This window comes from Sporosarcina jeotgali (assembly GCF_033304595.1).
Lineage (GTDB): Bacteria > Bacillota > Bacilli > Bacillales_A > Planococcaceae > Sporosarcina > Sporosarcina jeotgali.
Window position 1 is genome coordinate 854727 of record NZ_CP116341.1, and the last position, 461373, is coordinate 1316099.

The following is a 461373-nucleotide window of genomic DNA, read 5'->3' on the forward strand; positions in this document are numbered from 1 at the left end:
TTTGTGGTAGACGAGGATAACCGTTTAACGGGGGTTGTGTCGTTACGTGACCTGATTACCTCTGAGGAAGATGTCTTGATTAATACGATTATGAATGAACGTGTCGTCAGCGTTCTCGTTTCTGATGATCAAGAAGATGTTGCCCGCACAACACAGGACTATAACTTACTGGCAGTCCCTGTAGTGGATTTTCAGCAGCATATCCTCGGAATTGTTACAGTCGATGACGTGCTCGATGTCCTTGAAGAAGAAGCATCGGATGACTACTCTAAATTAGCCGGTGTTTCGAATATGGATACATTTGACAAAAACTCACTGTCAGCAGCAAAAAAGCGGGTGCCTTGGCTCATTATTTTGCTGATACTTGGAATGATCACAGCGAATTTAATCGATATGTTTACAGATACGATTTCTCAAGTTGCGCTGCTGGCCGCATTTATTCCATTAATCGCGGGTACTGCCGGTAACAGCGGGACACAAGCGCTTGCTGTTGCCGTGCGGGGAATTGCAACTCGTGATATTGAGGAAGAAAGTAAGTTTAAATTGTTGATAAGAGAAGCGGGTACCGGGCTTATCACTGGCTTCATCTGCGGGGTTTTCGTTATTGGATTAATCTTTTTCTGGAAACACGAATTGGTGATCGGTATGCTCGTTGGAGCGGCGATATTCGTTTCAATTTTTGCGGCAACGATATCAGGATCGTTCATCCCGTTATTTATGCACAAAATGAAAATCGATCCAGCGGTCGCGTCTGGCCCGTTCATTACCACATTGAATGACCTAATCAGTATTTTAATTTACTTAGGGTTGGCGACTACGTTCATCAACCTTTTATAACGTCAGTCACGCATGGGCAAATGCTGCATATAATGCAGTAAAAAGGATGTGGCGCATATTTCACTTCAAGTCCCTTTGCTTTTTATCGACGGGCCCCCGATGGTATCAGTTGTGGAGGTTGTAAAAGACGAGAGCACTTCGATTTACTGGTCAGGCAATGATCCTGAATTAGCGGATAATAACGAGCAACTGCAGGAAGAAACGGTACCCCAGCAAGTGATTGAAGGAACGATGGATTCCCCAGTCGTCAAAAGGCTGCGTTACTTAGCTGAACCGTTTCCGCGCAATGCCTATCGTCCGCTCCAATTTTTAGTGAACGGCCAGTTACTGACAGGCGGAATCTCTGCCATGACCGATTCTCAGATCGCGATAGAAGTGCAGCAAGAGAGCAAAGATATCGACGAAATCCGTACTTTGGATTTGCTAGAGGTAGAAGAGGTGTTCTGGAAAGGGGCCCCCTTCACTTGAAAAATCGGTCTCAGACTAATTTAATTAGTCTGAGGCTTTTTTTATGCAAATTGAAAGGAGACTGCCTTTTCAGGCAGTCTCCTTTTGCGCATCGCGGGGGTGATGCTTATGCTGGCGTGTTGCACTGTGTAACAAATGTGTCTGTAATACATTGGATTGCACAGAAACAGTTCAGGTCAACTGTGATACAAGATTTAGTAGCTCTAAATTTCTCCACTTTACAAAGCTTTTCTAAATCTACCTTACCGCAATTAATAATGTCTACTGGACAGTTGTGCTTATCTAATGGTTCAAGGACCATTAGGGTTGCGCAGCAATTGTCAAAGATGTTTTGTACTCGGAAGAATACCGAGAAGCAATTAGTGACATGATGCTTACACTCAGCTGGTGACTTACTCACAGGACGATACATCGATTTAAAGAAGTCGCCGTCTTCAGTCAAAAGCGAGAACACCCGTGTATTAAAGCGTTCGTTTGCAGGGTTCACCAAGCTGCCTAATGGGCGCATGAAACAATCAGTATCGCAGTCGAAGCAATCTTCATCCCGATGCGTATCCTGAAGGCGTTTAATGAAGCGGACTGCCTCACAAACACAGTGTCCTTGAATCGGATTCACCTTATCCCCCGTATTTTCGTTCTTTCCACATCCACAACTCATTGATTATTTCCTCCTCTCGTTTGTTCTCTATACCTTATGGCGCCGTACATCCTATTGACAGGGCGCTTGAACCGTTATGAATAAAATGTAAGTCAATTAGACATACTGATGAGAAAAGGAGGGGATGGCGATCAGAAAATTACTGCCCCTTGTATTCGTACTAGTGATGCTGGCTGGCTGCTCAACATCAATTGGTTTCAAAACCGTCAATACAACGGATGTAGATGGACAAAAAGCAGAAAAGTTATTGAAGGAAGATCAGCGTATTAAAAATGCGGTTGTTCTAATTCACGATGACCGGCTGATTGCAGGACTGCGGGTGAATACATTTGAAAGATTCAAGAAGCGTAAGATTGCCAAAGAACTTTCGAAAGAGCTGGAAAAGATGTATCCGGAAATGAAAGTCACAGTCTCTGCCGATAGTAAGATCCTGCTGGAAACAAATAAGTTGATCGAGAAAGAGGATGAACAGAACTATAGTAAGAAGATGAAAAAAATCAGTTCGTTAGTAAAGGAAGAGACGTAATGGATGAAAAAAAGTATCAGCAACTTCAACAGCAGATTACACCTAAGCCTAAGTACGTGAAAAATTGCATCGCTGCATTTTTAGTAGGCGGATTAATATGCTTAGTCGGACAGTTCGTTGCACTTTTCTATATTAGTTTTTTTGATTTTACTGAACGTACCGCCAGTAATCCAACAGTAGCAACGATGATTTTTATATCGATGCTCTTAACTGGATTTGGCTATTATAAAAAAATTGCGCAAGTCGGCGGTGCAGGGAGTGCAGTGCCAATAACAGGATTCGGGAATGCCATGATTTCATCGGCAATTGAACATAAGTCTGAGGGATACGTACTGGGTGTCGGGGGCAATATGTTCAAACTGGCAGGCTCGGTCATTTTATATGGAGTCTTTTCGGCGTTTGTCGTCGCTCTCGTTAAAACGATACTCGTTGGATTAGGAGTGGTTTCGTGGTAAATAAGCGAGGGTTACTGACATTTTCATCCAAACCAGTCATCGCTTCAACCGGAGTGACTGTCGGACCGCTGGAGATGAAGAAAAGTCCTTTTGGAAAATATGCCGACAAGACTTATGATGACGAACGGTGCGGGTTAAAGACGAATGAGCAAGGTCACGCGAAAATGATGGAAGATGCGTGCATGATCGCCTTGAGTAAAGTGGACAAGACACCGGCTGACGCGGAGTTTGTCCTGATGGGCGATTTAGTAAATGAAATGACGCCATCCAACTTTGCGGCGAGCACAATCGGAGTTCCCTATATCGGCATGTTTTCAGCGTGTGCAACTTCTGTCTCCTCATTATTGATGGCTGCTTTGTTAACAGAATCCGGAATGGCTGAACTGATAGTAGCGGGGTCTTCCAGCCAGCACAATGCGATTGAACGTCAATTCCGTTATCCGCTCCAATATGGAAGTCAAAAGGCTGCCACTGCACAATGGACTGCGAGTGCAGCAGGGGCGGCGACGATTATTCCTTATATAGAAGGAGCTCCGATGATTACATGCGGGACAATAGGGATAGTGACAGATCTTGGTTTGACGGATCCGCTTAATATGGGGGCAGCAATGGCACCTGCAGCGGCAGATACTTTTAAGCGTCACTTGGAAGGCCATGGTTCTAAAGTTGAAGATTACGATTTGATCATGACGGGGGATTTAGGGAAAATCGGATTCGAGCTCTTTAAAACGCTGTTGGATCGCTGGGAATATAACGTATCGAAAACGTTCCGCGATGCGGGAGCCGAGTATTATGGCAAGCACCCGGAATTTCTTGCTGGCGCCAGCGGCTCCGGTTGTTCAGCCTCCGCTTATTTCTCTGAAGTCTATGACAAGCTGCTATCCGGAACGTATAAACGTGTGCTGCTAATCGCAACAGGATCCTTAATGTCTCCGCTTTCTTATCAGCAAGGCGATACGATTCCATGCATTGCACATGCGGTGGAAATCCAAATGAAATGAGTGGTTTGAATTGCTATCCATTTATATAACAAGTTTTATAGTAGGCGGGCTGATTTGTGTAATCGGTCAATTGATGATGGATGTTGGAAAACTTACACCAGCCCATACTCTTTGTACACTTGTTGTTGCAGGATCAATCTTGGACGGCTTCGGCCTGTATGAGCCGCTGATTGACTTTGCTGGAACAGGTGCTACGATACCGATCACATCGTTTGGGAACGCACTGACACACGGTGCTCTTGCAGAGGCTGAGAAGCATGGAATCATCGGTGTACTGACAGGTATGTTTGAAGTGACGAGTTCTGGAATCAGTGCTGCTATCATATTTGGTTTCATCGCATCGCTCATTTTTAAATCGAAAGGCACTATCTAAATTACTAAGAAAAAATAAATATGCGAATGTCCCGCCCGCTTCGCTGTGTCTTTGCATAGGATACAGGGAAGAGAGGGGGGATTTTCTTATGTACGGAAACTATTGTTACGGAGAACCGCGCTATGAAGGTGCATATGACCGTGGTTGTAATCAAGGAGGCGGTTCGACGTTCGTATTGCTCGTCGTCTTATTCATCTTGCTGATTATTGTTGGAAGTACGTTCTGCTAAATGAGAGGGGGGACTGGGAGTATGAATGACTCCTTCTTCAAGAAAATAGAATCAAAAACGGGTGTCCCGATGACAGAAGTATTTGCACTTGCAAATGCGATCCAACATGCAGATTTTAAAGATGAACGCCAAGTAAGAAGAATTATTCAGAATGTAGGCATGCTCGCGAATAAGAATGTTCCGCAGCATCTGGAAGACGAACTTGTCAAGTCACTGGTTTCCAGTGGTCAGCCAGTCAATATAGCGGACATTCAAAGGATGCTGGGGAATAAATAAAAAATGGTTTAACTTCTCTAGCAAGCGGGTATAGAGTTGTATCTAATTAAAATCGAGAGAAGGTGGAGGCAATGGGTTACCTGCTGCCGGTCCAGAATATCCAATCACAAATGTATGCAAATCGCATGGAGAACGCTTCGCCGTCTTTTGCGTATATTGACAGAGTCCAATCTGTTAAATTACAGTCAGAATATGAAGAATGGCAAAAAGTGCTTCGGCGAGAGCGGGAGAGGAATTCTGAATGGGAGTTAGGTGAAGAAACGAACTCAAAGCCCCCTTTGTCTCCAGCTAAAAAAGGTTTTATCCAGCCGGATCCGACAACTCTTTCAAAACAAGTGGCAGAGGTCGTTGGTAAAGGATTGGCAGTAAACGAATACGCTTAAAATCAAAAAACAAAAAGACCCATTCCATTAGCGGAATGGGTCTTTTGTTTTGTTAAATTACTGATTCCATTTGTTTTTCCATCGCACGATGAGGAATATCCGCATCCATGAATTCGGGAGAAGTGACAGCGTACCCGAGTTTCTCATAAAAAGGAATTGCATAGGACTGGGCATTCAACAAGATTTTGTGAATCCCCGTCTTTTTAGCATGTTCCTCTAACGCATTCATGATCAGCACCCCAAGATGCTGGCCGCGGTATTCTTTCAACACACAGACACGTTCCACTTTTCCAACTTCGCTCGCAATCGTTCGTATGCGTCCAGCGGCAATTGCTTTAGGACCATCATATACGACAAAGTGGTCAGCGGATGTATCGTGTTCATCGATTTCCATCGATAATGGAACCCCTTGCTCTTCTACAAATACTTTCTTCCGTACAGTAAATGCAGCTTCTCGTTCTTGTTCTGATGCAGCAATCTTTACCTCGAACAATTTAGTTTTCCTCTTGCAGACGGAACGTTTCATATACTGTCCAAGATCCGTCTTCCAGCTGATAAAGAAGGTGAATGCGATCAATCATTTCTGAATGATCTGCCCCGACCATCTTCAATTGACCGATAATATCGTCATGCTCACCGGAAGTTAAACTCTGAGCAATCGTTATATGAGGAACAAACGCGTATTTTGGAAGGGGACCGAAAAATTCCTCGTTATTCAATGCACTGTGCAATGCAAGTAAGTCATCATTTGGTGCAACTTTGAAGAAAATTGTATTTGTAATCGGTGCAAAAGTACTCACTTTAGAAACACTCAGCTCGAAAGGCTTGTGCTTCTGTGCCACGTTACGTAATGCTTCTGCTACGTCTTTGATTTCAGTTTCATCCGCATCGAAAACACCTTTAACCGTCATATGGGGAGTAATCTGAGCAAAGTGAGGGTCATACCGTTTGCGATATCCGTTAGCTAGATCTTGCAATTTTTTTGATGGAAATGCTACAACACCGTATTTCATATAAAAAACCTCCTTAGGAAAGTGAATACAATTCTTCTATCAAGTATAGCAGAATTGTTTGGAATTGTCCGATGGTTACTGTCCATATACCATTTGGACAGCACGCCGCACATCTGGCTGCCAATATTTCCAGGTGTGCTCCCCTTTAAATTCTTCATAGAAGTATGGAAATCCTTTATTCTCGAATATTTTGTTGAGTTCTCTGTTTGGCGTCAAGAAATCTTGCTTCCCATCGACAGTTGTAACGACTTGTGTTTCTTCAGTTCCAATTACATGATAAACCGATAGACCAGATGGATTTTTTGCTGATTTGACGGCTTCCAGCACTTTCTCGTCCACATAAGGGGAATGAAGGATGACTTTGCCGAAACAATTCGGGTATTGCAATGCGGTTTGTAAAGAAACCGTAGCAGCTAAAGAATCGCCGATTAAACCGCGGCCTCCGCCAATTTGGTACGTTGGATAATGCTCGTCTATATAGGGCATAAGCTCGTGTACGAGAAAACGAATATAACCTTTTTGTCTGTCTCCATCTGGATGGTACATTCTGCGGCGTTCTGAAACAGATTTGTAAGGGATGCCGACTACAATGACATTTTCGATTTCATCCTTATCTAAATACTCATCAATAACTTTTCCAATTCTTCCGTACTGAAAATAGTCTTTTCCATCTGATGCGAAAAGTACAGAGTATTTATAAAGCGGAGAATAATTATAAGGAAGATGTATAAGAAGTTCCATTTCTTCCTGAAGTGATTCGCTGTAAAATTGAACATCATGAATCTTTCCGTAGTTCATTTTGCTGCCTCCTTCGCAAGTCTACTCTAGGAGATTGTATCATACGATGGGTAGAGGGTATAATGTGCACGATTGACGGAAAATCGTTACAGTTAGAAACTAGAAGGAGATGATTGGCATGTTTGATGGAAAAAGTAAAGTCCGTTCAGAAGTAATTGCAGTTGCTACAAAGGAAGCATTACAGCGCCGCGGGGTAGAATTACTGGATATCGCGAAAATCGTCTACGAGATGCAAGCTCCATATAACGAAGAGCTGCAACTTGAACAGTGTGAGGATTCAGTTGTGAATGTATTGAAAAAGCGCGAGCTTCAACATGCGATATTAGTAGGTATCGAGCTGGACGAGCTTTGTGAACAAGGCAAGTTATCAACTCCGTTACAAGAAATTGTTGAATCGGATGAAGGCCTTTTCGGGGTGGACGAAACGATTGCACTGGGAGCGGTATTTACGTATGGTTCGATTGCTGTGACGACATTTGGCCACTTGGATAAAAACAAAGTGGGGATCATCAATGATTTAGATACTAAAAAAGGGAACAAAGTGCATACGTTTTTAGATGATTTAGTAGCAAGTGTTGCCTCTTGCGCAGCAGCAAGAATTGCCCATCGCTCACGGGATCTGGAAGAAGCGGGCTTAACGTTTGACGATGTAAAGGATGCGGCAAAGTAACATGAGAATGAAAACATAAAGATGAAAAGAGTGGATAATCGCTCTTTTCTTTTTTTATTTTTGTGTAATGGAAACGATTTCAACTATTTTTGTTTTCTGAAAAGGATTGACAATTGAACCCGCTTACATGGTAGAATATACACTACTAGACTATTAGATAAATAGGGGGTCATTAGATGAATAAGAAGTTTTTAGGACTCATCTCGATGCTACTCATTGCAGTGCTTGCACTTGCAGCGTGCGGTACATCAGACGATGCAGCGAAAGATGATGGGGCAAAAGGGGATTCAAATAGCAGTGATAAAGAATACAAGTTCCTCAGTGTTTTAACTGGCGGAACGCAAGGTACGTACTATGCACTAGGCGGAGCTATTGCTGAATTCATCGAAAGTGATACAGGCGTGAAAACATCGGCTGAAGTTTCTCAAGCGTCAGCTGCTAACATGACTGCACTTAAAGATGGTAAAGCTGAAATCGCATTCGTTCAAACGGATATTGCGTACTATGCTCAAGAAGGCGAAATGATGTTTGAAGGCGATAAAGTCGATACAGTATCTGCAATCGGCGCGCTTTATCCTGAAACTGTTCAACTTGTAACACTCGACAAAACAGGCATCAAAACATTTGAAGATTTGAAAGGCAAGAAAGTTTCTGTTGGTGCTCCTGGTTCTGGTACGTACGCGAACGCAGAGCAGCTTCTTGAAATCCATGGATTGTCGATGGATGACATCAAGCCGCAAAACTTGGACTTTGGGGAGTCTCAAGAAAGTTTGCAAGCAGGTCAGATTGATGCAGCATTCATCACTGCTGGAACACCGACTGGTGCTGTTGAAGGCCTAAACGCAGTTGCAAAAGTATTTGTAGTACCTGTTGAAGACGACAAGGCTGATGAACTAATCAGCAAGTATAAGTACTATGCTAAAGAAGTAATTCCAGCTGGAACTTATGGTTTGGCTGAAGATACACCTACTGTTTCAGTAGGCGCTATGCTTGTTATCCAAAACGAAGTACCTGAAGATCTTGCTTATGAAATTACGAAAGCAATTTACGACAACGCTCCAAAACTTCAACACGCTAAAGGTAAGTTGATCAAAGCTGAAACGGGTCTTGATGGAATTGGTATTCCAGTCCACCCAGGCGCTCAAAAGTACTTTGATGAAGTAAACAAATAAGAGTTGAATGATGGAATGGGGCGGTGAGGCGATCGATGCTTCATCCGTCCCTTCTTCATTCAGAGAACTTTATAAAGAGGTGAGCGGATGAAGCGATGGAGGATTCCGCTAGCAGCAATGATTGCAGGTATTCTGATTGTCATGGTTCTTGCCATGCCTGTGAAGCGTGCATTTACGTTTACAGAAACTCGGACAGACAATCCGGAACTCGTGTACCTTCCAATAAAAGATGACTCGGAATTTCAAATCCGTTATGTCCATTCAATTTTTTTAACGAATGTATACGAAACTTACCGTGTACAGTCTGATAACTCATTAAAGTTTTTAACGATGCGTTATGAAGATGTTGGAATTGGACTCCCGGCATATGCGGAAGAAGAAGAAACATTATCTGTAACGAAAGATGGCATATATACTCTTACATATAAAGACAAAGTGATCGATTCTTTTGTATTGTATATCGGAGATGTAGACGCACAATTAGCGTTTCGATACAAAGGAATTGAAAAAGATTTGAAAGCCTACTTAGAACGCGGACATTCCTACGAGTTCTGTGTGAAAAAATTAACGTTATATGAACTCATGAAAGGAGTTAACTTGAATGGCAAAGCGAAAAAAAGAACTGAAAGCGGAACCCATAATGGATCCAAATGATGAGAGGTTTGATACGCTTTCGGAAGCGGAACAGCTGGAGCTTCTTCAAAAATATGATCCTGAATCGAATACGAGGGATTTAGCAGGGTTATTCGGGAAAATTGTCTTCTTTGGTTTATTGGCCTTTTCAATTTTTCAGTTATACACATCAATCGGTAAACCCTTTACTGCATATATTCAGCGTTCAATCCACTTAGGATTTGCCCTGTCTTTGATATTCCTGCTTTTCCCGGCACGTAAAAAGCCAGGTGTGAAGCGGAATAAGGTTCCATTTTATGATGTGATTTTATCAATTATTTCAATAGGAGTCGGGTTATATTGGCCGCTCAATATGAATGAGCTCATTTTGAGAGTAGGCCGCGTATCTGATTTAGACTTAATCGTCGGGATTTTAGCTGTTCTTTTAACGATGGAAGCAGCTAGGCGCGCTGTGGGTCTGCCAATCACCATTATTTCTGGTGTATTCTTAGTTTATGCATTTTTCGGACCTTACTTCCCTGGATTCCTTGCACACCGCGGCCAGGACATAGACAGTCTGGTGCAACTCATGTTCTATACAACGGATGGTATTCTCGGAACGCCAATCAGTGTATCCGCTACATTTATATTTGTGTTCTTGTTGTTCGGAGCATTCCTTGTGAAAACAGGAGTGGGAAATTACTTCAATGACCTGGCAGTTGTTCTTGCCGGGAAATTGACAGGCGGACCTGCGAAAGTTGCAATTTTCTCAAGTGCGCTTCAAGGAACGATTTCAGGAAGTTCTGTTGCAAACGTTGTAGGATCCGGTTCATACACCATCCCTATGATGAAGAAACTTGGTTATCGTAAAGAATTTGCAGGCGGAGTTGAAGCAGCTGCTTCAACTGGCGGACAAATCATGCCGCCAATCATGGGAGCCGCTGCGTTCCTGATGGTCGAATTCATTGGCGGAGTTACGTATTGGGAAATTGCAAAAGCTGCAGCGATTCCAGCGCTGTTGTATTTTACTGGAATTTGGATTATGACACATTTTGAAGCGAAGCGTATAGGTCTTGAAGGTATGAGCGCTGATGAAATTCCGAACCGGAAAGAAACGCTCAAGAAGATTTACTTGCTCCTTCCTATTATAGGAATTATCGTGTTCTTGTTGCTGGGTATTCCAACAATGAAAGCAGCATTGCTCGGTATTGTATTGACGCTTGTTGTAAGTTCCTTCAATAAGGAAACGCGTCTTAGCATTAAAGATATCATTCAAGCATTAGTGGATGGAGCACGGACTGCTTTAGCTGTAGCTGCTGCGACCGCGTGTGCGGGTATTATCGTCGGAGTAGTAGTTAAGACAGGACTCGGACTAAGCTTAGCCAACGGCCTAGTTTCTGCTGCGGGCGGTAACATCTTACTGACACTTATCTTTACAATGTTTGCAGCAATCGTACTTGGCATGGGCTCGCCAACGACAGCGAACTACGTCATCACATCTACTATTGCAGCACCGGCAATTATTACCCTGCTGATGCTGGAAACACCAGACGCGACAGTTCCAGTAGTCGTTGCGATTTCTGCTCACTTGTTCGTATTCTATTTTGGTATTATTGCAGATATCACGCCGCCTGTTGCACTGGCTGCGTTTGCTGCCTCCGGGATATCTGGCGGGGACCCTATCAAAACAGGGGTGACCTCAGCGAAACTTGCGATTGCGGCGTTCATCATCCCGTATATGTTTGTCTTTAATCCTGCGATGCTCATGATTGACTCGAGTGTCGGCGAGATTATATGGGTGACCGCCACGGCCATTGTCGGGATGATTGCGATCGGTGCCGGGTTGATTGGCTATTGGTATCGTAAACTGAACTGGATTGAGCGCATTATTACAGCGGCAACTGGATTCATGCTGATCTATCCTGAGACTAAAACGGATTTCATTGGACTTGGTCTTTTCATTGTCCTCTTTGCAATTCAACTGGTTACGAAAGACAAGAAGAAAAAAGAGAAAGAAACAGCAACCGTATAATTCCTGCCCGTCTGTTAAATCCTGCAGGCGGGCTTGTTTTTTGAAACTTTGTAAGAGGAGCATCGTCTATTAGGTAACGGAATGAAGGAGGAAGACGGACGTGAAGTTTATCAAAAGACTGTTTGCGACAATTGTTGTACTGGCATTATTACTAGGAGCGGCATATTATTTCGGAACGAATTGGATTGCTGATAAAGCGATGGATCATGTAACGACGCAATTGGAGAACAGCGGACAATTAGATTCAGTAAAACAAGAAATCAATGGTAATCCAGAAGTTCAGGCATATTTGCAAGATGCTAAAACGGCAGACCGCAGTAAATTGCCTATTCAAACGAAAGAGCAGGCAACTCGCGTTGTGCTGAAGAAATTCAGTGTTCGCGAATTGCAGGACATGCAGAAAAAAGCCCAGTCTGGAATGACTGCACAAGAGCAGCAGCAATTATTGCAGCAAGTTGAAAGCCGTCTAACTGAAGAAGAACTTCTTTCCCTGAAGGTTTTAGCTTTGGACGAACTTTCGAAGTAAAGGTACTTAGCCTCTATAAACAATTTAAGCAGGGACAGCACCATCGCCTTTTCAAAGGCGCCATGGACTATCCCTGCTTTGGTTTTTCTTAAGCGATTGAATTTCAGTCGTTAAGTACAGGATTTGCTCTTTCATCTCTTTTAACTCATTCACTAACTCCTCATTATTTGGAGCATTCTTTTTTTCGTTTTTTTCTTCTTCAATTGCGAGCACAGCAGCATAGGTTGAGATGGATTCTCCGATAATAGTGATGACACTCCCAATCACATCTATTTTGGCGGCTTGCCCGCCGACTTCAATACCTATAAAATCCAGACTATCAGGATTTACCACGACGCAGCCTCCTATCCGAAAAACTCCCTACTTCAATGTATGCATTGGGCGAGGAGAGGTGAATGGATGGCACGCAATCTAAAACTATTTCACAAAATTGTATTGCAAGAATTCCAGGATCATGGTATTATGATACATGTGCTAAGTGACGTCGTGTTTACATCAAGCGATAGCTTGTCAATTTAGCCATATGAAATATTCCCGATTCCTTAGCTCAGCTGGGAGAGCGCTACCTTGACAGGGTAGAGGTCGCTGGTTCGAGCCCAGTAGGAATCATTGGGTGCCAAACCCTCGGAAGTATCGTCGGAACAACGATACTTCTCCAAGACAGACCTATTAGGCCGGATGCCTAGGGTCTGTTTTTTTGTGCGTCGAAGCACATTAGAAATTGTGGTTTGAACAAATTGTATAAGATGTCAAAGTGAAGGCATCTAACTGACAAAAGTGTTAGTCAATTGATATAGCCTGTTTATTTCAACTAATGTTAGAATAAAAGGTAACGTCATCGTCGATTTTTTCTAGAATTGGATTTTATAGTCCATGTGAAGAACCCTTTACATAATCACGAAATGATTTGAGTTATATAATTGTCCAGTATAGTGATTTACAATATTCTGCTAAACACAGCAAGATAATTTATCGAATGCTGTACTTATGGATCGAGGAGGCTTTCTTTTGAATGTAGAACTGAATCTGCCATTCCCTTATGATTTTGACCGTGCACTTGACCGGCTTGCAGGAACGCCGGTAAATGCTGTAGATCTTTCACATCGTTTGGTCCGTGTCCCAATGGAAGAAGGCAATCTTGTGACGGTTCGCGCCACAGGGACATTACTAGATCCAAGATTCGTCATTGAAGGTTTAATAGACGAAAAACAGCTCGCACATATCAAATGGATTTTTCACTTTGAAGAACCGCTGGATGGGATTGCCGCTCATTTTGCCCAGACGGATCTTGCCCCAATTTTCAAAGAACATATCGGTACACCGCTCGTCAGAAGTTTTTCACTTTACGGGGAGTTAATGAAAAGCATCATCCATCAGCAGTTAAATATGAAGTTTGCAAATACACTGCTAATGCGTTTTGTAGAGGCATATGGCTTTCAGCAAGAAGGAGTATGGAGATATCCGGAACCTCAGCGAATTGCCGCGGTCACTGTAGAAGAACTTCGCGAAATGCAGTTTAGTACGAGGAAAGCAGAGTATACCATCGGTCTTTCGCAAGCCATCGCATCAGGAGATTTAGACTTGGAATCAATGCGATTGAAAAGCGATGAGGAAGTAACTGCAGAACTCGTGGCTTATCGCGGTGTTGGTCCTTGGACTGCTCAAGGTTTCCTAATGTTTGGTCTCGGCAGACCGAATCTGTTTCCAACAGCAGATATCGGCCTTCAAAACGCTTTAAAAGCGCTTTGGAAGATAGATCGCAAACCGACTCAAGAGGAAATACGGGCTCGTTTTCCAGAATGGTCTCCGTATTTGAGTTATGCAGCTTTGTATCTTTGGAGAAGTATTGAAAAGCCTGTGATCAAGTAAACCACTAAGAGAACCGATTGAACATACAATCGGTTCTCTTTTTTTATTTTGTAAATGTGTTCGTCAGATAGAGAGAGAAAGAAACGATATTCACGCTTTTGAAAATAAGTATATCGAAAATTCAAAAACACTATTGCATAATGGTTATTCAATAATGTATAGTTAATTCATATCTTGATAATATCTGAAAATTCTATCGTTAAAGAGAGGAGAACAGATGGCTCAATTTCATTTAACACCGAATTCTGTACAAGAAGTATTAGAGACACATGATGAAGATGTGATTGTAACTAACCACGAAGGTATTATTATGAAAGCGACCCGGATCAGCGGGCAACGATATGGAATTGAGGCAGAAGACTTAATTGGCAAATCTGTTTATGAACTTGAAAAAGAAGGGGTTTTTTCTCCCGCTATAACGCCGCTTGTACTAAAAGAAAAAAAGAAAGTCGTTCGAATCCAAGACACGAAATCAGGTTCAAAGATTTTGATAACAGGGATGCCGTTTTTTAATTTTAACGGAGATGTAGACTATGTCATTAGCTACTCTTATGATGTATCTGAATTGCTGGTCATCCAGGACTATATGAAAGAAATTGACTATGCCATGTCTAAAGCGCAAGAAGAAGTTCAGTATTTACGCAGACAAATGTTTACGAAGAAAGATTTTGTTATGAGAAGTAAACGTACACAGGAGGCTTTCACAACTGCACATCGTGTTGCAGGGCTTGACGTCTCTGTTGTTGTATTTGGTGAGCAAGGGACGGGGAAGACAACGCTTGCAAAAGAAATTCATAAGGAAAGTACTAGAAGTAATGGGCCGTTCATCGAATTGGATTGCGCAACCGTTCCGGAATCTTTGTTGTTAAAAGAGCTGGTTGGAGAGCAGGAAGAGGGGCAGCCGGTTGTCCTTGGGCTTTTAGGAATTGCAGAAGGCGGGACATTGTTTCTGAAAAATATTGATAGACTGGCTCTTCATTTGCAAACAAAGCTTGTGAAGATTGTGAAAGAAGAACGTTTTCAGCCATTTGGATGTGATGTATATCGATCTTTGAATGCACGTCTCATCTCTTCGACTGAATCCAATTTACAAGAAGCGGTGACGCAACGGACGTTTTTGAGTGAATTGTATTACTTACTCAACATCGTACCGATTCAGCTAAATCCGTTAAGAGAAAGGATTGAGGATGTAAGCGCTCTCATATCATATTTCCTCCAAACGTTTACAGTGAAATATAAAACGAAGAAAATGATTACAGACGAAGTGTTTGCCCAGTTGTTACAGCTGGAATGGAAAGGGAATATCCAGGAACTGCGTCACGTTATCGAGCGTATGGTAGTTCATAGTGAAGGAGAAGTAATTGGAGTCCATGATCTGCCTCTTGAATACCGAATATCAGAAGACGAGTTTTCTGAGTTCAATTTTGAAGGGGAAACGTTGCCGGATATTTTAGAACAAGTGGAGATGCAAGTCATATGCAGAGCGAAAAAGCGCTATAGAACAACGACTGAAATGGCCAAGATTTTAGGAATCAGCCAACCGTCAGTCGTTCGTAAGTTAAAGAAATATACACAATCGGAATCTGATCAATAACTATTGCGTTGTATAAATATTCGATTTGGTATATATTTATTCACTAATACTATTGAACAGTAATACTTGGAGGTTATCCTATGCAAAAACAAACAGATACAGAGCAAAACTGGATTCACATGGTGGATTCGATTGGAAACTTTTTAGCGCCGAGTATGGCGAAGGATCATCCGAATTTGCCGGTGGTAAAAGCAGAAGGATGTTATTACTATGGGGTTGACGGAAGAGAGTACTTAGATTTCACTTCAGGAATTGCAGTTGAAAATGTTGGGCACAGACATCCATTGGTAGTGCAGGCCATTAAAGACAGTGCAGATCATCTTATTCACGGACCGTCAGGCGTCATTATCTATGAGTCTATATTGAAACTGGCTGCAGAACTTCAGCAAGTATTACCGCCTAAACTGGATAATTTCTTTTTTGCAAACAGTGGAACAGAAGCAATCGAAGGAGCACTTAAGCTTGCGAAATATGTGACGAAACGCCCTTATGTAGTTTCCTTTACAGGCTGTTTCCATGGCCGTTCGATTGGAGCGCTCAGTGTAACGACTTCAAAAAGTAAATATCGTAAGCATCTTCAACCATCATGGCTGGCTTACCAGCTGCCCTATGCCCTCCCGGAATATCTGCCTGAAGGCGAGGACCCGGATGTATTCTATGCTGAAAAGCTTGAACGGGATGTGAAGGAACTCTTTAGTCATCAAGTCGATCCGGAAGAAGTTGCTTGCATGATCATCGAGCCGATTCTTGGTGAAGGCGGCTATATTATCCCTCCAGCTTCATGGCTGAAGAAAATTCGAGAGATCTGTGATCGTCACGGGATTCTGCTGATCTTTGATGAAGTTCAAACTGGATTCGGCCGCACGGGAAATTGGTTTGCGGCACAAACTTTCGGTGTAACACCGGATATTATGGCTGTAGCAAAAGGGATCGCAGCAGGGTTGCCGCTAAGTGCAACGATTGCTTCAAAAGAATTAATGGATCAATGGCCGCTGGGAGCACATGGTACCACGTTTGGTGGAAATCCGATTGCTTGTTCAGCAGCTCTCGCTTCACTGAAAATTATGAAAGAAGAAAAATTACTTGAAAATGCTCAAGAAATGGGCGCATATGCAATGGCAAAGCTGCTCGAGATGAAGGAAGAGTTATCTGTTGTTCGGGATGTACGGGGTGTCGGACTGATGATTGGCATCGAATTAGGTGATCCGAAAACTGGTGAGGCTTCTGGGGATGTAGTTATGGAAGTTCTCGACAAGTGTTTGGCTGATGGTGTGTTGTTCTATCTTTGCGGGAACTCGGGTGAAGTAATTCGAATGATTCCGCCTCTAACAATCACCAAGAATCAAATTGATAAAGGTATTGATGTGTTGAAGACTGCCATTCAATCAGTTTCAAACTAAAAGGGGGAAATGCCATGTCTGTTGCGTTCAAAGGGGAAAACACACGTTCAAAAAGTGCTGTTTGGAAGTTTTTGATTCCATCACTTATTGGTGTATTACTATTTTTAGTACCTATCAAGGTGAATGGAGAAGTGACAATCGGGGTTGGGGTCCTCGCTTCGTTGCTTCTGGAAGGGGCAGGGGATTATATTCCCCACTTTATATTAATCCTGCTGGCTTTCACAGTTGCATTCACACTTTTAACCGTTGCATTTAAGCCATCTATAATTATCAATCGACCATTTTTAAGAAACGTATTCTTAGTCGGCTGGTTCGGAATTACAACTCGGGTATTCGGTCTCGCGGTTGGAGTTATGGCTTTCTTTGAGATAGGACCGGAGTTCATTGCTTCTCGTAACACGGGCGGGGTCGTGTTATATGACTTAGCTCCAGTTTTATTGACATGGTTCTTGTTTGCGGGTATTTTACTGCCGCTCTTAGTTGAATTTGGTCTAATGGAGTTTGTCGGGGCTTTGCTGAAGAAAATTATGCGTCCGTTATTTACACTTCCTGGCCGTTCATCTATTGACACCATGGCATCATGGATGAGCGCGGGGACTGTTGGTGTGTTAGTTACGATGAAGCAATATGATGAAGGCTATTATACAAAGCGTGAAGCAGCAGTTATTGCCACTACGTTTTCTATTGCTTCGGTTGCGTTTTCTCTAGTTGTCGCAAAGGTTGCGAAAATCGATCATTTGTTCATTCCATTTTATATTACCGTTTCCATAGCAAGCGTTGTCGCTGCTATCATTATGCCTAGGATTCCCCCGCTTTCAAGAAAAGCAGATACCTATTATGAGCCGGTTGGTCAGCGAATCGATGAAGTACAGCCTAAGGGTGTTTCGAATATCCAATGGGGATGGAGACAGGCATTGGATAAGGCAAGTACTGCAAAAAGTCCAATGGGATTAGCGAAAGATGGTGTCCAGACAGTATTAGATATCTGGCTGGGTTTGATTCCGCTTGTGATGAGTCTCGGTGCACTTGCACTAATTGTTGCTGAATTCACACCGGTTTTCAGTATCATTTCATATCCTCTTGTTCCGATATTGGAACTCATGCAATTACCGCAAGCAGCTGAAGCGGCACCAACGATGTTAGTTGGATTTGCAGACATGTTCTTGCCTGCAGTAATCGGAGGATCGATTGACGCAGAAATTACACGATTCGTTGTAGCAGCACTTTCGTTAACACAATTAGTCTATATGTCAGAAATCGGAATTCTAATTTTACGTTCTAATATACCTGTTTCAATTGTTGATCTGTTTATTATCTTTATAGAGCGCACAATTATTACGTTGCCGATTATCGTGCTGATTGCACACTTATTCGTTTTTAACTAATAAAATGAGCTTTATCGATAAAGCATGAAACAGATCTAAGGGTGATAACGCTCTTATTTTTTACACAAAGATGAAAAAACTTTCACAAATAATAACGAACCCATTTAAAAAGCTGTCCCGAAAAGTCAATTCATGACCTTTTGAGACAGCTTTTTGTTTTATAGTAACCTTATTTCACCATATAACCCCAATGCATCGTGAACAGTGTCCCGAAAATCGTGACAAGTCCTACAAACAAGGCGTATAGGATATTCATATACAGCGTCTTGCTCTCTGCGTTTTCTTTCACGTGCATGAACAGGAACAATTGCAATCCGGCTTGTACTAAGGCGGTTACAACGAGTATCGTCATCCCTGCAGTAAATGATAAGTCAAACAGTACGGTTACGAGCGCTACAAGTGATAACAGCAGGGAGAATAAGAATCCCATTACGTGCTGTGGAGGAAACAATTGTTTCATCTTACATCAGTCCTTTCAAATAGACGAAGCTGAAGATGAAAATCCAAACAACGTCAAGAAAGTGCCAATACAAAGAGAAGATGAACGACTTATTCGCGGTTTCAGGTGTGAATCCGCGTTTCTTGATTTGCAGTAAAATTGCACCGCCCCAGAGAAGACCGAACGTTACATGCAATCCGTGTGTTCCCAGAAGAGTGAATAACGCAGATAGGAATCCGCTCGTCTGAATCGTTGCGCCTTCGCCAACGTACGTGACGAATTCATATACTTCGACTCCAAGGAATGCTGCACCAAGTACTAATGTGATGCCAAAGAAAGTCATCATTGGTTTCTTCAAGCCAAGCCGCATGGCATGTACACCTAACCCAATCGTGAAACTGCTGGAAAGAAGCAGGATTGTTTCGATCATGACTGGACTTAGATGGAACAAATCAGAAGCGGAAGGTCCGACATTCGTATTGCCTTGTAACGTAAAGTACACGGCAAACAAAGTGGAGAAGAGGGCGATTTCCGCCCCCAGGAAGATCCAGAATCCGAGGATCTTCATTTTGTTTTCTTCGGTACTATATTCCATTGGTACTGAGTGATCAATTTTCATGCTGTTCACCTCGCAATGCGTTTTCTGTCCGTTCGATTTCCTCAACAGAAATGTAACGGCCATGATCTTTTTCGAATGAACGGTAGGCAAGTGTTCCTAAAATCACCACTCCAAGGACAATCGCTGGAATCCACCAGCTGAATACCATGAAGAAGCCCCATAAGAAGAATGCTGCACCCATAATGACAGGCAGACCGCTATTATTCGGCATATGGATAGGCTCGTACTTACCGGTCGCGAGTGGTTTTCCTTCTTTTTTCGCAAACCAGTGAGCATCCAATTTATTTACAGTAGGAATCAACGCAAAGTTATACTCCGGTACTGGGCTATGTGTGCTCCACTCAAGTGAACGCGCATCCCACGGATCGCCTTTGATATTTCTCGGGCTGTAACGAACGCTCCAGTAAATATTGTACACAAGGATGATGAAACCGATTGTAAGACCGAGTGCACCGACCATGGAGAGCATGTTGAGTGCGCCGTACCCAGTACTTTCAGAATACGTATACATCCGACGTGTCATTCCGTTTAGTCCAAGAATGAAGAGAGGGAAGAACGTAACGTTAAAGCTGATTGTGATAAACCAAAATGACAGTTTCCCGAGCTTTTCGTTTAACATGAAACCGAACACTTTCGGGAACCAGAAATGGAATCCTGCGATTACCCCGAACACTGTACCCGGAATCAATACGTAGTGGAAGTGGGCAACTAAGAACATCGTATTGTGATACTGATAGTCAGCGCTTGCCATCGCAAGCATGACTCCAGTCACTCCGCCGATTGTGAAGATTGGAATGAATGCCAATGCATACAACATCGGGGTCGTGAAGCTGATCTTACCTTTACGCAGCGTGAACAGCCAGTTGAATATTTTTACACCGGTCGGAATCGCAATCGCCATTGTTGTAATGGAGAAGACACTGTTGACCATAACGCCGTGACCCATTGTATAGAAGTGGTGGGCCCATACAACGAACGAAAGAAGTGAAATCGCAACCATACTGACGACCATGGATTTATAGCCGTACAGGTTTTTACGAGCGAATGTAGAAATGATTTCACTGTAAATACCGAAAGCAGGCAAAATAACGATATATACTTCAGGATGTCCCCAAACCCAGAATAGGTTGGCCCAAAGCATGTCCATCCCGCCGCTTTGCATGGCGAAGAATTGAGTGCCGAATTGTCGGTCAAGTGTCATCAATGCAAGTGCTACTGTTAAAACAGGGAATGCAAAGACGATAATGACGTTTGTGATCAATACAGACCACGTAAACATCGGCATTTTCATAAGTGTCATACCAGGTGCACGCATTTTTAAGATTGTCACCAAGAAGTTGATACCTGTTAGCAACGTACCGATTCCGGCAATCTGCAATGCGATTGAATAGTAGTTATTCCCGACAGTCGGACTGAATTCAAGACTCGCAAGCGGGAAGTACGCAGACCATCCGGCATCCGGTGAACCGCCTATGACGAATGAAATATTAAACAGCATAGCTCCCGCGAAGAAGAGCCAGAAGCTGACTGCGTTCAATCTAGGGAATGCAACATCACGTGCTCCGATTTGAAGCGGTATCACGACGTTCATTAATCCGATAATGAATGGCATTGCCATAAATAGGATCATAATGACACCGTGTGTCGTAAAGATTTCGTTGTAATGCTGGCCATCCAGCAATCCGTTATCAGGAATAGCAGTCTGAGCACGCATTAAGAGTGCATCGACGCCTCCGCGGAAGAGCATAAGGAGTGCAGCGAGAATGTACATGACTCCGATTTTCTTATGGTCAACGGTAGTTAACCAGTTTGTCCAAAGCCAATTCCATTTTTTAAAGTATGTGAGCGCAATCGGGATTGCGAGAGATACAACAACAATACTTACCATTGCTGCGTAAATCATCGGTTCACCGGTTACGAAAAATTCGTCCCATTTCATATCGTTGAACTCCTTTCGTTTGTTACGTAATTGAAGGGCAGGCTGGATTTGCTATGCAGGCACTTAGTGCGCATCATGATCCATATCCATATCCATATCCATATCCATATCCATATCCATATCCATATCCATATCCATATCCATATCCATATCTTCATGTCCTTCGTGCTGGTCATCAGTTGAAGTAGCTCCTCCATGATGATGTCCGCTATGTTCTCCTTCAGGAGCAGGTCTGAATTCAAGGTGGTTAGAAGAATAGGTCTTGCGGCCAACGTGTTCAGCTTTTAACAGATCGTCGAACTCATCTTCAGTGAGTTTTGGAGCTGTTGTTTTCACGTCATTGACCCATTCCTTGTAATCAGCGTCTGACAGAGACTGCGCTTCGAATTCCATTTGGGCAAAGCCTTTACCGCTGAAGTTTGAATTTTTCCCCATAAATGATCCTGGGACGTCTGCAGACATATGGATTTTAGTGACCATGTCACTCATCGCATATTTTTGACCTGCTAATTGTGGAATCCAGAAACTTGTAATCGGACCATATGAATACAATCTAAATTCAATTGGGCGGTTAGCGGGGAAATTCACATAGTTAACTGTCTCAATTCCTTCTTCTGGATAGCTGAAATGCCATTTCCAGTTAGAGGAAGAAGCGTAAATGACGACTGGCTTTTGATCTGCATAAGCGACAGATTTTTGTTCCACTGTACTAGTGGAAGAAACTGTGATTACTGAAAGAATCACCACGATGATGACTGGAATGGTTGTCCAAATGATTTCTAACCATTTGTTGCCTTCCTCGTGAGGCGGCTCGTAATCGTCAGGCAATTTTGATGCGCGATACTTCACTAAAACAAAGGTATAAAGTACATACACAACAAAAAGGATGCCTGCCATCATAGCGATTGAAAACAGGATAGTGCTCGATAATGTCCTGGCTTGCGGACCTTTTGGATCGAATATGAGCAGTGGGTTGTCACAACCGGCAAGTAAAATGGCTGTAATGGAAAATAGCGTTAATGCTATCCACTTTTTCTTCATGATAGAACTCCTCTCAAGGGTAAGATGGTGACAATGGAAGTCAATGTAGTTAGCCATCAAAATATATTCAAATAATTAAAAACGGCCTGTATTTTTCAAGAAACTGTAAAACAACTTCCGTGCGAACTTTATAATAGTACCGTTAAACGATGATTACAATGCTCAATTGGGTATGTCACAAAAGGTTCTTATCTATTCCGATTCATGAGCTCAACGCTTGCGTTACCCATTAAATGGGTGTTAGTATAAAAACAAATTTGTCTAAAAAGTTATTAGAAATATAGAGTTTTTTAGGTAAGTCGGAGTCTTATGAGGATTATAGAAGTGACAAGGATGTCCATTTTTAGGCAAACAAAAACAGCTTTTCTTTTCGCGTAAAGCAAAAGAAAAGCTGTTTTATGTATCGAAGTCTTTTAGAGAAACACGTGGATCAAATCGATTCTCCAAAATCAGTTCATAACCTCTTTAGAAAGTTCTTCATCTCTAAAATATAGGAAGTGCTCTTCCTCCAATTCACTCATCCGCTCTTTGTTCCATCCCGCTGCCAAATTTCCTTCGAAAATTGTTTCCCACCAAGTATCAGTCGTTGTCATCATAAGTTCCTCCCTTAAAGAATGTGGTTGGTTGCTTGTTATACACTCTTTACCCAAACTCTGTTTAGATCAAAACGTAGTTCTAAAAAAGGCTTCGATAGTCCTGTTACGAAATTCCAATTTTGAAGAACTGCCTGATGAAGTTAGTATATGATTCGACAGCAAATGTTAACCTGCGTATTTTGTCGGAATTAATGACTTAGAAAACAGATCCTTTTGAATGATTGACTTTCGATATGGTTTTTGATAGTGGGTGGATTAGATTTTTGCTTAACGCATAAAAGGCAGTTAAGATAGAAGGAACCGAATTAGAGGAGGAACGCCCATGAACTTTACATCTAAAGACGTAGAAACAATAATCAATCATCAGCATGATTTTTATTTTTCCGGGGCAACCCGTCCTGTTGAATTCAGAAAAGAAATGTTAAATCGCTTAAAAGAAGCAATACAAGAACACGAGCAAGAAATCGAAAAAGCACTATACCGCGACTTGCGAAAAAATCCTTTCGAATCATATGTCACTGAAATCGGATTTGTTCTTTCGAGCATTGGCCACGTATTGAAACACTTGGATGAATGGATGGAACCTGAAACCGCCAAAACACCATTATATTTACAACCAGGGAAAAGCTATGTCATACGAGAACCATATGGATCAGTTTTAGTGATCGGGCCATTCAACTACCCGTTTCAACTTGTCATGGAGCCTATTGTAGGGGCGATTGCTGCTGGAAATTGCGTGGTTGCCAAACCATCAGAAGCTGCACCGCATACTGCTGCTGTCGTCAAAAAGATTCTGGAACAGCATTTTCCGCCAGAGTATGTTCGTGTTGTGGAGGGGGCAAAAGAAGAAACGTCTGCATTAATACATGCGCCGTTTGATTCCATTTTCTTTACTGGCAGTGTAGCTGTAGGGAAAATTGTCATGAAAGCAGCCTCCGAACGGTTAACGCCGGTTACGCTTGAACTTGGCGGGAAAAGTCCTGCAATTGTCGATCAGACAGCCAATTTAAAGATTGCTGCAGAAAGGATCGTCTGGGGGAAATTTTCAAACGCTGGTCAAACTTGTGTTGCACCGGATTATATAGTGGCTCATCACTCAATTAAAGAACCGCTGTTAAAAGAGATTAAAAAAGCAATACGGCGTTTCTACGGAAAAGATGCATCTGTCAGCAAAGATTATGGACGGATCATCAATGAAAAACAATTTGATCGGCTGCAAGCGATTCTTAACAAAGAACAGCGTACCGTGACGATGGGCGGAAACACTGACCGAGCGGACTTATATATCGAGCCGACTGTCCTGGAAGGGATTCGTTTTGACAGTCCTTCAATGGAAGATGAATTATTCGGACCCATACTTCCGGTGCTTGAATATGAAAATTTAGGTGCAGTCTTGCATCGGATTCGAAAAATGCCAAAACCGCTGGCGGGATATATTTTTACTGAAAATGAAGATGCAGCTGCTTACTTTACGGATCAGCTTCCATTCGGCGGCGGCTGCATTAATGATACAATTTCTCATGTGGGCAACATTCACTTGCCGTTTGGAGGAGTAGGATCATCTGGACAAGGTAATTATCATGGGAAAGCAAGTTTTGACGTCTTCACTCATGAGAAAGCGATGTTGAATCGCAGTTCCGCGATTCCAATGAGAGCTGCTTTTCCTCCATATGGAAATAAGCTGAAATACATTAAACCGTTGATTCGTTAAGATCAGCGGTTTTTCTATGGATTCGTTATTTCAGCCATGACGCAGGCCGTAAAAAAACGTATAATGAATTCATTGCCTAAAAAACAGCAGCAGGTTACCTATTTTATAGACCGCTGCAAGGGTTGGCTGAACGGAGGAGTACAATGAATACAAAAGAATTATTGGCGATTTTGCCAGTTAAACGAGTGGCGGGAGCACTGCCGGAAGAAGTCACGGATTTGACGACAGACTCGCGAGCTGTCAGTGCAGGCGGTATGTTCGTCTGCATCGAAGGGTATACGGTAGATGGCCATCGCTTCGTTGGATCAGCTATCGAGTCAGGTGCCCGAGTAATTATTGCATCCAAGCCGATTGAAGTCGATTTGGATAAAGCGGCAGTTGTATATGTCGAAAGCACATCGAGAGCTATCAGTCTGCTTGCTTCTGTATGGTGCGGGTATCCTTCTAAACGAATGAAAATGATTGGTGTTACTGGAACGAACGGGAAAACGAGTGTCAGTAATATCATTCATGGTATTTTAATGGGAGCGGGCGAACGTTCTGCTGTGTCTGGTACGATTGGATTCAACTTGGACGGTGTACTGTATGAAACTGAAAATACAACGACTGATGTCCTAACGACTCAAAAAATGATTGCACGAGCAGCTGAAGAAGGATGCGACACAATGACAATGGAAGTTTCGTCTCATGGTCTAATAGAAGGACGAATGGCCGGAACAGAATTTGACATTGCAATCTTCACAAACTTGACTCATGATCACCTGGATTTCCATGGTACGATGGAGAACTATGGAAATGCAAAAGGTCTTTTGTTTGCACAGCTGGGACAAGACTTCCAACAACACAAAGTGGCCGTGTTAAATGCGGATGATCCGTGGCACACTAAGATGAAAGAGATGACATCTTATCCTGTCCTTACTTATGGAATTCATGCGGATGCGATGTTTAAAGCTGCAAATGTTAATCTCAGAACAGATGGCACATCGTTTACGCTTTGCTGTCCCGAAGGGGAATGGGAAGTAGAAATGCGAATGATCGGGGAGTTCAGTGTCTCAAATGCGCTTGCAGCGATTACTGCACTTTATGCAAAAGGACTCGCAATCCCTGATATTTTAGCGCCGCTTCGTTACCTTGCTCCCATTAAAGGCAGAATGGAACGAGTGGAAACTGAACTTCCGCTAACAATCTATGTAGATTATGCTCATTCTGCAGACGCGATTGAAAAAGCGATTGATGCAGTGCTTCCGTACAAGTCAGCTGAGTCAAAGCTGATCTTTGTCATCGGTACAGGCGGAAACCGGGATCGGAAAAAACGTCCTGTAATGGCTGAAAAGGCATCGGCAGCGGATTATGTGATTTTAACTACAGATGATCCAAGGGACGAGCCGTATGATTCGATTACATCTGAACTTGCAGCTGGCATGGTACATAAACAATTTGCATGTATCGGAGATCGGGAAGCTGCTGTACGGCATGCGATTGAAGTAGCGGACGAAGGAGATATCATCATCTTTGCAGGTAAGGGACATGAAGATTTTCAAATTATCGGATCAACAAAATATCCCCACTCCGATGCAGCGATTGCCCTCGAAGAAGCGGGAAAGAAATTTGGAAAAGGCTTGATCGGCAACTAAATGCCGGGCTCGTATACGAAGGAGAATAAAGAAATGACTAAAAATATGCAAGAGGAAATTGCTTCAAGAAGAACGTTCGCCATTATCTCTCACCCGGATGCCGGCAAGACGACGATGACAGAAAAACTTCTTTATTTTGGCGGCGCAATTCGGGACGCTGGAACAGTTAAAGGAAAGAAGAGCGGGAAGTATGCAACGTCAGACTGGATGGAGATTGAAAAACAACGGGGGATCTCTGTAACCTCTTCTGTTTTGCAGTTCGATTATGATGGGAAACGGGTCAATATTCTGGATACACCAGGACACGAAGACTTCAGTGAAGATACGTATCGTACACTAATGGCGGTGGATGCAGCGGTTATGATGGTGGACTCTGCAAAAGGAATCGAGCCGCAGACTATCAAGCTGTTCAAAGTATGCCGTATGCGCGGTATTCCTATTTTTACGTTCATTAACAAGATGGACCGGCAAGGTAAAGAACCATTAGAGTTAATGGAAGAACTTGAAGAAGTACTCGGTATTCAATCTTACGCAATGAACTGGCCAATCGGTATGGGTAAAGAGTTCATGGGAATTTACGATCGCTATAACAATCGTATTGAACAAGCGAGAGTTGAAGGGGAGAACAAGTTTCTTGAGCTGGACGATGAAGGTCAATTGGCTAAGCCTCACCCTATGATGGAGACTTCTTATTACAAGCAAGCAGTTGAAGATGCATTGTTATTAGAAGAAGCCGGGAATTCATTCGACGAAGCCCGAATTGCTAAAGGTGAACTTACGCCTGTATTCTTCGGAAGTGCTTTGACTAACTTTGGTGTTCAGACATTTTTGGAGACGTTTTTAAACTTTGCTCCATCACCGCAGCCGCGTATTACAGAAAACGACCAGTATGTCGATCCTATGATGGAAGAATTCTCTGGATTCATCTTTAAGATTCAGGCAAATATGAACCCTGCCCACCGGGATCGTATTGCATTCGTTCGAATCGTTTCTGGTGCGTTCGAAAGAGGGATGACTGTTAATATTCCTCGTATCGGGAAGACGGTAAAATTAAATCAAACGACACAGTTTCTTGCAGATGACCGTGAAACAGTGAATGATGCAGTAGCAGGAGATATTATCGGTTTGTACGATACCGGAAACTATCAAATTGGCGATACTGTCGTTGGCGGAAAATCCACTTACCTATTTGAAGCTTTGCCTCAGTTCAACCCGGAGTTATTCGTTAAAGTAACTGCGAAGAACGTAATGAAATCGAAACACTTCCACAAGGGGATTTTACAGCTTGTGCAAGAGGGCGCGATTCAGTATTATAAAACGCTTCATACAGAAGAAGTTATACTTGGAGCGGTTGGACAGTTGCAATTTGAAGTGTTCGAACATCGTATGAAAAATGAATATAATGTCGAAGTTCAAATGGAGCATATTGGCTCAAAGGTCGCTCGTTGGATTGAAAACGAATCAGACGTAAAAGAATCCATGACAGGTCCGCGTTCTATGCTCGTAAAAGATCGTTTTGATAACTTCGTATTCCTTTTTGAAAATGACTTTGCGATGCGCTGGTTCGGAGATAAATTCCCTGATATCCGTTTATACAGCTTGTTATAATCTGTGGACACTATCAAAAACCCGTTACATATTTGTGTACGGGTTTTTTGACTATCTCAAAATTTTTAAACGTTCTGTTTGAACTAAAGCGTTGCATTGCATATGATGAAAGTACTGTATTTCAGACAAAAGGGGACGCGCATATGAAAATTAGCGATTTTTCGATTAAACGCCCAGTATTCACGATTGTCACGATGTTTTTAATCATAATTCTCGGGGCAGTATCTTTTTTTAGAATACCCGTAACACTTATTCCGGACTTAAATCCTCCTGTCGCCGTGGTCGTAGCAAATTATGGAGGCGCTTCGCCAACGGAAGTGAGTGAAAAGCTGACGAAGCCGCTGGAAGAAAGCCTATCCACAGCTCCAGGATTGAAATCATTGCAATCTACTTCTCAGGAAGGCGCGACACTTGTCTTTATGATGTTTGACTGGTCTGCTGATATCGATGACGTTCAGCTCGATATCTTGCAGCGAATTGACCAGGTGCCTGTGCCTGAAGGAGCGGATAAACCCCGCTTCATGAAGTTTGATCCATCCCAATTCCCGGTCATTCAACTCTCTCTTAAAACAGCGTCTGACGATGTCGATATTCGAAAGATTGCAGAAGAGCTGGAGACGGAATTACGCCAGACTGAAGGCGTCGCCAGTGTAAGTGTATCTGGTAAGCTAGTGGAAGAAATTCAAATCGTATTAGACGAAGCGAAACTAGAAAAGAATGGTATTACACAAGCTGACGTAGTCCAGGCCGTTCAAGCTTCTAACGTAACGATGCCAGGAGAGCCAGTAAGCGCATCTGGCGGAAAGCAGCTGACAACACGGATTATCAGCAGCCTCAGTTCAGAGGATGATGTAAAAAACGTCATTATCGGACCTAATGCTGTAACGGGTAAGCGGATGCTTGTAAAGGACGTTGCAACCGTAAATCTTGCGGAGGCCAACAGCGGCACTTTGACTCGTGCAAATGATCAGCAGGCTGTTTTGCTCTCGGTTCTGCAAGAATCAGGTGCGAATACTGCAGAAGTATCGAAGTCTTTTAAAAAATCATTAGATAATTTGCTGGATGAGGATCAATTTAAAGATGTAAATGCGGATATATTGTTTGACCAGGGAGATTACGTCAAGCTGGCGATCAATAATATCGGGCAATCCCTCATTCTCGGGGGACTTTTCGCCATGATTGTGCTGTTCTTCTTCCTTAAAGGAATTAGAAGCCCGATTATTATAGGGGTTGCAATCCCTTATTCAGTAATTGTCACTTTCGTACTTATGTTTTTTGCTGATTTCTCGCTCAATATTATGACGCTCGGAGCGTTAGCGCTCGGAATTGGAATGCTTGTCGATAATGCAATTGTCGTCATTGAAAACATTGAACGGCACCTTGCAATGGGCAAAGACCGTAAAGTTGCTGCAAGTGAAGGGGCAAAAGAAGTTGGCGGGGCAATTATTGCCTCCACTTTAACGACACTGGCTGTCTTTGTTCCGGTTATTTTCATTAGCGGATTAATAGGACAAATCTTTACCCAATTTGCGTTAACTATCTCATTCAGCCTATTTGCATCACTGGTTGTTGCATTAACGGTAGTACCGATGATGGCAAGCCGCATGTTGCGGAAGCCTCGCCGCAATGTCGAAGCTCGCCGGCGGCGCTCAAAAACACTCAATACTTTTGAAAAGTCTATAAAGTGGTCATTAGCGCATCGCTTCCTCATTCTAGCGATGACGGTAGTTTTGCTTGGCGCCAGTGCGTTTGGATTGTTTAAGGTTGGAACAGAATTCCTGCCATCAACAGATGAAGGGTTTTTCAGTATTAACGTAGACCTTCCAAATGGCTCCTCACTTGAAACCACAAATGCTGCTGTGAAAAAAGTAGAAGACGTCTTGAAAGAACAAAAAGATGTGGACGTATACGTCAGCCTTGTGGGCGGTACCCAGCAATCCATGGCGCAAGGAGGCTCGCAAGCGGATACAGCGGAGATGTATGTGAAGCTGAAGCCGCTGGACGAGCGTGATCGCTCCGTGTTCGAGTTCATGGATGATGTGAAGCCGAAAGTAAACAAAGCAATTGGCGAGACTGCTGAAGTAAGCTTTAATGTACAAGCTGCTGCGGGTTCCAGTCCAAATACGTTATCGTTTGCGATTGAAGATACAAACGAATCCCGGCTAAACGATGCAACTGCTAAAATCGATGCAGCTCTAAGGGATTTGGATGGAGTCACAGATGTATCGAACAATTTAATGGATACTGTTGAAGAAGTTCAAGTAACTGTCGATCCGAAGTTAGCTGCTGATTTTGGATTAGTTCCGTACCAAGTCGCTCAAACGATCACAGACGTTACTAGAGGCACATTTGCGACTCAGATTGTGGATGAAAAAGATCAAGTACTGACCGTAAATGTTCAGTACGACAAAAAGTTTTATAAGGATACCGATGCTTTACGGAAGATTAAGCTCCGTACGCCTGCCGGACAATTTGTCAAATTGGGACAAATAGCGAAAATTGACATAGCTGAAGGTCCTGTCGCCATTCAACGTGTAGATCAGGCACATTCCGTTTCATACGATGTGAAGTATGAAAATGATCGTTCACTTGGTGAAATGACTAAGTCTGTAAATGAGGCGATTGATGAACTGAAATTGCCGGATGAAGTGAAGATGTCTTACAGTGGAGATCGTGAGTTATTTGAGAGCGCAGCAAATGACATGATGCTGGCACTCATACTCGCAGTCGTGCTCGTGTATATTGTAATGGCAGCACAGTTTGAATCATTCAAATACCCATTTGTTATCATGTTCTCGGTTCCTTTAATGGTGATTGGCGTAGCGATCGGTTTGTTTGTAACAAACACACCAATCAGTGTTACATCGATCATAGGAGTTCTTGTGCTGGTAGGAATTGTTGTGAACAACGGCATTGTCCTTGTTGATTATATTAATCAGCAAAAGGAAAAGGGGATGGCATCGTATGATGCGATCGTCATATCCGTGAAAAACCGTGTGCGTCCGATTCTAATGACAGCACTAACGACGATTCTTGGATTGCTGCCGCTTGCACTTGGTATCGGAGAAGGTACAGAGATTAACCAGCCGATGGGGATTGCCGTAATTGGCGGACTTATCAGCTCGACATTCTTGACCCTCTTCATTGTGCCGATTATTTATAGTCTGTTCGATAAAGAAACGAGAAGAAGAGCGCGCCCTAAACAATCTGTTGATAACTCAGACAGCTGATTTGAAAAGCAGAGGAGCGAATCCTCTGCTTTTTTCTAAGGAAAAGGATAGGACAATCATTCATAGTTTTGTTTGATATCTCATAGAATATGAATATCTGCAAAGGAATGTTTTGGTGAAAAAAACAGCAGCTACTCAATTCAATTCTCCTAGTGGGTCCATATTGTGTCAAAACGAAAACATCTCAATGAAAATGATATGAAAAAGCAGATGTTTAGTTTACAGAAGAGCCGATGCTTAGTATAATAAATGGAGAAAAGTACCCAACAACTGAATGTCTTTGACGTTTGTCAAAGGGGAGTAGCTATAGGGAAACCTATTTCATAGTCGTCAATACATGGTGATACAGCGCCATCGGTTATGATAGCTGGATTTTTTACAAATTCCGACTTAGCGAGACCTTTGCCTTTTATTAGGTGAGGGTTTTTTTGATTGAAAAAAAGGAGGAATTTTTCTTGGAAACAATTTTTTTGGAGTATGCCTGGGTACTGCTTGTACTAATCGTATTGGAAGGTCTTCTTGCTGCAGATAACGCAGTGGTTATGGCGGTTATGGTAAAACACCTTCCGAAATTACAACAGCAAAAGGCATTGTTTTATGGACTGTTAGGGGCATTTGTTTTCCGATTTGCTGCTTTGTTCTTCATCACATACCTTGTGAATTATTGGGAAATTCAAGCATTAGGTGCCATTTACCTGTTGTATATTTCAATGAAAAATATTTATGATCAAAGACATCATAAAAGTGAAAATCCGACTAAGAAAAAACGAAAAGAATCTGGTTTTTGGTTTACGGTATTGAAAGTGGAGCTTGCAGATATTGCATTTGCACTGGATTCCATGCTTGCAGCAGTAGCGCTTGCCGTTACACTTCCAGAACTAGGGAACTTCCACATTGGCGGCATTAACGGCGGACAGTTCACTGTCATGCTGATTGGCGGCATTATCGGGCTAATCTTAATCCGATTTGCTGCTCGTCAATTTGTAACGTTGCTTGAAAAATATCCGGCTCTTGAAACAGCAGCATTCCTCATTGTTGGCTGGGTAGGTGTAAAGCTTGCGGTAATGACGCTTGCACATCCGAATGTGCACATTATCGATACGGAATTCCCGCACTCGACTGTATGGAAACTTATTTTCTGGACAGTTCTTGCTGCGATCGCAATTGGCGGTTATTTAACAGCTGTTGCAAGCAAACGAAAAACTTCAAAGTAACCAATTTTAACTGCCCGGCGCGAATCTATTTTCGTGACGGGCAGTTTTTTTGCAATGAAAAGAAGTGCGCAGCAGATTCTAAATACCGGGTTGAGAAAGAATCAGAATGCCGATGCTAAAAAGGAACTGAATATCGCTGTCAGGATAAATTCGAGTATGGTATGATTATGTCCTCCTGAAGGAAAGGATCGGATACTACATGAAACTTAACCGTGATAGTTTACGCAGGTTCACACCTGCTCAATTAATCGTATTTTATTACTTTTTAGCGATCGCATTTTCTTTTTTGTTATTGAATTTGCCGGGCGTTTACAATCCAGGTGTAAAAGTTTCATTCATTGACAGCTTATTCACCGCAGTGAGCGCCGTAAGTGTGACAGGATTAACTCCTATTAGTATTGCGGGTACCTATTCTGTATTCGGGCTATGTATGCTGATGCTCGTCTTGCAATTAGGCGGAATTGGCATTATGTCGATTGGCACATTCTTTTGGCTGCTTGTGAAGAAGCGCATCGGCTTGCGAGAACGGCAGCTCATTATGGTGGATCACAATCAATATACGCTGGCAGGCGTCGTACAGCTTATTAAACAAATTGTACGGATTATTTTCCTCATCGAACTAATAGGCGGAATTGTCCTGACCATTTATATTATGCCTTTGTACGATAAGTTTTCAGAAGCATTATTGAATGGGATGTTTTTATCAGTTTCAGCTACTACGAATGCAGGCTTTGACATTACGGATGCTTCTTTGTTACCGTACTTCAATGATTATTTTGTTCAAAGTGTCATCATGATGCTGATTATTTTAGGAGCTATCGGTTTTCCTGTTCTGGTCGAAGTGAAAAGTTTCTTTTCAAAAAAGGTACCTCATTTTCGTTTCTCACTATTTACTAAAATTACGACTGCAACCTTTGGAATTTTGTTAGTTGTTGGGGCACTGATGATTTATGTGTTGGAATCCTTTCACTCGTTTAAAGGAATGTCGTGGCACGAAAAGATATTTTCATCTCTATTTCACTCAGTTTCAGCACGATCTGCAGGATTAACGACGTATGATATTACTAGCTTTAGTGATGCAACTGACATCGTTATTAGCTCACTGATGTTCATCGGTGCTTCTCCCAGTTCTGTTGGCGGGGGAATTCGAACAACGACATTTGCAATAGCTGTTTTATTCCTTATTAACTTTGCCAAAGGTAAAGATGTCATTCATATTTTTAAAAGACGAATAAAACTTGTCGACATTTTTCGCTCATATGCTGTCATTTTACTCGCTGGTTTCATGGTCATGACTGCTCTTCTCATCTTGTTAGTTACAGAGCCCGGAGTACCTGTTGTTTCTTTGTTGTTTGAAATTACCTCTGCTTTTGGAACATGCGGTATGTCACTTGGAATTACGTCGGATCTCTCCATCCCAGGTAAAATTATCATTATGGCCTTAATGTTTATAGGGCGCGTTGGACTCATTTCTTTCCTATTTACATTAGGAGGAAAGGTGAACAAAACTTCCTTCCGTTACCCGAAAGAACGAGTTATTATAGGATAAATGGATCTGTATTAAGAAAAAAGAGTATGTTGAATCATTCGAAAAGTGATTTTTTATTTCTTGGATTAACTATGGATGGAAGAAAGTTTTAGTAATATGATCCCGAAGGCCTATATAACGAAATGCTGAAATATGGAATAATCTGAATTATATATAGTGAAACGTTAGTCACAGATGTAATAATTCATGGTAGTATTTCATATCTTGTCTTAACAGTCTTGGGAGGGTATAAAATGCTGGAACAAATAGAAAATGTGAATGGATATGAATCCCTTTTCGTTATGGACAACCGTCATCCTTGTATTTTGGTCGGCATGGATGGTGTCATTGCAGAAGCAAATCTATTATTCACCAATAAATTTATATTGGGGAAGAATGATAACTTTTTATCGCTGCTTAAAAGCAGCGGCATTAGCAGCTGGAATGACTTTAAAAAAGGTTGTGTAGAAACCAAAGTAGGGATGTTTGACAACCTTGTAATGACTTCTGTCGGAAATATTGAGTTTTTATGTAAAACACATATTTTTTACTCAAGTGAAACGAAACAAGCTGTTTTAACTTTTGTGCTTCCTGCTTTATGTACAGATCTCCCGTTGACCGCTTACGCCCAGTGCTTTACACATGCCTCAAATTTAAAAGTCATTGTTAATGATGAAGGATATATCGTTGATGTTAATAATAAGATTAGTGATGTATTCAATTTAACCAGAAGTGCTGTTATTGGGAAGCGTATTCAAACTTTGTATAGAAAGTTCAATACTCAAAAAAGAAATGCCGAGGCTCAATATGCGACGCATTTGAATACCCTTAAAACATATGGAGAAGTAAAAGTTACAGAACGATTTGAAAGTGAGCCGAATACGATTCAGTTCTTGGAAATACATGCTACCTATAATTCCGACAGTAATCTGTATTTCGTTGACATTCAGGATTGCACGGAAGTGGAAATGCTGCGCAGGCAGCTGGACCACTCCGGATCACTTTCCACAGTCGGACAAATGGCAGCAAGTATTGCACATGAGATCCGAAATCCGATGACAACGCTGAAAGGCTTCGTTCAGCTTATGGAGGTTACTGCGACTGGGGATACAGCTAAGTATTTGTCAGTAGTAGACGATGAGTTGAAACGAATGGAAGCCATCTTAAACGAAATGCTAATGCTATCAAAACCCTCTGAAGAAAAGATTTCAGAATTCTCATTAGGAGTATTGATTACAAAAGTTTTGGAAATTATGAAACCCAAAGCCATGTTTGAATCCATTCAGATCGACTGGCATGATGCTTCCTTCTGCAATTCGATGATCCATTCAAATGCGGATAAGATTAAACAAGTTCTCTTGAATATTTTTAAAAATGCATTTGAAGCAATGGAACCAGGAGGCATTTTGACACTCAAACTAGAAAAAGATGAAGGAACTTCCTTTACCCTCTCAGTACGCGATACAGGAAAAGGAATGTCTCCTTTACAAATTAAGAATATTTTCATGCCTTTTTTTACGTCCAAACCTGAAGGAACTGGTTTAGGACTCCCATTTGTTTTGAAAACAATGGAAGACTTGGGCGGTGCGGTTGCTGTTTCTAGCGAAGCAAACAAAGGAACCACGTTTACTTTGGCATTTCCTCGACATTATTTAGAAAGCTGTACAATCAGCGAGAACTATACAGCGAACTAACGATGCAGGTTTTATTTTGACGAATTGTTATTCGACCGATTATACTAAGCTCATAGATCAAATTGGAAACAGCAGGTGAATAATAATGGGGAATGCAAACGAACGCGCACTTAAGTTATTCGTTGTACTATCGCGAGCGAATAAAGTGCTGCATGAAGAGACGAATCGGCTAATTTCATCTAAAGGGTTGAATCCGACCGAGTTTGCGGTTCTCGAGTTGTTGTACCACAAAGGAAAACAGCCTATCCAAAAAATTGGTGAAAAGATTTTAATGCGCAGCGGTTCGATGACCTATGTCATCAATAAGCTGGAATCGAACGGTTATTTGCAGCGTGAAGTCAATTCTATCGACAAACGTGTAACGTATGTAGAAATTACTGTCCAGGGCACACAGTTAATGGATTCATTGTTTCCCGGACACGCAGAAAACATTAATAGTTTGCTTTCTTCGTTAAGCAGTGAGGAACAGGATCAGGCGACTCGACTGCTTCAAAAACTAGGAGTCTCAATTCGGGATTTATCTTCAAAAAAAGACTGAACGGCGTAATTACGCCGTTCAGTCTTTTAACATCCGTTTACTTTGCTTCAATCGTTTCTGCCATCTTCAAGAATTCTTCGTAATAGCTTTCATCGTTGTTGTCATACATCATGACGCGGACAACCATATCCCCTTTTTGGTAAATCATAGCTGTTATCGGACCTTCAGCAGAGGTTACACGATAGGCTTGTACTTTTTCCAAGTCTTTGTTTGTTGGAAGTTGTGCGGCATCTGTCAATTCAACAGGAGTTGCATCTGTACTGGTAGCTGCAAGTGTCTCCGTCATGTTTTCAACGGCTTTGTCAAAATCAGTATCTGCTGCCGACATTGTTCCGATGACCATATACTTATCTTCTTGTTCTTTAAGATAAAGAACATCACGTCCCGGTTCCTCACTCGTCAATTCATAAGCAGGAAGCACTTGAATTTTGAAGTCTTGCTCATCACTATCTGTTTCAACAGCGCCTTCTAAGGCAGCTGCGTCCTCAGCATCACTGCTGTCAGATTCGGATTCGGATGAATCACTAGTTGCATCATCTTCAGCTGCTTCTTCGTCGCTTGCTGTATCTTCATCGGCAGCTTCTGTATCCGCTGTTTCACTTCCAGCGGCATCAGATTCTTCAGTACCTGTATCTTCCGCTTGGTCCGTATTTTCAACGGTTGTCTTATCGGTGTCTTCCTCGCTTGTATCCGTTCCGCAAGCGGCCAATAAAAGTGAGGCAGACAGTGCTGTGTAAAGTAATTTTCTGTTTTTCATACGTTCATCTCCTCCTTATTCAATTTGACGCAATCCTATAAGAAAAGTTTCAATCTTCTTTTTTTTGCAGGATTGTGTAGCGTTTATGATTGACGACTGTTTTCTCTTCCAGACCTAATTCTTCGAAGTTTTCCATGTACGTTAAGTTCACAATAACCGAGTTATCATTTACTTTTTCAACAATGCCCTGTAATCCATCTTTGAACTCGATAAGTGTTCCCACTTCTGCGATATCCAACTCTTCCATTTCTTCCATCTGATTCAACTCCTTTTGAAATCGATTAAAACTAGTATACTTAACAAAAGTAATACAGGTAAAGTATCACGAAACGACCGATTGTACAAATGATTATTGTTTTAAAAATCAATTGTCGCTAATTGTCGAAAGGTTTTGACACAAATGAAATTGATATATGGTACTATATAGTAAGCTTTGCAATAAATCGTCGGGAGGGCTGTCTATGGATAATCTGGAATGCAAAATTGAATTGATTCGCAGGGAACTCTTGAAGACTGCAGAAGAAAGAGGTCTCTCCTCCAAAGAGACGGTCAACTTGAGCGTGGAATTGGACCACTTACTGAATGATTATTCTTATGATGAAAAGAGCATGAATGGTAAGCATAGCATTCACGAAAGAAGAACATCTGAAAATAATAAAAAGTTTGGTTGAATATGTTTAAAACTCATACAATAGGGCATATTATAGTTGAACACAGCAACATTCTCATTTCCCCCTTTTGATGACGGTCCTTTCCCAGGGCCGTCTCTTTTTTGTGTTCAGGCAGAAAAATCACTGTATTTAGGGTATTATTAGAAGAGTGGGCCAATTTTAAAAAAGGGGAATCAGGAAACATGAAAACTATTTCATTTATCGGTACAGGCGTGATGGGTGCCAGTATCGTCAATCATTTGCTTCAAGCAGGATATCCGGTAACAGTATATACACGTACGAAGGAAAAAGCGGAGCCGCTTCTTGCTGCAGGTGCAAAGTGGGCTGCTACCGTAGCACAAGCAGTTCAAGATGCAGAACTAATCTTTACAATGGTTGGAATGCCCGCAGATGTTGAAGACATCTATTTGGAGGATAATGGAATTATTGCGAATGGAAAGAATGGACAAATTGTAGTGGACATGACAACTTCCAGTCCAGCGCTTGCTAAGAAAATTGATCTGGCTGCTGCTGAAAAAGGAATGACTTCACTTGATGCACCTGTTTCGGGTGGTGATGTAGGAGCAAAAAACGGAACACTTTCAATTATGTGCGGCGGAGAAGAGTCAGTTTTTGAACAAGTTAAACCGATTTTCTCCTTGTTTGGAAGCCAAATTATACTTCAAGGCGGAGCGGGAGCAGGGCAGCATACAAAAATGAGTAACCAGCTTGCTATTGCAACTAATATGATCGGCGTATGTGAGGCGCTTGCTTATGCTGAGAAAGCAGGATTGGACCCGGAACGTGTCCTGGAATCCATTTCACCCGGAGCTGCAGGATCTTGGTCGCTCTCAAATCTCGGACCTCGTATGCTTGCAGGGAATTTCGAACCTGGCTTTTATACGAAACATTTCCTGAAGGATTTACGCATTGCGCTCGATGAAGCAAATGCGATGAAATTGGATTTGCCAGGATTACAACTTGCAATCAATCTTTACGAAGAACTTATGGCTAAAGGGTATGGAGATAAAGGTACCCAAGTTCTTTTCAAAAAGTATCAATAATAAAAGGGACACGCCTGTTTACAAGGCGTGCCCCTTTTAATGTTTGCCATCCAAATAAGAAGACCGGAAAACTTCGGTGTTTGAAACCCTTCTGGCTTTTTTCTTCATAGGTTTTTTAACTGATGGTGCAGGAGTAATCTCCTGTAAAGTCCCTGTAAAATTAGTTAGGAGTTCGCGAGCAGCCTTTAAGCTCATACGCTCTTGAGGATTCCTGAACTCCATATCTTGCTCGCCTAAATGCGGTAACTGTGCGAAGTCTTCTTTTTCAGGGAGAGTGTGAAAGAGGAATTGCTCACATTTGACGAGGACAGTGGAATGCTGTTTGCTGTACTTTGGATTTTCTACAAAATGCAGTCCGACTTTTTCAGCGCCGCCAGTTTCAAGAAGTTTTGCGATTGCTGCTTTCTTCAATTGATAAAGCGGACGATTATCCGGAGCGGTTTTTGCATGCCGGTTAACGGTATAGATTGCTACTGCTAGTTCACGCAGTGAATTGGCATCTGCCAATATGTAAACCCCCCATCTCATTTTTATAAAACATCAATTTGACAGTATTGTACTAGGAAATTAGAAATAAGTATACAAAAAGCGATAAAGATTTTTAAGTTAGATTGAACACTAGAAGAGAAATACAAGGATACTCGAAGTAGATGTAAAGTAATCTGAGTTGTGGTACAATTTGAATGAGTATTCATTCATTTTACAAGGGGGAATTAAAAATGGACGAGAAAAAAGTAATTATCGTTACTGGCGGGTCAAATGGAATGGGGAAATACATGGCAAAGAAATTTGCTCAAGACGGGGCAAATGTCATTATCACCGGCAGAGATATGGAGAAGTTGAATGCAGCGAAAGAAGAAATTGGTGAAAATGCGTATCCATTTCAAATGGACGTGCGTGAAATAGAAACAATTGAAGCGCTCATCCAATATGCTGACAAGACGTTTGGCAAAATTGATGGTCTTGTGAATAATGCAGCAGGAAATTTCATCGTTCAAGCTGAAGACCTGTCTCCAAACGGTTGGAAATCTGTGATTGATATTGTGTTGAATGGAACGTTTTACTGTTCAAGTGCAGTGATGAATTATTGGAAAGAAAAAGGTCAAAAAGGTGCAATTTTGAATATGCTGGCTACGTATGCATGGGATGCAGGTCCCGGAGTAGTTCACTCTGCTGCAGCTAAAGCAGGGGTTATGTCGCTGACACGCACTCTCGCAGTTGAATGGGGCAGAAAATACGGCGTGCGGGTAAACGGAATCGCACCAGGTCCGATTGAGCGGACAGGCGGGGCGGAAAAGTTATTCCAATCAGAAAAAGCAGCTCAGCGTACAATCCAATCTGTGCCATTGGGCCGTGTAGGCAAGCCTGAAGAAATCGCCGAACTTGCTGCCTTTATTATGTCTGACAAAGCTTCCTACATGAATGGCGAAATCGTTACATTGGATGGCGGGCAATGGCTGAACCAATATCCGTTTTAATGGATAGGTTGCCCTGTAAGTGCACATCCTATTTCAACAGGAAGTAAAATGAATCCTGTTGAGGAGGGAAACGATTGTTTGACATTTGGGCGATTCCAATTGGTGTTGTCATTGCATTGATCGTCATCATTGGAGTGTTATCGATTCGTAAAAAACCGGATTATAATCCGGAAGGTGTACTTAACAGACAGGATAGAAGTGTCGCGAAACCGATAGAGGACCATCCATTCACACTGAATCCAATTTTGTGGGTCATTCTTCTAGCCGCACTATTTGCTGTTATTGTTATTTTTTACTACTGGGCCTCTTTCTCATAAGAAAGAGGTTTTTTCGATTGAACTGGTAATTGTTGATCGAGATTCCTACACGACTTCTTCATTTTTCAGCACGCTCTATGATATAGTAGAAGTGCAGCATTGCTTGAAGTAAATTGCTGCTGGAGGAGCGATTTAAATTGGTTGCTTTGAATAATAGTGACTTTTTGGTTATGCCGATATCCGACTATCTGATTTCTTCTGAAAAAGTTGCGCATGTACAGGTTGGAAATAATGCAGAACATGCTTTACTCGTCCTGACAAAGACGGGGTATTCAGCGATTCCTGTTCTTGACGCAAAGTATAAATTAAGAGGTTTGTTAGGCATTGGAATGATTACAGATGCAATTTTAGGGTTAGAACGGATTGAATACGAACGTCTTTCAGATCTAAAAGTAGACGACATAATGCAGACGGATTTACCATTAATCCGAACGACGGACCGGTTTCAAAAAGGATTAGACTTACTTATTAATCATACGTTTTTATGTGTAACGGAGGAAGACGGTACATTCGCTGGAATCTTAACCCGCCGTGTGATGTTGAAGCAGTTTAAGAAGTATATATATAGCTCAAGATAAACTGCACGTGAATACAGTTATCAACAGATCTGAAGAGGCTCTTTTTTAGAGCCTCTTCTTTTTAGATAAAACAAGAACATGCAAGCTGTGAAACAGAAGTTTATTGAATAGGATGTGGAACATATCTATGAACACAACAGAGATTATGAAAGTCTTAGCAGAGGAAGGGAATATGAGAAAGGCGGCAGATCGGTTATTCATCTCCCAGCCGGCTTTGTCACAACGTCTTCAATCCATCGAGAAGGCTTGGGGAGCCAAATTATTCGTCCGATCCCAAAAAGGTCTAGTCCCGACGGCTGCAGGGGAATTAGTAATTGAATTTGCAAAAGAAACTGTCCAGCGAAAAGAAGAGACTATGGAACAAATTGCCGGGCTGGCAGACAGAGTCCACGGAACACTTAAAATCGCCTGTGCCTCTATCGTTGGTCAAACATGGCTTCCTGAAGTGCTGAAAGACTATGTTAAGCACTATCCAGACGCTAAAATCTCACTGATGACAGGATGGACGTCAGAAATCCTGAAGGCGCTCTATGAAGGAGAAGCTCATGTAGGGATTGTGAGAGGTGAAGTGGAGTGGAACAGCAGGCGGACCTATTTGTTCCGGGATCAGCTGTATTTAGTGGATAAAGAAATCACTTCACTCGAACAATTGAAAGATACTGAACGGCCATACATCCAATTTAAAAGTGATTCCAATTATTACACGGAAATTCAACAATGGTGGCAGAAGCATTTCTCTAAAAATCCAGGAAGGCAATTGACAGTGGACCAAATGGAAACGTGCCGGCAGCTTGTTTTGAATGGAATCGGTTATGCGATATTACCTTCCATCACCTTGCGAGGAGATGAACAGGTGAATAAAATTCCATTGCTGAATAGTGAAGCGGAATTCGAATTGACGAGAGATACATACTTGATCGGTTATGAGTCCAGTTTCGAATTAAAACAAGTGGATGCTTTCTCTAAAGTGATAGAAGCTCATGCACAAGAATTAAAGAAAGATTCTAGATTACTTGAATGATGGAACTTTTTAGGAATTCAAACGTACTAATTATCGACATTAGTAGAAAAATAATTCAGAAAGCGGGGTGGGCTGGGTGAGAGAGCCTTTATGGAAGTCATTTGCAATGATGGTTTTGCTGGCCGGAATTATAACGCTATGGCCAATGACAACAGCGTTTGCTGCACCTGACTTACATGTGTCCGTTAAAACCGGATTGGATCAAAAAACAAAAGAAGGTAAAGGGGCACCCATCGTATTCACAATTGAAAACAAAGGGACCGCCTTTACAGGAGATCTGATTGTGAATACGACAGTTAGTCAAAGCGGCGGTGTCGGACAGTCTATTGAACTAGCAATTGGAGAAGGGGAAAAGCAGACGGTTACCATGATTGTCGACTCCATCCAAGATCCGGCGATGTATGGCAATCCAGTTAAGAAAAACATCTTTTTTTACGAAAATGGCTGGAGATCGGGTGATGAAATCAGCCACTCAGGTACGCAGCTCATTTCGGCAGCCACTTTTCCGGAGCAAGCTCTGTTCATTGCAGGACTGTCGGATAACATCGATCGGTTATCTTCGTTAAAAGATCTATATTTGAAAGGCAAAGAAGGAATGCAGCTTTTATATTTAACAAAGCAAGACCAGCCACCGTTACCCAGTGAACCAGGGGGATGGGATGCAGTAGATATTATTGCGGTCGATGGGTTTTCCATTACAGATCTCTCTCAAAAACAACAAGACGCTATGTTGGAGTGGGTGAGAGCCGGGGGGACATTACTCGTCGGCGGATCTCAGAATGTGGAAGCAGAAGCAGGCGTTTTCAGTTCACTGCTGCCGCTTAAGATTAAAGAAAGTAAAGAGTTTGCGCCGATTTTATTTAATGAGAAATTTAAAGAGCCTGTTCCGGGATTCCTAGTTGAGAAATCACCTGAGGGAACCGTTTTATTACAAAAAGAAGATACAATCCTTGCAGCCACTCAAATGGTCGGATCCGGTATGGTTCTTCAAACTTCCTTTGCTATGGGGAGCGAATCATTCAGATCTTCTGCAGGGGCTAAATCATTTTGGACGGATCTGCTGAACAAAAGCAGCCAACTGCTGAAACAGCGACCTTCTCAAATGTATTACAGTGCTCCGACTGATGATCTGATGTGGTCCGTCGGTGAAACAAATGAACTTTTTCCATCCTTTAAAGTATCTTCACCGCTGCTGTTCGGCATTATTCTCGTATACATTATTTTAGTTATCCCGCTTCTTTATTTCTTTTTACGCAAAAAAGATAAAAGGGAGCATGCGTGGTGGATCATTCCCGCAGTTGCGGTTGTTGTTTCTTTTGCGATTTTTGCTTACGGAGGAAAGGATCGCTTGGGGAATTCACAGCTTCAGCACTCTGCGGTCTATTTAGTTGAACCTGACAATACATTATCGGGATATTATACTGAATCACTTCTCACAGACAAGGCAGGCGATTTTACTTTTTCAATTCAAAAACCGAGTACAGTGACTACAAATTCATCCATGAACTCGATTTTCGGGAATAATATACCAGCTCATAATCGTGCTATTTTAGAAAGAGGCGCTGCTGAAGAAGTGCTGTCATTCAGAAACCTAGGCTTCTGGAATGTCGCATCGATTTATGGTCAAACGGAGCTTGAAGCCGTAGGAAGTTTTGACGTTGATTTAAAACTTGAAAAACAAAAGCTGACAGGAACGATTACGAATAATTTCCCCTTCTCAGTGAATGACGTATCCATTCTATCGGGCAGTAAAACGATTGAACTTGGTTCAATTCCTGCGGGGGAAACGATGAACGTTGAAAAAGAAGTGAAAGCTACTGCTCTTGGAGCGAGAAGTTCAACTCAATATGGATATATGAATCCAGTGGCGACTAATCAGGATGATTTGATCAAAATGAGAAAAGAAGGACTGCTTGGCTTTTCATCCACTCATATGAACGACTTTCTAAGTCCAACTTTGTCCGCAACAACAGATACTCAGATCATGGAACTGACATTAAATGATCGAAAAGCTAAAAACTCACCAATTTCCATGTTGCTGCAGCCAATTACCATTGACACGAAGTTATCGGGAGCGGTGAAAGTAGATAGCGATTTAATGGAGATGCAGCTTCTGTCTTCCTCCGGATATCCTGCTGAAGAGATCGATGAAGTGACTAAAGAATATATCTTCACAGAGAAGGAATACAGTCAGACTTGGCAATTACCACAAGACTTTGCGAAGGAAGTAGGCAATTGGACGAAGCTTCAATTGTTCGGCGCCGATTTCAACCAGTATGACGTCAGTCTTCTTAATGTGAAAACTGGTAATTATGAGCTGTTGGAAGGAAAATCGTCACCAACAGTAGAACCTGCGAGTGATTATGTATCGAAGGACGGAAAAGTGATGATCAAATTGAATTTCAATGATTCCCAAATGGGAGAACCTTCTCATCCGCCTGAACTTCGTTTAACAGGGGAGGTTGCAAAATGATAGAAATCTCCAATCTTACAAAAAAGTACGGTCAATTCAAAGCACTGGATGAGCTGACGTTGTCATTGGATGAAGGTACAGTCTTTGGTTTTGTGGGAGCGAACGGTGCTGGTAAGTCCACAACTTTTCTAATATTAGCTACGCTATTACAGCCTACTTCAGGAACTGTGACTATAAATGGTGTGGATGTTACGAAGAAACCCGAAGAGATTCGAAAACTCATTGGCTACATGCCTGATTTCTTCGGAATCTATGACCAATTAAAAGCGCACGAGTATTTAGACTTTTATGGTGCCAGCTATGGAATTCCTGTAGAAAAAAGAAACCAGCTGATTACGGAACTTTTGGAACTTGTCAACTTAACGGACAAACGCGAGGCATATGTAGACTCTCTTTCCAGGGGAATGAAACAAAGACTGTGTCTTGCTAGAAGTCTTATACATGATCCGAAAGTTCTTATTCTAGACGAACCGGCCTCCGGTCTGGACCCGAGAGCACGGGTAGAAATGCGAGATATTTTACGTTCGTTGAAAAGCTTAGGGAAAACGATCTTGATCTCGTCACATATTTTACCGGAACTAGCGGAAATGTGTGATGAAATTGGAGTGATTGATAATGGAAAGCTAATTGCTCACGGATCCGTGTCGGAAATACAGGCAAAGCTTCTAGGGGATAAGACGATTACGACAAGAATTTCAGGAGATAGCGGTGCTGCAGTTGCGTTCTTTGAAGAGAGCCCGTTCGTTTCTGCAATTTCCCATGAAATGCATGAAGGTGTGTTGTCGTTTACATTTAAAGGAGACGACGCTCAACAGTTTCAATTGTTGAGGGAAGCTGTGTTGTCAGGAATTCATATTGTATCGTTTATGGAAAACTCTGTAGATCTAGAAGATGTCTTTATGGAGATTACGAAAGGAGTGGAGCCTAATGAAAAGCAGACTAACTAATCCTGTTCTTGCTAAAGAAGTGAAGCTCCGCTTTCGAAGCCCCAAAAGCTTTATTGGTATATTGCTCTATTTACTGGCGATGTGTATTTTTGTATTTGGCTTTATCTACACAACAACCAGTTTGACTGGAACAATCTATTTCAAACCGTCAGAAAGTGTAATTCTTTTCACCTTTTTAACATTCATCCAATTGGGACTCGTGCTGTTTATTACCCCGGGCCTGACTGCTGGAACGATCAGCGGAGAGCGTGAACGTCAAACGCTGCCGATGTTATTGACGACATCTCAAAGTTCGTTCCAAATTGTCACAGGAAAATTGCTGTCTTCAGTTTTATTTTTACTGCTTCTTATTTTTGCGGGGTTACCTGTATACAGTATGGTATTTTTGTTCGGTGGGATTTCCCCCGTCCTGTTAGTAAAATCATTGCTATTCCTATTTGTCACGCTTCTAGCGATAGGTAGTCTAGGAGTATTGTTTTCGACATTGATTCGAAGAACGACGGTATCGATGATTGCAACATACGGCAGTATGCTGTTTTTCTCTGCGGTCATTCCATTTTTGTTTTTGATCATCATTCAGGTAAATCAGTTTGGAGCAATGGGCATGACCCCGTCTAAATCATATGCTGGTCATATCCTTGCGTCCATCAACCCCGAAATTTTCTTTGCAACGCTGTTAGAGCCGGAAATTGGTACCGGGATTCAAGAGATGACACAAGTGACATTCCCGCTTTGGATCGGCTATTTAATTTTTTATGGATTGATCACGATTATTTCCATCTGGATTGCGACTAAGAAACTAAGAGTGAATATGAAAAAACATAAATAAGGAGGCGGGCATCTATGACGGAGCAGTCTGGATATTTGGAAATGATTAAGCGGACAGTTAACAAAGTAAGAAGAAGTCTGCTGCTAGAGCAAGCACTTACATTCGTTATTCGTGGAGTTGCAATTGCGATTGGTGTTGCAGCTGCATTCATTGCAATATCCAGATTGTTTGTCCTTCCTTATTATGCTCTCTATGCATGGAGTGCTGCTTTTCTGGTGCTTGCCATTACGCTAGGAGTATTTTTGAAAAAGCGTGTGAAACGGACGGAAGCAGTTCATGCATTGGATCGTTATTTACCAGATAACCTGCTTTTAACTGTGTTGGATAAAGAGATTCAAGCCTCAGCATTTGGCGGGATTTTACTGGAACGTGCCGCAGTTAGACTTCCAGCTGCGGAAAGCTTGTTTTCGGCACGCAACAAGAAACCGGTTGAGTGGAAGGCTGTGGGAGCTGGGATAGGTGCAGCTATGTTATTGGTTGTCCTTTTTCTATTGCCTTCTCCCGCACAACAAGAAGCACAAACAATTGTGAAAGAAAAAGAAATTGTTGAAGATCTTGTGAAAGAAGCGAAAAAACAGGGTACTCGTTCAAAATCGCCAGCTATAAAAAAGAAATTGGAAAAGCTGGCATCGGATCTAAAGAAAGCAGACGGATCTGAAAAAGCATTGAAGGAGTTTGTAAAAACTCAAAAGGAGTTAAAACTTCAACAAATGCAGTTGATAGAAAAAAAGAGGAACCAAGAGGGCGGCACTAGTAAAGAAGGTTTATCATCTGAGGAAAAGAAGCAGCTGGCAGAGTTGGAAAAGCTGGCGGGTCCATTGGCAGACAGGGCGGATAAATCGTACCAAGAGTTAGCGAGTATCGGAAAAGCTCCATCGATTCCCCAATTGGCAGCAGGCCAGGCCGGTTCCAGCGGTCAGAACTCAGGAAAATCATCAACCTCAGATGGAAGGAAAAACAGCTCGACTGAAGGGAAGACTGCCCCACCTGGCAAACCTTCTTCAGAAACAACCAAACCTTCAGAAAGCCAAGGGCAAAGCCAGCAAGGCCAAGGACAGGGCCAAGGACAGGGCCAAGGACAGGGCCAAGGACAGGGCCAAGGCCAAGGACAGGGCCAAGGACAAGGACAAGGACAAGGACAAGGACAGAGTCAAGGACAAGGACAAGGACAGAGTCAAGGACAAGGACAAGGACAAGGACAAGGTCAAGGACAAGGTCAAGGACAGGGCCAGGGCCAAGGTCAAGGCCAAGGGCAAGGGCAAGGGCAAGGGCAAGGGCAAGGGCAAGGGCAGGGCCGAGGCCAAGGACAGGGAAGTAATGCGGGCATTGGCCAAGGCGGCAGAAACTTGTTATCCATTCCGAATAACCGTCTTGGCAATGCTACAGGTGAAGACCAGGATGGCGGTAAACTCGGAGATGGAAAGACGATTGATTCCAAAGATAAGCAGACAACAAATGAGCGGGGAACGATTCGACCGTATGAAGAAGTAGTCGGTCAATATAAAGACGCTTATTTAAAACGGACAGAGCAGCTGCCGTTATCCCCTGAACTAGAAAAAATCTTAACGGATTATTTTTCATCCATTGAATAACTTAACCTGAAAGGAGAACTTGCTATGAGTGATCTACTGGAACCATTTGAAGAAATGAGTCAGAAAATGAGCGATGTCCGAAAAGAAATCGAGAAATTCATCGTGGGGCAGGAACAGGCCATTGAATATACGCTATTGTCGATACTTGCGGATGGCCATGCACTTCTTGAAGGGGCTCCTGGACTTGGGAAAACGATGCTTATCCGAACTATTAGTGAAGCACTGGATCTTACTTTTAAGCGTATCCAGTTCACGCCGGACCTGATGCCGTCAGATATTACAGGTACAACTCTTTTGGAAAGAGATGAGGAAGGACGTCAGCGTTTCACGTTTAACGAGGGCCCCTTATTCAGCCAGCTCGTATTGGCAGATGAAATCAACCGTGCGACCCCTAAAACTCAAAGTGCGCTGCTAGAAGCGATGGGAGAAAAAACAGTCACGGTGTTGGGGAATACCTATCTAATGGAAAAGCCGTTTTTTGTACTCGCCACTCAAAATCCAATCGACATGGAAGGCACATATCCATTGCCAGAAGCCCAATTGGACCGTTTTTTATGTAAAATCAACTTGCTTCATCCATCTGCTGGCGAATTGAAAGAAATTGTAAAACGTACGACGGGAACTGCAATCATTTCTATTCAGAAAGTAATTAGCAGAGAAGAGTTGCTTCAAGCTCAGAAACTTGTTCGGGAAATCGTCATAGCAGAAGAAATGATTGACTATGCGATACAGCTTATCTCAATGACTCAACCTGAATCAGAAGAAGAAAATGAATGGGCTCAGTACATTCAGTTCGGAAGCGGTCCCCGCGGGTTGCAGGCAATCATCCGACTTGCAAAAGCAAGAGCATTTCTATTCGGGCGGGTTCACGTATCTATCGGGGATATCCGGGCTGTTGCAAAACCAGCGCTGCTACACCGTATCCAGCTGAACTATGAAGCTGAAGCTGAAGGCATTTCAAATGAGACGTTCCTCGATCAAGTGCTTGTGAGTATGCGGAGGGAGGCAGTCGGTTAATGACTTCTTTCTTTCCTAAGGGTTTATCTGCACGTCTCAGCCGATTGTCTTTTGTCCAGCACGGAGGGCGTCTTGGACATCATAAAGGAAGTCATGTGTCTAAAAAAACCGGCGCCTCTCTGGAGTTTTCTGATTTCAAAGAATACCACCCCGGTGATGACATTCGTCATATCGACTGGAACGTGTACGCTCGAACTGATTCTTACTTCATTAAACAATTTTTAGATGAGCAGGAAATGCGTGTTCATATCGTACTCGATACGAGTAAGTCCATGGACTATGAAGATAAGTGGAAGTTTGCACAGCAAATTGCAATTGGGCTTGGACAAATCGCATTAAAGAATGGCGATACAGTTTCTATTAGCAGAATGCTTCACGGGAAAAAGCAATTGTTCACACGTAAAGGTGCGCGGCAGGCGGGTTCATGGACGACATATATCAGCCGATTTGAAAAACCTTCAGAAACGACTGGTTTGTTAGATGGACTACATGCCATTCCTAAAGGGACGACGTTGTTATTCGTTGTCACTGATGCGTTAGAACCGAACGAACAGCTGGATCGGCTGTTTAAACAGCTGTCAGCAAGATGCCGGGATGTCCGACTAGTGTCCATCCGTTCGAAGTCAGAGCTCAGCCCTGACTATCAAGGAGACATCCGGTTCATTGACAGTGAAAGTGAAAAGATTTCAGAAGTGACGATGATGCAGTCCGTCGAAACAGCATATCAGCTTCAACAGAAAAATCACCAGCTGCGCATGCTGGAAAGTGCAGCGAAATATGGAATTGGCGTGCTTATGACGACACCTCAAACAGGACCTGAGGATGTATTTACAATGCAAATGCGCAGGCAGGGATGGGTGCGCTAGGAAGGAGGAACAGCGATGGGGTTTGCTAGTTTAACGAACCTGTGGACATTGGTATTTCCGTTAACAGTAGTTGTCTATTATCTATTCAGGAAACGTTTTGAACCAAGAACAATTTCGTCAACCCTATTTTGGGATGAAGATCGCAGGGAAGAAAATGTGTCTCCATTCATTCGCAATTTGCAGCGCAATGCTCTTTTCTACTTGCAACTGCTATCGCTGCTGTTATTTGTATGGCTGCTCCTAGGGCCATACACTAAGCAATCCCATACTGAAGGCATTCCTATCGTTTTCATCGTCGACAGTTCTGCAACCATGCTGGCAGCACCAAATGAAGCCACACTTTTTAAGATGAATCAGGATAAGATGCAAAGCTTGCTGGAATCAGCAGAGGGACGGCCGGTTTCCATCGTGACCACGGGAAAAGAACCAGAATTCGTCTTGCAAAACAGTGATACCCAAACAGCTATAAAAGAAGTGAATTCGTTAAGCGTTCGATATGAACAAAGTCACATAGATACATCTATTGAGCTGGTGAAGTCGATGTATAGTGAACAAGGTGCAGAAGTTCATATCTTCACGGATGCGTTGGAACGGACAGCGCTGGCCTATGAAGGAACTAACATGAGCTGGCATGTACATATGAATGATCAAAAAGTTAACAATCACTCCATTGTCCGATTTGGGGCCAATTTACGTGATGGTCAAGTAGCTGCAATCGTGAAATTACAGCATGATACTGAAAAGAAACAGGCTGGAACTATTCAGTTAACAGAAGCAGATTCAGGAAAAGTGCTTGCAGAAGAATCTTTTATTGGAGAACCAGGCAGTGAGGAATTGATATCCTTTAAAAAGATTGATACGGATGCCGCTGCGCTTCAAGTTGAATTGCTCGATAAGGATGAGTATCTTGCAGACAACGTGAGCTATGCGCTGCTGGCAACTGAACGTGCGAGAGTAGTAGTAGATGCTGAACTTCATGAACTGCTGAAAAAAGCTGCGCAAGCTATTCAGGAAGAAGTCACGATTGATAGTGGGGAAGACTTCGATGAAAACGCCATATTACGAATCACGAGTTCAGAACGTTTTCTTAAAGAAGGGGAACGTCCAATCCTTTTAATCGGACGGGATGACGCAGAACCTGTTGCGGCAAAAGGAGAGGTTTCTGTTTCTAATGATCCATTGTTTTCAATTGCAGCTCCGACAGACATGTACGTAGAAGAAATCTATCCTCCTTTTGAAGGCTATGAAGTACTGGCGAGTATCGGGAGAGACCCGCTTATTCAACGATCCCCGCGCGGAGATATTATTTTTCTGGCAGACTTGGAAGCGACAGACTGGCCTTTGCAACCCACTTTTCCTTTGTTTCTATGGAGTGTCGTAAAGTCCCTGTCAGAGGATGCTGAAACGCTCGGCGTATTCACTCCGCTTCAACGGAAGTCTGTGGTGATGGCGGAAGCTGCGGATATTTACGAGATGTCTGGATCTTATTTGTTCACGACAGAATCAGCGAATACATTACAAGCTCCAGCAAAACCTGGAATTTATAAAGCAACAGATGGGACGACAGACAAACTATTTGCTGTTCAGCTCGATTCTTCAGAAAGACGTTTAGCTGCAGGAGATTCGTATACAACCGGAAATCTAACTGCAAAAGGTACGGAAAAAGAGCAAAACGTTCCGGTAATCTGGCCATTTCTTTTACCGCTCTTGCTGGTATTACTCGTAGAATGGGAGGTGCAGCGACGACGTGGATATCCGTATTGAACATCCTTTATGGTTACTCATTTTAGTCCCTATTGCAGTCTATCTGATTTTTACATGGCGCTCTGTTCAACGGAAAACACTTAGAAGCGCACTTCTTTTTGTGCTTCGCAGTGCCGCCATTTTGTTCTTGACAGCTGCTCTGGTTTCACCTTTTTTAGTGCTTTACAATAAAGAAGAGCAAATTTTGTTCCTAGCTGATCGTTCGGCTTCAAACTTAGGGACTTCAAATGAAATGGATGCATTCATCGATCAAAGTCTGCGATCCAAGAAAATGGATCAAGCGGCAGGATTGTATTCGTTTGCTGGTGATTTCCGGACAGACATCTCCTTAACAAAAGAGCAAGTGCGGCTGCCAGAGACTGATTCACTTGAAGATGCAGGTGAAACGGATATTGAAAAAGCGTTATCTCTTGCAAATGCGGTCGGCTCCGCTAAATCTGCAACTCGTATTGTTCTGTTAACAGATGGTTTGCAAACGCGTGGAGATGCGTTAAGCTACCTTCATAAATTCACGGATAGCCGCGTTCAAATAGATGTTGCGAAGCTAAACCACCAAACGTTTCCTGATGCTGCATTAACGAAATTGGATGTGCCGCGAACGGCTTATGCGGGTCAACAGCAGCTGATGACGATTGAAGCAGATGCGTCCGAGCGGACAACAGGCACCATTTATTTGTATCAAGATGATCGTATCTTAGGTGAAGAGAAGATTGACCTGATTCCAGGAAAGAATCAATTCACGTACCCGTTGCCTGCAGCGGAGACAGGATTAGTGAAGTATGAAGCGAAGCTTGTAGTGGAAAATGATCACTTTTTGGAAAATAATCGAATGTTCGCTGCGGTTACTGTTCAAGGTCAGCCATCCGTATTGGTTGTTGAAACAGAGGAGTATCCATCGATTATACCTGGTATGTTGGATCAGGATGCCCTGAACGTCACAACAATGCTGGCAGAAGATTTACCATCAACTTTATCTGGGTACTTACCGTATCAAGCGATTATCTTCGACAATGTGCCGGGCACTATTGTTGGAGAAGATAAAATGGCTATGATTGAACAAACGGTAAAAAATTTCGGGACGGGTTTCATGATGACAGGAGGAACTAACAGTTTCGGACTTGGCGGTTATTTCAAAACACCGATTGAAACTCTTTTACCTGTAGAGATGGAAGTGAAAGGCAAAGAAGAACTTCCTTCACTCGGACTTGTCATCGTCATGGACAGATCCGGAAGTATGAGCGGATCGAAACTGATCCTTGCACGCGAAGCCGCAGCCCGTTCAGTCGATTTACTTCGTGAAAAAGACACATTCGGCTTCACTGCATTTGATGATAGTATTTGGGAGGTTGTTCCGGTAGGTCCTCTTAACAATAAAGAAGACGTTACCTCAGAAATCTTATCCGTACCCGCAGCAGGCGGAACCAATATATTCCCTTCTGTGGCTAAAGCCTATGAGGATCTGGCAGAGCTGTCTCTTCAGAGGAAGCATGTCATTCTGTTAACGGATGGCCAGTCTCCTATGCCTGCGGGATATCTAGATATCATTGAGGAAGCGAAAAGTAACAACACGACGTTATCCACAGTAGGAATCGGCTCAGATGCAGACCAAACCTTACTCGAGGAAATGGCTGCAGCAGGCGGTGGCCGCTATTATGGTGTTTCTGATGAATCGACCGTCCCTGCAATTCTGTCCCGTGAAACCATAACGATGACGAGGACATATATCGAAGATAACCCTTTCTACATGAAACTCGGCAATGTTGCCGAGTGGAATGAGCTATTTGCAGATGGGGTTCCGCAAATGAATGCCTATATCGCAACGACTGCTAAACAAACAGCGGACATCGCTGCAATCAGCCCGAAAGAGGATCCGATTATTGCAGAATGGAAATATGGACTCGGGCGGACTGTTGCATTCACGTCGGATTCATCTGGAAAGTGGTCTGGAGAACTGGCGGGCTGGGAGGACTATCCTGAGTTTTGGAATACTGCAATGAGAAGAATTTTACCATCTTACAGTTCGGCACCTTACGTCTTGACTCAAGGTGCTGGCGGAAAATTCACGATTACGGATACAAGTGGTGAAGCTGCATTTCTTGAAGTATCAGCGGTTACTGAGACAGGCGAGGAAATAGAAGTCCTTGAAGACCAGACAGCACCCGGCAAGACAAGTATTTCACTCGATACAGTACCAGGGTTGGTTTACCTCAGTGTGACAGATGACCAAAACCGCCTGTTTGAAACTGGGGTGACGATTCCTTATGGTGAAGAGTATAAACCAAAAGCGCCAAACGAAGACTTGTTAGCAGCAATTGCGAAAGAAACGGGCGGACGTGTGCTGGAAGATCCTAAGGATGCATTCCGACCGCTTCCTTTTCGTGGAGAAGAACGCAAACCCATTACAACTTGGCTATTGTTCGGATCTCTAATTCTGTTCTTTGCAGACATTACATTGCGCCGTTTCAGCAGATTTGTGCCTGTGAAGAGAAAGAAATCACCCCTTGAAGACGTGGACACAGCAGGTCCGACGAGTGTTACCGAACTGCTGAAACAAAAGCGTAAGCGATAGATGCATAGTAAAACCCCAAAGCGCACTTTTAGCGGCTTTGGGGTTTTGAAGTTTATGAACGTGTAGCAGCTAATACATCTGTGTTCTTCTTTGCCCATGTGGCGGCTATGAAAAAGCAAGTGAGAAGGATAGCCGTACCTAGGAAATAGGGAGCGGTCATTTTCCAGTCGAAAACGAATCCAGCGAGTGCAGGACCCACCATGTTGCCTAAGCTCATGTAGGCATTCATCATTCCAGCTGCATAGCCTTGTTCGTTGCCAGCAAGTTTTGAAACTAACGTATTTACTGCGGGTCTCAGTAATGCAGTAGCAGTTGAGAAAATTGTTGCCACTAGCAGGATCGACCAAAACACGTTAACGAATGTAATGCTGAGCATCGCTGCAGCTGCAATGACTAAATTGATAAGGATGACTCTCATTTCTCCAAAGCGCTTGAACAGCCGGTTAATGACAAATGTCTGGATGATGACACCAACGAATCCGCCCACTGTAATAATGACCGCAATCATGAGGGGCGTATAGTTGTATTTAATGCCCACGTAGAGTGAAATGGTCGATTGGAAGTTTGCCAGACCGAAGGAGAAAACAAACATGACCAGTAAGACGACGAAATAGGACGTCTTTGCAGAGCGGGCAATTTGTTGAAATAAGTTTTCGGTCCGCCGCGGTCCGTTTTCAGCTGCGGGACTTGGGGCAGGATTCGGTAAAATATAGATGGACATGACTGCAGCGAATAACGCAGCGCCTGCCGCAAAGTAAAAGGGGAACTGAAGTCCGAATTTAGATAGAAAACCTCCAATTCCAGGTCCTATCATGAAACCAAGGGACATGGATGCGCCCAGGAGCCCCATACCGCGACCGCGTTCTTCGAATGTGGTAATGTCTGCGACAAAAGCCATCATCGGAGGAATTAAGAATGCTGATCCAAAACCTGAGAAGAATCGGGCAACGAAAAGCATCCAAAGTTCTGTCGAAAGTCCAAAAGCCAGTTGAGACACTCCATAGAGAATGAGTCCGAAAATGATAATATTCTTTCGTCCGTGTTTATCTGAAAGAGAACCGGAAACCGGTGAAAATATAAATTGTGCAAATGAAAACACGGCAATTAGGGCTCCAAGTGCAGTACCCGCTACGCCGAACGTACCCAGGTAGTCAGGCATGATGGGGATGATCAGTCCAATTCCTGACATGGTAATGAACATATTGAACATCAGAATATAAATCGCAAATGATGTTGATTTAGCAGCCACACGGGTTCCTCCTTACTATTCAGTTTTATCCTCGCCTAAGTTTAGCATACCGCTTGTCCAACCTGTGTTCGAAGCGCTCAGATGATTCTTGTAATACGGATAAATTATGTATTTCAACTTACATTCAAATTTGAGTTGAGTAGATTGGCTGGGGGATAGTGAAAGTGCTCATAAAACCGGCGAAACGCTCATAAAACTCCAGATTTGCTCATAACCCAAGGGAAGTGATCATAAACCCCGGAATATGCTCATAACCCAAAGGAAGTGATCATAAACATCAAAATATGCTCATAACCCATGAAAAGTGATCATAAACAAAAAATGCAGTCGCTTATCCATTCATTCAACCCCTCCTGGAATGGAACATCAGTCCTTCAAACCTTCACATCCTCGCGATCGACCAAACCCTTCCAATAAAAAAAGCAGAAGCTTATAATGCGCTTCTGCTGTACCCAAACAACTTACTTCATATTCATCTTAAACTCCAGGAACAGTTCATTGTACGTACCCAGCATTTCCAAGCCCAAATCTTTGTATACTTCCAAGTGATCCCGCGCTGCTTCATCCGGATAGTACCGTTCATCAGCAACCACTTCAGGGTCCAAAAGATCTAACGCTTTTACGTTTGGCGTTGAATAGCCGACATAGTCCGCATTTTGAGCCGCCACTTCAGGACGTAACATGAAGTTGATAAACTCGTAAGCCCCATCAATATTTTTCACTGTTTTTGGAATGACGATGTTATCAAACCACAAGTTTGATCCTTCATCGGGCACTACATACGTGATGTCTTCGTTCTCTGACATCATATCTGCGGCTTGCCCAGACCAGATAAGTGAGACCGCGGCTTCGTTATTCATCATCATCTGTGTTACTTCATCACCAATGACGGCTTTAATATTCGGACTCAGCGTTTTCAGCTTATCCGCAGCTTCTCGTAATTCACCCAAATTGGTCGAGTTCAGTGAATAGCCCAGAGAATTCAAGCTCATCCCAATGACTTCCCGGGCGCTATCCACGAGCACAGCCTCTTGTTTAAGCGAAGGATCCCATAAGTTATCCCAGCTCTCAAATGTTTGGCCTTCTAACAAAGTGGGATTGTAAGCAATCCCGAGCGTCCCCCAGAAATAGGGAATTGAATACGTGTTGTCAGGGTCAAACGGCAGATTCATGAAATAGGGATCGATATTTTTGATGTTGGGAATTTTTTCGTAATCAAGGGGGATGAGCAGATCTTTTTCCCGCATCATTTCCACCATATACTCGGACGGAACTGTGAGGTCATAAGACGTCCCGCCTTGTTCGATTTTTCCCATCATCCCTTCGTTCGAATCGAAGGTTTCATAGATGACATTGATGCCCGTTTCTTTTTCGAATTGTTTAATGAGATCAGGATCAATATATTCTCCCCAGTTATAGACGGTGAGTGTATTCCCGCCCGATTGTGCACCGCTTTTAGCGAGCTGTGCGTTAATAATCATTAGAATGGCTGCAGTTGCCGCAATTAAGATTGCTCCACGTACTAACGCTTTCATCGTTTCACCCCCGCAGCAGGTGTTTTAGGACGGTTTGAGATGAAGTAATAGCCTAAAATCAGCCCGGCTGTTATTACAAAGATGAGACCAGATAATGCATTGATAGTTAACGTGACGCCAGTTCGAGCCATTGAATAGATTTCAACAGAAAGCGTCGAGAATCCATTTCCCGTTACGAAGAATGTCACAGCAAAGTCATCCAGAGAGTAAGTGAGTGCCAAGAAGAAACCAGCGAATATCCCGGGTTTGATGAATGGCAAAATAACTCTCGACATGATTTCTTTACGAGTTGCCCCTAAATCCAATGCCGCATCGATCAGTGTCGGACTCATTTCCTGGAGTTTCGGCAATACCATAATGACGACGATTGGAATACTGAACGCAATATGGGAAAGAAGTACAGAAGCGAATCCGAGTTTAATGCCAACCAGCGTAAATAGGATCAGAAAGGAAGCACCGATGATAACATCTGGACTTACCATCAGTATGCTGTTCATCGAAAGCATCGCATTCCGCATCGCTTTGTTTTTCATGTAATGGATTGTGATCGCACCCATGACTCCAATTGCTGTAGAAATCAAAGCGGAGAGGAGGGCGACGACCACTGTGTTGAGTACGATGACGATGAGCCGCTTATCTTCAAACACAGCCGCGTAATGCTCCCATGTAAATGACTCGAAATGGGACATCGTGCCGCCAGAATTGAAAGAGTAAAAAATCAAGTAAAATATGGGTGCATATAAGACAAGAAAGACAGCTGTCAAATAGATCTTTGGGAGTTTACCGTTTCTTTCCACTTCCAGCCATCCCCCTTTCGTTCGCGCTCGTTAGAAGCAATATAACAACCATGAATACTATTAAGAACACAGCAATCGTCGAGCCCATTCCCCAGTTTTGTGTGACAAGGAATTGCTGCTCAATTGCTGTACCAAGTGTGATAACTTTGTTTCCTGCAATTAGACGAGTAATCATGAACAATGATAACGCTGGGATAAATACAACTTGAACACCTGACTTCACGCCGTTGAGCGTAAGCGGCCAAATAACACGCCTGAAAGTGATCCAAGCATTCGCACCAAGGTCACGCGAGGCGTCTATTAAAGCAGGATTCAATTTATCAAGCGCATTGAAAATCGGCAATATCATAAACGGAATGAAGATATAAACAGATACAAACACGAAACTGAAGTCTGTGAACAAAATCTGTTGTTTTCCGATGCCGACAGATTCCAGCAAAGCATTAACCGGTCCATATAAGCCCATCAATCCTATGAACGCATAGGTCTTCAGCAATAGATTAATCCACGATGGGATAATGATCAGCAGCAGCCACAACTGCTTATGCTTTAGTTTAGTTAAGAAATAAGCTGTAGGGTATGAGATTAACAATGAGAAAAACGTAATGAGAAAGGCATACCAAAATGAGCTCACTGTCAGTTTTAAATAGACAGAGGTGAAGAAGTTTTTATAGTTATCGATTGTGAAATTGCCGCTTAAATCGAAAAATGAGTAGTACACGATAAGACCGATTGGGGCAATGACGAAAAGGATAATCCAAAGAGAGTAAGGAACCATGGACAAACGTAAGCTAGCGCGATTAGTCTTCATCCGCCGCACCATACGCTTCAAGCCGCGCATCATAATCTTCTTCAGATTCGTTTAGACGCATGACGTGAATGTTCTCTGGGATAAAGTCTAGACCGATTTGCATGCCAACTTCCGCTTTTTTCGTTGAATGGACGAGCCATTCGTTGCCATCTTGGTCATAAGTTGAAATTTCATAATGCACACCGCGGAAAAGGGAAGTGTCGACAGTGACTGTTAGTTTTCCAGCATCCACAGGAGTAATTTCTATGTCTTCCGGACGGAGTACGATATCCACTTTTTCATTAGGCTGCAGGCCGGCATCGGCGCATTCAAAACGTTTTCCGTTGAATTCAACAAGATAGTCTTCAATCATGACGCCAGAGACGATATTTGATTCACCGATGAAGTCCGCAACGAACCGGTTGATAGGCTCATCGTAAATATCAATGGGTGTTCCCGATTGCTGGATTTGCCCTGAATTCATGACGAAGATTTCATCAGACATCGCAAGCGCTTCTTCTTGGTCGTGTGTTACAAAGATGAATGTTTTTCCTAGACGCTGCTGCAGTTCACGCAGTTCATACTGCATCGCTGAACGCAATTTCAAGTCCAATGCGGAAAGCGGTTCATCTAACAATATGACTTCCGGATCGTTGATGATTGCCCGTGCAATCGCGACCCGCTGGCGTTGACCGCCAGACATCTCTGTAATTTCCCGGTTTTCATAACCAGAAAGATTGACGAACTTCAGTGCTTCTTTCACTCGTCGATCCACTTCGGATTTTTTTACTTTTTTGATGCGTAATCCGAACGCAACGTTTTCATAGACATTTAAATGAGGGAACAAGGCGTAATCTTGGAAAACAGTATTTACTTGGCGTTCATTTGCGGGGGTTTGATTGACCGATTTCCCATTAAAATAAATGATCCCTTCAGAAGGCTCTGAAAACCCTGCAATAAGGCGCAAAATCGTTGTTTTCCCGCAGCCTGAAGGACCAAGAAGTGTGTAGAACTTTCCGCGTTCCATTTCAAATGAAACACCATCTAATACAGTTGTGTCTTCACCGAAGCGTTTGATGACATTCTCAAAGCGAATGATTGGTTGTGTGGACAATGAGGGTCCCCCTTTTTATAAATAAGATTCTGTAGCGACCAGTAAGAGCTCGCTGTTTCCGTTGTGTGCATTTGATATGCGGTGCTGGTCTTCTGCAGAATAGTAAACCGCATCACCTTCACTTGCTGTATAAATACGAGTCCCTATCTCTATTTCAACCTTCCCTGTAAGAACATAGATAAACGTTTCGGAAAGAGAAGGGGCAAATTGTTTAAGCTCACCTTTATAAGAGAACGTAATATGTACGGGTTCCATTTCATTTTCGTTGGATCTGGGAATGAGCCAGCGGATTTTGTAATGCAGCTCATCGTTGATATACGTTGTTTGGTCTTCTGGTGAGTAAACAACGGGATCACTCTTCTTGGTTTCGTCAAAAAAGTCTTTTGGCGTTGTGCCGAGAACTTCGAGCAAAGAGAAAAGTGTTTCAATAGAAGGAGAATTCAAATCTCGTTCTAATTGAGAAATGTAGCCTTTCGACAAATCGGTGCGTTCACCAAGCTCTTCTTGAGTGAGCCCGCTTTGTAATCGCAGCCGTTTAATTTTGCTGCCGATCTGCATGTAGCATCCTACTTTCTTAAAAGTTTACTATAACTGAACTTCTAGTTTACTTTTAGCGTCTTTCATTATACAAAATCCACAGAGGAAATCAAGCGTGAATTTACCTAGAAACATGAAGTGGCAGCTTAATCGCTGCCAATTGGTTTTAATAGTGCAGAATGAAAGAAGAAATAACGGGCTTTAATTGTGTTATCGATGGAGGCGTAGTAGAATAATACCAAAGAAATGGGGGACTCCGATTGGGCGAGAAAATGCTGTTTTATTTTGACCCGGAAGACCGGCACTGGAATAATTTGATGAAGTCTGTACTCAATGATGATAAGCAAACGGTAACTGATGGCAGTTCCCAAGTGTTTTTATACAATAATAAAAAGATGATTGAATGGGCGGATATGGCGGACCATTGCGTCCGATGCATGGCCTCACTCGTTTACAATGAAGAATTCGATTCTGTCTACTGTGCATCGTGCGATGAGTGGCGGGAAGTGTCGTGTGAAGATCCGTCGTGCGACTATTGTGGGGACAGACCTGCCAAGCCTTCGATGTGTCATGATAGTGAAGAGTCTTAAAAGACCTTCTTCTCAATTACATGGCATTTCTCGATAATGATTCTTATCTGTGAGTCATTCTAATTGATATTATATCGAGCATTTGATAAGCTATAGATGAATTGAGCGGATGAGAATTCTGCTCATAAGATAATTGGAGGGATTTTGAATGGTAGAACGCATGGTTGGTAAACAAGCCCCAAGATTTGAAATGGAAGCTGTAATGACGGACAAGTCATTCGGTAAAGTAAGCCTTGAAGAAAACATGAAAAATGATAAATGGACAGTATTGTTCTTCTATCCAATGGACTTTACATTTGTCTGCCCGACAGAGATTACTGCAATGTCTGATCGCTATGATGAGTTTGAAGACCTGGACGCTGAAGTAATCGGTGTTTCTACAGACACTATCCACACTCATAAAGCTTGGATCAACACAGACCGTAAAGACAATGGTCTTGGAGATTTGAATTACCCGCTTGCTGCAGATACGAACCACGAAGTGGCTCGTAACTACGGTGTGTTGATTGAAGAAGAAGGAATCGCTTTGCGTGGTCTTTTCATCGTCAATCCTGAAGGTGAAATGCAATATCAAACAGTATTCCACAACAATATCGGCCGCGATGTAGATGAGACACTCCGTGTGCTTCAAGCATTGCAAACTGGCGGACTTTGCCCAGCTAACTGGCGTCCCGGTCAAGAAACTCTATAATCACATACACTAACAATTGTATTGAAGTTCCCCGCTAAGATTCTGCAGCGGGGATTTTTATCCAAGAGGAGGAACTATCTCATGAAATTACGCGATCAAATGCCAGAACTAGCTGGCGCAACAGCATGGTTGAACGGGGAAGTTACTAAATCAGAACTTGTTGGCGAGAAACCGACTCTCATACACTTCTGGTCAGTCAGCTGTCATATGTGCAAAGAAGCGATGCCGGATGTCAATGCATTCCGTGATAAATACAAAGACGATTTGAATGTGGTCGCTGTTCATATGCCGCGTTCTGAAGATGATGTAGATTTGGAAAACATTAAAGCAGTCGCTGCTGAACATGATATTACACAGCCAATTTACGTAGACAGCGAGCTTAAATTAAACGATGCCTTTGAAAATCAGTATGTTCCTGCATATTACGTATTTGACAAAGACGGTCAGCTTCGTCACTTCCAAGCTGGCGGAAGCGGTATGAAAATGCTTGAAAAGCGTGTGAACCGTGTTCTGGATGAAATGAAGAAATAAAACATAAAACCCGGCGTCCGTACTATGGACTGTCGGGTTTTCTCGATATTTGAGAGAGCAGCGAAGCTGTGGTAAACTTAACGCATTCTTACGTGAATCGGAGAGATGAGATATGAAAAAGGAATTTGTCGTCATCGGCCTCGGCCGTTTTGGCGGAAGTATCGTGAATGAACTAATCGAATTAGATGCTTCGGTTATGGCGATTGACAAATCTCAAGAGCGGGTAGATGAATTTGCCCAAATTGCGACACAGGCGGTAGCAGCGGATACAACCGATGAATCGTCTTTACGATCACTGGGAATTCGTAATTTTGAACATGTTGTTGTAGCAATTGGTGAGAATATCCAAGCGAGTATTTTAACGACACTTATTCTCAAAGAGCTTGGCGTGCAGATGATCACAGTGAAGGCGCAAAATGATTATCATGAAAAAGTATTGCGTAAAATCGGGGCAGACCATGTCATCCATCCAGAACGTGATATGGGACGGCGTATCGCGAACCGGATGGTTTCAAACGATATTCTTGATTACTTAGAGCTTTCCGATGAGTATTCAATTGTGGAAATTCGTGCGAATGAAAAACTGTCGGGTGCAACGCTGATTGACTTAGACATTCGTGCCAAATATGGCGTTAACATCGTCGCGATCAAACGAGAAGATCACATTTTAGTTTCTCCTCAAGCGATAGAAGAGATTCGATTGAATGACGTACTGATCGTTATTGGATCCGATGTGGATATTCACCGATTCGAGAAAAAAGTATTGCATTAAAAAACAGCCTTCACCGATTTTACGAATCGGTGAAGGCTGTTTTGATTATACTTCCAAAATCACAGGCAGAATCATAGGTCTGCGTTTTGTTTTATCATATAGGTAAGAGCTGAGTGAATCGATGATGTCGCTTTTTAGTACACCGATATCCGCTGGTCCTGTTGACAATTTGCGATGCATTTGACGGGTTAACATATATTGGGCTTCATTGATCATTGCACCTGATTCACGCATATAAACAAAACCGCGGGAAATCAAATCCGGACCTGATACAACACGGTTGCGTTTCTTATCAATTGTTGCGACAACAATAACAAGGCCGTCTTCGGAAAGGTTTTTACGATCACGGAGAACGACATTTCCGATATCCCCAATTCCGCTGCCGTCAATATAGATATCGCCTGAAGGTACTCGTCCAGCAAGACGTGCCGTATCTTCAGTGAGGGCAAGGACATCACCGTTTGACATGATGAAGATATTATCGGGCTCTACGTCACATGCAATGGCTAGTTCTTCATGCATCTTCAACATCCGGTATTCACCGTGGATAGGCATGAAGAATTTCGGCTGAATTAGACGGAGCATCAGTTTTTGTTCTTCTTGTGAACCGTGACCAGATGTATGGATATTGTTGAGTGCGCCGTGAATGACTTCTGCACCTGCACGGAACAATGCGTTGATTGTTTTGTTTACACTTAACGTATTCCCCGGAATCGGTGAAGACGAGAAGATTACAGTATCGCCTGGTTGAATCTGAACTTGACGGTGTGTCCCGTTTGCAATTCTGGATAATGCAGCCATCGGTTCACCTTGACTGCCTGTACATAAAATCATAACTTCGTTTGCAGGCAAGCGATTAATGCTTTGAGCATCTACGAAGAGATCTTTTGGCGCGTCAATGTAGCCCAGTTCACGGCCGATTGTAATTGCGTTATCCATGCTCCGTCCAAAGACAGCGACTTTGCGTCCGTGGATTTGTGCAGCCTCGATTACTTGCTGCAATCGATGGATATTAGAAGCGAACGTTGCGAAAATAATGCGTCCGTCCACTTTTCTGAAGATTTCGTTCAAACTGTCTCCGACTTTACGTTCTGACATTGTAAAGTTTGGAACTTCAGCATTCGTACTATCTGAGAGCAGGCATAGTACGCCTTCGCTGCCGATCTTCGCCATTTTAGCAAGGTTGGCAGGCTCTCCTACAGGGGTGAAGTCGAATTTGAAATCACCTGTGTGTACGATATTGCCTGAAGGAGTTTTTACAACGACCCCGTATGCATCAGGAATACTGTGCGTTGTGCGGAAGAATGATACCGATGTTTTTCTGAACTTGAAAACATCTTCTTCACCAAACTCGATGAGCTTCGTTGAACGAACGAGACCATGTTCTTCAAGCTTGTTGCGTAATAATCCAAGCGCCAATTTACCACCGTAAACAGGCATATTCACTTGTTTCAATAAGTAAGGGATTCCTCCGATATGGTCTTCGTGACCATGGGTGATGAAGAGTCCTTTGATTTTATCGGCATTGCGTTTCAAATACGTGTAATCAGGAATGACGTAGTCAATTCCAAGTAAATCATCTTCTGGGAATTTAATACCTGCGTCAATCAAGATGATTTCATCTTGAAATTGAACGGCATATGTGTTCTTACCGATTTCACCTAGTCCGCCTAAGGCGAAAACGGCAGTCTCATTATTTTTTATAGATTTCATGCATTACACCTGCTCAAGCTCGAAGTGTTCAGAAGCTTGCTCGTATTTGAGATGCTCCCCTTCAAGTAGCTGGATGATTTCGATGTTGTAATTGCGGTCTAGTAACTTTTTGCGTACTTCGCGTTGAGTTTCTGCTTCTACATACATCGTTTGTGTATTTTCGCGGACAGGTACTTGTACCTTGGTTTCTTGGTAATAAACTTTAAAGATCATGTTGTGCTCTCCTTTTTTGAAACGTTCGATTTTTGGACTGATACTTTTAATAGTACCACGTCATTCGTGGAAAATAAAGAAAAGCCCACCTTATGAAGGGTGGGCGTATCAACGTTATGCAATTGACTTCTTCCCGAGGATGCCATTCAGCCGTTTCAACAATTTCCGTTTCAGGCGCCTATACATGGCGATATCACTCCTTGTTAAAGAAGTATAACGTATTTTGAACTTTCTGTCAAGTTGGAATTACTCACTCTCGTAAGGGGATGAATCTGGAATCTCTTTATATGGATCTTTCGGATCGATGTGATCGTAAAACATAATCCCATTTAAGTGATCCAGTTCATGTTGAAACGCAATAGCAGGCAGACCTTTCAACCGTTTTTTATATTCGTTGCCATCAGCATCGAAGGCTTTAATTGTAATTCGGGCATATCTTGGTACGAAACCTTCTACTTCCCGATCGACAGACAAACAGCCTTCACCTGTGGATAAATAGGTTTTTTCCACGGAATGGCTGACAATTCTAGGATTGATGACAACTAAACTCAAATCTTTATCATTTTCCTGTTCGATGTGCAAAGCAAATATTCGCTTCGGCTGATTCACTTGGGGAGCTGCTAATCCAATCCCTGCCCGCAATTCATATTTTTCAGCAATGTCATCATCCTGACTGTTGATGACATAATCTAGTAAATCAGTTGCGAGCTGTTTGTCTTCCGCAGTTAAAGGGAACGTTACTTCTTCAGCGCGTACCCGCAGGGTCGGATGACCTTCGCGTATAATATCGTTCATTAAAATCATGGTTGGTGTCTCCTTTTCGTTTTAGTGCTGCTTCTTAGTATAATGGAAGTACGAAACGGGTGAAAGGATTTTAACTGACTTTGAAAATTGACAGGAGGGATACAATGCAAAAGGTTTTGTTAGTCGTCCCTATGTGTTTACTTCTTTTAATAGGAGGATGCACGGAAGAAAAAGATGCGATGCAAAAAGAATTAGGGAGCATTTTAACAAGCGTTCATGAGAATGAGAACAAAGTGATGGGATATGAAAACCAACTGGCAAATTTAGAGAAAAAAGAGCAAATCCTTTTTGAGAAAACTGTCGCATTCAATATTGAAGATCGTGAGCTAATTGAGAGCGGAGTAAACAGGCTTACAGCTTCGTTGGAAGAAAGAAGAGAGTTACTCTCTGAAGAGGAAGCGGTAATTGGCGAGGCTGAGGAAACAGCTAAGCGTCTTGATGATCTTCCGTCGGCCAGCAGTGATGAAGGAACACGGTCAGTTGCAAAATTGAAAACAGCTTTATCAAGAAGATACGAGCTCCACCATGAAGTGATTGGATTGTACAAAGAACTTATGGAAAGTCAGAATGCTGTATACGAATTGTTGATTGAGGAAAATGTAAAGCGGGTAGAATTGGAAGAGGCGACAGCAGCGGTCAACGGACAGCGAGCTAAACTTGAAGATCTGATTCAGGTATTCAACCAATCTACGTTAGAAGTGAACGGCGCGTTGAAGGAAACTCAACAAGTAGAAACTGAGTGAAAAGCTCTTAATATATTCTATTATAATACAGCTGTATGGTTGTACTAATACAGTCGTATGGTATGAATCAGTCTTTTATGATGACGCATACAAACTATGTGCTTCATACATTGACCGTTGCTTTCTGTTTGCGTATACTGAGTGTGAAAGAGCTATTGTATCAATAGAATGTCGAGAAACACCTAATACAGTTAAGAGAAGGAGAGTTGCCGAAATGGCTGCAGAAAAGAACAAGCAGTTCGATCCAACAAGCGTTTTGCATGAGATCGAAGAAAAGTTTGAAATGTTCCAGATCCTGAACGAGGACGGTAAAATTGTAAATAAGGAATCTGATCCTAATTTATCCGATGAACAATTGACAGAGCTAATGGAGCGCATGGTGTATACACGCATACTCGATCAGCGCTCAATTGCGTTGAATCGACAAGGCCGTCTCGGCTTTTATGCACCTACAGCCGGACAAGAAGCATCACAGCTTGCATCGCACTATGCGTTAGAAAAAGATGATTTCATTCTGCCGGGGTACCGTGATGTACCACAACTGATTTTCCATGGTCTGCCACTACATATGGCGTTTCTTTGGTCGCGCGGACATTTCTTAGGAAGTGAAATTCCTGAAGGTCTGAATATCTTCCCGCCGCAAATTATTATCGGAGCACAGTATGTACAAGCAGCAGGAGTTGCACTCGGTTTCCAAAAACGCGGTACAAAATCTGTTGTCATGACGTACACAGGCGACGGCGGTACGTCACAAGGTGATTTCTACGAGGGACTTAACTTTGCAGGCGCATTCCGTTCACCGGCTATTTTCGTTGTTCAAAACAACCAATTCGCGATTTCAACTCCGCGTGAAGTTCAAACAGCTGCAAAAACACTTGCTCAAAAAGGAATTGCAGCAGGAATTCCAAGTATTCTTGTAGATGGAATGGATCCGCTGGCAGTTTACGCGGTTACAAAAGATGCACGTGAACGCGCGGTGAAAGGTGATGGGCCGACACTGATTGAAACGATGTGTTACCGTTACGGACCTCATACTATGGCTGGTGATGATCCAACTCGTTACCGTACATCTGATATTGACAGCGAATGGGAAAAACGTGACCCGATCGTCCGTTTCCGTTTATACCTAGAGAGTAAAAACCTTTGGAACGAAGAAAAAGAGAACGAAGTGATTGAACGTGCAAAGCAAGAAATAAAAGACGCAATCAAACAGGCAGACCAGGCACCAAAACAAAAAGTGACGGACTTCCTAAAAATTATGTATACAGGCGATATGCCTTACAACGTTCAGGAACAATTTGACATCTACACGGAAAAGGAGTCGAAATAACCGATGGCACAATTGACGATGATCCAAGCAATTACCGACGCAATGCGCACGGAATTGAAAAATGATGAAAATGTGCTCGTGTTCGGTGAGGACGTCGGTAAAAACGGCGGAGTCTTCCGGGCAACTGAAGGTCTTCAAAAAGAATTCGGTGAAGAGCGAGTGTTTGATACTCCACTTGCAGAATCTGGTATTGGCGGTCTGGCAATCGGTCTTGCATTGACTGGCTACCGTCCTGTAATGGAACTGCAATTTTTCGGCTTCTTATTCGAAGTAATGGACTCAGTAAACGGTCAAGCTGCACGTATGTCTTTCCGCAGTGCGGGTAAATTAAATGCACCAATTACAATCCGCTCACCATTTGGCGGGGGAGTGGCTACACCTGAAATGCACGCGGACAGCCTCGAAGGACTTGTTGCTGCTCAGCCTGGTTTAAAAGTAGTTATTCCATCAACGCCTTATGACGCAAAAGGCCTTCTAATCTCTGCAATCAAAGACGAGAACCCTGTCATCTTCCTAGAGCATATGAAACTGTATCGCTCGTTCCGCCAAGAAGTGCCTGAAGAAGAATACACAATTCCTTTGGGGAAAGCAGACGTAAAGCGTGAGGGAACTGATTTGTCAATCATCACTTACGGTGCAATGGTACAGGAAAGTCTTAAAGCAGCTGAAGCTCTTGAAAAAGATGGTCATTCTGTTGAAGTTATCGACTTGCGTACAATTCAGCCATTAGACGTTGAGACAATTATTGCATCTGTTGAAAAGACAAATCGTGCAATCGTTGTACAAGAGGCTCAGCGCCAAGCTGGAATTGCTGCAAATGTCGTTTCTGAAATCATGGAACGTGCAGTCTTAAGTCTTGAGGCACCAGTACTTCGCGTAACTGCGCCGGATACAATTTATCCGTTTGCACAAGGTGAAAACACATGGCTTCCTAAAGCGGATGACATTGTGGCAACAGCGAAAAAAGTACTTGAATTTTAATAGCCAGTCAAATGGACTGAGGAGAGGGTGGATCACGTGGCATATCATTTCCGTTTACCAGATATCGGAGAAGGAATTCATGAAGGCGAAATCGTTAAGTGGTTTGTTGCTGAAGGCGACACGATTAACGAAGACGATACGCTTCTTGAAGTACAAAACGACAAATCTGTCGTGGAAATCCCTTCACCCGTGTCAGGAAAAATAGAAGAAATACTTGTTAAAGAAGGTACTGTAGCAGTTGTAGGAGATAAATTGATTCGAATTGATTCTCCGGACCACGAAGACGAGGCGGAAGAGGAAGAGGCTCCTGCAGAAGAAAAACAGGAAGCTCCATCAAAAGCCGAATCCCAGGTACAAGCTACTGCAGAAAAAGGACAGTCTATAGATAAAGAAGACGCACCGAAAGAAGAAGCAGGTCCAGCAACTGATGCAACACCGGATGCAGAGAAGAAAGCAGCGAGTCAAGATGTTGATCCCAACCGACGCGTCATTGCAATGCCTTCTGTCCGTAAATTTGCTCGTGAAGAAGGCGTTGACATTCGTCAAGTCGCGGGTTCAGGTAAAAATGGCCGTGTTTTGAAAGAAGACATCGAGTCCTTTAAGTCAGGCGGCAGCAAAACAGCTCAAAACGAAACAAACAAAGAGAATGCTTCAGCTGGAGCTCAAGAAGAACAGCAGGCAGAATCTGCACAAACAGAGCAGCCTAAAGCGATTGAAGTACCTGAAGGCGACTTCCCTGAAACACGCGAGAAACTTTCTAATATCCGTAAAGTGATTGCGAAAGCTATGGTGAACTCTAAACATACTGCGCCTCACGTAACACTTCTTGACGAAGTGGATGTAACTGAACTAGTTGCACACCGCAAGAAGTTCAAAGGGATCGCAGCTGAACAAGATATTAAATTGACGTATTTACCGTATGTCGTTAAGGCTCTCGTTTCGACTTTACGCAAATTCCCAGAACTGAACACATCACTTGACGATGCAACTGAAGAGCTGATTCAGAAGCATTATTTCAATATCGGAATTGCAGCTGATACGGATCGCGGACTGCTGGTACCTGTTATTAAACATGCAGATCGTAAATCAATTTTTGCCATTTCAAAAGAAATCTCTGATCTCGGCGGAAAAGCTCGAGACGGTAAACTGGCTGCTTCAGAAATGAAGGGCGCGTCATGCTCGATTACTAACATTGGTTCTGCAGGCGGTCAGTGGTTTACTCCGATTATTAACCATCCGGAAGTTGCCATTCTTGGGATTGGCCGTATTTCAGAAAAACCAGTAGTGAAAAATGGTGAAATCGTTGCCGCACCTATGTTAGCATTATCATTAGTGTTTGATCATCGAGTCATTGATGGAGCAACGGGGCAACAAGCGTTGAATCATCTCAAGCACTTGCTAGGAAATCCAGAACTTTTATTAATGGAGGCGTAAACGATGGTAGTAGGAGACTTTCCAATTGAAACAGATACACTCGTAGTCGGTTCAGGTCCTGGAGGATATGTAGCAGCAATCCGTGCTGCACAGCTCGGACAAAAAGTAACGATTGTTGAAAAGAACACAATCGGCGGTGTTTGTCTGAACGTAGGCTGTATCCCTTCAAAAGCACTCATTTCTGTCGGACATCGTTTTGTAAGTGCACAAGACGCTGACGATATGGGGATTACGGCATCAGACGTAAAACTTGATTTCTCTAAAGCTATGGCATTTAAAGAAGGCGTTGTGAAGAAGCTTACAGGCGGCGTTGAAGGGCTCCTTAAAGGGAACAAAGTTGAAATCGTTAAAGGCGAAGCATACTTTGTTGATGCTAACACTGCGCGTGTGATGAATGACACATCTGCACAAACGTATAAATTTAAGAATGTGATTCTAGCAACTGGCGCACGTCCTGTTGAGATTCCGAACTTCAAATTCTCTAAACGCGTAATCAATTCTACAGGTGCTCTTGAATTAAAAGAGCTTCCTAAGAAATTGGTAGTGATCGGTGGAGGATATATCGGTACTGAGCTTGGTTCTGCCTATGCAAACCTAGGATCTGAAGTAACGATTATTGAAGGCGCGGATGATATTCTTACAGGCTTCGAGAAGCAAATGACGCAGCTTGTGAAAAAAGGATTAAAGAAAAAAGGCGTTGAAGTTGTTGTGAAAGCAACAGCTAAAGGTGCTGAAGAAACAGATTCTGGCGTGAAAGTTACGTATGAAGTAAAAGGTGAAGAAAAAACCGTCGAAGCTGACTACGTACTTGTAACTGTTGGACGCCGTCCGAATACAGATGAGATGGGACTTGAAGAGCTCGGCTTGAAATTTGAAGAGCGCGGAATTCTAAGTGTGGATAAGCAATGCCGCACGAGCATCTCAAATATTTACGCAATCGGTGATATCGTTCCTGGTTTACAGCTTGCACATAAAGCGTCTTACGAAGGTAAGATTGCTGCTGAAGCAATTGCTGGTGAAAAATCAGAAGTGGATTACATGGCAATTCCTGCAGTGTGCTTCACAGACCCAGAACTTGCAACTGTCGGCCTGAACGAAAAGCAGGCAAAAGATGAAGGGTATGAAGTAACAGTAGGCAAATTCCCATTCGGTGCGAATGGTCGTGCGCTTGCACTTAACGCTCCAGATGGTTTTGTTAAGCTTGTAGCGCGTAAAGAAGACGGCTTGTTACTTGGTGCTCAAATTGCAGGGGAGAATGCATCTGATATGATCGCTGAAATGGCAATTGCTATTGAAGGCGGAATGACGCTGGAAGACGTTTCAATGACAATTCATGCACACCCTACATTGGGAGAAATTTCAATGGAAGCAGCTGAAGTTGCACTTGGTAAACCGATTCACATTCTTTCTAAATAATACATGGAGAATCCTATCCGGCATCTGTTGGATAGGTTTTTTCCTATGTGCATAGACTAATCCGGACAGGAGGAGATACAAATGGAGTATAGTTATCCACTGCGTGCAGACTGGTCAACAGATGAAATTTTGATTGTAACCGGTTTTTTCACTTGTATTGAAAAAGCGTTTGAGCAAGGAATTGGAAGAGATGAGCTGCTAAGTGCGTATAATGCGTTTAAGAAGGTTGTACCTTCAATGGCGGAAGAGAAAACGTTATTTAAGGAATTTAAAGAAGCGAGTAATTATGAATGCTATAAATTAGTGAAGCGAGCAAAAGAGGACGCCAGCGGAGAACTTATAAAAGGATAAGCTGGCAGGCAATAATTATTTATGAAAGTATCGGCAATCTTTCAAAAAAACGATTCTAGGGTTCACCTAATGGGTGAGCTGCTGGAATCGTTTTTTTATTGACTATTTTTATCCGATTACTCGATCATACACAGGTAAAAGTTGTTCGAATGTTTTTTCCGCGTATGATAAAAATTCTTTATCCGACATCCTTGCTGCTTGTTTGCGATCCAGATGACGTCCGACGAGAAATTCCGCTTTCTTTACATCGTGCAGCCGTTCAAGTAGAGCGGCTAAACCATCTTGACCTATCTCTGAAATCAGGGTCGCATCGGGTTTCATATGGTCCCCTGAAACAATATAATCCTCAGGCAAAGATGTGACCATGGACAGATCATTCATCAAACGTTCTGAAATTCCTTTTTTATCGGGATTTTCGTAAATAATAGCAAGAACAATGAATAAATGTGATCCCCAAAGACCAATCTGAAAGTGTGGAAGTGCTTTGTAACCTCTTTTAGCCGGAGCGAATGCAACCCAGCTGTCAGATGGGGGATTCACTGTCCGTCTTGCATGCTTTGCAACATGCGGGAAAAACTCTCCCTTTCCATGAGCGGACAGCAAGGGTGTGAAAAGTTCACCCAATTTCACGAATTTAGGTTGAATTCGCTCCTGCAATAAGGACATTCGCGCATCCAATCCATCTACTTCAAAAACAGAAAAATCATTTTCTGTCCAAAATGTTTTTGTCAATTTTGTGACTCCTCTCATTTATCTACGTTTATTAGGAAGAACTTTGGGGAATAATTTAAGACAAGAGGACGGAACATCTAGTTGTCCGACTGATTCCCGCATATCTTATGGTAACAGGAAATTGCACATACTTTCAAAAAAAGGGGTGTTTTCGATGAAACAAGTCGTCCATGTTATTCGTAAAGCTGATGTAGAGAAAGAATTTCTAAAAGTATTGAACCTGGAGCTGGACTATGAATTAGCAACCCTTCATGATGCATTAAATGAAGAGGACTCCAAACAGATTGCGAAGAGCAAAAAGAGGCTAACTGAAATTCATAGTGAATTGGAGAAGTTGAATGGTTTTTAACGTAATCACTATACGCGACTGTTAGGAAAGGCTGTTGGTCATTGTTCTCTTCAGGGAGATCATGCACAGGAGCCTTTTTTGTTTTGGCTCCTTATAGCTATGCTATACTTGGTGGAGATGAACTGGAGGGATTTAAGATGAATTGGGGAGCACTTGACCGTTACGCGAAATCATTAATTAAAGAAGCGGGTCATCACATAAAACATTCATTTTTTACCGAAATTGAAATTAGCTCGAAGTCATCCGCGAACGATTTGGTTACGAATATCGACCAGGAGATTGAACAATTTTTCATCAGTCGAATCAGACGTGATTTTCCTGATCATCGAATTATGGGGGAAGAAGGATTTGGGGATGACATTCAATCACTGGAAGGGATCATTTGGTTTTTAGATCCTATTGACGGAACGATGAATTTTATCCATCAAAAACGGAACTTTGCTATTTCATTAGGGATTTATATAGACGGTATAGGAATGCTTGGTTATGTGTACGATGTCATGGCTGACGATTTATATTCCGCGATGAAGGATGAAGGCGCTTATCTTAATGATATTCAACTTCCAAAGTTGAAAAGCACGACAATTGAAGAAGCAATTATTGGAGTAAATGCAAGCTGGGTTGCTCCCAATCGATATGTAGATAACGAACCGATGATTGACCTCGTTAACAGATGCAGAGGGACACGCTCATATGGCTCAGCAGCTATCGAATTGACACATGTAGCAGCAGGAAGGGTCGATGTATATATGTCGATGAGGTTATCCCCGTGGGACGTTGCAGGCGGTATGATCATTGCTTCCGAAGTTGGAGCCGTTTCTTCTACAATGAAAGGTGAGCGGCCGGGACTGCTTGAGCAAGAGACGTTTATTGTTGCGAATGCGAGTATCCATTCACAGTTGCTTGATGATTTCATCGCATTAAAAAAGTGAAGCATCATTAGGTTTCCTAACGATCTTCACTCATTTATTAAAGAAGTCCTTGCTCGCGTAACTTCTTTTTTGTTTTAAAGCCATTCCCCATGATCAGGATAAGAGAAACAATTGCTGCAATCGCCAATAAAAAACTTTTTACGCCGACAGCAATTCCAATCATAAACATTGATAGAACAGCACCCAGAGCGTATAAAACGAACACCCATTTGACATTTTTCAAAAAAAATACGCCTCCTGATAAAGTAAATCGTTTTTTCTCGAAGTATCTTGTGCTATAATAACACAGTTAATCAACTGAATAAAGACAGATGGAGTGAAATGATGACAAACACACGAAATGATCTTAGAAATATAGCTATTATCGCCCACGTTGACCATGGTAAAACAACACTAGTTGACCAGTTATTGAAGCAATCAGGTATTTTCCGTTCAAATGAGCAAGTTGAAGAGCGCGCGATGGACTCAAACGAAATTGAGCGCGAGCGTGGAATTACGATTCTTGCGAAAAATACTGCAATCGAATATGAAGACACGAAAATCAATATTTTGGATACACCAGGACACGCTGACTTCGGTGGAGAAGTTGAACGTATTCTTAAAATGGTTGATGGCGTAGTTCTAGTCGTTGACGCATTTGAAGGATGTATGCCGCAAACACGTTTCGTATTGAAAAAAGCTCTTGAAATCAACCTAAAGCCAATCGTTGTCGTAAATAAAATCGACCGTGAATTTGCACGTCCTGAAGAAGTAGTTGATGAAGTTCTTGAACTCTTCATCGAATTGGATGCAAATGACGAGCAACTTGAATTCCCTGTAGTATTTGCTTCAGGATTCAATGGTACTGCGAGTCTTTCTCCAGACCCAGCTGATCAAGAAGATACATTGAAAGTATTGTACGAAGCAATTCTTGATAAAATTCCAGCTCCAATCGACAATCGTGAAGAGCCGCTTCAATTCCAAGTATCTCTTCTTGACTACAGTGATTATGTAGGTCGTATTGGTATTGGACGCGTATTCCGCGGAACGATGAAAGTAGGACAACAAGTTAGTGTTATGAAACGTGACGGAGCTGTTAAAAACTTCCGCGTTACAAAAATGTACGGTTTCTTAGGATTGAAACGTATTGAAATCGAAGAGGCATATGCAGGTGACTTGATCGCGATTTCTGGTATGGATGATATTGACGTTGGTGAAACAGTTTGTCCTACAGACCATCAAGAAGCACTGCCATTGCTGCACGTAGATGAGCCTACATTGCAAATGAAGTTCCTTGTAAACAACAGTCCATTCGCTGGCCGTGAAGGGAAATGGGTCACTTCAAGAAAAATCGAAGAGCGTCTAGAGCAGCAATTGCAAACAGACGTATCGTTGCGTGTAGATCCTACGGAAACTCCTGATGCATGGATGGTTTCTGGCCGTGGAGAACTTCACTTATCAATTTTGATTGAAAACATGAGACGTGAAGGATTTGAACTTCAAGTTTCAAAGCCTGAAGTAATTGTTAAAACAATAGATGGTAAACGTTGTGAGCCAGTAGAGAATGTTCAAATTGATGTTCCTGAAGAATATACAGGGGCAGTAATCGAATCCATGGGTGAACGTAAAGGCGAAATGCTGGATATGGTCAACAATGGAAACGGACAAGTTCGTATGACGTTCTTAGTGCCTGCACGAGGATTGATTGGATATTCTACAGACTTCTTAACGCTGACACGCGGATACGGAATCCTCAATCATTCATTCGATTCTTATAAGCCAATGACATCTGAAAAAGTCGGCGGACGTCGCAATGGTGTTCTGGTTTCTATGGAGAATGGTAAAGTAACAGCTTATAGTGTTATGCAGCTAGAAGACCGTGGAATCATGTTCGTCGAAGCGGGTACTGATATCTATGCAGGTATGGTTGTTGGAGAGAACACGCGTGAAAGTGATATCACAATCAACTTAACACGTATTAAACATGCTACTAACGTACGTTCTGCTACAAAAGATCAGACAGTTTCAACTAAGAAACCTAAGATCATGACGCTTGAAGAAGCTCTTCAATATGCGAGTGAAGATGAGTACTGTGAAGTAACACCTGTTTCGATTCGGATTCGTAAGAAAATTCTCGATAAGAACGAACGCGAAAAGTCACAGAAAAAGAGCAAATAAGCTGTTATGAAAGGAATGTGTTGAATGAAGGTAGAGGATTCAGAGCTCGTAGCCACTAAGATGTCCGGCATCGCGAAGTTAATTTACGAAATGATGCCGAATTTCGATGCCGCGGGCTACGTACTGTTCGCCCTCGTGTTTTTACTGGCAGCCTTAGTGTATAAACTAGGCTTTGCCAGGAAAATCAAGCCATTGCAAAATCTTGTCATTTATACGTTTTTGTTTATCGGCTGCCTCGTGCTAACGTTCTTAGCATTTTTCCTTCCGATCGTGGAGGGGCTAATTGTAGCCGCGCTGATTCTTATTATTTATAGAGTCCGCAGATTAAATGAACATCAAAAAGATCCAGTCGCATAACATGCGGCTGGATCTTTTTTTAAAACTCATTTTCAGCTGGATGGGAACTGCGGCGGAAATTGAAGTTTCCTGTTGCTATGCGCAGCTGCGTTAATTCTCCAATACGCTCTCGGCAAGCTTCACACATATATGTATGAATCGGCCGGTTGCGCAATTTCTTTGCGAGTGGATCTTCATCGCTCAGTTTACCGATTTCATCGCACATTACACATTTAACACGCATTGTCGCACCTCTCTTCAGCTAATTCGGATTGCCGAAACATTACGGATTGGATTATTTCGATTTGAGCCGTCCTTTAGCATAACGTGAATGGGGCCATCTTCTTTTAACGGTTTGCCTTTCAAGCTGAACTGGAATAGCAAATTTGCTGCGTCTGTGATCGGGAAGTCGTATTCTCCATCAGCTGTTTCAAAAGTGATGGTTGTCGCATCTTCTGCTGGAATTGCATTTTTCAAAAAAGGCTCGAAAATAATTCCAAATGTTCCCGTCAGCATTTTTTGTTTCTCATATTTCTTTTCGGACTTCAGGGTTGGGGGATAGGTCGCACCTTCCATAATTTCTCGAGACCAGTGTTTCCCCATCCGCTCTTTATAATCTTCCATCTCATCGAACTCTTCACTTTCTGTCGTAAAATACGTTTCCAAGTCGAGTCGTCTGTCATCAAAAATCCAGACAGTGGGGTCCAGCGTAATCGTATGTTTAACATTTCCTTTAATTGGTACAATAGTTTCCACAATAAATCCTCCCAGCACATTCGTTTCTAGTTTACAGTATACCTGTTTTTGTTCTTAATCGGAAGCTATCTGGCTATCCTGCGGCAGAACGGTACGGGAAATACTTGCAATTTCGGCTTTCTACAGCTACAATTTACTCTATAGCAGCTTGCTGAAATAAGAGTAATGGGGGCGTCCTCATGGATATAGAAGTACAGGAAACCTATCAGGAAAAAGCTATAATGCAGCTGCAGGCGGATGCAGATAAAATCGCCCAGCTCATTAAAGTGCAGATGGATCATTTGACGATGCCGCAATGTCCTTTGTATGAAGAAGTACTGGACACGCAAATGTATGGCCTGTCTCGTGAAATCGACTTTGCCGTGAAGCTTGGTCTTATTGAGAGAGAGCGTGGAAAGAACATACTTTCTGTTTTAGAGAAGGAAATGAACATCTTACATGAACTTAGCATAAAAAAATAAACAAAAGACTCAAACTAACCTAAAGTTTGAGTTTTTTATTTACAGATACGAGGGATTTTTTTGAAAAGTTATGCAAAAAGGCTATTTCGCCATTTTGATTTCCCATTATTTTTTACATATTTAGTACTTTGTCTGTTTGGGCTCATGATGGTTTACAGCTCAAGCATGGTTTGGTCTGTAAACCGGTATGGCTGGGAGCCGGATTATTTTTATAACCAACAGCTTAAGAGTGTGATTATCGCACTTTTTGCCTTCTTCTTTACGGCTTTTCTTCCTTACAAACTATATAGGAAAAAGTATTTTATGGTAGCTGCCGTTGCTGTCATGTTAGCTCTCCTATTTTTAGTTCATTTTATTGGATTTGGCGGGGACGTAGGGTCACAGTCTTGGATTAAACTTCCTATAGGCAGCATACAGCCTTCTGAACTTGCAAAGATTGTGATGATCATTTATTTTGCTAGTGTATTCGCGAATAAATACCAGGCTGGAACAATTAACAGTATTAACACCGCGATTGTGCCTCCAGTCATGATTTTAGGAATCGCTGTTGCGTCTGTCATGTTGGAAACAGATATTGGAGCGACCTTTATTATCATCGCTACCTCGATATGTGTGATGGCCGCAAGCGGCATCAACATTAAGACTTTTGGAAAGTTAAGTGTGTTTGTAGCTGCAATTCTAGTGCTTGTAGCAATCTTTTTGTACTTCTCCTGGGATTCAGTAATGACGGGAAGTCGCCTGGGGCGTTTTTCAGCCTATCGGGATCCGTTCCAATACATTCAAGGTTCAGGACTTCAGATTGTCAATGGATACATTGCGATTGGGGCCGGAGGATTGTTTGGATTTGGTCTAGGGAACTCTGTTCAAAAAATGGGGTATCTGCCTGAACCGCATACTGATTTCATCATGGCAATTATTTCTGAAGAACTTGGGGTTTTTGGAACTGTTCTAGTAATTGGCGGATTAGGCTTCTTAGTTGTGCGTGCATTTTGGATTGCGTTATCGACTAAGGACCCGCATGCTAGAATGCTTGCTTCAGGTGTAGGGGCTTTAATTGGTATCCAAACATTCATCAATTTAGGCGGATTGACTGGTCTCATTCCATTAACGGGTGTGACACTTCCGTTTATTAGTTATGGCGGAACTTCGATTATTCTGTTATCTTTAGCTTTAGGAATATTGATGAATGTTTCAATGTTCACTAGATATGAGAAAAATAAATAGAAAAGGGCGTGCCTAAGGTGGAAATGAGATCCATTAAAAAGATTCTGGTTGCGAACCGCGGGGAAATTGCAATTCGTATTTTCAGAGCGTGTACTGAACTTCAAATTCCAACAGTAGGTATTTATTCTGCAGAAGATCGAGGATCCTTTCATCGTTATAAGGCGGATGAATCGTATCTGATTGGAGAAGGCAAGAAACCGATCGATGCATATCTTGACATTGACGGCATTATTGAAATTGCTAAACGATCAGGTGCGAATGCTGTGCATCCAGGTTATGGTTTTTTAGCAGAGAATGAAGAGTTTGCTGCACGTCTTGAAAAAGAAGGAATCATTTTTATTGGACCGACTTCTCGTCACTTGGAGATGTTTGGCGATAAAGTGAAAGCGCGTTCACAGGCAATACAAGCTGGAATCCCGGTTATTCCAGGCACAGATGGACCTGTTCAATCCGTTGAAGATGTGGAGGCATTCGGGACGTCACACGGGTATCCAATTATCATCAAAGCGTCTCTTGGCGGCGGTGGACGCGGAATGCGTATTGTGGAGCATGCTGACGAAGTTCAAGAAGCTTACAATCGTGCGAAATCCGAAGCAAAGTCGGCATTCGGATCCGATGAAGTATATGTTGAAAAACTGATTAGAGAGCCAAAACATATTGAAGTACAAATATTAGGGGATACTCACGGGAATATTGTCCATCTGTATGAGCGGGATTGTTCAGTACAGCGTCGCCATCAAAAGCTGGTTGAAATTGCACCTTCCATTTCGTTAACAGACGAACTTAGATCAGCTATTTGTGATTCAGCGGTTAAACTAATGGCAAATGTAAACTACATAAATGCGGGAACAGTTGAATTTCTAGTCGCAAATGATGAGTTTTACTTTATTGAAGTTAATCCGCGTATCCAAGTGGAACATACCATTTCTGAAATGGTGACGGGTATCGATATCGTCCATACACAAATTTTCATAGCGGATGGAGAGAATCTTCATACCGGACATGCCTCAGTACCTGAACAGGACGATATCCCTCTGTTCGGTTATGCAATTCAAGCACGGGTAACAACTGAGGATCCACTGAATGATTTTATGCCTGATACTGGGAAGTTGTCTGTGTATCGATCTGGCGGCGGGTTTGGTGTCCGTCTGGATGCAGGAAACGGATTCCAAGGAGCAGTAATTACACCGTATTATGATTCATTGCTTGTAAAAGTTTCAACTTGGGGAATGACGTTCAGAGAAGCTGCATCCAAAATGGATCGGAACTTACAAGAATTCCGAATCCGTGGAATAAAGACCAATATTCCTTTCCTAGCGAATGTTGTTCGCCATGAAAGCTTTTTAACTGGAGATTATTCGACGAGTTTCATAGACGCAGCGCCGGAATTATTTGAATTCCCAGTCAGAAAAGACCGGGGGACGAAGGTTCTGAACTATTTAGGAACGATTACAGTCAATGGATTCCCAGGGATTGGACGTCAGTCAAAACCTGTTTTTGCTGTTCCGCGTAAGCCGGAAGTGGACTTGACTGCTGCACCAAAGCAAGGGACTAAACAAATTCTGGATGAGCGAGGACCAGAAGGATTAGCGAAATGGGTCAAAGAACAAGAAGATGTCCTGCTGACAGATACGACATTCCGTGATGCTCATCAGTCATTGCTTGCAACACGTGTCCGTACATCAGATATGACGAACATAGCAGCAGAATCGGCACGTCTGATGCCTGACCTGTTTTCGTTTGAAATGTGGGGCGGTGCAACGTTTGATGTGTCCTACCGTTTCTTGAAAGAAGATCCATGGGAGCGTCTTGCTTTGTTACGGGAGCAGATTCCAAATGTGTTATTCCAGATGCTATTCAGAGGAGCTAATGCAGTAGGATACAAAAACTACCCGGATAATGTAATCCGTGAGTTTGTTAAAGAATCTGCAGCCTCCGGGATTGATGTATTCCGTATTTTCGACAGTTTGAATTGGATTAAAGGGATGGAAGTGGCGATTGATGCAGTCCGCCAAGAAGGAAAAGTAGCGGAAGCCGCACTTTGTTACACGGGAGACGTTTTAGATCCAATGCGAACGAAATATACGATATCCTACTATAAAGAAATGGCTAAAGAACTTGAAAACGCCGGAGCTCATATCTTATCGCTAAAAGATATGGCAGGGCTGCTAAAGCCTGAGGCGGCGTATCAGCTTATTTCAGAATTGAAGGAAACAGTTGATATTCCAATTCATCTACATTCCCATGATACAAGCGGTAATGGGATTGCTATGTATACGCGCGCCATTGAAGCAGGTGTCGATATTGTCGATACTGCGCTTGGAGCGATGTCCGGTCTAACTTCACAACCTTCAGCTAACTCGCTTTACTACGCACTGCAGTATGGCGGAAGAGGCTTGCGGGCTGATGTAAAGTCACTTGAAGAATTATCCTTCTATTGGGAGGACGTTCGTGAGTATTATGGTCATTTTGAGAGCGGTATGATCAGTCCGCATTCGGAAGTGTACGTTCATGAAATGCCAGGAGGCCAATACTCTAACCTGCAGCAGCAAGCAAAGGGTGTAGGACTAGGCAATCGTTGGAAAGAAGTTAAAGAAATGTTCTCTCGTGTCAACATGCTATTTGGGGATATCGTTAAAGTGACCCCTTCATCAAAAGTTGTTGGAGACATGGCGCTGTTCATGGTCCAAAACGATTTGGATGAGGATGCTGTTCTGGCAAGAGGGAACTCAATCGACTTCCCTGAATCAGTGATTGAGTTCTTTGAAGGATATATTGGTCAGCCATACGGAGGATTCCCCGAAGAATTGCAGAAGGTCGTACTAAAAGGCCGCAAGCCGCTGACTGAGCGTCCCGGGGAATTACTGGAGCCGGTCAACTTTGAAGAAGTTATTGAAAAACTTGATCGTGAACTGGAAAATCCAGCTACTATGAAAGATGCATTAGCGTATTCGTTATATCCGAAAGTATTTGAGGAATATACGGCAATGTATAAGGACTTTGGCAATCTGTCAGTCATCCAGACTCCTGAATTCCTGTATGGAATGAGATTAGGAGAAGAAATTGAAGTAGAGATTGAAGTAGGGAAGACGTTAATTATTAAGTTGGTTTCTATTGGGGAACCTCAAGCTGATGGAACACGTGTCGTTTACTTTGAATTGAATGGTCAGCCGCGTGAAGTAATCATCCAAGATGTTAGTGTTGAAACAGATTCTGTGAAGAAGCAAAAAGCAGATTCAGGAAATGATGCACATATTGCTGCAACCATGCCTGGAACAGTCTTGCAGCTTGCAGTTGAAAAAGGGGACCGTGTCCGCCGCGGTCAACATTTATTGATCACCGAGGCAATGAAAATGGAAACGACAATCCAAACACCTTTCGATGGAGTCGTGAAAGAAATCCATGTATCCCAGGGTGAAGCAATCTCTACTGGAGATTTGTTGATTGAACTGGAGCATTGATGACATAAGAAACTAATAATGATTACGGGCACATCAATGGATATTGATGTGCCCGTAATTTTTGTTGAAGCGTTTATAAAAGGGGGAAAGTGATCATAACCCTACAGAAACGCCCCCAAAAACCCCACCAAAGCATAAAAAACAGCCACTCGAAACCCCGAGCGGCTGTTTTTTTTAGTGTGCCCAGCATGGGCGTAATCTATAGGGTGCAAGTCCCGAACTGTGAAGGTAGAAGTAACAGTTAGCTTAACGCAAGGGTGTCCATGGTGACGTGGAATCTGAAGGAAGCGAGCGGCAAACCTCTGATCTGAGGAACACGAACTTCATATAAGGCTAAGTACAATTGGGTGAGTTTGCTAAACAAAACAAAGCCCTTTCTACCGAAGGTTGTACGGAGTAGATGAAGCAGATAGGTGGAGGGAAAGATTACGTTCTTACCTGGGGAGGTCTGACTGATACGTCAAGTACTCTTGATAACCTATCCAGTGATGGATAGCTGAACAGTCAGAAGTCAGCAGAAGCCATAGTACCATTCTGACTCGAGAGGAATGGGAAGGGCTGAACGATTAAGAGAGAACAACATCTTGGCATTCAGTAAACTGCGATGAACACAGATAACCGTAAAGGCATACTTGAAGGAGGATATGGTGAATTCCATGGGGGACTTCAAGATGGTAGAGCAGAACTGGCATAAGAAGAACCGTTGTTCACGGAAAGAGGCGTGACGAATGTTGATGGAGCAGATACTATCACGGGAAAATCTACTTTCTGCCCTAAAAAGGGTAGAGCGAAATAAAGGTAGCCATGGCGTGGATGAAATGCCCGTACAAAACCTACGAACGCATATCGTGAAGCATTGGGAGTCCATGAAAATGGAACTGTTAGAGGGAACTTATGAACCGCAACCAGTCCGCAGGGTCGAAATCCCGAAACCTGACGGTGGCGTGCGATTATTAGGCATCCCTACTGTGATAGACCGGCTCATTCAACAAGCGATTGCCCAAATTCTCACTTCGTTATATGACCCAACGTTTTCAGACCATAGCTATGGCTTTCGTCCAAAACGAAGCGCCCATGACGCGGTAAGAAAGGCGAAAGGATACTTAACAGAAGGAAATCGCTGGGTAGTCGATATAGACTTGGAGAAATTCTTCGATAAAGTGAACCATGATCGACTCATGGGGACACTGGCGAAACGGATTCAAGATAAACGTTTACTGAAGTTAATCCGTAAATATCTGAAGTCAGGCATCATGATACATGGCGTGGTGACGAATAGTGAAGAAGGGACACCACAAGGTGGTCCACTTAGTCCTCTACTTTCTAATATAGTCTTAGATGAATTAGACAAAGAATTAGAAAGAAGGGGTCACCTATTCGTCCGTTATGCCGATGACTGTAATATCTATGTGAAAACAGAGAAAGCAGGGCGTCGGGTGATGAACTCTGTGACTTCATTTATTGAAGCGAAACTGAAGTTGAAAGTGAATGGAAATAAATCCGCAGTTGACCGTCCCTGGAAGAGGAAATTTCTTGGTTTCAGCTTCACCGTTGGTAAAGAACCTAAAGTTCGTATTGCCAAAGAAAGTGTTAAACGGATGAAGAATAAAATCCGTGAGATTACTTCTCGGAAGAAACCTTACTCGTTAGAGTATCGGATGAAGAAACTCAACCAATATCTGATGGGATGGTGTGGATATTTCGCTCTGGCAGATACGCCAAGTGTGTTTACTAAATTCGATTCGTGGATTCGAAGAAGACTACGCATGTGTATGTGGAAGGATTGGAAGAAACCCAGCACTAAAGTGAGGAAACTCGTAGGATTAGGTGCCCCGAAAGGGAAAGCTTATGAATGGGGGAACTCTCGGAAAAGTTACTGGAGAATTTCTAAAAGCCCAATACTACACAGAACCCTTGGGAACTCCTACTGGAGTTCCCAAGGGCTCAAAAGTCTAATATCTCGTTACGAAACTTTGCGTCAGCAATCTTAATTGAACCGCCGTATACCGAACGGTACGTACGGTGGTGTGAGAGGTCGGGAGTTAATCACTCCCTCCTACTCGATCATTATTTATGAATGCGTACTCTGGATAGCAGCAAAATCATGTACGTGAGCAACCCGAAGAGTAATGTCACGAATAATGAGTGAAGCAATGCAATGGAAAGATTCAAACGAGTGAAGACAGAGAGCATGCCCGTTGTAGCTTGTGCCAGAACGAGCACCAATGCGATAGACCAGCTCCATACCAGCACTTTTTGATCACGATAGTTACGGAATACATGGATAGCGATATACGCAAGCCAGATGACAATTAATGCAGCAGCCGTACGATGTCCCATTTGTACCCACTCATTCAATGTGGAAGGGAGTTCGAACTGATCGTTCCTGCACAGCGGCCAATCCGCACAAGCCAGACTGGATTCTGTATGACGCACTAAAGCGCCTGTATAAATCACGATGTAAGAGTAAATGGTCACACCGATTGTATGGAATTTCAGTTTGGGGCCGACTTTGATCTTATCGGCGTCGAACTTTTTATCCACTTCAAAAATGAGAAGAGTTAGAAGCAGAACCGCCGCAAACGAAATTAATGAAATTCCGAAATGTAAAGCGAGGATGAAATCTCCTTGTCCCCATTTTACCTGTGCCGCACCTATGAGTGCTTGCAAGATGAGGAAAAATACAGCCATCATCGAGAGGAATTTAGTTTCACGAACATGTCCAATCGCTTTCCATGACCATACGGCTAAAATCACTATTAAAATTCCGACAGCACCTGTTACGAGACGATGAGAAAACTCGATTAATACTTCTGTCGTAATCTCGTCCGGAATTAGTTGTCCATTACAGCCAGGCCAATGTCTGCCGCAGCCCATACCGCTGTCTGTTTTCGTAACGAGCGCACCGCCGAGCATGATGAGCAGCATTCCAACTGTCGCAGCTACCGCAAACCATTTTAAGTAGTTATATCGTTTCAAACAAAGACACCTTCTTCTGTAAAATGTCGACCGTTGAAAAGGTCTCTAGTTTTTAATGATAGAGAATTCCGTTATAAAACACAATGCCGGAAACGAAGAAGAGCTGATAAGGTTCGGGTTTTCACAAAATGTTCATAAAAAAGACCTGATAACTTCACAAATAGGTACGTGGAATGATTTACTATAGAGTGTGCACTGTATAATTCCTTGAGAGAGTGTGCAATTCTATACAAATTGCGATTTTGTATAGAAATTGTGAAGGATTTTCGATATAGTTAAGTACAGCGGTCATTTTTTAAAGGCTTTGAAAGGGGGAGTCAAATGTCAAACAGTCGTACGACTGCTGCAGAGACGGTACCGGAAACTGTAATTGCACCAACATTCATGAAGGACTTTTTAGCACTCATTAAAATTGGTATTGTGAATTCTAACTTGATTACTGCGTTCACGGGTCTTTTCTTGGCGTTCCAGTTTGCGAACATCAATTTTGTACATAGACTGGATCTTATGATTGCTACTCTTTTCGGAACTGCCTTAATCATAGCCGGTTCAGCAGCGCTGAATAATTTGATCGATCGTGATATCGACCCGATTATGACACGTACTCGGACTAGACCTACAGTGACTGGCCGATTTAAAGCCCCGGCAGTTCTTGCAATGGCTTTAGGGTTTATCGCAATTGGAGAAGGGTTGCTGTTTTCAGCAAATGCTACTGCAGGACTTCTTGGTCTCGCAGGAGTATTCAGTTATGTCGTTCTTTATTCGATGTGGTCAAAACGCCGTCACGTATCAAATACGATTGTCGGAAGTCTGTCTGGAGCTATTCCGCCGCTTATCGGATGGGCAGCAGTGGAACCGTCACTTGGATTTGGAGCTTTGGCGTTGTTTCTAATTATGTTTGTCTGGCAGCCGCCGCACTTTTATGCGCTGGCTATGAAAAAAACAGATGAATATGGAGCAGCTGGAATTCCCATGTTACCTGTCGTAAAAGGATTTGCCCGCACAAAGAAATCAATGCTTGCGTGGGTTGTGCTGTTATTTCCTTTGCCTTTTTTATTAAGCGAATTGGGAATTGGGTTTCTGATTTTGGCAACACTGTTAAACGTAGGTTGGTTATTGCTGGCTCTAAAAGGATTCAGTGCGAAAGATGATTTAAAGTGGGCAACATCCATGTTCATCTACTCATTGAATTACATGACAATCCTTTTTGTCTCGATGATTATCTTTTCGATTTTCATCTGAATGTCTGGAATTCTTTCTTTGACAGGAATTCATTATAGAGAGGTCTTTACTCCTCAATGGAAGAAAACACTATTAGAAAGAGAGGGATTATGAAGCGATGATGAAAGGACTCAAAAAATGGCGTCTCTTTTCCTTGTTAGCGGTTCTGACTGTATTTTTAGCAGGATGTGGCCAACAGGAATTATCCACGCTTCTACCGGCTGGTCAGGTAGGTAAAGATCAGTTTAAGCTGCTGATGCTTTCTTCAGGTATCATGTTGTTCGTCATTCTTGTTGTAGTCGTAATTTATGTAGTCGCATTGATTCGTTTCAGACGTTCGAAACTAGGTGAGGATTTCGTGCCTGAACAAGTTGAAGGCAGTCATAAATTGGAACTTGTTTGGACAATCATTCCAATTATCCTCATTATCATTCTTGCAGTTCCTACTGTATATTACACATATAAACTTGGGGACGTAAAAGCAATGGAAGAAGTAGACGACGAAGGAAATGCGAAACATCTTGTTGTTGACGTTACCGCTAAGCTTTACTGGTGGGAATTCGAATACCCGGATCTTGGTATTGTCACAGCACAGGAACTCGTAGTACCAACTAAGGAGAAAGTATTCTTCAACCTGAAAGCTGCAGACGTGAAGCACTCCTTCTGGATCCCGGCAATCGGCGGTAAGTTGGATACGAACGTTGAGAACTTAAACAAGTTTTTCCTGACATTCGATCAAGAATCAAAAGGTCTTAAAGATGGTGTGTTCTACGGTAAATGTGCTGAGCTATGCGGACCGTCTCACTCACTGATGGATTTCAAAGTAAAAACTTTACCGCGTGATGAGTTCGATGCATGGGCGAAAAACATGAAGGCAACTGCAGATGGAAACAATGTAGCAAACGCAGCAGGTGAAGAAGTCTTCAAACAAAGCTGTATCGGTTGTCACGCCACTTCTGGTGCTGGATCAAGCGGAGCACCCGGTCCGAACCTTGCAGCATTCGGTGACCGTAACCGCGTCGCTGGTTTCCTGGAGCATGATGAAAAGCACTTGAAAGAATGGATTAAGAATCCACAAAAAGTTAAACCGGGCAACAAAATGCCTTCTTTTGAAAATCAGCTTTCTGACCAAGAGTTAGACGACTTAGCTGAGTACTTGCTTGGCTTGTCTGTTGAGCAGTAATACGTAACGCGATATTGAAGAGGAGGTAAAACAACGTGAGTTCTGTTGCTCAAAAAAGAGGATTCGGCGCAGCCCTTTGGGATTGGATGACAACTGTCGACCATAAGAAGATCGGAATTCTTTACCTCATTGGCGGCGGTTTCTTCTTCGTCGTCGGCGGTATTGAAGCGATGATCATTCGTCTCCAGCTGTTAAAGCCGAACAATGACCTAGTTAGTGCAGGTCTTTTCAATGACTTAATCACGATGCATGGTACTACGATGATTTTCTTGGCCGCCATGCCGATACTATTTGGATTTATGAACTATATTATGCCCCTTCAAATCGGAGCGCGTGACGTTGCGTTCCCATTCATTAACTCATTAGGTTTCTGGATGTTCTTCTTTGGAGGATTGTTCCTGAATATTTCATGGCTGATCGGGCAAGTTCCAGATGCTGGATGGACTTCTTATGCATCGCTGTCACTTGCTTCTACAGGACATGGAATTGACTTTTATGCGATAGGTCTTCAAATCGCTGGTGGGGGTACGCTGATGGCCGGGATTAACTTCCTTGTTACCATCATTAATATGCGTGCACCAGGTATGACGTATATGAGGATGCCATTGTTCACTTGGACGACATTTGTCGCTTCAGCAATGATCCTTTTCGCTTTCCCACCACTTACTGTCGGTTTGTTCTTCTTAACATTCGACCGTATGTTTGGCGGTAACTTCTTTGACCATACAATGGGTGGTAACACAATTATCTGGGAGCATATTTTCTGGATCTTCGGACACCCTGAAGTATATATCTTGATTTTGCCGGCATTCGGTATTTTCTCTGAGATCTTCTCAATCTTCTCTCGCAAGCGTTTGTTTGGATATCCAGCAATGGTATTTGCGACAGTGTTGATTGGTTTCTTAGGATTCATGGTTTGGGCTCACCACATGTTTACAGTAGGTCTTGGGCCAACTGCAAACGCAATCTTCGCTGTTGCGACGATGGCGATTGCTGTACCAACTGGAGTTAAAATCTTCAACTGGCTGCTTACCATTTGGGGCGGAAGTATTTCCGTTACAACCCCAATGTTGTACGCGCTAGGATTTATCCCTTCATTCGTAATGGGTGGAGTTACAGGGGTTATGCAGGGTGCTGCACCTCTTGACTATCAGCTGCACGATAGCTATTTCATTGTTGCTCACTTCCACTACGTAATCGTTGGCGGAGTTGTACTTGCGATCTTAGCAGGTGTACATCTTTACTGGCCGAAAATGTTCGGAACAATGCTCAGTGAAACACTTGGTAAAATTACGTTCGTCTTCTTCTTTGTCGGATTCCACTGTACATTCCTGATCCAGCACTGGCTTGGATTCTGGGGAATGCCGCGTCGTGTTTGGACATATATGGACGGACAAGGCTGGAATACTGCAAACTTAATCAGTTCGATCGGTGCGCTTCTAATGGCGATCGGTGTGATTGTATTGGTCATCAATATCATTATGACAACTGTTAAGAATGTACGCGTTGGAAATGATCCATGGGGCGACGGACGTACGCTTGAATGGGCAATTCCATCACCGCCGCCATTCTATAACTTCACTCAGACTCCGCTTGTCCGCGGACTTGATACAGTTTGGATTGAAAAGCAGGAAGGCAACGCAACAGGTCTTACATTTGCTGAACCTGTAACGGATATCCACATGCCGAATGGTTCAATTATTCCATTCTTCATGACATTTGGTTTGTTCATCGCAGGATTTGGTGCAATGTTCCACCAGGAAACTTCTTGGGGACTTCCAGTGCTCATCTTGGGTCTTGCTTGGACGTTTGTCTCAATGGCAATGCGCTCAGTTAAAGATGACCTGGGCTTCCATGTAACAAAAGAAGAAATTCAGCGTGATATTAACAATGCTCATAAAGGGGGTCAAAACTGATGGATTTGAATAAAAAATTCACTCCGGAAACTTGGCCGGAACACCCTGAGCGTGCAACACTTGAAGCAAAGAATAAGTTTGTTGGCTTCTGGCTCTTCCTTGGCGGAGAAACGATTCTTTTTGCCACGTTATTTGCAACCTACATGGCGCTTAAGAATAAAGGACCAAGCGGTTTCGGCTTCTCGACTCAAGAACTTTATCAGCTTCCACTAGTATTTGTCATGACATTGTTACTTTTAACGTCTTCACTTACTAGTGTATATGCGATGCACCATATGAAGAATTACAACTTTAAGAAAATGCAGCTGTGGTTAGCTATTACTGCATTCCTAGGACTTTGCTTCCTTGGACTTGAAGTGTATGAGTTCTCTCATTACGTGAAAGAAGGCTTTACATTTGGAAATAGTGCATTTAGTTCATCGTTCTTTACACTTGTAGGAACGCACGGTTTCCACGTTGCAATCGGACTTGTTTGGGTAACATTGCTGCTCTTCCGAAATGCAAAACGCGGCTTGAACCTGTATAATGCAACTAAGTACTATACGTTCTCACTTTACTGGCACTTCATTGACGTCGTATGGGTATTCATCTTTACGGTAGTTTACTTGATGGGAGTGATCGGATAACATGGCAGAAGTAGAAATGTATAAGAGAACCCCTCTTGAACAGGATCTATTCGTCCGTCGTTCAAAGGAAACTATGCGCGGTCAAGTTATGATGTTCTCACTCATGATTTTCATGACACTTGTCTCGTTTACATTCGTCGTGGCTTATCAGCAAGGAGTGGATGGGTTTTCTAAGTACTTAGTAATCCCGGTTCTTTTCCTCTTTGCTTCAGTTCAAGTAGCATTACAGCTGTACTATTTCATGCACATGAAAGATAAGGGACACGGTGTTCCTCAGATGTTCATGTTCACAGGAGTAGTATTTGCATTCGTGATTCCACTTACTTTCGTTACGATTGTTTGGTGGTAAGCACTAAAAACCTCTGTCTTTAGCCAAATGCTAAAGGCAGAGGTTTTCTTATTTGTACCGATGTCAAAGAACGTTCATTGTGTTACCTAAAAGAACAGCCTATAATAAGAACAGATCTTATAAAAGGAGCTGAGGCAATTGCCGTTAAGTATATTCGGCTTCCGCGCTTTATGGAGTCCGTACTTTTTCTTATTTCTCGTTCTCGTGACGGTCCTTTATTTTTTATTGACTAAAAAGTGGAGAACACGATTTGAAGGAACTGAGGCTGTCACTTCCAGACAGATCACCTCTTTCATTTCCGCGATTGTACTGCTGTATATAGTAAAAGGATCCCCAATGGATTTGATGGGACATATTCTGTTTTCTGTTCATATGGGACAAATGGCGCTTTTGCTGTTGGTGATTGCCCCTTTATTCATTGTCGGAATTCCGAACTTTTTATGGAAGAAAGTTTTCAGTTACCCAAAACTCGCAGCGGTTATCCGGTTTTTCACTAAGCCGGTCATTAGCTTGATTGCGTTTACGATTATGTTTTCGTTAAACCACTATCCGCTCGTCCTGGATACAATCAAACTTAGCTTAATGCTGCACACTGCATTTACGCTGACATTATTTTTATCGGCGCTGTTTTTATGGTGGCCAATATTCAACACACTTCCAGGGGAGCCTCAATTACATGGCTTGAAAAAAATCGGTTATGTCATTTTGAGTGCAATTCTGCTGACACCTGCTTGTTCGTTAATCATTTTTGCTGACGTTCCGGTGTATGAGACGTATAGCAGCGGTGAAGCATGGCTGAAAGCAATGGCGCTCTGTGTGCCTGCTGGAACGCTGTCCGGTCTGACGATTTCCGGCCCTGAGTTATTTACAAATATGCCGACGCTTTATGATCAGCAGCTTGGCGGGATTATTATGAAAGTCATTCAAGAATTACTGTATGTATTCATCATTGGTAAAATCTTTATTACATGGTATCGTGATGAACAAGATAATGCTGACGAAATTACTCGTCAAGACCTGATTAACCGAAAAAACTTGACGATGCACGGTTGATTGTTACATCTGAATAGAAACGGAGAACTAATATGAACTTGCCAATCCTGCCGACATTAAGCACTTTGCTCATTATTATTTCCGGCATTTTAGTAATGATTGGGTGGATGCTGATACGCAAAAATCGGAAACAAGCACACAAAAATGTGATGATTGCCGCATCTATTTCAGCACTGCTGTTTTTAGTGATTTACTTATCAAGGACAGCAATTTTCGGGAACACAGCTTTTGGCGGACCCGATTCTGTTAAAATCTATTACACCGTATTTTTGATCTTCCATATTTGTCTGGCTACCTTAGGAGCCGTTTTGGGCGTGTTATCACTCATTTCAGGATTCAAGGATAACTTACCTAGGCATAAACGTCTCGGGCCGGTAACGAGTACTGTGTGGGTTTTTGCGGCCATTACCGGCGTTGCAGTCTATTTACTTCTCTATGTATTCTACAAAGGCGGAGAAACGACTTCAATGATTAAAGCGATTTTAGGATTTTAACACAAAAGACGCATGCCCCTATTATTGGGACATGCGTCTTTTTCAATTTCCGATTCAAATTTTAAAGTTCATTTTAATGATTCCTGCTTCAATTGCTGTCGTAAAGAGAATCACGACCATCGGGCCGATGAAGAATCCGAGGACTCCGAACAGCTTCAGGCCGATAAACATTCCGATCAATGTGGGAAGAGGGGATAAGCCGATTTGGGCTCCCATCACTTTTGGTTCCACAGTTCTTCTGATGATCAGAAGCGCCGCAGCTAATATTGCCAGCTTTGTTCCCATTGCAACGTCGCCGCTTACATACTCATAAAGCGACCAAGGTGCGAGAATGATAATCGAACCCAGAATAGGAATAACATCGATGATCCAAATGATGATTGCCATGACGACTGCGTATTTCGGAACAATTAACAGCAGCCCAACGAACGCTACGGCTAAAATGATGAAACTTACAAGCAATTGCGCTTTCATGAATCCAATAACTGTTGCATTCAGTTTTGTGGTCATGTACCGTACCTTTTCAGCTGTCCGGTCCGTTAATAAATTGAACGCACTTTGTTTTAACTGAGGAAGCTCGAGCATAAACAAGAACAAGGCGATTAAGAAGACGATGAAACTCACGAGGAAATTCGGAATTTCAGAAGCGAGTGCAATAATCTTTTCATAGCTCAACAATTCAAGAAGGGAAGTTTTGAAGGAAGTGAGCGCAGCAGTCAATTGTTCTTGTGTGGCTTTGACGATATCTGAAGGCATTCCAGAAGTATATTTAAATACTTTTTCCTGCATATCAATCCATACACCAGATAACGAGTTTAAATAGTCTGGCGCATCCTTTGTAAATTGAATAATCTTGCCGATTAAAGAAGTTACGGAATAATAGATACCTACCGAAACAAGTAAAACGACAAAGATAAATACGGAAATAACGGATAGCTTCCGCTTCCACTTGAACTTACGCTCTACTAATTTGACCAGCGGATCAATGATCAGTGCTGTCAGCAGGGCTAAAATTAGCGGTATTGATACCGGGAGTATAAAGAATAGAGCAGCAGCTGCAATAAGAGCAGTCACTAAGATTAAGAATGTTCGTTTTGTTAACCATTTCGACACCCGGCATTCCTCCAAATTGTGTATTGTTTCTATTATAGCCAAAATAAATGAAAATGGATATTAAAAACCGGAGAATAGAATATTCTCCGGCAGACAATCATTTTTTTAAGTTGAAAGCTTGTAAATCTTTCACAAGACCTGTTAATGTCTTTTTACAATCATTGACAACGAATGGTGGATAAAATTCATCATCTCCGTACTCAACACCGTGAGGATAATAGTGTTTTCCAAGTTGTGGAGTGATGAATTCAATCACTGCTTCATTCTTTCCAACATCACCATTTGGTGTTAACCCGTAGACACGCAGATAGAACACGCCTTCGCTAACCGTGTACTTTTTGTCGAACGTGACACGTTCGTAGTCCCATTGTCCCGCAAGAACTAAATCATATCTTTTAGCAATTTCTTCAAGATCAGTTAGGCTGACAGCCAGCTCTTCAATACCTGTGTTTACAAAATCCATTGATTAGCTTCCTCCTTAAGTAGACAGACAATCGATTGCTATTCGTTTATAATCATAGAACAAAAGGAAGTCGGTTGCAATGGCAACATTGTGTCTGGAGCCGGATTTGGGGAACGGGTTAGAAATGGGTGACTTATTCATCTGATGTTGATTACAATAGAGGCAGAGAATTATATGCAGGTGGATTGGATGAGGGGTGGGAAATAATGAAACGATTAATAAATCGATTATGGAAAGTACTTGTATTATTCTTACTTATCCTTTTAGGATTTTACTTTTGGGACGATGGATTTAAGGAAAACGAGCCTTTGGAGTCGCCTGTCCAGCCTGGAACTGCGATTAGCGGGGGCGAGACCTTTGAACAGCAAGGGATCAGCAATGCAAAACGTCCTGAAAAAGGAATATCGACGATAGTTGGCCAAACTTCAAAAGAATTGATTGCCCAATTTGGAGAACCGGATCGAAAAGATCTTTCGGTATTTGGCTTTGAATGGTGGATATATAACGCGAATCCTATGATGATGGCCGGGGTTGCAGAGGGTACAGTAAATCAAATCTACAGTGCGGATCTGGATGCAGATGTCTATCCGTATGTTAATGGACAAAGCAGTGAGGATATCTATCGAAGTACCATCATTGAATCGGAATTGGAAGTAGTTGTTGGAGAAAACCAATATACATTTGTCCTAAATGGGGCTGACATCAAAAACAAGATGCTGATTCAATCAGAAGGCCTGTTCACACAACTATATATTGATGAAAAAGGTGAAGAATTGGAAGGTGTCCGGTTCATTGATCCGGTGACACTCGTCATGCAGCAGCCCTATGACCTTTTCTACAAGGGAGAGCTTGTGGAAGTGAAGAAGCCTTCATCTGAAGATCAGATGGCTGTAGATCGGGCACTGGAACGTCAAATTTTAGACATCACCAATGTTTATCGGACGAATCATGATGTAGGCAAGTTGAAACGGGACTACCAGCTTCAACTGGTTGCACGCGAACATAGTAAAGAAATGGCGTTGCAAAATTATTTTTCCCAAGATTCACCGACGTCTGGCACACTTGCCAATCGTTTGAAACTTGCTGGAATCGATGTTAAAAAAGCAGGAGAAAATATTGCGTTGAACTATACAGATGCGATTGAAGCAGTTCATGGATGGTTAAATTCTCCTGCACACCAAGAAGTTTTGCTGGATAAAAACTTCACTCATATTGGTACTGGTGTTTATGGAAACTATTATACGCAAAATTTAATTCAGGAAGTCGAAAGACCAGCGCGTCAATAAAACAACTATAAAGAGTGCGGAACAATCCACGTCCCGTCTTCAGCTGCAGCAATTCCTCTAACACAGAGAGGGATTGCTGTTTTTTTTGCATGAAGAGCTGCGCGTTTTTGTATGACAGGTCTTTCGCAGTCAAGTAAAGGAATGAACTCATCGATCGTCAGTGAATCAAATTTTTTTGCTTCTGCATGAATATGGGGATCAGCAGACATTACACCTGGCACGTCTTTGAAAAATTCGACATGGGCGGCATTTAAGCTGCTGCCCAGGGCGATGGCAGTCAAATCACTGCCGCCACGACCCAGTGTCATGTAATCACCGGCTGCATTCATTCCTTGAAATCCCGGTATGATTAAACACTTGTGATCTTGTAAGGTCCGTTTGATATGGCTTGTCTCGATTGTCTCGATTGTTGCGTTACCAAAGGAACCAATCGTTCTGATACCTGAATTCATACTGTGCATGACCCTGTTAGGGATCCCAGCTTCCTCCAATTCAGCACTAAGTACTGCAGAAGCAATCAGTTCTCCGCATGAAGCAGCCAGGTCCCATGAAGCTGAAGAGAATTTCAATGACGGTGTTATCGAGAGCAGCCGATCTGTGGAATACGGACTCTCCTGACGTCCGATTGCAGAAACGACAACAATAACTTCATCATGTGATTTCAAACCTTCTTGAATCCGGTGAATACATAAACGGCGCATTTCACGATTTCTCATCGCAGCGCCACCAAACTTTTGGATGATCATCTCGTCTCCCAACTTTCTTCGTGACATTTACCCGATGCTTTTCATACTCTGTGGTAGGTTCACTCTTACTATATTCCCTCGCAGGAAAAACGTTCGGGAAGGAGATGCTGATTTGCATCTGATTGAATTATTAAAGGATTGGCCGTGCACAATCCGTGGGAACTGGCGTGACGTTACGATTGACTCCGTTACAGAGCACCCGAACCGTCTTAAGAAAAATTGCTTATTTATCGCTAGAAAAGGGGCACATCATGATGGAATCGAGTCGATTGAAGAGGCCCTTGATAAAGGAGCGGCTGCGATTGTGATCGACCGCTCTGTCTCAGAGAGTACTTTGTCAAAATGGAGTCATCGAGGGGCTGCCGTTGTGACTGTTCCCGACTGTAAAAAGTTCTTATCGTTCAGCAGTGCGCAATTATCAGGATTTCCCTCTGAAGAGCTGACGGTAATTGCGGTGACAGGTACGAATGGAAAAACTACAGTGACGCATTTTATCGGTCAGCTGCTTTCACAATTTGGTATAAAGACCGCAGTGGTGGGGACGACAGGTTGTTATATAGACGGGGAGAAAGTGGATGAAGAAATCCCTTCCCTGACAACACCGACTGCTGAATATCTGCACCCATTGTTAAGAAGATGCATAGATCGGGGAGTGACTCACGTTGCAATAGAGGCTTCTTCGCTCGGATTGGAAATGGAAAGGCTTGCTCATTGCCGTGTGTCAGTCGGGGTTTTCTTAAATATTGGAACTGATCATTTCGAAGAGCATGGCGGACGTGAAAACTATATTAAGGCAAAGAAAAAGCTGTGTTCGTTGTCAGAGCGAATTGTTGTGAATTGTGAAGACACCGAGTGTATGGGGATTGTAAAAGATATAGAACTGCCGATACACTTGTTTGGCAGAAACGTGGCGGGAGGCTGTATGCCTTCTGAGAAGTTAATCGGTTCGCTGCCCCCAGGCGAACATAATCGGTTGAATGCGATGGCTGCTGCATCTGTTGTCAAATTGCTTGGGTTTCCTGAAATAGAAATTTTCAGTGCGTTTCGTCTGTTAACCCTTCCCGAAGGCCGCATGCAGCTTGTAGAGCATGAAGGCAGAAGGGTTTTTATCGATTATGCTCATACACCTGACGCTTTATCAGCCGCATTGCAGGCTGTAACAAGTTTGAATCCTAGAAAACTCATATGTGTATTTGGATGCGGGGGAGATCGAGATAAGGAAAAGCGGCCGGTCATGGGAGAAATTGCGGAAAGTTACTGTGATACGATCGTGCTCACATCTGATAATCCTCGCAGTGAACACCCATTGGCAATCGTTCAGCACATCTTAACAGGCACCAAAAATCCAGCATCGATATCTGTGATTATGGACAGGAAAAGTGCCATCCATCAAGCGATATCAGCTAGTAAACCAGATGATATTGTTCTTATCGCTGGAAAAGGCCACGAAACGTCACAAATCATTGGCACTCATGAAGTTAGAATGTCTGATCTTGCAGAGGCGATGATAGCCCTTAATCAGTTGGAAACGTTTTTAGAATGAAGAAGTAATGCGTACACTCCCTCTATTTGGTATAATGAAGAAGAATGGAGGGAAATCACTTATGATGATGACCGACGAATGGCTTGCCATCATCGAGCAAACAGACGAATTGGCAGATATGATTTTATCATCCGATGTATTAGTTGAGTACCGCTCCGCTCATCAAGCAGTATACGGTGATCCGGATTTAGTGAAAAAAATCCGAAACTTCTCTGATATGAAGGATCGTTATGAAGAGGTGCAGCGATTCGGAAGATACCATCCGGATTATAGTATAGTAATGAAATCGATCCGACTCGATAAACGGGCGTTAGATATGAATGAGAAGGTTGCAGCGTTAAGACTTGCGGAGAACGATGTCCAATATATGCTGGATGAAATAAGTGCAGGGATTGCGCATTCTGTATCTGAATCGGTAAAGTTACCGACGGATAACACGTTTGTAACGGATTCTTCTTGCGGAGGCAGCTGCGGAACTGGCGGCGGCTGTTCGTGCTCAGCATAATTTAAATAGAATAATAAAAGCGGATGGCTCTTCAGCCATCCGCTTTTAGTGTTCCAGTAACATATCCAGTTGTACCATTGTTGATTTTGGAGAATCTGTTATAAATCCTGAAATACCGGAACTCACTAGTTTGATAACGTCATCGGCTGCATAATTTTCCGCATACACAGTGATGTTGAGCTTATTTAGAAATTGTATGAATCCCTCACTTGCAGGCTGAAATGGCCCAATCTTACCGGCTAAAACAAAAAGATCCGTACGAGGGTGATAAAGGTGGCCGAAACGACTTGTATAAGCAGCATACGCTTGCTTCAGTTCGGTTATACCTGCTCCTGCTGCAGCCATATGCTGTGTATACAAGTTGAAACGATCTACTTGTTCGTCATATTGACTGAGGACAGCGACTTGTTCTTGTGCCCCGCATTCTTCTAGCAGTTTCCATAACTTCGAGGGCATCAAACTGCCTTCGTATGTATCGGGAGAATCAGCTATACGAATGATGAAAAGCAAATGCGGATATTGGATAATCATATCTTTCAGTAGGCAATGGGAGGATTCAGGATGCTCATTGTTTACAAGAATGATTTCTTCATGGACTGTCAATCTAACATCCACCGCAAATCCGTGAACGCCAAGGGAAGCGGCTTCAGCGGCTAGCTGCTCACTATTTGCAGTGTCGGTTAGTTGTTGAATAACAACCGGTCCTTCAAATTGAAGCGCTTTTTTTCCAGGTCTCGCGTTTGGACGGATTATTGCTTTTGAAGCGGCCCAGGCAGCTGCGCCTGCTGCACCCACTGAAAGGGCAACTTTAGTTTTTCTTCCCATGTCTAATTCCTCCTTGTTTTGCAACTGGTAAGTTCATTATAAGACAAATTGGACAAACTGTCAGTAAAGTCTGGTTGCGGCTTTTTTCAAACCTATGGTATTGTTAGGGGAAGAAAAGAGGGATACTATTGGTTGATCGTCAAGGAGTTATCATTTATCTCCACCACTTGAAACAGGCGAAATCGTTCCGTAAATACGGACACGTTCACTATATATCACGACGCATGAAATACGTTGTCCTCTATTGCAGTCAAGACGATGTCGAGGACGTTATTCGTAAAGTCGAGAAGCTCTCGTCAGTGAAGAAAGCAATTCCTTCTTACAGACCGTTTGTGAGCACAGAATACGAAAATGCACGCCCTGACAAAGCCAAGGAATACGATTACAAAACAGGTTTGTAAGGTCAGTCTAGAGGCGGCAGCAAGTGATTAAGCCGTAAAACGCCAGTTACGTATTGGAAAAATAATTTGGTTTCCGGGAACTCAGAAGAATGTTTAAGTTCAACAGGAACAGGCTTGCTGCCAACAGAAGCAGCGGCTTCTTCAAACACGAGCTGACGTTTAGAAACGTTCCCTTCTTTTGAAGGAATCCCTTCGCGGCAAATATAGATTGGGTAAAAGCCTCCTTCACCAGCGGGCGAGAACGATGCTGCTAAAGAAATGGATGGTTTCCCGTCTTTCGTTGCGGCTTTAAATAAGAAAGTTCTTTCAAGTCTGTCTGCGTTCGTTGTTATTAGTTCACATAGTTCATAAATATCCGAGTACCCTTCACCGAGTTCGATGAATCGCTGCTGTCGCATATGGGATGCACACACCTTTCAAAAAGTATCTTTCCCATCATAGCACGCTGCGGGATTCTTTGCAGATCGGCTGCCGGGGGAATCATAAAGGAGTTACCACATGAGAGTGATCGCCGGAACAAGAAGGGGAATCCCTTTAAAATCAATTACAGGCACAGATACCAGACCCACATCAGACAAAGTAAAAGAAGCATTGTTCAGTAAAATCGGACCGTTTTTTAACGGAGGTGTTGCAGTGGAGTTGTTTGGCGGAAGTGGCTCGTTAACTTTGGAAGCGCTCTCGCGCGGGTCGGATAGCGCCTGGATTTTCGAGAAAAATCCTAAAGCATGCGCGGTCATTAAGTCCAATGCAGAGAAATGCAAATTTACGGAGGAACTTCATATCATTCGAGGTGATGCGAGGTCGGCGGCTGCAAAACTTGCCAAAGAAGGCGTTAAAGCCGATCTATTATTTTTAGATCCCCCTTATGCAAAAGAAGAGTTTTACAATCTCGCTTCTCAGTTTGCTGATGAAGGCCTGCTGGCAAAACATGCAATTATTGTATGCGAGCACGAAAAGCAACTGACACTTCCGTCTGCCTATGGTCCATATGAGTCTGTTGGAACTACGGTATACGGTGGCAGCGCGATTACAATTTATAAGAAATGAGGGTCTATCATGTCTAAAGTGGCTGTAGTGCCAGGAAGTTTTGATCCGTTGACGAATGGGCATCTTGATATCATTAAGCGTGCTGTAAAGATTTTCGACGAGGTCCACGTAGTGGTGATGAATAATTCATCAAAAAATCCGCTTTTCACCGTTGACGAACGCCAGCAGTTAATTGCTCAGGCGACTGCTGAGTATCCTTCAGTGAAAATTGATTCGTCTTCCGGGTTGCTCATTGACTATGCGAAAAGCATTAATGCAGCGGCAATTGTAAGAGGACTGCGTGCGGTATCGGATTTTGAGTATGAGATGCAAATCACATCGATGAACCGCTTTTTAGATGAAGACATTGAGACATTCTTCGTCATGACGAAAAATCAGTATTCTTTCCTCAGTTCCAGCATTGTGAAAGAAGTGGCAAAGTACGGCGGAGATGTCTCGGCACTTGTACCGGAGACAGTCAATCGGGCATTGAAGAAAGTGTATACATAATCTCAAAACAATGGGACGGCAGTTTAGTTGCCTTCCCATTGTTTTTTGCTTTCTTTAAGATCTTCATAAAAGCATATAAAGAAACACTGGAACTGCCAGCACACTCCAGATGCGGCCGATAACGTAAGGTTTAAGCGACAGCTCGGCTGAGCGTGCAATCACGAAAACCTGCATGTGAATACTTAAGCCATTGATGGAAAGAATGGCTGCAATCAAGTAAGGGAAAATTGCAGATCCGTAAAAATGCTGCGTGGCTGATTGAACTCCTGATGTCATTTCAAAGAGTGCCAGCACTGCTGTTTTTACAATCCCCATTTCGACCGATGCAGCGGCTTGAATGACAGTCGTCAGCACGCTGCCAAGCGAAGAAAAAAATACGACAGTTGTAGCGACTAATATGATGATGGAAGAGCTTTCTTTAAAAGCATCCAGTAATGGAGCTGAACTTGGCGGCGGTAACGGTAAATTACCGATCACTTCATGCTGCGAACGTTTAGATGCCATTAACAGAAGAACGAATAAGAAAAAAAGAATATTAGCGACGTGAATCGCAATGAGCAGCTTCCATCCTGCCATTGAATTGCCGAATAGCTCCAATCCTACATATCCGACGATGAACATTGGACCGGGTGCGTGACAAGCTGCAAGAAGCAGGCTGCTTTCATAAGCGGAAAGTTGTCCGTTCCGCTTCATTTCACTCACCGTAACTGCGCCAACGGGAAACCCTCCAAAAGATCCAAGTGTGTAAGCCTTCAGGTAGCGCATCCACGCAGGAGAAGAATTTTTGGAAGCGGGTAATTTTAAGAGCCATTGGGTTAGAATGATGTAAGGAAGTAAATAGGGAAGCAAGGCTTGCACAAACAATTTCACACCTGTCTCTGCTCCATCATGAGCAATTCCAGGCTGTAAAATGAATAACGCAATGAGCGCCCAAATCATAATGACGTTGATCATGCTTCTCTTGCAAGTGCAGACAGCTTTGTATTCACTCTTGCGGCTCCTTTCTCTATTGTGTGAGAAGCTCAAACAAAAAACATTGTGCCGCCCATTTTTCAGATGGTACACTTAACCATATGTAAATTAGGTACAGGCTATTAATGGAGGTGCAGAAAAATTACATTTAAACGAATTGGGATAACAGCAATGCTTACGGTTTTAATTGCTTTGTTTATGCTTTATCCCCTAGATAGCTACGTGTCCCAACCTGGCGGCGCCTATGAATTGTCACCGCTTGTCAAAGTGGAACAAGGTGATGAAGATGACGCTGGAACGTTTAGCCTTATGACCATTTCTGTTGGGAAAGCAACACCTGCAACTTATTTTTGGTCCAAGATTTCAGACAAAATGAAGCTGCTTCCAGCGAACAAAGTAAGACGTCATGGCGAGAGTGACCAGGAGTACAATGTGCGCCAGCTGCGCTTGATGAGCGACTCACAATTCAATGCGATTGCGGTTGCTTTTGAAAGAGCCGGTAAACCGGTAGAAATCGATTTTGCCGGTATTTACATTCAACAGGTTGTAGAGGGCAGTGCATCAGACGGGAAACTGCAAGCAGGGGATCGGGTTATCGGAGTTGATGGGAAACCGTTGCTGGAGCCGGACCAGTTTGCTGCGTACATTGCTGACCAGCGAAAAGGCGATACAATCCAAGTGGAAGCGGAACGGGATAAAAAGAAATTTAAGACGGATATTACGTTGAAAGAAATACCTGAAGCAAAAGGGAAGGTGGGTCTTGGAATTCAGTTTTTAGAAGACCGCACCTTGAAAACCATACCAAAAGTTAACTTCAATACATCCGAAATCGGAGGTCCATCTGCTGGATTGATGTTTACACTGGAAATCATGAATCAGCTTAAACCTGAGGATATTTCAAAAGGCTATACAGTCGCAGGGACAGGAGAAATGCTGCCAGGCGGTACTGTCGGCCGTATCGGAGGCATTGACTTTAAAGTCATGGCTGCCGATCGTGATGGAATGGAAATTTTCTTTGCACCTGACGATGAATTACCTGAAGAAGTGAAAGCTGCGAACCCAGGCATAATGAGTAACTATGAAGAGGCCGCGGAAACCGCAAAAAAAATAGGCACGAAAATGAAAATCGTACCCGTTAAAACGGTGGATGATACCCTTGCCTATTTAAATAAGTTAAAACCGAAAAAGTGAGTCAGTCTTTACGGATTGGAGGAATTCGATAATCCAATCCTAATGATGGATGAATTGGATTGATTCCGAATGCATATAAATCCGAAACAGAAGACGAGAAGTCTGCAGATGCACTATTAAAATTGGCGAGCCGGCTTACTACAGGCAATTTCATATTCTCTTTCATTTCTTTCAAGTAGCTTTGACCTGCACGTGTCATTCCGAGCAGACGCAGATGGTCGGGAGCAGGCATGGATGCCCGATGGCTGTATGTGAAGCCGGTGTAGATGTGAGTGAGCATGCGCTGGATGCGTGTCCATGTATAGCGCTTAGACTTTACAATAGCCATGAATTGCTGGAATGTCTCAGCTTGTCTGGCTGCTTTGTATAAAAGATTTTCGATGCCTTCTGTAACATCTGCAATAGCGGCAAGGTGTTCGGGTCCGCTGCGAAGAATTTGGAATCTAAGAAGCGGATAGAAAACATCCCAGCTGCCAAAAGAGGTACGCTCAATAATCCAATTGTTTAAGGAATTATAAACAGAATTAGGGACAAACTGCTGGATAGGCTCTGTGCTCTCAGTTTCAAAAAACTCTTTTCGGATTCCCGTTGCACTGGCAATCGGAGTGCCATGTTTCACATCATCATGGTACCCCGCTCCCAGACGCGGGAGAGTGGCTGGTTTCATAGAAGAGCCTATGTTTGCAGCGGCTTCCATATAGTGAAAACCAAGTATGTTGTTCGGTAATGATAAATCTACTGTTTCTTGTTCGTTTGCAGTGGAACGAATAAGCGCGGAGTATGCACGGTTTAACGCTTTAGGGTAACTTATCCCTTCTTGAATATACTTACGGATAAGTTCGTCATACTGTGTTTGAACCGAGGCGATCCGGCTTAGTGTAGTCGTGAATGGAACGATAGACCCGTTCTCGCTCCCGAAACAATAACTGGAACAGCCAGCAGCATCTAAAAGCTGGATAGCACCCGATGCAAACGAAGAAGCATTTGAGGTTGCGCGCTCATAAGGCAATTCGAAAACGAGGTCTACTCCGTTTTCAAGCGCCATTTCAGTGCGTGTCCATTTGTCGACCAATGCAGGTTCACCGCGTTGAAGAAAGTTACCGCTCATGACAGCGATGACTAAATCAGATTCAGTTTGAGCTTTTGCAGAGGCAGCATGGTACAAGTGGCCGTTATGGAAAGGATTATATTCTACGACGATGCCGACAGCTTTCATGGAAAATCACTCCTGTTTGAAGTTTTTCTTTCGTTTAGTATAATGAACTAAGCGATTAAGTGACAAGAAAATATCTTGACATCTTTTTTTATCCGCTATATAATCAAAAGTGTTGTCTTGAGGTGATAGGCATGAAATGGTCAATTCATCAATTGCGTAAGTTCAGGCAGGGAGCAATGCCGCTTGACGAAGTGGTTGATTTAGGATCTGTAAGGGAAAGAAACCCGGAAATCCGGGCGATTTCACCTGTTCAGTTAACAGGAAGTTGTACAGTTGGTTCTAAAAAGATCTCGTTTCACTTCCATTTGGAAGGTTCGTTGACCTTGCCATGTGCCCGCACATGGGAAGATGTTCATTTTCCGTTCTCGATTGAGTCGGACGAACAGTACAGTTGGGATGAAGACGTATTAGCGCAAGACGATGAAATCCATCCGATTACGGGGGACGTCGTCGATCCAATGCCGATCTTTGAAGAGCTCATTCTTCTGGAAGTACCGTTGCAGGTTTACTGTGACGATGCGGATACCATGACGGAAGCCTCCGGCACGGGTTGGTCCTACGCGACTGACGAAGAGTATAATCTCCAATTGACAGAAGAACAGGATAAGAAAACGGATCCTAGACTTGCAGGCTTAGCAAGATTTTTTGAATCCGATAACGACTAGTCGAAATAAAGGAGGTGCCCTCTAATGGCAGTACCAAAGAGAAGAACATCTAAAACCAAAAAGAATATGCGCCGTACACATTACAAGTTACAAGTACCTGGTATGACAACTTGTGAAAACTGTGGTGAAATGAAATTGGCACACCGCATCTGTAAGTCATGCGGTCAATACAAAGGGAAAGTCGTTGTAGGCGAATAAGCAAGATTCTGCCGCAACTCCCTGATAGCTATTGCTATCTAAAGACTACCGTGAGACCATGGGTCACGGTAGTCTTTTTTTGTACATAAAAATCTAGGAGGCTGTGTCATGTCATTCAATATTACATCCGATCAGGGAGTCGTGACATTCACAATTACCCGACCTGAAGTCCGGAATGCAGTGAATCATGAAGTGATGGAAGGTCTTGAACAATTCATTGCTCAGATTGAGCAGAACAAATCAGTGAAATGGGGAGTCATCACATCTGCTGGCGGCAAAGCATTTTGTTCAGGCGGTGACCTGAGTGAGTTCCATGTGTTAGAAACATCTGCGCAGGCGCTTCCGATGCTTTCTAGAATGACAGAGCTATTGTATCGGCTTGCAACATTACCTGTACCAACACTAGCACTAATGGATGGAGCTGCAGTTGGGGGAGGCTGCGAAATTGCAGCGGCATGTGATTACAGACTGATGAAGTCCGGTGTCAAAGCAGGATTCATCCAAGGAACGCTTGCAATTACCACTGGCTGGGGCGGGGCATCGCTGCTTTATGAAAAAGAGTCCGGGCATAGTCATGTCCTTCAGCTATTGACTCGTGCGCAGCTTCATACAGCTGAAGCACTCGCTAAATGGGGCTGGATCACTGAACTTTATGAAGATGACAAACAGGCAGCACTAGATCAGTTTTTAGCGAAATTTGCAAATATAGAGTCCGATGTCTTACGGGCTTACAAGGCAATTGCTGTACGGAAATGGGAACAGTCAGACTTGAAGAGCAGGATGATGGAAGAATGCAATCAGTGTTCAATCCTCTGGGAATCCGAAGCACATCATGCAGCTGTGCGTCAATTTCGCAACCGATAAATGCTGAATATATAATTTGAATATTCAAAAGATAAATGAATAGTTGAAAACGGTTTCATTGTTCAGATAAACTAGTAAATAGATATTTGAAAATCATCTATCTGCAGCAAGCAAAAGTTGAGGAGGAAAACAATATGGCACAAGTACTTTCTACAATGACAGGAACAGTTTTCACAATTGAAGTTGAAGTTGGGCAAGAAGTGAAAAAAGGGGATGTCGTTGTTATCCTTGAATCAATGAAAATGGAAATTCCTGTTGAAGCTGAAATGGATGGAAAAGTGGCGTCTATCGCTGTTAAGGAAGAGGACTTTGTTGACGAAGGGGACCTTATTCTGACGTTCGAAGGATAAGCGGATTAACGAAGGGGGAGTTCACATGACAAACCACACAGAAGAACAAAAGGGGTATAATCATAAACTTGAACAACAGCTCGAGGAGATTTTTTCGGGCGGACAGCCGAAATATCATGAAAAAGCTGCTCAGCAAGGAAAGCTTTTTGTTCGGAAACGTCTGGAGTTACTGTTTGACGATGGTGAATATACAGAAGATGGACGTTTTGCGAATTGTGAAGCGGGTGACTTGCCTGCGGATGGTGTCGTCACCGCAATGGGGAAGGTTGGCGGCCAAACAGTTTGCGTTATGGCGAATGATTCAACGATCAAAGCGGGTTCGTGGGGATCCCGCACAGTAGAAAAAATTATTAGAATACAAGAAACGGCTGAAATGCATCGCGTTCCAATGTTGTATTTAGTCGATTCAGCAGGAGCCCGTATTACGGATCAGCTGGATATGTTTCCGAACCGCAGAGGGGCAGGGCGGATTTTCCACAATCAAGTGAGGCTTTCTGGATTCATTCCTCAAATTTGTGTGCTGTTCGGTCCTTCAGCTGCTGGCGGTGCTTACATACCGGCATTTTGTGATCTTGTAATAATGGTTAAGGGCAATTCTTCGATGTATTTAGGTTCGCCAAGAATGGCTGAGAAGGTCATTGGACAGAAAGTATCGTTAGAGGAAATGGGCGGTGCAGAAATGCATTGCACTGTCAGTGGATGCGGAGATGTACTGGCAGAGAACGAAGAAGAGGCGATTTCTGAAGCGAAACGCTACCTTGCGTTCTTCCCGGCAAACTTTACAGAGCCTGCACCTATAGCAGAACCTGTTGAGGCAAAAGCAGGACGAACACTGGAAGAAATCATTCCTGAAAATCAAAATGCACCGTTCAATATGTATGAAGCGTTGGATGTGCTGATTGATGAGGGAAGTTTCTTTGAGGTGAAAAAGAAGTTTGCTCCAGAATTGATTACTGGGCTTGCGCGTATTAACGGGAAGTCTGTGGGAATTATAGCAAACCAGCCGAAAGCAAAGGGCGGCGTGTTGTTTGTCGACTCTGCAGACAAAGGCGCCAAATTCATTAACCTTTGTGATGCTTTTTCAATTCCTTTGCTATTTCTAGCAGATGTCCCTGGGTTCATGATCGGGACTAAAGTGGAAAAAGAAGGGATAATCCGGCATGGGGCGAAACTGATAATGGCGATGAGCTCCGCGACTGTGCCGAAAATCTCAGTCGTCGTTCGCAAAGCATACGGTGCTGGACTGTACGCAATGGCAGGTCCAGCCTTTGAACCGGATGTTTGTATCGCACTGCCGACGGCGCAAATTGCAGTTATGGGGCCAGAAGCTGCTGTGAATGCGGTCTATTCAAACAAGATTGAAGCGATTGAAGATCCGAAAGAGCGACGTGCATACGTACTGGAAAAACAGCAGGAATACAAAGAAGAGATCGATATTTATCGTTTAGCATCAGAAATGATTATCGATGAAATCGTGAAACCTTCCGATTTGCGAGCAGTCCTTGCTGCGCGTTTTGAACTATACAGTACAAAGAATATTCCACAGCCGCCTCGGAAGCACCCGGTTTATCCAGTTTAAGTGATACGAGTATTGTCCGCCTGCTGGGCGGACTTTTCTCTTGATAAGGGGGGAGAGAATGGAAGTTGTGATTGCAGGTGCAGGAGCGATGGGACTTTTAATTGGTTCCTACTTAGCTGAATCAGGAATATCAGTTTCGTTTTTAACGAGACGAAATGAGCAAGCTGCAGACTTAATCGACAATGGCGTAAAAAGAATACATAATGGCAGTGTGAGTACGTTCCGTGTTCATGCATTTTCAGACATAGCACATGCTCCGAAGAATGCATTCTGGATTCTTGCTGTAAAATCCAAGGATTTAAGAGGTGTCGTGCAGCAATTGGAATTCGCTAAGCTTCCCGGCCATTTGATGTTTATCCAAAATGGAATGCGTCACTATGACCTTGCACGTTCTGTCTCAATATCTTCTGTTTCAATTGCATCACTCACGCATGGTGCAGGAAAAGTTGACGATCATACTGTCATTCATAACGGAGTCGGTGTTATGAGAATTGCTGCTCTTACCAGAAATCAGGAAGGTTCTTCCCGCTTATTTGAAGCTAGCTCTTCCATGTTTCCTATTGTGCAAGAACAAGACGCACACTCGATGTTGTTAAGAAAGGCAATTATAAATTGCTGTATTAATCCCTTAACAGCGCTATTGGAGCTGAAGAATGGAGAATTACTCACAAATATCACCGCACATGCACTCATGGAGGCAGTTTATAGTGAACTTGCATCAGGATATCCAGAAACAGTAAAAACATTGGCTTTTTCTGACGTGGAAAAAGTGTGCAGAAATACTTCAGACAACAGATCCTCCATGCTTACCGATCGGGATAATGGCATACCGATGGAGATTGACACAATTGTAAGTGCAATTCTTGAGGGGAAAGGTGAATGTATGCCTACACTCAAGGTGTTGGAAAGACTGTTGAAAGCAATGGATGAAAGGAAAGATGACGTGTGAAAGAAATCGTACAATTCTTGTTGTCATTAATCGTCATCGTGCCATATGTATTGACAGTTGCTTTGTTCGTAATGGTAAAACTGAGCGGGCGTTCTTCTGTAAAATCATTTCGTATTGCAGCAGATGTAACGGTGCCTTTTTTGTTATTGTCCGTAATCGTCTTACTCAGAATGATTTTAGAAATTCACGCCGGAATCACCATAATAGCAGGTGTCCTCATAATTGGAATTGGTTTTGCGGTAGCAGAAAGAATTCGCAGCAAAGAATTCAGAGTCCAGAATATGCTGCGCAATCTATGGAGAATGCTGTTTTTAATACTGTCATTGCTCTACATTGTCTTGCTTTTATCAGGTGTTGCAAAAACAGTGGCGGAATTTTTAAAAGTATAGCTGATTATTAAGCGTATGTTTTTAAACAACGACAATGGAGTGATATACTCAATCCATAAACAGTTGGTGAAAAAGGGGCTTAAACGATGGAAATTGCATCACAAAACGTACATAAAAGCGCCGTTATGGAAGCGTATGAACACGACGCACAGTTCAACAAAACGTTCTATGACTATACACTTAGCGCTGAAAGTTATACACAGCGACTCGCTGAATTGAAAAAACGTTCGTATCAGCGACAGGAGCTTGCCAGGACAATCCGGTCATTTATGGAGCCATTCGGGATTTCAGATGCTGCCGCTGCTCATATAGATGAGCTTTCCGACAATGGAGTGGCCGTTGTGGGCGGACAGCAATCTGGACTTTTGACGGGACCACTCTATTCCGTTCATAAAGCGATTACAGTTATTTTGCTTGCAAAACAACAGCGAAAAGAATTAGGTGTTCCAGTTATCCCGGTGTTTTGGGTGGCGGGTGAAGACCATGATATAGAAGAAATCAATCATATCTTTACCGAGCAGGATGGCCGTCCCGTAAAACAGCAATATCCGGAACGTTATGTTTTAAAGTCGATGGCATCGGATACTGAGTATGATGCAGAACAAATGGCGGAATACATTCGTTTAGTATTTCGTGATTACGAGGAAACAGCATATACAAAAGAATTATTGGAAGAAGTGCTTTCTTCTGCAGAACAAGAGCACACATTTACAAAATTCTTCGTTCGATTAATGAACAACCTATTCCAAAAACACGGACTGTTGTTCATCGATTCAGCTGACAAGACGTTGCGTCAGCTGGAATCCGGCTATTTCAAAAAACTGATTACAGAGTCTAAAACAATTGCTGAAAAGATTTCATTGAAAGAACGGTTATTTGAACAGCAGGGATTCGGAACACCAATTCAAGCTGCAGAGAATGCGGCACATTTATTTTACGTACATGAAACAGGCAGGGTGTTATTGAGCAGAAAAGATGATGTGTTTGTAAATGAGACAGCTGGTCTTCGGTTCACGGCTGAAGAACTTATTGCCATTGCTGAGCAGATGCCATGGAAGTTAAGCAATAATGTAGCTACGAGACCATTAATGCAAGATATGGTTTTTCCTGTTCTCGCATTTGTTGGAGGACCTGGTGAAATCGCGTATTGGTCTTTGTTAAAAGATGCTTTTAACCATTTAGAAATGAAAATGCCAATTCTAGTTCCTAGAATTTCGATAACGTTGGTTACTTCTGAAACACAGCATGCATTGAAGAAATCAGAGTTGACCGTGAATCAAGTGATGACTGGCGAAGTGATTAGCAGACGGGCACAATTTTTAGATGAACAAAAAGACGTCAAACTTGAACAGTTACTTCAAGAAACTGAAAACGTGATTCAGGAACAATACAACAAAATTGAGCAGCATATTTCTGATAAGGACCTGAAAAGTCTTGCTGAGAAAAATCGTGCGTATCACTTGCGCCAGCTTGCCTATCTTCGAGACAAATCTGAAGATGCCTTGTTAAGGAAGTACGCGGCGGCGATTCGGAACTACAGTTTAGTTGAGGGCGATTTGTGTCCTGAAAGAAATCTGCAGGAGCGTACGTATACGCCATATCCGTATTTAAACGTATATGGACCATCACTAATTGATGATTTGCTGAATGCTTCTTTACCGATTAACGGGCAGCATGTTGTCGTCTGCCTATAAATTATTTTTAAAGCATCCTAATTGCGCAGTCACTGTGCGAATTGGGATGCTTTTCTTTGTAATGAATGTCACAATCTCAATAAATGAAGTACTATTGATACATTTTCATTGCAATTTGGGAAATTGGTGGAGGAAAGTGGGGGGATGTGGTACATTAAATTTATATAGTGGGGTGAAGGGTATGTTCATGGGTGAATATCAGCATACTATCGATACAAAAGGCCGTTTGATAATCCCTTCAAAATTCAGGGAAGATCTTGCGGATGGATTTGTGTTGACTCGCGGCCTGGACAATTGTCTCTTCGGTTATCCGATGAATGAATGGAAAAAGCTTGAAGAAAAATTGAAAGCGCTGCCCGTGACTAAGAAAGATGCCCGAGCATTCACACGTTTTTTCTTTTCTGGTGCAACTGAAGTTGAACTGGACAAGCAAGGCCGTGTTAATATTCCATCTTCACTGCTTGGCTATGCCAAAATCTCTAAAGATTGCATGGTTATTGGTGTTTCCGGGAGATTTGAAATATGGTCTGAAGAAAATTGGCAGACGTATTACGAGGAGTCCGAGGAATCCTTTAACGATATCGCAGAAAACATTATGGACTTTGACTTTTGATAGTCAGGTTGGATTTTAGACGTTAATTTTAGAAAGCAGGCGGTACCCATGTTCGATCATACAACTGTATTACTTCACGAAGCTGTAGAAGGCCTTTCTATACAACCGGAAGGGATCTATGTCGACTGTACTCTTGGAGGCGCTGGACATAGTAAAGAAATTGCGAAACAGCTATCAGGAAAAGGCAGACTTATTTGTTTTGACCAAGATATGACTGCAATTGAAGCAGCAAAACAGACGTTATCCGAGTATTTGGATAGAGTGACGTTCATTCATGCTAATTTCAGTCAGTTAAAAGAGGAACTCCATAGAATTGATATAGAATTTGTAGATGGAATTTTGTACGATCTTGGTGTCTCTTCCCCTCAATTAGATACACCTGAACGCGGGTTTAGTTACAATCATGATGCGCCATTAGACATGAGAATGGATACAACAGCTCCTCTAACTGCTTTTGAAGTGGTGAATGAATGGAGTTATCAAGATTTACTGCGTATTTTCTTCCGCTACGGAGAAGAGAAGTTCTCAAAAAGCATCGCGCGCAAAATTGAAGAAGCACGTTCAGATAAACCGATTCAGACGACAGCTGAACTTGCAGAGCTTATTAAGACAGGTATTCCAGCCGCTGCAAGAAGAACAGGCGGACACCCGGCAAAACGAGTGTTTCAAGCGATTCGAATTGCAGTCAATGATGAATTAGGTGCAGCAGAAACGTCGCTGACAGACGCTATTGAGCTTCTTAATCCAAAAGGCCGGATCAGTGTAATCACATTTCACTCGTTGGAAGATCGATTGTGCAAGACGATTTTTAAAGAAGCCTCTTCTTTACCGGAGCTTCCTCCCAATTTGCCTGTGATACCAGAAGGGCTTGACGTCAAATTGAAATTAATTACCCGTAAACCCATTTTGCCAAGTGAAGAAGAAATAGAAGTCAACAAACGAGCGCGATCTGCAAAGCTTCGAATAGCTGAAAGAAAATGAAAAGGGGATGAGGATGAATGGCTCTAGAGCAGCGCAAAATCCAAACGAATTACATACCGGAACAGGAAACTCAAGCGAGTCCGGCATCGATACCTGCTCCGAAAACCCGGAAGATTTTCTCGCCGGGTGAAAAATTTTTAGCTGTTGCATTCATTGCTGCAGTTGTGATGTTTTCAACGATGGTGCTTCATACACAGGCTCAAATCAATGATACAAATAAAGATATGCACGTTCTTTCAAACAAAATCGAGGAAACATCAAAACAGAATATTGAATTGTCCAACCAAGTAAGCGAGAAATCGACTTATGAACGTATTTGGGAGAAAGCAAAAGAACTTGGCTTGAATCTTAATGAAAGTAACGTAAAGGTCGTGCCTGGACGATGAAGAAAAAGAAATTTCGATTTCAAGGTGGAGCCTTTCTAATGCTGTTGTTATTTGGAGGGCTCTTTTTCCTTTTGTTCGGAAGAATGCTTCAAATTCAAATAACCGGACAAATAGATGGACGGGCACTAGCGGCAATGGCAGATCAGAAATACTTAAGAGAAAGTGTATTAAAAGCAAATCGGGGACAGATTGTTGACCGTTCTGGAGAAGTAATTGCAACAGATACACTGAGCTATCGGCTGATTGCCGTTCTTAGTCAAGATGCGAGTAAGGGTTCTAAAAAACCGCAGCACGTCACAGATTTTGAACATACTGCAGAAGTGCTGAGCAAGTATATTGATATGGACAAGGAAGCCATCCTAAAACGATTCACAGGCGCTAAAGAAGGGGCGTATCAAGTTGAATTCGGAAAAGCCGGCCGCTCCATTTCAAATGAGACTGCAGATGCTATTAAAAAAGAAGACTTGCCAGGCATCCGTTTCTTTGAGGATAAAAAACGTCTTTATCCGAATGGGAATTTCGCATCGTATTTAGTAGGCTTTGCGATGCCGGAAGAAGATGAAGATAAAAACGTGAAAACGGTTGGTAAGATGGGGCTGGAGAAGACATACAATAAACAACTGACAGGAACTGACGGGAAAGCTGATTTTAAAACGGATCGATGGGGAATTCAATTACGTGATTCCAAAAAGAACATCGAAGCACCCAAGGACGGTCAGACGATCCAGTTAACGCTGGATAAAACTATTGAAAACTTTACAGAAGATGCGCTTAATCGTGCTGAAGAAAAATATCATCCTGAAAAAATGCTGGCAGTTGTAGTGAATCCAAAAACAGGTGAGATTCTTTCCATGAGCCAGCGTCCGTCCTTCCATCCGGGTACACGTGAAGGATTAACAGGGAATTGGCTCAATGAAGCTGTTGAGGAAACATTTGAACCGGGTTCTACAATGAAGATGTTTACACTTGCAGCAGCCATCGAAGAAAACAAATGGGATCCCAACGCTTACTATAAATCAGGACACTATGAAATTTATGATCAAACCATTCGTGATGTAAATAAAGTTGGATGGGGAATGATCACATTTCTTGAAGGATTTCAAAGGTCATCCAACGTCTCAATGGCATATTTGCTAGAGAAATTGGGAGACCAGACACTTATAGAATACTTTGAGGAATTCGGATTTGGGAAAAAGGTTGGAATTGACCTGCCAAATGAGGCATCAGGCATTCTGCTGGCAAATTATCCAAGTGAGCGACTCACAACTTCCTATGGGCAAGGGTCAACTGTAACGCCGATTCAGATGGTACAGGCAGCAACAGCTATCGCGAATAATGGAAAGATGATGACGCCTTATGTAATCGACCAAATCATTGATCCGAATACAGACAAAGTCGTCGAAAAACATGAACCGGCTGAGAAGAAGAGTCCAATTAGTGAAAAGACCGCTAAGCATGTGCGAGAAATCTTGGAATCAGTTATAACTTCTGAACATGGAACGGGTAAAAAGTTCGCCCTAGATGGATATGACGCAGGCGGGAAAACCGGTACTGCCCAAATTCCAAAAACATCTGGCGGAGGGTATATTGCAGGAGATGGAAACTACCTTTATTCATTCCTGGGAATGGCACCTATTGATGATCCACAATTATTAACTTATGTACTCGTTCAAAAACCGAAATTAAAAGCAGGTCAATATGGATCAGATCCTACATCTGAAATCTTCACTTCCATAATGGAAAGCAGTTTAAAGTATTTAAATATTGCACCTGATGCAGTGCAGCCTGATGAATCATTGAAATTAAAAGATTATACAGGTGAATCTTCAGAAAAAGTGACTGCCAGTTTAACAGAAGCAGGCTTGAAACCGATCGTTGTAGGGGAACCGGGCGAAGTTGCCGAGCAATCACCTTCAGTAAATACGAAGTTAACAAAAGGTTCGCTTGTACTTCTTAAAACTTCTGGAGCAACGACTCTTCCTGATTTTACGGGGTGGTCCAAAAAACAAGTGTTAGTGTTTAAGAGCTTCTCGGGTCTTGATATCCGATTGAACGGAGAAGGATTCGTTGTAAAACAAAGTCTCTCAAGCGGAGCATCGGTTTCGGATAATGATCCAATCGTAATCACATTGGAAGAACCCGAACAACACAACCAAACAAAGCCGGAATCAGAAGAAGAGCCTGAAATTATTGGCGGTTGATGAATAGCTGAGCATACTCTCTCATAAATTAGCTATAAAACGAGAGGTGTGAAGCTCTTTGAAAGAAATCATCGGTATGCGGTCTAAAAAGAGACTGCGGGCCGTGTTCATTATTTTTCTGCTGCTGCTCGGAGCAACGGTTGGTAAGCTATTTCACGCACAAATCATTAAGCACGAATGGCTAAAAGAGCGCGCACAAGCAAACTGGGATCGGGAAATTCCTTTTGGCGGTGTACGAGGAGAAATTGTGGATAGAAACGGAAAATTAATTGTCGGGAACCAGCTCGCTCCAACTCTTTACTTCATGCCGGCTCAGAACCCAGACCCTGAAGAAGCAGCGGCAAAACTTGCGCCGATATTACAAGTCGATCAAGTGAAGTTGGCAGAGAAAATGAGTAAGAAAGATTATATGGTCAAATTGGCGCCTGAGGGGAAAAATATTGCAAAAGCTCAAGCAGATGAGATTTCAGCGTTGAAGATTCCTGGATTATATACAGGTGTGGATTTCATGCGAAGTTATCCGAATGGAGAACTGCTGTCACGTCTATTGGGATTTACAGGATATGATGGTAAAGGGTTGGCCGGAATCGAATATGCATACAACGATTTTTTGGATGGAACAGGGGATAGAATCCGTATGTATACCGATGCAAGAGGTGTTCCGCTTCCGCATGTAGATGATGATTTCAAAGATGGAAAAGAGGGCTCATCAGTTGTTTTGACAATTGATGCAGAGATGCAGAAAATCGTTGAACGGGAACTTTCGCAAGCCATGGAAAAATATGATGCCAGCCAAGCACTTGCAATTGTGATGAATCCGAAAACAGGTGAGCTGCTCTCCTTAGCATCAGCGCCAACATTTGATCCAGCTAACTACCAGGACGCGAATCCTGATATTTATAATCGCAATTTACCGGTTTGGATGACATTTGAGCCGGGTTCTACATTTAAGATTATGACATTAGCGGCAGGACTGGAAGAAAAAGTTATTGACTTAGACCATGATTCCTTCAATGATCCGGGGTATACTATGGTAGGCGGAGCTCGCTTGCGATGCTGGAAGCGGGAAGGCCATGGCCATCAATCATTCCTAGAAGTCGTTGAAAACTCATGTAACCCGGGCTTCATAGAAATCGGCCGCCGGCTGGGGGAAAAGAAACTTTCTTCCTATATACGTGATTTTGGCTTTGGCGAATCGACGGAATCGGGTATAGCAGGCGAAGCAAAAGGAATTTTGTTTGCAGAAAATGCTTTTGGACCTGTCGAACAAGCAACGACAGCATTCGGTCAAGGGATTGCAGTAACGCCGATTCAGCAAGTGCAAGCAGTAGCGGCGGCAGTTAACGGCGGTATGCTGTACAAACCATATATCGTCAAAGAGATTATTGGCGCTGATGGGAAAGCAACACAATCATACGTACCTGAGATGAAGCGTCGAGTCATTAGCGAAGAAACATCTGCTGAAGTTAGAAGAGCGCTAGAATCTGTTGTTGCAAACGGATCAGGGCGCAATGCTTTTGTCGATGAAATTCGAGTAGGCGGAAAGACAGGAACAGCTCAAAAAGTTCAAGACGGAAAGTATAAAGAAGGAGACTACATTGTTTCCTTTATTGGAATTGCACCTTCAAATGATCCTGAACTAGTGGTCTATGTAGCGATTGACAGTCCTAAAAACTCAGTTCAGTTCGGCGGTGTTATTGCAGCACCGATTGTCGGAAGAATCATAGAAGAAATTGCACCGCTGGCAAGTATTGAACCGCAAAAAGACCAGGTGGAAAAAGAATATCGATGGGGAGACCCGTTGACACAAGAAATTCCTGATTTAAAAGGCATGACAAAAGACGAAGTTGCAAAGCAGCAATACACACTAAGAATTGAATGGCACGGAAACGGCAAGAAAGTCAGCAAGCAGTTACCTGTTGCAGGAACAGTAGTGAATGAAGAAGATGTAATTCACCTGTACACAGAGTAATCACACGAACACAACTGAACCAACAACTTGTTTGGGAATACAGAAGGAGAACTAAACATGACGCTCGTCACAACAATCACGGCAATTGCCGTAACATTCGGCCTTACGGCTATTTTGGGCTATGCCATCATCCCGTTGCTGAGACGGATGAAATTCGGGCAAAGCATCCGGGAAGAAGGACCGCAAGCCCACATGAAAAAAGCAGGAACACCAACAATGGGCGGACTGATTTTTTTAGTAGCGATTCTCATCGCAACGCCTATTTTGTCTTACATAAATGGCGTACTCACTACCCAGACAATCGTTCTATTGCTTGTTCTGGTAGGATTCGGGATTATCGGGTTCATTGATGACTTCATAATCGTAGTGATGAAACGAAATCTAGGTTTAACATCATTGCAAAAGCTGATTGGGCAAATCATTATCGCGATTTTCGCGTTTTTCCTATTGAAATTAGGACCTTTCGATACAGTAATTTCGATACCATTTACAGGATTTGAAATCGATATGGGAATCTTCTATGTTGTATTCTTGATTTTCTGGCTCGTTGGTTTCTCGAACGCTGTGAATCTCACAGATGGATTAGATGGTTTGGTATCAGGTACATCATCCATCGCATTCTCAGCATTCGGTATTTTGGCAGTATCCTATAATCAGCAAGATATCGCGATGTTTTCATTTGTTGTATCAGGTGCTATGCTCGGTTTCCTATTGTTCAATATGAAACCCGCTCGTGTATTTATGGGGGATACTGGTTCACTGGCACTTGGCGGTGCATTGGCAATGATTTCTATGCTCATTAAGCAAGAGTTCTTATTGCTTATTATCGGGATTGTTTACGTTATTGAAACACTCTCTGTGATCATTCAAGTAATTAGTTTTAAAACAACAGGTAAACGGGTATTCAAGATGAGTCCTATTCATCATCATTTCGAGCTTTCGGGATGGTCGGAATGGAAAGTGGTCCTTGTCTTCTGGGGGATTGCATTCTTAGCTGCAATTGTACCTGTACTTATGGAGGTGATGTAAATGCAGAATGCAGCTCAATTTTCCGGTAAAAAAGCACTTGTCCTTGGCTTAGCGAAAAGCGGCCATGCGGCGGCCTCGTTACTATCAGCATGCGGGGCATCTGTTACATTAAATGATTTTGCACCTGATAACGGAAATCCTCTTGCTGAAGAATTGCGGAAGCAGGGGGTCAAAGTGATCTGTGGCGGACATCCTGAAAATATCTTAGATGGCGGTTTCGATTTCATCGTCAAAAATCCTGGAATTCCTTATTCAAATCCTGTCATTGCACAGGCCGAACAATTTGGTATTCCGATTTGGACGGAAATCGAACTTGCCTATCTAATAAGTGAAGCACCAATTATCGGAATTACAGGTTCGAACGGAAAAACGACTACTACTACATTGCTTTACCATATGTTGAATATTGGCAATCGACATCCTTTGATTGCTGGTAATATCGGAACAGTTGCAAGTACAGTTGCCTCCAACGCGACAGTGGATGAAGTAATTGTCTTAGAAGCATCTTCATTCCAATTAATGGGGGTTGACGAATTCCGTCCTCATATCGCAATTTGGACAAATTTGTATGAAGCACATTTGGACTATCATGGGAGTGCTGATGCGTATGCTGAAGCAAAAGCTCAAATTACGAAAAACCAAACTCCGGCCGATTTCCTGATTTATAACGCAGACCAATCGGTTATTAAGCGATTCGTTGAAAATACAAAGGCTACTTTAGTTCCTTTTACAACTAAAGGACGTTCCACTGAGGGAATTTCAGCAGACAGTGAATCTATTTACTGGCTTGGAGAACCAATTATCCAAAGAATGAAAATCACATTGCCTGGCGCCCACAATTTGGAGAACATCTTGTCAGCAACCGCAGCTGCGTTGTTGTATGGCTGTGAGCGGAGCGCCATTGAAAGTGTTCTAAGTTCGTTTACAGGTGTTCGGCACCGCATGCAATTTGTAACGGAATACGATGGACGTAAATTTTATAATGATTCAAAGGCAACTAATACACTTGCAACTAAAAGTGCGCTGTCATCATTTGAGACACCAACGATTCTAATCGCCGGGGGACTGGATCGAGGTCATTCTTTTGAGGAATTGCGTCCACACATGACTCACGTCAAGGCTCTGATTGGAATTGGTGAGACTGGTGATCGAATCGTCCAATTTGCCGAATCATGCGGGATTGACATTGTCAAAGAGACAGGAAACCTTCGGGATGCGATTCAAGAAGCATACGCCGTATCTGATGCCGGGGATACCATCCTCTTATCTCCAGCCTGTGCGAGCTGGGATCAGTACCCTAACTTTGAAGCAAGAGGCGATGAATTTATCGAGACTGTGCAAAAACTTAAATCGTGAACTGTAAGTATTCATTAACTCTGTAAATCTAACAGCGAAAGGATGCATCCACTGCTTTCAAAGTATAGAATGCTCTTTATGTTTTCTGCAGTTGCTCTCACGGTTATCGGTGTTCTTTTCGTGCACTCAGCAGCAGCGTATTGGGGAGAAATCAGATATGCGGACGCAGCCCCATTTGCCGTCAAGCAACTAGTTTACATAGGTGTTTCCATTACAATCGCCTACTTAATGATGAGAACCCCGATTCTTTCGACAGAGAGATTTTGGACGATATTTTATATCGCAGCTATTGTATTGTTAACGTTAGTGCTGATTCCGGGTATTGGGGCGGTCAGGAATGGCTCGCAAAGCTGGATAGCTTTTGGTCCTATCAGTTTGCAGCCGGCAGAATTTGTGAAAGTGGCTTTAATTGGAAAACTTGCAATGAGTATGAAGATGAAATCGGGGCAGAGGGTATGGGATTGGCGTCATTTTGCATTGATTTTATTGCCCTTCGCTTTAATTATGATGCAACCTGACCTGGGTTCAGCCGTCATAATGATCGTTTCAGCATTTGTTGTATTGTTTGTAGCGGGTTATCCGTTAACGTTCTTTTCTCTTTTAGGTGTCACAGGAGTGGGAGCATTCACTGCATTAATCGCTGCAGCCCCGTATCGTTTGGATCGTATAAAGTCCTACATTGATCCGTGGAGTGATCCGCTAGGAAAGGGATTCCAGGGGATCCAGTCGTTATTTGCAATTGCGCCAGGAGGCTTGCTTGGACATGGTTTCGGAAATAGCCGGCAAAAATATTTGTACTTACCGGAGCCGCAGAATGATTTCATTTTTTCAATTATTGCTGAAGAAACCGGCTTTATAGGCGCAACCTCAGTTTTGCTGTTATTTGTCTGTTTGCTCATTGGAGCCTTCGGAATTGCTATTCGTACAAAAGGATGGAAAGAATGCTTAGTTGTATCCGGTATGGCATCCATTATCATTTTTCAAGCGTTTTTGAATGTCGGTGTTGTCTCAGGCCTGCTGCCGGTAACTGGTGTAACTTTGCCATTCATCAGTTATGGAGGGTCTTCAATGCTGACAACATGGCTGGCAGTAGGGGCGATCTTACATTTTTCTAGACAAAAGAAAGATTGAGTGAAAAGGAGGGGGAGGAAATGGAAAAGGTTATTGATATCGAGGAACGGATCCCATCTATGCGCAAAAAGCGTCGTAAAAAAACCAATCGAAAGTTTGTGTTCATTTTACTCATATTTGTTATCATCCTCCTCGTCCTCCTTTACTTTCAATCACAAGCGAGTAAAATCGATGCTGTTGAACTGAATGGTGCTGTGCTTCATGATAAGGATTTCTATTTAAAACAAGCTGGCATCGCTTCTGGGGACTCCATTTGGGGGTTTAGTGCGGATGATGCAAGGAAGCGCCTAAACGGCGTTGAAGGAGTACAGAAGGCTTCAATTTCACGCAAATGGTTTCGTGATGTGCACATTACAATCCAGGAATGGAAACCCATTGCGTGGATCGATCGAAAAGGGCAATACGACCTTATTCTTGAAGATGGAGAAGTTTTTGTACCGGATACAGAGCCGACTATCGATATCCCGATTGTCACTGGATTCGAAGATGCAGATGTACGAAAACTTCTTGCCTCCCAGCTTGTGGAGTTAGACGACTCCGTGTATCAGCTCGTTTCTGAAATTAGGGAACCTGATGAGTCTGATGGGGATCGCGTGATTTTGTATATGGATGATGGTTATGAAGTTCATGCGACACTTGGAACATTGGCGGACAAGCTCTCTTATTATGCGGAGATTGTAAATCAGCTGAATGGTTCTGAAAAAGGCGTGATTGATGTGGAAGTAGGAACATATTTTACACCATATAGTAAATTGTATGGAAATGAAGAAGAAACAGCAGATGAAGAAAATGCGGAAGAAGAAAAAGGTGATGACAGTGAGTCTGAAGACGAGTGACCGGAAAAAAAGAAATAACCGTATTTCTTACGCTCTCGTATTTTTAGTGCTTGGTTTCATTTTTTCTTTCTCCTATAGGACACTTGGTCCAGGTTCTGAAACCCAACAGCTAAGAGCTCAAGTCGATACGGAAGAAGAAGGATTTCGCGAGCAGCTGATTGAGCAAAAAGAACGGAATAAGCAGCTGACAGATGAAATCTCTGCTAAGCAAAAGTCGATTGCAGAAGTTGAACAGTCGTTAAGTGATTCCGAGGAAAATCATGACCAGCTTGTTGAAGAAGCAAAAAGCCTGCGGTTGCTTCTTGGCGTGGTTCCTGCGAGCGGACAAGGTGTACGGGTCGAACTCGCAGATGGAAACTACGACCCAGCCCAGCAGAATCCGAATGAATATATCGTCCACGAGAGTCAAGTATTGTTAGTAGTCAATGAACTTAAAATTGCTGGAGCGCAAGCATTATCTATCAATGGACAACGCTTAAATGCGAATTCAAGTATAAAATGCACGGGGCCAGTGATTACAATTGATGGACAAACGTACCCTGCTCCTTTTGTGGTGGAGGCAATTGGCGATTCCAATGCGCTTAACTCTTCCATAATGCTAAAGGGGGGCGTTATGGATACTCTGATGTCAGACAATATTGAAATGAAAATTGAAAAGTTGAAAGAGATCACAATGCCTGCATTACGTGATGACATACAAGGATAATTCAAACCGGCGAGAGGGGATGAGTATGTATGAAACGTAAATGGATGTTCACTTTCATCCTGCTCATTGTCGGTTTCATGGTTGCCGTGCAATACAACACTGTACAGCAGCCTGAGGAGCGGGATACGCGGGATTTGTGGGCAATCAGGAACGAGTTAGCAAAAGAACGTAAACTTCATTCAGAACTATTAACGGAAGTTCGAGAGTTGGATAAAACACTCGGGAAATACAATTCTTCTGAAGGCGAAAATGCAGGAAGAGCATTAGCCGATACACTTCATGGTTTACGGCAGCAAGCAGGAATGATAGACCAAAGCGGGCCGGGGATTCTAATCGATGTGGTTCCTTCAGAAGAGAGCATGGCTTTCGGAACACCGCTGCACGAAGTAAGCCCTGAATTGCTGACGCGCTTTGTAAATGATGTAAACCGGTTTAAAGGGATCGACATGGAAATCGACGGAAAACGAGTGACCGCATTAAGTGCGATCCGGGATATTAACGGGGAGACAACCGTCAATGGTTTGCCTGTTTCGTTACCTCCATTCCAAATAAAAATTTTATCTGCTGACTTGGGAAGCAGTGAAAAACTCTACAACTTCTTACAATCGTCATCGATTCTTGATGACTTTTACTTGGACGACTTTGTGTTAGAGATCAGTCAACCGGAAACGAATGTAACAATTAACGGCAGAATCGACAAATTTGAAAATCGATTTCTGAAAGAATTGCCAAAGGAGGGCTGACAATGTGGTTACCAATATTGGGGTTGATACTTGGGGTATCACTCGGATTTCTCACAGATCTCCAGATTCCTCATGAATACGGTAATTATTTGTCTATTGCCGTACTGGCAGCGCTCGATACGTTACTTGGAGGAATTCGTGCCCACTTGCAGCGGGTCTATGATGACCAAGTGTTCATCACAGGATTTTTTTTCAATATTTTACTAGCTGCGGGACTTGCATTCCTTGGCGTACACTTAGGTGTGGATCTCTATCTCGCTGCTATATTTGCGTTTGGTGTGCGGCTGTTCCAGAATTTAGCTGTTATTCGAAGAGTATTACTCACTAAATGGTCAGAGTATCGTAAAGTTTCTGCGACAAATACTACAAAATGAGAGGATTTCGAGAGGAGATGGCGAAAATATTTAGACAATGCAGTAAGAATACAATAGAATGGAAGAAGAGTCATAATTGGAGGTGCCAAAGATGAGTCAGTCAAATATGTATGTATCACTCGACATCGGGTCCTCCACTATCAAAGTCCTAATCGGTGAGGTAGATGGCGGATCCTTGCATGTAATCGGGGTCGGCAATGTTCAATCTGCCGGTATCCGTAAAGGATCCATTGTGGACATTGACGCAACCGTCCAGTCTATCCGTAAAGCTGTAGAACAGGCAGAACGAATGACAGGATTACAAGTTAAAGAGGTTGTTCTGGGAATACCATCTAATGGTGTTACCTTGCAAGATGTAAAAGGTGTTGTTGCTGTAAACTCTGTGAATCGTGAAATTACAGACGACGATTTAGATCGTGTCATGGAGTCAGCGCAAGTCATGTCTGTTGCACCTGAGAGAGAAATTGTAAATATCATTCCTAAGCAATTCATTGTGGATGATTATGATGAGATAAAGGATCCAAGAGGGATGATCGGCGTTCGTCTGGAAATGGACGGTACAATGATTACAACGTCAAAAACACTTGTGCACAATATCCTTCGTTGTGTAGAACGGGCTGGGCTTTCCATCCGCGAAATCTATTTGCAGCCGCTCGCATCTGGAACGTTTGCATTAACAGAAGACGAAATGAATCACGGAACAGCGTTCATCGATATCGGAGGCGGTTCAACGACAGTTTCCGTTTTCTGGGAAAATCGATTTGCCGCAACGAAAGTACTTCCAGTCGGCGGAGATCATATTACAAAAGATCTTTCAATTATTCTTAAGACGCCAACTGAACAGGCAAGAAAAATTAAGCATCAATATGGTCATGCATTTTATGATGATGCCTCTGATGACGAATTGTTTGAAGTTCCGGTAATTGGCGCAGATACGAAAGATCAGTATAGCCAAAAATACATATCGGAAATTATCGGAGTGAGACTCGAGGAGCTATTTGAACTTGTGCTTGAAGAGTTGTACCACTTAGGTATCCGAGATCTTCCGGGGGGTGTTGTATTAACTGGCGGCACAACCAAAATGGATGGTATTTTGCAACTGGCACGTCATGTTCTCAACACACGTGTTAGAATCCATACGCCAGAATATATTGGTGTTCGGGAGCCGATGTACTCAACAGCAGTTGGTCTCATTCGATATGCGAGTATGGAAGATGTTTTCTTTGGAGAAGGACATTTCGAACCAATGGGACAAGCATACGATGAAACAGCTGCTGCACCCGCTGCTAGGAAGAGTCAGGAACCGAAACAAGCAAAAGATTCTTTGCTTGGGAAAACTAAACGCTTTTTCGATAGCTTTTTTGAATAAATTCGAGACCCAAATGATACGTGGAATGATTAGGAGGAGAAGAGATGCTAGAGTTTGATACGAACATTGAAGCGCTCGCAGTCATCAAAGTAATCGGTGTTGGCGGCGGCGGAAATAACGCAGTAAATAGAATGATTGAGCATGGAGTACAAGGTGTAGAGTTCATCGCGGTAAACACGGATGCACAAGCACTTAACTTGTCCCAAGCAGAAGTGAAACTTCAAATTGGCGGAAAGTTGACACGCGGTCTTGGAGCAGGGGCAAACCCTGAAGTCGGCAAGAAGGCTGCTGAAGAAAGCCGTGAGCAGCTGGAAGAGGCACTTCGAGGCGCTGATATGGTATTCGTCACTGCAGGTATGGGCGGCGGTACAGGTACTGGTGCAGCACCTGTCATTGCACAAATTGCAAAAGATCTCGGTGCTCTTACAGTAGGTGTCGTCACACGTCCATTCACATTTGAAGGACGCAAACGTTCCACACAAGCAATCGGCGGAATTACCGCAATGAAAGAATCTGTCGATACACTTATCGTCATTCCAAATGATAAATTGCTTGAAATTGTAGACAAAAACACGCCAATGCTCGAAGCATTCCGTGAAGCGGATAATGTCCTTCGTCAAGGTGTTCAAGGTATTTCAGATTTGATCGCTGTACCGGGTCTTATTAACCTGGACTTCGCCGATGTGAAGACGATTATGTCTAACAAAGGGTCGGCGCTTATGGGGATCGGAATGTCTACAGGAGAAAACCGTGCATCTGAAGCTGCTAAAAAAGCAATCTCCAGCCCGCTTCTTGAAACATCAATTGATGGAGCAAAAGGTGTGTTGATGAACATTACTGGCGGTTCTAATCTAAGTCTATTTGAAGTACAAGAAGCAGCTGATATTGTTGCTTCCGCTTCTGATGAAGATGTGAACATGATATTCGGTTCAGTCATCAATGATGATTTGAAGGATGAAATCATCGTGACAGTTATTGCAACTGGTTTCACAGATGAGCAGATCACTCAAGTTCGCGGAAACCGCAACGCAGGATACGGTGGAGTTCGTCAGCGTGAGACGCAGGCGCCGCAAAGTAATCCGACGCCAAGCAATCAAATTCGCCACGAAGAACCGCAGCATCAGCAGCCGGTCCACCAAGAACCCGCTCGCAGTCAGCAGCAGACACAACAAGACGATGGCTTGGACATCCCGACGTTCTTGCGCAATCGTCGTCGTAAATAACCGAAATGTACCAGCCTCCGGCAATTGAGCCGGAGGTTTTTTTGTGTTCTTCTTTCGAACAAACTGTCGAACTTTTCTTTCAGGTTCATACCGTAAAGTGACAAAACTCGTGATGGAATAATGGTAATCTTGCAAACAAGGAGGACAGCCTATGTATGGGGAAGTCATGATTATTATCAATATGGTTTTCAATTATACAGTTCTGTCATTTGCCAATGCGACCGGGGATACCAAAATTAGCAAGAAGCGATTGGCGTCAGCAGCTTTTGCAGGTGCCATTCCAGCAGTTGTTTTCCCTGACTCTGTAGTAGCTTCACTGACTGCGTTTGCAATCATGGCAGGCTGTGCATTCGGTTTTTCTGCACGTCTTTGGAAAGCATCCGTAGGACTCGTACTGATCGGTGCATTCTTAGCAGGCGGATTGTTATCCGCACTTCCATTCAGTCAATTGGGTCAGAGCTTTCAATATCACTTGATCATCTATGTGGCACTTGCATATTGCTGTCTTCAATTAGTAAAAGTAAAGTGGCTGGATGTTCGCAAAATCAGCCGGTTTTCAGAGTTTGCGTGCGATTCGGAGCTGCATCTATTTGGTACTTCAGTGAATTTGCGCGTATTTATTGACACGGGTAATAGCTGCACCGAACCATTGTCAAATGATGCCGTTCATTTCGTATCACTCCGAGCGGTGAAGTCTATTATCCCAGATGATTTGCTCGAAGGATTACAGAAAGCTGGAACTGAACAAGGCTCCATTCCTGATTTATCCCAATTCCCTGAACGGTACAGCAGACAATTGCGTCTCATTCGGATTCAAACGGTCGAAGGGGCGAATTGGGCTGCAGGGATCCGGTTTGACAGCTGGGAATTGGAAGGTAATCGCTCTTTAGAAAAAGGATATATCGTGTTGACAGCTGATAATGCGCGATACCCGCATAGTGCAGCTGCAATCCTCCATGTATCTGCCTTGGAGACTAGAGAAGAAGAAAGGGGAATGCTTCATGCTACATGAATTGAAGAAATGGCTTTCGGTACTCGCTGGAATCTTTAAGAAGAAAAATGGGACGTACTATATCGGTGGACATGAATCGCTGCCCAAGCCTCTGACAAGGGAAGAAGAAGCCGAAACGATTGCCGCATATATGGCGGGGGATCAACAAGCCAGAGACCGGTTAATCGAGAAGAATTTACGTCTTGTTGTCTATATCGCAAGACGGTTCGACAATACGAATACGCACATTGAAGATTTAATCAGCATTGGTGCAATCGGGCTGATTAAAGCCATTGAAACGTTCAAAAGTGATAAAAATATCAAATTGGCAACGTACGCATCACGATGTATTGAAAACGAAATCTTAATGCATCTGAGAAAAACGAATCGAACGCGTTCTGAAATTTCTTTTGACGAGCCCCTCAATTCCGATGCAGATGGAAATGAGCTTTTACTGTCTGATATTTTAGGGACAGATGAAGATATTATTACAGATGACGTTGAGAAGAAAATCGAGCGTCAGCATATGATTGATGCAGTAACGACACTCAGTGATCGGGAGCGGCATATTATGGAATGCAGATTCGGGTTGACAGGGAAAATTGAAATGACTCAAAAAGAAGTTGCAGATTTACTTGGCATTTCCCAATCGTATATTTCACGTTTAGAAAAGAAGATTATTTCGGAACTTCGTGATCGTTTGAACCATCCAATAGCGTAATGGTTGAAATTGGTGTTTCAGAAAACCGCATAGAACTCCACTCAGAGGATAAGCTATCTCGTACAGTCATCTACAGAATACGGAGGAATTCAGATGGTACGTACAAGAGTGGAAATTTGCGGTATTGACACATCTACTTTGCCGCTTCTGTCGAGTGAAGTCATGAAAGAAACGTTCATCCGCCTGCAAAGCGGGGATGAATCAGCTAGAGATGAACTTGTAACAGCGAATTTACGGCTCGTCCTAAGCCTTGTGCAGCGATTTGCCTATCGCGGGGAACAAGCAGATGATTTGTTTCAAGTCGGTTGTGTCGGTCTGCTGAAGTCCATTGACAACTTTGATTTAAAACACAATGTAAGATTTTCAACGTATGCAGTGCCTATGATTGTCGGGGAAATTAAACGGCATTTGAGAGATCATCATTCCGTTCGAGTGTCACGCTCGCTCCGAGATATAGCGTATAAAGCAATTCGTGCAAAAGAAGAATTTATCAACGAACATCAAAAAGAACCAAGAATATCTGACTTAGCAAAAATGACGGACATCCCGGAAGAGGATATCTTATTTGCTCTGGATGCCATACAAGATCCGATGTCCCTTCACGAACCGATGAATGGGGATGGCGGAGATCCAGTATATATGATGGATCAGCTGCATGATAAAACAGTATCAGAAGAACGGTGGTCAACTTATGTGTCGATGAAGGAAACGATGACAGGACTCGATAACCGACAGCAGCTGATTTTGTCGAAGCGGTTTTATCTTGGGCAAACACAAACTGAAATTGCTAGGGAGCTGGGCATTTCTCAGGCTCAAATATCCCGCTTGGAAAAACAGGCAATTGCTCAAATCCGTGAAGGAATGGAACAAAATAAATAATTTCGGACGCAATGCGATTGATGCATTGCGTTTTTTTTGTACGGCTATCTGCATAGAATATGAAAAAGGGGGATTTCTATGCGCTTTTCAGAATTTCAAAAAAAAGAAGTGATTGATATGCAACGCGGGAAATTTCTTGGGTTCATCCAGGATGCGGCAATCGATATAACAATAGGTAAAATTGATACGCTGCATATCGGAGATACGGAAAGATCGCTGTTTATGGAAATGCGCGTAAAAGACCAAAAGCAGTTTGGTTATGATGAAGTTGTGACGATTGGAAAGGATATTGTCCTTATTAAAAAGAAAGAGCCCAAAAAGTGACTTATCGTTGATAACTAGGCTTCTGGTTGATACAATGGAACAAAGTATCGAGAAAAGTAGTGATAAAGATGACACCATTACAGCAGCGGATAAATACAATTGAAGAGACCATTTGCCAGGCGTGTGAACGGGCAGGCAGGGATCGTGATGAGGTTACGGTTATTGCAGTTACCAAGCAAGTGTCTGAAGAACGTACACAAAATGTTTTGGACCAGGGGATCATCCATTTAGGTGAGAACCGGCCCGAAGGACTTCTTGCAAAACAGCATGCAATTCCTCAAGGGGCTGTTTGGCATTTCATCGGAAATGTGCAAAGTCGCAAAGTAAAAGAAATCATCGAACGAATTGATTATCTCCACTCTTTAGATCGATTGAGTATAGCAAAGGAAATTCAGAAACGGGCAGTGGAACCGATTGACTGTTTCGTACAAGTTAATGTTTCTGGTGAGGAATCGAAATCTGGATTATCACCAGCTGAAACGCAAGAATTTATCGATGCATTAGTTGATTATGATAAAATACGGGTAATCGGTCTTATGACAATGGCTCCATTCACAGAAGATCAGGATTCCATCCGAGAAGTGTTTAGAAAGCTGCGCGAACTGCGGGATGAACTGGCAGCTAAAAAGATGAAACATGCACCGTTAACCAAATTGTCCATGGGGATGTCGAATGATTACAGTATTGCAATCGAAGAGGGCGCGACCCATGTGCGAATTGGGACTGCACTCGTCGGTTCGGAGAGCGAGGGAGACGAATGAGTATTAAAGGCAAATTCGAAAAATGGTTTTACCTTGACGAAGAAGAAGCGGCAGCGCAAGAAACAGCGGCTAAGCAGCAAGCAGCTCCAACAATGCCGGAGCGGAAGCCGAGTAAACAAACTTCCATGAAAAATGCTCCCCTGCCTAAACAGAATCGCAAGGAACCCCAGACTGGCGGGAACATTGTGAGCTTACAAAGCGTCCAAAAATCATCAAAAGTTATTTTAGTTGAGCCCCGTGTCTATGCAGAAGCACAAGATATCTCGGAACATCTGACCAGCAAACGTGCAGTCATAGTGAATTTACAGCGTATCGACCGTGAACAGGGAATTCGGATTGTTGATTTCCTTAGCGGTGCAGTGTATGCGTTGAATGGAGATATCCAGCGGATTGGCACAGATATTTTCCTTTGCGTTCCGGAAAACGTAGAAGTGAATGGCTCAATCTCCGACTATTTGAACGAAAGAAACTAAATGAGGTGTACCAACCGTAATGGCAGAATTATTAATTCGACTGTATCAAATAATTACGTATGCTCTTTCCATCTATTCCGTTTTACTCGTCATCTATATTTTGATGTCGTGGGTACCAGCTTCTCGAGAGACTAAGTTCGGCAGGATCCTAGCGAAAATTGCAGAACCTTATTTAGGATTCTTCCGGAACTTCATTCCTCCTCTTGGAATGATTGATATCTCCCCAATTATTGCGTTGTTTGCACTGCAGCTAATCGGGCAGGGTCTGACACCTGTATTTAATTTCTTTTTGCGTTTACTTTAATGCGTTGCATTTAACAATCATATTGTTGGACCAGTCCTCACGCTGTGGGGATTTTTCTATAAGGAGACGAGTACAATGGACGGCATCTTACAACACTTTAGAAAAGAAGAGCAGCCTTTTATTGAAATGGCGATGGACTGGGCAAGAGAGGTCGAGGATCTGTATTCTCCTAAATTGACCGACTTTCTAGATCCGCGTCAGCGTTTTATTGTGGAATCCGTTGTTAAGGGAAGCGGTTTGCTAGTGGCGGAGGATGGTGGATTTGAAGGGGCAGAGCGCAAGCGGATGCTCATTTATCCTGATTACTATGAACCGGCTCGCGAGGACTTTCAAATCGATGTTTTCGATGTGCGTTACGCATCCAAGTTCTTGACGCTGGAGCATCCTGCAATTTTAGGAGCATTGATGGGACTTGGTCTTGATCGTGCGAAATTTGGTGATATCCGGTTGAAAGACGGCGACGTCCAACTCGCAAGTGTATTGGAGCTAAGCACGTATTTGACTGCTAATTTCACATCTGCCGGTAAAGCTAAAATCCATTTGACTGAACTGTCCGATCGTGAAGACTGGATTACACTTGAGGAAGTGTGGCTGGAAGAAACCCAAATCATTAGTTCACTCCGGCTGGACACGGTCATCGCAGCGCTGTTGAATGTTGCGCGCCAGAAATCTTCTGCGTATATTCACGGCGGGAAAGTTAAAGTGAATTGGCGTGTGGTGGATCAGCCATCATTTGAGTTAAATGAATCAGATGTGCTTTCCATCCGTGGACATGGCCGGTTTAAAATGATTGCGATTGAAGGCAGGACTAAAAAGGATAAAATTCGTTTAGTAACTGGGAAGTTGGAATGATTTTTATGGACAGACTTTAGAAAAAGTCTGTTTTCTGTTATAGTCAACGATATAACGTATAACGAACATCAAAAGGGGAGAGACTTGCATGGCGCTTACACCAATTGATATACATAATAAAACGTTCGGCAGCAGATGGCGTGGATATGATGAAGATGAGGTTAATGAATTCCTCGAGCAGCTCATGAAAGACTATGAAAACTTGCTTGAAGAGAACAAAGAACTTACGCGTAAATTGAAAGAAACAGAAGATCAAGTTGCGCATTTCAATGCAATTGAAGAAACGCTGCAAAAATCGATTATGATCGCCCAAGAAGCTGCGGAAGATGTGCGCAGAAATTCTACTCAAGAGTCTAAGCTCATCATTAAAGAAGCGGAAAAGAATGCAGATCGCATCGTCAACGAAGCATTGTCACGTTCACGTGAAATTTCAATCGAGATTGAGGATTTGAAAAAGCAGTCTAAAGTATTCCGCAATCGCTTCCGCATGCTGATTGAAGCACAGCTGGATTTGGTGAAAATGGACGATTGGGACACGCTTCTCGATTATGAACAGAACACGAAACAGCTGGAAGCTGCAGCAGATAACGAGTAACAGACACTTGACTTTATGGGCTGTTCGCCCCTATAATATGGTTCATATTGAATGACAGGCATTGAAAGAGACAGTACTTTCCAAGTAGGCTGTGATTTAGCGAGTCGGGGATAGTGAGAGCCCGATTGCAGGTTGGAAAGGAAGATCACTCTGGAGCCGGATTGCAGCAGCAATCCCGGAGCACACCCCGTTACGGTGTTCGAGAGGCAGTCGTGATTTCTATACGGCTGCAACTAGGGTGGTATCGCGAGCACAGTCCTCGTCCCTTTTACAGGGACGGGGATTTTTTGATGTTTTATTTTTATTCAAAGAAATCAATTTGTCGACACGAAACACCGTCATTAATGAGTTATTATTTCAAAGGAGGAATTGGAATGGATTATAAAGACACGCTGCTTATGCCGAAAACTGACTTTCCGATGAGAGGCGGTTTACCGACGAAAGAACCGCAAATGCAAGAACAGTGGGAAAAAGACAACATGTATGCGAAAGTTCAGGAACGGACAAAAGGGAAACCGACGTTCATCTTGCATGACGGACCTCCATATGCAAACGGAGACCTCCACATGGGTCACGCGCTTAACAAAGTTCTGAAAGATATTATCGTGCGTCACAAATCCATGACGGGCTTCCATGCACCCTACGTTCCAGGCTGGGACACACACGGTCTGCCAATCGAACAGGCACTTGTGAACAAAGGTGTAAAGCGTAAAGAGCACAGCATTGCTGAGTTCCGTGAAATGTGTAAAGACTATGCACTTACTCAAATCGACAACCAGCGCACACAATTTAAACGTCTGGGTGTTCGCGGTGATTGGGATAATCCATACATCACATTAAAACCTGAATTTGAATCACGTCAAATTAAAGTATTCGGGGACATGGCGAAAAAAGGCTATATCTATAAAGGCTTAAAGCCTGTCTACTGGTCACCATCATCTGAAACAGCGTTAGCTGAAGCGGAAATTGAGTACCAAGACAAAAAGTCGCCATCCATCTACGTAAGCTTCCCGGTCCGTGATGGCAAAGGGGTATTAGAGTCGGACGTCACTATCTTAATCTGGACAACAACGCCATGGACAATTCCAGCAAACTTAGGAATTTCGGTACACCCTGACTTTGTTTATACAATTGTAGAAGCAAATGATAAAAAGTTCTTAGTTGCAAAAGACTTGGTCGAAGGTCTTGCTGCTGAACTAGGATGGGAAGATTACACGACAGCAGGGGAATTCAAAGGACGCGAACTCGAGCGCATCACTGCGAGTCACCCGATTTACGATCGTGAATCACTTGTGATGCTCGGTGAACACGTAACTGCTGATGCTGGTACGGGGTGTGTTCATACAGCTCCAGGACACGGTGAAGATGACTTCTACGTCGCGAAACAGTATGGACTTGGCGTCTTATCTCCAATTAACGACCGTGGGGTTATGACTGCAGAAGCCCCATTGTTTGAAGGACTATTCTATGAGGATGCAAACAAAGCCGTTACAGAAAAGCTTAAAGAAGTAGGAGCACTGGAAAAGCTTTCGTTCTTCACGCACTCATATCCGCATGACTGGCGTACGAAAAAGCCGGTTATTTACCGTGCTACTGCTCAGTGGTTTGCGTCGATTGAATCATTCCGGGATGAACTGCTTGAAGCGATCCGCAAAACGGACTTCACGCCGTCTTGGGGGGAGACACGACTCTATAACATGGTGCGCGACCGCGGAGACTGGTGTATTTCACGTCAGCGCGTGTGGGGTGTTCCGATTCCTGTGTTCTATGCAGAAGACGGCGAACCGATTATTACGGATGAAACAATCGATCACATCTCAACGTTGTTCCGTGAACACGGTTCTAACATTTGGTTCGAATGGGAGACGAAAGATTTGCTGCCGAAAGACTTCTCTCATGAAGGCAGCCCGAATGGAACATTTACGAAAGAAACGGACATTATGGACGTTTGGTTCGACTCAGGTTCTACACACCAAGGTGTTCTTGTGGAGCGTGATGATCTTTCATATCCAGCAGATCTCTATCTGGAAGGATCTGACCAGTATCGCGGATGGTTCAACTCATCTTTGACAACAAGTGTAGCAATTAACGGAATTGCACCCTATAAAGGCTTGCTAAGCCACGGGTTTACGCTGGACGGTGAAGGACGCAAGATGAGTAAATCAATCGGCAACGTTATTCTACCTTCTAAAGTGACGAACCAATTCGGAGCAGATATCCTGCGCCTATGGGTATCTTCAGTGGATTACACAGCAGACGTCCGCGTTTCTGATTCGAACTTCAAGCAAGTTTCTGAAGTGTATCGTAAAATCCGGAACACCGTCCGTTTCCTTCACGGAAATACGTCTGACTTCACACCAGGTACAGATACGGTTGCGTTTGAAGACTTGCGTCCAGTGGACCAGTATGTGTATGTGAAACTTCAAGATTTGATTCGTGATGTTAGAACTGCGTATGAACAATACGAATTTGCAAATGTGTATCATGCAATTAATTCGTTCTGCACAGGAACGTTAAGCTCGTTCTATCTTGATATTGCAAAAGATGTCGTATACATCGAAGCTGCGGATCATCCGCACCGACGTGCGATGCAAACAGTCATGTATGACTCTCTTCTTGCCTTATTGAAACTCGCTGCACCAATCTTGCCGCACACAGCTGACGAAATGTGGGCTTACTTGGAACACGAAACAGCAGAAAGTATCCAGCTTACAGACATGCCTGAAGCTAAGGAACTTGAAGCGTCTGACCTTCGTGCGCAGTTTGACCAGCTGATGCTTGTGCGTGATGATGTGTTGAAAGCTCTGGAAGAAGCGCGTAATAACAAAGTTATTGGTAAATCCCTAGAGGCACACGTAACTGTAGCTGTTCGTGAAGATCTTGCTTCACTATTTGAAACGGAAGAAATCGACTTTGCTCAATTCTTCATCGTTTCAAAATTCAGTGCGGTGCCAGCTTCTGAGATGGCAGAGAATGCAGTTTCACTAACTACGGGTCAAGTATCCGTTGAAAAAGCAGCCGGTGAAAAATGTGAACGCTGCTGGACAATTTCAGAGACAGTCGGTTCAAACGCTGACTATCCTGAGTTGTGTGAGCGTTGCGCAGACGTTGTTGCGCATCATTATGCTTAATAACTAAACAGGCGCTGCAATCCGTCTATTCGGGTCTTGCAGCGTCTTTTTTCATTCATACTTGATTGACTTGCGCGTGATGGGTTAGGGTATGATAAACTAAACAAGATACTGCAGGACGGAGGGAATCGGGTTGTTCATTTATTATGGTATTGCAGCACTTGTTATTTTGGTCGATCAGCTGACAAAATGGCTGGTCGCTGCTAATATGGAAATCGGAGAACGAATTCCTTTAATCGAACCGTATCTAGGCTTACTGTCTCATCGGAATCGCGGTGCGGCATGGGGCATGCTGGAAGGTCAAATGTGGTTATTTGCAATTGTTACGATTGTCGTCGTTGGCGGAATCGTTTATTACTTTCAAAAAGAGGCAAAGAACGAACCGTTATTTGCATGGAGTTTAATGTTATTGCTCGGCGGCGCTGTCGGAAACTTTATTGACCGAATGGTGAGAGGCGAAGTGGTAGACTTTGTCAACGTTCTTATCCCGGTCATTAACTATGATTTCCCGATATTTAACGTAGCCGATGCAGCATTGACAGCAGGCGTTGTACTCGTGATTCTTCATTTGATTTTAGACGAAAAAAAGAACAAGAAAGATAAGGTGGCATAATGGAACAGTTTCAATATGTAATTGAAGAACAGACAGCAGGTGAGCGAATCGATAAAGCGCTGGCAACTGCAAATCCGGATTGGTCACGGACTCTTATTCAGCAATGGGTAAAAGACGGGATTGTCTTAGTGAATGGCGGTACAGTAAAACCAAATTATAAGGTGAAATCTGGAGATGCACTCACCGTGGATGAACCAGCGCCGGAAGAACTTAATATTCCTGCTGAAGATTTAAATCTTGAAATTGTCTATGAAGACAGCGATGTTCTTGTTGTTAACAAACGCAGTGGAATGGTAGTACATCCCGCACCTGGGCATACAACAGGGACACTTGTGAATGGACTTATGCATCATTGTACGGATCTGTCAGGCATTAATGGCATCATGAGACCGGGGATTGTACACCGTATTGATAAAGACACATCGGGACTGCTCATGGTCGCTAAAAATGATAAAGCGCATACTTCACTCTTTAATCAGCTCGTGGAAAAATCAGTAACACGTGTCTATACTGCACTCGTTCACGGACATATTCCGCATGATAATGGCACAATTGATGCACCTATAGGAAGAAACCAAAAAGACCGTCAAAGCATGTCTGTCGAAAACACAGGTAAACATGCGGTCACACACTTTAAAGTGCTGGAGCGATTTGGAGACTTTACACTTGTGGAGTGCCGATTGGAAACAGGGAGAACGCATCAAATTCGTGTCCATATGAAATACATTGGCCATCCTCTTGCCGGGGATCCAAAATATGGTCCGAAGAAAACAATCGATTTTGATGGACAAGTTCTTCACGCCGGTACGCTAGGATTTGTGCATCCGGTAACTGAAGAGTATATGGAGTTTAAAGCTCCGTTACCAGAAGATTTCGAGCAATTACTGAATGAAATGAAGTCTAAAAAAGGTTGACGTAAAGATTTTCAACCTGTATGCTTGTTGTAGAAACTTAATAGCGAACCTTTAACGCCAATCCAGAGAGGTTGGGAAGGATGCACGTTGTTCAGAGTCACGCTTGCGAGCGCGGACTGCTGAATTCTATTTACGCATGTAAACCTTCCTGCCAGAAAGACGGCTGGAAGGTTTTTTGTATGTGAAAACCAACGTAAGGGTTAGCAGAATCAAAGCAATCCCGTAATTATTCTTTCTCTAAAGGAGTCGATTGACATGGCAGAAAAAGCGAATATCTTGGATGAAAGTGCCATTAACCGTGCACTCACCCGAATCGCGCACGAAATCATTGAGCGCAACAAAGGAATCGATCATTGTATCCTGGTAGGCATCAAAACCAGAGGTGCGTATCTTGCAAATCGACTCGCTGAAAAAATCGAACAAATTGAAGGCAAGCCAATCCGAATTGGAGAACTAGATATCTCCCTTTACAGAGATGACTTAGGTCTGAAATACGAAAACAAAGAACCGCTCGTCAAACAAGTAGACATCAACTACAGCTTATCTGATGAAAAAGTTGTCCTGATTGATGATGTCCTCTACACTGGCCGCACAGTTCGGGCAGCGATGGATGCAGTGATGGACTTAGGCCGTCCGTCTTCCATTCAGCTCGGTGTCCTCGTAGACCGCGGACATCGGGAGTTGCCAATCCGACCAGATTTCGTCGGTAAGAATATCCCGACTTCCAGTGATGAAAAAGTTGTCGTGAATTTAGTCGAATCAGATGGGGAAGATAACGTTACAATCCACTCAAGATAATTGAAAACTGCTTGGAGGCCATGAGAAATGTCAGAAAAAGTATTGGATATCCATGAAAAACCCGCAAGTGGAAAATGGCTTGCATTAAGTCTCCAGCACATGTTCGCAATGTTCGGTGCAACAATCCTAGTCCCGCAACTCGTTGGACTTAGCCCGGCAATTGCTTTACTTACAAGTGGTATCGCTACACTCATTTTTGTGGTTGTCACTCAAGGTAAAGTTCCAGCATACCTTGGCTCTTCCTTTGCTTTCATCGTCCCGATACAAGTCGCGACCGAAACAGGCGGAATCGGAAGTGCGATGATCGGAAGTATGTTTGTAGCTTTAGTCTACGCGATCGTGTCACTCGTCATTTGGAAAACAGGACATAATTGGATCATGAATATCTTACCTCCAGTTGTGGTGGGCCCGGTTATCATGGTTATTGGACTCGCCGTGGCTCCGACTGCAGTCGGCATGGCAAGCCGTATAGATATTGACGGAGTGTCAACTTACAGTCTTCTTCATTTCTCAGCAGCCATAGTCACACTGGCGGCAGCAATCATTTGTCTTATGTTTTTCCGGGGCGTCATAAGCTTAATGCCAGTGTTAATTGGAATAATTATAGGCTATCTTTACTCAGCAGCAATCGGCATTTTAAACTTCCAGCCTGTACTTGAGGCGAAGTGGTTTGCAGTCCCGGAGTTCTTAATACCAGGAGTCGATTACAATTTTGTTGTCACACCAACGCTGCTGTTCGTCATGGTACCAATTGCGATTGTGACGATTTCAGAGCACATCGGTCACCAGCTCGTATTAGGGAAAGTAGTGGAACGTGACTTCATCCGCGATCCTGGATTAAATCGCTCTCTATTAGGTGATGGAATTGGAACACTCATAAGCGGATTGCTCGGCGGACCGCCAAAAACGACTTACGGTGAAAATATCGGAGTTATGGCGATTACACGAGTATATAGTGTCTATGTCATCGTTGGGGCTGCAGTGTTCGCAATTCTATTCTCTTTCATGGGGAAAGTAATGGCAATGATTGCAACCATTCCAACAGCGGTACTTGGAGGGATTTCTATCCTGCTCTTCGGAATTATTGCATCATCCGGTTTGCGAATGCTTGTGGATCACCAAGTGGACTTTGATAAGCAGCGGAATCTTGTCATCACATCTGTCATTCTCGTCATTGGAATCGGCGGTGCATCCATCAACTTCAGCGACACTTTCCATATCGAAGGCATGGCGCTGGCTGCAATCGTAGGTGTACTTCTGAACTTAGTGCTCCCGGGACGTGAAAAGAATAAGTTGGATGATGTTCAAGAAGAACCTTTATGGACAGATAAAGAAAACTAAATACGTTAGACCTTTTAACATTGTTCAGAGAAACAAGGAAAGGTTTATGTGACAGGAACTGTTCAAGGGACCTGCATACATAAATGGCCTTCCTACATGCTGGGAAGGCTTTTTTAAGACCTTCCCCTAACTAAGAGGAGGACGACAAAATGGATAACTTACTTACTATGAAACAATTTAACGAAGAAAATATTATGGAGATCTTGAATTATGCGGAGTACTTGAAGCGTCATGGAATTCGAGAATTGCCCGGGAAATATTTAGTGAGCAACTTGTTTTTTGAGCCTAGTACACGCACAAAGCTAAGCTTCGAAATCGCTGAAAGAAAATTGGGATTAGAAATTATCCAGTTTGATCCAGGTCATTCAAGCACGACTAAGGGAGAAACGCTATTCGATACTGTTAAGACATTGGAAGCACTTGGTGTAAACGCAGTCGTCATCCGACACCCTGAAAAAGAATATTACAAACAACTGGAGGGCATAAAAATCCCAGTATTTAATGGCGGAGATGGAACAGGGCAGCATCCAAGTCAATCATTATTGGATCTATTTACCATCAAAGAAGAGTTCGGTTACTTCCAAGGACTTAATGTAGTGATTGCTGGAGATTTGTCACACAGCCGAGTTGCTGCTTCTAACGCAGAGGCATTGCAAAAACTAGGTGCAAACGTACAATTTGTCTGCCCGGATGAATGGTCAGGTGATTATGAGACACTTTCAGGCTGGGACAATGTAATTGAGCAAGCTGACGTTGTGATGCTGCTAAGAGTACAGCATGAGCGTCATGATGAAAAGATGAGCTTTACTAAAGACCAGTATCATGCACAATACGGATTGACTGCAGACCGTGCAGCGATGATGAAGGAAAATGCAATTATCATGCATCCCGCGCCAATCAACTGGGGAGTTGAGATTGCAGAATCATTGACAACTCATCCAAAACTCCGTGTCTATGAAGCGGTTGAAAATGGCGTCTATATTCGCGCTGCTGCGATGGAAATGATCTTACGAGGAGGAAATGTTCATGCACAAGCTGCTCCGAAATATTTGGCTATTTAATGAAACTTCACAAGATTTAAAGGATGTACGCATACAAGACGGTAAGATTGCAGAAATCGGACAAAACTTGGAAGTAAAAGGTGCCGAAGTGATTGAAGGAAACGGGTATTGCCTGGCACCAGGATTTGTCGATGTCCATGTACATTTACGCGAGCCGGGCGGCGAGCACAAAGAAACAATTGAGAGTGGAACGAAAGCTGCTGCTAAAGGCGGTTACACAACCATCTGTGCGATGCCAAATACACGTCCTGTTCCAGATACCATTAAAAATATTGAACACGTGAACGAGTTAATTGAAAAAAATGCAGTAATTCGTGTGTTGCCATATGCATCGATTACGATTCGAGAAGCTGGAAAAGAGCGCACGAATTTAGCAGAACTAAAAGAACATGGAGCATTCGCATTTACGGATGACGGCGTAGGTATTCAACAAGCCGGAATGATGCTTGAGACCATGCAAGACGCGGCAAAATTGAACATGGCTGTTGTTGCACACTGTGAAGATAATACGCTCATTTATGGAGGAGCGATGCACGAAGGGATCCGGAATAAGGAACTCGGACTTCCGGGAATTCCTTCTGTTGCAGAATCAGTCCATATTGCACGAGATATTCTTCTTGCTGAAGCTGCAGGTGCACATTACCATGTTTGCCACGTAAGCACGAAAGAATCCGTTCGTGTCATCCGTGATGCAAAACGAGCTGGTGTCCATGTTACTGCTGAAGTGACGCCTCACCATTTATTGCTGACAGAACATGATATTCCTGAAGATGATGCTGCTTGGAAGATGAACCCTCCATTGCGTGGAAACGAAGACTTGGCGGCACTGAGAGAAGGATTGCTTGACGGAACACTAGATTTCATTGCAACGGATCATGCGCCGCATAGTGCGGAAGAAAAGGCTGCAGGATTCAAAACAGCGCCGTTCGGAATCACAGGATTTGAAACAGCATTCCCATTGCTTTATACAAATTTCGTGAAAAACGGAGACTGGACATTGAATCAGCTAATCGACTGGTTTGCGAAAAAACCATGTGACGTTTTCGACCTTCCATATGGTTCAATTGAAGAAGGAGCTATTGCTGATCTGGTACTGCTCGATTTGACGACTGAACAGGCCATTAACCCGACTGCGTTTTTATCAAAAGGAAAAAATACACCGTTTACAGGAGTAACTTGTACGGGATGGCCCGTGTTGACAATGTATGGCGGTGAAACGGTCTATTCTGTGCAAAAGTGAAGATCGGGATGATCGAGTGAAGTAGAGGAGGGTTCTTGCATGATTGTGCAGAACAGAATGGCAATATGCTCAACACGTCAAATCGCAGATAATATTATCGAAATGGTACTTACAGGGAATCTTGTGAATGAAATTGCTTCACCGGGGCAGTTCGTTCATATCCGAGTTACAGATACATTTGAACCATTGCTTAGACGGCCAATTTCAATTGCCTCTTTTGATAAAGTAAAGGAACAAATGACACTTATTTTCCGCGCTGAAGGCAGGGGGACGCAATTACTTGCTGCCAAACAGATCGATGCTGAAGTGGATGTCCTTGGACCTCTTGGAAATGGCTTCTCAGCTGACAATTCTGTCAAGGGTGAAACTGCCCTTTTGATAGGAGGAGGAATTGGGGTTCCTCCTCTGTATCAGCTATCAAAAGAACTGACCGCCAAAGGAGTAAAATGTGTACATATTCTAGGATTTCAATCAGCTGCTGCTGTATTTTATGAAGAAGAGTTTGCGGCACTTGGCGAGACAAGAATCGTAACAGCAGATGGCAGTGCGGGAGAACAAGGTTTTGTCACAGATTCGCTGGCAAGAAATCCGGTAGATTTCACAACCTATTACACGTGCGGTCCAACTCCGATGCTTCATGCAGTGCAGCAAGCGTTTCATGATAAGCAAGGATTCTTATCATTTGAACAGCGCATGGGATGCGGGATTGGTGCTTGCTTCGCATGTGTATGTGAAACACAAACTGGACAAGATATGCCTTATGTTAAAGTTTGTTCAGATGGACCTGTATTTCCAGCGGGGGTGGTTGCGATATGAATCGATTAGCCGTTGAATTACCAGGTTTGTCGCTGAAAAATCCAATCATGCCTGCTTCAGGCTGTTTCGGATTTGGAAAAGAGTTTGGGAATTTGTATGATTTGTCTCAACTTGGGGCAATTATGATTAAAGCTACAACGCTTGAGACACGATTCGGCAATCCAACTCCGCGTGTAGCCGAGACGGCAGCAGGTATGTTGAACGCAATCGGACTTCAAAATCCAGGATTAGAACGCGTAATGACAGAAGAATTAACGCGTCTTGCACAACATGACGTTCCGATTATTGCGAACGTGGCGGGTTCTGAAACGGAAGATTATGTACAAGTTGCCGAAGCGATATCAAAAGCACCGAACGTGAATGCGCTGGAACTCAATATTTCATGTCCGAATGTAAAATGCGGCGGAATTGCCTTCGGAACAGATCCAAATCTTGCGGCAGAGTTGACTTCGGCTGTAAAGGAAGTATCCACTGTTCCGGTTTATGTGAAATTATCACCAAATGTATCGGACATTACTTTAATTGCAAAAGCTGTGGAAGCTGCTGGAGCAGATGGGATTACTATGATCAATACACTCGTTGGCATGCGCCTTGACCGGAAAACAGGGAAGCCGGTCATCGCAAATGGAACTGGCGGGCTTTCAGGCCCGGCGGTCAAACCCGTAGCTATTCGAATGGTGTATGAAGTAAGTAAAGCGGTCAACATTCCAATAATCGGAATGGGCGGAGTTACGGATGAAGGTGATGTGATCGACTTTTTATCAGCAGGAGCAAGCGCGGTAGCAGTCGGCACGGCAAACTTTGTGAATCCATTTGTTTGCCCTGAAATCATTCATGCTTTACCAGCATTGTTAGATGAACTAGGGCTGGAAACTATTACAGAGTTAATCGGAAGGAGTCATGCGGTATGAACACATCCCCAATCATTGCATTGGATTTCGAACATCAAGAAGCCGCATTATCCTTTTTAAAACCTTTTGAAAGCGGTACGTTTGTCAAAGTAGGGATGCAACTTTTTTACAAAGAAGGACCAGCAATTGTTTATCATCTAAAAGAACAGGGATTTGACGTGTTCCTGGATTTGAAATTACATGATATCCCGAATACCGTGAAGTCTGCGATGACGTCACTCGCGTCAGTCGGAGCTGATTTAGTGAATGTGCATGCAGCAGGGGGCTCATTCATGATGGATGCGGCACTTGAAGGCTTGGATATTGGTACTGCAGCGGGCGGAACTCGGCCATCCATTATTGCGGTCACACAGTTGACTTCAACAACAGAAGAACAGATGCAGCGCGAGCAGCTTATTCAGACTTCATTGAACGATTCAGTCTTGCATTATGCAAAACTTGCCCAAACTTCAAAGTTAGACGGTGTCGTATGCTCCGTTTTAGAAGCGGGATCTATCGCTGAAGTTTGCGGAAACGAGTTTTTGAAAGTAACACCAGGTATTCGGCTTGCAAATGAAGCCGCTCACGATCAGAAACGGATCGCGACACCTGCAGAAGCTAAAAAGATGGGCTCGACACATATTGTCGTCGGCCGCTCGATAACTGAAGCTGCAGATCCGTTAGCAGCTTATCAAGAAATTGCAAGACAGTGGAAAGGATTGGGTAAATGATGACTAAACAAGAAATCGCAAAAATTCTATTGCACGTAGGTGCTGTAACACTTAGCCCGGATGAGCCTTTCACATGGGCATCAGGCATCCAATCACCCATTTATTGTGACAACCGCCTTATCATGTCAGACCCAGGCGGCAGAAGAAGGATTGCTGAAGGAATGGCTGCTTCCATTAAAGCGAATTACCCTGAAACAACAGTCATTGCTGGGACAGCTACAGCTGGTATCCCGCATGCGGCATGGATTGCAGATATTTTAGGATTGCCGATGGTCTATGTCCGTTCAAAAGCAAAAGGTCACGGACGGAGTAAGCAGATCGAAGGGAAAGTAAAGCCGGAAGACCGGGCTGTCATCGTGGAAGATTTAATTTCTACTGGCGGTAGCAGCTTGACTGCTGCGGATGCATTAACAGAAGCTGGCGTTCAAGTGGAAGGTGTTGTCTCCATCTTTACATATGGATTGGAAAGTGCTGATCAAGCATTTGAAAAAGCTGGATTATCTTATACCAGCCTCACAGATTTCAATGCCCTCGCTGAAGTAGCAACGCGTTCCGGAGCAATCCGCGAAGAATCTGTTGCTCCTCTCCTTGACTGGCACCAAAAATTAAAATCTGGCACGTTGCAATAATTGACGGAAGCTGGCGTTTTACGCTGAGCTTCTTTTTTTATGGAACTTTTTAAAACGACAGCATTTGACAGATGTCGTTTAGTAGTAGGGAGTGGAAATATATGTAGGTTTGTGACGATTCGAAGAGATGGTTGTATCGAAAAGTTGGTTTATGAGCGTTTTTGTCGGTTTATGATCCTATTTTGGAGTTTATGAGCGCAATATGTGTTTTATGATCACAATTTGTGATTTATGAGCTTTTTCGACGATATATGATCATTATCTCGTGTTTATGAGCGAATTTCGTGATTTATGATCACACTTGCCAAACAACATAAAAACCCAGCAAGGCGGGGAGCCATGCTGGGGTAGGTTATGCTTTTAACTGCCGTACGACATCTTCATCGGGGGTGACAAAAATCGTTTTTTGTTCAAAGTAGATGACAAACCCTGGTTTTGACCCATTGGGCTTTTTTACGTGACGGACTTCTGTGAAATCGACTGGCACGGATGCTGATCCTCGTGCCTTACTGAAGTAAGCCGCGAGAGTGGCAGCTTCTTGAATCGTTTGTTCGCTCGGCTCCTCATCGTGAATGACTACGTGTGACCCCGGAATATCTTTGGTATGCAGCCAAATATGGTTGCGGGCAGCGAGCTTCGAAGTCAGCCAATCATTTTGTCGGTTATTTTTCCCGACTGAGATTTTTATACCATCTGTCGACTGATACGATTCGGGCATCGGTTTCTTAGGTTTTACTTTCTTCTTGCCTTTTCGAGCTTTCATGAGACCCAGTTCCGCAAGTTCGTCCCGGATTTCATCGATATCATCAGTAGATGCCTGCATGACTTGCTGTTTCACCATTTCAAAATACTCGATGTCTTCGCGGGCTTTTTCCAATTGACTAGCAAGTTGAATTAAGGCATTCTTCGCTTTTGTATACTTTGAAAAATAACGCTGCGCATTGTCAATCACAGATTTGCGTGGATCCAGTTGAATCGTCACAGTTGTTCCTTGCTCATAATAGTTATCAACAACGGCTTCTTTTTGCCCTTTTTCAATCGCATAACTGTTTGCTGTGAGAAGTTCACCATAAAGTTGGAACGTATCCAAGCGACCTGCGTCATTGCGTTCTTTTTCCAGCTTTTGCACTTTTAACTTCAGTTTGGAAATTTCGTTATCCAGCCAGCGCTCTAGATCAGCTGCTTGCGCTTTCACCCGTTCTCGAACTGCACGGGCAAAGTAGACTTTGTCCAGCAATTCCCCGAGGGTCGGATAAACAATCTCGGATCCTTCCGTGAACGTCAGCTCAGCTGCAGAAAATAATAACTTTCCCTCCTTTTCCACAGTGTTCGGATGAAAAGGACCTTCTGAAAAAATCTGGACGAATGACTGATAGGTCTCATATGCAGACGCTCCGGCTGAACTGGTTAATCGATACAGCAGTTCCTCCGCATGCACCGGTGAAAATCCTGAAAGCTCTTGAACAACAGCTTTAGGAGTATCAAACGATGGAAGTAATTGTTCAAACTCTTCTTGAGTAAGTGTAAATGGATTGCGTTTATCTTGCGGCGGTGCTGGGATGTAAGGTTGGCCTGGCATAATGGTACGATAGCTGTTCACACTTGGCGGCAAGTGCTTCATGCTGTCGATGATCATATCTCGTTCCGGATCGATCAGTAAAAAGTTACTGTGACGCCCCATGATTTCAAATATGATTGCACGTTCCATATCATCGCCAATTTCGTTTTTTGAACGTATCGTAAACTTTAAGATTCGGTCTGTTCCCATTTGTTCAACTGCTGTAATTGTGCCGCCTTCTAAGTGTTTTCGAAGTGTCATGCAGAACATTGGAGGTTCTTTTGGGTTCTGAATCGTTTCTTCTGTAAATTGCACGCGCGCATAGGAAGGATGAACCGAAAAAAGTAACTTTCGGTTTTGACCGCCTGCTCGGATAATGAATACGGTTTCTTGTGCGTTTGGTTGGTGAATCTTTGTGATTCTCCCATTTTCTATCGTTTGTAGTTCGCGTTTCATCGCGGTTGTGAACAACCCGTCAAATGCCATGTGAATTCCTCTTTCTTTTCGTTTCCTCCATTTTAGCACTACGCGCCAAACATATGGTATAATACGAATACAAACTTCGGATCGAACTGGATTAGGGCTGATTTGAATGGAGAGACTACATTAGAAGAGGGATTGCATGTTTAAACAACGAGGACTTTTGATTGTTCTTTCCGGCCCATCGGGAGTCGGAAAAGGAACTGTTCGGAAAGAGCTGTTTGCGTCTCCGGACACCAATTATGAATATTCGATATCGATGACGACGCGTCAGCCGAGAGAAGGCGAAGCGGATGGAGTCGATTACTTTTTCCGTCCGCGTGAAGTGTTTGAGGCACTCATTGAGGAAGGAAAACTTCTTGAGCATGCGGAGTATGTCGGAAATTATTATGGAACCCCGCTGGATTATGTAAACGAAACTCTCGATTCCGGAAGAGATGTCTTCTTGGAAATTGAAGTAGTCGGTGCTGCACAAGTGAGAGAGAAAATGCCGGACGGGCTATTCATATTCTTAGCGCCGCCAAGTCTTTCACATTTAGAGCAGCGGCTTGTAGGCCGCGGGACAGAAGTACTGGAAGTCATTGCTTCACGCGTCGCAAAAGCGCGTGACGAGTTAGAGATGATGGACTTGTATGATTATGTTGTAGAAAACGATGAAGTGACGAAAGCGTGCGATCGCATCAATGCAATCGTGACAGCTGAGCACTGCCGAAGAGAACGCGTTGAAGAACGTTATTTAGCTATGTTGGAAGGGGAATAAAACAATGTTATATCCATCTGTTGATTCACTAAAAGAGAAAATCGATTCAAAGTACACGCTTGTCTCACTTGCTGCAAAGAGAGCCCGCGAAATGCAAGAAAAGAAAGACGAGCAGCTAGTTTCCTACACATCACATAAAAATGTCGGCAAAGCACTTGAAGAAGTAGCAGCAGGCATGCTTCATAAACGCAAGACGGACGCTTCCGTTGTCTATGAGGACGAAATTTAAACGTACTTGAGTTGAATACACATATGGAAGCTCCCTTAGAAAATGTACTTTCTTTGGGAGTTTGTCATTTTCGGGGAGGATGAAGAGGTTGTTAGCCAATAAAAAAGTTTTGCTTTGTGTGACTGGCGGCATTGCCGTCTACAAAGCGGTTGCACTGGTTAGTAAATTGAGTCAATCCGGAGCGCAGGTGAAAGTGGTGATGACCCGCTCTGCGATGGAGTTTGTTCAGCCGTTATCGTTCCAAGTTATGTCTCGGAACGATGTTTATTACGATACGTTCGATGAAAAAGATTCCTCAGTTATCGCACACATCGATCTTGCAGATTGGGCAGATTTAATTATCGTTGCACCGGCTACTGCGAATTTCATCGGGAAACTGGCAAATGGCATCGCAGATGATATGGCGTCAACTCTCTTACTTGCAGCGACAGCTCCTGTTTGGATTGCGCCTGCCATGAATGTCCATATGTACGAGCACCCGGCAGTCCTTCGGAATATCGATACTCTTTATAAAGATGGAGTTCGATTCATCGAACCATCCGAGGGTTTTTTAGCATGCGGATATGTTGGCAAAGGCCGTCTAGAGGAGCCTGAACGCATTGTGGAACTAGTCGATTCGTTCTTTAATGAAACCGTAAAACTGCCGCTTGCAGGTAAAAAAGTGGTCGTGACGGCAGGTCCGACATTAGAACGAATTGATCCGGTCCGGTACATATCAAATTTCTCAAGCGGCAAGATGGGGTACGCGATGGCGCAAGCTGCGGTTGAACTCGGTGCAGAAACGATTCTCATTTCGGGACCTGTATCGCTGGCTCCACCAGCAGGAGTTGAGCTCATTCGTGTAGAAAGCGCGGCTGAGATGCTTCAAGCCGTTTTAGATTATTACTCAGCTGCGGATTATGTTGTTAAATCAGCTGCAGTTGCAGATTATCGTCCAAAGACAATTCATGAACAAAAGATGAAGAAAAAAGAAGGCGAAACATCGCTGGAATTGGAACGGACAACCGATATTTTGAAAACGTTAGGTGAAATGAAAACAACACAGCGGCTTGTCGGATTTGCGGCAGAAACGACTGATGCACTTACATATGGAAAAGGTAAGTTGGAATCGAAAAATCTGGATTGGATTATTGTGAATGATGTTACGGATCCTGCAGGCGGTTTTGGCAGTGATGAGAACGTCGTGACCCTGATTTCAAGATCCGGTATCGAGATTCTATTCCCGGCTATGGAGAAAAAGGAGCTGGCGAAGCAATTGCTCACAACGATCGTTCAAGAAGGAACAGATTCCCTATGATCGCTGAAGTGATCGTGGATGTTGCAGCGTATCCGATTGATCGTCCATTTGACTATAAAATTCCTGAACTTTTTTTAGGCTTTGTAGAACCCGGGATGCGTGTAAAAGTACCATTTGGTCCGCGTAAAGTAGCAGGCTATGTGGTTGCTTTGAAAAACGACAGCGACTTGGACGTCAGTAAGATTAAACCGTTGGAAGAGCTTATCGATTTTGAACCAATTCTCTCATCGGAACTGCTCAAACTTTCGGAATGGCTTGCTGTGGATACGCTTGCTTATCGAATAGAGGCCCTTCAAGTTATGCTTCCGGCGGCAATGCGTGCTAAGTATGAAAAGTATATACAAGTGGAGGATTCATCAGCCATCACAGATACTGAATTTATGAATATGCTGCGGGGCAGAGACCGTGTTCCATTAAAAATAGCTGATACATCAGAGCTGTTAAGGCAGCTTAAGGCCTATGTAAAAAACGGTGCAGTCCGTGTAGACACGCTTGTTAAACAACAGACAGCTGTGAAGAAAGTCCGAATGATTCATATTGCTGAGATAGAAGAATTGAATCAGCAAGTAGAGACATTAAGTAAACAAGCGGTCAAACAGCGTGAGTTGGTAAATTGGATGATTGAACATGCAGGACAAACCATTGAAGCCGGAAAGCTGATTGCTGAATCCGGCGTATCTGCCACTGTTTTGAAAACAATCATTGAAAAAGGATTTGCCCAGGAAAAAAAGACAGAAGTGTACCGGGAACCTGATGCATTGGAAATCCAGGATACAGCGATTCCAAAACAGCTTACCGCCTATCAGCAGCACGCAGTGGATGAAATACTTGAAGCATATCGATCAGGTACAGATACAACATTCCTGCTGCACGGCATTACAGGCAGCGGCAAGACTGAGGTGTACTTGCAAACGATCGAAGAAGTGCTGTCAACTGGAAAAGAAGCAATTATGCTTGTACCGGAGATTTCGCTGACGCCTCAAATGACTACGCGGTTCAAAGAGCGTTTCGGTGATCAAGTTGCAGTTATGCACAGTGCACTATCTGCAGGTGAGAAATATGATGAGTGGCGTAAAATTCATCGTAAAGAAGTGAAAGTGGTTGTTGGGGCGCGTTCTGCTATTTTTGCGCCTTTTGAAAAACTAGGAATCATTATTTTGGATGAAGAGCACGAATCTACGTATAAACAAGAAGATTCTCCCCGCTATCATGCACGGGATGTTGCGATTTGGCGTGCACAGTTCAATCATTGCCCTGTGATTCTCGGAAGTGCGACTCCCGCCCTTGAATCTTATGCGCGTGCGTCGAAAGGTGTTTATCGTCTTCTGGAATTGCCAACACGGGCAAAAGATCAGGAGCTGCCAAACGTCAACATCGTCGATATGCGAGCTGAACTGAAAGACGGCAACCGTTCTATGTTTTCTGTCCCGCTGGCGGATGCTGTCAGAGATCGATTGGATAAAGGAGAACAGACAGTTCTGTTTTTAAATAAGCGTGGTTTTTCTTCTTTTGTTTTATGCAGGGATTGCGGGACGACGATTCAATGTCCGAACTGTGATATTTCATTGACGTATCATCGGGCCACTGAGAATTTAAAATGTCACTACTGCGGACATGAAGAACGAGTGCCTCAAGTCTGCCCTGAATGCGAAAGTGAACATATTCGTTTTTTTGGAACGGGTACACAAAAAGCGGAAGAAGAGATTGCAAAACTTTTCCCGGAAGCGCGAGTGCTTCGTATGGATGTCGATACGACTCGCCAAAAAGGATCACATGCCCGTCTGCTTCAAAAGTTCAGTGAAGGCCAGGCAGATATTTTACTTGGGACGCAAATGATTGCTAAAGGACTTGATTTTCCGAATATTACACTTGTCGGTGTTTTAGCGGCAGATACAACCCTGCATCTGGCAGATTTCAGAGCCGCGGAAAAGACGTTTCAATTGCTTACTCAAGTAAGCGGCAGAGCAGGACGTCATGACTTAGAAGGAGAAGTATTTGTTCAAACGTACACACCGGAACACTATGCAATCGAACTTGCTAAAGCTCAAGTATATGAACCGTTTTATGAAATGGAGATGGGAACTCGGAAGCAATTTGGGTATCCGCCATTTTATTACATTGTCAATATTCAATTCAGCCATGAAGATTTAATGAAAGTTGTAGGATATGCTGAAAAAGCAGGACGATTTTTAGCAGACGGGTTAAGTCCGGAAAGCGTCATTATCGGTCCGACAGCGTCTGCCATTAGCCGTGTGAATAATAGATATCGCTATCAATGTTTGATAAAATACAAAAAAGAACCGAAACTGACAGAGACACTGCAGGCACTTATCCGGATTTATCGAACGGATTGGATAAAAGACGGATTACAGCTTTCTGTTGATAAATCACCTGTCGTTATTTACTGAATAGGAACCAGAAAAGAGGAATTTGTTTGACTGTACTAGAAATTGTAAAATATCCAGCTGAAATATTGGAAACGAAAACAAAAGAAGTAACGAAATTTGACCGTAATTTACACAAGCTGCTGGACGATATGATGGAAACGATGATCGCTGCAGATGGTGTAGGAATCGCTGCTCCACAAGTGGGACAGTCAATCCGCGCTGCGATTGTGGATATTGGTGAGGGAGATCCGCCTATTGAACTTATCAATCCTGTCATTACCGCAGTTGGCGGGGAAGATGTGGACTTGGAAGGCTGCCTAAGTTTCCCCGATTTGTACGGTGAAGTGAAGCGTCCATTTTTTGTACGTGTAGAAGCACAAGAACGGGATGGTTCACTCTATGAACTGGAAGCTGAAAGCTTTGAAGCACGAGCGATTATGCATGAAATCGATCATTTAGACGGCATTTTGTTCAATAAAAAAATTAGCCGGATTGTCGACGCTTCGGAATTTGAAGAATTGGACGAAGAGCTCGTTCAACTTGAAAAGGACGGTGAAGGGATTGAATAAGCTTTTATTTATGGGAACACCTGATTTTTCAGCGCCTATTTTGCGTATGCTCCACGAAGAAGGGTATGAAATTGTCGGTGTTGTGACTCAACCTGATAGACCTGTTGGCCGAAAGCGCGTCTTGACACCGCCTCCTGTGAAAGCGGAAGCATTGCGTCTGGGGCTTCCTGTTATTCAACCTGAAAAGTTAAGAGGCTCCGCTGAGTTGGAGGAGATTAAAGCGCTTGCTCCCGACTTGATTGTCACAGCGGCCTTTGGTCAGATTCTGCCAAAAGAACTGCTTGAAGTTCCTAAATTAGGGTGTATTAATGTACACGCTTCATTGCTTCCAGCCTATCGCGGCGGGGCCCCGATTCACCAGGCAATTATGGACGGCTGCACGGAAACCGGGGTAACCATTATGTACATGGCAGAAAAACTAGATGCTGGTGACATTATCTCACAAGCGACAGAACAGATTTCACCCACTGATGATACAGGCAGTATGTTTGATAAATTATCACTTACTGGAGAAAAATTGTTAAAAGAGACATTGCCTTCGATTCTGGAAGGGACAAATGCGCGAATTCCGCAAGATGAAGAAAAAGTTACATTTGCAAAAAATATCTCACGCGAGCAAGAGCGGATTGACTGGACACAAAAAGGAACGGATATTCATAACCAAGTGAGAGGCCTTACCCCTTGGCCTACAGCCTATACGACATTTGGCGGAGAGAACGTAAAAGTCTGGAAGACCGAAGTACTTCCAACAGAATCCAAAGGTGAATCGGGTGAAATCATCGAGTTGACTAAAGATCAAATTCTTGTGAAAACAGGTGATGATACAGCGATTGCAATTACAGAATTGCAGCCTTCTGGAAAAAAACGCATGACTGCAACCGTCTTTTTGAACGGATCGGGTAGCCAGTGGAAAAAAGGAGATTTCTTCCTATGACAGCAAAGAAGAAAATAATGATGCAGGGGAACGTCCGGGATGCGGCACTTTCCATTTTACTTGAAGTGAGCCGGAACCAAGCATACAGCAATCTATTATTAACCCGGACGATGAAATCCTATGCCATTAAAGAGCAGGACAAACCATTGTTAACGAATTTAACATATGGAACGTTACAGTATCGATTGACACTGGATTATTATCTAGCTCCATTCATCAAAGGGAAACTGGATGATTGGGTTCGTGAACTGCTTCGTATGTCGCTGTATCAGATTGTCTATTTAACAAAGATTCCTCCACACGCTGCTGTAAATGAAGCAGTGGAAATTGCAAAAGTTCGTGGACATAAAGGAACAACCGGATTCGTAAATGGAGTTCTTCGCTCTGTATTGCGCCAAGGGGTCCGATCTCTTGATGAAATAACTGATGGAATTACACGTTTGTCATTAGAGACAAGTCATCCTGAATGGCTGATCCGACGCTGGATTGATCAGTACGGCTTGAAAGTCACTTCGGAAATGGCGCGTGCTAATAATGAGCCGCCGATGAATACGGCACGTGTCAATATCGCGCAGACAACTGTTGAAAAAGCACTTCACCAGCTGAAGAGTGAAGGTGCAAAAGTGGAGTTAGGGAAAGTGGTGCCTGAAGCGATTTATTGTCATTCAGGAAATGTCGCAAAAACCTATACGTACACCAAAGGATGGCTGACTGTTCAAGATGAAAGCTCAATGCTTCCTGTTTATGCACTGGATGTGCAGCCGGGAATGAAGGTGCTTGATATGTGCGCAGCACCTGGCGGGAAAACGACCCAAATTGCTGAGCATTTGAACGATACAGGAGAAGTGCACGCGCATGATCTTCATGAACATAAATTGCAGCTGATCGAAGAGAATGCAGAACGTTTAGGCCTGAATTCGATTTGGACTTCCAGCGGGGATAGCCGCGAATTGGGATATACGTATAAACCGAACACGTTCGACCGGATTTTAGTGGATGCGCCATGCAGCGGTCTGGGGGTTGTCCGCAGAAAACCGGAAATTAAGTACAATAAGACGGAAGCAGATCTTGAATCGCTTACAAAAATCCAAGGAGAATTACTTGAAACGGCTTGGACGCTTGTCAAACCAGGCGGCAAAATTGTCTACAGTACATGTACAGTCGATAAGACTGAAAATGATGGAGTCGTGCTGCAATTTCTAGAACGTCATCCTGAAGCTATTAAATTAGTTCCAGAATTCTTCGAAGAAGCGGGTCTTTTAACGCCAAACGGGATGCTGCAAGTATTGCCGCAGGACTTCGGAGGCGATGGATTTTTCGCAGCAGCCTTGCAAAAACCAATAAGCAACGACTAAATAGACGTACAGGGATGGGGGAAGCGGAATGCATTTCAGTGTACGAACTGATATTGGCAGAAAACGCACATTCAATGAGGACCAAGCAGCTGTATTTGTACTTGAAAACGGTTATGCACTTGCTGTAATCGCTGACGGTATGGGTGGCCATCGAAGTGGAGATGTCGCAAGTGAAATGGCTGTACGTTTAATGGGAGAACATTTCAATGACCTGAACGCAGCAATTCCGGAAACCAAGGAAACTTGGAATGAATGGCTGGATTCGATTGTACGCAAAGTGAACCAGCTGATTTTTGAAAAAGCTCAGTCTTCTCCAGAACACGAAGGTATGGGAACAACGCTTGAAGCAGCAGTTATTGCTGAAGGAAATTGTTACATTGCCCATGTGGGGGACAGCCGGGTCTATTCGGTCAGTTCGGATACAATCACCCAGCTGACAAAGGATCATTCTTACGTAAATGCTTTGCTAGCAAGCGGGGAAATCACGGAAGCTGAGGCTGAAGTTCATCCGCAGCGTAATTGGATCATGCGTGCTGTCGGATCTGAACGCGATATTGAGCCTGAATTTTATCATGTACCCCTTAAAAAAGAAGACTATCTGTTATTGTGCACAGATGGTCTGAGCAACAAAGTCGAACCTGAAATGATGCGGGAACTCATCGTTGCGGACAATACACTCGAAGAAAAAGTGAAACAACTGATTGATCTCGCTAACGAAAGAGGCGGAGAGGACAACATTACTGCGGTGTTGCTTGCCTCTAACGACCATGGAGCTGGTGCTGTATGATTGGTAATCGAATTGGAGACCGCTATGATATCATCGGCACAATCGGTGAAGGCGGGATGTCTAAAGTTTACTTGGCACATGATGTGATTTTAGATCGGGATGTCGCGATTAAAGTCTTAAATTACGACTTTGCGAACGAAGAAGAGTTAAAACGCAGATTTCAGCGTGAAGCGCTTTCTGCAACTAGCTTAACCCACCAAAATATCGTCAATATATTTGATGTGGGTGAAGAAGATGAGCTTCATTACCTGGTGATGGAGTACGTGAAAGGTCTGACTTTAAAGCGCTTTATTTTAGAGAACGGTCCGCTTGAACCTGAGAGAGCCATTCCGATCATGCTGCAGCTAGTTGCTGCCATATCAAATGCGCATCATAACGGCATCATTCATCGTGATGTGAAGCCGCAAAATATTTTAATGGATGAAGAAGGTAACGTGAAAATTACAGACTTCGGAATTGCAATGGCGCTTACAGCGACCTCCCATACCAAAACGAATTCTGTACTGGGTACCGTCCATTATTTATCACCGGAACAAGCAAGAGGCGGGATGGCAACTAAGAAATCAGACGTCTATTCGTTGGGGATTGTCTTTTACGAGTTACTGACGGGCAAGCTGCCATTTTCAGCCGAATCAGCTGTAGCGATTGCTCTTAAGCATTTACAGGAAGAGACGCCTTCTGTGCGAGCGGATTTCCCAATGATCCCTCAAAGTGTTGAAAATATTATTTTGAAAGCCACGACAAAGGATGCCAGGCATCGGTATGTTTCAGCAGATGAAATGTATGACGATTTGCTGACAGCACTCGATCCAGCACGAGTCAATGAACCTAAGTTTGCAATTCCTTTTGATGAAGATGAAACACGTGCGCTTCCAGTCATTAAAGATGCTCCAAGTTTACTGGACACTGAACAAACGATGAAGATTGAACCCGTTCGATTAAAGGCAGAGCCTGTGAAATCAGAACCGGTTCCTCAGAAGAACAAACGTAAAAAATGGCCGATTTTTGCAAGCATTGCGATAGTAATCGCTGCTGCAATTGCAATACTGTATCTCACAGGTATGTTTGACCGGCAAGTGACTGTCCCTGACGTACTAGGAAAAGATGAAGCAGATGCAATCGCACTCCTTGAAGAAAAGGGATTTGTTGTAGATGGCAAACTCGAACAGCCTTCTGAGGAATATGAAAAAGGGGAAGTTTTCCGAACGATTCCTGAAGCAGACAAACAGCGTGACAAAGGAAGTTCGGTCAAGTTATATATCAGTACAGGTAAAGAGACGATGACGTTCATTGATTATACAGGCAGGGACTACGAGGCTACTCAAGAACGGTTAGATCCTTTTAAATTCAAGTCTATCAAATCAGAAGATGAATTCGATGATCAACCTAAAGGAACCATCCTAAGACAAGATCCAGATCCCGATTCAGAAGTCGTTCCCAGTGAAACGGATGTTGTATTCACTGTTAGTAAAGGACCGGAAACGAAAACGCTGGAAAGCTTGATTGGATTTACGGATGATCAGTTAAATGCTTACGCACGTTCGTCGGGCTTCAATATAAGGGTGGCTAAAAAGAGTAACTCGGATTCCATTCCTGAAGGCCAGGTTATGAAACAGGAACCGGATGCAGGTCAGTCGCTCCCAATTGGAACAACGGTAAATGTAACAGTTTCAAAAGGGCCAGCTCAAAAGCCGGTAAAACTTTACGTAAAGCGTATCAAGATCCCTTACGAAGCATTAGAAGATGACGGTTCGTCAGAGGATGGGGATGAAGAGAGACCCCCTCAAACGGTTCGCATTTATATTCAAGACCGCGAACATTCAATGACCGATCCAATTGAGGAATTTGACATAACTGAAGATACTGAGAAACAAATTACAGTCGAGTTGGAAGAAGGTCAGCGAGGCGGATATAAAATCCTCCGCGGTACAACAGTTATCGAAGAAAAGACGTTTAACTACAAAGACATTCAATAAGGATGGGGATAGGATGCCAGAAGGTCAAATTCGAAAAGCGATTAGCGGGTTTTACTATGTAAAGTATGATGGAGGGACAGTGCGCTGCAGAGGAAGAGGCGTATTTAGAAAGCGAAAAATCACTCCGCTTGTAGGTGACTGGGTAACATACGTACAAGAAGGAGTAGAAGATGCGACGATTACTGAAGTTCATCCGCGAAAGAATGAACTAGTGCGTCCTCCTGTTTCTAACATTGACTTGGCGTTACTTGCGGTCTCAATCGTAGAGCCGGCGTTCAGTTCTAACTTGCTAGATCGCTTTCTTGTCCTTGTTGAGTCCCATCATATTGAGCCTGTCATTTGCCTGACGAAGAAAGATAAAGCGAATGAAGCCGAACTTCAGAAAGCTGAAGAAGCTGCTGCTTATTACCGATCAATAGGTTATTCGGTATTGATGACTTCTATTGATGAGCCTGGACTTATTGAGAAACTGCAGCCGTTCTTGGAGGGAAAGACAACTGTTCTTGCTGGACAATCCGGTGTCGGGAAATCAACCTTGTTGAATACGCTTTTACCTAACTTGTCACTCGAAACAGGCGAAATATCAGAATCACTCGGACGGGGGAAACATACGACACGTCATGTTGAGCTTCATGAACTGGCTGGCGGCTTGGTTGCCGATACCCCTGGATTCAGTTCATTGGAATTTGATACCCTTGAAAAACAAGAGCTGGGAAGTTGTTTTCCTGAGTTCCTGGAAGCGTCTGAGCAATGTAAATTCAGAGGCTGCCTGCACTTGAAGGAACCTTCTTGTGAAGTGAAAAGAAAAGTGGAATCCGGTGAAATTCTTCAAACCCGTTACAATCATTACTTGCAGTTTTTGCAGGAAATCACTGACAGAAAGCCGAGGTATTAATTGAAATGATTAAAATAGCACCTTCTATCTTATCAGCAGATTTTGCGAAGCTTGGAGAAGAAATCAAAGAAGTCGAGCAAGGCGGTGCGGATTGGATTCACGTAGATGTAATGGACGGTCATTTTGTCCCGAACATTACAATTGGCCCGCTTATTGTTGAAGCAATCCGCCCTGTCACCTCCTTGCCATTGGATGTTCATCTCATGATTGAAGAACCAGATCGGTATATTGAACAATTCGCAAAGGCGGGAGCAGATTATATTACTGTTCACGAAGAGGCATGCCGTCATCTGCACAGGACCATACAATTGATCCGTTCCTTTGGAGTAAAGCCGGGAGTTGTATTAAATCCGCATACTCCTGTCGAAACCATCCAACATGTATTAGAAGACATTGATCTCGTTCTATTTATGACGGTGAATCCCGGGTTCGGAGGACAGAAGTTTATCTCTTCTGTCGTGCCTAAAGTTAAACAGCTCTCGGACATTGTTAAAGAGCGTAACTTATCCCTTGAGATCGAAATTGACGGAGGGATTACTTCCGAGACGATAGGGTTGTGTGTAGAAGCAGGCGCAACTGTATTTGTTGCAGGATCAGCAGTATATAACCAAAAAGACCGCGCAGCTGCTATCCAAAAAATACGTACAGCAGGCGAAAAGGCGCAAAACAAGTGAAGACGATTATAATATGTGCAGGGGGGCCAGAGGAAGAAGTTATCCCTCTGGCTCTCTTTTTAGATGAGAACACACAATTTATAGGTGCTGATCGAGGAACGCTCCAGCTGCTTGATGCAGGGATCGATCCCCTGGCGGCGGTTGGTGACTTTGATTCAGTCAGTGAAGAGGAAATGAAAAGAATTGAAGCAACAGGCTGTTTCATCGAAAAACGTCCTCCTGAAAAAGAGGAGACCGATACGGAACTGGCATTGAACCTTGCTTATTCGCAGAACCCCGATAAGATTATTTTGACCGGAGTAACAGGCGGTCGTCTAGATCATATGTTTTCCACAGTTCAGCTTCTGGTTCGCAATGCCGGGCGGAAGTCATCCGCACAATTGGTACTTGCGAACAGACAAAATGAACTGACGCTTCTTCAGAAAGGGACTCATAGCTTCAAGAAGAATGAGCAGTTTCCTTATCTCTCTTTCTTTAGCATGACGGAGTCCGTGAGGGGGCTGACGCTGACAGGTGTGAAATATGAAGTCTTCCTTGAAGAGATACATCTTGGAGATACTCGCTTCACGAGCAATGAGATTGTTGAACCATCTTGTACTATCTCACTGCAAGCCGGCATATGTTTAATGGTAAGGAGCTCAGATTCCTGAAAGGAGTGGGGAGTTGCGGATTTATACTTTTACTTTGCCTAAGTTTGTAAGTGGAATTGTACGAAAGTGCATGGTCGTGTTTTCTAAGGAGGATACAGCGAAAGCGAAATCATCCACTACAGCATCAAAGAAGCGGAAAAAGCGACATGAAAAAACGCCGGGCTGAAATTCAGCCTGGCGTTTTTATTGGTTGCGGTCTATTATACGCGTTGAACTTTACCTGATTTAAGTGCGCGGGCAGATACCCAAACACGCTTCGGTTTGCCGTTTACAAGAATACGGACTTTTTGAAGGTTCGCACCCCATACACGTTTGCTAGAGTTCATTGCGTGGGAACGATTATTCCCTGCACGTGCTTTGCGACCAGTAATTACACATTCCTTAGCCATTTTATAACCTCCTCGCGAATGATGATTAAGCGTTTCACTTATAATTCGCATACTAGATTAATTTATCATATCCGTCTATCCCATGCAAGCTTTTTTCTCTGTTCTCTCAAGCAATTTTCCTTTACACGTTTAAGAAAACGTTTGCTTTCTTTTCTTATAGGCGTGTATATAGTACAATGTGAACAGTGAAACTGGATTCAGGAGGGATAACGGCATGTCAATTCAAATGGAAAACGATTATGGGAAAATTGATATAACGAATGAGACAATCGCCCGGATCGTCGGTGAAGCTACCATAGAATGCTACGGGGTTGTAGGAATGGCCTCCAGGCATCAAATTCGTGACGGACTGACAGAAATTCTGAGAAAAGAGAACTTTGGCAAGGGTGTTGTCGTTAGAAACGCAGGTGCTGACACACAAATTGATCTCTATATAATTGTAGGGTACGGAACGAAGATCACTGAAGTTGCCTACCAAGTGCAATCCAAAGTACAGTATACACTTAAAAAAACACTCGGGATGACAATCGGTTCCGTCAATATTTATGTACAGGGCGTTCGTGTGACGAACCTGTGAAGGAGGAACACAGTTCTATGAAGTCGATAGATGGACTACAGTTTGCAGAAATGATATCAATGGGAGCATACCATCTTAAACAAAACGCGGATTATGTGGATTCGCTGAATGTTTTCCCGGTACCTGATGGAGATACGGGAACAAATATGAATTTATCAATGACTTCAGGTGCAAAAGAAACAGCAGCAAACGTTTCTGCTCACCTGGGCAAGACTTCACAAGCTTTGTCCAAAGGCTTATTAATGGGCGCCCGTGGAAATTCAGGTGTGATTTTATCGCAATTATTCCGCGGTTTTGGGAAATCAGTTGAAGAAAAAGAAGTTCTGACTGCAAGTGAATTTGCGGAAGGGCTCCGATATGGTGTGGAAACGGCATATAAAGCGGTCATGAAGCCTGTTGAAGGTACGATTTTGACTGTTGCAAAAGATGCGGCAGCTGTCGCAGTGGAAACAGCAGCTGCAGAAACGGATCTTGTCCAATTGATGGAAGCTATTTTGACAGAAGCAAAAGCTTCTCTTAAAAGAACACCTGACCTATTGCCGGTCTTAAAAGAAGTTGGTGTTGTAGATAGCGGCGGACAAGGACTCGTATATGTGTACGAAGGATTTTTGGCTTGCTTAAAAGGTGAAGAATTGCCAGAGCGTACTGTTGTTCAGTCAATGGACGAACTCGTTAGCGCAGAACACCACCGAAATGTACAAGGATTCATGGATACTGCGGATATCGAGTTTGGATATTGTACGGAGTTCATGGTGAGATTTGAAGACGATAAAACAAAAAATCATCCTTTCGATGAAAATGACTTCAGACTGCAATTGAATGAAATGGGTGACTCGCTGCTAGTTATCTCTGATGAGGAGATCGCGAAAGTACATATCCATACAGAAAACCCGGGAAATGCATTATCATGCGGACAACAGTATGGTTCACTCATCAATATTAAAATCGAGAACATGCGTCAGCAGCACATGGATATCGTGGGAGATCAGTCGGCGGGCAAAAACACACCTGCAAAGAAAGTGCCTTACGCAATCGTGACGGTTGCAATGGGTGAAGGGATTGCGGATTTACTAAAAAGTATCGGTGCCTCTTTTGTGATTGAAGGCGGGCAAACGATGAACCCTTCCACTGAAGATATTGTCAAAGCGATTCAAGAAGTAGGCGCAGAACGTGTTCTAATCCTTCCTAACAATAAGAATATTGTGCTGGCAGCTGAACAAGCGGCTGAAGTGATTGGAATTGAAGCGGCAGTAGTGCCGACGAAGTCGGTTCCTGAGGGACTTGCAGCTATTTTAGCGTTCAACCCTGAGGCAGACGTAACTGCGAACGCGAAATCCATGAAAGCAGCAGCTTCTGTTGTGAAGACTGGGCAAGTGACAACAGCAGTTCGGGATACATCGATCGATGGTGTTGCAATCCATACAGATGATTACATGGCGATCTCAAACGGAAAGATTACCATCGCCACTCCGTCACTAGATACGACAATGAAGTCGCTGATTGACGATATGATCACCGAGGATGATGAAATTGTGACCGTAATTTATGGCGAAGACGTTTCGAAACAAGATGCTGAACAGATGGTTGCTTATATTGAAGGACAGTTCGAGCATGTAGAGATTGAATTATATAACGGGAAACAGCCGTTGTATCCATATATACTGTCAGTAGAATAAAACAGCATGAAAAGCGTTGCGGCCATGAGCCGCTGACGCTTTTTGTCTGTTTGGAGGACAGTTATGAATTTTGTTTTCTAGCATCTGTTCGTGTAGAATGAATAGTAGGTATATGGGCAAAAGGGGGAGTTTTTGTTGAAATTCAGATCCGTTTTTGAAATTATCGGGCCAGTCATGATTGGCCCCTCATCTTCACATACAGCAGGAGCTGCACGGATTGGACTTGTAGCGAGAGATTTGTTTGGCCGTCAGCCGGAATGGGCTACGATTCACTTATACGGTTCGTTTGCAGAGACTTATAAAGGTCACGGAACGGATGTTGCGATTATCGGAGGATTGCTTGGATACGATACATTTGATGAGAGAATCCGTACTGCGTTCGAAGACGCAGAAAAGTTAGGCATGACTTTTGAATTTATTGCCGAAGAAGAAGAGATGGATCATCCAAATACAGCGAAATTAGTCATTGGAGACAAACAAGGTGTTATGGAACTTATCGGAATCTCAATTGGCGGAGGTACGATGGAAGTCATCGAGCTAAATGGTTTTCCACTTCGCCTTTCCGGACATTTCCCGGCATTGCTCGTAGTCCACGATGATCGTGCTGGTGTTATTGCAAATGTATCTAATGCAATTGCTGCACAAGATATGAATATTGCTCATATGGAAGTCGGCCGTAAAGAAAAAGGGAAAATGGCGCTCATGGTCATCGAGGTCGATCAAGTCGTCAACGATGCACTGATCGAAGAACTGCGTGCACTTCCAAATGTCACACAAGTATCTACATTGGCGAACTGAGGAGGCAATTATATTGGATATTTTATTTTCAAACGTAAAAGAACTTGTCGCAGTTGCTGAAAAAGAGCAGCAGCCGATTTCTGAAATAATGATTCGTCAAGAAATGCTATTAACACGCAGATCGCGTGAAGAAATAGTTGCACAAATGGAGAACAACTTAGCTGTGATGGAAAGCTCTGTAGAAGAAGGATTAAAAGGTGTCCACTCTCCTTCCGGTTTAACAGGCGGCGATGCAGTTCTAATTCAAAACTACATGAAAACAGGCAAATCGTTATCTGGAGAACTATTGCTGGATGCTGTCAGCAAAGCAGTCGCGACGAATGAAGTAAATGCTGCAATGGGACTGATTTGTGCAACGCCTACGGCAGGGGCTGCGGGTATTGTGCCAGGTACGTTATTTGCCGTGAAGAATAAATTGAACCCTACGCATGAACAGATGGTCAATTACTTGTTCACGACTGGGGCATTCGGTTTCATCGTAGCAAATAATGCATCCATTTCCGGTGCTGCAGGGGGATGCCAGGCAGAGACGGGATCTGCTGCATCCATGGCAGCCGCTGCGATTGTTGAAATGGCTGGAGGGACGCCACAGCAAAGTGCGGAAGCCTTTTCGATTGTCATGAAAAATATGCTCGGTCTCGTCTGCGATCCAGTCGCAGGGCTCGTCGAGGTGCCGTGCGTGAAACGGAATGCCATGGGGGCAGCTAAAGCGCTTGTAGGTGCTGACATGGCACTTGCCGGAGTGGTGAGCATTATTCCGACCGATGAAGTTATTGAAGCGATGCACAAAATCGGTCAGTCGATGCCATCCGCTTTGCGTGAAACCGCAAAAGGCGGACTAGCGGCTACTCCGACCGGCAAGGCGCTGGAGGCAAAAATCTTCGGCAAGGACAAGGAATCACGTGACACGGTCACTAAGTGAGCCTGTTACCTCACTTAAAGGGATAGGAAAGTCAGCTGGCGAGCAGCTGGAGAAGTTAAATGTCGAGACAATTGAAGAGTTAGTTATGATGTTTCCATATAGGCATGAAGATTTTAGACTGAAAGATTTGTCTGAGACCCCTCACGAGGAACGTGTAACGATAGAAGGACGGGTGGAGAGTGTTCCATCCGTCTTGTTTACGGGAAAGAAACGTTCACGATTACAAGTACAGCTGCTAGTAGGGAACCATCTCGTTAAAGCGGTGTTTTTCAACCAGCATTATTTAAAGGATCGCATGAATCCGGGGCAAATTGTGACCATCACTGGAAAATGGGATCGAGGCAGACAGCTCATTAATGTGAGCAATTTTAAAGACGGCCCTAAAATCGGGCAGGCTGATTTTGAACCAGTGTACAGTTTGAAAGGAATCGTCAAGCAGCCGACATTCAGGCGCTGGATGAGAACTGCACTGGATGAGGCTGTGTATGAAATTCCGGAAACCTTGCCTGTGCAATTACTCGACTTGTATAAGCTGCCGGGAATAGCAGAGACGCTTGAAATGGTTCATTTCCCGAACAGTCCTGAAGATGTAAAACAAGCACGCCGCCGTGTTGTGTATGAAGAGTTGTTGCACTTTCAGTTAAAGATGGCTGCGCTAAAGAAAGTCCGTAAGGCAGCCGGCAAAAGCACAACAATTGTATATGATCTGGAGAAATTGAAGCAGTTCATCGACAGCCTTCCGTTCGAATTAACAGGTGCTCAAAAACGAGTGGTGAATGAATTATGTGCAGAACTGAAAAGCCCGCTGCGGATGAATCGTTTGCTTCAAGGAGATGTCGGTTCAGGTAAGACGGTCGTAGCAGCCATTGCGCTATATGCGGCTATTACGGCAGGATTTCAAGGGGCTCTTATGGCACCAACCGAAATTCTTGCAGAACAACACGCTGAGACACTATCCAGCTGGCTTGAACCCGCGGGGGTAACGGTTGCGTTTCTATCTGGATCTACAAAAGGGAAAGCGCGGCGTGAAATCATAGCTCGACTTGAAAGTGGAGAAATCGATTTGCTCATTGGTACGCATGCTCTTATTCAGCCGGATGTGAATTTCCATAAACTTGGTTTGGTCATCACGGATGAACAGCATCGCTTCGGCGTTGAGCAGCGCCGTGTACTTCGTGACAAAGGGGAAAGTCCCGATGTGCTCTTTATGACGGCAACCCCGATTCCAAGGACACTGGCAATCACAGTGTTCGGGGAAATGGATGTTTCTTTGCTGGATGAAATGCCGGCAGGACGTAAAGAAATCGAAACACACTGGTTAAAAGAAGATTCACTTGCACCTGTTCTTCGCAGAATGGAAAAAGAATTGCAGGCGGGCAGGCAAGCATATGTTATTTGTCCGTTAATTGAGGAATCTGATACGTTGGATGTCCAGAACGCTGTTGATGTTTTCGGGCAGCTATCGACCTATTTTGCTGGCCGTTTTACAGTGGGGCTTATGCATGGACGGCTTCACTCTGATGAAAAAGATGAGGTTATGCGTGACTTCAGTGAAGGGAAAATTAATTGCCTGGTGTCGACGACAGTTGTCGAAGTAGGTGTAAACGTGCCGAATGCGACGTTTATGCTTATCTATGACGCGACACGCTTTGGCCTGGCGCAGCTTCATCAATTAAGAGGGCGAGTCGGTCGGGGTGCGGATCAGTCGTATTGCGTGCTGTTAGCAGATCCGAAGACTGAAGAGGGTAAAGAACGTATGATGACGATGGCGGAAACAAATGATGGGTTTTTATTAGCTGAAAAAGATTTGGAACTTCGCGGATCAGGGGACTTCTTTGGCAAGAAACAAAGCGGATTGCCGGAATTTAAAATGGCGGATTTAATACACGATTATCGTGCGTTGGAAACCGCTCGGCAGGATGCTGAGAAGTTGCTGGAAATGGATTCGTTTTGGACAGATCCTGATTATAAAAGTCTCCGGAATACTGTGGAAGAATCAGGAGTATTGCAAAATGATCGTATAGATTAACAGCTAAATTGAGCATCTGTATATTGAAAGTGATTTTAGGAGCTATAAATTTTGGAATGCAAAGAGAATGCCGCCTCTTGCATTCTTTTTTTTATCTTTATATACTGTTACTATTACCAAGTGCTAAACGTGAGGAGTGACTATGTTGCGAATACTTAAAAAAGACCGTCAGCATCAGCTGGCACAGCTGTTGGACGCGACCCCTTTTTTAACGGATGAGGAAATCGCACATCACTTCAGCGTGAGCGTGCAGACTATACGGCTGGACCGGCTTGAATGTGGAATTCCTGAACTGAGGGAACGAATGAGAACTGCGGCGACCGAAACGATTGCTGATAAAGTAAAGGCGCTGCAGCAAGAAGAAGTAATTGGTGAAATCATAGATATTGAATTGGATAGCAAAGCGATATCTATCCTTGATATTACATCGCTTCATGTATTCCAAAAAAGCGGGATTGCACGCGGACATCATTTGTTTGGACAAGCCAATTCACTGGCTGTCGCCATTCTTGACGATGAGCTCGCACTAACTGCAAAGTCTGTGCTACACTTTGTCAAGCCGGTTAAAGCGGGAGATCGTGTCATCGCAAGAGCCATTGTTCGCGGGAAAAGGGATAATCGGACTTTTGTCGAAGTAACTTCCACAGTTGGAGATGAAAAAGTCTTCAGCGGCGAGTTTCAAATGTATCGCTCCGCAGGGACGAGTCAGGAGGAAGTTGAATGAAAATTGCAGTAGACGCGATGGGCGGCGACCATGCCCCAAAGGAAATCATCGCAGGCGTAATGCAAAGTCTTCAAGAATTTAATGATATACATATACAGCTTTTTGGCGACGAAACAAAAATGAAGCCTTACTTAACAGCTCACGAACGATTAACTGTACATCCATGCACTGAAATCATCGAACCGGATGATGAACCAGTAAGAGCTGTGCGCAGAAAAAAAGATGCTTCCATGGTTCGCATGGCACAAGCCGTGAAGGACGGGGAGGCAGACGCGTGTGTGTCCGCAGGAAATACAGGTGCCCTGATGGCTGCTGGATTATTCATCGTGGGACGCATTGAAGGGATTGAACGGCCTGCCCTTGCACCGACGCTTCCGACGATTGGCGGTGAGGGATTCGTGCTGCTTGATGTTGGAGCGAACGCTGACGCGAAACCGAGTCAGCTCGTTCAATATGCGATTATGGGAAGTATTTATGCAGAAAAAGTCCGCGGTATTCAAAACCCGCGTGTTGGCTTGTTGAATATCGGAACAGAACCAGGAAAAGGGAATGACTTAACTAAAGCTGCTTATGATGAGTTAATGAAAGCCCCATTAAACTTTATCGGCAATATCGAGGCACGTGATTTGTTAACAGGCACAACAGATGTTGCCGTGACAGATGGTTTTACGGGGAATATGGTATTGAAAACGATCGAAGGCACGGCTTCGGGTCTGTTTTCGATGATCAAAGATGTGTTCGCGTCTTCAGTAAAAACGAAAATCTCTGCAGCGCTTGTTAAGGACGATTTACGCGGTCTGAAAAAACAAATGGATTATACAGAGTATGGCGGAGCTGGCCTATTCGGCTTAAATGCCCCGGTCATAAAGGCACATGGTTCATCCAATGCAAATGCAGTGAAAAATGCAATCCGGCAAGCACGAACTATGGCGGAATATCACGTGAGCGAAACAATTCGTGAAACCATTAATGAGGAGGAGACACGATGACAAAGGTAGCGTTTCTATTCCCGGGACAAGGTTCTCAAAAAGTGGGAATGGGTGTGGAGTTAGCAGCACAAGAAGGAAGTCAGCATTTTTTTGAAACAGCAGATCGCGAGTTAGGGTTTGGATTAAGCGGACTGATGACCGAAGGACCTCAGGAAGAATTGACGGTTACTTATAATGCTCAACCCGCATTGTTAACCGTTGGTGCGATGATAGCTGACCGTCTGAAAGAAGCTGGAATCCAGCCTTCCTATACAGCTGGACATAGTCTTGGAGAGTACACAGCGCTTTACGCATCAGGTGTTCTTTCGTTTGAAGATGCAGTGACAACTGTACACAAACGCGGTCTATTCATGAATGAAGCGATGCCTGCAGGTGAAGGAGCAATGGCTGCGATTCTTGGACTTGAAATCGAACCATTGACAGAAGTGACGAAAGCGGTCACTGCTGAAGGGAATCTTGTGCAGGCGGCGAATCTTAACTGTCCGGGACAAGTTGTTATTTCCGGAACAAAGGCTGGTGTGGATGAGGCGTGTATTCGCTTGAAAGAAGCGGGGGCTAAACGTGCCCTCATGCTCGACGTAAGCGGTCCTTTCCATTCGGAACTTATGCGTCCAGCCGCAGGGAAACTCGGTGAAGTGCTTGAAAGTATAGAGATGAATGAAGCAAGAGTTCCAGTCATTGCTAATGTGACGGCTCATTCCGTAACAGAAAGCACTGAAGTAAAAAGATTATTGATTGAACAATTATCATCTCCTGTCAGATGGGAAGAATCCGTTCGGCAAATGCTGGACTTAGGGGTAACTCAATTTATAGAGTGCGGTCCCGGTAAAGTATTGAGCGGGCTTGTTCGTAAAATCGACAGAAGAGCAGCGGTTTGGCCAGTATACGATGAAGAGACACTAAACGCAGTCATAGAAGCATCGAAGGAGTGGTCGTAATGGGGAAGTTTGCAGGAAAAACAGCAGTAGTGACAGGGGCATCCAGAGGGATTGGGCGTGAAGTTGCATTGCTGCTTGCTCGTGAAGGGGCGAATGTTGCAGTAAACTACAGCGGAAGTCAGGAGCGGGCACAACAAGTCGTTCAGGAAATTGAAGCGATGGGCAGCAAAGCAATTGCTGTCCAAGCGGATGTAACATCGGCGGATAGTGTGAAAGCCCTTATGGATCAAACACTTGAGACATTCGGTTCGATTGATCTCCTTGTGAATAACGCAGGGATTACGAAAGATAATCTACTCATGCGTATGAAAGAAGACGAGTGGGATGCAGTTATCGATACGAATTTAAAAGGTGTTTTCTTATGCACAAAAGCGGTTTCCAGACAAATGATGAAGCAGCGTGCAGGCCGTATTGTCAATATGGCATCCGTTGTCGGTATCGCGGGGAATCCAGGTCAAGCCAACTATGTGGCAGCCAAGGCCGGCGTAATCGGATTGACGAAAACGACTGCAAAAGAACTTGCATCCCGCGGAATCACAGTCAATGCAGTTGCTCCTGGATTTATCACAACAGACATGACCGATGCATTGGGTGACGATATGAAGGACCAGCTGCTAAGTGGAATTCCTTTAGGATCACTCGGACGACCTGAAGATGTAGCGAAAGCCGTTGCATTCTTCTTGTCGGATGATGCGTCCTATGTTACTGGACAAGTGCTCAACGTAGACGGCGGCATGGTCATGTAACTTGTTTTTTATGATGTGTTTAACAGATTTTTAAAAATGGATATTAGTTGATTGTAGTGGAAGGCGGCGACTCCGGAGGGGTTAGCGAAGAATGAAGACCCCGCAAGGAGCACCGCGACTGAGGAGGCTGAATTCGAGCCCCTCGGAAAGCGTCCGCCTGCAACGGAAATTAACGGTGGCAAAAGCCGGATGTTAAGTATATCCATTTCAGCGAGAGGAGGTGACAATAGTGGCTACAGTCTTAGAGCGTGTTACAAAGGTAGTTGTCGACCGTTTGGGAGTCGATGAAAGTGAAGTGAAACCAGAAGCTTCTTTCACTGATGATCTTGGTGCAGACTCATTGGATGTTGTTGAATTAGTTATGGAACTAGAAGACGAATTCGACATGGAAATCTCTGATGATGATGCTGAAAAAATCAGTACAGTGGGAAGTGCTGTCTCATACATCGAAGAAAAAACTAAATGAGTTTAGCACAGAGACTCTTTCGGCCCTTACTAAAAGGCCGGGAGTGTCTCTTTTCCATTTTGCACTACGCTGGCAGACAGGGTAGAATAAAGAAGAACTTGTTATAGAAGGGCGGATTTTATGAATGTCAACGAATAAAAGAGTAAACGATAAGTCAGCTAAGACCGTGTTGCCAGCTGCAGTTCGTAAAAAGTTTGAGGAGTTGCAGGAGCGTCTTGAAGTTCGCTTCGAGAATGTTTCTCTGCTGTACAATGCCTTTACCCACTCTTCCTATGTGAATGAGCATAGGGGCAAGAAATACTCAGACAATGAACGGCTGGAGTTTTTAGGAGATGCCGTGCTGGAGCTGGCTGTGTCGCAATATTTGTTTGCAACTGAACCGAACAAGACTGAAGGAGAACTGACGAAGCTGCGGGCAGCCATTGTTTGTGAACCGTCATTAGTAACGTTCTCAACCGAACTTAACTTTGGAGAGTACATCCTTTTAGGAAAAGGCGAAGAACTGACTGGCGGACGTACCCGGCCTGCTCTGCTGGCAGATGTATTTGAAGCATTTATCGGTGCCCTTTATCTTGATCAAGGATTTGACGTGTCGATTGATTTTCTGGAACGTACAGTATTCCCGAAAATCGGACTTGGAGCTTTTTCGCATGTGATGGATTACAAAAGCCGGTTACAAGAAATTGTCCAGCAAACCAATCATGGACAGCTTAACTATCGGATTGTTGAAGAATCAGGTCCTGCACATGCGAAAAAGTTTCTCACATACGTTCAGCTTGGAGAAACAAAACTAGGCGAAGGTGTCGGGAGATCGAAAAAAGAAGCAGAACAGGAAGCAGCTCGCCAAGCGATCCAGCAGTTATTGGATGAGCATAAGAAAGAGGAGAGCTGAACGTGTTTTTAAAACGTCTTGAAATTATTGGATTTAAATCATTTGCTGAAAAGGTATCTATCGAATTTGTACCTGGTGTCACAGCCGTTGTTGGACCGAATGGCAGCGGGAAAAGTAATGTTATCGATGCGATTCGCTGGGTACTTGGTGAACAATCCGCTAAATCGCTGCGCGGAGCTAAAATGCAAGATGTGATTTTTGCAGGCAGTGATACTAGAAAACCTTTGAACTTTGCAGAAGTGACCCTGATTTTAGATAATACAACTGGTTTATTTCCACTCGATTATACGGAAATCAGTGTGAGCAGACGCGTGTTTCGCTCGGGAGAGAGTTCGTTTCAGCTGAACGGCCAAGCTTGTCGATTGAAAGATATTAATGATGTCTTTGTAGACTCTGGTTTAGGAAAAGAAGCATTCTCAATCATCTCACAAGGCCGGGTTGACGAAATATTGAATAGCCGGCCAGAAGATCGGAGAAGCATATTTGACGAAGCTGCAGGTGTCTTAAAGTATCGAATGCGTAAAAAGAAAGCAGAATTCAAACTAATTGAAACAGATGATAACTTGGATCGGATTTTAGATATTCTAAAAGAACTGGACGACCGGATGGAACCGCTTGCGGCGAATGCTGGCGCTGCAGAGCGTCACGGACAACTTGTGACTGAGCTGAGAGATTCCGATGTACGTCTACTTAACGTTGAAGCTTCACTGCTGCAAACCGAACTGTTGGAAAATAAAAGGGTTATGGAAGACAAATCAAAAATTAAAATAGAGATGGAAAAAATGGCTGGTACAATGGAACATCGGCTTCAACTAGCTAAAGCCTCTCTCTCTAATTTGGACAAAAAGATTTCAGCTCTTCAAGAACAACATGTTGTTTCGAGCTCTGAAGCAGAGAAGTGGGAAGGCCGGCGACTTCTCTCGTTAGAGAAACAACGGAACGTCAAAGATCGCTCTGAGCGGCTTACAGAGGATTTAGAAGCTTTGAAGCAATTGCTTGGACAACTGGAAGTGAAAAAAACAGAGCTCACAAAGCATAATCATGAAACTGAACTTCAACTTTCCAGCAAAACAGAAGAAATGAATTCCATTTCGAAAAAACTCAAACGGTCACTTGCTGAAACTGAACAAGAAATTGAGAATCTAAAATCGACCTATATCGAAGTTCTCAATGAAGAAGCGACTGTTCGCAATGAGTTGAAGCATATCGAAGAACGTCTCGCCGGCGAACAGTATTCATCTGAAAAAACAGGTAAGCAGACGGCAGAGCTTCAATCCAAACTTGAAGCACTTCATGCGTTAAAAGAACAGCAGACTGCTGAACTTGTTAAGCTGAAGAGAAACATGGAGGAAGCGACGAAACAAGCTGAAGCGAATCACGAACAGCTGCGAAAAACCGAGACTCAGCTTGCAGAGACCCAAACGATGCATCAGCAGGCTGTGAATAAGCGTTATGAATTACAAGGGCGGCTTCGTGCGTTGAAAAGCATGGAAGCGGATTTTTCGGGCTTCTATTCAGGAGTAAAAGAAGTACTGGTTGCCAAGCAAGCAGGAACTCTTGAAGGAATAGAAGGCGCTGTAGCTGAATTGATTTCTGTTGATAAAAAATATATCAAAGCCGTGGAGACTGCGCTGGGCGGAGCAATGCAGCATATTATCTCGACAACTGAGCGGCATGCAAGAGCTGCTATAGGCTTTTTGAAAAAGAAGAATGCCGGGCGCGCAACATTCCTTCCACTCGATGTCATGAAAGCACGCTTCGTTCCGAAAGATGTTTTATCGAAAGTGAATCAGCACCCTGATTTTGTTGGGACAGCTGACCAGCTTGTGACAGTTCAACCTTCATATCGGAATGTAACTGCGAATTTGCTAGGGGCTTCTATTGTTGCAAAAACATTGAATGGGGCGTCTGAAATTGCCAAACTCGCTGGTTATCGATTCCGAATTGTCACTCTAGACGGTGACGTCGTGAATGCAGGGGGCTCACTGACAGGTGGCGGTTCCAAAGTACAATCAACCGTATTTTCACGAAAAGCGGAACTTGAAACATTGACATCCCAGCTAGATCAGTTGAATCGTTCAATTGGGGCCGCAGAAGAAAAATTGAGTGCCATTAAAATGACGATTGCAGGAGAGATGCAAAAAGCTTCGATATCTGCACAAAACACAGATGAAATGCAACATGCGATTACCCGTCTTGACTCGGAACTTCAAGAGACAACCTTTGAAATTCGAACAGCTGAATCTGAATGGAAAACGATTGAAGCAGGAAGAAAAGGCTCAGAAGACACTCGCAGTTCATTGTTTGAAAAACGTGATGAACTCTATTTGCAGCGTGAACGTCTGACTGCACAGCAACAGGAACTTCAAACTTCAGTTGCTTCTTTGGAACGTCTTGCAGCTGATCATCGCAATGAAGAGCAGGCACTGCGGGACCGTTATAGCGAACTACGTGAAGAAACTGCGATTTTACGTGAACAGGTCACCAACCGATCTTCTCTCGCACACGCTGCTGAATCAGAACTTCAAGAGGCAAAACGCAAGATCGTCCAAACAGAAGAGGAAATTCAATTTTTGGCAGGCCAGAAAGAAGGAGAAATCCTTACTCCTGAAGAAATTGAACAGCGGATAGCTGCGGAGACGACAATCGTCACTGAAGTGAAATCTGAATTACAAGCTAAACGGGCGGAACGGGATCAGCTGTCAATATCCTGTGATGAGCAAGAGGCTGCATTGAAAGAAACATCTGACCAAATACGAATCGTTACTTCAGAACTAGGCAATTTAAATGTCGCGTTTTCTAGAAATGAAGTGAAATTGGAGTCTGTCCTTATTCGTTTGCTGGAAGACTATGGACTTCATCCTGATTATGAAATTCCTGAAGAGTTCAATGCGGCAGCGGTCAGAGTGCGAGTGGAACAGCTGAAACGAGAGGTTGAATCGTTAGGTCCTGTGAATCCCGGCGCAGTCGAAGAGTATAAGGAAGTACTCGAAAGACATACCTTCTTAACAGACCAGCGGAATGATTTACTGGAAGCGAAAACGACGCTAGAAGAAGCAATGTCTGAAATGGATATGGAAATGAAAACAAGATTCATTTCCACGTTTGACGCTGTCCAACAACGATTCCGTACTGTTTTCAAGGAAATGTTTGGCGGTGGGGAAGCAGATTTAGTACTAACTGATCCAGAGAACTTACTTGAAACAGGTGTGGATATCATTGCTCGACCGCCGGGGAAAAAACTTCAGAATTTAAGCCTTCTTTCAGGCGGAGAACGTGCGTTGACAGCGATTACGCTGCTGTTTTCTATTATTGAAGTGCGTCCAGTGCCATTTTGTATATTAGATGAAGTGGAGGCAGCATTGGATGAAGCAAACGTCATTCGGTACAGCCGCTATTTGAAAAAGTTTTCTGAAGACACTCAGTTTATTGTCATCACCCACCGAAAAGGAACGATGGAAGGTGCAGATGTCTTGTATGGAATTACGATGCAGGAATCTGGTGTATCCCGACTTATTTCGGTGAAAATGTCCGAAGTACCGGAAAACGCGTTAAGTACACCATAATTTGATAAAGGAACGTGAAAAAAATGTCTTTTTTTAAGAAAATGAAAGAAAAAATCACGGGCACGAATGATTCAGTCACTGGCAAATTCAAAGATGGTTTAACCAAAACGCGCGACTCTTTTACATCCAAAGTGAATGATCTGGTCGCTCGTTTCCGTGAGATTGACGAGGAATTTTTCGAGGAATTGGAAGAGGTTCTGCTGCAGGCCGATGTTGGTTTTGAAACAGTGATGGAATTAATCGACCTGTTAAAAGTCGAAGTGCAGCGCAAAAATATTAAAAACACTGCGGGGATTCAAACGGTTATTTCTGAAAAACTTGTTGAAATCTATAATTCTCAAGGCGAAAGTGACAACAGTTTGAATATCCAAGAAGATGGAATTACAGTCCTTCTCATGGTTGGCGTGAACGGTGTAGGAAAAACAACGACGATTGGTAAACTGGCTTCCCGACTGAAAGCTGAAGGAAAGACAGTCATGCTTGCGGCAGGTGACACATTCCGTGCCGGTGCAATTGAGCAGCTAGTTGTCTGGGGCGAACGTGCGGGAGTTGAAGTGATCCGGCAGTCTGAAGGATCTGATCCTGCTGCAGTGATGTTCGATGCCGTGAATGCTGCGAAAAAACGCAATGTGGACGTATTGATTTGCGATACAGCAGGACGGTTGCAGAACAAAGTGAATTTGATGAATGAGCTGCAAAAAGTGCATCGCGTCATTGGACGTGAAATTCCGGGTGCTCCTCATGAGGTGCTGCTCGCGCTAGATGCAACAACAGGGCAAAACGCATTAATCCAGGCAGAAACGTTTAAAGAAGCGACTGATGTAACAGGAATTGTCCTAACAAAGCTGGACGGGACTGCGAAAGGCGGAATTGTTCTGGCAATCCGTAACAAGTTGAGTATTCCGGTGAAGTTTGTAGGGCTGGGTGAAGGTATCGATGATTTGCAGCCATTCGATCCTGAGAAGTATGTATACGGTCTTTTTGCTGATGGACTGGAATTAGAGGCCAGCCAGGAAGCCAAAGAGGATTAAGACAAGTAAAATACCTTGACGGACTATGGGGCAACAGCTACTATTAAGAGAAGGTCTGAGGAGGAATTGTGCATGCTAGAGAAAACGACACGTGTTAACTTCCTCTTTGATTTTTATCAATCGTTATTGACGGATAAGCAGCGGATTTATATGGAACTGTATTACCTTGATGATTTGTCGTTAGGCGAAATTGCAGAGGAATACGAAGTGTCCAGGCAAGCTGTATATGATAATGTCCGCAGAACAGAAGCGATGCTCGAAGACTATGAAGCAAAACTATCGTTGTTTAATAAGTTTCAAGAACGCTCAGAGTTAATCAGGCAGATCGAACAGCGGCTTTCAGCTGAAAAAGCGCTGACTGATGAAATCCAAAAGTTATTACAACAAATTAAAGAACACGACTAAGGAGGCTCTATGCATGGCTTTTGAAGGATTAGCGCAGCGCCTGCAAGGGACGCTTCAGAAAATCACAGGCAAGGGTAAAATTAGTGAAGCTGATGTAAAAGAAATGATGAGAGAAGTCCGCTTTGCGTTAATTGAAGCGGATGTCAATTTGAAAGTCGTTAAAGAGTTTGTGAAGACGGTCAGCGAACGTTCGGTTGGTCAAGACGTCATGAAGAGTCTGACGCCGGGCCAGCAAGTCGTGAAAATTGTGAAAGACGAACTCACAAAGTTGATGGGAGAAGAGCAATCGGGAATTCAGTTTGCTCGGAAATCACCAACTGTCATTATGATGGTCGGTTTACAAGGTGCTGGTAAAACAACGACCTCAGGTAAACTCGCTAATTCTTTGCGTAAGCGAAACAATAAGCAGCCATTGCTTGTGGCAGCAGACGTTTATCGGCCAGCAGCAATCCAGCAGCTGGAAACTATAGGGAAGCAATTGACGATTCCTGTATTTTCGATGGGAACTGATATCTCACCTGTTGAAATCGTTCGCCAAGCACTCAAAAAAGCAGATGAAGATCACAATGACGTTGTCATCATTGACACGGCGGGTCGACTGCATATTGATGAAACCCTCATGCAGGAGTTAAAAGATATCCGCGAGCTTTCATCACCTGATGAAGTATTCCTAGTTGTAGACTCGATGACTGGTCAAGACGCTGTCAATGTAGCGAAAAACTTTGACGATGCAATTGGGATTACGGGTGTCGCTCTTACCAAACTTGATGGTGATACACGCGGCGGTGCGGCGCTTTCGATTCGTTCTGTTACTCAAAAGCCGATTAAATATGTCGGTATGGGTGAAAAAATGGATGCCCTTGAGCCATTCCATCCTGAACGCATGGCTTCCCGAATTCTTGGAATGGGCGATGTCATGTCTCTTATTGAGAAAGCTCAGGAGAATGTCGATGAGGACAAAGCGAAAGAGCTTGAACAAAAGCTTCGCACTTCAACCTTTACTTTGGACGATTTCCTTGATCAGCTGCAACAGGTGAAACAGATGGGGCCGCTTGATGAGATTTTGAAAATGATGCCAGGCTTCAATAAAATTAAAGGTCTGGATAATGCCAAAGTGGATGAAAGTCAAATGGGGAAAGTGGAGGCAGTCATCTATTCGATGACAACTCAAGAACGTACGACCCCTGAGATGATCAATGCGAGCCGTAAAAAGAGAATTGCAAAAGGATCAGGGACTTCCATCCAAGAAGTTAACCGATTGCTGAAGCAATTTGAAGAGATGAAAAAAATGGTCAAACAGATGACCGGAGCACAGCAACGCGGTAAAAAGAAGATGAAAATGCCAGGAATGGATGCCTTTTTTAAGTAATTCATCCAAAAAAACAAGGTGTTAAGAAAAAACACTTTACAAACATCAAAAAGCTTGATAATATACTATCTTGTGTGAAACTATTCGGAGGTGCAACTAAAAATGTCAGTAAAAATTCGTCTTAAACGTATGGGTGCAAAGAAATCACCTTTCTATCGTATCGTAGTAGCAGATTCACGGGCTCCTCGTGATGGCCGTCAAATCGAAACAGTTGGAACTTACAACCCGCTTACAAAGCCGGCTGAAGTGAAAATTGACGAAGCAAAAGTTTTGGATTGGATGCAGAAAGGCGCTAAGCCATCTGATACAGTTCGTAACTTGTTCTCAGAACAAGGCATCATGGAGAAATTCCATAACGTAAAACTTAGCAAGTAATCAGGAGGTGCGCTCATGGAGCAGCTGATTAAGACAATCGTAAAACCGTTAGTCGATTATCCCGAAGCGATTCACGTCGAACAGGATGAACAAACGAATCGGGTTGCCTACAAACTTTCTGTCCACCCTGAAGATATGGGGAAGATTATTGGAAAGCAAGGACGTGTCGCAAGTGCGATACGGACAATTGTTACATCAGCTGCAGGCAGCTACCGAGGTAAACGAGTTTACCTGGATATCGTTGACTAACACTGCGTAAAGGGAGGAGCCTCGGTTCCTCTCTTTTTCTATATCAATGAATTTTTCAACTTCATATAAACGAACAAAGGAAGTGAATGGATCATGCAATGGTTTAACGTCGGACAACTCGTGAATACACATGGAGTACAAGGTGAAGTGCGTGTCACACCTCGGACAGACTTCCCGGAAGAACGGTTTGCAGTCGGCAGTGAGCTATCTCTGTTCATGCCAAACGAGACTGCACCCATCAAGCTTAAAATCTCCGGGTCGCGCATTCACAAAAATTTCTACTTGCTCACTTTTGAAAACCATTTCAATCTCAGTCACGTAGAAAAATACAAAACAGGGATGCTGAAAATATCAGAGAAGCAACTTAGTGAACTTGGTGAAAACGAATTCTATTATCACGAAATCAAAGGATGCGATGTTGTCACTCTCGAAGGGGACTCAATCGGCAAGGTTACAGATATATTAGAAACCGGCGCAAATGATGTGTGGACTGTTACACCTGCGCAAGGTAAACCACACTACATTCCTTATATTGAAGATATCGTCAAAGAGATCGATATCGAAAATAAGAAAATTACGATTGAGGTCATGGAAGGGCTTCTTTCATGATGAATATCAGTATTCTTTCGTTATTTCCTGAAATGTTCGAAGGGGTCCTTCATACTTCGATTTTGAAGAAAGCGCAAGAGAATAAAGCTGTTTCATTTTCGGTGACTGATTTTAGAAACTACTCCGAGAACAAACATCATAAAGTCGATGATTACCCGTATGGCGGAGGTGCTGGCATGGTATTAAAGCCAGAACCGCTCTTCAATGCTGTAGAAGCGGTCACAGAGGGTGCTGTTAAGCCGCCGCGAGTCATTTTGATGTGCCCCCAGGGAGAACGTTTCACCCAGGCTAAAGCAGAGGAGCTGGCGTCAGAAGAGAATCTGGTTTTCATATGCGGACATTATGAAGGATATGATGAGCGGATTCGCGAACATCTCGTTACAGATGAACTCTCAATCGGAGACTTTGTATTGACTGGCGGCGAGATTGCATCGATGGCGATTATTGATAGCGTTGTTCGTCTGCTGCCCGGAGTGCTTGGCAATAACGCTTCATCTGTTGAAGATTCCTTTTCAACAGGATTGCTTGAGCACCCGCACTATACCCGTCCCGCGACATATAAAGGTTTTTCTGTGCCAGATGTATTACTGTCCGGCAATCACGGTGAAATCGACAAGTGGCGTATGGAACAATCCCTGAGACGGACACTTGAACGCCGCCCGGATCTATTAGATAAAATTTCGTTAACTCCTGAGCAGGATAAGATGTTGAAGAAACTAAAATCTAACCGATGAGTGTTGCATACACTATGTGTTTGTGCTAATATGATATACGTGCTTCTATGTAAGCACATACTTAACTGATGTTCCGCTGCGATTACATATCGCATGAGCCTCTAAGGATAGGAGAGAAAAAATCATGCAACAACTAATTGCAGATATTACAAAAGATCAGCTTAAAAGCGATCTACCGGCATTCCGTCCGGGAGACACAGTGCGTTTGCACGTAAAAATCGTTGAGGGAACGCGCGAGCGTATTCAGCTATTTGAAGGTGTCGTTATCAAGCGTCGTGGAGGCGGAATCAGTGAGTCATTCACAGTTCGCAAAATCTCTAACGGTGTTGGCGTGGAGCGTACATTCCCTGTACACACACCAAAAATCGTAAAATTAGAAGTGACTCGTCGCGGTAAAGTACGTCGTGCGAAGTTGTACTACCTTCGCAACTTGCGCGGAAAAGCTGCACGTATCAAAGAACTTCGATAAGCATAGTAAGATCAGGAGACCGTTTATGCGGCCTCCTTTCTTTTTGCCTCTAAGTCGGATTGAAGGTACAATAGGTTTAATAGACTACAGGGGGCAATGGCATGAACGACAAGAAAAAGAAAAATGAAACCTTTGAATGGGTGAAAGCGCTACTTATTGCATTTGGAATTGCGGCGATCATTCGTGTTTTTCTATTCACGCCGATTGTTGTAGATGGAATTTCCATGATGCCGACTCTTGAAGACGGCGATAAAATGATTGTGAACAAGATCAGTTACTCAATTGGCAAGCCGGATCGTTTCGATATCGTTGTATTTCATGCACCAGAACAAAAAGATTATATTAAACGTGTTATCGGGCTTCCTGGTGATACCGTAGAATATAAAGATGATGTTCTTTATATAAATGATCAAGCGTATCCCGAACCTTACCTGGATGCGTATAAAAAAGAAATCACTGAAGGTACACTAACTGAAGACTTTACGCTGGAAGAGAAAATTCAACGGCAAACTGTCCCTGAAGGACATGTGTTTGTCATGGGGGATAATCGAAGAAAAAGTAAAGATTCACGGCATATTGGTGCTGTGGATATTGATGAAATAATAGGTACGACAAAATTTGTTTTCTGGCCGATGAATGATATCGGGCTAGTGGATTGAGAAAGTAGGGGGAGCAGATGACCATTCAATGGTTTCCCGGTCACATGGCGAAAGCCCGAAGAGAAGTAACCGAACAGTTAAAACTTGTAGATATCGTTTTTGAACTTGTAGATGCACGACTTCCATTATCTTCTCGGAATCCGATGATTGATGAAGTCATTCATCAAAAACCAAGAATACTGATATTGAACAAAATGGATTTGGCAGATGAACATGAAACTGCTAAGTGGATCCGATATTTTGATGACCAGGGCATTCGTGCAGTCGCAATTAACTCGTTTGAAGGCAAAGGACTGCAGGCGGTGACCAAGGCGGCAAAAGAAGTGCTCGCTCCCAAAATTGAGCGGATGAAAAAGCGCGGAATCCGGCCAGGTGCAATTCGTGCGATGATCGTCGGGATTCCAAACGTTGGAAAATCAACGCTGATTAATCGGCTTGCTCATAAAAACATAGCGAAAACAGGGAATAAGCCAGGCGTTACAAAAGCACAACAATGGATTAAGTACGAAAAAGAACTGGAATTGCTTGATACGCCAGGTATTCTATGGCCGAAGTTCGAAGATCCGGAGACCGGTCAGAAACTTGCATTGACAGGGGCTATTAAAGATACGATTGTCAACATGGAAGATCTCGCAATGTACGGATTGCGGTTTTTATCAAACCGGTACTCTGGCCGTTTAGAAGAACGGTATGGTTTTGCGACTGTAGAGGACAACACAGCAGAATTGTTTGAGGCAGTAGGTGCACGCCGCAAAGCCTATACAACTGGCGGAGAAATCGATTACGATAAAGTTGCAGAACTGATCATACAAGATGTCAGAACTGGGAATTTCGGAAAATTGACATTCGACTGGACAGAAGAGCAGAAATGACCTAGCCGGAGCCGGCAACCGGCTTCGGTTTTTGTATATCTAAAAGTCAGCATAATAACCGATAAAAGAAGTAAGGAACTGAAGAAGGATGGAAGGTGAGCATGTGAAAACTATACAAGCGATCAAATTACAACTAAAAGAAACGAACGAGCCCGAACCCTGGATGGCGGAGCTGACAGCGGATTCACGCAAGGGGGTACAGCAAGCGCTGAACAGCTGGAATCGAGCGTATGAAAAGCGCTGCGCATCTATAGCTAACCATATAGAAAAACAACAGTTTGATGCATCGTTTGCACCGTTTCCGGGCGCTGAAATAGCTGGGACGGACGAAGCCGGCAGGGGTCCTTTAGCAGGTCCTGTGGTGACAGCGGCTGTCATTCTTCCGCTTGAAGCAGACGAGTTGATCGGATTGGATGACTCTAAGCAGATTCCTAAAAACGAACGTGAACGTCTTGCGGAAATTATCAAGCGGATTGCGGTAGCTTGGTCCGTTCATGTGCAGCCGGCAGAACGAATCGATGAAATTAATATATACGCGGCTACTCGTGAATCGATGGAAAAGGCGATTTGCACATTGTCTGTTCAACCCGATCAAGTCCTTGCGGATGCAATGCCATTGTCTGTGAACTGCCCATCTGCCTCCATCGTAAAAGGGGATGCTCGAAGTTTAGCGATCGCTGCTGCTTCCATACTTGCGAAAACGACACGTGATCAGTTAATGGACAACTTGCATGAGGAATATCCCATGTACCGTTTTGACAAACATGCTGGCTATGGGACGCCAGAGCACTTGAAGGCTCTTGAAGAGTGTGGTCCATCTGTTCACCACCGTAGAACATTTGAGCCCATTAAAACAATGATCGCAAGAAAGGCGGCCCCCTTATGAACAATCCGTCTATTATCCCAAACCTCAGCTCAGCTAATCTTGGGAATTTACAGCCAGCGCAGCCCGCTCAACTAAAGGAAGGGCAACTATTCCATGGAACCATCAAGCAGCTGTATCCTGGTGAAATGGCAGAAGTCCAAATCGGGAGCCAAAAGCTGAATGCAAAATTAGAAGTTCCGCTAAAAGCAGGTGATTCTTATTATTTTCAAGTGAAATCCACTGAACCTGAATTGCAATTGAAACTGGTCTCCGGACCTCATGCGCAAGGAGAAAGTCAAAGTGCGAAAATCGGCAGTCTGCTTGAAACGCTGCAGCTCACGAAGACTCCTGAAATGCGTAAACTTGTAGACTTTTTCATGAAACAGCAAATTCCAATTACACGAGAATCATTGATTGCTGGTGAAGCACTTCTGAAGCAAACCCTCCCGGCACAACAGCAGGAAGCACTTCAATCGATAGGGAAGTTAGTATCTCTTAAGCTGCCAATAACACCTCAATTGTTTCAAGCGATGATGGGAATTGAAGCAAAGGCAGGACTTCAAGGTGTACTCGATGAACTTCAGCTGGCCGTAAAGGGCGATACTAAAATACCTGTTGCTCAAAAGACGGATATCCAAACAATTCTGCAGCAAATTAAACAGCCTTTAGTGGAAACGAATGGGGGGAAGCTGCTGGCGCAAACGCTATCAGCAGCATTGGACAAATCTGCTCCGCCTGAACTGCGGTTCCAAGCTGTTCAACTTCTGAAGACAGCAGGAATCTTACCTCCGCAAACGTCACTTGCCAACTTGCCGAAAGTGTTAGCGGAACTTGTCAATTCATCCCAAAAGACGGAAACTCAAAGTCAGGCATTTGAAAAGCAAGCGGCCCAACAGATAAACTCGACTTCTGGTACAACGGGTTCGTCGGAAACTGTGCCTAAAATTGACGCTAAGCAGTTGTTAACGATGCTTCAACAAGCAGCTAGTGGTGTAACTAAACTGACACGGGGAGCTTCGACAGACCTTCAGCGGAATATTCAACAATCGGACTTGCCTGCAGCTGTGAAGACTCAGTTGATGAATTTATTAACAACACATTCACAAACGAGTGAGACTGCAAATACTTTAGTTTCGAAATTTAGTGAGATAGTGTTCAGCGAATCTGCGAAACAGATGCTGCCTGGCCAAAATACTGTTCAGACATCAATGAAGTTGACCAATACGGATCAAAATTCAACAGTTGTCCCGAACGCTGCGCCGAACGTAACACAACCGGGCTTGCCGGTTCTGTTGCAAGGGGTGCTGGATGCTCAAGGAGACCAAGAAAAACTGCCTGCACTCGTTAGACAGGCGATGCAATCGGATTCGCCGGTCATTCAATCTTTCTTAGCAGCTGCAGAAGCAGCTGTAAGTGACGAACTTTCAGGGAGCACGGTTAAACAAGCCATACAATCTGTATTGGCGAAAATGGGTGTTCACTATGAAGCGGGTCTCGCAGCAAAAGATCCTCATATTGCACAAATTCAGGACTCCCTGAAACCGCAGCTGGTTGCGCTATTGCAAGAGGGAGCAGCCGGAGCAGCACTTCGGGATGCAGCTGAAACAGTCGTTTCAAGACTGAATGGACAACCGCTGCAATCTGCTGAGTCGGGTGTTCAACAGCAAATAATCATGCAAGTCCCGCTTCAGCTGCAAGGCAGGAAAATTGACGCCACGATTGAATGGAACGGACGAATGAAAGAGAACGGGAAAATTGACCCGGATCATGCGCGTGTTCTGTTTTACTTGGATCTTGAAACCATCCAGAAAACCGTAGTTGATATGCAAGTTCAGAACAAAGTGGTCACATTGACTATTTTTAACGAAGATCCTGCATTGAAAATGGTTGGAGAGCTGCTTCAGGATAGGCTGGCAGAAGGGTTGGATACGGAGGGGTATCAGCTTTCGGCTGTTCGGTTCAAGCCGTTTCAAGAAGATGTGAAACCGTCAAATAAATCGACCTTGTCTGCAGATAACGGAACACAAGGAGTCGATTTCCGGATATGAGTGAAAAACGATACAAACGCCGTGAAGCAGTCGCGTTAACCTATTTGCCAGAGCTGAATGAGGCACCAAAAGTGACAGCCAAAGGAAAAGGGCAAGTTGCGGAAAATATACTTGAGAAAGCTCGTGAACACGGTGTGCCCATTCAAGAAGACCCAAGTCTAGTTGAATTGCTCGGTCAGCTGGAAGTGAATGAGACGATTCCTGACCAACTTTATCAAGCAGTGTCGGAAGTTTTGGCATATGTTTACAGATTAGACCGTTCTAAGAGTGGAAAGTAACAGCAAAAATCTGTAATAGAACAGAAATTTCGCGCTTAACGAGTACAAATATGGACATAGTATGACAAGTTTACTACAATAGAATACGCAGTAAAGAATAGTTATCAGTTTGATTGGAGGATATAAGATGAATATCCATGAATATCAAGGGAAACAACTGCTTCGTGATTATGGAGTTGCAGCTTCAAAAGGAATTGCAGCATTTTCTCCGGAAGAGGCAGTAAAAGCAGCGAAAGAACTTGGCACTGAAGTATTTGTCGTGAAAGCGCAAATTCATGCAGGTGGCCGCGGAAAAGCGGGCGGCGTCAAAATTGCTAAAAATCTTGACGAAGTACGTGCTTACGCAAAAGAACTTCTTGGCAAAACGTTGGTGACTCACCAAACGGGTCCTGAAGGAAAAGAGGTTAAGCGTTTACTTATCGAAGAAGGCGCTGACATCAAAAAAGAATACTACATCAGTCTTGTTGTAGACCGTGCTACTGATCGCGTTACGCTAATGGGATCTGAAGAAGGCGGAATGGATATTGAAGAAGTTGCAGAAGCGACTCCTGAAAAGATCTTCCACGAAGTCATCGATCCAGTATCTGGATTAACTGGATTCCAAGCACGCCGTATGGCATTCAACATGAACATTCCTGCGCATCTAGTGAACAAAGCAGCGAAATTCATGACAGGTCTATACCAAGTATTCGTAGAAAAAGATGCATCTATCGTTGAAATCAATCCGCTTGTAGTAACAGGGGATGACCAGGTGCTTGCACTTGATGCGAAATTCAACTTCGATGACAACGCATTGTTCCGTCACAAGGACATCGTTGAGTTGCGCGACTTCGAAGAAGAAGATGCAAAAGAAATTGAAGCATCCAAGTACGACTTGAGCTATATTTCTTTAGACGGAAACATTGGCTGTATGGTCAATGGTGCCGGACTTGCTATGGCTACAATGGATACGATCAATTACTACGGCGGATCACCCGCAAACTTCCTTGACGTTGGGGGCGGCGCGACTGCTGAAAAAGTAACTGAAGCGTTCAAAATCATCCTTTCAGATGAGCATGTTAAAGGGATTTTCGTTAACATCTTTGGCGGAATCATGAAGTGCGACGTTATCGCTGAGGGTGTAATCACTGCAGCGAAAGAAGTCGGCCTTGAAGTACCACTGGTTGTTCGCCTTGAGGGAACAAATGTGGAAAGAGGTAAAGCTTTGCTGAACGAATCAGGACTTAATATCATTGCAGCTGGCTCAATGGCAGACGGCGCGCAAAAGATTGTTGAAATCGTAGGCTAAGAAAGGCAGGGACAAACGATGAGTATTTATATCGATAAAAATACAAAAGTAGTCGTCCAGGGTATCACTGGCGGGACTGCAAAATTTCATACCCAGCAAATGCTTGAATACGGAACGAAAATCGTTGCAGGCGTAACACCTGGCAAAGGCGGCACAGAAGTTGATGGCGTTCCTGTATTTAATACAATGGAAGAAGCTGTCAAAGAAACAGGCGCTAACGTTTCCGTAATCTACGTTCCAGCACCTTTCGCAGCAGATGCAATCATGGAAGCTGTAGACGCTGAACTTGATATGGCAATCTGTATTACAGAACATATTCCTGTTCTTGATATGGTGAAAGTAGTGCGTTACATGGACGGCAAAAAGACGCGTCTTGTTGGACCAAACTGTCCTGGTGTTATTACACCAGAAGAATGTAAAATCGGTATTATGCCTGGATACATTCACACAAAAGGTCACGTTGGCGTAATTTCACGCTCTGGTACATTGACTTACGAAGCGGTTCACCAACTTTCTGAAGCGGGTATCGGTCAGACGACAGCTGTTGGTATTGGCGGGGACCCAGTCAATGGAACAAACTTCATCGACGTATTGAAGGAATTCAATGAAGACGAAGATACGTATGCAGTTGTTATGATTGGTGAAATCGGTGGAACTGCTGAAGAGGAAGCAGCTGAGTGGATTAAAGCTAACATGAAGAAACCGGTTGTAGGATTCATCGGCGGACAAACAGCACCTCCAGGAAAGCGTATGGGCCATGCTGGTGCCATCATTTCTGGCGGTAAAGGTACTGCTGACGAAAAGATCAAAGCCCTCAATAACGCTGGTGTAGAAGTTGCAGAGACACCATCTGTTATCGGAGAAACATTGATTAAAGTAATTAAAGAAAAAGGGCTATACGAAAAGTGTAAAACCCACTAAGATAGAAGATGCAGCGTATTCAATAGATACGCTGCATTTTTTCTAAATGCAGAGGAGTTATTCTATGAAGCTATCTGAACAAGATCATGAACTTTTAAAACTTCATTATGCATGGCCGGTTCCTTATCCGAAACTAACCAGATTGCTGGGAAGTGAAAATGAAAATAATTACTTACCGAATTTATCACAAAAACAACGTACAAACCTGACTGCGAAACTTGCCCAACTATCCCCATTGCCCCTCTTGGATTTATTGCTTGAAAAAGGAATCATCCCCATCCCTTATACCCATCCTGACTATCCCGAACAACTAAAACAATTAATAGATCCACCTGCGGTCCTCTATACAAAAGGAAATCAAAACTTATTGAAAAAACAAAGTAAAGTTGCAATTATTGGTTCGCGTAAAGCCGGGAATTATTCGATTTGTGCTATGAATATGATTGTGCCGCCATTAGTTCAGCATGGCTCTGTCATTGTCTCAGGACTTGCGAAAGGTGCAGATACAATGGCACATCAGGCCGCTATAAAATATGGAGGGCAGACAATCGCGGTCCTTGGACATGGTTTTCTTCATCTATACCCGAAAGAAAATGAGAAGCTTGCTGCAACTATTGCAAAAGAACACCTATTATTAACCGAATTTCCTCCTTACCATCCGCCTGCCAAATGGACGTTCCCGATGAGAAATCGGATTATTAGCGGGCTGTCCAGCTCCATTGTCATTACGGAATCGGCAGTCAAGAGCGGAACGATGAGTACAATCGAGCATGCCCTCGATCATGGCAAAGAAGTATTCGCAGTGCCAGGACCTATTGACTCGCCGTTGTCACTCGGGCCGAACAAACTATTGGATGAAGGAGCCCGGCCAATTTGGAGCGGTTTTCAAATTATAGAACCTCTTGTCGAATTTTGACGATAGAAATGTCTTTTTACTAAAATAGTTGCTTTTCCATGAAAACTGTTATACATTTTGCAACAGATATTCTTTTAGATGAATAAATACAAAGAACCTCTTTAAGGGGGGCACATTAGAATGGCAGATTACCTAGTAATTGTGGAATCACCAGCAAAAGCAAAAACCATTGAACGCTATTTAGGAAAGAAATACAAAGTGCGCGCATCCCTTGGCCACTTAAGAGACTTGCCGCGCAGTCAAATGGGCGTAGACGTAGAAAATAATTATGAGCCGAAGTATATTACGATTCGCGGCAAAGGCCCGATTTTACAGGACTTGAAAAAAGAAGCCAAAAAAGCAAAAAAAATCTTTCTCGCAGCTGACCCCGACAGAGAAGGGGAAGCAATCGCCTGGCATCTGGCACATCAACTTGGTGTGGATGAAAACTCAGACTGCCGCGTTGTGTTTAACGAAATTACAAAAGACGCAATTAACGAGTCGTTTAAAAATCCGCGTCCTATTAATACAGACTTAGTAGACGCTCAACAAGCACGCCGAATTCTAGATCGGCTTGTCGGCTATAATATCAGTCCGATTCTATGGAAGAAAGTTAAGAAAGGGCTGTCAGCGGGACGGGTTCAATCTGTTGCGCTAAAACTTATTATTGATCGCGAAGAAGAAATTAAATCCTTTGAACCAGAAGAGTATTGGTCAATTGGAGCGGGATTCAGTAAAAAAGAAGGGAATTTTGAAGCTTCTTTCTATGGAACTGCAGGTAAAAAAGTCAAACTGACCGACAAGAAACAAGTAGATGGAATCCTTTCAACCTTGGATGGCGACGATTTTACCGTAAGCCAAGTTGTAAAGAAAGAACGTAAACGTAATCCTGCAGTACCGTTTACTACATCATCCTTGCAGCAAGAAGCAGCTCGCAAGTTAAACTTCCGCGCTAAGAAAACCATGATGGTTGCACAGCAGCTGTACGAAGGAATTACAATCGGCAAAGAAGGAATCGTTGGTCTGATTACGTATATGAGAACAGACTCTACGAGAACTTCTGAGACGGCTCAAGCTGAAGCTAAAACTCATATTGAGTCTATGTATGGCGAGGAATTCACACGCAAAACAAAGGCGGCAGGCAAATCTTCAGCTGCGAAAACCCAAGATGCACACGAAGCAGTACGTCCGACGTCTGTACTTCGCACACCTGAAGCGATGAAAGCGTTTTTATCAAAAGATCAGTTGAAATTATACAAACTTATCTGGTCACGTTTCCTTGCAAGTCAAATGGCGCCTGCAATCCTCGATACAGTCACTGTTGATTTACTGAACAACGATGTTCAGTTCAGGGCAACTGGATCACAAGTGAAGTTTCAAGGGTTTATGAAAGTATATATTGAAAGTCATGATGATAAGGAAGAAGAGAAGGATAATGTTCTGCCTCCTCTAGCTGAAGGGGAAACGGTCACTTGCGCTTCGATTGATCCGAAACAGCATTTCACGCAGCCGCCGCCACGTTTTTCAGAGGCGCGGCTAGTGAAAACGCTTGAAGAACTGGGAATAGGGCGGCCGTCGACATATGCCCCTACATTGGATACGATTCAAAAAAGAGGATATGTCACCCTGGATGCAAAGCGATTTGTTCCGACTGAATTAGGCGGAATCGTCAATTCAGCAGTCAATCAATACTTCTCTGACATTACTAATGCGGAATTTACAGCTAAAATGGAACAAAGTCTGGACCATATTGAAGTGGGAGAAATCCCATGGGTTAAGGTCATAGATGAGTTTTATGTGGATTTTGAAAAGCATTTGAAAGTCGCGGATGAAGAAATGGAAAAGATTGAAATTAAGGATGAGCCTGCAGGAGAAGACTGCGAAAAGTGCGGATCTCCAATGGTTTATAAAATGGGACGGTATGGTAAGTTCATGGCGTGCTCGAACTTCCCGGATTGCCGGAATACAAAAGCAATCATTAAACCAATCGGCGTAACGTGTCCGCTTTGTAAGGAAGGCGAAGTCGTCGAACGGAAGAGTAAGAAAAACAGAATCTTTTATGGGTGTGACCGATATCCTGAATGTGAATACATTTCGTGGGATAAACCGATTTCGAGACCGTGTCCGAAGTGTGAAAGTACACTTGTCGAAAAACGCTTGAAAAAAGGATTGCAAATCCAATGTACGGAATGTGACTATAAAGAAAAACCGCAAGAATAACATTGCTAGAGAGAAGGGTTCAATGTGACACCAATTGTAAATGTCATCGGTGCAGGACTTGCTGGAAGTGAAGCGGCTTGGCAAATTGCAAGCAGAGGAGTACAGGTTCGATTATACGAAATGCGACCTGTACAGCAAACTCCAGCTCACCATACAGATAAATTCGCAGAGCTTGTCTGCAGTAACTCATTACGCGCAAACTCACTGACGAATGCTGTAGGCGTCATTAAAGAAGAAATGAGACGTTTAGACTCTGTCATTATTGCGGCAGCGGATGCTTGCGCTGTTCCTGCAGGAGGGGCGCTTGCTGTGGATCGTCATGAGTTCTCTGCGCATGTAACAGAAAAAGTACGGAATCACCCACTAGTGGAAGTTATAAATGAAGAAGTGACGGAGATACCCGAGGGCATCACTGTAATTGCAACGGGCCCGCTCACTTCTCCGGCACTGGCTGAAAAAGTACGCCAGCTTACTGGTGAAGAATACTTATACTTTTACGATGCGGCAGCTCCTATTGTCGAGAAGGACTCCATCGATATGGACAAAGTCTATTTGAAATCCCGATATGACAAGGGAGAAGCTGCGTATCTCAATTGTCCGATGAATGAAGAAGAGTTTGCTGTCTTTTACAATGCATTAGTAAACGCAGAAGTTGCCGAACTGAAAGAATTCGAAAAAGAAGTGTACTTCGAGAGTTGTATGCCTGTCGAAGTTTTAGCGAGCCGCGGAGATAAGACGCTGCTATTCGGTCCTATGAAACCTGTAGGGCTGGAAGATCCAAAAACAGGTAAACGTCCAAAAGCTGTCGTACAACTTCGTCAAGATGATGCAGCAGGAACGCTGTACAACATTGTTGGATTCCAAACGCACATGAAGTGGGGCGCTCAAAAGGAAGTATTGCGACTCATTCCAGGCCTTGAGAATGTTGAAATCGTACGGTATGGTGTGATGCATCGCAATACGTTCATCAATTCACCAAGAGTCTTACAACCAACTTATCAGTTGAGAGCCAACCCGAATTTGTTCTTCGCTGGACAGATGACAGGAGTGGAAGGATATGTTGAGTCTGCCGGTGCTGGTTTAGTTGCGGGGATGAATGCTGCGCGACTGGCTTTAGGAGAAGAACTTTATATCCTGCCGCATCAGACAGCTTTGGGGAGCATGGCAAGGTACATTACAGAAGCAGATTCAAAGAACTTCCAGCCAATGAATGTGAACTTCGGATTGTTCCCAGATCTAGGCGAGCGTGTCCGATCTAAACTGGAACGTGCAGAAAGACATGCGAATCGTGCCCTGGAAGCATTGGATGCATTTAAAACTGAACACCAGCTTTAAGATTGATGAGAAGAAGGGAGATAGCCTTTCTTCTTCTTTTTTGTGTGAAAGTACGAAGTAAATGTGAATAATCAATGTCATTTCTCAAAAAGTATTCCACAGAGGTCTGACAACCAGATGCTCATAGTTGTAGAAATACCTGTCAATCGTGTATAGTAAATCGTGGATGAATTTGAATTTAAGGAGTAGTCGGCATTTTCAATAAGTTAAGATAATCGTATACGCTATTTGCCGAGCGTTTAAATGCTGATTATTTGTTCGCTTTTCGGGAGGTGTATTAAATGGATGAAAAGACGCTCCGGATTCGTAATGAGTATATTGCGTATGTTCGTTTTGAAAAAAACTATTCAGTCCACACTGTAACGGAATATGAAAGAGATGTAGATGAATTCCTTGAGTTCTTAAAAACCGAAGGCATTCTTACGATAGAGAGCATTACATATCAAGAAGCGCGCCTTTTTGCTTCACGTCTGTATGACCGCGAATTATCAAGAGCCAGTATTTCCAGAAAGATTTCTTCAGTTCGTTCATTTTTCCGTTTTGCTAATGCTCGTTATGATATTAATGACACAGCATTTCGTTTGCTGCATCATCCTAAAAAGGAAGAGCGTCTTCCTGCTTTTTTTTATGCGGAGGAACTTGACAAACTTTTTGAAGCGTGCCTTGGAGAAAAGCCAAGAGATCATCGTGATCGTGCGCTGTTAGAACTGCTCTATGCAACAGGGATTCGTGTAAGTGAACTCACATCGATCTGTTTAGGTGATATTGATAACGATCTTGGTATTGTCCGTGTAATGGGAAAAGGAAGAAAAGAACGCTACGTCCCATTTGGCAGCTTAGCGCAGTCTGCAATCGAGCAATATATAGAAATAAGCAGGCCATTGTTGATGAAAACTGTTAAACATGATCGGTTATTTGTGAACTTGCGCGGCGGGCCCCTAACTGAACGCGGTGTCAGGCATATTTTAGATGCCATCGTTGAGCGGGCGTGCATTGAGTCAAATGTTTATCCGCATATGCTGCGTCATACATTTGCAACCCATTTACTATCTGCAGGAGCGGATATGCGAACTGTCCAAGAACTTTTAGGGCACAGTGATTTATCATCGACACAAATATACACCCATACAACGAAAGAGCATTTAAGAAGAACCTATATGAATACGCATCCGCGTGCTTAGGAGGAAATTTAAATGGAATTTCATGCAACTACGATTTTTGCTATTCGACATAAGGGAGTTTGTGCTATGTCTGGCGATGGTCAAGTGACCATGGGAGAAAGTGTAGTAATGAAACACACCGCTAGAAAAGTCCGCAGACTATTTAATGGAAATGTGCTTGCTGGTTTTGCAGGATCTGTGGCGGATGCATTTACGTTGTTCGATTTGTTTGAAGACAAACTCACTGAATACAATGGTAACCTTCAGCGGGCATCTGTTGAACTTGCGAAGGAATGGAGAGGCGACCAGATACTTCGTAAACTGGAAGCAATGCTGCTTGTCATGAATGAGGATACGCTCTTGCTTGTATCAGGGACTGGGGAAGTCATTGAACCGGATGATGGTATTCTTGCGATAGGATCAGGAGGCAACTATGCGTTAGCAGCTGGACGTTCATTAGCGAAATATGCTGGCGAGACATTAACAGCCGAACAAATCGCTCGTGCTGCACTTGAAACAGCATCTGAAATTTGTGTATTTACGAATGACAACATTATCGTGGAGGTGCTTGGGGAATGAATTCACAACAACTGACACCGAAAGAAATGATTGCGTTTTTAAATCGTTATATTGTTGGGCAAGATAAGGCGAAACGGGCAGTTGCAGTCGCAATTCGAAATCGCTATAGACGAAACTTGTTAACCGATGAAGAAAAAAATGAAATCATCCCTAAAAACATTTTGATGATTGGGCCGACAGGAGTCGGTAAAACGGAAATCGCCCGCCGCATAGCAAAACTTGTGGATGCGCCTTTTGTAAAAGTGGAGGCAACGAAGTTTACTGAAGTCGGTTACGTTGGACGGGATGTTGAGTCCATGGTGCGTGACCTCGTCGAAACGGGGATCCGTATTGTCAAAGAAAAGCAGCGTGCCGAAGTGAAAGACCAAGCAGCTCTCCAAGCGGAAGAGCGTCTAGTAGAATTACTTGTTCCCACTAAGAAAAAGAAGGGATCTATGCAAAATCCGTTTGAAATGCTGTTTGGCGGGCAAAAGAATGAGAGTGACACTGATGAACAAGAGGAACTGACAGAAACTGTGCGAAAGCGCAGTGAAATCGCTGATTTGCTTAAGCAAGGTAAACTTGAAGAAGAGCAAGTGACAGTTGAAGTTACGTCTCAACAGCCTTCTATGTTCGATGCACTTCAAGGTTCTGGTATGGAACAGATGGGGTCGAATATGCAAGACGCTCTTTCTTCGCTTATGCCAAAAAAAATGACGGAGCGTAAGATGGCTGTAAAAGATGCAAGAAGAGTATTAGAAGCTGAAGAGGCGGACAAACTAATAGATCATGACGAAATTGCTCGTCAGGCTGTCCAGCTAACGGAGCAGTCGGGAATTATTTTCATCGACGAAATGGATAAAATCGCAAGCAAGAGTGGCGGTTCTTCCAGTGCTGACGTTTCCCGCGAAGGGGTTCAGCGTGATATTTTGCCAATTGTAGAAGGATCTACAGTGACTACGAAATATGGTGCTGTGAAAACTGACTATATTTTATTTATAGCTGCAGGGGCTTTCCATATGGCGAAGCCGTCCGATATAATACCGGAGCTGCAAGGCCGTTTCCCGATTCGTGTTGAATTAGATAAGTTATCTAAAGAGGATTTTGTCCGGATTCTGAAAGAACCTGACTTCTCTCTTATACGCCAGTATGAGAAACTTCTTGCAACAGAGGACGTCCTGTTAGAGTTCACAGATGATGCAATTGACCGAATCGCAGAAATTGCATTCGAAGTTAATGATAATACCGAAAACATCGGAGCAAGACGACTTCATACAATCGTGGAGCGACTTCTTGAGGAATTGTCATTTGAAGCATCGGATATTGGACCGACAAGCATTAAAATTACGCCAGCTTATGTTGACGAAAAGCTGCAAGGTATCGTGAAAGACAAAGATTTGTCACATTTCATCCTTTAATGGAGACAAAATAGTTTATTTAACAATTAAAAACCTTTAGAATATTCTTATCAGTTCTGAAATTAATGAGGAGGAAAATATAATGACACTGTTAGTCAAAACAAGAAAGATTAATGCTATGCTTCAAGAAACTGCGGGTAAGCAAGTGAACTTTAAACAAATGGCGGAGCAGCTTAGTGAAGTAATCGACTGTAACGCATTCATCGTTAGCCGAAAAGGAAAGCTTCTTGGTCTTGAAATCCATCACCAGATTGAAAACGAGCGTATGAAGCAAATGTTCGAAGATCGTAAATTCCCTGAAGCATATACAAAACAACTATTTGAGATTCGTGAAACTTCACAAAACATTGGAATCGAAAGTGAATACACAGTATTCCCGGTTGAGAATCAAGAGTTATTCAAAAACGGCTTAACTACAATTGTTCCAATCATTGGCGGCGGTGAGCGTTTAGGTACACTTATCCTTGCGCGTCTAAACGATGACTTTAAAGAAGATGATCTAATTCTTGCTGAGTACGGAGCGACAGTAGTTGGGATGGAGATTCTTCGTGAGAAATCTGAAGAAATCGAAACTGAAGCTCGCAGCAAAGCAGTCGTTCAAATGGCAATCAACTCACTTTCATACAGTGAGCATGAAGCAATTGAGCACATCTTCAATGAGCTGGATGGCAATGAAGGGCTTCTAGTTGCTTCTAAAATCGCTGACCGCGTTGGGATTACACGTTCCGTTATCGTTAACGCACTTCGTAAGCTTGAAAGTGCTGGTGTAATCGAATCACGTTCACTAGGAATGAAAGGCACATATATTAAAGTGTTAAACAGCAAGTTCCTTGAAGAGCTTGAGAAACAAAAATCATAAGACTGTCAAGTTAAAAATGAGTAAAAAGCGTTTTCGCTTTTTGCTCATTTTTTTTTTTTTTTTATATAAAAACCACTATACACAATATTATTCCAGAAAAATGGTCTGCAATGGATAGAAATTAGATAAAAGTTTTTTAAATAATCAATAATCATTGATTGATTAAATAGAGACGTAAGACCCAGTGAAACTGGTATTTCTTGTGAACAAACACGCATATGTAAGCAAAGTTTCTAATTTATATATATTATTGGTATAGACAAAATGGTCCATAATCCGATACAATGAGTAGTAATTGTTGACTTTTAGTAAATTATGTCGAATTTAATAGATTTCTTAATTATAAACGAAGGAGGGGATTGATTTGGACCTTTACGGGGGAACAATTTCCGCTTTAGAAAAAGGACTGAATTTTTCATCTGACAAATCTAAAGCAATTTCGCAAAACGTGGCGAATGTGGATACGCCAAACTATAAAGTTAAGACTGTAGATTTTAAAAGTTACTTGCATGAAGCGAAGACGGCACAGTTAGAAGCCTACCGTACCGATCAGCGCCATATACAATTTACCCCTGCAACGGCAGGTTCAGGAAACAGAACTTATTCAAACTTCAGCTATAACCAGAATGGCAACGGGGTAGATATGGATAAAGAACAAGCAGACCTTGCAGCAAATCAAATTTACTATAATGCACTGGCTGATCGTATTAGCAGCAAGTTTAATTCTCTTAATAACGTCATTAAAGGAGGCCGCTAAAGATGTCAATCTTCCATAGCTTGAATTCTTCTGCTTCGGCATTAACGTCGCAACGTCTTCGTATGGATGTTATTTCCTCTAATATGGCTAACATCGACACAACACGCGGGAAGATGGTTGACGGGGAGTGGCAGCCATATCGAAGAAAGTCAGTATCATTTCAACCAAAACAAGGTCAATTTTCAAACTTTTTGAATGTTGCAATGGGAACTCGAGATAGAGGAAGCATTGGAAACGGCGTTACGGTTTCCAAAATTCAAGAAGACAATGAAACACCTTTTAAACAAGTTTTTGATCCTGCACACCCAGATGCCAACGCAGAAGGTTATGTAGAAATGCCTAATGTCGATCCGTTACGTGAAACAATTGATATGATGTCTACTACTCGTTCGTATGAAGCAAATATCACAGTGCTGAATTCCAACAAAGCAATGTTGATGAAAGCACTAGAAATAGGAAAATAAAAGGAAGAAAGGATGAGTTCAAATGGCAATATCCTCAATTATGGCGATGGGTCCAGTCATTTCGCCTGATGCAACAAAATCGTCTCCTACAACATTTGAATCACAGCAAAAGTTTGGCAGCTTTCTGAAAGATGCAATCCAAGACGTGAATGCAGCACAAGTGCAATCCGATGTGATGACCGAAAAGTTAGTTCGCGGCGACAATGTAGATCTACATAATGTAATGATTACAGCACAGAAAGCTTCAATAGCATTGAATGCCACGATGGAAATACGCAATAAAGTAGTCGAAGCGTATCAAGAAATTATGCGTATGCCAGTGTAAGAAAAATATAGCGTTATTCATCAGAGCTAGTACGGATGACGTTCGCCGACCGGAGGATCAGAATGAAAGAAAGATTAACAAAGATCAAAAACGATTTACAAGCGTTTTGGTCAAACCGGACAAAAAAACAAAAAGTCTTATATATAAGTGTGGCTGCTTCCATTATTATTGCTGCAGCGCTACTAACTTTCTTCCTATCTCGCACAACTTATGTACCGCTCTATAAAGATTTATCCAGATCGGATATTGGAAGAATAAAAGAAGAATTGGATGCACAGGCTGTGCCTAGTAAAATTGCCCCTGGGGGTACTTCTATATTAGTACCTAAGGAACAAGTCGATAATTTACTAGTATCCATAGAATCACAAGGCCTTGCGAATTCAGGAAGAATAGATTACTCATTCTTCTCCGAAAATGCTGGATTTGGAACAACAGATAATGAATTTAATATGATTAAACTCGCAACTATGCAAAATGAACTTGCTAAATTGATTACAGGAATTGAAGGTGTGCAGGACGCAAAGGTAATGATTACCCTTCCGACTCAAGGGGTATTTGTTAATGAAGACGTTCAAGCAGCTAGCGCATCTATTGTCCTAAAGACCGAGCCGGGACAACAATTCAGCGAACCGCAGATAAAAGGATTATATAACTTAATTTCAAAAAGCATTCCGAACTTAGCACCTGAAGATATCGTTGTGATGAATCAGTATTTCGAATACTATGATTTGAATCATGAAAACAACCAGTTCGGATCTAATGTTGCTGACCAAATGACCATAAAGAAATCAATCGAACGCGATCTGCAGCGTCAAGTTCAAATGATGTTAGGTTCTATGATGGGACAGGACAAAGTAGTTGTTTCTGTAACAACAGATATTGATTTCCAACAAGAAAATCGTGAAGAGAATCTGGTAACTCCAGTTGATGAAGAAAGTATGGAAGGAATCGCACTTAGCGTTCAGCGAATTACAGAAACATTTACTGGAGACGGTGCGGTGCCAGGCGGAGTTCCTGAAGGAGAAGATCCAACTGACAATCGCACAACAATTGTTGAGGGTTCTACAAGTAATGGAGATTATGAGCGTGTAGAAGAGACGATCAATAACGAAGTGAATCGAATTCGTAAAAATATCGTTGAAAGTCCTTATAAAATCCGGGACATAGGTCTGCAGGTAATGGTGGAACCGCCAACTGCCGATGATCCTGGATCTTTAGAACCGGGTGTGGAAGACGATATCAAACAAATTCTTGAAACGATTGTTCGAACTTCAATCGACAAAGTATCTGCAGGCGAATTAACAGAAGAACAATTAGCTGAGAAAATCGCTGTTTCCATTCAGCCGATCCGTGGCAAACAAGCTGATTTCGATGCAGAACGTACAGTAATTCCTTGGTGGGTTTATGTAATAGGCGGAGTACTTCTATTAGTAATTATTGCGTTAGTAATTCTTTACGTTCGCAAGCGCCGTAAAGATGAAGCGCTGGCACTTGAAGAGGCACGCGCATTGGAAGAACAGCTGGAAGCGATTGAAGTAAGCGATATAAATGGTGAAGTTGAAACAGAAGCAACATTACGCAGAAAACAACTCGAAAAAATGGCGAAAGAGAAACCGGAAGAATTCGCTAAATTGCTACGCACATGGATAGCAGAGGACTAAGGAGAGGTCAAACGTGGTAAAAAAAGATAAAGATATGTCCGGGAAACAGAAGGCGGCTCTCCTTTTGATTTCTCTCGGTCCTGAGGTGTCCGCAGCAATCTATAAACATTTAACGGAAGAGGAAATTGAGCGCTTAACACTTGAGATATCCGGTGTTCGTAAAGTGGAGTCTTCAGTTAAAGAAGAAATTATTGAAGAGTTTCACAACATTGCACTTGCGCAAGATTACATTTCGCAGGGCGGTATCGGTTATGCGAAAACAGTCCTTGAAAAAGCTTTGGGTAAAGAACACGCACAAGCAGTCATTAATCGCTTAACGTCTTCTCTTCAAGTTCGGCCGTTCGATTTTGCCAGAAGAACTGAACCGAGCCAGATTTTGAACTTCATTCAAAATGAGCATCCACAAACAATTGCACTTATTTTGTCCTACTTGGAACCAGAACAAGCAGGTATGATCCTTTCGTCATTACCGCAAGAAGTTCAAGCAGATATCGCGAAGCGAATTGCAACGATGGAATCAACATCTCCTGAAGTCATCAGCGAAATTGAAGCAGTTCTGGAGCGAAAACTTTCCTCCACTGTTACTCAAGATTATTCAGATACAGGCGGTGTCGATGCAGTGGTTGAAGTTCTTAATGGCGTGGATCGTGCTACAGAGAAAACAATTCTCGATGCGCTTGAAATTCAAGATCCCGAACTTGCTGAAGAAATCAAGAAGCGGATGTTTGTCTTCGAAGATATTATTACGCTCGACAACCGTTCGATTCAACGTGTTATCCGTGATTGTGAAAATGAAGATCTCATCCTCTCTATGAAAGTATCCAGTGAGGAAGTTAAAGATATTCTATTCAAAAACATGTCCCAGCGTATGGCGGAATCTTTCAAAGAAGAGATGGATGTTATGGGGCCAGTCAGGTTGCGTGACGTTGAAGAAGCACAATCAAGAATTGTTGCTACAATACGACGTCTGGAAGATGCAGGGGAAATTATTATTGCACGCGGCGGAGGAGATGATGTGATTGTCTAATATCTACAGACCTGGCACGAACCAAATGGCAGGTGTGAAGAAGATTGGAATTCGCAATCTCCGAACAATATCGGAGCCTGAGACAGAAACATCAGCGCCTTCTCAACTGAACTTAGCGGAAGTCATAATGGAACGGGATCGTTTAATGACTGAGGCGCGAACCCAAGCGGGGATTGAAAAGGCTGCGATCGAGCATATGCGGGAAACTGCGCATGATGACATCGATGCAATGAGGAACGCATGGGAATCTGAAAAGGCAGAACTTCAACAACGTGCTTATGAAGAAGCATTCCAAGTGGGTTTTGAAGAAGGTACAAAAAAAAGCATTTCGGATATGCAAGAAACAATAACACAAGCAAATGCAACCATAGAAACTGCACAAAAAAATGGACAATCCTACTTGGACCATCAAGAACGGTTAATCTTAGAGATTGCAATGAAATCCGCGGAACGAATTCTTGGCCATGCCCTGGAAGAAAATAACGAGTTATATTTATCTATTGTTAAACGCGGCTTGAAAGAAGCACGTGAAATGCGTGAAGTGAAAGTCTATGTATCTCCAGAGTACTATAAGCTAGTATCGGATAGTCGAGAAGAGCTGGCTTCGATTTTCCCGCCAGATGTTCCGATGCTGCTTTTTGTTAACGATGAGTTTGAAGATACGGAATGCTACATTGAAACAAACCACGGAAGAATCGTTGTCAGTATCGATGAACAGTTAAATGAGATGAAAGAGCGCCTTGTGGAACTATTGGAAAGCGAGGGCTGATCATGAAAAAAGCTGAAGAACTATCGAATAAAATAGCGAACGTCAATACATTTAAAAAATATGGCCGTGTAGCACGAGTTGTAGGTCTTATGATTGAATCCAAAGGTCCTGAGAGTTCAATTGGTGATTTGTGTATTATCCACTTGAATCCAACGAGTACCTCCGAGTCTAAAATATTAGCGGAAGTTGTCGGTTTTCGCGAAGAAATCGTCATGCTGATGCCTTTTACGAATGTAACCGAAATTTCAAGCGGCTGTTTGGTCGAAGGAACCGGAAAACCGCTGGAAGTGAAAGTAGGCATGAACTTAATTGGCAAAGTGCTAGACTCGATGGGCAATCCGATTGACCATTCTGCTTTACCGAAGGGACTTGCTACTGTCCGGACTGAACAAAACCCGCCGAATGTTTTGACGCGTCCCACTATCAATGACAAATTAGCGGTTGGCGTGAAAGCGATCGATGGCATGCTGACGGTCGGAAGCGGGCAGCGAGTAGGAATTTTTGCCGGTTCTGGTGTAGGAAAAAGTACTCTGTTAGGAATGATTGCGCGAAATACAACCGCTGATATAAATGTCATAGCTTTGATTGGTGAGCGTGGTCGGGAAGTTCGGGAATTCATCGATAGAGACTTAGGTCCTGAAGGGCTAAGCCGTACAATCGTTGTTGCTGCTACTTCAGATCAGCCGGCACTTATGCGGATTAAGGGTGCATTTACAGCAACAGCAATTGCAGAGTACTTCAGAAATAAAGGCATGAATGTCATGCTGATGATGGATTCCGTGACGCGGGTCGCGATGGCGCAGCGGGAAATCGGGCTGGCTGTTGGTGAACCGCCTGCGACTCGCGGATATACTCCATCGGTGTTTGCGATATTACCGAAACTGCTGGAACGGAGCGGAACGAATGAGTTCGGTGCAATTACAGCGTTCTATACTGTTCTGGTCGACGGCGATGATATGAACGAACCGATCGCCGATGCAGTTCGTGGTATCTTGGATGGGCATATTGTATTGGACAGAACGCTTGCGAACAAAGGACAGTACCCAGCCATCAACGTACTGAAAAGTGTTAGCCGGCTAATGAATCATATTGCGGATCCTGAACATGTCAAAGCTGCGGAGAAACTGCGTGAATTGTACTATACGTATGATAAGTCGGAAGACCTGATTAATATCGGTGCATACAAGCGTGGGACTTCCAAGGAAATTGACCAAGCGATTGAATACGAACCGCTCATTACTAAATTCCTGAAACAAGGATATAAAGACAATATCTCGATGGAAGAAAGTATTGAAGAATTAATTGCGCTCGCTTCTGGGGGCGGTCAAACATGAAATCCTACCATTATCGATTTGACAAAGTCTTAACCTTTCGGGAACAGGAAAAGAATGAGACGGAATCTGCATATAAGGAATCCATCGAGTCATTTGAAACGATTGCGACTCAACTTTATGATCTTTTGAAAAAGAAAGAAGATATCTTAGTCGTGCAGCAAGAGAAAATGACTAGAGGATTCGCAGTGAATGAAATCCATCATTATGCAAGGTTCATAGAAAGCATTGAAGCTAAAATCACTTCTGTCCAACAGCAAGTAATTCAGGCACGAAGTAAGATGAATTGGTACGAAGAACGGTTGCTTGATAAAACAATTGAAGTGAAAAAATACGAAAAAATGCGGGAGAAAGATCGTGAAGCTTTTCAAGTAGACATGGAACATAAAGAAGCAGAGCGATTGGATGAACTTTCTACTTTGAAATTCCGCAAAAATGAAAATGGGTGGTAAGCCGGTGAAACGTAAAAAGAATAAGACGCCAGACTCCTATAAAGAAGAGCGCAAGGCAGGAAGTTTCTTTCAGATGTTACTCGCATGGTTTGTGATTCCGCTTGTTTTTGCGATTGCCGTCTTGCTTATTATTGCAAAAGTTGCTGATGTTAATGTTATTGAAAAAGCAAAAGAATGGACTGCCTCAGTTCCTGTGCTTGAACAGAAGAAAGAAAGTTCTTCGACAAAAAAAGATAAAAAAGTCCTTGAAGAACGTGTTGTGGCAATGAAAGAAGAATTGAAACAAAAAGAACAGCAGCTCATGGATATTCAAGAGGACTTGAAAAAATCCAATGCAAAAAATGAAGAGCTGACATTAGCTCAAGAAAAGCTTCAAGCAGAAATTTTAGTATTGCAAAGAACGAATGATGACTCGAAAAAGGAATTAGGACAGCTGGTGTCAACTTTTGAACAGATGTCTGCAAAATCTGCAGCTCCTGTGATTACAAAGATGGAAGATGCTCAGGCACTGCAGCTTTTATCGCAAATGAAAGCAAATACACTGGCATCTGTTCTGGAAAAAATGTCACCAGAAGATGCAGCTAAATATACTGCTCTTTTAGCAAAATGATGATATAATCATAAAGTAATAGATTTTGACTTAGGAGGTGAAAAAATGAATATAGGTTCAGTTCCATTAGCTATGATTGCCCCAGCAGCTGTACCCGGAGATGCAGTCCAAACATCGGGAACTTCAGGGGGAGTATTCGGCTCAGTGCTTGCAGGAATGACGAAAAATGCAGAAATAGCAAAAACTGCTGGATCAGTTGAACAACTTGGCTCTTTAACAGAAACAATCAGTGATATTTTTTCTGCTGCGAATGCCGAAGAACTTGCGGCTTCTTTAGAAGAGTTAACGCAAATCCCGCAAGATGACATCTTAATCAGTCTGGGCAAACTGGGACAAGCAAGTCAGCTTGAGGATTGGGCAAAGGCTTTAGAGATGGATCCAGCAGAATTAATGGAAACCATCAGCGCAATGTTAGAAGAAGCCGGCGTTTCAAAAGAAGAACTGGCGGAGGTTATGTATTCCAACGATCTATGGACACTTTTAAGCGCTGTAGACGAGCACGCGTCAAAACTATCTAAGGTACTAGAAGAAATGCTGAATAGTAAGGATCAAAAAACCCAGCAGCAAGCAACAAACGTTTTAGCGCTGTTGAAGACTGTTGAAACAACACTGCCGACAAAAGATTTACTTGGCTGGCAGCAAGCTAGTTTGACACAATTGAGTGGACAGTTAGAAGCACTTCAAAAAGTTGTTGGAATTAAAGATGCTGGTACAGAAGTCAAGTTCTCAAATATTTTAACTGCTACAGTTTCACAGTTAGTTACAATTCCCCAAACTGCACAAAATGAAACACGAATCGGAAATCAATCAACACAAAATCAAACTATTTTCGATCAAGTTCTCTCACATGTGACAAATAGTAGCACAGAACAAGGTTCACAAGAAGGAAAAAGCGAGCAAAATCAGTCGCAGATTCTTCAAAATTCGAGTGTTCAACCGATAGTATCTAGGAACGTTTTTTCTTTAGAGACACCTGAAACGAAACCGAACAGTCAATCTGAAGCATTGCTTGCAAAGTTACAAGGGCTATTTAAACAGACGAATTTTGGTCAACAGGGTGGCACAAATCGTTTGTTAGTCAAGCTGAATCCAGAACAACTTGGTCAAATCCGAATTGAGCTTATTCAGATTAATGGGGTTATGACTGCAAGGATACTTGCTTCAACAGCTCTTGGAAAAGAGATGCTCGATAGCCAACTGCATCAGTTAAGACAGTCGTTTAATCAGCAAAACATTCAAGTGGATCGAATTGACGTAACCCAAGCTGTTCAAGATCCTTCGAGAAATGATCGCAGTCAGAACTTTAATCATCAACAGTTTAAAGGGAATGACGATCAGCAGGGAACTCAGGAGCACGAACAGGATGAACAGCAATCATTCCAAGAATATCTGCTAGATGTGGAGGTGTAACCGGATGGTAGATGGACAAAAAGCGATAACGGATTCAATGTATCTGGTGAATAAGCAAAGGGACGAACGAAAAACAGGTCAAGGAACGTTGGGGAAAGATGACTTCATGAAACTGCTGATTGCGCAGTTGCAAAATCAGGATCCTACGAACCCGATGAAAGATAATGAGTTCATTGCACAGATGGCTCAGTTCTCTGCACTTGAACAGACTATGAATCTAACGAAGGCTTTTGAGAAGTTTGCAGAATCACAAAATCAGAGCCAATTGATCCAATACAATTCATTTGTAGGCAAAGAAATTAAGTGGCACCAAGTAGCTGAAAAACCTGATGAAGATGGAAAACCTGTGATAACGGAAGGCATTGGTAAAATTGCATCTGTGAAATATGTAAATGGTTCTGTAGTTTTCACAATGGATGACGGTCAAGAATTATCTCCGGGAAATATTTCAGAAGTGCTCTCAGGCGGAGTGAGTTCTAATAGCCTAGTAGAAGCCAGCATGCTCATCGGCAAAACAGTGGGTTATCTAGATGGTGAAACTGAAAAAACAGGAACTGTCGCATCAGTTTCGAACAAAGATGGCAAGCTTATGTACATTCTTGAAAATGGTGAAAAGATTGAAGGAAACAAATTCATTTCAATTAGCAAATAACTAATCAGGACGGAGCGATTGTATGGAACAGCTCAACATTCAGCGTCTCCAATCGCAGCCGCAACTACGACCCGGACAACTGAAACAGTCTGTACCGAAACAGTCATTCGTCGAGCAGCTGAACCACGCGCTTGCACCGCAGCCGCTGAAAGTCAGCAAGCATGCGACAGAACGTCTGACGGAACGGAATATCACGATTTCTGAAGCCGAATGGGCTCATGTCACGGACAAAGTAAACGAGGCAAAAGCGAAAGGAATTCGCGACTCACTCGTACTGATGGACCAAGCTGCACTTATCATCAGCGCTAAAAACTCCACAGTCATCACAGCGATGGATCGTACAGAAGCTAAAGATCAGCTCTTCACGAACATTGATGGAACGATTATCTTAAGTTAAAAAATGAACAACCGGCAGGACCTCGTGAAATGAGGATGCCGCCGCACTGCCGACCGACAGAGGCAGATGCACTTTACAATCCGAGAGGGGAAAACACATTATGTTACGCTCAATGTATGCAGGAATTTCAGGACTTAAAAACTTTCAAACGAAGTTGGATGTAATTGGTAACAACATTTCTAACGTTAATACGTATGGCTTTAAAAAGGGTCGTACAGTGTTTAGTGATTTATATTCACAAACTGTATCAGGAGCATCTGCAGCAACTAATACGAGGGGTGGAGTCAACCCTAAACAGGTGGGATTAGGAGCTCAGATGGCAGCAATTGATACTCTACATGCTCAAGGTTCAACTCAATTCACTGGAAATACTTTAGATTTAGCTATTGCAGGAGATGGTTTTTTTGTATTGAAGGACAGCGGGGAAAATCAGAATTTTACTTATACTAGAGCAGGTAATTTTTATATGGATAAAAACGGAAGTTTGGTAGATAGTAACGGTAAGTATCTACATGGTGCAGCTTCTACACCTGCAACTCCACCTTCATTTATAGATGCCGAAAATAGTCCTACGATTACTTATGGACCAACTGGGAATCCCATAGCTGGTGCGGGATCAGATTTAGTTTCTCCTATCAGAATTCCCACTGACGCTCAATCTGTATCTGTAGGTAATGATGGTAAAGTCCTATTTGTAGATGCAGCAGGTGATCTAAAATACGCTGGTCAGCTGATTATGGCTAAATTCCCAAATGCAGGTGGACTTCAAAAACAAGGTGAAAATTATTTCGTAAATAGTTCGAACTCTGGAGACCCTTTGTATTCTACAGCGACAGAAAAAGGAACAGGAGCAGTAAAATCAGGCTCCCTAGAAATGTCCAACGTCGACCTTTCTGAAGAATTCACAGAAATGATCGTCGCTCAACGTGGTTTCCAAGCCAACACTCGTATCATCACAACATCCGATGAAATTCTTCAAGAACTCGTTAACTTGAAGCGCTAATCCATATAGCATAATACTGTACCAAATAATCTGCTCGTTAAAGGAGGGTCGGGCCGGCTCTTGTGCCTGGCCCTTTACATATGATTCAATTGACACGCTTAAACGGAGCAGCATTCCAGTTGAATGCACTCTACATAGAAAAAGTAGAATCGTTTCCTGATACGACCATCACGTTGACGACGGGGACGAAATATGTCGTTCTTGATCCAATCGAAACGGTGAACGAACGTATCCTGAACTTCTATCAATCTGTTCAACTGCTGTCGAACCCACATTTGCGAGGTGAAGAAGATGAAGAATAAAGTATTAACCGTCTCTTTAATTATTTTGGTTTGTATCACGCTCGTTGGTGTTGTGGGACTGATACTCATGCTGCAGCTGAACAAAGGCGAAGCGAAAGATAAAGAACCGTCCATTGATGAAATTCTTGAATCCTCTGTAGACGTTCCTGAAATCACAACCAATTTAAGCGGACGTCAATTTATCCGGATTTCACTTAAGATCCAAACCAGCACTAAAAAAGCAGCTGAGGAACTTACGAAACGTGATTTCCAAGTGAATAACATCGTCATCCAGGAACTGTCCGAGAAGACAGCGAAAGATTTCGAAGGGAAAACAGGGAAGCAAGCGTTTGAAGATGCCATAAAAGCTCAATTGAACCCTCTTATGAAAGACGGAAAGATTGAGAAAGTCTATATCGTTTCTTATATTATTCAATAATGGTTCAACCAATTCAGAGTGAAAAGGAGGTGGCCTAATGTCGGGAGATATTTTATCTCAAAATGAGATAGATGCACTGCTGTCCGCCATTTCAACAGGGGAAATGACTGCGGACGAAATCAAAAAAGAAGACGAAACGAAGAAAGTGAAAGTCTATGACTTTAAACGCGCATTGCGGTTTTCAAAAGATCAAATCCGCAGTTTGACGAGAATTCATGAAAACTTCGCTCGACTGCTTACTACTTATTTTTCAGCAAAATTACGTACTTATATTCAAATTAATGTGGCATCCGTTGACCAAATTCCGTTCGAGGAATTCATTCGGTCCATCCCGAACATGACGCTCCTCAATATTTTTGAAGTCCCGCCGCTAGAAGGCAACATCATCATGGAAGTCAATCCGAATGTCGCGTATTCCATGCTGGAGCGGCTGATGGGCGGATATGGTGAGAGTTCAGGCAAAATTGACAACATGACCGAGATTGAAACCAAAATTCTAACAGGATTGTTTGAACGGTCCTTTGACAACTTGCGGGAAGCATGGGCAAATATCGCGGACATCGACCCGTTTCTTGCGGAGATGGAAGTGAATCCCCAATTTCTGCAGATGATTTCGCCAAATGAGACGGTTGTCGTGATTTCATTCAACATTGTTATTGGCGAATCCAGCGGGATGATTAACATTTGTATTCCTCACGTTGTGTTAGAGCCGATTGTGCCAAACCTTTCTGTCAGGTACTGGATGCAAACGAATAAAAAAGAGCCGACGCCTGAGCAAAGTGTTGTCTTAGAAAAAAGAATTAAAAAAGCAGATTTGCCAGTTGTCGCTAACCTGGGAGAAGGCTCATTGACAGTCGAAGATTTACTGTATCTTCAACTAGGAGATGTACTTCAACTGGATACGGCTTATGATGCCCCGCTGACTATAGAAGTGAGCGGCATTCCCAAATTCACTGCTCAACCAGGTCATTTAAGAAATCATATGGCTGTTCAAATACTAGATACCCTGATTGGAGGGGATGACGAAGATGATGAGTGACAATATCCTTTCACAGGAAGAAATAGAAGCACTGTTACGCGGGGAGTCCATCGATACTGGAGCTGAAGCGGAGCCGGCGCAACCAGGTATTTCAACAGATGACTATCTGGATGAAATGGAGCAGGACGCCCTAGGAGAAATCGGCAACATTTCATTCGGAAGTTCAGCAACAGCGTTGTCTGGATTATTAGGTCAAAAAGTCGAAATTACGACACCGACAATCTCAGTGATTGATCGGAACGACCTTGAAACAGAATTTGTTCATCCTTACGTAGCAGTCGGCGTTGAATACACAGTCGGCTTAAGCGGAACAAATTTGCTCGTAATCAAGCAAAGTGATGCAGCAATTATTGCGGATCTCATGCTTGGCGGAGACGGGCTTTCACCAAATGCAGACTTAGGGGAAATTCACTTAAGTGCCGTACAAGAAGCGATGAACCAAATGATGGGTTCGGCTGCGACTTCAATGTCCACTGTATTCAACAAAAAAGTCGATATTTCACCGCCGACAATCGAGTTATTAGACGTTCAAGAAGATAAAGGCACAGACAGTATTCCACAAGAAGATTTACTGATCCGTGTTTCATTCAACTTGAAAGTCGGAACACTCATCGATTCAAATATTATGCAGCTATTCCCGCTAAGACTGGGGAAAGAGCTTGTATCTTCATTAGTTGGAGATACAGCTGCAGAAGCGGCACCAACTGTTGCAGAACCAGCACCTCAAGCTGCACCGCAACAAGAACAGCGTCAAGAGGTTCATCAACAGCAACCGCCTGCACAGCAATATTCTCAAGAAGAGCAGCCATATGCTCCTTATAATGAGCCGCAGTCATTACCGCCAAGACAGCAGCAAAACCAGTATGCGAATGTACAGCAAGCGCAGTTTGCAAGCTTTGAATCACCATCCTTAAGTCAATCCGAAACGTCTAACTTAAACTTGCTTTTAGATATTCCGTTGAAAGTTACAGTGGAGCTTGGCCGCACGAAGCGATCTGTTAAGGAAATTTTAGAAATGTCGAGCGGCTCAATTATTGAACTCGACAAATTAGCAGGTGAGCCCGTAGACATTCTCGTAAATAACAGACACATTGCAAAAGGCGAAGTTGTCGTTATCGATGAGAATTTCGGTGTTCGGATTACGGATATTTTAAGTCAAACAGAACGACTAAATAATTTACGATAAACCTTGGAGGTCATGGAAATGTCAAAACGTATTCTAATAGTGGACGATGCTGCATTTATGCGAATGATGGTAAAGGATATTTTATCAAAAAACAACTTTGAAGTAGTTGGAGAAGCTGCGGATGGCGCGCAAGCAGTTGAAAAGTATTTCGAATTAAAACCAGATCTCGTAACAATGGATATTACAATGCCAGAAATGGACGGCATCGCAGCATTAAAGGCGATTAAAGAAAAAGATCCGAATGCGACAATCATCATGTGTTCAGCAATGGGACAGCAAGCAATGGTAATTGATGCAATTCAAGCAGGTGCAAAAGACTTCATTGTGAAGCCATTCCAGGCAGACCGGGTTGTTGAAGCAATTGAAAAAGCACTTAGCTAAGATTCGAAAATATGCACTCGTAAGTATGCTATTAATCTTTGCTGTTGGCGTATTTGCAAGTGCAATTCCTTTGAATGCCCAGGCAGAAACGGATTCATCGGTCACAGACTTTCTAGAGAAAAATAATAAAAAAGACGAAGCGCCTTCTGATGAAAGCAAGACACCTGAAAAGTCGGACTTGAATCAAGATGCTTCACCCGTTGGTTTGACTGCATGGGATTATATTAAAACTCTTTTAGCACTGGGTTTTGTCATTGCTCTGATCTATGGAATGGTCAAATTCATCAACACCCGCAACCGTGTGACTCAACATGGTAAACTCATGCAAAATATGGGAGGCTTGTCACTTGGACAGCAGAAGTCGGTTCAATTAGTGAAAATTGGTGAGCAATACTTCCTGATTGGTGTTGGCGATGATGTCCGTCTGTTAAAAGAACTTTCGAATCCAGAGGAAATTGCCCAGCTTTCGGCTTATTACTCAGAAGAAGATGAAGTCCTGCAGCAAAGTCTTGTAATGAAACTTGTGAACGGATTGAAAAATCGAAAGACCAATCCTTATCAGAAACAAGAAGAACCAGACGATTTCGGGAATCTATTTAAAGATAAGCTGACTGAAATCGAGAACGAGAGGAAACGCCAGCTCAATAAGCTGACGGAGAAGGAGCGCAATCGGAATGAATGACTTTATGCAATTTTTTTCGGATAGTGATCCGGGTGCAGTATCGACATCCGTAAAGATGCTTCTTCTATTGACCGTTCTATCCCTAGCTCCAGCGATTCTGATCCTGATGACATCGTTCGCCAGGATCATTATTGTTTTATCGTTTGTTCGTTCTGCATTGGCGACTCAGCAGATGCCGCCGAACCAAGTTCTGGTGGGACTTGCGTTATTCCTAACATTTTTCATTATGGCGCCTACGTTCCAGCAAGTGAACGATGAAGCATTGAAACCGTTGTTTGCAGAAGAAATCTCATTGGATGATGCTTATGAAAAAGCAAGTGTCCCTTTTAAAGAATTTATGGGGAAACATACACGTCAAAAAGATTTGGAATTATTTTTAAGATATAATAATGCGGAACGACCTGAAACGATGGAAGATATTCCATTGACGATGATGGTTCCTGCATATGCGTTAAGTGAAATAAAGACAGCCTTCCAAATGGGGTTCATGATTTTTATTCCATTTCTGGTCATTGACATGATTGTGGCCAGTATTCTCATGTCGATGGGTATGATGATGCTTCCGCCGGTCATGATTTCACTGCCATTTAAAATTTTATTATTTGTACTGGTGGACGGCTGGTACTTAATCGTTAAATCACTGCTGCAAAGCTTTTAGGAGGGGTTCAGTTTGACAAGTGAAATGATCATTGCAGTTGCCGAGCGATCGGTATGGGTGATTTTAGTGACAGCAGGACCTCTTCTAATCGTTGCATTAGTGACCGGGTTAGCGGTAAGTATTTTTCAAGCAACAACTCAAATTCAAGAACAAACCCTTGCATTTGTGCCTAAAATTGTTGCGGTGCTTGTCGCCATCGTCTTTTTTGGGCCGTGGATGTTATCCAAAGTAACAGCGTATGCAGCTGATATTTTTGATAACTTATCACGGTATATAGGGTAGCTCTAATGGAAGCATTCATGCCGTTTGTTGCAGCCTATTTATTAGTTTTGACCAGGATTTCCGCATTTTTTGTAACACTGCCGTTATTTTCTTATCGGGCAATTCCTCCTGTAATGAGAATTGTATTTGCAGCGTTACTTGCTTGGGTGCTCGTATTTACGTTGAACGTACCTGATCTTGAAATCAATGGAGCTTATATCATGCTTGTGCTAAAAGAGGCATTGATTGGATTAACCATTGGGATTATTGCCTTCATCGTAATGGCGGCAATTCAAGTGGCAGGGGGTCTCATTGACTTTCAAATGGGATTTGCCATCGCTAACGTTATTGACCCTCAAACGGGTACACAATCTCCTTTGATGGGACAGTTTTTCAACTCATTGGCTCTGCTGCTGCTTCTCGCAGTAAATGGGCATCACGTTTTACTGGACGGAGTGTTTTATAGTTATCAGTTCCTTCCTATAGATCAGTTATGGCCATCATTCGGAAGTGAGCGAGTCGCTGAACATGTTTTAAAAACGATGGCTGCTGTATTCGGAATTTCCTTTCAAATGGCCATACCTATTGTCGCCACATTGTTTCTTGTAGACTTAGCTCTTGGTATTACAGCTCGAACAGTGCCGCAGCTGAACATTTTCGTAATTGGTTTCCCGATAAAAATCGGGGTGGGATTCCTTGTACTCTTCATCATGGGGGGCGTCATTGTCGCGATGATGCAAAAGATATTTGAAGTGATGGCGGTTAGTATGAGGGACTTAATGGTGTTGTTAGGAGGGGGATAAGTACATGCTGCGCTTGGATCTTCAATTTTTTGCGGGGGAGAAAACTGAAAAAGCCACACCGAAAAAACGAGAAGACTCTCGAAAAAAAGGTCAAGTCTTAAAGAGTCAAGACGTGACCAGCGCCATTGTACTGCTTTCAGTATTCCTTTTTTTGTTTTTTGCAGCAGGATATATGAAAGATCATTTTTATAAGTTTTTCAAGGAAACATTTCATACATACATAATGATGGGGAAGTTAGACATCGATCAGACGATGATGATTTACATGGAAGTGATCAAGGAAATGGCATTCATCATGCTTCCTGTCATGCTGATTGCGATGGTCGCAGCAATTGCGGGAAATCTGATACAGTTCGGATTGTTATTTACCGGAGAACCATTAAAATTCGATTTAAAAAAGATAGACCCGATGAAAGGCTTAAAACGTATTTTTTCGATAAAAGCAATTGTTGAATTACTAAAATCGCTGTTAAAGATTTCGTTTATCGGCGGGGTCACATCAATTATCCTGTATTTAAATATTGATAAAGTATTGAATTTAGCTTTTAAAACACCGTCAGCGGTCATGAAGACTGTTGGTGAATTGGTTGCATTAATGGGAATAACGGCCTCTTTTGTACTTTTGTTCATTTCCATACTCGACTTTCTCTACCAGAAATTTGACTACGAAAAAAACTTGAAGATGTCCAAACAGGATATCAAAGATGAATATAAAAATTCAGAGGGTGACCCGCTGATCAAATCCAAGATCAAGCAGCGTCAGCGTGAAATGGCTATGCGAAGAATGATGCAAGAAGTTCCGCAGGCTGATGTAGTCATTACAAACCCGACGCACTATGCAATCGCGATAAAGTATACTGACGGAGAAATGGATGCCCCTGTTGTTGTTGCAAAAGGAGTAGATTTCATTGCCCAGAAGATTAAACTGATAGCAAAGGAGAACGATATTGTGACGGTCGAAAATCGGCCGCTTGCCCGTGCTCTTTATTCAGATACCGAGATTGGGGACCGGATTCCTGATCAATTTTTTAAAGCAGTTGCTGAAGTACTGGCGTATGTCTATCGGATTCAGCGCAAAATTTAAATGAACGACAGAAAGTGGGGATGACATGCAGTTTAAAGATATCGGTGTACTCGCATCCGTAATTATGATTGTTGCGATGCTTGTCATTCCTTTGCCTCACTGGTTACTCAGTTTCCTGATTATCATTAATATCACACTCGCTCTGTTAGTGCTTCTGACAGCTATGAATATGCAAGAAGCTTTGCAGTTTTCAATCTTTCCTTCACTTCTCCTTTTACTGACACTCTTTCGTCTCGGTCTTAACGTATCAACTACCCGTGCGATTTTGAGTGATGGAAGTGCAGGCGGGGTCGTTGACACGTTCGGTTCGTTCGTAACCGGCGGCAATGTCATAGTCGGACTTGTTGTATTCGTGATTTTGATCATTATTCAATTTATCGTTATTACAAAAGGGTCTGAGCGTGTTTCTGAAGTAGCCGCTCGATTTACATTGGATGCAATGCCAGGTAAGCAAATGAGTATTGACGCAGATTTGAATGCAGGAATGATTTCTGACACACAAGCACGAGAACGCCGAGAAAAAGTAAGTAATGAAGCGGACTTTTATGGTGCGATGGATGGTGCCACAAAGTTCGTTAAAGGAGATGCGATTGCTGGAATTATCATCGTTATGATCAACTTGCTCGTTGGTATGATCATCGGGGTTGTCCAGCTCGGTCTTCCGTTTGCAGAAGCCGCTTCTCAGTTTTCAAAACTGACGGTAGGTGACGGAATTGTATCTCAAATTCCAGCATTGCTTATTTCCACTGCAACTGGAATCGTGGTTACACGGGCTGCATCAGAAGGAAACTTAGGAACTGACATTACGAGTCAGTTGCTCGGTCAGCCGAAGCTATTATACGTAGCAGCGGCAACAATTCTCTTGCTGGGGCTAGCAACGCCCATCAATGACATTCTGACAATTCCAGTCGCAATCGCACTTGCTGTAAGTGCATTCATGATGTCACGCCCTAAAGACGAGGATCCCGATGAGTTACTCGAACTTGAGGAAAGCGAACAGACAGAAGGCTTGAAGAGTCCGGAAAACGTGGTCAATCTATTGAATGTCGATCCCGTGGAGTTCGAATTCGGCTACGGACTCATTCCTCTGGTTGATGCCTCCCAAGGCGGGGACTTACTCGATCGGGTAGTTATGATTCGAAGACAGCTTGCATTAGAACTGGGGCTGGTTATTCCTGTTGTTCGGATTCGTGACAATATCCAGCTCCAGCCGAATGAATACCGCATAAAAATTAAAGGCAGTGAAATGGCTAGAGGAGAGCTGCTGCTGGATCATTATTTAGCAATGAGTCCCGGCGGCGAGGATTCAATACCGGGTATAGACACGGTAGAACCTTCTTTCGGCCTTCCTGCAAAATGGATTACCGAGGAAGTCAAAGAGGATGCAGAAATTATGGGGTATACCGTAGTCGATCCTCCGAGTGTTGTCTCTACTCATTTGACTGAAATTATTCGAGCGAATGCTGCAGATTTGATTGGCCGTCAAGAAACAAAACAGCTGATCGATCATGTGCATGAGTCTTATCCGATTCTTGTGGATGAACTGACACCAACACCGCTTTCTGTCGGTGAAATTCAAAAAGTACTGGCTAAACTGTTAAGTGAGCATGTGTCTATTCGAAACTTGCCAATTATCTTTGAAACTCTTGCAGATTCTTCAAAGTACACGTCTGACGTGGATCTGCTGACAGAGTATTCCAGACAGTCATTAGCCCGTCAAATTACAGAACAATATACACCTCAAGGACAAGCGTTAAAAGTCATGACGGTTTCTGGAAAGGTTGAAAAAATGATTGCAGATAGTGTTCAGCAGACAGAACAGGGGAATTATTTAACCATTGATCCTCAAAACTCGCAAGCTATTTTAGAATCGATTGCGAGCGAAGTGGAACGCGTTGCACTGCTTGACCAATCGCCAGTTATTCTCTGTTCGCCTGCTGTCAGAATGTACTTGAGACAAATTACGGAACGCTATTTCCCGCAAATCCCAATCTTGTCTTATAATGAGTTGGAAGCATCTGTGGAAGTACAGAGTGTAGGGGTGGTGGATGTCGCATGAAGATGAAAAAGTATACAGCAGATACTATGGTCCAAGCGATGGAAAAAGTCCGTCAAGACTTTGGTGAGGATTCAGTAATACTAAGTTCCACCATTGTTCAGTCAAAAGGGTTTCTAGGACTATTTAAAAAGAAGAGCGTGGAAGTCGTTGCAGGATATGATGAACCAATCTTAATCATAGAAAAACCAGAACCGTCTTTTAGTACACAACAAAAGCCGGATCTTTCGCAAGATGCAGTGATCCATGAATTGAAAAAAGAAATGAAAGAAATGAAACAGCTTCTTAAGACCAATCATGCTCCACTGGAATTTAACCAATACCCTGAAGAAATGCAGGCACTGTTGACAAGATTGAGTGCTCAAGAGCTGAACAATGAAACCATCCAAAAGATTGCAAGTGAGATTTTTGCGCGCATGAAAGCTGAAAAAGTGGACTATACAGTTGATGAACAGAAGAAAATCGCCCGTGAAATTTTGAAGGAAGAACTGGCAGATTTACCGTTCGGAGGCGTTCATTTTAAAAAGAAGTATGTGAATGTCCTTGGCCCGACCGGTGTCGGCAAAACGACGACAATCGCCAAAATTGCTGCGCGTTCTCTTATTGAAAATAAGCGTAAAGTAGGATTCATAACGACAGATACGTATAGAATCGCTGCAATCGAACAATTACGCACCTATGCGAATCTGCTTCAAGCACCTGTTGAAGTTGTCTATAATGAAGCCGACTTTAATAAGTCTCTGGAAAGCTTGGCTGCAAAAGATGTTGTGTTCATCGACACAGCCGGCAGGAATTATAAAGAGAAGAAATTTGTAGATGACTTGAAGCAGCTCATCGATTTTGAACTGGAAATGGAATCTTATTTAGTCCTTTCTACTACTACGAAAGAGTCTGATATGCGGTCCATCGTTGACCAATTTCTTGAATTTCCGATTTCCCAATTTATTTTTACTAAATTGGATGAAACAGAAACTATCGGGCCTGTCATTAATTTGCTGAAAGATTACAATATGGGAATCGCGTACGTGACAGATGGACAAGAAGTGCCTGAAGACTTGGAAGAGGCCACGGTTGAAAAGATATTGACTCTCTTACTTGAGGAGGGGGCACATGCGTGATCAGGCAGAGGCGTTACGATTGAAGATGATGAAAGAGGAAGGAACGGCAGCCCGTTCCATCGCTGTGATAAGCGGTAAAGGCGGCGTTGGAAAAACAAATTTCACAACGAACTTTGCCAGCAGTCTGCTTGCTCAAGGAAAAAGTGTCATCATCGTAGACATGGATATCGGTATGGGCAATGTCCATATCTTACTAGGCGCATCAGCACCCTATGGATTGAAAGAATATTTAACGGGTGACCGCACTTTGGAAGAAGTCATAACAGTAAGTCCAGACGGGTTAAGTTTCATTTCTGGCGGATCTGGTTTAGAAACGGTTCTGGAATGGACAGATGGACGTTTTGAACGGCTTATTCAAGCTTTTGAAGCACTTCAACAGCAGTTTGATTATATTTTGTTCGATATGGGAGCCGGCGCTTCCGAAAGTGCCATTGAACTAATTGTTGCAGTAGATGAAATCATCGTCATTGCGACATCCGAGCCGACATCGATTACAGATGCCTATTCGATGATGAAATTCATTTGTTTAAGAGATCCTGAAAAGAAGTTCTTCATTGTGAATAATCGAGTACAGCCTAAAGAAGACGGAAATGAGGCCGTCACCCGTTTGCAGTTTGCAATGAGAAAGTTTTTAAACAAAGAAACTGCACTGCTAGGGACGCTTCCAGAAGATTCAGCCGTCCATAAATCGGTTGTTGCACAGCAGCCTTTCACAAAGCTTTATCCGAATGCTCCAATTTCTCGAAGAATGAATGCGATTGCCGCTAACTATATTTCATCAGGAACCGATATAGATAGTAAAGAAGGCAGTACGTTTCTTGGACAACTCAAAAAAATATTTGCGAGGGGACGGGGATGACTTTGGACGTGAATGTTTCCAAGAGGGTACTGATTGCAGATGACTCTGCATTTATGCGTAAATTGATATCTGAAATTATCTCATCTCATCCCTCTCTAGAGGTAGTCGATACGGCAAGAAATGGACAGGAAGCAGTCGACAAAGCTCGTCTATTAAAGCCGGATGTGATGACACTTGATATTGAAATGCCAGTCTTAGATGGTTTAGGGGCACTTCAACTTATTATGAAAGACAACCCGCTGCCGGTCGTTATGCTGTCGAGCACAACGAAAGAAGGCGCTGAAAATACCATACGTGCTATGGAATATGGAGCAGTTGACTTCATTACAAAGCCTGGCGGTGCAATTTCACTGAACTTACGTGATAGTGAGAAGGTCATTATTGAAAAAGTACTGGATGCATCAAAAATCGATATGTTGAAAATTTTCCCCCGCAGAGCGGCTGCAGCACCATCTATACCTTCTGTGACAACAACTGGAACAAAATTGACGAGTTCATCTAAACGTTCAATTGTCCCTCCTACTGAAGGAGCACTCCCACGCTCTGCGGTAAAGCAATTCATGGTTATAGGTACATCGACAGGGGGTCCAAGAGCCCTTCAACAAGTGCTTGTCTCACTTCCGAAAGACATCGGTGTACCGATACTTATCGTTCAGCACATGCCTGCTGGCTTTACGAAATCACTTGCGGATCGATTAAACAGTTTGTGTGAAATTTCAGTGAAAGAAGCTGAAAATGGAGAGCTTATTGAGAAAAATACAGCGTATATTGCTCCGGGCGGAAAGCATTTGAAAGTAGCTCGTGTAGGTGTAAGTTATGCCATACGCCTGGATGATCAAGATGCTCCGCGAATGGGCCACCGCCCCGCCGTAGATGTATTACTTGAGTCAGTTTCAGAGTTACCTGAACTGCAATTTGCAACCGCCATTATGACAGGAATGGGTCACGATGGTCTGCAGGGGATGAAAATACTGAAAGAAAAATGCAAGGTGTTTACGATCGCTGAGTCAGAAGAAACGGCCGTCGTATACGGCATGCCCAGAGCCATTCAAGAAGCGGGACTGGCGGACATATCAGCAAATGTACAAGATATCGGTAAGTTACTTACAGAACATGTAAAGTACTAAGGAGGCTTTTTGATGGATACAAATCAGTATTTGGAAATGTTCCTGGAAGAGAGTAAAGAACATCTCCAGGCGTGTAATGAACAACTGCTAGAACTTGAAAAAAATCCTGATGATCTTGCGATTGTCAACGAGATATTCAGAGCCGCGCATACCCTTAAAGGGATGTCTGCAACTATGGGCTATGAAGATATTGCCAATTTGACACATAAGATGGAAAACGTACTTGATGCAATCCGGAATGCTAAAATCCGGGTTACTTCTGAAATTTTAGATGTCGTGTTTGAGTCTTCTGATGCGCTGGAAGAGATGGTTATCGATATCGAACAAGGCGGAAGCGGGAAAAAAGATGTTGAGAAATTAGTGACGATGCTAAACCAGATTGAAGCTGGGAAGTCCCCGCTTGAAGCTGTTCATGAAAAAATGGAAGAGGTACAAACTGCAGATGATTCAGAAGGTCTCGTTTACGATGACTTTGAACAAACTGTAGTTTCACAGTCTATTGAACAAGGTTTTCATGCATTCGAACTAAAAGTCATTCTTCGTGATGACTGTTTGCTTAAAGCGGCGCGTGTGTTTATGGTGTTTGAGATTCTTGAAAAAGCAGGGGAAATCATTAAGACATACCCGACTGTTGAGCGATTGGAAAATGAAGAATTCGACAATCAATTTACTGTTGTGATTGTCACAAAAGAAGATGCAGACGAGCTGCAAGCGAAAGTTCAGAAAGTATCCGAACTTGAAAAAGCTGAAATCCGTCCGGTGCAATTTCAGTCAGCTGCTATTGAAACTGCGGCTACAACTGAAGCAGCTATTACTCCTCCTGTTAGTGAGACTGCAAAACAGCCGGCAAAAAAAGAGCCGGCTAAAACAGAAAATGGAGCAGCGAAACGTTCAACTAATGCCCATTCTGCGAATAAGACGATCCGCGTCAATATTGACCGGCTGGATGTCCTGATGAATCTATTCGAAGAATTGGTCATTGACAGAGGGCGTCTCCAATCCATCGCAGCAGAGTTGCAAAATGCAGAACTGAATGAAACGACTGAGCGCATGACGAGGATTTCAGGAGACCTGCAAAATATCATTCTCAATATGCGAATGGTTCCTGTAGAGACTGTTTTCAATCGTTTCCCTAAAATGGTCCGTCAGTTAGCACGCGACCTTGATAAAAAAATAAATTTAGAGATCATCGGTGCAGAAACAGAATTAGACCGTACTGTAATTGATGAAATTGGTGATCCGCTGGTTCATCTAATTCGAAATGCTTTAGATCATGGAGTGGAAAGCCCTGCAGAACGTATTGCGGCAGGTAAACCTGAAGAAGGAACAGTAACGCTGCGTGCCTATCATTCCGGGAATCATGTGTTCATCGAATTAGAAGATGATGGTGCGGGAGTGAATCGTGCCCGTGTTCTTAAGAAGGCAATTGAGCGCGATATTGTTACCGAAGAGATTGCAGAGACCTTGACAGATAAGCAAGTCGCAGAACTTATTTTGTCATCAGGCTTTTCAACTGCTGAAAAACTGACGGACGTTTCTGGTCGCGGTGTAGGTCTGGACGTTGTGAAAAGTACGATTGAATCACTTGGCGGTCACATTTCAATTGAGTCTAAAGAAGGTCAAGGTTCGTTATTCCAAGTACAGCTGCCACTAACACTTTCGATCATTTCAGTTATGCTTGTACAAATGCAAAAAGAAATCTTTGCTGTTCCGCTGTCATCCATTATTGAAACAGCGATCATTCAAAATGCTGATATTTTGAATGCGCACAACCAGCGCGTCATCGATTTCCGAGGTAAAATTGTTCCGCTTGTGGATCTTCGTGAGATTTTCGATACAGGACTTCCTGAAGAACCTGAAGAGTTGAAGTCAGTCGTAATTGTTCGTAAAGGTGAGAACTTGGCTGCATTAGTCGTTGACTCATTTATCGGTCAACAAGAAATTGTACTGAAATCACTCGGTAACTACTTACAGAGCGTTTTCGCACTATCAGGTGCTACAATCCTAGGAAACGGTCAAGTTGCACTTATTGTAGACTGCAACGCGCTCATTAAATAAGTGGGAGGGGAAATCCAATGACAACAGAAGTAGAAAATAAAGTAATGAAAACGATTGTTTTTCAATTGCTTGATAAAGAATATGCTATCGAAGTGGACGTCGTTCAGTCCATTGAAAAGTTATTACTCATGACCATTACGCGAATTCCGGGCGTACCTTCGTATGTTAAAGGGGTTATTAATCTCCGTGGAATGGTGACACCTATCGTTGATTTGAGAAATCGTTTTGACTTGCCTGAAATGGAGTATAATGACAACACACGCATTATTATTGTCAATCTTGAAAACTTCGATGTTGGTCTTATTGTAGACGATGCAAACGATGTAATTGATATTCCCGCCAACGCGCTTGAATCACAGCCAGAAGTCGTCGGTTCAGTAGAATCTGAATTTGTAGCAGGAGTTGCGAAAATTGAGAAGCGGCTGCTCGTAATGCTCAATTTGGACAATGTGCTGCGTCCAATTAGAAACGTGAATGCAGATGAAAACTGAACTTAACATTTCAGATATGCATTTAGATGTCCTTAAAGAAATTGGCAACATTGGTGCAGCTCATGCGGCAACCTCTCTTTCTGAATTACTTCAGCGTAAAATCGATATGCATGTCCCGAAAGTAGCACTTGTTTCATTTGATGACATGTTCGAACTTGCGGGAGGCAGTGAAAATGTTGTCGTAGGGATTTTCTTAAGGATTGAGGGTGACCTGTCCGGAAGCATGTTCTTTGTACTTCCAATCGATTCTGCCAACCGTTTCATACGGCGTTTAATTGGAGATCCGCATTTTGACTTTTTAACTCCAGAGTCAATTGGTGAAATTGGAGTCTCTGCTATGCAAGAATTAGGCAATATTTTGTCAGGCTCTTACTTGTCTGCTTTGTCTGATTTCACTGGACTGAAAATTTTCCCTACAGTCCCTTCGCTAAGTGTGGATATGGTTGGCGCAATCGTAAGCTTCGGCCTAATCGAAGTGTCACACTATAGCGACGAGGTCATTGTTATCGATACGAAAATTATTGAAGAAGATGGAAATGATAAGAGTGTAGATGGGCACTTCTTTTTACTACCGGATCCACCTTCATATATCACAATCTTCAAATCACTAGGTGTGATGTAATATGGAAATGGTGAAAACAGTTGTACGAGTTGGAATTGCAGACATGAATATTGTTAGGGAGCCGGACACAATACGTACATCAGGTCTTGGTTCCTGTGTTGGTGTTGTGTTGTATGATGAACGCCGGAAGGTTGCGGGGATGGTTCATGTCATGCTGCCGGACAGTTCACTAGGCAAAGGAGATTCCATTAATGTTGCGAAATTTGCAGATACGGGAATTTATTCTTTAATGGAACAACTGAAAGCAGAGGGCGTCCGACCGCTGTCTTTGAAAGCGAAAATTGCAGGCGGATCACAGATGTTTCAATTCGGTTCCAGTGATACCGTTCGTATCGGTCCCCGTAATGTAGAGGCTGTGAAAAATGAACTTGCCAGACTTTCCATCCCTTTGATGGCAGAAGATACCGGTGGATCTAACGGACGTACCATCGAGTTCGATCCCGCCAGTTCCATATTGCAAGTACGAACGGTGAATGCCGGGACGAATGGGATTTAAACTGAGTGGCAGTGGTTTCAGTAAGTGAAACTACTGTTTTTTTTGTATGAAAAAATAATAGATGTTCACTGTCTTTACTACCTGTACTTTGATATAATAACTAGTATGATAGTGTCGAAATATATATTGTTGCACGGAAGCGAGGGATTCTATGTCGAAAAAAGACATGTCGGAGGAGACATACTGGGATTTGTGGTTAAACAAACGAGATCCTGACGCAGGAGATGCGCTCGTCCGAAAATATATGCCGCTCGTAAATTATCACGTCCAGCGCATAGGTTCTGGATTACCGCGTAATGTTTCCAGAGATGACGTTAAAAGTCTTGGATACCAAGGATTATTTGACGCGCTTACTAAATTTGATCCAAGCAGAGATTTGAAATTTGATACATACGCTTCGTTTCGGATCCGCGGAAGCATCCTTGATGGATTACGAAAGGAAGACTGGCTTCCGCGTTCTTCAAGGGAAAAGTCGAAAAAATTAGAAGAACATATTAGTCATCTGGAACAGAAACTGATGCGGACAGCTTCACCTGAAGAAATCGCCGAACATACGGGTTTAAATGTGAATGAAGTGTATCAGACAGTGCAAGAACATTATTTCTCAAGTGTCCTTTCAATTGATGAACGAATGAATGATGATGAAGAAGATTCAGGGAAAAGTTTTGTTTTAAAAGATGAAAAAACAGTGACTCCTGAACAGCACTCAGTAAAACGTGAACTATTAGGTGAGATGGTTCAGAAGATTAAAGACTTGAATGACAATGAACAGCTTGTGCTAAGTCTGTTTTATTCCGATGAAATGACGCTTACTGAAATTGGAGAGATTCTCAACTTATCAACATCGCGTATTTCACAAATTCATTCCAAAGCACTTTTTAAGCTGAGAAAGTTATTGCTGCCTGAAGTGCTGGATCGAGGCGTATTATGAGTTTAAAGTCGATAGAACTTCAAATAGCCATCCCTAAAACGTTTGATGCAGGAAAACTGACAGAACAAAAGAACCAGCAGTCGATGCTGAACCATCAGACAGCAGCAGCTCAAACGGATCAACAAGTGATGAAACAGCGAAATACAGTAATAGAATCAGCTGAGTCCGAAAAAACGAAGAACGCTGGAAATTTTTCGGAAGAAGAATCGGCAGGAGATAATGAACAAAAAGATGAAAGTTCTTCGCAAAAAGAACTTAAACACGCAAGCCATCCATATAAAGGCGGCTTCGTAGACTATACAGGGTGATGAAATGACAGCATTTTGGATTGCAGCTCTTTTTGTATTGCAGATTGGCGGGTTTTATCTGATCGCTTTGCTGTACATGAGAATTTCAAAATTGGATAAAACCGAAAAGAAACAGCAGCGGATCATGACAGAAATGGAAGATAGTCTGGCGCTCTATATTACTGAAGTTAAGGAAGAAAATGCTCGCTTAATCGAACAGATTACAAAAATACAGCAAAAACCTCGAAATGCTGTAAGCAAGGCGGAAACAACTAGCACTCCGGCTTCGCAAAAAGATGAGACGGCAGCAGCTGTTTACTTTAATCCTAAGCCGCCTGCTGCGAAAGTTTTAAATTCATATCGATCACAGCAGCAATCCAGTGCAGCAAACACTGAAGAACTTATCACTGAGCCAAAACAAGAAACTGAGTTTGAAACGGTGTACAGGCTGTATGACGAAGGATTATCGATGGATGAAATCGCAAGCCGCCTTGAAAAGGGGAAAACAGAAGTAGAACTCATCTTGAAATTCAAAAGATAATTGTTGCATAAGGAATTAGGCTTGTGTTATATTAGAAAGCGGTATTACTACACACGTGTATGGACGTTTTGAGATGGTGCCGGAAGGTCGCTCTGCGGATGAAGTATACGGAGGAATCCAACCAAACAGGAGGAAATAATTATGTCAGTAATTTCAATGAAGCAATTGCTTGAAGCTGGTGTGCACTTCGGACACCAAACACGTCGCTGGAACCCTAAAATGAAGAAATTCATTTTTGTTGAGCGTAACGGAATTTACATCATCGATCTTCAAAAAACAGTTAAAAAGCTTGAAGAAGCTTATAACTTCATGCGCCAAGTCGGTGCTGACGGCGGAAAAGTACTTTTCGTTGGTACAAAGAAGCAAGCACAAGATGCGATTAAAGAAGAAGCAGAACGTGCAGGCATGTACTACATCAACCAACGCTGGTTGGGCGGTACATTGACTAACTTCGGTACTATCCAGAAGCGAATCAGCCGTATGAAGCAAATTGAGAAAATGGAAGAGGACGGTACTTTTGCTGTACTTCCTAAGAAAGAAGTTTCTCAACTTAAAAAAGAACACGAACGTCTTGTCAAGTTCCTTGGCGGTATTCGTGATATGAAATCAATCCCAGACGTAATCTACGTAGTAGATCCGCGTAAAGAGCGCATCGCTGTTGCGGAAGCTCATAAATTGAATATTCCACTCGTTGGTATCGTTGATACAAACTGCGATCCAGATGAGATTGACTACGTCATCCCTGCAAACGACGATGCAATCCGTGCGGTACGCCTTTTGACAAGCAAAATGGCAGACGCATTGCTTGAATCTAGACAAGGTGAAGACGAAGAAGCTGCTCAAGCAGAACAAACAGAAGCAGTTACTGCAGAGTAACTGGAAAATCAAAGACGATAAGCGGCCAATCCCCTTATCGTCTTTTTTAGAGAAAGAATCCAAAAACAATAGTTTTATAGGAGGAATACAACATGGCAGTTACAGCACAAATGGTAAAAGAACTTCGTGAAAAAACAGGCGCAGGTATGATGGATTGTAAAAAAGCACTTACAGAAGTTAATGGTGATATGGATGCAGCACTAGACTTCTTGCGTGAAAAAGGTCTTTCTAGCGCGGCTAAAAAGGCAGATCGCATTGCTGCTGAAGGAACGACAACAATTGAAGTTTCTGGAAACGAAGCAATTATCCTTGAAATCAATGCTGAAACTGACTTCGTTGCTAAAAACGAAGGGTTCCAAACATTGGTTAAAGAAATCTCAGCTCACCTATTAAAAACTAAGCCTGAATCTGTAGAAGCGGCATTGACTACAACTATGGACAATGGACTTGTTGTAGCGGATTATATTTCAAACGCTATCGCTAAAATCGGTGAAAAGATCAGTCTTCGCCGTTTTGAAATCCGTACTAAAACAGATAATGACGCTTTCGGCGCATACCTTCACATGGGTGGACGTATTTCTGTTCTTACAGTACTTGAAGGTTCTACAGATGACGAAGCAGCTAAAGACGTAGCAATGCACATCGCTGCTATGAATCCTAAATACGTTTCACATGACCAAATTTCTGAAGAAGAAGTTGAGCATGAGCGTAAAATCCTTACTGAACAAGCTCTTAACGAAGGCAAGCCGGAAAACATCGTTGCTAAAATGGTTGAAGGTCGTCTTCGCAAGTATTTCGAAGAGATCTGTGTACTGGACCAGCCATTCGTTAAGAACTCTGACCAAAAGGTTGGAGAATTCGTAACTTCTACTGGTGGAAAGCTTACGGAATTCATTCGTTATGAAGTAGGCGAAGGAATTGAAAAGCGTGAAGATAACTTTGCTGATGAAGTAATGAGCCAAGTTAACAAAGGATAATTGTTTTAACTCATACTAATGGTAGGGGACACATTTTGTGTTCCCTATTTTTAAGAAAACCAAGAAGATGGGGGATACATATGAACACACCTACTTATAAACGGATCGTGTTAAAACTAAGCGGTGAAGCTCTCGCTGGAGAACAAGGATTTGGTCTTTCCCCGGAAATTATTAAATCTGTTGCGATTCAAGTGAAAGAAGTGCTGGATCTTGGCGTTGAAGTAACTGTTGTTGTCGGTGGCGGAAATATTTGGCGCGGCAAGGTCGGCAGTGAAATGGGAATGGATCGAACCACTGCAGACTATATGGGTATGCTGGCAACGGTCATGAACGCATTAGCACTTCAAGACGCGATTGAAAAGTTAGGTGCAGAGTCTCGTGTCATGTCCTCAATCGACATGCGTCAAGTAGCAGAACCTTACATTCGTCGAAAAGCTATACGACACCTCGAAAAAAAACGTGTAGTCATTTTTGCAGCAGGTACCGGAAATCCATATTTCTCAACGGATACAACAGCAGCACTTCGTGCAGCTGAAATCGAAGCAGATGTCATTTTGATGGGGAAAAACAATGTGGATGGCGTTTATTCCGCTGACCCAATGCTGGATACAACTGCAGTGAAATATGATCAGTTGACCTACCTGGATGTAATTAGCAAAGGGCTTCAAGTGATGGATGCAACTGCTTCAACACTCTGTATGGACAATGATATCCCACTCGTAGTATTCTCGATTATGGAAGAAGGAAATATAAAAAAGGCTGTATGTGGAGAAACTATCGGTACAGTCGTCGGGAGGAACTAAACATGCCAAAAGCAGTAATGGGTCAGACAACCGAAAGAATGGAAAAAGCAATCAGTTCACTTGGACGTGATTTAGCTTCAATTCGTGCAGGACGGGCAAACGCTTCGTTATTAGATCGTATTACAGTTGAATATTACGGTGCACCAACGCCTCTTAATCAGATGGCGGGAGTCTCTGTGCCAGAAGCGCGTCTTATGGTTATTCAGCCGTATGATAAAACAACGCTGGGCGATATCGAAAAAGCGATTTTGAAGTCGGATATTGGTATTACACCTTCTAACGACGGAAATGTTATTCGCTTAGCAGTTCCTGCTTTAACTGAAGAACGCCGTAAAGATCTAGTTAAAGAAGTGAAAAAAGCCGCTGAAGAATCTAAAATAGCAATCCGCAATATTCGTCGTGATGCCAATGAAGAGTTGAAAAAACTCGAGAAAGATGGCGAGATTACAGAAGATGAATTACGTCGTAATAATGACGATGTCCAAAAGCTAACCGATACGTACATCTCTAAAATCGATAGCATTGCAGGGGACAAAGAAAACGAAATTATGGAAATCTAAACATGAACTTTCTTTTTCGCAGGACGTCCTAACGTTAGGACGTCCTTTTTAACATGCAAGTTTTCCTTTATTTTGTTAGGATAAAGAGGATGAATGATTTGAAACGTCGTCGAGTGGAGGAAAAATGATGTTCGATAAACTACTGCGAAAGAAGACGACGGCTGTTCCGTCGACATTACAAGAGAGGCTCGCCATTGTGAAAGAAAAGCCGGTGCCTACACATGTCGCCATTATTATGGATGGGAATGGAAGGTGGGCGAAGCAGCGCAAACTTCCGAGAATTGCAGGTCATCATGAAGGCATGAAAACGGTACGCAAAACCACTCTTTTTGCCAATGAACTAGGTATCCAAGTATTGACGTTATATGCATTCTCAACAGAAAATTGGAAACGGCCTAAACTTGAAATTGATTTTCTGATGAAACTCCCAGGTGAATTCTTAAGTACATATTTACCGGAGTTAGTTGAAAACAACGTTAAAGTTGAAATGATTGGAAGTTCCGATTTATTACCTTCTCATACAAAAGAAGCCATCCAAAAAGCGATGGAAGCTACAGCACATAATGATGGAATGATTCTAAACTTTGCAATGAACTATGGAAGTCGTTTCGAAGTCGTCGAAGCTGTTAAAACCTTAGCCCTCCAACTTTCAGAAAACACGATTCAACTTGAAGAACTTACTGAAGAGACCGTATCCGGCGCAATGATGACATCGCATCTTCCGGATCCAGATCTTCTCATCAGAACAAGCGGGGAAGTTCGTTTATCCAATTTCATGCTCTGGCAGTTAGCGTACGCAGAACTTGCATTTACGGAAGTGCTCTGGCCGGATTTTAATGAAGAGAGTATGCTTAGTATTATAGAGGACTATCAAAAACGAAGCAGACGGTTTGGAAGTCTTGAAGGGGATGAAATCAAGTGAAACAACGGATACTAACTGCTATTGTAGCAGCTGCAGTATTCATTCCATTTGTTGTTGTTGGAGGGATTCCATTCACCATTTTGGTCTATGCAATCGCAACAATCGGACTGTATGAACTGTTGAAAATGCAATCCATTAAATTACTTTCTATCGAAGGCGTACTCGCATGGTTATTGTCAGCCATTCTATTATTGCCTGACCAGCTGGCACTCAAATGGTTAGGAGCAGTCGGTTATACGAAATTAGAAGCCGCTTTTATCATTATCTTGCTCTTATTGATCTATACTGTACTTGTGAAGAACCGTTTTACGTTTGCCCACGCATCCTTTTTAGTGATGTCTGCCTTTTATGTAGGGATGGGATTCTATTATCTCACTGCTACACGGGATGCCGGTTTAGTCTTTATCATTTATGCACTGGTCATTGTATGGACAACAGATTCCGGCGCTTACTTTATTGGTCGCAAACTAGGCAAGAATAAGCTGTGGCCGGATATTTCGCCAAACAAAACAGTAGAAGGTTTTGTTGGAGGTATTTTGAGTGCAGTTATTTTTGCGGTCCTATTTCAACTAATACAACCTGTCGCATCTACCTTCCTGGTTTTAATTGGTGTAACAATCATCGCATCTATTATTGGTCAACTAGGGGATCTAGTTGAATCTGCGTTAAAAAGAAATTATAACGTGAAGGATTCAGGGAAGATCTTGCCTGGGCACGGAGGTATATTAGACAGGTTTGACAGTTTGTTATTTGTTTTGCCGCTTCTGCATTTATTGCACTTTGTTAGTTAATTGAAAGGGATGTTTTTGATGAAGAAAAAGATCAGCCTTCTTGGTGCTACAGGTTCTATTGGGTTACAAACACTTGAAGTAATTGCAGCACACCCCAATCAGTTTGAACTTGTAGCGCTTTCTGCTGGGCGTAATATTGAGAAAGTACGAGAGATTGCTGCTTTCCATAATCCGCCTCTTATTTCCGTAATGGAAAAAATGGACGCGGAAACTCTGCAAATAGAATTTCCGGCGATACGATTCCTTTATGGAGCAGAGGGCTTGGAGGAAGTTGCAGCCAATACAGGTGCAGACGTCCTTTTAAATTCTGTAATTGGAAGTGTAGGTTTAAAACCGACACTTGCAGCCATTCGTCAAGGAATTACAATTGCCATTGCAAACAAAGAAACTCTTGTAGCGGCCGGCGATATTGTAATGGCTGAAGCGAAGCGGTACGGTGTGTCTATTTTGCCAGTAGACAGCGAACATTCCGCTATATTTCAAGCGCTGAATGGTGAGCAAACCAAATCGATCAGCCGCCTGATCTTGACGGCCTCAGGAGGAAGCTTTAGAGATTTAACTCGAGATCAGCTGACTAATGTTACATTGGAACAAGCACTTGCTCATCCGAATTGGTCGATGGGGAATAAATTGACGATTGACTCAGCAACGATGTTTAACAAAGGTCTTGAAGTAATTGAGGCCCACCACCTTTTCAATATGCCTTATGATCAGATTGATTGTCTTTTACACAAAGAAAGTATTATCCACTCCATGATTGAGTTTGAGGATACAAGTGTTATGGCACAATTAGGTTCGCCAGATATGCGTGTTCCAATTCAGTACGCACTTTCTTATCCGGACCGTATTCCTATGAAAGATCCTCAGCGTCTTAAGCTTGAAGATATCGGCACATTACATTTTGAAAAGATGGATTTAACGCGTTTCAAGGCTCTTGCACTTGCGTACGAAGCAGGACGAATCGGCGGCACAATGCCTACAGCAATGAATGCTGCAAATGAAATGGCGGTTAGTCAATTTATGGCAGGACATATCCCATTCGTTCAAATCGATGAATTTGTTGAACGTGCTATGGAACAGCATCAACCAGTTCTGGAACCTAATCTGGAAGCAATCCTTGAGACGGATATGCAAACTCGTAAAATCGTCTATTCCATGATAAAATAAGGTATTTAGTACAATAGCCAAGTAAGCTGAAAAGGTGGGTATAAATGGCGACGACAGTTATCTCGTTTATAATTATTTTTGGCTCATTAGTCTTTTTCCATGAGTTTGGACACTTCCTATTTGCAAAGAGAGCGGGCATTATGGTTCGTGAGTTTGCAATTGGAATGGGACCGAAAATAATCGGTATTCAAAAAGGTGAAACACTTTATACGGTTCGGTTGCTTCCGCTTGGCGGATATGTACGGATGGCAGGCGAAGATTTTGACACCGTCGAATTGCTGCCAGGCTATCGTGTCGGATTGATTTTAAATGCGCAAGACGAAGTTACTAAGATTTATTTGAATTCAAATGTGTCGAATCCGGATGTGCTTTTTCTAGAAACAGAAGAAGCTGATTTAAATGATAAATTATTTATTAAAGGATACGACGATGAAGGGAATTTGGTTCGTCTGTCCGTGTCAAGAACTGCTGTTATCCACGAGAAGGGGCAGAAGACACTCATCGCGCCGAAAGATCGTCAATTCGATTCAAAACCATTAATGGGAAGATTTCTAACGATTCTCGCAGGGCCGGTCTTTAACTTCATTCTTGCGTTCTTCATCTTTATTGCACTTGGTTTATTGAATGGTGTTCCGACAAATGAACCGATAATTACAGAAGTCCAAGATAATAGTCCAGCGGAAGCAGCTGGTGTTCAAAAAGGTGACTTTGTAAAATCTTCAAATGGCGTAGAAATGAAGACGTGGAATGAATTCACAGAAACCATACAGGATAACGCTGGTAAGTCGATTGATTTAGAAGTTGAACGTGACGGCGAACTGGTCGCACTGCAAGTAACTCCTAAAGAAACGGAAGAAGCTGGAGTTAAACAAGGTCAGATTGGTGTATTCTATACAAGTCCAGTCGAAAAGAACCCTTTGAAAGCCATAGCGTATGGCGCGCAGCAAACCTGGTTCTGGATTGCAAAAATATTTGAGTTGCTCGGATTGCTTGCAACCGGTCATTTTACTTTGGATGCATTGTCCGGGCCAGTAGGAATATACAAAGCAACAGAAGAAGTCGCACAGTACGGTATATTCAATCTTATGAATTGGGCAGCTGTATTGAGCATTAACTTAGGAATCATGAACCTTCTGCCGCTGCCTGCATTGGATGGCGGAAGATTGCTGTTCTTCTTATTTGAAGCGGTCCGCGGTAAACCGATTGATCGTCAAAAAGAAGGTATGGTTCACTTTGTAGGAATAATGCTGCTTATGTTACTTATGCTGGTTGTTACATGGAACGATATTCAAAAGTTCTTTTTCTAGAAATGATAATCGTATTGATCAGAGGGTAATGGAGGCGACGCACGATGAAACAATCAGGGGTATTCATACCTGCTGCTGAAACTTCAAATAACTGTCTGGCAGATCAGCTTCTCACTCAATCTGGTTATGTTCAAGAAACATCTGAAGGCATGTATGCGTATTTTCCGTTAGCTGGAAAAGTTTTAGAGAATATAAAGCGTGTGATCCGTGAGGAGATGGAGTCAGCGCGTGTCCTCGAACTGGATCTTCCATATGAACAATTTGAACATGCGACAGGAAAATCAGATGAAATGATTTTGCTGTCGTTCATTGCAAAAGAAGTTATCAGCTCCGAGCAGCTTCCGATATCTGTATTTCACATCAAACAGAATGTCAGAGAGACCTTGCATTCTATCCAGGAATCCAGTCTTCTGTATGCAAAAGAATATTCATTAGTGAGTGGCTATTCTTTTCATACCGATACGGATGAAGCAAAAGAGAATGGAGAGACGTTATTTTCTGTCTTTTCAACAATTGCAAATAGAATCGGACTCCCATACCGCGTAATTGAATCACAAAACGCTAATGGGAGAACTGAATACGAATTTATTGCATTTTCCGAATGCGGAAAAGAATCTTATGCGCAAAGTACTGATTCATCGTATACGTCAAAAGCTGTGCTTGCGGAAGCTTTCCAAGAAGAACCTCTGGAATCCAAAAAGCTTAAAAAGGCTGAAAAAATAAGCGGACATGGCAAAGAAATTGCCCCGCTGGCTGAATCGCTTGGATTAGACAGCTCTCAAACAGTTCAAGCATTTTTGTATGACATTGATTCGAAACCTGCACTCATTCTTCTTCGTGGAGATCATGAGCTGAATGAGATGAAGTTAGCTAAAGCTTTTGAGGGTTCAACAATCCGTTTATTGACCCCAAGTGAGGTAAAGAAAGAGTTAGGTGTTGAACTGAACACGATTGGTCCTGTGCAACTGCCATTCGGTTTACCGGTTTATGCTGACTACGGTGTCTCCGCTATTGTGAATGGGATTTGCGGCGCAAATGAAAAGGATACATTCCTGCTGAATGTTAACCCGGAACGTGATTTTACAGTTGACCGTTACGTAGATATCCGTCTTGTGAAAGAAGGAGAGCCATCCCCTGATGGAAATGGAACGTTAACGTTTCGTCAAGGAGTCACATTCGCCCGCATTATTGAACCAGAACCCGTTTTCAGTACAATTAACGTTGCAAACAAGGAATCCCTTGAAATTTTAACTGGATATTATTATATAGATTTGACCCGTTTGTTTGCAGTGACGGCTGAACATTTTAGTGACTCACTGGGATTGAAATGGCCAATTCAACTTGCTCCGTATGATATACATTTACTGATTGAGGATATTCAAAATGAAAGTCAGCAGCAGTTAGCAGAAGAGATTCACTCTGTCATGAATGGATACCGATATCGTGTGCTGTTTGATGATCGAAATGTAAGCCCTGATAGTAAACGTAAAACTTCCAACCAGTTAGGCGTCCCGGTAAAAATAGTAGTTGGTGATGACGCGGAAGCTGGAATGGTCCAAGTGACGTACCGAATGATGGGTGAGCCGGTTAGCATGCGGAAAGAAGAAGTGACAGAAAAACTTCAGGAATTTTTCAGAACAGAGTAAAGACATGGGAAGGCCGACTCGCGGTCCTTCCCTTCTTTTTACGGAAAGGAGAACTATATGGACGCTAAAAGAAAGATGTCAATGCTGCTCCAGCAAATCGAACTGACGGAAGACGCGTTTGTTATTCATTTTCAAGACGCTGAATTAGAGCGGGTGGATATCTTTAAAAAGTCGAGGGTTTGGCAATTTACTGCAACCCTGGAAAAGCCGTTACCGTTTGATGTGTTCCAACTATTCCGTAAGCGTGTGGAACAGACTTTTGCCAATATCGCTGCGATTCGTTTGAAAATCAGTACGAAGACGGAAGTGCATGAGGCGGAAACTATTCTATCCTACTGGCCTGCAATCATGGATGAGCTGGGTGAAGTTTCGCCGCCGATTCGTGAAGCATTGACATCGCAAAAACCAACTATTGCTGGAGATAAAATTACAGTTTGCTGTCTGAATGATGTCCAGCAGCAGACGTTGAAAAATAAGTATGGTCATCTCATTTCAAATGCATATGAGTCCTTTGGCTTCCAGCGAATCTACCCGGAGTTCACAATTTCAGAAGCACCGGTGGAAGAGGAACAAGCCCGCGCTGCATTTTTTGAAGAACGAAAAGCTGAGGAAGTCGCTTATGCTCAAAAAGCATTGGAAGCAATGCAGCAGCGTGAAACGACTAAGAAAGATGGAGGTGCTGCGCCTACAGGTCCTATTTCTTTCGGAACACCAATTCGCGGCGATGAACCGTTAATGGAAATCCAGCAGATCCAAGACGAAGAGCGCCGTGTGACAATCGAAGGCTTTGTTTTCGATGCCGAAGTGAGAGAGCTAAGAAGCGGCCGATCATTATTAACCTTAAAAGTGACGGATTATACCGACTCTATTCTTGTGAAGATGTTCTCCCGTGATAATGAGGATGCAGACCTCATGAAAGCACTCACGAAAGGTAAATGGGTAAGAGCTCGCGGAAGTATTCAAAATGATACATTCGTTCGTGACTTAATCATGATGGCACAAGATATTATGGAAGTTGCACCAGTTGTCAAAAAAGACACAGCACCTGAAGGGCGTAAACGTGTTGAATTACATACACATACAAAGCTAAGTCAAATGGACGGGGTCTCTTCTGCGGGTGCACTTGTTGCACAGGCAGCAAAATGGGGTCACCCTGCAATTGCCATTACAGATCATGCAAACGTGCAGGCTTTTCCGGATGCCTATAATGCAGGGAAGAAGCACGGCATTAAAGTGTTGTTTGGTTTAGAAGCGAACCTTGTGGATGATGGTGTTCCAATCGTTTATGACGAGCAGCATCGGTTACTCGAAGAAGATACGTTTGTCGTCTTTGACGTAGAGACCACAGGGTTGTCCGCTGTGTACGATACCGTAATTGAACTTGCTGCAGTCCGTGTTAAAAACGGAGAAATCATCGATACATTTGAACGTTTTTCAAATCCTCATCACCCTTTGTCTTCTACCACAACCGAATTGACAGGGATTACAGATGATATGGTGAAAGATGCACCTGAAGTTTCTGAAGTGATGGTCGATTTCATAGAGTTCATAGGTGACTCCATTTTAGTCGCGCACAATGCTTCGTTTGATATGGGCTTCTTTTATGAATCCTGCAAAAAGGCAGGAATTGAAACCGCAGATTATCCAACAATTGACACATTAGAATTAGCTCGTTTGCTGTACCCGGATCTCAGAAATCATCGTCTGAATACATTAGCTAAAAAGTTCGACATCGATTTGACTCAGCATCACCGTGCCATATACGATACGGAAGCGACTGCGCATCTATTTGTAAGATTGATGAAAGACGCCTCTGAAAAAGGGATTGCCTGGTTAGATGACTTTAACAAAAACGTCGGTGAAGGGGATGCGTACAAGCGTTCACGACCTAACCATTGCACGCTGCTTGCTACCAGCGATGAAGGATTGAAGAATTTATTTAAACTGGTTTCGTTCTCTCACATGGATTATTTCTATCGAGTGCCGAGAATTCCGCGGTCGCTGCTCGTGAAATACAGAAAAGGGCTGCTCGTCGGCTCAGGCTGTGACAAAGGCGAAGTGTTTGAAGCGCTTATGCAAAAGTCGATTGAAGAAGCAGAAGAAGTTGCAGGTTTTTATGATTACTTGGAGCTTCATCCAAAGCCGGTTTACAATCATTTGATTGAGCTGGATCTCATTCGCGATGAATGGAACTTGGAAGATATCATGCGTAAAATGATTAAACTGGGGAAAAAGAAAGGTCTCCCAGTAGTGGCAACAGGAAACGTACATTATATTGAGGAAACGGACGCTGCGTATCGTCAGGTACTTGTCCGTTCTCAAGGTGGAGCGAATCCGATGAACCGTCACGAATTGCCAGCTGTCCATTTCAGGACAACGGATGAAATGCTGGAAGAGTTCGCGTTCTTAGGACCTGAAACAGCAGAGCAGATCGTCATAGATAATCCACAGGGTATTGTCGATCGGGTCGGAGATGTTAAACCGATCAAAGATGATCTTTATCCTCCTGAAATTGAAGGGGCTGACGAAGAAGTACGCCAGTTGACGTATACGATGGCCCATGACATCTATGGGGAGACATTGCCGGATATAATTGAAGCCCGTATTGATAAGGAATTAAAGTCGATTATCGGAAACGGGTTTGCGGTTATTTATTTAATCTCACATAAGTTGGTTAAAAAATCATTGGATGATGGTTATTTGGTTGGTTCTCGCGGTTCAGTTGGTTCTTCTCTTGTTGCGACGATGATGGAGATTACTGAAGTGAATCCAATGCCGCCGCATTATGTTTGTCCAACATGCAAGCAATCGGAGTTCTTCTCCGATGGTTCAGTCAGTTCCGGTTTCGACTTACCGAACAAAAATTGCCCGGCTTGCGACATCCCGTATACAAAAGACGGTCATGACATTCCATTTGAAACGTTCCTTGGATTTAACGGTGATAAGGTACCGGATATCGACTTGAACTTCAGCGGTGAATATCAGGCAAACGCCCACAACTATACGAAAGAACTTTTCGGTGAAGATTATGTGTACAGAGCAGGAACTATTGGAACTGTTGCTGAGAAAACAGCTTACGGATATGTTCGCGGCTATATGAACGATAACGGCATCAATTTGCGCGGAGCCGAAATCGATCGGCTCGTTCAAGGGTGTACAGGTGTTAAACGAAACACCGGACAGCACCCGGGCGGTATCATTGTAGTACCGGATAATATGGAAATCTACGACTTTACGCCGATTCAATTCCCGGCGGATGACGTTGGTTCTAGCTGGAAGACGACTCACTTTGACTTCCACTCCATTGATAACAACTTGCTCAAGCTCGATATTTTGGGTCATGATGATCCGACGATGATTAAAATGCTGGAAGACTTGTCAGGAATGGATCCTAAAACGATTCCGCCTGACGATCCTGGTGTTATGGCGCTGTTCAGCGGGACAGAATCGCTTGGTGTAACAGAAGAGCAGATTAACTGTAAAACCGGAACGCTCGGGGTGCCGGAGTTCGGTACCCGATTTGTTCGCCAGATGCTTGAAGAAACGAAGCCTTCCACGTTTTCCGAGCTCATACAAATTTCAGGATTGTCTCACGGAACGGATGTATGGCTCGGCAACGCACAGGAATTGATTCAGAATAAAACGTGTGTACTGGCAGAAGTAATCGGCTGTCGTGACGATATTATGGTGTATTTAATCTATCAAGGTCTGGAACCAGCCATTGCCTTTAAAATAATGGAGTCTGTGCGTAAAGGTAAGGGACTGACACCTGAATTTGAAGAGGAAATGAAGAAAAACAAAGTCCCGGCATGGTACATTGCTTCCTGTAAGAAAATTAAGTACATGTTCCCGAAAGCACACGCCGCTGCTTATGTTCTCATGGCACTCCGGATCGCTTATTTCAAAGTGCATCATCCGATAATGTATTATGCAACGTATTTTACAGTGCGTGCGACGGACTACGATTTGGCAACGATGATTAAAGGTCCAGCGTCTATTAGAGTAAAAGCGAAAGAAATCTATGACAAAGGCTTAGACGCTTCGCCGAAAGAAAAAAGTTTAGTCACGGTACTTGAAATCGCTTTAGAGATGTGTGAACGAGGGTTTTCATTTGCTAAACCTGATTTATATAAATCATCGGCTACTGAATTCATCATCGAGGGCAATACATTGATTCCGCCATTTAATGCTATCCCTTCACTAGGTACAAACGTTGCGAGAACAATTGTAGAAGTTAGAGATGACGGGGAATTCCTTTCTAAGGAAGATCTTCAGCGCCGCGGACGTGTTTCCAAAACAATTACAGAATACATGGATTCGCTCGGCTGCCTGGAAGGATTGCCGGAAATGAATCAGCTGTCATTGTTCTAAGCAAGGAAGTAATACGACACCGCGCATTTGGATAATTTGCGCAAGGGTTGAACGTATGGTATAATTGAAACAACTTTTGCTATAGTCTTACGCGAAAAGAGTGGGATTCCCCGCTCTTTTCTGTTGTCTGCCATTATTATGCAAGCAAATTACAACCTGCAAGGGAGGGGTAAGATGAGTAAAATTACAGAAGAAGTAGAAATGTTAGCACTCCCGATTGTCAATGAGTTATCGCTTGAACTAGTCGACATTGAGTTTTTGAAAGAAGGAAGAGATTGGTTTTTGCGCGTCTACATTGATACGCAGGAAGGGAATATCGACATACTTCAATGTGCACAAGTAAGTGAACGTCTGAGTGAAGAACTGGACCGTACAGATCCGATTCCGCAAAACTACTTCTTGGAAGTTTCATCTCCAGGGGCAGAGCGTCCGCTTAAAAAAGAGCAGGATTACGAAAAAGCGGTTGGCCAGTATATTTATGTGAAAACTTATGAGCCAGTTAAAGATATGAAAGAATTCGAAGGGCACCTTTTAGTCAATGAACCAGATGCTATAGAACTTCAAATTCGTATTAAAACCCGTACATTGACAGTCAGAATCGATAAGCAAAAGATTGCTGTTGCAAGATATGCAATCGACTTTTCTGCATAATTGAATATTCAGGAGTGATGAACATGAGTAGCGATCTTCTCGATGCATTAACAGCATTAGAAAAGCAAAAAGGCATATCTAGAGAGGTACTAGTGGATGCGATTGAAGCGGCACTCGTAACTGCGTACAAACGAAACTTTAATCAAGCTCAAAACGTGCGCGTGGATTTGAACTTAGGAGTAGGAACTATTAAAGTGTTTTCACGTAAAGATGTCGTTGGAGAAGAAGTGGAAGATGACCGTCTGCAAATTACGCTTGAAGATGCTTTGCTTATAAACCCAGCGTATGAAGTCGGCGACATTGTGGAGCAAGAAGTGACACCTCGCGACTTTGGACGAATTGCTGCTCAAACAGCGAAGCAAGTCGTTACCCAGCGTGTCCGTGAAGCTGAACGCGGTCTTATCTATGAAGAATATATCGACCGTGAAGACGATATTGTCAATGGAATTGTAGAGCGCTTTGACGCGCGCAACTTGTATGTAGGGTTAGGGAAAGTAGAAGCTGTACTTCCTATGACCGAGCAAATCGCTTCTGAAACATACAACCCGCATGAACGTATCAAAGTGTACATTACAAAAGTGGAACGCACTTCACGCGGACCGCAAGTGTTTGTATCTCGAACACACCCTGGACTTTTGCGCCGTCTATTTGAAATGGAAGTTCCTGAAATCTTTGAAGGAATTGTAGAAATCAAATCGATCGCCAGAGAAGCGGGCGACCGTTCAAAAATCTCTGTCTTTACAACGAACGAAGAAGTGGATCCTGTAGGTTCTTGTGTGGGTGCACGCGGAGCACGCGTTCAATCGATTTCAAATGAACTTAATGGTGAAAAAGTCGATATTGTGGAATGGTCAGAAGATCCAGTAATCTTTGTTGCAAACGCATTAAGCCCTTCTAAAGTATTGGACGTTCATGTTGAAGAAGAAGATCGTTCGACAACGGTAGTGGTTCCGGATTATCAATTATCACTGGCAATCGGTAAGCGTGGTCAAAATGCACGATTAGCTGCCAAGTTGACGGGCTGGAAAATTGACATTAAAAGTGAAACAGATGCGCGTGAACTAGGAATCTATCCTCGATTTGAAGAAGAATTCCAAGCTGATGAAGCAGACGTTGATGAAGCAGATGTTTATTCTGATGAAGAGACTGCGCTTGATTCGACTGAAGAAACAGAAGAAGTCGAGACAGATTCGATCGACTTGTATCAAGACGAACATCAATAAGAAGTAACGAGAGGGTGCATACGCATGGCAGTCAATAATCGAAAAGTGCCGTTGCGCAAGTGTGCAGCTACCGGCCAAATGTTTCCTAAGAAAGACATGATCCGGATTGTCCGCACAAAAGAAGGAGAAATATCCGTCGATTTGACAGGTAAAAAATCCGGACGCGGAACGTATGTATCAAAATCTGAAGCAGCCGTAGAAAAAGCGCAATCGACTCGTGCAATTGAGAGTCAATTGGGCAGCGCTGTTCCGGAACAAGTGTATGCAGATTTATTACATGCGATTCGGAGAGAGGCAATTAAATGATTTCTACAGAAACTAAGATTTTTCAATTACTAGGTTTAGCAGCTCGGGCAAGAATGCTGACGACAGGCGAAGAGCTTGTCGTCTCTGAAGTTCGAGCACAGAAAGCAAAACTTGTTATACTATCAGAAGACGCATCTGACAATACGAAAAAGAAACTGTCGGATAAATGTAATAGCTACAACGTTGAGAAGCATGTTTTTGGGAGCCGCGAAGCACTCGGGCATGCAATCGGAAAAGAGTCGCGGGTCGTCCTCGCGGTAACGGACAGCGGTTTTGCTAAAAAGCTGTCTTCGCTCCTCAACGAATTATAACGGGGGTGGGCTAATGACGAAAATACGTGTACATGAATACGCGAAGAAGGTTAACAAATCAAGCAAAGAGGTCATTGAGGAACTAGGTAAAATGAATGTGGATGTTTCGAACCATATGTCAATGATCGATACAAGTTCTGCAGAAAAATTGGATAAGAAGTTTTCAGCTTCGAAAAGTACTTCATCCAACAATCAAAGTGCGTCTCGTCCGCAAGGTCAAAATACGAGTCGTCCACAAAGCCAAACGGGCAGCCGTCCGCAGGGACAAAGCAATAGCCGCCCGCAAGGTCAAACAGGCAGCCGTCCGCAGGGACAAAGCAATAGCCGTCCGCAAGGCCAAACAGGCAACCGTCCGCAGGGACAAGGCAATAACCGTCCGCAAGGCCAAGGCAGCAATCGCCCAGCGGGTCAAACGGGTAACCGTCCTCAAGGACAAAACACGAATCGTCCGCAGAGCCAAGGCGGCAATAGCCGTCCACAAGGGCAGTCTGCTAATCGTCCTCAGGGACAAACAAGCAGCCGTCCATCAAGCGGCGGTCAGGGTACTCCATCAACTGGAGGACAAAATCGTCCTAACCAAGGGCCATCTTCACAAAACCGACAAGGCGGCGGAGGCAATCGCCGTGGCGGACGTCCGCCAGCACGCGGTATAAACCAGGGCCGCCGCAGACATCGTCCGGCGAACCCAATGCCAAAAGTGGAAAAGCCGTTACCGGAAAAAATCACATTTTACGAATCTGCCTCTGTTGGGGAACTTGCAAACAAGCTCGGCCGGGAACCTTCAGAAATCATTAAAAAGTTATTCCTTCTTGGTGTAATGGCTACCATTAACCAAGAGCTTGATAAAGATGCGATTGAACTAATCTGTGCAGAGTATGATGTAGAAGTTGAAGAGGAAATCCGCATTGATGTAACGGATCTTGAAATCTATTTCGAAGATCCAGATACAGATGATGAGGCAGTTGAATCGAATACAGAAGCTATCGAACGACCTCCTGTCGTTACAATCATGGGACACGTTGACCATGGTAAAACGACATTACTTGATTCAATTAGAGACACGAAAGTCACTCAAGGCGAAGCTGGCGGAATCACTCAGCACATCGGAGCATACCAAATTAATTCCAATGGAAAAAAGATCACGTTCCTTGATACACCAGGACACGCAGCATTTACAACTATGCGTGCGCGCGGTGCCAAAGTAACTGACCTGACTATCCTTGTTGTTGCTGCGGATGACGGTGTTATGCCACAAACGGTTGAAGCGATTAACCATGCGAAAGCTGCAGAAGTTCCTATTATTGTTGCAGTCAACAAAATGGATAAACCATCTGCTAATCCAGATCGTGTTATGCAAGAATTAACTGAACACGGTTTAGTTTCTGAGGCTTGGGGCGGAGATACAATCTTTGTTGAAATTTCTGCGCTTAAAGGTGAAGGAATTGACCAGTTGATTGAAATGATTCTTCTTGTTGCAGAAGTTGCTGAATTGAAAGCCGATCCAAGCGTTCGTGCTAAAGGAACAGTTATTGAAGCTCAACTCGATCGCGGCCGCGGTGCAGTTGCATCCTTGCTCGTTCAAGATGGTACACTTCGCGTCGGTGATCCTGTTGTTGTCGGAAACACATTTGGCCGTGTACGAGCTATGATCAATGACGTTGGCCGCCGTGTTAAAGAAGCCGGTCCATCTGCTCCTGTAGAAATCACAGGTCTTAGCAATGTGCCTCAAGCAGGTGACCGTTTTGTAGTCTTCAAAGATGAGAAAACAGCCCGTCAAATTGGTGAAAGCCGTGCTGGCGAAGCGATTCAGGAACAGCGTACTGAAAAAACGCGTGTTACTTTGGATAACTTGTTTGATCAGATGAAAGAAGGCGAAATGAAGGAATTGAACCTGATTGTTAAGGCAGACGTTCAAGGTACTGTCGAGGCAATGGCAGCTTCATTAATGAAGATTGATGTAGAAGGCGTCAATGTTAAAATCATTCATACAGGTGCCGGAGCAATCAACGAATCTGATATTTCCTTAGCAGCTGCATCAAATGCAATTGTCATTGGTTTCAACGTACGCCCAGATGTCAATGCTAAACGTGCCGCTGATGAAGAAGGCGTCGACATTCGTCTGCACCGTGTAATTTATAAAGTTGTAGAGGAAATCGAATCTGCAATGAAAGGTATGCTTGACCCTGAATTCGAAGAAAAAATTATCGGTCAAGTTGAAGTCCGTGAAACATTCAAAGTTTCTAAAATCGGTACTATCGCCGGAAGTTATGTAACTGACGGTAAAATAACAAGAGACTCCGGGGTTCGCATTTACCGGGACAACATCGTTATTTTTGAAGGGGAACTCGATACATTGAAACGCTTCAAAGATGATGCAAAAGAAGTCGCAAAAGGATACGAATGCGGTATCACGATTAAGAACTTTAACGATGTTAAAGAAGGCGACATCATCGAACCATTCATCATGCAGGAAATTAAGCGCGTGTGATTGTTTACGCAGAGTGTTCGTTCATCATTCCAATGGCGGCTTCTCTAAAAGATAAACGTTCCGTGCTGAAACGTATGATCGATCGTGTGAAAAATGGGTATAATGTTTCTATAGCTGAATTGGATCACCAAGATCTCTGGCAGCGTACAACACTTGGGGTTGTCGCAATTGCTTCTTCAACCGAAGCTGCTGAACGTGAAATTCATCGCGTTCAGCGATTTCTTGAGTCCAATCCAGATTGGGAACTAACTGAAATACAGATTGACTATCCAGGATAGTGAAGCGGGGTGAAACTCCATGTCAATGCGTGTTAATCGAGTAGCAGAACAAATGAAAAAAGAACTCGGTGATATTATAGGTCAGCGTTTGAAAGATCCTCGCATTGGTTTCGTCACAGTAACCGATGTGGAAGTAACAGGGGACCTTCAACAAGCAACTATCTATATTTCTGTTCTTGGAAAAGATTCTGAGAAAGAAGCGTCACTAGAAGGGCTTAAGAAAGCAAAAGGATTCATCCGTTCTGAAATCGGAAAACGGATCCGTTTGAGAAAAACACCAGAAATCGATTTCGCGTTTGATGAATCCGTCGCATACGGCAACCGAATCGAATCACTTCTACGTGATGTGAAGGAAGACGAGTCGGACAATTAAACAAATGGGATCGGTATCCAATTGGATTTCCGGTCCCTTTTTCATTTTACATAGTGCTTGAACTAACCTATAGAAGGAGGCGATGATATGGACGGAATCCTGCCCCTATGGAAAGAAAAAGGGATGACCTCACATGATTGTGTATTTAAATTACGGAAAATCCTTCGTACGAAAAAAGTCGGGCACACTGGAACTCTTGACCCGAGTGTAGAGGGCGTCCTGCCGATTTGCATCGGGTCTGCCACAAAAGTCGCATCTTACATCACAGATTCAGGAAAAGAATACATTGCTGAGGTATCTATTGGAACTGCGACTGAAACTGAAGATGCTGATGGAGATGTCGTCAAGAATGATGCATCGGACAAGGTCATTACTCGTGTACAAGTACTGCAGGCTCTAGATACTTTGACTGGACATATTACACAAATTCCTCCTATGTATTCAGCTGTTAAAGTGAACGGAAGAAAACTTTATGAGTATGCAAGGAAAGGAATAGAAGTTGAGCGTCCAGAACGCAAAGTACACATCCATAAAATCGAGTTATTAAGTGAAGATGAACAATTCGAAGGAATCGAACCCCGCTTTACGATTAAGGTATCCTGCGGGAAAGGGACATATATTCGTACGCTTGCAGTTCAAATTGGAGAACAGCTTGGGTATCCTGCACATATGTCCCATTTAGTAAGGACGGCTTCAGGAACATATAAGCAAACCGACTGCCGTACGCTAGATGAAGTCCGGGAGCTTCAGGAAACTGGAAGCCTGAAATCATTCTTAAGACCGCTGGAGTCTGCTTTAGAGGGAATTGTTCAAGTACAATTAGATGACAATGAAGAATTGCTGACCAAAGTTCTAAATGGCCAAGTTCTTCCTCTTCACCCGATACTCGAAACAGAGGACGAAGCAGTATTTACGGAACACGGCAGAGCTCTCGCTGTGTATGCGCCGCATCCAGAAAAAACAGGGCTGATGAAACCTGTCAAGATGTTTCTTGCGAATCGAGAAGAGGAGAGGACAAACGATGGAAACTATTGAGTTGCGAATTGATCGTGGTATTACTAAGATCATTGAAAAAGAATTCTCGTTAGCCATCGGTTTTTTCGATGGACTGCACAAAGGTCATCAGACAGTTATACAACAAGCAATTGATACCTCAAAGAACCTTGGAATTGCTTCCGCCGTAATGACGTTTAATCCTCATCCATCCCATCTATTTGCAGGTGAACATGAAAAAATTGGCTACATTACTCCTTTGGAGGAAAAACAGCGGATCTTAAGCGAAATGGGAATCGACACGTTATTTATCGTAGCATTCGATCAAAGTCTCGCTAGCTTGACTCCTGAGGAATTTGTTGATCAAGTGTTAAGAAATTTGAATGTTCGTCATGTAACAGCTGGATTTGACTTCACATTCGGCGCGAAAGGAAAAGGTACAATGGAACAGATGGAATCGTTAGCAAATGGAGATTTCGGCACGACAAGCGTCGAAAAAGTAGCTGAGGAAGAGGAGAAGGTTTCATCCACACGCATTCGTAAATTACTGTCAGACGGAGAAGTAGCAAAAACTGCATCGCTTCTTGGCCGTCCTTTTCGTTCAATCGGTACAGTGGTTGACGGGGACAAACGCGGACGGCAACTAGGTTTTCCAACTGCTAATATTATTCCAGGCGCTGAACTTATAGTCCCTCAAAACGGCGTCTATGCAGTACGGTTCACAGCAGATGGAATTACTTATGATGGCGTCTGTAATATTGGCGTTAAGCCGACTTTTGATCATCCGGATGAAGCACGTAAAACGATTGAAGTGAATGTCTTTGATTTCGACGGGGATCTATATGGCAAAAAGGTGATAGTTGACTGGATAGATCATATCAGATCTGAACAGAAATTCGATTCAATCGATATGCTGATCAAACAGATTGCAGAAGACAAGGAAACAGCAAAAAAAATCCTTTCAAAAAAAGACTGAAGGTTGCAGTCGTAAGATGTGCATGCTATGATAGTCAAGTGTACAGTGTACACGAACCTTTCCTTGGCATTACGATTCACCAACGGCTGCTTGGGACTTGGGGATATTAAAGAATGGGAGGTGACTAGGATGGCTATTACACAAGAGCGTAAACATGAATTGATCAACGAATTCAAAACTCATGAAAACGACACAGGGTCTGCAGATGTTCAGATCGCTATCCTTACTGAAGAGATCAACAACTTGAACGAGCACTTGCGTTCACACAAGAAGGATAACCACTCACGCCGCGGTCTTTATAAGATGGTCGGTACACGTCGTCGTCTTTTGAAGTACTTGCGTGAAACAGAAGTTGCACGTTACCGTGATCTAATTGCTAAACTCGGCCTGCGCCGTTAATATTGACAACCGAAAAAGCGGGCTCTGCCCGCTTTTTTCTATGCAAACGAATGGTTTTTCAACCTTCTTTGCTTCCTAAATCCCATTACTTAACGATATATTTCGCAAACCATTGCTTAATTTGATACACTATTATGTAATACATACTTCGTATTCAAAGGATGTAAACCGAGAGGAGATCAATCATGACAGAACACAAAAAGTTTACAATGGATTGGGCTGGCAGAGAGCTTACAATCGAAACAGGACAACTTGCTAAGCAAGCAAACGGGGCGGTTTTCGTACGCTACGGAGAAACAACAGTCCTCTCTACTGCAACAGCTTCTAAAAAGCCGAAAGCACTGGATTTCTTCCCCCTTACTGTGAATTATGAAGAACGACTATATGCAGTTGGTAAAATCCCAGGAGGATTCATCAAGCGTGAAGGACGTCCTTCTGAAAAAGCGATTTTGACGAGCCGTTTAATTGACCGTCCAATCCGACCGCTATTCCCAGAAGGATTCCGAAATGACTTGCAAGTCATTTCGCTAGTAATGTCAGTGGACCAGGACTGTTCGTCAGAAATGGCAGCAATGATCGGTTCATCACTTGCAATTTCCATTTCAGATATTCCATTTGATGGTCCGATTGCAGGCGTTCAAATCGGTCGTTTGAATGGCGAATTCATCGTCAATCCTACACCGGCACAGCTTGAAGCGAGCGAGCTTGACCTCGTAGTAGCTGGAACAAAAGATGCAATCAACATGGTGGAAGCAGGCGCGAAAGAAGTGTCTGAAGATATTATGCTGGAGGCAATCATGTTCGGCCATGAAGAGATCAAAAAACTCGTTGCCTTCCAAGAGAAAATCATTGCAGAAGTAGGCAAAGAAAAGATGGAGATCGAATTATTCCAACTCGATCAGGATCTCGTTACTGCGATTAAAGAGAGCTGTAACAGCGACTTGGTACAAGCAATCCAGACAGAAGAAAAGCATGCCCGTGAAGAAGCAATCACTGCTGTGAAAAACGAAGTGATTGCTCGTTACGAAGAGAACGAAGCGGATGACGCGACTATGAAACAAGTCCGCAACGTATTGGAAAAGCTTGTGAAAGATGAAGTCCGTCGTCTGATTACAGATGAAAAGGTCCGTCCGGATGGACGTGGACTTGAAGAAATCCGTCCACTTTCTTCTGAAACAGGCATTCTTCCTAGAGCGCACGGTTCAGGTCTATTTACACGCGGACAAACTCAAGCGCTTAGCGTATGTACATTAGGTGCTCTTGGTGAAGTACAAATTATTGATGGGCTGGGGCTGGAAGAAACAAAACGCTTCATGCACCACTATAACTTCCCGAACTTCAGTGTGGGTGAAACAGGCCCAATCCGTGCTCCAGGACGTCGTGAAATTGGTCACGGTGCACTGGGAGAGCGCGCACTCTCAACAATTATTCCAGATGAAAAAGAATTCCCATATACGATTCGTCTTGTAGCTGAAGTTCTAGAATCTAACGGTTCTTCATCTCAAGCATCGATTTGTGCATCCACAATGGCAATGATGAATGCGGGTGTGCCAATCAAAGCTCCAGTAGCAGGAATTGCAATGGGACTTGTAAAAAAAGGTGACAACTACTCTGTCCTGTCTGATATCCAGGGAATGGAAGACCACTTAGGAGATATGGACTTTAAAGTAGCAGGTACTTCTGAAGGTATTACAGCACTTCAAATGGATATTAAAATCGATGGTCTTTCACGACAAATCCTAGAAGAAGCTTTGGCTCAAGCGAAAATCGGCCGTATGAAGATTCTTGGTCATATGCTTGAAACGATTGCACAGCCAGCAGAAGAACTTTCAAAATATGCTCCTAAGATTATCATGATTCACATTAATCCAGACAAAATCCGCGATGTTATCGGACCTGGAGGAAAAGTTATCAACAAGATTATTGAAGAAACTGGCGTGAAAATTGATACGGAACAAGATGGGACAATTTACATTTCTTCTCCTGATTCTGAGATGAACGACAAAGCGAAGAAGATGATTGAAAACATCGTCCGCGAAGCAAAAGTCGGCGAATATTACATGGCTAAAGTGAAACGCATTGAAAAATTCGGTGCTTTCCTTGAGTTATTCCCAGGAAAAGATGGATTGCTCCACATTTCTGAAATTCAAGAAGAACGTACAAAAGCGGTGGAAGACGTTATGAAATTGGGAGACGAACTCTTCGTCAAAGTCATCGAAATTGACAACCAAGGCCGCGTTAACTTATCACGTAAAATTGTCATAAAAGAAGAAAAAGAAAAAGCAGAACAAAAAGGCGAGTAATTTTATCGCAAGAAGCCTCCCTCCCACAGTTGTGAGAGCGGGGCTTTTTTGTTTACATACAATAGGAGGCACAACAATGGTAACCATTCAAACATTAGAAAATGGCGTGAGGGTCGTCAGTGAACCAATTTCTCACGCACGTTCCGTATCGCTCGGGATATGGGTAAAAGCAGGATCTGCAGAAGAGATGGCCGGCGAGGAAGGTATCGCGCATTTCATAGAACATATGCTGTTTAAAGGAACCGCGACTTTTACAGCGAAAGAAATCGCGCAGCAATTTGACCGATTTGGCGGAGACATCAATGCCTTTACGACAAAAGAAGCGACATGTTTTTATGCAACTGTATTAGAAGATCGTGCTGAAGACGCAGCTCGCATTTTAGCGGATATGCTATTGAATTCAAAGCTAGATGAAACGGAAATGGCGAAAGAAAAGTCAGTCATTATCGACGAATTGGCATCCGTTGAAGATTCGCCTGAAGAAGATGCGGATGAACGCTTATGGGCACTTATGTATCCCAATCACCCCATAGGCAGACCGATTGGCGGCACACCTGACAGGGTTCAGTCATTTACAAAGCAGAACTTAATCACTTTCATGGATCGCTTTTATACACCGGACAGGATTGTCATCTCGGTTGCAGGGAATTTTGAAAATACCTTGCTATCAGCGGTTGAACAACTATTTGGTTCATTTAGCAAACCCATTTCAAACGAGCCTCGACCAGTGCTGGCACCGGCTGACTTCAAAAGCGGGAATGGAAGAAAAGCAAAAGATATCGAGCAGTCACATCTTTTCTTAGGCTATCCTGGCCTCCCTCTTAAGCATACTGATATATATAGCTTAGCGCTGCTCGATAGTATTCTGGGCGGTACGATGTCATCGCGATTGTTCCAAGAAGTGAGAGAAGAAAAAGGATTGGCGTACTCGGTTTATTCTTATTATGCCTCTCATGCGGAAGAAGGGGCATTCGTCATTGGCTGTGCAGCTTCTCCGGAGAACGAACAACAGTTATTTGATACTGTCCAATCCGTTATACACGAATTAATTGAACATGGAGTTACTGCTGATGAGCTTCGAAATGCAAAAGAACAAATGCGCGGAAGTTACTTAATCGGTTTGGAGAGTACAGAAGCAAGAATGCACCGTAATGGCAATAACGAACTGCTCCTGGGTGAACATACGTCAGAGGAAGATATCATAGCTAAAATCCAAGCAGTGACGGCGGATGATATAGCGAAGATGGCCATCAAATTACTAGGAAATATACCTGCAGTCTCCATCCTGTCTCCGAATCAAGACTAATCAATTGGTTTGTCAGCTTTTCACTTGCTCAATCATAGACTAGTGGTAAAGAGACTAGGAGGAATGCGTGTGTTGTTGTCTGAACTAGCACAAAAAGAGCTGATTCAAGTGGAAGAAGGCATCCGGTACGGCTTTTTAGCGGATACAGATTTGTTATTCGACCGCTCCAGCGGTACAATTATTGGATTTGAAATTCGGGACCGTGCGAGCAAAATCCCATTTCTCCAAAAGAAAGAGACTTCCAAGCAATATATTCCGTGGAGCGAAATTGTATTAATTGGTGAACACCGTATATTATTCGGGCGTACACACTTCCTGGATGGTGCAGAATTTGATGAGTGAAGCACGCTGGCTACTGATCGGTTCTGATCTTCGAATTAAAGAATGTACCCGGCTTTTTAATGAAAAAGATATGGATGTTACCCACTATCCGTATGATGAAGTAACGGATGAGCTTGTGAAGCAGATTGACAAAATTCATCCAACACATATCGTGTTGCCGATGCAGGGAATAATGGGATCGCTTGACTTAAAACAACTTTCTAAAGGTACTGTATTTGTCACTGGCATCCTTCCTGAAATCCAGAAAACAGAGTTAGAATCTGCTGGGCACTATGTATCGAGTTACTTAAAGGATGAACGATTTGTATGGAATAATGCCCGCCTCACAGCAGAAGGTTTCGTAAAGGACTTTTACTTGGTAACAAACACGCCGATTGCAAGTACCCATTTTCAAATCACTGGTTTTGGAAGAGTGGGAAGAATGCTTGCACACGTTCTTGCTGCGGCAGGAGCCAAATTGACGATCTATGCGAGATCAGAAGCTCAGCTCGGTGAAGCGGAAGCGCTCGGATTTGAAGTGAAGAGGCTATCGACAGAGGCTGAATTCGAAACAGGTTATCTTATAAACACCATTCCTGCGCAATGGCTGGCTTTACAGCCAGAAGATTCTCTTCGTGTGTTTGATCTTGCGTCAAAGCCCGGGTGCCTAAAGCCCGGAATGTCCTCTGCATACTATACGTTACACCTCGGTCTGCCGGGAAAACATTTCCCGCAAAGAGCTGCAAGCTATTTAGCAGATACAATTTTGAGGATGTGCAGAGGAAAGGAGTAAAAAAATGCTTGAAAATAAACGTATTGGATTGGGGATCACAGCTTCCCATTGTACGTACGAAGAATTGCTGCCGATGATTGCAAAACTTCAAGACGCCGGCGCAACGGTTGTACCTGTTATCACTCACTCCGTTCTTAAAGCAGCTACACGCTTTGGAACAGGCGAAGAATGGGTAGAAAAAATCGAGAATGCAACTGGGGAAAAAGTGATTTCATCTATTGCAGGAGCAGAACCTTTTGGTCCGTCTACCCCAGTTGACTGTATGATTATCGCTCCGCTCACGGGGAATTCGATGAGCCGTTTTGCGAATGCAGCCACCGATTCCCCAGTTCTTATGGCGGCTAAAGCTACTTTGCGCAATTATTCACCTGTACTGCTTGGAATCTCAACTAATGACGCATTAGGATTAAACGCAGCAAACCTCGTCAAACTCTTGAATATGAAAAATGTATTCTTCATACCTTTTGGTCAAGATGACCCCTACAAAAAACCGAATTCCCTCATAAGCGATTTTTCATTGATTGTTGAAGCTGCGGCTGCGGCAATTGACAAAGAACAACTCCAGCCATTACTAATACTTCATTCTTCTGAAAAATAACACTGCTGACTAACCCTTGTTATGGTATAATTCCTCCAATACGAATTATCGGTGTTTTCATTTTTCTCGGGACATCGAGTTAGAGAAGGAGAATCATTATGCAGACTTATACGGTTGCGATTGTTGGTGCGACTGGTGCAGTGGGCGCCAAAATTCTTGATAAACTGATCGAACGGAAATTTCCGTTTCGTTCAGTAAAGCTGTTAGCTTCTTCCCGATCAGCAGGTACGGTTATTCAAGCTGGCGGAAGACTGTTCACAATCGAAGAAGCGAAACCAGAGTCATTCGATGGCGTCGATTTTGCTTTTTTCAGTGCGGGCGGGGCTATTTCAGAAAACCTGGCATCAGAAGCCACTCGGTGGGGAACGGTTGTAATTGACAATACCAGTGCGTTCCGAATGGATGCAGAGGTTCCTCTTGTTGTTCCTGAAGTAAATCCTAAAGCATTGGATTCTCATAACGGATTGATTGCAAATCCGAACTGTTCAACGATTCAAATGGTCGTTGCCCTAAATCCCATAAAAGAAGCATTCGGCCTTAAGAAAATTCTCGTATCTACTTACCAGGCGGTTTCTGGTGCAGGAGCAGATGCGATTTTAGAATTGAAATCGCAAAGCGGTCAATTTGACAGCAGAGCAGAAAATTCAGCGTCACAGCTGCCAAGCGCCGGGGCTGAACGACATTATCCGATAGCATTTAATGCAATCCCGCAAATCGATTCTTTCGATGATATGGGCTATACAAAAGAAGAGTGGAAAATGATTAATGAAACTAAAAAAATCTTTAATGATTCAACTATAGCGGTATCTGCCACATGTGTACGATTGCCAGTTGTCACTGGGCATTCAGAATCGGTTTATGTGGAAATTGAAAAAGAGGGGATAACTGCGGAGGAATTCAGTCGGGCGATTTCAAAAGCACCCGGCGTAATCGTTCAGGATAACCCTGCTACACAGACGTATCCAATGCCTCTTTTTGCAGAGAACAAAGACGATGTCTATGTCGGACGCATTCGGAAAGATCCAGATCATCCAAGAGGCTTTCACTTGTGGATCGTCGCGGATAACTTGTTGAAAGGTGCTGCACTGAATTCTGTCCAGATCGCAGAGCAGCTTCTTAAAAATCGCGACGCACAAAACAACTAGATAACTGAAAAGGAATGGTGCGAATGAAGTTAGGTTCGATTGGTACAGCGATGGTTACACCGTTTAACGAAGAAGGGCAGATTGACTATGAAGTGACGACACTTCTTATCAATCATCTAATCGATAACGGAACAAATTCGCTCATTGTCAATGGAACGACTGGAGAATCACCTACATTATCAGAACAAGAAAAAGAACGATTGCTCATTCATGCGATTTCAATCGTGGATAAACGAATCCCTGTTATTGCGGGTACTGGCAGCAATGATACTCACGCCTCAATACAAGCAACGAGACGGGCAGAACAGCTTGGTGCAGACGGTGTAATGCTTGTCGTGCCTTATTATAATAAACCCGACCAAGACGGGCTGTATGCACACTTTAAAACAATTGCAGAAAATACATCCCTTCCAGTCTTGCTTTACAACATTCCTGGGAGATCAGGAGTGAATTTGTCTGCAGAAACAGTCATTCGGTTATCGAAAGTAACGAACATTAAAGCAGTTAAAGAAGCCAGCGGAGACTTGGCCCAAATGGCTGCAATCATTGAAGGAACAGATGATGCATTTAGAGTTTACAGCGGAGATGATGCGCTGACTTTACCGCTATTGGCAATTGGAGGATCAGGAGTTATTTCAGTAACTTCACATATTGCGGGATTCGAAATGCAGCGTATGATCCGTGACTATCATACTGGAAACACAGTTAATGCAGCGGCGTTGCACCTAATACTCATGCCGCTGTTTCACGCTGTATTTTCAAAACCAAATCCCGTGCCGATAAAATATCTCTTGAAAAAAATTGGTCTTCCGGTGGGGGATGTACGTCTGCCGCTGGTAGGAATTGCAGATCATAATTCTTATTTAGACCGTACATTGCTAACGTTTCAACAGCAATTTGATTTGAAAACGGGATAGCCGGCGAGACTGCCGGCTTTTTTTGTTTGTGCAGAACTGCTCTGTAAAGTATAATGAGAACTAGTCGTTTAGCGCGGGAATTTTTTATAGGAGGAAACAATGTGACTAAAGTCAAAAATGAAGTAATTAAAGTCATTCCGCTTGGCGGAGTGGGAGAGTTAGGGAAATCGATGTATGTGGTAGAAATCGACGAGGAATTATTTGTCGTTGATGCAGGCCTGATGTTCCCGGAAGAAGAAATGCTTGGAATTGATTTTGTGATTCCTGATATGACGTACCTGGAAGAAAACAAAGATCGTGTTAAAGGAATCTTTTTAACACACGGTCATGAGGACGCAATTGGGGCAATTGCATATTTACTGCAAAAAGTACAAGCTCCAGTTTACGGATCAAAACTGACACTTGCTCTTGCTAAAGAACATTTGAAAGTGATGCCTGCTCCTTCCAACGTGAAATTTTTCGAAGTATCTACGAAGAGTCGCATGAATTTCAAACGTACATATGTGACGTTTTTCAATACGACTCACAGTATCCCTGATGCACTGGGGATTGTGTTCCATACGAGTGAAGGAGCAATCGTTCATACAGGGGAGTTTAAATTTGACCAGGCTGCGAAAGGGCCTTACAAACCTGATCTTGGGAAAATGGCAGCACTTGGCGAAGAAGGCGTATTTATTTTAATGTCCGATTCAACCGAGGCTGAGCGGCCGGGATATACAACTTCTGAAACAGTCGTCGAAAACCAATTGTCCAAAACGTTTTATGGTGCAGAAGGAAGAATACTAGTTGCAGTTTACGCATCTAATTTCCTTCGTATCCAGCAAGTGCTGGACAAGGCAGCTGAAACAGGCAAGAAAGTGGCAGTTGTCGGTAAAAGCTTAGAGAGCTACTTCGAGGTTGGTGTTAAACTTGGTTACTTAAATGCGGGCGAAGGCATCGTCATTTCTGTTAAAGATATCGGCAACTATGATGATAGTGAAGTCGCAATCATTTTAACAGGCAACCAGGGCGAACCACTTGAAGCACTTGAAAAAATCGTTCGCAAACATCATCGGGATATCCGCATTAAAGATACGGATACAGTACTGATCACGGTTACACCGTCTCCGGGTTCTGAGGTCTCTGTCTATTCTATGATGAACGAACTTGCAAAAGCTGGTGCAACGGTCTTGACGTCAGCTCGTAATGTCCACGTTTCAGGACATGGCAGTCAAGAAGATTTGAAAATGATGCTTAACCTTATGCAGCCAAAAAACTTCATCCCTGTAACGGGTGAATACAGAATGCTGATTGCCCACTCTAAACTTGCTCAAGAAATTGGTATGCGCAAAAATCAGATTTTCATTGCTGACAAAGGCGATATCGTTGAATACAAGAGCGGTAAAATCAGGATGAGCGGCCGTGTTACTGCAGGAAACATATTAATCGATGGAATTGGTGTAGGAGATGTTGGAAATATCGTTTTGCGGGATCGTAAGCTGCTTTCCCAAGACGGTATTTTTACAATCGTGATTACACTAAGCCGCAAACAAAAACGAATTGCTGCAGGTCCTGAAATTGTCTCACGCGGATTTGTCTACGTTCGTGAATCTGAAGAGCTGCTAGAAGAAGCATCTAACTTGATTCGTAAAATTGTAGAAAAATATGTGAATAAAGAAACGTTTGAATGGACAAACATTAAACAAGAGATCCGCGACACGCTTAGCTCTTATTTGTATCAGCAAACGAAAAGACGACCAATGATTATTCCAATTATTATGGAGTATTGATCGAAAGATTCTTCTTAAGGATTTCCTTGCCGTCAGGCAGGAAATCCTTTTTTCGCAAAAAGGAGGTACAGCATGTCTAAGAAAGTCTCAAAAAAGAAAAAGAAACGAGCACCCAGTAAGAAAAAAGGGAAATCGCCCTTAAACCCGCTCTTATTTGAAGTGATCGGCTTAACAATGCTGGCACTTGCCGTTATCATGATTTTCGAATTCGGCATTGTTGGGAGAGGTCTGGGTTCGTTTGGCAGATTCCTATTTGGTAATTGGCATGTAGCGCTGCCCTTCATACTGATTGTTCAAGCGTTACTATTCATGGTGAAACGCGGGGAACTTGGCTGGAAAAACCGGATTGTCGGTGGAAGTCTCTGCATCCTTGCAAGTCTGCTCTTATTCAGCCATATTTTACTGTTTAAAGAACTCTCTGCTAGCCGGGTCCTAATGTCAGATTCTGCATTAAAGGAAACGTGGAAAGTACTTATCTCGAATGGAGGGATTAGTACAAGAAGTGGAACGCTTGGCGGCGGCATGATTGGAGCCGTCCTTTTTGCAATGTTCTATTCGCTCTTCGATTCTGCAGGTGCAGCAGTAGCGGGTGTATTGCTTTTATTAACTGGGTTAATCCTTGTTTCTGGAAAGGCCCTTGCGCCATATCTGGCCGAGTGGTTCCCAGCAGCATATTCAACCATAAAACAAAAGCTTAAAGGAATTAGTTTTCGAACCGCTCCGAAAGCAGTCCCTGAAAAAAAGACCAAGCCAGCGCGCTCAACCCGCTCAAGCAAGCATCAGAAAGAGTCTGTACAAGAGAAGGACTCCTCATCGCAGCCTGTTCATGTGAATGCACTTCCTGAAGATGAGGCGCCGTATGTTCAGCCAATCATATCCGCATTTAATGAACGCAATGATGATGCAGAAATGCCGGCTCCAAAAGAGACGGAATCTGCACAGTCTGCAGATCAAAAAGATCCTGATTCAAATAATGCAGCTAAGGATCCTTATCAAGGTGTATCAGGAGAAGAAGAAAACGAGTCTTATCAGTTACCATCATTCAACTTATTGAAACAGCCTCCTGAAAACGACCAATCCGGAGAGTACAATGCAATTCAAGCAAATGCCCAAAAACTGGAGCGGACCTTCCATAGTTTCGGAGTGAAAGCACGTGTTACACAAGTCCATTTAGGACCCGCTGTAACCAAATATGAAGTACTGCCGGATACCGGAGTGAAAGTGAGTCGGATTGTCAGTTTGGCGGATGATATTGCCTTGGCACTCGCAGCAAGCGGGATCCGGATCGAAGCACCAATCCCCGGGAAATCGGCAGTTGGCATTGAAGTGCCCAATACCGCAGTTGCAGTCGTGAGTTTGCGCGAGGTTCTAGAAGCGAAAGAGAACAACCGCCCTGATTCGAAACTGCTGATTGCTTTGGGACGGGATGTGACAGGTGAAGCCATGCTGTCAGAATTGAACAAAATGCCTCACGTGTTGATTGCTGGTGCGACTGGCAGCGGTAAAAGTGTCTGCGTCAATGGAATTATTATCAGCATTATAATGAGAGCCAAACCTCATGAAGTGAAAATGATGATGATAGACCCTAAGATGGTGGAGCTCAATGTCTATAACGGAATTCCGCATTTATTGGCACCAGTTGTGACAGATCCTAGAAAAGCGGCTCAAGCACTGAAAAAAGTAGTTTCTGAAATGGAAAGACGTTATGAGTTGTTTTCCCATACAGGCACGAGGAATATCGAGGGCTATAACTCACATATCGACACTTGGAATGAAGAAAATGATGAGAAGCATCCCAAAATGCCTTACATCGTAGTCATTGTGGATGAGCTTGCTGATTTGATGATGGTTGCATCTAACGAAGTGGAAGATGCGATTACACGCCTTGCTCAAATGGCGCGTGCCGCAGGTATTCATTTGATCATCGCTACACAGCGGCCAAGTGTAGATGTCATTACAGGGATCATCAAGGCAAACATTCCATCTAGAATTGCATTTTCAGTCTCTTCTGCAATCGATTCCCGAACGATTCTTGACAGTGGCGGTGCAGAAAAACTTCTTGGCAGAGGGGATATGCTGTTCCTTCCGGCTGGTGCTTCTAAGCCAACGCGGGTTCAAGGTGCATTTGTATCGGATCGTGAAGTGGAATCAGTTGTCGACTTTGTCATTCAACAGCAAAAAGCACAGTATCAAGAAGAAATGATTCCAACAGAAATCGAGGAAGTCCAGCAGTTTGATGAGACAGATGAACTTTATGACGATGCAGTTCAATTAGTCGCAGAGATGCAAACAGCCTCCGTTTCCCTGCTGCAGCGGCGTTTCCGTGTAGGGTATTCGCGGGCAGCACGCATTGTCGATCAAATGGAGATGCGCGGAGTCGTAGGACCGCCTGAAGGAAGTAAGCCAAGACAAGTATTAGTAGGAAAAGATTCTGCAGACATGTAACGCAGTCATTTCTCAGATTTAGAACATTATCTAATCCTTAAGAAATATTTTTTTTGAAACGATGTTTATTTTTTCGTCGTTAAATGTTATAGTATGGGTGAATAGAACGATGTTAAACATCAGAGGTCTGACCTCGGCCGGAGGGAGATGGATTGGTGATTAAGGCAGATCAAAGACATTTATATGTCCAAGTCATCGAGCATATTAAGCAGGACATTGAAGCCGGCGTTTTTAAAGAGAATGAAAAATTCCCTTCGGAGTTTGAACTGGCAAGGACGTTAGGCGTAAGTCGGGCAACATTGCGGGAAGCACTCCGTGTTTTAGAAGAAGAGAAAATTATTGTTCGAAAACACGGAGTGGGGACGTTTTTGAAAGCGCGTCCATTATTCTCCTCTGGTATCGAAGAGCTATCAAGTGTTTCTTCCATGATACGTGCTGCGGGTATGGAGCCTGGCACGATTTTTCTTGAAGTTTCAGACGCATTTGCAACAGAAGAAAGTATTGAAAAGTTCGGTTGCAACCACGAGGACTCCATTGTTACAATTAAGAGAGTCCGGACAGCGGACGGTGAACCTGTCGTTTATTGTGTGGATCAAGTAGATAAGAAAAATCTTCAAACAGAAGCGACAGCTCTTATGAAGAACTCGATTTTTGATGCGCTAGAAAAAGATGGGACAATTCATATTTCCCAAGCGATCGCGCATATTGAACCTGTAGGATACGATGAAGAAGCATCTTCCATACTTCGGTGCGGTGTCGATGTTCCACTGCTTGTATTGCTGCAAAAACACTACACGGAAACCGGGGAAATGGTCTTGTTTTCTAAGAACTATTTCCGCGCGGACAAATTCAGCTTCCATGTAGTACGTAAACGGGTATAAGGCGATTTACGCCATAATCATACCAACATATAAATAGGGAGGTCACAAAATGAGTAAACGCAGATTTGGTCTTGCACTATCTCTTGTACTTGCTGCAGGTACAGTTTTGGGTGCTTGTGGTTCAGACAAGGAAGATAACAAGGGAAGTGACAAAGGTTCATCTTCTGACGGCGGCAATGCATCTGAATTCTCAGTAGGTATGGTAACGGATGTCGGCGGTATCGACGACAAATCCTTTAACCAATCCGCTTGGAAAGGGATTCAGGAGTTTGGTGAAGAAAACAGCTTGAAAAAAGGCGACAAAGGATTTGACTACTTGCAATCACAGAGTGATGCAGACTATACAACAAATCTAAATGCGCTCGCTCGTCGTGATTTCAACTTGATCTTTGGTGTTGGCTTCCTAATGGAAGATGCAATTGATACAATTGCTCAGCAGCAGAAGGATACTGAGTTCGCAATCATTGATGGTGTTGTTGAACAGCCAAACGTAGCAAGTGTTCTCTTTAAAGAACAAGAAGGTGCTTACCTTGCAGGTGTTGCTGCAGCTCTAATGACTAAATCCGATAAAATCGGTTTTGTTGGTGGTATGGAAATTCCAGTTATCGAACGCTTTGAAGTAGGTTTCCTTGCAGGTGTTAAAGCAGTTAAGCCGGAAATCAAAGTTGACGTTCAGTACACAGGTGCTTTTGATAAAGCAGAACTTGGTAAAGCAGCAGCTAACCGTATGTATTCATCAGGCGTAGATATTATCTTCCACGCAGCTGGCGGTACTGGAAATGGTGTATTCAGTGAAGCAAAAGAACGTAAAACTGCAGATAAAGATGCATATGTATGGGTAATCGGAGTTGACTCAGACCAGTATGACGAAGGTCAAGTTGGAGACGATAACGTAACATTGACTTCTATGTTGAAGCGCGTTGACAATGCAGTAAATGATATTGCTAAATTGTCTCAGGATGGTAAATTCCCTGGCGGCGAAACAAAAGTTTATGGTTTGCATGATGAAGGTGTAGCACTTGCAGATTCACGCGGTGCAATCCCTGAAGATGTACTTGCTGAAATTGAAAAGTACGACAAAAAGATTTCTGATGGTGAAATCGAAGTGCCAGGCGAAAAGTAAGAATTGTCCTAAAGCTACAAATGAGGGCCGGTCCATACCGGCCTTCGTTATTTTTGTATACATAGTGAAAACCGATTGTTAGAAGTTGCCAGACTAAAAGGTTCTGCCAAAGAATCTTTTATTGTGTCAATTTTACAAACCAAAATATAGAAACTACAAGCAAGGAAGTGAGATCAGTGGAATACGTCATCGAGATGCTGAATATTAAAAAGAAGTTCGGTACTTTCTATGCGAATAACAATATTACCCTTCAGTTGAAAAAAGGGGAAATCCATGCACTTTTAGGCGAGAATGGTGCAGGTAAGTCAACATTGATGAACGTATTATTCGGCCTGTATCAGCCAGACGGCGGAGAGATTAAAGTCAAAGGCAAAAAAGTCGACATCTCTAATCCGAACGTCGCTAATGATTTAGGAATTGGAATGGTTCACCAGCACTTTATGCTTGTTGAAAATTTAACGGTTACTGAAAATATTATTCTTGGCAGTGAACCTACTAAAATGGGTATGATCAACATTAAGGATTCTGCTAAGAAAGTGGCGGAAATCTCCAAGTTGTACGGGTTGGACGTAGATCCATATGCGAAGATTGAAGATATTTCTGTCGGCATGCAACAACGTGTGGAAATTCTGAAAACGCTTTATCGCGGTGCGGAAATCCTGATTTTTGATGAACCGACAGCTTCATTGACACCACAGGAAATCGACGAATTAATCAGAATAATGCATAAGTTGATTGAAGAAGGAAAGTCAATCATTCTAATCACTCACAAACTTCAAGAGATAATGTCCGTATCTGATCGCGTCACTGTTATCCGTAAAGGAGAAGGGATTGGAACAGTTACAACATCCGAGTCGAATCCCGAGGAACTTGCTACGCTAATGGTTGGGCGCCAAGTAACGTTCAAAACCGAAAAAGGTCCATCTCATCCAACAGAGGAAATTTTGAAAATTGAAAACTTAGTTGTAACCGATTATCGCGGAATTGAAAAAGTTAAAAGTTTAAACTTATCTGTTCGGCGAGGAGAAATCGTTGGTCTTGCTGGTATTGACGGCAACGGTCAATCAGAATTGATTGAAGCGATTGCAGGACTGCGTAAAGTGAAATCCGGTAAAATCATTATGGGTGATAAAGACGTAACGAATAAGAGTCCCAGACAAATTACAGAAAACGGATTGGGTCATATCCCTCAAGACCGTCATAAACATGGTCTGATTCTGGACTTTAGCGTTGGATATAATGCAGCATTGCAATCGTATTATCAAAAACCTTACTCTACGAATGGTCTTATGAATTATAAAGAAGTTTCAAAACATGCAAACAAACTAATTGCTGACTTTGACGTTCGTACTCAAGGTGAACATGAGCTGGCACGTGCGCTTTCTGGGGGGAATCAGCAGAAGCTGATTATCGGCCGTGAAGTAGATCGGAATCCTGATTTGCTTATTGCTGCACTTCCTACTCGAGGTCTGGATGTAGGTGCGATTGAATTCATTCACAGACGCCTGATTGAGCAGCGGGATCAAGGAAAAGCAGTTCTCTTAATCTCATTTGAGCTTGATGAAGTTATGAACGTATCTGACCAAATTGCTGTTATTTACGACGGAGCAATTGTGGACACAGTTATTCCTGCAGAAACGACAGAACAAGAACTTGGGTTATTCATGGCGGGGCATAATAAAAATGAAATTGTTGAAACCAGTGAAGGTGCTGTATTGAAAGAAGGTGATGACGACCATGTCTAATCGATTAATAAATGTCCTAGTTCCTGTAATTTCAATTATTCTCGGACTGCTAGTAGGTGCGGTTGTCATGCTTGTCAGCGGCTACGATCCAGTCGCGGGTTACACTGCACTTTGGAACGGTATATTTGGAGATTCGTATGCGATTGGAGAAACAATCCGCCAAATCAGTCCTTATATTCTTGCAGGACTGGCGGTTGCGTTTGCTTTCAGAACAGGTCTATTCAATATTGGAGTTGAAGGTCAGCTGATCGTAGGCTGGTTTGCAGCAGCTTACGTAGGTATGGCATTTGAATTACCAAAAATCATCCACTTGCCGCTTGCATTGCTAGCAGCAGCGGCGGCAGGAGCGCTTTGGGGACTGATTCCAGGCTTGCTGAAAGCCACCTTAAAAGTCCACGAAGTAATTGTCACGATTATGATGAACTATATTGCACTGCATCTTGTGAATGCGCTCATTAAAGTTGTGGCTAAAGGTGGATTTAAGACAGACAAAATTCACGATACTGCATCACTCCGTTCAGATTTCTTATCGGAACTGACAGATTTTTCTACCCTTCACTACGGAATCTTTGTTGCCCTATTTATGGTCTTCATTATGTGGTTTATCCTTGAGAGAATGAAGCTGGGATACGAGCTTAAATCTGTAGGATTCAACGAAAATGCTGCGCAATATGCAGGTATGAGTGTTAAAAAGAATATTGTTATGGCAATGGTCATTTCAGGCGCCTTTGCCGGTCTAGGCGGTGCAATGGAGGCACTTGGAACGTTCGGTAATATGTCTACACGCGCTGGATTTACGGGTATCGGATTTGATGGAATTGCGGTTGCCTTGCTAGGTGCTAATACACCTCTTGGCGTTGTTTTTGGCGCTAGTTTGTTTGGATCGCTTAAATACGGAGCGAACAATATGCCAAATGCTGCAGATATTCCGATCGAAATTGTATCAATTGTCATTGCGTTAATTATCTTCTTTGTAGCATCCGGTTATATTATCCGGGTTGGATTACAGCGAATCGGCAAGAAAAAGGAGGCGAAGTAAGATGGGTGGCTTTCTCGATATACTATATTTTATCGTTCCAATATCGATTGCTTACGCTGCGCCTCTGATTTTCACAGCAATTGGCGGTGTGTTCTCAGAACGCTCCGGTGTTATCAACATTGGACTTGAAGGACTTATGGTTATGGGGGCGTTCGTAGGAATCGTCTTCAACCTATTCTTTGTAGATACATTTGGTGCATGGACACCTTGGGTTTCAATTTTAGCGGCCATGGTTGTTTCGGCAATCTTCTCACTCATGCACGCAGTCGCATCGATTTCCTTCCGAGCGGATCAGGTCGTTTCGGGTGTTGCGATTAACTTGCTGGGTATTGCTATTGCTTTATTCTCTGTAAAAATGATTTATGGAAAAGGACAGACTGACTTCATCCAGGAAAAAATTCCTCGGTTCAACATTCCTTTTTTGCAGGACATCCCGGTGCTTGGGCCGATGTTCTTTAAGTCAGTTTACGGTTCGTCTATTCTAGCAGTTGTGATTGCAATCCTTGCTTGGTTTATTATTTTCAAAACTCCATTTGGTTTACGTCTTCGTTCAGTTGGGGAACACCCAATGGCAGCAGACACGATGGGGATAAAAGTAAACCGAATTCGTTATATCGCAGTTATCATTTCTGGTGGCCTTGCAGGAATGGGCGGTGCGGTTTATGCACAAACAATGACGAATGATTTTGGTCATGCCACAATCAACGGACAAGGCTTCATGGCCTTGGCTGCGATGATCTTCGGTAAGTGGCATCCAATTGGAGCGATGGGAGCGGCGCTGTTCTTTGGTTTTGCACAAGCGCTTGCAATCAGTTCTTCTGGGATCCCATTCATGCAAAATGTTCCATCTGTATTTTTATATATACTGCCTTACGCGCTTACGATCATTGCACTTGCTGGATTTATCGGAAAAGCAAATGCACCAAAAGCGATTGGAGATCCGTACATCAAAGGATCTCGTTAATCAATTACTGCTCGAAATGTCCCGCTGCGGACAGTTCGGGCAGTTTTTTGTTGAAACCGTTCGCTTGTATGAGAACGTTTGGAAATGTATAGTGAAGTTGGAAAGAAGCATACTACTCGAACACGCAATCAGCGTGGAAAAATCAGCACATACTTATCCTATAGATTGAGGTGTTTTTTGAATGTTCCATAAAACCGAACTGCAATCTGGCGTGAATTTGTATACACGTCAGACCGCACAGTTTAAAACCGTAAGTGCAGCTATTAAATTTACAGCTCCTTTGACAGAAGAAACCGCTGCGGCACGCACAGTACTTGCTAATGTATTGGAGGATTCATCTGCGCGATATCCGACACGGACAAAGCTGAGACAGGCCTTAGAAGAACTTTACGGTGCTGTATACTATACAGACACAGGTAAAAGAGGGAACGAGCATATCTTTACGGTATATGCAGAAAGTGTAAACGAAGAATATCTGCGTAATCCTGACGTTCCTGTTTTTGAGCAGCTTTTAACACTTGTTACAGAGAGCTTATTTAAGCCTAATCTGGCAGATGGAATTTTTGACGAAACAATTGTTGATAGGGAAAAACAAACAATTATTGACCGAATCGGATCTATTTATAATGATAAAACCCGATATGCCAACAAACGAATGCTTGAACTCATACGCTCGGGTCAGCCGGCGTCTTTATCTTCTTCAGGAACAGAACAAACAGTTTCAGCTGTAACGAGCGAGTTGTTAAAAAAGACGTATGATCAAATGATGAATGAAGATACTATTGACATTTATATCTTAGGGGATGTTGATACGGAACAGCTGATAGATCGTGCACAAACACTATTCCCATTTGCAGAAGGAACACGTAAATCTGTGCCACCTGCTGCATCGAATGTAAATAAGGGAGTATCTGCTGCTAAACATATCCGGGAAAAACAAGACATGAAGCAAGGCAAGCTGAACATGGCTTACAGTACGCCGGTAGGATTTAAGCATCCGGATTATCCGAAAATGCAAATGATGAACGGGGTATTAGGCGGATTTGCCCATAGTAAATTGTTTATCAATGTTCGTGAAAAAGAGAGTCTCGCTTATTATTGTTCGAGTTCTTATGCTTCCCATTATGGATTGCTTTATATCATGTCTGGAATTGATGCTGAACAAGAAGAGAAAACGGCTTCGCTGATTGATCAGCAGGTAGAAGCACTGCGTAATGGTGATATTTCCGATTTGGAAATTCAACAAACACTTGCGCTATTATCAAACAGCATCCGCAGTTCGTTCGACTCTGCGAAAGGTCAGATTGAAATATATGACCAATATAAATTATTAGATGAAAACTTTACATCGGATAAGCTCATAGAGAAGTGGGAGCGTGTGACGAAAGAGGATATCCAGGAGATGGCTGCGTTATTAACAAAGGAAATCACGTATCTTCTTTCTGGTAGGGAGGCAATGAATCATGAATAAAATTCACTTTGATCAGCTTCAGGAAACGCTTTATCATCAAAAACTTGATAACGGACTTAATGTCTATGTCCTCCCGAAGGAAGGGTTTTCAAAAACGTATGTAACATTTACTACGAAGTATGGTTCGGTGGATCGTACGTTCATACCGCGCGGAGGTAAAGAACTCGTAACTGTGCCAGACGGAATTGCCCATTTCTTAGAACATAAAATGTTTGAAAAAGAAGATGGAGATGTGTTCCAGCAGTTCAGTCAAAACGCAGCTGCGGCAAATGCGTTCACTTCTTTTACTCGGACCTCGTATTTGTTTTCATCGACATCTGAGTTATATGAGAATACAAAAACTTTGCTTGACTTTGTTCAGCAGCCATATTTCACTGAAAAAACGGTGGAGAAAGAAAAAGGAATCATTGCGCAAGAGATTACGATGTATGATGACCAGGCAGATTGGCGCCAATACTTTGGTACGATCGAAAACTTGTTTGAAAATCATCCAGTCCGAATTGACATTGCGGGAACTGTAGAAACGATTCAAGATATTACTGCGGAGCATCTGTACGAGTGCTATGAAACTTTTTACCATCCATCCAACATGGTTTTCTTTGCAGTAGGGAATGTAGATCCTGAAGAAATGCTGAAGTTTGTGGAGCAAGATCAGCAAGCGAAATCTTTCGAATCACCTGAACCTGTTGTTCGCAGTTTCCCGAGTGAGCCAGATTACGCCGCAAAAAAACGCAGTGAGCTGTATATGGATGTCTCTAAACCTAAATTGATGATCGGCACAAAATGCCGGAATACAGACATGTCTGGAAAAGAAATGCTGATTCGAGAGTTAGCATCCGATGTAACACTGGATATATTGTTCGGCAGATCTTCTGACTTCTTTACGAAGGCTTACAACGAAGGATTGATTGATGAATCGTTCTCCTATGAATTCAATCTGGAAAACGGATTTGGATTCGCGGCAATTGGTTCTGATACTGAAAAGCCTGAAGAACTTGAAAAACTAATCAAAAGTGTTTTTGAGGATGCAAAAAATAATTGGTCAATTACAGATGAGCAGCTTGAGCGAATTCGCAAGAAGCGAATCGGCTTATTTATGAGGGCTTTGAATTCTCCAGAGTATATAGCCAATCAGTTCACTCATTATAATTTTAATGAGATGAATTTGTTCGACGTTGTACCGGTGTTGGAAGGACTGACAACAGACCAGTTGAAATCAGCTTTTGAAGACCTTTATTATGAAGACGGACAAACGACCATGACAATCTATCCATCGGAGAAGTCTGAGTGAGCAGCGGACGCCGGGCTCTTGTGCTCGGTGCGTCCGGCGGAATTGGTGAAGCTATCTGTGAAAAGTTAGCTTCTGAAGGCTGGTCATTATATTTGCATTACAACAATGGCCAGCATACGGTCAATAAGCTTCAACAAGTTCTCACCAAGAATTATCCGTCTGGTGAATTTCAATGTGTTCAATCAGATTTAAGTCAGCTGGGAGCAGCCGAACGTTTAGCTGCTCAGACGACTGACGTTCAGGCAATTATTGTAGCGAATGGTCAATCGATGCTGAAACTTTTATCGGAGACAACCGAAGAAGAGATGGAATCATTATGGCGTGTCCATGTTCAAAATCCAGTTCGCTTGATAAGTTTACTTTCTGCTGGTTTGCGTTCCTATTCAGTTTCATATGTCGTCTTCATAGGCTCTATATGGGGCAGTACAGGTGCTGCAGGTGAAGTGATGTACTCAAGTGTCAAAGGTGCGCAGCATGCGTTTGTCAAAGCTTATGCAAAAGAAGCTGCGTATGGCGGAATTCGGGTGAATGGTATTGCGCCGGGGTGGATTGAAACGCGAATGAATGAAGAAATTCCCGAAGAAGAAAGAGCGATGGTAATGGAGGAAATCCCATTAATGATCCCTGGAAGACCTGCAGAAGTAGCTGATTTGGTCAACTTTTTAACGAGCGGCAAAGCCGATTATATGACTGGGGAGATCTTGAAGTTGAACGGCGGCTGGTATATCTGACCAGTTCCATGCCAACCGGGTCTCCTTGTTTTAGTTTTTCGCTTTCACTCAAGCACTAATTCAGCTATTATAGAAACTAAGCTGTTGTTTTTTGCGTCCTATCCAATGAGTGGTGAACAGACAAAGGAGTGATTCCATTGGGTGAGTGGTATCTGGAATACAATTTGCAAGTGAATCGTCCCGGTCTTTTGGGGGATATTGCTACATTGCTGGGGATGCTCCGAGTCAACATTGTTACCATTAATGGAGTAGATGGCAATACGCGCGGGATGCTTGTACGAACAGAAGATGATGACCAAATCAGACGGTTTGAATTAATCGCCTCAACGATGGAACAAATTGAAATCCGTAAGATTAGAGAACCGAAGTTACGGGACGTTCTCGCTGTACGCCACGGAAGGTATATCCAGCGTACTGTCGATGATCGCAAAACATTTAGATTCCTTCGCAGTGAGTTGGGGGTTCTCGTAGACTTCATGGCAGAAATCTTTAAAACAGATGGACATAAGCTCGTCGGGATTCGGGGAATGCCGCGTGTTGGAAAAACGGAATCTGTTGTCGCTGCAAGTGTCTGTGCAAACAAAAAGTGGATTTTTCTTTCATCAACGATGATTAAACAGACAGTCCGCAACAGTTTAATGGGTGATGAATTTTCAAAAGATAATATTTTCATTTTAGACGGGATTGTTACGAGGAAGGCTGAAGATGAACGTCATATGCAATTAGTTCGTGAAATGATGCGGCTCCCTTCAACAAAAGTTGTCGAGCATCCTGACATGTTCGTTCAGCACTCCGAATACTCAATCGAAGATTTTGATTACATTATCGAACTGCGTACAACACCCGAACAGGAGATTACATACGAGGTCATTCAAAACAACGGGATGATTTCTGGCCGTGATGGCGCGGGCGGCTTTGGAATGTTCAATTTTTAAAACAGGCAGGTGATAAAGTTGTCCGGTTTAGGCGATCGCCTTAAAGAGGCGAGAAAAGCAAAAGGATATACCTTGGATGACTTACAAGCAATTACTAAGATTCAGAAACGGTATTTGGCTGGAATTGAAAACGAAGACTACAGTATGATGCCTGGTTCATTTTATGTTCGGGCATTCATAAAGCAATACGCTGAAGCAGTCGGGCTTGATGCACAAGAAATGTTGTCATTATATCGTGAAAACGAATCCTCAGAACAAATGAAAGAAGAGGAAATTCAACGAAGTGCACCCCAGCTGTCACAAAAAGCAGGGTATATGAAATCCGGCAGAATGAATGAAGTTCTTCCTAAAATCATTGCTGCTCTGTTTATCATCGTCATTCTTGCTGTTGTTATTTTTCTTTATAAACACCAGGCAAATACACCGAAACCTGAAGTAGGAACATCCGATGAGATTACAGTTGATAACAACAAACCTGATGATTCTAAATCAGATGGAAACAAAGGTGAGGAAGGCAAAGATGCGGATTCTAAAGAAGATGCAAATAAGCCGAACGAGCCAGAAGAAGAACCTGAGGAAGAACCAGCTCCTGAACAGACGCTTACACAAGGCGCTGTAAACGGTGAAACAACAACGTTCACACTGGAAAATGCAGATACCTTCAATTTATCCGTCAAAGTGAAAGATGGCGGCGAATCATGGATTGGAGTAACCAATCAAAATGGGCAAGAACTTCTTCCTAACGGCGCACGCGTAATGAAAAACGGGGAAGAAGCTGAGCTTGACTTAGCGGACCAGCAATCTGTAAGAATTCGTGTAGCGCGTACTCAATTTACTGAGATTCTTGTGAATGGTCAATCACTAACTTATCCCAATGATAATATGATTCAAAATATCGTTATTGAATATAAAAAATGAGAATAGTCATCTGCGAAGATGACTTTTTTCTTTAAGCCCTGCTGGAAGGCAGGGCTTTTCAAAGAGTAAATCTAAGGAAAAGAGGGTGTATTACACTATGAACTTACCGAATAAAATAACCGTTTCGCGCGTCTTGCTAATTCCGGTATTTATCGTATTTATGTTGGCGGACTTTGGAATGGGACAGCTGACAATCGGCGGTGCTACAATGCCGATTGAGCAATTTATTGGCGGTCTTATATTCATATTTGCTTCTGCAACAGATTGGCTGGATGGATACATTGCGCGGAAAAACAACCTAGTTACCAATATGGGAAAGTTTTTGGATCCGTTAGCTGACAAATTGCTCGTCTCTGCGGCATTTATCATATTAGTTGAATTCGGATTAGCCCCTTCATGGGTTGTCATAATTATCATTAGCCGGGAATTTGCGGTTACTGGATTGCGACTTCTATTAGCAGGTGAAGGAGAAGTGGTAGCTGCTAATCAGCTGGGGAAAATTAAAACTGTCACTCAAATTTTAGCGATTTCATCTTTACTTTTGAATAATATTTTCTTTGAAGCTATTCACGTTCCTTTTGGAACAATCATGTTGTACATTTGTTTGTTCTTCACAATATGGTCAGGCTTAGATTACTTCATGAAAAACAAGAGCGTCCTTACGAAATCGATGTAAAGAGGGAGATTGTTCATGCGAGCAGAAATCATAGCAGTTGGATCCGAGTTATTGCTCGGTCAAATAACCAATACAAATGCAAAATTCATGTCTGCACAACTTGCTGATATCGGAGTGGATGTACATTATCAAACAGTCGTTGGAGATAATCCGGCGCGGTTGGAAGAAACAATTCGAATTGCTGAGGGCAGAGCAGATCTAATCATCTTCTCAGGCGGATTAGGACCGACTAAAGATGATTTAACAAAAGAGACCATAGCACGGCATGCAGGGGTTGAGCTAGAATCCAACAAACAGGCATTGCAGTCGATCGAAGCGTATTTTGAACGTACGGGCAGACCAATGACTGAAAACAATAAAAAGCAGGCGCTCGTTTTGAAAGATTCTGTTGTGCTGGAAAATCGATATGGGATGGCCCCTGGAATGGCAATTACGGTGAATGAAAAAACCTATATGCTATTGCCAGGACCTCCGCATGAAATGGAGCCGATGTTCCGAGACGAGGGAATCCCATATTTACAGCGACTGTCAGGCAGTAAGGAAATTATTGTTTCGACTGTTGTAAAGTTTTTTGGAATTGGAGAAGCAGAACTTGAGCATAAAGTGCAAGACTTGTTGGATTCTCAAACCAACCCGACCATTGCGCCTTTAGCTTCAAAAGATGCGGTGACACTTCGGATAACTGCCAAAGCTAAAACGGCTGAAGCTGCACACAGTTTAATTGAGCCGGTTCTATCTGAACTGCATAACCAAGCTGGAGAATTTATTTATGGAATAAATGAAGATACGCTGTCCTCCAAAGCGGCATCATTACTAATCAGTGCAGGTCTATCAATTTCAGCAGCAGAAAGTTTAACCGCGGGACTTTTCACTGCATTGCTTGCGGAAGAACCTGGTATTAGTGCCTCTTTAAAAGGCGGTATGACAGTTTATGATGTACAAGCTAAAATAGAGCAGCTTGGATTAGATAGAAAACGAATCGAAACTTACGGTACGGTTAGCTCTGAATGTGCGGAAGCATTAGCAGAAAGAATCCGTGAATATTTCCATACAGATATCGGAATCGGGTTAACTGGCGCCGCTGGACCGGATACACATGATGGAAAACCTGCGGGAACGGTTTGGATAGGTCTCGCCTTCAAAGATAGAACGAAATCGTATCAGCTTCGGTTATCTGGATCCCGTAACACCAATCGTTTGCGTGCAGCGAACTTCGCTTTATATTATCTCATTCGCGAGCTGGAAACGATAAAGAGTCAAAATTGAAATATACCTTGAATTCTCAATTAAAATTCAAATACAAGCTGAATTCTCAATTAAAATGAGAATCTATAATAAAAAGTCGAATACTCGTTCGCTTTTTTCTTGTTTATTTTTCTCATAAGGAGTATAGTAGAGACAGATAGAAAACACCTTGAAGGAGGAATTATTTTTGAGCGAACGCAAAGCGGCTTTAGATCAAGCACTTAAACAAATAGAAAAACAGTTTGGAAAAGGCTCTGTCATGAAACTGGGCGAGAAGACAGATAGAGAGATTTCCACATCATCGACTGGATCACTTGCACTTGACTCTGCACTTGGGGTTGGCGGATATCCAAGAGGACGTGTCATTGAAATTTACGGACCAGAAAGTTCAGGTAAAACGACAGTTTCACTTCACGCAATTGCAGAAGTTCAAGCTGCAGGAGGAACAGCTGCTTTTATTGACGCGGAGCATGCGCTGGATCCTGTCTATGCACAAAAACTTGGAGTGGATATCGATGAGCTTCTATTATCACAGCCGGATACAGGAGAGCAGGCACTAGAAATCGCAGAAGCTCTTGTACGAAGCGGTGCAGTTGAAATCATCGTTATTGACTCTGTTGCTGCTCTAGTACCTAAAGCGGAAATTGAAGGAGAAATGGGAGACTCCCACGTAGGTTTACAAGCACGTTTGATGTCTCAAGCTTTACGTAAACTCTCCGGTGCTATTAACAAATCGAAAACGATTGCTGTCTTCATCAACCAAATTCGAGAAAAAGTCGGAGTTATGTTCGGTAACCCTGAAGTCACTCCGGGTGGACGCGCACTTAAATTCTACGCTTCTGTCAGACTTGAAGTTCGACGCGGTGAAGCGATTAAACACGGAAACGAAATCATGGGTAATAAAACTAGAATTCGTGTTGTGAAGAACAAAGTGGCACCGCCTTTCCGTACAGCTGAAGTAGATATCATGTATGGAGAAGGTATTTCCAAAGAAGGCGAAATCGTCGACTTAGGTGTTGAAGTGGAAGTCGTTCAGAAGAGCGGGGCGTGGTATTCTTATGAAGGTGAGCGTATGGGACAAGGTCGTGAAAACGCGAAGCAGTTCTTAAAAGAAAACCCGGCGATTCGTGCGGAAATTTCCGATAAAATTCGCAGCAGTTATGGATTGAATAGTGATAATTATGTAATCGCAGCTCACGAGTCAGAGGATGAAGATGAGTTAGAGCTATTTGAAGAAAAAGAATAACACGATACTGCATGATCCAAAGCCGGCTTTCCTCTTGGAGGGAAGCCGGCTTTTCAAAAACTTTTTCTTTACCACTGCGTCCATTCGGCACTGTAGAATCATAGTGTCATCACTTCTCACGTCTTGACATGGGAATATGACACCGATACAATTAGAGTTGTATAATTCTCACCATTTGAAAAGAATTTGGCGGTATGTTGAAAGTTAATGTACAAGCTGACTGAAAATGAAAAAATAAGCAAGAGGAGGTGACCTGAATGGGTACTATTATCATCTCCGCTTTGATCGGTCTCATCGTCGGTGCAGTTGTTATGTTTGTGTACAACAAAAACGTGAATGAATCAAAAGTGACAGGTGCAAAGCACTCCGCCGCAACAATCGTTGAAGAGGCGAAGCGTGAAGCGGAGGCATTAAAAAAAGAAGCACTTCTTGAAGCGAAGGATGAAAATCACAAATTGCGCGTTGAGGCAGAAACGGATATCCGTGAACGAAGGACAGAACTTCAAAAACAGGAAAACCGTATTTTGCAGCGGGAAGAAAATATGGACCGCAAAGATGACTCACTCAACAAGCGAGAAGCAAGTCTGGAGCGTAAGGATGATGCGCTATCCGGAAGACAACAGCATATTGAAGAGATGGAACGCAAGGCGGAAGAACTGGTTGCCACACAGCAGACAGAGCTTGAGAAGATTTCAGCTTTGACACGTGATGAGGCAAAACGTCTAATCCTCGATGATGTAGAAAGAGAATTATCTACAGACATCGCTGTAATGACAAAAGAGTCCGAACAACGTGCCAAAGAAGAATCCGAAAAGAAAGCACGAGAAATTCTATCTCTTGCTGTACAGCGGTTCGCAGCAGATCATGTGGCTGAAACGACAGTATCTGTCGTCAATTTGCCGAATGATGAAATGAAAGGCCGTATCATCGGCAGAGAAGGACGGAATATCCGTACACTCGAAACCTTAACTGGTATTGATCTGATCATTGATGATACACCTGAAGCTGTTATTCTTTCTGGTTTTGATCCAGTTCGCCGTGAGATTGCAAGACTGGCACTGGAAAAGCTTGTAGCAGACGGAAGAATTCACCCAGCTCGAATTGAAGAGATGGTGGACAAGGCTAGACGTGAAGTAGATGAGCTGATCCGGGAAACCGGAGAGCAAACTACGTTTGACATTGGCGTTCATAATTTACATCCAGACCTGATTAAGATTCTAGGTCGCTTGAAATTCCGTACTAGTTATGGTCAAAACGTATTGAAACACTCAACTGAAGTAGCTTATCTTGCCGGATTATTAGCAGCAGAGCTCGGCGAAGATGTTACGCTGGCTCGACGTGCCGGTTTGCTTCACGATATCGGAAAAGCGATAGACCATGAAGTTGAAGGCAGTCACGTGCAAATTGGTAAAGAACTTGCAGTTAAGTACAAAGAACACCCCGTTGTCATTAACAGTATCGCTTCTCACCATGGTGACGAAGAAGCGACATCCGTTATCGCAGTACTTGTCGCAGCAGCAGATGCATTATCAGCTGCTCGTCCGGGCGCACGAAGTGAAACACTTGAAAACTACATCAGACGTCTGCAGAAACTTGAGGAAATCTCTGAGTCTTATGAAGGCGTTGAGAAATCATTCGCGATTCAAGCAGGTCGCGAAGTTCGAATTATCGTACGTCCCGATATCATTGATGATATTACAGCCCATCGTCTTGCTCGCGACATTCGGAAACGAATTGAAGAAGAGCTCGACTACCCAGGACATATTAAGATTACTGTTCTTCGGGAGACACGGTCGGTTGAGTACGCAAAATAAGGGGAAAGGCTTCCTGCTGAATGCTGGAAGCCTTTTTCTTTTTGGAAATGAGGAATAGAAATGAAAGTGCTGTTTATTGGAGATATCGTAGGTTCACCAGGAAGAGATATGGTTTTTGACTATCTGCCGCGTTTGAAACGAAAATACGAACCGGATGCAGTGATTGTGAACGGTGAAAATGCTGCTTCGGGCAGAGGGATTACGAAAGCGATTTTTGACGATTTGCTTCGTGCAGGAGTAGATGTAGTGACAATGGGAAATCACACATGGGATCACAAAGAGATTTATGATTTCATCGACGAAACGGATTCACTCATTCGTCCTGCTAACTTTTCAGATGAAGCGCCTGGTCAAGGCATGACATACATTGAACGCGGCGGAGTCACATTAGCAGTCATGAATTTGCACGGACGTACTTTTTTACCGCCTCATGATGATCCTTTTAAAAAAGCAGACGATCTTATTAAAGAAGCAAAAGAAAGAACTCCTCTTGTTTTTGTTGATTTTCATGCGGAAGCAACGAGTGAAAAGATTGCTATGGGCTGGCATTTAGATGGACGTGCATCTGCTGTAGTGGGAACACATACACATGTGCAAACTGCAGACAGCCGGATTCTGCCGGAGGGGACGGCTTATATTACAGATGTGGGTATGACAGGACCTTATGACGCTATTCTTGGCATGAAAAAAGAGGATGTCATTTATCGATTCCAGACAAATATGCCCGTCCGATTCCAGGTGCCTAAACAAGGCAGAGCCCAATTGAACGGTGTCATCATTGACATTGACAATCAGACGGGACGTGCGCGTTCAATAGAACGATTAATGATTAATGAAGATTCACCGTTTCAGTCGTGAAATGAGCGTCTAATTGTTCAATCTCCTTCATAGGATAGTGCATGGAGAACTGCATTCCATACACTATTCTTTACAAGGAGGAAATACCATGAATCCATTAAAAGTATCATCACGCTCAAATCCTAATTCAGTTGCAGGCGCTCTCGTTGCAGTCATTAGAGATCAGGGATTTGCAGAAATGCAGGCTGTAGGTGCAGGTGCCTTAAATCAGGCAGTGAAAGCAGTTGCAATTGCACGTGGCTTTGTAGCTCCAAGCGGGAGTGATTTGATATGTGCACCGGCTTTTGCAGATATTGAAATTAATGGAGAAGGTCGGACTGCCTTAAAATTATTCGTTGAGAAAAGAACGCGACAGCAATCATTGTGAAAACAAAACTGTGGAGAACTTTCCTCCGCAGTTTTTTTCTGTGACAATTGGGGGACAATCCCTTATGCTCGTATACAGACGTCAAACCCTTCAGTATAATGAGGGTACCTACTGTTTGGTTTCAACTAGATGAACAGAATCAAGAGAGGGGCTCATCACATGAACGAAGAACAACGGCTTGCTGGACAAGCACCTGCAACAAAAGAAAAGGACTATAGTCACTATTTCCAATCCGTTTATACGCCGCCATCTTTAAAAGATGCTAAAAAACGCGGCAAAGAAGCAATTTCCTATCATGACGATTTTGAAATTGATGAACACTTTTCCGGAATGGGAATCGGACGTAAATTTTACATAAGGACATTCGGCTGTCAGATGAACGAACACGACACCGAAGTCATGGCAGGTATTTTTGTAGGGCTGGGATATGAACCAACCGACACAGTCAAAGATGCGGATGTAATTCTATTGAATACGTGTGCAATTCGAGAAAATGCGGAAAACAAAGTGTTCGGTGAACTTGGTCATTTGAAATCTCTTAAACGTGAACGGCCGGATCTGCTGATTGGTGTATGCGGATGCATGTCGCAAGAAGAATCTGTAGTTAAAAAAATACTGAAAACATATGACCAAGTTGACATGGTTTTCGGAACGCACAACATTCACAGGCTTCCTGCAATTTTACGTGAAGCATACTTATCAAAAGAAATGGTCGTTGAGGTATGGTCAAAAGAAGGCGATATCATAGAAAACCTTCCAAGAGTGCGAAAAGGCAATATTAAAGGTTGGGTTAATATTATGTACGGCTGTGATAAATTCTGTACCTATTGTATCGTCCCTTATACTCGCGGAAAGGAACGAAGCCGAAGACCAGAAGACATTATTCTGGAAGTCCGTCAGCTAGCTGCTGCTGGTTATCAGGAAATCACGCTGCTCGGACAAAATGTTAACGCGTACGGAAAAGACTTTGAAAATGAGACCTATCGATTGGGGGATCTGATGGACGAGCTCCGTAAAATTGATATTCCCCGTATCCGTTTTACAACAAGTCATCCGCGTGACTTCGATGACCATCTCATCGAAGTGCTCGCTAAAGGCGGAAACTTAGTGAATCATATTCATTTACCCGTTCAATCCGGCTCTAGTGAAATTTTGAAGTTGATGTCAAGAAAATATACACGGGAACACTTCTTGAATCTCGTTTCGAAGATTAAACAAGCAATTCCGAATGTCACTTTGACAACAGATATTATTGTTGGTTTTCCAAATGAAACTGAAGAACAATTCCAAGAGACCATTTCGTTGTATAATGAAGTTGGATTTGACATGGCCTTCACATACATCTATTCTCCTCGAGAAGGAACACCAGCTGCTAAGATGACAGATAATGTACCAATGGAAGTGAAGAAGGACCGGCTTCAGCGACTGAACAAAGTCGTCAATGATTTCTCAGCCGCTGGGATGAAACCGTATCAAGGCGAAATAGTGAATGTATTGGTCGAAGGGGAGAGTAAACGGAATAAGGAAGTACTCTCTGGCTATACCGAAAAGAGTAAGCTGGTGAACTTCCGAGCGCCTGCAAATGTAATCGGTAAAATTGTTCAAGTTCGAATTACGGAAGCTAAATCCTGGTCATTAGACGGGGAGTTTATCGGAATAAAAGAAAAGGAAAAGGTGATGTTATAATGGAAAAGATGTATACAAAACATGATATTATTGAAAAATCAAGAGAGCTTGCACATATGGTGGCGAACACGGAGCAAGTGGAATTATTTAAACAAACAGAAGCCCATATTAATGAAAACAAAAAAGTAAGAGAAAAGATTGCAAGCCTGAAGTCATTGCAAAAACAAGCTGTGAATTTCCAAGAATACGACAAAGAACGTGCACTAGGCATCATTGAAAAGAAAATTGAGCAAATCGAAAATGAAATTGATGAAATTCCTTTGGTTCAAGAATTCAAGCAATCCCAAAATGATGTAAATGATTTACTGCAATTGATTGCGAATACCATTTCCAATCGGGTAACGGATGAAATCATTGAATCTACAGGCGGAGATGTACTAAAGGGGCAGACAGGTTCTTACGTACAAAGCACGCAGCATAAGCCTTTATCCTAACTTTTAAGTCGGGGGAGAAAAATTCTCCTCCGATTTTTTCACTTTCTGGGCTTCTGTTGCATAGGATGTAAAGAAGTCCACGAAGGAGGAAAAAAACTGAAGAATCTACGACAAGTCGTTACGAAGGCAGTAATTGCAAAAGGGAAGCAGCGTACAGAAAAGGAAGTCACGCTTCTCCCGCCTAATCGTCCTTCCAGTATTCTTGGCTGCTGGGTCATCAACCACACCCATAGCGCCAAAAAGGCTGGATCAACCATTGAAGTAACCGGTAAATTCGATGTCAACGTCTGGTACTCTCACCACGACCATTCCAAAACTTCAGTATTCACAGAGACAGTGAACTACAAAGACAAAATCCGTCTGCGCTATCGGGATGAACCCTCATCCTCTAAAGAAGAAATTCGAGTTGAAGTGTTACAACAGCCAAACTGCACAGAGGCAATCATTTCGGATTGTAAAGAGAAGTTCTTAATCAAAGTCGAACGCGAGCTTGTGGCGGAAGTGATCGGTGAAACAAAAGTCATGATTACAGTCCATCCTAATGATTTTGAAGAGGAATGGTCATTCGATGATGAGTCATCCCACCATCAAAGTCATGCCAATGAAGGCGGTTCGCGAGCAGGAAAAGACAACTCACAGTTTTAAAAGCCGAAGCATGTTTTCGGCTTTTTTCTTGTTTTTGGAATGGAAACCACGACGCTTTCATAAACGAATGGAAGCATCTTCTGTTATACTTAAGGAATACTATTTAGGCTGTGAGGGAAATAGAATGACAACACATACACCAATGATGCAACAATACTTACAAATAAAATCTCAATATGAAGATGCCTTTCTCTTTTTCAGATTAGGTGACTTTTATGAAATGTTTTTTACAGATGCGACAGAAGCATCGCATATACTTGAAATTACATTGACAAGCCGTGAAGGCGGAGCATCTGGGAGAATTCCAATGTGTGGCGTTCCATACCATTCTGCTCAAGGTTACATAGAAACACTCGTTGGCAAGGGGTATAAAGTGGCCATCTGTGAACAAACAGAAGACCCGAGAAACGTTAAAGGAATTGTAAAACGTGAAGTCGTGAAAGTCATCACACCCGGGACAATTACAGAAGGTAAAAATATCGATTCCAATTCCAATCACTTCATCGGGTCCTTCGATCGGATTTCTGAAAATCTGTGTGCATTCGCTTATGTGGATCTGGCTACAGGAGAAGGCACGGTGGAACATATTCAAGGAGACGAGAGTGCGCTTGCTGCTGCAGTGGAATCCCTTGGAATGAAAGAAGCGGTCGTGGATGAACAAATGCAGCTGATGCTTGGTGATATTAGCCACAATAAAGGCATTGTGTTATCCATTTGTGACCGGGATTTATATAAGCCTCATGGCAGAGAACTATTTGAAGAGATTCCGGAAATGGCAGCGGGTGCATGTGAGCGGCTCGTCGCATATTTGCAGCAAACACAGAAGACCAGCTTAGAACATTTGCAGCCATTTAACTTTCTGGCTCGGGAAGCTAAATTGACAATCGACGCAAACTCCATGCGGAATTTGGAGCTTGTCCAATCCATCCGTTCCGGCGGCAAAGAAGGAACGTTATTTTGGTTGCTTGATGAAACCAATACCGCAATGGGTGCACGGAAATTAAAGACATGGATTCGTCAGCCGCTTGCTGATCGCTTAGAAATCGAACATAGATTAAATACGGTTTCTGAATTGATAGATGCATATTTTTTACGGGATGATTTAAAGACAGCTTTGCGTGAAGTATATGACTTGGAGCGATTGGCTGGAAGAATTTCAATGGGGAGTGCAAGTGCACGCGATCTTGCGCAGTTGCGAAATTCGCTCCGATCAATTCCTGATGTAAAGCAGCAGCTTGCTGAATCTGGTAAGCCGAATTTAGTAGAGTTTTCAAAGCGAATTGACCCTTGCGGAGACCAATGCGCAATATTAGAAACGTCTATTGCTGAAGCACCGCCTCTTTCCGCAAAAGAAGGAGGCGTCATTAAAGATGGATACAATGAAAAATTGGATACGTATCGGGATGCTTCAAGAAACGGAAAGCTGTGGCTTGCAGAACTAGAGCAGAAAGAGCGTCAGAAAACGGGTATTAAAGGATTAAAAATCGGCTACAATCGAATCTTCGGATACTTTATCGAGATTACGAAGTCTAATTTGCATCTTGCAGATCTCACAAGATATGAACGTAAACAGACATTGGCAAACGCGGAACGTTATATTACTCCTGAGCTGAAAGAAAAAGAAGAGCTCATTTTAAGTGCAGAATCGGAAAGCTTGGATTTGGAGTACACATTATTTGCTGAAGTTCGGGAACAGATGAAACAAGGCATTGAACATATTCAGCAGCTCGCATCCATGCTTAGTGAACTGGACGTTCTGCTTGCGTTCGCTGAGATCTCAGAATCACAAAATTATGTGAAGCCGATATTCACAGAAGATAAGGCTCTTGATATCCGAAACGGGAGACATCCTGTCGTCGAAAAAATGATGGACCATTCACTTTATGTGCCGAACAGCTGCAAGTTAGCAAACGATGCCAATATGTTATTAATCACAGGTCCAAATATGTCTGGTAAAAGTACGTACATGCGCCAAGTCGCATTAACAGTCATCATGGCCCAAATAGGCTGTTACGTTCCGTGTGAGTTTGCATCACTGCCGATTACAGACCAAATTTTCACTAGAATTGGTGCAGCAGATGACTTAGCATCAGGTCAGAGTACGTTCATGATGGAAATGCTGGAATCACAGCAGGCAATTGCACATGCTACTGATCGAAGCTTATTGTTATTTGATGAAATCGGACGGGGGACATCCACATATGACGGCATGTCATTAGCGCAGGCGATGATGGAATATATTCACGATGAAATCGGTGCGAATACGCTGTTTTCAACACACTATCACGAATTGACAGCGCTGGATGAGCAATTGGACAGGTTAATGAATGTCCATGTTGCGGCAATGGAACAAGAAGGAAAGGTTGTATTTCTTCATAAAGTGATGGCTGGACCGGCTGATAAAAGTTATGGAATTCACGTCGCAGAACTTGCAGGTTTACCGTCTGAATTACTACAGCGGGCGAGAGAACTATTAGAAGGGTTCGAAAATCAAAAAACCTCAGAAAAGAAATTGCTTCCTTCTAGTGAACAAATTAGTTTCTTTGACTTACAATCCGAAGAACCAGTTGCCGAACAGCCAGCTGAAGAAATCGAAATTCTAGAGAATCTGAAAGCTATAGATTTAACAAATACTACACCGTTGCAAGGCTTGCAATTATTATTTGAACTAAAAGCAAAACTGAAGTAAGAAAGGAGCGAAACGATGGATATCATTAAGGTGATGGACGAACCATTAGCAAATAAAATTGCGGCTGGAGAAGTTGTAGAACGACCTGCATCCATCGTGAAAGAGCTTGTGGAAAATTCAATCGATGCTGGAAGTACGTCGATTGAAATTACACTCGAAGAAGCAGGGTTAACAAGTATTCGGATAACAGACAATGGCAATGGAATGACGACGACAGACGCTATGCGTGCATTTGAGCGTCATGCGACAAGTAAGATCGTCAATGAGCATGATTTGTTTAGAATTCGCACACTGGGTTTCAGAGGTGAAGCATTAGCAAGTATTGCAGCAGTATCTAAAGTGCACCTCTGGACGTCTGACGGAATCAGCGGCACAGAAGTAGATATTGAAGGCGGAAAGGTGATTACTCACCGTGCAGCAGCACTTCGGCAAGGAACGGATATTACTGTCTCACAAGTTTTTTTTAACACACCAGCCCGCTTGAAATATATGAAGACGATCCAAACTGAAATAGGTCATACAATCGACTTAGTCAATCGGCTCGCAATCAGCCATCCTGCAATTGCATTTCGGTTAGCTCACGGCCAGCAAGTGCTGCTCAAAACATCAGGTTCAGGCGATTTGCTTCGCGTATTATCTGACGTGTATGGAATCGCAGTTGCCAAAAAAATGATCCCTTTTCAAGCTGAAAACGCAGATTACAAAGTGTGCGGATATGTGACCTTGCCTGAAATGACCCGGGCATCTAAAAACTATATGACAGTGCTCATTAACGGCAGATGGGTGAAAAGCTATCCCGTCAACAAAGCTGTTTTAGAAGCGATGCACACGTATTTACCGATCGGCCGGTTTCCAATCATTGTTCTGCAAGCAGAGGCAGATCCATACTTAACAGATGTCAACGTCCATCCTTCAAAGCAATATATTAAAGTGAGTAAAGAAGGGGAATTGCTTGCAGCCGTCCGCGAAGGGGTGCATGCGGCAGTAAAGAAAGCAATCATTGTTCCTGATGCAATCATGAAGGAGAAGAAAAAGCCAAGCACCCCTAGTGTGCAGGAATCATTCTGGAAACATCCAGAACGCAGTGTGAAGCCAGTTCAAGATTTTCAAACGACAAGCGATTATCCTCCCCGGCAAAAGCCTTCTTGGACGGTTGAAGAAGTTCCGCCAAATGAAGACATGACGATCACTTCAGATGTTACAGCAGAACCTGTGGAGACAAATGAAACGTCTAAGCCAGACGTTGAATGGCCAGCAATTACACCTCAGGAAGAAGAAGTCCAATCTGAACAAAAAGCGTCATTCCCAACATTGTTGCCAGTAGGACAAGTCCATGGAACTTATATCGTTGCACAAAATGAGGATGGCTTTTATATGATCGACCAGCATGCGGCTCAAGAGCGCATTAAATATGAGTATTTCAGGACGAAAATCGCAGAAGTGGATCATGATGAACGACAAATGCTGTTAATGCCTTTAATCTTCCATTATTCAGCAGATGAACAGCTGAAGATTGAAGAGAGACTCGATGCGTTAGAAGAAGTCGGTATTTACCTTGAGCAATTCGGTCCTTCGTCGTACACAGTAAAAGAGTATCCTTCATGGTTCCCTGCTGCAGAAGCTTCTTCGATTATTGAAGAAATGATTGAACAAGTATTGCACACCCGTCAAGTGAACATTGCTAAACTGCGCGAGGACTCAGCAATTATGATGAGCTGCAAGAAATCTATCAAAGCGAATCATTACTTAACAATGGAAGATATGAATCGATTGTTAACTGATTTAGGAAATGCAGAAAATCCATATACATGTCCGCATGGACGACCTGTGTTAATCCACTTCACAACGTATGAACTTGAAAAAATGTTCAAGAGAGTGATGTAAAAGAGGAGGGAATGTAATGAAACAACAGGAACTCAAAATGTCTGATGGAGTAATTCTTGATGCCTATGTCATGGAACCTTCTGGAGCTCCGCGCGGACAAATCCATCTTGTTCATGGCATGGCAGAGCATATTGGGCGGTACGAAGCGGTCATGAATGATCTTTCTCAAGCTGGCTACTTAGTCACTGGATATAACCAGCGCGGACATGGACAACGGGCGCTTGACCAAAAGCAGCTAGGGGACTTTGGCGAAGGGATCACATTTGATAGACTCGTTGAAGATGTGCGGGAAGTAATGAATGCATTTAGTGCAGATGACTCTAACCAGCCGCGGATTTTGTTTGGACACAGTATGGGATCGTTTATTGTCCGTCGTTTTTCTCAGAGATACGGAAAAGAAATAGATGCCCTTATTTGTTCCGGAACTGCTGGGAAACCAGGTATGACAAGAGTTGGAGGCAGTATTCTAGCCTCTGTTTTATCCATTAAAGACGGTTCGCATGCACCAAGTGAAGTACTTGATAGGATTGGTTTTGGCGGATACAACAGAACTGTCGAAAATCCAGAGACGAAGTTCGATTGGCTTTCTACAGATCGGCAAACTGTGCATGATTATATTGAGGATCCTCTTTCAGGAGCGGTTTCAACGAATCATTTCTTCCATGTCTTATTTGACGGCTTGAAATTAATCAGTTCGACATCCGCATACGAATCGGTTCCTAAGAAATTGCCTGTCCTTTTATTTGCAGGGACAGAAGATCCTGTAGGGAACATGGGAAGCGGGATTTTTGAAGCAGCGGGAATGTATCAGGATGCGGGTGTTGAAAATGTACGGGTCCATCTATTTGAAGGTGTTAGACATGAATCCTTACAAGGGACTTCGAGAGACTCTGTGCTGACGATGATGAAACAGTGGGTGAATAATTTATGAATCAACCATCAGAAGTGATAGCAATTGCTGGTCCAACAGCTTCAGGGAAGACTGCCCTGGCTGTTGGTCTTGCCCATTGCCTAAACGGCGAAGTGATCAATGGAGATGCTATGCAAGTTTACCGCGGTCTCGATATTGGGACCGCCAAAATTACAAAAGACGAAATGGAAGGCATTCCCCACCACTTATTCGATATCAAATCTCCCAGTGAATCGTTTTCAGCAGCAGAATACCAGCAAATTGTTCGGGATAAGATTTCAGAAATACAATCCCGTGGAAAATTCCCGATCTTGGCAGGCGGCACAGGGCTGTATATGCAGTCTGTTCTTTTTGACTACCGATTCACGGAAGCAGCAGCTGATTTGGAAGTGCGAAGCCGTCTGGAAAGTGAACTTGAAGCGTCAGGGGCTTCTGTATTATACGAGCGACTTCTTCAGCAAGACCCGGTAAGTGCTGAAAAGATTCATCCGAATAATCATAGACGACTCGTTAGAGCCTTAGAGATTCTAGAAGTGAGCGGGGAGACAAAAGCGAATCATGAAGCGGACCAAGGCGCAACACCGATGTACCGGTCTTCTATTATAGGCCTTGAGCTGCCTAGGGAGCTCCTTTACGAGAGAATTGACAGACGTGTCGATTTGATGATGGAAAAAGGATTACTGAATGAAGTCCAAGGATTATGGGAGCAAAACATAAGGGACGTCCAGTCAGTTCAAGCAATCGGATACAAAGAGCTGTATCAAGCAATTGATGGTAATTTATCAGTAGATGAAGCAGTCGATCTAATTAAAAAGAATACTCGCCACTATGCAAAACGGCAGATGACGTACTTCCGCAACAAGCTGGAAGTCAATTGGTATGATGCAACAACAGAGAAAACGCTGCTGGTTGAGAAAATATGTGACGAAGTAAAGGGATTTAACCTGCATATCGCGAATACAAAAAGCAGGCATTAATTGCGAATATGAACTGTGGGGGGTAATTAGATGGCAAATGCCAATATGCAAGATACGTTTCTGAATTCACTCAGGAAGAATAACACGTTTGTAACTGTATTTTTAACAAATGGTTTTCAGCTTAAAGGGTTGATCAAGTCGTATGATAACTATACAGTTCTTCTAGAATCAGACGGCAAGCAGCAGCTGATTTATAAGCATGCAATCTCTACTTATGTTCCTGCAAAACCGGTTATATTGAAAGATGAACAATAAAAAAAGGCCATGACTGGCCTTTTTTATTTTGGCAATAAAGAGCGCTGCGGCAGCTGCCAGTGAAACTTAATGGATAACATGCGTAACGCGGCTGTAGCAATGAGCAATATATAAAGTGCAGCATCGTGTATATACGTATCGAATCCAACAATTAAACCAGCAAGTGCGGCCCATACTGCATAGATATCACTTTTAAAAACCAAAGGCTGACGTCCGGCAAGCAAGTCACGGATGACTCCTCCGCCGGCACCTGTCAACACCGCTGCCGCCACTACAGCGAACAGAGACATTTCCATCTCAACGGCCATTAAGGCGCCTTGAATGGCAAAGGCAGCTAACCCAACCGCATCAAAGTAAGATCCCCACCTATTCCACGTTTTCAGCAAGTATCCGGAAAAGAAAAAGATGACTGCTATAAGTACTGACGCAACTGTGAAAAACAGCTCTTGTCCCCATAAGACTGAAACGGGAACTCCTATAAAAACGTTCCGTACGGCGCCTCCGCCAAACGCAGTGACCATTCCTAATATATAGACTCCAAACATATCAAAGTCCTCTTCCATCGCAACAATCGCACCCGAAATTGCAAATGCGGCTGTACCAATCAGACTAAATACATCCCATGTCACTTCAAAGTTCCTCCGTTCAATACGTTTTAAAATTGTCAGGATGAGAATCCGTTTACCGAAAGCGTTCTACCTGTTAAAATGGGCAGTAAACCTATGGTACAGAATGGAGCATCCTGAATGAGTATACAGCAATTGAACGATGAAATCTTAAATCGTGCAGAAAAAGTTGAAAACGAACTACAACCTTATGCAAAAGCTGCCGAACGCATCGCTTTCCTCAATCAAAAGAAAGTATTGGCAGCGTTCAGAAAGAATCGTGTGAGTGACTTTCATTTAACCGGATCCACTGGATATGGATATGATGATGCAGGCAGAGAAGTGCTTGAGCAATTATATGCCGATGTTTTTGGAGCGGAAGCAAGTCTAGTGCGCGGTCAAATCATTTCGGGCACACATGCGATTGCGATTAGCCTTTTCGGGATATTGCGGCCCGGAGATGAACTGCTTTATATAACAGGGAAGCCCTATGATACGTTAGAGTCAATCGTATCCGGCGGAGATCAAGATACAGGCTCGCTGCAGGACTTCAATATCGGCTACCATCATGTTGATTTATTGGAAAATGGAACTGTTGACTATGAAGAAGTTGAACGTCAGATCAATCCCAACACTAAAATGATTGCCATTCAGCGTTCCAGAGGCTACGCGGACCGCCCATCGTTCACAGTTGCCGAGATTGGCGACATGGTGAAGCGGATAAAAGCAAATCATCCCGATATTATTATATTTACTGATAATTGTTATGGTGAATTTGTCGAAGAGCTGGAGCCGACGGATGTTGGTGCAGATCTGATGGCGGGGTCATTGATCAAAAACCCGGGTGGCGGTCTTGCTCGTACAGGCGGCTACATTGCAGGAAGAAAAGAATTGATTGAGAAATGCGGATACCGCATGACTTCACCTGGCTTAGGCGCAGAAGCAGGAGCATCACTGGATACGTTACGAGAAATGTACCAAGGATTTTTCCTAGCTCCGCACACTGTAAGTCAAGCCGTAAAGGGCGCACAATTTACGGCAGGCATGCTTGAATCCTATGGGCTAGTGACAGCCCCTCATTATTCTGCAGCCCGAACGGATCTGATTCAATCGGTATCATTCCAAAATGCCGAGCAAATGGTCGCATTCTGCCAAATGATCCAAGCCAACTCACCAATCGATGCACACGTGAGTCCTGTGCCATCGTACATGCCAGGCTATGCAGATGATGTCATTATGGCCGCTGGAACCTTCATCCAAGGCTCCAGCATCGAGTTGACAGCGGACGGCCCTATTCGTCCGCCGTATACAGCGTACATCCAAGGCGGCCTCACGTACGAACACGTAAAAGTCGCCATCCTATCGTCTGTTGAGCGACTAATCGAACTTGAATTAATCAAATCATAAGGTGGAAGTGATCATAAACTGCGGAAAGCGCTCATAACCCTGTAAAAGTGATCATAACCCGTGGAAAAGCGCTCATAACCCTGTGAAAGTGATCATAAACCGAGGAAAGCGCTCATAACCCTGTGAAAATGATCATAAGTCGCGGAAAGCGCTCATAACCTTGTGAAAGTTATCATAACCCGAGGAAAGCGCTCATAACCCTGTGAAAGTGATCATAACCCGCGGAAAGCGCTCATAGCCCTGTGGAAGTGATCATAAACCGAGGAAAGCGCTCATAACCCAGGGAAAGCGCTCATAAACTTGCGAAAATGACCATAGCCTATAGAAAGTGCCCATACCCGCATGCAAAAAATCCCCCACTAAAAAAACTGCGTATCCCTCAAAGTGAATGAGGAATACGCAGTTTTTATCTATAAAATTAATGAATCGTGCGATAAACACCGACCACTTTGCCGAGAATCGATACATTCTCAATAATAATAGGATCCATTGATGAGTTCTCGGGCTGCAAACGGAAGTAATCTTTTTCTTTGAAGAAACGTTTCACGGTTGCCTCATCTTCCTCAGTCATCGCTACTACAATTTCACCATTACTGGCAGTATGCTGCTGCTTCACAACGACGCGGTCTCCATTTAAAATACCAGCTTCAATCATACTATCTCCTACGATTTCCAGCATGTATAAGTTGTCCTCCGAAGTCCCGAACGTATCCGGAATGGGGAAGTACTCTTCGATATTTTCAATTGCAGTAATCGGAATTCCAGCTGTAACTTTTCCGACTAAAGGAACGTGAACGACGCCTGTTTTTAACTCGTCCATTCCATCTTGATCCAAAATCTCAATGGCACGGGGTTTAGTTGGGTCGCGTCTAATTAGTCCTTTACTTTCAAGTCGCGCGAGATGGCCATGGACAGTTGAGCTGGAAGCAAGTCCGACAGCTTCACCAATTTCCCGTACGGAAGGCGGGTATCCCTTTTTTTGCACTTCATCTTTAATGAAAGTCAGGATGTCTTCCTGTCTTTTGGAGATCTTTTTCAATATGTTCACCTCTTCACTTTTTTTGCAGGAGACGTCGCTCTGCGAAGTGTTTCTATGAAAATAGTATAACATGTGTTCGTACGCATAGCAAACAAAGGTTCTAATTTTTAGTGTTGACACACAAACCTTTGTTCGCATATAATAAAAGCATAGAAGCGAACGTACATTCTGAAAGGGGAAATCATCCATGACAATCATCCGAAAAAACAAAAATATCATAGCAGCCTTTACCTTATTTGCAATTTTAACTTTCGTCCTTATTCTTAAATTTTCAGTTCCTCAAGACATTATTGAAGTAACAGTCGTCGAAGGAGATACGCTTTATCAGCTAGCGGAGCGCTATGCAGGTGATGTGCCTGCAGACCGGTGGATACGAGAAGTGGCGACACTGAATAATTTATCTGACTCTGCTATTATTGCAGGTGAAGATCTCAAGTTGCCTGCACATTTTGGGCCGGAGGTTGACGATACTCGACTCGTCCTTGCAGAGGAGGGAGAATAATGGGGAATCGGGGTAGTTGCGTTTTGTACTGCAGAGTAAGTACTGAAAAAGATACTCAGGAGTTATCATTAACACGTCAGCATGAAGAACTGACAGCGCTGGCAAAAAGATTGGATTTCAGCGTGGCTGAATCATTCACTGACAAACACAGTGGATATGAATTGGATCGGGAAGGCCTATTGGATCTTCTTGATTATATTAAAGAGGATTCCATTGATGCTGTTTTAATCCAAGATGAAACACGTCTTGGCAGAGGGAATGCCCGTGTCGCAGTTTTACACCTGCTCGCAAAAACAAATACTTCTGTTTTTACGAATCATGACAGCGGCCCATTAGAATTGAATGAAATGGACTCCATGCTTCTTGAAATACTTGCAATAGTAGAAGAATATCAGCGGAAATTACATAATGCAAAGATACGAAGAGGAATGAAACGAGCTGTAGAGGCAGGGTACAGACCAGAACACAATTTACGAAACCAAGGTAATGCGGAAGGCAGGGAACGAATAGATGCACCCGTACTTGAAATTGTTTCTTTGCGCGATAAGGGACTGACTTTTGAAGAAATCACTTCTGTACTTAAAGGACTAGGTCATCAGGTGAGCAAGGCAACGGTCCATAGACGATATCAGGAATTTGTTGCAGAGCAGGAAGGCTAATTGGTTGCACTTCTGGCCGTTTTTGTTTACGTTCTAAATAATGAATGTGAACTGGAGGGAACGTTATGCTGGAAGAAAATAAGATAAACCGTATTAATGAGCTTGCAAAAAAGGCAAAAACATCGGGTCTTTCCATTGAAGAAGCGAAAGAGCAATCTCAATTGCGCAGTGAGTATTTGAAAACTTTCCGTTCAACAATGAGAGATACCATCGAAAATGTTAAAGTGCTGGACCCTGATGGAAATGACGTAACACCTGAAAAAGTAAAAGATGCTCAAAACAAGAAGTTTTTAAATTAAGTATCCGCATATCATCTGACCGCAGTTTGTATTCCTGCGGTTTTTTCATTACAATGGATGAGGAATCTAGTTAAAATAAGAGATTGTGAAAGGGTGTAATTACCGATGACTAACACTACTGATCAACTGGCGATTAATACGATCCGGACGTTATCGATCGACGCTATCGAAAAAGCAAATTCTGGCCACCCTGGCCTTCCTATGGGTGCTGCGCCAATGGCGTATGTACTATGGACCCAGCACATGCATCATAATCCGTCAAACCCATCTTGGTTTAACCGGGATCGCTTTGTTTTGTCGGCAGGTCATGGCTCAATGCTTCTATACAGCATGCTCCATTTAAGCGGATATGATTTGCCAATGGACGAACTGAAGAATTTCCGTCAGTGGGGATCTAAAACACCGGGTCACCCTGAATATGGCCATACAGCTGGAGTCGAAGCGACCACAGGACCGTTAGGACAAGGTATTGGAATGGCTGTTGGAATGGCTATGGCTGAAAAGCATCTTGCTGCTACTTACAATAAGCCAGGTTTTGATGTTGTGGATCATTACACTTATGCGCTGTGTGGTGACGGAGACTTAATGGAAGGTGTGGCGGCTGAGGCGATTTCACTCGCTGGACATCTTGAATTGGATAAGCTGATTGTTCTCTACGATAGTAACGACATCTCCCTAGATGGGGAATTAGATATGTCTTTCACAGAAAAAATTCAAAATCGATTTGAATCATATGGATGGAATTACATTCATGTTGGTGACGGCAATGACACAGCGCGCTTGTCTCAAGCAATTGAACAAGCGAAACAAAATACGGGCGGTCCGACAATAATTGAAGTGAAAACTGTTATTGGATATGGCTCACCTAACAAATCAGGTAAATCAGATGCTCATGGAGCACCGCTTGGTGAAGATGAGATGAAACTTACAAAAGAAGCTTACAAGTGGACTTTTGAAGAGGACTTCCACGTCCCTGAAGAAGTTTATGACCACTTTAAAACGTCTATACAAAAACTTGGCGCAGACAGTGAATCCGAGTGGGACAAATTATTCGCTGCCTACGAAAAAGAAAATGGGGAGCTTGCTGCCCAATTGAAAAATGCAATTGATGGAACTGATAAAGCTGCAGTTGAAGCGCAGTTGCCTGTTTATGAAGCAGGTAAGTCTGTTGCGACACGTTCAGCTTCTGGAGATGCAATAAATGCGATCGCGAAAGCTCTTCCATCATTCTTTGGCGGCAGTGCAGACTTGGCCGGATCCAATAAAACTGCCATCAAAGGAGCAGGAGATTTTCTTCCTGGCAGCTTTGATGGCCGCAATATCTGGTTTGGTGTGCGTGAATTCGCAATGGGTGCTGCTTTGAACGGAATGACCCTGCACGGTGGACTGAATGTATTTGGAGGAACGTTCTTTGTCTTTAGTGACTATGTACGTCCTGCTGTTCGGTTGTCTGCTTTAATGGGAATTCCTGTGACTTATGTATTCACACACGACAGTATTGCTGTTGGAGAAGATGGTCCTACACACGAGCCGGTTGAGCATTTAGCTTCACTTCGTGCAATGCCAGGACTATCTGTTATCCGTCCTGCTGACGCTAATGAAACTTCAGCTGCGTGGAATCTAGCAGTAACTTCAACAAACCAACCAACCGTTCTAGTATTGTCCCGTCAAAACTTGCCGGTACTGGAAAAGTCAGCTGAACTTGCATCTGCTGGTGTCAGCAAAGGTGCCTATACGGTATCTCCGTCCAACGCAGATCAACCAGAAGCAATTTTGATTGCGACAGGTTCTGAAGTTAGTTTGGCTGTTGATGCGCAAACTGAACTAAAAGAAAAAGGAATCGACGTAGCAGTCGTCTCTATGCCTTCATGGGATCGATTTGAAGAGCAAGACGCTGCGTACAAAGAACAAGTGTTGCCTAAAGCCGTAACAACGCGTCTTTCTCTTGAGATGGGATCATCACTCGGCTGGCATAAATATGTCGGCAATGACGGTGACGTCCTCGCGATCGATACATTTGGTGCAAGTGCGCCAGGAGAAACGGTCATGAAAGAATACGGTTTCAGTGTGGAAAATGTTGTATCAAAAGTATCCACTATGTTAGGCAAATAAAATAATAATAAATAAAGCAGAGACGAGAATTAAATTCGTCTCTGCTTTTATTTATGACAGAAAGATTTATACAAAATGTGACGGTACTGATAATCTAATTAAAAATCAAATTATTTTGACATTTCGACATAATTAGTGACGTTCCATTCCGCCAAGTGACAGCCTTTGCGAAATGTCTCCTGTACGATAATGTAAAGGAGTGGTCATACATGCGAACATATGGAATTTATAAAATCAAAGAAATGTACCAGACATTTGTCCTTGGACGTGAGCGGCTGCTATATGATTTACTGAAAGCAGATGGTCGTGAAAATCATTTACAGGAAGTCCGATATTTATGCGATCAATTGGAAATTAAAGATGTTGAACAAGCTATTATGAGCGAACTCGGAAAGAACTTTCATACAGTAGAAGCTGGAGATATGAAATATACATTGACCCATCCTTTGAAGGGAACAATTGATATTGGATTTTCTTCGCATGCCTTGCATGCGGCCTGTCATGGTTCTAGAATGCTGGATTTGGATTTGTTCGTAGCTCTTTCCAGTGTGGAAGACCGGTATTTCGCAATTATGGATGAAGCAGGCGAGTGGGGCTGGCTGAAACCAGTCAGGTATACATCATCAGCGTTAGAACCACAATATGTATTCGTTTGATTGTTACCTCGAAGTAGAAAATTAAAGAGAACGCAGATTCCGCGCATAGTAAAACATGAATCTGACAACTGAGACGTTGCGTACTGGGGTTCGGATGCTGTATAATCCTTCTTGGTGGAAACACTTGGACTATTGCAGTAGGGGAGGTAGTACGTATGACTGTTTGGTGGATCGTTGGAATAATTGTTGCTCTCGCAGCAGGAGTTGCCCTTGGTTTCTTCTTAGCTCGTCAATATATGATGAAGTATTTGAAAGATAACCCGCCGATTAATGAAGATATGCTTCGAATGATGATGATGCAGATGGGGCAGAAACCTTCTCAAAAGAAAATCAATCAAATGATGGCTCAAATGTCTAAAGCATCTGAAAAAGATGCTAAGAAAAAGAAGGAAAAGCGTTGATATAATACGTATTTACAGCACTATGAATGATAAAAATAACAACACCCGTTCAATGCTTTGACATCGAACGGGATTTTTTAATTCAAAAAACCATATTTCCGCAAGAAACGCCGGACTGTCGCTTCGTATTCTTCCGGATTTTCATTGAAGGATCGAGCGTGTGCGCCTTTAGGAAACAGTTTAATAGACTTGGCACCATTTTTATGGTCAAACAATTCTTCCGTCATGCTCGGAAGGATGAAATCATCTTCCAAACTATGAATGAACAGCATCGGCTGTGCAACTTGAGCAATGACTTGTTTTGGTGAAACCAAAGAAGTTGTGTACCCATCGCGTATTTTCAAAAAGATGTTAGCAATCCGAATGACCTTAGGTGTGCGAAGCGGTGTCGTCGTTTTTAGTATATGAAAAACCTGTGCTGTGAAATCTGAAAAAGGGCAGTCTGCTATATAAAAATCCGCTTCTTCAGGATAGGTCCCCGCTGTCAAAATCATCGTTGCTGCTCCCATGGATTCGCCGTGTATTCCGAGCAGGGCCCGCTTGCCTATACGCTCACGGACGGCTTGAATGATTGCGCGTAAGTCCATTTTTTCATAGAAACCAAAACTGGTTGTTTTCCCGCCGGACTCTCCATGACGGCGATGATCGTACACAATCGAGTTAAATCCGAGACGTTCGAACATACGGGCAAACTTCATGGAATTTATCTTATTTTCCGTAACGCCGTGGCAAATAATCACAGTTCTTGTTGTATCGAGCGGTCTCAAATAAATTGCATGTAACAAATAGCCGTTAGGGGACTGAATGCGCAAGGTTGTTTTTGGAACGGTTTCATACCATTGCGCATCGAATCGCCGGGCGATGGATTCTCGTTTTAAAACAACCTCTGCATCTTTTATTTTAAGAAACATTAATCGATTGGTAGCAAGGATGCCGAAAGTTGTTACCAGAGCAGTCGCAATGAAAGTGACACCACCTGTAATTGCAAGCAGACGCTTTCTCAATAAATTCAGCTCCTTAGATCCTTCCGTTTTCAAATAAACGGTACATGCCGCTTTCGATAGGTCTTGACACATGAGGTGCAATTTTTCCGACAGCTTCGCAAACGTTTTTAACATCAATTCCCGTTGAAATTTTTAACGAATCAAGCATGTTGACTACATCCTCGGTTGCAACGTTTCCTGTTGCACCATCCGCGAATGGACAGCCGCCAAGGCCGCCGGCTGCCGTATCAAAACGATCAATACCTGCCTGTAAAGATGCAAAAATATTAGCAAGCGCCATTTTTCTAGTGTCATGGAAATGAGCAGTTAATAGTACTGAAGGGAATGATTGGCGAAGTCGAGTGAAAAGTTCATAGCTCTCGACAGGATTGGCCATACCAATGGTATCTGCCACACTAAGCTCATCGACACCTAATGCAACAAACTTCCTGCAAAGTTCAATACAATCCTCCACTTCAATTTTCCCTTCGTATGGACAATAAAACGCAGTAGAGATACAAGCCCGTACAAAAACCTGTTCTTCTTTCAGCTTGAGAATAACCGGAGCAAGTGCTTCTACGCTCTCATCCGTCGTGCGGTTAATATTTTTTTGATTAAATGTATTACTGACACCCACAAACACTGCAATATTTTTGGCGCCTGCTTCTTGGGCAAGTTCAACACCTTTTGCATTCGGTGCGAGGACAATCGAGCGCTCTGCTAAATCTGCTTTCTTCATTATACTTTTCGCATCACTCATTTGCGGTACCCACTTAGGGGATACAAAGGATGTGAGTTCCATTTCAGTTACACCTGAGTTTTTCAGTAAGTGGATAAATTCTAGTTTTACATCTGTTTCCACTAGGTTCTTTTCATTTTGCAGACCATCACGGGGTCCGACCTCGATAATTGTCACTTTTTTTGGTAAACTAAACATACAATCCCCTCCTACAGCTTATTCTAACGGACTGTAGCAGATGCAGGCAATGCATATGTGGGAATGTTCTGTATTTCAATTAGGGAAAAGTCTCATAAAGACAAATAGGGGGAGTTACAATGTCAGAACAAATCGTTATAGCGAGTGCTGTCAGAACACCAATCGGTTCATTTTTAGGCGCGTTAAAAAATGTAAGTGCGACCGAATTAGGTGCTTTGGTTATTAAAGAGGCAGTAAACCGTGCAGGCATTACAGCAGCAGATGTGGATGAAGTCATTATGGGGAATGTACTTCAAGCCGGTCTAGGGCAAAATCCGGCCCGGCAAGCGTCAATGAAAGCAGGACTTCCAGAACAGGTGCCGGCGATGACAATCAATAAAGTTTGCGGCTCAGGATTGAAAGCGGTTCAGCTTGCTCGCCAAGCAATTTTATCAGGAGATGCCGAAGTAATCGTAGCGGGCGGTATGGAAAGTATGAGTCAGGCACCCTATGTGCTGAATAATGCACGAGAAGGATTTAAAATGGGTGATCAAAAAATGGTGGATACTATGATTTCTGATGGTCTTTGGTGCGCATTCAACAATTATCATATGGGCGTCACTGCTGAAAATCTGTGTGACCGATATGGCTTATCCCGTGCAGAACAAGACGAATTCGCTGCGAATTCTCAGAAAAAAGCTGCAGAAGCGCGTGCTGCAGGGAAATTTGAAGATGAAATCGTGCCCGTTGAGATACCCGTACGTAAAGGTGATCCTATCCAATTCAAGGAAGATGAATACATTAAAGAAGGTACGACTGCAGATAAACTTGCAAAATTACGTCCTGCCTTTAAAAAGGATGGCAGTGTAACTGCGGGGAACGCTTCCGGACTGAACGATGGCGCTGCTGCTTTAGTTATCATGTCGAAAACGAAAGCGGATGCTCTTGGCATAACACCTCTCGCAACAATTACTGCGAATGCAAATGCAGGGGTAGATCCTGCAGTTATGGGGATCGGCCCTGTACAAGCTGTTACAAATGTGCTGAAACGTTCGAACCTTGCGTTGCAAGATATGGATTTGATTGAAGCGAATGAAGCGTTCGCCGCACAATCACTTGCTGTCGATCGAGAGCTGGAATTTGATACTGAAAAACTGAACGTTAATGGCGGTGCTATTGCGCTCGGTCACCCAATCGGTGCAAGTGGTGCCCGTATACTTGTAACATTACTGCATGAAATGAAACGTCGAGATGCAAAACGCGGACTGGCTACGTTATGTATAGGCGGCGGTCAAGGTGTAGCGATAGTTGTCGAGCGTCCTTAAGCAGAAAAGAGGAGAATCACTCATGGCAAAAAAAAGAAACCAACAACGTTCAGAGAACAAACCAAAAGAAGACGGAGCACTCCGGCTCGCAGATTCATTAGGGGAAGATGTTCTATCCAAGCTGAAAGAAGCGAAGCTGGAACTTTCTCAAGCCGAAGCTAAAGCTGAGGAGGCGCGTCAGGAGCAACTCATCAAAGAGAAAAAAGAGCGGGAAGCAAATAAAAGTTTTGCTGAATTGCTTGACGAATACGATGGGAAAACCCGTAAATATTAACAAACAAAACCGCATGTGTTTCTCACGTGCGGTTTTATCCGTAAAGAAAGGAATGATGTAATGATTATCCGTGATGTCATGATTAGAAGGCTGGAAATGACGATGAAGAATTCGTTTTCAACCAGCTTCGGAACGATGCAAACCCGCCAATTTCTTGTGATTGAAGTGATTGATGAAAAGGGAAATCATGGCTTTGGAGAAGGTGTAGCATTTTCGATTCCTTGGTATACAGAAGAGACCACAGTGACATCACTGCATATGATCCAAGACTTTTTAGTGCCAATGCTTAAAGGGAAAACGCTTCATCATCCTGACGAAGTTAATATAATCTTTAAATCCATTCGGAAAAATAATATGGCTAAAGCTGCAGTTGAGTGCGCAGTATGGGATTGCTGGGCAAAACGTCAAGGCATTACGTTAACAGAAGCAATAGGCGGAAAGAAAGAAAAAATCGATGTAGGAATCAGCATCGGACTTCAAGCAGACTTCGAAACGCTTGCTGAACGGATTAATCAGAGTTTGGCATCGGGCTTTAAACGAATAAAAGTGAAGATCAAACCAGGACAAGATATTAAATTACTCTCACAAATCCGTGAACGATTTCCTGACATTCCACTCATGGCAGATGCCAATTCTGCCTACACGCTGGACGACTTGGATTTATTAAAACAACTTGATCAATTTAACTTAACGATGATTGAACAGCCGCTTTCGTCAGACGATATCATTGACCATGCAACATTGCAACGGCAAATTCAAACACCTATTTGTTTAGATGAAAGCATCCTTTCTGCTGAAGATGCACGCAAAGCCATCCAGCTCGGCAGCTGCCGTGTCATCAATGTCAAAATCGGCCGCGTAGGGGGAATGACAGAAGCTAAGAAAATACATGATGTATGCCAGCAGTCCGGAATTCCAGTCTGGTGTGGCGGAATGTTGGAATCCGGTATCGGCCGAGCACATAACATCGCGCTTACTGCGTTACCGAATTTCACATTCCCTGGAGATACAGCTGGATCTGCTTCTTATTGGGAACGTGACATCATAACACCTGAAGTCGTTGTAAATGACGGTACAATCAGCGTTCCTAAATTGGATGGCATGGGCTTTGAAGTGGACGTAAGTGAGCTTGAGCGGCATACGACTCAGCGAATAGAAATTCATCTTTAGTAGAAAAACACATATTTTCTCTGTTTTTGTCCATACTGTCTGTAAACAGATATGGAGGAGAGACAAATGAAGAAATTTTGGATGGTATTCGCTGCTTGCTTGCTGATGTTATCGCTTGCTGCATGTGGTAAAAAAGATAAAGAGGCAGACAATCAGACGAACGATACTGGTGTTGTGGAGAATGAAGCGGATACAACGACAGACATGGATGGAACGAATGATGAAAATGAAGAGGGAACCGCTGACGAAAATGCGACAAACGATCAAAAAGTCGAAAATGCTGATGAAATTGCAGACGCTGTTTCAAGTCTGGAAGAAGTTGATCATGCAAGAGTCCTTAAGATGAACAACAGTGCTTATGTTGGCGCAACTCTGAAAGAAGGAACCACTTCTTCAAAAGAATTAGATGACAAAATTGCAGATAAAGCCAAAGAAGCAGGCGCTGACACTGATAAAGTATATGTATCTTCAAATCCTGACTCTGCAAAACAAATTGATGAGTACAGTGATAAAATTCGAGATGGGGAACCTGTTGAAGGGTTCTTCGAAGAAGTTGGAGATGCCATGAAGCGAATATTCCCGGACGCTCATTAAAATATGAAAAAAACCCGGCACATATCGTGTCGGGTTTGCTTTGTGTTAACCTATTTTTACGAATGAGGGAGTAAGTTCTGTTACCCATTGAAGGGCATCTTCTTCATCACCTAATTGAATTTTAGTTAACGTATCATATAATTTTTTAGAAAGTGCACCCGTTTTTCCTTCGTTGACTGTCATGATTTTACCATTCCAGTTCAATTCACCAACGGGTGAGATGACCGCTGCTGTTCCAGTACCGAATACTTCTTCCAATTTCCCGGATGCATGGGCTGCGGCTAATTCCTCCATTGAAATTTTTCTTTCTGTTACTGGAGTACCCCAATGTGCCAGAAGTTCGATAATGGATTTACGTGTAATTCCTTCAAGGATACTTCCGTTAACTGCCGGAGTGATGACTTCACCATCAATTTTAAAGAAGATATTCATACTGCCCACTTCTTCAACGTACTTTCGCTCGACTCCATCGAGCCACATCACTTGTGAATAGCCCTGGGCAGTGGCAGTCTCTTGTGCTTTTAATGCTGAAGCGTAGTTCCCAGCAGTTTTCGCACCGCCAGTTCCACCTTTTACGGCACGGACAAATTCATTTTCTACTAGAATTTTAACGGGATGGATTCCCTCTTCATAGTAAGATCCGACAGGCGACAGGATAATGTAAAATTGGTAAGTGGTAGCAGGTGCTACTCCTAAGAATGCTTCTGTCGCAATAACGAATGGACGGATGTAAAGTGAATTTCCTTCCAACTTGGGAACCCATTCTTCTTCTACTTTCAATAACTCAAGCAGTCCTTCAATCGCTTTTTCTTCGTCCACTTGAGGCATACATAGTCTGTCTAATGAACGATTCAGCCGTTTGAAATTCTCTTCTGGACGGAATAGCCGAATTGAATCATCTTTTGCACGATACGCTTTCAACCCTTCGAATACGGTCTGACCATAGTGGAATACGATAGCCGCGGGGTCGAGTGATATCGGTGCATACGGGACGATACGATGATTTTGCCATCCAGTTCCTTTTACATAATCTGCGATGAACATATGGTCTGTGAAGTGTCTGCCGAAAACGAGATTCTCTTCGCTCGGTTTTTGTTTACGGGAATCGGTAAGGTTGAATTCAATCTTAGGTGTCGTCATGGCTTATTTCCCCTTTACAATTTAAAGTCAGTTGCATTTGATATATCGAATACTGCAATTATACGCCATTATCGATGAAATGAAAGAATAGTTTGCATATTACTTTTGTTACAATTTTGAAAACGATTTCAGCGCCATTGGTTTGAGGAATATCGGTGCCCGTTGTACACTGTTAGGATGGAAAGGCGGGAATTAAATTGGAAAAAGTTATTATAATCGGATCAGGGATTTTAGGTTCATCTGCAGCATATGAATTAGCAAAAAGAGGAGCTGCTGTTACTGTTATTGATCGAAATGATCCTGGCAGTGCAACTAAAGCTGCTGCAGGTATTATATGCCCTTGGCTGTCGCAGCGCAGAAACCAGGATTGGTACAAACTTGTCCGAAATGGTGCCAGGCATTATAAAACACTAATTCCTGAACTTGAATCGCTTAGTGAGTCTGAAACAGGGTATCGGCAAGTGGGTGCGATCAGCTTGTTTGCAGATGAAGCTAAACTTGAAAAAGCCTTTGAGCGTGCATTCTTACGCAAAGAACAAGCTCCAGAAATAGGTGACATCGTTAAGCTGACGGAAGCGGAAACTAAGCAGTATTATCCTCCGATTGCTGGAGGATTTCAATCGATATACATATCCGGGGCTGCACGGGTCGATGGACGTCAACTTCAACAAGCGCTAATTCGTTCTGCGAAACATTACGGCGCACTATTTTTGGAAGGAAGTGCAGCACTTCACAAGGATACCAATGGCGCAATTCAAGTTCTATGCAACGAGCAGCTCTATGAAGCGGACAAAATTATATTGACAACGGGTGCATGGCCGCCTGAATTTGGTTCACTCAATATTCGTCTAAACGTTCGCGGCCAGAAAGCACAAATTGTGCATATGAATCCGTTCGATGAAAACAGTTCGAATTGGCCAGTCGTAATTCCGCCAGGCGATCAATATCTCCTGTCCCTCGATGACGGGAGGGTGATTGCAGGTGCAACTCATCAGGATGAGGATGTATTTCAGCCGGCAGTCACGATAGGCGGTGTTCAAGAAGTTTTATCAAAAGCCTTGAACGTAGCACCAGGTTTAGAAAACGCTGAATTGATAGAGGTCCGGACCGGAGTACGGCCGTTCACTCCAGGTTTTTTGCCAATCATTGGTCAATTGCCTGAACACCCGTCAATTTTAATTGCAAACGGTTTAGGGGCATCTGGACTTACGGCGGGGCCTTATTTAGGGAAATTATTAGCACAGCTGGCCATAGAAGAGCAGGCAGACCTTGATCTATCCCCGTATGCAGCAGAACAGGCCATTGAACACCTTTAAAAGAATCCGCTTACATTTTTCCGGTTTTAGAATAGGTCTTGTTTTCTCGCTTAGGCATGCTATACTAAAATCAAAATCGAATACATTCACTCATATAATAGCGGAGATATGGTCCGCAAGTTTCTACCGGTTTGCCGTAAACAAACTGACTATGAGGGCAACGGACTTGAGAGAATCTGAAGAAGGACCCAGATTTTCGCTTGTTTCCATCTGGTGAATTTTAAGCCGTGATGACCATTGCTCCACTCATAGTTATGACTGGATGCGCGGGTCATACGGCTTTTTTGTATGTCCGCCAGATCATTGAGGAGGAAATGCGATGCAACTGTTAAAAGATAAGATCATGAAAGAAGGAAACGTATTACCAGGAGATGTCTTGAAAGTCGATTCCTTTTTGAATCACCAAATTGATGCAGAACTGATGCAGGCAGTTGGAAATGAGTTTGCTGAGAAGTTTGCAGATGCAGGAATCACAAAAATCTTAACATTGGAATCTTCAGGAATTGCACCTTCAGTTATGGCGGCTCTTCAATTGAAAGTGCCGGTAGTATTTGCACGCAAGCGCAAGTCATTAACGCAAAACAGCAATCTTTACAGCGCATCTGTTTACTCATATACGAAGCAAGAATCAAACGAAATCTCGGTATCTGAAGCACACCTTTGTTCAGAAGATACGTTGTTAATAATTGATGATTTTCTTGCGAATGGACAAGCAGTTTTAGGTTTGCTCGAAATCGCAGAACAAGCTGGTGCAAAAACGGCTGGCATTGGAATTGTGATTGAAAAAGGTTTCCAGCCAGGTGGAGCTATGCTGAGAGAAAAAGGTTTGCGTGTTGAATCGCTGGCAATTATCGAATCACTTGAAAACTTGCAAATCACTTTCAAGGAGGCTGTCGAACAATGAAAACGACGCTTCTGGGAATCCAACATCTGTTAGCCATGTATGCAGGTGCAGTCTTGGTCCCCCTCATAGTGGGCGGGGCTATCGGACTTTCACCTAAACAGCTTACGTATCTCGTATCTGTTGATATTCTGATGTGTGGTGTCGCAACGCTGCTGCAAATTATGACAAATCGTTATTTCGGTATTGGACTTCCTGTTGTGCTCGGTTGTACGTTCACAGCTGTAGGACCTATGATTGCTATCGGAAATTCGTTTGGTCTATCTGCCATCTATGGTTCTGTAATTGCGTCTGGTGTAATTATCGTTCTCATCAGCGGAGTTTTTGGGAAACTAGTTAAGTTTTTCCCGCCTGTTGTTACAGGTTCTGTTGTAACTATTATTGGGATTACGCTTATCCCGGTTGCTATTAACAACATGGGCGGCGGGCAGGGAGCTGCCGATTTCGGCTCAATGACGAATATCGTATTGTCTTTCGGAACGCTTGCATTTATCGTACTCGTCTATCGCTTTTCAACAGGTTTTTTACGGGCGATTGCAATTTTAATCGGATTGGTGGGAGGAACAATTGCTGCAATGTTCATGGGTGTAGTTGACTTCTCAGCTGTGGGTGAAGCATCCATGTTTCACGTAGCGCAACCGTTTTTCATCGCAACGCCTACATTCCATTGGCAGCCCATTTTAACAATGACAATTGTTGCGATGGTTTCTCTCGTCGAGTCAACTGGAGTCTATTTTGCACTCGGGGATATTTGTGAAAAAGACATTAAATCGAAGGATCTTGAAAAAGGGTATCGCTCAGAAGGTCTGGCATCTGTGCTCGGAGGAATTTTCAATGCATTTCCGTATACAACTTTTTCTCAAAACGTCGGTCTAATTCAAATGTCTGGCGTGAAATCCAGGAAAGTTCTAGTAATTACTGCTGGTATGCTGATCGGCCTTGGTTTCATGCCGAAAGTCGCTGCGCTAGCTACGGTTATTCCAAATGCTGTTCTGGGCGGAGCGATGGTCGCGATGTTCGGAATGGTTGTATCACAAGGGATCAAAATGCTTAGCACAGTCGTTGTTAAATCACAGGACAATGCGATGATTGTTGCGTGTTCAGTCGGTATCGGCCTAGGAGTATCAGTTGTACCAGAACTGTTTGCAAAACTCCCTGAAGGTGTTCAACTGCTGACAAGTAACGGGATTGTCGCAGGCAGTATAACTGCAATTACGCTGAATATTATTTTCAATATGCTGCCAAAACGAAAGCGCAAAGAAGCAGTTGTATTAACTGAACAAGAAGCATGAAAAAGAGTGGGAGCTAATTTCTAGCCACCCACTCTTTTTAATTTATTGTCAAATCAAATTCGATGCTGGTCGTATTTGTGCAACTCAAGAAGTCTGGTCACCGCATCTAGTGTTGCACTACTAACTGGCGCGTCATAAGCGTGGATAGAATCCATCAGCTGGTCACGTGTACGTGCTCCTACCAGTGCAGTCGCAACGGTATCATGCTGAAGACAGAATTGAATCGCAGCTGCATGAAGATTTGACGCAGTAGCTGTCAAATTATGTACGACCTCCCTGAGCTCAGGCTGCTCATAGTGAACAAATGAGTCAGTTTGGCCAACCCGCTGCTTAGCTTCAGCAGTTAGCAGACCTTTTGCTAAAGTTCCCCGTACAATGACAGAAGCACTGTGTTTTTTAATCATTGGAAACCATTCTTCAGGGCGTCTGTCGAGCATGTTGTACTGCATCATAATAGAAACTGCTTTGTTATCATTCAGAAACTGTTGAATCACATTTGGCCGGATAGATGAAATTCCGTATTGGCGAATTACACCTTCGTCTTTTAACCGTTCAAACGCCTCCGTCACTTCCTCAAAATTATCATCCATCGTTCCGCCATGAAGCTGATACAAATCAATATAATCAGTGCCCAGTCTTCTTAAACTCGCCTTCACACCTTCGATGATATGTCCTTTCGAGGCATCCCAGTGCCATGTCTTTCCATCGGGGTTCATCTTATTGCCGACCTTTGTGGCTAAGATGATTTCCTCTCTTCGATTGCGGATTGCATGTCCGACAACTTCTTCATTCTTACCGCCCTCGTACAAATCTGCAGTATCAAAGAACGTAATGCCTGCATCTAGTGCGGTTGATACGATATTGTCTGCCTCATCACGATTAGTTGGCAGCGACATGCACCCTAGTCCCAATTCAGATACATAAAGTCCGCTATTGCCGAGTTCTCTTTTCTTCATGCAAACACCTCCATTATCCCTCATGGTATACTGGACCAAACCAGAAGGAAAGTGGGGAACCTTATGAAAAAATTTGAAGAGCGAACAATAGCCAGTGAGACCTTGTACAATGGAAAAATTATTGAACTGCGTGTCGATGATGTTGAATTGCCGGACGGCAAGCGTGCAAAGCGAGAACTCATCAAACACCCGGGGGCAGTTGCGATTATTGCCATTACGGATCAAAACGAATTGGTTCTTGTGGAACAATTCAGGAAAGCTCTTGAACGATCTATCATAGAAATTCCTGCAGGAAAGATAGAACCAGGGGAAGACCCTGAGAAAACAGCAATCCGAGAGCTTGAAGAAGAAACAGGTTATCGTGCGAACGAATTTACATATGTCCAATCTTTTGCAACTTCACCTGGCTTTGCAGATGAAATTATTCATCTTTATCTAGCGAGGTCTTTAGAAAAAGTGGAAAACCCTGCAGCTGGCGATGAAGACGAATTCATCAATCTTCAGGAATGTACGATTGAAGAGACAGAGGAAATGATGAAAGATGGACGGATTTTTGATGCGAAAACAGCTTTTGCTGTTCTGTTTTTAAAAGAACTATTAAAAAAATGAACTAATTATAACCGGACAAGCATAGAGTAGTACAAACTATTCGGAGGTGCTTGTCTATGGTTCGTTCGTTATCGTTTTTGCAGTTGTTTGTGATACTCGCAGTAGGTTACATAGGCGGCGTGTTACTCTATCGAGGTATTCCTGATGCGGATTTCTCTTTTATCGTTCAGATATACGATAGCCGTGCGGCGCAAATCAGCTCAGCATCTATGCTTATCCAACTGGCAACAGTACTCTCTTTTTACGCAGCAGCTTTTGTTTTGTCAATATCCAGGAGAACTAGATGGTCTGTTATGCTTGTAGGTGCGCTAAAAGCTGTACTGTTCGGGCTTGCCTCTGCGCATATTCTTGCTGGCGGTGTGAATATGCTTGCTTACACAGGATGGTGGTTTCCATTCAAATTTTTAGGGACATTTCTTGTGCTGCTATTTTGTTGGACACTTTCACCTCCTTTTTTCACTAAGAGATCGCCTAAAAGAACGCAAAATTTAAAGGTTCCTTTAATGATAGCCGGAGTTGGTCTGCTGCTATTCTTCGCTGACAAGGCTGTTTACAATCTCTTAGGAGGTTAAAAGCGCCATAGGGCGGTTTCCTTTCTATTGTCATAACGAATGACGATTTGCTATAATAGAATCATTCTTGAGGGGGGCGTCCTATGGAAAGCCGAATTGAACGCATAAAAAAACAATTGCATGGGGCCAGCTATAAATTGACGCCTCAACGGGAAGCCACAGTCATGGTGCTTCTGGAAAACGAGGCAGACCATTTAAGTGCAGAAGACGTATTTCTGCTCGTTAAAGAAAAAGCCCCAGAAATTGGTCTAGCTACTGTTTACAGAACACTAGAATTGTTAACTGAATTGAAAGTCGTAAACAAAATTAATTTTGGAGATGGCGTAGCTCGATACGATTTGCGAAAAGAAGGAGCTGCAAGGTTCCACCATCATCTAATATGTATTGAATGCGGAGCAGTCGATGAAATTCAAGAAGATCTTCTCGGTGAGGTAGAAAAAGTCGTTGAAAAACGATTTGGATTTACAGTCAAGGATCATTGGCTCACCTTCCATGGGATTTGCAAACGTTGTAAATCTGAGGGAGACACAAAGGGAAAGTGAGAGAGGGCGGCAGCATGCTGTCCTCTTTTAGCGTTTATGTAAGTAAAGGAGGGAAGGGATCCTTGTTTGCAGCATAATGTTGTTGAACTGGAGGTCCATATCATATGACAGATTTGCAATTCGCTCTGCAAGATTACTTGCACTTCTTAAAAGTTGAGCGGCAGCTGGCAGAAAATACAATCTCTTCTTACAAACGGGACTTAACCGCTTATATAAGCTGGCTTTCTAACAACCTAGCGTCTGCAGATAAGATTGACCAGCAATTAATTACGAATTATTTGCATCTATTGAAAGAACAAGGGAAATCATCCAGAACCATCTCAAGACATATCTCTTCAATCCGTTCTTTTCATCAGTTTATGCTGAGGGACAAGGTAACAGATACGGATCCTACGGTACACTTGGAGCTGCCTAAATTGGAGAAGAAATTACCGCGCGTTCTCTCCGTATCTAATATTGATAAGATCATTAAGGCAGTTGGTACTTCGACACCGCAAAGCATACGGGACACTGCGATCCTTGAACTGTTATATGGGACAGGAATGAGGGTAAGTGAACTAATAGGCATGGATGCCGATGATATCAATTTAACAATGGGATTTGTTCGCGTTTTCGGTAAAGGAAGTAAAGAACGGATTATTCCTTTAGGGAGCACCGCAGTGAAAGCGTGTACAAGCTACCTAAAAGACGTTCGGCCTGAGTTCGTTTCTTCTGGCGCAAGTAAAGAGGCACTTTTCTTGAATGCAAGAGGGGGGCGGTTAACACGACAAAGTATTTGGGGCCTTTTGCAAGACGTTTCTAAAAATGCTGGTTTAACACAAAAGTTGACACCGCACATGCTGCGTCACTCTTTTGCAACGCACCTCGTGGAAAACGGAGCTGACCTCAGAGCTGTACAAGAAATGCTTGGGCATGCGGATATTTCAACGACTCAAATCTATACACACGTCAGTCGAACGCGATTAAAAGATGTGTATAGTCAGTTTCATCCAAGAGCATAATTATATTATTATAGGAGGTAATTCAAATGAATAAACAGCCATTTAAAAGAATTCACTTAATCGTTCTTGATTCTGTAGGGATCGGTGAAGCACCGGACGCCCACTTGTTTGGGGATGAAGGCGCTGATACACTCGGTCATATCGGAGAACATATGGAAAATGGTTTACATATGCCGAACCTAGCTCGCTTGGGCTTGTCTAATATTAAGAAAATCCAAGGTATTCCTGAAGAGCAGGCTCCGATTGGGCTATACGGTAAAATGCAGGAAGCGTCAGTGGGAAAAGATACGATGACAGGTCATTGGGAAATGATGGGGCTGAATATTGATAAGCCATTTAAAGTGTATCCAAATGGCTTTCCTTCTGAACTGATAGAAGAGCTGGAAAAGCGGACAGGCCGTAAAGTGATTTGTAACCAGCCAGCAAGCGGTACTGCTGTTATCGAAGAATACGGAAAAGAGCATATGGAAACCGGAGCACTCATTGTTTACACATCTGCCGATCCTGTCCTTCAAATTGCAGCGCATGAAGGCATCATCCCAATTGAAGAGCAATATCGTATTTGTGAAATTGCTCGTGAAATTACATTGCAGCCTGAATTTTTAGTTGGGCGGGTCATTGCACGTCCCTTTATCGGTGAACCAGGCAGCTTTACTCGTACGACAAATCGACATGATTATGCACTTAAACCGTTTTCCCCAACTGTCATGAATGCTTTGCAGGATATTGGACGGGATGTAGTAGCTGTAGGGAAGATCTCTGATATCTTTAACAATGAAGGTGTCACAAAAGCAGTTCGTACGAAGAGCAATATGGATGGAGTCGATAAATTGCTTATAGAAATGGACACTGATTTCGAGGGGTTAAGTTTTACGAACCTTGTAGACTTCGATGCACTTTTCGGGCATCGTCGTGATCCCGAAGGCTATGGACTTGCTTTACAAGAATTCGATGCCCGTATGCCTGAAATAATGTCCCGTTTGAAATCGGATGATTTATTGATCATCACTGCGGATCATGGGAACGATCCAATTCATGAAGGAACGGATCACACTCGAGAGTTTGTTCCATTGCTTATATTCTCTCCGCGTTTTACAAGTGGCGGTTCACTCCCGCTTCGCAAGACTTTTGCTGATATCGGAGCAACGATTGCCGAGAACTTTGAAGCGAAAGCACCTGAATTCGGAGAAAGTTTTTTACAATCATTAAACGAAAAGGCACGGTGATCAGAATGAGAATGGTTGATGTGATTCAGAAAAAAAGAGATGGCGAGACGTTGTCAGAAGAAGAAATTCGTTTCTTCATAAATGGATACACAGATGGCACAATCAGTGATTATCAAGCAAGTGCTTTTCTAATGGCAATCTATTTCTCTGATATGAACGCAGAAGAACAAGGGTATTTAACGATGGCTATGGTGAATTCAGGCGACCAAATCGATTTGTCAGCAATTGAGGGGATTAAGGTCGATAAGCATTCTACAGGAGGCGTTGGTGATACAACGACGCTTATTCTTGCACCGCTTGTAGCTGCATGCGGGGTGCCCGTTGCCAAAATGAGCGGCAGAGGACTGGGACACACTGGAGGAACTCTTGATAAGTTAGAAGCAATCGAAGGTTTCCATATCGAAATCTCAGAGTCAGAGTTCGTGAAACAAGTAAATGATTTGAAATTAGCCGTTATTGGGCAAAGTGGTAATTTAACGCCTGCTGATAAAAAGCTCTACGCGCTTCGCGATGTTACAGCGACTGTGGATAGCATCCCGTTAATTGCCAGCTCCATTATGAGTAAAAAGATTGCAGCAGGTGCGGATGCAATTGTATTAGATGTGAAGACAGGTGACGGTGCCTTCATGAAAACAACAGAAGATGCCGAAGCGTTAGCTCAATCGATGGTGGCGATCGGCAAGGAAGTGGGCCGTAATACGATGGCTGTTATTTCGGATATGAGTCAGCCGCTTGGCTATGCGATCGGGAATGCCCTTGAAGTGAAAGAAGCAATCGATACACTGAACGGTAATGGACCAGAAGACTTGACTGAATTGTGTCTTGTCCTTGGGAGCGAGATGTTAATTGCCGGAGAAAAAGCGAAAGATACAAAAGATGCTCGAAAACAGCTGAACGCAGTCATTAAAGATGGTTCTGCTTTAGAGTTATTCGCTAAGTTCCTTGAAGCGCAAGGCGGGAATCCTGAAATTGTAAAAAATCCGGAACTCTTGCCGAAAGCCGCTTATCAAATTGAAGTGAAATCGACAACAACTGGATTCATAACAAAGATGGAAGCTGATGAAATCGGCGTTGCAGCGATGCTGCTGGGAGCAGGAAGGGCGACTAAAGAGGATGATATCGACTTGGCTGTCGGCATTGTCCTGAAGAAAAAGATTGGAGATGCTGTGAAGTCAGGAGAGACGATTGCAGTTGTCCACTCGAATACAGAAAATATATTACAAACTGAGAGATTGCTACTGAAACATATTCATATTTCACAACACGCTCCGAAAAGACCCAAGCTGATTTATAAAGTTATGAAATAAGATTGCCTATACATCAGTAACGCACCCATCACAATAATTGTGATGGGTGCTTTTTTGGTATTAAAAAAGAATAGCTGTCTAAAGATTGTTCTAATCGGACATACTGTGAGCAAGTTCTAATGTCGGTTCATGTAACGTTAACACTAGTTTTGTCATGAAGAAGGGTTCAGCTTTCCTGCCGTTGAATAGTTGGCGAGAAGGAGGGATTAACGATGACAGATATAGCAATTACAAAAAATGGCATCATAGTTGTGACGTTACGCGGAGAATTAGGAAATCATGAAGCCAATCGCATTCGAACACAAATTTCATCGGAGATCTTTAGTGGAAAAGTGCACGGGGTTATTTGGGATTTGACGTATCTTGGATTTATGGATAGTTCAGGGATTGGATTGATCTTAGGGCGAATGAGAGATCTCGCACCTGTAAATGGGAAGACACTCATACTTAATCCCTCAGCCACGATGGAGAAGATTTTTCAATTCTCAGGTCTTGGCGAAGTGGTGAGGCATTGCAATGCAGAAAAAGCTATAGGTGAAATCGGAGGGGTTTTACATGAACAATGAGATGACATTGTCATTTGTCGCAATCGAGGAGAACGAAGCGTTGGCTAGAATGACGATGACGTGTTTCATAACACCTTTAGATCCGACGATTGAAGAGTTATCCGAATTTAAAACGATAGTTTCTGAAGCTGTGACTAATGCAATTATTCATGGTTATGACTGTGATGGAAAAAGAGAAGTGACCATTCATGCAAAAATTGAAGATAGTAAAGTGACAATGACAGTTACGGATGAAGGAAATGGCATTTTCGACGTAGATCAGGCGATGGAACCGATGTTTACAACAAAACCCTTGTTAGAAAGATCAGGGATGGGCTTTACAATCATGGAAAGTTTTGCAGATAAGTTGTCAGTAGAATCCGCTATTGGACAAGGGACTGTTGTGCGGTTTGAAAAAACATTTTCTCCGGTCGCGGAAAAAAGCAGAATGAGGTGACCTATGGAAATGTCTGTTGAAAAAAATGGAGCACTTCTATCCCAAGAGGAAATGCGCATGCTGATTCAACAGTCCCAAGCAGGCGATAAGGAATCCCGCAGACGCATGGTGGAAGGGAATACACGCCTCGTCTGGTCAATTGTTCAGCGGTTCGCTTCGCGTGGTGCAGACTTGGAGGATCTGTTTCAAATCGGCTGTATCGGCCTCATGAAATCGATTGATAAGTTCGATCTATCCTATGAAGTAAAGTTTTCTACGTATGCGGTCCCGATGATTGTAGGAGAAATTCAACGTTTTCTGCGAGACGATGGAATGGTGAAAGTGAGTCGTTCCATTCGTGAACTCAGTTTCAAAATCAGGCATGCCACAGACAGTTATGTGAAAGAGCATGGTACCTCACCTTCAATATCCGAACTTGCGGAGACGCTGGAAGTTACTATTGATGAAATTATTTTGGCATCTGATGCTTTGAGAGATCCAGCATCCCTGCACGAGCAGTTATACGATAGTGATGGAGACAGCCTGACTTTAATGGATCAACTTAAAGATGATCGTTCAACGCGTTTGTTTGACCATATTCCGTTACGGGATGTAGTTTCAAAACTAAATAAGCGAGATCAGACAATTATTTACATGCGATACTATTTAGATTGTACACAAAGTGATATTGCAGAAAGAATTGGAATTTCCCAAGTACAAGTATCACGGTTGGAAAAGAAAATATTAGCCCAGCTGAAAACATGGATGGGTGCAACTGTAGAAGAAACGTTGGACAAAGCGAGGGCTGATCGGTAAATGAACTCATTATTTACATCTAAGACGGAAGCAGAAGCGTGGTTTGTAGATAAGTTTGGCACTGGGGAAACGTTTGATGCTGTTACAAGGGAAATTCATTTATGGGAAATGCCGATTCTTCTTCTGTACATCAACGGTCTTGTCGATGGGCAGACGATTACAACGTTATTAACTGAAATGCAAAATGCAGACAGAGGGGACGAAGCTTCTCACCATTCAGGTGAGAAGTTGCTCTCCTACTTCCCCTATCATGCAGTAGAACAACCAAAAAGCAGGGATGAGTTTTTAACATCTATTTTGAGCGGTCTTGCGGGATTCGTAACCGAGGATGGTTTCACATTCCTTATAGATATTAGAAGTTACCCGGGCAGACAACCGGAAGAGCCTGATAATGAAAAAGTAATAAGAGGGTCACGGGACGGGTTTACTGAAAATATTCTTCAAAATACAACGTTGATTCGAAGAAGGCTGCGGACACCGGAACTTCGATTTGAAATGCATAAAGTTTCTGCAATCGGCAAAACCGATGTGGCTATTGCCTATATTAAAGGGGCAGCCAATGAAGAGATGCTGGGCGGAATTCGTAAAAGAATGGATGAAATTGAAACAGATGGCCTCACGATGACTGATAAGTCTCTAGAAGAGTTTCTTTTCAAGCAGAGATTTAACCCAATGCCATTTGTTCGATACACCGAACGACCGGACATTTGTGCTGCGAACCTATTAGAGGGTCGCATTGCCTTAATTGTCGACACCTCACCATCTGCTATCCTCGTGCCGACTACCATCTTCGATCATTTGCAGCATGCTGAAGAATACCGACAGACGCCATTTATAGGAACGTTCATACGAATGATACGAATGACAGGTGCCCTCTTTAGTCTTCTCTTGCTTCCATTTTGGTACTTGCTGGCAACAAAATCGCAATACATTCCTCAATTTATGCAATATATCGGACCGGATGACCCGGGAGCAGTACCTCTATTTGTTCAATTGTTATTAGCCGATTTAGGAATCGAAGTGTTGCGAATGGCCGCCATTCATACTCCAACCCCGATGACGACCGCCATGGGGTTAGTTGCAGCAATAGTAATTGGGCAAGTAGCAATTGATGTAGGTCTCTTTACGCCAGAAGTCGTGCTTTATGTTGCAGTTAGTGCGATTTTAACATTTGCTATTCCATCTTATGAATTGAGTATTACCACCAAGATATTTAGGATTGCTTTACTAATTGGGGCTGCAGTCGCCGGTGCGCCAGGTTTTTTCATTATGCTTGCTCTGTTGTTCTTTTACTTAAGTTCGATGAAGCCTCTGAATGTTCCCTATTTATGGCCGGCACTGCCATTTTTCCCAAAAGCAATGTTGCGTGTCATCCTGCGCCAGCCAATGACTCAAGATTCACCAAGACCGTTTATTGTGGACTCTCCAGATCGTGATCGAATGCCGTAAACAATTGCCTGACCTCAAGAGTTGTGATAAATTTGTCCATAGACAACTCCCTTTTCCAAAACAGCAGCAAGGGGAGATTTATCGCAATTAATGGAGTGGAGGCGTGGACGATGGACTTATATGGAACTCAAAAAGTGAACGAAAAAGGGCATTTAGTTATTGGCGGGACAGACGCTGTTGACCTTGCTCATGTTTATGGTACACCGCTCGTCGTCTATGATACTGCGTTATTTCGGAAGCGGGCCGCAGGTTTTCAAGAAACGTTTAAAAAAATGGGGATCCAAGCTCAAGTAGCATATGCGAGCAAAGCATTCTCTTCGATTGCTATTTATGAATTGGCAGCTCAAGAAGGATTGTCCTTAGACGTTGTCTCTGGAGGAGAACTGTTTACTGCGGCGAAAGCGGATTTCCCGAGGGAACGCATTCACTTCCATGGAAATAACAAAAGCTATATGGAATTGAACTATGCTTTTGATGAAAAAATAGGCTGTATTGTCGTCGATAACTTCTTAGAACTTTCAATGGTTAAAGAAATCGCAGCTACAAGAAGACAACAAATGAAAGTTTTGCTGAGAGTCACACCAGGCGTTGAAGCGCACACACATGAGTTCATTACAACTGGACAAGAGGATTCCAAGTTCGGATTCGACTTGAAAAATGGCCAAGCAGATAAAGCCTTTGGACTTGCTTATGATGCACCGTACCTTCAACTGCTGGGGCTGCATTGTCATATTGGTTCTCAAATTTTTGAAACGGATGCTTTTACTCATGCAGCAGAAGCATTGATGGAAAAAATGCAAGTATGGAAAGAAAGTTATTCGTTTGTATGCACTGTTCTGAATTTAGGAGGGGGCTTCGGCATCCGTTACACCGAAGAGGATCATCCTTTGGAACCTGCTCAATATGTGGCGGAAATGGCTGAAGTAGTTCTGGAACTTTCGAAGAGCTGGAACTATCCACTCCCTGAAATTTGGATAGAGCCCGGTCGTTCTCTTGTAGGGGACGCGGGGACAACCCTTTACACAGCTGGAAGTGAAAAAGAAGTGCCTGGCGTTCGCACATACATTGCAGTTGATGGCGGGATGTCGGATAACATCCGTCCAGCACTATATAATGCAAATTATACGGCGGCAGTAGCAAATCGCATGACAGCGCCTCATGATACTACCGTTACAATAGCGGGAAAATGCTGTGAATCAGGCGATAAGCTCATTGTCGATGCGAAGCTCGCTAATGTTACGGAAGGCGATATTCTTGCTGTGTTTTGTACGGGTGCATATACGTACTCGATGGCAGGGAACTATAACAGGTTTCCCAGACCTGCTGTTATTTTTGCAGAAGAGGGGCAGCATCAGCTTGTCATTAGACGAGAAACGTATGAAGATATTACTCGTTTAGATCTCTCCTTGCAACAGAAGGTGAGGAAAGAATCGTAATGAAAAAGCGTAACCTTCTATTGTTTTTGGGAATTGTCATCATGGCATTAGTATGGGGAGCGGTCTATTGGTATTTTGTTGTTCCAATTATCGATCCTCGCTAAGACTATAGTTGATAAATGATGGACATTCCTGTAAAATCGAGCAGATAGTAATATTGAAAGTGAAGGGATACCCATGAAACTTGTTCGTTATAAAAAAACGTATCACAAAATAGCAATGGGATTTCTTTCATACAGTTCCGGTGATCAGCCTGTCAGACAACTTCAAGAAACAATGACGCGCTATGAAACAGACGATAACTGGGAAATGTATTTAGTAAAGGAACAAGAAGATCTCATTGGAATTGTCGGTGCTGAAGTTGCAGACCATTCTTTTGTCGTTCAACATCTTTCCATCAATCCCTCTTTCAGAGGAGAAGGAATTGGAAAAGAGATGGTTGCTAAGCTGCAAGAAGAATTTCCAGACAAAACGCCCTATGGGAATGAATATACGGATGCATTTGTCAGCAAATGTGTTCTGGAAGAAGCAAGAGCGGAACGCTAACGTCCGCTCTTCTTCTTTTCGTCTCGAAGTTTTAGAATATCACTTCTATCCCGTAGCATATGTTTATGAATAACGTCATCGCTTCCGCTTACGAGTAAATCTAGGTTTTGCTTAGTCCTGTTAATCGCCTCTTTTAGTTCCTGGGATTCGATTTTAATTTCGAATATGCCAAATGGCTGCTCATTTGAAATCTCTGATTTTGCGATAGTAACGTCTGAAATTAGTTGATCAAAATCAACGATGTTCTTATATTCATCGTATACAGGAGGCAGTGTGGTGAATCGGTGAAGCGCTTTTGAAATAGTTCTTGAAGCTCCATCCAGGTTTCCTCGTCTCCAATGATACATCCCGGTAGACAGAAGAATATAGGCCGTAAGCGGATGAGATTTTGAGTATCTGGGAATCGACTTCCAATACTCTTCTAATACTTCATGGCCCTCGAAATAGTCTTGGTTGTCATTAAAATAAACAAGAAACTCCACGAAGAGCGGATGAAAATAAGGGTGCATATCGTCACTCCTTTCATAAGTCCATCTGCTGTGAGCAGAAAAGGTGAAAAAATGTCTTATAATGTAAAGCTGGATGCATTTGAGGGTCCACTCGATCTATTGCTGCATCTGATCAATCGTTTGGAAATTGATATTTATGATATTCCGATGGCGCAGCTGACAAACCAATACATAGAACATTTGCATGCAATGCGTGTACTTGAACTAGATGAGCTAAGTGAATACCTGGTTCTTGCTGCTACGTTGATAGAAATCAAAAGCAAAATGCTGCTTCCTGTACATGAAGGCGATGTATTCGATGACGAAGGGCTAGAATTCGATATGGAAGAAGATCCTCGTGAAGAATTGATTGCACGAATTCTCGAGTACAAAAAGTTCAAGGAAGCAGCTGTTCAACTAAAAGAGTCTGCTGACGAACGCGCAGTTCACTTTACGAAACCGCCGACAGAAGTGGACGCATACGGGGTCATAAATCCAATTGACCCAGGAGATGAACTCAACGTGTTCGATCTTATAGGTGCATTCCAGCGTATGCTTCAGCGCAGAAGACTGAAAACACCTATGACTGCCAGTATAACAAATAATGAAATCTCTGTCGGTGATAAGATGGACGAAATCATGAGCCGGGTAGAACGTAAAGGCGGCACGTGTGATTTTGAAGAGTTGTTTGAAGAAGGTGACATCAGCGGGTTAATCATCACATTTTTGTCGATTCTAGAGCTGATGAAGCGAAGCGATATCATTGTAGAACAACACGGGAACTTTGACAGATTAAAGATACGAATGCAAATGGAGGAACAATCGCATGAATGAACGTGATACTCTAGCAGCTACCATAGAAAGTTTTCTTTTCGTTGCAGGTGAAGAGGGGCTGACGTTAAAACAACTTGCTGCATTGACTGTTTCTACGGAAGGGGAAGTGACAGATGCGCTGGAACAGTTGCTTAAAGGATACGAAGAACGGAAAAACAGCGGAATTACATGGCGTCAGTATGGCGGAGTCTTTCAACTCGTGACTAAAGCAGAATATGCAGAAGATATCAAGCGTTTGTTTGAAAACCCTCCATCTAAAATGATGACACAGGCAGCACTTGAAGTGCTGGCAATTATTGCATACAAACAGCCGGTCACTCGAGTGGAAGTGGATGATGTCCGGGGAGTGAAATCTGAACGAGCCATCCAGACTCTTTCCTCCAAAGGATTTATTATGGAAAAAGGCCGTTTAGAAGCTAGCGGCCGACCAATTCTTTATGCAACGACTGCTTATTTCTTAGATCGTTTCGGATTAAACTCACTTGAAGATTTACCGCCTTTGCTTCAAGAAGCGGAAGAAGATGAAGACACTGACTTATTCTTAACGAAGTTCCAGGACATACTAGAAGCACAAGAAGAAGGAGGAAATAGTGTTTGAAAAAAGTGCTGGCAATACTAATGCTTTGTGCTTCAATTGTACTCATGCCGATTCCGCCAGCGACTGCTGCGGTGAACACATCATGGGTGGTGATCGATGCAGACACCGGAAGACTATTGGATGGGGCTAATCCTCATGAACAGTTACCGATTGCGAGCTTAACAAAAATATGGACCGCACTGACATTTATAGAATCAGAGCCAGCGGAAGAAAAAACTGTAATCTCTTCTCAGGCAGCGTCAGCAGAAGGCTCATCCATTTACTTGGAGCCAGGCAGTGAGGTTTCTACAAATGAGTTATTGCATGGTCTTATGCTGAGATCAGGAAACGATGCGGCCATGGCCCTTGCTGAACATGCGGGAGGTTCAGAAGAGGGGTTTGTACACCTGATGAACGAACAAGCGGAACTTTATGGACTGACGAACACTCACTTTACGAATCCATCAGGTCTGCATGATGAAAAGCATCTGTCTACCGCGTATGATACTGCGATGATGCTTTATTTCGGAATGCAAAATGATGCGTTCCGGGACATTGCCTCTGCAGAACGGTACACCCGGACAGGTGAACAACCTGGCGTTTGGGAGAACAAACACCGTCTGATTACATCTGATACAGATGCGGTCGCGGGTAAAACAGGATTTACAAAAGCGGCTGGCAGGACATTAGCGACCTACTTTGAAAAAAACGGCAAGAAAGTGATTGTTGTGACATTGAACAGTGGAAATGACTGGAGCATTCACAAATCCCTTGCCTCTAAGGTTTTTAAAGAATACTCAATCGTAACAATTGCTAAAAAAGGCGAGTATGCGGTATTGCCCGGGATCACAGCACATCTCAAAAAACCCATAAAAGTGTTGCTGAATCAGGAAGAGAAGAGTAAAGTTAGTTCAGTCATGCGGATTCCGCGGAATGAGACGCAATCATCATTTGGTCAATGGACAGTTTCGCTAGATCAAGAGCCATTGGTGACTTCGGAAGTTGAACTTAAACGCGAATGAAATCTTTTTGTCTGAAAAGATACCTAGAACGTTGAAAACTTTTGCAGCAGAGGACTCTTTAAGCCTCTGTTTTTTCTATTTTTATGAAAAAGTGGATAAGCTAATGGAGAGAGATCGTTTTCCTTCATTTCTAGCCTATTAGGCGGTCTCCTTTTCATTTGTATAAAAATATGACATAATTTTTGAGACTGAAGAATGAGGTGACGGAATTGGAAAGACTACAAAAAGTATTAGCGCGTGCCGGTGTTGCATCCCGGAGAAAAGCAGAAGGATTAATTCTGGAAGGCAAAGTGAAAGTGAATGGATCCGTTGTAACGGAGCTTGGTACAAAGGTGTCGGCTTCAGATAGAGTTGAAGTTGAAGGCATTCAAGTTGTAAAAGAAACATTCGTCTATTATTTGTTATATAAACCAAGAGGCTATATCTCTACAGTGCACGATGAAAAGGGACGAAAAACAGTATTAGACCTTCTTCCGGGGGTTGAGCAGCGGATTTTCCCTGTTGGCCGTTTGGATTATGACACTTCAGGCGTGATTATCATGACAAATGACGGGGACTTTTCATACACAATGACACATCCAAAGTTTGGTATCCGTAAGCAGTACATTGCGAAAGTGAAAGGTGTCCCAACCCGGGAAGCACTGAAGAAGCTGGAGAATGGAATTGTACTTGAAGACGGCTTGACTGCTCCTGCAAACGTTAAAATGCGTTCAATGGATAAAAAAGCTCAAACTGCCCTTATTGAAATTACAATTTCGGAAGGCAAAAACCGGCAAGTTCGCCGGATGTTCGATGCTATCGGCTGTCCAGTGGTGAAATTGCGCCGTGAATCATTTGCGAACCTGACAACAATAGGATTAAATGCAGGGGAAGCGCGTGAGCTGACTACTCATGAGGTGAAACAACTCCGTGTTCTAGCGGAAACCGGTAAAATCGGCTAATTTGTGACACAAATGTTTCACAAAACACTCATGAACTAAGCCGATTAAAAAACACTTCTTTGTTATAATTAAGGATGCTATGTACGATTCGGAGTACCAATGTCAGGGGGTAGTGAAGTGGCTAAGATGGACAAAAAGAAGAAGCGCCTAATTGTTAGAGGAGCGATCTTACTAATCTTGGCGGCAGCCATTGTCTTTGCACTTACTTCTAAGAAAGAAACAAAAGTGCTTGCTGTCGGAGATAAAGCACCGAACTTTGAATTGTTGAATATGGATGGGGAAAAAGTGAAACTCTCTGATTACGAAGGACAAGGCGTGTTTTTGAATTTTTGGGGAACATGGTGCCCTCCGTGTAAAAAAGAAATGCCGTATATTGAAAAGCATTTCAAAGAATTCACGAACAAAGGAGTCCAAGTTCTATCGGTGAATATTGGCGAATCCGAATTTAAAGTGGATACGTTTATTAACCAATATGAATTGACATTCCCGGTCCTTATCGACAAAAACAAAAGTGTGAGCCGGAACAGTTATAATGTAGTTCCGCTGCCGACAACGATGCTGATTGACAAAAACGGTGTCATTAAAAAAATTATTACGCGTGAAATGAGCGAAGCTGAAATTGTGTCTCTTATGGAGAGCATTCAACCCGAATAAGGAGCATGGTATCCAATGAGCAAAATTAAATGCCAGTGCGGTCACGAAAATCCTTTCGGAACCGTCCTCTGCGAAAAGTGTGGCCGACCACAAACTGATGACGCTAAAAATAGTGAAATGGTGGACATGCGTTATGAAGGATCTGCCAGACGTTCGCAAACGTATAAGAAATCGATAATCGACAAGATTTGGAACTTCTTCTCGAGTGTTAAAATTGGTGTCAGCATTATTATTGCAGTTTTATCGACATCCGCAATAGGTACGATTTTTCCACAAAAGTTTTATGTTCCGGTAAGCGGGAATGATCCATCTGAGTACTTGGCTTATTATGAGCGCCTATATGGCACGTTCGGGAAAATTTACTATCAGCTCGGCTTTTATGATATGTATAATAGCTGGTGGTTTAAAATCTTAATTGGCATGCTTGGAACCTCAATCATTATTGCCAGTTTGGACCGTGTAATTCCGCTGTATAAGTCACTCAAAAAGCAACGGACAAAACGTCATCCGTCATTCATGAAGCGTCAGCGTATTTATGGGGAAAGTGACATCGCTAATTCTGATGAATCTCTTGAAAAAGCAGAAAAAGCCCTTAAAGACTTACATTATAATGTTAAGGTCGAAGATGGAGCAATTCTAGCTGAGAAGAACCGATTCGGACGATGGGGCCCATACGTTAACCATACAGGACTAATTATATTTTTATTAGGTGTGTTAATGCGCGGTATTCCTGGGTTTTATGTCGATGAAACGATGTGGATCCGCGAGGGAGAAACTCGGGAGATACCAGGGGCACCAGGATATTTACTTGAAAACGTCGACTTCTCTGTCGAAACTTATACGAAAGATGAAGCAGATGCTGTTTTCGGTGAAGCACTTGAAAAAAATGGAGATATCGTGAAGGAATTCAAGTCGGACGTAAAGCTGTATAAAGAAAAAGAAGGTTCTTTACCTGGTTCTTCTGACGTTGAGTTCATGAAAGAATATCCCATTATTGTTAACAAACCGTTGAAATTTGATGGATATAGTATTTTCCAAATGGATTATAAAACGGGTGAATTGAAAACGATGACGTTTACGTTAATGAACAAAAAGACAGAAAAATCGCTGGGCGAATTTACAATCGATCTTAACGAACCGGCTAAGGATTACGATCTTGGTAATGGATCATCCATTGAACTCATGGAATATTATGCGGATTATGATGGGATAGTTGATGGACAGCCTTCTTCTAAGTCCCCAATTCCTAATAACCCGGCCTTTATATTCAATATGAAGACACCTGAGCATCCCGATGGTGAGAAAAGTTTCGTTGCGATTCGTCAAACGCTTGAAGTGGAACCGAATGATTACGAAGCGAAATTTCTTTCTGCTGAAACTAGAGATGCTTCAGGTTTGACAATTCGTAAAGACAAAACCCTGTATATTCTCTTGCTAGGCGGTATTGTCTTTATGATTGGTGTGATCCAAGGATCTTATTGGCAGCATAGAAGAATTTGGATCCAAAAAGGATCAGGTTCAGAAATGCTAATTGCGGCACATACTAACAAAAACTGGTATACACTTAAAAAAGATTTGGATAAAGTAAAAGAAATAGCTGCTCTTCCAGCGTATACCGATAAACAGGACAAAGAAGCTGTCAATGATACGACGGAAGGAGATACAAACTAATGGATTACTCTGCATTAAGTGCGAATTTGCTGCTAGTGTCATTTATCGCATACCTCGTCGGCACCTTCTTTTTCGGAGGGGCTGTAAAAGTTTCAAAGACAGAAAAAACCTACAAAGATAGTATGTGGGGTAAAATCGGGATTGTTGTGACAATCATCGGATTTGTGTCTCAACTTGGATATTTCATTACCCGTTGGATAGCTGCGGGGCATGCACCTGTCAGTAATATGTTTGAATTTACGACTGCATTCAGCATGATGCTTGTCGGTTCATTCATTCTCATTTTCTTTATCTACAAAACGCCTTCTCTTGGGTTGTTTGCGTTGCCGATTGCAATTGTTATTATTGCCTACGCAAGTATGTTCCCAAGAGAGATAACTCCTCTAATTCCAGCACTCAAGAGTTATTGGTTAACCGTACACGTTATTACAGCAGCACTTGGTGAGTCCATTCTTGCGATTAGTGCGGTTGCAGGCCTGATCTATCTAGCTAAGAATGTAGATTTGACGAAGAAATCAAAAGAACGTTTTTGGCTGGAAGCTGTCATGTTCACTGTCGTTCTAGTTCTTGGATTTGTTGTTTCATCTACAGCATTCAGTCTCACAGGTTACGAGGCGGATTTCAATTATGTCGATAAAAATGGCAAAGCGTCTGAAATGACGTATAACATGCCTCCTTTGTTCGGGATGAGTGAGTACGAACAAGTTACAACAGATACAATGAAACCATGGTTCGAAATGCCAGCAATCGTCAATGCGAAAACACTTACGACATTTGTTTGGTCACTATTTACGGGAATCATTCTCTATATTCTGATCAGACTCATTTTCCGACGACCGATTGCAGCACTGTTGCAGCCATTCGCAAAAAAGGCCAATTCACAATTGATGGATGAAATCGGTTATCGGTCTGTACTTATCGGCTTCCCGGTATTCACACTTGGGGCTTTAATCTTTGCAATGATCTGGGCACACGAAGCTTGGTCACGATTCTGGGGCTGGGACCCTAAAGAGGTATGGGCATTGATCACGTGGCTATTCTACGCTGCATTCCTTCACCTTCGCCTATCACAAGGATGGGAAGGTAAGAAATCGGCATGGCTTGCTGTTGCAGGGTTTGTTATCATCATGTTCAACTTGGTAGCTGTCAACCTGATCATCGCTGGTCTACATTCATACGCATAAAATAACTGTGCAGCAAACCCGCTGCACAGCTTTTTCATGTCTAATTTCCTTAAATACCTGCATAATCTGCATTGCAATAGCGGTAAATAGGTATACTAGTTTCTTTTTTTACTCTGGACAAGTACAATGAAAGAAGTAGTTTTGAAAGGAGCAATCGTCAATGGATGAAAACGTAAAATTGCTCGTCGTGGACGACGAAGACCGGATTAGACGGCTTCTGACAATGTACCTCTCTCGTGAGGGTTATGAAATGGACGAAGCATGTGACGGCGCAGAAGCGCTTGAAAAAATTGAAGAAAATCATTATGACTGTATCTTATTGGATGTCATGATGCCTGAAAAAGATGGAATGGAAGTATTGGAAGAACTGAGAATAGCTGAAAATCAAACACCTGTAATTCTGCTGACTGCAAAGGGGGAAGAATCCGACAGAGTTTCTGGATTCGAAACAGGTGCGGATGACTATATTGTTAAGCCATTCAGTCCGCGTGAAGTTGTATTGCGTGTGAAAGCATTATTGCGCCGCACAGGATCGTTTAACGGAGCACCCAGCACAGCCACGTCTAAGGATTTAGTTGTGTTCCCGCAGCTTACAATCGATCACGATGCTCATCGGGTTACTGCTGAAGGAAAAGAAGTCAGTTTGACACCAAAAGAGTACGAACTGTTGTATTTCTTAGCAAAAGCACCGGATAAAGTATTTGACCGCGAGCAATTGTTAAAAGAAGTATGGCACTACGAATTTTTCGGCGACCTCAGAACGGTCGACACACATGTAAAACGCTTGAGGGAAAAATTGAACAGAGTCTCTGAACGGGCTGCTAAAATGATTGTGACCGTATGGGGTGTCGGTTATAAATTTGAGGTTCCATCAGAATGAATCGAATATGGAACTCAATCGTCGGGAAGCTATGGGCAACCATATTGCTTCTCGTTTCATTTGTCCTGTTTATTGTCACGGCACTGTTATTAGAGTTCTTTGATAATTTCCATACTCGGCAAGCAGAAGAAACGCTGGCACGAGAGGCTAAGACTGTCGGCAGTATTATCATCGATCACGAAAACGAATCGGCTATGAAGCTTGTCGTCAATGATATTCTGAACAACGGCACTCATGCAATGGTTGTCGGAGACAACGGTCAAGTTGCGTATTCATTCCATGATGGTATGTCAAATGCTCAATCGATTGAAGAAAAGATTTTAAGTGATAAATTATTCAGCAAACGAAATGATGAGAATGCCTCTAAACAAATGATTCTTCCTTCATTATCTGAAAAAGAAGTTTCAGAACGCTATATTGTATCATCCACTCCATTACCAAATGAAGGTAAAGGTTATGTTGTTTTATACCAAAGTTTTGAAGCCATTCACGATACGACTAAATGGACAACTCATATTGTATTGCTATCTGCATTTATCGCGTTCATATTGACAACATTTTTCGCTTTCTTCCTATCAACGCGTATCACAAGACCTTTACGTCAAATGAAAGAAGCGGCATTTGAATTATCTAAAGGGAATTTCGATGCTCGAATACCGGTGAAACAAAATGATGAAATTGGCCAGCTCTCTACAGCATTCAACCAAATGGGCCGCCAATTGAAATACAACGTGGAACTTATAAAACAGGATAAAGAACAATTATCGAGTATTTTAACGTCCATGACAGATGCGGTGATTACATTTAATCGGGATAACACGATCCTGCTAAGCAATCCGCAAGCTGAAAAAGTATTGCAGAAATGGTCATTTATCAATCAAGATTCAAAAGAATTGCTGCCACCGGAAATTATTCATATGTTGGAGCATGCTGTTATGTTCGCAGAAGAAGTAGATGCTGAATTAGAGCTTGGGAAACGATTTTTTGTTGTTAAAATCAGTCCGCTTTACAGTAAAAACAGCATCCGAGGCGCAGTAGCTGTTCTGCGGGACATGACTGAACAGCATCAGCTGGATAAATTGCGCTCAGACTTCATCGCGAATGTATCTCACGAACTAAGAACGCCAATCTCTATGCTTCAAGGGTATAGCGAGGCAATTTTAGATGGTGTTCCGGAGACTGTTGAAGAAAATCATGAAATGGTAAAGATCATTCATGACGAATCGCAACGGATGGGAAGACTTGTGACGGATTTGCTTGATCTTGCCCGCATGGAATCCGGACATATGCGCTTGTACAAATCAGAGATGGCAGTCGTACCTTTTTTGGAACGGATGCGAAACAAATTCATGCAAGTTGCGAAAGATGCTAAAGTCGATTTGGAAGTGGAGCCAAACGGGGCGGATACGTTGCATCTTCAAGCGGACGAAGATCGTATTGAACAGGTGTTCACCAATTTGATCGACAACGCAATTCGTCATACACCTGACGGAGGGCGTGTGAAACTTTCTGTTGAAAAATATCCGAAATCTGTTGCGATTTCTGTCATTGACACAGGGAGTGGAATACCTGAAGAAGACCTGCCATTCGTTTTTGAACGTTTTTACAAAGCTGATAAGGCTCGCACACGCGGTAAAAGCGGTACTGGGCTAGGTCTTGCCATCGCTAAGAATATTGCGGAGTCTCATGGCGGGAGTATTAGTGCTAAAAGAGGTGATATAGAAGGCACGATCTTCACTTGCGTCTTGCCTCTTCAGTAAATTACGTGTAACTAATAGGAAAGTTAGCCGTCAACTTATGTGAACGAGGAGGATGATTGTGGACGACTCCGTATTTCATCATTTATATGAAACGTATCATCATGATGTATTCAACTTCTTGACATACTTGACGAAGGACCGTCAGCTTGCAGAAGATTTGTCTCATGAAGTATATGTGAAAGCGATTCGTGCCTATTCCTCGTTCGAGGGACGGAGCAGCGAAAAAACATGGCTGTTTGCCATCGCCAAAAATGTATCCATCGATTACTTCCGAAAAAAGACCGTACGCAGTAAATATGACGCAACATTTTTTGACTGGGAAACAGATGAGATACAAGCGAAAGATAAGACACCAGAGCAGCAATCGATTGACAAAGAAGTGATGAAAGCGATTCTTGAAAATCTGGACACGTGTACAATCGATCAGCGTCTTGTCATCATTATGCGCTATTTTAATGACTTGTCGATTACAGATACAGCTGAAGTACTCGAATGGACAGAAGGGAAAGTGAAAACAACGCAGCATCGCGCTTTGAAAAGTTTAAGAAAAAAAGTGGCATTGGCAGAATTAGAGAGGGGGGAGCCAAGTGGATCACGAACGAAAAGATGATGATTTGGAGAAACTCCTGCACTCTATGCCAAAAATAGATGATACTCGTTCCAAGGACGAACTTCTGGAGCGGTTAAAAAACGACAAGCGGCTTACGGATATTTCAGTCACACCGGTACGGAAGAAAAGACGCATCGTTCCCGTTATAGCGGCTGTTGCGGCAATTATACTCGTTGCGATATTGATTCCTTCTTTCATGAACTCCATGAATCCAGGGAAACAATCAGCGGATCAGGCAATGCCGAAGAGTGATTCGAAGATAGCTCCTGCGGAGTCAATAGAAGAAGAGGGGGAGAACTTTGCGAGAGATGCTTCTTCAGAATCTGCCGCTTTAATGGGAGGGGCTTCGCAATATGCAGTGTTCCCTGCCGACTTGGATGGCGGTACTATAATGAATATCGGTTTGCAAGACGCACAAGCTGTCAGTATTCCTGTTTCTATACTTCTGACAAAAGAAGAATTAGAGTCTAAAGGGTTAACGGTCTCCTCAACAGATCTGGAGCTGTACAATGCATTTGCTGAGGAGTTGGATGAACAATCTTTAGGTTTTGAACCCATGCACCCCATAGATGCGACATTTACTGAAGATGGAGATCGATTGAGTGTTTTCCTGAATGACGAGCACGAATATGACCTTTCAGCTGCTAAACAAGAAGTGTTTCTGCATTCTCTCCAGCAAACGTTTCCTTCTTATCGCGAGATTAACATTTTAGATGCATCCGGGAACCCAGCAGAGTTTGACCAGGTTGGCCAGCTAGAGCCCATCCATATGCAAAGTGGTGAGTGGCACACGCCGTTTTACGTTTACCATCAGGAAAATGGCCAGGAGTTGCTTTCACCTGGCTTCATGCAGCAGGCGGGGTCGTTTGAAGAAGCCCTCCGTCTAATGCAGACGGCACCAAATGATTTGTTTGCTCCAACGATTCCTAAAAAGCTGAACCTCACTGTTAAGCTTAAGGATGGAATCGCAGAGGTAACATTCAGCGACACTGTCCAACTTGATTCGATGCCGATGAATGAAGCGAGTCAAATGATCGATGCGCTTTTGTTAACAGCTTCAAGTTTCAACGTTCAGTTAAAACTGGGTCATGTTGAACCGCTTGATTGGAATGGGTTGAATTTCAAAGAGACGCTGCCGCAGGCAATAGGTTCAAATCCGTTGCCATTCATTCATAAGTAAACCGCAGTCTGTAAACATACAAGTTTACAGACTGTTTATTTTTCTGTATACTAATGGTGTAACAAAATATTGATTCATCTTCGGGGCAGGGTGTAATTCCCGACCGGCGGAAATGGAAGCGAAAGCTTTTTAGCCCGCGAGCTTAACAGCAGATTCCAGTGAGATTCTGGAGCCGACAGTATAGTCTGGATGGGAGAAGGTGAAGGCGAAGCCGTCTTTTTGTCTGTTTGACAACGGCTTGTTTAAGTGCGAGCATTCTTTTGAATGCTGGTGTCTTATTTAAACGCGTCTACTCACTCCCTTTAGCATGTATTTGCTTTAGGGTTTTTTAGCGGGACAGACGAAAGATTAGGCAGAACCTTTCCTCTTTGTGAAGTGAATCGCAAAAGGAGAGAGTAGCATGAACAGCAAGAAATTACGGGTGATGATTTTAGTCGCAATTCTAGGCAGCATTTCAACAGTTCTTATGCAGTTTAACTTCCCGCTGCCTGCACTTCCAGGATTTCTAAAGATTGACTTCAGTGAAATTCCCGCAGTATTGGCGGTAATGACACTCGGACCGGTCGCAGGGATTCTTGTGGAGCTATTGAAGAATGTTCTACATTGGTTTTTATCAGGAAGTCCTACTGGGGTACCAGTTGGGGAAATCGCGAACTTTGTAACAGGCATCTTATTCATCATGCCGATTTATTTTATCTTCAACAAATTCCGTAACTCTCGCGGCTTAACTGCAGGGCTTATATCGGGTACAATTTCCATGGCGGTTGGCATGAGTCTCTTAAATTATTTAGTCTTCTTGCCAGCGTACACTTATTTCTTAAATGCACCGCCAGTAACAGGAGACGGACTTTACAAAATGATTGTCTTAGGAATCTTGCCGTTCAACCTTATTAAAGGTGCAATTCTAATGGCGATTTCACTGCTTTTGTTTAAGAGTATGCAAAATTGGATTTCTCAGCAGCATCGTAAATTATCAGTGTGAGAATAGAAAAAAAACAGGCTGTCCGCAAGTGCGGGCAGCCTGTTTTTTAGTCTTCATATTTAAGTGGATCGCCTTCGAATGGATCATCAGCAATTTTAATGGAGTCTGTGGGACATCCATCAAATGCATCTTCAAGGTCCTCCAGCAGTTCTTCTGGAACTTCAGTATTTCCCGTGTTATCATCGAGGATAACAAACGCAATTCCTTCATCATCATAATCATAAATATCAGGCGCTGCAGCTCCGCAAGCTCCACAAGCGATACATGTGTCCTGATCTACAATCGTAAACTTTCGAGTAGACATGTTCGTTCTCTCCTCTTTTCTTCGCACTAGCAACTAGGTACTTCATCCATTCTAAAACGGTTTTCTGCAGTTTTCAACCTTTAACCACTAGAAAGTAGGGATTCTTCGTGAAGTTGAGTTCAATAATTTTAAAGATCGCTGAAAAAATGGATGGGCAAAGGTCTTTAAATGCAAGTTTACATGTCTTGCGTGGAAAACGATCTGGGCAAACCCTTCAAGATGTAGATTATTTTTCAGTGAAACCGTACTTTTCAATTCTACCTAAACTGTCCGAATCCACTTTTACAGAAGCGATTACCTCCCTTCAGCGTTCGGAATTGATCAATGAAACAGAGGGGCTTGTCACTGTCACGGAAAAAGGAAGGCAACTAGCCAAAGAGTTACGGGAATATCACTTTGATGGCTGGCAATATCGAGGCCGGGAAGAAATCTTCTTTTTGCGATTGGTTTTACTCGTACAAACCCTATCCCAGTTACGAAACTCTCAAAATTCCTTTTATCCGATCACGAATGATCGGAAAATCCAGCAGTTTGTGAAAAAGGTATTACGAAGTCTGCAGGACACACGTCAAAATAGCGCGCGTTCATTCGCAGAGGAGCTGATACTTGCGGTGGAAATGACGGGAATATCCGACCTGCAAGCATCTTTGCTTACTCACCGTTTAACTGGTGCAGAAGCAACAGGATGGACGTGGGAACAGCTTGAGGAATGTACAAGGGAAGACGCCGATAGTTTACAACTGGAATTTCTAGAAGCGATTCATCGATTAATTACTGTGTCGGAATGTGAAAAAGCTGAAGAAACCCTGCCGATTTTAAATCAGCTTGCGGGTGGTATACGTATTGAATCGCCGCTGACAGATTCAACGGCCATTACAAAGAGGTTATTTGACCAGGGATTACCTATGGAAGAAATAGCATTAATTCGACGGTTGAAGGTAAATACAATAGAAGATCACATTACAGAAATTGCAACAAATGATGATAACTTTCCGATCTTAAGATTTGTAGATCAGGCGGATATAGAAGCGGTTCAGCAAGAAATTAAAAAGAATGATGTGAAAAGGCTGCGGGTATTAAAAGAAAAGTTTCCCCATTTATCCTATTTTCAACTGCGTCTCATTTTAAGTACAACGAAAGGAGAGCTCGTGTAATGGATCTTCATCATGAACTAAAAAAGCGATTCGGATTCGATGAATTCCGTCCAGGTCAAGAAGACGTCATTCGCTCTATATTGAAACGGAACGACACAATTGCCATATTGCCAACAGGCATGGGGAAGTCGTTATGCTACCAGCTGCCTGGTCAACTGCAGGATGGACTGGTGCTCATCGTTTCCCCTCTCGTTTCCTTAATGGAAGATCAAGTGGCCAGTATTCGAAAAAGAGGGGAAAAACGCGTTGCAGCAGTGAATTCATTTCTATCATCGGAACAAAGAAAATACTTATTCGATGAAATCCATACGATTAAATTCTTATTTGTTTCGCCTGAAATGATCAGCCGTCCGGATATGACGAATTTTCTAATGAGATTACCGATTTCAATTCTGGTGGTGGACGAAGCACATTGTATTTCTCAGTGGGGATTCGACTTCCGTCCTGACTATTTGCGATTGGGAGAGTTCATCCGCTTAGCGGGAAATCCCCCGGTTCTCGCATTAACTGCTACTGCTGATGCAAAAGTAGAAGCAGATATTATTCACTACTTACATATGTCTAACCCGAATGTAATCCGTCAATCATTAGACCGGCCGAACTTAACGTACACAGTTCAACAACTGGAAATGGAAGCCGATAAAACAACTTGGCTGAAACAACGATTGGCGACAACTAAGGGTCCTGGGATTATTTATGTTTCTTCGAGAAAGCGTGCTGAAGAGCTGACACATATACTTCAACAAGAAGGGATCTTAATTGCTTCTTACCACGCCGGAAAAGAAGCGGGAGACCGGAATATTATTCAACAGCAGTTTTTGACAGGGGAGTTGTCCTGGATCTGTGCAACGAATGCTTTCGGTATGGGCGTACACAAAGATGATATCCGTCAGGTTATTCATGACCAAATGTCTGCTTCTGCAGCGGCGTATGTTCAGGAAGCGGGCCGTGCGGGTAGAGATGGTAAACCCTCAAGTGCTGTCTTGTTATATGTAACGGATGATGAGCAGAAAGTTCGCTTCATTGTACAACGGGACCTGCCAGATGAGCCGCAAGTCCATCACTTTGTCTCCATGAGGGCATCTGGTGAGTCAGTGGAATCATCGGCAGAGCTTGCTGGTATTTCTGAAACGAGCTCAAGATTGATTCAATATTACCTGGAAACACTTTCGGTTGATGATGTTCTTAAAACGTTCACAAAGTTAAAGTACGACAAAGAAGAGAAGTTAAGAGAAATGATTGCCTATGTCCACGCAAAAACCTGTTTACGTGCACAATTACTCTCTTATTTTGATGAAATTTCGCAGGAACAGCACGATTCATGCTGTTCCGTATGCGGTACAGCTCAGGATAGCTGGCTTTTAAGTAACGAGAGCAGCGGGAATCGGAGAAGACTTCTGCAATGGGAGGAGAGAATTCGACTATTGCTTTGTTAGGAGACCGGATTGCCGTTTACTTTTACGACAAAATTCGTCATAATAAAGATATAGTAATAGGGGATAGGAGAATGCCACTATGACAAAAAGTGACTATAACTCAGAATTCGAAGATAATAGAAAAGAGATTGATTTAGATGACGATACTAAAGAGGATCTTCCCTCTCGTGTAAAACTGCGTCAGAATAAAAATGGGACACCTAAGCGTAAAAAGAAAGAATCGCGCAAAGGACTAACTTTGATCAATATTATTCTAGTGCTCTTCACACTTATACCGATTGGAATATTTGTGTATGTGCTTTCGGATTTGTATAATCCTAAAGAGGATTCAAACGTTAAGATTGACTCGTCGGACGTGACATATGAACTTGGTTCAAGTCAGTCACCGAATTCTTCTGACGATGTGACCGCCGATTCCAATGGAAGTAAAGAAGATGATGATTCAAAAGCGGAAGAAGACGCTGAAAAAGATGTGCCTGATAGTTCTGCAACCCCGGAACAGAAGCCTGTTGCTAAACCGAAACCGGATCCGAAGCCAGAGCCTAAGCCAGATCCGAAACCGGATGCAAAACCAGAATCCAAACCGGATCCTAAGCCGGAAACAAAACCGGATTCAAAACCAGAAGTAAAGCCAGCCGGGAAATCACATACCGTTCAACCGAACGAAACACTTTACCGGATTTCTGTGAATTATTATGGGTCAGGCAGCGGAGTAGAAAAAATCAAAGCTGCTAACGGGTTATCATCAAATTCAATCAGTGTTGGACAGATGCTGATTATTCCTTAATTACAAATTTCGAAAAGGCAAAGTACGCTGACTTTGCCTTTTTCATATGGCGGGTGAATGTATGAAGTTTTTCTGGATTAGTATTCGTACGCTGTTCATTTGTCTAAGCATATTGTTGGGAAGTATGTTTTACAGTGCTCATCGTATTTCTTTAAAGACCCATCGCATGAACGTGAAGTCCGTGCCGGAGAACGATGCGGAACTTACTGTGTTTTTCATAAGTGATGTGCACCGGAGACGGATACCGAAAAAATTATTGAATAAAGTTCAATCCAGGGCAGGTTCAGTGGATCTCGTTATTATTGGCGGTGATGTCGCTGAGAGAGGTGTCCCTTCAGATCGAGTGAAAAATAATGTCTTAAAACTATCTTCCTTAGGTCCGGTTTACTATGTTTGGGGCAACAATGACCGTGAAATAGGAGAATCTGCAATTCGGGATATTATCGCTGCTGTTGGAGGGGTAGTACTTGACAATAAAAGTGTTCGTATTCCTGAACATCCTGATTGGATTATCAGTGGTGCCGATGATCCTTCAAGCGGAAATACAAACTTGAAAGAAGCTGTAGGTTTTGAACAAGACTATATGTATCAGCTTGTGGCGGTTCATAATCCATCGCTGTTCAATAAGATTCTGCAACTATCCAAACCTGAGCTTCTAGTAGGAGGTCATACGCATGGCGGCCAAATTCGTTTCGGGCCTTTCGGGATGCAGCCTAGAGGGGAATTTAAAGAGCAACGGGAGTATTCACAACTAATTAGCAACGGATTTGGAACCACATTAGTCCCATTACGATTTGGTGCTCCGCCAGAAACGCACTTAATTACAATTCAGTATAAAAAAAGGAGTGGAGAAAGCTGATATGCTTAAAACGGATGCAATTATTATAGGGGCAGGACCTTGTGGGTTATCTGCTGCTATCCATTTACAACGGATAGGTCTCGATGTGCTGCTTATTGAAAAAGGGAGTATTGTTAACTCGATTCATCGCTATCCAACACATCAGACATTTTTTAGTTCAAGCATGAAATTATCGATTGGCAATATTCCATTTATCACCGCGAAAGATAAACCTCAACGCAATGATGCGTTAGTATACTATCGAACAGTTGCTGAGCTTGAACAATTGACGATTAACAGCGATGAGACAGTTCTATCGGTAGAAAAGACAAACAACGTGTTTCATCTTAGAACGGATAAGGCAGAATATGAAGCGCCATACGTTGTTGCAGCGACAGGTTATTATGATCAGCCGAACCGTCTTGAAGCAGTCGGTGCAGATTTACCGCACGTTCATCACTATTTCAAAGAGGCACATCCTTACTTCCAAAAAAATGTAGTAGTTATTGGCGGTAAAAACTCTGCCGTTGACGCTGCACTGGAACTTGAACGCGCCGGAGCTAACGTGACCGTCGTATATCGCGGATCCTCCTATTCACCAAGTGTGAAACCTTGGATTTTACCGGGATTTGAAAGCTTGGTGAACAACGGCAAAATCAGAATGATCTTCCAAGCGTCGGTTGATGAAATTACAAGTGAAAGTGTCCGTATTCGTTCAGGAGCAGGGATAGATGTAATCCCGTCTGATGCCGTATTTGCTATGATTGGTTATCATCCGGACTATAACCTTTTGGGGAGTATGGGGATCCAGTTGGAACAGGATAGCGGGTGTCCGATATTTAACGAAGAAACGATGGAAACTTCAGTTGAAGGTCTGTATATTGCAGGTGTAATTGCTGCCGGTAATAACGCTAATTCAATTTTTATTGAGAATGGCCGCCATCACGGTGAAGCAATCGCATATTCAATATCCGAAAAAATGAAAGCAAAGTGTTAACAGAATAGGAAATTCTTTCTGTATTTGTGATATAATCACCCTGATTGGGGGTGCGAAGCTTGATAATTTTGTTTACAGTTGCAATCGCTCCGTCACTGGCATTATTCAGTTATCTTTATTTGAGAAAAGAAATCTCAAGGGAACCTTCGCGCACTCTTTTTCAAGCGTTTGTTTACGGAGCGGTCATGACGTTTCCAATCTTGTTCATTCAACATGTTTTTGAACAGGAGCAAGTCTTCTCGAATGAATTTTTACAGAATACGGTGTTTACGGGTGCTTTAGAAGAATTTTTCAAATGGCTGATTTTATTAGTCTTTGTATATAAAAACTTTGAGTTTGACGATACCTACGATGGAATTCTTTTTGGGGCGAGTGTATCTCTGGGATTCGCGACAGTTGAAAATATCTTGTTTTTGTTCACTTTTGGTTTAGATACAGCTTTTATTCGTGCGTTATTACCGGTTTCCAGCCATGCGTTGTTTGGAGTCGTAATGGGGTATTATTTTGGGAAATCTAAATTTGCAGTTTCAACAAGTAAAAAGTGGAATTTAGCCATTGCACTTATTTTCCCTTTTCTATTACATGTTACGTACAATGCAATCTTGGAAATCCATGATTTATGGGTATATCTAATGATTCCATTCATGCTTTTTTTATGGTGGTTTGGGCTAACCAGAGTGAAGTATGCACACGTTTTTGCCATGAGACAATTTCAAAAGAGATCAAGATGAGACCATCCGTACCTAACGGGTGGTTTTTTTATGCTTTCATGCAGCAATTCGTCATAAATCCAGTAATTTAGGACAGTCTAAGTGTACTAGCAGAACGACTGGAGGAAATGACATGAACAAAACAATACGCACCTTGTTAATTGGCTTTTTCTTATTTGCAGGAATTCAATTATCACTATCAACTGATTCTCAGGCTTTTACAGACCGGGAACTTGCAAAAGGGACGAAAGGAGATGATGTTATTGAACTTCAAGCAAGACTTCAATATATCGGATTCTTTAAAGGGGAAATAGATGGAAACTTTGGATATCAAACGTATTGGGCATTGAGGGAATTCCAAGAGAAGTATGGAATGCCAATTGACGGAATCGCGGGATCTAAAACGAAAAAGAAGTTAACTTCGGTATCTTCATATGATAAAAAGTTTGTCATGGACAACATAAATAACGGCAAAGAATTTACCCACTATGGAGGAAAACCTTTGTCGTCTCAAGTTAAAGGCGGAACAGCTGCTAAAAAACCGAGCACACAAGTTCCTTCAAAATATAGCGGGGACGATTTGAAATTGCTGGCGAATGCTGTATATGGAGAGTCCCGCGGAGAACCTTATGAAGGCCAAGTTGCAGTTGCCGCGGTTATTTTAAATCGTATCGAACATCCTGATTTCCCGAATACAGTTGGAGGTGTGATTTTCCAGCCGGGAGCTTTTACAGCGGTTTCAGATGGACAAATTTGGCTGGAACCAAATGAAAGAGCAAAAGAAGCAGTAATTGACGCTATGAATGGCTGGGATCCTTCTGAAAACGCAATTTATTACTTTAATCCTGTGACAGCAACGAGTAAATGGATTTGGTCGCGTCCTCAAATCAAGAAAATAGGGATGCATGTTTTTTGTAACTAAAGAAAACGTATTTCCTTACTCCCTACCCATAACTTTTACAGAAAGCAGGTGCAGTACGTACTTATGAAAAAAATAATATTTCTCGCTGTATTCGCGATTGTTTCGTTATCAGTGTATTCCTATTCAATAGCTGGTCAAAATAAGGATCTGCAAAATGCGTTGTCCGTTCAATATGCCAAAAACATATCCGATGCCTCTTCTAAATTGCGTGACCTTGACGTGGCCGTTAAGAAAACGCTGCTATTCAATGAAGGAGAGGGTGATCTTGAGGCTCGTGAGGATATTTGGAGATTATCTTCTGATATTCAACAATCAGTCGCTTCACTGCCTCTGGATCAACGATTTTCGACAACATGGATGAACTACTTAGGGCGATTAGGAAAGTTTTCGAAAGAAGGGGATGAACGCACGGATCCTAAAGAGTTTCACAAAGTAATGGATCGCGCATCTGAAAATATCGAAAGCCTATCTGACCAGTGGTCGATCGCAACTGCAGATATGGCAAGTGGTAATCTTTCAATGGCAGAATGGCAAGACCGGCTGGATGGGGAGAAAGCGACTTTTGACTGGAAAGGATTAAGTGCCTCCATTCAGCAATATACAGAAAGTGATTTTCCGCTTACTGCCAGTGAATCAGATGCATTGAAGAAAAAGGAATTGAAACATATTAAAGATCCAGAGGTCACAAAAGAGGAAGCGCTCAACAAGTTCAAAAAACTATTTCCGGATGTATCTAAACAAGTCATTGACACAACAGACAGTAAGCCTGGTGCGGCCTATCCGTTTTACCATATTCGATTTGCTGACCAAGACTCAATAGGATATATCGATGTTACACAAAAAGGCGGTCATATTCTATCCTTCCTGACAGAGCGTCCTGCTGGCCCGGGTACAATGGAATTGGAAAGTGTTCGAGCTCGTGTCGAAACGTTTCTAAAAGATTCAGGATATACAGATGTGGTGTATGAAGAAGTTCGAGAAAATGATACAGCGTTCCATTTTGTTTATACACGAGTGGAAAAGATGCATCAGGCAAAAGTGTTGTCAGATACGATTCAGGTCAAAGCAGCTAAAGAAGACGGCCGCATTCTGGGTCTCAACGCAGCAGAGTATATCCGGAAAGAGCAGCTTAAAGATCAGCCGATGATAAAAATCGATTGGAAGACCTTTTTCCATCAGAACGTAAAAGTAAATAAGCAAGACCTGGTTTACGTTGAAAACGAACACGGAATCCAACGGCTCGCATATGCGTTAACAGTCACTTTGGAAGAAAACGGGCAAGTCGGCACCTACGTCGTTTTGGTGGATACAGAAACTAAAGATGTCATCAGAACCGAAAAGCAAGCGTAAATAAGGATTGGAAAATCCCGGTTATCATGTCATAATACTAGTATGAACTCATGACAGGTGGCGGTTTTATGAAGCTTGCACTAGGGACTTCAATCACAATAGACAAGGATTACACAGAAGAGGGCGAAAAATTTAAAAGTCGTGTCGTAGATATCGGGAAAGATTGTGTAATGATCGATTATCCCACTCATCTTGAAACAGGAAGAACAGCCTTTTTCATCGACGGCACACAGCTTCTGGTCTCTTTTGTTGACGAATTAAAAATGGCTTACGTCTTTAAGACAGAAGTAATGGGAAGATTGAACCGAGGAATTCCGATGCTTCAGCTCACGTATCCCGGAGATACGGAATTAATTAAAATCCAGCGCAGAGAATTTGTACGTGTAGATTCCCCTTTGGATGTAGCAGTCGATAAAGACGGCAACATTCATCAACTTGTTGCTGAGGATATTAGTGCAGGCGGTATGGCGGTCAATTTGGCGAAATCGAATTTTGAAGAAGATGATATCGTGAAGTTGACAATCGTCCTTCCGTACGCAAATAACTCGATTAAATACGTGCGTGTGAACGCGAGAATTGTTCGGATTTGGGAGAAAGATGGCCGTCGCATCGCATCGATGCAGTTTGACCAGATTGATCAAGAATCTCGTCAGCAAGTCATCCGCCTGTGTTTTGAACGACAATTGAAAAAACGGAACGAATAGGAAAAGGTCTTTGCAAATAAGACTTTTTCCTTTTCGCTATGGTACAATGTTCTCGAATTGAGTACGGGGGTAGTGGATATGGATAAAGGTATACAAATCGCAATAGATGGACCTGCTGCTGCAGGTAAAAGTACAATTGCAAAAATAACAGCAACAAAGTTGGGCTATACATACATCGATACGGGTGCAATGTACCGTGCTCTGACATATAAAGCATTGGAAGAGCATATAGATGTATATGACGATGAAGCTCTCACTCATTTATTAGAGCGGATCGACATTGAACTAACACCTACTGAAGAAGGACAAATTGTGCGGGTGGACGGAGAGGATATTACAGAAGCCATTCGTTCACAGGAAGTGACATCAAATGTTTCTGCGACGGCCGCGCAGCCGCATGTCAGAGAGCTGATGGTGGAAAAACAACGCCTTCTGGCTAATTCTAAAGGTGTTGTAATGGACGGAAGAGATATCGGTACGGCAGTATTGCCGAACGCTGAACTGAAAATCTTCATGACTGCATCCGTTGAAGAACGTGCGGAAAGACGTTTTGCCGAGAATACAAAAAGAGGCATCAATCGTTCAATGGCTCAACTCTGCAAAGATATTGCGGATCGGGACAAAGCGGATACAGAGCGTATTGCCTCTCCATTGAAACAAGCAAGTGATGCCATTTTTATCGATACAACATCTATGAGCATTGAACAAGTTGCAGATGAAATTATTCAGCATGCGGAAGAGAGGAAACGGCCATGAATCTATACCCTCTTGGAAAAGCATTATGTACTGCGGTATTAAAGCCGTTTTATCGGATTAAGGTGATCGGACAAGAGAATTTCCCTAAAGAGCAAGGTGTTCTTTTGTGTACAAACCATATCGATAATTTAGATCCGCCTGTTGTTGGCTTGACCGCACCGCGTCCTGTACATTTCATGGCGAAAGAAGAGCTCTTTCAGCTGCCTGTCTTGAAGGCAGTTCTGCCTAATGTGAATGCATTTCCGGTAAAACGCGGACTCAGTGACCGGCAGGCCATTCGCAAAGCACTCGAATTACTCCGCTCCGGACAAGTAGTTGGAATGTTTCCTGAAGGAACGAGGAGTAAAACTGGTGAATTAGGGAAAGGATTAACAGGAGCAGGTTTTTTTGCACTTAAAGGAGATGCCTTAGTCATGCCATGTGCGATTATCGGTCCTTATCGTCCATTCAAACAGCTGAAAGTGGTCTACGGGGAACCGATTGACATGACACCTATGCGTGAACGCAAAGCTTCTGCGGAAGAAGCGACAGAAGCGATTATGGACGCTATCCAAATGCTCATAGAAAAAAATTCCTAACAAATAAGTTCAATTTTTTGTTTTTGTGGGTATATTCCAATAGTATAGAACTATGATCAATATGGAGGAGGACTACATATGACTGAAGAGATGAATGTAGGAGCTATGGACGGATATAATGAAGGAGATCGCGTGACAGGTAAAGTAACAAAAATTGAAGACAAATCTGTCACTGTAGAAATTTCTGGAGCACCATTTGACGGCGTGATTCCAATCAGTGAATTATCTAGTCTTCACATTGAAACAGCATCAGACGCAGTAAAAGAAGGCGATGAGCTCGAGCTTTCTATCATTAAAGTTGAAGATAATACGTTCGTATTGTCCAAACGTAAAGTGGATGCGGAAGATGCTTGGGATACATTAGAAGAGCAATTTAATAATGCTGTCACAATTACAACTGAAGTGAAAGATGTTGTAAAAGGCGGTTTAGTAGTCGATTTGGGAGTACGCGGATTCATACCAGCATCGTTAGTTGAAGATCATTTCGTTGAATCATTTGAAGACTATAAAGGACGTACTATGGACTTTAAGATTGTGGAAATGGATAAAGAGAAAAACCGTTTGATTTTATCCCATCGTGCAGTTATTCAGGAAGAGAAGTCTTCTAAAAAAGAAGAGATTCTGGCGGATCTTCACGAAGGGGACGTGCTGGAAGGAACTGTACAGCGGATCGCTTCATTTGGTGCGTTTGTAGATTTAGGCGGAGTGGATGGTTTAGTACACATTTCACAAATCGCACATGGTCACGTTGAAAAAGTGTCAGATGTCCTAAAAGAAGGCGACAAAGTTGAAGTGAAAATTTTAGCTGTCGATCGTGATTCTGAAAGAATCAGTCTTTCTATCAAAGACACGTTAGCGGGACCGTGGGAAGGAATTGAAGAAAAAGCTCCTAAAGGTGCAGTTCTCCAAGGGACTGTAAAACGCCTCGTTTCATACGGCGCTTTTGTCGAAGTATTCCCAGGGGTCGAAGGTCTTGTGCATATTTCAAGAATTTCCCACGACCACATTGGCACGCCTAACGAAGTACTGTCTGAAGGACAAAATGTAGAAGTTAAAGTATTGGATGTCAATCCTAACGACAAACGTCTATCTTTGAGCATTAAAGATTTGACTGATAAAGAAGAAGACACATATGATGGCTATGAAATGCCTGAAGAGCCGTCTGGTTTCTCAATCAGTGATGTCATCGGAGATCAGTTAAAAAAGTTCTCTAACTAATAAGGTTCGCGAACCTGTAACAACTGCAAAGAAAGAGATGGCTCTTTTTAGAGCGCCATCTCTTTTTTTTGTGTATAATATGCAGAAGATAGCTTGGAAGGATGAATGACTAATGAGTAAACCAACAGTAGCCATCGTAGGACGTCCGAATGTCGGAAAGTCCACGATTTTTAACAGAATTGTCGGAGAACGTATATCGATAGTAGAAGATGTTGCAGGCGTAACAAGAGATCGGATTTATAGTGCAGCGGATTGGCTGTCTCACGATTTTAATTTAATTGACACAGGCGGAATTGATATTGGGGATGAACCATTTCTAGTTCAAATTCGTTTGCAGGCTGAAATTGCAATTGAAGAAGCAGATGTAATCATTTTCCTTACTAATGGAAGAGAAGGGGTTACGGATGCGGATGAGCAAGTTGCGAAGATTTTGTATAAAACGAAAAAACCAGTAGTCCTTGCTGTCAATAAAGTGGACAACCCTGAAATGAAGGACATGATTTATGATTTCTATTCACTCGGTTTTGGCGATCCGTATCCAATTTCAGGTGCACATGGTCTTGGTCTTGGTGATCTTTTAGATACCGTAGCAGAGAACTTCCCTGATCCTTCAGAAGAAGAAATTGAAGATGATGTGATCCGTTTTTCTTTGATTGGACGGCCGAACGTAGGGAAATCCTCGCTTGTCAATGCTTTGCTCGGTGAAGACCGTGTAATTGTCAGTGATGTTGCAGGCACTACAACGGATGCAATTGACTCTTCTTATGAATACGAAGGACAGAAATTCAAAATTATTGATACTGCAGGAATGCGGAAAAAAGGTAAGGTGTACGAGAATACGGAAAAATACAGTGTCCTGCGCGCCTTGAAGGCCATTGATCGCTCTGATGTTGTATTGATCGTCATTAATGGTGAGGAAGGTATCCGCGAGCAGGATAAACGAATTGCCGGGTACGCTGAAGAAGCAGGTAAAGGCATTCTCTTCGTAGTAAATAAGTGGGATGCACTTGAAAAAGATGAAAAAACGATGAATCGTTTTAATGAAGATATCCGTAAAAATTTCTTGTTCCTAGATTATGCGCCGATTGCATATGTATCTGCAAAAACAAAGCAGCGGGTCCGCTCATTGTTTGATTTAATCGTTAATATTAGTGAAAATCATTCGATGCGTATTCAGTCAAGTGTCTTGAACGAAGTAATTGAAGATGCGATTGCTAGAAATCCAGCTCCGACAGATAAAGGGAAGCGTCTTCGCATTTATTATTCAACACAGGTTGCTGTCAGACCGCCTGCATTTGTCGTGTTTGTGAACGACACAGAACTGATGCACTTTTCGTATGAACGATTCCTGCGCAATCGTTTGCGCGAGTCTTTCGGGTTTGAAGGAACGCCGATTCGAATTATTACTCGGGCTAGAAGTTAACGAAACTGTCGGAAAGGATGAGGAATCTTGAAAAAAGTCTCTGTAATTGGTGCGGGAAGCTGGGGAACTGCCCTTGCTTTTGTTCTTGCTGAAAACGGACATGACTGTCTAATTTGGGGAAGAAGACAAGAACAGACGGATGAGATAAACGAACAGCATACGAACCAAGCTTACTTGAAAAACTGTAAATTGCCTGAATCCTTGAAAGCCAGTTCGAATCTTGAACAGGTAGTCGAGCATGCAGACATACTTATAGTTGCGGTTCCGACAAAAGGGATGCGGGAAATCGGATCACAATTGAACGATCTTATCCAGCAGCCGAAACTGATTGTCCATGTTTCGAAAGGAATTGAACCGGATACGCTTAAGCGGATTACTGAAATGCTGGCAGAGGAAATCCGTCCTGAAGCACGTAAAGGGCTTGTTGTGCTTTCTGGACCGTCTCATGCTGAAGAAGTAGTACTGCGTCACCCTACGACTGTAACAGTTGCTTCAGAGGATACACGTGCAGCAGAAGAGATTCAAACCCTATTCATGAACTCCTTCTTCCGTGTGTATACCAACGAAGACGTTCTAGGCGTTGAGCTGGGCGGTGCATTGAAGAATGTCATTGCATTGGCTGCGGGAATTACGGACGGTTTAGACTACGGAGACAATGCTAAAGCAGCCTTAATCACACGGGGACTAGCAGAAATTACTCGTCTCGGTGTCAAAATGGGTGCAAATCCTGTGACGTTTGCGGGGTTAGCTGGAATGGGCGACTTGATTGTCACAGCGAATAGTGTGCATTCACGTAACTGGAAAGCAGGAAATATGCTTGGAAAAGGTCATTCGTTAAAAGAAGTGACAGAAGGCATGGGAATGGTAATTGAAGGTGTGCGTACAACTAAGGCCGCTCATCAGCTTGCTAAGCAGTATGACGTTTCTATGCCGCTTACAGAAGCTTTATACTCTGTATTATTTGAGGGTCACGAACCTAAAGAGGCAGTAGATTGGTTAATGAATCGCGGGAAAAAGAAGGAAACTGACGATTTTTCTAATTAATTCTGCATGACTGCCATGCAGGTTCCCTTATACTCATGTATAAATTTACGATTGGAAGGAATGACGTACTTTGTCCTCGTTGGATAAAATGTGGCTGTCTTTTTATGCCATGGGTTTCATGATGATCTCAATGGGGCTCATTCATGTCAGCCGTACCAAATTAACAAACAAGCTTCTTAAAATAGGTTTTGCTGTCGTTGCCTATGGGTTACTGATCTTCTCATTCTTTGCTATGATCTACCTAGTCTTTAACGGACCTACAGGAGGCGCATAAAGCTATGAATAAAGTGCAGCTGCTCCCTATAGTTATGATTGTTTCGCTCCTCTTGTCAGGGTGCATGTACCCTCAAGATGAAATGGAAAGCAAACAAAGACCTTATGAAGATCAATTGGAGACTGTACAAAAAGCAGTCGATACGTATCAAGAACAATCAGATGGATTATTGCCGATAAAGACTCGCGATATGAATACTGATCAATATATTAAGTACCCAATCGATTTTACGAAAATTGTTCCCTCTTTGACAGAGAAGATTCCATCAAATGCTTATGAACAAGGCGGTATTTATCAATACGTCCTAATGGATGTAGAAGAAAATCCAACCGTGAAACTTGTAGACTTACGTGTTGCAGAGCGGATCCGTGAATTAATCTTACGGAAAACGGTTAATGGGGTACTGCCTTTTAAAGACCCGGTTCAAGAAGGGGCAAACGTCTATGAAGTCGACTTCGAAAAAATGGGGCTGAAGAAACCATTGACTGTTGAAAGTCCTTATTCGGATGCGCATTTGCCGCTTGTGGTCGGCGGAGATGGCAAGTTCTATATCGATTACTCGATTGACTTAAATCGTATTTTGTCGCAAGAAAAGCCATCTGTTAAGCCGGGAGAAGACATCCGTTACTTGCTTGCGGACAATTATCCTATCCTTCCTGCCTATTCATTACCGTATACAGTGAACGAAAATAATGAACCTGTTTTCATGAAATCGTCTAACTGAACAAAAACGTTTCGTGCTTTTATGCATGAAACGTTTTTTGTTTTCATAAACTACTATGCGTAGAAAAGGAGGACGATGGAAATGAAAGAAGAACTATATGAAAACTTAGCGAGACGAACGGATGGCGATATTTATATCGGAGTGGTAGGTCCTGTTCGTGTCGGAAAATCCACTTTTGTTAAACGGGTTATGGAAGAAGTAGTTATCCCCAATATGAGTGAGCAGGCAGACCGGACTCGTGCGCAAGATGAGCTTCCACAAAGCTCTCCAGGCCCAGTCATTATGACGGCTGAACCGAAATTTGTGCCAGCACAAGGAACCGCAGTTTCAATTGGAGATGGCGAACTCTCTTTTCAAATTCGATTGGCAGACTGTGTAGGCTATGTGATTGACGGTGTGAAGGGCTACGAGGATGAGGATGGACCTAAATACGTCCATACCCCGTGGCATAATGAACCGATTCCATTTGAAGAAGCCGCCCGTATTGGAACCGATAAGGTCATTCGGGATCATTCAACAATTGGGATTTTGTTAACAACAGACGGGACAGTAAATAATATTCCGAGAGCTTCGGCGGAGGCCGCGGAAACTGAAATTGTGTCAAAACTAAAGGAAATCGGTAAGCCGTTTGTCATTGTGCTGAACTCCAAAATGCCGGCACATGAGAAAACGGTTCAACTGAAACAGAAATTACAAGAGGAACATGGAGTCCCTGTCATTGCGATTAGTGCGGATCAATTAAATGCCCAGGAAATTCAGCTGATCTTAAAGGAAGCTCTATATGAATTCCCAATCACTCATATCGATCTTCAAAAACCGGACTGGATGGATGTGTTAGGGTCAGAGCATTATTTGAATGCAAATATTGATGAAATAATTAATGAAGGGTTTCTGGAAGCGTCAAAAATCCGAAAGGTCCAGCAACTTGCGGAACGCCTGAATGAAGAGGATTATATTAAATCCGCTGAAGTTATTGAAGTAGATGCAGGCAAAGGCCGGGCCATCCTCGATTTGAAAATCGATGAACAAACCTACTTGGGTGTTTGTGAGTCATACATGGATACTGAGATGAAAACAAAGAAAGATTGGCTGGTGTTCATCCAAGAAGCGGTCAAAGCCAAAAAGTCTTATGATATGTTTGCAGAGGCGATTGAGACTGCGAAACAGGATGGATATGGCGTAGCGCTGCCAACAATTGCTGATTTCCAGCCGACACAGCCTGAACTGATCAAGCAAGATTCATTTTACGGTGTCCGCATGAAAGCGACAGCTCCAGCTTTACACGTGATTCGCATTGACATGGAGGCAGAATTCGCTCCTCTCATCGGATCAGAGTTCCATAGTCATCATTTGTTGAAAGAGTTGAAGAATGCCTACTTACATGATCGTGACGCGCTTTGGGAGACTCAATTGTTTGGAACACCTCTGCATGAAGTGCTAAAAGAAAGTATTCGATTCAAGACATCTGCGGTACCAAATAGTGCACGGCGAAGACTGCGCGAGACTATTGAAAAGATGGTAAATGAAGGGAATAAAGGTATGGTGACGTTCATCGTGTAACGTGTAAAGATCCGTCTACAGCGGGTCTTTTTTCTGTTTTTGGGATAAGTAAGCAATAATCGGATCACAATATTGTTGCACGGCAGAAATGGTTATGTTACTCTTTTTACAGTGTTAAAGAGGTTTACCAATGTTTGAGAGGAGGTGAACGAGATGAACAAAACTGAATTGATCAACTCCGTAGCAGAAGCAGCAGGTCTTTCTAAGAAAGATGCAACAAAAGCTGTTGAAACTGTTTTCGAAACAATCCAAGACGCTCTTTCAAAGGGTGAGAAGGTACAATTGATCGGCTTCGGTAACTTCGAAGTACGTGAGCGTGCTGCTCGTAAAGGCCGTAACCCTCAATCTGGAGAAGAAATTGAAATCGCAGCTAGCAAAGTTCCTGCATTCAAAGCAGGTAAAGCATTGAAAGATGCTGTAAAGTGAGTTCAATTACATAGAAGCTCGTCAGATATCCTTAACGGATAAGCTGGCGGGCTTCTTTCCGTTTTGCAGGTAAAATATTATCAGAGCCATCAACTGTACTGAACGCCGGGAGTATGCTACTATTTTGAAAGACTAGATGTGCATCAGAGGAGGTTCCACCGATGGAAGATGTGAATGTGGGAAAAATAGAACAGGCGGTCACGATGATCCTCGAAGCGATCGGTGAAGATCCAGAACGCGAAGGATTGTTGGAAACACCAAAGCGCGTAGCGAAAATGTATGCTGAAGTATTCGAGGGTATGAAGGATGATCCCCGTATGTACTTTGAAACCGTTTTTCATGAACAGCATGAAGAAGTAGTGCTGGTAAAAGATATTCCTTTTTATTCAATGTGTGAGCATCATCTCGTTCCATTTTTCGGTGTTGCCCATATTTCATACATACCTCGGGACGGTGTTGTGGCAGGACTCAGTAAATTAGCGAGAGCGGTTGAATCCACTGCTAAGCGTCCACAGCTGCAAGAACGAATCACGACAACGGTTGCAGACGCTATGATGGAGATGTTGAAGCCGCTCGGTGTTTACGTCATCATAGAAGCTGAGCATATGTGCATGACAATGCGAGGCATTAAGAAGCCGGGTTCGAAAACGATTACGACTGCAGCAAGAGGAATTTACGAACACGACGATGTGAAACGGTCGGAAATTCTTTCACTCGTAAAGTAAGGTCCCGGTCCTTTGCGGATCGCTGTTTAACTATGATATGATAGGTAAGATATGAAAGACGGGAGAGAGAACTATGACTGCACCAGATTACATCGTCATTAAAGCAAAAGAAGATGGTGTCAGTGTTATCGGGTTAACCCGTGGAAACGACACGAAATTCCACCATACGGAAAAACTAGACTGTGGAGAAGTGATGATTGCCCAGTTTACGGAACACACATCCGCTATGAAAATCCGTGGGAGTGCAGAGATAACAACTGCGCACGGGGTTGTCTCCAGTGAAGAGAGAGCATAACAGCAACCTGCATCGTTCACTTGTTAGATGCCTTGGAATGGAGAAACGGTGATGAATAAACACGATTTGAATTCAATTGTAGAAAACTATATAAATGACTTGCAATATGTACTCCGTGAATCCATTCTCAAGCGAGAAATTGGCCGTTTCCCTGTAGACTCCATGAAAGCTTTTTTTCTTTTGCTGCCTATTGTGAACGAAAAAAATGAGGAAGACAATCTTCGGAAGATTACATTGTCTATTGGTGCGATTCACGCTGCGCTTGATGTTCACGATCGCATTGAAAGTGCTCATGCGACGTCTGCTGAACAACAGCTGACAGTTCTTGCTGGTGATCATTTCAGTGGAATTCATTATCGGATTTTAGCTGGAATCGGGGAGTTTGCTTTTATTCGCGAATTGTCCCAAACGATTGCCCATATTAACGAGCAAAAAACGGCATTGCATCAAGAACGCCGTCCAACCGCTTCGGTTTTGCTGGAAAGATTAAAAGTCATTGAATCAGGATGTATTTCCACTTTCTATAACGCATACGGTTTTGGCGATTATCTGGCGTTAACCGAAACAGTGCTGACGTTTGTTAAACTGAATGGAATGGCTAATTCTGAAGAGCAGCAAGCATTTGTTATTGATAAATCCATTATTCAACAAGCAATGGACATACTTCTCCCAACGCTCAATCATGAGCTTGAACAAATAAGTTCATTACATCCGGTGCTTCAACAGGTGATTCAAGAGATTGTAACCCCTATGAAGTGCTAAGCTGACATTGAAAAGAGGAGATTCCACTTGAGTCAATCTAAAGAACAGAAAGTGCATTCTGTATTCGAATCGATATCAACGGATTATGATAAGATGAATTCTGTTATCAGTTTTAACTTGCACAAAAAATGGCGTGCAGACATTATGAAGCGAATGAACGTAAAAGCGGGATCGAAGGCTTTAGACGTCTGCTGCGGCACTGCTGACTGGACTATTTCTATGGCACAGTCGGTAGGAAGTGAAGGACATGTTACAGGGCTGGATTTTAGCAATGCGATGTTGACTTCAGCTGCTCCTAAAACGGACAAGCACCCGAATATTACTCTGATTCAAGGGAATGCGATGGAGCTTCCGTTTGAAGATCATACATTTGACTATGTGACAATCGGTTTCGGTTTACGAAATGTGCCTGATTATGAAAAAGCACTGAAAGAGATGTACCGGGTTGTTAAACCTGGCGGGATTGTCGCATGCCTGGAAACATCCCAATCAGAGATTCCTGGTTATCGACAATTATTCAGACTTTATTTTAATTATATTATGCCGGTTTTTGGAAAACTGTTCGCGAAAAGTTACAATGAGTATTCTTGGCTTCAAGAATCTGCTGATGAATTCCCAGGTCGTGAGGAATTAGCTCAGCTGTTTAAGTCTGCTGGATTTACTCAAGTCGATTATCGTCCATATAGCGGCGGAGTAGCCGCTGGACATATCGCGATCAAATAATAAGCAGGCGGGAGAAGGGAATCATTTTGGAAAAGTTGAAGGCAATGGCATTATATACAGATTTCCGAAAGGAACTCATCTATATTGAGAAAGAGCTTGAGAATGCCGTTCAATCGGACTCTCCGCTTATTCAGCAAGCATCTATGCATTTGCTGAGGGCTGGAGGAAAAAGGATCCGTCCAATTTTCGTATTTCTTTCTTCAAAGTTCGGAAATTACTCGATGGAAACAACCGCTAAAGTAGCTGTTTCCTTGGAGCTTGTTCACATGGCCTCTCTCGTACATGACGATGTCATTGACGATTCAAATATGAGAAGAGGCCGTAAAACTGTAAAATCTAAGTGGGATAATCGAGTTGCAATGTATACGGGCGACTTCATTTTTTCGCGCGCTTTGACGTCGATCGGTGAAATTGAAATGGCTTCTGTCCATCGATTGTTAGCAGATACCATGCTTGAGATTTGCAAAGGTGAAATTATCCAATTTGATTATCAGAGAAGAACGGATCAATCGTTCCGTGATTACTTACGACGTATTAAGCGGAAAACGGCACTTCTGTTGTCTTCTAGCTGCGAGTTGGGTGCTCTCATTTCTAATGCTGATGATGAAGTGGTGCGCAGATTAAGAAACTTTGGCTATTATGCGGGTATGGCATTCCAAATTGTTGACGATATATTAGATCTTACGTCTTCGGACAAACAGTTAGGGAAACCTGCGGGGTCTGATCTCCTTAACGGGCACCTGACGTTACCCATATTGTACATACGAAACGAACTGGCATTTCAGCCGTATTTGACGAAAGCATTTGATGGGACGCTGTCTGAGAAGGAACGTACTGAGATGCTGCGCTATATACGGGAAAGCGGCGCAATTGAAAAAGCCCACGAAGTTAGTGATTTGTATTTGGAGAAAGCTACAGCTGAGATTCGGTCATTACCGGATAGCGATGCGAAAAAAGCATTCGAACAAGTGGCTGACTTTCTTGCAAAGCGAACTTTTTAAATTCTCACGGAAAAAGAAAAAATTGAAAGATCGCTTGACCTTTGGTACGATCAGTAAGGGTAATCCCGATTTGTCACTATGAAGGAGTGTAATTGAATTATGGAAAAAACATTTTTAATGGTAAAACCTGATGGCGTTCAACGCGGTCTAATCGGTGAAATCGTAAATCGTTTCGAAAGCAAAGGATATCAGCTGGTTGGCGGGAAATTGATGACAATTTCTCAAGAACTTGCAGAGCAGCATTACGGTGAGCACAAAGAGCGCCCGTTCTTCGGCGAGCTTGTTGACTTCATTACTTCTGGTCCTGTATTTGCTATGGTATGGGAAGGCGAAAACGTCATCTCTACTGCACGTCTTATGATGGGCGCTACAAACCCTAAGGAATCAGCACCAGGAACAATTCGCGGTGATTTCGCAGTCACTGTTGCAAAGAACATCATTCACGGTTCAGATTCACCAGAATCTGCAGAGCGTGAAATCGGTTTGTTCTTCAAAGAAGAAGAACTTTCTTCTTACGAAAAAGCAGTAAACAGCTGGATCAACTAATACAAAGCAAAAACAGCCTAGCGGGTTCCGCCGGCTGTTTTTGTTATACATAATTGTTCGATGGATGGAGGTAAAAAATTGTCGGATTACACGAAATTTATCGCCAGTGTTAAGCAAAAAACAGGAATCGACTTATCTCTGTATAAAGAAGCACAGATGAAAAGACGCCTTACTTCGCTTTATGAAAAAAGAGGATGTAAAAATTTTACCGAATATTTTGAGGTGATCCGCAGTGATCGCACTATGATGGATGAGTTTCTGGACCGAATGACGATTAATGTATCTGAATTTTACAGGAACTCGCAACGGTGGGATGTGTTGGACAAAAAGATTCTTCCACAGCTTTTGCAGAAAACTAAAAAGTTGAAATGCTGGAGTGCTGCATGTTCTACAGGTGAAGAACCCTATTCCATGGCTATGGTTCTCTCCAATCATTTGCCACTGAAAGAAATTACAATTTCAGCCACTGACTTGGATAATGGTGTTATCGAAAAAGCAAAGGTCGGTTTATATCCGGAACGTTCCTTGAAAGAAGTACCTGCAGCTGTAAAACAAAAGTATTTTAAGCAAGAAGGCCAATTCTTCCAAGTAACAGATGAAGTGAAGAAAACGGTTATTTTTAAGCAGCATAACTTGCTGGATGATGCGTATGGAAATGACTTTGACTTAATCGTCTGCAGAAATGTCATGATTTACTTTACTGAAGAAGCAAAACACCAAATTTACACGAACTTCGCTAAAGCATTAAAGCCGGGTGGAATTCTTTTCGTTGGAAGTACTGAACAAATTTTTAGTCCCGAAAGGTATGGCTTGGAATCGGAAGACACCTTTTTTTATAAGAAAATATGAAAAATCCGGACTTTTCCGGATTTTTTTGTTTAAACAAGTAGTCAACGATGCTGTAGTTTGGTAAAGTGCTAACAATGGTTGCATTTCAGCAAGTATCAAAAGGGGGATTTCAAGATGAGAGTATTAACAGCAGGGGAATCGCATGGTCCTGAATTGACCGCAATTATTGAAGGATTGCCAGCGCAATTGCCGCTGACCGCTGAAATGATTACTAGAGAACTTTCGCGCAGGCAGGGCGGGCACGGACGTGGCCGGAGGATGCAGATCGAAAAAGATCGGGTAGTGATCTCGTCTGGTGTCCGACACGGAAAAACGTTAGGATCGCCTGTAACGTTAACAGTCGTTAACGATGATTGGAAGCATTGGACATCTATTATGGGAATTGAACCGCTTTCCGAGGATGTTCGGCCTGAGGATATAAAACGACAGATTACTCGTCCCCGACCTGGTCATGCAGACTTAGTCGGCGGCATTAAATATGGTCACCGGGATCTTAGAAACGTTCTGGAGCGTTCATCAGCGCGCGAGACGACGATGCGTGTAGCTGCTGGCGCGGTGGCAAAACAATTTTTACGCGAACTCGGCATTCATACAGTTGCACATGTAGTTGAAATTGGAGGTATTTGTGCTGATTCTGCTTCAACTGCTGACCTTTCTATGGAAGAGCTTCGTACACGTGTCGAAGCGGATGCTGTGTACTGTGCAGACCCAAAGGTTTCACAAGCTATGGTCGAAGCAATCGATGATGCAAAGGGGCGTGGGGACACTTTAGGCGGTGTCGTGGAAGTTGTCATCGAAGGCTGCCCCCCCGGAATGGGAAGCTATGCTCAATTCGATCGTAAGTTAGATGGGCGTCTAGCCGCTGCGATGATGTCGATTAACGCGTTTAAGGGCGTCGAATTCGGTATCGGGTTTGAAATGGCGAAACTCTTCGGAAGTGAAGTGCATGACGAGATCGCGTGGTCAGAAGAGAAGGGGTATTACAGAAAGTCGAATCGTTTAGGCGGATTAGAAGGCGGTATGTCCACCGGAATGCCGATTGTTGTCCGTGGGGTTATGAAGCCGATTCCCACGCTATATAAACCGTTAGAAAGTGTTGATATTGATACGAAGGAGCCATTTACTGCAACTATTGAGCGATCAGATCCTTGCGCGGTGCCTGCTGCTTCGGTTGTTGCAGAGCACGTAATTGCAACTGAGCTGGCTAAAGTAATTATTGAAGAGTTCCGTTCATTTGAAATGGATGGACTGAAACAAGATCTCGAACAGTATCGTCTATACGCGAAGGAGTTTTAAGTGATGGAGCAACTCACCGTGAAAACTAAAAGTACTTCATACGGCGTCCACATTGGCGAAAAGGTATATGATCTTTTCGCCACGGAGTATAAAGACTTACTGGACAATGCAGACAAAGTCGGGATTTTTGCAGATGCAGCGGCTGCCTCTTACCACCTCGGAAAACTTGAACAAGCGTTAAAGAAAGCCGCGATACCGTTCGAGGTACATGTCCTTCCAGCTGGAGAAGATTGTAAAACTGCAGATAATTTCTTCAGTTGTCACTCGTTTTTACTTCAGAAAAATTTCACAAGACAATCTATTCTGCTTGCGTTTGGCGGAGGAGCTTGCGGTGATCTGACGGGATTTGTAGCTGCAACGTATATGAGAGGGATTCCTTTTCTTCAATGCCCGACCACAATTCTTGCTCACGACAGTGCCGTAGGCGGGAAAACAGCGATTAACATGCCTGAAGGAAAAAATATGGTCGGATCCTTTCATCAGCCGGCGGGTGTTTTATTCCAGCCTGACTTATTTACGACGCTTCCAAAGAGAGAAGTGCGTTCAGGAATGGCTGAACTCATAAAGCATGCAATTATTTCGGATGCTGATTGGACAGAGTCATTGCTGTTGAATTCTGACTTCCCGTACTTTTCTGCAGAAGAGTTACCGGCCGAGCTGTTAAGAGGCATTCGAGTGAAAGCTGATATTGTTGCGCAGGATGAATTCGAACACGGGAACCGCAAATTTTTAAACTTTGGTCATACTCTGGGCCATGCAGTAGAAGCATATTTTGGGTTTGGCAAAGTCAGCCACGGAGAGAGTGTCATGATCGGCATGGCTTATGCTTTTCTGATGAGTGAGGCATATGGCGGAATCACTAAGGAATTCACAAATCGATTTATCCGTTTTGCAAATCATGCAGGTTATCCGATGCGAGCTATTCTGGATGTTGAATTCAAACCCCTGCTCGAATTCATGAGAAAAGATAAGAAAGTATCTTCCGGGGACCTGGTCTTTGTTTTGCTTCATAGTCTGGGGAACCCATTTACCGAAAAAGTTTCAGAAATTCAATGTGAACAGTCTTACCATGATTTTGTGTCGCGAATAAAGGAGGAAGTGTGAATATGACAGTGAGAGGTGTAAGGGGAGCAACAACTGTAAGTCAGGATGAACAGCAAGCTGTTTTAGAAGCAACCGGGCAATTAGTTCAAACAATGGCATCAGAAAATAAGTTGAAAGCTGATGATATTGTTTCTGTACTCATCTCTACTACAGTAGATGTGCAGTCTGCATTTCCCGCAAAAGCGGTTCGTACAATTGAAGGCTGGACATATGTCCCTGTGATGTGCATGCACGAAATGGATGTGTCTGGCGGAATGCCGCTTTGCATACGCGTACTTATGCACGTCAATACGGAAATGTCACAGCAGGACGTCGTTCATGTGTATCAAAATGAAGCAGTACAGCTAAGGCCGGATCTTAAGAGATAATTCAGCATTTAGGGGGAGTCCGCAAATGAATTGGAAACCAGCACTAGCAACTATGAAGCCATACAAACCTGGACGATCTATTGAAGATGTCCAAAAAGAATTCGACTTGGAAAAGATCGTCAAACTTGCGTCTAACGAAAACCCATATGGCTGCGCACCGTCAGTCCGGAAGCTTTTAATGGATTCAGGTGTTCAAGTTGAAATGTATCCTGAAACCTCCGCTCCTCCGCTCAAAACAAAACTGGCTCAAAAATTAGGTGTGGATGAAACGAATGTGATCCTCGGTAACGGGTCAGACGATCTTATTACAATCATTTGCCGTGCACTCTTAAATCGCGATACAAATACGTTGATGCCAACTCCATCATTTCCTCAATATGCCCACAACGCGAAAATTGAAGGTGCAGAAGTGCGTGAAATTCCGTTAACAGACGGGCAGCATGATTTAGATCGGTTTCTAAATGAAATTGACTCATCAACAGCTGTCATTTGGATCTGCAGCCCTAATAATCCAACAGGCGACCTCATATCATCTGAGCGATTAAAGAAGTTTTTGGATTCAGTACCTCCTGCAATCCTTACTGTTTTGGATGAAGCGTATTATGAATACATAACTGAGGCAAGTTATGAAAATCCAATTGAATGGCTATCTGAATACCCGAATCTCATGATTTTACGAACATTCTCTAAAGCGTACGGACTTGCTTCATTCCGTGTGGGATATGGCATCGCCTCAACTGAAGTCATTTCAGAACTTAACAAAATCAGAAATCCGTTTAATACAAGTTCCCTGTCACTCCTTGTTGCAGAGCATGCTCTGGCAGACCAGGCGTTCATTGACGAATGTCGCAGTGCGAACGCAAAACAGCGGAAGCGCTTTGAACAGTTTGCAGAAAAACACAACCTGCACATCAACCCGTCTGAAGCGAATTTTGTTCTGATAGAAGTGCCGATGGATGCAAATGAAGCAGCTGATAAGCTGTTGCAAAAAGGCTATATTGTAAGAAGCGGAAATCTGCTTGGAACCCCAAATCGGATCCGTGTCACTATCGGTTCCGAAGAACAAAATAATGGGTTCTTCAAAGCGTTCGAAACACTTATGACAAATAGAGGGTAATTATATGACAACTAATGTATCTATTATCGGACTAGGCTTAATTGGCGGATCTCTAGCGTTAGCATTGAAACGTAATCCTGAACTCATCATCACAGGATTTGACCGCTCCTATAAATCTGCCGATGAAGCGTATCGGCGAGGAATCATTGACTCCGTTGCTCCGTCGGTTAAAGCTGCAGCAAAAGAAGCAGACTATATAATATTCGCTGTGCCTGTTGCGGCCACGGTTCAACTGTTGCAGGAAGCTGTAACGTGGGACATGAAATCATCAGTAATCGTAAGTGATACAGGCAGTACCAAAAAACCAATTATGAGTGCAGCACAAGGATTGATTGAAAAAGGAATTACCTTTATTGGCGGACATCCGATGGCGGGTTCACATAAAAGCGGAATCTCGGCAGCCATAGGGCATTTATTCGAAAATGCCTATTATGTATTAACGCCTGCAGAAAATGGTCATCCAGATGACCTCGAGCGCATGAAAACTTTATTAACCGTGACGCGAGGGAAGCTGGCTGTGTTAGATGCAGCTGAACATGATCAAATGACTGCAGTAGTCAGCCATTTTCCACATATCATCGCGTCATCGCTTGTAAATATGCTGTCTTCACAAGAACAGGGGCAGCCTTTCGTGCGACGATTGGCAGCTGGCGGTTTCCGTGATCTCACACGAATTGCTTCTGCGGACCCGGTTATGTGGAGAGATATCACAGTTCAGAACAAAGAACAGCTAGTGGATCAGCTGGATCGATGGCTATCCGAAATGCACTCTGTACGTAAAATGCTTAATGAGAGTGATCCTGATTCGATTCAACAGTTCTTCGATGATGCAAAACATTTCCGAGACAATCTTCCATCGGTTGCACAAGACGCAGCACAAGGTGCATTATATATGCAATTTGATCTTCATATAGATATCCCTGATCATCCAGGTGTGATTTCTGAAATCACACGGATCTTAGCTTCAAACGAGATTAGTTTAACGAATATAAGAATTGTTGAAACGCGCACAGATGTATATGGAATTCTCGTTATTAGCTTCCGTTCTGCAGCAGAACGAAACAATGCTGCACAAGTACTCGAGAAAGAAACCGAGTACTCTATGCAAATACTTTGACGGAGGTGCTTTTTATGGAGAAAATAGACATGATCACAGCTGCCTTTAATGGAGAAGCTTTGAATGGAACAATTCGAGTTCCAGGTGACAAATCAATTTCGCATCGTGCTGTCATGCTCGGCGCAATCGCAAAAGGGAAAACAACGATTAGTGGCTTCCTAGCCGGTGAAGACTGTCTTTCCACCATTCGGATTTTCTCTCAGCTCGGAGTGGAGATTGAAAGAAACGGTTCGGATGTAAGTGTCACAAGTCCGGGCATCAGCGGATGGAAAAACCCTGTAGAAGCGCTGGACGCTGGGAATTCGGGAACCACGGCTAGATTATTGCTTGGTATTCTAGCGGGATCATCAGTTACTGCTGAAATTACGGGAGATCGTTATTTACGTAAACGGCCAATGCGCCGTGTAACCGCCCCGTTAAATGAAATGAATGCTAGATTCAAAGGGAACACTGAAACTGAGACGTTGCCAGTGACAGTGGAAGGTACTAAGCTTAAAGCCATGTCCTATGAGATGCCTATTGCAAGTGCACAAGTTAAATCAGCTATTTTGTTTGCCGGTTTATCTGCAGAAGGAACGACACTAGTTACTGAAAAAGCTGTTTCCCGTGACCATACAGAAAGAATGCTTCGCCAGTTCGGTGCCAGCGTCCAATCTGAAGAAACTTCAGTCTCCATTGCTGGCGGTCAGTCTTTGCAAGCGTGTGACGTAAAAGTACCGGGAGATATTTCTTCAGCAGCTTTTTTCATGTGTGCTGCAGCAATGGTTCCAGGGAGCAAGATTACTTTTCTTGAAGTAGGTCTCAATCCTACCCGTACTGGGATTATCGACGTTTTGCAAGAGATGGGGGCGAAAGTATCCTTTGGTGAAAGGGTTAATGGAGAAGGCGAGCCATATGGCGAGTTAACGGTAGAATCATCTGATTTACATGCAATTGAAATTAGCGGCGCAATGATTCCGCGGCTTATCGATGAATTGCCTGTGATTGCATTACTCGCAACACAAGCAACGGGTACAACGGTCATTAAAGATGCTGAAGAACTTCGAGTGAAAGAAACAGACAGAATCGAAGCAGTTTGTTCAGAATTACAAAAGTTAGGCGCCATCATAGAGCCAACACCTGACGGCATGCGCATTACAGGTCCAACCAAGCTGACTGGCGGAATGCTGCGTTCACATGGTGATCATCGATTGGGGATGATGGCTGCGATTTCATCTGTAGTAGCGGATGGACCGGTACAGATAGAAGATGCTTCTTGTATAAATGTTTCTTATCCGGGATTCTTTGAACATCTGGATTCATTGACTCGTTCGAAACACTAATCGATTTTTGTATACAACGTGTTAAAAAAGGAGAAACTATGGAGCAGGTACAACAGTTAGAAAACATGATTACGAATGGCAATCTGCAAGGGATTGAAGAGACAGTAAAGCAACTGACAAACAGCACTGAATTTGATGCGGTTTATGACAGCGCAACTCTTCTTATGGAGTACGGTCTCGTTCCTCAAGCGGATCAGTTATATGATGCGTTACTTGCTCATATGCCAGATGCAGGGCAACTGAAAATAGATCGGGCAGAAGCTATGATGGCGCTGGGAAGAGAAGATGAAGCGCTCTTACTCTTAACGGATATCCATTCAGAAGAAGAGGAATATCTTCAAGCACTCTTGTTGTTAGCTGATTATTATCAAACCATTGGAATGGCGGAAGTTGCACTTGCTAAAATTGAAGAAGCATCAGCTCTCGCTCCTGAAGAGCCGGTCATCCGTTTTGCAAAAGCAGAACTTCTGCTGGAGAGTGGCAAATATTCAGAGGCCGCCCGTCTTTATTTGCAGCTGAAAGAGCGCGGGGTGGATGAAGTTGGCGGAGCATCCATAGAAGCGCGCATTGCTGAGGCGTATAGCGCAGGTGCTGCATACGAAGAGGCGGTTCCTTACTACGAATCCTTATTAAAACAAGGCGATGTACTACCAGACACGCTTTTCGGGGCAGCTTACAGTCAGTATCAAAGTGGAAATCCGCAGCCGGCTTTGCGGCACTTGGATCAGTTAATCGATATGGATCCTGATTATTTCTCCGCATATATGCTTGCAGGTCAGGCAAGTCTGTTACTAGAAGAAAATGAAAAAGCGTTCACATTCTTTACAGAAGGAATACGCAGGGACGAATTCGATAAAGAACTTCATCTTGCTGCTGGTAAAGCGGCTTTGAAGTTAGGAAAATCCGATGCAGCAGAGCGGTACTTGGGTGATGCACTTGCATTAGATCCTGAATACGTAGAAGCACGAATCTCTCTGGCCTCTTTGTTTGAACAACAAGAGCAATACGAAAACTTGCTTGAACTCCTTCGGGATACATCCGAAGAGCAATTGGAAATTCCTTTACTCGCTGCATTTAAAGCATATGCTGAGGAAAACTTGGAACGGTACACAGAGGCATACCATTCTTACGTTCTGGCATACACTGGCATGAAGGAAGATCCGGAATTTCTGGAAAGATACGCGAAATTCTTGCTAGAAGAAGGGAAACGATCGGAAGCGATGAACATTGTAAAGGAACTGGTGGCACTTGTACCGGATCATCCTGAATGGACATCATTTCTAGAGGATCAGGAAGAAGAGGAGGCGTAAGATGGAAGCCATGATTCCTGTCGCTGCCAAAAAAGATTTCATTAGGTGGTTTTTAAAGCGCTATCGTTTAAAGCGCCGGGAATGTGTCTGGATTTTGAATTACTTATTAAGCCATGAGAAGATTTTGAGAAATGTCCATTTCACAGACGACGCACATTTTTGTCCAAGGGCGATGGTGATTTCGACAACAGACTCGAATGGTGTGCCTTTCAGATTTTACAAGGGGAGTCTGATGACAACGGATGCGGAGAAGTCGTTTCACGATTTGCGATTGCATCCGGATGAAAAAATGTTCATTCAGCTTAACTTCCTAAAGAGCAATAGTTCACCGCAATATGCGAGTGTACTTGAAGAGAATCCGTATTTTCCAATGGATCAGCAAGTCAGTGAACGGGATCGCCAAATTGCTCAGCAGCTGTTAAAGGAAAGTGTAACAACGATGACGAAAGAAACACTAATGAAGCATGTGGATGAAGCACTTGATGCTAATGATGAAGAGCAATTTTTGGCACTATCTGCTATGCTGAATGAATTGAAAGTATTTGAAGAGCGCTGACTCCATCTACTATGATGGAGTCATTCTTCTCTAGGAAAGGTCGGATATAATGAATTGGAACGCTTCTGACATGAATTTGTTTCTGCAGCAAAAAGAGTACATAGATACATTGGTAGTTCCGCTTCTAAAAGTGGAGACTGTTGAAGAACGCATGAAGGCGAGCGCATCATCAACTGATTTCCTCATGAATTTAGCGGACTATTTAGAACTGCAATTTAAAGGACGAATTATGGTTGCGCCGCCTTTTGCATACACACCTTCCATGGAGCTGCAACAATTTGGTGAAGTGCTGTCAGATGACCTCTCCAAATCTTCTTTTAAACATATTTTTTATATGACAACGGATTCTCAATGGACAAGCATTGAAATGCCAGGAAAAGTATTATGGCTGCCCGCCATTCCAATTGAAAATATGGATGATCGGCTAAAACAATCTATTTTAGAGGACCAATTGAAGCAGCTGTTACCTCAATTAACTGAGGAATGGATAAAATAGGTAATCAGTAGAAGGAATTGTGAATTGTAATTGAGAAAAATTCATTATTTGTTCACAAACAGAAAACGCGCACAAATGCAACGTTGAATTTCAAGTGACGGTAGGATATTATAGATATGTCCTAGTATTAACAATTAGCAAAAGTATGTCCGTTGGACTGACTTTGGAGTAAGAGGAGGGAAATGAATGAGCAGCAAAGTGTCTAGACGCCAATTCCTTAACTACACATTGATGGGTGTCGGCGGATTCATGGTCTCAGCAGCAGCAATGCCAATGATTCGCTTTGCAATTGACCCGGTTTTAGCATCATCAGAAGGTGGCGATTTTATCCCAACGGATCAAAAAGCAGATGATGTTACAGAAACGCCAGTACGCGTCGATTATACGATCAAAGACCGTAAAGATGCTTGGTACAAATCAGACGTTTCAAACACTGCTTGGGTCTATAAAGATGGCGATAAAATCATCGCACTATCTCCTGTTTGTAAACATTTAGGTTGTACAGTAAACTGGGCAGGCGATGATACACACCCTAACGAGTACTTCTGTCCTTGTCATGGAGGCCGCTATGAGAAGAACGGTAAGAACGTTCCCGGTACTCCGCCAACTGGTCCACTTGACCAGTATGAAGTTGAAGTTATTGACGGCCTTGTCCATCTCGGTAAAACAATGCCGAACACATTAGTCTAATTAGTCAGGGGGTACAATCAAATTGATGAACAAAATTTATGATTGGGTCGATGAACGGCTTGATATCACCCCGATTTGGCGCGATATCGCTGATCATGAAGTACCCGAACACGTAAACCCCGCACATCATTTTTCTGCATTCATCTATTGTTTCGGAGGATTGACATTCTTCGTCACGGTAATCCAAATCTTATCTGGTATGTTCCTTACAATGTATTACACACCGGATATAGAAAATGCTTGGAAATCCGTTTATTATCTTCAAAACGAAGTTGCTTACGGAGAAATCGTGCGTGGTATGCACCACTGGGGAGCCTCTCTCGTAATTGTAATGATGTTCCTACATACATTACGTGTATTCTTTACAGGTGCTTATAAGAAGCCTCGTGAATTGAACTGGGTTGTCGGCGTTCTTTTGTTCGTTGTCATCTTAGGTCTTGGATTCACAGGATACTTATTGCCATGGGATATGAAAGCTTTATTTGCTACAAAAGTAGGAATTGAGATTGCAGGTTCTGTTCCGTTTATAGGTGAGTGGATTAAGATCCTTCTTGCAGGAGACGCGACGATCCTTGGAGCTCAAACGTTAACGCGATTCTTTGCGATCCACGTATTCTTCCTGCCTGCAGCACTTCTTGGATTGCTTGCAGCACACTTTATCATGATCAGAAGACAAGGTATTTCCGGACCGTTGTAAAACACGGGAATCCTTGATTTCTCACTAAGGAGGGAACAAGATGCAGCACGGAAAAGGTATGAAATTCGTTGGAGATTCACGTATTAAATCGAATCGAATGTCCAACACACCTAAAGACTATTCCGAATATCCGGGTAAGACGGAAGCCTTCTGGCCAAACTTCCTTTTGAAAGAGTGGATGGTTGGAGCAATCTTCTTAACTGGATATTTGATTATTACACTTGCACATCCATCTCCGCTTGAGCGTCAAGCGGACCCTACGGATACGACATACATTCCTCTTCCAGACTGGTACTTCCTATTTATGTACCAGTTGCTGAAGTATGAATTTGCGTCTGGTCCATTCAACGTCATTGGAGCAATTGTTGTTCCAGGACTTGCAGTGGGTGCACTTATGCTCGTTCCATTCATGGATACTTCGAAAGAACGCCGTCCATGGAAACGTCCATTGCCAACTGGCTTCATGCTACTGGCATTTGCAGCAATTTTCTATCTGACATGGGAATCTGTAGTGAACCATGACTGGGAAAAAGCAGCGGCACAAGGAGCAATCGTTGAAGAAGTTGAATTCGACGAAACTGCGCCTGGCTATGAGATTTATACGGGTTCGTCCTGTATCGGTTGTCACGGTGATCAGTTCCAAGGCGGATTGGGTCTTCCGCTGACAGATACTGGCCTTGCACCTGAAGATATTGAAAAGATCGCTCATGACGGGATTGGTTCAATGCCTCCAGGTCAATGGGATGGTTCTGATGAAGATTTGAAAACGATGGCTGAGTTCATCTCGAATCTTGGAAAAGAATAACAAAGAGGGAGTCAGGAAACTGGCTCCTTTTTCTATACATAGAAACGCATTCTGCAACATATGGAGTGATAGAATTGCAGCTGGCAATAACTTGGGTACGCATGACGTTGTTTCATAAATCATTCTTATGGATTCTTTTATTCATCAATATTGTTGGAACGGTATACGGTTACGATTGGTACATGTGGCAGCTGGAAATTACAGAACCGATTTTTTGGATATTTGTACCGGATAGTCCAACAGCGAGTCTATTCTTCTGTTTTGTCATTATTGGCTGGCTGTTGAATACACACTTCAGATTATTCGAAGCTCTTGCACTCATTACCTTAGTGAAGTATGGGGTGTGGGCAGTTGTGATGAACTTGCTCACACTGAACGAAACAGGATCAATTGGAGCAGCCGGATGGATGCTTGTCATTTCTCATGGGGCTATGGCTCTGCAGGGAGTGCTATATTGGAGTAACTATAAATTCGGGTTCCTATCAATAATGATTGCTGCTATATGGACGTTGCATAATGACATCATAGACTATGTGTTTGGGCAGATGCCTATTTATGGGGACTTGATGAAGGTTATGGACAAAATTGGCTACTTCACTTTTTGGTTATCCATCGCTTGTATAGGACTCGCGGTATGGAATTGGAAGCGCCGTCATAAAATTGTAACAGAGACTAGTCAGCTAGTATCTTAAAAGTTGCGAGTCACTTTCAAGCACATTAAAATAGAGAGTAGAGAAAGGGTGAGAAACCGTTGAATTTCTTAGTGTATTTAGGCATCATTATTTTGCTGCCATTGTATGCACAGTTCAAAGTTAAAAGTACGTATAACAAGTATTCAAAGGTACGTTCTACATCTGGGATGACCGGTGCTCAAGTTGCTCGTCTAATTTTAGATCACAATGGATTGCAAGATGTAAAAGTCGTTGAAACACAAGGAGTTTTAAGCGATCACTACAATCCGGTCACTAAAATTGTTGCGCTGTCGAGTCAGAACTATCACGAAGCATCTGTTGCAGGAACAGCTGTAGCCGCACACGAAGTGGGACACGCGATTCAAGACAAAGAAGCGTATGCATTCCTTCGTTTTAGACATCGTCTAGCTCCTGTAGCCGGAATCACTTCGAATGCCAGCTGGTTCTTTATCATGGCGGGGCTGATTTTCTCGAGCATGAACAGTTTACTTGGAATCGGGATTATTATGATGGCAGTTGGAGTTGTTTTCCAGGTTGTCACATTGCCTGTTGAATTTAATGCTTCCAGCCGTGCTATGACTCAAATTGTGGAACTTGGAATCATTCGGAACGAAGAAGAACCCCATGCGAAAAAGGTATTAAGTGCAGCCGCAATGACTTATGTTGCAGCGACTGCCGTAGCAGTGCTTGAATTGCTTCGTCTTGTTACGATTTTTCTTAATCGGGACTAAAAAAACGCCCACGCTGATTGTCAGCGCTGGGCTTTTTTTTATCGGGGAATCGGTTGTTTCTTATCATCTAAGGTAAAGCCTTCTCCCATAACATCATGAACGTCTGATACAGAGACGAAGGCATGCGGGTCTATTGAAGTGATGATATTTTTCATTCTCATAATTTCGTTTTTTGCAATGACACAGTATAAAATACTGCGATCTGCTTTTGTAAAGTGTCCATAACCTTTGAATACGGTCACACCGCGATCCATTTCAAGAGCGATTTTGGTGGCTATGGCATCTTGATGATCTGAGATGATGAACGCACCCCTTGCAGCGTAGGCACCTTCTTGTACGAAGTCAATGACACGAGCACCGACAAACAATGCAACCAGTGTGTACATAACAGAACGATGGTCAAGATAGACATACCACGAGACTAGGATAACTGCAGCATCAAACATAAACATCGTTTTACCGATGCTCCATCCCCAATGAATTTGTGCAAGGCGTGCGATAATATCTACACCGCCTGTAGTGCCTCCGAATCTGAAGATGATCCCGAGACCGACACCGACAAAAATCCCCGCAAATAACGAAACGAGGAACATGTCCCCTTCAAGATGGATATCGATCTGGTATTTCATAAACACTTTTAAAAATACAGAAACTGCGATTGTTCCTACTACCGTATAGGTAAATATTCGTTTACCAAGCATTTTCCATCCGATAATGAACATAGGAACATTGAGCACTAAGTTCATAATTGCAGGATCCCATTTGAAAGCGAAAAATAGAATCAATGTAATTCCTGTAAAACCGCCTTCGGCTAACTCGTTTTGAATATTGAAATGAACGAGACCAAAGCTGAAAATGGCTGCACCGAGGACGATGAAAAACAAATTTTTAATCTTAATATCCTTGAACATATCCTTAAACATCCCATCACTCTCCTAAAAGCACTAGTGTTATTATCAGCCATCCAATATATTTTGACAATAGGAAGATGAATGAATACGATAAGTAAAGAAAGGTGTGAGCGAGTTGAGTGAACCAAAAACAATGTACACAATGCAAAAAGAGGTGGATGCATACATATCCAGCTTTAAAGAAGGATACTTTCCGCCAATGGAGCTCATCGCCCGTTTAACTGAAGAATTAGGTGAATTATCTCGGGAAGTACAGCACGTGCATGGGATGAAGAAAAAGAAAAGTTCCGAAAGTGCCAGCACGTTAACTGAAGAGACCGGAGATTTGTTATTTGTCCTTATCTGTTTTGCGAACGCACAAGGAATCGAATTGACAGAAGCACTGGATACGGTTTTGAATAAGTTTAAAACACGGGATGCAGATCGCTGGACTAAAAAGGAGGAGATCGAATGACAATCCGGGTTGCAATCGCAGGTGCCAGAGGACGAATGGGAAGCACTGCAGCAGCAGCAATCACTGAAGCACCTGACATGGTGTTTGCAGGCGCTCTAGATTATAAATACGATGGCTGGTACATAAATGGGGGTACACTGATAGAGCAGCCATCAGGTGTTCGTGTATATACTTCCATTGCTGAACTGGCAGAAGCAGAAAAACCAGATGTTTTGCTCGACCTAACGGATCCGGAAGCAGTATTTCCGAATGCTCAAAAAGCGATTGCACTCGGTATTCGCCCTGTTATAGGTACGTCGGGCCTTACGCTGGAAGAGATTGATCATTTGAAAATAATGAGTGAACAAAAAGGATTATCTTGTATTTTGGCTCCGAACTTTTCAATCGGTGCAGTATTAATGATGAAATTTGCTGCACAAGCTGCACATTATCTTGGAGATGTTGAAATTATTGAAATGCATCACGATCGAAAGCTGGATGCTCCTTCAGGTACAGCAGTTAAGACAGCTGATATGATTTCTGACGTACGAACACCGCATTTACAGGGACATCCTGATGAACAAGTGAATGCATACGGAGCAAGAGGCGCAGACGTACAAGGAATGAAAATCCATAGTGTGCGCTTACCGGGCTTACTTGCGCATCAGCAAGTACTGCTTGGAGGAGAGGGCGAGCTGTTAACTATACGACACGATTCGTTTGATCGTAAAAGTTTCATGCCAGGCGTTCTTCTAGCTGTCCGCGAATCTGTAAGTCATCATCAATTTGTCAATGGATTGGAGCAACTTATCTAAGTAAGGAACTTTTTATAGTAAGGGATGATGGGATGGAACGATTAAAAATAGGAGTCATTTGCTATCCATCCTTAGGAGGATCCGGGGTGGTAGCAACCGAGCTTGCTATAAAGATGGCGGAAAAAGGTCATGAAATTCACTTCATTACGTCCAGTCTGCCATTTCGGTATAATGAGCCGCATGAAAATATCCATTTTCACGAAGTCCGGATAGATGGATACGCAGTTTTTAAATATCCGCCCTATGATATCGCGCTCGCGAATCGTATCGGCCAAGTTATAGAGGAACAGCACTTGGATTTGCTCCACGTTCACTATGCAGTGCCGCACGCCGTCTCGGCGGTCTTGGCAAAAGATATGATCCAATCAGATATAGGAATCATTACCACCTTGCACGGAACCGACGTGACGATCCTTGGTCATGATCCAGCACTTCGTAACACAGTCAAATATGGAATCGATAAATCGGATATTACTACTGCCGTTTCGGACTCTCTTCGAAAAGAGACGATTGAGCTGATAGAGCCCGCTAAAGAAATCTTGACGATTTACAATTTCATTGATGAAGAAACGTATCACCCAGTAGCGGCAGGATCTGTACGGGAGGAATTCGATATTCAGAAGGATGAAAAAGTAATCATCCATATTTCGAATTTCAGAAGCGTCAAGCGCATTCCGGACTTGATTCGGGCCTTTGCGAAAATTACAGAGAAGGTTCCTGCTAAGCTTCTATTGGTAGGTGAGGGCCCTGAAATGCCTAGAATCCGGAGACTGGCGGACATGCTTGGTGTTACGGATGAAGTGGTATTCACAGGCAGACGCGACGACCTGCCTGAGCTTTTGTCCATTAGTGATGTCATGGTGCTCCCTTCGGAAAAAGAGGCATTCGGGCTTGTGTTATTAGAAGGGTTTGCGTGCGGGGTTCCGGCAGTAGGTACAACGGCTGGAGGTATCCCTGAAGTGATTGAAGAAGGCGTTAATGGGCATATAGTGCCGATTGGCGATCCAGATGCCATTGCAGAAAAAACGCTTCGAATTTTATGTGACAGTGAGGTTCATCAAATGATGAAAGAAAATGCGTTGGAAACTGTGAAAGGGAAGTTCGCATCGGACCATATCGTAGGCCAATATGAAAAGCTGTATTATGATTTGAAAAAGAAGGAATGCTAATATGTTTGGAACTCATCAAAGTCGTAGAGTAATTACCCGATTGAACGAAGCAGGTTATGAGGCAGTGTTTGTAGGAGGAGCCGTCAGAGATTATCTGCTTGGAAAAGAGCCGACGGATATTGACATTGCTACTTCCGCCACCCCTGCACAAGTAAAATCCGTATTCTCGAATACAATCGATCTAGGAACGGAACATGGCACGGTACTGGTCATTGAATCAGGTGAACCAGTTGAAGTGACAACTTACCGGACTGAAGGTACGTATTCAGATAATCGAAGACCGGATGAGGTTCAGTTTGTAACATCTTTAGAAGAGGATCTTAAAAGACGTGACTTTACCATCAATGCCCTTGCGCTGCGAATTACCGGAGAAGTGGTAGATCCCTTTAATGGCCGTGCAGATTTGTCTGCAAAAACCATCCGGGCTGTTGGGAATGCCAGCGAACGTTTTAGTGAAGATGCACTAAGAATGATTCGCGCAGTCCGGTTTGTGTCCGTTTTAGGTTTTACCTTGGAGTCTTCGACACGGGCTTCCATCTCAGAACTGGCGGGCACCATAAAAAGTCTTTCAATTGAGCGGATTAAAGCGGAATTTGACAAACTGTTTCGAGGAATGTTTGCCCAGCAAGCATTGAAGTTATTAGCAGATACCAAATTATCACGGGAACTTCCATTATTCCCCGCACAACATGAGGCGTGGTTACAATGTGCCCCTTTCCAGAATTCACTTGATGGATGGGTGTCTCTAATGCTTGCAGGGAATTTTGATGTATCTATAGTGGTAAAAGCATACAGATTATCAAACAAAGAACGTATGTATTTAAAAACGGTACAAAAGTTCTTTGAAATCAGACAGCAGCGCACTTACACAACCGATGATTATTACGAAGCGGCGTATTCGACATTAGTATCTGTTGAGAAGATGATTGCTGCATTCACCGACCTAATGCCAATCAGTAATAGTGCGATTAAGGAGGCAATGGAGAGCTTGCCGATCCATTCCAAGCATGAGTTATCGGTAAGAGGTGAACAGCTAATGGATTGGACAGGCAAAAAAGCGGGAAAATGGCTGGGAGAAGCGATTCAAGCTATTGAACACGCTGTGCTGCATCAAGTAGTTCCGAACGAACAGAATGCGATAAAGGAATGGTTTTCACATGAATACGAATGTAAAGAGTGAGCTGCTGAAACGGATGTCAGCAGGAAAAGACAATCCCGTGTCAGGACAGCAAATTGCAGATGAGTATGGTGTATCTCGCACTGCTGTTTGGAAATATGTAAAAGAACTTGAGAGTGAAGGATATGAGATTGGCACGATTCGAAAACGAGGATATTATTTGATCAGTTCACCTGACACTGTAGCGCCCTCCGCAATACAACAGTTTCTTCAAACTGAAAACTATGGACGCAGCATGCGTCATGTTGAAACGTGTCCTTCAACACAAATCCTGGCACACGAAGAAGCTCAAAATGGTGCACCGAATGGGACTGTTATTATTGCGGATGAACAAACCGCCGGCAAAGGCCGGCTTTCACGCCCTTGGTCATCTGCAGCTGGAAAAGGGATCTGGATGAGTGTCATTACGCGGCCTGAGCTGACACCGCAGCAAGCCCCGCAAATGACGCTTGTGGCTGCTGTTGCCATTGTCCGTGCAATTGAAGAACTGACAGAAGTCACACCTGCAATTAAATGGCCGAATGATATCTTAGTGAATGGCCGGAAACTGACAGGGATCCTGACTGAGCTTCAAGCAGACCCTGATCGGGTTAAGGCGATCATCCTCGGTATTGGCATGAACGTCAACCAGCAGCTGGAGGATTTCCCGGAAGAGATCCGTGCAATTGCCACATCACTTTGTATTGAAGAAGGGCAGCCTCTCAGCCGGCCGAAGCTTGCAGCTAAAGTATTGGATTACTTGGAGCTGTATGTAGCGCTGTATGTAAAAAAAGGATTTGCTCCCATTAAAATTTTATGGGAAAGTTATGCGGACTCCATTGGCAAACGTGTACGCATTTCTACATTGCAAGATACGTACGAAGCAACTGCCAAAGGCATCTCTGAAGATGGCCGTCTGGAAGTCGTGCTTGACGACGGGTCAATACGGGGAATCTATTCAGCAGATATTCATATTATCTGAACAGTGAAAACCATTTGGCAAGTAGCCGTCCGAGATGTTATAGTATTTTAGAAGGGCGATATCATTTTGAATCGCACCCGTAAGATCAGCACTGCACCGCCAAATGAATATTTCTGCCTTGATCATATTGACAGGGACGGAGGAAACCTATGACGATATCCTACACAACCCTTCTGTCTTTTTATGACTAGAAGGGTTTTTATGTTTTGGTTTTCTCCTTAAGAGGAGAGGAGAAGAACAATGAAAACGATTACTGAAATGAAACGTATGAAAACTGAAGGTGAAAAAATTGTCATGATGACAGCATATGATTTCCCGACAGCTGTTTTTGCTGAAAAGTCGGATGTTGATATTTTGCTGGTGGGGGATTCTCTTGGAATGGTTGTTTTAGGATATCCTTCAACTGTGTATGTGACTGCTGATGACATGGTACATCATGGGAAAGCAGTTCGACGCGGAGCAAAGGACACGTTTCTTGTTGTCGATCTGCCCTTTGGCACATTTAGAGGTTCACAAGACCGTATCTTGTCTGAAGCAATTCGTGTCTTCCAAGAAACTGGGGCTGATGCATTAAAGGTTGAAGGGGCTGATGAAGTATTAAATACGATTCAGCTGCTAACAAGCACGGGTATCCCAGTCGTTGCTCATTTAGGACTGCTGCCACAATCTGCATCTGTAAGCGGAGGATACAAGGTACAAGGAAAAACTGCAGATGCTGCAAGGAAGCTACTGGATGATGCAGAGTTATGTGAACAAGCCGGTGCATGTATGATTGTTGTGGAATGCATACCTCATCAGTTGACGAAACAATTGACTAAAGCGGTGAATATACCAATCATTGGTATAGGTGCGGGGGCAGCAGCAGACGGGCAAGTTCTCGTTTTCCACGATCTTGTAAAATATGGAGAACATCGTTTGCCGAAATTTGCAGAAAGCTTCAGCGATGCGGGAAAAGTAATTCAAGAAGGAATTTCAGCATATACAAACGCTGTGCGAACAGGGATATTCCCTGACATGCGGCATCAGTTTACGATGAAGGAAGAAGAACTAGTGAATCTGTATGGAGGCGCAAACAAGTGAATAAGACAACACCTATGCGATCTGCAACTACAATTTCAAAGATGACTGAGTGGCAAAAGTCTGTTAAAGAAACAGGCAGAAATATCGGATTTGTACCGACGATGGGTTTTCTGCATGAAGGTCATTTAACTTTAATACAAGAAGCGAAAAAGAATAACGATTGTGTGGCCGTCAGCATATTTGTAAACCCCGCCCAATTTGGACCAGATGAAGACTTTGATGCGTATCCTAGAAATTTAGATGCTGATATCAGGCTGGCAGCGAAAGCGGGTGCAGATATTGTATTTTGTCCGGAGGTGGATGAAATGTATCCGTCAGACGGGGGGATTCGCATTGTGCCGGGTCCTTTGGCAAACCGCTTATGCGGGGCATCCCGGCCAGGTCATTTTGACGGCGTTTTAAAAGCGGTGTTGAAACTTGTAAATATTGTGCAGCCGGATTCTGTGTACTTTGGTATGAAAGACGCCCAGCAACTTGCGATTATTGAAACATTTTTCCGGGATTTCAACTGTCCGGCAACTGTTGTCCGCGTTCCGACCGTCCGAGAACAGGATGGTTTGGCAAAAAGCTCTCGTAATGTTAACCTATCAATCTCTGAACGCAACGAAGCACCGGCAATTTATGAAGCGCTGCAACAGGCGGTAATCTTATTTCATGAAGGTCTGGAAATTACAGCAGTCGAGCAATTTGTCGCAGAGCAGATAAAGAATAAGACATCAGGAACCATTGACTATATTTCAATGCTGACTTACCCGCAACTGGAAGAGCCGGATGCTATGTCAGACGAACTGATCCTTGCATGTGCCGTACAATTTTCAAAAGCACGTTTAATCGACAACATTATTTTTAAGAGGGAAGGCTAAAACTATGTTTCGTACTATGCTCACAAGCAAGCTGCACCGCGCGACAGTTACAGAAGCAAACTTGAATTATGTAGGAAGCATTACCATCGACGAAGATTTACTGGATGCAGCTAATATTTTAGTGAACGAGAAAGTTCAGATCGTTAATAATAACAACGGGGAGCGTTTTGAAACGTACACGATTCCAGGAAAACGAGGCAGCGGCATGATCTGTGTCAACGGTGCTGCGGCAAGACTCGTCCAGCCAGGAGATATCGTCATCATCCTCGCATATGCCCTTATGTCGAACGAAGAAGCACAGCGGCATGCGCCTGCTGTTCTTTTAATGGATCAGCACAATAACATCGAACAAATTATTCAAGAATCTCACGGAGTAATTGTTTAAACAAATTATTACCGGGACAAAAAAATTGCAAGTACTAATTAAATTCGTCAATTTAAGCTATCCAGAAATCAGTTTCCACTGGCTTTCTGGGCAGCTTTTTTATTTATGGTCATCAGGACAGCCTTCCTTTAGAGCCTTCCTTGAATATATGGTACAATCTGCAGTAGGAAACCGATACAGGAAGTTGATGAAACCATGGAAAATCTAAAATTTGCAGTAGTCGATTTGGAAACGACTGGTCATTCACCTGAAAAAGGAGACCGGATTATTCAAATTGCCATCATGTTCATTGAAAACGGCATACTTACAAATGAGTATGTCCGCTTTGTCAATCCCGGTCAGGAAATCCCTGTCTTTATACAAGAACTTACTGATATCACAAAAGACGATGTGAAAGATGCCCCGTTATTTGAAAAAATTGCTCATGAAGTAAGAGACTTATTAGATGGCTGGATGTTTGCTGCACACAATACGAACTTCGATTTGACTTTTTTGCAAAAAGAATTTCAACGTTGCGGCATTCCTCGCTGGCAAGGTAAGCAGATTGACACAGTTGAATTCTCGAAAATCATGTTTCCTTCAGCTGTTAGCTATCGGCTAAAGGAATTAACGGAAGAACTTGGCATCGAACTTTCCGCTGCTCATCGTGCAGATGACGATGCTAGAGCAACAGCTAATTTACTCCTCAAATGTATTGAGAAAGTGACATGTCTTCCAGAACAAACACTTGCTCGTTTACATAAGCGTTCTTTTTCGATGAAAACGGATCTATCGGTGATTTTTTATTTAGCTTTGGTGGAAAACAGAAAGAAGACCTTAAACCCGCACTTTTCACAATTCCGCGGTATTCCATACCGTCAAGCTATATTAATGAAAGAACTGAGCCCGAGAAAAATAGTCTATCCAACAAGCCTTGACGAAAAAGACCAGTTGCTCATACAAGCGTATCCTTCCTACGAATCCAGGAGCGCACAGCTGCAATTCATGGACGCAGCTTGGGAGTCCTTGAAGTCAGGTACGGAAATAATGGTTGAAGTCCCTACAGGAATCGGTAAAACAGTGTCCTATTTACTCCCAGCAACTGTACGCGCAGTTGAAACTAAAAAGGCAGTCATTGTGAGTACGTATACGAACCATTTAGCAGATAAAATTATGGCGGAAGAAATTGATGTTGTATCGAAAGCGTTATCTATTCCAGTTCGAGCTACTGTACTGAAAGGCCGGTCGAATTACATCTCGCTTATGAAGTTTGCAGAGCTCTTGCTTAGTGGTGAATCGAGCTATGATAATATATTCACTGAAATGCAGCTCCTGGTCTGGCTTACAGAAACCATGACAGGGGATCTTAATGAGCTCAATCTTTCTGGCGGGGGCATGCTCTATATCGATCGAATCCGTAAAAGGTCTTCTGTTCTTGCAGAAGATGAAATCGGAGTGGATTATCACCAGATTGCTTTAGAAAATTGCCGTCATGCAGATATTGTCATAACGAACCATGCATTACTTCTAAGCGATGGTTCCAGTAAGCAACAAATTGTAGGAGAATCGAGCGGACTCATCATCGATGAAGCCCATCAGTTTATTCATGCTGCGTATAAGACAAATGAAATCATTTTCTCTTATACAAATTGGAAATATGTTATGGGGCAAATAGGTTCTGAAGCAGACGATCAAATCAGTCGCCGCATTGAAGAAATCCTTATACGAAAAAGGTTACATCGATCACGTGAGCGCTCGAACCTATCGTCCGAATTCGATAAGTTCACTTCTGCATTTGATGCTGCAATTCAACTGCTAACCGGTTCGGAATCAGCACAAAGGGGTCATGTGAAAGGGAGTCGAATTCATATCGCTTTAGAAGACATCTCTGCAGATTCAACCCTATTTAAAACAGTTTTTCAATCGATGAATGAGTTCATTGAAACAGCTTCGGCCTACGTAAAACGATTAGACCGGGAAGTGGAAAGTCTATCCAATAAGGAACAGGCAATTCTTGCAGAGTGGCACTATTGGATAGATGAGTTCCGGGTGAAAGTTGGTGAGTGGGTTGAATTATTCCTTGATCAGGAAACTGGCGGTACCGTTTGGATTGAACAAGATCAAAGAAGTATTCCAGGAAGCCTCACAGTCATAAAAAGTCCAATTGACAGTGCACCTGTTATCCGCAAAGCGTTGGATTCATTCTTCTCTAAGGAAAAAGGCGTGATTTGGACATCAGGGACGCTGTCGGTGAAAAGTGATGAGCGTTTTGTTGCTCGGCAATTAGGTGTGGCCCCTGAGGTGCCCGTAATGAAATTGCTTGCTCCCGAACACTTCTATACAGGAGCTCAAATTTTTCTAATCGATGATATGCCGAACATTCAACAAGTTGCACAACAGGAATATGTGGAGGAAGTAGCTGAGGCGATTGTCCAAACAGTCATGGTAACGGAAGGAAGACTGTTTGTTCTTTTCACGTCGCAAGATATGCTTAATCAAACACATGAACTTATTTCAGACAGCGGATTGCTGGAAGATTATGCACTAATCGCCCAAGGGATCAGTTCAGGCAGCAGATATCGGCTGCTAAAATCCTTTCGACAATACGAAAAAGCGGTATTGTTCGGTACAAACAGCTTCTGGGAAGGAGTAGATGTCCCTGGAAATGCATTATCTGCGATTATTATCGTGCGTTTGCCATTTTCGTCTCCCACTGAACCTGTTTTTAAAGCAAAGACTGCTCAATTGAACAAGATGGGGAAGAACGCTTTTACGGCTTATGCTTTACCTGAAGCGATTCTAAGACTTCGACAAGGTTTCGGTAGACTGATTCGCTCCTCTTCAGACACTGGTTTTTTCATCATTTTGGATCGTCGAATTGAAACGAAATCATATGGGAAGAAGTTTCTGGAAGCACTGCCTGATGTACCTGTTAAAAAAGTGTCACTTGCACGTATGGTAGATGAACTTAATAATTGCTATAATAAATGAGTGTATCGGACTTGATGGATCGCAATCTGATTGCGTATCCAAGTCAATAGAAACCCATTTAAGCGGGATGTGAAATCATGGTTAATTGGATAAAGTTTTTCATCATTTTTCTATTCACACTTACGCTTGCATTGACATCATTTGTTTTTTACAAAGCATATGAACCAGCTTCTTCTCTTAAAGAGAATGCGACCGGCAAAGTATTGGATGCCGGTCTGTTAGCGGAAGTGGATCGTGCGGAAGTGTATAACGGTACAACCTCTCTGACAGTCGTCTTTGGAAAGGATGACAAGGACGTTGCAAAAGCCGTTTTCGTAAATGAGAAAGCAAAAACGGAAAAAGATTTTAAAGTGCTTGTCCTGAAAAAGGGCATCACATCGAAACAAGCCTTAACTTCCGTGAAACAAGAAATGGACGTCAACAAACTCATCCATGTTAAACTAGGTATGGAAGATGATGCTGCTGTATGGGAAGTCGCTTTCAAAAATGAGGCAAACAAGCTGAATTACGTATATGTCTCATTTTCAGACGGTCAGTGGCAAAAGCGAATATTAAACTTATAGGAAGTGCATGAACGCACTGGTAAAGGGAGCGATGGACTTGGCGAAGCAATTAGCATCCAGAGTTATGACACTTTCACCTTCAACAACTTTAGCGATTACAGCTAAGGCGAAAGAGATGAAGGAATCTGGAATCGATGTAATCGGTCTTGGAGCAGGAGAGCCTGATTACAACACACCTGAACCTATACTCGAAGCAGCATGGCGTTCGATGAAAGAAGGCAAGACGAAGTACACACCATCCGGCGGTCTGCCTGCACTTAAGGATGCTGTCATCGGGAAGTTGGAAAAGGATCAAGGCTTAACGTATACACGGACTGAAGTCATGATTGGAATTGGTGCAAAACACGTTTTATACACATTGTTCCAAACAATTTTAGATCCAGCGGACGAAGTGATTATTCCTGCACCGTATTGGGTGAGTTATCCGGAGCAAGTGAAACTTGCCGGCGGAGTTCCTGTGATCGTTCAAGCAACGGCTGAAGCAGAGTTTAAAGTGACGGCTGGCCAAATCGAAAAAGCCATCACATCAAAAACGAAAGCACTTATTTTGAATTCACCTGGCAATCCCACTGGGATGGTGTATACAGAAGAAGAACTGAAAGCAATTGCAGAAGTTTGCGAAACGCATGATATTTGGATCATTTCAGACGAAATCTACGAAAAACTTGTCTATGGCACTGCGAAGCATGTTTCAATTGCGACGCTGTCTGAAGATGCAAAGACGCGTACTTTTATCATCAATGGAGTTTCAAAATCTCATTCGATGACAGGGTGGAGAATTGGTTTCATTGCAGGGAATGAGCAAGTCGTTAAAGCAATGACGAACCTTGCGAGCCATTCGACATCTAATCCTGTAACTACTTCACAATACGCAGCAATTGAAGCGTATAATGGTTCCCAGGATGCGGTAGAGATGATGCGGAAAGATTTTGGTTCACGCCTGGAGCGGATTTATCCGCAAATTCAAGCAATCCCTGGTTTCCACACGGTTAAGCCTCAAGGTGCATTTTATTTACTTCCGGATGTATCGGAAGCTGTAAAGCATACTGGATATGAAAACGTGGATGCTTTCGCGAAAGCCTTACTGGAAGAAGCAAATGTGGCGGTCATTCCAGGCAGCGGATTCGGTTCAGAGGAAACAATCCGATTATCGTATGCGACTTCTATTGATTTGCTGGAAGAAGCGGTGCGCCGTATTGACAAATTTGTAAAAGAGAAATGGAACGATTGATTGAAAACTGACTAGGTGGATGTACACGTACCTAGAGAAAACTTGGAGGCTCTTATGAAAACGATTATGATTCACGAAATGCCTGATCATGAAGGCGAAACAGTACGTATGGGTGCATGGCTTGCCAATAAGCGCTCGAGTGGTAAAATTGCATTTTTACAATTACGTGATGGCTCTGGATTTGTTCAAGGAGTTGTAGTAAAAGAAGATGCGGGTGAAGAACTCTTTGCAACTGCAAAAGGGTTAACTCAAGAGACATCTTTATATGTAACAGGTGAGGTTACTGTAGATGAGCGCTCGAGCTTCGGATATGAGCTCCAAGTCAAAGGGATTGAAGTAATTAAAGCTGCAGAAGATTATCCAATCACTCCTAAAGAACACGGAACTGAATTCCTGATGGATCACCGTCATCTGTGGTTACGTTCTCGCAAGCAGCATGCGGTGATGAAAATCCGTGACGAAATCATTCGTGCGACGTATGAATTCTTCCACATGAATGGATTCATCAAAATTGATCCGCCTATTTTGACAGGATCTTCTCCAGAAGGAACGTCAGAACTATTCCATACGAAATACTTTGATGAAGATGCGTATCTTTCACAATCAGGTCAGCTGTACATGGAAGCAGCTGCTATGGCACTCGGTAAAGTATTTTCTTTCGGTCCGACGTTCCGTGCTGAAAAATCGAAAACTCGCCGTCACTTGATCGAGTTTTGGATGATCGAGCCTGAAATGGCGTTCGTAGAACATGCGCAAAGTTTAGAAGTACAAGAGCAATATGTAGCTCATGTTGTTCAATCTGTCCTGCAAAACTGTAAACTTGAGCTAGAACGTTTAGGCCGAGACACTTCAAAATTAGAAAAAATTCAAGCACCCTTCCCGCGTATTTCGTATGACGATGCAATTGAGTTCCTTCACAAAGAAGGATTCGACGATATTCAATGGGGAGACGATTTTGGAGCACCTCACGAATCTGCAATTGCTGAAAGTTATGATTTACCGGTATTCATCATGAATTATCCAATCGGCATTAAGCCATTCTATATGCAGCCGCACCCTGATCGTGATGATGTCGTGCTTTGTGCAGACTTAATCGCTCCTGAAGGCTATGGAGAAATTATTGGCGGATCTGAGCGTATTCATGATTATGAACTCATGAAACAGCGTATTGAAGAGCACCAATTGGATGCTTCTGCTTACGAGTGGTATTTGGAGTTAAGTAAATACGGCGCAGTGCCGCACTCTGGTTTCGGTCTTGGACTAGAACGTACAGTCGCTTGGATTTCAGGCGTAGAGCACGTGAGAGAAACGATTCCGTTCCCACGTCTTCTCAACCGCTTGTATCCTTAATAATGCAACAAGGAAGGAGTTCGCCATATGCAACAAGATGAACGGCTCCGGATGTGGATCGAGCAGGGGAATGTTACAATTCCCCAGCTTTTTTTTAACTCTTATAAAAAACTGGGTATCCAAGATTCAGATGCCATGCTCATTTTACAAATGGAAGCCTACCACGCCCAACATATTGAATTTCCGACGCCCTCCGATTTTTCATCGCGGATGAACCTTACCGAAAATGAAGTTTCCCAGGTATTGCAGCGTCTTATGCAAAAAGGATTTTTAAAAATTGACCAAGCCAGTGATTCCAACGGGGTTCTGTTTGAACAATTTTCGCTGCTCCCGTTATGGGAGGCTGTTATTGACTGTGAGCTTACCATTCGGAATAAAACAGTTGAAGCAACAGAGAAAGAAGAAGAAGGACAAATTTTTCACGTTTTTGAACAGGAGTTTGGCCGTCTTCTTTCACCAATGGAATGTGAAACGATTGCCATGTGGATTGACCAGGATCATCATGGAATCGACATTATTAAGGCTGCGTTAAAAGAAGCGGTCATTGCTCAAAAACTTAGTATGCGTTATATCGATCGTATCCTATTTGAGTGGAAGAAGAAAAATGTAACGACACTTGCAGATGTCGAAAAACAAACCAAAGCATTCAGGTCACCGACACAATCGATACGCCAAGGAAAAGAACAGGGAACTGTGAAACGTGTCCCTTTATATAACTGGCTTGAACAGCGGGATGGGTGAGGGGAATGTTAACTAAAACCGAATGGAACCATTGCTTGGACGAAATCGATAAGATGTTCCCAGAAGCGCATTGTGAACTTGTACATGATAATGCGTTTGAATTGGTAGTGGCCACCCTCTTATCCGCACAGTGTACAGATGTGCTGGTCAATCGTGTAACTGCTGAGTTATTTAAGAAGTACAAAACGCCAGGCGATTATTTAGAAGTGCCAATTGAGGAATTACAACAGGACATTCGTTCAATTGGACTCTATCGCAATAAAGCAAAAAATATTCAAGCATTGTCGCTTATGCTTCTCACTCAATTTGGCGGTGAAGTACCTGAAGATCGGGACGTGCTGACAACTCTTCCGGGAGTTGGCAGAAAAACAGCAAATGTTGTCGTTTCAAATGCTTTTGGTGTGCCTGCACTTGCTGTCGATACACATGTTGAGAGGGTCTCTAAGCGATTGGGAATGAACCGATGGAAAGACTCTGTCCTGGCAGTTGAAGAGAAGATTATGAGGTGGACACCAAGAGAACGGTGGACACAGACACATCATCAACTAATTTTCTTCGGTCGATATCATTGTAAAGCTCAAAAACCGAACTGTCCTGAATGTCCGCTGCTTTCAGTATGCAGAGAAGGAAAGAAGAGGATGAAATTGAATGGATAATTCAAAACCCGCTCTATCGAAAGAGGAAATAATGCCTTACTTTGATAAATGGGAGGCTTTAAAACCTGGAATTCAAGAACTTTATGACCAGAAGCAATCTGAGGCATCGGAGTCAATGGCAGCTGCAATTGCAAACTATGAAGAGCTGCTTGAAATGTGTGCTCCGGCAGGCGGTTCTGATCGTCGTACGAAGATGGAACCGTTGAATGGGGAAGAGCGACTTCAGTTCATAAAGAATAAGGTCGTAAGTCCTTTTGCGCTGATTCAGTTGAATTTGCTCTATACCGAATTAAGGAAGAAGATTGCCCGATTTATCGCCAATTAAAAAACAGCGGCTTCGATTATCCGAAGTCGCTGTTTTTGTTATCAGTTACCGTCTGAAGTTGTTGTATCATCCGGTTTGGTTGCAGAAGGTTTCGAAGAACTGGCTGTATTGGAATTGGAATTATTCGAAGAGTTGCTGCTGACATCACCAGAGTCGTCATCCCCGTTACCATCGCCATTATTTCCTGAGTTATTTCCGTCTGAGCCATTTCCGTTATTTCCGGAGTTGTTGCCATTGTTGCCATTGTTGCCGTTATTGTTATTGCCGTTATTGGTATTGCCGTTATTGGTATTGCCATTATTGCCATTGTTGCCGTTGTTACCATTGTTATTATTGTTGTTGCTGTTATTTTCTCCGTTACCGGAGCCGTTATTTTGTCCATCATCCACATTGTCCTGATCTGAGTCGTCTTGATCTTGGTCATCAGGTTCTTCTTCAGGCTTTTCTTCGGTTGCCTGAATCATTAGAGTTGTAGAGGCAGGGGAGCTTACAAGACTGCCTGCTTTTGCAATAACAGAGAACGTATACGTATGACCAGGTTCAACGTTTCCAAAAGTGAAGGAGTCATCACTTGTTTCAGTAAGTGATTGTGATCCTCCGCCATCTACTGAAACAGAAATTGCGAATGTGACATCATCATCAAAATCATCAGAATCAGGTTCATTGTGTTTCCAACTCAATTCGATCTCTTGATTATCCGCGTCATATTCTGCTCTTAAATCAGTAGGTGCTTCCAGTTCCGTTACTTCTTCTGGTTCTTCCTCTACATAGGTACTCTCAGGAAGTGTACCGCGAACAAATAATTCATCACTCTTCAGATATAGCGGTGTTGAATGACTAGCTAATTGAAGAGGCTGTGAACCTATTACAATAGGTGCTTCTTCGACTGAGCTTGGTTTTTTAAATTTCTTCGGACTGTTGCCAGAAGTAATATCCCGCATCACTTGACGGAAGAGGGACTTCGGCATATCGCGTCCGCCAGGGAATCCGACAATTGGTTCATTCCGCTTCTCATGTCCGCCCCAAACAGCGATCGTATAATCAGTTGTATATCCGGCAAACCAAGAATCAGGCACGCTATTTTTACCGATATTTAATCTCTTTTTATCGTCCGCAGAATAGTTGGTTGTACCAGTTTTTCCTGCGATGTCCATACCAGGGATAGCTGCAGATTTACCAGTCCCCATAGTTAACACATCACGAAGCATATCGGTAATCATATATGCAGTAGAATCTTTCATTGCTGAGACAGGATCTGGCGATAAGTTGATTTCCGTTTTTCCATCACGCAAAATGATTTTTTTCACCGCATGGGGTGCTGTATAGATTCCTTCGTTTCCGAATGCAGCAAATGCACCAGCCATTTGCTGGGTAGAGACATCATTGCCGCCTCCGCCAATCGCATCTGATTGGTTCAATTTCTTAATTGGCAGCCCTAATGAATTGGCAAATTCGGCAGCGTTTTTAGAACCGACTTCCTCAAATGTTTTAATCGCTGGAACGTTACGCGATTCGTACACGGCTTGTCGCATAGTAATAGGACCTTTGAATCTATCGTCAACATTATTTGCTTTTATGCCTTTTGTTTTTTCATCCACGATAGTTTGACCGGTCGACCAGTTCAAGTATTCAATGGCTGGACCATAGTCTAAAATTGGTTTGATGGATGAACCTGGCTGTCGTTTTTGGTCACTTGAGTAATTGTGGTTAAATAATTTGTAATCTCGTCCACCGCCAACAGCAACAATCTCGCCTGTTTTCGTATCGACAACCGTCATACCTGCTTGAATTGTGTCAGATTCGAAGTTACTGCTATCTGCAAGTGCTTTTTCAACTGCTTCCTGTGCGTTGGGATCGAGAGCCGTTTGAATAGTAACACCATCGGCCTCAATGTCTTTGTAACCGGCTTTTTGAAGCTCATCCATAGCAATATCAATATATGCTTGGAATTTAATATCCATAGGTTTCTCACGTTTTTCTTCAGGAAGAAGTGAAGCAGTGACTGGGATTGCTTTTGCTGTATCCATTTCTTCTTTTGTAATCTTGTCATGCTGGTTCATAAGTCTTAATACGATGTCGCGGCGTTTTTGTGCGCGTTCAGGATGTTTGAATGGATTATAGGCGTTTGGTGATTGGGGCATCCCGGCTAACATCGCCATCTCGGGAAGTTCCAATTCATTTAACTCTTTACCGAAAAAGTATTCAGAACCCGTACCGAATCCATATTTGTTTCCAGACATTAGAACTTTGTTAAAGTACATTTCAAAAATTTCTTCTTTAGAATAATTTCTTTCAAGTTTAAAGGCGAGCCATGCTTCTTGGGCTTTTCGCTTCAATGTTTTTTCATTCGTGAAGAAAGAGTTCTTTATAACTTGTTGTGTTAATGTTGACGCGCCCTGCGAGCCGAAACCGCTTCTAAGGTTAGCTAAGACTGCACCTCCAAGGCGCCATAAGTCAATTCCGTGGTGTTTATAAAAACGGGAATCTTCGGTTGCGAGAATCGCATTTTCCAATTCTTTTGGAATTTGGTCGTAAGGTATATATTTACGCTTTTCATTGCCTGTCGTATAGATGACATTGTCGTTTCGGTCTAAAACTTTAGAAGAAAGCGGATCTTTTAAAAGACTTTCATCTAATTTAGGCGCTGTACTAGCATAGTAAGCAAATAATCCTGCCCCTGCTGCGAAGAATAGCAATCCAATTATGACGACTGCTTTAAATATGGTCTTAATGAGACCTTTTTTCTTTTTAGGTTTTTTGTTTTGTTTACGTGATGATTTTTGTTCCGCCTCTGCTTGTTGTCTGCGTGCGGTCCTTGAATTTGGAGTATTATTATCCATTAGGATTCCTGCCTTTCGATTCGTTCGCCGGTTGTTTGTTCAACAATGCCGGTTAAAGCTTGTAAATAATCAAGACGCGGTTGATAGCCAGGCTGAATTTCGACTGACATCTCTTCAACTTCGGCAAGTGTAATTGATTTTCTGCCGCCATCGATCATACGCGTCCATTTTTCAATGAACTTTTTAAATGGCAATACGAAATAACGATCTAATAGGGAAAATCGTATGATTAAAAATGCAATTCCGCCTTGTTCGTGTACTTGAGACATATGGTCAACTTGATGATCATGTATATTTTGTAAAGGAAAAGAAGTTTTATTTTTCGTCTCCTTTGCTTCAAAATCGACATACTTTCCCTGCCACACGCCATTATAATCCGTTGTGGAGGCAGTTTTAAAATAGGCTTCCGTAATAACTGCCGCACTTCTCGCTGGATAACGGACGTTGACTATTTGGATAGGTACGGGTTTTTTATGAATGACTGCAATCCCTCTGCTTGTATAATACTCGTTGCTGTCGTTCAATTCATCTTCCAGCGTTTTCCCGCGATTACTGAAAGATAATGACGCTGGTTTGGCAACTGCATTCGCTGTAGCAGGTGTATATTTTTTGCCATTCGGATAGCGTATCGCCAACATAATCACCTCACATCATCAGTGTATCATACCACAATATTGAGACGTTAAAACGTTGATTAGGTTGCAAATTGAAAAATGACCGTCCTTTCAGAGAAGAATACACGTTCGTCAATGTTGGAACTGAAAGCACTAATTTGATAAACTTAAAATAGAAGCAGTAGAAAGGTGACAAGCAGTATGAGGTTACAGCAGTTAACAGAAAAGTTGCTAGAAGTATGTGATGAATGCTTAGTTCGGCACAGTGATATGAGGAAAGAAAATCGCGAACCCGACTTTTATACAGAAGTAAAACCATATGCAGACCATTGCCATCAAATGATCGACGAATGGGACGAGCTTGTGAAGCAGTGGATTCGCACTAATCGTCCTAAATATGTGAGACCCATTCAAATATCTACATTAAATGATTTAATGAAACAATTTACCGTACAGTCTTTTTATCAAAAAACAGGAAAGAAACGGTTTGTTCAATCGATTCAATCTGCAAGCTATACGTTGAATACTGTTCGGATTGCGCTGGAAAAAGAAAAAGAGGAGGGCGAAGATGCGAACTAACTCGAATCTCCAATCATTTATTGACGACTTGAAACAAGATCCCGATTTTGCAGCCAATGTGAAGCATTATAAAGTTACCGAGGGAAAAGATGCCACGTATGCGCCATTTCCCGACAAATTGCATGCTTCACTAAAGGAAGCGCTTGCCAGTAAAGGGATTCACCAGTTATACAGTCATCAGCGGGAAGCATTCGACTTCGCTCAGCAAGGAAAATCATATACTGCGGTCACTCCAACCGCCTCAGGTAAATCACTTTGCTATCATCTGCCAGTCTTGCAAAGCATCTTAGAGAACGAAGCTGCTCGTGCATTGTATCTATTCCCGACAAAGGCCCTGGCACAAGATCAGTTAGCCGACCTGCATGAACTAATAGAAGCTAGCGGTGAATCGATTCTGAGTTATACGTATGACGGAGACACAGCACCTGGACTCAGAACGAAAGTTCGTAAGTCTGGGCATATCGTGTTAACAAATCCGGACATGCTGCATTCGGGAATTCTGCCTCATCATACAAAGTGGGTATCACTTTTTGAGAACTTGAAGTATATCGTGATTGATGAATTGCATACGTATAAGGGAGTGTTTGGGACTCATGTTGCTCATGTGCTAAGACGCTTAAAAAGAATTTGTGCGTATTATGGAAGCAATCCGGTGTTTATTTGTACTTCGGCAACAATCGCGAACCCTCAGCAGCTAGCGGAAAATCTGACGAATTCTTCGATGGAACTCATTGCAGAAAACGGAGCGCCTGCGGGGAAGAAGCATTTTTTGTTTTACAATCCGCCTGTTGTCCATGAAACGTTCGGAATTCGCAGAAGCGCTGTCTTGGAAGTTCGGGATATTGCTTCCCGCCTTTATCGAGAAGGTGTTCAAACGATCATTTTTGCGAAAAGCAGAGTGCGTGTAGAAATGCTCGTAACGTATATGAAAGAACTCACCAAAAAGAAATTGATGGATGAGACAATTATGGGTTATCGAGGAGGTTACCTCCCTTCAGAGCGGCGTAAAATTGAAAAGGGACTGCGTGACGGCACGATTAAAACAGTCGTCAGTACAAATGCGCTGGAGCTTGGAATCGATATTGGCCAATTACAAGCATGTGTGATGACAGGTTACCCGGGAAATATTGCGAGTGCGCTCCAGCAAGCAGGCCGTGCAGGAAGAAGACAAGATGATGCGCTCATCATTTATGTTGCGCAGTCCATGGCGCTCGACCAGTACATTATTGAGCATCCTAATTACTTATTAGGCGGATCTCCAGAAGAAGCACATATTCATCCTGACAATATTGTCATTCTGATGGACCATTTAAGGTGTGCATCGTTCGAACTGCCTTTTTCGAAGAACGACCAGTATGCGGAGTTCGATGTCCAGCAGCTGTTGGAATTTTTAGCGTCCGAAGGGGTACTCGTTTTAGCGGGAGAACACTGGCATTGGATGACGGAACGTTTTCCAGCTAGTGAAGTGAGTCTGCGTTCCGCTTCCCAAGAAAATGTAGTGATTATCGATAAAACCCGTCCTAAGGAAACGACGGTCATTGGGGAAATGGATCGATTCAGTGCCATGACGCTGTTGCATGAAGAAGCGATCTATTTACACCAAGGCACGCAATTTCAGGTTGAAATGCTGGATTGGGAAGAAAAGAAAGCATATGTAACAGAAGTGGATGTCGACTATTTTACAGATGCCAATTTAGCTGTTGAGCTGAAAGTAATCAGTGAAGATAAAAAACACGAAGATGCATTCCAGACAGTGGCATTTGGTGATTTAGCTGTTCTTGCCATTCCCACGATATTTAAAAAGATCCGTTTTGATTCTCACGACAATATCGGTTCTGGTCCAATACATTTGCCGGCAGAGGAGCTGCATACAGCTTCGACATGGCTGTCATTTGATATACCTGAAGGATGGACGGAAGCAGTATTGACTGATGCGATGACGGGTGCAGCGCACGCGGTGCAATCGTTTATTCCTTTGTTTGTGCAATGCGATAGAACGGATATTCATGTAGTTCCTCAAGTGAAAGCAGTCCATACCGGGAAACCGACATTTTTCATTTACGATAGTTATCCCGGAGGAATCGGGTTGAGTGAAAAGATGTTTGATCAATGGAATGCATTACTGCGTCAGGCAGCCGCGCATGTTAATTCATGTGAGTGTGAGGCAGGGTGCCCGATTTGTACAGGTCCGCCCGAATCTGATATGAATTTAAAAACAGGTGCAGCACAACTTTTAAAGAGTTTAGCGGGCGGTGACAGGCGTGTCGTATGAACAAAATTTAATGAAGATGAAGGGCATGCTGAAAAAATCGACATCGGAGACTTCGATACAGAAAGAAACTTCGAAGATTGTTCAAGCGTCCTCTCCTAGTTACGAATCGAATTGGCTGGCAGCCGGTCTTGAAAAAGAGACCAATCAATACGGGACTGTTTATAAGAAAATTGTGGACTATGACGAAACGTATTCTCATGGGAACTATCAACTAACTGAATTGACGGCCACGCTGCAAAAATGGAAGAGTTCAGGGGAAAGACATCCGTTAGCACCTGATCCGGATAAACGACTTCTCTTTTTTGACACAGAAACCACAGGGTTAAAAGGGACCGGTACTCTCATTTTCTTAATTGGTTTAATCGAACAGCATGGAAATGGCTTCAGAATGATTCAATATGTCCTGCCTGGCCCTGCTCATGAAGCAGCGTTCCTTTATGCAACTGGGTTATGGGAAAAGCCGGTTACACTAGTTATGTATAACGGAAAGAGTTTCGATATGCCTCAATTGGATACTAGATGGACAATGAATCGCAACTTACTCCCGCCATTGCCGAAACACGATCAAATAGACTTGCTCCACGGCTCCAGACGTATTTGGAAACATGAGATGGAGTCGTTCAAACTGCCTGCAGTCGAAGAAGAACAGCTTGGATTTGTACGGGAAGACGATATGCCCGGACACATGGCACCGATCATCTATCAAGATGCAGTGAAAAATGGCCGTGCAGAAATGCTGATGAAGATTTTGCTGCATAATGAGTACGATATTTTATCACTCGTTACGTTGTATATCCGTTCGACAGACCTTCTTTTGCAAGAAGAGTTATCAGGAACTGCAATCAGTCAAACAAATATCGGCAAATGGTATGCTGATTTAAAGTCTCACAGCCGTGCAAGTGCTGTCTTAGAGCAGGTAATTGAGGAATATGGGACGCAGCACCCAACGACACACTTTCATTTTGGATTTCTTTTAAAAAGGGAAGGGAAATATAGCGAGTCAATAGATGCTTTTGGTGTGTGTATGACGAAGTCCGCTGGGCGGGAACGAATTATTGCACTTGAAGAAATGGCGAAGCTATATGAGCACAAAAATAAGGATTGTACAAAGGCATTGCAACTTTGCGGGGTTGCTAAAGGTCTGCTAGCACGTGATTCATCGCTGACGGGTTCATTTTCTATCCGCATGATTGCAGAATTCACAAAACGGGAAATGAGACTGAAAAGAAAATTATTTCCCGGGCAAGCGCAGAAGTCGACAAAATAACACTGTTAAACTTGACGCAAGCAGACAGACTTGGACAGAATATGCTATACTTAGAGCAGTTACCACTGATGGAAGGACGTTGTTGAATGGATATTAAATTGGATTCAAAAACGATTCTTGAAAAAGAGTTTAAAACAGGAATGCGCGGTTACAACCAAGAAGAAGTCGATTTGTTTTTAGATAGTGTAATTCATGATTATGAAAGTTTTAAAAAACGGATCGCTGAACTTGAACGCGAAAACGGAGAACTTCAGAACGAATTATCTACTGTACAGAAACGCCCGGCATCAAGTGCACCTGGTACAACAAACTTCGACCTGTTAAAACGTATTTCTAATTTAGAAAAAGCAGTGTTTGGAAGTAAACTTTCAGGAAACGAATAAAACGGACCCCGCTTTTCCTTGCGAAAAGCGGGGTTCTCCTGTATACTTATCAAGCCATGACGGAAATTCAGGTAATTGCTGCAGTGCTAGACACTGGAGAGGAAAGTCCATGCTCACACGGTACTGAGATGTCCGTAGTGTTCGTGCCCGGCCAAAAAATAAGCCGGGGCGCTGTTTACTCAGCTGACGGCGGAAATAATTCCTAAGTCCTTTTAGGATATGGAAGACGTTTCCTGAAAAGTGCCACAGTGACGGAGCTGTATCGGAAACGGTACAGGTGGAACGAGGTAAACCCCGCGAGTGAGAAACCCAAATTATGGTAGGGGCGCTCTTCCGAAGGAAATGAACGGAGGAAGGGACAGACAATCGTCTGTAGATAGATGATTACCACCCTGAGTACGAGGTGTAAACCGTTTGAGTACAAGGGAACAAAACATGGCTTACGAATTTCCTGATGGTACTTACATGTATACATTCATGCTCTCCTGTATTTATGGAGAGCATTTCTGCGTTAGTAAACAGGTTTACTCATATATTGGACGTACATAAGAGATGAAACAATGGAGAGGAAGTGTGCAATTCATGAAAGAATACAAATTGGTAGCAACTGCTGCGATGGGTCTTGAAGGACTCGTTGCAGAAGAAGTGAAAGCACTAGGATATGAAACAATGACTGAGAATGGAAAAGTTTATTTTTCCGGAGACGCACATGCAATTGCAAAAGCGAATATGTGGTTGAGAATTGCAGACCGAGTGCGCATTATTGTAGGAGAATTCAAGGCGGCTACTTTCGACGAGCTATTTGAAAAGACGAAAGAGTTACCGTGGGAAGATTACCTTCCTGTGGATGCGGCTTTTCCAGTTGCAGGAAAGTCCGTCAAATCGATTTTATACAGTGTACCTGATTGCCAAGCAATTGTGAAAAAAGCGATTGCGGAAAAACTTAAAACTGTTCATGGCCGTGTTGGGTTTTTAGATGAAACAGGTCCTTTATTCAAATTGGAAGTATCAATATTAAAAGATAAGGTGACACTGACTATCGATTCCAGTGGTGCAGGTTTGCATAAACGCGGTTATCGTATAGGACAAGGGGATGCGCCTTTAAAAGAAACGTTAGCGGCAGCCCTTGTAAAATTGACAAAATGGAACCCGGATCGGCCATTTGTAGATCCTTTCTGCGGATCTGGAACGATTCCGATTGAAGCAGCGATGCTGGGTCAAAACTTAGCGCCGGGGTATAATCGGGAATTTTTAAGCGAACAGTGGCCATGGATGGCAGAATCCGTATGGGATCGCGTGCGTGAAGAAGTGGAAGATGTCGCTGATTATGATCGAAAACTAATGATTTCAGGTTCAGACTGGGATCCGGCAATGATAAAAATCGCAGAAAAAAATGCGGCTGAAGCAGGATTCTTAGATATCATCAATTGGGATGTTTGCAACGTTGCAGACCTTGCACTCGAAGGCGAAAACGGAGTCCTAGTTGGTAATCCGCCATATGGGGAACGACTTGGTGAACTTGAAGAAGCTGAAGACATCACGGCTACACTTGGGAATGTAATGAAACCTTATCCGTCGTGGTCAGTCTATATGCTTTCTTCTCTTGAAAACTTTGAGACGATGTACGGCAAAAGAGCTACTAAGAAACGTAAACTTTTCAATGGTTTCATACGCACAGACCTTTATCAGTTCTGGGGTAAACGAAGCTAACCGAAATAGATTAAAAAGAGAGGGTTCTCCTCTCTTTTCTTATGGAATAGAAAGGGGTTCACTATGACTGGAAAGTTACCATTTGCACTTACGCGTGACAAAACATTCTACGAATCACTCAATGAGTGGATCGGAGATACTCTGTATGATGACCTTACCGAAAAAGGATTTGACTGCAGGGATGAACAAATCTACATGTCATTTCAAATCGAACAAGCGCTGCGTGAAAAAGAAGTATTATTTGCAGAAGCAGGAGTTGGAACGGGGAAAACGATTGCATACTTACTTCCTGCGATCGCCTATGCCCGCTATACGGGAAAACCAGCTCTAATTTCTTGCGCAGACGAAACGTTAATTGATCAACTTGTAAAAGAGGAAGGCGACATTCGTAAAATTGGTGAAGCGCTGGAACTTACCATCGATGTCCGGCTAGCAAAATCTCGTGATCAGTATCTTTGTTTGAAGCGTCTAGAAGAAATGAATCGTATTGGGGAAGAATATGCCGAGAATGTAGAAGATAGTTTGCCGGATTTCGTCTATGGTCCTGCTTCTTTATCTGAAGTCTATCCATACGGAGAACGCTCATCTTACCCGGATCTAAGTGATGGTGAATGGGAAACGATTAATTACCATCCAATCCAGCAATGCGGCGGATGCGACTTACGGAACCGATGCGGTCAAACAATACACCGCAGCGAATATCGAAAAGCAGCTGATCTGATCATCTGTTCTCACGATTTCTTTATGGAACATCTTTGGACAAAAGAGTCAAGGAAACGGCAGGGGCAGCTTCCGTTATTGCCTGAAGTTTCAATGGCTGTTTTTGATGAAGGTCATTTATTAGAATACGCTGCTCAACGAGCGCTCACGTATGAAGTGCAAGATAGTACACTTCTTGGTCTGCTGGAACGTGTCATGACGGATGGTGTTCGTGAACAAACACTGCAGCTGATGGAACAGCTAATGGAGTGCCATGAATTATTCTTCGATTATTTATCTGAATGTGCACAAGAGGATGGAGAGGAAAGACTTGCGATTTCAAAATCTGCGGAACTTGTGAACACAGCCCGCGAAGCAGTTCGTCTTTCAAATGCATTGCTTGAGGAGTTTGTTTTCGATAGCGAGCTTTATGTAATACCGGAGTATGACTTGAGAATGGTAGAAGAGTATCTGGAACAATATATATTCTCGTTAGAATTGTTCTCAGACAATGCGGAAGCTGTTGACTGGGCAGAAGATCGTGAAGGGGAGCTGACTCTCGTTATAATGCCTCGATTGGTAACTGACGTTTTGCAAGAGCGTCTGTTTTCTGAAAAACTGCCAATCATTTTCTCGTCTGCAACATTGTCTGTACAAAATGATTTTTCGTTTTTAGCGAACAACCTTGGTATTGAGCATTCGGTTTCGTTTTCAATTGAATCTCCATACGATTATGAAGAAGTCATGGACCTCACTATCGAGTCGTTACCTGAAGATGGGAAAATGAACCGGCTTGTCGAATTATTGAATGATGGTGAACAGACGCTGGTACTGTTTAAGTCGAAGCAATCGATGGAGAATTTCCGGGCGCAATTGCCAGAGGGGCACCTCCCGTTTACAGCATTTGAAGGGGATCGCGAACTCTCTTCGATTGTTAAGGAATTCCAAGCGAAACAATGGTCTGCGTTCTGTTCGTATCATCTCTGGGAAGGGCTGGATATTCCTCATGATGCCTTAACACGAGTTGTCATATATGATTTGCCTTTACCTCCTGCTGACCCATTATTCAATGCTAAGCGCAGCCATGCCGAGTCTCCGTTTGAAGAAGTGGACTTGCCTTATATGCTGCTCCGTTTACGGCAAGGCGTCGGCCGGCTGATTCGGACTGCGACTGACTCAGGTTCTGTTCATATATTGCTGAACCCGGAGGAATCTGAATTAGTTCCTTCTTTTGAATCGATATTTCCTGTTGCGCCAAAAGTGAAATCTTAAATAAAAAACAAAAAGCAACAGGCATCTGCCTAGCTGCTTTTTGTTTTTTTATTTGTAATTTAACAGCGTTTCTACAGATCTAGTCAAGCTTCATCGATTGTGAGCAATACATTTGAAGGGGGGGCGTTGTTAAAGTTCAGCGGCAGTTTAAATGCCTGCTGGAAACCATAGAACTTCGTTTCTCCGGTTAAAACAGTAGGTGGCGATATATCCAGAGTCAGTGCGTCCTTTTCGAGGAGAGTGCACAGATTTCCTGCGACCATATTTCCGAGCTCTCCGGTGAATGACTCAATCATCTCTCCTTCTATCTTCATTCCAAACATCGCTTCTCCAATCTGAGAAATTGTCGATTCGTTCGTATCGATAATTAGTCTTCCACGAACATCCCCGAGCAGTGCGATTAATACACTTAGTTCTTTTTGTTCATAAGGCTGGGTAGTGAGTGAAGGTGGAAGAACTTCGAATTGAATGGGAATAACAGTAGTTAAGGATTGGATAGTACTATTTAATATGTGTTGAATCGTTTTTGCATCAGTCATTTAGACACCTCTTCGTCAGGTATTAATAGTTCAATGATACCACTCATCCAGATAATTGTATAGAGTATTTCTTTAATTTACAATGCAGAATATATGAATAGAGTGTGAACGAGATATAATGGTATGATAGACAAAGCTCTAGGAGAAGGGATCGAAGTGTTTATGACTCAACATAAAGATTTTTTAGACGAAACCGCTATACTTGGCCTGCTCTGTAAAGAAGATGGAGATCAGGAACGGTTTCAAAAAGCAGCAATGCTCGCACAGAAACTCGTAAAAGATGACTATACCATAGCATTTGCAGGGCACTTTTCAGCAGGGAAATCATCTATGATTAATGCACTGACAGGAGAGGATTTGTTGCCATCCAGTCCTATTCCGACAAGCGCAAATATCGTTAAAATACATAAAGATGTCGAAGACTTTGCCATCGTGCATCGACAAGATGGGACTTCCGTTAAAGTTATTGGTGAAGGATTCCCCCAAGCCGTAAAAAAGATGAGCAAAGAAGGGGCATCCATTGCTTCTTTGGAAATTGGACATACCGCGTCAAAACTGCCCAAAGGAATTTCCGTAATGGATACTCCTGGTGTCGACTCAACAGATGATGCGCATCGGCTCTCTACAGAATCTGCACTTCACTTAGCGGATGTGGTGTTTTACACAATGGATTACAATCATGTGCAATCTGAATTGAATTTCCGGTTTACTAAAGAACTGATGCGGTATAACCCGAATGTTTATTTAATCGTCAACCAAATTGACAAGCATCGCTCGAATGAGCTGTCGTTTGATGAATTCAAGGAATCTGTCCGCCACTCATTTTCTTTATGGGGAGTTGAGCCAAAAGGAATCTATTTCACATCCCTTAAACAGCTCGATTTAGAAGGCAATGACTTTAACGCTGTAAGAGATATTGTGAATGGCTCGATTGAGCACCGTGATGAGCACTTTGATCGGAATGCGCAAAATGCACTTGCGCAATTAACTGCAGAACATATTGATTTCTTAAAAGAAGAAATTAAAGAGACCATTGATGCTCATCCTGAAATCTCTAGCGATGAATTCTCTGATCCAGACGAGCTTATACAAGAACAAGAAGAACTGCAATTGCGGCTGTCTCTCCTGCAAGGAGATGCATTTCATCTGCATTTCGAAAAAGAACGGAAAGAACTTTTGCAAAGTGCATCCTTGACCCCTTATGAAACAAGAGAGTTACTGAAAGAGTATCTTGAGTCACAAACAAGCCATTTTAAAGTCGGACTTTTCTTCAGTTCGAAAAAGACCCAGGAAGAAAGGGATCGGAGACTTGCTGCTCTTAGTGAATCGCTGGAAAAGTTAGCACATACCCAAATCGAAATTCACCTGCGTTCACTTATGAAGAGCGTGCTGAAACAAGCAGGACTGTTAACGGATGATCGGTCATTGGAGATCGATGAAATGGATTTAGCGTTCCGTTTTGACGAAATCGCAAACACGTTGACCACACCTGACATTTTGACAGGCGAGCTGATTTTAAATGCAGCGAGTCAAATGCGTGAAGCTGTTCTGAATGTATACAAACGAAAAACAGATGAGTGGAAAGTGCGTTTTTCAGAGGCTGCAAAACGTGAAGGGGAGCATGCTTCAGCGAAACTGCAAAATCAACTGGAAGATATGAAGATGAAACTAGCTTCAATTCATCTCGTGTTATCACGCACTGCGCATCTTCAGTTATTTGAGAATGATCAGCCTCATGAATGGTCAAAGGAAGAACTTGCTTCTTTGGATCGGCTAAAAGCGGAATGGAAAGCTCAATCTGAGCCCGAGGTTATGAATGTTCAACATCAGCAAGACACTGAAATCGAGAAGGAAGTATCTGTGCAAAAAGACCATGAATTAGATAATAGCGATGAAATCTTTAATGGAGACCTTGAGTTAATCGTTAAGCGGGCGCAGCAAGTGGCGGACGATGTTGTTCACATACCAGGGTTTAAAGATCTTTCTGTATATTTAAAGTCAAAGTCAAAAAGACTGGAACAGCAAGAGTTCACGGTGGCGTTATTTGGAGCTTTCAGTGCGGGGAAATCATCCTTCTCAAATGCTTTGCTTGGAGAAGCGGTATTGCCAGTATCTCCGAACCCGACAACTGCAGCCATTAACCGGATTCGCCCCATCTCTGAAATTCATGCTGATGGTACAGCAGATATTCACTTCAAAGCACATGAGCAGCTGACTCAAGATACGGTAAATGCATTTGCCATGCTTGGATTATCAATTTCTACGCTTGAAGAAGCGTTTGAACGTGCAGAAGAAGCGCTGCAACTGAAATTAGTTGAAGAGTCTCTTCATATCCATAAATCGTTTATCCGTGCTTTCCATAAGGGGTACCCGGCTTATCGAGATTTACTTGGCACTGTGCTGACTGCAGAGCGCGACGAATTCGTTCGATTTGTAGCGGAAGAAGAGCGGAGTTGTTTTGTTGAGTCGATTGACTTATATTATGACTGTGAACTGACACGCCAAGGAATAACGCTAGTAGATACTCCGGGTGCAGATTCTATAAATGCCCGGCATACAGATGTAGCGTTTGAGTATATTAAAAATGCGGATGCGATTTTGTTTATTACGTATTATAACCATGCATTTTCACGTGCGGACCGGGAGTTTTTAATACAGCTTGGCCGCGTGAAAGATGCCTTTGAAATGGACAAGATGTTTTTTGTTGTTAATGCAATTGACTTAGCTGCTAACGAGGAAGAGGCACAGGAAGTAAAAGGGTTTGTAGCAGAAGAACTTGTGAAATTTGGTATTCGGAATCCGCGCGTTCATGGGATCTCCAGTTTGCAAGCGCTTGAAGCGAAGCAACAAGGACAATCCGAAACAAATATGAAAGACTTTGAAACTCGTTTTTATTCGTTTTTGGAAAATGATCTAAATGCATTAGCTGTTCAAGCATTGGATGAAGAGACAACAAAAACAATCGGCCGTCTAGCTGACCTTATTGAACGGACTGAAAAAAATCGTGAGCGTAAAGCGGAGCGGCTGGATGAGCTGGATGTTTTTGAACAGCGTGTCCGTGAACATTATCAGGAGAGCTTTGCACCCGTCCTGAAAAAATCCGTTCAAGAAGAGTTGAGAGAGTTAGTCTTCTACATTCATCAGCGTGTCTTCCTAAGATTCCCGGATTTCTTCAAAGAAGGCTACACACCGTCGCTATTTGTTCGCCACCAAGCTTCAGAAGCACTTCGTTTAGCTTTAGAAGAAACTATAGGAATGACAGGTTTCGATTTTGCTCAAGAACTCAAGGTAACAAACTTACGAATGCTGACATTCATGAAAAAACAAGTAGACGCGCGGCAACGGACCGAACAGCGCTGGTTAGCTGAAATGGACAGTGCGCTATCACCTTCTCCGTTCGATTCTAAAGATGCAGAGATGTTGAAGTTTGCCCCGCCATTCCAAAATACAGAACGCTACAGTATTGTGAACCGGCATTTCAAAAATGCGAAATCATTCTTTGAAAAAGGCGATCGAAACACCCTTCAAGAACAACTGACCGAACTGCTGAAAAAAGATGCAACGAATTATTTAGTGTCACAGCAGGAACGATTAGGAGAATGGACGAATGACTGGATTGACGATTCTGCTGCAGAATTGACAGCCCATTTATTACAAGAAACTTTGGCTCAATTGGCCGCTGAACGCGGTCTTTTAGAAAGTCATGAACAACTGTCTGAATGGCGGGCAGTCTATGAACAAATCCGACAGAAGGAGCTGGTATAAGTGCACGTTTTCAAATCTATGGCGGGACAGAATAACGGCCAGAAACGTAAATGGATTGATGCACGATTCTCTCTTCAAGATCCTAAAGCTGGTAAGGATTCTTATTGTCAACGTCATATTCAACATGCAGTTCATTGGGACTTGGAAAAAGATTTGTCTGATATGAAAAAAAGCGGCGGTCGCCATCCGTTGCCTGACCATGCTACTTTGACGGAGTTGTACCGTAAAAGCGGTCTTCATTTGGATGATGAAATCATTATTTATGACAATGGCGGTGAGCCATTCGCAGCACGCGCTTGGTGGATGTTGAAATTCGGGGGATTTAAAAATGTTTTCATTTCACTAGAAGGATTTGAGGACCTTGAGAAATTAGGGTTCTCGATAGATGAAAATGTTGTAACTCCTGAACGTTCATCAGTAGAACCCATGTGGAATGAATCCATTCTTGCCTCAAAAGAAGATGTAAAAAATCAGGTTGCAGCACGGGGTGAAGATTTACTAATAGATGCAAGGGCCGGTGCGCGTTATCGGGGAGAGCATGAGCCGCTGGATGCTATAGCAGGGCACATTCCCGGAGCACAAAACTTTGATTGGGCACAGCTAACGGGGAATGGCCGCTTTGAAACATCTGGTGAGGGAGTTCGTGATTTACAAAGGATGGCGGATCCGGAACAACCGATTACCGTTTATTGCGGAAGTGGTGTGACAGCTGCACCCCTGTACGCTATGCTGACTGAAAAAGGGTATTTAAATGTCAGACTATATGCAGGAAGTTATAGTGATTGGATTGCTGGAGGAGACTTGCCGATTGAAACCGGGGCTTATAAAAAGGATGATTCGTTGTGAAGATTGCATTTATTAGTGATATCCATTCTTCCATAGAAGAACTCAAACTGGTACTTAAGCAAATTGAAAAGGTAGCGCCAGATGCAAAAATAATCGGTGTCGGAGATTTGTTCGAATGTACAATTGGTAAGAAAAAACTGGATGGCACGACCTATCCGCTACTTAGCGAGGTCATGCTCAATCCAGTTGGGTTCGAACAGCTTCTTGACTTTCCATCGATTAGAGGGAATCAGGAAGAGCGGATTCTACTCATCTCCAGGTCATCTGAGCCACTGCTGCAAAAAATTTCTCAACTGCCAGAACAGATGCGGGTCGGTGATGCACTGCTGATCCACGGTCACCAATGGCCATACAATGAATTGCCTCCAGAACACATCACACAGGGTGAAGATCTGGTTGTGCATGGTCATACTCATACTTCCACGTGGGCTGTTGAGGGTAAATTGAAGGAATTCGAATTCTCTGTGCCGATTAAGCTTCCTCAAAAGGCTGTGACGGTTAACGTAGGCTCAGTAGTCGATCACAGAGAATGGTTGTTATACAATGACAATGAACGGATGATAACATTCATGAAGGCGGAAATGGAATAGATTCATTGTTGCTTATGAATCGCCTGGCGGGCAAGTGCATCGGCTGCCCGATTCATATCGTCTGCAATCCATTTGATGAAAAAGTACTCGAAGTTCCTAGTGAGCTCGAGTGCTTTTTTTAAGTGTGGTTTATATAGTTCATTTTTAACAAATTCCTTTTCTACTGCCTGGACAACGAGTTGTGAATCACTGCGAACAGAAAGAATTCCAGTAGTAAGCCGTACAGCTTCTTCTAGACCTCTAATGAGCGCTAAAAATTCTGCTGTATGGTTATCACATGGTGGAATCGGCTCTGAAATCTTGAGGGAGTGACCTTCGCCTGTTATGTATATTCCGATGCCGCTTTTCCCGGGGTTTCCTGCACTTGCACCGTCTGTGTATAATTCAATCATCTGCGCATTCCTCCTGTATAGTTGCATCCTTCCGACAGAAAACTTACAATTAACACAGGGTCTGATTGGAGGGACTTATGATGAAAACAACTGTTATTACTGAAATTGATGAACTACTCGATATGTATTGTGAAGGATGTCTAGTGAAAAAACAATTAACACAAGAACGCGGCAAGACAGAAGCGCACAAATTTTGTATACGCGAATGTACAGTGGGTGACCAGCTTCGATTTCTCGGGTCTGAAATGAATAAATTAATGAAATAAGATCCCGCTGAATAAATCAGAGGGATCTTTGCATTCTATAAATAGTGATCATTGGTCGGCTGTAGATACATTTGCCGCTTGAGGACCACGATTACCTTCTATAATTTCAAAAGAGACAAATTGTCCCTCATCCAGCGTTTTAAAACCTTCTGCTGTGATGCCTGTGAAATGGACGAAAACATCTTGTCCGTCATCCGCTTCAATGAAACCGTATCCTTTTTCATTACTGAACCATTTGACTTTACCGTGGTACATAATTATTCCTCCTCGGCGTTAGATGTCTTCCCACTTTAACCATGGTTAAGTTTACTATACCCCAACCTTTTATGAAGGTCAAACGCACTATCAGATTTTTTGAACTATAAAAAGGAGTGATTTTGAAAATGACATACACTGAACAGTGTGCGATAGTAGCGAAAGAAATATACCAAAAGTTTGATGCAAGTCATGATTTTGACCATATATTACGGGTTTTGCAAAATGCCTTTGAAATAATGGAAGGAATGGAAGGAGTGAATCGGACAGCTGTAGAATTGGCGGTCTATCTTCATGATATTGACGATCCGAAGTATTCGGAAGTCACTGGTACATCCGCCGCAGCATTATTACAAGGATTAGCTGTACCACAAGATCTTCAGGAACTTGTTTTAGCTGCAATTGAATCCGTATCGTTCAGCGGCGGCAATTCAAAAGAACTTGATTCCATTGAAGGTGCAATTGTTCGAGATGCGGACCGATTAGACGCAATTGGAGCGATCGGCATTGCGCGAACTTTTGCTTATGGCGGTGCGAAAGGACGTAAACTTTATGACCCGACAGAGAGTATACGCACAAGCATGTCAGAATATGACTACCGTTCTAAAAAAACAGCATCGATAACCCATTTTCATGAGAAATTATTTTTATTAAAAGATTTAATGGTCACAGAACGAGGGAAACAACTTGCGGAAGATCGCCATCAATTCATGAAACAGTTTGTGAAACAATTAGAAATTGAAACAGGACTATCATTATAAAATCGAACGCATAAAAAAGCAGGCATCACTCAACAAGGATGCCTGCTTTTCGTAATGCTTCAAACGCACGGTCGAGCTGTTTTTCACTATCCGCCATCACAGTATGTAAGTGTGTGTGATCATCTGACAAGGCAGATAGATAAACGGCATTGGATGCTGTAATTTTATCGAGGAATTCCTTCACTTCCATACGATTGGCAACCATAATGGAGGCAGTTAAGTCGCCATATACAGGATGTTCCACCCGAACATCTTTAACGGTCACACCATGATCTACAAAAATCGTCAATTCCTCTTCGGTTTGGTTTGCAGCATGCTGACACACGGCGATTCGTTCGATTTGGCCAGAACCTTCAGAGTCATTCATGTACATATACCCTCTGCTGGTGGCAACAATGGGTTCATCCACTGCTTTTAGCAAATTAATATCACCTACTACTATTTGTCTGCTGACACCAGTTCGTTCGCCAATCTCTTTTCCGGTCAATGGAGTATCCGCATGTTTTAATAGCTCGAGAATTTGTGCTCTTCGTTCTTCACTTGCTGTCCGATTTGTCGACATTGTTCCGTCATCCCCTTTTACCTGTCATTCATTTTTTCTTTCTGAAATCTTTTAAACGCTCGTAGATAGCGGCTGACTTTTTCTCTTCCCCGGCTAAAACGGGTGTGTAAAACTGCAGGTTAGCTATAGCGTCCGGTAAATAAGATTGGTTCACCCAGCCGCCAAATGAACCGATAGGATGATCATGGGGATAGATGTAACCTCCATGTCCTAGTTTTTCAGCCCCCGCATAATGCGTATCGCGCAAGTGCATAGGTATATCACCAGTTTTCCCTTGATGGATCGCAGCAATTGCGGCATCTAATGCTTGATAGGCGGAATTAGATTTTGAAGCCAGGCACATTTCAATTACAGCATTCGCTAGCGGGATTCGTGCTTCGGGCATCCCTAAACGGATTGCGGCATCTGTTGCTGCAGCTACATGAGGGCCGACTTCTGGTGCAGCAAGTCCGATATCCTCATAAGCCATTACGAGCAGTCGGCGGTTCACGGCGACCAAATCTCCAACTTCGAGTAAGTGTGCTAAATAATAGAGAGCGGCATCCGTATCACTGCCTCTAACCGACTTTTGCAAAGCAGATAAAAGATTATAATGATGTGAACCGTTTTTATCTCCAAAAACACCGATTCGCCCGATTAAGTTCTCGATGAGCCAATCTTCGATAAGCACGGTACCGTCTTCTTCATCAGAAGCTGATATAAGGGATTCGAGTAAAGTCAGTGCTTTACGTGCGTCTCCGTTGACACCTTCAGCAATTTTTTCGATTTGTTCATCTGTGATTTGAATGGTTTGTTTTCCAAGACCTCGGGCTTCGTCAGTGAGTGCACGGTTAAGCAAAAGAATCAAATCTGCTTTTTCAAGCCGGTTAAGCTGAAGGATTTCACCGCATCTTGAACGTATAGCGGGATTGACGTCATGAAAAGGATTTTCTGTCGTTGCTCCGATTAAAACGACTGACCCATTTTCAACATGAGGCAGAAGTGTATCTTGCTGTAATTTATTAAACCGGTGGATTTCATCCAAAAACAAAATGACTTTCCCTGTAATACGCGCTTCGTCTACAACCCGTTCAATATCTTTTTTACCCGAAGTGGTTGCATTTAAGGGAATGAACGTCAAATTGGTTGAACCGGCAATTGCATAGACAAGAGAGGTTTTTCCAATACCCGGTTCCCCGTAAAGTAACATGGAGGGCACATGGCCGTTTTTAATCATCCGATAAAGCGCCGTATTTTGGCCGATGACGTGCTGCTGACCAGCAATTTCGTCAATCGTACGCGGCCTCATTCTAAATGCTAGAGGTTCGTTGTGCATGGTATCCCTGCTTCCATTCAAAAGTGTTCTGTAGGATTTAGTATACATGTGCAGTCGCATGAAGTCATTTCAAGGAAGCCGAGTGTTCGAATATGATATACTATCTGAAGCAATTTCAAAAAAAGGACGATGTCTTATGAGAATATCAACAAAAGGAAGATATGGCTTAACCATAATCGTTGAACTTGGCAAAAGATACGGAGAAGGTCCGGTTCCGTTACGGAAAATCGCGGAAGAACAAACTTTGTCAGAAGCGTACTTGGAACAACTGATTCCGTTGCTTCGAAACGGCGGTTTGGTTAAAAGTATCAGAGGGGCATATGGCGGCTACAAATTATCAAAAGAACCATGCGAAATGACAGCGGGGGATGTCATCCGTCTTCTCGAAGGTCCCATTCAGCTTGTAGAAGGACTCGAAGAAACAGATATCCCGCAGCAATCACTATGGCTGAAAATCAGTGAAGCAGTCCGTGAAGTACTCGACACGACTACCATAGAAGATTTAATTCAATCCGAGCTGAACCAACCAAAATCAGACGGTTATATGTTTTATATTTAAAGGAGTTATCATCATGAAAACACCTATCTATTTAGATCACGCAGCGACAACGCCGATACGGCCGGAAGTCGCACAATTATATATGGAAACAATGCAGACAGTTCCCGGCAATCCTTCCAGTATCCACAGCCATGGAAGGATTGCGAGAAAACAGGTTGACGATGCGCGGCAAATACTTGCCCGCTCGATTCACGCTGAACCAAGTGAGATTATTATAACTTCGGGGGGAACAGAAGCGGATAATCTGGCGGTCACGGGAACAGCAATGAGCAGAAAGCATCTTGGAAAACATATTATTACAACAGTGATTGAGCATCATGCTGTGCTGACAACTTGTGAAACACTTGAAAAAAACGGATTTGATGTGACGTATTTACCGGTAGACCGGAATGGACAAGTGACTGTTCAGCAAGTAGCTGAAGCGCTTCGCGAAGATACAATTCTTATCTCCATTATGTACGGAAATAATGAAGTGGGAACTATCCAGCCCATCGAAGAAATCGGGCAATTAGTAAAGGAGCACCAAACATTGTTTCATACTGACGCTGTCCAAGTTTATGGCGTTCTGCCGCTCAATGTTTCCGAGTTGCATGTTGACTTACTGTCCGTTTCTTCGCATAAAGTGAATGGCCCTAAAGGAGTGGGTTTCCTTTATCAACGTAAAGGAATTGACCTTTTACCACTTATGCATGGCGGTTCACAGGAACGAAAACGACGTGCAGGAACTGAAAATGTTCCAGCCATTGCTGCTTTTGCAAAAGCTGTACAACTTTCCACTGAAGAGCAGCTTGAAAAAGCGGTGCGTTATACATCATTTCAAACGAATATGAGAGAAATGTTCAAAAAGCTGGGGGTCAGCTATGAACCCACTATTGAAGAAGGAACTCCTGTGCTCCCTCATATTTTCAATGTGTACTTTCCTGGAACGGATATTGAATCGCTTCTTGTCAATTTAGATTTAGACGGCGTATCTGTATCCAGCGGTTCTGCTTGTACTGCAGGTTCTCTGGAGCCTTCTCATGTTTTGCTTGCGATGTTCGGAGAAAAATCACCGCGTCTTCGAAGTTCTGTGCGTATCAGTTTCGGCTTTGGCTTAACAGAAGAAGACGTACAGCACGCGGCAGAACGGATTGCACGTATCGTAATACGGACTGTGAAATAACACCTAAAAGGAATGAATTATAAATGAGAATCGATAAAGCTAAAAAAGATACAAGAGTCGTTGTTGGCATGTCGGGTGGCGTAGACTCATCTGTCGCTGCATATCTGCTGAAGCAAGAAGGCTATGAAGTAATAGGAATCTTTATGAAGAACTGGGATGATACAGATGAATTTGGTGTCTGTACAGCTACAGAAGATTACGAAGATGTGATTAGCGTTTGTAACCAAATAGGAATCCCTTATTATGCAGTGAATTTTGAACAGCAATATTGGGACAAAGTTTTTACGTACTTTTTGGATGAATACAAAGCAGGCAGAACGCCAAATCCAGATGTAATGTGCAACAAAGAAATTAAATTCAAAGCATTTTTAGAGCATGCGATGAACCTGGGAGCAGACTTCCTTGCAACGGGTCACTACGCACGGATTGCTGAAACGGAAGACGGCGTTGCGATGCTCCGCGGGGTCGATACGAACAAGGATCAGACATATTTTTTGAACCAGCTGAACCAAGAACAGTTGTCTAAAGTGATGTTTCCAATCGGTGACATGGAAAAAAGCCGTGTTCGTGAAATTGCAGAAGAGGCCGGCCTTGCTACTGCCAAGAAAAAAGACTCCACAGGGATTTGTTTCATTGGAGAACGGAATTTCAAAGAGTTCTTATCAAATTATTTACCGGCACAACAAGGTGATATGAAAACAATGACAGGCGAGAAACAAGGACGTCATGACGGATTGATGTATTACACAATCGGACAGCGTCACGGTCTTGGAATTGGCGGTTCCGGAGAGCCCTGGTTCGTAATTGGAAAAGATCTCAAAACCAATACATTATTGGTCGGACAAGGCTTCCATCATGACGCACTCTATTCGGATAGTTTGACAGCTACAGAAATGAGTTTCACGACTGCACGGGTGCTGCCAGATGAATTTACATGCACAGCTAAATTCCGTTACCGCCAAGCGGATACCGGTGTAACTGTTAAAATGACAGGACCTGCAACAGCTGAAGTCGTATTTGACACTCCAGTACGCGCGATTACACCAGGGCAGGCGGTTGTCCTTTACGATGGAGATGTATGTCTAGGCGGGGGAACCATCGATACAGTCATAAAGAATGGAAAAACACTCGATTATGTTGGATAAGGGAGAACTGAAAATGGGACACAATGAACAAGCGATAGAAGCGCTGCAATCCGGTAACTTTGAAAAAGCAGTGGAAGAATTCATTAAAGCGGCAGAAGAAGCACCGGACGATCCAGTCGGTTATGTAAATGTCGGGAATGTATTTGCTTCCATTGGAGACATTGAAAAAGCGGAACCGTTTTTCCAAAAAGCACTTACGTTAGATGGTGAAATGGGAACTGCGTTTTATGGATTAGCCAACCTATACTTTAACCAAGAACGATATGAAGAAGCGACAACTCTTTATGAGAAAGCAATTTCATGCGGTGTTCAAGAATCGGATGCCTATTTCATGCTAGGGAAAAGTTTGGAGCGTGCAGAAAAAGGACGCTTGGCACTGCCGTATTTGCAGCGTGCACTTGAATTAGCACCTGACGATCTGGAAGTACGTCTATCTTATGGGATTTTGCTGGCAAATGAAGGTGTCTATGACCTTGCGGAAGACCACTTCCAATCGATCTTGGAAGTGGAGCCTGAAAACTCTGATGCTCACTTCAACTTAGGATTCTTATTTGCGGTTTCTACAGAAGACAAGGAACAAGCGCTGCATCATTTAGAGCGTGCTTACACGATTGACCCTGAACATGTCCAAGCTCGGTATATCTACGACATGATTCAAATGGGAGAAGAAAACGAATCCGCTGACGAGTGAGGTGACGCTAGACTATGGAAAAAACCGATTCAGCAGTTCAAGAAGAACCTTTTTTAATTGGCAGAGCGGTCGTAACGATTTTCCATAACCCTGATAGTTTGTTTACAATTGCCAAACTGAAAGTGCGAAAAACAAATTGTTCGTTTGAAGGGAAAGAAATTGTCGTCAAAGGGAACTTTCCGAAACTATCTGAAGAGGAAGAGTACCGGTTTACCGGAAGACTTATCAATCACGCAACGTATGGTCAGCAATTTGATGTAAAGACGTTTCAAAAAGAATTACCGGCAACTGAAACAGGGTTAATTCACTACTTGTCAGGAGACATGTTTCCTGGAATTGGACGAAAAACCGCTGAAACGATTATTAATCATTTGGGCCCGGAAGCGATTCGCAAGATTATGGAAAATGAAGATGTTTTGGATGAAGTTCCGCGTCTTAACGCTGAAAAAAAAGAGACACTTGTTTCCGTTCTTCGGGATAATCTTGGTTTAGAGCGGACCATTGTCAAATTGAATGAATGGGGATTTGGACCGCAGGTTGCGATGAGGATTTATCAAACATATAGAGAAGTAACGATTGAAAAGCTGACTGAAAATCCATATCGGCTTATTGAAGATGTGGAAGGAGTAGGATTTCAACGTGCGGATGAACTTGGCAGACAGCTGGGAATCACAGGTACTCATACTTCTAGAATTCAAGCTGCAATCCTGCATACAATCAACACAGGGATTCTCTCTAGCGGTCATGTGTACTTGGAAGCTGTTCAAGTGTTACCGGAAGTCAAACGTCTTTTGGAATCCAGTCAACCTGAAGAAATTCCCTTCAAACTTATTTCAACAGCTATTATTGAATTAGTAGAAGAGAGCCGTTTGAGTGCAGAACAGCGCAAACTCTATTTGCCTTCCTTATATTTTTCAGAACTGGGAATTGCTTCGAAGATGGAACGTATCTTGGACCAGGATCGAGAAAATACATTTCCGTCCTCAGAAATGAGAAAAGCCATCGGAGAAACGGAAGAACGTCTGGACGTTAACTATGCAGAAACGCAAATTGCGGCTATTGAACAAGCGCTTAATTCGCCTGCCATGATCTTAACGGGGGGACCGGGAACAGGGAAAACGACAGTCGTAAGAGGTCTCGTTGAAGTGTACGCAGAGCTTCATGGCTTGACGCTTGATCCGAAAGAGTATGCCAAAAAGGAAGAGCCGTTTCCGATCATCTTAGCTGCGCCTACTGGGCGCGCTGCAAAGAGACTATCAGAGTCTACCGGTCTGCCAGCAATGACAATCCATCGGCTTCTAGGCTTTACCGGGCAAGAAAAAGAAGAAGAAACCGAACGTGAAATCAAAGCGAGACTGGTTATTATTGACGAGGCATCTATGCTGGATACGTGGCTCGCGCATCAGTTATTGAAAGCAATCGATGATGATGCTCAAATTTTGTTTGTCGGAGACCAAGACCAGCTTCCTTCTGTAGGCCCTGGGCAAGTGTTGCGTGATTTTTTAGAGTCCGGCACAATACCTGTTGTTGAACTGACTGAAATTTATCGCCAAAGTGCTGGTTCGACAATTATTGAACTGGCGCATGCCATCAAAAAGTCTGAACCGCTTGGTGATTTAGCGATGAAAACATCTGACCGTTCATTTATCCGGACTGATGCAGACCAAGTAACGACCGCAGTCAGCCAGATTGTTAAAAATGCATTAGCAAAAGGTCAAGCGATTAAGGATATTCAAGTGTTGGCACCAATGTACAAAGGTCCTGCAGGCATTGATGCGCTGAATTCGATGATTCAGGAAATGGTGAATCCTGCTTCTTCCGGCCGCAAGGAAGTGACGTTCGGAGATGTTGTATACCGAATCGGAGACCGTGTGCTGCAACTCGTCAATCAGCCAGAAAGCAATGTCTTTAATGGGGATATGGGTGAAGTGATCTCAATCCTGAAAGCCAAAGAGACGATTGAGAAAAAAGATCTGATGATTGTCTCGTTTGACGGGATTGAAGTGACCTACGAACGATCGGATTTAAATCAGTTAACGCTGGCCTATTGCTGCTCTATTCATAAGTCACAGGGAAGTGAATTCCCTACAGTCATTATGCCGGTTGTCCGCAGTCATCGTAAAATGCTTCGCCGCAATTTACTGTACACAGGGATTACTCGAGCCAAAAACTTTCTAATTCTTTGTGGCAGCCCTAACGAATTTGCAGAAGGCATCGCTCGGATGGACGAGCGTGAAAGGCAGACGACTCTTAAAGAACGGCTGCGCGGGGAAAGCCTGGAGCCTGTTGCATCTGATACACCTAATGCTGAGACGACTATCTCTGATCGAGAAGTATCCGCTAATACAGCTGATGCTTTGACTGATGCATCCGTTCAAACAGGTCCAGCAGGTGAAACCGTGGAAGTTGTTCAATCCCAAAAGGAACTGCCGCATGTTTTATCTATTGAAACGATTTTGGATGTGGACCCGATGGTAGGGATGAATGGTGAAAGTCCTTATGATTTTATGGTGAGTGTGGATTGACAACACTTTCCGACTTCCTTATAATCCAAGTATAGCTTGAATACAAAACACATTGATGGAGAAAGTATGCATGATGGCGTGTGGAAAGAGAAGTTCCCCCTGGCTGAAAGGGAGCTCGCACAATGATTGCAGAAAGCTGCTCCGGAGTGCGGGTGAACCCTGCCGTATGCCGCGTTAAGGCAACTCAAGATGCTGAGGTCTACGTTTTCGGCAATGAGGGTGGTACCGCGAATAACACTTCGTCCCTTTCCAGGGGCGGAGTTTTTTTATTTTCAGCTAGGTAGAAATAGATATTTAAGGGCGCAAGTTTAGCTCATATTCCATTTTCACCATTCGCACCACATGACGCTATGCATGTACTAATAAACGCTTATCTCCAAGGAGGAATTGTTGATGAAATCACTGACAGCATCTGAAATACGCAGTTTGTTTTTAGAGTACTTTAAAGAAAAGGGCCATAGTATCGAGCCATCAGCACCACTCGTTCCAATCGATGATGCTTCGCTTTTATGGATTAATAGCGGTGTCGCAACACTTAAGAAATATTTCGATGGTCGTGTTGTTCCAGAAAATCCGCGGATCGTCAACGCTCAAAAGTCTATTCGTACAAATGATATTGAAAACGTCGGAAAAACTGCGCGCCACCATACGTTCTTCGAAATGCTCGGGAACTTTTCTATTGGCGACTATTTCAAAGAAGAAGCAATTGTTTACGCATGGGAATTCTTAACGCATCCCGATTGGATTGGATTTAATCCTGAGTTGTTATCCATTACGGTCCATCCGGAAGATGAAGAAGCATATACAATCTGGAAAGAGAAAGTTGGTTTGCCTGAGGAGCGGATCATTCGTCTGGAAGGAAACTTCTGGGATATTGGAGAAGGACCAAGCGGACCAAACTCTGAAATTTTCTATGACCGCGGACCTTCTTACGGAGATGACTTCTCTGATCCGGAACTTTATCCAGGCGGAGAAAATGACCGCTATTTAGAAATTTGGAACTTAGTATTCTCGGAATTTAACCACAATCCAGACCATACGTACACACCGCTGCCAAAGAAAAACATTGATACGGGAATGGGTCTGGAGCGAATGGCTTCTGTATTACAAGAAGTTCCAACAAACTTCGATACGGATCTTTTCTTGCCGATCATTCATGCAGTTGAAAAAGTTTCCGGCGAAGCTTATGGTGAGAATGCTGTAAAAGATACAGCGTTTAAAGTAATTGCAGATCATATCCGTACGGTTGCATTCGCTATCGGTGACGGTGCGCTTCCTTCAAACGAGGGAAGAGGATACGTGCTTAGACGTCTCTTGCGACGTGCTGTACGATTTGCAAAACAACTTGGCATAGATCGTCCGTTCATGTATGACCTTGTTCCTGTTGTGGCTGACAAAATGGCTGATTTCTATCCGCAGGTAAAAGAAAAACAAGAATTCATCATGAAAGTCGTGAAAAATGAAGAAGATCGTTTCCATGAAACATTAACAGAAGGCATGAGTATGCTGAGCGGTATTTTAGCAAAAGCGAAAACTGCGCAACAGCCAACTGTATCTGGTGCAGATGCATTCAGACTGTATGATACTTACGGATTCCCTTTTGAGTTGACTGAAGAATTTGCAGAAGAAGCAGGAGTCGCAGTGGACGAAGCTGGTTTCCGTAATGAAATGGAAGCACAGCGAAAGCGTGCACGAAGCGCCCGTCAGGATGTAGACTCTATGCACGTTCAATCCGGAGTACTTGGCGATATCCATGAATCCAGTGAATTCATTGGGTATGATCAGTTGGAAAGTGAATCCAAAATTGTTGTCCTCTTAAAAGATGGAGAACTGGTTGAGCGCGCAATTATTGAAGATGAAATTCAATTTGTTCTCGACCGCACTCCGTTTTATGCTGAAAGCGGGGGGCAAATCGCAGATAAAGGAATGATCGCGAATGATTCATTTTCTGCAGAAGTCCTATCCGTTAAGAAAGCACCAAATGGACAGCATTTGCATACGGCAATTGTCCGTTCAGGTGAAGTAACACCATCAACGTTTGTCCGGGCACAAGTGAATAAAGCAGATCGTTCATTGACTGTTAAGAATCATACGGCAACACATTTATTGCATAAAGCATTGAAAACTGTACTTGGAGATCATGTTAACCAAGCAGGTTCTTATGTAGGGCCAGATCGCCTTCGCTTTGACTTCTCGCATTTTGGACAAGTCACGAAAGAGGAATTAGAGCAAATCGAACAGATCGTGAACGAAAAGATTTGGGAAGATATCGCGGTTTCAATTGAACAAAAAGGGATTGAAGAAGCGAAGGAAATGGGTGCAATGGCGTTGTTTGGAGAAAAGTACGGTGACGTCGTACGTGTCGTGTCTGTAGGGGACTACTCGCTAGAGCTCTGTGGCGGATGTCACGTTCATTCTAGCGGAGAAATCGGTGTCTTCAAGATTGAATCAGAAGGCGGTATCGGTGCAGGAACCCGCCGAATTGAAGCTGTGACTGCAAAACAGGCATATCGTTCATTTAAAGATGAAGAGGCGGTTTTAATTGAAACTTCGTCACTTCTTAAAACCAATCCGAAAGAGCTTGCGGCTAAAGCAGCATCTTTCCTTGGTGAATTGAAGGAATTGCAGCGTGAAAACGAGTCACTTTCTGCAAAACTGGGAAATAGCCAGTTGACCGACGTGTTAGCGAACGCAAAACAGATTGACGATATGACAGTTATTGCTGCGCGTGTCGATACAAAAGATAATAATGCGCTGCGTCAAATGATTGATGAACTAAAACAAAAGGTAGAAAAAGGTGTAATCGTATTAGGTGCAGCCTCTGAAGGCAAAGTTATGCTTGCGGCAGGAGTTACTGATGACTTGAAAGGTCAACAGCATGCAGGAAAAATTGTCAGCCATGCGGCTTCATTATGCGGAGGTAAAGGCGGCGGCCGCCCTGATATGGCAATGGCTGGAGCGAAAGACGCCTCAAAACTTGATGAAGCGCTTCTTTCCGTGTATGATTATGTCAAATCTGTTTAACTGAATCCGGCTGCTGAAAGTATGGCTTGTAAGGGTCATAATATTGGTCAGCCGATCGGACAAATTGAAAGCGGGGTGTCGATTGTGAATTCATATGACAAAACGATGAAGTTCAATTTTCCTGAGGAATCGATGGAGCAAGAGGTCAAACAGGTGATGCTCCACGTGTACAAGGCATTAGAGGAAAAAGGATACAACCCCATTAATCAGCTTGTTGGCTACTTGCTCTCAGGCGATCCTGCTTATATCCCACGCCACGAGGACGCGCGTAATATGGTCCGTAAATTGGAGCGGGATGAAATTTTGGAGGAACTTGTAAAGTTCTATGTCCGTGAAAACGGAGGCAGTAAGAAGTGAGAGCGATGGGCTTAGATGTAGGATCTAAAACAGTGGGCGTCGCAATTAGCGATGCCATGGGCTGGACAGCTCAAGGAATTGAAACTGTCCAAATTGACGAAGAATCGGGTAATTTAGGTATGAAGCGGATCAAAGAACTGGTCAAAGAGTATAATGTCAGTTCGTTTGTTGTCGGTCATCCTAAAAACATGAATAACTCGATTGGTCCTCGAGCAGAGGCTTCTGAAAGATATGCCCAGTTACTAGAAGAAAAATTCAATATGCCTGCCATCCTTTGGGATGAACGGATGACTACAATGGCCGCAGAACGGATGTTAATCGAAGCGGACGTAAGTCGTAAAAAGCGGAAGACTGTTATCGATAAGATGGCAGCAGTCATGATTCTTCAAGGATATCTTGACTCAAAAACTACATGAGGTGATCAAATGGAACACGGTATGGAAACAATGACAATTGTAGATGAAAAAGGACAAGAACATGTATGTGAAGTGATTTTCACATTCGAATCAGAAGACTATGGTAAATCATATGTACTTTATCATGTACTTGGTGACGAGTCTGAAAACGAAGACGAAGAAATTGAAATCTTTGCTTCCAGCTTCGTCCCTTCTGAAGACGGAGAAGATGGGGATCTAATGCCTGTCGAATCAGACGAAGAGTGGGAAATGATCGAAGAAGTTTTCGGTACATTCTTGGACGAGCAAGACGAAGACGAAGAGTAAGCCATATGCGCACGTACGGAACGGTGCACACCGTTCCGTTTTTTTCATTGCAGACGATTGGTTGCGCTAAGTCAGCTGGCCAGTGATACAACGAGAAAGAGGTGACCTTCCATATGGCGAAGGGTTCAAAAAAAGAAGTGATGTTTGAACGCATGCAAGAACAGAAAAAGGAAGTTAAAGTCGTACGCAAAATTGTCTTTTGGATTGCGATTGCATTGATTCTAATTGTTGCTATTGGTGGATTCTTCACTTATCGATACATAAAAGGTGCCTTGGAACCAATGGAAGCAGATTCCGAAAAAACGGTTGCAGTGGAAATTCCTATCGGTTCAGGATTGGATACAATCTCTCAAGTTCTTGAAGAAAAAGGGTTGATTAAAAACGCTAAAATCTTCAAGTATTATGCGAAAGTGAACAACGAAGCAGACTTTCAAGCAGGTACTTACGAATTGTCCAAGGCCATGACCCCTAATGAGCTACTCAAAAGTTTGAAGACGGGAAAAGTCTATCGCACACCTGTGTTCACCATGACGATTCCTGAAGGATTAACAGTCGACCAAATCGCGGAACGCGTAGAAGCAAAAACCAAAATACCAAAAGAAGAGTTTATCACTTATATTGATTCGGATGAGACAATCGCGAACTTGCAAGCTGTCTATCCCGAAATTATTTCGGATGAAGTGAAAAACGAAAATATCCGTCACCCGCTAGAGGGCTACTTGTTCCCTGCGACGTACCCATTCTATGAAGAAGAACCAACCGTGCAAACGGTTGTAGAAACACTTATAGAAGGTACAAAGGCTAATGTCACACCTTATCTAGCCGCTCTTGAAGAGAATGGGAAGTCGGTTCACTGGCTGCTGACGTTTGCATCATTGCTTGAACGCGAAGCAACTGCACAAGCGGATCGTCAGACAATCGCAAGCGTCTTTAACAATCGTTTAGAAGAAGGCATGCCTCTGCAAACGGACCCAACCGTTCTTTATTCATTAGGAGAGCATAAAGACAAAGTGTCTTTGAAGGATCTGGAAGTTAAAAATGCTTACAATACGTATCAGAACAAAGGATTGCCGCCTGGTCCGATTGCAGCGCCCGGTGCAGCATCGATTGAGGCTGTAATCGATCCTTCTCATACAAAGTATTTTTATTTCCTAGCAGATGAAACTGGGAAAAACCACTTTGCTAAGACGTATGATGAGCACTTGAAGCTAAAAGCGCAATATATAGATGGTAAGTAAAACAGCAGGATGGAGTTAGGAAAATGTCGAATTATGAATCATACAGGTTGAACTTCGAGAAGGAATTGGATCCAATTGTGCAAGAAATGGAAGAGGATGCTCAGGAGCATTTTGTTCCGATCATGGAGCGCAGTGGAATCGAGACGTTTATCGGCTTATTGAGTATTCAAAAGCCGACTGCGCTGCTTGAAATCGGAAGCGCGATTGGCTATTCTGCGATTCGTCTTGCACAAGCAAATCCAGAGTTGCATATCGCCACAATTGAACGCGATGAGGAAAGACATGCGAAGGCAGTGCACTACATTCAACGTGCCAATTTGAATGACCGGATTTCACTGTTTAAGGATGATGCGTTGACTTTTGACACATCTGCACTTCCCTTTGATCACTTTGATGCTTGCTTTATAGATGCTGCCAAGGGTCAGTATAAGCGCTTCTTTGAGAAGTATGAACCACTCGTGAAGACTGGCGGCATCATTTATTGCGACAACATGTTTATGCATGGAATGGTGTTTTTAGAAGAACAGGAAGTGCCGAAACGCAATCGGACAATGATTCGTAATCTAAAAGCCTTTACAGAATGGATAATGGGAAATACCGCGTTCGAAACTTCCTTGCTTCCTGTAGGAGACGGAATTTTAATCGCCCGTAAAAATTCATAAATTCGCATCAGCTACAGAGGAGGAAAAAGTAAAATGGGAACGCAAAAACCATTGGTCATCGGTATCGCTGGAGGCTCAGGTTCAGGGAAAACAAGTGTTACTAAAAAGATTCATCACGTTTTTCAAGAGCACTCTGTTGTCGTAATCGAACAAGATTTTTACTATAAAGATCAGTCACACTTGGAATTTGAAGAACGCCTGGCGACGAATTATGATCATCCGCTTGCATTTGATACGGACTTATTGATTGAGGATTTGGAAAAACTCCTGATTCGCCAGTCAATTGAAAAACCTGTCTATGATTATGCTTTGCATACACGATCAAGCGAAAAAATCGCTATTGAACCGAAAGATGTAATTATTCTAGAAGGAATTCTAATCCTCGAAGACAAGCGCTTACGAAACCTGATGGATATTAAGCTATTTGTCGATACAGATGCAGATTTACGCATTATCAGAAGGATTTTGCGCGATATTAATGACCGGGGAAGAACTATCGAATCGGTTATTGATCAGTATATGAGTGTGGTTAGACCCATGCACAATCAATTCATTGAACCTACCAAGCGATATGCAGACATTATCATTCCTGAGGGCGGCCATAATGAAGTCGCGATTGACCTAATGGTAACGAAAATAAAAACAATTCTTGATTCTGGTAATGATTTGTAATATGATGTTGTCAGATATTCATATAGTAAACACTATGTCGCATACCTTTTTCGAGGTGCGACATATTATTTTGATGATTTTGCAAAATGAGGAGTGAGGAAATGGTTTCTGAAAAAAAATATCCAATGACTGTTTCAGGCAAACAGAAATTAGAAGATGAACTAGAATTTCTTAAGACAGTAAAACGTAAAGAAGTTGTGGAGCGCATTAAAATTGCTCGCAGTTACGGAGACCTGTCTGAGAACTCTGAGTACGATTCAGCGAAAGAAGACCAAGCATTCATTGAAGGAAAGATTTCGTCTCTTGAATCGATGATCCGCAACTCTGTAATTATCTCTGAAGATTCACGTACTGAAGAAGCACAACTCGGCAGCACAGTAACGTTTAAAGAAATCCCTGATGGGGAAGTTGAAACGTATACGATTGTCGGATCCGCTGAAGCTGACCCGTTAGAAGGGCTGATTTCCAATGATTCACCTATTGCCAAGGGGATTCTTGGCCGAAAAAAAGGAGATCAGGTGAAAATCATCACACCTGGCGGCGAGATGCAAGTTGAAATCACAGAAGTGAAGTAACACAGAGATGCCGCCTTCAAACTAAAGGCGGCTTTTTTTGTGAAACATCCCACATGGAGAAACGTCCAATCGGTAAAGCGTGGAACTAGAGGAGATGATTTCAAATGAGTGAACAAAAACCTGAACTTTCAAGGGTGCGCCGGAAGCGGCAGAATAATAAGGGCAATAAGATGTTGAATTGGATGATTGCAATCGTTGTATTGCTAATAGTACTTGTAGGTGTCAAAATCCTATCAAGTGACAGCACACCAGAAAACAAAGAAGCAGCTATAACTGAAACAACTCCGGATGATGAAACGGGCAGCATTGTAAGTAGTGATGATGAAACTGAGGCTGAAAACAATTCAGGGAGTTCAGATCAAGCTGATGACTCTGAGGACGATGACTCATCTAAAGAAGGAACAGTCAGTGACGAATCTGGTGACTCTGAGGATAGTGGCGATTCATCACAAAAGAAAGAGGACAAAAAAGAAGGAACAGTTACATATACTGCCAGTGAAGATGCTGTTGTGGATGAAACAGTTTCAAACACATCGTGGGAGCCTGTAGGAACGTCGCAGTCGGGGAATCACGTTTCCCAGTATGATGGTAAGTCTATTGACTGGAAAGAGAAACAGAAAGCGCTGGCGTATGCGACAGGTATGTCTGAAAACGAATTGATTTTCTGGAAGATTAAAAATGGGGGGAGCCCGCAAAAGTCGATTGGGATTGTTTCTTCAAAAGATAAATCTAAAAAATATCGAGTCTATTTAGAATGGGTTGACGGCGAAGGCTGGAAACCAACACAAATGGACGTATTGAATACACTAGACTTTGACTACTAATTGGTGAAGAACAGATGGGGGACAAAATGATGAAGGTTGGAATAATCGGTGCAATGGAAGAGGAAGTTACAATCCTTAAAAATCAGTTTCAGTCAGCACGGCACACAGAAATTGCGGGCTATGAATTTAGTGAAGGGACGCTGGATGGCCGGGAAGTGGTCCTCGTAAAAAGTGGCATTGGTAAAGTGAATGCCGCAGTGGCAACTACTTTATTGCTCCAATTGTTCAAACCTGACGCTGTATTGAACACAGGATCTGCAGGGGGGATAGGTGAAAACTTAGAAGTCGGAACAGTAGTGTTGTCAAAAGACGTTACACATCATGATGTGGACGTGACAGCTTTTGGGTATGCACTCGGTCAAGTACCAGGAGGCCCAGTCACTTATTTGGCAGATGAGCAGCTGCTCCTTGCAGCTGCGAAAGCAGTTGAAGACATTGGAAAGCATGCACATGCTACTGGACTTATCGCCTCAGGAGATGTGTTTATGAGCGATCCGGCACGAGTATATAATGTGAAGCAGCAGTTTCCTGAACTTATCGCTGCAGAAATGGAAGCTGCAGCTGTCGCACAAGTGTGTCAAGAGTATAAAGTGCCATTCGTTGTCATTCGAGCACTTTCAGATATTGCTGGAAAAGAATCATCGTTATCCTTCGATGAGTTCCTTCCGGCAGCTGCACAACATTCTTCAGAAGTTGTTCGCCAAGTCATCTCGAAACTTTAACACATTCGTGGTAAACTGAACATAAGTAGTAGAACCTAATTCATGGAGCGAGGAGGCAACTAGTATGTTATTTTTAATGTTAGGCGCATTTGTCGTCACGACCGCTCTTACAGGCGTGATCTACTTTGAAGTAAAAGCTGATTGAGGATAATCAGTGTAGACGTCTCCAGCGAGGGTACGAATGCTGGAGATGTCTTTTTTTCTATGGAGACCGCTGTTATTTTGAGTCTTGTTCTCGTTTAAACAACTGATACAATTTAACAATCGCTCTTTTTTCAATTCTTGAGACGTAACTGCGAGAAATTTGAAGCTGATCTGCAATTTCTTTTTGTGTCATTGGTTTGTCGTTCAGTAAACCGAATCGCTTTTGGATGATTTCAAGTTCACGACCTTCTAATTTGTGCAAGTGGCGATAAAGCCGCTCTTTACGTTCATTTAGTTCTACTTGACCATGTGGAGACTCTTCGTCTGTTTGCAGCAAATCTGCAATTTCCAGAGACTGACCTTCACTATCCGTTCCGATCGGTTCGTATAAAGAGATATCTTTCTGTGTTTTTTTCTGGGTGCGCAGAAACATTAAAATCTCATTTTCAATACAGCGTGCAGCATAAGTGGCTAGTTTGGTTTTCCGGTCCGGCGTAAAGCTGGCGATAGCTTTCATTAGTCCGATTGTGCCTATAGAAATGTAATCGTCAAGCTGTTCGTGTTTTGGATGGAACTTCTTAACGATATGAGCAACGAGCCTCATATTGCGCTCGATCAGTTCATCACGGGCATCTTCGTCCCCTTGCGCCAGACGTTCGAGACAATCGGCTTCTTCTGCTTTTGATAGTGGGCGTTTAAATGCCTGACCGCGAATGTATCCTAAAACTGCCGGGATTTCGAGCCATAGTTGGACTAGAGCCATCACAAAGCCGCTCAAATGATCCACCTCCTGTGTCGTTGTCTGACATCCTATGCGGTATTAAGATGGCGTATCACCGCTGAATTTGACGGACAGGCAGTTTTTGAATATTGCTGAAGCCCTCTCTGTGTCTTCAGGTATTCTTGCTCGGATATGGTATAATAAGTGCGAATCAGCACAGTAATGGAGTGGATAAGATGTACAATTATTTCTTACCGGATGAATATGTAAAAGACGTTTATCAGCTTTCACCTTCTGATTTTATAAATAGAGGCATTAAAGGAATCATTACTGACCTCGATAATACGCTTGTGGCATGGGATCGTCCCGATGCAACACCCGAAATTGCTACTTGGATAAAAGAAATGCAGGATGCCGGTTTACAAGTGACGATCTTATCGAACAATAATGAACTTCGAGTTAAAGCATTTTGTGATCCGATTGAAACACCTTTTATCTTTTCAGCGAGAAAACCACTGTCAAAAGCGTTTAAAAAAGCTCTTAATCAGATGGAACTGAAAAAAGAGGAAGTTGTGATGATTGGGGATCAGTTAATGACGGATATACTTGGGGGCAATCGATTCGGCTTACACACGATTCTGGTTGTACCTGTTGCGAGTTCTGATGGCGTCATGACGAAATTTAATCGTCAGCTGGAACGGCGCATTATGAAAACGCTGAAACGAAAAGGAATGATTTCGTGGGAGGAATAGATTTGGAACTTACTTGCATTGGATGCGGAATTGCTATTCAGACAGAAAACCCTCAAAAAGAAGGGTACGCACCACCCGCTTCACTCGAAAAGGAAGAGGTCATTTGTCAACGGTGTTTCCGACTGCGCAACTATAATGAGCTGCAGCCGGTGTCACTTTCTGGAGATGACTTCCTAGCAATTTTAAACGGTATTGGTGATCGAAAAGGATTAGTCGTGCTCGTAGTCGACATATTTGACTTCAATGGCAGCTGGATTCATGGATTGCAGCGTTTTGTAGGTAAAAAAGATATCGTCCTGATTGGAAACAAAGCGGATGTATTGCCGAAATCCGTTAACCGCAACAAACTGATTAACTGGATGAAAGAACAATCGGCTAAACTCGGATTGAAGCCTGTTGATGTCATGTTGGTTTCTGCTGTCAGGGGCCAGGGAGTTCCTGAAGCGCTAAAAAGAATTGATGAGTTGCGTAAAGGTCAGGATGTTTATGTAGTGGGGTGTACAAACGTTGGTAAATCTACATTTATTAACAGAATCATCAAGCAGGCTACAGGTACGGGTGAAGTAATAACGACTTCTCATTTCCCGGGCACGACATTGGATCTTGTTGAGATACCACTGGATGACGGCAAAGCAATTTACGACACGCCTGGTATCATAAATAACCATCAGATGGCTCATTATTTAGATCCTAGTGAACTGAAAGCCATAACACCCAAAAAAGAAATCAAGCCAAAGATATTCCAGTTGAATGCCGAGCAAACGCTTTTCGTTGGCGGGTTAGCACGTTTTGATTTCATAAAAGGCGAACGTTCATCGTTTAACGTGCACACTGCGAACGCACTGCCGCTGCATAGGACGAAACTTGAAAATGCAGATGCATTATACGATACACATTTGGGTGATATGCTTTCGCCTCCAGGCCAACAGTCGCTTGCGACATTCCCTAAACTCGTCCGTCATGAATTTTCAATCAAAAAAGCGAAGACGGATATTGTCATCTCAGGTCTGGGTTGGATTACTGTTCAGCATGCTAATGTCGTAGTTGCTGTGCATGCGCCTCGTGGCGTAGACGTGGTCTTGCGCCCGTCATTAATCTAACAAGGGGGAGTTAAGATGAAGAAGTGGTTTGCGGTCATTGGAGACCCAGTTGCACAATCAATGTCCCCTGGTATGCATGATTATTGGTTTAAAGAGAACAAAATCGATGCAGCCTATCTCCCTGTTCATGCAAAATCCGAGAAACTTCAGTCCGTCATTTCCAGTCTGCGATTGTTAGGCTGCAGTGGTTGGAATGTGACGGTGCCGCATAAAAGTGATATACTCCCTTTTCTAGGCAGTGTTGACGAAGCTGCAGCTCATATGGGGGCAGTCAATACAGTAGTGATTGAAGGCGAGGGGACACTCGTTGGATACAATACGGATGGTATTGGTTTTGTTCATGCACTGGAAGAAAAGTATGGAAATGATCGTAAGGCAGAAGAGATATTAATAATCGGTGCTGGCGGAGCTGCAAAAGGAATCGCCTTCGCATTACGCAGTGCTGGATATGGATCGATTACGTTTACGAATCGGACAATGACGAACGCTTACGAGTTAAGCAAACGGTTATCTGACTCGACATGTCTGCCGATTGCTGAAGCAGAGCTGCAGCTGGCGCGCTTCGGTATCATTATTCAAACAACCTCTGTAGGAATGGCATTCTCTACGGAAGGGATGCCACTCGACCCTTCCAATGCTGCGCCTGGGACCGCAGCCGTTGATATTATCTATAATCCTCTGGAAACAGATTTTTTAGCAGCCGCCCGGCACAGCGGCGCGGCAACAGCAAATGGAATTGGGATGTTTGTCCACCAAGGAGCACTTGCTTTTGAGAAATGGACAGGCATTCATCCAGATACTGCCGGAATGATGGAACAACTAACACAACAATTGGAGGATCAACATGATAACAAGTAAACAAAAGAGTTTTTTGCGCAGTGAAGCGCATCATTTACAACCTATTTTTCAGATTGGTAAAAGCGGCTTGACCGATGCAATCATTAAACAAATCGAGGAAGCGTTAGAAGCTAGAGAACTTATTAAAATATCTGTTCTTCAAAACTGTGAACAGAATAAAGAAGAGATTGCTGAAGTTCTTGGACAACAGGCGGGACTCGAAGTTGTTCAAATCATTGGCAAAACAATTGTTCTCTATAAAGAATCAGCAGAAAAGAAAAAGATTGTATTACCGTAAGGAGTGAAAGAATGCGGAGAGTCGGGATTCTTGGCGGCACATTTAACCCGCCGCATATCGGACATTTAATTATGGCAAGTGAAGTTCGTGAACAACTGAATTTGGATGAAGTCAGGCTAATGCCGACTGCAATCCCTCCCCATAAGCAACTTTCGGACACAGCGACACCCTGTCAACGACTTGAGATGACAGAACGTGCAGTAAAAGGAAACAACTATCTGAGCAGCTGTGATGAAGAAGTCCATTTTGGAGGCGTATCTTTCACGTTTGATACGATGCAGCGTTTACTGGCCAAAGAACCTGATACTGAGTTTTATTTCATTATCGGCGGGGATATGGTGGATTCTCTTCACACTTGGCACAAAATTGACGAGCTCATAAAGCTGGTCCGTTTTGTAGGTGTTCATAGACCAGGTACTCTGCGGAAGACAGACTATCAAATTCAATATATTGATACGCCTTTAATCGATGTCTCTTCAACGTTACTTAGAAATAAGTACGCCTCGGGTAAAACTACCGTCTATTTAGTACCAGACTCTGTAGACCGCTACATTCGTCAGGAGGGCTTATATGGAACCTGCTAACTTAATTCAAGAATTACAGCAGCGAATGCCCCAGCAGCGTTTTCAGCACGTGTTACGAGTAACCGAGACAGCTAAATCTCTCGCCGGTATGCATGGCGAGTCGATTGAGTCCGCTGAAACGGCAGCGCTATTTCATGATATTGCAAAGTATATGGACGCGAAAGAAATGCGAGAGCTTTTATCCGCCCATCAAGAAAATCCTCTTTTGTTTGAATTTCATAAAGAACTTTGGCACGCGCCAGCGGGTGCACTCATTGCCCGTGAGGAATTCGGAATACAAAATGAAGACGTTTTAAATGCAATCCGTTTTCATACAACCGGACGGGCGAATATGACTAATTTAGAAATGATTATATATATCGCAGACATGACAGAACCCGGACGTGATTTTCCTGGAGTCGATCAATTACGACTTTACGCTGAAGGTCCGTTAGACAAAGCAATGCGTGCCTGTATTATACACACGGTTACACATTTAATTGGAAAACAGGTACCAGTATACCCAGACTCCATTGAGTGCTACAATTATTTTGTGAAGTGAAAGGAAAGTGAAACAATGCCAACATTATTAGAGGTAACATTTAAAGCAGCTGACGACAAACGTGCTGAAGACATTGTCGTACTAAATATGGAAGGCGTCTCATTAATTGCGGACAACTTTGTAATCTGTCATGCGAATTCTGAGCGTCAAGTGCAAGCGATTGCGCGCGAAATTGCTGACAAAGCATCTGAAGAAAATTATGAAGTAAAACGAATTGAAGGAATGGATTCCGGCCGCTGGGTTCTAGTTGACCTTGGAGACGTTGTTGCTCACGTGTTCCATAAAGATGAGCGCGGTTTCTATAACTTGGAAAGACTTTGGGGCGATGCGCCAATGATCGAAGTTGGAGACAGCTCCGTTCAATGATGTATGCTCAATTTGCGTCTGTATACGATGAGCTAATGTTAGATATTCCATATCCGGCATACGTGGATTTGGTGGATACAGCGCTGCATGGGTTATCAGGTAAAAAGATCCTGGATGTCGCTTGCGGCACCGGGATTCTTTCCGTTCTTCTTGCAGAAAGAGGTGCGGAAGTCACGGGAATTGACTTGTCTGAAGAGATGCTTGCTGTCGCCAGCTCACGAGCGAGTGGGCGTTTTCCGTCCATGACATTTGTTCATCAATCTATGCAGCAGTTACATGTACCTGGACAATTCGAAGCGGCAGTGATCCCAATTGATTCACTGAATTATTTGGAGGATGAACACGACGTTGAGCAAACGTTTAAAAGAATTCATCGTGCACTTGTACCTGGAGGCTTGTTATTATTTGATGTCCATTCTACTTTCAAAACAGACGTTCTCTTCTTGGAGGGCCCGTTTACATACGACAGCAGCACGATTTCGTACATATGGGAAACTGAAGAAGGAGAAGAACCTCATTCGGTCCATTCAGAACTCGCTTTTTTCGTAAGGGAACAAGATGGAAAGTATGCCAGATTTGATGAAGTACATTATCAGCGGACATATCCTGTCATGAAATATGCAGAGTTGCTGGAGAAATCCGGATTTTCAGTGGAGAGAATTTTTGCGGATTGGTCAGATGAAGCGCCTGATGAAGAAAGTGAAAGAATATTTTTTCAAGTCCGCAAATAACAGTTTCCCTTCCATTCGGCATACGGTATAGTATAGGGGACTCCATGTGCAAACAGTTATACGAAAGGGTGACCTAATCTGTTTTCTGACTTGATTTTTGGAAAATGGCGGAAAATCACCACTCCTCTTGCAATAGCGGCAGTGATCTCAGCATTTTTGTTCTTTCCCCGAGGACAAGGAGATGACGAGCTGCTCCCTGACGAAAGTTTGTACGATGAATTAGAAACACCGACTGAGAATGAAGTGATTGAAATGGCTGCGGACACGGTCGTCCAGCCTCCTAAAGTTATTATTGTAGATGTGAAAGGTGCAGTTCTTCGTCCTAATGTGTACTCTTTGCAAGAAGGGCAGCGTCTGATAGATGCAATTACTGCAGCTGGAGGATACACGGCTGACGCAGATAGCAGACTGTTGAATCACGCCCAGCGCTTAACGGATGAAGCGGTCATCTATGTGCCGCTTATAGGTGAAGAGATGCCGGTTTTCGAATCAGTTATAAGTGAAAATGGCAATCCAAACGAGCCTGTATCTGTGCTCATTAATATTAACACTGCTGATGAAACGCAGTTAATGACTTTAACAGGAATCGGTCCAGCTAAAGCTGCAGCTATCGTGAAATATCGTACTGAACAAGGAGCTTTTCAGTCTGTTGAAGATTTGATGAAAATTTCCGGAATCGGACAAAAGACATTTGAAGTATTATCTGAATCGATCACCGTAAATTGATTGAAAGTTATAAGATGCTTTACGGGTTTGGAGGCGACTGTATGGATAGACTTACGTGGGAACAATTTTTTATGGCTCAGTGCAGCCTGCTTGCTGTTCGAAGTACGTGTACACGGTTATCGGTAGGGGCAGTAGTTGTTCGCGATAATCGGATTATTGCAGGAGGCTACAATGGGTCTGTATCAGGTGGAGATCACTGTATTGACAAAGGGTGCTATGTGGTTGACAATCATTGCATCCGTACGATCCATGCTGAGATGAACGCCCTCTTGCAATGTGGTAAATATGGTATTCCAGCTGCCGGCTCAACATTGTATGTTACGCACTTTCCTTGTTTGCAATGTTCAAAAGCAATTATTCAAGCGGGGATTTCCAAGGTCTATTATGGAACGGATTATCGCAATAATGAATACGCTATTGAATTATTTGAACATGCAGGAATAGATGTGGAACATATTCCTTTTGACGGACGCACGTTGGATTTTGAGAAAGCGTCGAAAGAAAAATTATTTAATGATATGATGCAAACGATGCAACTCGCGGATGTTTCAGAAAACGACCTGAAAAGTTTTTCGGAACGCGCACAAGTACTATTTGGAAATTAGTCCCTAAAACTCGCTTGATGTACTGGACAATCTCAGTAGCCGTATCAGCGCTGGCTGCATACGGTACTGCTGAATTGTTATGGCTTAACCTTCTTTTAATCCCCCTCATTTTGACAAGTAAAAAAGACTTCCCCAATTTATTTATTCTACTGGCAATTAGTTCGCTTTCCTTTTGGCATTTCCAAAATTATATTTCAATGCATACGCCTGTCCCTGTAGATGATTCAATCACCCGGTCTATGAAATGGACAGAGACAGTTAAGATTGATGGAGGAAAAGTGAAAGGTTTTGCTGTAGATTCAACAGGCATTCCTTATTACGTCCTATATACCATTCAAACTGAAGAAGAAAAAAATCGTCTGTTGAAGATTTCCTTAGCGGGAAGGGAAATAACTGTGCATGGTACGGTTGAATTGCCAGAACCGCCAGCTCATGAGTTTTCTTTTAATATGAGTTCTTATCTGCGCATGAATGGTGCGGCCTATCTCTTTCGCTCAACTGAAATGGCTGTCCATGAAAAGGAGAATCGACTATCATCTCGTTTAACCGAGAGACGTGCAGCAGTAAAGAGTCATATTGAACGAGTTTTTCCTGCATCCTTGCAAACCGAAGCGGAAGCATTGCTGATTGGTGATCGCAGTGGAATGGATGCGGAACTTTCTTCGGTATACAGGACGCTGGGAATCACTCATTTGTTCGCAATTTCTGGGCTTCATGTAGGTTTGTTAACGGTTATGATGCGTATAACTGCCAAACGGTTGCGGATCCGTATGGAAACGATTGATACGATGCTGTTGTTCCTATTGCCTTGCTATGCACTGCTCGCAGGAGGTGCCCCTTCAGTCTGGCGTGCTGTCTCTGTTACGATGCTGCTGCTTCTGTCAGCTTCAGGCAGGCTGAAATTGAAAATGGACAACGCGTTGGCGTTGAGCGCATTAGGTTTTATACTCTTAAAGCCATATGTTTTATATCAGCCTGGATTTCAGTTATCTTATATAGCAGCTTTGTCATTGCTTTATTCCGCCAAGTATCTACAGAAACAACAATCGGCTCTTTTAATTTCAGCTAGCGTAACAGCAATCACACAAATTGCATTAGCCCCGATTTTGCTGGTCCACTTCTTCGAGTTATCGCTTTCCTCCTTTCTTGTGAATTTACTGTACGTACCGTTATATTCGTTAATTATTCTTCCAAGTAATATTGTCCTGTTAGTTGTTTCTTTACTTTCTAAAACAGCGGCTGGGCCCCTGTTTTTCATATATGAACCATTTCGAACTATCGTTGCGTTTCTTACAACTTGGATGGCTGGAGTGCCGGGGCAAGTGTGGATTGCAGGAAGACCAGGAACCGTATGGCTGATAGTGATGGTAATAAGTATCGCCTGTGCTTTTATCGTGGTTGAGCGCTGGAATAGGAAACTGACAGGGCTTGTAATTGTCCTTATTCCAGCGATACTGATCCAAGTCAAGCCCTATTTGGATCCTAATACGTATGTTTCCTTTTTAGATGTTGGTCAAGGGGATAGCATAGTTATTGAACTCGGCTATCGAAAAGGCGTATATGTTATTGACACAGGTGGAACTGTTTCCATTGGTCCTCCCACATGGAAAACACCAGAACATCCATTTGAGGTAGGGCGGCAAATTGTCGTTCCCTATTTAAAAGGTAAAGGTATTAGTAAAATTGACAAGCTGATCATTTCCCATGCACACGATGACCATATGGGAGGAGCTCATGAAGTACTGCAAGAACTCCGTGTTAAAGAAGTGCATGCACCTGCTGGGAGTTTTTCAGAAGAGAATATGGTTCCGGTTTTAACAGAAGCAAACCGCCAAAAAACACAAGTTCTAAGCAGGATTGCAGGAGATGAGTGGAGTAGAGGACAAACGAAATTTACTTATTTATCACCATTCGATGACAACTACTCACACAATGACAGTTCACTTGTATTACTAATGAAAAATGATTATGGCTACTTGTTGTTAACGGGTGATTTGGAACGTGAGGGTGAGCAGAAAGTCATTCGGAAATATGGACAGTCAAAACTTTCCCCGCTCATTTTAAAAATTGGCCATCACGGAAGCAAGACATCGACAACACAAGAATTTTTGGATTTCCTGCAGCCGGATATCGCAGTTATTTCCGTTGGCCGTACTAATCGATACGGCCATCCGAATGAAGAGGTCTTAGCTAGACTGCATGCTCAAAACGTGAAGGTGTTTCAAACGGGAGAACATGGGACTGTAATTTTTGAGATGGATGGAAGGAAAGTGAAAAAGACCATATCGAGATAAAAAAAGAAAGACTCCTATGCTGGAGTCTTTCTTAAGTTCAACTATTGTCTGATCAGCGTGAAGCGACTTCGACAATCGTAGCAATTACCCAAATTAAAGAGAAACCTACGAAAGATACAATGAAGCCAACACCTGAGTCAAGAAGATCATTACGTTTGGACTGGACGTCCTTTTCGAATTCGTTCATTGCTACACCTCCTGATTCAACTTCAAGTATAGAACAAAGGAGCATAAAAATCCATAGCAAAAAGGAGATATGGCAATTGCGTTTCAATTTGTCACAAATTCTCCATACACAACATTCGTCATGTATAATTAGAAACAGTGAATGAGGTGAAGAAATATGGTATCAGCAGCATGGAAAGAGATTAGAAAAAATCCAGAACAACCAATTTACTTATTAACTGGAACGGAAAGTTACTTATTGCAGGAGACGTTAGCTAAAATTATTTCCGAAAGCCCCGGGATAGAGCAGCATGATGTCCTTAACTTTGATTTAGAGGAAACCTCCGTTGATCGTGTAATTGAAGAAGCAGACACGCTTCCTTTCTTGCAAGACCGAAAAGTGATTGTGGCTAAAAATGCGTCATTCTTAAAAGCGAAAGAGCGGGGGAAAGAAAAGATTGAGCATCCGATCGACCAGCTGGAGGCTTGGCTGCAAGACCCATCCCCAACTGCGACGGTTATCTTTACAGCGCCATATGAAAAGTTGGACTCTCGTAAAAAAATCACAAAAGTGATGACGTCTAATGCGGTAGTCATTGAAGCGAATAAGTTGACTGGCAGTGACTTGACAGTTTGGGTACAACAGCAAGGGGCGGCGTTCGGAGTAACTATCGATCGGGAAATTGCGGACTACCTGGTGGAAACAACAGGTGAAAATATGATGCAGTTATCAAGCGAAATTGAGAAACTTGCTGCGTTTTTAGAAGGGGCAGGTACGGTAACAAAAGAGATTATTGATCGCTTAGTTCCGAGATCTCCAGAGACTGAAATTTTCAGACTGACGGATACGTATATAGCGGGAAATCGAGCGCAGACGCTGGCGGTGTATCATGATTTGTTGAGAAGCGGAGAAGAACCGATTGCGATGACTTCGTTAATCGCCGGACAAGTCCGACTGATGCTTCACGTGGGGACCCTGAAGAAAAAAGGGTACCATCAGCAGCAAATCGCCAGTACGCTGAATGTGCATCCTTATCGGGTGAAGCTCGTTATGAATAATCGAAACAGTCCTTCTGAACAACGATTGCTGCGAGTGTTAAATGAACTTGCGTCAATCGATTTGAAATTGAAATCCACTTCAGGCAGCCGGGAAAGAGTTCTTGAACTGTTCTTTATGGAAAAGTTGTAACAAAAAAGCTGTCCGTCTAATGACGGACAGCTTTTTTAAAAATTACAAAGCCTTTTTTGTAAGACGTGCTTTTTGACGTGCAGCTGTGTTTTTATGGATAAGGCCTTTACCGGCAGCAGTGTCCAATGATTTAATAGCAGCGCGCTTTAATTCCTCTGCATTGTCAGCTTTGTTATCGATTGCAACATCAGCTTTACGCAAAGCAGAACGCATTGCAGACTTTGTGCGTGAGTTTTGTTCGTTAATCGCGTTGCTTTGCTTAACGCGTTTGATTGCACCTTTAATGTTTGGCATTTCATTCACCTCCAGAAATCAGGTAAGAAGAGTGTTTCCACGATCTCTCGGATATCTCTTTATAACAAAAATAATTTTATCAAATTCACACCATTTATGCAACAACAAAACGCAGACAAGAAGAATATCCTGTCATAAAATCGACAAAGCATAAAAAGTAACCATCGCGTACACACTTGTAATAGAGGTGATGGTCATGGAAAACTACGACTTTTACAGGACGGATTTAGTCGTTGAGAGTGAAGAGATGGTGAGACACCGGACTTCCGAGGAAAAAGAAAAGCTTGATGAGTCAACAGGTATTATGTTCAATGAAGAAAAAAAGGGCAGAACAATTTTAACGACAGTTGTAGTGGATGAGGAAGGAGAGAAACGTATAGGAAAGAAAAAAGGGACGTATATAACGCTGACAGACCCTTTGTTACATGCAGATGATCACGAGGGCTTGACGAAATTAGCGAAATCGATGACATCTCAGCTTAAAAAATTGACGGAACCTTTGCAGCTGAACCAGGATAGCAAGATTTTGTTTATCGGTCTCGGAAACAAAGACGTTACACCCGATGCTGTTGGTCCGCTGACCATGGAACGTCTTAATGCGGTTGTCCCGGACTACTATAAAGAGGATGGCGCTGATATATATGTCTATTCACCTGGCGTAACGATTCAAACCGGTTTGGAAACAGCAGACTTCATCAAAGCCGTAGTTGACGTTGTACGTCCGGATTTACTTATCGTTATTGATGCTTTGGCAGCACGCGACAGTTCAAGGTTATGCCGTACGATCCAACTCACAGACACGGGAATTCATCCGGGATCCGGTGTGGGGAATAGTCGTAAAGAAGTCTCACAGGAATCACTAGGTGTTCCTGTCGTAGCGATAGGAATTCCCACTGTGGTAGATGGACCTGTACTCATTGCGGATGCAATTGATACATTATTTGGATACATGGCTGCTAAAATTGAAGAAGACAGTAAACCGTCTTCAAGATTATCGGTGACCCCATGGCTGCACTCGGATACTAAAAGTGCGGACCGCAAGAATTTAATTCCTGTATTCGGAGACTGGGCATCCTGGCCGCATGAGGAGCGCGTGCAATTGTTTGAAGAAGTCCTGTCCAATCATCAGCTGAAGACGTTTATTTCACCAAAAGAAATTGATGGCTGGGTGCAGCATTATTCGTCTGCATTGTCAGATTCACTTGAGTCTTGGATCCATAGCGTAAAAGAAAGTTCTTGAGTTCCTTCTCCCCGCATATAGTAGCTGAGACGGGGGGATGACTGTTGAAAAAAACACTGAAAATCTGGACTCTTGCTGTACTTATCTTATTTCTATTCCCGATCTTGCTTCAATTGCTTCCCGCAAAAGAATCGGACAGTTCTTCAGTAATGCTGAAACAAAAAGCCTACATCGTTTACGCATCGAATGTACTTGAAGCACCGAAACCAACGAGCGACAAGAAGGTCTTACTTCATTTTACGCATTCTGAAGAAGCTTATGAACCAATAACTCTAGCAACAGGAGGAAAAGTTGCAGTCTCTCACAAAACAGAAAACATATCTAAATTAGGCGAGAAACTTCAACTGCAATTTGCAGCATACGGAATAGAGACAGATATATTGCCGGTAGACATTCAAAAGATAATGGCGAAAAAGGGAATTCCTTATCATCGCTCCTATAAAGCGATTCGGCCGTATTTACAACAAACACTTGCAGATAAAACTTATGATATTGTATTGGATATCCATCGTGATTCGTTAACTGCAGACAGAACGACCGTCACAGTGGACGGGGAGCGATACGCGAAAGTAGCATTTGTCATAGGGAAAGAACATAAGAATTATACGAAGAATTATGATGTAGCCAAAGGATTGACTAAGCAAATGGAAGCAAGAGTTCCTGGAATAACCCGCAATATCATTGTTAAAGGCGGTGCGGGTGTGGATGGGAAGTATAATCAGGATCTTCATCCTGGATTTGTTCTGGTGGAACTTGGCGGAATCGGGAATAATGAAGAAGAGTTGAATCGAACGATTGCTGTGATTGCAGAAGCAGCCGCATCGTCATTTACAGAGGAGTAAAAGAGTGGAATAGACAGGATATAATTGAATACAGTTTTCAACAAGGAGAAGCGAATGCAGCTTCTCTTTTTTTTATGGGTCCGCATATGGTGCCGAAACATCGAATAAATCCATTGTTGAAAGGAAATGTGTAACACCCCTGCTCGGTTTCTGCTATAATTCATACTAGCCGAATTAGGAGTGAAAATTATGATGAATCATCAACAAAAATTGGATCGACAGAAAAACATACGAAACTTTTCTATTATTGCTCATATCGACCATGGGAAATCCACTCTCGCGGATCGCTTGCTTGAAAAAACAGAAACCATTACTGCGCGAGAAATGAAATCTCAAACCCTCGACTCGATGGATCTCGAAAGGGAACGTGGAATTACCATTAAACTGAATGCGGTTCAGATTTCATATACTGCAAAAGATGGAGAAGATTATACCTTCCACTTAATTGATACACCAGGTCACGTCGACTTTACGTACGAAGTTTCACGGAGTCTTGCTGCTTGTGAAGGAGCCATTCTTGTGGTCGACGCGGCTCAGGGAATCGAAGCACAGACGCTTGCGAATGTATACTTAGCTCTTGACAATGATTTGGAAATCTTACCGGTCATCAATAAAATCGATTTGCCTGCAGCTGATCCAGAACGTGTGAAAGACGAAATCGAAAATGTAATCGGCATCGATGCATCAGAAGCAGTCCTGGCATCAGCAAAATCAGGAATTGGGATTGAAGATATCCTCGAACAAATCGTTGAAAAAGTACCAGCGCCAATTGGGGACCCGAGTGCACCGTTGAAAGCGTTGATTTTCGACTCTCATTATGATCAGTACAAAGGAGTCATCGTTAACATACGTATCATGGAAGGTTCCGTTAAACCGGGCGATACCATTCGTATGATGGCAACTGGGAAAGAATTCGAAGTTGTGGATCTTGGAGTCTTCACTCCGAAAATCTCTCCACGCGATGAACTGACTGTTGGGGATGTTGGGTATTTGTCAGCAGCTATTAAAACAGTCGGGGACACACGAGTGGGAGATACCATTACTCTTGCAGAAAACCCAGCGGACAAAGCATTAGAAGGATATCGTAAGATGAATCCAATGGTGTTCTGCGGATTATATCCGATTGATACTTCAAAGTATAATGATTTACGTGAAGCGCTGGAGAAGCTGGAGCTGAACGACTCCGCGTTGGAGTACGAAGCTGAGACTTCTCAAGCCCTAGGTTTTGGGTATCGCTGCGGATTCTTAGGATTGCTTCATATGGAGATTATCCAAGAGCGTATTGAAAGAGAATTCAATATCGACTTAATCACAACAGCACCGAGTGTAATTTACAATGTTGTTCTGACGGATGGCAGTGAAATGAAAGTCGATAATCCATCAATGATGCCAGATGCACAAAAAACGGAATACGTGGAAGAACCTTATGTGAAAGCATCTATTATGGTACCGAATGATTATGTAGGAGCAGTTATGGAACTTTGCCAAAAAAAACGCGGTAATTTCCTAACGATGGACTACTTGGATTCTTCACGTGTCAATATTTTATATGAACTGCCATTAGCGGAAATCGTGTATGATTTCTTTGATCAGTTGAAGTCCGGGACTAAAGGTTACGCTTCACTTGATTATGAATTGATTGGCTATAAGAAATCCAAGTTGAACAAGATGGATATCTTGTTGAACGGCGAAACAGTTGACGCACTGAGCTTCATCGTACACCGTGATTTCGCATACGATCGCGGGAAAGCAATTGTTGAAAAGCTCAGATCTCTGATCCCGCGCCAGCAATTCGAAGTTCCTGTACAAGCTGCGATTGGACAAAAAATCATCGCTCGTTCGACGATCAAGTCGATGGGTAAAAACGTTCTTGCGAAATGTTATGGCGGTGACATCTCACGAAAGAGAAAACTTCTTGAAAAGCAAAAAGAAGGTAAGAAGAAGATGAAACAAGTAGGATCTGTAGAAGTGCCTCAAGAAGCATTCATGGCAGTCCTGCGTATGGACGAAGAATAATTGAATTACAAGCTGCACGAGCAGAGGGCCTATAGCCCTCTGTTTGGCGTTTACAGGAGGGAAAGCAACCAATGAGAGGTATCTACATCCACATCCCATTCTGCCACCAAATCTGCCACTATTGCGATTTCAATAAAGTGTTTTTTGAAAACCAGCCAGTGGACGAATACATTGAGACGATTGACAAAGAGCTAACGATCCTAAAACAAAGCGGTACCGATTTTACTAAAGTTGAAACGGTATTCTTTGGAGGAGGCACTCCTACAGCACTATCCGCAAAACAGCTGGATCGATTACTCGAAATAGTTCACAGCCATGTAAGTGTCATGAATCTGACAGAGTTTTCAACTGAGGCAAATCCCGATGAGTTAACATTGGATAAACTGAACGTATTGAAAAATGGCCAAGTAAAACGTTTAAGTCTTGGTGTGCAGTCCTTTGATGAAGACCTTCTTAAAAAGATAGGACGTTCCCACAGTCCGAAACAAGCGATAGATGTTGTCAATAATGCAAGACGAACAGGGTTCGAAAACATCAGTATAGATTTAATCTACGCATTGCCTGGCCAGACACAAGCTCAATGGCAAAACACATTAGACCAAGCATTGGCACTTGAGCTTCCTCATTATTCCGGGTATTCACTAATTATAGAACCGAAGACGGTATTCTATAATTTGATGAACAAAGGACGGCTGCCGTTACCAGGTGAAGATGAAGAGACAGTCATGTTTTCAGAACTAATCAATCAAATGGAGAAGTCCGGCAGATCACAATATGAAATCAGTAATTTCGCAATTCCTGGCCGGGAGTCTATTCACAATATGATTTATTGGGAAAATGATGAATACGCTGGAATCGGCGCTGGTGCACATGGTTATCTTGGCGGAGTGCGCTATGCAAACATTGCACCGCTTAAACGCTATATGGAACATGTAGAAACTGGAGACTTGCCGATTATAGAAAAGAACACTGTGACTCCCAATGAAAGCATGGAGGAAGAAATGTTCCTTGGCCTGCGAAAAACTGAAGGGGTATCCATAAAACATTTCGCAGAAAAGTTCGGGGTTACATTAGAAGAAAAGTATGGAGCAGTCATACAGGATCTTATAAAAAAAGACTTGGTTGAACGGCATGAAAATCGAATACGTCTAACGCGAAATGGAATTTTTAAGGGCAATGAAGCGTTTCAACAATTTCTTGGCTAAATCAGATTCAAATGTTTGACACTTCTCTTTTGATTTGATAAATTATGAGTAGTATTAGCACTCATTCATAAGGAGTGCTAACAGGAGTGATGATTATGTTGACAAACAGACAATTGCTTATCTTGCAACTGACGGTTAACGACTTCATCGAATCCGCTCAGCCTGTGGGCTCCCGGCAGCTTTCCAAAAAGGAGGAAGCTCCTTTTAGTCCGGCGACCATCCGAAATGAGATGGCGGATCTTGAAGAAATGGGTTTTCTTGAGAAACCCCATACATCTTCCGGAAGGGTTCCTTCTGAAAAAGGATATCGATTTTATGTCGACCACTTGCTGACACCTCAAAAGTTGAAAATGGAGGATAACCTTCAATTACGCTCAATCTTTCAGGAGAAAGTGCTGGAAGCGGAAGTACTCATTAGAAATTCAGCATCTATTCTTTCGGAACTGACAAACTATACGACTGTTTTACTTGGTCCGGATACTACGGCTCATAAAGTGAAGCGGTTTTCAATAGTTCCACTGTCAGGGACGAAAGCAGTTGCCATTATGGTAACAGATAGCGGAAGAGTAGAGAATCATGTTTTCGATGCATCTGACGGATTATCGCCATCGGATATTGAGAAAATGGTCAATCTCTTGAATGAGCGGCTAGTCGGAACACCGCTGTCTGAAATACCGCGCAAACTAGCTACTGAATCGAAAATGCTATTTGAACGTCATGTCAAAAATGCAGGTAATATACTTACCTCCATTCAAGGCGCAATGGCAGGGAAATCTGAAGAACGGCTATTTTATAGCGGTCAGATGAACATGATGAAGCAACCGGAATTTAATGATGTACAAAAAGTGAAAACGTTTTTAGAAGCTATTGAACAAGGAATGCCGCTCACATTGTTCAAAAATGATCTTGCTGGCATACAAGTGCGTATCGGCTCTGAAAACAATGAGCATACATTAGATGACTTTAGTGTAATCACAACAGCGTACGCAGTTGGCACCGATATGACAGGCTCGATTGCAATTATCGGGCCAAAACGCATGGATTATGGAAGAGTGATTACATTGCTGGATATTTTAAGCGATGATCTTTCTAGCGCACTGGCAAGACTCACAATTGATGCAAGAACGGACAGGAGGAACGAATCATGACAGAAAAAAACCAAACATCTGAAGAGCTGGAAACTGAAACTTCTGTACATCAGGACGAAGCAGTGACTGCTGAAACAGTTGAAGAAGACTCAGTTGAGGTGGAAGAACAACCTGCACTTACAGCAGAAGAACTTAAGGATGCTGAAATTGAAGAGTTAAAGACAAAGTTGCAGGAAGAAGAGAACAGACGACTGCGTGTCTTAGCAGACTTGGATAATGCACGCCGAAGAGCAGCGCTGGATAAAGAAGCCTTGCAAAAGTACCGGTCACAGGAAGTATTGACGAACCTTGTTCCTGTACTGGATAACTTCGAACGCGGACTCTCGGTGAAAGCCGAAAGCGATGATGCGAAGTCACTTCTAACTGGAATGGAAATGGTCTTCCGGAGTTTGGAAGAAGCCTTGAAATCATCGGGATTAACTGAAATTGAGGCAGCTGGAATCGAATTTGATCCAAATTTCCACCAGGCAGTAATGACGGATTCCGATGACAATTATCCATCAGGATCTGTGCTTGAAGTTCTACAAAAAGGGTATACGTTGAAAGATCGCGTACTCAGACCGGCAATGGTTAAAGTAAACGAATAAGCATTCAACTAACAAACTTTGATGAACAAACATTAGGAGGAATTTTAATATGAGTAAAATTATCGGTATCGACTTAGGGACAACAAACTCAGTAGTATCTGTATTTGAAGGCGGAGAAGCAAAAGTAATTCCAAATCCTGAAGGTAACCGCACAACTCCATCCGTTGTTGCATTTAAAAATGGAGAACGTCAAATCGGTGAAGTAGCGAAGCGCCAGTCAATTACAAACCCAAACACGATTATGTCAGTTAAGCGTCACATGGGTACGGACTATAAAGAAAAAGTTGAAGACAAAGAGTATTCACCACAAGAAATTTCTGCAATGATTCTTCAATATATGAAAGGTTATGCAGAAGAGTATCTTGGAGAAAAAGTTTCTAAAGCAGTTATAACAGTTCCTGCTTACTTCAACGACGCTCAGCGTCAAGCGACAAAAGATGCTGGTACGATTGCTGGATTAGAAGTAGAACGTATCATTAACGAGCCAACAGCTGCAGCACTTGCTTACGGGTTAGATAAAACAGATGAGGATCAAACAATTCTTGTTTATGACCTAGGCGGCGGTACATTTGACGTTTCTATCCTTGAACTTGGAGATGGAGTATTCCAAGTCCGTTCAACTGCAGGAGATAACAAACTAGGTGGAGATGATTTCGATGATGTCATCATCGATTACTTAGTACAAGAGTTCCGTAAAGAAAACGGAATCGATCTTTCTAAAGATAAAATGGCAATGCAGCGTTTGAAAGATGCTGCTGAAAAAGCGAAGAAAGATTTGTCAGGTGTTACATCTACACAAATCTCACTTCCGTTCATCACAGCAGGAGAAGCTGGACCGCTTCACTTGGAGATTTCGTTAACTCGTGCTAAATTCGACGAATTGACAGCTTCACTAGTTGAACGTTCAATGGTTCCAACTCGTCAAGCTATTAAAGATGCAGACCTTTCTCCATCTGAACTGGATCGCGTAATTCTTGTAGGTGGTTCTACACGTATTCCGGCAGTACAGGAAGCGATTAAGAAAGAAACGGGTAAAGAGCCATTTAAAGGCGTAAACCCTGACGAAGTAGTTGCAATGGGTGCGGCTGTCCAAGGTTCAATCCTTACTGGTGATGTGAAAGACGTAGTATTGCTTGACGTTACACCGCTATCACTTGGTATTGAAACTATGGGCAGTGTGTTCACAAAACTAATCGACCGGAATACAACGATTCCAACTAGTAAATCACAAGTATTCTCAACTGCTGCTGACAACCAGCCAGCTGTAGACATCCACGTACTTCAAGGTGAGCGTGCGATGGCAACTGATAACAAAACGCTTGGTCGTTTCCAGTTGACTGATATTCCGCCAGCTCCACGCGGCGTGCCGCAAATCGAAGTAACTTTCGATATCGACAAAAACGGTATTGTTACAGTTAAAGCGAAAGATATGGGCACACAAAAAGAGCAAAACATTACAATCCAATCGAGCTCAGGTCTTTCTGATGATGAAATCGATCGTATGGTAAAAGACGCTGAAGCACATGCGGAAGAAGATAAGAAGCAAAAAGAAGAAGCGGACCTTCGCAACGAAGCTGACCAGCTCGTATTCATGGCTGAAAAGACTTTGAAAGACTTGGAAGGAAAAGTTTCTGAAGAAGAAGTGAAAAGTGTGGAAGATGCGAAAGAAGCATTGAAAACAGCTATCGAAGCAAACAACCTGGAAGAAATGAAAGAGAAGAAAGATGCTCTTGAACAAGTCGTTCAGCAAATGACGATGAAAATGTATGAGCAAGCTCAAGCAGAAGCAAATGCACAAGGTGAAAATGCAACTGATTCTGATGACGGTGTTGTTGACGCTGATTTCTCAGAAGTAGAAGACGACAAGAAAAACTAAATCAGTAACTGATTGACGGAAAAGTCAAAGTCCGATATTCCGGCTTTGGCTTTTTCGTTTGTTACCAAACTTACTCAAAAAGTGTTACAATGCACACAATGCTAAATGAGTTTCGGGAGTGTAGACAATGAGCAAACGCGATTATTATGAAGTGCTTGGTGTGCCGAAGACGGCTACCAAGGAAGAAATCAGGAAAGCGTATCGTAAGCTTTCCAAGCAATTCCACCCTGACTTGAACAAAGAGGAAGGCGCGGAAGCGAAATTTAAAGAGGTAACAGAAGCATTTGAAGTGTTAAGTGATGAAAATAAGCGTGCATCCTACGATCAGTACGGTCATGCAGATCCGAACCAAGGCTTTGGCGGTGGAGGATTCAGCGGCTTTGGCGGCGGTGATGGATTTGGATTTGACGACATTTTCAGTTCTTTCTTTGGGGGCGGAGGCGGCAGCCGACGTCGCGATCCGAATGCACCACGTAAAGGAGATGACCTGCAATATACGATGACCGTCGATTTCATGGAGGCCGCGTTCGGTAAGGAAACTGAAATTGAAATACCGCGAGAAGAAGTTTGCAGCACTTGTGATGGATCTGGTGCGAAAAAAGGCACTTCAGTAAAAACGTGTACAAATTGTGGCGGTTCAGGACAAATTTCTGTTACTCAAAATACCCCGCTTGGTCAGATGGTGAACCGTAAAGTGTGTAACGTCTGTCAAGGTACAGGTAAAATCATCCCTGAAAAGTGTGAAACTTGTCACGGAAGCGGAAGAGTTAAAAAACGCAAAAAAATCAAAATCACAATTCCGGCAGGTGTCGATGATGGGCAGCAATTACGCGTAGCGGGCCAAGGTGAAGGCGGCGTGAATGGAGGGCCATCAGGCGACCTGTACATCGTATTCCGCGTACGGCCTCATGAGAAGTTCATCCGTGAAGCCGATGATATCTTGTTGGAGGTCGCACTGACATTCCCTCAAGCAGCTCTTGGAGATGAGATTGAAGTGCCAACGATTCACGGATCTGTGAACTTGAAAATTCCTGCAGGTACTCAACCGGGTACTACATTCCGTTTACGCGGAAAAGGAATTCAGAATGTACATGGTCATGGAATTGGAGACCAGCACGTAATCGTGAAATTACTGACACCTAAGAAAATGACGGAAAAACAAAAAGAACTTCTTCGGGAATTCGCTTCCATAGATGGGGATGCACCAGGAGAGTATTCAAGTTCACTGTTTGATAAAATCAAACGATCGATTAAAGGTGATTGAAAGGACTGAGCGTACGTGAAATGGTCTGAAATAGCGATTCACACGACAAATGAGGCGACTGAAGCAGTTGCCAATATCCTGCATGAGGCAGGGGCAAGCGGTGTAGTCATTGAAGATTCGGGCGAACCAGAGCGCACTCATGAAGATCGTTACGGAGAAATCTATGACTTGGATCCCCAAGACTTCCCTACTGAAGGCGTTTTAGTGAAAGCCTATTTACCAGCAAGCAGTTTCTTAAAAGAAACGGTACAGGAAATCAGTGAATCCATTGATAAATTAAAGCAATTTAATTTGGATACAGGGAAGAAAGCCATCACGACAACTGAAGTGGATGAAGAAGATTGGGCAACTGCTTGGAAAAAGTATTATCATCCAGTAAAGATTTCAGGCCGTTTCACGATTGTTCCAACATGGGAAACCTATCAGCCAGTGGAATCCGATGAGCTCATCATCGAACTGGATCCAGGCATGGCGTTTGGTACGGGGACTCATCCGACAACCGTCATGTGTCTGCAGGCACTTGAAAAGTATGTGAAACCAGAAGACTACGTGATTGATGTTGGAACAGGCTCGGGTGTTCTCGCAATAGGCGCGACCTTGTTGAATGCTCAACGAGTATTAGCTTTAGATTTGGATGAGGTTGCCGTTCGCTCAGCCAAAGAAAACATTGAGCTAAATCATTGCGATGAAAAAGTAGAGGTTGTGCATGGCAACTTGCTGGATTCTGTAAAAGAGCCGGCAGATTTAATCGTTGCGAATATTCTGGCTGAAGTGATTGTCACATTCTCTCAAGATGCCTATCAATTATTAGCAGAGAATGGACTGTTTATCGTTTCCGGAATCATCGGTGCGAAAAAAGACTTTGTAAAAGAAGATCTCATTCAAAAAGGATTCGAAATCGTTGAATCTGTTGTAATGGAAGATTGGGTTGCTTTGATTGCCCGTAAACGGGGGGAATAACGTGCAGCGCTATTTTCTTGAAATGCCGTTTGCTGAAGATGGTTGTGCAACGATAACGGGTGAAGACGAAAAGCATATTACACGTGTAATGAGAATGCGGGAAGGCGAAGAGATTTGTTGTGTGTATGAAGGTGTTGGTCACATTGCAACGATACATCGGATGGATGAAAATGGGGTAACTGTTCAAGATACTGGCACGATTTCTTCCCATAGTGAGCTTCCGGTTCAAGTCACCTTAGCATGCGGTTTACCTAAAGGGGATAAGCTGGAACTAATAGCCCAAAAAGGAACCGAACTCGGTATGTCCGGCATCATTCCTTTTCAAGCGGAGCGCTCGATTGTAAAGTGGGATGAAAAGAAGGGAGATAAAAAAACAGCAAGGCTTCGTAAAATTGCAAAAGAAGCGGCTGAACAATCTCATCGAACTGTCATTCCGGAAATTACCGAGCCACTCACTTTTAAAGAGATGTTGAAACAAGCAAAGGCCTTCGATGTTTGTCTTTTTGCAGATGAAGAAGAAGCAAAAGAAGGAGCTTCGAAAAAAATTGCAGTCCGTCTTGAGAAGGTGTATCATGGACAATCGATACTGGTTTTATTTGGTCCTGAAGGCGGTCTCTCAAGAGCTGAAGCTAAAACTTTAACGGACGCCGGGTTCTTACCTGTATCTCTTGGACCCCGTATTCTTCGCACGGAAACTGCGCCATTATACGTGTTATCCGCTATGTCTTACGAATTCGAATGAAAGAGGTGAGCAGCTGATGTCATTGGTTGCCTTCCATACATTGGGCTGTAAAGTGAATCACTATGAAACTGAAGCAATCTGGCAGCTTTTTAAAGATGCCGGTTATGAACGTACTGATTTTGAAAAAAACTCCGACGTTTATGTCATCAATACATGTACCGTAACGAATACAGGTGACAAAAAAAGTCGCCAAGTCATCCGTCGTGCAGTTCGTCAAAACCCAGACGCGGTTATTTGTGTAACAGGTTGTTACGCGCAGACATCGCCTGCTGAAATTATGGCAATCCCTGGCGTCGATATTGTTGTTGGTACGCAAGACCGTACGAAATTGCTAGGATTAATCGAAGAGTATCGTGAAGAACGGCAGCCGATTAATGCTGTCCGGAACATCATGAAAAATCGTGTGTATGAGGAACTGGATGTACCCGCATTCACAGACCGTACTCGTGCATCTTTGAAAATCCAAGAAGGATGCAACAATTTCTGCACTTTCTGTATCATCCCCTGGGCCCGCGGTCTAATGCGATCACGTGATCCGGAAGAAGTAGTTCGCCAAGCCCAGCAGTTAGTCGATGCGGGATATTTGGAAATCGTTTTAACGGGTATTCATACAGGCGGCTATGGTGAGGATTTGAAAGACTACAATCTAGCTAAATTGCTGATTGACCTCGAAACGAAAGTGAAAGGTTTAAAGAGGCTTCGGATTAGTTCAATTGAAGCAAGTCAACTGACGGATGAAGTGATTGAAGTGCTAAATAACTCATCCATTATTGTGCGCCATTTGCATATTCCGATCCAGTCAGGTTCTAATACGGTTCTAAAAAGAATGAGACGTAAATATACGATGGAATTCTTTGCAGAGCGATTAGATCGACTTCGTGAAGCGCTGCCTCATCTTGCGATTACTTCTGATGTGATTGTCGGATTCCCAGGTGAAACGGAAGAAGAGTTTATGGAAACTTATAATTTCATTCGTGATCATCGATTCTCCGAATTGCATGTCTTCCCGTACTCTAAGCGTACAGGGACACCTGCAGCGCGAATGGAAGACCAAGTGGATGAAGACGTGAAAAACGAAAGAGTCCACCGTCTAATCGAATTGAATGATCAGCTCGCGAAACAATACGCGGCTGAGTTTGAAGGGGACGTTCTTGAAGTCATTCCTGAAGAAAAATTCAAAGAAGATCCTGAAAGTGATTTGTACGTAGGATATACGGACAATTACTTGAAAGTGGTTTTCCCTGCTGATGAAGAAATGGTCGGTAAAATTGTCCGAGTGAAATTATTGAAAGCTGGCTATCCTTACAACGAAGGGCAATTTGTCCGTGTGCTGGAAGAGGAACTAGAACAAGAATTAGTCCATTAATGGAAACTGCCGGGCATTGCGCCTGGTGGTTTCTTTTCTATTGTGCCTGATTCTGATATGATGAAAGAGGTACGTACATCCTCCAGGAGGTTATATCTATGAATTCAATCGCAAAAATGATCGATCACACGTTATTAAAAGCAGATGCAACGAAAGAGCAGGTTTTAGAATTGTGTAATGAAGCGAAGCAATATGAATTCGCATCAGTATGTCTGAACCCGGTTTGGGTAAAAACAGCAGCAGAATTACTTAAGGGTACTTCTGTAAAAACATGCACAGTTATTGGGTTCCCTCTTGGTGCAACAACGTCTGAAGTGAAAGCATTTGAAACAAAAAATGCAATTGAGAAAGGTGCTTCGGAAATTGATATGGTCCTCAACATCGGTGCTCTGAAAAGTGGAGATACCAAAACAGTGCAAGAAGATATTGAAGCGGTTGTAAACGCGGCTGCAGGGAAAGCTATCGTAAAAGTAATTATTGAAACGTCATTGCTGACGGACGAGGAAAAGCGCACTGCCTGTGAATTGTCTGTTCTTGCCAAAGCGGATTTCGTGAAAACTTCTACAGGATTTTCGACGGGCGGAGCAACAGTGGACGACGTGAAATTGATGCGAAGCACGGTTGGACCTGAGATGGGCGTCAAAGCATCAGGCGGAGTTCGCAGTCTGGAAGACTTAACAGCTATGAAAGAAGCGGGTGCAACACGCATCGGTGCAAGTTCCGGCGTTGCGATCATGAATGGTCTTCAGTCAAAATCCGACTATTAATTTCAACTTTTATATTGACCGTTAGAAAATAATACGTTATAATTTTCAAGTACATAGCAGTATGCTATGTTCGAAGTGTGTTCGGAGGGAGGGACAAGAGATGACTAAAACAACTGTTCGTAAGAACGAATCACTTGAAGATGCTCTTCGCCGCTTCAAACGTACTGTATCAAAGAGTGGTACGATACAGGACGTAAGAAAGCATGAGTTTTATGAGAAGCCAAGTGTTAAGCGTAAAAAGAAATCTGAAGCTGCTCGTAAACGCAAATTCTGATTAACTCCTATATTGTTTGCTTAAAGCAACGTTAACCCAGTAAAATGCGCGTAAGCCGGAAAATCCAATGGATTTTCTGGCTTATTTTTTTGTTCTTTAATTGTCTTGTATAATAGTGTACTACTGTCCCGTTACTGAAATACAAACTATCTAAAGGTAAACAAGTTTTTTGAAAAACTTTTCGGATAGTGAAACTTACGTGTGTTTCGTTCGTATAATAGGTATACTTGAAGGACAATCAACTTAGAAAGCAGGTGAGATTTTTGCAGAAGCTCATAAGAGGATTTCTGCTAGTGACACTTATTGTATCAGCCATTGCAATTCCGTTTTCGACTCCATCACTAGCGAAAACTGGAACCGTTTACAAAGTTCCGATTCATAATGAAGTAGAAAAAGGCTTGTATGCCTTTTTGAAGCGCTCTTTTAAAGAAGCTGAAGAATCAGGTGCAGATGTTATTGTGCTTGATATCAATACACCAGGCGGCTTTACAGACGCTGCTGATGAAATCGCGAAGTTAATGGATGAAACCGAACTGGATATTGTCGCATACATCAACAAAAGGGCATTATCAGCTGGAGCGTTTCTAGCTCTGCATGCAGACAAAATCTATATGGCGCCAGGATCGACAATGGGTGCAGCCGCAATAATTGACGGCTCAGGCAATGCGGCGGAGAAGAAAGCGCAAAGCGCATGGTCTGCGGCTATGATAAATGCGGCGAAATCGCATAACAGAAAACCGAAATATGCGTTGGCAATGGCGAATCCAGAGGAGGACATTCCAGAGTTTCGCGCAGGTAAGGGTGAGCTGTTGACATTAAGAGATGAAGAAGCTGCATTACCCGAAGTAGGATACAGTGAAGGTACAGTTGCCAGTTATGATGAATTGCTGGTGAAAATCGGCAAAAAAGATGCAGCAACTGTATCTACAGATCCGACATTCAGTGAACAAATCGCCCGGTTCATTACTAATCCAGTTGTCGTGCCAATCCTGCTTTCAATTGCAGGTCTCGGTTTAATCGTAGAATTGTACTCACCAGGTTTTGGAGTCGCGGGCACAATGGGAATCTCGGCGCTATTACTCTTTTTCTATGGACATCTGATAGCCGGTTTAGCAGGCTATGAAGCAATTCTCTTGTTCCTTCTGGGTGCGGGGTTAATTGTCGCAGAGTTATTCCTGCCGCATGGAATCGCAGGAATAGCAGGTGCAGTTGCTGTCACCGGTAGTATTATAATGGCAGGTGCGAATCCTGCATATATGGCACTTTCAGTGCTCATTGCAATCGTGATTGCTATAACGGGGATGGTGGTTATTATGAAATTCTTTGGAAAAAAACTGCATTTGTTAAACAAAATGATTCTTATGGATGCAACGGATACGGAAAGTGGATACGTTTCTAATGTAAACCGTATTGATTGGCTTGGTAAAACAGCAGTCACATTGACGCCGTTACGTCCTGCTGGAGCAATTGTGCTGGATGGAGAACGAATCGATGTCGTTTCTGAAGGAAACTACATTGATAAAGGAAAGCATGTTAAGATAGTGAAAGTTGAAGGATCCAGGACAGTTGTCAGGGAACTTCAAGAAATGGAGGGGAATGAATGATGATCAGTGGTAGTCTTATCGGGATCGTAGTAATCGCCGTCGTTGCGATTATCGTGTTGTCTGTGTTCTTTACATTTGTACCCGTTGCATTGTGGATTTCCGCAATATCAGCAGGAGTCAGAGTCAGCATCTTTACACTTGTGGGAATGCGTCTTAGAAGAGTAATTCCAAGTCGTGTTGTAAATCCGCTCATTAAAGCACACAAAGCAGGAGTGGACGTTTCAATTAATCAGCTGGAGAGTCATTACCTTGCTGGAGGTAACGTTGACCGTGTTGTCAACGCACTAATTGCAGCTCAGCGTGCAAATATCGAACTGACATTTGAACGTGCTGCAGCAATTGACCTTGCAGGCCGTGACGTGTTACAAGCTGTACAAATGTCTGTAAATCCCAAAGTTATTGAAACACCATTCATCGCAGGTGTTGCGATGAACGGTATTGAAGTAAAAGCGAAAGCGCGTATTACTGTACGTGCAAACATCGACCGTCTTGTCGGTGGTGCTGGTGAAGAGACAATTGTTGCGCGTGTTGGTGAAGGTATCGTATCTACAATCGGTTCTTCAGTAGACCACGCAAAAGTATTAGAGAATCCAGATTTGATATCTCAAACAGTCCTTACTAAAGGGTTGGATTCTGGAACTGCATTTGAGATCCTCTCCATTGACATCGCCGACGTTGATATCGGTAAGAACATTGGTGCAGAACTTCAAACAGAGCAAGCGCAGGCTGATAAAAATATTGCACAGGCAAAAGCTGAAGAGCGCCGTGCTATGGCCGTTGCGAGCGAACAAGAAATGAGTGCCAAAGTAGTAGAGATGCGCTCTAAAGTTGTGGAAGCGGAAGCAGAAGTACCACTGGCTATGGCTGAAGCTCTACGTACAGGCAACATTGGTGTAATGGATTATATGAATTATAAGAATCTCCAAGCGGATACTGGTATGAGAGATTCCATCGGGAAAATTAGCGGTTCTGGGGATCAGGACCAAAAACCTAAGAACTAATAGATAGCCGCAACTTCCCGGAAAGGGGATGTGCTGATGGAACAAATTATAATTCTGATTGCAATTGGACTTCTCAGTACGTTATTCGGTAAAAAGAATAAGGGCGGAGATCAAAATCAGAAACAAGGGACACCGCAGAAAACAGAAATGCCTCAAAAGCAGCCTGTGACAGAGAGAAGGCCGATGCCGCAGCGAGCTCAACAGACTCAAGCCCGCCAAGCATCTTCCTCTGAACAGATGGACCCTTTTAAGAGATTAAAAGAGCTAACAGGTGAAATTTATAAGGAAATTCAAGAAGACCAGCGGAAAACGGTGACGCAGCAAACAGCACCGATTGAACCTGTTTCAATTCCTGAAGTTCCTGTGAAGAAACCTGCAAATTTAAAACCTGCTCGTCCGGAAAGACAGGCGAGCACTCGATCTTCAGGGAGATTATCCACACATAACCCAGATCAGCAGCGGTTTGTTAAAAGTGAATCTCTTAATGTGGATGTAACAAGTAAACAAGATATACTTAGAGGGATCGTGTTTTCAGAAATTCTGGGACCGCCTAAATCTAAACAGTAAACCAATACGCATTGACCCCCTGTACCGAGCATAAGAATGGTATAGGGGGTCAATGCGTTGAGAAAACTATTTGAAATGGGATCATTAATTTCACTGGAAGATTTAACTTCACTCAAAGTACTTGGTGGCTATGAGCTGGTAATTATTTCTGAAGGGTACGCGAAATTACGTAAGGAAGGTTATGTCATCCATATTAAAGGTGCTGACATTCATTTTGACATGCTAATGGAAAAGTCTGCGCTGCTCTCCTTCACTGAGTTACATGAACTTCGGATCACGAAAGACACGATGGAAGGAGAGATGTATGAAGCGTAAGCAGTTTGACGTAGAATTGAAAGGTGAAGGAAAACCAGCCCATCTTGTGAATGACATGATTCGAAATAAGAAACGTGTTTCGAGACTTGAACACATAGATGGTGCAACTTGGTTCCGCACAGACGCAAGCGGTTTAAAGTACATTCGATCAAATAGACGGCGATTTAAATTAAAAGTCCATGTAGAGCGCTTAGGCGATGGAACCCCGCTCAATCGATTATTCCATTCCTGGGTTGCTTTGCTATTATGCATCATCCCTTTTCTTGCTTCATTGTTTCTGTGGCAAGTGGATGTTGATGCAGAACATCCTGAAATAGCAGAAAGAATTGAACAAAAGCTGAAAAAGTCAGCAGTAGTCCCGATGAAATTGCTGCGTCAGCTGCCAGATGAGGGTACGATTCGCAGTCAGATCATGACTGATGAGCCTGACTTATCTTGGGTACGCTTTGAAAAAAAGGGCGCAACTCTTTCGGTAATCCCAATGATTTCTCCTAAAACTACTAGCAAGGTTGAAAAAACAGGGAAACCAGGTGAACTGGCAGCGCGCACTGGGGGCGTCATTACAGGCTTTCAATTGAAAAGCGGCGAGAGGGTCGCTCGGCTTAACCAGACCGTTAAAAAAGGGGATCTGCTGGCGACAGGCGTATTAGAACAAGGCGACAAAGTGGCAATCGTTGGAGCTGAAGGAGCTGTCTTTGCAGATTACTGGCTGGAATACAAATTCTCGCTGCCGAAAACAATTCAATACCGTGCTGCAGGTGAAAAAAGTTTAGTGATTGAATGGCACTTGCCCTGGGACAAAAAGGATTCAGCCAATTATCCATTTTGGAAGATTGTCGAGTGGCATGAAGAAGCGGATGATTCAGTAAAAACGATTACGTTAGAAGAAGGAATGGAGAAAAAGTTTTTGATCCCATTACTAAAACATAAGTTATTATCTGAAACCTCATTTGAAAAGGATATTAAGGATGAAAATATTTTACAGGTGACGTTTGACAGTGATAAAGTAACAGGGACTATCCTTTTTTTGATAAACGAAAACATTGCAGTAAAAAGACCATTATCCCAAGGGGGAGACGATTGATTGAGTGAACAACAACTTCAACTACACCTAGAAGATCCAAACGAAGCGATCATGTTGCTTGGCATTTCCGACCAGAACATTCAGCTCATTGAAGAAAATCTATCCGTTGCAGTACTTTCACGAGGTGAAACGATTTCTCTAAAAGGGTCGGAAGAAAATACTGAGGCAGCAAAACAGCTCCTCGAACAATTATTAAAAGTGATTCGCAAAGGAATTCAAATAAACCAGCGAGATGTTGCAACTGCAATTGAAATGGTGAATAATGGTACTATTGAATACTTTGCCGAATTATATGACGTAGAAATCGCTCGTAACAGTAAAGGCAAAGTGATTCGCGCTAAAACGATCGGACAACGTGAATATGTTCAAGCAATCCGGCAGAATGATTTAACATTTTGCATCGGGCCGGCAGGAACAGGGAAAACGTATCTGGCTGTTGTACTTGCCGTTCATGCGATGAAAACCGGATCTGCGAAACGAATTATTTTAACGCGTCCAGCTGTTGAAGCCGGCGAAAGCTTAGGGTTTTTACCTGGCGACTTAAAAGACAAAGTTGATCCGTATTTGCGTCCGCTCTATGACGCGCTCCATGATATGTTAGGTGCTGAGCATACGGAACGTCTCATTGAACGCGGAACGATAGAAATTGCACCGCTTGCATACATGAGAGGTCGGACGCTTGACGATGCCTTTGTCATTCTTGATGAAGCTCAAAATACAACCCACGCTCAAATGAAAATGTTCTTAACCCGTTTAGGTTTCGGATCAAAAATGGTAATTACTGGGGATAAGACACAGATTGATTTACCAAAAGGTGCAAAGTCCGGACTCATTGCTGCTGAATCCATTTTATCGAAAGTCCGGGAGATCCACTTCCAATATTTAGAGCCTGCTGACGTAGTTCGACATCCTATAGTCGCAAAAATTATCGATGCATACGAAGAAGAGCAGTCCTGACCGGGCTGCTCCTTACATACTTTCTTACTTTTGACTGAAAGGGGATTCAAGGGATGTTTAAGCCGTTGGTCCAACTTATCAAGTCCTTAAAATTTCAGGTTACAGCCTGGTTAGTTATTGGATTGTCTGCAGTTCTTTTATTTTTCTTTATCTATGACGATGTGAAGCAAGAGACCTATGAGTTAACACCTTTTCAAATTGCTCCAAGTACGATCCGTTCATTAAAGACCGTTGAGGATACTGTGAAAACTGAAGAAGAGCGTGATCGTGTTGCAGAAGAGCAGCCTCCTGTTTATCAGTTCAATGAAGAGATTTCGACGAATCGTCAGTCAATAGCAACCTCGCTGTTCGACTATATTCTTGAAGTGAAAAAAAGTACATTAAGTGAAGAAGAAGAGATTTCAGCGTCTAAGCTAAAAGCTGCAATTCGTGAAATGAATAAGAAACTCAAAGAATTAAAAGAGACTGAACCAGACTTTTACCTGAGTGAACCTGTATTAGCAGGACTTCTTACTGAAGATGAAACCGTATTGCTGGATATGAGAACGGAGCTTACTAAAATAGTTTCCGATGAACTATCGAAACCGATAAAAGCAAAAGATGTAACGGTCATTCAGTATGATGCTGAACGCAAACTGAGAACTTCTTCGAAAATTCCGGATGGACAAGTTCAAACGATGATCCAGCTCGTGCGACCATTAATTGTCCCGACAGAAACAGTGAACGAAGAGTTGACAGAACAACGTTTGAAGCAGGCAAGAGAAAGCATCGAGCCTACTAGAATACTTCAAGGTCAAGTCATCGTGCGGGAAGGTCAAGTGATTGATAAGGAAATTTATCGGCAGCTTGAAGTGACTGGATTACTGACAAACCAGACATCGGCTAAACCGATCCTTGCTTTGATTTGTTTGATTGTTCTCTTATCAGGACTTGTCTATATACATTTTATGTCCAGAAAAGAAGACAAACAATCATTGAAAAAATCGCTGCTTATCTTTTACTCGATTTTCTTTTTAGTTATTGTGATGATGAAGTTTACTGGTGTCTTGGAAAAAGAGTTCGATGTACAAGTTTCATTTCTTTTCCCGGCTGCCTTAGCTCCTTTACTCGTGAAAATTCTTACGAATGAACGATTAGCAATTCTTTCGGTTGTAATGATTTCCGCTGCCAGCGGACTAATTTTACAGGAAGGCGTTTCGTCAGTTATGCAAATGGAAGTAGTATTGTATTTCCTTCTGAGCGGTGTTACAGCATTGCTTGTCTTGGGGGAAAGCGGAAGACGTCTGACGATAATGAGGACCAGCTTTGCAGTTGCGATCGCAAATTTGTTGTATGTTTCATTTTATCTGCTAATGACACAATCAACGTACACGCTGTCAGAAATAGTATTCTATGCAATAGCTGCTATCAGCTCGGCAATTCTTTCAGCAGCGCTGACAATCGGTTTGCTGCCATTCTTTGAATCGATATTCGGAATTGTTTCGGATATGCGTCTCGTTGAGTTGTCTAATCCAAACCATCCCCTTTTGAAAAAGGTCTTGACTGAAACGCCAGGAACCTATCACCATAGTGTAATGGTTGCCAATTTAGCCGATGCAGCATGTGAGGCGATTGGAGCAAATGGATTATTAGCCAGGGTGGGCAGTTATTATCACGATATCGGGAAAACGGTTAGACCTATGCATTTTATTGAAAACCAGCATGGTGTGAACCCTCATGATCAGCTGACACCTGAAGAAAGCCGCGACATAATTATTGCACATGCTGCTGACGGTGCGGATCTTCTAGCTGCAAAGAAGATGCCGCAGCAAATCGTGGATATCGCTCGTCAGCATCACGGAACTAGTTTTTTGAAGTTCTTTTATTATAAAGCAAAAGAACAAGATGAAGATGCAGTCGAAGATGACTTCAGATATTTCGGACCTAAGCCGCAAACTAAAGAGATTGCAGTTATTTCAATAGCAGATAGTTGTGAAGCAGCGGTGCGTTCTATGAAGGAACCAACACCGGATAAAATATCAGGACTGGTAAAGTCGATTGTGAAGGATAAAGTAAATGATGGTCAATTTGATGAATGTGAATTGTCCATGAAGGAAATACGTATTGTAGAAAAAGTGATATGTGAAACACTGAATGGTATTTTTCATAGCAGGATTGAATATCCGAAATAAGGTGAACAGAGGTGGGAAATATGTTAGAAATCGATTTTATCGATGAAATAAATGGAGACGGGAAAGTTGCGGAGTCTCTCATTCAAACGCTTTTATCTTTCGCTGCAGATGCGGAAGGGCTTGAGGCAGGAACAGAGCTCTCTGTCACTTTTTTAGATGACAGCGCAATTCAGCAGATTAACCGGGATTATCGTGGAAAAGATCAAGCAACTGACGTTATTTCATTTGCGCTTGAAGAAGAGGGTGAAGGCGAAGCGGCTGTCATCGGAGCGGATGATATACCTCGTCATTTGGGAGATTTACTGATTTCAGTAGAAACCGCAAAACGCCAAGCTGAAGAATACGGACATAGTATTGAAAGGGAACTTGGTTTCCTTGCTTTGCATGGTTTTTTGCATTTGCTCGGTTATGATCATATGACAGAAACCGACGAAAAGAAAATGTTCGGCCGACAAGATGAGATTTTACAGTCGTACGGACTAGAGAGATAATAAAGTGAAAACATTTTTCAAAGCATTCACTTACGCTTGGATGGGAATTGTCCATGGGGCTGCTCGAGAACGTAACGTAAAGTTTCATATAGTGGCTGCGATCATTGTAATCGCTGCAGGATGTTGGACAAGGTTAAGTCAACTTGAATGGATAATTATTACCGCTGTTATTGCGCTGATGATTGCATTAGAATTAATGAATGCAGCAGTTGAGCGTGTGGTAGACTTAGTTACGCAAGAAAGGCATCCTTTAGCGAAACAAGCAAAAGACCTCGCGGCCGGGTCTGTGCTTGTTTTTTCTATCGCCAGTGCGATAATTGGATTGCTCATCTTTTTACCTAAATGGCTGATGTAAATGAATGGAGTGAAACTTTTGGATAAACAACAATTAATGAAACATGCAAACCATGCGATGCAAAATGCATATGTACCTTATTCTAAATTCCCTGTAGGAGCTGCTTTACTGACAGAAGAAGGAGTTGTCTTTGAAGGATGCAACATCGAGAATTCTGCGTACAGCATGACAAATTGTGCTGAGCGCACCGCGTTTTTTAAAGCTATCTCAGATGGCAATCGTACTTTCAAAGCGCTGGCTGTGACAGGGGATACAGACGGCCCGATTTCACCATGCGGTGCATGCCGCCAAGTGATTTCTGAGTTTTGCTCAGTAGATATGCCGGTCTATTTAACAAATCTTAAAGGGGACGTACAGGAAACAACTGTTGGAGAATTGATACCTGGTGCGTTTCGCAAGGAGGACCTCGAATATGGCGCAAAGTGATTTTAAATCAGGTTTCGTCTCCATTATAGGCAGACCTAACGTAGGGAAATCAACATTCTTAAACCGAGTTGTCGGTCAGAAGATCGCAATTATGAGTGATAAACCGCAAACCACACGCAATAAAGTTCAAGGTGTCGTGACAGGAGATTCGTCTCAAATTGTATTCATCGATACACCGGGAATTCATAAACCTAAGCACAAATTAGGCGACTTTATGGTTAAATCCGCAAAGAATACTCTAAAAGAAGTAGACGTCATTATGTTTATGGTAAATGCTAACGAGAAAATCGGTCCTGGAGATCGCTTTGTTATTGAGATGTTGAAGAATACGGACACACCTGTATTTTTAGTCATCAACAAAATCGATCTGGTGCATCCAGATGATTTGCTTGGCATCATCACTTCTTACGTGGACGAGTATGATTTTGCTGAAATCATTCCGTTGTCCGCGTTAAACGGAAACAATGTGGATCGTTTGATGGAGACCCTTAACAAATACCTTCCAGCAGGTCCTAAGTATTATCCGGATGATCAAGTGACGGACCATCCTGAACGGTTCATTATTTCTGAATTGATCCGAGAAAAGGTTCTGCATCTTACACGGGAAGAAGTGCCTCATTCCGTTGCAGTTGTCATTGAAAAAATCGCTCGAGATGAAGATAAGAATATCGTCAATGTGATGGCGACAATCATCGTCGATCGTGATTCTCAAAAAGGAATTGTGATCGGAAAACAAGGAGCTTTGTTAAAGCAAATTGGCACAAAAGCCCGGCGTGATATTGAAATGTTGTTAGGCTCGAAAGTATTCCTTGAATTATGGGTGAAAGTTCAAAAAGACTGGCGCAACAAACCTGGACAGCTGAAAGAATTCGGCTTCCGCGACGACGAGTATTAATCGTCCCGCACAGCAGTGGAGGCGAACGCCATGATGAACAAATGGGAAGGTATTGTACTGCGTACGATGCCCTATGGTGAAACCAACAAAATTGTTACGATTTTAACGAAGGAAGCAGGAAAGTTGACCGCAATGGCTCGTGGAGCAAAAAAACCTGCAAGTCGTCTGTCCTCAATTACTCAACTGTTTGTTTACGGGTCCTTTTTACTGAGAACCGGAAAAGGGATGGGTTCCCTCGAGCAAGGTGAACCCATCGATTCCATGAGGCACATTCGTGAAGATTTGGAAGCCACTGCGTATGCGAGTTACATCGTTGAGTTAATTGATAGACTTACAGAAGATGGTCAGCGGTCATCCGGTATCTTTAATCTGCTATTTGAGGCATTGCACGCGATTAATGAAGGCTATGACCCGGAAGCGATTGCGCTGTTTGTTGAGTGGAAGATGCTTCCGGTCGCTGGAATCCACCCTGTGCTGCATCAGTGTGCATCTTGCGGTTCGGTTGAAGGGGAGTTTGCGTTTTCATTTAAGGAAATAGGATTCTTGTGTCATCGATGTTTCCATATCGATCCCTATATTGTTAGAATTACACCAGCGCAATTGAAACTTATCCGCACATTTGCAACAGTTCCAATCACACAAGTAGGTTCCCTGACATTAAAGAAATCGACAAAGCAATTCATGAAAAAACTGGTCCGTCAGGTGTATGATGAACAAGTAGGATTGCGATTGAAGTCACGGTCTTTTCTGGATCAGCTTGATCGGACTCCCAGTCTGCTACCACCCAAAGAAAAACCGGCAGAATCAGATGAGTAATCTGATTCTGCCGGTTTTTTGTTAAAAGGCAATACGTTCTTCGATATAAGCTTTCAGTTCTTCAATCGGCAAGCGAACCTGCTCCATTGAATCCCGGTGACGAACGGTTACTTGACGATCCTCTTCAGAATCAAAATCGTACGTAATACAGAATGGCGTTCCGATTTCATCTTGGCGGCGGTATCGTTTACCGATGGATTGTGAGTCGTCATACTGTACTGGGAAGTGTTTGCAAAGCTCTGCGTATACTTCTCCTGCACCTTCAGCTAACTTCTTGGACAATGGCAATACAGCAGCTTTGACAGGCGCCAGGGCTGGATGGAAACGCATGACTGTACGCTTGTCGTCCCCTTCTAGCTCTTCTTCGTCAAATGCATCACATAAGAACGCAAGAGTGACGCGATCTGCACCAACAGATGGTTCGATACAATAAGGAACGAACTTTTCGTTTGTAATCGGATCCTGGTAATGGAAATCTTCATTGGAATATTCCATATGACGCTTCAAGTCGAAGTCTGTGCGGTTAGCGATTCCCCATAGTTCTCCCCAGCCGAACGGGAATTTGAACTCGATATCGACAGTCCCTTTTGAGTAATGGGAAAGTTCGTCTTCGTTGTGCTCGCGAAGACGCATATTCTCTTCAGTCAGTCCAAGATCAAGCAGCCAGTTCTTAGAAGCATCACGCCAGAAAGCGTACCATTCTTCGTCTTCGCCTGGTTTACAGAAGAATTCGAGCTCCATCTGTTCGAACTCGCGAGTACGGAATGTGAAGTTCCCCGGAGTAATCTCGTTACGGAAACTTTTACCGATTTGCGCGATACCGAATGGCAGTTTTTTACGCATTGAACGCTGGACATTTTTGAAATTCACAAAAATACCTTGAGCGGTTTCAGGGCGCAGGAATATTTCATTCGCAGAAGAATCGGTTACACCTTGAGTGGTTTTAAACATCAGATTGAACTGTCGGATATCCGTATAGTCCAATGCGCCGCATGAGGGGCAGACGATATTGTGCTCGATGATCAAGTCCTTCATCTTTTCAAATGGCATGCCGTCAACGACAATTTCCATCCCTTTTGCATCTAATGCATCTTCAATTAATTTATCTGCACGATGACGTGTTTTACATTTCTTACAGTCGATCATTGGATCATTGAAGTTCCCGATATGACCGGACGCTTCCCATACTTTTGGATTCATTAAGATGGCTGCATCTAGTCCTACGTTATGCGGAGATTCTTGTACGAATTTTTTCCACCATGCCCGTTTAATATTGTTCTTAAGTTCAATTCCAAGCGGGCCGTAATCCCAAGTGTTCGCAAGACCGCCATAAATCTCGGAGCCTGGGAAAACAAATCCCCGTTGTTTTGACACGTTCACTATTTGTTCCATTGTATACATAATTAATCCCTCCAATTAAAATAAGCACCCATCCTCGGACAAATGTCCGAGGACGGGTGCGTAATGCCCCGCGGTTCCACCTCGATTGACTGTACAAAAAAACAGTCCTCTTTAAACTTACTATGGCTCCAGGCTGCCTTTTCTTGTCATCTACGGGCTTTCACTATCCCCGATCGCTATGGCTGACAATACTTATAGACCTTTCTTTGCCTATTCAAATGTTGAGTTTAGTTTAGCATGGTTCGCGATTCTTCGCAATAGAACTGAGTTTGTTATATACTGAAGACAGATATGTTTAATTGAACGCTTAGGACGGTGACACAGATGGAACTCAATAAGCGCCAGACGGAGATCCTCGAGATCGTCAAGGCGGATGGACCGATAACGGGAGAACACATTGCCGAACGGTTAAATTTAACCAGAGCTACCATACGGCCGGATCTTGCCATTCTTACCATGGCAGGCTATTTGGATGCTCGTCCTCGTGTCGGCTATTTCTACTCAGGCAAAAAACAAGTGCACTCAGTGGGAGATGAAATGATTGGTATGCAAGTGGGGGACTTTCAATCCACTCCAGCTGTTGTAACTGAACATAGTTCGGTCTATGATGCTATATGCCAGATGTTTTTACAAGATGTTGGTACCTTATTCGTAGTAGACGAGAAAGCCTGTTTAACAGGGGTTCTTTCTCGAAAAGATCTATTAAGGACGAGTATTGGCAATACAGAACTCGAGAAAATACCTGTGCACGTCATAATGACTAGAATGCCGAATATCGTATACTGCCACAAAAAAGACACACTTTTATCTGCTGCTCGGAAGATGATCGACAAGCAAATTGATTCATTGCCTGTTATTGGAACAGCGACAGAAGGATTAGAAGTAGTAGGAAGAATTACGAAAACAAATATTACAGCAGCATTTTTAACACTGGCACAAGATCATGAGCTATGAGGTGAGTCCTATGAAAAAACTCAAGTTTTTTATTGTTTCAGATTCTGTCGGTGAAACTGCAGAACTAGTAGCGAAAGCGGCGGCCAGTCAATTCCGTCAAGACTTAGATACAGTATCCATGAAACGGTTTTCTCATATCGAAGAAAAAAGTCAATTAGAAGAAATTGCATGGCTGGCGGAACAACAGCAGGCAGTTATCGTCTATACACTTGTTCGAAGCGATATGCGGGATGCTCTCATTGCATACTGTGGACGGCGTGATGTCCAGTGTATCGATCTTTTAGGTCCTATAATGCACTCTATTGAACATGTACTCGATGAGAGGCCGACTGAAGAACCAGGGCTTGTTCGGCAGTTGGATGAGGACTACTTCCGAAAGATTGAAGCGATTGAATTTGCCGTAAAATATGATGACGGACGCGATCCGCGCGGTGTATTGAATGCTGATATTGTGCTTGTGGGTATTTCAAGAACTTCTAAAACTCCACTTTCCCAGTACTTGGCTCTCCAGCGGTTTAAAGTTGCAAATGTCCCTTTAGTTCCAGAAGTTGAACCGCCTGCTGAACTCTATGAAATCGATCCCGATAAATGTTTTGGTTTAGTTATATCTCCAGAAATTTTGAACTCAATTCGTAAAGAACGGTTGATTGCACTTGGATTGAAAGATGACGCCAGTTATGCAAAAGTCGATCGGATTGAGCAAGAAATCATCCATTTTAACAAAGTAGTAAATAAAATCGGCTGTACAGTCATTGATGTTTCAAACCGAGCAGTAGAAGAGACAGCGAATGTCATTATTTCAAAAATGAATAGTAGAAAATTCGAGCGAATTCGGAAGGACCTCCAGCGATAAGGCGGTCCCTCTTTTTTCGTTTAATAGTTACTTAATCGATTTAGCTAGTATTACCAGAAGCTTTCCTGTAAAATAGCAGTTTCGGAGAAAAATAAAAAAATTGTCGAATAAGAAGGATTTTCAAAGGATACATCGAATCTATAGACAGTGAAGATGGTGATAGCATGTCAAAAATACCTGAACAGACGATCGAAGAGATTCGAACAAAAACAGATATAGTCGATCTAATCGGTGAACATGTCCGTCTTACAAAAAGAGGGAAGAACTGGTTTGGTCTTTGCCCGTTTCATGGAGAAAGCACACCATCTTTTTCAGTATCTGAAGAAAAACAGCTCTTTCACTGTTTTGGCTGCGGGGCCAGCGGGAATGCCATCACTTTTGTAATGGACATTGATAACCGTCCATTTACAGAAGCCGTTGTTCACCTCGCAGAGAGGCTAGACATTCCAATTGACGCATCTGTTGAGATGGGAAGCCAGTCAGAAAAAGAAGTAGCTCATAAACAGATGTATGAAGCCCATGAATTCGCGGCAAACTTCTATAATCACCTTCTGTTAAATACGGTAGAAGGTGAAAAAGCATATCAATATCTTGAACAAAGAGGATTTACAAGGGAAAACATCGAAAAGTATAATATAGGGTGGGCATTGGATGACTGGGAAGCGTTATCTTCGCTTTTACAGCGCCAAGGTTTTGACATGAATGAGATGGAACAAGCGGGGCTTGTTATCCAGCGAGATAACGGAACTGGTTTTTTTGATCGTTTTCGCGGACGAGTCATGTTTCCACTTTATGACGATCATGGTACAATAGTTGGGTTCTCCGGCAGAGTGCTTGAGAAGTCCGATAAAGAAGCTAAGTATCTAAATAGTCCAGAAACCCCGATTTTCGAAAAAGGACGATTGTTGTATAATTTTCACCGCGCACGTCTTAATGTTCGAAAAAAGGGTAATGTAATAGTATTCGAAGGATTTATGGATACGCTGACTGCAGATCGTCACGGGCTGGAAAATACTGTAGCGGTCATGGGGACGGCGTTATCAGATACTCAGCTTATCAAGTTGAAGCGAATCACGAACGACCTGATTATTTGCTGTGATGGGGACAACGCAGGATGGGAAGCTTCAAAACGATTTGCAGAACTGGTCATGCAAAAAGGATTTTCACTTAAAATTGCAGTGCTGCCTAATAAAATGGATCCTGATGACTACATTTCTGAAAATGGAATTGAAGCATTTCAAGAAAAAATAATAAATCGTCCTCATACGTATATGTCTTTTATTTTGGCATATGCAAAAAAATCTAAAAACCTGTCACATGAAAATGATGTACTCCAATATATTCATGAAGTGATGGAAGAACTTTCCGGGGGTTTAACCCCGGTCGAAAAAGACATGATGTTAAGACAGTTATCGATGGATACAAACGTATCCGTTGATGCACTTGAACAGCAGTATGCAAAGGCTGCAGGAAAAGCAGTCAGGAAAACACAGTCTGACAACTTCTCCGAGCCGTCTGTGCCAATTATACAGCAGAGGAAGCAAAGCATTTCTGCGACCGGACGTGCTGAGCGTTTACTGCTAAGTCACATGTTAAACGATGGTTCCTTATTTGACACAATTCAAAATCACCATGAAGAACTGTTTGTTCATGATGACTATACTACAATATATATCCGATTAGCAGGATTCTATGAACAATATGGTGCTCCAGATTTTCATCGATTCGCAGAAACTATTGAAGATCGCGGGTTGAGAAGGATTGTGCTGGAGGCTGCTGTAATGGAAAGGGATCCCGAACACGCGGAGCAAGAAGTGGAAGATTGTGTAGTGCATTTAAAGAAACACAGAATTCAACAACAGATTACTCAAAAAATGCATGAATCAAAAGATGCAGAAAAAATGAACGATCTACCCGCAGCACTTCAGCTGGCGAGAGAGATCATACAGCTCCGGAAATCATTATCGGCAATGTAAGCCGACCGGCGTACTAAGGAGGAACAGGTTATTATGGCTAAAAAAGAGGAACTAACTGGAGAAACAGAGACAACGTTGGAGGAAGTCAAAGCTGCTTTACTGGAAACCGGTAAGAAGAGTGGCGAGTTGACAATTGAGGAAGTCACTGAAAAATTGGCTGCTTTTGAAATGGAGCCCGACCAGTTTGAAGAGTTCCTCGATCAAATCGAGGCAGCTGGTATTGAAATGGAAGGTAAGGAAGAAAGTTCTGAGGAAGCGCCAGGCAAACCTGCTGCAGATGAAGAACGATTCGATCTAAATGACCTGAGTGTTCCACCGGGAGTTAAAATTAATGACCCCGTCCGCATGTACTTAAAAGAAATCGGTCGAGTTGATTTGCTTACCGGTAAAGAAGAAGTAGCCCTTGCGAAGCGAATTATCGCAGGCGAAGAGGAAGCTAAGAAACGTTTAGCTGAAGCAAACCTGCGTCTTGTAGTAAGTATTGCAAAACGATACGTCGGCAGAGGCATGCTGTTTTTGGACTTAATCCAAGAAGGAAATATGGGTCTTATTAAAGCTGTTGAAAAGTTTGACCATACAAAAGGATTTAAATTCAGTACGTATGCAACGTGGTGGATTCGTCAGGCGATTACCCGTGCAATCGCAGACCAAGCAAGAACTATCCGTATACCAGTGCATATGGTGGAGACGATTAACAAACTCATCCGTGTCCAGCGCCAATTGCTGCAGGATCTTGGACGAGAACCTTCACCAGAGGAAATCGGGGAAGAGATGGAACTGACACCTGAAAAGGTCCGTGAAATTCTAAAGATTGCCCAAGAACCAGTGTCACTCGAAACACCTATTGGTGAAGAAGATGATTCTCATTTAGGTGATTTCATTGAAGACTCGGAAGCGCAATCTCCGTCAGATCACGCAGCTTATGAATTATTAAAAGAGCAGCTGGAAGATGTGTTAGATACACTTACAGATCGCGAGGAAAATGTTCTTCGACTGCGATTCGGATTAGACGATGGACGTACGAGAACTTTGGAAGAAGTCGGAAAAGTTTTCGGAGTCACACGTGAGCGGATTCGACAAATCGAGGCGAAGGCACTTCGTAAATTGCGGCATCCTTCTCGCAGCAAGCGTCTGAAAGACTTTTTAGAATAAGAAACTGGCACCGGGCAAATTCCTTGCCGGTGTCTTTTTTCAGTAGAAGGAGAGAGCGTTTATGAATGTACAGCGTAAACGAATCATTATTTCAGAAATACATTATTGGAAAAAGAATCGTCTGCTGCCAGAGCATTATTGTGACTTTTTAATTACGTTATATGCTCAAGGGGAAACTGAAGCTGCAACAAGCATAAAGAATGAAAGAGGTATTTTGGAAAAAGAAAGGTCCTCTATCACCAAAAAAATGATTTTATTGGCAATCTTAGCTGCAGGTCTTTCCGCTTTGATGTTTACAATCGGCAATTATCCTATCATTATGATTTCGGCAGCTTCCATTTTTGTCCTTGGTTTACTAGTAAGATTACTAATGAGTAAACCATTTCGTTCTGCCCTGATTCCTTTTACATATATTATTTCCGCTTTTATGCTGCTCGGTATTTCTCTCAAAGTATGGTTTGCTTTCTTTGAAGGTGAAACGATGTTGTTGTTGGGAATTCTAATGTTGAATAGTATTTTATGGCTTTTCGCTGGACGATTGTTAAAGCTTCTGTATTTTACGATTTCAGGTGCCGCAGGCTTACTGATGGTTATTGGATTTTTACTCATTTCCTATTGAGTAAAAGTCCTTTTTTTCTGTTAAACTATCCGCTAATTCTGTATAATGAATTATGTAAGCGTTCACAGAAAAGGGGATGTCATAATGGATTTCAATTTAACATCAGAACAGCAAATGATTCAACGGACAATTCGAGAGTTTGCAAACGAAGTTGTTGCACCAGGAGCGATTGAGCGGGATCGTACGAATGAATTCCCTGTCGAGATTTTCAAACAGCTTTCTGAAATGGGAATGATGGGGCTTCCATTTTCAGAAGAGTATGGAGGAGCCGGTGCAGATACGATTAGTTTCGCGATTGTTACAGAAGAATTGAGCCGTGCTTGTGCGTCAACCGGAATTACTTATTCTGCGCACATATCGCTTGGGGGAGCGCCGCTCAGCTTATTTGGAACAGAGGAACAAAAGCAGAAATATTTGCGCCCGATATGTGAAGGTACTTCCTTTGGAGCTTTTGGTCTGACTGAACCGAATGCCGGATCGGATGCAGGGGGCACGCAAACTACTGCTAAGCTTAAAGATGGAAACTATACAATCAATGGATCAAAAGTATATATAACGAATGCGAGTTACGCTAAAAATCTAGCGCTGACCGCTATTACAGGTCAGACAGAAAATGGCGGAAAAGAGATTAGTGCGATCATTGTCCCTACAGATGCAGAGGGATTCAAAGTAATTGATAACTATGAAAAAATGGGATTGCACGCATCCAATACAACAGAACTCGTCATGGAGAATGTACAAGTACCTGAAGAGAATCTTCTTGGTAAAAAAGGGAATGGATTCCGTCAGTTCTTAGTGACATTGGATGGAGGACGGATCGGAATTGCGGCAATGGCTGTAGGGATTGCTCAGGCGGCCTATGATCGTGCTATGCAATACGCTAAAGAACGAAAGCAGTTTGGAAAGTCATTATCTGAGTTTCAGGTGACACAATTTAAACTTGCGGATATGGCGCTGAAAATTGAACTTGCAAGAAATATGGTCTACAAAGCGGCTTGGTTGAAAGATGAAGGGAAACCATTTACTAAGGAAGCTGCCATGTGTAAGCTATATGCATCTGAGATGGCTATGGAAGTAGCGGATGAAGCGATTCAAATTCATGGCGGGTATGGGTATATGCGTGAATATGAAGTTGAGAGATACATGCGTGATGCAAAGCTATTGGAAATTGGCGAAGGAACTTCAGAGGTTCAGCATATGGTGATTGCCCGTCAAATCGGATGCTGACGAAATAAGTTCACAAAGTATGTCCAAATTGTCACAAAAGAGAAAAGTCTATTGATAAGTCTTTCGGTTTTAGCCAGAATACAGTACAATAAGATATGTGCACTATATACTACAGAATAGTTTCTGGTGAAGGAGGTTAAATTCGTTGAGTAAAAATCCTGTTGTTCCTTATATTTTGATTTTCGCACTAGGAATTGGACTCATTTTCTTCATGTCCCTTTATGGTATTGATCAGAAGAAAGAAATTGCCGATGCTGATGGCGAAGCAACTGAAGAAGGTACGAAAGAAGATGCAGGCGCATCCTCTGAATTCGATGCTGAAGCTGTTGCTCAGCAAAAATGTATCGGATGTCACGGTGGAGATTTAGAAGGCGCTGTTGGTCCTAGCCTTCACGGTGAAGACAAAGATGCTAAAGAGCTTCACGAGATCATCAAGAATGGTAAAGGCGGAATGCCTGCTGGACTCATCCCTGATGAGAACATCGACGCAATGGTCGATTACATTCTTACACTAAAATGATAATCTAGAGAGCAATCAGTGTGGCGGATTCCCGCCGCCTGATTGCTCTTTTGTTTGATACGTGCAAAAAGGTCTTATTTTCGATAAGATTAATGGAAGAAGCGACGTAAGTGTGTACGTCTGCTGAAAGGTGGAACAAAGAGTGAACGCTAAAAATTTATCAGAACGATTGCGATTAGTCGCATCATTTGCAGAAACAGGAACTGTCCTTGCGGATATTGGAAGTGATCATGCATATCTGCCATGCTGGCTCATCCAAAATGGCCGAATCTCGCGTGCAATTGCAGGAGAAGTTGTAAGAGGTCCATTTGAATCAGCTAAACGTAATGTGGCGAAAGAAGGCTTAACTGATCAGATTACAGTGCGTCTTGCAAATGGACTGCAAGCTATTTTACCTGAGGATCGGGTTGAAACAGTAACGATTGCGGGGATGGGCGGGTCGTTAATTGCTTCTATATTGAAAAGTGATTCAAAAAGGCTATCTGGAGTCAAGCGGATAATTGTTCAGCCGAATATACATGCAATGGCTATACGGGAATGGGCAGTCGATTACTCATGGATGATCGTGGATGAAACGATTCTAAAAGAAGATAATAAAATATATGAAATTCTTGTACTCGAAAGAGGCGAACAGTCTTATACCTCAGAAGAGCTGCTAATGGGACCGATTCTTTTGCAGGAGCGTACTGCTGTTTTCCAAGAGAAGTGGCAAGGGGAGTTAAAGGAGATAGAACGTGTTATCCATGTATTAACGCAGTCTGCACAATCTGAAGAAGCAAAATCAAAGCGCCAGCAACTGAACGCAACGAAGGATATGATTGAAAGGGTGTTGAAATCATGAAAAACGTAAATGGTCATGAAATCATTCAATTATTTGAAGAGTGGGCACCGAAAAAGTTGGCAATGGACGGGGATCCGATTGGTTTACATATTGGGCAATTGAATCGTCCAGTTGAAAAGGTCTTAATTACATTAGATGTGAATGAAGCGGTTGTCGATGAAGCGATTGAGCTTGGAGCGACGCTTATCATTGCACATCACCCGCCATTATTCAGACCGGCTAAACACATCTGGACCGATACACCTCAGGGACGAATGATAGAAAAGTGCATCAAACACGATTTGTCCGTGTATGCTGCTCATACGAATCTCGACATTGCGATTGGCGGAGTGAATGATTTACTCGCTGAAAAACTTGAGCTGACTGAGTTGAAAATCATTGAACAAACTTCTGTCCAAGGGGATCAAGAATATGGCTTAGGACGGGTTGGCAGGCTGACTTCACCCATGTCGCTTGAACAGTTTGCTCGATTTGTGAAAAAGAAATTAGACGTTCCTGCGGTTAGAATAGTAGGGGATAAAGAACGTTTAATTCAGAAGGTTGGTGTTTTAGGCGGGGATGGCAACAAATACATCTATGCAGCAAAACGTGCCGGCGCAGATGTGTTAGTGACAGGTGATATGTATTACCACGTCGCCCAAGATGCAGAAGCAATTGACTTGAGTATTGTGGACCCTGGTCATAATGTTGAAAAAGTGATGATTCAAGGAGTAGCAGATTATATGACTGCAAAATGTGAAGATCGAAAATATAAAGTGATTTTTTTACAATCTAAACTAACTACTGAACCGTTCACATTTCTTTAAATAAAATCCCCCAACTTCTCCGGTGAGAGGTTGGGGGATTTACTCATTTAAGCATACGGTTCGATTCGAGTCACGGGTGTTGGATTTTTAATTTTCGGCAAAAGTCGATTCAAGTCAAACTTGCGCTCTGCCATGTGTGTCGAAGAATCGTCAGGATCATACTTAGTCAGGAATTCGATGACTTCACGTACAATCAAAGTAGGAGTAGAAGCGCCTGCTGTAACTGCAACGCGTTCGACACCTTCTAACCAGCTTAACTGAATTTCAGAGACGTCTGAAATTCGATAAGATGGGGTATTAGCAATTTCAACTGAAACTTGAGTTAACCGGTTTGAGTTATTGCTCTTCGGATCACCGACAACAATTAACAGGTCTGCTTCGCCCGCTTGCTCTGCAACGGCTTCTTGTCGAACTTGTGTCGCCATGCAAATTTCTTTATGAACTTCAATTTGGGGATATTTTTTCTTCAAGTCTTCCATGAGATGGATTACGTCCCACTGACTCATAGTTGTCTGATTTGTGACAAGTAACTTATCGTTTTGAAGAGTCAGCTGTTCAATATCCTCAGCATTTTCCACTAGATGGACTCTTCCGGGTGCAACGCCAAGAGCGCCTTCAGGTTCCGGATGATGGGCTTTACCGATATAGATAATGTCATAGCCTTCAGCTGTTTTCTCGCGAATCAAGTCATGAGTGACCGTTACGTCAGGACACGTAGCGTCAATTGAAACGAGTCCTTTTTTTCGTGCCAGTTCCCGAACTTCAGGAGATACGCCATGCGCTGTGAATATTACAGTACCCGTCTCAACTTGATTGAGAATTTCGAGACGATTATCTCCTTCTAATGTGATAATGCCATCTTCTTCAAAGGCATCCGTCACATGCTTGTTGTGTACAATCATGCCCAATATATAAATCGGTCTCGGCAATGATTCGTCGAGTGCCGCATTTCTAGCAATCACCATTGCATCGACGACCCCGTAACAATAACCCCGCGGGGAAATCTTCAATACTTTCATTTTTTCGCTCACTCCTCTAAAGGGATCTACCCCTATTATAGCGGAGATGGATGAAAGGTTCAAAGTCTTAGATTGGCGGCTGGAACACTTTTGGTACGGAAGGCAGCGGACCTGCTGCTGAAGGTGCTGCTGCCCGTGCAACTGAAGTTGCGGCGGATGCTCCTGCTGCTCCTGCATCCGGAAGAGATTGAAAACCTCGATATAATTTCCACATGGCGGGTATGTTTTGAAGCATTGGTGCAAACTGTTGTACCATAGGGGCATATTGTTGCACAGTTGTCATAAAACGATTGGCGGTTTCCATATACATTTCAGGTTTCGAAAGACCAGCCCCTGCAGGTGTTCCACTTTGCGGCTGCTGTTGACCGCCAAACCCAGGATCCATTCCAAATGGGGAAGGCTGCTGGTTCGCCTGGCCTTGTGAAAATGGTGCTGCAGGACCCTGCGTAAAGGGAGTGGCCTGCTGGAAATTACCACGAAACATCTGCTGTCCGGCAGGGGCTTGACGCTGCTGATTCGCAAACGGATAAAAAGATTGATATCTCATAATGATCTCCTTTCCCAAAGAGTACTTTGTCTATAAAGTATCCTATGCGAAAAAAACAACCAGCGGTACAGTTTCGTGCTACAATGAACGAATGAATGATAGGAGGACACGAACATGTCTAGATACACTGATTACCAATTTAAACCGTTTCTACGCGATGCGATAGAACAATTGGGCTTCACAAGTCCAACCCCCATCCAAAAGGAAATGATTCCGCTTATTTTAAAAGGCCAGAGCGCAATCGGGCAAGCACATACAGGAACAGGGAAATCTCATAGTTTCCTGATTCCAATTTTACAGCGCATTAATACAGATGCAGATGAGCTTCAAGGAGTTATTACAGCTCCAACGCGGGAGCTTGCGATCCAGTTGTTTGATGAGTTGAAAAAACTGACGGCATCTTCTGAAGTGCGAACAAGTCTATTGATAGGCGGCACAGATAAGAAACGTTCAGCTGACAAATTGAAATCGAACCCTCATTTAGTCGTTGGAACGCCGGGACGTATCCGAGATATGTCAGATACAGGTGCGTTATCGATTCATACTGCCCGCATTCTCGTAATAGACGAGGCTGATCTGGCGTTTGATATGGGATTCATTGAAGATATTGACCAATTTGCGGGGAAAATGCCAAGTGACTTGGAAATGTATGTTTTCTCTGCAACTATTCCAGAAAAACTAAAGCCGTTCCTGGCAAAGTATATGAACTCACCTGTTCATGTTCAGCTTGGTACGAAAAAGCCATTGACGGAAGGCATGCATTATTCACTCGTTCCTGTCAGAGGAATGGATCGCAAAAAGAAACTTTTAAATGTCATTCAGGCAATCAATCCCTATTTGGCGATTATTTTCACTAATACAAAACAAAATGCAGATGAGCTTGCTGGTTTTTTAGCTGCTCAAGGTGTGAAAACCGGGAAAATCCATGGGGACTTGAATGCCAGGGAACGGACACGTATGATGAAACAAATTCGTGATTTGGAGTACCAATTTATTGTAGCGACAGATTTAGCGGCGCGCGGCATTGATATCCCTGGCGTAAGCCACGTCATCAACTACGAGCTTCCTGAAGACCTCGAGTTCTATATCCACCGTGTTGGACGTACAGCACGTGCTGGTTTAGAAGGGGTTGCAATTACGTTGTTTGACCCTTCCGAGGATGATGCTATCGTTAAAATCGAGAAAATGGGTATCCCATTTGTACATGAAGATGTAAAAAATGGTGAATGGTCGCAGCTGAAAGAACGTCATTCCAGAAAGAACAGACCGAAAGAACAGGATGAAATCGACAAGAAGGCTGCTGCTTTAATCCGGAAACCCGCTAAGGTGAAACCTGGTTATAAAAAGAAGCGGGCTGCTGAAGTGGATCGCTTTAAAAAGCGTGAAAGGAGAATGAATAAGAAAAAATGAGTGAACAGCCTATTTTAATTGGATCTCATGTTTCCATGAGCGGGAAAGACATGCTGCTTGGCTCCAGTAAAGACGCTGCGGACTTTGGCGCCTCAACGTTTATGATCTATACAGGAGCCCCTCAAAATACAAGACGTAAACCAATTGAAGAGTTGAACATTGCTGCTGGTCAAGCGCATATGGACGAGCACGGTCTTTCTTCAATGGTTGTACACGCACCTTATATCATCAATATCGGGAATACAGTGAAACCAGAGACTTTCCGCTTAGGTGTCGACTTCTTGCAAGAGGAGATTCGACGGACAGCAGCACTGGGTGCGAATCAGATTGTTTTGCATCCTGGTGCTCACGTAGGTGAAGGTGCAGACAAGGGAATTGCTAAAATTATCGAAGGTTTGAATGAAGTGTTAGCTGAAGACGCTGATGTCAAGATTGCGCTGGAAACAATGGCAGGTAAAGGTACAGAATGCGGAAGAAGCTTTGAAGAACTTGCAAAGATTTTTGATGGTGTTAAAAATAACGATCGTCTTTCCGTTTGTTTTGACACGTGCCACGTCCATGACGCAGGATATGACATTGTAAACGATTTTGAAGGCGTTCTGGAAGAGTTTGATCACTACATTGGCCGGGACCGTATTTCAGTTATTCATGTCAATGATAGTAAGAACGTGCGTGGAGCAGGAAAAGACCGTCACGAAAATATCGGCTTCGGTCACATAGGTTTTGAGCCATTGCATTATGTTGTCCATCACCCTTCGTTCGTAAACGTCCCTAAAATACTGGAAACACCGTTTATCGGAACGGATAAGAAAAACAAGACGGCACCTTACAAAGAAGAAATTATGATGTTAAAGAGCGGAGAATTCACGACTAAGTACCGTGACGCCCTCTTAAACCAAGAGACAAACGCTTAATCGACTTAGAAATACGAAAATAGTCGAGTCGCTGCTGTGTAAAATTACATCGCATTCTAGGTAGTTCAAGTCGGAAAATAAGGCTGTCATGCAAATCAGTTCATACTGATCTGCCCGACAGCCTTTTCTTACTTACGCATATTCAAATAATCGTCTAACATCTGATGAGTCCGTTTCTGACCCAGGACACGTTCCACTTTTGAAATGAAACTTTCAGGAACTCCTGTCAAAATCCAATGCATCGAAATCTCATCAAGCAATGGTCTAAGCAGTCTAATTTCCTCGACGGTGAAGTCTAATCCATAGGACCTCGACATCTTCAGCATCTCTTCATCACTTCTTTTTTTCATCTCCAATAATAACTTTGTATAATCCAATTCGCCACCTAGCTTTCTTTAGATTTGTAAGACCGCTCCATTTCGTTTATAATCATTGGAGTGAATCGTAATCATTACTATTAGTTGAAGGATGATTGTATGCAAGAAAGTCTAGTGAAATTAACAGATGTAACGTTTAATTATGGCAGTTCATCCGTGTTGGAAGACATCACCTTAACCGTGCGGCCAGGTGAATTCTGGGCGTTAATTGGTCCAAACGGTTCTGGTAAATCGACACTTATTAAAATCTTATTAGGGTTATTAAAGCCGGATAAAGGAACAGTGGAACTATTTGGACAGCCCGTTTCTCACGTCAGTCATAAAGAACGGGTTGGCTACGTATCCCAAAAATCCAATTCTTTCAATAGCGGATTTCCAGCAACTGTACTTGAGGTTGTCAGGAGCGGATTAACGAAAAAAAAGGGATTATTCAAGCGTTTTACGAAAGCGGATACCGAAGCGGCCATGAACGCACTTCGTGAAGTAGATATGGAGAGCTTCGCTGATCGCAATATCGGAGAACTTTCCGGCGGGCAGCAGCAGCGGGTCTTCATTTCACGGGCACTCGCAGCAAAACCTGAATTGCTCATTATGGATGAACCGACTGTCGGTGTGGATCAGCAAAACTCGGCTTCTTTCTATTCTATGCTTGAAAAGTTGAATCGTGACAACGGAATCGCTATTCTTTTAGTTTCCCATGAAATTGACCTTGTTACGGATCTCGCATCACACGTCGCTTGTTTGAATCGAACCATGCACTTCCATGGCGGAAGAAGGGACTTCGCCAAGCTGAATGATAACGACCTTTCACGCTGGTATGGTCATTCTGTTCGTCTCATTCATCAGAAGGAAGGTGGCACTTCCAATGATTGATGCATTATTTACGTATGAATTTTTACAAAATGCTTTCTTCTCCGGACTGATTATCGGAGTGATTGCACCAATGCTCGGATTATTTATAGTTGTGAGACGCCTGGCGCTGATTGCTGATGCGCTTAGTCACGTATCACTGGCAGGTATTGCAGGCAGCTTGTATTTGAGTCAGCAAGTGCTGTTCTTTGCAGGGCTTAATCCTATCTATTTAGGAATGGCGGCAGCTGTAGGAGGATCGTTATTAATCGAACGGCTGCGACGGGTTTATCGAAACTTTGAAGAACTTGCGATTCCAATCATTCTCTCTGCAGGTATTGGGTTCGGTGCTATTTTTATATCTCTCGCTAAAGGGTTCGGTGCAGATTTAGTCGGTTACTTGTTCGGCTCAGTCTCTGCAGTCAGCAGACAAGATTTATTGGTTGTAGCAATTCTTGCAATTGCAGTGTTTGCCTTCATTTACTTGTTTTATAAGGAACTGTTTACGCTCTCATTTGACGCAGATTATTCAAAAGCATCAGGTATTAAAGGACGCTGGATTCAAATGTTTTTCATGGTGCTGACTGCATTAGTTATCGGCGCTTCCATGAGAATTGTCGGAATTCTTCTCGTCTCTTCGCTCATGACGCTTCCGGTAGCTGCTGCAATCCAAGTAGCAAAAAGCTTTAAATCCGCTATGCTTCTCTCGATTCTTTTTG

Annotated in this window: 475 protein-coding genes, 1 tRNA gene, 1 other RNA gene, 2 riboswitches and 1 other annotated feature (2 of these 480 running past the window's edge); of the genes, 418 read left to right on the forward strand and 59 right to left on the reverse strand. The window is 43.0% G+C overall.

From position 1 onward, the window contains the following. Positions 1-837 carry the 3' portion of a magnesium transporter gene (gene mgtE / locus PGH26_RS03895; protein ID WP_323693462.1) on the forward strand. The gene continues 537 nt to the left of window position 1, outside the view, so 837 of the gene's 1374 nt are visible here — the last part of the coding sequence; its start codon lies beyond the left edge, outside the window; its stop codon occupies positions 835-837. A 99-nt stretch (positions 838-936) separates the two neighbouring features. Further along, positions 937-1305 (forward strand): hypothetical protein, encoded by a 369-nt coding sequence (locus PGH26_RS03900; RefSeq protein ID WP_323692715.1) that lies wholly within the window; start codon positions 937-939, stop codon positions 1303-1305. A gap of 106 nt (positions 1306-1411) precedes the next feature. Here the strand turns inward: PGH26_RS03900 and PGH26_RS03905 are convergent, their stop codons facing one another. Next, positions 1412-1963, reverse strand: a complete 552-nt coding sequence (locus PGH26_RS03905; RefSeq protein ID WP_323692716.1) for a CotY/CotZ family spore coat protein — start codon at positions 1961-1963, stop codon at positions 1412-1414. A gap of 124 nt (positions 1964-2087) precedes the next feature. Here PGH26_RS03905 and PGH26_RS03910 point away from each other — a divergent pair, with 124 nt between their 5' ends. From PGH26_RS03910 to PGH26_RS03940, 7 genes are all read left to right on the forward strand, one after another. After that, complete coding sequence (locus PGH26_RS03910) at positions 2088-2489, forward strand: hypothetical protein (protein ID WP_323692717.1); 402 nt, start codon at positions 2088-2090, stop codon at positions 2487-2489. Further along, positions 2489-2944 carry a stage V sporulation protein AC gene (gene spoVAC / locus PGH26_RS03915; protein WP_323692718.1) on the forward strand — a complete coding sequence of 152 codons (456 nt, stop codon included), beginning with the start codon at positions 2489-2491 and terminating at the stop codon, positions 2942-2944. The genes PGH26_RS03910 and spoVAC overlap by 1 nt, the downstream gene beginning before the upstream one ends. Beyond that, entirely contained in the window at positions 2938-3945 is a 1008-nt protein-coding gene (locus tag PGH26_RS03920; RefSeq protein WP_323692719.1) for a stage V sporulation protein AD, read from the forward strand. Before spoVAC ends, PGH26_RS03920 begins: the two co-directional genes overlap by 7 nt. Before the next feature lie 10 nt (positions 3946-3955). After that, a complete protein-coding gene (gene spoVAE, locus PGH26_RS03925) occupies positions 3956-4318 on the forward strand; it encodes a stage V sporulation protein AE (RefSeq protein ID WP_323692720.1) in 363 nt (120 codons plus the stop codon). Between the two features lie 88 nt (positions 4319-4406). Beyond that, on the forward strand, positions 4407-4547 hold the full coding sequence (locus PGH26_RS03930; RefSeq protein WP_191688475.1) for a YjcZ family sporulation protein: 141 nt from the start codon (positions 4407-4409) through the stop codon (positions 4545-4547). A 21-nt stretch (positions 4548-4568) separates the two neighbouring features. Further along, the gene (locus tag PGH26_RS03935) at positions 4569-4823 is read left to right on the forward strand and encodes a stage VI sporulation protein F (RefSeq protein ID WP_323692721.1); all 255 of its coding nucleotides are present in this window, start codon (positions 4569-4571) and stop codon (positions 4821-4823) included. A gap of 71 nt (positions 4824-4894) precedes the next feature. After that, entirely contained in the window at positions 4895-5206 is a 312-nt protein-coding gene (locus PGH26_RS03940) for a hypothetical protein (protein ID WP_323692722.1), read from the forward strand. 52 nt (positions 5207-5258) lie between these two features. On the opposite strand, the gene PGH26_RS03945 is transcribed toward PGH26_RS03940, so the two are convergent. The 3 genes from PGH26_RS03945 to PGH26_RS03955 form a co-directional block, all read right to left on the reverse strand. Next, a complete protein-coding gene (locus PGH26_RS03945; protein WP_323692723.1) occupies positions 5259-5699 on the reverse strand; it encodes a GNAT family N-acetyltransferase in 441 nt (146 codons plus the stop codon). 1 nt (position 5700) lies between these two features. After that, positions 5701-6219, reverse strand: a complete 519-nt coding sequence (locus PGH26_RS03950) for a YjcG family protein (RefSeq protein WP_323692724.1) — start codon at positions 6217-6219, stop codon at positions 5701-5703. 75 nt (positions 6220-6294) lie between these two features. Further along, positions 6295-7017, reverse strand: coding sequence for an alpha/beta hydrolase (locus tag PGH26_RS03955; RefSeq protein WP_323692725.1), 723 nt, complete (start codon positions 7015-7017; stop codon positions 6295-6297). A 118-nt stretch (positions 7018-7135) separates the two neighbouring features. On the opposite strand from PGH26_RS03955, the gene PGH26_RS03960 reads away from it, so the two are divergent. The 5 genes from PGH26_RS03960 to PGH26_RS03980 all read left to right on the forward strand — a co-directional run bounded on the left by PGH26_RS03960 (position 7136) and on the right by PGH26_RS03980 (position 12029). Then, complete coding sequence (locus PGH26_RS03960) at positions 7136-7687, forward strand: phosphatidylglycerophosphatase A family protein (RefSeq protein ID WP_323692726.1); 552 nt, start codon at positions 7136-7138, stop codon at positions 7685-7687. 176 nt (positions 7688-7863) lie between these two features. Next, complete coding sequence (locus PGH26_RS03965) at positions 7864-8859, forward strand: TAXI family TRAP transporter solute-binding subunit (RefSeq protein WP_323692727.1); 996 nt, start codon at positions 7864-7866, stop codon at positions 8857-8859. Between the two features lie 87 nt (positions 8860-8946). Next, positions 8947-9513: a DUF1850 domain-containing protein gene (locus tag PGH26_RS03970; RefSeq protein ID WP_323692728.1), complete on the forward strand. Its 567-nt coding sequence runs from the start codon at positions 8947-8949 to the stop codon at positions 9511-9513. Next, positions 9500-11503: a TRAP transporter permease gene (locus tag PGH26_RS03975; RefSeq protein WP_431312531.1), complete on the forward strand. Its 2004-nt coding sequence runs from the start codon at positions 9500-9502 to the stop codon at positions 11501-11503. The genes PGH26_RS03970 and PGH26_RS03975 overlap by 14 nt, the downstream gene beginning before the upstream one ends. Before the next feature lie 100 nt (positions 11504-11603). Further along, positions 11604-12029 carry a hypothetical protein gene (locus PGH26_RS03980; protein WP_323692730.1) on the forward strand — a complete coding sequence of 142 codons (426 nt, stop codon included), beginning with the start codon at positions 11604-11606 and terminating at the stop codon, positions 12027-12029. A gap of 51 nt (positions 12030-12080) precedes the next feature. On the opposite strand, the gene PGH26_RS03985 is transcribed toward PGH26_RS03980, so the two are convergent. Next, a complete protein-coding gene (locus PGH26_RS03985; RefSeq protein WP_323692731.1) occupies positions 12081-12362 on the reverse strand; it encodes a hypothetical protein in 282 nt (93 codons plus the stop codon). A 203-nt stretch (positions 12363-12565) separates the two neighbouring features. Here PGH26_RS03985 and PGH26_RS03990 point away from each other — a divergent pair. The 5 genes from PGH26_RS03990 (at position 12566) to PGH26_RS04010 (ending at position 18277) form a co-directional block, all read left to right on the forward strand. Continuing rightward, positions 12566-12638 (forward strand) — tRNA-Val (locus tag PGH26_RS03990). 399 nt (positions 12639-13037) lie between these two features. Further along, a complete protein-coding gene (locus PGH26_RS03995; protein WP_323692732.1) occupies positions 13038-13898 on the forward strand; it encodes a DNA-3-methyladenine glycosylase family protein in 861 nt (286 codons plus the stop codon). 217 nt (positions 13899-14115) lie between these two features. After that, positions 14116-15492, forward strand: coding sequence for a sigma 54-interacting transcriptional regulator (locus tag PGH26_RS04000; protein ID WP_323692733.1), 1377 nt, complete (start codon positions 14116-14118; stop codon positions 15490-15492). 80 nt (positions 15493-15572) lie between these two features. Continuing rightward, positions 15573-16892, forward strand: coding sequence for an aspartate aminotransferase family protein (locus PGH26_RS04005; RefSeq protein WP_323692734.1), 1320 nt, complete (start codon positions 15573-15575; stop codon positions 16890-16892). A 14-nt stretch (positions 16893-16906) separates the two neighbouring features. Continuing rightward, on the forward strand, positions 16907-18277 hold the full coding sequence (locus PGH26_RS04010; RefSeq protein ID WP_323692735.1) for a YjiH family protein: 1371 nt from the start codon (positions 16907-16909) through the stop codon (positions 18275-18277). A gap of 169 nt (positions 18278-18446) precedes the next feature. Here the strand turns inward: PGH26_RS04010 and qoxD are convergent, their stop codons facing one another. From qoxD to PGH26_RS04035, 5 genes are all read right to left on the reverse strand, one after another. Beyond that, on the reverse strand, positions 18447-18737 hold the full coding sequence (gene qoxD, locus PGH26_RS04015) for a cytochrome aa3 quinol oxidase subunit IV (protein ID WP_323692736.1): 291 nt from the start codon (positions 18735-18737) through the stop codon (positions 18447-18449). Between the two features lies 1 nt (position 18738). After that, positions 18739-19335 carry a cytochrome aa3 quinol oxidase subunit III gene (gene qoxC, locus PGH26_RS04020; RefSeq protein ID WP_323692737.1) on the reverse strand — a complete coding sequence of 199 codons (597 nt, stop codon included), beginning with the start codon at positions 19333-19335 and terminating at the stop codon, positions 18739-18741. Continuing rightward, positions 19325-21274, reverse strand: coding sequence for a cytochrome aa3 quinol oxidase subunit I (gene qoxB / locus PGH26_RS04025; protein WP_323692738.1), 1950 nt, complete (start codon positions 21272-21274; stop codon positions 19325-19327). Before qoxB ends, qoxC begins: the two co-directional genes overlap by 11 nt. 63 nt (positions 21275-21337) lie before the next feature. Next, the gene (gene qoxA, locus PGH26_RS04030) at positions 21338-22315 is read right to left on the reverse strand and encodes a cytochrome aa3 quinol oxidase subunit II (RefSeq protein ID WP_323692739.1); all 978 of its coding nucleotides are present in this window, start codon (positions 22313-22315) and stop codon (positions 21338-21340) included. Positions 22316-22764: 449 nt separating this feature from the next. Further along, positions 22765-22908, reverse strand: coding sequence for a hypothetical protein (locus tag PGH26_RS04035; RefSeq protein ID WP_323692740.1), 144 nt, complete (start codon positions 22906-22908; stop codon positions 22765-22767). 325 nt (positions 22909-23233) lie between these two features. Here PGH26_RS04035 and PGH26_RS04040 point away from each other — a divergent pair, with 325 nt between their 5' ends. The 8 genes from PGH26_RS04040 (at position 23234) to PGH26_RS04075 (ending at position 36068) form a co-directional block, all read left to right on the forward strand. Beyond that, a complete protein-coding gene (locus PGH26_RS04040; protein ID WP_323692741.1) occupies positions 23234-24622 on the forward strand; it encodes an aldehyde dehydrogenase in 1389 nt (462 codons plus the stop codon). A 143-nt stretch (positions 24623-24765) separates the two neighbouring features. Continuing rightward, on the forward strand, positions 24766-26256 hold the full coding sequence (locus PGH26_RS04045) for a UDP-N-acetylmuramoyl-L-alanyl-D-glutamate--2,6-diaminopimelate ligase (protein ID WP_323692742.1): 1491 nt from the start codon (positions 24766-24768) through the stop codon (positions 26254-26256). Positions 26257-26289: 33 nt separating this feature from the next. Then, positions 26290-27864: a peptide chain release factor 3 gene (locus PGH26_RS04050; protein WP_323692743.1), complete on the forward strand. Its 1575-nt coding sequence runs from the start codon at positions 26290-26292 to the stop codon at positions 27862-27864. Positions 27865-28007: 143 nt separating this feature from the next. Continuing rightward, entirely contained in the window at positions 28008-31094 is a 3087-nt protein-coding gene (locus PGH26_RS04055; protein WP_323692744.1) for an efflux RND transporter permease subunit, read from the forward strand. A gap of 455 nt (positions 31095-31549) precedes the next feature. Then, positions 31550-32308: a TerC family protein gene (locus PGH26_RS04060; protein WP_323692745.1), complete on the forward strand. Its 759-nt coding sequence runs from the start codon at positions 31550-31552 to the stop codon at positions 32306-32308. A gap of 199 nt (positions 32309-32507) precedes the next feature. Then, the gene (locus PGH26_RS04065; RefSeq protein ID WP_323692746.1) at positions 32508-33857 is read left to right on the forward strand and encodes a TrkH family potassium uptake protein; all 1350 of its coding nucleotides are present in this window, start codon (positions 32508-32510) and stop codon (positions 33855-33857) included. A gap of 233 nt (positions 33858-34090) precedes the next feature. Next, entirely contained in the window at positions 34091-35530 is a 1440-nt protein-coding gene (locus PGH26_RS04070; protein ID WP_323692747.1) for an ATP-binding protein, read from the forward strand. A gap of 85 nt (positions 35531-35615) precedes the next feature. Further along, the gene (locus PGH26_RS04075) at positions 35616-36068 is read left to right on the forward strand and encodes a MarR family winged helix-turn-helix transcriptional regulator (RefSeq protein WP_323692748.1); all 453 of its coding nucleotides are present in this window, start codon (positions 35616-35618) and stop codon (positions 36066-36068) included. A 37-nt stretch (positions 36069-36105) separates the two neighbouring features. Here the strand turns inward: PGH26_RS04075 and PGH26_RS04080 are convergent, their stop codons facing one another. Both PGH26_RS04080 and PGH26_RS04085 read right to left on the reverse strand, forming a co-directional pair. Further along, positions 36106-36825 carry a hypothetical protein gene (locus tag PGH26_RS04080; RefSeq protein WP_323692749.1) on the reverse strand — a complete coding sequence of 240 codons (720 nt, stop codon included), beginning with the start codon at positions 36823-36825 and terminating at the stop codon, positions 36106-36108. A 49-nt stretch (positions 36826-36874) separates the two neighbouring features. Continuing rightward, positions 36875-37081, reverse strand: coding sequence for a YkvS family protein (locus tag PGH26_RS04085; RefSeq protein WP_323692750.1), 207 nt, complete (start codon positions 37079-37081; stop codon positions 36875-36877). Between the two features lie 205 nt (positions 37082-37286). Here PGH26_RS04085 and PGH26_RS04090 point away from each other — a divergent pair, with 205 nt between their 5' ends. Beyond that, positions 37287-37496: an aspartyl-phosphate phosphatase Spo0E family protein gene (locus PGH26_RS04090; protein ID WP_323692751.1), complete on the forward strand. Its 210-nt coding sequence runs from the start codon at positions 37287-37289 to the stop codon at positions 37494-37496. Positions 37497-37678: 182 nt separating this feature from the next. Further along, entirely contained in the window at positions 37679-38539 is an 861-nt protein-coding gene (locus PGH26_RS04095; RefSeq protein WP_323692752.1) for an NAD(P)-dependent oxidoreductase, read from the forward strand. Between the two features lie 36 nt (positions 38540-38575). Here PGH26_RS04095 and PGH26_RS04100 read toward each other — a convergent pair whose 3' ends face one another. Next, positions 38576-39046 carry a YkyB family protein gene (locus PGH26_RS04100; RefSeq protein WP_323692753.1) on the reverse strand — a complete coding sequence of 157 codons (471 nt, stop codon included), beginning with the start codon at positions 39044-39046 and terminating at the stop codon, positions 38576-38578. Positions 39047-39258: 212 nt separating this feature from the next. On the opposite strand from PGH26_RS04100, the gene fadH reads away from it, so the two are divergent. The 12 genes from fadH (at position 39259) to PGH26_RS04160 (ending at position 53990) form a co-directional block, all read left to right on the forward strand. Beyond that, positions 39259-40017, forward strand: coding sequence for a 2,4-dienoyl-CoA reductase (fadH, locus tag PGH26_RS04105; RefSeq protein WP_323692754.1), 759 nt, complete (start codon positions 39259-39261; stop codon positions 40015-40017). A 74-nt stretch (positions 40018-40091) separates the two neighbouring features. Beyond that, positions 40092-40334, forward strand: a complete 243-nt coding sequence (locus tag PGH26_RS04110; protein WP_323692755.1) for a hypothetical protein — start codon at positions 40092-40094, stop codon at positions 40332-40334. Between the two features lie 137 nt (positions 40335-40471). Then, positions 40472-40912, forward strand: coding sequence for a cyclic-di-AMP-binding protein CbpB (gene cbpB / locus PGH26_RS04115; RefSeq protein ID WP_323692756.1), 441 nt, complete (start codon positions 40472-40474; stop codon positions 40910-40912). Between the two features lie 127 nt (positions 40913-41039). Next, positions 41040-41933, forward strand: coding sequence for a transcriptional regulator CcpC (gene ccpC / locus PGH26_RS04120; RefSeq protein WP_323692757.1), 894 nt, complete (start codon positions 41040-41042; stop codon positions 41931-41933). A 76-nt stretch (positions 41934-42009) separates the two neighbouring features. Beyond that, entirely contained in the window at positions 42010-44406 is a 2397-nt protein-coding gene (locus PGH26_RS04125; RefSeq protein WP_323692758.1) for a DUF8725 domain-containing protein, read from the forward strand. Next, positions 44403-45353, forward strand: coding sequence for an ABC transporter ATP-binding protein (locus tag PGH26_RS04130; RefSeq protein WP_323692759.1), 951 nt, complete (start codon positions 44403-44405; stop codon positions 45351-45353). The genes PGH26_RS04125 and PGH26_RS04130 overlap by 4 nt, the downstream gene beginning before the upstream one ends. Continuing rightward, entirely contained in the window at positions 45334-46182 is an 849-nt protein-coding gene (locus PGH26_RS04135) for an ABC transporter permease (protein WP_323692760.1), read from the forward strand. Before PGH26_RS04130 ends, PGH26_RS04135 begins: the two co-directional genes overlap by 20 nt. A gap of 14 nt (positions 46183-46196) precedes the next feature. Next, the gene (locus PGH26_RS04140) at positions 46197-47774 is read left to right on the forward strand and encodes a DUF8809 domain-containing protein (protein WP_323692761.1); all 1578 of its coding nucleotides are present in this window, start codon (positions 46197-46199) and stop codon (positions 47772-47774) included. 24 nt (positions 47775-47798) lie between these two features. Next, complete coding sequence (locus PGH26_RS04145) at positions 47799-48791, forward strand: AAA family ATPase (RefSeq protein ID WP_323692762.1); 993 nt, start codon at positions 47799-47801, stop codon at positions 48789-48791. Then, positions 48791-49657, forward strand: coding sequence for a DUF58 domain-containing protein (locus tag PGH26_RS04150; RefSeq protein ID WP_323692763.1), 867 nt, complete (start codon positions 48791-48793; stop codon positions 49655-49657). The genes PGH26_RS04145 and PGH26_RS04150 overlap by 1 nt, the downstream gene beginning before the upstream one ends. A gap of 15 nt (positions 49658-49672) precedes the next feature. Then, entirely contained in the window at positions 49673-51421 is a 1749-nt protein-coding gene (locus PGH26_RS04155; protein WP_323692764.1) for a vWA domain-containing protein, read from the forward strand. After that, complete coding sequence (locus PGH26_RS04160) at positions 51405-53990, forward strand: VWA domain-containing protein (RefSeq protein ID WP_323692765.1); 2586 nt, start codon at positions 51405-51407, stop codon at positions 53988-53990. The genes PGH26_RS04155 and PGH26_RS04160 overlap by 17 nt, the downstream gene beginning before the upstream one ends. Before the next feature lie 52 nt (positions 53991-54042). On the opposite strand, the gene PGH26_RS04165 is transcribed toward PGH26_RS04160, so the two are convergent. The 6 genes from PGH26_RS04165 to PGH26_RS04190 form a co-directional block, all read right to left on the reverse strand. Further along, entirely contained in the window at positions 54043-55239 is a 1197-nt protein-coding gene (locus PGH26_RS04165; protein WP_323692766.1) for an MFS transporter, read from the reverse strand. Positions 55240-55700: 461 nt separating this feature from the next. Further along, on the reverse strand, positions 55701-56774 hold the full coding sequence (locus PGH26_RS04170; protein WP_323692767.1) for an ABC transporter substrate-binding protein: 1074 nt from the start codon (positions 56772-56774) through the stop codon (positions 55701-55703). Continuing rightward, positions 56771-57571: an ABC transporter permease gene (locus PGH26_RS04175; RefSeq protein WP_323692768.1), complete on the reverse strand. Its 801-nt coding sequence runs from the start codon at positions 57569-57571 to the stop codon at positions 56771-56773. Before PGH26_RS04175 ends, PGH26_RS04170 begins: the two co-directional genes overlap by 4 nt. Then, entirely contained in the window at positions 57555-58382 is an 828-nt protein-coding gene (locus tag PGH26_RS04180) for an ABC transporter permease (protein ID WP_323692769.1), read from the reverse strand. The genes PGH26_RS04175 and PGH26_RS04180 overlap by 17 nt, the downstream gene beginning before the upstream one ends. Beyond that, positions 58372-59475 (reverse strand): ABC transporter ATP-binding protein, encoded by a 1104-nt coding sequence (locus PGH26_RS04185; RefSeq protein ID WP_323692770.1) that lies wholly within the window; start codon positions 59473-59475, stop codon positions 58372-58374. The genes PGH26_RS04180 and PGH26_RS04185 overlap by 11 nt, the downstream gene beginning before the upstream one ends. A 15-nt stretch (positions 59476-59490) precedes the next feature. Beyond that, a complete protein-coding gene (locus tag PGH26_RS04190) occupies positions 59491-60033 on the reverse strand; it encodes a helix-turn-helix domain-containing protein (protein WP_323692771.1) in 543 nt (180 codons plus the stop codon). Positions 60034-60272: 239 nt separating this feature from the next. Between PGH26_RS04190 and PGH26_RS04195 the strand changes: the two genes are divergently transcribed. The 4 genes from PGH26_RS04195 (at position 60273) to PGH26_RS04210 (ending at position 62596) form a co-directional block, all read left to right on the forward strand. Then, positions 60273-60602 carry a hypothetical protein gene (locus tag PGH26_RS04195; RefSeq protein WP_323692772.1) on the forward strand — a complete coding sequence of 110 codons (330 nt, stop codon included), beginning with the start codon at positions 60273-60275 and terminating at the stop codon, positions 60600-60602. Between the two features lie 148 nt (positions 60603-60750). Next, a complete protein-coding gene (locus PGH26_RS04200) occupies positions 60751-61293 on the forward strand; it encodes a peroxiredoxin (protein WP_039044088.1) in 543 nt (180 codons plus the stop codon). An 81-nt stretch (positions 61294-61374) separates the two neighbouring features. Beyond that, positions 61375-61824, forward strand: coding sequence for a redoxin domain-containing protein (locus PGH26_RS04205; RefSeq protein ID WP_323692773.1), 450 nt, complete (start codon positions 61375-61377; stop codon positions 61822-61824). A 112-nt stretch (positions 61825-61936) separates the two neighbouring features. After that, positions 61937-62596, forward strand: coding sequence for a potassium channel family protein (locus tag PGH26_RS04210; protein ID WP_039044090.1), 660 nt, complete (start codon positions 61937-61939; stop codon positions 62594-62596). Positions 62597-62641: 45 nt separating this feature from the next. Here PGH26_RS04210 and rnjA read toward each other — a convergent pair whose 3' ends face one another. From rnjA to def (PGH26_RS04225), 3 genes are all read right to left on the reverse strand, one after another. Beyond that, a complete protein-coding gene (gene rnjA / locus PGH26_RS04215) occupies positions 62642-64309 on the reverse strand; it encodes a ribonuclease J1 (RefSeq protein WP_323692774.1) in 1668 nt (555 codons plus the stop codon). 3 nt (positions 64310-64312) lie between these two features. Then, positions 64313-64522 (reverse strand): DNA-dependent RNA polymerase subunit epsilon, encoded by a 210-nt coding sequence (locus PGH26_RS04220; protein WP_323692775.1) that lies wholly within the window; start codon positions 64520-64522, stop codon positions 64313-64315. Between the two features lie 246 nt (positions 64523-64768). Further along, positions 64769-65326: a peptide deformylase gene (def, locus tag PGH26_RS04225; RefSeq protein WP_323692776.1), complete on the reverse strand. Its 558-nt coding sequence runs from the start codon at positions 65324-65326 to the stop codon at positions 64769-64771. 104 nt (positions 65327-65430) lie between these two features. Between def (PGH26_RS04225) and PGH26_RS04230 the strand changes: the two genes are divergently transcribed. The 6 genes from PGH26_RS04230 (at position 65431) to PGH26_RS04255 (ending at position 71581) form a co-directional block, all read left to right on the forward strand. Beyond that, positions 65431-66069, forward strand: coding sequence for a YkyA family protein (locus tag PGH26_RS04230; protein ID WP_323692777.1), 639 nt, complete (start codon positions 65431-65433; stop codon positions 66067-66069). Positions 66070-66283: 214 nt separating this feature from the next. After that, positions 66284-67399 (forward strand): pyruvate dehydrogenase (acetyl-transferring) E1 component subunit alpha, encoded by a 1116-nt coding sequence (gene pdhA / locus PGH26_RS04235; RefSeq protein ID WP_323692778.1) that lies wholly within the window; start codon positions 66284-66286, stop codon positions 67397-67399. 3 nt (positions 67400-67402) lie between these two features. Next, complete coding sequence (locus PGH26_RS04240) at positions 67403-68380, forward strand: alpha-ketoacid dehydrogenase subunit beta (protein ID WP_323692779.1); 978 nt, start codon at positions 67403-67405, stop codon at positions 68378-68380. Between the two features lie 36 nt (positions 68381-68416). Beyond that, on the forward strand, positions 68417-69814 hold the full coding sequence (locus tag PGH26_RS04245) for a dihydrolipoamide acetyltransferase family protein (protein ID WP_323692780.1): 1398 nt from the start codon (positions 68417-68419) through the stop codon (positions 69812-69814). 3 nt (positions 69815-69817) lie between these two features. Further along, positions 69818-71230: a dihydrolipoyl dehydrogenase gene (gene lpdA, locus PGH26_RS04250; RefSeq protein WP_323692781.1), complete on the forward strand. Its 1413-nt coding sequence runs from the start codon at positions 69818-69820 to the stop codon at positions 71228-71230. Positions 71231-71311: 81 nt separating this feature from the next. Further along, positions 71312-71581 carry a UPF0223 family protein gene (locus tag PGH26_RS04255; protein ID WP_323692782.1) on the forward strand — a complete coding sequence of 90 codons (270 nt, stop codon included), beginning with the start codon at positions 71312-71314 and terminating at the stop codon, positions 71579-71581. A gap of 108 nt (positions 71582-71689) precedes the next feature. Here PGH26_RS04255 and PGH26_RS04260 read toward each other — a convergent pair whose 3' ends face one another. Further along, positions 71690-72313, reverse strand: a complete 624-nt coding sequence (locus PGH26_RS04260; RefSeq protein ID WP_323692783.1) for a YktB family protein — start codon at positions 72311-72313, stop codon at positions 71690-71692. 154 nt (positions 72314-72467) lie between these two features. On the opposite strand from PGH26_RS04260, the gene PGH26_RS04265 reads away from it, so the two are divergent. Further along, a complete protein-coding gene (locus PGH26_RS04265) occupies positions 72468-72662 on the forward strand; it encodes a hypothetical protein (protein WP_323692784.1) in 195 nt (64 codons plus the stop codon). Positions 72663-72799: 137 nt separating this feature from the next. After that, a complete protein-coding gene (locus tag PGH26_RS04270; protein ID WP_323692785.1) occupies positions 72800-73594 on the forward strand; it encodes an inositol monophosphatase family protein in 795 nt (264 codons plus the stop codon). 37 nt (positions 73595-73631) lie between these two features. Here PGH26_RS04270 and PGH26_RS04275 read toward each other — a convergent pair whose 3' ends face one another. After that, positions 73632-73817 (reverse strand): YlaF family protein, encoded by a 186-nt coding sequence (locus PGH26_RS04275; protein WP_323692786.1) that lies wholly within the window; start codon positions 73815-73817, stop codon positions 73632-73634. A 101-nt stretch (positions 73818-73918) separates the two neighbouring features. Between PGH26_RS04275 and typA the strand changes: the two genes are divergently transcribed. Both typA and PGH26_RS04285 read left to right on the forward strand, forming a co-directional pair. Continuing rightward, positions 73919-75751 (forward strand): translational GTPase TypA, encoded by a 1833-nt coding sequence (typA, locus tag PGH26_RS04280; RefSeq protein ID WP_323692787.1) that lies wholly within the window; start codon positions 73919-73921, stop codon positions 75749-75751. A 24-nt stretch (positions 75752-75775) separates the two neighbouring features. After that, entirely contained in the window at positions 75776-76108 is a 333-nt protein-coding gene (locus PGH26_RS04285) for a YlaH-like family protein (RefSeq protein ID WP_231567284.1), read from the forward strand. A gap of 19 nt (positions 76109-76127) precedes the next feature. Here the strand turns inward: PGH26_RS04285 and PGH26_RS04290 are convergent, their stop codons facing one another. After that, positions 76128-76331 (reverse strand): YlaI family protein, encoded by a 204-nt coding sequence (locus PGH26_RS04290; protein WP_323692788.1) that lies wholly within the window; start codon positions 76329-76331, stop codon positions 76128-76130. A gap of 14 nt (positions 76332-76345) precedes the next feature. Next, a complete protein-coding gene (locus PGH26_RS04295; RefSeq protein ID WP_323692789.1) occupies positions 76346-76843 on the reverse strand; it encodes a peptidyl-prolyl cis-trans isomerase in 498 nt (165 codons plus the stop codon). A 179-nt stretch (positions 76844-77022) separates the two neighbouring features. On the opposite strand from PGH26_RS04295, the gene PGH26_RS04300 reads away from it, so the two are divergent. The 4 genes from PGH26_RS04300 to ltrA all read left to right on the forward strand — a co-directional run bounded on the left by PGH26_RS04300 (position 77023) and on the right by ltrA (position 83980). Further along, positions 77023-77304, forward strand: a complete 282-nt coding sequence (locus tag PGH26_RS04300; protein WP_039044106.1) for an Fpa/YlaN family protein — start codon at positions 77023-77025, stop codon at positions 77302-77304. 60 nt (positions 77305-77364) lie between these two features. After that, complete coding sequence (locus tag PGH26_RS04305; protein ID WP_323692790.1) at positions 77365-78528, forward strand: FtsW/RodA/SpoVE family cell cycle protein; 1164 nt, start codon at positions 77365-77367, stop codon at positions 78526-78528. A gap of 23 nt (positions 78529-78551) precedes the next feature. After that, a complete protein-coding gene (gene pyc / locus PGH26_RS04310; RefSeq protein WP_323692791.1) occupies positions 78552-81989 on the forward strand; it encodes a pyruvate carboxylase in 3438 nt (1145 codons plus the stop codon). A gap of 728 nt (positions 81990-82717) precedes the next feature. Next, positions 82718-83980 (forward strand): group II intron reverse transcriptase/maturase, encoded by a 1263-nt coding sequence (gene ltrA / locus PGH26_RS04315; protein WP_323691043.1) that lies wholly within the window; start codon positions 82718-82720, stop codon positions 83978-83980. Positions 83981-84056: 76 nt separating this feature from the next. Here the strand turns inward: ltrA and PGH26_RS04320 are convergent, their stop codons facing one another. Continuing rightward, positions 84057-84968: a COX15/CtaA family protein gene (locus PGH26_RS04320; RefSeq protein ID WP_323692792.1), complete on the reverse strand. Its 912-nt coding sequence runs from the start codon at positions 84966-84968 to the stop codon at positions 84057-84059. Positions 84969-85289: 321 nt separating this feature from the next. On the opposite strand from PGH26_RS04320, the gene cyoE reads away from it, so the two are divergent. The 7 genes from cyoE (at position 85290) to PGH26_RS04355 (ending at position 91810) form a co-directional block, all read left to right on the forward strand. Then, positions 85290-86210: a heme o synthase gene (gene cyoE / locus PGH26_RS04325; protein WP_323692793.1), complete on the forward strand. Its 921-nt coding sequence runs from the start codon at positions 85290-85292 to the stop codon at positions 86208-86210. A 97-nt stretch (positions 86211-86307) separates the two neighbouring features. Next, a complete protein-coding gene (gene coxB, locus PGH26_RS04330) occupies positions 86308-87372 on the forward strand; it encodes a cytochrome c oxidase subunit II (protein WP_323692794.1) in 1065 nt (354 codons plus the stop codon). A 35-nt stretch (positions 87373-87407) separates the two neighbouring features. Next, positions 87408-89288 (forward strand): cytochrome c oxidase subunit I, encoded by a 1881-nt coding sequence (locus tag PGH26_RS04335; RefSeq protein ID WP_323692795.1) that lies wholly within the window; start codon positions 87408-87410, stop codon positions 89286-89288. Beyond that, the gene (locus PGH26_RS04340; protein ID WP_323692796.1) at positions 89288-89914 is read left to right on the forward strand and encodes a cytochrome c oxidase subunit 3; all 627 of its coding nucleotides are present in this window, start codon (positions 89288-89290) and stop codon (positions 89912-89914) included. Before PGH26_RS04335 ends, PGH26_RS04340 begins: the two co-directional genes overlap by 1 nt. Position 89915: 1 nt before the next feature. Then, the gene (locus PGH26_RS04345) at positions 89916-90263 is read left to right on the forward strand and encodes a cytochrome C oxidase subunit IV family protein (protein ID WP_323692797.1); all 348 of its coding nucleotides are present in this window, start codon (positions 89916-89918) and stop codon (positions 90261-90263) included. A 138-nt stretch (positions 90264-90401) separates the two neighbouring features. Continuing rightward, positions 90402-91316, forward strand: a complete 915-nt coding sequence (gene ctaG / locus PGH26_RS04350) for a cytochrome c oxidase assembly factor CtaG (RefSeq protein WP_323692798.1) — start codon at positions 90402-90404, stop codon at positions 91314-91316. 32 nt (positions 91317-91348) lie between these two features. Further along, a complete protein-coding gene (locus tag PGH26_RS04355) occupies positions 91349-91810 on the forward strand; it encodes a DUF420 domain-containing protein (protein WP_323692799.1) in 462 nt (153 codons plus the stop codon). Positions 91811-91864: 54 nt separating this feature from the next. Here the strand turns inward: PGH26_RS04355 and ytvI are convergent, their stop codons facing one another. Both ytvI and PGH26_RS04365 read right to left on the reverse strand, forming a co-directional pair. Further along, entirely contained in the window at positions 91865-92923 is a 1059-nt protein-coding gene (gene ytvI / locus PGH26_RS04360; protein ID WP_323692800.1) for a sporulation integral membrane protein YtvI, read from the reverse strand. Positions 92924-93020: 97 nt separating this feature from the next. Next, entirely contained in the window at positions 93021-93386 is a 366-nt protein-coding gene (locus tag PGH26_RS04365; protein WP_323692801.1) for a YugN family protein, read from the reverse strand. Between the two features lie 206 nt (positions 93387-93592). On the opposite strand from PGH26_RS04365, the gene PGH26_RS04370 reads away from it, so the two are divergent. Then, on the forward strand, positions 93593-94672 hold the full coding sequence (locus PGH26_RS04370) for a CAP domain-containing protein (RefSeq protein WP_323692802.1): 1080 nt from the start codon (positions 93593-93595) through the stop codon (positions 94670-94672). 5 nt (positions 94673-94677) lie between these two features. Here the strand turns inward: PGH26_RS04370 and PGH26_RS04375 are convergent, their stop codons facing one another. Beyond that, entirely contained in the window at positions 94678-95445 is a 768-nt protein-coding gene (locus PGH26_RS04375; RefSeq protein ID WP_323692803.1) for an amino acid kinase family protein, read from the reverse strand. Between the two features lie 85 nt (positions 95446-95530). Here PGH26_RS04375 and PGH26_RS04380 point away from each other — a divergent pair, with 85 nt between their 5' ends. Continuing rightward, positions 95531-96961, forward strand: a complete 1431-nt coding sequence (locus PGH26_RS04380; RefSeq protein WP_323692804.1) for a Mur ligase family protein — start codon at positions 95531-95533, stop codon at positions 96959-96961. A gap of 61 nt (positions 96962-97022) precedes the next feature. After that, entirely contained in the window at positions 97023-97466 is a 444-nt protein-coding gene (locus tag PGH26_RS04385) for a YlbF/YmcA family competence regulator (protein ID WP_323692805.1), read from the forward strand. 45 nt (positions 97467-97511) lie between these two features. Here PGH26_RS04385 and PGH26_RS04390 read toward each other — a convergent pair whose 3' ends face one another. Beyond that, positions 97512-98291, reverse strand: coding sequence for a PI-PLC domain-containing protein (locus tag PGH26_RS04390; RefSeq protein WP_323692806.1), 780 nt, complete (start codon positions 98289-98291; stop codon positions 97512-97514). 128 nt (positions 98292-98419) lie between these two features. Here PGH26_RS04390 and PGH26_RS04395 point away from each other — a divergent pair, with 128 nt between their 5' ends. Further along, positions 98420-98692 (forward strand): YlbG family protein, encoded by a 273-nt coding sequence (locus PGH26_RS04395; protein ID WP_323692807.1) that lies wholly within the window; start codon positions 98420-98422, stop codon positions 98690-98692. 2 nt (positions 98693-98694) lie between these two features. On the opposite strand, the gene PGH26_RS04400 is transcribed toward PGH26_RS04395, so the two are convergent. Beyond that, positions 98695-99090 carry a DUF7147 family protein gene (locus tag PGH26_RS04400; RefSeq protein ID WP_323692808.1) on the reverse strand — a complete coding sequence of 132 codons (396 nt, stop codon included), beginning with the start codon at positions 99088-99090 and terminating at the stop codon, positions 98695-98697. Positions 99091-99190: 100 nt separating this feature from the next. On the opposite strand from PGH26_RS04400, the gene rsmD reads away from it, so the two are divergent. Together rsmD and coaD are read left to right on the forward strand one after the other, a co-directional pair. Continuing rightward, complete coding sequence (gene rsmD, locus PGH26_RS04405; RefSeq protein ID WP_323692809.1) at positions 99191-99739, forward strand: 16S rRNA (guanine(966)-N(2))-methyltransferase RsmD; 549 nt, start codon at positions 99191-99193, stop codon at positions 99737-99739. A 9-nt stretch (positions 99740-99748) separates the two neighbouring features. After that, positions 99749-100228: a pantetheine-phosphate adenylyltransferase gene (gene coaD / locus PGH26_RS04410; protein WP_323692810.1), complete on the forward strand. Its 480-nt coding sequence runs from the start codon at positions 99749-99751 to the stop codon at positions 100226-100228. Between the two features lie 63 nt (positions 100229-100291). Here the strand turns inward: coaD and PGH26_RS04415 are convergent, their stop codons facing one another. Continuing rightward, positions 100292-101182, reverse strand: coding sequence for a hypothetical protein (locus tag PGH26_RS04415; RefSeq protein ID WP_323692811.1), 891 nt, complete (start codon positions 101180-101182; stop codon positions 100292-100294). Positions 101183-101356: 174 nt separating this feature from the next. Here PGH26_RS04415 and PGH26_RS04420 point away from each other — a divergent pair, with 174 nt between their 5' ends. Continuing rightward, positions 101357-102391, forward strand: coding sequence for a SepM family pheromone-processing serine protease (locus PGH26_RS04420; protein WP_323693463.1), 1035 nt, complete (start codon positions 101357-101359; stop codon positions 102389-102391). Between the two features lies 1 nt (position 102392). Here the strand turns inward: PGH26_RS04420 and PGH26_RS04425 are convergent, their stop codons facing one another. Next, positions 102393-103607 (reverse strand): nucleotidyltransferase, encoded by a 1215-nt coding sequence (locus PGH26_RS04425; RefSeq protein ID WP_323692812.1) that lies wholly within the window; start codon positions 103605-103607, stop codon positions 102393-102395. 131 nt (positions 103608-103738) lie between these two features. On the opposite strand from PGH26_RS04425, the gene PGH26_RS04430 reads away from it, so the two are divergent. The 42 genes from PGH26_RS04430 (at position 103739) to pyrE (ending at position 143279) form a co-directional block, all read left to right on the forward strand. Further along, positions 103739-104272 carry a YceD family protein gene (locus tag PGH26_RS04430; protein WP_323692813.1) on the forward strand — a complete coding sequence of 178 codons (534 nt, stop codon included), beginning with the start codon at positions 103739-103741 and terminating at the stop codon, positions 104270-104272. Between the two features lie 24 nt (positions 104273-104296). Beyond that, positions 104297-104470 carry a 50S ribosomal protein L32 gene (gene rpmF, locus PGH26_RS04435; RefSeq protein WP_025785164.1) on the forward strand — a complete coding sequence of 58 codons (174 nt, stop codon included), beginning with the start codon at positions 104297-104299 and terminating at the stop codon, positions 104468-104470. Between the two features lie 108 nt (positions 104471-104578). Further along, positions 104579-105334: an enoyl-CoA hydratase/isomerase family protein gene (locus tag PGH26_RS04440; protein WP_323692814.1), complete on the forward strand. Its 756-nt coding sequence runs from the start codon at positions 104579-104581 to the stop codon at positions 105332-105334. Between the two features lie 134 nt (positions 105335-105468). Further along, entirely contained in the window at positions 105469-105684 is a 216-nt protein-coding gene (locus PGH26_RS04445) for a biotin/lipoyl-binding carrier protein (protein ID WP_025785162.1), read from the forward strand. Between the two features lie 25 nt (positions 105685-105709). After that, positions 105710-107263, forward strand: a complete 1554-nt coding sequence (locus PGH26_RS04450; protein WP_323692815.1) for an acyl-CoA carboxylase subunit beta — start codon at positions 105710-105712, stop codon at positions 107261-107263. A gap of 58 nt (positions 107264-107321) precedes the next feature. Then, on the forward strand, positions 107322-108212 hold the full coding sequence (locus tag PGH26_RS04455; protein ID WP_323692816.1) for a 2-dehydropantoate 2-reductase: 891 nt from the start codon (positions 107322-107324) through the stop codon (positions 108210-108212). Then, positions 108209-108601, forward strand: coding sequence for a DUF3397 family protein (locus PGH26_RS04460; protein ID WP_323692817.1), 393 nt, complete (start codon positions 108209-108211; stop codon positions 108599-108601). Before PGH26_RS04455 ends, PGH26_RS04460 begins: the two co-directional genes overlap by 4 nt. An 86-nt stretch (positions 108602-108687) precedes the next feature. Then, complete coding sequence (gene bshC, locus PGH26_RS04465) at positions 108688-110295, forward strand: bacillithiol biosynthesis cysteine-adding enzyme BshC (protein ID WP_323692818.1); 1608 nt, start codon at positions 108688-108690, stop codon at positions 110293-110295. Positions 110296-110476: 181 nt separating this feature from the next. Then, positions 110477-110908, forward strand: coding sequence for a division/cell wall cluster transcriptional repressor MraZ (gene mraZ, locus PGH26_RS04470; protein WP_039041852.1), 432 nt, complete (start codon positions 110477-110479; stop codon positions 110906-110908). A gap of 48 nt (positions 110909-110956) precedes the next feature. After that, the gene (gene rsmH / locus PGH26_RS04475; protein WP_323692819.1) at positions 110957-111889 is read left to right on the forward strand and encodes a 16S rRNA (cytosine(1402)-N(4))-methyltransferase RsmH; all 933 of its coding nucleotides are present in this window, start codon (positions 110957-110959) and stop codon (positions 111887-111889) included. Between the two features lie 17 nt (positions 111890-111906). Further along, positions 111907-112275, forward strand: a complete 369-nt coding sequence (gene ftsL / locus PGH26_RS04480; protein WP_323692820.1) for a cell division protein FtsL — start codon at positions 111907-111909, stop codon at positions 112273-112275. 38 nt (positions 112276-112313) lie between these two features. Next, positions 112314-114476 (forward strand): penicillin-binding transpeptidase domain-containing protein, encoded by a 2163-nt coding sequence (locus PGH26_RS04485; protein ID WP_323692821.1) that lies wholly within the window; start codon positions 112314-112316, stop codon positions 114474-114476. Positions 114477-114552: 76 nt separating this feature from the next. Then, on the forward strand, positions 114553-116448 hold the full coding sequence (locus PGH26_RS04490; protein WP_323693464.1) for a stage V sporulation protein D: 1896 nt from the start codon (positions 114553-114555) through the stop codon (positions 116446-116448). A gap of 57 nt (positions 116449-116505) precedes the next feature. Further along, on the forward strand, positions 116506-117477 hold the full coding sequence (mraY, locus tag PGH26_RS04495) for a phospho-N-acetylmuramoyl-pentapeptide-transferase (RefSeq protein WP_323692822.1): 972 nt from the start codon (positions 116506-116508) through the stop codon (positions 117475-117477). Further along, on the forward strand, positions 117478-118833 hold the full coding sequence (gene murD / locus PGH26_RS04500; RefSeq protein ID WP_323692823.1) for a UDP-N-acetylmuramoyl-L-alanine--D-glutamate ligase: 1356 nt from the start codon (positions 117478-117480) through the stop codon (positions 118831-118833). It begins immediately after the preceding gene. A gap of 78 nt (positions 118834-118911) precedes the next feature. Next, complete coding sequence (gene ftsW, locus PGH26_RS04505; RefSeq protein ID WP_323692824.1) at positions 118912-119964, forward strand: putative lipid II flippase FtsW; 1053 nt, start codon at positions 118912-118914, stop codon at positions 119962-119964. Between the two features lie 20 nt (positions 119965-119984). Further along, positions 119985-120800, forward strand: a complete 816-nt coding sequence (locus tag PGH26_RS04510; protein WP_323692825.1) for a cell division protein FtsQ/DivIB — start codon at positions 119985-119987, stop codon at positions 120798-120800. Continuing rightward, on the forward strand, positions 120745-121506 hold the full coding sequence (locus tag PGH26_RS04515; RefSeq protein WP_323692826.1) for a DUF881 domain-containing protein: 762 nt from the start codon (positions 120745-120747) through the stop codon (positions 121504-121506). Before PGH26_RS04510 ends, PGH26_RS04515 begins: the two co-directional genes overlap by 56 nt. Positions 121507-121535: 29 nt before the next feature. Further along, positions 121536-122249 carry a DUF881 domain-containing protein gene (locus tag PGH26_RS04520; protein WP_323692827.1) on the forward strand — a complete coding sequence of 238 codons (714 nt, stop codon included), beginning with the start codon at positions 121536-121538 and terminating at the stop codon, positions 122247-122249. Positions 122250-122251: 2 nt separating this feature from the next. Continuing rightward, a complete protein-coding gene (locus PGH26_RS04525) occupies positions 122252-122623 on the forward strand; it encodes a small basic family protein (protein WP_323692828.1) in 372 nt (123 codons plus the stop codon). Between the two features lie 91 nt (positions 122624-122714). Continuing rightward, positions 122715-123992 (forward strand): cell division protein FtsA, encoded by a 1278-nt coding sequence (gene ftsA / locus PGH26_RS04530; RefSeq protein WP_323692829.1) that lies wholly within the window; start codon positions 122715-122717, stop codon positions 123990-123992. 44 nt (positions 123993-124036) lie between these two features. Next, complete coding sequence (ftsZ, locus tag PGH26_RS04535) at positions 124037-125215, forward strand: cell division protein FtsZ (protein WP_323692830.1); 1179 nt, start codon at positions 124037-124039, stop codon at positions 125213-125215. A gap of 151 nt (positions 125216-125366) precedes the next feature. Further along, complete coding sequence (locus PGH26_RS04540; protein ID WP_323692831.1) at positions 125367-126227, forward strand: sigma-E processing peptidase SpoIIGA; 861 nt, start codon at positions 125367-125369, stop codon at positions 126225-126227. After that, positions 126217-126927: an RNA polymerase sporulation sigma factor SigE gene (gene sigE / locus PGH26_RS04545; RefSeq protein ID WP_191688357.1), complete on the forward strand. Its 711-nt coding sequence runs from the start codon at positions 126217-126219 to the stop codon at positions 126925-126927. Before PGH26_RS04540 ends, sigE begins: the two co-directional genes overlap by 11 nt. A 93-nt stretch (positions 126928-127020) precedes the next feature. Further along, complete coding sequence (gene sigG / locus PGH26_RS04550) at positions 127021-127806, forward strand: RNA polymerase sporulation sigma factor SigG (RefSeq protein ID WP_323692832.1); 786 nt, start codon at positions 127021-127023, stop codon at positions 127804-127806. A 78-nt stretch (positions 127807-127884) separates the two neighbouring features. After that, complete coding sequence (locus tag PGH26_RS04555; RefSeq protein ID WP_323692833.1) at positions 127885-128130, forward strand: PRC-barrel domain-containing protein; 246 nt, start codon at positions 127885-127887, stop codon at positions 128128-128130. Positions 128131-128198: 68 nt separating this feature from the next. After that, positions 128199-128891, forward strand: coding sequence for a YggS family pyridoxal phosphate-dependent enzyme (locus tag PGH26_RS04560; protein WP_323692834.1), 693 nt, complete (start codon positions 128199-128201; stop codon positions 128889-128891). Beyond that, on the forward strand, positions 128888-129364 hold the full coding sequence (locus PGH26_RS04565; protein ID WP_323692835.1) for a cell division protein SepF: 477 nt from the start codon (positions 128888-128890) through the stop codon (positions 129362-129364). The genes PGH26_RS04560 and PGH26_RS04565 overlap by 4 nt, the downstream gene beginning before the upstream one ends. 19 nt (positions 129365-129383) lie before the next feature. After that, on the forward strand, positions 129384-129668 hold the full coding sequence (locus tag PGH26_RS04570; RefSeq protein ID WP_323692836.1) for a YggT family protein: 285 nt from the start codon (positions 129384-129386) through the stop codon (positions 129666-129668). A 75-nt stretch (positions 129669-129743) separates the two neighbouring features. After that, positions 129744-130520 carry a YlmH family RNA-binding protein gene (locus PGH26_RS04575; protein ID WP_323692837.1) on the forward strand — a complete coding sequence of 259 codons (777 nt, stop codon included), beginning with the start codon at positions 129744-129746 and terminating at the stop codon, positions 130518-130520. An 88-nt stretch (positions 130521-130608) separates the two neighbouring features. Further along, positions 130609-131115 (forward strand): DivIVA domain-containing protein, encoded by a 507-nt coding sequence (locus PGH26_RS04580; RefSeq protein WP_323692838.1) that lies wholly within the window; start codon positions 130609-130611, stop codon positions 131113-131115. Between the two features lie 52 nt (positions 131116-131167). Further along, positions 131168-131385 (forward strand) — a binding site (T-box leader). A 104-nt stretch (positions 131386-131489) separates the two neighbouring features. Then, positions 131490-134246, forward strand: coding sequence for an isoleucine--tRNA ligase (ileS, locus tag PGH26_RS04585; protein WP_323692839.1), 2757 nt, complete (start codon positions 131490-131492; stop codon positions 134244-134246). Positions 134247-134379: 133 nt separating this feature from the next. Further along, positions 134380-134859: a signal peptidase II gene (gene lspA / locus PGH26_RS04590; RefSeq protein WP_323692840.1), complete on the forward strand. Its 480-nt coding sequence runs from the start codon at positions 134380-134382 to the stop codon at positions 134857-134859. Continuing rightward, positions 134859-135773 carry an RluA family pseudouridine synthase gene (locus PGH26_RS04595; RefSeq protein ID WP_323692841.1) on the forward strand — a complete coding sequence of 305 codons (915 nt, stop codon included), beginning with the start codon at positions 134859-134861 and terminating at the stop codon, positions 135771-135773. The genes lspA and PGH26_RS04595 overlap by 1 nt, the downstream gene beginning before the upstream one ends. Before the next feature lie 255 nt (positions 135774-136028). Further along, the gene (gene pyrR / locus PGH26_RS04600; RefSeq protein ID WP_116016228.1) at positions 136029-136571 is read left to right on the forward strand and encodes a bifunctional pyr operon transcriptional regulator/uracil phosphoribosyltransferase PyrR; all 543 of its coding nucleotides are present in this window, start codon (positions 136029-136031) and stop codon (positions 136569-136571) included. Between the two features lie 27 nt (positions 136572-136598). Beyond that, the gene (locus tag PGH26_RS04605; protein ID WP_323692842.1) at positions 136599-137912 is read left to right on the forward strand and encodes a solute carrier family 23 protein; all 1314 of its coding nucleotides are present in this window, start codon (positions 136599-136601) and stop codon (positions 137910-137912) included. Between the two features lie 149 nt (positions 137913-138061). After that, a complete protein-coding gene (locus tag PGH26_RS04610; protein WP_323692843.1) occupies positions 138062-138973 on the forward strand; it encodes an aspartate carbamoyltransferase catalytic subunit in 912 nt (303 codons plus the stop codon). Continuing rightward, positions 138939-140213, forward strand: coding sequence for a dihydroorotase (pyrC, locus tag PGH26_RS04615; protein WP_323692844.1), 1275 nt, complete (start codon positions 138939-138941; stop codon positions 140211-140213). Before PGH26_RS04610 ends, pyrC begins: the two co-directional genes overlap by 35 nt. A 39-nt stretch (positions 140214-140252) precedes the next feature. Further along, entirely contained in the window at positions 140253-141029 is a 777-nt protein-coding gene (locus PGH26_RS04620) for a dihydroorotate dehydrogenase electron transfer subunit (protein ID WP_323692845.1), read from the forward strand. Next, positions 141026-141940, forward strand: coding sequence for a dihydroorotate dehydrogenase (locus PGH26_RS04625; protein WP_323692846.1), 915 nt, complete (start codon positions 141026-141028; stop codon positions 141938-141940). Before PGH26_RS04620 ends, PGH26_RS04625 begins: the two co-directional genes overlap by 4 nt. Next, positions 141937-142650, forward strand: coding sequence for an orotidine-5'-phosphate decarboxylase (gene pyrF / locus PGH26_RS04630; protein WP_323692847.1), 714 nt, complete (start codon positions 141937-141939; stop codon positions 142648-142650). Before PGH26_RS04625 ends, pyrF begins: the two co-directional genes overlap by 4 nt. Next, a complete protein-coding gene (pyrE, locus tag PGH26_RS04635) occupies positions 142647-143279 on the forward strand; it encodes an orotate phosphoribosyltransferase (RefSeq protein WP_323692848.1) in 633 nt (210 codons plus the stop codon). Before pyrF ends, pyrE begins: the two co-directional genes overlap by 4 nt. 352 nt (positions 143280-143631) lie before the next feature. On the opposite strand, the gene PGH26_RS04640 is transcribed toward pyrE, so the two are convergent. Continuing rightward, complete coding sequence (locus tag PGH26_RS04640; protein WP_323692849.1) at positions 143632-145323, reverse strand: Rqc2 family fibronectin-binding protein; 1692 nt, start codon at positions 145321-145323, stop codon at positions 143632-143634. A 136-nt stretch (positions 145324-145459) separates the two neighbouring features. On the opposite strand from PGH26_RS04640, the gene gmk reads away from it, so the two are divergent. From gmk to spoVM, 13 genes are all read left to right on the forward strand, one after another. Further along, positions 145460-146077, forward strand: coding sequence for a guanylate kinase (gene gmk / locus PGH26_RS04645; RefSeq protein ID WP_323692850.1), 618 nt, complete (start codon positions 145460-145462; stop codon positions 146075-146077). Between the two features lie 4 nt (positions 146078-146081). Then, positions 146082-146306 carry a DNA-directed RNA polymerase subunit omega gene (gene rpoZ / locus PGH26_RS04650; protein WP_025785112.1) on the forward strand — a complete coding sequence of 75 codons (225 nt, stop codon included), beginning with the start codon at positions 146082-146084 and terminating at the stop codon, positions 146304-146306. 88 nt (positions 146307-146394) lie between these two features. Beyond that, positions 146395-147603 (forward strand): bifunctional phosphopantothenoylcysteine decarboxylase/phosphopantothenate--cysteine ligase CoaBC, encoded by a 1209-nt coding sequence (gene coaBC / locus PGH26_RS04655; protein ID WP_323692851.1) that lies wholly within the window; start codon positions 146395-146397, stop codon positions 147601-147603. Beyond that, positions 147600-150011 carry a primosomal protein N' gene (gene priA / locus PGH26_RS04660; RefSeq protein WP_323692852.1) on the forward strand — a complete coding sequence of 804 codons (2412 nt, stop codon included), beginning with the start codon at positions 147600-147602 and terminating at the stop codon, positions 150009-150011. The genes coaBC and priA overlap by 4 nt, the downstream gene beginning before the upstream one ends. Before the next feature lie 26 nt (positions 150012-150037). After that, complete coding sequence (def, locus tag PGH26_RS04665; RefSeq protein WP_323692853.1) at positions 150038-150559, forward strand: peptide deformylase; 522 nt, start codon at positions 150038-150040, stop codon at positions 150557-150559. Next, on the forward strand, positions 150552-151493 hold the full coding sequence (fmt, locus tag PGH26_RS04670; RefSeq protein WP_323692854.1) for a methionyl-tRNA formyltransferase: 942 nt from the start codon (positions 150552-150554) through the stop codon (positions 151491-151493). Before def (PGH26_RS04665) ends, fmt begins: the two co-directional genes overlap by 8 nt. Continuing rightward, entirely contained in the window at positions 151490-152848 is a 1359-nt protein-coding gene (gene rsmB, locus PGH26_RS04675; RefSeq protein ID WP_323692855.1) for a 16S rRNA (cytosine(967)-C(5))-methyltransferase RsmB, read from the forward strand. Before fmt ends, rsmB begins: the two co-directional genes overlap by 4 nt. A 28-nt stretch (positions 152849-152876) precedes the next feature. Next, positions 152877-153635: a Stp1/IreP family PP2C-type Ser/Thr phosphatase gene (locus tag PGH26_RS04680; protein WP_323692856.1), complete on the forward strand. Its 759-nt coding sequence runs from the start codon at positions 152877-152879 to the stop codon at positions 153633-153635. After that, the gene (gene pknB / locus PGH26_RS04685) at positions 153632-155611 is read left to right on the forward strand and encodes a Stk1 family PASTA domain-containing Ser/Thr kinase (RefSeq protein ID WP_323692857.1); all 1980 of its coding nucleotides are present in this window, start codon (positions 153632-153634) and stop codon (positions 155609-155611) included. Before PGH26_RS04680 ends, pknB begins: the two co-directional genes overlap by 4 nt. A 13-nt stretch (positions 155612-155624) precedes the next feature. Continuing rightward, entirely contained in the window at positions 155625-156506 is an 882-nt protein-coding gene (gene rsgA, locus PGH26_RS04690) for a ribosome small subunit-dependent GTPase A (protein ID WP_323692858.1), read from the forward strand. Positions 156507-156511: 5 nt separating this feature from the next. After that, complete coding sequence (gene rpe, locus PGH26_RS04695; protein WP_323692859.1) at positions 156512-157180, forward strand: ribulose-phosphate 3-epimerase; 669 nt, start codon at positions 156512-156514, stop codon at positions 157178-157180. After that, positions 157177-157830, forward strand: a complete 654-nt coding sequence (locus tag PGH26_RS04700; protein WP_323692860.1) for a thiamine diphosphokinase — start codon at positions 157177-157179, stop codon at positions 157828-157830. The genes rpe and PGH26_RS04700 overlap by 4 nt, the downstream gene beginning before the upstream one ends. Positions 157831-157843: 13 nt before the next feature. Then, positions 157844-157996: a stage V sporulation protein SpoVM gene (gene spoVM / locus PGH26_RS04705; protein WP_116016266.1), complete on the forward strand. Its 153-nt coding sequence runs from the start codon at positions 157844-157846 to the stop codon at positions 157994-157996. Positions 157997-158030: 34 nt separating this feature from the next. Here the strand turns inward: spoVM and rpmB are convergent, their stop codons facing one another. Further along, complete coding sequence (gene rpmB, locus PGH26_RS04710; protein WP_039041889.1) at positions 158031-158219, reverse strand: 50S ribosomal protein L28; 189 nt, start codon at positions 158217-158219, stop codon at positions 158031-158033. 214 nt (positions 158220-158433) lie between these two features. Here rpmB and PGH26_RS04715 point away from each other — a divergent pair, with 214 nt between their 5' ends. The 121 genes from PGH26_RS04715 (at position 158434) to hfq (ending at position 281216) form a co-directional block, all read left to right on the forward strand. Next, on the forward strand, positions 158434-158796 hold the full coding sequence (locus PGH26_RS04715; protein ID WP_323692861.1) for an Asp23/Gls24 family envelope stress response protein: 363 nt from the start codon (positions 158434-158436) through the stop codon (positions 158794-158796). A 17-nt stretch (positions 158797-158813) separates the two neighbouring features. After that, positions 158814-160472, forward strand: a complete 1659-nt coding sequence (locus PGH26_RS04720; RefSeq protein WP_323692862.1) for a DAK2 domain-containing protein — start codon at positions 158814-158816, stop codon at positions 160470-160472. A 135-nt stretch (positions 160473-160607) separates the two neighbouring features. Then, the gene (gene sdaAB, locus PGH26_RS04725) at positions 160608-161270 is read left to right on the forward strand and encodes an L-serine ammonia-lyase, iron-sulfur-dependent subunit beta (RefSeq protein ID WP_323692863.1); all 663 of its coding nucleotides are present in this window, start codon (positions 160608-160610) and stop codon (positions 161268-161270) included. 13 nt (positions 161271-161283) lie between these two features. Then, positions 161284-162192 (forward strand): L-serine ammonia-lyase, iron-sulfur-dependent, subunit alpha, encoded by a 909-nt coding sequence (gene sdaAA / locus PGH26_RS04730; protein WP_323692864.1) that lies wholly within the window; start codon positions 161284-161286, stop codon positions 162190-162192. Further along, positions 162173-164221 (forward strand): ATP-dependent DNA helicase RecG, encoded by a 2049-nt coding sequence (recG, locus tag PGH26_RS04735; RefSeq protein ID WP_323692865.1) that lies wholly within the window; start codon positions 162173-162175, stop codon positions 164219-164221. Before sdaAA ends, recG begins: the two co-directional genes overlap by 20 nt. A gap of 145 nt (positions 164222-164366) precedes the next feature. Continuing rightward, positions 164367-164945 carry a transcription factor FapR gene (fapR, locus tag PGH26_RS04740; RefSeq protein ID WP_323692866.1) on the forward strand — a complete coding sequence of 193 codons (579 nt, stop codon included), beginning with the start codon at positions 164367-164369 and terminating at the stop codon, positions 164943-164945. Then, positions 164942-165934: a phosphate acyltransferase PlsX gene (gene plsX, locus PGH26_RS04745; protein WP_323692867.1), complete on the forward strand. Its 993-nt coding sequence runs from the start codon at positions 164942-164944 to the stop codon at positions 165932-165934. Before fapR ends, plsX begins: the two co-directional genes overlap by 4 nt. Continuing rightward, positions 165931-166872, forward strand: a complete 942-nt coding sequence (fabD, locus tag PGH26_RS04750; RefSeq protein ID WP_323692868.1) for an ACP S-malonyltransferase — start codon at positions 165931-165933, stop codon at positions 166870-166872. The genes plsX and fabD overlap by 4 nt, the downstream gene beginning before the upstream one ends. Next, the gene (gene fabG / locus PGH26_RS04755; protein WP_323692869.1) at positions 166872-167618 is read left to right on the forward strand and encodes a 3-oxoacyl-[acyl-carrier-protein] reductase; all 747 of its coding nucleotides are present in this window, start codon (positions 166872-166874) and stop codon (positions 167616-167618) included. Before fabD ends, fabG begins: the two co-directional genes overlap by 1 nt. A gap of 229 nt (positions 167619-167847) precedes the next feature. After that, positions 167848-168084, forward strand: coding sequence for an acyl carrier protein (locus tag PGH26_RS04760; RefSeq protein ID WP_025785086.1), 237 nt, complete (start codon positions 167848-167850; stop codon positions 168082-168084). Positions 168085-168208: 124 nt separating this feature from the next. Then, on the forward strand, positions 168209-168976 hold the full coding sequence (gene rnc / locus PGH26_RS04765) for a ribonuclease III (protein WP_323692870.1): 768 nt from the start codon (positions 168209-168211) through the stop codon (positions 168974-168976). Between the two features lie 2 nt (positions 168977-168978). Next, a complete protein-coding gene (smc, locus tag PGH26_RS04770) occupies positions 168979-172542 on the forward strand; it encodes a chromosome segregation protein SMC (RefSeq protein ID WP_323692871.1) in 3564 nt (1187 codons plus the stop codon). Between the two features lie 23 nt (positions 172543-172565). Then, a complete protein-coding gene (gene ftsY / locus PGH26_RS04775; RefSeq protein ID WP_323692872.1) occupies positions 172566-173573 on the forward strand; it encodes a signal recognition particle-docking protein FtsY in 1008 nt (335 codons plus the stop codon). A gap of 72 nt (positions 173574-173645) precedes the next feature. Then, entirely contained in the window at positions 173646-173978 is a 333-nt protein-coding gene (locus tag PGH26_RS04780; protein ID WP_323692873.1) for a putative DNA-binding protein, read from the forward strand. Between the two features lie 13 nt (positions 173979-173991). Then, complete coding sequence (gene ffh, locus PGH26_RS04785; RefSeq protein ID WP_323692874.1) at positions 173992-175347, forward strand: signal recognition particle protein; 1356 nt, start codon at positions 173992-173994, stop codon at positions 175345-175347. Between the two features lie 102 nt (positions 175348-175449). Then, positions 175450-175722, forward strand: a complete 273-nt coding sequence (gene rpsP / locus PGH26_RS04790) for a 30S ribosomal protein S16 (protein WP_323692875.1) — start codon at positions 175450-175452, stop codon at positions 175720-175722. Positions 175723-175737: 15 nt separating this feature from the next. Beyond that, the gene (locus tag PGH26_RS04795) at positions 175738-175971 is read left to right on the forward strand and encodes a KH domain-containing protein (RefSeq protein WP_323692876.1); all 234 of its coding nucleotides are present in this window, start codon (positions 175738-175740) and stop codon (positions 175969-175971) included. Positions 175972-176064: 93 nt separating this feature from the next. Further along, positions 176065-176580, forward strand: coding sequence for a ribosome maturation factor RimM (gene rimM / locus PGH26_RS04800; RefSeq protein ID WP_323692877.1), 516 nt, complete (start codon positions 176065-176067; stop codon positions 176578-176580). After that, on the forward strand, positions 176580-177314 hold the full coding sequence (gene trmD, locus PGH26_RS04805; RefSeq protein WP_323693465.1) for a tRNA (guanosine(37)-N1)-methyltransferase TrmD: 735 nt from the start codon (positions 176580-176582) through the stop codon (positions 177312-177314). The genes rimM and trmD overlap by 1 nt, the downstream gene beginning before the upstream one ends. Positions 177315-177438: 124 nt before the next feature. Then, positions 177439-177783 carry a 50S ribosomal protein L19 gene (gene rplS, locus PGH26_RS04810; protein ID WP_039041905.1) on the forward strand — a complete coding sequence of 115 codons (345 nt, stop codon included), beginning with the start codon at positions 177439-177441 and terminating at the stop codon, positions 177781-177783. Positions 177784-177884: 101 nt separating this feature from the next. Continuing rightward, entirely contained in the window at positions 177885-178442 is a 558-nt protein-coding gene (gene lepB, locus PGH26_RS04815) for a signal peptidase I (protein WP_323692878.1), read from the forward strand. A 17-nt stretch (positions 178443-178459) separates the two neighbouring features. Beyond that, positions 178460-179314 carry a ribosome biogenesis GTPase YlqF gene (gene ylqF / locus PGH26_RS04820; RefSeq protein WP_323692879.1) on the forward strand — a complete coding sequence of 285 codons (855 nt, stop codon included), beginning with the start codon at positions 178460-178462 and terminating at the stop codon, positions 179312-179314. Between the two features lie 103 nt (positions 179315-179417). After that, on the forward strand, positions 179418-180200 hold the full coding sequence (gene rnhB / locus PGH26_RS04825; RefSeq protein ID WP_323692880.1) for a ribonuclease HII: 783 nt from the start codon (positions 179418-179420) through the stop codon (positions 180198-180200). Next, positions 180197-182227 (forward strand): hypothetical protein, encoded by a 2031-nt coding sequence (locus PGH26_RS04830; RefSeq protein ID WP_323692881.1) that lies wholly within the window; start codon positions 180197-180199, stop codon positions 182225-182227. The genes rnhB and PGH26_RS04830 overlap by 4 nt, the downstream gene beginning before the upstream one ends. Continuing rightward, positions 182224-182505, forward strand: a complete 282-nt coding sequence (locus PGH26_RS04835; RefSeq protein ID WP_323692882.1) for an EscU/YscU/HrcU family type III secretion system export apparatus switch protein — start codon at positions 182224-182226, stop codon at positions 182503-182505. Before PGH26_RS04830 ends, PGH26_RS04835 begins: the two co-directional genes overlap by 4 nt. Positions 182506-182632: 127 nt before the next feature. After that, positions 182633-183793 (forward strand): ADP-forming succinate--CoA ligase subunit beta, encoded by a 1161-nt coding sequence (gene sucC / locus PGH26_RS04840; RefSeq protein WP_025785063.1) that lies wholly within the window; start codon positions 182633-182635, stop codon positions 183791-183793. 18 nt (positions 183794-183811) lie between these two features. Continuing rightward, entirely contained in the window at positions 183812-184714 is a 903-nt protein-coding gene (gene sucD / locus PGH26_RS04845) for a succinate--CoA ligase subunit alpha (RefSeq protein ID WP_025785062.1), read from the forward strand. A gap of 64 nt (positions 184715-184778) precedes the next feature. Continuing rightward, positions 184779-185630, forward strand: coding sequence for a DNA-processing protein DprA (gene dprA, locus PGH26_RS04850; RefSeq protein ID WP_323692883.1), 852 nt, complete (start codon positions 184779-184781; stop codon positions 185628-185630). Positions 185631-185750: 120 nt separating this feature from the next. Further along, complete coding sequence (gene topA, locus PGH26_RS04855) at positions 185751-187829, forward strand: type I DNA topoisomerase (protein ID WP_323692884.1); 2079 nt, start codon at positions 185751-185753, stop codon at positions 187827-187829. 24 nt (positions 187830-187853) lie between these two features. Then, complete coding sequence (gene trmFO, locus PGH26_RS04860; protein ID WP_323692885.1) at positions 187854-189164, forward strand: FADH(2)-oxidizing methylenetetrahydrofolate--tRNA-(uracil(54)-C(5))-methyltransferase TrmFO; 1311 nt, start codon at positions 187854-187856, stop codon at positions 189162-189164. Positions 189165-189445: 281 nt separating this feature from the next. Continuing rightward, a complete protein-coding gene (xerC, locus tag PGH26_RS04865) occupies positions 189446-190345 on the forward strand; it encodes a tyrosine recombinase XerC (protein ID WP_323692886.1) in 900 nt (299 codons plus the stop codon). Positions 190346-190357: 12 nt separating this feature from the next. Beyond that, the gene (gene hslV, locus PGH26_RS04870) at positions 190358-190903 is read left to right on the forward strand and encodes an ATP-dependent protease subunit HslV (protein WP_323692887.1); all 546 of its coding nucleotides are present in this window, start codon (positions 190358-190360) and stop codon (positions 190901-190903) included. Next, positions 190900-192300, forward strand: coding sequence for an ATP-dependent protease ATPase subunit HslU (gene hslU, locus PGH26_RS04875; RefSeq protein WP_323692888.1), 1401 nt, complete (start codon positions 190900-190902; stop codon positions 192298-192300). Before hslV ends, hslU begins: the two co-directional genes overlap by 4 nt. 82 nt (positions 192301-192382) lie before the next feature. Continuing rightward, positions 192383-193159 carry a GTP-sensing pleiotropic transcriptional regulator CodY gene (gene codY, locus PGH26_RS04880; protein WP_323692889.1) on the forward strand — a complete coding sequence of 259 codons (777 nt, stop codon included), beginning with the start codon at positions 192383-192385 and terminating at the stop codon, positions 193157-193159. A 364-nt stretch (positions 193160-193523) separates the two neighbouring features. After that, the gene (flgB, locus tag PGH26_RS04885; RefSeq protein WP_323692890.1) at positions 193524-193916 is read left to right on the forward strand and encodes a flagellar basal body rod protein FlgB; all 393 of its coding nucleotides are present in this window, start codon (positions 193524-193526) and stop codon (positions 193914-193916) included. Between the two features lie 2 nt (positions 193917-193918). Further along, entirely contained in the window at positions 193919-194380 is a 462-nt protein-coding gene (flgC, locus tag PGH26_RS04890) for a flagellar basal body rod protein FlgC (protein ID WP_323692891.1), read from the forward strand. A gap of 46 nt (positions 194381-194426) precedes the next feature. Then, on the forward strand, positions 194427-194705 hold the full coding sequence (gene fliE, locus PGH26_RS04895; RefSeq protein ID WP_488803656.1) for a flagellar hook-basal body complex protein FliE: 279 nt from the start codon (positions 194427-194429) through the stop codon (positions 194703-194705). Between the two features lie 62 nt (positions 194706-194767). Then, positions 194768-196366, forward strand: coding sequence for a flagellar basal-body MS-ring/collar protein FliF (gene fliF, locus PGH26_RS04900; RefSeq protein WP_323692893.1), 1599 nt, complete (start codon positions 194768-194770; stop codon positions 196364-196366). A gap of 13 nt (positions 196367-196379) precedes the next feature. Next, entirely contained in the window at positions 196380-197393 is a 1014-nt protein-coding gene (gene fliG / locus PGH26_RS04905; protein WP_323692894.1) for a flagellar motor switch protein FliG, read from the forward strand. Beyond that, a complete protein-coding gene (fliH, locus tag PGH26_RS04910) occupies positions 197386-198162 on the forward strand; it encodes a flagellar assembly protein FliH (RefSeq protein WP_323692895.1) in 777 nt (258 codons plus the stop codon). Before fliG ends, fliH begins: the two co-directional genes overlap by 8 nt. A 2-nt stretch (positions 198163-198164) precedes the next feature. Next, positions 198165-199496 carry a flagellar protein export ATPase FliI gene (fliI, locus tag PGH26_RS04915; RefSeq protein WP_323692896.1) on the forward strand — a complete coding sequence of 444 codons (1332 nt, stop codon included), beginning with the start codon at positions 198165-198167 and terminating at the stop codon, positions 199494-199496. Continuing rightward, complete coding sequence (gene fliJ, locus PGH26_RS04920) at positions 199493-199945, forward strand: flagellar export protein FliJ (protein ID WP_323692897.1); 453 nt, start codon at positions 199493-199495, stop codon at positions 199943-199945. The genes fliI and fliJ overlap by 4 nt, the downstream gene beginning before the upstream one ends. A gap of 4 nt (positions 199946-199949) precedes the next feature. Next, complete coding sequence (locus PGH26_RS04925; RefSeq protein WP_323692898.1) at positions 199950-200555, forward strand: MotE family protein; 606 nt, start codon at positions 199950-199952, stop codon at positions 200553-200555. A 45-nt stretch (positions 200556-200600) separates the two neighbouring features. After that, positions 200601-201965 carry a flagellar hook-length control protein FliK gene (locus PGH26_RS04930; RefSeq protein ID WP_323692899.1) on the forward strand — a complete coding sequence of 455 codons (1365 nt, stop codon included), beginning with the start codon at positions 200601-200603 and terminating at the stop codon, positions 201963-201965. Positions 201966-201969: 4 nt separating this feature from the next. Beyond that, positions 201970-202617: a flagellar hook assembly protein FlgD gene (gene flgD, locus PGH26_RS04935; RefSeq protein WP_323692900.1), complete on the forward strand. Its 648-nt coding sequence runs from the start codon at positions 201970-201972 to the stop codon at positions 202615-202617. A 22-nt stretch (positions 202618-202639) separates the two neighbouring features. Then, positions 202640-203014: a TIGR02530 family flagellar biosynthesis protein gene (locus PGH26_RS04940; RefSeq protein WP_323692901.1), complete on the forward strand. Its 375-nt coding sequence runs from the start codon at positions 202640-202642 to the stop codon at positions 203012-203014. Between the two features lie 100 nt (positions 203015-203114). Then, entirely contained in the window at positions 203115-204017 is a 903-nt protein-coding gene (gene flgG / locus PGH26_RS04945; RefSeq protein ID WP_323692902.1) for a flagellar basal body rod protein FlgG, read from the forward strand. Positions 204018-204097: 80 nt separating this feature from the next. Then, positions 204098-204319, forward strand: a complete 222-nt coding sequence (locus tag PGH26_RS04950; RefSeq protein WP_323692903.1) for a flagellar FlbD family protein — start codon at positions 204098-204100, stop codon at positions 204317-204319. After that, positions 204309-204737, forward strand: coding sequence for a flagellar basal body-associated protein FliL (fliL, locus tag PGH26_RS04955; RefSeq protein ID WP_323692904.1), 429 nt, complete (start codon positions 204309-204311; stop codon positions 204735-204737). The genes PGH26_RS04950 and fliL overlap by 11 nt, the downstream gene beginning before the upstream one ends. A 37-nt stretch (positions 204738-204774) precedes the next feature. After that, positions 204775-205776: a flagellar motor switch protein FliM gene (gene fliM / locus PGH26_RS04960; RefSeq protein WP_323692905.1), complete on the forward strand. Its 1002-nt coding sequence runs from the start codon at positions 204775-204777 to the stop codon at positions 205774-205776. Beyond that, a complete protein-coding gene (fliY, locus tag PGH26_RS04965) occupies positions 205769-206962 on the forward strand; it encodes a flagellar motor switch phosphatase FliY (RefSeq protein WP_323693466.1) in 1194 nt (397 codons plus the stop codon). The genes fliM and fliY overlap by 8 nt, the downstream gene beginning before the upstream one ends. An 18-nt stretch (positions 206963-206980) precedes the next feature. Then, entirely contained in the window at positions 206981-207343 is a 363-nt protein-coding gene (locus tag PGH26_RS04970) for a response regulator (protein WP_323692906.1), read from the forward strand. After that, positions 207324-208025, forward strand: a complete 702-nt coding sequence (locus PGH26_RS04975; RefSeq protein WP_323692907.1) for a flagellar biosynthetic protein FliO — start codon at positions 207324-207326, stop codon at positions 208023-208025. The genes PGH26_RS04970 and PGH26_RS04975 overlap by 20 nt, the downstream gene beginning before the upstream one ends. Continuing rightward, positions 208018-208683: a flagellar type III secretion system pore protein FliP gene (gene fliP / locus PGH26_RS04980; protein WP_323692908.1), complete on the forward strand. Its 666-nt coding sequence runs from the start codon at positions 208018-208020 to the stop codon at positions 208681-208683. Before PGH26_RS04975 ends, fliP begins: the two co-directional genes overlap by 8 nt. A gap of 12 nt (positions 208684-208695) precedes the next feature. Beyond that, positions 208696-208965: a flagellar biosynthesis protein FliQ gene (gene fliQ, locus PGH26_RS04985; RefSeq protein WP_323692909.1), complete on the forward strand. Its 270-nt coding sequence runs from the start codon at positions 208696-208698 to the stop codon at positions 208963-208965. A 5-nt stretch (positions 208966-208970) separates the two neighbouring features. After that, entirely contained in the window at positions 208971-209747 is a 777-nt protein-coding gene (gene fliR, locus PGH26_RS04990) for a flagellar biosynthetic protein FliR (protein ID WP_323692910.1), read from the forward strand. Positions 209748-209751: 4 nt separating this feature from the next. After that, complete coding sequence (gene flhB, locus PGH26_RS04995; protein ID WP_323692911.1) at positions 209752-210831, forward strand: flagellar biosynthesis protein FlhB; 1080 nt, start codon at positions 209752-209754, stop codon at positions 210829-210831. 25 nt (positions 210832-210856) lie between these two features. After that, positions 210857-212890 carry a flagellar biosynthesis protein FlhA gene (gene flhA, locus PGH26_RS05000; protein WP_323692912.1) on the forward strand — a complete coding sequence of 678 codons (2034 nt, stop codon included), beginning with the start codon at positions 210857-210859 and terminating at the stop codon, positions 212888-212890. Then, positions 212887-214005: a flagellar biosynthesis GTPase FlhF gene (gene flhF, locus PGH26_RS05005; protein WP_323692913.1), complete on the forward strand. Its 1119-nt coding sequence runs from the start codon at positions 212887-212889 to the stop codon at positions 214003-214005. The genes flhA and flhF overlap by 4 nt, the downstream gene beginning before the upstream one ends. Next, entirely contained in the window at positions 213998-214864 is an 867-nt protein-coding gene (locus PGH26_RS05010) for a MinD/ParA family protein (RefSeq protein ID WP_323692914.1), read from the forward strand. Before flhF ends, PGH26_RS05010 begins: the two co-directional genes overlap by 8 nt. Next, on the forward strand, positions 214861-215991 hold the full coding sequence (locus PGH26_RS05015) for a protein-glutamate methylesterase/protein-glutamine glutaminase (protein ID WP_323692915.1): 1131 nt from the start codon (positions 214861-214863) through the stop codon (positions 215989-215991). The genes PGH26_RS05010 and PGH26_RS05015 overlap by 4 nt, the downstream gene beginning before the upstream one ends. A gap of 12 nt (positions 215992-216003) precedes the next feature. Continuing rightward, positions 216004-218049, forward strand: coding sequence for a chemotaxis protein CheA (locus PGH26_RS05020; RefSeq protein ID WP_323692916.1), 2046 nt, complete (start codon positions 216004-216006; stop codon positions 218047-218049). A gap of 17 nt (positions 218050-218066) precedes the next feature. Next, the gene (locus PGH26_RS05025; RefSeq protein WP_323692917.1) at positions 218067-218540 is read left to right on the forward strand and encodes a chemotaxis protein CheW; all 474 of its coding nucleotides are present in this window, start codon (positions 218067-218069) and stop codon (positions 218538-218540) included. Beyond that, positions 218530-219162 carry a chemotaxis protein CheC gene (locus PGH26_RS05030; RefSeq protein ID WP_323692918.1) on the forward strand — a complete coding sequence of 211 codons (633 nt, stop codon included), beginning with the start codon at positions 218530-218532 and terminating at the stop codon, positions 219160-219162. The genes PGH26_RS05025 and PGH26_RS05030 overlap by 11 nt, the downstream gene beginning before the upstream one ends. Before the next feature lies 1 nt (position 219163). Further along, complete coding sequence (locus PGH26_RS05035) at positions 219164-219658, forward strand: chemotaxis protein CheD (protein ID WP_323692919.1); 495 nt, start codon at positions 219164-219166, stop codon at positions 219656-219658. A gap of 151 nt (positions 219659-219809) precedes the next feature. Then, the gene (locus tag PGH26_RS05040) at positions 219810-220589 is read left to right on the forward strand and encodes a FliA/WhiG family RNA polymerase sigma factor (RefSeq protein ID WP_323692920.1); all 780 of its coding nucleotides are present in this window, start codon (positions 219810-219812) and stop codon (positions 220587-220589) included. After that, entirely contained in the window at positions 220586-220897 is a 312-nt protein-coding gene (locus PGH26_RS05045; protein ID WP_323692921.1) for a hypothetical protein, read from the forward strand. The genes PGH26_RS05040 and PGH26_RS05045 overlap by 4 nt, the downstream gene beginning before the upstream one ends. A gap of 4 nt (positions 220898-220901) precedes the next feature. Next, a complete protein-coding gene (locus PGH26_RS05050; RefSeq protein ID WP_323692922.1) occupies positions 220902-221417 on the forward strand; it encodes a DUF6115 domain-containing protein in 516 nt (171 codons plus the stop codon). Between the two features lie 141 nt (positions 221418-221558). Further along, on the forward strand, positions 221559-222293 hold the full coding sequence (gene rpsB / locus PGH26_RS05055; RefSeq protein ID WP_323692923.1) for a 30S ribosomal protein S2: 735 nt from the start codon (positions 221559-221561) through the stop codon (positions 222291-222293). Between the two features lie 92 nt (positions 222294-222385). Then, on the forward strand, positions 222386-223270 hold the full coding sequence (gene tsf, locus PGH26_RS05060) for a translation elongation factor Ts (RefSeq protein ID WP_323692924.1): 885 nt from the start codon (positions 222386-222388) through the stop codon (positions 223268-223270). Positions 223271-223350: 80 nt separating this feature from the next. Next, positions 223351-224073: a UMP kinase gene (pyrH, locus tag PGH26_RS05065; protein WP_323692925.1), complete on the forward strand. Its 723-nt coding sequence runs from the start codon at positions 223351-223353 to the stop codon at positions 224071-224073. Between the two features lie 2 nt (positions 224074-224075). Then, positions 224076-224633: a ribosome recycling factor gene (gene frr / locus PGH26_RS05070; protein ID WP_323692926.1), complete on the forward strand. Its 558-nt coding sequence runs from the start codon at positions 224076-224078 to the stop codon at positions 224631-224633. 127 nt (positions 224634-224760) lie between these two features. Then, entirely contained in the window at positions 224761-225555 is a 795-nt protein-coding gene (gene uppS / locus PGH26_RS05075; protein ID WP_323692927.1) for an undecaprenyl pyrophosphate synthase, read from the forward strand. Next, positions 225552-226346 (forward strand): phosphatidate cytidylyltransferase, encoded by a 795-nt coding sequence (locus PGH26_RS05080; protein WP_323692928.1) that lies wholly within the window; start codon positions 225552-225554, stop codon positions 226344-226346. Before uppS ends, PGH26_RS05080 begins: the two co-directional genes overlap by 4 nt. An 18-nt stretch (positions 226347-226364) precedes the next feature. Continuing rightward, the gene (locus PGH26_RS05085; protein WP_323692929.1) at positions 226365-227513 is read left to right on the forward strand and encodes a 1-deoxy-D-xylulose-5-phosphate reductoisomerase; all 1149 of its coding nucleotides are present in this window, start codon (positions 226365-226367) and stop codon (positions 227511-227513) included. Between the two features lie 44 nt (positions 227514-227557). Continuing rightward, positions 227558-228820 (forward strand): RIP metalloprotease RseP, encoded by a 1263-nt coding sequence (rseP, locus tag PGH26_RS05090; protein WP_323692930.1) that lies wholly within the window; start codon positions 227558-227560, stop codon positions 228818-228820. A gap of 44 nt (positions 228821-228864) precedes the next feature. Further along, on the forward strand, positions 228865-230466 hold the full coding sequence (locus PGH26_RS05095) for a proline--tRNA ligase (RefSeq protein ID WP_323692931.1): 1602 nt from the start codon (positions 228865-228867) through the stop codon (positions 230464-230466). Positions 230467-230523: 57 nt separating this feature from the next. Continuing rightward, the gene (locus tag PGH26_RS05100; protein WP_323692932.1) at positions 230524-234837 is read left to right on the forward strand and encodes a PolC-type DNA polymerase III; all 4314 of its coding nucleotides are present in this window, start codon (positions 230524-230526) and stop codon (positions 234835-234837) included. 174 nt (positions 234838-235011) lie between these two features. Beyond that, complete coding sequence (rimP, locus tag PGH26_RS05105) at positions 235012-235488, forward strand: ribosome maturation factor RimP (RefSeq protein WP_323692933.1); 477 nt, start codon at positions 235012-235014, stop codon at positions 235486-235488. Positions 235489-235511: 23 nt separating this feature from the next. Then, on the forward strand, positions 235512-236711 hold the full coding sequence (gene nusA / locus PGH26_RS05110) for a transcription termination factor NusA (protein WP_323692934.1): 1200 nt from the start codon (positions 235512-235514) through the stop codon (positions 236709-236711). 24 nt (positions 236712-236735) lie between these two features. Next, positions 236736-237017 carry an RNase P modulator RnpM gene (rnpM, locus tag PGH26_RS05115; RefSeq protein WP_323692935.1) on the forward strand — a complete coding sequence of 94 codons (282 nt, stop codon included), beginning with the start codon at positions 236736-236738 and terminating at the stop codon, positions 237015-237017. Further along, the gene (locus PGH26_RS05120) at positions 237014-237328 is read left to right on the forward strand and encodes a YlxQ family RNA-binding protein (protein ID WP_323692936.1); all 315 of its coding nucleotides are present in this window, start codon (positions 237014-237016) and stop codon (positions 237326-237328) included. The genes rnpM and PGH26_RS05120 overlap by 4 nt, the downstream gene beginning before the upstream one ends. A 13-nt stretch (positions 237329-237341) precedes the next feature. Then, complete coding sequence (infB, locus tag PGH26_RS05125) at positions 237342-239816, forward strand: translation initiation factor IF-2 (protein ID WP_323692937.1); 2475 nt, start codon at positions 237342-237344, stop codon at positions 239814-239816. Next, entirely contained in the window at positions 239813-240094 is a 282-nt protein-coding gene (locus PGH26_RS05130; protein ID WP_323692938.1) for a DUF503 domain-containing protein, read from the forward strand. Before infB ends, PGH26_RS05130 begins: the two co-directional genes overlap by 4 nt. 19 nt (positions 240095-240113) lie before the next feature. Beyond that, positions 240114-240467: a 30S ribosome-binding factor RbfA gene (gene rbfA / locus PGH26_RS05135; RefSeq protein ID WP_323692939.1), complete on the forward strand. Its 354-nt coding sequence runs from the start codon at positions 240114-240116 to the stop codon at positions 240465-240467. 87 nt (positions 240468-240554) lie between these two features. Further along, positions 240555-241502, forward strand: a complete 948-nt coding sequence (gene truB, locus PGH26_RS05140; RefSeq protein ID WP_323692940.1) for a tRNA pseudouridine(55) synthase TruB — start codon at positions 240555-240557, stop codon at positions 241500-241502. After that, complete coding sequence (locus PGH26_RS05145; protein ID WP_323692941.1) at positions 241489-242436, forward strand: bifunctional riboflavin kinase/FAD synthetase; 948 nt, start codon at positions 241489-241491, stop codon at positions 242434-242436. The genes truB and PGH26_RS05145 overlap by 14 nt, the downstream gene beginning before the upstream one ends. A gap of 129 nt (positions 242437-242565) precedes the next feature. Further along, positions 242566-242835 (forward strand): 30S ribosomal protein S15, encoded by a 270-nt coding sequence (gene rpsO, locus PGH26_RS05150; RefSeq protein ID WP_025785002.1) that lies wholly within the window; start codon positions 242566-242568, stop codon positions 242833-242835. A 185-nt stretch (positions 242836-243020) separates the two neighbouring features. Further along, positions 243021-245138, forward strand: coding sequence for a polyribonucleotide nucleotidyltransferase (gene pnp, locus PGH26_RS05155; RefSeq protein ID WP_323692942.1), 2118 nt, complete (start codon positions 243021-243023; stop codon positions 245136-245138). Between the two features lie 76 nt (positions 245139-245214). Further along, positions 245215-246444: a M16 family metallopeptidase gene (locus tag PGH26_RS05160; RefSeq protein WP_323692943.1), complete on the forward strand. Its 1230-nt coding sequence runs from the start codon at positions 245215-245217 to the stop codon at positions 246442-246444. Positions 246445-246507: 63 nt separating this feature from the next. After that, positions 246508-246786, forward strand: a complete 279-nt coding sequence (locus PGH26_RS05165) for a YlmC/YmxH family sporulation protein (protein ID WP_323692944.1) — start codon at positions 246508-246510, stop codon at positions 246784-246786. Continuing rightward, entirely contained in the window at positions 246779-247558 is a 780-nt protein-coding gene (locus tag PGH26_RS05170; protein WP_323692945.1) for a hypothetical protein, read from the forward strand. The genes PGH26_RS05165 and PGH26_RS05170 overlap by 8 nt, the downstream gene beginning before the upstream one ends. A gap of 4 nt (positions 247559-247562) precedes the next feature. Beyond that, a complete protein-coding gene (locus tag PGH26_RS05175; RefSeq protein WP_323692946.1) occupies positions 247563-248156 on the forward strand; it encodes a dipicolinate synthase subunit B in 594 nt (197 codons plus the stop codon). A 98-nt stretch (positions 248157-248254) separates the two neighbouring features. After that, on the forward strand, positions 248255-249301 hold the full coding sequence (locus tag PGH26_RS05180) for an aspartate-semialdehyde dehydrogenase (protein WP_323692947.1): 1047 nt from the start codon (positions 248255-248257) through the stop codon (positions 249299-249301). Positions 249302-249324: 23 nt separating this feature from the next. Then, positions 249325-250218, forward strand: coding sequence for a 4-hydroxy-tetrahydrodipicolinate synthase (gene dapA, locus PGH26_RS05185; protein WP_323692948.1), 894 nt, complete (start codon positions 249325-249327; stop codon positions 250216-250218). A 101-nt stretch (positions 250219-250319) separates the two neighbouring features. After that, the gene (locus PGH26_RS05190; RefSeq protein ID WP_323692949.1) at positions 250320-251987 is read left to right on the forward strand and encodes a ribonuclease J; all 1668 of its coding nucleotides are present in this window, start codon (positions 250320-250322) and stop codon (positions 251985-251987) included. Positions 251988-252059: 72 nt separating this feature from the next. Continuing rightward, positions 252060-254432, forward strand: a complete 2373-nt coding sequence (locus tag PGH26_RS05195) for a DNA translocase FtsK (RefSeq protein ID WP_323692950.1) — start codon at positions 252060-252062, stop codon at positions 254430-254432. Positions 254433-254584: 152 nt separating this feature from the next. After that, a complete protein-coding gene (locus PGH26_RS05200) occupies positions 254585-255313 on the forward strand; it encodes a GntR family transcriptional regulator (RefSeq protein ID WP_323692951.1) in 729 nt (242 codons plus the stop codon). A 49-nt stretch (positions 255314-255362) separates the two neighbouring features. Then, on the forward strand, positions 255363-256436 hold the full coding sequence (locus PGH26_RS05205; protein WP_323692952.1) for a BMP family lipoprotein: 1074 nt from the start codon (positions 255363-255365) through the stop codon (positions 256434-256436). A gap of 176 nt (positions 256437-256612) precedes the next feature. Continuing rightward, the gene (locus PGH26_RS05210; RefSeq protein ID WP_323692953.1) at positions 256613-258181 is read left to right on the forward strand and encodes an ABC transporter ATP-binding protein; all 1569 of its coding nucleotides are present in this window, start codon (positions 256613-256615) and stop codon (positions 258179-258181) included. Next, complete coding sequence (locus PGH26_RS05215) at positions 258174-259220, forward strand: ABC transporter permease (RefSeq protein ID WP_323692954.1); 1047 nt, start codon at positions 258174-258176, stop codon at positions 259218-259220. The genes PGH26_RS05210 and PGH26_RS05215 overlap by 8 nt, the downstream gene beginning before the upstream one ends. A gap of 1 nt (position 259221) precedes the next feature. Beyond that, positions 259222-260184 (forward strand): ABC transporter permease, encoded by a 963-nt coding sequence (locus tag PGH26_RS05220; protein WP_323692955.1) that lies wholly within the window; start codon positions 259222-259224, stop codon positions 260182-260184. A 181-nt stretch (positions 260185-260365) separates the two neighbouring features. Beyond that, complete coding sequence (gene yfmF / locus PGH26_RS05225; protein WP_323692956.1) at positions 260366-261655, forward strand: EF-P 5-aminopentanol modification-associated protein YfmF; 1290 nt, start codon at positions 260366-260368, stop codon at positions 261653-261655. Further along, a complete protein-coding gene (gene yfmH / locus PGH26_RS05230) occupies positions 261648-262946 on the forward strand; it encodes an EF-P 5-aminopentanol modification-associated protein YfmH (protein WP_323692957.1) in 1299 nt (432 codons plus the stop codon). Before yfmF ends, yfmH begins: the two co-directional genes overlap by 8 nt. Then, complete coding sequence (ymfI, locus tag PGH26_RS05235) at positions 262943-263677, forward strand: elongation factor P 5-aminopentanone reductase (RefSeq protein WP_323692958.1); 735 nt, start codon at positions 262943-262945, stop codon at positions 263675-263677. Before yfmH ends, ymfI begins: the two co-directional genes overlap by 4 nt. Before the next feature lie 137 nt (positions 263678-263814). Next, positions 263815-264612 carry a DUF3388 domain-containing protein gene (locus tag PGH26_RS05240; protein ID WP_323692959.1) on the forward strand — a complete coding sequence of 266 codons (798 nt, stop codon included), beginning with the start codon at positions 263815-263817 and terminating at the stop codon, positions 264610-264612. An 18-nt stretch (positions 264613-264630) separates the two neighbouring features. Then, positions 264631-265530, forward strand: coding sequence for a helix-turn-helix domain-containing protein (locus PGH26_RS05245; RefSeq protein ID WP_323692960.1), 900 nt, complete (start codon positions 264631-264633; stop codon positions 265528-265530). 97 nt (positions 265531-265627) lie between these two features. After that, positions 265628-266206, forward strand: coding sequence for a CDP-diacylglycerol--glycerol-3-phosphate 3-phosphatidyltransferase (pgsA, locus tag PGH26_RS05250; RefSeq protein WP_323692961.1), 579 nt, complete (start codon positions 265628-265630; stop codon positions 266204-266206). 15 nt (positions 266207-266221) lie between these two features. Beyond that, positions 266222-267472 (forward strand): competence/damage-inducible protein A, encoded by a 1251-nt coding sequence (locus tag PGH26_RS05255; protein WP_323692962.1) that lies wholly within the window; start codon positions 266222-266224, stop codon positions 267470-267472. Between the two features lie 166 nt (positions 267473-267638). Next, the gene (gene recA, locus PGH26_RS05260) at positions 267639-268697 is read left to right on the forward strand and encodes a recombinase RecA (RefSeq protein WP_323692963.1); all 1059 of its coding nucleotides are present in this window, start codon (positions 267639-267641) and stop codon (positions 268695-268697) included. 257 nt (positions 268698-268954) lie between these two features. After that, a complete protein-coding gene (gene rny / locus PGH26_RS05265; protein WP_323692964.1) occupies positions 268955-270511 on the forward strand; it encodes a ribonuclease Y in 1557 nt (518 codons plus the stop codon). A 60-nt stretch (positions 270512-270571) separates the two neighbouring features. Continuing rightward, entirely contained in the window at positions 270572-271369 is a 798-nt protein-coding gene (locus PGH26_RS05270) for a TIGR00282 family metallophosphoesterase (RefSeq protein WP_039041982.1), read from the forward strand. 88 nt (positions 271370-271457) lie between these two features. Next, on the forward strand, positions 271458-271736 hold the full coding sequence (locus tag PGH26_RS05275; RefSeq protein ID WP_039041983.1) for a stage V sporulation protein S: 279 nt from the start codon (positions 271458-271460) through the stop codon (positions 271734-271736). A gap of 159 nt (positions 271737-271895) precedes the next feature. Further along, a complete protein-coding gene (gene miaB, locus PGH26_RS05280) occupies positions 271896-273422 on the forward strand; it encodes a tRNA (N6-isopentenyl adenosine(37)-C2)-methylthiotransferase MiaB (protein WP_323692965.1) in 1527 nt (508 codons plus the stop codon). Beyond that, a complete protein-coding gene (locus tag PGH26_RS05285; RefSeq protein WP_323692966.1) occupies positions 273422-273856 on the forward strand; it encodes a YlbF/YmcA family competence regulator in 435 nt (144 codons plus the stop codon). Before miaB ends, PGH26_RS05285 begins: the two co-directional genes overlap by 1 nt. Positions 273857-273952: 96 nt before the next feature. Then, on the forward strand, positions 273953-274501 hold the full coding sequence (gene cotE / locus PGH26_RS05290) for an outer spore coat protein CotE (protein WP_431312532.1): 549 nt from the start codon (positions 273953-273955) through the stop codon (positions 274499-274501). Positions 274502-274625: 124 nt separating this feature from the next. After that, complete coding sequence (mutS, locus tag PGH26_RS05295) at positions 274626-277190, forward strand: DNA mismatch repair protein MutS (RefSeq protein WP_323692967.1); 2565 nt, start codon at positions 274626-274628, stop codon at positions 277188-277190. A 15-nt stretch (positions 277191-277205) separates the two neighbouring features. Beyond that, positions 277206-279074 (forward strand): DNA mismatch repair endonuclease MutL, encoded by a 1869-nt coding sequence (gene mutL / locus PGH26_RS05300; RefSeq protein WP_323692968.1) that lies wholly within the window; start codon positions 277206-277208, stop codon positions 279072-279074. 16 nt (positions 279075-279090) lie between these two features. Further along, on the forward strand, positions 279091-280005 hold the full coding sequence (locus PGH26_RS05305) for an alpha/beta hydrolase (RefSeq protein WP_323692969.1): 915 nt from the start codon (positions 279091-279093) through the stop codon (positions 280003-280005). Further along, positions 280002-280961, forward strand: coding sequence for a tRNA (adenosine(37)-N6)-dimethylallyltransferase MiaA (gene miaA, locus PGH26_RS05310; RefSeq protein WP_323692970.1), 960 nt, complete (start codon positions 280002-280004; stop codon positions 280959-280961). The genes PGH26_RS05305 and miaA overlap by 4 nt, the downstream gene beginning before the upstream one ends. 30 nt (positions 280962-280991) lie before the next feature. Then, positions 280992-281216, forward strand: coding sequence for an RNA chaperone Hfq (gene hfq, locus PGH26_RS05315; RefSeq protein WP_116016493.1), 225 nt, complete (start codon positions 280992-280994; stop codon positions 281214-281216). 23 nt (positions 281217-281239) lie between these two features. On the opposite strand, the gene PGH26_RS05320 is transcribed toward hfq, so the two are convergent. Then, a complete protein-coding gene (locus PGH26_RS05320; RefSeq protein ID WP_323692971.1) occupies positions 281240-281845 on the reverse strand; it encodes a trimeric intracellular cation channel family protein in 606 nt (201 codons plus the stop codon). Positions 281846-281962: 117 nt separating this feature from the next. Between PGH26_RS05320 and PGH26_RS05325 the strand changes: the two genes are divergently transcribed. Beyond that, positions 281963-283228 carry a methionine gamma-lyase family protein gene (locus tag PGH26_RS05325; RefSeq protein WP_323692972.1) on the forward strand — a complete coding sequence of 422 codons (1266 nt, stop codon included), beginning with the start codon at positions 281963-281965 and terminating at the stop codon, positions 283226-283228. Between the two features lie 418 nt (positions 283229-283646). On the opposite strand, the gene lexA is transcribed toward PGH26_RS05325, so the two are convergent. After that, positions 283647-284267 carry a transcriptional repressor LexA gene (gene lexA / locus PGH26_RS05330; protein WP_323692973.1) on the reverse strand — a complete coding sequence of 207 codons (621 nt, stop codon included), beginning with the start codon at positions 284265-284267 and terminating at the stop codon, positions 283647-283649. A gap of 187 nt (positions 284268-284454) precedes the next feature. On the opposite strand from lexA, the gene yneA reads away from it, so the two are divergent. From yneA to PGH26_RS05360, 6 genes are all read left to right on the forward strand, one after another. Beyond that, on the forward strand, positions 284455-284769 hold the full coding sequence (yneA, locus tag PGH26_RS05335) for a cell division suppressor protein YneA (protein ID WP_323692974.1): 315 nt from the start codon (positions 284455-284457) through the stop codon (positions 284767-284769). Continuing rightward, on the forward strand, positions 284769-285428 hold the full coding sequence (locus PGH26_RS05340) for a YneB family resolvase-like protein (RefSeq protein WP_323692975.1): 660 nt from the start codon (positions 284769-284771) through the stop codon (positions 285426-285428). Before yneA ends, PGH26_RS05340 begins: the two co-directional genes overlap by 1 nt. Positions 285429-285493: 65 nt before the next feature. Further along, positions 285494-285727, forward strand: a complete 234-nt coding sequence (locus PGH26_RS05345; RefSeq protein ID WP_323692976.1) for a DUF896 domain-containing protein — start codon at positions 285494-285496, stop codon at positions 285725-285727. A gap of 105 nt (positions 285728-285832) precedes the next feature. Next, entirely contained in the window at positions 285833-287839 is a 2007-nt protein-coding gene (gene tkt, locus PGH26_RS05350; protein ID WP_323692977.1) for a transketolase, read from the forward strand. Positions 287840-288048: 209 nt separating this feature from the next. Then, positions 288049-288495, forward strand: coding sequence for a sporulation inhibitor of replication protein SirA (sirA, locus tag PGH26_RS05355; RefSeq protein WP_323692978.1), 447 nt, complete (start codon positions 288049-288051; stop codon positions 288493-288495). Positions 288496-288650: 155 nt separating this feature from the next. Continuing rightward, on the forward strand, positions 288651-288896 hold the full coding sequence (locus PGH26_RS05360; RefSeq protein WP_191688167.1) for a YneF family protein: 246 nt from the start codon (positions 288651-288653) through the stop codon (positions 288894-288896). 77 nt (positions 288897-288973) lie between these two features. Here the strand turns inward: PGH26_RS05360 and PGH26_RS05365 are convergent, their stop codons facing one another. After that, complete coding sequence (locus PGH26_RS05365; RefSeq protein WP_323692979.1) at positions 288974-289900, reverse strand: alpha/beta hydrolase; 927 nt, start codon at positions 289898-289900, stop codon at positions 288974-288976. Between the two features lie 13 nt (positions 289901-289913). Beyond that, positions 289914-290816 (reverse strand): hydroxymethylglutaryl-CoA lyase, encoded by a 903-nt coding sequence (locus PGH26_RS05370; RefSeq protein WP_323692980.1) that lies wholly within the window; start codon positions 290814-290816, stop codon positions 289914-289916. 119 nt (positions 290817-290935) lie between these two features. On the opposite strand from PGH26_RS05370, the gene PGH26_RS05375 reads away from it, so the two are divergent. The 4 genes from PGH26_RS05375 to PGH26_RS05390 all read left to right on the forward strand — a co-directional run bounded on the left by PGH26_RS05375 (position 290936) and on the right by PGH26_RS05390 (position 294158). Then, positions 290936-292120, forward strand: a complete 1185-nt coding sequence (locus PGH26_RS05375) for an acetyl-CoA C-acetyltransferase (protein WP_323692981.1) — start codon at positions 290936-290938, stop codon at positions 292118-292120. A gap of 22 nt (positions 292121-292142) precedes the next feature. Next, positions 292143-292394 carry a YqkE family protein gene (locus PGH26_RS05380; protein WP_323692982.1) on the forward strand — a complete coding sequence of 84 codons (252 nt, stop codon included), beginning with the start codon at positions 292143-292145 and terminating at the stop codon, positions 292392-292394. 60 nt (positions 292395-292454) lie between these two features. After that, entirely contained in the window at positions 292455-293564 is a 1110-nt protein-coding gene (gene menC, locus PGH26_RS05385) for an o-succinylbenzoate synthase (protein ID WP_323692983.1), read from the forward strand. Positions 293565-293630: 66 nt separating this feature from the next. Then, the gene (locus tag PGH26_RS05390) at positions 293631-294158 is read left to right on the forward strand and encodes a YhcN/YlaJ family sporulation lipoprotein (RefSeq protein WP_323692984.1); all 528 of its coding nucleotides are present in this window, start codon (positions 293631-293633) and stop codon (positions 294156-294158) included. 45 nt (positions 294159-294203) lie between these two features. On the opposite strand, the gene PGH26_RS05395 is transcribed toward PGH26_RS05390, so the two are convergent. Next, positions 294204-295298, reverse strand: coding sequence for a branched-chain amino acid aminotransferase (locus PGH26_RS05395; protein ID WP_323692985.1), 1095 nt, complete (start codon positions 295296-295298; stop codon positions 294204-294206). Positions 295299-295495: 197 nt separating this feature from the next. Between PGH26_RS05395 and PGH26_RS05400 the strand changes: the two genes are divergently transcribed. The 3 genes from PGH26_RS05400 (at position 295496) to PGH26_RS05410 (ending at position 298807) form a co-directional block, all read left to right on the forward strand. Then, positions 295496-296614, forward strand: a complete 1119-nt coding sequence (locus PGH26_RS05400) for an NAD(P)/FAD-dependent oxidoreductase (protein WP_323692986.1) — start codon at positions 295496-295498, stop codon at positions 296612-296614. Positions 296615-296684: 70 nt separating this feature from the next. Continuing rightward, positions 296685-296786: riboswitch (purine riboswitch) on the forward strand. A gap of 147 nt (positions 296787-296933) precedes the next feature. Continuing rightward, entirely contained in the window at positions 296934-297518 is a 585-nt protein-coding gene (locus PGH26_RS05405; protein ID WP_323692987.1) for a xanthine phosphoribosyltransferase, read from the forward strand. Continuing rightward, positions 297515-298807 carry a nucleobase:cation symporter-2 family protein gene (locus PGH26_RS05410; protein ID WP_323692988.1) on the forward strand — a complete coding sequence of 431 codons (1293 nt, stop codon included), beginning with the start codon at positions 297515-297517 and terminating at the stop codon, positions 298805-298807. The genes PGH26_RS05405 and PGH26_RS05410 overlap by 4 nt, the downstream gene beginning before the upstream one ends. Before the next feature lie 53 nt (positions 298808-298860). Here PGH26_RS05410 and PGH26_RS05415 read toward each other — a convergent pair whose 3' ends face one another. Beyond that, the gene (locus PGH26_RS05415) at positions 298861-299763 is read right to left on the reverse strand and encodes an aldo/keto reductase (RefSeq protein ID WP_323692989.1); all 903 of its coding nucleotides are present in this window, start codon (positions 299761-299763) and stop codon (positions 298861-298863) included. Positions 299764-299826: 63 nt separating this feature from the next. Between PGH26_RS05415 and PGH26_RS05420 the strand changes: the two genes are divergently transcribed. The 12 genes from PGH26_RS05420 to PGH26_RS05475 all read left to right on the forward strand — a co-directional run bounded on the left by PGH26_RS05420 (position 299827) and on the right by PGH26_RS05475 (position 310248). Further along, entirely contained in the window at positions 299827-300372 is a 546-nt protein-coding gene (locus tag PGH26_RS05420; RefSeq protein ID WP_323692990.1) for an NUDIX hydrolase, read from the forward strand. A 56-nt stretch (positions 300373-300428) separates the two neighbouring features. Then, positions 300429-300944 carry a hypothetical protein gene (locus PGH26_RS05425; RefSeq protein WP_323692991.1) on the forward strand — a complete coding sequence of 172 codons (516 nt, stop codon included), beginning with the start codon at positions 300429-300431 and terminating at the stop codon, positions 300942-300944. An 83-nt stretch (positions 300945-301027) separates the two neighbouring features. Then, entirely contained in the window at positions 301028-301486 is a 459-nt protein-coding gene (gene fur, locus PGH26_RS05430) for a ferric iron uptake transcriptional regulator (protein ID WP_025784947.1), read from the forward strand. Between the two features lie 104 nt (positions 301487-301590). Continuing rightward, positions 301591-302487, forward strand: a complete 897-nt coding sequence (gene xerD, locus PGH26_RS05435; RefSeq protein ID WP_323692992.1) for a site-specific tyrosine recombinase XerD — start codon at positions 301591-301593, stop codon at positions 302485-302487. Positions 302488-302513: 26 nt separating this feature from the next. Continuing rightward, on the forward strand, positions 302514-303713 hold the full coding sequence (gene deoB, locus PGH26_RS05440; protein WP_323692993.1) for a phosphopentomutase: 1200 nt from the start codon (positions 302514-302516) through the stop codon (positions 303711-303713). Positions 303714-303718: 5 nt separating this feature from the next. Next, positions 303719-305020, forward strand: a complete 1302-nt coding sequence (locus PGH26_RS05445; protein WP_323692994.1) for a pyrimidine-nucleoside phosphorylase — start codon at positions 303719-303721, stop codon at positions 305018-305020. A gap of 212 nt (positions 305021-305232) precedes the next feature. Continuing rightward, the gene (locus PGH26_RS05450) at positions 305233-305586 is read left to right on the forward strand and encodes an anti-sigma factor antagonist (RefSeq protein ID WP_323692995.1); all 354 of its coding nucleotides are present in this window, start codon (positions 305233-305235) and stop codon (positions 305584-305586) included. Continuing rightward, positions 305576-306022 carry an anti-sigma F factor gene (gene spoIIAB, locus PGH26_RS05455; protein WP_323692996.1) on the forward strand — a complete coding sequence of 149 codons (447 nt, stop codon included), beginning with the start codon at positions 305576-305578 and terminating at the stop codon, positions 306020-306022. Before PGH26_RS05450 ends, spoIIAB begins: the two co-directional genes overlap by 11 nt. Before the next feature lie 3 nt (positions 306023-306025). Then, on the forward strand, positions 306026-306817 hold the full coding sequence (locus tag PGH26_RS05460; protein WP_323692997.1) for a SigF/SigG family RNA polymerase sporulation sigma factor: 792 nt from the start codon (positions 306026-306028) through the stop codon (positions 306815-306817). Then, entirely contained in the window at positions 306818-308266 is a 1449-nt protein-coding gene (locus tag PGH26_RS05465; RefSeq protein ID WP_323692998.1) for a spore germination protein, read from the forward strand. Positions 308267-308376: 110 nt separating this feature from the next. Beyond that, a complete protein-coding gene (gene lysA / locus PGH26_RS05470) occupies positions 308377-309702 on the forward strand; it encodes a diaminopimelate decarboxylase (protein WP_323692999.1) in 1326 nt (441 codons plus the stop codon). 177 nt (positions 309703-309879) lie between these two features. Beyond that, on the forward strand, positions 309880-310248 hold the full coding sequence (locus tag PGH26_RS05475; RefSeq protein ID WP_323693000.1) for a GNAT family N-acetyltransferase: 369 nt from the start codon (positions 309880-309882) through the stop codon (positions 310246-310248). On the opposite strand, the gene PGH26_RS05480 is transcribed toward PGH26_RS05475, so the two are convergent. Continuing rightward, positions 310245-310757, reverse strand: coding sequence for a DUF309 domain-containing protein (locus PGH26_RS05480; RefSeq protein WP_323693001.1), 513 nt, complete (start codon positions 310755-310757; stop codon positions 310245-310247). The genes PGH26_RS05475 and PGH26_RS05480 overlap by 4 nt on opposite strands. A gap of 51 nt (positions 310758-310808) precedes the next feature. Between PGH26_RS05480 and PGH26_RS05485 the strand changes: the two genes are divergently transcribed. From PGH26_RS05485 to PGH26_RS05540, 12 genes are all read left to right on the forward strand, one after another. After that, a complete protein-coding gene (locus PGH26_RS05485) occupies positions 310809-311570 on the forward strand; it encodes a segregation/condensation protein A (RefSeq protein ID WP_323693002.1) in 762 nt (253 codons plus the stop codon). Then, on the forward strand, positions 311563-312168 hold the full coding sequence (gene scpB, locus PGH26_RS05490; protein WP_323693003.1) for an SMC-Scp complex subunit ScpB: 606 nt from the start codon (positions 311563-311565) through the stop codon (positions 312166-312168). Before PGH26_RS05485 ends, scpB begins: the two co-directional genes overlap by 8 nt. 5 nt (positions 312169-312173) lie before the next feature. Beyond that, positions 312174-313169, forward strand: a complete 996-nt coding sequence (locus tag PGH26_RS05495; RefSeq protein WP_323693468.1) for a D-alanyl-D-alanine carboxypeptidase family protein — start codon at positions 312174-312176, stop codon at positions 313167-313169. Between the two features lie 209 nt (positions 313170-313378). Continuing rightward, positions 313379-314110, forward strand: coding sequence for a pseudouridine synthase (locus PGH26_RS05500; protein WP_323693004.1), 732 nt, complete (start codon positions 313379-313381; stop codon positions 314108-314110). Between the two features lie 126 nt (positions 314111-314236). After that, the gene (gene resA / locus PGH26_RS05505) at positions 314237-314764 is read left to right on the forward strand and encodes a thiol-disulfide oxidoreductase ResA (protein ID WP_323693469.1); all 528 of its coding nucleotides are present in this window, start codon (positions 314237-314239) and stop codon (positions 314762-314764) included. Positions 314765-314779: 15 nt separating this feature from the next. After that, positions 314780-316435 carry a cytochrome c biogenesis protein ResB gene (gene resB, locus PGH26_RS05510; protein ID WP_323693005.1) on the forward strand — a complete coding sequence of 552 codons (1656 nt, stop codon included), beginning with the start codon at positions 314780-314782 and terminating at the stop codon, positions 316433-316435. Continuing rightward, positions 316435-317619 (forward strand): c-type cytochrome biogenesis protein CcsB, encoded by a 1185-nt coding sequence (gene ccsB / locus PGH26_RS05515; RefSeq protein WP_323693006.1) that lies wholly within the window; start codon positions 316435-316437, stop codon positions 317617-317619. The genes resB and ccsB overlap by 1 nt, the downstream gene beginning before the upstream one ends. Before the next feature lie 160 nt (positions 317620-317779). Then, a complete protein-coding gene (locus PGH26_RS05520; RefSeq protein ID WP_323693007.1) occupies positions 317780-318499 on the forward strand; it encodes a response regulator transcription factor in 720 nt (239 codons plus the stop codon). Beyond that, positions 318496-320259, forward strand: coding sequence for an ATP-binding protein (locus PGH26_RS05525; RefSeq protein WP_323693008.1), 1764 nt, complete (start codon positions 318496-318498; stop codon positions 320257-320259). Before PGH26_RS05520 ends, PGH26_RS05525 begins: the two co-directional genes overlap by 4 nt. Before the next feature lie 58 nt (positions 320260-320317). Further along, on the forward strand, positions 320318-320869 hold the full coding sequence (locus PGH26_RS05530) for a sigma-70 family RNA polymerase sigma factor (protein ID WP_323693009.1): 552 nt from the start codon (positions 320318-320320) through the stop codon (positions 320867-320869). Further along, complete coding sequence (locus PGH26_RS05535; RefSeq protein WP_323693010.1) at positions 320847-322049, forward strand: hypothetical protein; 1203 nt, start codon at positions 320847-320849, stop codon at positions 322047-322049. Before PGH26_RS05530 ends, PGH26_RS05535 begins: the two co-directional genes overlap by 23 nt. 72 nt (positions 322050-322121) lie before the next feature. Further along, positions 322122-322254: riboswitch (FMN riboswitch) on the forward strand. Between the two features lie 195 nt (positions 322255-322449). Then, positions 322450-323031: an ECF transporter S component gene (locus tag PGH26_RS05540; RefSeq protein ID WP_323693011.1), complete on the forward strand. Its 582-nt coding sequence runs from the start codon at positions 322450-322452 to the stop codon at positions 323029-323031. A 46-nt stretch (positions 323032-323077) separates the two neighbouring features. Here the strand turns inward: PGH26_RS05540 and PGH26_RS05545 are convergent, their stop codons facing one another. Continuing rightward, positions 323078-323335, reverse strand: coding sequence for a ferredoxin (locus PGH26_RS05545; protein ID WP_025784917.1), 258 nt, complete (start codon positions 323333-323335; stop codon positions 323078-323080). Positions 323336-323442: 107 nt separating this feature from the next. Here PGH26_RS05545 and PGH26_RS05550 point away from each other — a divergent pair, with 107 nt between their 5' ends. The 39 genes from PGH26_RS05550 (at position 323443) to PGH26_RS05740 (ending at position 357438) form a co-directional block, all read left to right on the forward strand. After that, on the forward strand, positions 323443-324489 hold the full coding sequence (locus PGH26_RS05550) for a YpbB family protein (RefSeq protein WP_323693012.1): 1047 nt from the start codon (positions 323443-323445) through the stop codon (positions 324487-324489). After that, positions 324489-325925 carry a RecQ family ATP-dependent DNA helicase gene (locus tag PGH26_RS05555; protein WP_323693013.1) on the forward strand — a complete coding sequence of 479 codons (1437 nt, stop codon included), beginning with the start codon at positions 324489-324491 and terminating at the stop codon, positions 325923-325925. Before PGH26_RS05550 ends, PGH26_RS05555 begins: the two co-directional genes overlap by 1 nt. A gap of 79 nt (positions 325926-326004) precedes the next feature. Beyond that, positions 326005-326712, forward strand: a complete 708-nt coding sequence (locus PGH26_RS05560) for a LysM peptidoglycan-binding domain-containing protein (RefSeq protein WP_323693014.1) — start codon at positions 326005-326007, stop codon at positions 326710-326712. Between the two features lie 61 nt (positions 326713-326773). Further along, positions 326774-327571, forward strand: a complete 798-nt coding sequence (locus PGH26_RS05565; RefSeq protein ID WP_323693015.1) for a metallophosphoesterase — start codon at positions 326774-326776, stop codon at positions 327569-327571. Position 327572: 1 nt separating this feature from the next. Beyond that, positions 327573-328547, forward strand: coding sequence for a YpdA family putative bacillithiol disulfide reductase (locus tag PGH26_RS05570; protein WP_323693016.1), 975 nt, complete (start codon positions 327573-327575; stop codon positions 328545-328547). Between the two features lie 59 nt (positions 328548-328606). After that, positions 328607-329278 (forward strand): glutamic-type intramembrane protease PrsW, encoded by a 672-nt coding sequence (gene prsW, locus PGH26_RS05575; RefSeq protein WP_323693017.1) that lies wholly within the window; start codon positions 328607-328609, stop codon positions 329276-329278. A 112-nt stretch (positions 329279-329390) separates the two neighbouring features. Beyond that, positions 329391-330179 (forward strand): spore cortex-lytic enzyme, encoded by a 789-nt coding sequence (sleB, locus tag PGH26_RS05580; protein ID WP_323693018.1) that lies wholly within the window; start codon positions 329391-329393, stop codon positions 330177-330179. 63 nt (positions 330180-330242) lie between these two features. After that, positions 330243-331529: a PepSY1/2 domain-containing protein gene (locus PGH26_RS05585; protein ID WP_323693019.1), complete on the forward strand. Its 1287-nt coding sequence runs from the start codon at positions 330243-330245 to the stop codon at positions 331527-331529. Between the two features lie 68 nt (positions 331530-331597). After that, positions 331598-332233 (forward strand): flagellar brake protein, encoded by a 636-nt coding sequence (locus PGH26_RS05590; RefSeq protein ID WP_323693020.1) that lies wholly within the window; start codon positions 331598-331600, stop codon positions 332231-332233. A 78-nt stretch (positions 332234-332311) separates the two neighbouring features. Continuing rightward, the gene (cmk, locus tag PGH26_RS05595; RefSeq protein ID WP_323693021.1) at positions 332312-332989 is read left to right on the forward strand and encodes a (d)CMP kinase; all 678 of its coding nucleotides are present in this window, start codon (positions 332312-332314) and stop codon (positions 332987-332989) included. Next, on the forward strand, positions 332986-333567 hold the full coding sequence (locus PGH26_RS05600; protein ID WP_323693022.1) for a lysophospholipid acyltransferase family protein: 582 nt from the start codon (positions 332986-332988) through the stop codon (positions 333565-333567). The genes cmk and PGH26_RS05600 overlap by 4 nt, the downstream gene beginning before the upstream one ends. Positions 333568-333645: 78 nt before the next feature. Beyond that, positions 333646-334785, forward strand: coding sequence for a 30S ribosomal protein S1 (rpsA, locus tag PGH26_RS05605; RefSeq protein WP_323693023.1), 1140 nt, complete (start codon positions 333646-333648; stop codon positions 334783-334785). Positions 334786-334897: 112 nt separating this feature from the next. Further along, positions 334898-336208, forward strand: coding sequence for a ribosome biogenesis GTPase Der (gene der, locus PGH26_RS05610; protein ID WP_323693024.1), 1311 nt, complete (start codon positions 334898-334900; stop codon positions 336206-336208). Between the two features lie 27 nt (positions 336209-336235). Next, positions 336236-337252, forward strand: a complete 1017-nt coding sequence (locus PGH26_RS05615; protein WP_323693025.1) for an NAD(P)H-dependent glycerol-3-phosphate dehydrogenase — start codon at positions 336236-336238, stop codon at positions 337250-337252. A 130-nt stretch (positions 337253-337382) separates the two neighbouring features. After that, the gene (locus PGH26_RS05620; RefSeq protein ID WP_431312533.1) at positions 337383-337526 is read left to right on the forward strand and encodes a DUF2768 family protein; all 144 of its coding nucleotides are present in this window, start codon (positions 337383-337385) and stop codon (positions 337524-337526) included. 4 nt (positions 337527-337530) lie between these two features. Further along, positions 337531-338250 (forward strand): hypothetical protein, encoded by a 720-nt coding sequence (locus PGH26_RS05625; RefSeq protein WP_323693026.1) that lies wholly within the window; start codon positions 337531-337533, stop codon positions 338248-338250. Between the two features lie 81 nt (positions 338251-338331). Continuing rightward, positions 338332-339810 carry a stage IV sporulation protein A gene (spoIVA, locus tag PGH26_RS05630; protein ID WP_323693027.1) on the forward strand — a complete coding sequence of 493 codons (1479 nt, stop codon included), beginning with the start codon at positions 338332-338334 and terminating at the stop codon, positions 339808-339810. 153 nt (positions 339811-339963) lie between these two features. After that, positions 339964-340236, forward strand: a complete 273-nt coding sequence (locus PGH26_RS05635; RefSeq protein ID WP_025784891.1) for an HU family DNA-binding protein — start codon at positions 339964-339966, stop codon at positions 340234-340236. A gap of 161 nt (positions 340237-340397) precedes the next feature. After that, a complete protein-coding gene (folE, locus tag PGH26_RS05640) occupies positions 340398-340961 on the forward strand; it encodes a GTP cyclohydrolase I FolE (protein ID WP_323693028.1) in 564 nt (187 codons plus the stop codon). 73 nt (positions 340962-341034) lie between these two features. Continuing rightward, on the forward strand, positions 341035-341256 hold the full coding sequence (mtrB, locus tag PGH26_RS05645; RefSeq protein ID WP_025784889.1) for a trp RNA-binding attenuation protein MtrB: 222 nt from the start codon (positions 341035-341037) through the stop codon (positions 341254-341256). Between the two features lie 51 nt (positions 341257-341307). Continuing rightward, positions 341308-342018 (forward strand): heptaprenyl diphosphate synthase component 1, encoded by a 711-nt coding sequence (locus tag PGH26_RS05650; RefSeq protein ID WP_323693029.1) that lies wholly within the window; start codon positions 341308-341310, stop codon positions 342016-342018. A 27-nt stretch (positions 342019-342045) separates the two neighbouring features. Next, the gene (locus PGH26_RS05655; RefSeq protein ID WP_323693030.1) at positions 342046-342741 is read left to right on the forward strand and encodes a demethylmenaquinone methyltransferase; all 696 of its coding nucleotides are present in this window, start codon (positions 342046-342048) and stop codon (positions 342739-342741) included. A gap of 26 nt (positions 342742-342767) precedes the next feature. Further along, complete coding sequence (locus PGH26_RS05660) at positions 342768-343742, forward strand: polyprenyl synthetase family protein (RefSeq protein ID WP_323693031.1); 975 nt, start codon at positions 342768-342770, stop codon at positions 343740-343742. 99 nt (positions 343743-343841) lie between these two features. After that, entirely contained in the window at positions 343842-344288 is a 447-nt protein-coding gene (gene ndk, locus PGH26_RS05665) for a nucleoside-diphosphate kinase (RefSeq protein ID WP_323693032.1), read from the forward strand. Positions 344289-344366: 78 nt separating this feature from the next. Beyond that, positions 344367-345137: a CheR family methyltransferase gene (locus tag PGH26_RS05670; protein WP_323693033.1), complete on the forward strand. Its 771-nt coding sequence runs from the start codon at positions 344367-344369 to the stop codon at positions 345135-345137. Between the two features lie 114 nt (positions 345138-345251). Then, positions 345252-346433: a chorismate synthase gene (gene aroC / locus PGH26_RS05675; RefSeq protein ID WP_323693034.1), complete on the forward strand. Its 1182-nt coding sequence runs from the start codon at positions 345252-345254 to the stop codon at positions 346431-346433. Positions 346434-346436: 3 nt separating this feature from the next. Further along, a complete protein-coding gene (aroB, locus tag PGH26_RS05680) occupies positions 346437-347537 on the forward strand; it encodes a 3-dehydroquinate synthase (RefSeq protein WP_323693035.1) in 1101 nt (366 codons plus the stop codon). 2 nt (positions 347538-347539) lie between these two features. After that, entirely contained in the window at positions 347540-347905 is a 366-nt protein-coding gene (aroH, locus tag PGH26_RS05685) for a chorismate mutase (protein WP_323693036.1), read from the forward strand. Positions 347906-347930: 25 nt separating this feature from the next. Next, positions 347931-349022 (forward strand): histidinol-phosphate transaminase, encoded by a 1092-nt coding sequence (gene hisC, locus PGH26_RS05690; protein WP_323693037.1) that lies wholly within the window; start codon positions 347931-347933, stop codon positions 349020-349022. 4 nt (positions 349023-349026) lie between these two features. Beyond that, on the forward strand, positions 349027-350139 hold the full coding sequence (locus PGH26_RS05695) for a prephenate dehydrogenase (protein ID WP_323693038.1): 1113 nt from the start codon (positions 349027-349029) through the stop codon (positions 350137-350139). 14 nt (positions 350140-350153) lie between these two features. Further along, the gene (gene aroA / locus PGH26_RS05700; RefSeq protein ID WP_323693039.1) at positions 350154-351461 is read left to right on the forward strand and encodes a 3-phosphoshikimate 1-carboxyvinyltransferase; all 1308 of its coding nucleotides are present in this window, start codon (positions 350154-350156) and stop codon (positions 351459-351461) included. 38 nt (positions 351462-351499) lie between these two features. Continuing rightward, a complete protein-coding gene (locus tag PGH26_RS05705; RefSeq protein ID WP_323693040.1) occupies positions 351500-352771 on the forward strand; it encodes a tetratricopeptide repeat protein in 1272 nt (423 codons plus the stop codon). Position 352772: 1 nt separating this feature from the next. Beyond that, positions 352773-353327: a ReoY family proteolytic degradation factor gene (locus PGH26_RS05710; protein WP_323693041.1), complete on the forward strand. Its 555-nt coding sequence runs from the start codon at positions 352773-352775 to the stop codon at positions 353325-353327. A 49-nt stretch (positions 353328-353376) separates the two neighbouring features. After that, positions 353377-353823, forward strand: a complete 447-nt coding sequence (locus PGH26_RS05715) for a DUF2487 family protein (RefSeq protein ID WP_323693042.1) — start codon at positions 353377-353379, stop codon at positions 353821-353823. 186 nt (positions 353824-354009) lie between these two features. Next, positions 354010-354513 carry a QcrA and Rieske domain-containing protein gene (locus PGH26_RS05720; RefSeq protein ID WP_323693043.1) on the forward strand — a complete coding sequence of 168 codons (504 nt, stop codon included), beginning with the start codon at positions 354010-354012 and terminating at the stop codon, positions 354511-354513. Positions 354514-354535: 22 nt separating this feature from the next. Beyond that, entirely contained in the window at positions 354536-355210 is a 675-nt protein-coding gene (gene qcrB, locus PGH26_RS05725; RefSeq protein ID WP_025784873.1) for a menaquinol-cytochrome c reductase cytochrome b subunit, read from the forward strand. Between the two features lie 40 nt (positions 355211-355250). Continuing rightward, positions 355251-356015 (forward strand): menaquinol-cytochrome c reductase cytochrome b/c subunit, encoded by a 765-nt coding sequence (locus tag PGH26_RS05730; protein WP_323693044.1) that lies wholly within the window; start codon positions 355251-355253, stop codon positions 356013-356015. Between the two features lie 68 nt (positions 356016-356083). After that, positions 356084-356707, forward strand: a complete 624-nt coding sequence (gene lhaT, locus PGH26_RS05735; RefSeq protein WP_431312534.1) for a lipoprotein heptaprenylglyceryl N-acetyltransferase LhaT — start codon at positions 356084-356086, stop codon at positions 356705-356707. A gap of 59 nt (positions 356708-356766) precedes the next feature. Continuing rightward, on the forward strand, positions 356767-357438 hold the full coding sequence (locus tag PGH26_RS05740; RefSeq protein WP_323693045.1) for a zinc metallopeptidase: 672 nt from the start codon (positions 356767-356769) through the stop codon (positions 357436-357438). 38 nt (positions 357439-357476) lie between these two features. Here the strand turns inward: PGH26_RS05740 and PGH26_RS05745 are convergent, their stop codons facing one another. Further along, positions 357477-358349 (reverse strand): YitT family protein, encoded by an 873-nt coding sequence (locus PGH26_RS05745; protein WP_323693472.1) that lies wholly within the window; start codon positions 358347-358349, stop codon positions 357477-357479. A 133-nt stretch (positions 358350-358482) separates the two neighbouring features. On the opposite strand from PGH26_RS05745, the gene PGH26_RS05750 reads away from it, so the two are divergent. From PGH26_RS05750 to PGH26_RS05820, 15 genes are all read left to right on the forward strand, one after another. Continuing rightward, positions 358483-358803, forward strand: a complete 321-nt coding sequence (locus tag PGH26_RS05750) for a nucleotide pyrophosphohydrolase (protein WP_431312535.1) — start codon at positions 358483-358485, stop codon at positions 358801-358803. Beyond that, positions 358800-359597, forward strand: a complete 798-nt coding sequence (gene dapB, locus PGH26_RS05755; protein WP_323693047.1) for a 4-hydroxy-tetrahydrodipicolinate reductase — start codon at positions 358800-358802, stop codon at positions 359595-359597. Before PGH26_RS05750 ends, dapB begins: the two co-directional genes overlap by 4 nt. A gap of 32 nt (positions 359598-359629) precedes the next feature. After that, positions 359630-360766, forward strand: coding sequence for an N-acetyl-alpha-D-glucosaminyl L-malate synthase BshA (gene bshA, locus PGH26_RS05760; protein WP_323693048.1), 1137 nt, complete (start codon positions 359630-359632; stop codon positions 360764-360766). 1 nt (position 360767) lies between these two features. After that, positions 360768-361946 (forward strand): CCA tRNA nucleotidyltransferase, encoded by a 1179-nt coding sequence (locus tag PGH26_RS05765; RefSeq protein ID WP_323693049.1) that lies wholly within the window; start codon positions 360768-360770, stop codon positions 361944-361946. Beyond that, positions 361924-362904 carry a biotin--[acetyl-CoA-carboxylase] ligase gene (locus PGH26_RS05770; protein ID WP_323693050.1) on the forward strand — a complete coding sequence of 327 codons (981 nt, stop codon included), beginning with the start codon at positions 361924-361926 and terminating at the stop codon, positions 362902-362904. The genes PGH26_RS05765 and PGH26_RS05770 overlap by 23 nt, the downstream gene beginning before the upstream one ends. Before the next feature lie 240 nt (positions 362905-363144). After that, positions 363145-363984 (forward strand): 3-methyl-2-oxobutanoate hydroxymethyltransferase, encoded by an 840-nt coding sequence (panB, locus tag PGH26_RS05775; protein WP_323693051.1) that lies wholly within the window; start codon positions 363145-363147, stop codon positions 363982-363984. After that, positions 363981-364847 carry a pantoate--beta-alanine ligase gene (gene panC, locus PGH26_RS05780; RefSeq protein WP_323693052.1) on the forward strand — a complete coding sequence of 289 codons (867 nt, stop codon included), beginning with the start codon at positions 363981-363983 and terminating at the stop codon, positions 364845-364847. The genes panB and panC overlap by 4 nt, the downstream gene beginning before the upstream one ends. 4 nt (positions 364848-364851) lie before the next feature. Next, on the forward strand, positions 364852-365232 hold the full coding sequence (gene panD, locus PGH26_RS05785) for an aspartate 1-decarboxylase (RefSeq protein WP_323693053.1): 381 nt from the start codon (positions 364852-364854) through the stop codon (positions 365230-365232). A gap of 195 nt (positions 365233-365427) precedes the next feature. Then, on the forward strand, positions 365428-368202 hold the full coding sequence (dinG, locus tag PGH26_RS05790) for an ATP-dependent DNA helicase DinG (RefSeq protein ID WP_323693054.1): 2775 nt from the start codon (positions 365428-365430) through the stop codon (positions 368200-368202). Positions 368203-368279: 77 nt separating this feature from the next. Continuing rightward, positions 368280-368765: a cell wall elongation regulator TseB-like domain-containing protein gene (locus PGH26_RS05795; RefSeq protein ID WP_323693055.1), complete on the forward strand. Its 486-nt coding sequence runs from the start codon at positions 368280-368282 to the stop codon at positions 368763-368765. A 31-nt stretch (positions 368766-368796) separates the two neighbouring features. Continuing rightward, a complete protein-coding gene (locus PGH26_RS05800) occupies positions 368797-369996 on the forward strand; it encodes a pyridoxal phosphate-dependent aminotransferase (protein ID WP_431312536.1) in 1200 nt (399 codons plus the stop codon). Positions 369997-370050: 54 nt separating this feature from the next. Beyond that, positions 370051-371346: an asparagine--tRNA ligase gene (gene asnS, locus PGH26_RS05805; RefSeq protein WP_323693057.1), complete on the forward strand. Its 1296-nt coding sequence runs from the start codon at positions 370051-370053 to the stop codon at positions 371344-371346. A gap of 27 nt (positions 371347-371373) precedes the next feature. Further along, complete coding sequence (locus tag PGH26_RS05810) at positions 371374-372087, forward strand: DnaD domain-containing protein (RefSeq protein WP_323693058.1); 714 nt, start codon at positions 371374-371376, stop codon at positions 372085-372087. Between the two features lie 5 nt (positions 372088-372092). Next, the gene (nth, locus tag PGH26_RS05815) at positions 372093-372743 is read left to right on the forward strand and encodes an endonuclease III (protein ID WP_323693059.1); all 651 of its coding nucleotides are present in this window, start codon (positions 372093-372095) and stop codon (positions 372741-372743) included. Then, positions 372736-373068 (forward strand): YpoC family protein, encoded by a 333-nt coding sequence (locus tag PGH26_RS05820; protein ID WP_323693060.1) that lies wholly within the window; start codon positions 372736-372738, stop codon positions 373066-373068. The genes nth and PGH26_RS05820 overlap by 8 nt, the downstream gene beginning before the upstream one ends. Positions 373069-373109: 41 nt before the next feature. Here the strand turns inward: PGH26_RS05820 and PGH26_RS05825 are convergent, their stop codons facing one another. Continuing rightward, positions 373110-375908, reverse strand: coding sequence for a PBP1A family penicillin-binding protein (locus PGH26_RS05825; RefSeq protein ID WP_323693061.1), 2799 nt, complete (start codon positions 375906-375908; stop codon positions 373110-373112). Beyond that, on the reverse strand, positions 375908-376543 hold the full coding sequence (gene recU / locus PGH26_RS05830; protein WP_323693062.1) for a Holliday junction resolvase RecU: 636 nt from the start codon (positions 376541-376543) through the stop codon (positions 375908-375910). The genes PGH26_RS05825 and recU overlap by 1 nt, the downstream gene beginning before the upstream one ends. 180 nt (positions 376544-376723) lie before the next feature. Between recU and PGH26_RS05835 the strand changes: the two genes are divergently transcribed. From PGH26_RS05835 to PGH26_RS05865, 7 genes are all read left to right on the forward strand, one after another. Further along, positions 376724-377101, forward strand: coding sequence for a YppE family protein (locus PGH26_RS05835; protein WP_323693063.1), 378 nt, complete (start codon positions 376724-376726; stop codon positions 377099-377101). After that, a complete protein-coding gene (locus PGH26_RS05840; protein WP_323693064.1) occupies positions 377091-379373 on the forward strand; it encodes a DEAD/DEAH box helicase in 2283 nt (760 codons plus the stop codon). Before PGH26_RS05835 ends, PGH26_RS05840 begins: the two co-directional genes overlap by 11 nt. Then, positions 379363-380640 carry a ribonuclease H-like domain-containing protein gene (locus PGH26_RS05845; protein WP_323693065.1) on the forward strand — a complete coding sequence of 426 codons (1278 nt, stop codon included), beginning with the start codon at positions 379363-379365 and terminating at the stop codon, positions 380638-380640. Before PGH26_RS05840 ends, PGH26_RS05845 begins: the two co-directional genes overlap by 11 nt. An 86-nt stretch (positions 380641-380726) precedes the next feature. Beyond that, positions 380727-381023 carry a cell division regulator GpsB gene (gene gpsB, locus PGH26_RS05850; protein WP_025784848.1) on the forward strand — a complete coding sequence of 99 codons (297 nt, stop codon included), beginning with the start codon at positions 380727-380729 and terminating at the stop codon, positions 381021-381023. 63 nt (positions 381024-381086) lie between these two features. Next, an RNA gene (rnpB, locus tag PGH26_RS05855) (RNase P RNA component class B) lies at positions 381087-381470 on the forward strand. 135 nt (positions 381471-381605) lie between these two features. Continuing rightward, positions 381606-382733, forward strand: a complete 1128-nt coding sequence (locus PGH26_RS05860; RefSeq protein WP_323693473.1) for a THUMP domain-containing class I SAM-dependent RNA methyltransferase — start codon at positions 381606-381608, stop codon at positions 382731-382733. Positions 382734-382796: 63 nt separating this feature from the next. Then, the gene (locus PGH26_RS05865; protein WP_323693066.1) at positions 382797-384704 is read left to right on the forward strand and encodes an ATP-dependent DNA helicase; all 1908 of its coding nucleotides are present in this window, start codon (positions 382797-382799) and stop codon (positions 384702-384704) included. Between the two features lie 83 nt (positions 384705-384787). Here PGH26_RS05865 and PGH26_RS05870 read toward each other — a convergent pair whose 3' ends face one another. Continuing rightward, complete coding sequence (locus PGH26_RS05870) at positions 384788-385243, reverse strand: chemotaxis protein CheX (protein WP_323693067.1); 456 nt, start codon at positions 385241-385243, stop codon at positions 384788-384790. A 162-nt stretch (positions 385244-385405) separates the two neighbouring features. On the opposite strand from PGH26_RS05870, the gene PGH26_RS05875 reads away from it, so the two are divergent. From PGH26_RS05875 to PGH26_RS05885, 3 genes are read left to right on the forward strand one after another with little or no spacing between them, the layout of a single operon-like run. Beyond that, positions 385406-389008 carry a dynamin family protein gene (locus PGH26_RS05875; protein ID WP_323693474.1) on the forward strand — a complete coding sequence of 1201 codons (3603 nt, stop codon included), beginning with the start codon at positions 385406-385408 and terminating at the stop codon, positions 389006-389008. Beyond that, positions 389009-389854: a sulfurtransferase gene (locus PGH26_RS05880; RefSeq protein WP_323693068.1), complete on the forward strand. Its 846-nt coding sequence runs from the start codon at positions 389009-389011 to the stop codon at positions 389852-389854. Then, positions 389851-390444: a metallophosphoesterase family protein gene (locus PGH26_RS05885; protein ID WP_323693069.1), complete on the forward strand. Its 594-nt coding sequence runs from the start codon at positions 389851-389853 to the stop codon at positions 390442-390444. Before PGH26_RS05880 ends, PGH26_RS05885 begins: the two co-directional genes overlap by 4 nt. A 2-nt stretch (positions 390445-390446) precedes the next feature. Here PGH26_RS05885 and PGH26_RS05890 read toward each other — a convergent pair whose 3' ends face one another. Beyond that, the gene (locus PGH26_RS05890) at positions 390447-390836 is read right to left on the reverse strand and encodes a ribonuclease HI family protein (RefSeq protein ID WP_323693070.1); all 390 of its coding nucleotides are present in this window, start codon (positions 390834-390836) and stop codon (positions 390447-390449) included. 80 nt (positions 390837-390916) lie between these two features. Between PGH26_RS05890 and PGH26_RS05895 the strand changes: the two genes are divergently transcribed. After that, entirely contained in the window at positions 390917-391102 is a 186-nt protein-coding gene (locus PGH26_RS05895) for a zinc-finger domain-containing protein (protein ID WP_431312518.1), read from the forward strand. 48 nt (positions 391103-391150) lie between these two features. On the opposite strand, the gene PGH26_RS05900 is transcribed toward PGH26_RS05895, so the two are convergent. After that, positions 391151-391357, reverse strand: a complete 207-nt coding sequence (locus PGH26_RS05900; protein ID WP_323693072.1) for a cold-shock protein — start codon at positions 391355-391357, stop codon at positions 391151-391153. 128 nt (positions 391358-391485) lie between these two features. Between PGH26_RS05900 and PGH26_RS05905 the strand changes: the two genes are divergently transcribed. Further along, complete coding sequence (locus tag PGH26_RS05905) at positions 391486-392118, forward strand: HD domain-containing protein (RefSeq protein ID WP_323693073.1); 633 nt, start codon at positions 391486-391488, stop codon at positions 392116-392118. A 25-nt stretch (positions 392119-392143) separates the two neighbouring features. Here the strand turns inward: PGH26_RS05905 and PGH26_RS05910 are convergent, their stop codons facing one another. Then, a complete protein-coding gene (locus tag PGH26_RS05910; RefSeq protein ID WP_323693074.1) occupies positions 392144-392680 on the reverse strand; it encodes a transcription repressor NadR in 537 nt (178 codons plus the stop codon). A gap of 28 nt (positions 392681-392708) precedes the next feature. Next, entirely contained in the window at positions 392709-393995 is a 1287-nt protein-coding gene (locus tag PGH26_RS05915; protein WP_323693075.1) for a replication-associated recombination protein A, read from the reverse strand. Positions 393996-394131: 136 nt separating this feature from the next. Here PGH26_RS05915 and cymR point away from each other — a divergent pair, with 136 nt between their 5' ends. From cymR to mtnN, 15 genes are all read left to right on the forward strand, one after another. Next, the gene (gene cymR, locus PGH26_RS05920; protein WP_323693076.1) at positions 394132-394554 is read left to right on the forward strand and encodes a cysteine metabolism transcriptional regulator CymR; all 423 of its coding nucleotides are present in this window, start codon (positions 394132-394134) and stop codon (positions 394552-394554) included. Between the two features lie 13 nt (positions 394555-394567). Next, the gene (locus tag PGH26_RS05925; protein ID WP_323693077.1) at positions 394568-395716 is read left to right on the forward strand and encodes a cysteine desulfurase family protein; all 1149 of its coding nucleotides are present in this window, start codon (positions 394568-394570) and stop codon (positions 395714-395716) included. 23 nt (positions 395717-395739) lie between these two features. Then, positions 395740-396861, forward strand: a complete 1122-nt coding sequence (mnmA, locus tag PGH26_RS05930; protein WP_323693078.1) for a tRNA 2-thiouridine(34) synthase MnmA — start codon at positions 395740-395742, stop codon at positions 396859-396861. A gap of 13 nt (positions 396862-396874) precedes the next feature. Further along, the gene (locus tag PGH26_RS05935) at positions 396875-397552 is read left to right on the forward strand and encodes a tetratricopeptide repeat protein (RefSeq protein WP_323693079.1); all 678 of its coding nucleotides are present in this window, start codon (positions 396875-396877) and stop codon (positions 397550-397552) included. Between the two features lie 14 nt (positions 397553-397566). Continuing rightward, on the forward strand, positions 397567-400077 hold the full coding sequence (gene recD2 / locus PGH26_RS05940) for an SF1B family DNA helicase RecD2 (RefSeq protein WP_323693080.1): 2511 nt from the start codon (positions 397567-397569) through the stop codon (positions 400075-400077). Positions 400078-400470: 393 nt separating this feature from the next. Further along, on the forward strand, positions 400471-403101 hold the full coding sequence (alaS, locus tag PGH26_RS05945) for an alanine--tRNA ligase (RefSeq protein ID WP_323693081.1): 2631 nt from the start codon (positions 400471-400473) through the stop codon (positions 403099-403101). An 84-nt stretch (positions 403102-403185) separates the two neighbouring features. Continuing rightward, on the forward strand, positions 403186-403458 hold the full coding sequence (locus PGH26_RS05950; RefSeq protein WP_025784830.1) for an IreB family regulatory phosphoprotein: 273 nt from the start codon (positions 403186-403188) through the stop codon (positions 403456-403458). Then, positions 403455-403874, forward strand: coding sequence for a Holliday junction resolvase RuvX (gene ruvX, locus PGH26_RS05955; RefSeq protein ID WP_025784829.1), 420 nt, complete (start codon positions 403455-403457; stop codon positions 403872-403874). The genes PGH26_RS05950 and ruvX overlap by 4 nt, the downstream gene beginning before the upstream one ends. Before the next feature lie 9 nt (positions 403875-403883). Then, positions 403884-404180: a DUF1292 domain-containing protein gene (locus tag PGH26_RS05960; protein ID WP_323693082.1), complete on the forward strand. Its 297-nt coding sequence runs from the start codon at positions 403884-403886 to the stop codon at positions 404178-404180. A 113-nt stretch (positions 404181-404293) separates the two neighbouring features. Then, entirely contained in the window at positions 404294-405418 is a 1125-nt protein-coding gene (gene mltG / locus PGH26_RS05965) for an endolytic transglycosylase MltG (RefSeq protein ID WP_323693083.1), read from the forward strand. Positions 405419-405441: 23 nt separating this feature from the next. Next, positions 405442-406080, forward strand: a complete 639-nt coding sequence (locus tag PGH26_RS05970; protein ID WP_323693084.1) for an O-methyltransferase — start codon at positions 405442-405444, stop codon at positions 406078-406080. Positions 406081-406113: 33 nt separating this feature from the next. Further along, positions 406114-406752 carry a uridine kinase gene (gene udk / locus PGH26_RS05975; protein ID WP_323693085.1) on the forward strand — a complete coding sequence of 213 codons (639 nt, stop codon included), beginning with the start codon at positions 406114-406116 and terminating at the stop codon, positions 406750-406752. A 101-nt stretch (positions 406753-406853) separates the two neighbouring features. Continuing rightward, positions 406854-407327, forward strand: coding sequence for a transcription elongation factor GreA (gene greA / locus PGH26_RS05980; RefSeq protein WP_323693086.1), 474 nt, complete (start codon positions 406854-406856; stop codon positions 407325-407327). A gap of 104 nt (positions 407328-407431) precedes the next feature. Next, complete coding sequence (locus PGH26_RS05985) at positions 407432-408151, forward strand: YrrS family protein (RefSeq protein WP_323693087.1); 720 nt, start codon at positions 407432-407434, stop codon at positions 408149-408151. A 29-nt stretch (positions 408152-408180) separates the two neighbouring features. Beyond that, positions 408181-408873, forward strand: a complete 693-nt coding sequence (gene mtnN, locus PGH26_RS05990) for a 5'-methylthioadenosine/S-adenosylhomocysteine nucleosidase (protein WP_323693088.1) — start codon at positions 408181-408183, stop codon at positions 408871-408873. A gap of 217 nt (positions 408874-409090) precedes the next feature. Here the strand turns inward: mtnN and sigK are convergent, their stop codons facing one another. Next, the gene (gene sigK / locus PGH26_RS05995) at positions 409091-409795 is read right to left on the reverse strand and encodes an RNA polymerase sporulation sigma factor SigK (RefSeq protein ID WP_323693089.1); all 705 of its coding nucleotides are present in this window, start codon (positions 409793-409795) and stop codon (positions 409091-409093) included. Between the two features lie 179 nt (positions 409796-409974). Here sigK and PGH26_RS06000 point away from each other — a divergent pair, with 179 nt between their 5' ends. The 11 genes from PGH26_RS06000 (at position 409975) to PGH26_RS06050 (ending at position 418572) form a co-directional block, all read left to right on the forward strand. Further along, on the forward strand, positions 409975-410490 hold the full coding sequence (locus tag PGH26_RS06000) for a YqeG family HAD IIIA-type phosphatase (RefSeq protein WP_323693090.1): 516 nt from the start codon (positions 409975-409977) through the stop codon (positions 410488-410490). Next, positions 410487-411590, forward strand: coding sequence for a ribosome biogenesis GTPase YqeH (yqeH, locus tag PGH26_RS06005; RefSeq protein WP_323693475.1), 1104 nt, complete (start codon positions 410487-410489; stop codon positions 411588-411590). Before PGH26_RS06000 ends, yqeH begins: the two co-directional genes overlap by 4 nt. A 15-nt stretch (positions 411591-411605) precedes the next feature. Further along, positions 411606-412448, forward strand: a complete 843-nt coding sequence (gene aroE, locus PGH26_RS06010) for a shikimate dehydrogenase (RefSeq protein ID WP_323693091.1) — start codon at positions 411606-411608, stop codon at positions 412446-412448. Then, a complete protein-coding gene (yhbY, locus tag PGH26_RS06015; RefSeq protein ID WP_323693092.1) occupies positions 412435-412725 on the forward strand; it encodes a ribosome assembly RNA-binding protein YhbY in 291 nt (96 codons plus the stop codon). The genes aroE and yhbY overlap by 14 nt, the downstream gene beginning before the upstream one ends. A gap of 11 nt (positions 412726-412736) precedes the next feature. Beyond that, positions 412737-413309: a nicotinate-nucleotide adenylyltransferase gene (locus PGH26_RS06020; protein ID WP_323693093.1), complete on the forward strand. Its 573-nt coding sequence runs from the start codon at positions 412737-412739 to the stop codon at positions 413307-413309. Then, a complete protein-coding gene (gene yqeK, locus PGH26_RS06025) occupies positions 413296-413850 on the forward strand; it encodes a bis(5'-nucleosyl)-tetraphosphatase (symmetrical) YqeK (RefSeq protein WP_323693094.1) in 555 nt (184 codons plus the stop codon). Before PGH26_RS06020 ends, yqeK begins: the two co-directional genes overlap by 14 nt. A 15-nt stretch (positions 413851-413865) precedes the next feature. Next, positions 413866-414216 carry a ribosome silencing factor gene (gene rsfS, locus PGH26_RS06030; RefSeq protein WP_323693095.1) on the forward strand — a complete coding sequence of 117 codons (351 nt, stop codon included), beginning with the start codon at positions 413866-413868 and terminating at the stop codon, positions 414214-414216. After that, positions 414213-414947, forward strand: coding sequence for a class I SAM-dependent DNA methyltransferase (locus PGH26_RS06035; protein ID WP_323693096.1), 735 nt, complete (start codon positions 414213-414215; stop codon positions 414945-414947). The genes rsfS and PGH26_RS06035 overlap by 4 nt, the downstream gene beginning before the upstream one ends. 141 nt (positions 414948-415088) lie before the next feature. After that, on the forward strand, positions 415089-415673 hold the full coding sequence (locus PGH26_RS06040) for a helix-hairpin-helix domain-containing protein (protein ID WP_323693097.1): 585 nt from the start codon (positions 415089-415091) through the stop codon (positions 415671-415673). Between the two features lie 41 nt (positions 415674-415714). Continuing rightward, on the forward strand, positions 415715-416278 hold the full coding sequence (locus PGH26_RS06045; RefSeq protein ID WP_323693098.1) for a ComE operon protein 2: 564 nt from the start codon (positions 415715-415717) through the stop codon (positions 416276-416278). Between the two features lie 17 nt (positions 416279-416295). Continuing rightward, complete coding sequence (locus PGH26_RS06050) at positions 416296-418572, forward strand: DNA internalization-related competence protein ComEC/Rec2 (RefSeq protein WP_323693099.1); 2277 nt, start codon at positions 416296-416298, stop codon at positions 418570-418572. Positions 418573-418624: 52 nt separating this feature from the next. Here PGH26_RS06050 and PGH26_RS06055 read toward each other — a convergent pair whose 3' ends face one another. After that, positions 418625-418759, reverse strand: a complete 135-nt coding sequence (locus tag PGH26_RS06055) for a YqzM family protein (protein ID WP_116016761.1) — start codon at positions 418757-418759, stop codon at positions 418625-418627. A 156-nt stretch (positions 418760-418915) separates the two neighbouring features. Here PGH26_RS06055 and holA point away from each other — a divergent pair, with 156 nt between their 5' ends. Further along, positions 418916-419926, forward strand: a complete 1011-nt coding sequence (gene holA, locus PGH26_RS06060) for a DNA polymerase III subunit delta (RefSeq protein WP_323693100.1) — start codon at positions 418916-418918, stop codon at positions 419924-419926. A gap of 42 nt (positions 419927-419968) precedes the next feature. On the opposite strand, the gene rpsT is transcribed toward holA, so the two are convergent. Then, positions 419969-420220 (reverse strand): 30S ribosomal protein S20, encoded by a 252-nt coding sequence (rpsT, locus tag PGH26_RS06065; protein WP_025784807.1) that lies wholly within the window; start codon positions 420218-420220, stop codon positions 419969-419971. Between the two features lie 196 nt (positions 420221-420416). Between rpsT and gpr the strand changes: the two genes are divergently transcribed. From gpr to recO, 25 genes are all read left to right on the forward strand, one after another. Next, positions 420417-421460, forward strand: a complete 1044-nt coding sequence (gene gpr / locus PGH26_RS06070; protein ID WP_323693101.1) for a GPR endopeptidase — start codon at positions 420417-420419, stop codon at positions 421458-421460. A 44-nt stretch (positions 421461-421504) separates the two neighbouring features. After that, positions 421505-422302, forward strand: a complete 798-nt coding sequence (gene spoIIP / locus PGH26_RS06075; RefSeq protein WP_323693102.1) for a stage II sporulation protein P — start codon at positions 421505-421507, stop codon at positions 422300-422302. A gap of 192 nt (positions 422303-422494) precedes the next feature. Next, on the forward strand, positions 422495-424318 hold the full coding sequence (lepA, locus tag PGH26_RS06080; RefSeq protein WP_431312537.1) for a translation elongation factor 4: 1824 nt from the start codon (positions 422495-422497) through the stop codon (positions 424316-424318). 71 nt (positions 424319-424389) lie between these two features. After that, a complete protein-coding gene (gene hemW / locus PGH26_RS06085) occupies positions 424390-425523 on the forward strand; it encodes a radical SAM family heme chaperone HemW (protein WP_323693104.1) in 1134 nt (377 codons plus the stop codon). Positions 425524-425618: 95 nt separating this feature from the next. After that, the gene (gene hrcA, locus PGH26_RS06090) at positions 425619-426671 is read left to right on the forward strand and encodes a heat-inducible transcriptional repressor HrcA (protein WP_323693105.1); all 1053 of its coding nucleotides are present in this window, start codon (positions 425619-425621) and stop codon (positions 426669-426671) included. Further along, positions 426668-427258, forward strand: a complete 591-nt coding sequence (gene grpE, locus PGH26_RS06095; RefSeq protein ID WP_323693106.1) for a nucleotide exchange factor GrpE — start codon at positions 426668-426670, stop codon at positions 427256-427258. The genes hrcA and grpE overlap by 4 nt, the downstream gene beginning before the upstream one ends. Before the next feature lie 49 nt (positions 427259-427307). Then, positions 427308-429134, forward strand: coding sequence for a molecular chaperone DnaK (gene dnaK, locus PGH26_RS06100; protein WP_323693107.1), 1827 nt, complete (start codon positions 427308-427310; stop codon positions 429132-429134). Between the two features lie 127 nt (positions 429135-429261). Beyond that, on the forward strand, positions 429262-430398 hold the full coding sequence (gene dnaJ / locus PGH26_RS06105) for a molecular chaperone DnaJ (RefSeq protein ID WP_323693108.1): 1137 nt from the start codon (positions 429262-429264) through the stop codon (positions 430396-430398). A gap of 15 nt (positions 430399-430413) precedes the next feature. After that, positions 430414-431358 carry a 50S ribosomal protein L11 methyltransferase gene (prmA, locus tag PGH26_RS06110; RefSeq protein ID WP_323693109.1) on the forward strand — a complete coding sequence of 315 codons (945 nt, stop codon included), beginning with the start codon at positions 430414-430416 and terminating at the stop codon, positions 431356-431358. A 1-nt stretch (position 431359) separates the two neighbouring features. Continuing rightward, complete coding sequence (locus PGH26_RS06115; RefSeq protein ID WP_323693110.1) at positions 431360-432100, forward strand: 16S rRNA (uracil(1498)-N(3))-methyltransferase; 741 nt, start codon at positions 431360-431362, stop codon at positions 432098-432100. A 16-nt stretch (positions 432101-432116) separates the two neighbouring features. Further along, positions 432117-433466, forward strand: a complete 1350-nt coding sequence (gene mtaB / locus PGH26_RS06120; protein ID WP_323693111.1) for a tRNA (N(6)-L-threonylcarbamoyladenosine(37)-C(2))-methylthiotransferase MtaB — start codon at positions 432117-432119, stop codon at positions 433464-433466. A gap of 98 nt (positions 433467-433564) precedes the next feature. Continuing rightward, positions 433565-434233, forward strand: a complete 669-nt coding sequence (gene deoC / locus PGH26_RS06125) for a deoxyribose-phosphate aldolase (protein ID WP_323693112.1) — start codon at positions 433565-433567, stop codon at positions 434231-434233. A 100-nt stretch (positions 434234-434333) separates the two neighbouring features. Next, on the forward strand, positions 434334-434507 hold the full coding sequence (gene rpsU / locus PGH26_RS06130; RefSeq protein WP_025784794.1) for a 30S ribosomal protein S21: 174 nt from the start codon (positions 434334-434336) through the stop codon (positions 434505-434507). 263 nt (positions 434508-434770) lie between these two features. After that, complete coding sequence (locus PGH26_RS06135) at positions 434771-436111, forward strand: NfeD family protein (protein WP_323693113.1); 1341 nt, start codon at positions 434771-434773, stop codon at positions 436109-436111. Beyond that, complete coding sequence (gene floA, locus PGH26_RS06140) at positions 436111-437112, forward strand: flotillin-like protein FloA (protein WP_431312538.1); 1002 nt, start codon at positions 436111-436113, stop codon at positions 437110-437112. Before PGH26_RS06135 ends, floA begins: the two co-directional genes overlap by 1 nt. A 36-nt stretch (positions 437113-437148) precedes the next feature. Further along, on the forward strand, positions 437149-437679 hold the full coding sequence (locus tag PGH26_RS06145; RefSeq protein ID WP_323693115.1) for a hypothetical protein: 531 nt from the start codon (positions 437149-437151) through the stop codon (positions 437677-437679). Positions 437680-437736: 57 nt separating this feature from the next. Beyond that, positions 437737-437994, forward strand: a complete 258-nt coding sequence (locus PGH26_RS06150; RefSeq protein WP_323693116.1) for a hypothetical protein — start codon at positions 437737-437739, stop codon at positions 437992-437994. Continuing rightward, positions 437984-439078 (forward strand): sporulation protein YqfD, encoded by a 1095-nt coding sequence (locus PGH26_RS06155; protein ID WP_323693117.1) that lies wholly within the window; start codon positions 437984-437986, stop codon positions 439076-439078. Before PGH26_RS06150 ends, PGH26_RS06155 begins: the two co-directional genes overlap by 11 nt. Next, complete coding sequence (locus PGH26_RS06160) at positions 439079-440035, forward strand: PhoH family protein (protein ID WP_323693118.1); 957 nt, start codon at positions 439079-439081, stop codon at positions 440033-440035. It abuts the gene before it with no gap. Between the two features lie 53 nt (positions 440036-440088). Then, positions 440089-442206, forward strand: coding sequence for an HD family phosphohydrolase (locus PGH26_RS06165; RefSeq protein ID WP_323693119.1), 2118 nt, complete (start codon positions 440089-440091; stop codon positions 442204-442206). 20 nt (positions 442207-442226) lie between these two features. Then, positions 442227-442697, forward strand: a complete 471-nt coding sequence (gene ybeY / locus PGH26_RS06170; RefSeq protein ID WP_323693120.1) for an rRNA maturation RNase YbeY — start codon at positions 442227-442229, stop codon at positions 442695-442697. 40 nt (positions 442698-442737) lie between these two features. Beyond that, on the forward strand, positions 442738-443052 hold the full coding sequence (locus PGH26_RS06175) for a diacylglycerol kinase family protein (protein WP_323693476.1): 315 nt from the start codon (positions 442738-442740) through the stop codon (positions 443050-443052). Between the two features lie 18 nt (positions 443053-443070). Further along, positions 443071-443478: a cytidine deaminase gene (locus PGH26_RS06180; protein ID WP_323693121.1), complete on the forward strand. Its 408-nt coding sequence runs from the start codon at positions 443071-443073 to the stop codon at positions 443476-443478. Next, positions 443465-444373: a GTPase Era gene (era, locus tag PGH26_RS06185; protein ID WP_323693122.1), complete on the forward strand. Its 909-nt coding sequence runs from the start codon at positions 443465-443467 to the stop codon at positions 444371-444373. The genes PGH26_RS06180 and era overlap by 14 nt, the downstream gene beginning before the upstream one ends. Before the next feature lie 30 nt (positions 444374-444403). Beyond that, a complete protein-coding gene (gene recO / locus PGH26_RS06190) occupies positions 444404-445189 on the forward strand; it encodes a DNA repair protein RecO (protein WP_323693123.1) in 786 nt (261 codons plus the stop codon). A gap of 21 nt (positions 445190-445210) precedes the next feature. Here recO and PGH26_RS06195 read toward each other — a convergent pair whose 3' ends face one another. Beyond that, complete coding sequence (locus PGH26_RS06195) at positions 445211-446590, reverse strand: glycine--tRNA ligase (protein WP_323693124.1); 1380 nt, start codon at positions 446588-446590, stop codon at positions 445211-445213. A 315-nt stretch (positions 446591-446905) separates the two neighbouring features. Between PGH26_RS06195 and ccpN the strand changes: the two genes are divergently transcribed. The 9 genes from ccpN to PGH26_RS06240 all read left to right on the forward strand — a co-directional run bounded on the left by ccpN (position 446906) and on the right by PGH26_RS06240 (position 455538). Continuing rightward, positions 446906-447544: a transcriptional regulator CcpN gene (gene ccpN / locus PGH26_RS06200; protein WP_323693125.1), complete on the forward strand. Its 639-nt coding sequence runs from the start codon at positions 446906-446908 to the stop codon at positions 447542-447544. Positions 447545-447554: 10 nt separating this feature from the next. Further along, on the forward strand, positions 447555-448397 hold the full coding sequence (locus PGH26_RS06205) for a pyruvate, water dikinase regulatory protein (protein ID WP_323693126.1): 843 nt from the start codon (positions 447555-447557) through the stop codon (positions 448395-448397). Between the two features lie 164 nt (positions 448398-448561). Continuing rightward, positions 448562-450373, forward strand: coding sequence for a DNA primase (gene dnaG, locus PGH26_RS06210; RefSeq protein WP_323693127.1), 1812 nt, complete (start codon positions 448562-448564; stop codon positions 450371-450373). Positions 450374-450406: 33 nt separating this feature from the next. Further along, positions 450407-451525 (forward strand): RNA polymerase sigma factor RpoD, encoded by a 1119-nt coding sequence (rpoD, locus tag PGH26_RS06215; RefSeq protein WP_323693128.1) that lies wholly within the window; start codon positions 450407-450409, stop codon positions 451523-451525. 61 nt (positions 451526-451586) lie between these two features. Next, positions 451587-452144, forward strand: coding sequence for a hypothetical protein (locus PGH26_RS06220; protein ID WP_323693129.1), 558 nt, complete (start codon positions 451587-451589; stop codon positions 452142-452144). An 84-nt stretch (positions 452145-452228) separates the two neighbouring features. Then, a complete protein-coding gene (locus tag PGH26_RS06225) occupies positions 452229-453371 on the forward strand; it encodes an acyl-CoA dehydrogenase family protein (RefSeq protein WP_323693130.1) in 1143 nt (380 codons plus the stop codon). Between the two features lie 145 nt (positions 453372-453516). Beyond that, positions 453517-453891, forward strand: a complete 375-nt coding sequence (gene cccA / locus PGH26_RS06230; RefSeq protein ID WP_323693131.1) for a cytochrome c550 — start codon at positions 453517-453519, stop codon at positions 453889-453891. Between the two features lie 142 nt (positions 453892-454033). Beyond that, positions 454034-454732, forward strand: a complete 699-nt coding sequence (locus tag PGH26_RS06235; protein WP_323693132.1) for a tRNA (adenine(22)-N(1))-methyltransferase — start codon at positions 454034-454036, stop codon at positions 454730-454732. Further along, complete coding sequence (locus PGH26_RS06240) at positions 454729-455538, forward strand: Nif3-like dinuclear metal center hexameric protein (protein ID WP_323693133.1); 810 nt, start codon at positions 454729-454731, stop codon at positions 455536-455538. Before PGH26_RS06235 ends, PGH26_RS06240 begins: the two co-directional genes overlap by 4 nt. A gap of 47 nt (positions 455539-455585) precedes the next feature. Here the strand turns inward: PGH26_RS06240 and PGH26_RS06245 are convergent, their stop codons facing one another. Together PGH26_RS06245 and vrrA are read right to left on the reverse strand one after the other, a co-directional pair. Beyond that, positions 455586-456557 carry a 4-hydroxy-3-methylbut-2-enyl diphosphate reductase gene (locus PGH26_RS06245; protein WP_323693134.1) on the reverse strand — a complete coding sequence of 324 codons (972 nt, stop codon included), beginning with the start codon at positions 456555-456557 and terminating at the stop codon, positions 455586-455588. 67 nt (positions 456558-456624) lie between these two features. After that, entirely contained in the window at positions 456625-457104 is a 480-nt protein-coding gene (vrrA, locus tag PGH26_RS06250; protein WP_323693135.1) for a VrrA/YqfQ family protein, read from the reverse strand. Positions 457105-457218: 114 nt separating this feature from the next. Here vrrA and PGH26_RS06255 point away from each other — a divergent pair, with 114 nt between their 5' ends. Continuing rightward, the gene (locus tag PGH26_RS06255) at positions 457219-458514 is read left to right on the forward strand and encodes a DEAD/DEAH box helicase (RefSeq protein ID WP_323693136.1); all 1296 of its coding nucleotides are present in this window, start codon (positions 457219-457221) and stop codon (positions 458512-458514) included. Positions 458515-458525: 11 nt separating this feature from the next. Then, the gene (locus PGH26_RS06260) at positions 458526-459428 is read left to right on the forward strand and encodes a deoxyribonuclease IV (RefSeq protein ID WP_323693477.1); all 903 of its coding nucleotides are present in this window, start codon (positions 458526-458528) and stop codon (positions 459426-459428) included. 128 nt (positions 459429-459556) lie between these two features. Here the strand turns inward: PGH26_RS06260 and PGH26_RS06265 are convergent, their stop codons facing one another. After that, complete coding sequence (locus PGH26_RS06265; RefSeq protein WP_323693137.1) at positions 459557-459805, reverse strand: hypothetical protein; 249 nt, start codon at positions 459803-459805, stop codon at positions 459557-459559. 99 nt (positions 459806-459904) lie between these two features. Between PGH26_RS06265 and PGH26_RS06270 the strand changes: the two genes are divergently transcribed. Then, positions 459905-460678 carry a metal ABC transporter ATP-binding protein gene (locus PGH26_RS06270; RefSeq protein ID WP_323693138.1) on the forward strand — a complete coding sequence of 258 codons (774 nt, stop codon included), beginning with the start codon at positions 459905-459907 and terminating at the stop codon, positions 460676-460678. Continuing rightward, positions 460671-461373, forward strand: partial view of a metal ABC transporter permease gene (locus PGH26_RS06275; protein WP_323693139.1) — the 5' portion only. The gene runs 161 nt beyond the window's last position; 703 of the gene's 864 nt are visible here — the first part of the coding sequence; its start codon is at positions 460671-460673; the stop codon falls past the right edge of the window. Before PGH26_RS06270 ends, PGH26_RS06275 begins: the two co-directional genes overlap by 8 nt.

What these genes read in the sequence shown, in the direction of transcription:
- PGH26_RS03900 (WP_323692715.1), top strand. Translation starts at nt 937, where the DNA reads ATGGTATCAGTTGTGGAGGTTGTAAAAGACGAGAGCACTTCGATTTAC.
- PGH26_RS03905 (WP_323692716.1), bottom strand. Translation starts at nt 1,963, where the DNA reads ATGAGTTGTGGATGTGGAAAGAACGAAAATACGGGGGATAAGGTGAAT.
- PGH26_RS03910 (WP_323692717.1), top strand. Translation starts at nt 2,088, where the DNA reads ATGGCGATCAGAAAATTACTGCCCCTTGTATTCGTACTAGTGATGCTG.
- spoVAC (WP_323692718.1), top strand. Translation starts at nt 2,489, where the DNA reads ATGGATGAAAAAAAGTATCAGCAACTTCAACAGCAGATTACACCTAAG.
- PGH26_RS03930 (WP_191688475.1), top strand. Translation starts at nt 4,407, where the DNA reads ATGTACGGAAACTATTGTTACGGAGAACCGCGCTATGAAGGTGCATAT.
- PGH26_RS03935 (WP_323692721.1), top strand. Translation starts at nt 4,569, where the DNA reads ATGAATGACTCCTTCTTCAAGAAAATAGAATCAAAAACGGGTGTCCCG.
- PGH26_RS03940 (WP_323692722.1), top strand. Translation starts at nt 4,895, where the DNA reads ATGGGTTACCTGCTGCCGGTCCAGAATATCCAATCACAAATGTATGCA.
- PGH26_RS03950 (WP_323692724.1), bottom strand. Translation starts at nt 6,219, where the DNA reads ATGAAATACGGTGTTGTAGCATTTCCATCAAAAAAATTGCAAGATCTA.
- PGH26_RS03955 (WP_323692725.1), bottom strand. Translation starts at nt 7,017, where the DNA reads ATGAACTACGGAAAGATTCATGATGTTCAATTTTACAGCGAATCACTT.
- PGH26_RS03960 (WP_323692726.1), top strand. Translation starts at nt 7,136, where the DNA reads ATGTTTGATGGAAAAAGTAAAGTCCGTTCAGAAGTAATTGCAGTTGCT.
- PGH26_RS03965 (WP_323692727.1), top strand. Translation starts at nt 7,864, where the DNA reads ATGAATAAGAAGTTTTTAGGACTCATCTCGATGCTACTCATTGCAGTG.
- PGH26_RS03970 (WP_323692728.1), top strand. Translation starts at nt 8,947, where the DNA reads ATGAAGCGATGGAGGATTCCGCTAGCAGCAATGATTGCAGGTATTCTG.
- PGH26_RS03975 (WP_431312531.1), top strand. Translation starts at nt 9,500, where the DNA reads ATGGATCCAAATGATGAGAGGTTTGATACGCTTTCGGAAGCGGAACAG.
- PGH26_RS04000 (WP_323692733.1), top strand. Translation starts at nt 14,116, where the DNA reads ATGGCTCAATTTCATTTAACACCGAATTCTGTACAAGAAGTATTAGAG.
- PGH26_RS04005 (WP_323692734.1), top strand. Translation starts at nt 15,573, where the DNA reads ATGCAAAAACAAACAGATACAGAGCAAAACTGGATTCACATGGTGGAT.
- PGH26_RS04010 (WP_323692735.1), top strand. Translation starts at nt 16,907, where the DNA reads ATGTCTGTTGCGTTCAAAGGGGAAAACACACGTTCAAAAAGTGCTGTT.
- qoxD (WP_323692736.1), bottom strand. Translation starts at nt 18,737, where the DNA reads ATGAAACAATTGTTTCCTCCACAGCACGTAATGGGATTCTTATTCTCC.
- qoxC (WP_323692737.1), bottom strand. Translation starts at nt 19,335, where the DNA reads ATGAAAATTGATCACTCAGTACCAATGGAATATAGTACCGAAGAAAAC.
- qoxB (WP_323692738.1), bottom strand. Translation starts at nt 21,274, where the DNA reads ATGAAATGGGACGAATTTTTCGTAACCGGTGAACCGATGATTTACGCA.
- qoxA (WP_323692739.1), bottom strand. Translation starts at nt 22,315, where the DNA reads ATGAAGAAAAAGTGGATAGCATTAACGCTATTTTCCATTACAGCCATT.
- PGH26_RS04035 (WP_323692740.1), bottom strand. Translation starts at nt 22,908, where the DNA reads ATGACAACGACTGATACTTGGTGGGAAACAATTTTCGAAGGAAATTTG.
- PGH26_RS04040 (WP_323692741.1), top strand. Translation starts at nt 23,234, where the DNA reads ATGAACTTTACATCTAAAGACGTAGAAACAATAATCAATCATCAGCAT.
- PGH26_RS04045 (WP_323692742.1), top strand. Translation starts at nt 24,766, where the DNA reads ATGAATACAAAAGAATTATTGGCGATTTTGCCAGTTAAACGAGTGGCG.
- PGH26_RS04050 (WP_323692743.1), top strand. Translation starts at nt 26,290, where the DNA reads ATGACTAAAAATATGCAAGAGGAAATTGCTTCAAGAAGAACGTTCGCC.
- PGH26_RS04055 (WP_323692744.1), top strand. Translation starts at nt 28,008, where the DNA reads ATGAAAATTAGCGATTTTTCGATTAAACGCCCAGTATTCACGATTGTC.
- PGH26_RS04065 (WP_323692746.1), top strand. Translation starts at nt 32,508, where the DNA reads ATGAAACTTAACCGTGATAGTTTACGCAGGTTCACACCTGCTCAATTA.
- PGH26_RS04070 (WP_323692747.1), top strand. Translation starts at nt 34,091, where the DNA reads ATGCTGGAACAAATAGAAAATGTGAATGGATATGAATCCCTTTTCGTT.
- PGH26_RS04075 (WP_323692748.1), top strand. Translation starts at nt 35,616, where the DNA reads ATGGGGAATGCAAACGAACGCGCACTTAAGTTATTCGTTGTACTATCG.
- PGH26_RS04080 (WP_323692749.1), bottom strand. Translation starts at nt 36,825, where the DNA reads ATGAAAAACAGAAAATTACTTTACACAGCACTGTCTGCCTCACTTTTA.
- PGH26_RS04085 (WP_323692750.1), bottom strand. Translation starts at nt 37,081, where the DNA reads ATGGAAGAAATGGAAGAGTTGGATATCGCAGAAGTGGGAACACTTATC.
- PGH26_RS04090 (WP_323692751.1), top strand. Translation starts at nt 37,287, where the DNA reads ATGGATAATCTGGAATGCAAAATTGAATTGATTCGCAGGGAACTCTTG.
- PGH26_RS04095 (WP_323692752.1), top strand. Translation starts at nt 37,679, where the DNA reads ATGAAAACTATTTCATTTATCGGTACAGGCGTGATGGGTGCCAGTATC.
- fadH (WP_323692754.1), top strand. Translation starts at nt 39,259, where the DNA reads ATGGACGAGAAAAAAGTAATTATCGTTACTGGCGGGTCAAATGGAATG.
- ccpC (WP_323692757.1), top strand. Translation starts at nt 41,040, where the DNA reads ATGAACACAACAGAGATTATGAAAGTCTTAGCAGAGGAAGGGAATATG.
- PGH26_RS04130 (WP_323692759.1), top strand. Translation starts at nt 44,403, where the DNA reads ATGATAGAAATCTCCAATCTTACAAAAAAGTACGGTCAATTCAAAGCA.
- PGH26_RS04135 (WP_323692760.1), top strand. Translation starts at nt 45,334, where the DNA reads ATGAAAAGCAGACTAACTAATCCTGTTCTTGCTAAAGAAGTGAAGCTC.
- PGH26_RS04140 (WP_323692761.1), top strand. Translation starts at nt 46,197, where the DNA reads ATGACGGAGCAGTCTGGATATTTGGAAATGATTAAGCGGACAGTTAAC.
- PGH26_RS04145 (WP_323692762.1), top strand. Translation starts at nt 47,799, where the DNA reads ATGAGTGATCTACTGGAACCATTTGAAGAAATGAGTCAGAAAATGAGC.
- PGH26_RS04150 (WP_323692763.1), top strand. Translation starts at nt 48,791, where the DNA reads ATGACTTCTTTCTTTCCTAAGGGTTTATCTGCACGTCTCAGCCGATTG.
- PGH26_RS04155 (WP_323692764.1), top strand. Translation starts at nt 49,673, where the DNA reads ATGGGGTTTGCTAGTTTAACGAACCTGTGGACATTGGTATTTCCGTTA.
- PGH26_RS04170 (WP_323692767.1), bottom strand. Translation starts at nt 56,774, where the DNA reads ATGAAAGCGTTAGTACGTGGAGCAATCTTAATTGCGGCAACTGCAGCC.
- PGH26_RS04180 (WP_323692769.1), bottom strand. Translation starts at nt 58,382, where the DNA reads ATGAAGACTAATCGCGCTAGCTTACGTTTGTCCATGGTTCCTTACTCT.
- PGH26_RS04190 (WP_323692771.1), bottom strand. Translation starts at nt 60,033, where the DNA reads ATGCAGATCGGCAGCAAAATTAAACGGCTGCGATTACAAAGCGGGCTC.
- PGH26_RS04200 (WP_039044088.1), top strand. Translation starts at nt 60,751, where the DNA reads ATGGTAGAACGCATGGTTGGTAAACAAGCCCCAAGATTTGAAATGGAA.
- PGH26_RS04205 (WP_323692773.1), top strand. Translation starts at nt 61,375, where the DNA reads ATGAAATTACGCGATCAAATGCCAGAACTAGCTGGCGCAACAGCATGG.
- PGH26_RS04210 (WP_039044090.1), top strand. Translation starts at nt 61,937, where the DNA reads ATGAAAAAGGAATTTGTCGTCATCGGCCTCGGCCGTTTTGGCGGAAGT.
- rnjA (WP_323692774.1), bottom strand. Translation starts at nt 64,309, where the DNA reads ATGAAATCTATAAAAAATAATGAGACTGCCGTTTTCGCCTTAGGCGGA.
- PGH26_RS04220 (WP_323692775.1), bottom strand. Translation starts at nt 64,522, where the DNA reads ATGATCTTTAAAGTTTATTACCAAGAAACCAAGGTACAAGTACCTGTC.
- def (WP_323692776.1), bottom strand. Translation starts at nt 65,326, where the DNA reads ATGATTTTAATGAACGATATTATACGCGAAGGTCATCCGACCCTGCGG.
- PGH26_RS04230 (WP_323692777.1), top strand. Translation starts at nt 65,431, where the DNA reads ATGCAAAAGGTTTTGTTAGTCGTCCCTATGTGTTTACTTCTTTTAATA.
- pdhA (WP_323692778.1), top strand. Translation starts at nt 66,284, where the DNA reads ATGGCTGCAGAAAAGAACAAGCAGTTCGATCCAACAAGCGTTTTGCAT.
- PGH26_RS04240 (WP_323692779.1), top strand. Translation starts at nt 67,403, where the DNA reads ATGGCACAATTGACGATGATCCAAGCAATTACCGACGCAATGCGCACG.
- lpdA (WP_323692781.1), top strand. Translation starts at nt 69,818, where the DNA reads ATGGTAGTAGGAGACTTTCCAATTGAAACAGATACACTCGTAGTCGGT.
- PGH26_RS04255 (WP_323692782.1), top strand. Translation starts at nt 71,312, where the DNA reads ATGGAGTATAGTTATCCACTGCGTGCAGACTGGTCAACAGATGAAATT.
- PGH26_RS04265 (WP_323692784.1), top strand. Translation starts at nt 72,468, where the DNA reads ATGAAACAAGTCGTCCATGTTATTCGTAAAGCTGATGTAGAGAAAGAA.
- PGH26_RS04270 (WP_323692785.1), top strand. Translation starts at nt 72,800, where the DNA reads ATGAATTGGGGAGCACTTGACCGTTACGCGAAATCATTAATTAAAGAA.
- typA (WP_323692787.1), top strand. Translation starts at nt 73,919, where the DNA reads ATGACAAACACACGAAATGATCTTAGAAATATAGCTATTATCGCCCAC.
- PGH26_RS04285 (WP_231567284.1), top strand. Translation starts at nt 75,776, where the DNA reads ATGAAGGTAGAGGATTCAGAGCTCGTAGCCACTAAGATGTCCGGCATC.
- PGH26_RS04290 (WP_323692788.1), bottom strand. Translation starts at nt 76,331, where the DNA reads ATGCGTGTTAAATGTGTAATGTGCGATGAAATCGGTAAACTGAGCGAT.
- PGH26_RS04300 (WP_039044106.1), top strand. Translation starts at nt 77,023, where the DNA reads ATGGATATAGAAGTACAGGAAACCTATCAGGAAAAAGCTATAATGCAG.
- pyc (WP_323692791.1), top strand. Translation starts at nt 78,552, where the DNA reads ATGAGATCCATTAAAAAGATTCTGGTTGCGAACCGCGGGGAAATTGCA.
- ltrA (WP_323691043.1), top strand. Translation starts at nt 82,718, where the DNA reads ATGTTGATGGAGCAGATACTATCACGGGAAAATCTACTTTCTGCCCTA.
- cyoE (WP_323692793.1), top strand. Translation starts at nt 85,290, where the DNA reads ATGTCAAACAGTCGTACGACTGCTGCAGAGACGGTACCGGAAACTGTA.
- coxB (WP_323692794.1), top strand. Translation starts at nt 86,308, where the DNA reads ATGATGAAAGGACTCAAAAAATGGCGTCTCTTTTCCTTGTTAGCGGTT.
- PGH26_RS04340 (WP_323692796.1), top strand. Translation starts at nt 89,288, where the DNA reads ATGGATTTGAATAAAAAATTCACTCCGGAAACTTGGCCGGAACACCCT.
- PGH26_RS04345 (WP_323692797.1), top strand. Translation starts at nt 89,916, where the DNA reads ATGGCAGAAGTAGAAATGTATAAGAGAACCCCTCTTGAACAGGATCTA.
- PGH26_RS04355 (WP_323692799.1), top strand. Translation starts at nt 91,349, where the DNA reads ATGAACTTGCCAATCCTGCCGACATTAAGCACTTTGCTCATTATTATT.
- PGH26_RS04365 (WP_323692801.1), bottom strand. Translation starts at nt 93,386, where the DNA reads ATGGATTTTGTAAACACAGGTATTGAAGAGCTGGCTGTCAGCCTAACT.
- PGH26_RS04370 (WP_323692802.1), top strand. Translation starts at nt 93,593, where the DNA reads ATGAAACGATTAATAAATCGATTATGGAAAGTACTTGTATTATTCTTA.
- PGH26_RS04375 (WP_323692803.1), bottom strand. Translation starts at nt 95,445, where the DNA reads ATGTCACGAAGAAAGTTGGGAGACGAGATGATCATCCAAAAGTTTGGT.
- PGH26_RS04385 (WP_323692805.1), top strand. Translation starts at nt 97,023, where the DNA reads ATGATGATGACCGACGAATGGCTTGCCATCATCGAGCAAACAGACGAA.
- PGH26_RS04390 (WP_323692806.1), bottom strand. Translation starts at nt 98,291, where the DNA reads ATGGGAAGAAAAACTAAAGTTGCCCTTTCAGTGGGTGCAGCAGGCGCA.
- PGH26_RS04400 (WP_323692808.1), bottom strand. Translation starts at nt 99,090, where the DNA reads ATGCGACAGCAGCGATTCATCGAACTCGGTGAAGGGTACTCGGATATT.
- rsmD (WP_323692809.1), top strand. Translation starts at nt 99,191, where the DNA reads ATGAGAGTGATCGCCGGAACAAGAAGGGGAATCCCTTTAAAATCAATT.
- coaD (WP_323692810.1), top strand. Translation starts at nt 99,749, where the DNA reads ATGTCTAAAGTGGCTGTAGTGCCAGGAAGTTTTGATCCGTTGACGAAT.
- PGH26_RS04415 (WP_323692811.1), bottom strand. Translation starts at nt 101,182, where the DNA reads ATGATCAACGTCATTATGATTTGGGCGCTCATTGCGTTATTCATTTTA.
- PGH26_RS04425 (WP_323692812.1), bottom strand. Translation starts at nt 103,607, where the DNA reads ATGAAAGCTGTCGGCATCGTCGTAGAATATAATCCTTTCCATAACGGC.
- PGH26_RS04430 (WP_323692813.1), top strand. Translation starts at nt 103,739, where the DNA reads ATGAAATGGTCAATTCATCAATTGCGTAAGTTCAGGCAGGGAGCAATG.
- rpmF (WP_025785164.1), top strand. Translation starts at nt 104,297, where the DNA reads ATGGCAGTACCAAAGAGAAGAACATCTAAAACCAAAAAGAATATGCGC.
- PGH26_RS04440 (WP_323692814.1), top strand. Translation starts at nt 104,579, where the DNA reads ATGTCATTCAATATTACATCCGATCAGGGAGTCGTGACATTCACAATT.
- PGH26_RS04445 (WP_025785162.1), top strand. Translation starts at nt 105,469, where the DNA reads ATGGCACAAGTACTTTCTACAATGACAGGAACAGTTTTCACAATTGAA.
- PGH26_RS04450 (WP_323692815.1), top strand. Translation starts at nt 105,710, where the DNA reads ATGACAAACCACACAGAAGAACAAAAGGGGTATAATCATAAACTTGAA.
- PGH26_RS04455 (WP_323692816.1), top strand. Translation starts at nt 107,322, where the DNA reads ATGGAAGTTGTGATTGCAGGTGCAGGAGCGATGGGACTTTTAATTGGT.
- bshC (WP_323692818.1), top strand. Translation starts at nt 108,688, where the DNA reads ATGGAAATTGCATCACAAAACGTACATAAAAGCGCCGTTATGGAAGCG.
- mraZ (WP_039041852.1), top strand. Translation starts at nt 110,477, where the DNA reads ATGTTCATGGGTGAATATCAGCATACTATCGATACAAAAGGCCGTTTG.
- rsmH (WP_323692819.1), top strand. Translation starts at nt 110,957, where the DNA reads ATGTTCGATCATACAACTGTATTACTTCACGAAGCTGTAGAAGGCCTT.
- ftsL (WP_323692820.1), top strand. Translation starts at nt 111,907, where the DNA reads ATGGCTCTAGAGCAGCGCAAAATCCAAACGAATTACATACCGGAACAG.
- PGH26_RS04485 (WP_323692821.1), top strand. Translation starts at nt 112,314, where the DNA reads ATGCTGTTGTTATTTGGAGGGCTCTTTTTCCTTTTGTTCGGAAGAATG.
- PGH26_RS04490 (WP_323693464.1), top strand. Translation starts at nt 114,553, where the DNA reads ATGCGGTCTAAAAAGAGACTGCGGGCCGTGTTCATTATTTTTCTGCTG.
- mraY (WP_323692822.1), top strand. Translation starts at nt 116,506, where the DNA reads ATGACGCTCGTCACAACAATCACGGCAATTGCCGTAACATTCGGCCTT.
- murD (WP_323692823.1), top strand. Translation starts at nt 117,478, where the DNA reads ATGCAGAATGCAGCTCAATTTTCCGGTAAAAAAGCACTTGTCCTTGGC.
- ftsW (WP_323692824.1), top strand. Translation starts at nt 118,912, where the DNA reads ATGTTTTCTGCAGTTGCTCTCACGGTTATCGGTGTTCTTTTCGTGCAC.
- PGH26_RS04510 (WP_323692825.1), top strand. Translation starts at nt 119,985, where the DNA reads ATGGAAAAGGTTATTGATATCGAGGAACGGATCCCATCTATGCGCAAA.
- PGH26_RS04515 (WP_323692826.1), top strand. Translation starts at nt 120,745, where the DNA reads ATGAAGAAAATGCGGAAGAAGAAAAAGGTGATGACAGTGAGTCTGAAG.
- PGH26_RS04520 (WP_323692827.1), top strand. Translation starts at nt 121,536, where the DNA reads ATGAAACGTAAATGGATGTTCACTTTCATCCTGCTCATTGTCGGTTTC.
- PGH26_RS04525 (WP_323692828.1), top strand. Translation starts at nt 122,252, where the DNA reads ATGTGGTTACCAATATTGGGGTTGATACTTGGGGTATCACTCGGATTT.
- ftsA (WP_323692829.1), top strand. Translation starts at nt 122,715, where the DNA reads ATGAGTCAGTCAAATATGTATGTATCACTCGACATCGGGTCCTCCACT.
- ftsZ (WP_323692830.1), top strand. Translation starts at nt 124,037, where the DNA reads ATGCTAGAGTTTGATACGAACATTGAAGCGCTCGCAGTCATCAAAGTA.
- PGH26_RS04540 (WP_323692831.1), top strand. Translation starts at nt 125,367, where the DNA reads ATGTATGGGGAAGTCATGATTATTATCAATATGGTTTTCAATTATACA.
- sigE (WP_191688357.1), top strand. Translation starts at nt 126,217, where the DNA reads ATGCTACATGAATTGAAGAAATGGCTTTCGGTACTCGCTGGAATCTTT.
- sigG (WP_323692832.1), top strand. Translation starts at nt 127,021, where the DNA reads ATGGTACGTACAAGAGTGGAAATTTGCGGTATTGACACATCTACTTTG.
- PGH26_RS04555 (WP_323692833.1), top strand. Translation starts at nt 127,885, where the DNA reads ATGCGCTTTTCAGAATTTCAAAAAAAAGAAGTGATTGATATGCAACGC.
- PGH26_RS04560 (WP_323692834.1), top strand. Translation starts at nt 128,199, where the DNA reads ATGACACCATTACAGCAGCGGATAAATACAATTGAAGAGACCATTTGC.
- PGH26_RS04565 (WP_323692835.1), top strand. Translation starts at nt 128,888, where the DNA reads ATGAGTATTAAAGGCAAATTCGAAAAATGGTTTTACCTTGACGAAGAA.
- PGH26_RS04570 (WP_323692836.1), top strand. Translation starts at nt 129,384, where the DNA reads ATGGCAGAATTATTAATTCGACTGTATCAAATAATTACGTATGCTCTT.
- PGH26_RS04575 (WP_323692837.1), top strand. Translation starts at nt 129,744, where the DNA reads ATGGACGGCATCTTACAACACTTTAGAAAAGAAGAGCAGCCTTTTATT.
- PGH26_RS04580 (WP_323692838.1), top strand. Translation starts at nt 130,609, where the DNA reads ATGGCGCTTACACCAATTGATATACATAATAAAACGTTCGGCAGCAGA.
- ileS (WP_323692839.1), top strand. Translation starts at nt 131,490, where the DNA reads ATGGATTATAAAGACACGCTGCTTATGCCGAAAACTGACTTTCCGATG.
- PGH26_RS04595 (WP_323692841.1), top strand. Translation starts at nt 134,859, where the DNA reads ATGGAACAGTTTCAATATGTAATTGAAGAACAGACAGCAGGTGAGCGA.
- pyrR (WP_116016228.1), top strand. Translation starts at nt 136,029, where the DNA reads ATGGCAGAAAAAGCGAATATCTTGGATGAAAGTGCCATTAACCGTGCA.
- PGH26_RS04605 (WP_323692842.1), top strand. Translation starts at nt 136,599, where the DNA reads ATGTCAGAAAAAGTATTGGATATCCATGAAAAACCCGCAAGTGGAAAA.
- PGH26_RS04610 (WP_323692843.1), top strand. Translation starts at nt 138,062, where the DNA reads ATGGATAACTTACTTACTATGAAACAATTTAACGAAGAAAATATTATG.
- pyrC (WP_323692844.1), top strand. Translation starts at nt 138,939, where the DNA reads ATGCACAAGCTGCTCCGAAATATTTGGCTATTTAATGAAACTTCACAA.
- PGH26_RS04620 (WP_323692845.1), top strand. Translation starts at nt 140,253, where the DNA reads ATGATTGTGCAGAACAGAATGGCAATATGCTCAACACGTCAAATCGCA.
- PGH26_RS04625 (WP_323692846.1), top strand. Translation starts at nt 141,026, where the DNA reads ATGAATCGATTAGCCGTTGAATTACCAGGTTTGTCGCTGAAAAATCCA.
- pyrF (WP_323692847.1), top strand. Translation starts at nt 141,937, where the DNA reads ATGAACACATCCCCAATCATTGCATTGGATTTCGAACATCAAGAAGCC.
- pyrE (WP_323692848.1), top strand. Translation starts at nt 142,647, where the DNA reads ATGATGACTAAACAAGAAATCGCAAAAATTCTATTGCACGTAGGTGCT.
- PGH26_RS04640 (WP_323692849.1), bottom strand. Translation starts at nt 145,323, where the DNA reads ATGGCATTTGACGGGTTGTTCACAACCGCGATGAAACGCGAACTACAA.
- gmk (WP_323692850.1), top strand. Translation starts at nt 145,460, where the DNA reads ATGTTTAAACAACGAGGACTTTTGATTGTTCTTTCCGGCCCATCGGGA.
- rpoZ (WP_025785112.1), top strand. Translation starts at nt 146,082, where the DNA reads ATGTTATATCCATCTGTTGATTCACTAAAAGAGAAAATCGATTCAAAG.
- priA (WP_323692852.1), top strand. Translation starts at nt 147,600, where the DNA reads ATGATCGCTGAAGTGATCGTGGATGTTGCAGCGTATCCGATTGATCGT.
- rsmB (WP_323692855.1), top strand. Translation starts at nt 151,490, where the DNA reads ATGACAGCAAAGAAGAAAATAATGATGCAGGGGAACGTCCGGGATGCG.
- PGH26_RS04680 (WP_323692856.1), top strand. Translation starts at nt 152,877, where the DNA reads ATGCATTTCAGTGTACGAACTGATATTGGCAGAAAACGCACATTCAAT.
- pknB (WP_323692857.1), top strand. Translation starts at nt 153,632, where the DNA reads ATGATTGGTAATCGAATTGGAGACCGCTATGATATCATCGGCACAATC.
- rsgA (WP_323692858.1), top strand. Translation starts at nt 155,625, where the DNA reads ATGCCAGAAGGTCAAATTCGAAAAGCGATTAGCGGGTTTTACTATGTA.
- rpe (WP_323692859.1), top strand. Translation starts at nt 156,512, where the DNA reads ATGATTAAAATAGCACCTTCTATCTTATCAGCAGATTTTGCGAAGCTT.
- rpmB (WP_039041889.1), bottom strand. Translation starts at nt 158,219, where the DNA reads ATGGCTAAGGAATGTGTAATTACTGGTCGCAAAGCACGTGCAGGGAAT.
- PGH26_RS04715 (WP_323692861.1), top strand. Translation starts at nt 158,434, where the DNA reads ATGTCAATTCAAATGGAAAACGATTATGGGAAAATTGATATAACGAAT.
- PGH26_RS04720 (WP_323692862.1), top strand. Translation starts at nt 158,814, where the DNA reads ATGAAGTCGATAGATGGACTACAGTTTGCAGAAATGATATCAATGGGA.
- plsX (WP_323692867.1), top strand. Translation starts at nt 164,942, where the DNA reads ATGAAAATTGCAGTAGACGCGATGGGCGGCGACCATGCCCCAAAGGAA.
- fabD (WP_323692868.1), top strand. Translation starts at nt 165,931, where the DNA reads ATGACAAAGGTAGCGTTTCTATTCCCGGGACAAGGTTCTCAAAAAGTG.
- fabG (WP_323692869.1), top strand. Translation starts at nt 166,872, where the DNA reads ATGGGGAAGTTTGCAGGAAAAACAGCAGTAGTGACAGGGGCATCCAGA.
- rnc (WP_323692870.1), top strand. Translation starts at nt 168,209, where the DNA reads ATGTCAACGAATAAAAGAGTAAACGATAAGTCAGCTAAGACCGTGTTG.
- ftsY (WP_323692872.1), top strand. Translation starts at nt 172,566, where the DNA reads ATGTCTTTTTTTAAGAAAATGAAAGAAAAAATCACGGGCACGAATGAT.
- PGH26_RS04780 (WP_323692873.1), top strand. Translation starts at nt 173,646, where the DNA reads ATGCTAGAGAAAACGACACGTGTTAACTTCCTCTTTGATTTTTATCAA.
- ffh (WP_323692874.1), top strand. Translation starts at nt 173,992, where the DNA reads ATGGCTTTTGAAGGATTAGCGCAGCGCCTGCAAGGGACGCTTCAGAAA.
- rpsP (WP_323692875.1), top strand. Translation starts at nt 175,450, where the DNA reads ATGTCAGTAAAAATTCGTCTTAAACGTATGGGTGCAAAGAAATCACCT.
- PGH26_RS04795 (WP_323692876.1), top strand. Translation starts at nt 175,738, where the DNA reads ATGGAGCAGCTGATTAAGACAATCGTAAAACCGTTAGTCGATTATCCC.
- rimM (WP_323692877.1), top strand. Translation starts at nt 176,065, where the DNA reads ATGCAATGGTTTAACGTCGGACAACTCGTGAATACACATGGAGTACAA.
- trmD (WP_323693465.1), top strand. Translation starts at nt 176,580, where the DNA reads ATGAATATCAGTATTCTTTCGTTATTTCCTGAAATGTTCGAAGGGGTC.
- rplS (WP_039041905.1), top strand. Translation starts at nt 177,439, where the DNA reads ATGCAACAACTAATTGCAGATATTACAAAAGATCAGCTTAAAAGCGAT.
- lepB (WP_323692878.1), top strand. Translation starts at nt 177,885, where the DNA reads ATGAACGACAAGAAAAAGAAAAATGAAACCTTTGAATGGGTGAAAGCG.
- ylqF (WP_323692879.1), top strand. Translation starts at nt 178,460, where the DNA reads ATGACCATTCAATGGTTTCCCGGTCACATGGCGAAAGCCCGAAGAGAA.
- PGH26_RS04830 (WP_323692881.1), top strand. Translation starts at nt 180,197, where the DNA reads ATGAACAATCCGTCTATTATCCCAAACCTCAGCTCAGCTAATCTTGGG.
- PGH26_RS04835 (WP_323692882.1), top strand. Translation starts at nt 182,224, where the DNA reads ATGAGTGAAAAACGATACAAACGCCGTGAAGCAGTCGCGTTAACCTAT.
- sucC (WP_025785063.1), top strand. Translation starts at nt 182,633, where the DNA reads ATGAATATCCATGAATATCAAGGGAAACAACTGCTTCGTGATTATGGA.
- sucD (WP_025785062.1), top strand. Translation starts at nt 183,812, where the DNA reads ATGAGTATTTATATCGATAAAAATACAAAAGTAGTCGTCCAGGGTATC.
- dprA (WP_323692883.1), top strand. Translation starts at nt 184,779, where the DNA reads ATGAAGCTATCTGAACAAGATCATGAACTTTTAAAACTTCATTATGCA.
- topA (WP_323692884.1), top strand. Translation starts at nt 185,751, where the DNA reads ATGGCAGATTACCTAGTAATTGTGGAATCACCAGCAAAAGCAAAAACC.
- xerC (WP_323692886.1), top strand. Translation starts at nt 189,446, where the DNA reads ATGGATGAAAAGACGCTCCGGATTCGTAATGAGTATATTGCGTATGTT.
- hslV (WP_323692887.1), top strand. Translation starts at nt 190,358, where the DNA reads ATGGAATTTCATGCAACTACGATTTTTGCTATTCGACATAAGGGAGTT.
- hslU (WP_323692888.1), top strand. Translation starts at nt 190,900, where the DNA reads ATGAATTCACAACAACTGACACCGAAAGAAATGATTGCGTTTTTAAAT.
- codY (WP_323692889.1), top strand. Translation starts at nt 192,383, where the DNA reads ATGACACTGTTAGTCAAAACAAGAAAGATTAATGCTATGCTTCAAGAA.
- flgC (WP_323692891.1), top strand. Translation starts at nt 193,919, where the DNA reads ATGTCAATCTTCCATAGCTTGAATTCTTCTGCTTCGGCATTAACGTCG.
- fliE (WP_488803656.1), top strand. Translation starts at nt 194,427, where the DNA reads ATGGGTCCAGTCATTTCGCCTGATGCAACAAAATCGTCTCCTACAACA.
- fliF (WP_323692893.1), top strand. Translation starts at nt 194,768, where the DNA reads ATGAAAGAAAGATTAACAAAGATCAAAAACGATTTACAAGCGTTTTGG.
- fliI (WP_323692896.1), top strand. Translation starts at nt 198,165, where the DNA reads ATGAAAAAAGCTGAAGAACTATCGAATAAAATAGCGAACGTCAATACA.
- fliJ (WP_323692897.1), top strand. Translation starts at nt 199,493, where the DNA reads ATGAAATCCTACCATTATCGATTTGACAAAGTCTTAACCTTTCGGGAA.
- PGH26_RS04930 (WP_323692899.1), top strand. Translation starts at nt 200,601, where the DNA reads ATGAATATAGGTTCAGTTCCATTAGCTATGATTGCCCCAGCAGCTGTA.
- flgD (WP_323692900.1), top strand. Translation starts at nt 201,970, where the DNA reads ATGGTAGATGGACAAAAAGCGATAACGGATTCAATGTATCTGGTGAAT.
- PGH26_RS04940 (WP_323692901.1), top strand. Translation starts at nt 202,640, where the DNA reads ATGGAACAGCTCAACATTCAGCGTCTCCAATCGCAGCCGCAACTACGA.
- flgG (WP_323692902.1), top strand. Translation starts at nt 203,115, where the DNA reads ATGTTACGCTCAATGTATGCAGGAATTTCAGGACTTAAAAACTTTCAA.
- PGH26_RS04950 (WP_323692903.1), top strand. Translation starts at nt 204,098, where the DNA reads ATGATTCAATTGACACGCTTAAACGGAGCAGCATTCCAGTTGAATGCA.
- fliL (WP_323692904.1), top strand. Translation starts at nt 204,309, where the DNA reads ATGAAGAATAAAGTATTAACCGTCTCTTTAATTATTTTGGTTTGTATC.
- fliM (WP_323692905.1), top strand. Translation starts at nt 204,775, where the DNA reads ATGTCGGGAGATATTTTATCTCAAAATGAGATAGATGCACTGCTGTCC.
- fliY (WP_323693466.1), top strand. Translation starts at nt 205,769, where the DNA reads ATGAGTGACAATATCCTTTCACAGGAAGAAATAGAAGCACTGTTACGC.
- PGH26_RS04970 (WP_323692906.1), top strand. Translation starts at nt 206,981, where the DNA reads ATGTCAAAACGTATTCTAATAGTGGACGATGCTGCATTTATGCGAATG.
- fliP (WP_323692908.1), top strand. Translation starts at nt 208,018, where the DNA reads ATGAATGACTTTATGCAATTTTTTTCGGATAGTGATCCGGGTGCAGTA.
- fliR (WP_323692910.1), top strand. Translation starts at nt 208,971, where the DNA reads ATGGAAGCATTCATGCCGTTTGTTGCAGCCTATTTATTAGTTTTGACC.
- flhB (WP_323692911.1), top strand. Translation starts at nt 209,752, where the DNA reads ATGCTGCGCTTGGATCTTCAATTTTTTGCGGGGGAGAAAACTGAAAAA.
- flhA (WP_323692912.1), top strand. Translation starts at nt 210,857, where the DNA reads ATGCAGTTTAAAGATATCGGTGTACTCGCATCCGTAATTATGATTGTT.
- flhF (WP_323692913.1), top strand. Translation starts at nt 212,887, where the DNA reads ATGAAGATGAAAAAGTATACAGCAGATACTATGGTCCAAGCGATGGAA.
- PGH26_RS05010 (WP_323692914.1), top strand. Translation starts at nt 213,998, where the DNA reads ATGCGTGATCAGGCAGAGGCGTTACGATTGAAGATGATGAAAGAGGAA.
- PGH26_RS05015 (WP_323692915.1), top strand. Translation starts at nt 214,861, where the DNA reads ATGACTTTGGACGTGAATGTTTCCAAGAGGGTACTGATTGCAGATGAC.
- PGH26_RS05020 (WP_323692916.1), top strand. Translation starts at nt 216,004, where the DNA reads ATGGATACAAATCAGTATTTGGAAATGTTCCTGGAAGAGAGTAAAGAA.
- PGH26_RS05025 (WP_323692917.1), top strand. Translation starts at nt 218,067, where the DNA reads ATGACAACAGAAGTAGAAAATAAAGTAATGAAAACGATTGTTTTTCAA.
- PGH26_RS05030 (WP_323692918.1), top strand. Translation starts at nt 218,530, where the DNA reads ATGAAAACTGAACTTAACATTTCAGATATGCATTTAGATGTCCTTAAA.
- PGH26_RS05035 (WP_323692919.1), top strand. Translation starts at nt 219,164, where the DNA reads ATGGAAATGGTGAAAACAGTTGTACGAGTTGGAATTGCAGACATGAAT.
- PGH26_RS05040 (WP_323692920.1), top strand. Translation starts at nt 219,810, where the DNA reads ATGTCGAAAAAAGACATGTCGGAGGAGACATACTGGGATTTGTGGTTA.
- PGH26_RS05045 (WP_323692921.1), top strand. Translation starts at nt 220,586, where the DNA reads ATGAGTTTAAAGTCGATAGAACTTCAAATAGCCATCCCTAAAACGTTT.
- PGH26_RS05050 (WP_323692922.1), top strand. Translation starts at nt 220,902, where the DNA reads ATGACAGCATTTTGGATTGCAGCTCTTTTTGTATTGCAGATTGGCGGG.
- rpsB (WP_323692923.1), top strand. Translation starts at nt 221,559, where the DNA reads ATGTCAGTAATTTCAATGAAGCAATTGCTTGAAGCTGGTGTGCACTTC.
- tsf (WP_323692924.1), top strand. Translation starts at nt 222,386, where the DNA reads ATGGCAGTTACAGCACAAATGGTAAAAGAACTTCGTGAAAAAACAGGC.
- pyrH (WP_323692925.1), top strand. Translation starts at nt 223,351, where the DNA reads ATGAACACACCTACTTATAAACGGATCGTGTTAAAACTAAGCGGTGAA.
- frr (WP_323692926.1), top strand. Translation starts at nt 224,076, where the DNA reads ATGCCAAAAGCAGTAATGGGTCAGACAACCGAAAGAATGGAAAAAGCA.
- uppS (WP_323692927.1), top strand. Translation starts at nt 224,761, where the DNA reads ATGTTCGATAAACTACTGCGAAAGAAGACGACGGCTGTTCCGTCGACA.
- PGH26_RS05085 (WP_323692929.1), top strand. Translation starts at nt 226,365, where the DNA reads ATGAAGAAAAAGATCAGCCTTCTTGGTGCTACAGGTTCTATTGGGTTA.
- rseP (WP_323692930.1), top strand. Translation starts at nt 227,558, where the DNA reads ATGGCGACGACAGTTATCTCGTTTATAATTATTTTTGGCTCATTAGTC.
- PGH26_RS05095 (WP_323692931.1), top strand. Translation starts at nt 228,865, where the DNA reads ATGAAACAATCAGGGGTATTCATACCTGCTGCTGAAACTTCAAATAAC.
- PGH26_RS05100 (WP_323692932.1), top strand. Translation starts at nt 230,524, where the DNA reads ATGGACGCTAAAAGAAAGATGTCAATGCTGCTCCAGCAAATCGAACTG.
- rimP (WP_323692933.1), top strand. Translation starts at nt 235,012, where the DNA reads ATGAGTAAAATTACAGAAGAAGTAGAAATGTTAGCACTCCCGATTGTC.
- nusA (WP_323692934.1), top strand. Translation starts at nt 235,512, where the DNA reads ATGAGTAGCGATCTTCTCGATGCATTAACAGCATTAGAAAAGCAAAAA.
- rnpM (WP_323692935.1), top strand. Translation starts at nt 236,736, where the DNA reads ATGGCAGTCAATAATCGAAAAGTGCCGTTGCGCAAGTGTGCAGCTACC.
- PGH26_RS05120 (WP_323692936.1), top strand. Translation starts at nt 237,014, where the DNA reads ATGATTTCTACAGAAACTAAGATTTTTCAATTACTAGGTTTAGCAGCT.
- infB (WP_323692937.1), top strand. Translation starts at nt 237,342, where the DNA reads ATGACGAAAATACGTGTACATGAATACGCGAAGAAGGTTAACAAATCA.
- rbfA (WP_323692939.1), top strand. Translation starts at nt 240,114, where the DNA reads ATGTCAATGCGTGTTAATCGAGTAGCAGAACAAATGAAAAAAGAACTC.
- truB (WP_323692940.1), top strand. Translation starts at nt 240,555, where the DNA reads ATGGACGGAATCCTGCCCCTATGGAAAGAAAAAGGGATGACCTCACAT.
- PGH26_RS05145 (WP_323692941.1), top strand. Translation starts at nt 241,489, where the DNA reads ATGGAAACTATTGAGTTGCGAATTGATCGTGGTATTACTAAGATCATT.
- rpsO (WP_025785002.1), top strand. Translation starts at nt 242,566, where the DNA reads ATGGCTATTACACAAGAGCGTAAACATGAATTGATCAACGAATTCAAA.
- pnp (WP_323692942.1), top strand. Translation starts at nt 243,021, where the DNA reads ATGACAGAACACAAAAAGTTTACAATGGATTGGGCTGGCAGAGAGCTT.
- PGH26_RS05160 (WP_323692943.1), top strand. Translation starts at nt 245,215, where the DNA reads ATGGTAACCATTCAAACATTAGAAAATGGCGTGAGGGTCGTCAGTGAA.
- PGH26_RS05165 (WP_323692944.1), top strand. Translation starts at nt 246,508, where the DNA reads ATGCGTGTGTTGTTGTCTGAACTAGCACAAAAAGAGCTGATTCAAGTG.
- PGH26_RS05170 (WP_323692945.1), top strand. Translation starts at nt 246,779, where the DNA reads ATGAGTGAAGCACGCTGGCTACTGATCGGTTCTGATCTTCGAATTAAA.
- PGH26_RS05175 (WP_323692946.1), top strand. Translation starts at nt 247,563, where the DNA reads ATGCTTGAAAATAAACGTATTGGATTGGGGATCACAGCTTCCCATTGT.
- PGH26_RS05180 (WP_323692947.1), top strand. Translation starts at nt 248,255, where the DNA reads ATGCAGACTTATACGGTTGCGATTGTTGGTGCGACTGGTGCAGTGGGC.
- dapA (WP_323692948.1), top strand. Translation starts at nt 249,325, where the DNA reads ATGAAGTTAGGTTCGATTGGTACAGCGATGGTTACACCGTTTAACGAA.
- PGH26_RS05195 (WP_323692950.1), top strand. Translation starts at nt 252,060, where the DNA reads ATGTCTAAGAAAGTCTCAAAAAAGAAAAAGAAACGAGCACCCAGTAAG.
- PGH26_RS05205 (WP_323692952.1), top strand. Translation starts at nt 255,363, where the DNA reads ATGAGTAAACGCAGATTTGGTCTTGCACTATCTCTTGTACTTGCTGCA.
- PGH26_RS05215 (WP_323692954.1), top strand. Translation starts at nt 258,174, where the DNA reads ATGTCTAATCGATTAATAAATGTCCTAGTTCCTGTAATTTCAATTATT.
- PGH26_RS05220 (WP_323692955.1), top strand. Translation starts at nt 259,222, where the DNA reads ATGGGTGGCTTTCTCGATATACTATATTTTATCGTTCCAATATCGATT.
- yfmF (WP_323692956.1), top strand. Translation starts at nt 260,366, where the DNA reads ATGTTCCATAAAACCGAACTGCAATCTGGCGTGAATTTGTATACACGT.
- yfmH (WP_323692957.1), top strand. Translation starts at nt 261,648, where the DNA reads ATGAATAAAATTCACTTTGATCAGCTTCAGGAAACGCTTTATCATCAA.
- pgsA (WP_323692961.1), top strand. Translation starts at nt 265,628, where the DNA reads ATGAACTTACCGAATAAAATAACCGTTTCGCGCGTCTTGCTAATTCCG.
- PGH26_RS05255 (WP_323692962.1), top strand. Translation starts at nt 266,222, where the DNA reads ATGCGAGCAGAAATCATAGCAGTTGGATCCGAGTTATTGCTCGGTCAA.
- rny (WP_323692964.1), top strand. Translation starts at nt 268,955, where the DNA reads ATGGGTACTATTATCATCTCCGCTTTGATCGGTCTCATCGTCGGTGCA.
- PGH26_RS05270 (WP_039041982.1), top strand. Translation starts at nt 270,572, where the DNA reads ATGAAAGTGCTGTTTATTGGAGATATCGTAGGTTCACCAGGAAGAGAT.
- PGH26_RS05275 (WP_039041983.1), top strand. Translation starts at nt 271,458, where the DNA reads ATGAATCCATTAAAAGTATCATCACGCTCAAATCCTAATTCAGTTGCA.
- miaB (WP_323692965.1), top strand. Translation starts at nt 271,896, where the DNA reads ATGAACGAAGAACAACGGCTTGCTGGACAAGCACCTGCAACAAAAGAA.
- PGH26_RS05285 (WP_323692966.1), top strand. Translation starts at nt 273,422, where the DNA reads ATGGAAAAGATGTATACAAAACATGATATTATTGAAAAATCAAGAGAG.
- mutS (WP_323692967.1), top strand. Translation starts at nt 274,626, where the DNA reads ATGACAACACATACACCAATGATGCAACAATACTTACAAATAAAATCT.
- mutL (WP_323692968.1), top strand. Translation starts at nt 277,206, where the DNA reads ATGGATATCATTAAGGTGATGGACGAACCATTAGCAAATAAAATTGCG.
- PGH26_RS05305 (WP_323692969.1), top strand. Translation starts at nt 279,091, where the DNA reads ATGAAACAACAGGAACTCAAAATGTCTGATGGAGTAATTCTTGATGCC.
- miaA (WP_323692970.1), top strand. Translation starts at nt 280,002, where the DNA reads ATGAATCAACCATCAGAAGTGATAGCAATTGCTGGTCCAACAGCTTCA.
- hfq (WP_116016493.1), top strand. Translation starts at nt 280,992, where the DNA reads ATGGCAAATGCCAATATGCAAGATACGTTTCTGAATTCACTCAGGAAG.
- PGH26_RS05325 (WP_323692972.1), top strand. Translation starts at nt 281,963, where the DNA reads ATGAGTATACAGCAATTGAACGATGAAATCTTAAATCGTGCAGAAAAA.
- yneA (WP_323692974.1), top strand. Translation starts at nt 284,455, where the DNA reads ATGACAATCATCCGAAAAAACAAAAATATCATAGCAGCCTTTACCTTA.
- PGH26_RS05340 (WP_323692975.1), top strand. Translation starts at nt 284,769, where the DNA reads ATGGGGAATCGGGGTAGTTGCGTTTTGTACTGCAGAGTAAGTACTGAA.
- PGH26_RS05345 (WP_323692976.1), top strand. Translation starts at nt 285,494, where the DNA reads ATGCTGGAAGAAAATAAGATAAACCGTATTAATGAGCTTGCAAAAAAG.
- tkt (WP_323692977.1), top strand. Translation starts at nt 285,833, where the DNA reads ATGACTAACACTACTGATCAACTGGCGATTAATACGATCCGGACGTTA.
- sirA (WP_323692978.1), top strand. Translation starts at nt 288,049, where the DNA reads ATGCGAACATATGGAATTTATAAAATCAAAGAAATGTACCAGACATTT.
- PGH26_RS05360 (WP_191688167.1), top strand. Translation starts at nt 288,651, where the DNA reads ATGACTGTTTGGTGGATCGTTGGAATAATTGTTGCTCTCGCAGCAGGA.
- PGH26_RS05370 (WP_323692980.1), bottom strand. Translation starts at nt 290,816, where the DNA reads ATGTTTAGTTTACCAAAAAAAGTGACAATTATCGAGGTCGGACCCCGT.
- PGH26_RS05375 (WP_323692981.1), top strand. Translation starts at nt 290,936, where the DNA reads ATGTCAGAACAAATCGTTATAGCGAGTGCTGTCAGAACACCAATCGGT.
- PGH26_RS05380 (WP_323692982.1), top strand. Translation starts at nt 292,143, where the DNA reads ATGGCAAAAAAAAGAAACCAACAACGTTCAGAGAACAAACCAAAAGAA.
- menC (WP_323692983.1), top strand. Translation starts at nt 292,455, where the DNA reads ATGATTATCCGTGATGTCATGATTAGAAGGCTGGAAATGACGATGAAG.
- PGH26_RS05390 (WP_323692984.1), top strand. Translation starts at nt 293,631, where the DNA reads ATGAAGAAATTTTGGATGGTATTCGCTGCTTGCTTGCTGATGTTATCG.
- PGH26_RS05395 (WP_323692985.1), bottom strand. Translation starts at nt 295,298, where the DNA reads ATGACGACACCTAAGATTGAATTCAACCTTACCGATTCCCGTAAACAA.
- PGH26_RS05405 (WP_323692987.1), top strand. Translation starts at nt 296,934, where the DNA reads ATGCAACTGTTAAAAGATAAGATCATGAAAGAAGGAAACGTATTACCA.
- PGH26_RS05410 (WP_323692988.1), top strand. Translation starts at nt 297,515, where the DNA reads ATGAAAACGACGCTTCTGGGAATCCAACATCTGTTAGCCATGTATGCA.
- PGH26_RS05415 (WP_323692989.1), bottom strand. Translation starts at nt 299,763, where the DNA reads ATGAAGAAAAGAGAACTCGGCAATAGCGGACTTTATGTATCTGAATTG.
- PGH26_RS05420 (WP_323692990.1), top strand. Translation starts at nt 299,827, where the DNA reads ATGAAAAAATTTGAAGAGCGAACAATAGCCAGTGAGACCTTGTACAAT.
- PGH26_RS05425 (WP_323692991.1), top strand. Translation starts at nt 300,429, where the DNA reads ATGGTTCGTTCGTTATCGTTTTTGCAGTTGTTTGTGATACTCGCAGTA.
- fur (WP_025784947.1), top strand. Translation starts at nt 301,028, where the DNA reads ATGGAAAGCCGAATTGAACGCATAAAAAAACAATTGCATGGGGCCAGC.
- xerD (WP_323692992.1), top strand. Translation starts at nt 301,591, where the DNA reads ATGACAGATTTGCAATTCGCTCTGCAAGATTACTTGCACTTCTTAAAA.
- deoB (WP_323692993.1), top strand. Translation starts at nt 302,514, where the DNA reads ATGAATAAACAGCCATTTAAAAGAATTCACTTAATCGTTCTTGATTCT.
- PGH26_RS05445 (WP_323692994.1), top strand. Translation starts at nt 303,719, where the DNA reads ATGAGAATGGTTGATGTGATTCAGAAAAAAAGAGATGGCGAGACGTTG.
- PGH26_RS05450 (WP_323692995.1), top strand. Translation starts at nt 305,233, where the DNA reads ATGACAGATATAGCAATTACAAAAAATGGCATCATAGTTGTGACGTTA.
- spoIIAB (WP_323692996.1), top strand. Translation starts at nt 305,576, where the DNA reads ATGAACAATGAGATGACATTGTCATTTGTCGCAATCGAGGAGAACGAA.
- PGH26_RS05460 (WP_323692997.1), top strand. Translation starts at nt 306,026, where the DNA reads ATGGAAATGTCTGTTGAAAAAAATGGAGCACTTCTATCCCAAGAGGAA.
- PGH26_RS05465 (WP_323692998.1), top strand. Translation starts at nt 306,818, where the DNA reads ATGAACTCATTATTTACATCTAAGACGGAAGCAGAAGCGTGGTTTGTA.
- lysA (WP_323692999.1), top strand. Translation starts at nt 308,377, where the DNA reads ATGGACTTATATGGAACTCAAAAAGTGAACGAAAAAGGGCATTTAGTT.
- PGH26_RS05475 (WP_323693000.1), top strand. Translation starts at nt 309,880, where the DNA reads ATGAAACTTGTTCGTTATAAAAAAACGTATCACAAAATAGCAATGGGA.
- PGH26_RS05480 (WP_323693001.1), bottom strand. Translation starts at nt 310,757, where the DNA reads ATGCACCCTTATTTTCATCCGCTCTTCGTGGAGTTTCTTGTTTATTTT.
- PGH26_RS05485 (WP_323693002.1), top strand. Translation starts at nt 310,809, where the DNA reads ATGTCTTATAATGTAAAGCTGGATGCATTTGAGGGTCCACTCGATCTA.
- scpB (WP_323693003.1), top strand. Translation starts at nt 311,563, where the DNA reads ATGAATGAACGTGATACTCTAGCAGCTACCATAGAAAGTTTTCTTTTC.
- resA (WP_323693469.1), top strand. Translation starts at nt 314,237, where the DNA reads ATGGACAAAAAGAAGAAGCGCCTAATTGTTAGAGGAGCGATCTTACTA.
- resB (WP_323693005.1), top strand. Translation starts at nt 314,780, where the DNA reads ATGAGCAAAATTAAATGCCAGTGCGGTCACGAAAATCCTTTCGGAACC.
- ccsB (WP_323693006.1), top strand. Translation starts at nt 316,435, where the DNA reads ATGGATTACTCTGCATTAAGTGCGAATTTGCTGCTAGTGTCATTTATC.
- PGH26_RS05520 (WP_323693007.1), top strand. Translation starts at nt 317,780, where the DNA reads ATGGATGAAAACGTAAAATTGCTCGTCGTGGACGACGAAGACCGGATT.
- PGH26_RS05525 (WP_323693008.1), top strand. Translation starts at nt 318,496, where the DNA reads ATGAATCGAATATGGAACTCAATCGTCGGGAAGCTATGGGCAACCATA.
- PGH26_RS05540 (WP_323693011.1), top strand. Translation starts at nt 322,450, where the DNA reads ATGAACAGCAAGAAATTACGGGTGATGATTTTAGTCGCAATTCTAGGC.
- PGH26_RS05545 (WP_025784917.1), bottom strand. Translation starts at nt 323,335, where the DNA reads ATGTCTACTCGAAAGTTTACGATTGTAGATCAGGACACATGTATCGCT.
- PGH26_RS05555 (WP_323693013.1), top strand. Translation starts at nt 324,489, where the DNA reads ATGGATCTTCATCATGAACTAAAAAAGCGATTCGGATTCGATGAATTC.
- PGH26_RS05560 (WP_323693014.1), top strand. Translation starts at nt 326,005, where the DNA reads ATGACAAAAAGTGACTATAACTCAGAATTCGAAGATAATAGAAAAGAG.
- PGH26_RS05565 (WP_323693015.1), top strand. Translation starts at nt 326,774, where the DNA reads ATGAAGTTTTTCTGGATTAGTATTCGTACGCTGTTCATTTGTCTAAGC.
- PGH26_RS05570 (WP_323693016.1), top strand. Translation starts at nt 327,573, where the DNA reads ATGCTTAAAACGGATGCAATTATTATAGGGGCAGGACCTTGTGGGTTA.
- sleB (WP_323693018.1), top strand. Translation starts at nt 329,391, where the DNA reads ATGAACAAAACAATACGCACCTTGTTAATTGGCTTTTTCTTATTTGCA.
- PGH26_RS05585 (WP_323693019.1), top strand. Translation starts at nt 330,243, where the DNA reads ATGAAAAAAATAATATTTCTCGCTGTATTCGCGATTGTTTCGTTATCA.
- PGH26_RS05590 (WP_323693020.1), top strand. Translation starts at nt 331,598, where the DNA reads ATGAAGCTTGCACTAGGGACTTCAATCACAATAGACAAGGATTACACA.
- cmk (WP_323693021.1), top strand. Translation starts at nt 332,312, where the DNA reads ATGGATAAAGGTATACAAATCGCAATAGATGGACCTGCTGCTGCAGGT.
- PGH26_RS05600 (WP_323693022.1), top strand. Translation starts at nt 332,986, where the DNA reads ATGAATCTATACCCTCTTGGAAAAGCATTATGTACTGCGGTATTAAAG.
- rpsA (WP_323693023.1), top strand. Translation starts at nt 333,646, where the DNA reads ATGACTGAAGAGATGAATGTAGGAGCTATGGACGGATATAATGAAGGA.
- der (WP_323693024.1), top strand. Translation starts at nt 334,898, where the DNA reads ATGAGTAAACCAACAGTAGCCATCGTAGGACGTCCGAATGTCGGAAAG.
- PGH26_RS05620 (WP_431312533.1), top strand. Translation starts at nt 337,383, where the DNA reads ATGGGGCTCATTCATGTCAGCCGTACCAAATTAACAAACAAGCTTCTT.
- PGH26_RS05625 (WP_323693026.1), top strand. Translation starts at nt 337,531, where the DNA reads ATGAATAAAGTGCAGCTGCTCCCTATAGTTATGATTGTTTCGCTCCTC.
- spoIVA (WP_323693027.1), top strand. Translation starts at nt 338,332, where the DNA reads ATGAAAGAAGAACTATATGAAAACTTAGCGAGACGAACGGATGGCGAT.
- PGH26_RS05635 (WP_025784891.1), top strand. Translation starts at nt 339,964, where the DNA reads ATGAACAAAACTGAATTGATCAACTCCGTAGCAGAAGCAGCAGGTCTT.
- folE (WP_323693028.1), top strand. Translation starts at nt 340,398, where the DNA reads ATGGAAGATGTGAATGTGGGAAAAATAGAACAGGCGGTCACGATGATC.
- mtrB (WP_025784889.1), top strand. Translation starts at nt 341,035, where the DNA reads ATGACTGCACCAGATTACATCGTCATTAAAGCAAAAGAAGATGGTGTC.
- PGH26_RS05650 (WP_323693029.1), top strand. Translation starts at nt 341,308, where the DNA reads ATGAATAAACACGATTTGAATTCAATTGTAGAAAACTATATAAATGAC.
- ndk (WP_323693032.1), top strand. Translation starts at nt 343,842, where the DNA reads ATGGAAAAAACATTTTTAATGGTAAAACCTGATGGCGTTCAACGCGGT.
- aroC (WP_323693034.1), top strand. Translation starts at nt 345,252, where the DNA reads ATGAGAGTATTAACAGCAGGGGAATCGCATGGTCCTGAATTGACCGCA.
- aroB (WP_323693035.1), top strand. Translation starts at nt 346,437, where the DNA reads ATGGAGCAACTCACCGTGAAAACTAAAAGTACTTCATACGGCGTCCAC.
- aroH (WP_323693036.1), top strand. Translation starts at nt 347,540, where the DNA reads ATGACAGTGAGAGGTGTAAGGGGAGCAACAACTGTAAGTCAGGATGAA.
- hisC (WP_323693037.1), top strand. Translation starts at nt 347,931, where the DNA reads ATGAATTGGAAACCAGCACTAGCAACTATGAAGCCATACAAACCTGGA.
- PGH26_RS05695 (WP_323693038.1), top strand. Translation starts at nt 349,027, where the DNA reads ATGACAACTAATGTATCTATTATCGGACTAGGCTTAATTGGCGGATCT.
- aroA (WP_323693039.1), top strand. Translation starts at nt 350,154, where the DNA reads ATGGAGAAAATAGACATGATCACAGCTGCCTTTAATGGAGAAGCTTTG.
- PGH26_RS05705 (WP_323693040.1), top strand. Translation starts at nt 351,500, where the DNA reads ATGGAGCAGGTACAACAGTTAGAAAACATGATTACGAATGGCAATCTG.
- PGH26_RS05710 (WP_323693041.1), top strand. Translation starts at nt 352,773, where the DNA reads ATGGAAGCCATGATTCCTGTCGCTGCCAAAAAAGATTTCATTAGGTGG.
- PGH26_RS05715 (WP_323693042.1), top strand. Translation starts at nt 353,377, where the DNA reads ATGAATTGGAACGCTTCTGACATGAATTTGTTTCTGCAGCAAAAAGAG.
- PGH26_RS05720 (WP_323693043.1), top strand. Translation starts at nt 354,010, where the DNA reads ATGAGCAGCAAAGTGTCTAGACGCCAATTCCTTAACTACACATTGATG.
- PGH26_RS05730 (WP_323693044.1), top strand. Translation starts at nt 355,251, where the DNA reads ATGCAGCACGGAAAAGGTATGAAATTCGTTGGAGATTCACGTATTAAA.
- PGH26_RS05745 (WP_323693472.1), bottom strand. Translation starts at nt 358,349, where the DNA reads ATGTTCAAGGATATTAAGATTAAAAATTTGTTTTTCATCGTCCTCGGT.
- PGH26_RS05750 (WP_431312535.1), top strand. Translation starts at nt 358,483, where the DNA reads ATGTACACAATGCAAAAAGAGGTGGATGCATACATATCCAGCTTTAAA.
- dapB (WP_323693047.1), top strand. Translation starts at nt 358,800, where the DNA reads ATGACAATCCGGGTTGCAATCGCAGGTGCCAGAGGACGAATGGGAAGC.
- bshA (WP_323693048.1), top strand. Translation starts at nt 359,630, where the DNA reads ATGGAACGATTAAAAATAGGAGTCATTTGCTATCCATCCTTAGGAGGA.
- PGH26_RS05765 (WP_323693049.1), top strand. Translation starts at nt 360,768, where the DNA reads ATGTTTGGAACTCATCAAAGTCGTAGAGTAATTACCCGATTGAACGAA.
- PGH26_RS05770 (WP_323693050.1), top strand. Translation starts at nt 361,924, where the DNA reads ATGAATACGAATGTAAAGAGTGAGCTGCTGAAACGGATGTCAGCAGGA.
- panB (WP_323693051.1), top strand. Translation starts at nt 363,145, where the DNA reads ATGAAAACGATTACTGAAATGAAACGTATGAAAACTGAAGGTGAAAAA.
- panD (WP_323693053.1), top strand. Translation starts at nt 364,852, where the DNA reads ATGTTTCGTACTATGCTCACAAGCAAGCTGCACCGCGCGACAGTTACA.
- dinG (WP_323693054.1), top strand. Translation starts at nt 365,428, where the DNA reads ATGGAAAATCTAAAATTTGCAGTAGTCGATTTGGAAACGACTGGTCAT.
- PGH26_RS05795 (WP_323693055.1), top strand. Translation starts at nt 368,280, where the DNA reads ATGGTTAATTGGATAAAGTTTTTCATCATTTTTCTATTCACACTTACG.
- PGH26_RS05800 (WP_431312536.1), top strand. Translation starts at nt 368,797, where the DNA reads ATGGACTTGGCGAAGCAATTAGCATCCAGAGTTATGACACTTTCACCT.
- asnS (WP_323693057.1), top strand. Translation starts at nt 370,051, where the DNA reads ATGAAAACGATTATGATTCACGAAATGCCTGATCATGAAGGCGAAACA.
- PGH26_RS05810 (WP_323693058.1), top strand. Translation starts at nt 371,374, where the DNA reads ATGCAACAAGATGAACGGCTCCGGATGTGGATCGAGCAGGGGAATGTT.
- nth (WP_323693059.1), top strand. Translation starts at nt 372,093, where the DNA reads ATGTTAACTAAAACCGAATGGAACCATTGCTTGGACGAAATCGATAAG.
- PGH26_RS05820 (WP_323693060.1), top strand. Translation starts at nt 372,736, where the DNA reads ATGGATAATTCAAAACCCGCTCTATCGAAAGAGGAAATAATGCCTTAC.
- PGH26_RS05825 (WP_323693061.1), bottom strand. Translation starts at nt 375,908, where the DNA reads ATGGATAATAATACTCCAAATTCAAGGACCGCACGCAGACAACAAGCA.
- PGH26_RS05835 (WP_323693063.1), top strand. Translation starts at nt 376,724, where the DNA reads ATGAGGTTACAGCAGTTAACAGAAAAGTTGCTAGAAGTATGTGATGAA.
- PGH26_RS05840 (WP_323693064.1), top strand. Translation starts at nt 377,091, where the DNA reads ATGCGAACTAACTCGAATCTCCAATCATTTATTGACGACTTGAAACAA.
- gpsB (WP_025784848.1), top strand. Translation starts at nt 380,727, where the DNA reads ATGGATATTAAATTGGATTCAAAAACGATTCTTGAAAAAGAGTTTAAA.
- PGH26_RS05860 (WP_323693473.1), top strand. Translation starts at nt 381,606, where the DNA reads ATGAAAGAATACAAATTGGTAGCAACTGCTGCGATGGGTCTTGAAGGA.
- PGH26_RS05865 (WP_323693066.1), top strand. Translation starts at nt 382,797, where the DNA reads ATGACTGGAAAGTTACCATTTGCACTTACGCGTGACAAAACATTCTAC.
- PGH26_RS05870 (WP_323693067.1), bottom strand. Translation starts at nt 385,243, where the DNA reads ATGACTGATGCAAAAACGATTCAACACATATTAAATAGTACTATCCAA.
- PGH26_RS05875 (WP_323693474.1), top strand. Translation starts at nt 385,406, where the DNA reads ATGACTCAACATAAAGATTTTTTAGACGAAACCGCTATACTTGGCCTG.
- PGH26_RS05890 (WP_323693070.1), bottom strand. Translation starts at nt 390,836, where the DNA reads ATGATTGAATTATACACAGACGGTGCAAGTGCAGGAAACCCCGGGAAA.
- PGH26_RS05895 (WP_431312518.1), top strand. Translation starts at nt 390,917, where the DNA reads ATGAAAACAACTGTTATTACTGAAATTGATGAACTACTCGATATGTAT.
- PGH26_RS05900 (WP_323693072.1), bottom strand. Translation starts at nt 391,357, where the DNA reads ATGTACCACGGTAAAGTCAAATGGTTCAGTAATGAAAAAGGATACGGT.
- PGH26_RS05905 (WP_323693073.1), top strand. Translation starts at nt 391,486, where the DNA reads ATGACATACACTGAACAGTGTGCGATAGTAGCGAAAGAAATATACCAA.
- PGH26_RS05910 (WP_323693074.1), bottom strand. Translation starts at nt 392,680, where the DNA reads ATGTCGACAAATCGGACAGCAAGTGAAGAACGAAGAGCACAAATTCTC.
- PGH26_RS05915 (WP_323693075.1), bottom strand. Translation starts at nt 393,995, where the DNA reads ATGCACAACGAACCTCTAGCATTTAGAATGAGGCCGCGTACGATTGAC.
- cymR (WP_323693076.1), top strand. Translation starts at nt 394,132, where the DNA reads ATGAGAATATCAACAAAAGGAAGATATGGCTTAACCATAATCGTTGAA.
- PGH26_RS05925 (WP_323693077.1), top strand. Translation starts at nt 394,568, where the DNA reads ATGAAAACACCTATCTATTTAGATCACGCAGCGACAACGCCGATACGG.
- mnmA (WP_323693078.1), top strand. Translation starts at nt 395,740, where the DNA reads ATGAGAATCGATAAAGCTAAAAAAGATACAAGAGTCGTTGTTGGCATG.
- PGH26_RS05935 (WP_323693079.1), top strand. Translation starts at nt 396,875, where the DNA reads ATGGGACACAATGAACAAGCGATAGAAGCGCTGCAATCCGGTAACTTT.
- recD2 (WP_323693080.1), top strand. Translation starts at nt 397,567, where the DNA reads ATGGAAAAAACCGATTCAGCAGTTCAAGAAGAACCTTTTTTAATTGGC.
- alaS (WP_323693081.1), top strand. Translation starts at nt 400,471, where the DNA reads ATGAAATCACTGACAGCATCTGAAATACGCAGTTTGTTTTTAGAGTAC.
- PGH26_RS05960 (WP_323693082.1), top strand. Translation starts at nt 403,884, where the DNA reads ATGGAACACGGTATGGAAACAATGACAATTGTAGATGAAAAAGGACAA.
- mltG (WP_323693083.1), top strand. Translation starts at nt 404,294, where the DNA reads ATGGCGAAGGGTTCAAAAAAAGAAGTGATGTTTGAACGCATGCAAGAA.
- PGH26_RS05970 (WP_323693084.1), top strand. Translation starts at nt 405,442, where the DNA reads ATGTCGAATTATGAATCATACAGGTTGAACTTCGAGAAGGAATTGGAT.
- udk (WP_323693085.1), top strand. Translation starts at nt 406,114, where the DNA reads ATGGGAACGCAAAAACCATTGGTCATCGGTATCGCTGGAGGCTCAGGT.
- greA (WP_323693086.1), top strand. Translation starts at nt 406,854, where the DNA reads ATGGTTTCTGAAAAAAAATATCCAATGACTGTTTCAGGCAAACAGAAA.
- PGH26_RS05985 (WP_323693087.1), top strand. Translation starts at nt 407,432, where the DNA reads ATGAGTGAACAAAAACCTGAACTTTCAAGGGTGCGCCGGAAGCGGCAG.
- mtnN (WP_323693088.1), top strand. Translation starts at nt 408,181, where the DNA reads ATGAAGGTTGGAATAATCGGTGCAATGGAAGAGGAAGTTACAATCCTT.
- PGH26_RS06000 (WP_323693090.1), top strand. Translation starts at nt 409,975, where the DNA reads ATGTACAATTATTTCTTACCGGATGAATATGTAAAAGACGTTTATCAG.
- aroE (WP_323693091.1), top strand. Translation starts at nt 411,606, where the DNA reads ATGAAGAAGTGGTTTGCGGTCATTGGAGACCCAGTTGCACAATCAATG.
- yhbY (WP_323693092.1), top strand. Translation starts at nt 412,435, where the DNA reads ATGATAACAAGTAAACAAAAGAGTTTTTTGCGCAGTGAAGCGCATCAT.
- PGH26_RS06020 (WP_323693093.1), top strand. Translation starts at nt 412,737, where the DNA reads ATGCGGAGAGTCGGGATTCTTGGCGGCACATTTAACCCGCCGCATATC.
- yqeK (WP_323693094.1), top strand. Translation starts at nt 413,296, where the DNA reads ATGGAACCTGCTAACTTAATTCAAGAATTACAGCAGCGAATGCCCCAG.
- rsfS (WP_323693095.1), top strand. Translation starts at nt 413,866, where the DNA reads ATGCCAACATTATTAGAGGTAACATTTAAAGCAGCTGACGACAAACGT.
- PGH26_RS06035 (WP_323693096.1), top strand. Translation starts at nt 414,213, where the DNA reads ATGATGTATGCTCAATTTGCGTCTGTATACGATGAGCTAATGTTAGAT.
- PGH26_RS06045 (WP_323693098.1), top strand. Translation starts at nt 415,715, where the DNA reads ATGGATAGACTTACGTGGGAACAATTTTTTATGGCTCAGTGCAGCCTG.
- PGH26_RS06050 (WP_323693099.1), top strand. Translation starts at nt 416,296, where the DNA reads ATGTACTGGACAATCTCAGTAGCCGTATCAGCGCTGGCTGCATACGGT.
- PGH26_RS06055 (WP_116016761.1), bottom strand. Translation starts at nt 418,759, where the DNA reads ATGAACGAATTCGAAAAGGACGTCCAGTCCAAACGTAATGATCTTCTT.
- holA (WP_323693100.1), top strand. Translation starts at nt 418,916, where the DNA reads ATGGTATCAGCAGCATGGAAAGAGATTAGAAAAAATCCAGAACAACCA.
- rpsT (WP_025784807.1), bottom strand. Translation starts at nt 420,220, where the DNA reads ATGCCAAACATTAAAGGTGCAATCAAACGCGTTAAGCAAAGCAACGCG.
- gpr (WP_323693101.1), top strand. Translation starts at nt 420,417, where the DNA reads ATGGAAAACTACGACTTTTACAGGACGGATTTAGTCGTTGAGAGTGAA.
- lepA (WP_431312537.1), top strand. Translation starts at nt 422,495, where the DNA reads ATGAATCATCAACAAAAATTGGATCGACAGAAAAACATACGAAACTTT.
- hemW (WP_323693104.1), top strand. Translation starts at nt 424,390, where the DNA reads ATGAGAGGTATCTACATCCACATCCCATTCTGCCACCAAATCTGCCAC.
- hrcA (WP_323693105.1), top strand. Translation starts at nt 425,619, where the DNA reads ATGTTGACAAACAGACAATTGCTTATCTTGCAACTGACGGTTAACGAC.
- grpE (WP_323693106.1), top strand. Translation starts at nt 426,668, where the DNA reads ATGACAGAAAAAAACCAAACATCTGAAGAGCTGGAAACTGAAACTTCT.
- dnaK (WP_323693107.1), top strand. Translation starts at nt 427,308, where the DNA reads ATGAGTAAAATTATCGGTATCGACTTAGGGACAACAAACTCAGTAGTA.
- dnaJ (WP_323693108.1), top strand. Translation starts at nt 429,262, where the DNA reads ATGAGCAAACGCGATTATTATGAAGTGCTTGGTGTGCCGAAGACGGCT.
- mtaB (WP_323693111.1), top strand. Translation starts at nt 432,117, where the DNA reads ATGTCATTGGTTGCCTTCCATACATTGGGCTGTAAAGTGAATCACTAT.
- deoC (WP_323693112.1), top strand. Translation starts at nt 433,565, where the DNA reads ATGAATTCAATCGCAAAAATGATCGATCACACGTTATTAAAAGCAGAT.
- rpsU (WP_025784794.1), top strand. Translation starts at nt 434,334, where the DNA reads ATGACTAAAACAACTGTTCGTAAGAACGAATCACTTGAAGATGCTCTT.
- floA (WP_431312538.1), top strand. Translation starts at nt 436,111, where the DNA reads ATGATCAGTGGTAGTCTTATCGGGATCGTAGTAATCGCCGTCGTTGCG.
- PGH26_RS06145 (WP_323693115.1), top strand. Translation starts at nt 437,149, where the DNA reads ATGGAACAAATTATAATTCTGATTGCAATTGGACTTCTCAGTACGTTA.
- PGH26_RS06155 (WP_323693117.1), top strand. Translation starts at nt 437,984, where the DNA reads ATGAAGCGTAAGCAGTTTGACGTAGAATTGAAAGGTGAAGGAAAACCA.
- PGH26_RS06165 (WP_323693119.1), top strand. Translation starts at nt 440,089, where the DNA reads ATGTTTAAGCCGTTGGTCCAACTTATCAAGTCCTTAAAATTTCAGGTT.
- ybeY (WP_323693120.1), top strand. Translation starts at nt 442,227, where the DNA reads ATGTTAGAAATCGATTTTATCGATGAAATAAATGGAGACGGGAAAGTT.
- PGH26_RS06175 (WP_323693476.1), top strand. Translation starts at nt 442,738, where the DNA reads ATGGGAATTGTCCATGGGGCTGCTCGAGAACGTAACGTAAAGTTTCAT.
- era (WP_323693122.1), top strand. Translation starts at nt 443,465, where the DNA reads ATGGCGCAAAGTGATTTTAAATCAGGTTTCGTCTCCATTATAGGCAGA.
- recO (WP_323693123.1), top strand. Translation starts at nt 444,404, where the DNA reads ATGATGAACAAATGGGAAGGTATTGTACTGCGTACGATGCCCTATGGT.
- PGH26_RS06195 (WP_323693124.1), bottom strand. Translation starts at nt 446,590, where the DNA reads ATGTATACAATGGAACAAATAGTGAACGTGTCAAAACAACGGGGATTT.
- PGH26_RS06205 (WP_323693126.1), top strand. Translation starts at nt 447,555, where the DNA reads ATGAAAAAACTCAAGTTTTTTATTGTTTCAGATTCTGTCGGTGAAACT.
- dnaG (WP_323693127.1), top strand. Translation starts at nt 448,562, where the DNA reads ATGTCAAAAATACCTGAACAGACGATCGAAGAGATTCGAACAAAAACA.
- rpoD (WP_323693128.1), top strand. Translation starts at nt 450,407, where the DNA reads ATGGCTAAAAAAGAGGAACTAACTGGAGAAACAGAGACAACGTTGGAG.
- PGH26_RS06220 (WP_323693129.1), top strand. Translation starts at nt 451,587, where the DNA reads ATGAATGTACAGCGTAAACGAATCATTATTTCAGAAATACATTATTGG.
- PGH26_RS06225 (WP_323693130.1), top strand. Translation starts at nt 452,229, where the DNA reads ATGGATTTCAATTTAACATCAGAACAGCAAATGATTCAACGGACAATT.
- PGH26_RS06240 (WP_323693133.1), top strand. Translation starts at nt 454,729, where the DNA reads ATGAAAAACGTAAATGGTCATGAAATCATTCAATTATTTGAAGAGTGG.
- PGH26_RS06245 (WP_323693134.1), bottom strand. Translation starts at nt 456,557, where the DNA reads ATGAAAGTATTGAAGATTTCCCCGCGGGGTTATTGTTACGGGGTCGTC.
- vrrA (WP_323693135.1), bottom strand. Translation starts at nt 457,104, where the DNA reads ATGAGATATCAATCTTTTTATCCGTTTGCGAATCAGCAGCGTCAAGCC.
- PGH26_RS06255 (WP_323693136.1), top strand. Translation starts at nt 457,219, where the DNA reads ATGTCTAGATACACTGATTACCAATTTAAACCGTTTCTACGCGATGCG.
- PGH26_RS06270 (WP_323693138.1), top strand. Translation starts at nt 459,905, where the DNA reads ATGCAAGAAAGTCTAGTGAAATTAACAGATGTAACGTTTAATTATGGC.